Raw genomic sequence first — 459,464 nt, forward strand, 5'->3', positions numbered from 1 at the left:
TCTGGTCGTCCTCGTGCGGCGCGGAGACCGTCGCACGGCAAGGAGGATGCTTCGATGAACAACAGGCTTCTCAAGGGCCTCACCGCGGCGACGATCGCCGCTGTGATGGCGGTCGCTTCACCGGTGCTCGCCCGTGGCGGCGGCGGCGGCGGTGGCGGTCACGGCGGCGGCGGACATTTCGGCGGTGGCGGGCATTTCGGTGGCGGCGGCATGCATGCAGGCGGCTTCGGTGGCGGGATGCGCGGAGGCGGAATGCATGTCGGTGGCATGGGCGGCGCGCGCTTCGCCCATGTCGGTGGACCTGCCTTCGGCGGGGCGCGCTTCGCGCATGCGGCGATCGGGCCGCGCTTCGCCGGCGCAGGCTGGCACGGCCACCACGGCTTCCACCACCATCATTTCCGTCGTTTCGCCGTCTTCGGCGCGCCTTACTACGCCAATTATTACAACAATTACGACGACGGTTGCTGGCGCAGGAGCTTGACGCCCTATGGATGGCAATGGGTCAATGTGTGCGGAGACTACTGGTAGTCGCATCGCCGTACCGCACCATTGTCGCGATCGCCATCGGGCTGTTCCGCCTCGCCCCGGAACGGGATAGTCTGGTGGCGATTGTCGCGCGGAGTTTTGCATGACCGGAGGTCACCGCCGCATCCTGGTCGTCGAGGACGATCCGGAAACCGCAGGCCAGCTCGTCGAGGAACTGACTACCTCAGGCTATGAGGTCGACCTCGCCGCGACGGGGCGCGAGGCCCTGAGCCACGGCGCCGCCCGCGACTATGCCGTCATCACCATCGACCGCATGCTGCCCGACATCGACGGCATCACCGTGATGCGTCAGTTGCGCGACGACGGCATCGCGGCGCCGTTCCTGATCATCTCGGCGCTCGGCGAAGTCGATGACCGCGTACGCGGCCTGCGCGCCGGAGGCGACGATTATCTCGTCAAGCCGTTCTCCTTCGTCGAACTGCTGGCACGCCTGGAGGCACTTGGCCGCCGCAGCGAGACCGTCGCCAAGGAAACGATCCTGCGGGTCGGCGATCTCGCCATCGACCTGATCGCGCGCAATGCGAGCCGGCGTGGCCGGAAAATTCCCTTGCTGCCGCGCGAGTTTCAACTGCTCGAATATCTCGCCCGCAACGAGGGACGGGTCATCTCCCGTGCGATGCTGCTCCAGCATGTCTGGGACCTGCATTTCGATCCCTCCACCAACATCATCGACGTCTATGTCGGGCGCGTCCGCCGCAAGGTCGACGACGCCCAGGCCTATCCGCTGATCCACACCATCCGCGGCATCGGATATTGCCTCCGTGCTCCTGGCTAAGACGCTTCGCTCCTCGACCTTCCGCCTGGCGCTGATCGCGATCGCGGCGTTCGGTCTGATCGTCGTGGCGATCATGGCCTATGTCTATTTCGGCACGATCGCCTATGTGGAGAGCCGGGTCGGCGATGCCGGCGATCACAGCGGTTTTACCGCGATGATCGAGCTCGCGATGGCCGCGATTGCCGTCCTGATGCTGGTGCTGGCCGGGCTTGCGGCGGTGCTGGTGACGCGGCGAACGGTCGGGCGGATCGAGGAGATCAACGCCACCAGCCGCGCCATCATGCTCTCCGGCCTCGACCGGCGCATTCCCCTGCGCGGCAGCCATGACGAATGGGACCGCGTGGCCGAGAACCTCAACCAGATGCTCGACCGCATCGAGACGCTGATGGGCGAGGTCAAGCAGGTCAGCGACAATGTCGCCCATGATCTGCGCACCCCGCTGACGCGCATGCGCGGCCGGCTGGAGAAGGCCTATCACCACGAGCGCAACGGCGAGGCCGATGCCGGGCTGATCGGCGACACCATCGCCGATCTCGACGCCGTGCTCGGCATGTTCGCCTCCATCACGCGGATCTCGGAGATCGAGACCCGCGCCCGGCGGAGCGCGTTTCGCGTGCTCGACCTCGCCGAGATCGCGGAGGAAGTCGTCGAGCTCTACGACGCTGCGGCTGAGCAAGTTGCGACGCGGCTCAGTCTTGCCGGCGACCGCGAGGTGGCGATCACGGGGGATCGCGACCTGCTGTTCGATGCCATCGCCAATCTCGTCGACAACGCAATCAAGCACGGCCGCGCCGGCGGGCAGGTGACGGTGACCTGCCGCAGCACCGATAGCGGCCCGGTGATCGAGATCGCCGACGACGGCGCCGGCATTCCAGCCGACCAGCGCGACCACGTTTTCAAACGATTCTACCGGCTCGAACAGAGCCGCTATACCCCGGGCAACGGCCTGGGCTTGAGTCTGGTCGCGGCCGTTGCCGGCCTCCATGGCGCCGGGATCGCGCTGCACGACAATGCGCCGGGCCTTACGGTCCGGCTCAGTTTTCCGGCGACCTCATAGCTCGATGACGCCGCGGCGCGCGGCATGCGCGACCGCATCGGTGCGGCCGGTGGCATCCAGCTTGTCGAGCAGCGAGCCGACGTGGAATTTCACGGTGTGCACGGAGATGCCGAGCTGGCGCGCGATCATCTTGTTGGAGGCGCCCTCGGCCATCAGCGCCAGCACGTCGAGCTCGCGCTGCGTCAGCGCGATGTCTTCAGGTCTGGCGCGCGGATCGCGGGCGATGATCGTCGCCGTGGCGGTCTCGCCGGGTGTGGCGAGGCGAAGCCCCGCGACACTGCCGAGCAGCGTCGCGAGGCGGTCGGCCAGCGCGGGATCGTCGATCTCCAGGGCGAGCACGACCTCGGGCGCGTTGTCCTCGCTCACGCCTCCGGCCTCTCGCCGACCGTGACCTTGAAGCTGACAGGCTCGCCGCCACGGCGCGCCGCGACCTCGACCACCGCGCCGACGCTCGCCGGCCCCAGCGTCCGCGACAGCGCGCGTACGCCTGACAGTTTCTGGTCGTTGACCGCCACGATCACGTCGCCCTGGCGGATGCCGGCCGCGGCCGAGGGGCCGGCCTTGTCGACATTCATCACCATCGCGCCGACGCCGTCGTCGAGCCGCACCGGCTGGAGCCCGAGGCCGAGATAGCCGCGGGCGATGCGGCCGCGCGTCTCCAGCTGCGCCGCGACGCGCTCGATCGTCGCCGTCGGGATCACCAGCACGCGCCGCGGGCCGAGCACGGCCATGCCGAAGGCGTCGCCCGATGCATCGAGCGCGAGGCCGCCCTGCTGGCTGAAGCGCAGCCGAACGTCGAGCTCGATCCGCGCGTCGATGTCGCCGCCGCGCAAGGAACGCCAGCTGTTGCCTGATACCGACACCATGCCGAGCGCCGCGCTCGGCACGTCGCGATCGGTGGCGACGACGACCGACAAGGTGCCGAGGGCGGGGACGGTCGCGGCCAGCTTGACCGGCGCGAGACCGGCATCCGTGCGCAGCAGCGCGATGTCGGTCGTATGGTCGCGGCCGGCGATGGTGGCGGTCGCTCGGCTGCCGTCGGGCAGGCTGATCTCGACGTCACCCTCGTCGGCCAGCGCCTCGTCGGCGGTGACGATCAGGCCGGGTTTCCAGACGAAGCCGGTGGCACGGGAGCGATGCGAGTGCACGGAGACGACGGACGGCGCGATGCGCGCCACGACATCCGCGAGCGCGGACGACAATGAGGTGAGAGGAGTGAAGTCGGTCATGGAAGGCTCCTTAAGCTATCCACAATCTGGGATGTCCCGGACAATTGTGAAACTGGCCGGGTGGCCAGTCCGCCGGAGGACCACGGCCCGACGAACATGTGATTGGGAGCCCCTCACGGGAACGTGTAGCAATCCCCAAATTGCGCCTTACGGTCCCAAACGTTTCTAGCGAGCCCCGACCGATGACCATCGACCTCACCCGCCGGACCCTGCTCCAACTCGCCGGAGCGACCTCGCTCGCCATGGCCGCCGCCGCTGCCGCGCGTGCCGAGGGCACGCCGCAAGGCGGCGGGCCGACCTATGCCAGCCGCACGCCGATGCGGGTCGGCATGGTGACGCTGCGGGTGAAGAATCTCGACAAGGTGTCCGACTACTACCGCGACGTGATCGGCCTCACCGTGATGGAGCGCTCGCCGACGGCCGCCAGGCTCGGCACCTCAGGCATCGCGCTGCTGGTGCTGGAAGCCCGTCCCGATGCCGCCATCGAGCCGCGCAACGCTGCCGGGCTCTACCACACCGCCTTCCTGATGCCGACGCGCAAGGACCTCGCGCGCTGGCTGGTGCACGCGGCCTCGCATCGCGTGAAGCTGTCGGGCTTCGCCGATCATCTCGTCAGCGAATCCGTCTATCTCGACGACCCCGAAGACAACGGCATCGAGGTCTATGCCGACCGCGATCCCTCGCAATGGCAGTGGAGCGAGGGCAGCGTGAAGATGGCGACCGACGAGCTCAACATCCCCGACCTGCTGTCGCTGACCAACACGCGCGTGGCCGATTATGCCAAGGCGCCGGACGGTCTGCGCGTCGGCCACATGCATCTGCGCGTCGGCGATCTCGCGCAGGCGCAGAGTTTTTACCACGGCACGATCGGCCTCGACCCGACCCGCAGCCGCAATGGCGCTGCGTTCCTGTCGTCGGGGCGCTATCACCATCACCTCGGCATGAACGTCTGGCAGAGCCAGGGCGCCGGCCAGCGCGACGATCAGACGACAGGCCTCGCCTGGTTCTCGCTGGTCATGGCGAAGCCGGAACTGCTCGCCGCGCAGGAAGAGCGCCTGCGCAAGGGCGGCGCGAAAGTCACGGTGATCGACAACGGCGTGGAGGCCCTGGATCCCTGGGGCACGCGGGTGCGGCTGCTCAAGGTTTGATCGCCGGCGCAGGCATTGCTAAGACCTGTCAGGCGCTCGCCAGTTTTCCGGGGCACACCTGACATGACCGACTTCCACGGCGTCTTCCCCTATCTCGTCTCGCCCGTCGATGCCGACGGCGCGGTGCGCACGAACGTGCTTGCAAAGCTTTGTGACGATCTGATCGGCGCCGGCGTGCACGGCCTGACGCCGCTGGGTTCGACCGGCGAGTTCGCCTATCTCAATGCTGCGCAGCGCGCCGCGGTCGTGCAGGCCACGATCGAGGCCGCGAAGGGTCGCGTGCCGGTCGTGGCCGGCGTTGCCTCCACCTCGACGGCGGACGCGGTGGCGCAGGCGAGGGCCTATCAGAAGTGTGGTGCCGACGGCATTCTGGCGATCTTGGAGGCTTATTTCCCGCTCGCTGACGCCCAGGTCGAATCCTACTTCCGCAGCATCGCCGACGCCGTGGACATTCCCGTCGTCATCTACACCAATCCGCAATTCCAGCGTTCCGATCTGACCCTCGACACCATCGCACGCCTCGCCGAGCATCCGCGCATCGGTTACATCAAGGACGCCTCGACCAATACCGGCCGGCTGCTCTCGATCATGAACCGCTGCGGCGACGCTCTGCGCGTGTTCTCGGCCTCCGCCCATATCCCGGCGGCGGTGATGCTGATCGGCGGGCTCGGCTGGATGGCGGGACCTGCCTGCATCATCCCGCGCCAGAGCGTCGCGCTCTACGATCTCTGCAAAGCCGGCCGCTGGGACGAGGCCATAGTGCTCCAGCGCCGGCTGTGGCGGATCAACGAGGCCTTCGCTCGCTTCAACCTCGCCGCCTGCATCAAGGCGGGGCTGGCGATCCAGGGCTACGATGTCGGCGACCCCGTCCCGCCGCAGGCCCCGCTGACGGCCGATGCGCGCAAGGTCGTGGAAGCGGCGCTGCGGGAGCTGGATTAGCGAGCGATCATCCTCGACACGATCAGTGCCGTAGGGTGGGCAAAGCGAGAGCGTGCCCACCATCCTGATCGCGTCCGTTGAGCGATGGTGGGCACGGCGCAAGCGCGCCTTTGCCCACCCTACGGAATCGCGGATTAACGGGACGGCATGCCGAAATCGTGGATATACCGCCCAAATCCGCGGCTGGCCTCGCATGCCTCGATCCGCTAAAAGGCGGCCGCACTTTGAGGCTTAGAGGACCCCACGGAATGAACATTCTTCCCGGCAATTTGCGTTTCGGAGCGGGCCAGCCCGTCAAGCGTTTGGAAGACCAGCGGCTGCTCACCGGGAAGGGGCAGTTCATCGACGACAAGCCGGAGGAGGGCGCGCTGTGGTTGCATGTGCTGCGCTCGCCGCACGCCCACGCCAAGATCGTTTCGATCGACACCAGCGCTGCGGCGTCGATGCCCGGTGTCACCGCGATCTACACCGGCGCGGACCTCGTCAAGGACGATATCGGCAGCATCCCGACCTTGAGCATCTTCAAGCGCCCCGACGGCAAGCCGATGACGGTGCCGCCGCGCCGCCTGCTCGCCCATGACATCGTGCGCTATGCCGGCGAAGCGGTCGCCGCCGTGGTCGCCGCCTCGCGCAGCGAGGCGCAGAGCGCGGCCGAGGCCATCGTGGTCGAATACGACGTGCAGCCGGCGGTGGTCGATCCGGTCGAAGCCGTCAAGCCGGGCGCGCCCGTGGTGTGGCCCGAGGCGCCCGACAACATCGTCGGTGCGATGGCTTACGGCGATGCCGCCAAGGTGGACGAGGCGTTTGCCAGGGCCGCGCACACGGTCGATCTCGACATCGTCAGCCAGCGCCTCGTGCCCTCTGCGATGGAGCCGCGCTCGACCATTGCCGAGATCGACAAGAAGACCGGTCGTCTTCTCCTGCACGTGCAGTCGCAGACCCCGGCCTCGACCCGCGACGTGCTCGCGGAAGCCGTGCTCAAGCGTCCGAAGGACAGTGTGCGTGTGCTGGTCGGTGACATCGGCGGCGGCTTCGGCCAGAAGACCAATCTCTATCCGGAAGACGGCATCGTCGCTTACGCGGCAACCAAGCTGAACAAGAAGATCCGCTGGCGCGGCGACCGCACCGACGAATTCGTCGGCGGCACCCACGGCCGCGATCTCACCTCGACCGCGTCTTTCGCGCTGGACGAGAAGGGCAAGGTGCTGGCCTATCGCGTCAAGTCGATCGGCTGCACCGGCGCCTATTCCTCGGGCGCGGCCAATATCATCCCGCTGGTGCTGGGACCGTTCGTGCAGACCGGCGTCTACGATCTGCCGCTGGTGCATTTCGAGGTGCAGTCGGTGATGACGCACACCGCGCCGGTCGGCGCCTATCGCGGCGCGGGCCGCCCCGAGGCCGTCTTCATCGTCGAGCGCCTGTTCGACGCTGCCGCGCGAAAGATCGGCATGGATCCGCGTGCGATCCGCAAAGCCAATTACATCAAGCCGGCGCAGCTGCCCTACACCAACGCCGCCGGACAGGTTTACGATTCCGGCGCCTTCGCCCACATGCTCGACCGCGCGGTGAAGTTGGCGGACTGGGACGGCTTTGCCGCGCGCAAGAAGGCCGCGAAGAAGAAGGGCCTGCTCTACGGCCGCGGTCTCACATCCTACATCGAATGGACCGGCGGCCGCGCCCACACCGAGAAGGTCAGCCTGCACGCGACGTCGCAGGGCCGCGTCGTGCTGCATTCCGGCACCATGGCGATGGGGCAGGGCTTGCAGACCACCTACACCCAGATGATCTCCGACACGCTCGGCATCGCCATGGACAAGATCGACGTCGTGCAGGGCGACACCGATCTCGCCATGGGCTTCGGCAGCGTCGGCTCGCGCTCGCTGTTCGTCGGCGGCACGGCGGTCGCGGTCTCCTCCAACGATCTGATCCAGAAGGCGCGCGAGAAGGCCGCGAACGTGCTGGAGACCTCGGTCGAGGACATCGAATATCAGGGCGGCATGCTCACCGTGGTCGGCACCGACCGCCGCATCAGCCTGTTCGATCTCGCCGAGAAGGAGAGCGGCGCCAAGCTCAGTGTCGATTCCGAAGGCGAGGTCGATGGTCCGAGCTGGCCGAACGGCACCCATATCTGCGAGGTCGAGATCGACCCGGAGACCGGTGTCTCCAAGGTCGTGCGCTACACCACCGTCGATGACGTCGGCGTTGCCGTGAACCCGATGCTGGTCACCGGCCAGATCCATGGCGGGGTCGCGCAGGGTATCGGCCAGGCGCTGTACGAAGGCGTCTCGTACGATGCCGATGGCCAGCTCCTCACCGCCAGCTACCAGGACTACTGCATCCCGCGCGCCGACGACGTGCCGCCGATCGTGGTGACGCTGGACGATTCCGCGCCATGCCGCACCAATCCGCTCGGCGCCAAGGGTTGCGGCGAGTCCGGCGCGATCGGCGGCCCGCCCTGCGTCACCAACGGCGTGATGGACGCGCTCGCCGAGCTCGGCATCACCCAGCTCAACACGCCCCTGACGCCGCAGAAGATCTGGCAGGCGATCAGGGAGGCGAAGGTGGCGGGCTGAGCTTCAGAGACACCGTCATTGCGAGTGCAGCGAAGCAATCCAGATTCTCTCCGCGGAAAGATACTGGATTGCTTCGTCGCAAGGGCTCCTCGCAATGACGGATGAGAGAGCTAAATCCCCAGCATCATCTTCGCGATGATATCGCGCTGGATCTCCGACGTGCCGCCGAAGATCGTGTAGGCGCGCCCGTTGAGATATTCCGGCACCACCGTCAGCATGTCCTCAGGCAACGCTGGCTCGTGGTTGAGCTTGTAGAGCGGACGCATCGGTTCGACCGCGAGAGCATCGTGGCCGATCACGTCGACACCCAGCCGCGTCACGGCCTGCCGGATCTCGCTGTTGCGCAGCTTCAGGATCGACGACACCGCGCCGGGATTCTGCCCGGTCTGCAGCGCCGAGAGCACGCGCAGCTCGGTCATCTCCAGCGCGTCGATATCGACCTCGACCTCGGAGATGCGCGTCGCGATGTCGGGGCTGTCGATCGCGCGCCCCGTCAGGTCCGACTCGGCGAGTTCCGCGATCGCCTTCAATCCCTCGCGCAGCTTTGCGGACGCAATGCCGGAGCCGCGCTCGAACTCGAGCAGATATTTGCCGTAGGTCCAGCCCTTGCCTTCCTCGCCGACGCGGTTGGCGACGGGCACGCGGACGTCGTCGAAGAACACCTGGTTGACCTCGTGGTCGCCGCCGATGGTGAGGATGGGGCGCGTGGTGATCCCCGGCGTCTTCATGTCGATCAGGATGAAGCTGATGCCGTCCTGCTGCCGCGGCCCGTCGCTGGTGCGCACCAGCGCGAACATGCGGTTGGCGTGGTGGGCATGCGTGGTCCAGATCTTGGTGCCATTGATGACGTAGTCGTCACCGTCGCGCACGGCGCGCGTCTTGAGTGATGAAAGGTCGGAGCCGGAGCCCGGTTCGGAATAACCCTGGCACCAATAGTCCTCGCCGGAGAGAATCCGCGGCAAATAAAAATTCTTCTGCTCGGGCGAGCCGAAGCCGATGATGACGGGCCCGACCATCTTGACGCCCATCACGTTGACGTTGGGCACGCCGGCCCGCGCGCTTTCGGTCTCGAAGATCCAGCGCTGCGCCGGCGTCCAGTCCGGGCCGCCATGCTCGACCGGCCAGCCCGGCGCGCCCCAACCCTGCCGGTGCAGCGCGCGCTGCCAGGCCATGCCGATGTCGGGGTCGGAGAAAACGGACGGCGTCAGCGCGGTCGCGCGCTTCATCTCCTCGGTGAGATTTTTCGCAATGAAGCCGCGCACCTCATCCTGGAAGGCGCGCTCCTCAGTGTTGAACGACAGGTCCATGATGCGCTCCCCTCAGGCTGAAACGGCGGTGCGGCCAAGCCGGGCGTGGCGGCCATAATGATGCGCGCTGCCGCCGAACAGCGTGTCGAAGGCAACGAGGCGCTTGAAATAGGCGCCGACCTCGAGCTCCTCGGTGACGCCCATGCCGCCATGAAGCTGGATCGACTGCTCGCCGACGAAGCGCGCGCATTTGCCGATCTTCGCCTTGGCGCCCGACGCGGCCCGTGCGCGCTCGACAGGGGCGGCATCCGCCTTCAGCGCGGCGCGCAGCGCCATCGAGCGTGATTCATCCACCTGCATCGCCATGTCGGCAAGGCGGTGGCGGATCACCTGGTTCGCCGAGAGCGGTCGGCCGAATTGCTTTCGGATCTTGGTGTAGTCCAGCGTGGTGTCGAGCAGCGTCTGCATGATGCCGACGGCTTCCGCACCGAGCGCAGCCATGGCGCGATCGACGGCCCATTCGATCGCGGGCAGCGCGTCGCTGCCATCACCGAGCAGGGCATCCTCCGGCAGCTCTACGCCTGATAGTTCAATATTGCAGGCCCGTCCGCCGCCGAGGCGTTCATAGTCGCTGATGGCAACGCTCGGCGTCTTCGCTGCGACCAGGAACAGGCCGATCCGCCCCGAGGGTCCCTGGTGGTCATGGACATGCGCGGAGACGATGATCTCGTCGGCGGCATGGCCGTCGAGCACCGCGATCTTGCTGCCGGAAAGACGCCAGCCCTGCGCCGTCTTGTGGGCGGTGGTCGCGACCTCGGCGAGATCGAACCGCGCCGCGCGCTCGGAATGCGCGAACGCGAGTTTCAAAGATCCGTCAGTGACCTTCGGCAGGATCGCCTCTTTCTGCGCCGCGCCGCCGCACTTCTCGATCAGGGCAGCGCCGAGCACGACCGTCGCGACATAGGGCTCCGACACCAGCCCGCGGCCGAAGGCTTCCATCAAAATGCCGACCTCGACCGCGCCGCCGCCGAGCCCGCCGAACTCTTCCGCAACCGGCAGCGCCAGCCAGCCGAGCTCGGCGAACTGCTTCCATACCGCAGGGCTGAAGCCGAGCGGATCGTTCGCCATCTTGCGGCGATGATCGGCATCATAGCTTCCGGCCACGAAGCGTTCCACGCTCTCGCGCAGCAGGCGTTGCTCGTCGCTGAGATTGAGGTCCATGCTTTTACTCCGCGGCCGCCGGTGGCTTCCGCACGGAGGGATGCAGTCCGGATGGATCGACGATCATGCCGAACTCCTGAAGATTGTGGGCGTGACAGAGCTGATGCAGCGCAAAGGCCTGGTCGATCGCGGCGGGCTGCCCCATCACATCGATCGAGCGGTTCACCGCCTCCTTAGTCAGCTTCAACGCGAAGGACGGCTTTGCCGCGATCCTGCGCGCCAGCTCCATCACCGAGGACGAGAGTTCCGCGCGCGGCACGACCCGGTTGACCATGCCGAGCTGATGCGCCTCCTGCGCGCTCCAGCTGTCGGCGGTGAACAGGAACTCCTTGGCCTTGCGTGGGCCGAGCTCCCAGGGATGCACGAACCATTCGACGCCGCAGACGCCCATCGTCACCACGGGATCGCAGAACTGCGCATCGTCGCTGGCAATGATGAGGTCGCAGGCCCAGGCCAGCATCAGCCCGCCGGCGATGCATTTGCCGTGCACCTCGGCGATGGTGGGCTTGGCGAGGTTGCGCCAGCGCCGCGTGATCTGGAGATAAATTTCCTGCTCGCGCGCGAAGCGGCCGTGGGCGTTGGGCTCGGCAAAGCCGCCCCAATTTCCGATCGGCGGAAAATCGACGCCTGCGGCATTCTTAGCGCCGGGGCGAAGATCGTGGCCGGAGGAGAAGTGCGGCCCGTTGCCGGCGAGGATGATGACCTTGACCGCATCGTCCAGCACGGCCGCATCGAACGCGGCATTGAGGTCGTAGGTCATTTGCAGGTTCTGCGCATTGCGCGCGTCGGGCCGGTTCATCACGATCCTCGTAATCGCCGGCTCCGGCCGCTCCACCAGGATGGTTTCGAACGAGGACATCGCGTTCCCCTTGGCGTTCCAGTTTGATCTTATTGTTTCGCAGAGTTGACTATGTCGGCCGGGGATAGGCAAGAGGCTTGCGTCAGTCGGCTGCTTTTCGCGCCCCCGCGTAAGACGTCTGGCGTCTTGCGCACTCAATCTGGTAGTTTGCGCCAGATTCCACCGGGAGAAATTTGATGCGCAAGATCCTCACCGTGCTGGCCGCGCTGGCCTCGCTGAGCCTCACCAATTGCGGCTACAACGCGATCCAGAGCGAGGACGAGCAGATCAAGGCCAACTGGTCCGAGGTCGTGAACCAGTATCAGCGCCGCGCCGATCTCGTGCCCAACCTCGTCAACTCGGTGAAGGGCTTTGCGCAGCAGGAGAAGGACGTCCTGCTCGGCGTCACCAACGCCCGCGCCAAGGTCGGCAGCATCCAGGCGACGCCGGAGGTGCTGAACGATCCCGCCGCCTTCCAGAAATTCCAGGCGGCCCAGGGCGAGCTCTCCAGCGCGCTGTCGCGGCTTCTTGTGGTCACCGAAAACTATCCGCAGCTCAAGTCCGATGCCTTGTTCAAGGATCTGATGTCGCAGCTTGAAGGCACCGAGAACCGCATCACGGTGGCGCGCAACCGCTACATCAAGGCCGTGCAGGAGTACAACGTCACCATCCGCTCGTTCCCGAGCAATCTCACCGCGATGATGTTCGGTTACAAGGAGAAGCCGAATTTCTCGGTCGAGAACGAGAAGGAGATTTCGACAGCGCCGAAGGTCGATTTCAATCCGGCCCCTGCGCCGTCGAAGTAAGCGCGTTCGGCTCCGATGCGCACCCCACACTCCGCTGTCATTCCCCGCGAAGGCGGGGAATCCAGTACGCTGCGGCTTCTCGGTAGCCCGCTGGCGTCTCTGGAATACTGGGTCGCCCGGTCAAGCCGGGCGATGACAGCGAGGTTGTGGCGGGCATATTCGGTCGTCGCTTCCAGCGTCCTCGCTGTCGCGCTCTTCCTCGCCTTTGCAGTCCCCGCCGCAGCCGACGTCGCAGTCCCCCAGCTCACCGGCCGCGTGGTCGACCAGACCGGCACGCTGTCCAGCGGCGACATCGCCACGCTGTCGCAAAAACTGCGTGACTTCGAAGCGCGCAAGGGCAGCCAGGTCGCCGTCCTGATCGTGCCGACGACACAGCCGGAGACGATCGAGCAGTTCTCGATCCGCGTCGCGGAGGCCTGGAAGATCGGCCGCAAGAAGATCGACGACGGCGCGATCCTCGTCGTCGCCAAGAACGACCGGCATTTGCGCATCGAGGTCGGTTACGGCCTCGAAGGCGTGCTCACCGACGTCACGTCGCGGCGGATCATCGACGAGATCATCACGCCCAAATTCCGGACCGGCGATTTCGCCGGCGGCATTTCCGACGGCGTCGATCGCATGATCCGCGTGATCGACGGCGAGCCGCTGCCGTCACCCTCGCGCAGCGTCAACTTCGCCCATAATTTGGACGATCTCGCCCCGTTGTTCATCGTGACGCTGTTCGCCTCGATCGGGGTCGGCGGATTCTTCCGGGCCATGCTGGGGCGGCTGGTCGGATCAATGGCGACCGGCGGCATCATCGCGGCGCTGACCTGGCTCATTCTCGGCTCTTTCGCGCTCGCCATGGCGCTCGGTGTCGTCGGCTTCATCATCGGATTTATCGCCGATCTGTTTTCGGCGATGGGGCCAGGCACGGGCCGCTCACGCGGCGGCTCGTGGTCGAGCGGCTCTTCCGGCGGCTGGAGCAGCGGATCGTCGAGCAGCGACAGCGGCGGCTTCAGCGGCGGGGGCGGCAGTTTTGGCGGCGGCGGCGCCTCGGGGAGCTGGTAGCGGTCATGAGCATCAAGCGCATTGCCAGACATCTGGTGCAGCATCATTGGCGGGCGAAGCAGATCTTTCCGCAAGCCGTGCTCGCCCGTATCGAGCAGGCCATCAAGCAGGGTGAGACCACCCATTCCGGCCAGGTCCGCTTCGTCGTCGAAGGCGCGCTCGACGGCCGTCCCCTGTTTCGCAACCAGCCTGCGCGTGAGCGCGCGCTCGACGTGTTTTCGCACCTGCGGATCTGGGACACCGCGCACAACAACGGCGTCCTGATCTATCTGCTGCTCGCCGATCGCGACGTCGAAATCGTCGCCGATCGCGGCATCCACGCGAAGGTGAACGACGAGGGCTGGGAAAGCATCTGCCGCGCGATGGAGGCCGAGTTCGCTTCTAGCCAGTTCGAGCGCGGCGTGATCGGCGGCATCGCCGCGGTGTCGCGGGAGCTGGCAAAGCACTTTCCGCCGCAGGGCCCGCAGAGCAACGAGCTGCCGGACGCGCCGGTCGTGATGTGATGGACTGTGATGTGCGCGGCGAGTGCCGCGCACTCCGCTCTCTCAGGATGACGGGTTGGGACTTGCGCCTTGTGTCGTCCGTTGCGCGGCCGTTCATCTTCGCCCGGTTACAAATTGTTTCACACCCGCCACACCGGTTCCACCTTCCCGGCCAAATTCGGCCCCGGATGACTCCCTAAAATTTCGGTAAGCGGGTCCCGAAGTAAGGATTTCGCAAGCAATGAAAGTTACCAAAAGGTCAATCCAGAGTGGAGTATTTGAACTGTGAGCGAACCAATGGCTGAGCAGGCTGCCCAAGTGACCGGTGAACAGACGAGCGTCGTCGAAGCCGCAGCGACCGCGCCGCAGGCCGTCGAGGCTGCCGGGATCGAAGCCCCCTCGATTGCCCCCGACCACGAGGCGCCGCCCAAGCCCGATCCGGTCAAGGCGGAAGCCCCCAAGGTTGAGCCGCCAAAAATCGAGGCATCGAGGATCGAGGCGCCGAAGGCCGAGGCCAAGTCCGAGCCGAAGCCCGGCAAGCTCATCGTCATGGCACCGTCAGAGCGCTCCTGGGACCGTGAAGAGTTTGCCCCGCATGTGAAGGCGGACGAGCCGCGCGAGACCGGCGGCAAGCGCCGCCTGTCGGCGATGGCTGCGGTGGTGGCGATTGCGGCGAGCGTCGGCGCCATCAGCGGCGCGCTTGCGACCGCCGGCATGATGCATTTCGCAACCCCCGCGCCGGCACAGGTCGCCGATACCAGCGCACTGGAATCCTCGGTTGCCCGGATCGATGCCGACGTCGTCGCGCTCAAGGCCAACGTCGAGCACACCTCCAAGACCGGCCTCGGTCAGTTCAACCGGACCAACGACCGCCTCGACAAGCTCGAGAAGGCGCAGGCCGAGCCGATGGCCAAGATCGCAAAGCTGTCCGAGACCGTGGACAAGCTCCGCGCCACACCGCCCGCCGCCCCCGCGCAGGCGGCCGCCGCGCCCTCCAAGGAGACCACCGGCTCGATCGCGCCGACCCTGGTTGCGACCGCTGCGGCCGCGCCGGCACCGGTGCCCGCCGCGCCCAAGACGGACGTCGGCCGCCTGCCGACGATCGAAGGCTGGCGGCTGCGCAATGCCGCCAATGGCGGCGCACTGATCGAGGGCCGCGACGGCCTCTACGAGGTCTATCCCGGCGATCCCATCCCCGGCGTCGGCCGCGTCGATGCGATCCGCCGCCAGGACGGCCGCTGGGTGGTCGTCACCAGCAAGGGCTTGATCGTCGCGCGCTAAGCGGCTCGTATACGACTTTCGAAGAGGCGCTTCACCACCGTGTGAAGCGCCTTTTTGCTTGAATAGGCGTCCCCGTGCGGTGTTACCTGAGACATGAGCCGCGTGTTGCGAATTCTCGTTGCTGCCGTCGTCTTGTTGGGGGGCGCCGTTTCGCTCGTCGCAGCGGAGACCACGCCGCTGACGCGCGGTACGGCGATCACCGATCCCGATCTGCTGCGCAAGCTCGATCAGAGCGATGTCCTCACGATTTCGCGCCTGTTGCGGCCGGAACGGACCGCGGACCTTCCGCTGACGACCGACCTGCTGTTCTCGTCGCTGCCGCAGCTTGCGCCCATTCCGCCTGCGATCGACGCGGAGTTCGATCGCTACATCTCCCAGTACAGGGCGACATATCCGACCGAGACCATAGGCGTCGGTGAAGGCTTCGACGCGCAATTGTTCGATCGGGCCAATCTGAAATCCCGCGACACCCGTTTCGTGCTGGCCGGCATCGTCAACCGCATGGACCGTGCCTATGTCTCCGAGGAGTCCTGCGGCGAGATCCGGCTGATCTACCGTCTCGCGCGGTTCGAGACCAGGCCCGACGGCGGCACATCCGCGACGCGCCTGCCGATGACGTTCAATCTGGTGATGAAGGCGCGGGATGCGCGTCAGGTGGACGCGAACGGCAAGCCGGTCACCTGCGCCGAAATCGCGCGGCGCTGGCTCGAGAATGGCGACTGGCAGGGACTGATCGGCGGCTTCTCCCCATACGACGCGATGCTCGATCGCATCGAGACCAACATCCAGCTCTCCGTCGCGCCGAAATCGGCGCTGCACGATTTCCGCTCCGACTATCTCCTCAAGGTGTTCAAGTACGACGCCGCGACGAAGACCTTCGAGGAAGCGCCGCTGGAGAACCAGATCGATCGCGACCGCATCTTTGCCGACGGAGCGCTCCGGCACGAGTTCAAAGACTGGCTGCTTGCGCCGGACAATCTTCGCGAATTCGATCGCGGCACGGTGCTGATCCCGGAGAAATTTTTGGCCAGGGCCGCGGTGGTGCCGACACCGGCCGGCCTCGATGCCTCCGAGCTGCAGCCGGAGTTCGGCATGATGCAAGGAGAAGGAAGAGGGGAGGGCAAGAGCGATCCCGTCTTCACCGGCAACGACGTGGTCGGCGCGCTGAAGCAGGCGGCGGCGCGTGGCATCGACCTGCAGAACATCCGCTCGGTCGCGGGCTTCCAGCGCCGTCTCAACGACGTCACCTGCGCCGGCTGCCACCAGACCCGCGGCATTGGCGGCTTCCATTTCCCGGGTGTCGACTGGCTCGCGGACAAGCCGTCGAATTCCAGCATCGTGCCGGCCTCGCCGCATTTTCTCGGCGACCAGCTTCGCCGCCGCGACATCCTGACCGCGTTTGCCGCGGGCAAACGCCCTGATTTCTCACGCGGATTTGCCAGCCGACCGCAAACCCGCGGCGCCCAAGAGCTGGCCGGCACCGAGTATCAGGATGGCTGGGGCGCGCATTGTTCCCTGCAAAATGCGGGATCGGGAACGCGGGATGAGAGTTTTACGTCATGGACCTGTGCTAAAGGTCTCACCTGTCAGGCTGCTTCGGCATCGAGCCGCATCGGCATGTGCTTCATCAAGACGCGTTAGGCCACCTCCAGCCGATTTTGGATGACCAATGACGGACACGAGCGAAGCCAACAAGGAGCGCAATCGCGAGATCGCGCGCAATGAGGAAGCCAAGCAGGTCACCGGCAGCATCCGTGTCAGCACCTGGGCTATCGCGGTGGCGGTCATCATCGGCGGCATCCTGTTCACGCTCGGCTGGCTGTCGCTGAAGTAGCCGGCGCGCTCACTTCGCGTAGTTCGTCATCCGCTGCCCGGGCAGCAGCTCATAGGCCGACTTCCAGCCGGGCAGCGCGGCCATGCGGCCGAGCCAGGCGTGGATGGCGTGATGGCTTGCCCTGAAATCGAAGCCGTGCTCGTCGCTCGGATAGTGCAGATAGGCCATCATCGAGATGTCGGCGACCGTCGGCCGGGTGCCGATCGCAAAAGCGTTGTGCTGCAGGTGTCCGTCGAGAATGCCGAGGAAGTCCTCCAGCCGCCGGCGAAAATGCTTCAGCACCTGCGGATCGTTGTTTTGCGTGAAGGCCCGCATGAAGCGATAGGTCGCCATGTAGCCGGTGAGCTTGTGGTTGTCCCAGAACAGCCAGCGCAGCAGCTCGAACTTTTCTTCCTCTGTCTCGGCGCCGAAACGGCCATATTGCTCGGCGAGCTTGAGCAGGAGGGGCGCAGTCTGCGTCATCTTCACGCCGTCGACCTCGAGCACGGGAATTTCGCCCATCTCGTTGACGGCCTTGCGCCACTCCGCCGTGCGCGTGACGCCGCCGCCGAAATCGGTCCACACCGGCTCGAACCTCTCGCCGCAAAGCGTCAGCATCAGCGCCAGTTTGTAGCTGTTGCCGGATTCCGGGAAGTAGTGCAGGCGGTAGCTGGGCATGGGACCTCACGGCGTGGCTTTGTTGTGAGCTTTATAGCGAGATCGCCCGGCATCGTCATTGCGAGCGTAGCGAAGCAATCCAGCAATGCATCCGTGGAGACACTCTGGATTGCTTTGCTATGCGCGCAATGACGGAGCGTGAGGAACGCGGGGCTACCCCACAGCTCCCGACGACCTTAGCTGCTTGATCGCCGCCTCGTTGTATCCCGCGCCACGCAAAATCTCGTCACTGTGCTCGCCGACGCCGGGCGGCTTGCGCGGCTGGACCTTTTTGGCGCCGTCGATCCAGATCGGGCTGGAGATGGTGAGCATGGTGTCATTCTCGAACGGGACCAGTACCTCGTTGTCGAGCATCTGCTTGTCGTTCGGGATGTCGTCGAGAATGGCGACGACGCCGAACACGAGGCCGTTGCCGTCGAGAATCTTGCGCCAGTCGGCGAGGTCCCTGGTCGCGAACGTGTCGTCCAGAATCCTGATCAGCTCGACCGAGCGGGCGTGACGGTCGGCCTTGGTGGCGAAGCGGGGATCGTCGATCAAATCCTCGCAGCCCAGGCAGCGTGCCAGCGTCGGCCACTGCCGCTCCTCATTCAGCAGCGACAGGATCAGCCAGCGCCCATCCTTGCACTGATAGTGGTTGGCGACCGCGTTCAGCGCCCGCTCGCGCGGCCGCCGTTCGCCGAACTTGGCGCCACACAGTTTTGCCTGCGCCAGCACGCTCGCCGCCCACACCCCGTTCGCCATCAGATTGGAGGCGACATGCGAGCCCTTGCCGGTCTTTTCGCGCTGATAGAGCGCGGTGACGATCGCGCCGTAGAACGCCATCGCACAGGGGTGGTCGCCCATGCCGGCGACCGAGCGGGCCGGCGTCGTGTCGGTGTCGGCGCGGACGAGGTCCATCAGGCCGGAGCGCGCCCAATAGGCGTTGCTGTCGAAGCCGGGCTTGTTGGCCTCCTCGCCCTTCTCGCCATAGCCGGTGAAGGAGGCGTAGATCAGCCGGTCGTTGAGATGGGCGAGGTGGTCATAGGTGATGCCGAGCTTGGCGCGCACCGGCGGCGGCATGTTGGTGATGAAGACGTCGGCCTCTTCCACCAGCTTGTAGAGAACGGCCTGCGCTTCGGGCCTGGACAGGTCCAGCGCGATGCTCTTCTTGTTGCGGGCCTCCAACAGCCACGCGAAATTGTGTTCGCCGGTCGGATAGCCGGGCAGGTTCGGCAGATTGCGATAGGGGTCCCCCGTGCCGGGCGGCTCGATCTTGACGACCTCGGCGCCGAAATCCGACAGCACGGTCGCGGCCGCGGGCGCTGCGATGAAGCTCGCGCAATCCAGAACCTTCAGGCCCGCAAAAATGCCTTTTTCCATCGCGGCGTTGCTCCCTCGCTCTTGTTGTTTCCCGCGCGCTGGAATTGGCGCGAGGCATATCATCGGAGCATTAGACCGATGTTTCGGCGGGATGCAACGGCACCAGGTGCAGGGCTCGTTCATGTGATCCGTCACCCTGAGGTGGCCGCGATGCGGCCCTCGAAGGGCGACGGCCCCGATGCATGTGGGTCGTACATCCTTCGAGGCCTCCGCTACGCTCCGGCACCTCAGGATGACGGGGATGGCATTACGCGCGCTTGCGGCTTTGCAGCGGCCCTCACTCCTCCCCCGCAAGCAGGGCAGCGTTGCCGCCGGCGGCTGCGGTGTTGATCGTCACGGTCTGCTCGGTCGCAAAGCGCGCGAGGTAATGCGGACCGCCGGCCTTGGGGCCGGTTCCGGACAGGCCGTTGCCGCCGAACGGCTGCACGCCGACCACGGCGCCGATCATGTTGCGGTTGACGTAGATGTTGCCGATTTGGACACGGTCGATGATGGCTTCGACCGTGTCGTCGATGCGGGAATGAACCCCGAGCGTGAGCCCGTAGCCGGTGCGCGCGATTGCAGCCAGCACACGTTCGAGGTTTTCGGCGCGAAAGCGCACGACGTGGAGGATCGGACCGAACACCTCCTCGGTGAGCTGGCCGGCATCCCTGAGCTCAAAGATATGCGGCGCGACGAAGCAGCCGTCGGGCGCATGGCCTGCAAAGTGCAGCCGCGCTTCGGTCTTCATCCGCGCGATGTGCGCATCGAGCCGCTGCTTGGCCTCGAGATCGATCACCGGCCCGACATGGGTTGCAACGTCGGCGGGATCGCCGATCTTCAGCTCGCGCGCCGCGCCCGCAATCATCTCGATCATGCGGTCGGCGACGTCCTCCTGCACGAACAACAGCCGCAGCGCCGAGCAGCGCTGGCCGGCGGAACGAAATGCCGAGGTCACAACGTCGTCGGCGACCTGCTCGGGCAACGCAGTCGCATCCGCGATCATGGCGTTGATGCCGCCGGTCTCCGCGATCAGCGGCACGATCGGCCCGCCCTTGGCGGCGAGCGTCCGGTTGATCAGCCGCGCCACGTCGGTCGAGCCGGTGAAGACGACGCCCGCGATATCCGCATGCGCGGTCAGCGTGGCGCCGATCTGGCCGTCGCCGGGGACGAGATGCAGCGCGCTCGTGGGGATGCCGGCCTCGTGCAGCAGGGCTACGGCCTCACGCGCGATACGCGGCGTCTGCTCGGCAGGCTTGGCCACCACGCTGTTGCCGGCCATCAGCGCCGCCGTGACCTGGCCCAGGAAGATCGCCAGCGGAAAATTCCACGGGGAGATCGCGACGAAGACGCCGCGGCCGCGCATGGCGAGCACGTTGCTTTCGCCGGTCGGGCCCGGCATGAGGCTATCGGTGCCGAACAGCTTGCGGCCCTGCGCGGCATAATAGCGGCAGAAGTCGGCGGCCTCGCGCAGCTCCGACAGCGCATCGTCGAGCGTCCTGCCGCCCTCGGCTTGCAGCAGCGCGATGAAATGCGCGCTCCGGCTCTCCAGCAGATGCGCGGCCTGCTCAAGCGCCGCCGCGCGCACCGCTGCCGGCGTCCGGCTCCAGGCCGTAAAGCCGGCGCGCGCTGCGGCGATCGCCGCATTGGCCCGATCCGCCGTTGCTTCAGTGATGGGCTTGAGATCGGCTGCCCCGGTCTTGACGTCGGCCAGCAACCGGTCAAGCGCAGCACGCGCGCCGAATTCGACGCCGCGCGAATTGCGCCGCTCCGGCGCGAACAGATCGCCCGGCAGCGGAATTTTGGGATGGGCCGCCTGTTGCGGGCGGACGATGGCATCGGCCGGTCGCTGCAACAGCGCCTGGACCGGCACGCGATAATCGGCCGCCTGCGCCACGAAGGAGGAATTGGCGCCGTTCTCCAAAAGCCGCCGAACCAGATAAGCGAGCAAATCGCGGTGGCTGCCGACCGGCGCATAGGTGCGGTAGGCGATATCTGGGTGATCCTTGGCGAGCTGCTCGTAGAGCGCTTCGCCCATGCCGTGCAGGCGCTGGAATTCGAAACCGCCGCCGCTCCCGGCCATCTCCAGCACGGTCGCGACCGTCAGCGCGTTGTGGGTGGCGAATTGCGGGAAGATGCGCGGCCGCAAGGCCAACAGTTGTGACGCGCAGGCGACGTAATTCAGATCCGTCATCGCCTTGCGCGTGAACACGGGATAGCCGTCGAGCCCACGCTCCTGCGCACGCTTGATCTCGGTGTCCCAATAGGCGCCCTTGACCAGCCGCACCATCAGCTTGCGGTCATGCGCGCGGGCGAGCGCGTCGACATAGTCGATCACGGCGCTGGCGCGCTTCTGATAGGCTTGGATCGCGAGGCCAAATCCGTCCCAGCCTTTGAGCGAGGCATCGGCGAGTGTCGCCGCGATCACGTCGAGCGACAGCTCCAGCCGGTCGGCCTCCTCGGCATCGACGGTAAAATTCAGATCATGCGCCTTGGCGCGCCGCGCGAGGTCCAGCAGCAGCTGCACCAGCTCGGCCATCACGCGGTCGCGGCTGATCGCCTCGAAGCGCGGATGCAGCGCCGAGAGTTTCACGGAGATGCCGGGCCGGTCGGGCAGGGGATGGGCGCCGGCCGCCTTGCCGATGGTGTCGATCGCACTGGCATACGCATCGAAATAGCGCTTGGCGTCGGCCGCCGTGCGCGCGCCTTCGCCGAGCATGTCGAAGGAGTAGCGCGGCTTCTGGCCGGAGCGCGGTTTGCCCCGCTCCAGCGCTTGCTCGATGGTCTCGCCCAACACGAAATGATTGCCCATCAGCCGCATCGCCTGGCGCGTGGCGGTGCGCACCGCCGGCGCGCCGAGCCGCTTCACCAGCCGGCCGATGGTGCCGTCGGGCGTCTCACCGGGCTGGATCACCCGCGCCGACAGGCCGAGCGCCCAGGCTGAGGCGTTGACCAGGAACGCCGTGGACTTGGTCTCGTGATGGATGAAATCGCCCTCGCCGAGCTTGTCCTCGATGAACTGGTCGGCGGTGCGGGCGTCCGGCACGCGCAGCAGCGCCTCGGCCAGCACCATCAGCGCCAGCCCTTCCTTGGTCGAGAGCGCGAACTCCCGCAGCATGTCCTCGACCCCGCCGAGCCGGTCGTCGCGCTTGCGGATCGCCTCGATCAGCCGCGTCGCGGTGCGGTCGATCCGCGCCGCCTGCGGCGGGGGCAGATGTGAGGCCGGCAAAAGGCGCGCGGCAATCTCGGCGTCATCGGGCGCGTAGGGGGCGGAGAAGGGAGGCGGGATGTCTGGCATGGCGTGTCCTGTGGCTGAAATCCAGGATAAGGCCCGCATGACCGTGGTTCGATAGACAAATTAGCAAATTTGCCTTAGAAAGTGAAGGTAGGTGGTAGATTAGCCGTAGAAAATATGGAACTTGATCGAATCGACCGGAAGATCCTCGCGATCCTGCAGCAGGATGGGCGAATCGCCAATGTCGAACTCGCCGAGCGCATCGGGCTGTCGCCGACCTCGGTCGGTGAGCGGCTAAAGCGGTTGCAGCGGGAGGGCTTTGTCGAGGGCTATGGTGCACGGCTCAATCCGCACCGGCTCGGCCTCGGGCTTCTGGTGTTCGTCGAAGTGCTGCTCGACAAGACCACGCCCGACAATTTCGAGCGCTTCGCGCGCGCGGTAAAACTCGCGCCCGAGGTGCTGGAGTGTCACATGGTTGCAGGCGGCTTCGACTATCTTGTGAAGGCGCGGCTTGCGGACATGACCGCCTATCGGCGCTTCCTCGGCGAGACCCTGCTGTCGATGCCGGGTGTGCGCGAGACGCGAACCTATGCGGTGATGGAGGAGATCAAGCGCGACGCACCGTTGCCGGTGGACTAACGAAATGCCGTCGCGATTGTCATTGCTGTGGCGTTGAACAAGCGGTCTTCGCGGAAAAATAGCTCTCCTTGTGCAATCGCAACGCCTGTCGTCGAATGCACTGGCCGTCTTCTAAAATTTTCTTGGCCCGCTCCCGGATCAATCCGGGAGGCAGCAAAAAGCTGGCGGGCTTATACTTTGAGGTTCTCTGCGGAGGTCTTGCCCCGGTTTGCGATCTCTTCGTATTCCACCGTCTGTCCTTCGTTCAGGGACGACAGACCGGCTTTCTGCACTGCCGAGATATGCACGAACACATCCTTACCGCCCGACGCAGGCTGGATAAATCCATAACCCTTCGTCGGGTTGAACCACTTGACCGTACCTTTAGCCATCACGACTTCTCCGCGGGTCTTCCTCCGAGATCTCGAACCGCCAGTCCCCGCCAACCGGCCGGTTCGGTCCTAACAGGATACGCGGAATGTGGCCGGCTTGGTAGCTCAAACCACATCGGCCTTTCGCCGAATTCCGCTCAACTTCGCGGCGTTTTTACCGGTTTTGCCCGTTTCGCGGTCAATTGGTCCGCGCGCCGTCAATAAGTCGCGGCCAGATAATCGACGATCTTGCCGACATCGGCATCGTCGATCGGTGCGCCATAGACCTTGATCATCTTGGTCACCTCGGCTTGCCAGAAGCCCTTCCTGTCCTTCATCGGCGGCTGCGTGGCGACGTAGTCGGACGAGTGGCAGGCGGTGCAATTGCCTTGCACCACCTCGAGATTTGGCCCTGGCTTGAACGCCGCGACCTCATCGGGGGTCTTGTAATTGACCGACGCTGCAAGTGCCGAACCCGCCACGGCGGCGAAGGCGAGCGAGACGGCGAGGAGAACGGTGCGCTGCATGATCATTCTCCCTCAGGCCACGCTGACGCGAACGGTTTCGACGACGTTGCGTAAGTAACCCGCGGGGTTCCAGCGCGGCGTATCCGGCTGTGTCTCGCCGCCATTGCCGGTGGCGCGGACCTTCAGCTCGACGGTGCCTGCCGCGAGCTTCACCGGCAGCATCCATTCGCGGAACGAATATTTGCCGAGATCCTTGCCGAGCTTGGCATTGGTCCAGGTCTTGCCGCCGTCGGTAGAGACTGCGACCTCCTTGATGCCCTTGCCGCCGTCGAAGGCGATGCCGCGCAGCGTCGTGCGTCCCGCCTTCAGCTTCGCGCCGTCGGCAACGTTGGTGATGAAGGAGCGGATGGTGAAGCGGTTGATCGGGATCGTCGCCTTCGGCGCGGTGCCCGGCTCGATCGCATTGTTCGGCGTATCGGGAATGCGATAGGCGGACTTCATCCAGAAGCCGTCATAGACATTGTCGATGACGGTGATCTCGTTGAGGTGCTTGACCCAGTAGGTGCCGTAATAGCCGGGCACGATCAGGCGCAGCGGAAAGCCGTTGAGGAACGGCAGATCCTCGCCGTTCATGCCAAAGGCCAGCATCACCTCGCCGTCGGTGGCGTGGTCGAGATCGAGCGCCTTGACGAAATCGGGCGTCTTGTCGCTGACCGGACCGTCCATGCCGTTGAAGGTTACCTGCTTGGCGCCGCTCTGCACGCCCGCCATCTCGAGCACGGCCTTCAGCGGGACGCCGCGCCAGCGCGCATTGCCCATCGCGCCGTTGGCGAGCTGGCCGCCGGCAACGCGCGGCTCGACGAGGCCGCGGCTGTTGCCCGAGCACTGGTTGACGGCGACGATCTCGCTCGCCTTCATCTTCCTGATGTCCTTGAGCGACAGCGTGAGCGGCTTGTCGACCTTGCCCTTGACTTGAAGCGTGAATTTGTCGGGGTCGAGATTGTAGGGCAGGTCGGAGAGGTGATAGCGCACGAAGAATGCGTTATTCGGCGTGATCGGGCCGTCGTTGAATATCGCGAACGGCGTCTCGAGCTGCGGCGGCCGGCTGGTCAGGCCGATCATCGCCCGCTTCTGCGGATATTTCACCAGCGGCCGTTCGCCATTGGCGAAGGGGAGCGTGACGGTGTCGAGCGCCAGCGCCCTGGTGGAATTCAGTGTGGCCGCAACAGCGGCAAGGCCCGCTCCTTTGAGCAGGTCGCGTCGATCAAACATTCTGGTCTCCTCCCGGAGCTTTTCGTTGGACCTGCGGTCATCACCGCGATCCTGCGTCCATCTGTCTCAACCATTTGGTTGAAGTCAATTCGTGCTTTCGCAGCAGGCCCATGCCGCTGCGTTGCAGCAGAGCGGTGTTACGCGGTGACCGAATTTGGTTGGTTGACTCGATCTCGCCGCGGGCTCGCTTAACCTCTCCCGCTTGGGGGAGAGGTCGCGCCGAAGGCGCGGGTGAGGGGTCTTTCCTCCTGGGGACTGTCCCGTCGTGGAGGCACCCTCTCCCCAACCCACTCCCGCAAGCGGGAGAGGGAGCGCACTTCCCGTGTAGCTTGCGCGTTAGGCGGCGACGCGCTCGCTGCGATCAACCAGCGCCGTCAGCCCCCTCGCATCCGCAACAACGCGCACGGCCATCGGCTCGTCGCGGCCGCGGATCGCGACCTCCTGCTGGGGCAGCGCGTCGTCGGCAAGGCCGGCAGTGCGGCGGACCTCTTCCGAGACGATGGCTTCGCAGGCCAGTGTCTTGGTCATGTCCTGGAGCCGGGCGGCGACGTTGACGGCATCGCCGAGCGCCGTGAAGACGATGTGATCGCGATAGCCGATGTCGCCGATGATGACTTCGCCGCCGTGGATGCCGATGCCGAAGCGGATCGGTTGGCGCAGATCGTGGCTCAAGAGCTCGTTGAGCTCGTCGATATGCCTGGCGATGCTGCTAGCGGCCTTCAGCGCCTGCCGGCAGGCCTCGTGCGGATCGGTTGACAGGCCGAACAGCGCCAGCATGCCGTCGCCGACGAACTGGTTCGGCTGCCCGCCATTCTCGATCACGGCCTGCGACACCGCGCCGAGGAAACGGTTGACGATGAAGACGGTGTCGAACGGCAACCGCTTCTCGGCGAGCTGCGTCGAGCCGCGCATGTCCACGAACAGGCTGACGAGATAGCGCTCCTGGCCGATTCGCGCCGGCGCCGACGCGTGCGCACTCCCCGGCAGCGTGTGCGGCATGAAGAGCTGGAAGAAGGAGAGGTCGGAGTCGGGCCGAAGCTGGCAGGCGAGCCGGATCGAGGGATCGGCGGTGCCGACACGTGCGAGCACGAAGGCCTCGCGCTGCGAAGGTCCGGGGAGGGCGGCATGATCGCCGATGATGCGGATGCGGCAGGTCGAGCAGCGGGCGCGGCCGCCGCAGACGCTCGCATGCGGCACATTGTGGCGCAGGCTCGCTTCCAGCACGGAGAGGCCCTTGGGCACGCGCACCGTCTTGCCGTTGCCATAGGACAGCGCGATCATGCCGCCGCGCCGTTCGCGCAAGGCGCGCACGCCTCTTGCGAGCAGCACCACGCCGAGCAGGCCGAAATAGCCCATGACGAGGCCGCTGCTGATGCGCTCGAGCACCTTGTTTTCCGCAACCGTGCCGACCTGTTGCCTCGTATAATTCGTCTTGCGCCAGTCCGCGTCGTCGCTGTCGGCGGCAACGCTGCGCCCGCTCTGGTAGATGCCGAGCATCGCAAGCGTCGGGATCAGGACGGCGGCGGCGAGCAGATAGGGCGCGGCGCGCGTGAAGAAGGTCTTCATGCGCAGCCAGAAGTATATGCCGACGCAGCCGTGCACCCAGGCGACCACGAGCAAGATCGTCATCTGCCAGAGCCGGGCGGGCGCCAGGACGAAGAACAAATAAAGCTCCTGCGGATAAAGCTTCTCGTGCCCGTAGAGCGTCAGGCCGAGCCGTATCCCGATCACATGCGCCATGACCAGCAGGGGGATGCTGAGGCCCAGCACGAGCTGAAGCGGCTCGACGGTCTTCCAGCGAAACTCGCGACGCTGATACAGCGCGAATACACCGAGCCCCGCGTGGATCAGCGCGGCTGCGTAGAACACGATCGTCACGGGCAGGAACTGCCAGAACAGGACGTGGTAATAGACCCCGGCCTCCATGGCATCGACCGAGATGTTGCCGAGCGCATGGTTGAGGAAATGGCTGACCACGTAAGCGAACAGGATGATGCCGCAGACCAGCCGCACCTGCCGCGCGCTGGTGGCGCGGACGAGCTCGGACAATCGTGAGGATGCGGTGGCGGCCATGATTCGGTTCTATCAGCTCATGAAGGAGAACAGCCAGCGTAGCGTTTAATTCCTGGTGTGGACAGGTTGTGAAGTCACATGCCGGACAAGGTTACAGAACCGTAGGGTGGGCAAAGGCGCGCCCTTGCACGCCATGCCCACCATCTGCACCCGTCCTGTCCGCTGTCGTCCCGGGTCGCGCTTCGCTTGCCCGGGACGACAGCGGAGAATGGACCGCCACCCCGACATTGACTCCCCCTCCCAGGTTGGCGAAAAGCCCGGTCGTGACGACAGCCCTTGACAAGACCGCCCCCTCCAGCGCCGCGCGCCGGCCCCTCGTCATCGCCGCGCTGGTGATCGCCGCAATGACGCTGCTGCGCATCGTCTACGCCTCGGGAATCGAGCTGCGCACCGACGAGGCCTATTACTGGACCTGGTCGAAGGAGGCTTCGCTCAGCTTCCTCGATCATCCCCCGATGATTGCCTGGCTGATCCGCTTCGGCACCGCGATCTTCGGCGACACCGTGCTTGGCGTCCGCTTTGGTGGCATCGTCGCGATGCTGGTGACGCAGCTCCTGCTCGCCGACATCGTCCGCCGTCTCACCCATGATGCCCGCGCGATCATGTTCGCGGTGCTGATGCCGGAGGCCGCGCTCTATTACGGCCTGCTGATGGCCAAAGTCGCCCCCGACGTCGCCATGATCCCGTTCGCGGTGGCGATGATGTGGTCGCTGGTTCGGCTGGTGCAAAGCGGCAACGGCCGCTGGTGGCTCGCGGCCGGGCTGTTCGCGGGATTGTCGATGCTGTCGAAATTCACCGCGATCATGTTCGCGCCGGCGGTTGCCGCGTTCCTGTTGGTGCCGGATTGGCGCTGGCGATGGCTGCGCAGCCCGTATCCGTATCTCGCGGTCCTGATCGCGATCGCGGCATTTTCGCCGGTGCTGATCTGGAACGCGCAGTACGATTGGGCCTCGTTCCGTTTCCAGGGCGTGCGCGCCACCGCCAATTACGGCATCTCGCTGCGCACCATCGGCGACTACATCGGCCTGCAATTCGGCCTCGTCGGCTTCGTGATGCTGCCGGTGGTGCTGACCGGGCTGGTGCTGACGGCGTGGCGCGGCTATCGGACGCGCGAGCCTGTCGCGATTTTGCTGTCGACCGCGGTGCTGGTGCCGTTCCTGTATTTCTTCTTCAAGTCGCTGACGCTGCGGGTCGGCGACACCTGGCCGATGTTCATGTGGCCGGTCGGCTTCGCGGCGGCCGCCATCAATCTCGTCATGCTGTCACGCGAAAACCGGTCGGCGCGGTTGATCCGGTCGAGCCTGTTCTGGGTGAAGACCGCGGTCGCCTCAGGCATTGCCTTCGTCGTCATCGTGTTCCTCTATTACGTCGCCGCGCCCTGGAATCTCCTCGGCAAGATCGATCCGATCGGCGCGGAAGCCGGCTACGAGCAGGTCGCCGCGCGCGCGCAGGCCGCACTCGATGAGACCGGCGCGACCTGGATCGCCACCACGGACTACCGCACCTACGCCATGATGCGCTGGCTGTTCAGGGGCCGCGTGCCCGTGATCGAGCTTAACGAGCGCGGTCGCTTCCAGGATTTTGCCGACCCCGGCATGGACCGGATCAAGGGCCACGCGGGCATCTATGTCGGCCGCGAGCCGGACAATCGTTCGTCGCTATGGGAGAACATCCCGGCCAAGCGAGAGCAACTTGGCCAGGTCGAGCGGCGCTGGCGCGGCCTCGTGATGGACACCTACGTGCTGGAAAAACTCACCGGATGGACGCCGGAGCTCTCACCGCCAAAGGACTCGCCGCTGTTTCACTGGAAGGTGCTGGCGGGGGAATTCGGCGCGAAACTCGCTCGTCTTCTCTTACCCACCCCTGGAGGGGGAGGGTCGATCGCGCGCAGCGCGAGCGGGGTGGGGTGATCTCTCCACATGGGCACTGTCCGATGCGGAGAGACCGTCACCCCACCCCGCTACGCATTGCGCTACGCTTCATGCGTAGCGACCCTCCCCCTCCAGGGGAGGGTAAGGAAGAGCGCTACGCCTCGTCCTCCTTCTTCCGCAGCAGATCCGTCGCGAGGTCCGACAGCTTCGGCGCCGGCAGCGCCGCGAACGGCAGCGGCCGTGTCACGTCGATTGCCGCCAACCCCAGCCGCGCCGTCAAAAGACCATTCAGCACGCCTTCGCCGAGCCGTTGCGACAGCTTCGCCGCGATCCCATGCCCCAGCATCTGCTGCACCAGGCTGTCGCTGGCGGCCATGCCGCCGGTGATGGCGAGATGGGCAATGACGTGGCGGAGCAGGCGGATCATGCCGAGCGCGCCGGGGCGGCCGCCGTAGAGGTAGGCGAGCTGCCGGATCAAGCGGAGCGCTGCGACGAACACGAACATCACGTCGATCGCGGCACGCGGGCTCACCGCCGTCACGATCGAGACTTTTTGCGCGGCCGATGACACCAGCCGCCGCGCCTCGGCATCGAGCGGCGACATCAATTCGCGCTCGGCGAGCCGGATCATGTCGGCGCCGTCGATGATCTCGCCGGTGTGGCTCTCCAGCGTGGCGCGGGCGCGCGCGAGCTGCGGATTCTGATGCGCGATCTTGAGGAGATCCTGCACGATGATGCGGCTCTCCTTGCGGTCGTCGCTGGCAAGAACGGCAGCCGCGCGCTGATGCAGCTTCTCGATGGTTGCGAGGCGCGCCAGCCCGAACGCCTCGCGTCCGATCACCACCGCGAGCGCCAGCGCGGTGACGGATGCGAATGCGAGCCCAACGAAGCCGAACGTCTCGCTGCGTGCGAACAGGTCCTCGATCAGATGCACCACGCCGAGCCCGGTGCCGAGCAGCGTCAGCCCGGCGAGGCCGGACCAGAACAGCGTGCCCCAGGGAAAACCGCGCCGTGCCGGCAGCGCGGGATCGATAGGCACCGGCAGCGCCTGAGGATCGTGCTCCGGCGTGATCTGGATGGTGGTGCGGCCGAGCCGCGCCGCCTCGTCGGCTTCGGTCACGACGACGCCGGGGTCGTCGAGCCGGAACGTCGCCGGCCGCCGCGGCTGGGATCGGTCGTTCATGACAGCTTGTCTCCGATCAGGAACTGCAAGGCACGGTCGAGGCGGATGTGTGGCAGGGTCGGCTCGTCGGAGCCCTCGCGTTCGAGCTTTGGCGGGCGGAAGCGCAGGAAGCGAAAGTCGCTCCTTTCGGCGGCAAGCGTGGAGAGTCCGCGGAATGCATCGGTGCCGTTGAACAACGGCTCGGGATCGAGCGGCAAGTCGCCCGGAAAAGTCGCGACCTCCGTATTGCCGTCAAAGAATTCGCCGCCGGCGCTTTCGCCCGCGGCCGGCGTTCCCAGGATCGACGGCAGTTTGTCGCGGCCATGCGCGACCTGGGCCTCGCGGGTGGCGCGCACAGCGGCGAGCGCGACGACATCGATCTCCGCGCCGGTCGTTTCTGCGCGCGCCACCGCGCGGGAGACCGCGCGGCGCAGCACGGCCTCGAGCCGGTCGTGGCTGGAATGATGCAGATGGTCCGCCTTGGTCGCCGCGAACAGGATGCGGTCGATGCGCGGCCGGAACAGGCTGGAGAGGATCGTGCTGCGGCCAATATTGAAGCAGTCGAGAATACCGGCGAGCGCGGCTTCGAGATCGTGCAGCGCTTCGGGCCCGGAGTTGAACGCGGCGAGCGCATCGGCAAGCACGATCTGGCGATCGAGCCGGGCAAAATGATCGCGGAAGAACGGCCGCACCACGACGTCCTTGTAGGCCTCATAGCGGCGCACCATCATTGCCCACAGCGATCCATCGGGCGCTTGCCCGCCGGCGGGCAGGTCGAGCGGCGCAAAGGTCAGCGCCGGGGTATCGGCGAGATTGCCGGGCATCAGGAAGCGGCCGGGCGGCAGCAGGCTCATCGCAAACCGCTCGTCGCGGCAAGCTTGCAAATAACCCCTGAACAGCTTCGCGGCTGTCAGCGTCGCCTGCTCGTCCTCGCGCGCGTCGGGCTTGAGCGTGGCGAGATGCGCGTGCCAGTCCGCGGCCAGATGCGCGCGCGGCGCCTCGCGCGACAGCGCGAGGCTCTCGGCGGACCATTGCTCAAAGCTCTTTTGCAGCAGCGGCAGGTCGAGCAGCCACTCGCCGGGATAGTCGACGATATCGAGAGTGAGGGTGCGGTCGGCGCCGTTTGGGCGCTGATAGTCGATGACGAGGCGCAACTCGCTGATGTCGACGGTCGAGCTTGGCCAGCGCCGCTCCCCGATCAGCGCGCGCAGATGGTTCTCGTAGGCAAAGCGCGGCACGGCATCATCGGGCTGCGGCGCCAGATGCGCCCGCGCGATCCGGCCTGAGGCATAGGCCTCGAACACCGGAAACCGGCCGCCGCGGGTGAGGCCGTGGATCAGCGCGGTGATGAACACCGTCTTGCCGGCCCGGGACAGGCCGGTGACCCCTAACCGCACGGTCGGGTTGAAGAAATGTTCGCCATAATCGATCAGCGCCCGGGCCGACAGGCGCGCCTCCTCGACCATATCCTGAAAACTGAATGCCATATGAACGGGGATCTCGGGCGGGCGAATACGCAAAAAGGACTAGTCACAAAAGTGGCAACTGCCTGAGGAAAATCAAGCTTTCATACTTCCACCGCCTTTGTCGGCAAATCAGCCGTTTGAACGACGCGCCGATCTCGAAACACCCATAGAAGAGTGCTTTGCCTCATCTTGCGGATTGCCAATGACCGTCTTCCAACTGAAACAATTTGCGTCCTCTTCCGTCCATGCTGCGGCCGACGTGATCGGCTGGAACTACGATCGCGCCGAGCTGATCGCCGACGGAATCATCCACGCGATCGGCGTGCTCTCCGGCATCATTGCCGCGACCGTGCTGGTGGTGCTGACCGCGATCTATGCCGATGCCACCAACATCGTCGGGGTCTCGATCTATGTCGCCGGCCTGCTCTCGATGCTGGTGCTGTCGGCGACCTATAATCTCTGGCCGATCTCGCCGGCCAAATGGCTGCTGCGACGGTTCGACCATTCCGCGATCTATCTGCTGATCGCGGCGACCTACACGCCGTTCATTCTCGAGGTGAAGGACAGCGTGTTCGCGCTGGTGTTGCTCGCCGGCGTCTGGTGCGTGGCGATCCTGGGCATCGTGCTGAAACTTCTCTACCCCGGCCGTTTCGACCGCGTCGCGGTCGGCATCTACCTCGCGATGGGCTGGAGTGGCGTGATGCTCTACGACGCCGTGGTCAGGGCGTTGCCAGCGCTGGTGCTCGGCTTCATCCTTGCGGGCGGCCTGCTCTACAGCTTCGGCGTGATCTTTCACGCCTGGCGGCGGCTGCGCTTCCAGAATGCGATCTGGCACGGCTTTGTCTTGGCCGGCGCGGCGTGCCATTATACCGCGGTGCTCGACCTCGTGTTGAGCTGAGCAAGCCGCGGAGCGGAATAAGCGACGCGGAAGACAAGAGGAGACGTCGCATGCAGGTGACCGGCAAGGTCGTGGTCGTCACGGGCGGCGCCAACGGCATCGGCAAGGCGCTGTGCGAGGCCTTTCACAAGGCGGGCGCTGCCAAGGTCGTCGTCGCCGACATGGACGCCGCCAATGCGAGGGCAGTCGCCGCCATGGTCGATGGCGCAGCCTTCAAATGCGACGTCGCGCAGGAGAAAGATATTTCGCACGTCATCGAGGAGACCGAGCGGCAGTTCGGCCCGATCGCATTGTTCTGCTCCAATGCCGGCATCGGCGGCGGCTTCGATCCGATGTCGGTCAATGCCGGCGGCGCCTCGGACGAGCCGTGGCAGCGCAGCTGGGCGATCCACGTCATGGCGCATGTCTATGCGGCGCGGCATCTGATCCCGCGCATGAAGGCGCGCGGCGGCGGCTATTTCCTCAACACCATCTCGGCCGCGGGCCTGCTGTCGCAGGTCGGCAGCCCGGCTTATTCGACGACGAAGCACGCTGCGGTCGGCTTTGCCGAAAACCTCGCGATCTCGCACAAGGCCGACAATATCAAGGTCTCGATCCTCTGCCCGCAGGGCGTCGACACCAACATGCTGCGCTCGATCCCCAAGGGCCCGCAATCCGGCGACGGCGATCTCACACCCGAGCAGGTGGCGCAAGACGTGCTCGCCGGCCTCGACCAGGAGACGTTCCTGATCCTGCCGCACCCCCAGGTGCTCGGCTACATGCGCAAGAAGACCGAGAATTACGACCGCTGGATCGGCGGCATGGCCAAGATCCAGGCCAGGATGCGGGACGAGTTCGGGAAGTAGCCGGCGCTGTTGCCGCAGTGACGCTGTCATGCCCCGCGGAAGCGGGGCATCCAGTACGCCGCGGCCTATCGATTGAATCACGACCTTCTCGGAGTACTGGATCGCCCGGTCAAGCCGCACGATAACACCGAGGGTGTGGTTAAGCCGCCGACTCCGCCTCATCCCCCATCCGGCTCTGCCTGAGCGCCCGCGCATAGATCATCATCCCCTCGCGCACCGTGCGCTGCTCCGCGACCGTCAGCGCCGCCAGCGCGCCGCTCACCTGTTGCCGGCCGAACGCATGCAGCGCCTCCAGCGTGCGACGTCCCTTTGCCGTCAGCGACAGCCTCTTGCTGCGGGCGTCAACCTCGTCCGGCGTCTCCCTGAGCTCGCCGCAATCGATCAGCTTGCGCACCAGGCGGCTGACGCTGGATTTTTCCAGCCGCAGGAAATCGCCGAGCTCGCCCGACGTTATGGGGCCGCGGATGCCGATCTCCAGGATGGTGTGCACGGCCGAGGGCGGATAGTCCGACGCCGCCACCGTCGCATCCATGAAGCCGAGCTCCCGCACCATCAACCGCGAGGCGGCGCGGATGTCGTCGATCAGCGAAAGCTCGGCCATCTTGACTCCCGGCATATAGTTGTATCATACAACTATATGCGCGCAGCGGCGCGTGCAAGCGGTTTGGAGTGAGCCATGAGCGGAACTTTGCCTTCTGGCCAGCGGATGAGGGGCAAGGTCTGCCTCGTCACGGGCGGCGGCAGCGGCATTGGCCGCGCCACGGCCTTGCGGATGGCGTCCGAAGGCGCGGAGGCGATCATCGTTGCGGGTCGTCGTGAAGCGGAGATCGAAGCGACAGCCTCAGCGTGTCGCGAGCTCGGTGCCGAGGCCATTCCGATCAAGACCGACATCACACGGGAGGACGAGGTGTCGCGCCTGGTCCGCACGGCCGTCGATCGCTGCGGCCGGCTCGACGTCGCCTTCAACAATGCGGGCTTCCAGGAGCGCCGCGCGCCGCTGGAAGAGCAGGGCATGGACATCTACGACAGCGTGTTCGACACCAATGTCCGCGCGCTGTTCCTGTGCCTGCGCCACCAATTGCCGGCGATGCTGGCGAAAGGTGGCGGCAGCATCGTCGTCAACGCCTCCGTCAGCGGCGTGCGCAATCCCAATCCCGGCTTCTCGCTCTATTCGGCCTCGAAGGCTGCTGCGATCTCGCTGACGCGCTCGGCCGCGATGGAGAACGCGCCGCGCGGCATCCGCATCAACGCGATCGCGCCGGGCCGCGTCGTCACCGACATGATGCTGCGCGCAGGCGTCGGCGATGTCGCAACCGTCAGCGCCGGCCTGCCGTTGCGGCGGATGGGGAGCCCGGAGGAGGTGGCGGAAGCGGTGGTATGGTTGTCGTCCGACGCGTCATCCTATGTCGTCGGGCATGTTCTCGCAGCCGATGGGGGATTTCTGGCGTCGTGATTCTGCGGCTGTCCGGCAAAACTCAGTGTCGTCCCCGCGAACGCGGGGACCCATAGCCACAGGGAGCAGTTTGGCGAAGACCGGTAGTTGTTTTGTCTCGCGGTACTAACACCGCGCTTTATCTAGAGATCACGCGGTATGGGTCCCTGCGTTCGCAGGGACGACAATCAATGCTTCTGCCCGTAAAGTACCGGCACCGCCGAATCCACGACCACCTCGATGAGGCTGGTGCCCTCGTACGCCATGCCGCGCTTCAGCGCCTCGCGGAGCTCCGCGGCCTTCGTCACCCGCACCGCATGGCAGCCCATGCCTTCGGCGAGCCGCACGAAATCGATTCCCGGCAGCTCCAGCCCCGGTACGTTCCGCACCTGCATCACCTGGCTGAACGAGCGCATCGCGCCGTAGCCGGAATTATTGAGGACGACGATCGTCAGCGGCAGCTTGCGTTGCGCGGCGGTCCACAGCGCCTGGAGCGAGTACATCGCCGAGCCGTCGCCGATCAGGCACACGGTGCGCTGCTTCGGCTTGCCCAGCGCCATGCCGACCGCGGCGGGCAGGGAATAGCCGAGGCCGCCGCTCGACATGGTGTAGAAACTGTCCTGGCCGCGCATCGGCATGAACTTTTGCATCGCCGGCCGGTGCGAGGGGACCTCCTCGACGAGCGAGGTGCCCTCGGGCATCGCCTGCGACAGCGAGTGCAGCAGGAATTCCACCGGCAGCGGATCGGCGGCCTGCGGCGCCGGCGGCAGCGTACGGCCTTTTGGCGCCGCGCGTTTGCTCTCGGGCAGGAGGTCGAGCAGCAGGCTCAGTGCCGGCTTCATCGTCGCGATGATGCTGGTGCCGACAGGCGTCACCGCGGCGGCATCCGGATCATCCGTGATCTGGAAGATCGCCGCGCCGCCGTCGAAGATCGCGGCATGGCCCTCGACATGGAAGGTGAACACGGGCGCGCCGATCACGACGACGAGGTCATGCTCGCGTAGCGCATCGGAGAGTTGCGCTGGCGAGGCATGCAGGAAGCCTGCAAATTGCGGATGCCGCTCGGGAAACGAGCAGCGCGCCGAGAACGGGCTGACCCAGACGCTGGCCTTCGCCCTCTCGGCGACCTGCACCATCAGCCCGACCGCGCCGGCGCGGTCGACGACGGGACCGACGACGAGGGCTGGATTCTTGGCCGAGCCGAGGGCTGCAACCAGCGCTTTCATCGGCTCCTGCTCGGGACCGATCTCGCGGCTGACCTTGCGCGCCTCGACCGGCGCGCAGGCATGGGCCCAATCGTCGATCGGGATCGACACGAAGGTCGGCCCGCACGGCGGCTGCATCGCGGTGTAATAGGCCCGCGCGATCGCGGCCGGCACGTCCTCGGGTCGCGCCGGCTCGACGCTGTACTTCACATAAGGCCGCGGAAACTCCGACGCACGCTCGGCGTAGAGGAACGCCTGCAAGGGAAGGATCGAACGCGCCTGCTGGCCGGCGGTGATCACCAGCGGCGTCTGGTTGCGGTGGGCGGTGTAGATGTTGCCGAGCGCGTTGCCGACGCCGGCCGCCGAATGCAGATTGACGAAGCCGGCATTGCGCGTCGCTTGCGCGTAACCATCGGCCATGCCGACGGCGCTCGCTTCCTGCAGCGCCAGCACGTAGTCGATGTCGTCCGGCCAGTCGCTGAGGAACGGCAGCTCGGTCGAGCCGGGATTGCCGAACACCCTGTCGATGCCTAGGGAGCGCAGCAGGTCGAGCGTTGCCTGCTTCACGGTGACGGACTTGCTGCCGGTCTTGCCGTTCTTGGCCATTGGTTTCCGTCCCCTGTTGTTGATCGACGCTAGCAGCCTCACCCCGTCATTGCGAGGAGCCCTTGCGACGAAGCAATCCAGACTATCACCGCGGAGGGATTCTGGATTGCTTCGCTGCGCTCGCAATGACGAGGAGGAGACAGCGGCGGTCTACCACACCGCCGTGCCCTTCATCGTCGGCTGTCCCTCCGCATTCGCGGTCCACAGCTCCATGCCATCAGCGGTCTCGTTGGCGTTGATGGAGAACTCGGTGCCCTCGAACAGCGGCTGCACGCCGCGATAGGTAAACTTCTTCGGCGCCTTGCCGCCGCGCAGCTTCGCCGCCAGCTCGATGATGAGCGCCGCCTGCAGCGGCCCATGGAAGATCAGGCCCGGATAGCCCTCGACCTTGGTGACGTAGTCGCGGTCGTAATGAATGCGGTGGCCGTTGAAGGTCAGCGCGGAATAACGAAACAGCAGCACGGGATCGGAGACATGGCTCTCACGGTGCTGCGCCTTCGGCGGCGGAGGCAGGGCCTTGGTGCCAGCCGGCGCGCCGGTCGTCATCTCGCGATAGACGATGTCCTGCCGCTCGCGGATGGCGATGCCGCGCGGCGAGGAGATGCTGTGCTCGACCGAGACGAAGCACAGCGTGCCGGTCGATCCCGTCTTCACCTGCACGTCGGCGATCCGCGAGGTCCGCGTCGATTCATCGCCAACCTGCAACGGCTGCAAAAACTCGATCTCGCCGCCGGCCCACATCCGGCGCGGCAGCGGCACCGGCGGCAGGAAGCCGCCGCGGGTCGGATGACCGTCGGGCCCGAGCATCGACATTGGAAATACCGGCTGCGCCAGGCACCAGTGCACCGTGAACGGCGCGGCGTCACCATTCTTGGGTTCGCCGACGTCCTGGAACAGCGTCGCGCGCAGACCCATGACGAGCTGCGCGGTGACGGTGTCGGTGGCCTCCGTGCTGCGGCCGATCCATTGCCGCAAATGATCGATGTCGAGCTTCTCGGTCATGACGCCTTGCTCTTGTTACTTCTGGGGCTTTTCGCCGATCGCGGGCACAGCGCCGTAAGCGCGGGTCTCGCCGACGATGATCGGCGCCGGCGCGGGATAGCTGACGCGGCCGTTGGGCGTGTCCACCTCGATCCGTCTGAGATGCGGGTGGTTGGTGAGGTCGGCCATGGTGTTGACCTCGGCGAAGGCGATGTCGGCGTCCGACAGCCGCTTGAGCAACTCGTCGCGCGTCATCTTGCCGAAGGCCTCCGCGACCGTTGTGTCGGTGAAATCGCGGTTGCGCACGCGCTCGACCATGTTGGCGACGCGGGGATCGGCGGGCAGGTCCGGCTGGTCCAGCACCTTGACGCACAGCGTCTTCCATTCGCGCTCGCTCTGGATCGAGATCAGGATGTCCTTGCCGTCCTTCGAGGTGAACACGCCATAGGGTGCGATCGAGGGATGGCGCAGCCCCATGCGCTTGGGCGGATTGCCGGCTTCGGAGTTGAGCAGCGGCACGGTGCACCAGTCCGCCATCACGTCGAACATGGAGATGCGGATATCCGCGCCCTTGCCGGTGCGGCCGCGCCCGATCAGCGCTTCCAGGATCGCCGCATGCGCAGTGGCGCCGGTCGCGACATCGACAATCGACATGCCGACGCGCGAGGCGCCATCAGGATTGCCGGTGATCGAGGCGAGGCCGCTCTCGGCCTGGATCAGGAGGTCGTAGGCCTTGCGGTGCGCGTAGGGGCCCTCGTCGCCATAACCGGTGATCGTGCAGGAGATCAGCTTCGGATAGTCCTTCAGCAGCCGCTCGCGTGAGAAGCCGAGCTTGTCCATCGAGCCCGGCTTGAGGTTCTGGATCAGCACGTCGGCGCTCGCGATCAGCTTTTCCAGCTCGGCGCAGCCTTCCTTCGTCGCGAGATCGACCACGGCGGATTGCTTGCCGCGGTTGAGCCACACAAAATAGCTGCTCTGGCCCTTGGCCGCCGCGTCATAGCCGCGGGCGAAATCGCCTTCGGGCCGCTCGATCTTGATCACCTCCGCGCCGGCATCCGCCAGCCGCGACGAGCAGAACGGCGCGGCGACCGCCTGCTCGACCGCAATCACCCTGATCCCGTCCAATGCTCCCATGATCCGGCCTCAGTACGAGCGGGGCATGCCGAGCACATGCTCGGCGACAAAGGACAGCACGAGGTTGGTCGAGATCGGCGCTACCTGATAGAGCCGTGTCTCGCGGAATTTGCGCTCGACGTCGTATTCTTCGGCAAAGCCGAAGCCGCCATGGGTCTGGATGCAGGCATTCGCCGCTTCCCAGGACGCATCCGCCGCCAGCATCTTGGCCATGTTGGCCTCCGCGCCGCAGTCGAGCCCGGCCTCGTATTTGCGCGTCGCTTCCTTCACCATCAACTCGGCCGCGCGCATCGAGGCGTAGGCCTTGGCGATCGGGAACTGAATGCCCTGGTTCTGGCCGATCGGCCGGCCAAACACGCTGCGCTCCTTCGCATAGTTCGTCGCCTTCGCGATGAACCACTTCGCGTCGCCGACGCACTCGGCCGCGATCAAAATGCGCTCGGCATTCATGCCGGAGAGGATGTAGCGAAAGCCCTTACCTTCCTCGCCGATCAGATTCTCCGCCGGCACCTTCATGTCGGTAAAAAACACTTCGGTGGTGGCGTGGTTCATCATGGTGCGGATCGGGCGGATCTCGAGGCCGTTGTTCTTGGCTTCGCGCATGTCGACGATGAAGACCGACAGACCGTCGGTGCGCTTCTTGGCCTGCTCCTTCGGCGTGGTGCGCGCAAGCAGCACCATCAGGTCGGAATGCTCGGCGCGGCTGGTCCAGATCTTCTGACCGTTGACGATGTAGCTGTCGTTGCCGTCCTCGCGCGCAAAAGTCTTCAGCGAAGAAGTGTCGGTGCCGCTGGTCGGCTCGGTGACGCCGAAGGCCTGAAGCCGCAATTCGCCGCTGGCGATCTTCGGCAGATACTTCGCCTTCTGCTCGGCATTGCCGTGCCGCAGCACCGTGCCCATCGTGTACATCTGGGCGTGGCAGCCGCCGCCGTTGCAGCCTGCGCGCTGGATCTCCTCGAGGATCGCCGCCGCGGCGGACAGCTTCAGGCCCGCGCCGCCATATTCCTCGGGGATCAGCACCGAGAGATAGCCGGCCTGCGTCAGTGCATCGACGAAGGTCTTGGGATAGGCCATCTCGCGATCGAGCTTGCGCCAGTATTCGCCGGGAAACTGCGCGCAGAGTTTTGCGACGGCTTCGCGGATGTCGGCGTAGTCTTCGGTGTGGTGGTCTTCACTCATGGCGTTTCCTGTTCGGTGCAGCAGTCAAGATAACGCCGGCCGATCCTCTGGCGTTGTGAAAACAATGCCAGCCCCCTATGCTCATTTGCTATAGCGTATGAAGTAGCCTTCGAGGATTGGCAAGCATGGATTTCCGGCAGCTCAGGACCTTCAGTTGCGTGGCCGAGCTCGGCAGTCTGAGCAAGGCCTCCGACACGTTGCGCGTGGCGCAGCCGGCGCTCTCCAGGCAGATCAAGCTGCTGGAACACGAGCTGCGCACCGAGTTGTTCACTCGCAACGGCCGCGGCATGGTGCTGACCGAGGCCGGGCGCCTCCTGCTGGCGCGCACCTCCGGCATCGTGCGGCAGATCGACCAGATCCGCGACGACATCCAGTCGGCCAAGGGGCCGCCGTCCGGGCAGGTCGTGCTTGGTCTCGTTCCAACCGTGAGCTGCGTGCTGTCGGCGCGCTTCGCGCGGCGCTGCGTCGAAAAATTCCCCGGCATCTCGCTGCGCATCGTCGAGAGCTACAGCGGCCATCTGGTCGAATGGCTGCATCGCGGCGAGATGGACCTTGCCATCCTCTATGGCCGCTCCGCCGATCTGCATCTCAACGTCGAGAGCCTCGGCCGCGACAATATCGTCGCGGTCGGCCCGCGCGACTGCGGCCTTGCGCGCAGGAAGAGCGTCGAGATCGGCTGGCTGCTGCGGCAGCGGCTGGTGCTGCCCAGTCATTCGCACGGTCTCCGCGCGCTGATCGAGCACGCCGCCGCCCAGCGCAAGATCAAGCTCAACGTCCAGCTGGAAGCGGATTCGTTCCGTGTGCTGACGAGTCTGGTCGAGGAGGGCCTCGGCTTTGCGCTGCTGCCGCCCTCGTCGGTCCACGGCGAGGTCGCGGACGGGCGGCTGGAAACCACGGCCGTCTCGAAGCCGATGACGCGCGAGCTCATTTTCGCTTCTCCGATCGACCGCCCGGTCTCGACGGCCTCGCTCGCCGTCACCGCGCTCCTGCGCGAGGAGGTCGCCGCCTGCCGCAAGGAAGGCGTGTGGGACATCAAGTTGAGTTAGATGCCGTGTCGTAGAACAGTCAGGCGCCGACTTGCCTTCGCATCTGGCGCGAGCTGTCATGCCGAAATTTTATAGCTGGGGTGTCCCGGCGTTCGCCACCCTCGGCGTCATCGCCCGAAGGCGGGCGATCCAGTATTCCAGAGGCCGTGCGGTTAGAAGCGAGAGGCCGCGGCGTCCTGGATGCCCCGCCTTCGCGGGGCATGACAGCGGTGGTCGGAGGGGCGGCCTGCCTCCAGGTACTCCGTAGCGTGAGGCCTACCCCGGTATCCGCACCGGCAGCGACTCATACCCCTTGATGAAGCTCGAATAGATCCGCTTGGGCTCGCCGACGACCTCGATGCGGTCGAACCGCTTCAGCATCTCCTCCCAGACGATCTTGAGCTGCAGCTCGGCGAGGCGCATGCCGACACAGCGGTGGATGCCGAAGCCGAAGGAGAGGTGGGTGCGCGGGCGGGGACGGTCAATGATGAACTCGTTCGGCTTCTCGAACATCTCCTCGTCGCGGTTGCCGGAGACGTACCACATCACGACGCGGTCGCCCTTCTTGATCTGCTTGCCGCCGATCTCGGTATCCTGGAGCGCGGTGCGCCGCATATGCGCCAGCGGCGTCTGCCAGCGGATCACTTCCGGCACCATCGAGTCGATCAGTTCCGGATTTGCACGCAGCCTGTCGTACTGGTCGGGGTTTTCGTTCAGTGCCAGCACCGAGCCGGTCATGGTGTTGCGCGTGGTGTCGTTGCCGCCGACGATGAGCAGGATGATGTTGCCCATGAGGTTGTCGGGGTCCATGAAGCGCGTGGCGTCGTTATGGGCCATCAGCGACAACAGGTCGTTGCGCGGCGCGGAGTTGACGCGCTCGTTCCACAGCTTCGACATGTAGGCGTAGCACTCGTCCATCTCGCGGCGGCGCTCTTCGGCGGAGGCGACGATGCCGCTCTTGGGCAGTGCGGTCGAAACGTCGGACCAGCGCGTCAGCTTGCGCCGCTCCTCCCAGGGGAAATCGAACAGGGTCGCCAGCATCTGCGTCGTCAGCTCGATCGAGACGCGCTCGACGAAGTTGAAGGTCTCGTTGCGCGGCAGATTGTCGAGCACGGTCTGCGAGCGCTGGCGGATCAGCTTGGCGAGCTCGTCCAGATGGGTCGGCGTGAACATCGGCGACACCGTCTTGCGCTGCGACGAATGACGCGGTTGGTCCATCGCGATGAAGCTCGGCCAGTCGTAGCCTTGCGGGACGTCGCGGATCGAGATGCCGCCGAGCGTCGAGTCCGACGAGAAGATGCCGTGATTGGTGTCGACATGCATGATGTCGTTGTACTTCACCACTGACCAATACGGCTCGATCGGCGCGTTGGTGCAGTAGTGCACCGGCTCTTCCTTGCGCAGCCGCTCGAACCACGGCCACAGCGTGTCGTCCTGGAACAGCCTGGGCGCGCCGGGGTGGAATTGCGAGAGCGGCGTCGCATAAGCCTCCTCGCGGGCCCTGCGCATGCGTTCGGCCTTGTCCACCTTAACCGGCGCTTGGATGTTCATGGTCGTGGCTCCAGTTGGTTTTCTAACCTCTCCCGCTTGCGGGAGAGGTCGGCGCGTAGCGCCGGGTGAGGGCTCTGTCCTCTTGGGGGTCCTCGCCCGTGGAGATACCCTCTCCCCGACCCTCCCCCGCAAGCGGGGGGAGGGAGCGCAGCTTCCGTGTGGATGTCGTTCGAACTCATCGTACTGCAAACTCACGCCGCAATCTTGACCGGCAAGGTTTCGAGACCCTTCACGAAACTCGAATAGACCCGCTTGGGTTCGCCGACCACATCAATATGGTCGAAACGCTTGAGAATCTCTTCCCAAATAATCTTGAGCTGGAGTTCGGCAAGCCGCAAGCCGACGCAGCGGTGGATGCCGAAACCGAAGGAGAGATGCTTGCGCGGTCGGGCGCGGTCGATGATGAAATCGTAGGGCTTTTCGATCGCCTCCTCGTCACGGTTGCCCGAGACGTACCACATCACGACCTTGTCACCTTTCTTGATCTGCCTGCCGCGGAACTCGAAGTCGGCGAGTGCAGTGCGGCGCATATGCGCCAGCGGCGTCTGCCAGCGGATCACCTCCGGCACGAAGCTATCGAGCAGCGCGGGGTTCTCGCGCAGCTTGCGATACTGCTCCGGATGCTGGCTCAGCGCGAGAAGCGAGCCCGACATGGTGTTGCGGGTGGTGTCGTTGCCGCCGACGATCAAAAGGACGAGATTGCCGAGGAAGTTCTTCGCGTCCATGTCGCGGGTGGCAGTGCCATGCGCCATCATCGAGAGCAGGTCGCTCTTCGGCGGCTGCGCGATGCGCTCCTTCCACAGCCGCGCGAAATAGCCGGCGCATTCCGTCAGCTCGGCCTGCCGATCGTCCTCGGTGGCGACGAGGCCGTCGGGGCCGGGAATGGTGGTGGCGATATCAGACCAGCGCGTCAGTTTGCGGCGGTCCTCCCAGGGGAAATCGAACAGCACCGCCAGCATCTGCGTGGTGAGCTCGATCGAGACCTGATCGACCCAGTCGAACACCTCGCCGCGCGGCAGATTGTCGAGGCACTCGGCCGAGCGCTTGCGGATGTTGAGGGCAAGATTGTCCAGATGTGTCGGCGTGAACATCGGCGCCACGGTCTTGCGCTGCGCCGCATGCCGCGGCGGATCCATCGAGATGAAACTCTCGCGGCGGAGGTCCGGATCGATGTCGCGAATGGTGATGCCGCCGAGCGAGGAGGCCGAGGAGAACACCGAATGGTTGGTCTCGATCTCCATGATGTCGTTGTAGCGCGTCACCGACCAGTACGGGCCGAACATCGAGTCCTTGCAATAGTGCACGGGATCTTCGCGGCGCAGGCGGTCGAAATAGGGCCAGAACGTATCGGTCCTGAACAGTTCAGGATCGCCCGGATCGAACTGCTCCAGCGGCAGTGATGTGGCGCGTGCGCGCAGCACGTCGAGCTGTGCCGCGCTCTCCATGGTCCCATGCATGACCGCTCTCCCTGTTGAACCGCGCGTTCTCGTTGAATTCTGCGCTGCGGTATTTGGGTTGCAATTACAGCCGGTTGTCTGCGCCGGAGCAAGGGAGAGTTTTGCCACATCCAGCCGTTGCGGGAGGGTCACGCGGATGTGTCAACGTGATCTCCCGCACGCCTTTGCCGGCGAAAGCGTGCGAAAAACGGGCTGGAATCGAGGTAAATCGAACCCGCTCATCTTGGGGATCGACCAATCTCTGAATTATAGTTTGACCGTAACAGGATCGCACTCCGAGGTTGCCGCCGTGAATGACATGCAATGGGCCCCGACCGGGTCCGAACCCGTCCCGCCGCCGCTGCCGCCGACGCGGGTCGATTTCACCGGCAACCGTCCAGAGTTCCGCAGAATGGTCACCAAGGGTGCCATGCTGGAGCTCGTCACCTTCGGCTTCTACCGGTTCTGGCTGGTCACCGATATCCGCCGACATCTGTGGACCAACACCGCGATCGACGGCGATGCCGCCGAATATACCGGCCGCGGCAAGGAGCTGCTGATCGGGTTCCTGTTCGCGCTCGCGATCCTGGTGCCGATCTATCTCGCTTATTTCCTCATCGGCATCGAGTTCGAGCGCTGGCAGGGCTTTGCCTCGACGCCGCTGTTCATCGCCTTCTACGCCTTCGGCCAGTTCGCGATCTTTCGCGCGCGGCGCTACCGGTTGACGCGCACGGTCTGGCGCGGTGTCCGGTTCTGGATGGACGGCTCGGGCTGGGCCTATTCGTTCCGCGCCATGCTGTGGGGCCTCCTGGTGTTCCTGACCCTCGGCCTGGCGTTGCCTTGGCGCGAGGCTTCGCTGGAACGCTACAAGATGCGGCACACCCATTACGGCGACCTCTCCGGCGATTTCGAAGCCGACGGCTGGGCCTTCTTCAAGCGCGCCTGGTGGCTGTGGCTGTTCAGCCCGATCGCGCTCCTCATCTTCCCGCTCGCCCCGTTCTTCTATGCCGAATTCAAGGCGCGCGAATGGCGCTGGTGGCTCGACGGCATCCGCATCGGCGGCGTCAGCCTGTCCTCGGAATTGCCGCACGACGCTTTCTACGGCCTGTACTGGAAAGTGATCGGCTGGTGGATGCTGCTGTCGACTGTCTTCGCCGCCTATATGGGCGGTGCCGCCTTGCTCGCCGTCCAGCTGAGTGGCGTTCCGGCCGATGCGCTATTCGGCGCCGGGAATGCCGGCAAGAGCATTCCGATGCTGGTCATGATGGTCATCGGCTATTTCGCCGTGGCGCTCGCGGTCAATATCGTCATGAGGGTCTATCTTCAGCGCGATCTCTGGGCCAAGGTGCTGGACACCGTCAAGGTGCACAACATCGGAGCCGCAGCGGATGTGCGCGGCAGCGGCGAGCTGGCCAGTGCGCTGGGCGAAGGTTTTGCCGATGGGCTCGATGTCGCGGGATTCTGAGTTGTGAGTGAGTTGTCCACCGAGGCGTCTGCGCAGTCCGCCAAGCCGACGATCTTCTTCGACGGCGTGTCGAGCCGCAGGCGGCAGGTGACGCTGACGTGTGGTGACGCGCTCGAGATCGTCGAGGAGGATGGCGCGCCGGTGCGCTGGGCTTACGCCGACATTCGCCGTGCCGACGGTCCGCCCGGAATCCTGCGTCTTGCCTGCTCAGCCGCGCCGCCTCTGGCCCGGCTCGAAATCCGCGACGCCGCGCTGGCCGCTGACTTGACCGCGCGCTGCATGCGTCTGGACGAGCACCAGACCTCGCGCCGCGGTGTCGCCAAAATCGTCGGCTGGTCGGTGGCTGCGGCCGTCTCCATCGTCTGTGTCGTGCTGTTCGGCGTGCCGCTTGCCGCGGATCGACTTGCGCCACTGGTGCCGAAGCCGATCGAGCGGCGCATCGGCGATGCGTCGGAGGTCCAGGTGAAGACCATCTTCGGCCGCAGCGCGTGCGAAGATCCCGCGGGCAAGGCCGCGTTCACGAAGCTCGTCAACCGCCTGCGCGACGCCGCGGGCCTCGACGACGATTCCATGACGGCGGGCGTGCTGCCGACCCCGGTGCCGAACGCCTTCGCGCTGCCCGGCGGCAAGGTCTATGTGCTGAGGGGCCTGCTCGACAAAGCCGAAAACCCCGACGAGATCGCCGGCATCCTCGCCCACGAGCTCGGCCATCTCAAGCATCACGACAACATGCGCGGGCTGATCTACAACGGCGGCACCTCGTTCCTGATCGGCCTGTTGTTCGGCGACGTCACCGGCTCGAGTGCGATGATCTTCGCCTCGCGCAGCGTGGTCGAAGCGTCCTATTCGCGCGAGGCCGAGACCGCTGCGGATACGTTCGCGATCGAGATCATGCACAAGCTCGGCCGCTCGCCCAAGCCCGCGGCCGAGCTGATGTTCCGCATCACCGGCAAGGAAGGCGGCGGGCTCACCTCGATCCTGGCAAGCCATCCGCTCACCGAAGACCGCCTCGAGCGCATGACGAAGGAAGACCGCCCCGCCAGCGGCCCGCCGCTGCTGACGGACAAGGAGTGGCAGTCGCTGAAGCTGATCTGCGGCAGCGGGAAGATCTAAAGCGGGCTGAGTATTGGTTGTACTGGTGCGAGCCCAGAACTCGAAACACCTCTCCCGTAGGGAGAGGTCGGATCGCATCGACAGATGCGATCCGGGTGAGGGGCTACAGTCTCACTGAACGCCGCGGCCCCTCACCCGGATTGCTTTGCAATCCGACCTCTCCCCGCCGGGGAGAGGTGAGCCACGGACAGCCGACCGAACCTAACATCATCATTCTCTGAACTACCGCGTCCCGTAAGCGCGGTCGCCGGCGTCGCCAAGGCCCGGCACGATAAATCCGTTCTCGTCGAGACCTTCATCGACCGCAGCCGTCCAGATCGGCACGTCCGGATGTAGCCCGCGCAGCCGTTCCAGGCCTTCCGGCGCTGCGATCAGGCAGGCGAGGCGGATGTCCTTGGCGCCGCGCTCCTTCAGCCGGTCGATTGCCGCGACCGCCGTGTTGGCGGTGGCAACCACCGGCGTCACCACGATGGCGAGGCGCTCGCTGAGATCGGACGGCGATTTGAAGAAATACTCGACCGCCGCAAAGCTGTGCGGCTCGCGGTAGAGTCCGATATGGGCGACGCGCGCGGTCGGCACCAGGTCCATCATGCCGTCGACGAAGGTCGTGCCGGCGCGCAGCATCGGCACGAACACCAGCTTCTTGCCGGCGATCTTGGCCGAGTGCATCGTCGCCAGCGGCGTCTCGATCACGGTGTCCGTGAGCGGCAGATCGCGCGTCACCTCGTAGCACAGGAGCATGCCGATCTCCTTGATCAGCTCGCGGAAGGATTTTGTCGAGATGGACTTGTCCCGCACCAGGGTCAGCTTGTGCTGCACCAGCGGATGATCGACGATCGTGACGCCTTCCATGATCGGATGCCTTTCTTCCTTCTCCTCTTGCGGGAGAAGGTGGCGCGAAGCGCCGGATGAGGGGTCGTTTCCGCGAACTCAAACGAGAGGTTAGAAAACCGTGCCGTCGCTGATCACCTTGAGCGGCGGCGAACCGTCGGGCCGGCGCGCAAAGGCAATGGCGCGGCCGGCCGCCCAGGTGCCGCCTTCCAGAATGCTGGCGAGCGGCAAGGACTCCGGCGTACGGCCAAGCTTTGCGCGAACGCGTTCGGCGAGCCGGTCCAGCAGCGCGACGGTGAGTGCGCGCCACTCCACGACCAGCAGCGAATCCACCGCATGCGCACGGTCGGCATCCGCGGCATCGCGCAGGCGCAGCACCTCGTGATCGACGAACAGGCCGCCATTGCGGTATTCGGCAAGCCCGGTCAGGCCGTCGATGTCGGTGACGGCAATGCCCGCGCGCTGGAGCGGCTCGATCAGCGAATAGCTCAGCCATTGCGACAGCTTGTGCAGGGGCACGAGGCCGGCGGTCGCGTCATTGGTTTTGATCGCGGGATGGCGCCAGCAATCGCCGAGCGGAATCCCGGCAAGATCGAGCCGCGACGGCCAGATCGATCCGAGCTGGTTCAGCACCGCGGACAGGATCGCAGGCGCGGCGATGCCGCCGCCGACGGCTTGCGCCGCGATGTGATCGAACAGTCCGCCCGGCCGCGGCGTATCGTGCAGGCCGAACACGTCCGCACGCTCCGCCACCAGTTTGCCGAGGCGCCGCAGCAGATCCGCACGCCCTTCGAGGCCGAGCAGAGGGTTGGCCTCGTTGACCTGAAACGCAGCGGTGAGGGAGGCTAGGGGCAGTTGCGCGAGCACCTCCGCATCGGCCCGGAACGGCGCACGCGCATCGCCGGAAAAGAGTCCGCTGGCGAACATGTCGAGGCTTGCGATCGCAAGTCCCTCGGATCGGCCGATACTTCCGCCGGTCACCGCGTCCCGATATCGCCAGGCAGCACCTGCGCCGGCATCGAGCAGCACGCTGACGATCGCAAGGTCGAATTCAGCGCGAGCCCGCGCGGCACGATCCGGCCACGATGCAGCGTCGGCAAGCCGCGCCCAGCGATCGACGCCACCAAGTACAAAATGCCGCCAGCGCGCATGGAAGGGAACGTCCAGCGTCGGATAGGTTTTTCGCGTGACCGCGAGCACGGCCTCGGCCAAGCCATCGATGCGGTCGAGATCGATCGTGAAGTGGCTCAAGCCGCCGGCAAGGCCGATCTGAAGCATCTCACCGGCGCGCGCGCGAACCGCTGCTGCGGAGAGCAGCGAGCGGGCCTCCTGTTGCAAAGCCTCCGCCATCGCGCGATCAGTATTTTTCCAGCGAGCGTCCGACCACGCCATCCACGTCCTTCTCGGGCGCGATGTCGGTCGAGTAATAGCCGGCGGCCTTCTTCGCGGCGATCTCGACATAGGCGTCGGCCGGGATCAGCTCCGGCGGGATCGGCACGCGCTCGACGATGTCGATGCCCTGCGAGGTCAGCGCGTCGTATTTCATGTCGCTCATCGACAGGAAGCGATCGATGCGTTTGAGGCCGAGCCAGTGGATCGTATCCGGCATCAATTGCTGGAAGCGCGCATCCTGCACGCCGGCGACGCATTCGGTGCGCTCGAAATAGGCCGCGGCCGCATCGCCGTCCTCCTGGCGCTTGCGGGCGTTGTAGACCAGGAATTTCGTGACCTCGCCGAGCGCGCGGCCTTCCTTGCGGTTGTAGACGACGAGCCCGAGCCCGCCCTCCTGCGCGCCGCGTGCGGATTCCTCGATGCCATGGATCAGGTAGGGCCGGCAGGTGCAGATGTCGGAGCCGAACACGTCCGAGCCGTTGCACTCGTCATGCACGCGGCAGGTGATCTTGGTGCGATGGTCCGGCAGTTTTGTCACATCGCCGAACATGTAGATTGTGGTGCCGCCGATCGGGGGCAGGAACACTTTCATGTCCGGGCGGGTGACGAGTTCGGGGAACATGCCTGCGGTCTGCTCGAACAGCGTGCGGCGCAGCTCGGTCTCGCTTGTACCGAACCGCGTCGCAAGGCCCGGCAGATACCAGACCGGATCGATCGCGATCTTCACCACCGAGACGCTGCCATTGGCATGCACGACGTCGCCGTCGGCGCGCAGCCGCTTTGCGGCGAGGGCCTCGCGGATCTCGGGCAGGTCCAGCCGCGCCCGCGTCACCGCGATGCTCGGCCGGATGTCCGACCCTTCGGCGATCTCCTTGCCGAAATTCTCCGCGACGAGATGACCCCACGGATCGAGCGCGACGATTTTGGCGGGATCGCGCCATTGCTCGAACGGCCCGATGGTCGCGGCCGGAAACGTGTTGGTGAGATCGGGACGCCGGATCGGATCGAGCGCGCCGGCGGAGACCGCGAGCGCGCGGTACATCGCGTAGGAGCCGCCATGGCTGCCGATCACGTTGCGATCTCCGGCGCGCGACACCGTGCCGATGATCGGTCCGCGGGCGCGCGCATCGGCTGCGCCCCAGTGGATCGGAAAGGCGGCCTTCCGGCCCGGCTCCGGATGGGAGGTCAGGCGGATGTGGTCGGTACGGTTCGCGCGGCTCATGACCAAACTCCTAAAAAGCCAACGGCCCGCCGCTTGGACGGGCCTGGCTCGGTCGCGTTACCGGCTGACGAACACCGGCGACGCAAGCTCAATCCAACATATTGTAGCGGCGAGGCACGACAGACAAGTTAATCGTGCTGCGGGCAGGGCTCGCCTGGACGCAACGCAGTCTCGCGCCGCCAACCTCGCCGGCCTGCATGCAGACTCGATTTAAGAGATTGAAATAATTATACTTTTCTTATTTTCAAGGGGCGGTGCATCGTTTTGCGCGGCGGAGAGCGCGTCCCGGACAAAACGTGTAATCAGACCAACCGTACCGATCGCCCTTGCCTTGGAGACCGCCATGCCCGCCGCCAGCTACATCGATCCCCGCAACGGACAGCTCTATTCCCTCGACCAGCCGCGCTGGTGCTCGGACGAGCGCACGCCGCTGCTGGTGACGCCGGGCGCAGGGATCTCGCGCGATGACGTCGATGGCCGCACGCGCTCGCTCTGGCGCTACCGGGCGGCGCTGCCGGTGGAGATCGCAAAGCCGATCACGCTCGGCGAAGGCTGCACGCCGCTGGTTCAGCAGGATTGGAGCGATTTGCGCCCGCTGTTCAAGCTCGAATGGTTCAACCCGACCGGCAGCTTCAAGGATCGTGGCTCGGCGGTGATGCTGTCGTTCCTGCGGCAGATCGGCGTCGGCGCGATTCTGGAAGACAGCTCCGGCAATGGCGGCTCGTCGATGGCGGGGCTGGGCGCTGCCGGCGGCCTACGCGTGAAGATTTTGGCGCCGGCCTCGACGTCGCCGGCGAAGATCGCGCAGGTGCGCGCTTACGGCGCCGAGGTGCAGCTCGTGGAAGGACCGCGCGAGGAATCGGAAGCCGAGGCCATCCGCCAGTCTAGCCAGACGTTTTACGCCAGCCACAATTGGCAGCCGTTCTTCCTCGAAGGCACCAAGTCGCTCGCCTATGAGATCTGGGAAGATCTCGGTTTTCGCGCGCCCGACAATGTCATCGTCCCCGTCGGCGCCGGCAGCAGCCTCTTGGGTTGCGCCTTCGGTTTCCGCGAGCTGCGGAAGGCCGGCCAGATCGCAAAGCTGCCGCGGCTGTTCGCGGCGCAGCCGCAAAACTGCTCGCCGATCGATGCGAGCTTTCAGGCCGGTGTCGATACGCCCGTCGTCCGCGAGGTGACCAAGACCATCGCCGAAGGCACCGCCATCAAAGCTCCCCTCCGTCTGCGCGAGATCATCGGCGCGCTGCGCGAAAGCGGCGGCGGCACCGTTGCGCTCACCGAGGACGAGATCGTCGCCGCCTTGCGGCGCCTTGCTCGGCAGGGCCTGTTCGCCGAGCCGACCAGCGCCAGCGCGGCCGCGGCGCTGGAGAAGCTTGCCGCCACCGGTGCCATCAAGGCGACCGACACCACGGTCGCCGTTCTCACCGGCACCGGCCTGAAGGCCGCGACCACCGTCGCCGATCTCGTGCAGTAGAGCCCGATCCGTTGAGCCTGTGTCGCGGAGCCATGCGAGTGCGTTGAACCTTCTGCCTTCCTCGCCAGCCTCATGAAGATCGACCTCGGGCAAAGGGAGAGTTCCATGACCGCGCAGGATCCGTTTGCAGGTTTCAAGGCCGTCCAGAAGGAGGCCTGGTCGCTGTTCACCCCGATGGAGGTCTTCACCACACCGACCGCCGCCAAGCTCGTCGGCTTTGCCGGCGTCGCCGCCGGCCAAAGGCTGCTCGACGTCGGATGCGGCACGGGCGTGGTCGCGATCACGGCGGCGCGCCGCGGTGCCAAGGTCAGGGGCCTCGACCTGTCACCGGTCCTGATCGAGCGCGCCCGCGAGCACGCGCAGCTGGCGAACCTCGATATCGCCTTCGCCGACGGCGACGCCGAAGCTCTGCCCTATGGCGACAATGAGTTCGACGTGGTGCTCAGCCAGTTCGGCCACATGTTCGCACCGCGTCCGGACGTGACCATCGGCGAGATGCTGCGGGTGCTGAAGCCCGGCGGCACCATCGCTTTCTCTACCTGGCCGCCGCATCTCTATGTCGGGCGGATGTTCGCGCTGATCGGCCGCCATCTGCCGCCGCCCGAGGGCGTGGCGTCGCCGGTGCTGTGGGGCGATCCGAAAATCGCCGCCGAGCGTCTCGCCGGGAAGGCGAAGGATATCTCCTTCGAGATGGACATGATGACGCCGTCCGCACTCAGCCCGCAGCATTTCCGCCGCACCATGGAAACGACGATCGGGCCTTTGATCAAGCTCGTCGCCCAGTACAAGGACGAGCCGGACAAGCTCCGGAGCTTCCGCGCCGAGTTCGAGGCGTTGATCTCGGAATATTTCGATGCCGGCAACAACGTGATGCGCCAGCAGTTTCTGATGACGAAGGCAAGGAAGGTGTGACGAAGGCGCGATGAAGAGCCGCGATCGCAAATGCTTTCCTTCTCCCACAACGGGAGAAGGAAGAGAACCTCACTCCTTCAGATCATTCACCCGCTTCACCCACGCCCGCACGTCCGTGAGCACGGCGGGCAGCACCGCCTTGACCTCGGCCACCGTCATGCCGGCCTTGATGCGGGGATCGTAGAGCAGATTGAGGATGTACTGGTCGTAGACGTCGAAATAGCCCATCGAGACGTTGTCGTTGAACATGGTCCACGGCACGCTCGCGGTGTCGTTGATCGGCCCGAGCGATTGCAGCAGTTCCTCATAGGCGCAGTCGAGGAAGGTGAAATCGCCATTGTCGACGGTGAGGATGACGTCGGAATGCTCGATCTCGAAATTGTCGTTCTTGCGGAAACCGGACAGGCATTGCGGATCGAGCGAGGTGCGGATCTCGCGCGCCTTCTCCGCGCCGTAGAAGCTGGTGATGGTGCGATAGAGATCGCGGTCGCGCACCAGCTTCACCCGCACATTGGCCGCCTCGCTGGTGCCGGTCATGGCGATGTCGAGATGCTGCACGCGGGCGCCGATATCGGCCACGACTTTCACGAGCTGCATCTTGCGGTCGGCGCGGTCGCTCTCGGCGAACACGCGCACGGGCCCGTCGAACTTGCGGATGCGGTCGACGCGGCCGGCGAGGTGATATTCGGCGCCGAATGCGGTCTTGAGAAAACCATCGACGATCTCGCCGTCGGTGAAGCTCTTCTTTTCGGTACGCTGGCGCGCGGCGATCGCGGGCAGTTCACCTGCGACGGCCATGGTAGCGGTATCAGCCACAATCGTGAGCGCGGCGAACGCCAGCAGGGCGATGCGAAGGGCAGGCGAGGGCGGGTTCAATGCACTCATCGTCACGTGACGCTGCCGCATTCGCGCCCCGCGCACAAGGCCGCATATTCACGCTTCCTGCGGGTTCCTGCTGTGTTCAGGCACGATGCCGTAGGGTGGGCAGAGGCGCCAAGCGCTGTGCCCACCATCTCTCGACAGTCGCCAAGGAATTGGTAGGCACGCCTTCGGCTTTGCCCACCCTACGGCAGTTCGCTCGGATCTAGTTGTTCAGCACGACCACGGGGGTGCCGACGCCGACGCGGCCGTAGAGGTCGGTCACGTCGTCATTGGTCATGCGGAAGCAGCCCGACGACACCGCCTGGCCGATCGTCTCCGGCTCGTTCGAGCCGTGGATGCGGTACAGTGTCGAGCCCAGATACATCGCCCGCGCGCCGAGCGGATTCTCGACGCCGCCCTTCATGTGGCGCGGCAGGTCGGGCCGGCGGGCCAGCATCTGCGACGGCGGCGTCCAATCCGGCCATTCCTTCTTGGCGGTGATCCTGTGCACCCCGCCCCAGCGGAAGCCGTCGCGGCCGACGCCGATGCCGTAGCGCAGCGCCTGGCCGTTCTCGAGCACCAGATAGAGCCGGCGCTCGGCGGTATTCACCACGATCGTGCCGGGGGCGTAATTACCGTTATACATGACGGTGGACCGGGGAATCGGGCTTGCGCCGCCGCCGAGATAGCCGGTGGAGCTGGTGCCCGTGAAGTCGATCATCCCCGCCGCGGATGCGTCGGCCGCGCCCGCCAGCAACAGCCCCATTGCGGCGATCGGCGCGGCAAAAAACCGGATCATTTGTTTCCCCCAGCAAAAAACGATTCAATGACAGCCAGAGGCCATATTTGCAGCGATTTCGCAAGCCACGGCCCCGTGAGGGGCTTCATCGTTAACGACTGGCGTTACCAAATCGGCAATCGCGACATTTTGCCGAAAAGCATTAGCCAAACCGTCGCGGCGCGGGGCAGGGCCGCGATGCCGGCTATTGCTTTGACGAGGGCTCCCGAACAATGATTGAACCGACGGACGATTGGACATTGCCGGTTGCGGGAGCAAAAAGAATGAACGGTGCGGAAAGCCTGGTGCGGACGATGGTCAAGGGTGGGGTGGACGTCTGCTTCACCAATCCAGGCACCTCCGAGATGCATTTTGTCGCAGCGCTCGATCGCGTGCCGGGCATGCGCTGCGTGCTCGGCCTGTTCGAGGGCGTGGTGACGGGCGCTGCCGACGGCTATTTCCGCATGAAGGGCCTGCCTGCCTCGACGCTGCTGCATCTCGGTCCGGGCCTCGCCAACGGCCTTGCCAATCTGCACAACGCCAAGAAGGCGAATTCCGGCATCGTCAACATCGTCGGCCAGCACGCGATCTACCACATCGGCTATAACGCGCCGCTGACCTCCGACATCGAGGGCCTGGCCCGGCCGATGTCGTCCTGGGTCCGCACCTCGCCGGATTCCAAATCGATCGCCGCCGACGGCGCCGCGGCGATTGCCGCCGCGAAAAGCGCACCGCCGCAGATCGCGACCCTGATCCTGCCGGCCGACACCGCCTGGAACGAGGCCGACGGCATTGCCGAGGTTCCGGCCGAGCAGCAGCGGGCGAGCTATTCGCCGCAGGCGGTCGAGCAGGCCGCAAAGATCCTGCACGGTGACGGCGAGGGCACGCTCCTGCTGATGACCGGCAGCGCCTTGAGCGAGCAGGGCCTGGCGCTGGCCGAGCGCATCGCCGCGAAGACCGGCTGCACGGTGATGGGCCCGACCTTCCGCCCGAAGATGGCGCGCGGCCGCGGCCGCTATTCGATCGACCGCATCCACTACGTGATCGAGCAGGCGCTGCCAATGCTGGCGAAGTTCCGGCACATCGTGCTGGTCGAGTCCGACGATCCCGTGGCGTTCTTCGCCTATCCGAACAAGCCGAGCGTGCTCAAGCCCGAGGGCTGCGACGTCCATCGCATGACCTCCTGGGGCGAGAACTCTGTCGCAGCGCTGGAAGCGCTCGCCGGCGCCGTGAAGGCCAGCGCCAGGGACGTCAAGCCGCAGGCGTTGCAGGAACTGCTCAAGCCGACCGGCGCACTGACCCATGCCTCGATCGCACAGGCGATCGCCTATGCGATCCCGGAGAACGCGATCCTGGTCGACGAGTCCCTCACCACCGGCCGCGCCTTCTTCCCGCCGACAGCGGCCGCCGCCCCGCATGACTGGCTCCAGAACATGGGCGGCTCGATCGGCTTCTCAACGCCGCTCTCGATCGGCGCCGCGATCGCCTGTCCGGACCGCAAGGTGATCACCATGGTCGGCGACGGCAGCGCGATGTACACGATCCAGTCGCTGTGGACCCAGGCGCGCGAGAACCTCAACATCGTCACCATCGTGTTCGCCAACCGCATCTACCAGATCCTGCGTGGCGAGTTCGACAATGTCGGCGCCGGCGAGCCCGGTCAGCGCGCCAACGACATGCTCCGGCTCGACCGGCCGACGCTGGATTTCGTCGCGCTGGCCAAGGGCATGGGCGTGCCCGGCCGTGCCGTCACCAATGCCGACGAGTTCAACAAGGCGCTGGCCGAGGCCGTCGCCGAGCCCGGTCCGCGGCTGATCGAAGTCCAGATGTAAGGCACTTCATGCAGGGCGCCGGAGGTCGGGAGGCACGATGCAGACCGAACTGAACAAGGTGATCGCGGCGCTCCGGGAGTTCTACGCCCACGAGGGATTTTTGTTCGAGAAGGACGTCGGCGAGCGGGCGGTGACGCACCGCTTCGCCGTCTATCTCGAGCGGCAATTCTCCGGCTGGTCGGTCGACTGCAACTACGACCGTCTCGGCGAGCGCACGCTGCATCTGCCGCACGGCACCATCATCTCGACCGACGACCATCTCGGCAAGTCGATCTACCCCGACGTCGTCGTGCATCAGCGCGAGATCCCGAACAATCTGCTCACTGTGGAGATCCGCAAGGCCAGCAATCACACGCCGCTGGAGCACGACCAGCACAAGCTGCGGGCGATGACCGACGTGCACGTCTGGTTTCCCTACTGGATCGGCGCGCTGCTGGTGCTGGACCGGCACCATGTGACGGTCTCGGAAGTCTATGTCAGCGGCCTCGTCGACGAGGCGCTGTCGCGCTGGTTCGCGACACGGCTGGATGAGATCGGCCTCGGCGCTGCGCATTAGGCGTGTGCTTTTAAACGTCAGACTTCGAGGACAAAGCGGAAGGCGGTTCGCTTGGCCAGCATCGGCTGCTTATGACCCATCGCAGGCTTCGATCGCACCGCGAGCCTGGTGCGAGGGATTGCAGTCCAGCTCCTTGATCCTCCCGTCGGCATCAAACGCAAAAAGCGCACACATGACGCCGGCACCGGTGACGTAAGAGATAATGGGGCCGTCTTCCGAAGGATGGAGATCGTGCAACGTTCCCGCCGGATATTTTCGGAGGCGATCGACCCAATAGGTACGAAGTGCCTCGCGACTGGTAATGGTTTTGACGTCGCAGCCGCAGCCGCAATGGACCACGGCATCTTCGGCATACATGTCCAGGATCGCTCCGATATCGCCCGCGCGGTAGGCATCGAGCCAGTCAATCGCAACGGCCATCGGGTCAAATGACATATTTCTCGGCTGGATACGGTCAAAACTTGCCATTCTAGGTCCGGGTACCCCCGCTAAGCCTCTTTCTTCAATCGATTAATTGTATTTTAATAGTCTCCCCCGGTCCGGCCATATGCCGAAGTACATAGACGGCCGGGCCGAGGCAGCGTCCATGTTAGACGTGACTGCGAAGCAGGAGATTTCCGCGCGCATCCGGCTCGTCATCGGAGATCGACAACCGGTCGTTCTACAGGGGCTGACGTCGATACTCGCGGCACAGCATGACTTCGACCTTGTCGCATCGTCCAGAGATGGGGCGAGCTGCCTCGAGGCAATCCGGAATTTGACACCCGACGTCGCGCTCCTTGCCGACACGCTGCCAGATCTGACGGCAACCGAGATTCTCGCGATTGCGAAAGCCGAGAGTCTTCCCACGCGCCTGGTGTTCTTTACTCAGTTCGAATCCAACCCCGATCTGGCCGCTGCGATTGCTGCTGGCGCCTGCAGCGCAATTTCGAAGTATGCCTCCCCCGACACCATGCTGCGATCACTGCGACTGACGACGAAGCGCGGTGTATTTCCGGAGCAGTCCTATCTCTGGCCCACCGGCAAGCACGCAGACGGCGGCGTCAAAATTGAAAAGATGCTGGAGCTATTGACGCATCGGGAACGTCAAATTGCACGGCTGGTGTCAGTAGGAATGTCGAACAAGGAGATCGCGCGCCAGCTAAACGTCTCCCCGGGGACAGTCAAAGTACACCTATTCAACATATTTCAGAAGCTTGGGATCACCAACCGAACCGTGCTCGCTGCACGCGCGTTGCTACAACGCCCCTCCGGCTTCGGCACGCTCGCGCTGGCCTTTCTGGCCATCGCTATTGCGGACGAACTCAAGGCGTCGGAAGCGAGCGACACGCTTCCGAATGACGATAGCGTCGGCCACGCGGGAGAGTACGCCGAATATGAGCCCTGGAAAAAAGCTATTCTCCGGCACCTCATCGTCTGGGAATCCGCCGAGACGCCCCCGCTCACCCAGAGAGACGTTTTTGCCAAACTAAGCCAACTCACGAGCCCGGCGGCGGCAATGGAAGCACTGCGCGCGGCTGAGCAATCTGCAGGCTCGAAATCGTGGAAAGATCACGGTCCTGTTGGATCGAGCACGCCCAATCTTCCTGCGCCTCTACTGCGAGGAACCATCGACACACAGATGAGCGGCGAACCGACCGCGGATCATCTATTCCCGCGGCTTACGTCCAATCCGATGTCGCTTCACGGAGGATATGGCACCTTCGCCACTCTCGCAGGCGCGCTGATCTACGCACTGCACGATCCCCATCTCGCTCTGCAGCCGCATGAGCGGGGTCATGCGTCGATCGACAGCTTCGTCGTCGCCGGAGAGAATGCGACCATAAAAGTGGCCGCGACCCATGCCGACGCCAATCATGCGAACAACTCGGTCCCGAGTTTCCTTTCGCACGATTTCCACCTGCCTTCCGCCGTTGGGACGACTGGGAATGATAATGTCGCTCTAGAAGGCGGTCGGGGCCAAATGGGCCCAAGCGCCGCGGGTGACGACCTCCAGAAACCTCTCGGCGTATTGGACTCTGGTGACGATGCCGGTGTTGGCGGATATAGCCGCGATCAACAGATGGGTGGCAACGTCGAAAACGTTGTTTATCGCTCCCCGATCGATTCCAAGTCGACATCTTCCGACTCTGTCTTCGATTTCGCATCTGGGCCGAGCAGGATCAATCTTGCAGCCTTCGGAGGTCTTGCTTGGCTGCATATGACAGCAGCAAGCAAGTCTATACCGCCGCACACCCTCGCCTGGATCTACAACTCCGCAAGCAATGAAACGATCGTTTACGTGAATCCGACCGATCATGTTCTTGATGTCGGGGATCGCGGCCTGCTGGAAATCCATTTGCGGGGGATCGTAGCCATCGCGGAGGCGGATGTCGTCTCCCAGCCAGATGGCGCGGCTATCACGACCACCTTGGAGCAGCTGGAAGCAGCGCTGATATCGGCGACCGCAACCGATGAGACTGTTCTGAGTACGGCCAATGGCCATCCCAGCATCGGGGCGAGCGAGAGCACGCTCGGGACCGCTGGAGTTTGGGCCGGCGACGGCTTGGGGTTCCAATTCGGGCAGACTCGAGCCGGCTTGGGCGGGACGACGAGGTTCAGAACCTCCGGCAGCGAATCGACGGATGCACCAAAAGAGAGCGATGGTGCGTCTGCGGTGTCGGCGCACATATCATCGATCGGGCTTGCTCCGAGCGCGACGATTCCGGCAGTCGAAAATCTCACATCGAAGAGTGAGCCGGTCAATGCAGGCACCGGCGCTTTGTCGACCAAACAGGACGAGATCGTCCAACCGAGCGTCGCAATGGCCGACAGCGCGGACCGCGGTAACTCGCAGCACGCTTCGGAGCCAGAGTCTGCAAACGGGGCCCCAGAGAGTGCCCAAGCGAAGTCCATACCGGGCAACGGCGTAGGCAACGACGATGAGCATCATTCCGAGGCTTCAGACGATTCGCCAGGGTCAGCGAAGACCGCGGAGCCAAGCGGCGTGGAACACAGCAACTCGGGGCACTCACCCTCCGTAAAGGACGTAGCCGACAGCGTTGCAGCGGCGGGCAGCGCGGACCGCGGTAACTCGCAGCACGCTTCGGAGCCAGAGTCTGCAAACGGGGCCCCAGAGAGTGCCCAACCCAAGGCCATACCGGGCAACGGCGTGGGCAATGACGATGACCATCATTCCGAGGCTTCGCACGGGTCGCCAGGGTCAGCGAAGACGGCGGAGCCAAGCGGTGTGGAACACAGCAACTCGGAGCACTCAACCTCTGCAAAGGAAGCAGCCGACAGCGTTGCAGCGGCTGGTAGCGCGGACCGCGGTAACTCGCAGCACGCTTCGGAGCCGGGGTCTGAAGAGGACCCCCCTGAGGGGGCCCAAGCGAAGGCCATGCCGGGCAACGGCGTGGGTAAGGACGATGAGCATCATTCCCAGGCTTCAGACGATTCGCCAGGGTCAGCGAAGACCGCGGAGCCAAGCGGTGTGGAACACAGCAACTCGGAGCACTCAACCTCTGCAAAGGAAGCAGCCGACAGCGTTGCAGCGGCTGGTAGCGCGGACCGCGGTAACTCGCAGCACGCTTCGGAGCCGGGGTCTGAAGAGGACCCCCCTGAGGGGGCCCAAGCGAAGGCCATGCCGGGCAACGGCGTGGGTAAGGACGATGAGCATCATTCCCAGGCTTCAGACGGTTCGCCAGGGTCAGTGAAGACCGCGGAGCCAAGCGGTGTGGAACACAGCAACTCGGAGCACTCAACCTCTGCAAAGGAAGCAGCCGAAAGCGCCGCAATGGCGGGCAGCGCAGACCACGGTAACTCGCAGCACGCTTCGGAGCCAGGGTCAGCAGCTCAATCTGCTACAATCGCATTAGAAGCCGCACAGCCGGCTAAAGCTGCGTCCGAGACCGCCGCCGCGGACCAAGAACTTGTATTCCGCTTCGATAGCGAGGCAACTCCTTCCACTCTCGTCGCGATAATTGAACCTAAAGAGCTCAATAATTCGCTCGATCCGCACGTTCCGCCCGGTCTGGGAGCGGACCTCGATATTATCGTGAAAACTTTCCCCAATACACCGGACGAACACGCGGTGCACCACGGCAATAATGGTACGCATCTTGCCATTGGACCTGCGTCTCATGACTTGTTGATTTGAAGTGTCGCACTGTCATTAATTGACATGAGAAGGCGCGCGCCAGCGAGCGCCAGATGTCGAGCCGGCTGCCGGCCGCCTATATGGCCGCCCGAGACGGTGACGCACCGCTTCGCTGTCTATCTCGAGCGGCAATTCTCCGGCTGGTCGGCCGACTGCAACTACGACCGGCTCGGCAAACGCACGCTGCATCTGCCGCACGGCACCATCATCTCCACCGATCATCTCGGCAAGTCGATCTACCCCGACGTCGTCGAGCATCAGCGCGAGATCGCGAACAATCTGCTCACCGTGGAGATCCGCAAGGCGGGTAATCACACGCCGCTGGAGCACGACCGCGCAAGCTGATGGCGATGACCGATGTACGACCCGTAGCGGAAGTTACCTCCACGCGGCAGGTGATTGACGCCGGTCCGTCTTTGGTCCATTTTTATCCTTGGTAGATGCGACCTGCCGCTTGCGCCCTCCGGGGACGGTAAACGTATCGCAGGCTTTTGAGCCCTTTGCCCGAACGAGCCGGGCCAGCAACGCAAGCCCTGGCACTTCTGTCTCGTTCAAGAGCAAAGGATGAAGACATGCGCGATTTCCGCAACGCCAAAGCTATGGCCCAAACCCTGCGTGCGGCCCTTGCTGCCAAGGGCATAAAGATCACCGTGGGCCAAAGCCTCGAACTCACTGCCGAGATGTTCGGTCTAGCCGATTGGAATACGCTAGTTGCCGCAATCAACGCGGAGAGGGCCATTCCTCGCGAGAAAATCTCGCCGCTGCCGGCTATGCAAAGCGATTCGTTTCCGCCGCTTTCCGCCGAGCTTGCTGCGACGGTCCATCGGGCTATCGGCTTCGCTGGCCAGCGAAATCACGAATACGCCACACTGGAGCATCTTCTGCTCGCCCTATTAGAAGACCCAGATGCTTCGGCATTCATTCGCGCCTGTGCCAATCCTAATGGACTGACGGAGAGGCTCGTTGACTACCTCGATTATGGACTGACGAAATTAGTCATGGAGAGCCGCGCCGAAGCCAAACCGACCGCCGCATTTCAACGCGTCGTACAGCGTGCGGAGGTCCAGCAGAAGTGGATGGGTGGCTCCAAAGTAACCGGCGCAGCTGTCCTTAAAGCAATTTTCTACGAAACGCAGAGCCCGGCTGCGCGCTTTCTCGATGAGCAGGGAATTACCTATCAGGAACTATTCGGAAGCGTTGGCAGAGGCGGTAGATAAAGCTCGCGTAGTCGCATGTCTGAAGTTGGGCCGTGGCCGACCTAAGCCCAGAGCGCCGCGGCGTCTGCTGTCAGGAGGTGAGCCGACCACGGTCATGCCCCACGAATAGGGCAGCCTTTGACCCAAGGCAGACGTGCCCTGCTCGCTAGGCCGCATTGCGCTGAATGTATTAGCGGCGCTAAAGATACCTGATGATGGCTCGCTCGATACCCACGCCTCTCTGGTTCGCGGCGGCCCTTTTCCCAATGGTTGTGTCGCAAATTGTAAGACTGCAACAATCCGATCCGGCAGCATGGATCGTCTGGGATTACGCAGGCCGCCTCGGGGCCTTGGCAGTTCTGTGCGCCATACCTGCTGCGCGGAAGATAGCCTTCCGATTTGAACCACTTCGAATGGCGCGATGGGAAGTGACCATCTGGATTGTCGGCATTGTCCTCGCGGACCACTATTGGGGCGGTTGGATCCAACGAACCATTAATGGAGACCTACCTGCGACAGTGCTCGGGGCATATCCTGAAGTGCAAGGCTGGCTACATGTCGTCGATATCATTTTTGGTCTTGGGCTAGTCGCCTTAAGTGAGGAGATCGTATTCCGCCGCTGTGCGCGTCATCTGCTGCAGAGCTATTTGGATGACGGCTATGCCTTGGTTCTCGCAACCTCATTTTTGTTTGGAGCCTATCACTGGTGGACGGGTTTCGGGAATATTGGCGCGGCTATGGTGATAGGTGGCTTGTTGATGATGTTGTACCGCCGATCCGGGGCACTTTGGCCTGCAGTTCTTGGACACTACCTGGCTGACATAGTGAACTTCGCGTTTTGAAAGGTCGCCTATTGGCCCAACGCCGGCATCATGCACGTCATTTTCAACGTCACCTTCTGAGGGCAAACCAGACGCGACAAGTCTGTCAGTGCACGCCTTGGAGGTTTACCTCTCCCCATCAGCGCGAGGTAAACCACAGGCCGCCCGCACAATGCGAGCGGCCCTTGCGTCATCGATCGTCGCCGCTCAGTGCAGAGGATCACCTTGGCCGAGCGCATAGGCGACGAGATCCCTGAGCGCGAAGCCGGAGCCCGTCACCGGCGTCCATTGCGGGTCGAGCGACAGCACGGAGGAATTGTCGCCGAACATCATGCCGAGGAAGACTTCGGCGACGATGCGACCGCCGACGGGGCCGAGCTGCGGTGTGTTGATCGGGCCGGGCGCGCCGGTGGCCGGGATCGTGACGGGGATCTGGAACTGCCGCGCCTCGGCCAGGATGTAGGCCCAGAGCGGACAGTTGCCGGCGAACACGCCGTTCGCGATGGTCGCAATCTTGGTCTGGGGGTCGCCGGTGCCGGGCTCGTCGACGGCTTTGCCGATGATGATCTCGTCGTCGCTCAGCGGCGTCAGGTTCATCGCCCTGGCGACGGCCTGGCCCGAGGGAAGACCGAGCCGCCAGCTGCGCTCGAGATTGCGCAGCGCAAGCGAGGCCGGATTGGACGCGACCTCCGGCGGCAGCTTGCGCAGCGGATCGACCAGCGAGGCATCGATGCGATAGGCGAACTGAAGCCGCCGCTTGTTGTCGGGATTGGTGTCGTCGTCCTCGACGCCGTAAGCGCGCGTGTCGAGATCGATGAAGCGGCCCCAGTCCATGGCGCGTCCCGGGCCCATAGCGCGGAAGCCGGTCAATGCGTTGTGGTCCGGATTGTGCGGATCGGGGAAGATCTGGAGCAGCATGTTGTCCGCATCGTTCAGCCGGTAGCCGGGACGGATCATGGAGTGTCCGAGCCGGTAGGCCGCGACCGAGAATTCGACCGGCATGAACGGATAAGTCTTCCAGTGGTAGTGAGCGAGCTTGCTGCGGTCGTAGTGACCTGCGGTCTTCAGCGCGTCCAGCACGCTGGCGTGGACGATGCGCGGCAGGAAGTCGTTCAGCACGACGTATTGGTAGTGGAATCGGACGCGCTGCTGCACGTCCTCGAACGACAGGCTGTCGTTGTCGTCGACCATGCGGTTGTGAAAGCGCAGCATCAGGGCCTGGAATTGCGAGACGATGCTGTTCTCGTCGTTGCGGGGATCGCCGATCAGCGCGCGGCCCTTGAAGCGCGGAAGGTCGCTGGCATCGGGCACGCCGGTGCCGGTCAGCTTCTCGCCGAGGCGGAACTTGATGCCGTCATACATATAGGGCTGGTCGTTCGGGCCGCGGCCGTAGAGATTGTCGAGGTCAAACGACGGCGTGCGGAAGTCGACGAGCCCGTCGGGATCCTGCTGCTTGGTCAGCGAGCTTACCGGATCGAACGTGACGTCGTGGTCGATGAACTGGCCGAAATAGGTGTAGAGCGCGGGAATGCCGCTCTCTTCCGCGTCCGGCCCGTCCTTCGGCCCATCGAAGCCGGCGACCATCTTGTCGGCCAGCGCCGACAGGCTCGCGACATTGTCGGCGTCATTCGTGCCGAACGTCGCGGGCTTGATCTTGCGGAACATGCGGCCGAAGCGGCCTTGCGAAAGCGGCGAACGCGTTGCGTTCAGACCGCGCGGAACAATTGCGTGGCGGCTGCTCATGAAGAACCTCTCTGAAAAGTCGAGATGAAACAAATCGAGCTAAAGTTGTTCGCGCTGGGATATGCAGGCTAGGCGAGATCACGCCCGCCGCGAGCGATATGGATCACAATTGCCCGGCCGCAACGATATTTCGAAAGGAGGCGCTTGCGCGCAAGCTGCGGCCGCGCCTTGCAAATTTTTCCCGAAATGATGACGGATAACATTCTCGTCATCGCCAGGACGAACGCGGCTTCGCGCGAGTCCATTTCCGGGACATGTCCGACACTTTGTCGTGCTTGTCTTGGTGTCCGCAGTGGGCGCTGCGTTCGACATGGGGCTATGATGACGCAAGCCGCGATGAACTATGTGATCTCGGCCACAGTTCGCGACGGGCTCCCAGCCTATCGTGAGCAGACTTGCCCGCGTCGGTCCCTGAGGCCTACGCTTTGCCTCATTCGGATCAGGTCATTTTGGAGGTTCTGATGCAAAAATCATATGTGCTGGCCGCGACGACCGCGCTGGCGATTCTCATGCAAACGCCGCTCGCGCTGGCGCAGACGGCGCCCGCGGCCGGCGGAACCGCAGCGCCTGCGGCGACGACCAGCGCGCCGGCCGCAACGACAGCGCCGGCCGCAACCGAATCCAGCCAGCCATCCGACTCCAAGAAGAGTGCATCGAAGAAGCAGCCGAAGAAGAAGATGACCCGGCAGCAGGAGATCGATCACTCGGTCGACAGCGGTACCGTTCCCGCGCGCTATCGCAGTTCGGTGCCCAAGCAGTACCAGCAATATATTCCGTTCGATAAGCAGTAGCGGATTGCATCGGCGGCGCGACGTGACCGGACGTCGCGCCGCCGGTGCCTTCGAACGACGGACGGCCTTGGCCAGGCGGGATCCGAGCCACATATGTTGTGGTGGTCTGCCGGCGCGGTGCTAGAGTAGGCCAACGCCGGGGGGAGTAATGAGCGACGACGTAAAGGATGCTGGCCTCATGGCCATGATCAGCAGCATCCTGGGAGGCAATAAGCGCGCAGACATCGTTGCTCCGCCGCCACTCACCGAGGGTCCCCCGACTGCGCCGACGAACGGATTTGAGCTGGTCGAGGCATCCACGTCCGATGCAGCACCGGCCAATGCTGAGAACAAGTCTGAGAACGAGCCCGAGACGGCGTCCAGTGCCGCGCCGGCCGCGACCAAGCCGGTCGAGCCGCCGGCGAAAATCGCCACGACACCGGATGGCAAGCAGCTGCTGCCTGCGGAAGCGATTGCCGATCTCGTGCTCGGCGAGCTGCGCAAGATGGAGAATTTTCCGGCGACCGGCGCTTCCGTCACGGTCTACGGCTACAGGCACTGGAACGCGATGATCACCTTCGCGCCGTTCTCGACCAGATTCCAGGACGCGACGCGGTTCCGCCAGGCCTTGCCGGACCTCGTCTTCAAGCTGCGCCGCTTCGTCGAACTTGAGATATAGTCCGGGGCAATCCGCGGCGGTGGGAACGCGCCGCAGGCAACCAGGACAGTTCGACAGGATTTCAATTGAGCGTCGCCTTTACCAAAGAAGAGAGTGCCGAGACTGCGTCCGAGACGCTGTTGCCGGATCGCCCGATCTCGCCGCATCCAAATCTCGTGACGGAAGCGGGCCTGCAGGCCTTGCAGGCGCAGCTTGCCGACGCGCGCGCGGCCTATGAAGCCGCGCAAGCCATCGAGGACGTCAACGAGAAGCGCCGGCAGTCGGCGGTGCCGTTGCGCGACGCCCGCTATCTGACCGAACGCCTGCGTACCGCGCAGGTCGTGCCGAAGCCCGAGTCGACCGATATCGTCGCCTTCGGCAGCACGGTCACCTTCAGCCGCACTGACGGCCGGGTGCAGACCTATCGCATCGTCGGCGAGGACGAAGCCGATCCGAAGGCCGGATCGATCTCGTTCGTCGCGCCGGTCGCGAAGTCGCTGATGGGAAAGGCGGTCGGGGACGTCGTGGGATCAGGCGCGCAAGAGATCGAGATTCTGTCGATTGCGTAGGATGGTCTCCGCCGTGTCCGCACAACAAAGCCCGATGGTCGGATGAGACGGTTTCTGTCGGGAGCGTTGCCGTTTTACGCGCTGGCGGGACTTGCCATGTGCATGTACCTCGTCCTGTACAAGACGGATCTGTTCGACCTGAACGCCATCGTCCAGGGCGCGACCGGTTCGGCGTGGTTTCCGGTCTTCATGTTCGTCTGCGTGCTGCTGGAGGCGGTCTTCCCGTATTTCGGCTATTTTCCCGGAACCGCTCTCATCCTGATGTCCGTGGCGCTCAGTCCGAAGAGCGTGGATGTCTCCGTTTTCATCATGGCGTGGCTGGCCATCATCGTGGGTGCCGTCGTGAGCTACGGACAGGCTCGCTTCTTCAGGCCGTTCCTGCAGCGGGTTGCCTCGAAGGCGGCCCTGAGCCGATGCGAGTCCCTGTTCGATGCCTACGGTCCTTACGCACGCATTGCCTTGTTCATTCATCCCAACGCCTGCGCGATGTATTTCACGGCGCTCGGACTTCTCGGCCGGAACCTGACGCGAGAGCTCGCCTATCTCAGCGTGGGTGCAGCAGTCGCTGTCGGCATTCTGTTCGTCATCGTGACCAGGCTGGTGTCGTCCGTCGGCCCCACCGATGACGGCGAATTGCAGGTGCTGCTGGCCGCCGCGCTGGTCGCCATCGGGACGCTCGTCGGGCTCTACGCGGCCTGGCGGCCCGCTCGGGCCGTCTAGAGGTTGCTCCGTCATTGCACGCAGCTTGTCCGCCACAGGCGTCGATGATCTCCACAATCGGGCATGGTTCAGGAGGAAGGATGGGGGCGCAAGGGGCCAAACCTTGAGCTCCCGAGATCCAGCGCGATCAAGACCATCGTCGGGATGAAGCCGAGGTATTCCCGGGCACGGGCTGACGCGTAGTTGATGAAAAATCAACTCACGATACGTCTGGTCGGAAGGACCCGAGAGTGGAATAATTCCTGACGCTTTCCTTGTTCAGATTTTAAGTCGGCCCGAACCGGCCGGCGACGTGGATTTTCATCATGGCCGCACTTCCTCAGGACGTGGTGGCGGATTTGCAGCAAGAGAACGCGCGGCTCCTGGCCGAATTGCGCGCCGCACAAGATCGCGAGAGCGCTACCGCGGACATTCTCAAGATCATCGCCAGTTCGCCAGCAGAGGTGAACCCGGTATTCGATGCAATCGCGAAGCGGGCCAATGCCTTGCTCGGTGGCTTTTCGACGACCGTATTCCGTTTCATCGACGGCAATGCCCATTTGGTTGCATTCACGCCGACGAATTTTGCCGCCGATGCGGCTCTGAAGAATATGTTTCCGAGGCCGATTGCCGCTTTTGAGAGTTTCGGACAAGTCCAGGCGGGTCAGGTGGTGCCGACCCCCGACACTGAAATGCTGACGAACGAAATCAAAATGATCGCGCGCGCCCGCGGCTTTCGCAGCATGCTGTTCGTTCCGCTCACGACCACCGGCGTGGTGATCGGCATGATCAGCGTAACGCGAGTCGAGCCCGGTACCTTCGCTCCACATCATGTTCAACTTTTGCAGACCTTCGCCGATCAGGCCGTTATCGCCATCGAGAATGCGCGGCTGTTCAATGAGGTGCAGGCGCGCACGGAAGACTTGCGGGAATCGCTGCAGCAGCAGACGGCGACCGCCGATGTGTTGAAGGTCATCAGCCGCTCCGCGTTTGATTTGCAAACGGTTCTCGACACGCTCACGGAATCGGCGGCGTGGCTGTGTGGTGCCGACATGGCGGCAATCGTCCGGCAGGACACCGATGGCGCCTACTATCATGCAACTCGGTACAATTTCTCGCCCCAGTGGGCCGAGGTCTCGGCGGGCATTCGACTCAATGCTGGACGCGGCAGCGTCGTTGGGCGCGTCCTGCTGTCCAGCAAGGCTGTTCAGATCCAGGATGTCCTGGTCGATCCCGAATACGCTTTTCCCGAGCAGCAGAGGGCCGGCGGTTACCGGACCCTCCTGGGCGTACCTTTGCTTCGATCAGGAGAAACGATCGGCGTGCTGTTCCTCGGTCGCAAGGCCGTGAACTCGTTCACGGACAAGCAGATCGACTTGGTCTCCACTTTCGCCGATCAGGCGGTGATCGCGATTGAGAATGTCCGGCTGTTCGATGAGGTCGAAGCGAAGACGCGCGATCTCGCCGAATCCCTCCAGCAGCAAACCGCGACTGCCGATGTGCTGAAGGTGATCAGCCGCTCGACCTTCGACCTGCAGACCGTGCTCAACACGCTGGTCGAATCTGCGGCACGGCTGTGCGAAGCGGAGATGGCTTTCATCATGCGTCGCGAAGGCGATGAATATCAGGCCGGAGCAGCGGTGGGGTTTTCCGAGGAATACATCGCGTTCCTCCAGGGTAACCCGATTACGCCCGGCCGGAGCACGGTTACAGGCCGGGCCGTACTCGAGCGCCGCCCGGTGCAAGTCCTCGACGTCGCTGCCGACCCCGAATACGGCCTGCGCGAGTCGACTACCATGGCTGGTCAGCGCACGGCGCTCGGTGTTCCCCTCCTGCGCGAGAATGAGCCCATCGGAGCGATCGTGATCGCCCGCAGGCGTGTGCAGCCCTTCACGGAAAAGCAGATCGAGCTCGTCGCGACGTTTGCCGACCAGGCCGTGATAGCCATCGAGAATGTACGGCTCTTCGAACAATTACAGACCAGGACGCGAGACCTGTCCGAGGCGCTGACGTACCAGACCGGCAGCGCCAACATCTTGCGGGTTATCGCTTCCTCGCCGACCGAGGTCGGTCCGGTGCTCAAGGCGATCGTGGAAAGCGCATGCGGGCTTTGCGAGGCATACGATGCATTGGTGGTTCTAAGGGACGGCGACGACATCGTCATCCAAGCCCATCATGGACAAGTGCCCGTGGTGTGGAGCCGGCGGGTAATCAGTGTCAAATCGCCCACTGGCCGGGCGATTATCGACCGTCGCACCGTTCATGTGCACGACCTGCTCGGGCCCGAAGGCGAGGAGTTTCCGACCGGACGCGAATATGCGCTTCGCTCAAACGTTCGGACCGTTCTGAGCGTGCCGTTGTTGCGCGATGGCGAGAGCATGGGTGCAATCGTGCTGCGTCGTACGGAGGTTCGTCCATTTGGCGAGAAGCAGATCACCCTGCTTCAGACTTTCGCAGATCAAGCTGTCATCGCCATCGGCAACGTGCGTCTGTTCGAACAATTGAATGAATCGTTGGAGCGACAGACGGCAACGTCGGAGGTGCTGGAGATCATAAGCGCTTCATCGGGCGCCTTGACTCCGGTGTTCGACAAGATGCTGGAGAATGCGACGCGAATTTGTGGCGCCGGCTTCGGCACCATGAATCTCTATGAGGACGGCGGCTTTCGTACGGTCGCACTGCACAACGCGCCGCAAGCTTATGTTGATACCCGGCTATACCAGAGCATCCGCCCACATCCGGCAAGTGGGCTAGGCACTGTCGAGAAAACTCATCAGACGGTTCATATCGACGATATCAGGACTCAACCGCCCTACGTCGAAGGGAATCCGAACGTTCGCGCGCTTGCCGACCTTGCCGGCGCACGGACCCTCGTCATCGTGCCCATGCTCAAGGAAGATGAGCTGATTGGCACCATCACGATCTTCCGCCAGGAAGTTAAGTCCTTCACTGACAAGCAGATCGAGCTCGTATCCAACTTCGCACATCAGGGCGTGATTGCGATCGAGAATGCACGCCTCTTGAATGAGCTGCGAGAGCGCACAATGGAATTGTCGCAGTCTTTGGAGGAGCTGCGGAATGCGCAGGATCGGTTGATCCAGACCGAAAAGCTTGCCTCGCTGGGGCAACTCACCGCCGGCATAGCGCATGAGATCAAGAATCCGCTCAATTTCGTCAACAATTTTGCTGCGCTTTCGTCTGAACTGATTGATGAGCTCGGAGACGGACTGCGCTCAGCCGCACTCGGAGAGGCAGCAAGGCAGGACGTCGACGCGCTCATACACATGCTGCAAAGTAATCTGGAAAAGATCGTGCAGCACGGCAAGCGCGCCGATTCCATCGTCAAGAATATGCTTCTGCACTCGCGCGAAGGTTCTGGCGAGCGCCGTACGGCCGATATCAACGCCATCGTCGAGGAAAGTCTCAATCTTGCTTATCACGGCGCGCGCGCTGAAAAAGCGGGCTTCAATATCACGCTTGAAAGGAATCTCGATCAGTCTGCAGGGGCGCTCGATGTGTATCCGCAGGAGATCACGCGAGTGTTCCTCAATCTCATTTCAAATGGATTCTACGCGGCGAGCAAACAAAAGGACGCCCTTGGCGACGGCTTCGAGCCGAGACTGCGCGCGACGACCACAAGTCTCGGCGGCGCCGTCGAAATCCGGATTCGCGACAATGGCGCCGGCATCCCAGCCGACGTGAGAGAGAAGATATTCAACCCATTCTTCACGACCAAGCCCGCCGGTGAAGGAACCGGACTAGGCCTTTCAATCTGCCACGACATCGTTGTGAAGCAGCACGGCGGACGCATCGAGGTCGATACCGAGCCTGGCGATTATACCGAGTTCATCATTACGCTGCCGCGAACGCTGGCGGCACCATTGCAGACCGGAGGCAGAAGTTGAGCGTCTATATATTGATCGTCGACGACGAGCCGGACGTCGAGGCGTTGTTCCGCCAGCAGTTTCGGCGCGATTTGCGCGCCGGCCGCTTCCTCATGGAGTTCGCATCGTCCGCGCCCGCGGCCCTGGCGCGTGCGGTCGAGATCGAGGATGCCAACCTGATTCTGATCCTGTCCGACATCCACATGCCCGGAATGAGCGGGCTGGAGATGCTGCCGATCGTGCGCTCGGCCCGTCCCGATGTACCAGTCATCATGATCACGGCCTACGGTGACGCCGAGACCAAACGTAAAGCGCTGGCGAGCGGCGCAGCCGACCTGTTGACCAAACCAATCGACTTCGCGGCGCTGCGACAGGAGATCGATACGAGGCTCGAGCAGGCCGCGTGACCGGAAGCCTTGTCGTGGTCGATGACAAGCCGGAACGGGAGGTCGTAGCCCCTAACCAGGTGAGATCAGGCGTCCTGCGTCAATGTTCACTTAAAACACCGGGAGTTGAAAAATGAAGACGCTCTTGGTTCCGCTTCAGAATATTTCGATGATGACATCGACGCTCGATGTCGCCATAGGTCTCGCCCAACGTTCCGGCGCCTATATCGAAGGCTTTCCACTCCGGTTCGGCGTCCCTCAATACGTAGCGGCAGAATTGGCCACCGGCATTCTCTTGGATTCGTATCAGGTGAAAAGCGAAGCCGAACTGAACGATATGCGCGACTCCTTCGAAGCGTACATGCTGAAGCACGGTATTCCCCGAGCCACTGCGGCATCGAGTCGGCCATGCTTCGGCTGGCTCGAGACCGCGCCCGAAGGCGAAGACTTTGTCGGAAGTCATGGGCGCGCTTTCGATCTGATCGTGATGGCACGATCTGACGTTGATGCTGCGGGCCCTCACCGCCGCGCGATCGAATCCGCTCTGTTTGAGAGCGGCAGGCCCGTTCTACTGGCGCCACAGAGGGCACCAAGAAGCATCGCGACAAATATTATGATCCACTGGAATGGTAGTACCGAGCAAGCTCGGGCAAACGCATTTGCCATGCCGTTGCTTCGTTCGGCCGAAAGGGTATCGGTCCTAACCGTTATTGGCGGCCAAGGGGTACCAGGACCATCTGCCGATCAGATCGTCCAACAACTGCGGTACAATGACGTTGCAGCCCATGTGACAAGGGTTGAACTGGAGAATCGCGACACCGGACAGGCGGTCCTCGATGCCGCCAGAGCTCAAGGCTGCGATCTCTTGATCAAGGGAGCCTTCACCCGCACTCGGCTGCGGCAAATGATCTTCGGCGGGGCGACCAGCTACATCTTGGAACACGCGGCTTTGCCCGTCCTGATGGCTCATTAGAGCACGTCGGCCTCTCGCGGTATCATTGCCATCATGCCCCTGTTTTGCCCGACGGAGCAAACCGGAATTCGGAAAAGGCGCAACCCATTGATCCGACTGGTGTCGGCTACTGTGCATGGGGTTGTTTTCGACGTTTTTGTTTTGGACGGTCGACGGACAGCCGCCGGCGTCGGTCATCGTCCGCAACAAATATGGTTCAGGAGGATGGATGGTGGGCGCACAAGGGATCGAACCTTGGACCTCTCCCGTGTGAAGGGAACGCTCTCCCGCTGAGCTATGCGCCCGGGACCATCATGCAGACGGCCGGACCTTGTCGGCCGGCCGGCGCATCGGAGCCCGCGATTTAGAAGTGCGGGCCGAAGGTGTCAAGTTTTCAGGCGGCTTGAGGCCCGAAAACCTTCCGCGGATCGGCAGTTTGCAGGCGAAACCGCTGTTTGGGCCGCTTACGCGCCCTGCTGGCGGGCGCGGGAGGCGTGGGCCTGGAGCGCGCGGATGCGCTCGGCGAGCGTTCCGCCGCCTTCGGGCAGGCCGGGCGCGGTCGCGGCGTCGTTGGCCGGACGCGGGGCCGGCTTCGGCGGCTGGCCCGCCTCGGCCGCAAGCAGCGCCTCGATCGGCGAGTTCGGGCCTTCGAGCTGCATCGCCAGTTTTGCGACTTCGGCGGCGATGTCGTTGATGCGCTCGCGCAGCAGCGCGTTCTCCATGCGCTCGGTCGCCCAGGAGCTTTCCGCCTGCTGCTGGATCGCGTTGATGTCGCGCTGGAGCTTTGCACGCTCGTCGCGGGCGGTGCGAAGCTGCTCCTCCAGCGCGGTCTTTTCCGCGCGGAGCGTTTCGAACGCGGCCGAGGACTTGCCGCCGCTGAGGCCTGCGATCTCGACACGCAGCTCCTTGACGGTGCGCTCGCTGGCCTCGTGGGCCTGGCGCAGCTGGTTGTTCTCGTAGTCGCGCTCGGCCAGCAGCTTGCCCTGCGTGGCGAGGCGTCCCTCGAGGTCGGCGACCCGGCCCGACAGCATCTCGGCCTCTTTCACCTGCACGATGAGCTGGCGATCGAGCTCGGTGACGCGCTGGCTCAGATTCTCGACGCGGCCGCGGGCGTCGCCGAGCTCGCGCGAGGCGGTCTCGGATTCGGTACGCTCCTGCGCAAGCCGCGCCTGCGTTGCCGCAAATTCCTTCTCGGCGTCGCCGACGCGGTTCTTCAATTCCTCGATCTGCGCGCGCACCGCGACCAGCTCGACCTGGCGGCTCTCCGCCATCATCGAGCGGTCGGAGAGTTCGGAATTGATCTTGGCGAGTTCGTTCTGCTTGTCGGTCAGCGCGTTCTCGGCGGCGCGCAGGGCTTCGGTCTTGGCGTTGAATTCCTCCTCGGTGGCGCGGAGCTGCTCCTTCACCGCCTTCTCGCGCGCCTCCAGCGCGAAGATGGTGGCGTTCTTCTCGCCGAGCTCGATCTTCATGCGGTTGATGGCGTCGCTCTTCTTGCCGAGCTCGGCGAGCTGGCTCGTGGTCTTGTTCTTGAGCTGGTCGACGCTCATCTCGAGCCGTCGCGCCGACATGGCGAATTCGGCGCGGAGCTGGTCCTTGTCGGCCTGGATCTCCGCCATCGACAGCGGCGTGGCGGCCTCGAGCCGGCGCGTGGTCAGGCGCACCGCGCGGTTATGCACCAGCGGCACGATCGCAAGCCCGCACAGCATCGAGAGCAGGAAACCGATCGCCAGGTACATGATCGGTTCGACCATGGGCCAGAACTCCCAGAGCTAAGGAAAAATTTACCAAGGACAATGCATGGCGGGCCGGCAAAAAGCCAGCCCCGCCCTGTTGTTAACCTTGATCCCTACCCGGATGGGAGAAGCAGCCCTAGAACGGGTTCCAGGTCGCGCGCGGCGTGAATTTCAGATAGCCGATATTGGCTCCCAGCCGCAGGCCGAGGCCCGAGCGGATCGGCACCAGCACGATGTTGTTGGCGGTGAGCGCGGTCATGCCGAAGCCGCCGATGATATAGGCCGAGCCGTCGATGCCGCCGAAGCGCTGGTAGATCGCGTTGGTGGCGGGCAGGTTATAGACCAGCGTCATGGTGCGCGCGCCGTCGCCGCCCCAGTCGAAGCCGAGCGAGGGACCCTGCCAGTAGACGCGCAGATCGCCGGCGTTCTTGGTGTAGAGCGTGCCTTCGCCGTAGCGCAGGCCGGCGACGAAGGCGCCGGAGCCTTCCTCACCCAGGATATAGCCGTTCGGCAGGCCCCATTGGCTGACCGCCTTCTCGATGATCGAGGCGAGCCCGCGCGAGACGTTGCCGAAGAAACGGTGGCCGGCGGTGACGAGCTCGTCCGGCCCATAGGTCTGGGGCGTCGGGGTCCGCTGCGGCGGCGGCAAATTGGGCGGCGGCGCCTGCTGGGCGGAGGCCGGGGCGATCCAGCCGACCAGTGCGGCAAGCGCGACCGCAGCAAGGCGTGATGCGAAAGTCATAAAAGAACCCCTGGTATCGAATCCCGTTGCTTCCTTAACCTGACGCCAACAGGCACGGTCCTAGGTTGCGCCGGATGTCCCCTCGACTCGGATGTTATCCGCAGCAACTATGACGGCACAACGGCAGGAAGCCAGTCCTTTGCGCCCCGGAATTGCCTTGATCGGCCTCCTGATGTGCCTGCTGGCGGGCATTTGGATCAGCTGCTCGGGGTTGCCGGCGGAGGCAGCCACCACCGAGCGGGTCGTCGTCAATCGCTTCAGCGGCGTGGCGATCGAAGGCTTCGATCCCGTCGCCTATTTCGTCGATGGCGCGGCCGTGCAGGGATCGACGGAGTTCGAGGCGAACCTCTGGGGCGCGGTCTGGCGCTTCCGCAACGAGGGCAACCGGGCTTCCTTCCTGGCCCATCCCGAAATCTACGGGCCGCAATTCGGCGGCTACGATCCGGCCGACATCGCCCGGGGCGTGGCCATCGCCGCCAACCCCCGCTTCTACGTGATCTCGGCGCAGCGGCTCTATCTGTTCAGCCGGGAGGCCAATCGCGACGCCTTCGCCGCCGACCCGGAGCGCTTCCTCTATGAGGTGCGCAAGCGCTGGCCGGCGCTGCAGGACCAGCTTAGCCAATAACAGCTCGGTCAGTAGCGGCCTGGCGCCTGCGGATCGCCCCAGGCGACGAACTCCGGGATGATGAAGCCGGTGTCGCCGCGCTGACCGAATCGGAGCTCGCCACCCTTGCCGTCGGTGACTTTGCCCCCGGCCGCTGTCACGACGGCGCAGCCCGCCCCGACATCCCATTCGCACGTAGGCCCGAAGCGGGGATAGATGTCGGCGCTGCCCTCCGCGATCCGGCCGAATTTCACCGCCGAGCCGACGGTCTTCCTGACGGCATTGGGCCGGCCATTGATGAAGGCATCGCTCCTGGGATCGCCATGCGAGCGGCTCACCGCCGCGATCCACGGCGCGCCTTGCGCCGGCAGGGGGCGGGTGCGGACCGGCTCGGCAGCGCCGATGGTCGCACCGTCGAACCTGACGCGCTCGGCGCCGCGGCCGACGATGCCGCGCCAGAGCAGACCGAGGGCGGGGGCGCTGACGATGCCCAGCAGCGGCACGCCCTCGGTCACGAGGGCGAGGTTGACGGTGAACTCGTCACGGCCGGCGACGAACTCCTTGGTGCCGTCGAGCGGGTCGATCAGGAAGAAGCTGCCCTGAAACGGCGGGGCGGCGAGCTGGGTCCGCTCTTCCGACAGCGTCGGCACGTCGCCCGCAAGCTGCGCCAGGCCGTCCGCGATGACGCGGTCGGCGGCAAGGTCGGCCTCGGTCACGGGCGAGCCATCCTGCTTGCCGTCGACCCGCATTGCCGCGCGGTTGACCGCCAGGATTGCTTCACCCGCCTTCACCACCAGGGCGGTGAGCGGCTCCATCAGGCTGATAGCGGCGGCGCCGTCGATGATCCGTTTCACCAGCATGCCTCATTCATCGGCAATTCCATCCCACGCGGCTGATTCGCCCACGGCTTTATGGCCGCTTTCGAACCGATCGCAAGCTAGCTGCCACGGGCTTGCGAATGTTAGAACCCGCGGCACTCGCCAAGCATGCGTGATTCGCCGCGTCCGTGCCGTGCAATACCAGGAAACCTTTATGTCTGACGCTTCGTCACCCGGTACCGCTACTGCTCCCGATATGCTCGAACTCGCAGCACTCCTGTGCTCGCGGGTCTGCCACGATCTCATCAGCCCTGTCGGCGCCATCGTCAATGGGCTCGAAGTGCTCGACGACGATCCCAAGCCCGAGGATCGCGAGTTCGCGCTCGACCTGATTCGCAAGAGCGCGAAGACTGCCTCCGCCCGCCTCCAGTTCTGCCGGCTCGCCTTCGGCGCGGCCGGCTCGTCCGGCGCGCAGATCGATCTCGGCGATGCCCAGACCATGGCGCGCGGCCACATCGAGGACGGCAAGTGCTCGATCACGTGGAATCTGCCGCGGCTGCTGCTGCCGAAGAATCGCGTCAAGCTGCTGCTCAACATGCTGGTCGTTTCCCAGCACACGATCCCGCGCGGCGGCATGCTGACGATCGATCCGATCGGCGAGGGCGAGACCATGAGCTTCCGCATCACTGCGACCGGACATAATGCGCGCCTGCCGCAGAACATCTCCGAGCTGCTGAGCGGCGAGCGGGGACCTGCCGCGGACGCGCACGCGATCCAGCCTTATTATACGCGGCTGCTGGCGCAGGCCTGCGGACTCACGGTGACGCTCAAGCTGGAGGGCGAAGCCATCATCATTACCGCTTCGTAAACGAAGCGCGTCGCGCTCAATCGTTAATCCATTCTTCACGAGGCGCTTCGGCTTGTCCGGAGCGCCTTATCTCTTTGTTGGTTCCGTTCTTTTGCACATACTCAACCAATATTAAACGCTTTGCGGTGAAGCTGGCCCCATTCCGAAATGGCGCTCACAATTCGTGTGCGCCCTCCCTGTATGAAGGCCTGTTTTCATGGATGATCTGTTGCGGGAGTTTTTGACGGAGACCAGCGAGAGCCTGGACACCGTCGACAATCAGCTGGTGAAGTTCGAGCAGGAGCCGAACAACGCCAAGATCCTGGATAACATCTTCCGCCTGGTCCACACCATCAAGGGTACGTGCGGCTTCCTCGGGTTGCCGCGGCTCGAAGCGCTGGCGCATGCCGGCGAGACCCTGATGGGCAAATTCCGTGACGGCATGCCGGTGACCGGGCAGGCGGTGACGGTGATCCTGTCCTCGATCGACCGCATCAAGGAGATCCTGGCGGGTCTCGAAGCCACCGAAGCCGAGCCCGAGGGTACCGACCGCGATCTCATCGACAAGCTGGAAGCGATGGTCGAGCAGGGCATGGCCGCGATGGCTGCCGGCGCTGCTGCCGCGACCGCTCCCGTTGCCGAAGCCCCGCCGCTGGTGCCGGAAGCGCCTGTTGCTGCGGCGCCTGCACCGGCAAAAGAAATGACCGCCGGCACGCTGATCGACCAGACCCTGGAGCGCCCGTTGCGTCCGGGCGAAGTCTCGCTCGACGAACTCGAGCGCGCCTTCCGCGAGACCGCGATCGAAGCGCCGGCACCTGTTGCCAAGGCCGAGCCCGCGCCGGCTGCTGAAGCTCCTGCGCCCGTGGCCAAGGAAACGGCGAAGGAAGCCAAGGCGCCCAAGGAAAAGCCCGCACCGAGGAAGTCGGCCGCCGACGAGGGCGCTGGCGAGGGCGCCAGCATCGCCAACCAGTCGATCCGCGTCAACGTGGATACGCTGGAGCATCTGATGACCATGGTCTCCGAGCTGGTGCTGACCCGCAACCAGCTTTTGGAGATCTCCCGCCGCAACGAGGACACCGAGTTCAAGGTGCCGCTGCAGCGGCTGTCCAACGTCACCGCCGAGCTGCAGGAAGGCGTCATGAAGACGCGCATGCAGCCGATCGGCAATGCCTGGCAGAAGCTGCCCCGCATCGTCCGCGACCTGTCGAGCGAACTCGGCAAGCAGATCGAGCTGGAGATGCACGGCGCCGACACCGAGCTCGATCGCCAGGTGCTCGATCTGATCAAGGACCCGCTCACCCACATGGTGCGCAACTCCGCCGATCATGGCCTCGAGACCCCCGCCGAGCGGCTCGCGTCCGGCAAGGGCGAGCAGGGCACCATTCGCCTGTCCGCCTATCACGAGGGCGGCCACATCATCATCTGCATCGCCGACAACGGAAGAGGCCTCAACACCGAGAAGATCAAGGCCAAGGCGATCTCTAGCGGTCTCGTCACCGAGGCCGAGCTGGAGAAGATGTCGGAAGCCCAGATCCACAAGTTCATCTTCGCGCCGGGCTTCTCGACCGCGGCCGCCATCACCTCGGTCTCCGGCCGCGGTGTCGGCATGGACGTGGTGCGCACCAATATCGACCAGATCGGCGGCACCATCGACATCAAGTCGGTCGCCGGTGAAGGCTCGAGCGTCACCATCAAGATCCCGCTGACCCTGGCGATCGTCTCGGCGCTGATCGTCGAAGCCGCCGGCGATCGCTTTGCGATCCCGCAGCTCTCGGTGGTCGAGCTGGTCCGTGCCCGCGCCAACTCGGAGCACCGCATCGAGCGCATCAAGGACACCGCGGTGCTGCGCCTGCGCAACAAGCTGCTGCCGCTGATCCATCTGAAGAAGCTCTTGAAGATCGACGACGGCGCGGCCTCCGATCCCGAGAACGGCTTCATCGTGGTCACGCAAGTCGGCAGCCAGACCTTCGGCATCGTGGTCGACGGCGTGTTCCACACCGAAGAAATCGTGGTCAAGCCGATGTCGACGAAACTCCGTCACATCGACATGTTCTCCGGCAACACCATTCTGGGCGATGGCGCGGTCATCATGATCATCGACCCCAACGGCATTGCCAAGGCGCTCGGCGCCGCCGGCTCCTCGGCCCATGACATGGGCGACGAGAACGGCGCGCACCACATCGGCTCGGGCGAGCAGACCACCTCGCTCTTGGTGTTCCGCGCCGGCTCGTCGCAGCCCAAGGCGGTCCCGCTCGGGCTCGTCACCCGTCTCGAAGAGCTGCCGGCCGACAAGATCGAGTTCTCCAACGGCCGCTACATGGTGCAGTACCGCGAGCAGCTGATGCCGCTGGTCGCCATGGAGAGCGTCACCATTGCGAGCCAGGGCGCCCAGCCGATCCTGGTGTTCGCCGATGACGGCCGCTCCATGGGCCTCGTCGTCGACGAGATCATCGACATCGTCGAGGAACGGCTCAACATCGAGGTCGGCGGCTCCTCCAGCGGCATTCTCGGCTCGGCCGTGATCAAGGGCCAGGCCACCGAGGTGATCGACGTCGGCCACTTCCTGCCGATGGCGTTCTCGGACTGGTTCACCCGCAAGGAGATGAAGCCGTCGATGCATTCGCAGTCGGTGCTGCTGGTCGACGACAGCGCGTTCTTCCGCAACATGCTGGCGCCCGTGCTGAAAGCCGCCGGCTACCGCGTCCGCACCGCGCCGACCGCGCAGGAGGGCCTCGCGGCGCTCCGTGCCCAGACCTTCGACGTGGTCCTGACCGACATCGAGATGCCCGACATGAACGGGTTCGAGTTCGCCGAGACCATCCGTTCCGACAACAATCTCGGCTCGATGCCGATCATCGGCCTCTCGGCGCTGGTGTCGCCGGCGGCGATCGAGCGCGGCCGCCAGGCCGGCTTCCACGACTATGTCGCCAAGTTCGACCGTCCCGGTCTGATCGCGGCGCTGAAGGAACAGACCGCGGGTGCCGCCGGCGCCTCCGAGCTGAACCGGGCAGCGGCGTAAGAGCAGGACAGGGATCAGGAGTACGCACATGACCAAGAAGACCCAGATCGGCGAAGGCGCCATGGTCGAATACGTCACGGCGATGATCGGCGGCCAGCTGTTCGGCCTGCCGATCTCCCGCGTCCAGGACGTGTTCATGCCCGAGCGCGTCACCCGCGTTCCCCTGTCCTCGCGCGAGATCGCGGGCGTCCTGAACCTGCGCGGCCGCATCGTCACCGTGGTCGACATGCGCGCCCGCCTCGGCCTGCCCAAGCCCGAGGACGGCCAGACACCGATGGCGGTCGGCGTCGATTTGCGCGGTGAATCCTACGGCCTCCTGATCGACCAGATCGGCGAGGTGCTGCGGCTGGCCGAAGACGGCAAGGAAGAAAACCCCGTCAACCTCGATCCCCGCATGGCCAAGCTCGCCGGCGGTGTCCACCGCCTCGACGGACAGCTCATGGTCGTTCTCGACGTCGACCGCGTCCTCGAGCTCGCGCCCGAGATGATGGCGGCCTGATCCGGCGGCATCGCCGGCGGACTTGCAATTGGAAGTGCCCCGCAAAGGGGAGGAAGCAGAGGTTCACATGAGAACTTGTCTCGTCGTTGATGATTCCAGCGTGATCCGCAAGGTTGCGCGCCGGATCCTGGAGGGCCTCGACTTCCAGATCCTCGAAGCCGAGGACGGTGAGAAGGCGCTGGAAGCCTGCAAGCGCGGCTTGCCCGATGCGGTGCTGCTCGACTGGAACATGCCGGTCATGGACGGCTACGAATTCCTCGGCCATCTCAGGCGCATGCCCGGCGGCGACCAGCCCAAGGTGGTGTTCTGCACCACTGAGAACGACGTTGCGCATATCGCCCGTGCGCTGCATGCCGGCGCCAACGAATACATCATGAAGCCCTTCGACAAGGACATCGTGACCGCGAAGTTCCAGGAAGTCGGCCTTATCTGAGCGACCGCCCGGAGGCTGAACGGCTCCTTCGGCGCTTGTTTTTCCACTGTTCCGTTTCAGTCTGAGTTGGTGAGTAATGAGTGTTGCGTTCGCAGGTAATTCGACCACGAGCCCGTCGCGCGAAGCGGGACCTCTGCGCGTGATGATCGTCGACGACTCCGTCGTCATTCGCGGTCTGATCTCGCGCTGGGTCGGCGCCGAGCACGACATGGAGGTCGCAGCCTCGCTGCGCACCGGGCTCGAGGCGGTCAACCAGCTCGAACGCATCAATCCCGACGTGGCCGTGCTCGACATCGAAATGCCCGAGCTCGACGGCATCTCGGCGCTGCCGCAGCTGCTGGCGAAGAAGCGCGACCTCGTCATCATCATGGCCTCGACGCTGACCCGCCGCAATGCGGAGATCAGCTTCAAGGCGCTGTCGCTCGGCGCGGCCGACTACATTCCGAAGCCGGAATCGACGCGCGAGGCATCGGCCGCCGACATCTTTCATCACGACCTGATCCAGAAGATCCGCCACCTCGGTGCCCGGCTGCGCCGCAAGCCCGCGGTCGCGAGCCCGCCGCTGTCGCCTGCGAGCCCCGCACCGGCAGTACGTACACCGGCTGTCGCACGGCCGGCGGCGCCCGCACCGACGACGGCTCCGCATGCTCCGTCATCAGGAGCGCTGTCCACGCGCCCGTTCTCGACCCAGGCGCCGAAGGTGCTGCTGATCGGCTCCTCGACCGGCGGCCCGCAGGCGCTGATGGCGCTCGTCACCGAACTCGGCCCGGTGATCGACCGCTTCCCGGTGCTGATCACCCAGCACATGCCGCCGACCTTCACCACCATTCTCGCCGAGCATCTGGCACGCTCGAGCCGCAAGCCGGCAGCCGAGGCGGTCGACGGCGAGCCGGTGAAGCCGGGACGCATCTACCTCGCACCCGGCGGCAAGCACATGCGCGTCGTGCGCAGCGGCGCTGACGTTGCGATCGCGCTCGACGACGGCCCCGCCGTCAATTTCTGCAAGCCCGCGGTCGATCCGCTGTTTACCTCGGCCATCGACATCTGGCACGGCAGCATCCTCTCGGTGATCCTGACGGGCATGGGCTCGGACGGCATGCGCGGCGGCAAGGACATCGTCGCCGCCGGCGGCAGTGTGATCGCGCAGGACGAAGCCTCCAGCGTGGTGTGGGGCATGCCGGGCGCGGCGGCCAATGCCGGCATCTGTGCGGCGATCCTGCCGCTCAACCAGATCGGCGCCAAGGTCAACCGCCTGTTCGCGGGAGACCGCTCGTGACGCCGACGGACTACGACTATCTGCGCAAGTTTCTGAAAGAGCGCTCCGGCCTCGATCTCTCGCCCGACAAGCAGTATCTGGTCGAGAGCCGGCTGCTGCCGCTCGCGCGCAAGGCAAGCCTTCCCGGCATTCCCGATCTCGTGCTGAAGATCAGGAACGGTGACGGCCGCCTTGCAACCGACGTGGTCGAGGCGATGACCACCAACGAGACCTTCTTCTACCGCGACAAGATTCCGTTCGATCATCTGCGCGAAACCATCCTGCCGGGTCTGCTCCGGGCGCGCGCGGCGCGCAAGAGCTTGCGCATCTGGTCGGCGGCATCCTCGACGGGACAGGAGCCCTATTCGATCGCGATGTGCGTGAAGGAGATGGGCGCGGCCTTCGCCGGCTGGCGCATCGAGATCGTCGCCACCGATCTGTCGCAGGAGGTGCTGGAGAAATCCAAGGCCGGAATCTACAGCCAGTTCGAGGTGCAGCGCGGCCTGCCCATCCAGCACCTGATGAAATACTTCACGCAATCCGGCGAAGTCTGGCAGCTCAATGCCGACATTCGCGCGATGGTGCAGTTCCGCCAGCTCAATCTGTTGCAGGATTTCTCCCATCTCGGCACGTTCGACGTGATTTTCTGCCGCAACGTGCTGATCTATTTCGACCAGGACACCAAGGCGGTGATCTTCGAGCGGATGGCGAAGGGCATGGAAGCCGATGGCACGTTGCTGCTCGGTGCTGCCGAGTCCGTCGTCGGCATCACCGACGTGTTCCGCCCCATCACCGAGCGCCGCGGTCTCTATCAGCTCAACCCCGCGCGCTCCGGCCGTCCGATGGGCGGGCTGATGCCGCCGTCGCTGAAGATCGCCGCGGCGAGGTGAGATGCTTCTTCACTTTCTCCCACAAGAGGAGAAGGAAGAAGCCACTTCTCACAAAATCGCATGCGGCAAGAAGCGCGAGCGGTTGCCCGTGATCGGGCCTTCGTCTTCGCGGATCGACAGGCCGCAGGGCTCGTGGTTCACCAGCCAACTTCCAATCACCGGATAGAAGCCCGAAAAATTCGGCAGCGGCGACATCGCCTGCCGGATAAAGCCTTCGGCGCCGTAGGGGCCTGCCTGCGCGTCCAGCGATACGCCGCCAGACACCAGCGTGACATTGGCGCCTTCGCGTGACAGCAGCGGCTTGCGCACATAGGACGTTCCGAGCTCCGCTGCTCGCGCGTCATCCTCGAAGAAAGCCGGCAGCAGATTGGGATGGTTCGGAAACATCTCCCACAGCAGTGGCAGGATGCCCTTGTTGGAGAGCACCGCCTTCCACGGCGGCTCGACCCAACGTGTGCCTGCGTCCTTGAGCTTGGCGCCGAAGGCGTCGTGGAACATCCACTCCCAGGGATAGAGCTTGAAGGCCAGCGCGATGTCGTGGTCGTCGAGATCGACGAAGCCGCCGGGCTCGTCGCGCCAGCCGACCTCTTCGATGTCGAGCAGCCTGGTCGAGAGCCCGGCCTGGCGCGCGGTGTCCTCGAGATAAGCGAGCGTGCCGGCATCCTCCTCGTTGCCGGTGGCACCGGTGAGGTGGACGTGGCGGCCGGCTGCGATTTCCTTCCACGCCGCGATCAATCGCTCATGGATGGAGTTGAACTGATCGGCGCGCGCCGGAATGACGCGGCGTTCGATCGCCTGTTCGAGCCAGGTCCATTGAAACACCGCGGCCTCGAAGATCGAGGTCGGCGTATCCGCGTTGTATTCGAGCAGCTTTGCCGATCCTTTGCCGTCGAACTTCAGGTCGAGGCGGCCATAGAGGCTGCGGTCGTCGCGCTCCCAGCTCTCGGCGATGAAGCTCCAGAACGCTTCTGGAATTCTCAGGCGCCGCAGATGCCGCTCGTCGCCGATCACGCGGTCGGCAAGCTCCAGGCACATCGCGTCGATCTCGCCGGTCGGGCTCTCGATGCCGCGCTCGATCTCGTCGAGCGTGAAAGCGTAATAGGCGCGCTCGTCCCAATAGCGCTCGCCGTCGATGGTGTGGAAGGCGAAGCCGCATTGTGCTGCGGTTTCTCGCCAGTCGTTGCGTTCGAGACAGGTGATGCGCTGCATGGATCAGCCGCCGCCCGAGAAGCCGTGGCCGAACGAGCCGAAGCCGCCGCGGCTCACGCTGCTGTGGCCGGAATCGGACGACGTTCCCGAGGAAGAATGGCTCGAGGAATCGCTGCTGAAGAAGCTCGATCGCGACGACCAGCGCGAGCTGCCGCTCGAGGAGCTGCTTCTGCTGCTGCACGTGGTGCTCGCCTGCACCGGCGGATCCGTTCCGGGCGGAGGCGGCTCGCAATTCTGCCGCGGCATCATCGTGTAGGCGGTGGTGCCGACCGCGAGCGTGCCCATCACCAGCAGCGCGACATGGCCGGAGCGCTTCGCCAGCGGCCGCGCAGGCGGCGGCGCGGCTGGCGGCCGGCGCTTGCCGAACTGCTTGCTGGAGGGTTTGTCCGCCATGTCAGTAGATCATGCAGGCGGCGTTGAGCAGGCCTGCGGCGAGCGAGGACAGCCCGAGCCAGATCGCCGGGGCAAGCTCGCCTGCGGCAATCCGTCCCGACAGGTTGGGCACCGGCACCCTCACCAGAAAGAACACGATGATCTGCACGATCAGCGCGATGATCGCCCAGATCAGGCAGTCCAGCACATTGGCCGAATGCGCGATGGCGCTGACCAGCGGCGCCACGAAGCCGAGCAGGCTGAGGCCGAGCGCGATGGCCGCGGCCGGCTCGTTGTCGCGGATGAGCTGGAACTCGTTATGCGCGGTGATGCGGGTGTAGACGAACAGATACGCCACGATCGCGATCAGACCGGTGCAGAAATAGACCAGGAAGGCGGGCAGGCCGGCTAGTGATTGCAGGATCATCGTTCCCCCATCATGCAGCGACCATTCGTCGGCGAGGGGAGGATAGCGGTTCAAACATTAAGCTTCGGATGAAGCGATCCCCCAAAAAACAAAACCCCGCCATTTGCGGCGGGGTCCAGGCTGGGAGGAGCGAGCCCGACGGGGCTCGCGACGTAAACTGATCAGGCGGGAATGCGCTCTTCGTGCTCGTGCGGCTCGCGCAGCACGTAGCCGCGGCCCCACACGGTCTCGATGAAGTTGCGGCCCTCGGAGGCGTTGGCCAGCTTCTTGCGGAGCTTGCAGATGAAGACGTCGATGATCTTCAGCTCGGGCTCGTCCATGCCGCCATAGAGATGGTTGAGGAACATTTCCTTGGTGAGGGTCGTACCCTTGCGGAGCGAGAGCAGCTCCAGCATCTGGTATTCCTTGCCGGTCAGATGCACGCGCTGGCCGCCGACTTCCACCGTCTTGGTGTCGAGGTTGACGACGAGGTCGCCGGTCTGGATGACCGACTGGGCGTGACCCTTGGAGCGGCGCACGATCGCGTGGATGCGGGCAACCAGCTCGTCCTTGTGGAAGGGCTTGGTCATGTAGTCGTCGGCACCGACGCCGAGACCCTTGACCTTGTCCTCGATGCCGGCGAGGCCGGAGAGGATCAGAATCGGTGTCTTGATCTTGGAGACCCGGAGCTGCTTGAGCACGTCGTAGCCGGACATGTCGGGCAGGTTGAGGTCGAGGAGAATGATGTCGTAGTCGTATAATTTACCGAGATCGACGCCTTCTTCCCCCAAATCGGTCGTGTAGACGTTGAAGCTCTCAGACTTCAACATCAGCTCGATCGACTGCGCGACGGCGCTGTCATCTTCAATCAGCAAAACGCGCATGCCAGTTCCCCATAGTCGCCGCTCCTGGGCGTCAGGTCGGCCGCATTCGCGGCACTCAACAAAACGCCTTTGAACAACTGATTCGGATCCTGACAACAGATGGTTAACAAATCCTGATTCTGGAACGCAAGTCCCCTGGGTGCAATTTTTCTCGAATCGCCCTAAGGTCTTGCGCGCGAAGCAGCTTTCGTTATCCGACTCCGTTCAAGTTCCACTTTAAGAGACGGGCCTAACCGACTCCCGCGACTCAGCCTTCTTCTGAAGGGGAGCCACGCTCAGTCACAAAGACAGTGACGCAATGATTAACGATGCGGGTAAACACGAAGTTAAGCGCCGTTCAGAAATATGGCGAAACTTAAGAGTTTCACCGTGAAGGCCCGGATATCCAAGGCGAGTACCTTAATGAAGGCCCTCTCATGAAGGCTCTTGCCGAACAGATCGGCGATATCGACGGCGTCAACATCTATGGCCGCGTGGTCGGCGTTCGTGGCTTGATGGTCGAAGTGGCTGGACCCATTCACGCGATGTCGGTCGGTGCGCGTCTCGTGATCGAGACCGGCGCCAACCGTTCCATTCCCTGCGAGGTGATCGGCTTCTCCGGCAACAATGCTGTCGTGATGCCGTTCGCCGGCCTCGACGGCGTGCGGCGTGGCTGCAAGGCGGTCATCGCCAATGCCGCCAATCAGGTGCGGCCGTCGGTGGCCTGGCTCGGCCGCGTCATCAACGCGCTGGGCGAGCCGATCGACGGCAAGGGGCCGTTGCCGCAAGGCCCGGCGCCGATGCCGTACCGCAATTCGCCGCCGCCGGCGCATTCGCGCAAGCGGGTCGGCGCGCCGCTCGATCTCGGCGTGCGCGCGATGAACACGTTCCTCACCTGCTGCCGCGGCCAGCGCATGGGCATTTTCGCAGGGTCCGGCGTCGGCAAATCGGTGCTGCTCTCGATGCTCGCGCGCAACGTCGATGCCGCGGTCAGCGTCATCGGGCTGATCGGCGAACGCGGCCGCGAGGTGCAGGAGTTTTTGCAGGACGACCTCGGCGAGGAGGGTCTGGCGCGCTCCGTCGTGGTGGTCGCGACCTCGGACGAGCCGGCGCTGATGCGCCGCCAGGCGGCGTATCTGACGCTCGCGGTCGCCGAATATTTTCGCGACGAAGAGAAGGACGTGCTCTGCCTGATGGACTCGGTGACGCGCTTTGCCATGGCCCAGCGCGAGATCGGCCTGTCCGCCGGCGAGCCGCCGACCGCCAAGGGCTATACGCCGACCGTGTTCACTGAGCTGCCAAAGCTGCTGGAGCGTGCCGGGCCGGGCCTCGGGGAGGGCGCCATCACCGCGATCTTCACGGTGCTGGTCGACGGCGATGATCATAACGAGCCGATCGCCGACGCCGTCCGCGGCATCCTCGACGGCCATATCGTGATGCAGCGCTCGATCGCCGAACGCGGCCGCTATCCCGCCATCAACATCCTCAAATCGGTCTCCCGCACCATGCCGAAATCGGCCGACCCGCAATTCTGGCCGACCATCCAGAAGGCGCGGGCGGTGATGGCAACCTATGCCGACATGGAGGAATTGATCCGGTTAGGGGCCTACCGGGCCGGCTCCAGCCCCGAGGTCGACGAGGCGATCCGGCTGCACGAGCCGCTGGAAGCGTTCCTGCGCCAGCGCAAGGACGAAAATGCATCGCTGGCGGACGGCTACCGCCAATTGGCTCATATCCTCGGTAATTTGGAAACGGAACGCTAACTTTGTCCCGTCATCATCCCATCCCACAGAGTAGCAGAGCCGGTCTTGGCCCCTGTTGGGCCTGTGGGGAGACCGGTGACGTCCCAATGTGTGTCTGTCTTGCAGCCAAGGGACTTCTGGGGAGTACGAGTCGATGAAGTCACGTGATACCCTCATCCGCCTGAAGAAGTTTCAGGTCGACGAGAAGCGCCGCCGGGTCACCCAGATCGAGACCATGATCGCCGACTTCCAGCGGATGTCGACCGATCTTGAACGCGAGATCACGACCGAGCAGGAGCGCGCCGGGATCAACGATCCCTCGCATTTCGCTTATCCGACCTATGCCAAGGCCGCGATCCAGCGCCGCGAGAACCTGACCCGCTCGGCCGACGAGCTGAAGGGCCAGCTCGACGAAGCCAAGGCCGCTTTGGCCGAGGCCTTCGAGGAGCTGAAGAAGGTCGAGCTGCTTGATGAGCGCGACCAGGCCCGCGAACGCGCCGAGGAAAACGCCCGCGAGCAGGCCGACCTCGACAGCATCGGCCTGATGCGCGCCCGGATCGGCGCCGTCGCCTGAAGACGCGGCCGGCCGCCTCGCCGCCGAGAATTTCAAAACCCGGACCCGCAAGGTCCGGGTTTTCGCATTTGCTATCCACAGTGTGGCGCCCCGCCCCTTGGTGATGGGCTTTGCCGCGCGCTATGGTAACGGAGTGCCAGGGCCTGCGCGGAACGCGATGGGCCCGCGTGTGGGGGGCTGAATGCTGACGCCAGCAGAGCTGGTCGGGCTGATTGGGGCGGTCGCCAAGGGCGATCAGGCCGCGTTCGAGCGCCTCTATGCCGCCACGCGCGCGAAACTCTATGGCGTCGTGCTCCGTATCTTGCGCCGACAGGATCTCGCAGAGGAGGTCATTCAGGAGACCTACGTCAAGATCTGGAACAGCGCCGGCCAGTTCAATCCGGCCCTGTCGTCGCCGATCACGTGGATGGCGTCGATCGCGCGCAACCGCGCCATCGACATCGTGCGCAAGAAGACGGAAGTCTCCATCGAGGAAGAGCCGCAGGCGATGGATGTCGCAGCCGACAGCCCCGATCCGCTGGCGCGGCGGGAGATGACCGAGGAATTGAAGCGGCTGCTCGAATGTATCGGCCGGCTCGAGCCGGATCGTCAGAGGCTCGTGCTTCTCGCCTATTACAACGGCTGGAGCCGCGAGCAATTGGCGGAGAAATTCTCAGCGCCCGTCAACACGGTGAAGACGTGGCTCCGGCGCAGCATGTTGGATATCCGCGAGTGCCTCGGCCTGTGAGGACTCGTCCTGTGAAGGTGGTTTTGGACTGCATGTGATGGCCTACACGGAGGACCATATCGCGCTCGCCGCGGAATACGCGCTCGGTACGCTCGACGCCGACGAGCGCGCGCAGGTCGAGACCATGATGGCGGTGGACAAGGCGTTCGCCGATGTCGTGCAGGCCTGGGCCTACCGGCTCGGCGTCCTCAACCAGATGGTCGGCTCGATCGAGCCGCGTCCGATCGTGTGGGAGAACATCCGGTCCGAGCTTGCGCGGATGGATTTTGCGCAGGAAGCGCCTGCGATGTCCGACGTTGCGCCGCCACCGCCTCCGCCTGCGCCCGAGGTCACTGTGCCGCCGGAATTGCCGTCGGAAGATACGAAGCAGCCGGCGCCACAGCCTCCCGAAGCAGAGCAGTCCGGCACAGTGCAGCCGGCGTCCGATGCAATTCCGGACATTGCGCCGATCTTCATGCCGCAGGTCCATGCGCCCGATCCCGAGGTCGTGCGCACGCCACCGCCGCCGGTCGCCGACAACGGCAACGTGATCCGGCTCGAGAGCCGCGTGAAGCGGTGGCGCAACATCGCATCCGCCGTGGGCGCGCTCGCGGCCGCGCTGCTGGTGACGCTGTCGCTCCAGATCCTCCAGCCCGACGCGCTGCCGGGCGCATTGCGTCCGGCGCCGCGCATCCAGACGGTCGAGGTCAAGACGCCGCTCACGGCGTCGTCGCAATATGTCGCGCTGTTGCAGGGCCAGGGCGGCGGCCCCGCCTTCATTCTCACGGTCGACGGCACGACCAGGAATTTCACCGTGCGCAAGGTCGGCGCGACGCCGGAGCCCGGCAAGAGCTTCGAGCTCTGGCTGATCTCCGACAAGCTGCAGCGTCCGCGCTCGCTCGGCGTGATCGGCGCGGGCGATTTCACCGCGCGTCCATTGCTCGGCTCCTACGATGCCGACGTCGTCAATGGCGCGACCTACGCCGTCACGGTCGAGCAGGCCGGCGGCTCGCCGAACGGCCAGCCGACCTCGGCGCCGGTGTTCTCCGGCAAGCTGATCGAGACCGTGCCACCGTCTCAGCCGCAGGCGCCCGCGAAGAAATAGGTGCCGTAGCCCATGCGGGCTACGAGACCGCGTTCCTGTCGCCCCGGTCCATCCCGCCGTCGCATCCCGACAAGTCCCGCCGAATCCGCCCCTGATTTGAACCTCCATCCATTTCGCGGCGTCAAATGCCCGGAATTTGCAGTCGGCGCCGCCGATCGCGGAGCCGGAGAGGGGCTAGAAATCAGATGGATGCAGCGAAAACGCCGGGCATCTTCGTTCACCAATATGCGGGCCTGCCGCATGGTCCGGCTTTCGAGCATTGGCGCGAGCGGGCCCTAGGTGCCTGTGGCCTCGACATCGGGCCGAGCCATGGCGACAGCATCGATTGCCGGCTCCAGATCAGCGTGGTCGACAATATCGCGCTCGCCATTCCCGAAGGCGCCTCCGCGCAATATTCGCGCACGCAAAGCGGGCTTGCCGACGGCAGCGATGATCTCGTCCTGATTGCGGGACACGCGGGCCTCGTCTGCGTCAGGCAGAACGGCCACACGGTGGAGCTCGCGCCCGCGCAGATGGTGCTCGTCGACATGAGCGTCACCGGTAGCGTCGGCCATACCGAGGACAACCGCTTCACCACCATTCGCATGCCGCGCCGCGCGCTGCTCGACATCAATCCGCGCGCCGAGGACAAGCTGTCGCAAGTGCTCGCTGACGGGGCGGTCGCCGAGACGATCTTCCGCTACCACGCCCTCGCCGCCAATCACGCGCCGCATCTCGATGCCGTCGGCCAGCGTCTCACCGCGCAGCACATGGTCGATCTCGTCGGCCTCCTGCTCGGCACCGATGCCGAGCATGCGGGCCTCGCGCGCGGCCGCGGACATGCGGCGGCCCGTCTCGATCTGATGCGCGCCGACGTGATGGCTGCGCTCGGTCGCAACGATCTCTGCCTGTCGGAGGTTGCGACGCGGTCAGGCTTGAGCCCGCGCCAGGCCCAGCGTCTGTTCGAGCAGGCCGGAACGACCTTCACCGAATTCGTGCTCGAGCAACGCCTGCTGCTGGCGCGAAAACTGCTCGGCGATCCCCGTGCGCGAGCCCGCAAGATCAGCGACATCGCACATTCCTCGGGCTTCTCCGATCTGTCCTATTTCAACCGCGCCTTCCGCAAGCGCTTTGGCGCGACGCCGTCGGACCTGCGCGAGGCGTGAGGCCCGATTTTGTGCAGCGGAGCCCCGCCGCCGCAGTTGGTCGATCCGGGTGAATGAGCTATATCTGCTCGCGCGGGCAGATCGCCGGATTTCTTGGAACAGCGAAGTCAACGGACGAAGTCAACGATCATGGCGCGTATTGTCGTGCTCGGCGCCGGGTTTGCAGGTCTGTGGGCGGCCATCGGCGCCGCGCGCAAGCGCGACGAGATCGGCGCGAGCGGCGACATCGAGATCCGGCTCATTGACCGCAATCCCTATCACAACATCCGGGTGCGCAACTACGAAGTCGATCTCAGCGAGGTCGCGCTTCCGCTGCCGCAACTGCTCGATCCGATCGGCGTCGTCCACGGCATCGGCGAGGTCGAAGCCATCGATCCGGGACGGCGCGAGATTTCGCTTGTCACGAGCCGCGGCGACGAGACGCTGAGCTACGACCGTCTGGTGCTGGCGCTCGGCAGCGAAGTGATGCGTCCCGACATTCCCGGCCTTGCCGAGCATGCTTTCGATGTCGATACCTATGCCGCAGCGCTCCGGCTCGAAAATCATCTCACCTCGCTCGGACGCAGCGCACCCTCGCCGGGGCGTTCGACGGTCGTGGTGGTCGGCGCCGGCTTCACCGGCATCGAGGTCGCGGCCGAGATGCCGGACAGGCTGGCGCGTGCAGGCATCACCGGCAGCCGCCGCGTCATCCTGGTCGACCCCAATCCAGCGGTCGGCGCCACCATCGGCGCGCAGGCGCGTCCCGTCATCGAGACGGCGTTGGCCTCGCTCGACGTCGAAACGCGGCTTGGCGTGCGGGTCGTATCCGTCGAGGCTGCCGGCGTGCATCTGAGCTCGGGCGAGTTCGTTGCGACGCAGACGGTGATCTGGTGCGCCGGGATGCGCGCGAGCCGGCTGGCCGGGAGCTTTGCAGGCGGGCGCGATCGCCTCGGGCGGCTGCTGGTCGATCCCTTCATGCGGGTTGCGGATGTGCCCGGCGTGTTTGCCGCCGGCGACGTCGCGTCCAGCGTGGTCGATGGCTTGCATCCGACCGTGATGTCCTGCCAGTTCGCCCGGCCCATGGGCCGCTTCGCCGGCCACAACGTGGTGGCCGATCTCGCAGGGATGCCGATGCTGCCGCTGCGGATCGACTGGTACGTCACCGTGCTCGATCTCGGGGGCTGGGGCGCGCTCTATACGGAAGGGTGGGACCGCGAGGTCCGCACCACCGGCGCGGCCGCGAAAGCGACCAAGCAGACCATCAATTGCAAGCGCATCTATCCGCCGCTGACGGGCAGCAAGGAAGAGCTGTTCGCTGCGGCCGCTCCGACCGTGCAGGCACCGCCGCCGACCTACGGGGCGCGGTAGAGCCAAACATTCGGTGTCATCGTCCGCGAAGGCGGACGATCCAGTATTCCAGAGACAGTGGTGTGGGGTACGAAGAAGCCGCGGCGTACTGGATTCCCCGCCTTCGCGGGGAATGACAACGGTGGTCGTGTCGGACATCCCGTTACCCCACCTACAATCCCTTGCGTTGCCCGGCGGGCAGAACACCCAAATTGTCGGTCAATGCGCATCATCGAAAATATTCGCCTTTACAGAAATTCGGAATAGACGGATATTGCGCGCACTCCGGCCCAAGGAAGAGGGGCGTATCGCGATCGTCACGAACGCGGGCTGGACGGCGGTGGACGTGGGTCACATCGGCGCGAAAGGGTTTCGCAGGGCGGGCAACCGTGAGCAAAGCCGTCGCGCACACGACCGGTGTGATCCGCGTACGGCAAAATCGTGTGGTCCTGACGCCCGGGGTCTGTGCGTCAAGTGTTGCGGTGGTGTGGCGGCCCGACCGGGTTCGCGCATCAGCCATCCGCAAGGCGACGGGGGCAATAGTGCATCGCTCCCCGGGGAGAGCACGACATAAGCCGTCAAACCACTGCGCAGGGAAGGCCGGATGTTTGGCTTCACCTGTATGCCGCTGTGCAAATTCTTGTTGCCATCTTTCGCACAGTGGACCGTGGGTGCCCGGCCGGCACCCGGTCTTCCCTGCGCCCTCTTTCATTCGAGGGTGAGGCGATCAAGCAAAGCTCGGGCACGATGCGCCGCGAGAGCGCGAGGGTGTGTCTATTGCTGAAAACAGAATACCAATGTCACTACACGCACAAATCTTTGACCGTCGCCCTGAGGTGCTCTTCGTGGGCGCAGTGCGCCCATGAAGAGCCTCGAAGGGCGACGCCCGGCTGCATCCCGGCCGTTCATCCTTCGAGGCTCGGCCTGCGATGCATTTGCATCGCAAGCCTCGCGCCTCAGGATGACGGAATGGGCATTGTGGCCGCGGCGAGATTCCGGATCGTTTCGCTTCCGCCTTCGCTCTCCGAGTTTCGGCGGACAAGTCGCGGCGCCCGCAACGACGAAGTGGAGGGGCGGTGTGATGCGGCAAGCCGCACCATCGCCGATGACACCAGCGCGACCATATCCACACGCTCCACGTGCCTTCGATCCCGTCATCAATTTTCTGCTTGCGGGTTCCAGATTGTGTCGATTAGTTTCCCGCGCAGGGGTTGGGAATGGCGGGCTTTCGATAGATCGGGAGCACTATCAGGGCGAGCTTCGCCGCTGACGCTCCTATTCATTCCACAACGACAGGACTGATCGACGCATCTCGGCCGCGAACGGGCCGTGCTGTGCATGAGGCGACGCGTGCTCTAGTATTCGGCTGATCTCGCAAGAGGAGAAGCCGATGCCGGGCACCGGAAAGAAAGCGCGTGGAGAGAAGCGGATGATGAAGACCGGAGCCGCGATGAAGATTGACGAGCCGGCGCCGGGCACGGCAGGGCAGGCAAATGCCGGCCTTGGCGGCAGTTCCGGCAGCGCTCCGCACGCCAACGGCGCGAAGGCCTCGAGCCAGTCCGATGCCTCCGCCGCGGGCGCGCAAGCCGCGCCGCCGACCAAGACCGTGTCGCAAGTGCTCGGCGAGATCACCTAGCTGATGACGCAGAGCTCGCGCCACAAGGCGATCCCGCTCGGCGATCTCGAATGGCTGGTGGTGCCGGCGATCCTGCTCCGGCAGTTCCGGATTTTCTACAAGGGCGAGCAGCCGGTCGGCGTCGCGTTCTGGGCGCTCGTGGACGAGATCGTCGCGAAGCGGATCGATGCGGGAGGGGTGCGGCTGACGCCGGCGGAGTGGAAGAGTGGGACGAGCAGGAAGATCGTCGATGTCGTTGCGCCGTTTGGCGGCGAGGGGGAGATGCGTGGCCAGCTAATTGGGCAGCATTGAGCCTCTTGATTGGACCGTCAATGACGCACTCGGTGGGAGCAATTTGAGTTATCGATGAAAACGGTTTGGACAAAGGACGACGTCGATCATCTTGTCGAGACCCTCAAAGCGGAGCCGGGCTTCTGGAATGCTTATGTGGATGGTGAGGTCCAATTCAAGCGAATTGAGCCGCAAATATCTCAGTGGATCGGAATGGTGATGCATCGGCTTTTCCCGGCTGCGTCCTATGACGAACTCACGGACCTTCTGCTGCTATTTCGTAAGGAAGTCCGTACGCAACTCGGCTTGGAGTGGTAGCTGAGAATGAGCAAGATAGTGGCTGATGAACGGCACGCAGGTCTCGGGAAGCGGCGTGATCGGGACCATCAACGCAGCGGCCGGCTGGCACTTTGCCGATACCGGTGACTTCAATGGCGACGGCAAGGCCGATCTGCTGATGCTCAACGATACCACCCATGATGCAGCGGTGTGGCTGATGAACGGCACGCAAATCGCAGGGAGCGGCGTCGTCGGCTCGATCAATGCCGCCGGCGGCTGGCATTTTGCGGATACCGGTGACTTCAACGGTGACGGCAAGTCGGACCTGCTTTTCCTCAACGACACGACCCATGGCGTTGCCGTGTGGCAGATGAACGGCGCACAGGTCACCGCCAATCCGCAAGTCGGCATCGCTGCAGCGGGCGATGTCTTCGCCGGTCTGAAGGACGTCAATGGCGATCACAAGTCGGACATCCTGTTCGAGAACAGCACGACGCACGTTCTGACTGCGTGGGAGATGGATGGCATCCAGATTGCCCTGAACCAGCAGATCGGCCCGATCAACGCGGCGGGGGGGGCTGGCATCTGGCTTGAGGGCACCGGCGGAGGAGTTTGAGGCTCGCGCGCTTGGAAACAGGACGAAGCCCAGACATGAGAAAGCGCCCGTGGGGGGCGGGCGCTTTCTGTAGTCGACTTGGGGTTGGGGTCGTCTACATATCCACGTGGCGACTTTGGGGGGCTGGTAAAGAGCCGCGTGAATTCCTGAAACTCAAAAATCTCCTTAGCGAACGAGCGACGCGTTCGAGCTGGTGACAACGACCGGCTTGCCGGCCTTGATGACGCGGGCGGTCTGGGTCAGGCCTTCATCCGAACCCGTGCGTGCCGTGATGCCGAAGCCCGCCACCGCGATCCCTGCGACGAGGGCCACGACCACGATTTTCAAGTGGGTCGAGCGATCTGCGCTGTAAATCGAGTGGTTCATGGAAGGCTCCTGCCGCCATCTACCCGAAGTAGTCGCCTGCGTGTTTGAGCAGGTTCATGCTTCCGGTGCCCACCAACCTAGTATTGGGGGGATTCGTTCCCAAGAGGCCATCACAAGAGCGTGAAATGACGTGAAAGATCGCGATCAAAAACGATCCTTGATCGTGCAATTATGTAATTATTTCAAAGCTGTAATGTGCCTGCACGGCGCCTTGTCGGCAGTTGGTCGACAAGGCGCCAGGAACTCAAAAAGCATTTGCCTGTGGCCGAAAAACACACGGCTTCTTAAGACAAATCAGACGCTTCCGACCGTTTTCAGCCTCGCCCTGGGGTGGATTTCAGCCTGCGACAGCACCGTCGTCTGGGCGCGGAACCGCTCCACCAGGGAACGGACAAAGGGACGAATTGCCGCGGATGTGACCAGCACCGGGGCCTCGCCCTCGCGGGCGGCGCGCTCGAACGCCTCGCGGACGGCCGTCATGAATTCCGACAGCTTCGAGGGTTGCATCGCGAGGCTGCGCTCCTCGCCCTGGCCGATGATGGATTCGGCAAAGGCCTGCTCCCACCGCGCCGACAGCGCGATCAGCGGCAGGTAGCCGTTGTAGGAGGTGTTCTGCGCGCAGATCTGCCGCGCGAGGCGGGCACGGACATGCTCCACCATGGTGGCGGGATTGCGCGAGAAAGCGAGCGAGTCGGCGATGCCTTCGAGGATGGTCGAGAGGTCGCGGATCGAGATGCGTTCGGCGAGCAGCAATTGCAGCACGCGCTGGATGCCGGAGACCGTGACCTGTCCCGGCACGATGTCCTTGACCAGCTCGCCCTGCTCCTTCGGCAGCTCCTTGAGCAGCTTCTGCACCTCGCCATAGGAGAGCAGGTCCGACATGTTGGCCTTGAGCAGCTCGGTGAGATGGGTCGAGAGCACGGTCGCGGCGTCGACGACGGTGTAGCCCTTGAGCGATGCTTCCTCCTTGAGGCTGGCGTCGACCCAGGTCGCGGGCAGGCCGAAGGTTGGCTCGGTGGTGTGGATGCCGGGCACCTGCACCTGACTGCCGCCGGGGTCCATGACCATGAACTGGTTCGGCCAGATCTTGCCGGTGCCGGCGTCGACCTCCTTGATCTTGATGATGTAAGTGTTGGCCTCCAGCTGGACGTTGTCGAGGATCCGCACCGACGGCATCACGAAGCCCATCTCGATCGCGAGCGAACGGCGCAACGCCTTGATCTGCTCGGTGAGGCGGTCGGTGCCGTCGGGGCCGTTGACGAGCGGCAGCAGCGCGTAGCCGAGCTCGATCTTGAGGTCGTCGATCTTCAGCGCCGCCGAGATCGGCTCCTCGGCCGCAGCGGCCCCCGGTGCACCCGGCGTTCCCGGAGCGGGAGCAGCCTTGGCGGCTTCCTCGGCCTTGGCCGTCACCCGGTTGCGGTTGCGGGCGTTCCAGGCGAGCGCGGCGGCGCCGGCGCCGAGCGCGAAAAAGGGGATCGTCGGAATGCCCGGCAGGGCGGCCAGCACCAGCATGACCGCCGCGGACATCGCGAGCGCCTGCGGATAGCCGGAGAATTGCTTCATCAGCGCCTTGTCGGCGGCGCCGGAGACGCCCGCCTTGGAGACGAGCAGGCCGGCCGCGGTCGAGACGATCAGCGCCGGCACCTGGGTGACGAGGCCGTCACCGACGGTCAGCAGCGTGTAGCTGCGCCCGGCGTCGGCGAAGGACATGCCCTGCTGCGCCACGCCGATGATCATGCCGCCGACGACGTTGATGAAGACGATCAGGAGGCCGGCGATGGCGTCGCCGCGGACGAACTTCGAGGCACCGTCCATGGCGCCGAAGAAGCCGCTTTCGTCCTCCAGCTCCTTGCGCCGGTGCTTGGCGACCGCCTCGTCGATCAGGCCGGCGGAGAGGTCGGCGTCGATCGCCATCTGCTTGCCGGGCATGGCGTCGAGGTGGAAGCGGGCGGCGACTTCGGCGATACGGCCCGAACCCTTGGTGATGACGATGAAGTTGACGATGATCAGGATGGCGAAGACGATGATGCCGATGACGAAATTGCCGCCCATCACGAAGCTGCCGAAGGCTTCGATGACGTGACCGGCGGCCGCCGTGCCCTCGTGCCCATGCGACAGGATCAAACGAGTCGAGGCCATGTTGAGCGACAGGCGCAGCATGGTCGAGATCAGCAGGACGGTCGGGAAGGCGGAGAATTCCAGCGGCGCCTGAATGAACAGCGAGGTCATCAGGATCAGGATCGAGAGAGTGATCGAGATCGCCAGGAACAGGTCCAGCACGATCGCGGGCAGCGGCAGGATCAGCACCACCAGGATGGTGAGGACGCCGAGCGCCAGCGCGATGTCGCCGCGCTTGAGGATGTTGACGATCTCGGAGAGGGAGGGGATGCCGGGCCTTGCTGCGCCTACGCCCTGTCCCGCGGTGACATCGACCATCGTAGCTGCCTCCCCGCGCGACTGCCGTCCGCGCGCCCCAAATGTCTGCGCGGCGGCCGAGGGGCCGCCGTTTCGAAAGTGAGGCACCGCACTGGCGTCCACAGGGGATCCCCCGTTCTACGCGGCTGACGACACTCGACTTCACCCGGCAATTCTTGCCGGGTGTATGGTTAGCAAAGGGTTAACGGAGGGGTGGGAAGCGGGGTAGGCCGGGGCGTTTCGGCATTCAGGCAGGGAAGAAGTCGTCATGGCCGGGACAAGTCCGCCCATGACGCTGTGGAGGCATGGATGTGCCGGAAGACTGGCTGAGGAAAAGGCCGCCCTATTTCGCCTTCTCGATCTTCGTCACCGTGTACCCCGACGCCGCCTCCTCGGCCTCGAAGGTCACCTTGTCGCCGACCTTCACCTGCTTGAGCAGAGCGGGGTCCTTGACGCGGTAGACCATGGTCATGGGCTCCTCCATGCCGAGGCTCTTGGCGGGGCCGTGCTTGAGCGTGATCTTGCCGGCGCCCTCGTCGATCTTCTTGACCTCGCCGCTGATCGAGGCCGCCAGGGCTCCGGTGGCAACGCTCATGGCCAGCGCCAGGATCGATGCGATACGGACGATGCGGTTCATGGAAATCTCCATCATTTCACGGTGACGTGGCCGACCATGCCGTTGTCGCGGTGGTCGGGAATGAGGCACGAATATTCGAACGTGCCGGGCTTGCTGAATTTCCAGAGGATCTCGGCCGTCTTTTGCGGCGCGAGCCTGACCCCGTTGGGATCGTCGTGCTCCATATGCGGATGCTTCTTCATCTCCACCGCATGCGCGAGATTCTCCTTGGTGGTGGCGAGCAGGAATTCGTGGTCCTCCTTGCCGACATTGCGCAGCACGAAGCGGATCTGCTCGCCGCGCTTGACCTCGATCCTGGCGGGTGCGTAGTCCATCTCGTTCAACAGGACCTCGATGGTGCGCGCGGGCTTCTTGGGATCGCCGGGCTCGCCGGCCGAGAAGGTCGCGTGACCGTGCTGGTCGTGAGCGACGGCCGGCGCGATTGAAAGCGCAGCCAGCGCCAGAGCGAGTTTGATCGTCTTCATCATGGTCTCCAGTTGGTGGTTCATCGAAACGCTCACATCTTCATCTTGTGCGGGGGCGAGCCGGGCTGCCGCATTGGTGCCGCATCGGGCGCTCCGACCTCGTAGGCGACGGTGCCTTTGGGGAATTGGTAGGGACCGGGATCGCGATAATCGTCGCGGGCGAGGTCCTCGCGGATCTTCATCACCGTGAACATGCCGCCCATCTCGATCGGGCCGAATTGGCCGGTGCCGCTCATCATCGGCAGCGTGTTGTCGGGCGCGGGCATCTCCATGTTGCCCATCGCCATGCCGGCCTGGCCCATCACCATCGCATCCGGCGCGAGCTTGCCGACGGCCTTGGCGAGATCCTTGCGTGACACCCCGATCAGATTGCGCATGTCGTGGCCCATCGCGTTCATGGTGTGATGCGACTTGTGGCAGTGGAACGCCCAGTCGCCGGGATTGTCGGCGAGCACGTCGAACACACGCACAGCGCCGACGGGAACGTCTGTCGTCGTCTCCGGATATTGCGCGCTCTCTGGGATCCAGCCGCCGTCCGTGCAGGTCACCGCAAAACTGTGGCCGTGCAGATGGATCGGATGGTTGGTCATGCTGAGATTGCCGATGCGCACGCGCACCTTGTCGCCGAGCCTGACCGGCAGCGGATCGATGCCGGGAAATACCCGTGCGTTCCAGGTCCACATGTTGAAGTCGGTCATCTCGTTGACCTTCGGCAGATAGGTGCCGGGGTCGACGCGGTAGGTGCTCATCACGAAGACGAAGTCGCGGTCGACCGGCCGGAAATTCGGATCGCGCGGGTGCACGACGACCATGCCCATCATGCCCATCGCCATCTGCACCATCTCGTCGGAATGCGGGTGGTACATGAAGGTTCCGCTCTTCCTCATCTCGAACTCGTAGACGAAGGTCTTGCCGGGATCGATGTGCGGCTGGTTCAGGCCGCCGACGCCGTCCATGCCGCTCGGAATGATCATGCCGTGCCAGTGCACGGTGGTGTATTCGGGCAGGCGGTTGGTGACGAAGATGCGGACCTTGTCGCCTTCGACGGCCTCGATGGTCGGGCCCGGCGACTGCCCGTTATAGCCCCACAGATTCACCTTCATGCCTTCGGCGAATTCACGCACCACGGGCTCGGCGACGAGATGGAATTCCTTCCAGTCGCCGTTCATGCGAAACGGCAACGACCAGCCGTTCAGCGTGACGACGGGGCGATAGTCCGGGCCGCTGATCGGATGCAGCGGCGGCTGCATCACCACCTTGTCCATGTGTGGCGCTTCCGGAATCGAGGCGGCCTGGACGCGGCCGCTGACGACGGACGCGCTGGCAAGCGCGGCGGTGCCCAAAAATCCTCGGCGGGAAAACATGTTGGCCTCCATGTCAGTGGCCGCCATCGGCAGGCGCTGCCGCGGCGATGGTGGTTGAATTGTCGCTGCCGGAAGCAGGCGCGCCGCCGCCATTGACGGCGGTCTGCAAGTCGGACTGGGCGAGGAAGAATCTCTGCCTGGCGTCGATCGCGCCGCGCAGCGAGGCGAGCCGCTGACGCGCTTCGGTCAGCAGCGCGAAGATGTCGACCTGCATGCTGGAGAAGCGCAGCTGCATCTCCTCGGTGATGATTTTTCGCAAGGGGATGATCTCGCGCTGGTAGTGTCTGGCGATGTCGTAGCTGGAGCGATAGACACGATAAGCGTCGCGCGCTTCCGAGCGCACATTCACGGCGCGCTCGGTCAGGCGGTTGAAGGCGAAATTGTAGGTCTCCGCCGCCTGGCGCGCTCGCACCTCGCCGCCGTCGAAGATCGGGATCTGGAACTGCACGTCGAAGCCGCGCTCGCGGAACGGTGCGCCTTCGGGGTCCTGGGTGCGGCGGGAGATGCCGGTGAGATCGAGCAATGTCACGAAGCGCGTCGCCTCGGTGAGGCTGAGCGATTTCGCCAGCGCCGTCAGCTCGAGCCGTGCGATCTGCAAGTCGATGCGATGCGCCACCGCGTCGGCCTCGATCGACGGCAGCGCCTGCGGCCGGCGCGGCAGCGGCGGCAATTGATTGGGCAGACGGAAATCGAGGCCGCCGTCCCACAGTCCCATCAGCCGCGCCAGTTTTTCGCGTGCGCTCGCTGCGGTCTGCCGCGCGGTGGCGAGGTCGGCGGTGGTTTCGGCGTAGAACACCTGCTCGCGGGCCTGGTCGAGCTTGTTGATCGAGCCGGTCTCGCCGAGCTTGACGGCAAGCTGCGCCGTCGATTCCGCCGTCGCCTTTGCGTCCGTCAGCAGCGCGACCATCTCGTTGCCGGCAACGCTGCGGACATAGGCGCGGCGGACGTCGGCGGCGAGCCGCAGCGTCGCCAGCGCCGCGCGCAACTGCGCCTGACGAAACCGCTCGCGCGCGATGTCGGAGCGGAACGGCAGGGTGGCGAGTGCGAGGATGTCACCGACCACCTGGCGCTCGATCTCGCTGGCGCCATTGCCCGAGATTCGCGACACCGAGAACACGGGATTGGGTGGCAGGCTCTGCTCGACGAGATCGGTCTCGGCCAGCGCCAGCTCGTTATAGGCGGCCTGCAGCCCCTTGTTGTTGAGCAGCGCGATCTGCACGGCGGTGTCTGCGCTCAGTGTTCGAGACAGCAGTTGGCGAACGCGCGCATCGACCGCGCCGGCGCCATCGGCTGTTCGCACGAAGGCGACATCCTTTTTGATGGTCTGGCTCGTCAGCTCCGAGACGGTCGTCATACCGCCGTCGGGCGAGAACGCGGCACAGCCAGACAGGCCAAGCGCAGCGAGAACGAGCAGGCTTCGCGCCAGATAATGTGTCATGGCGCGCTCCTACCGGTCTTGCTTCGGCTGTGGCGTGACGGCGTCGTTGCGCGCGCGCCAGGGCGCCGGCGTCGCTGGCCGCAGGCTGGTGTAGGGCGCGATGGCCGACCGATAGCCGACGGGCGCGACCCTCGCTGCCGGATCGGCAGGATCGGCGGCAGCGACTTGCGTGGTCGCCGGCATGCAGCCGGACAGCGCCAGCGCAATCACGGCCAGCAGCGGCCAATGACCTGGAAAATGTCGTCCGCGCGCCGCGGATGCGGCGAATTTCGCCCGGGAAAGCGTAAGCATGATTCATCCCTGATCTGTCGTGGAGACCACAGGTTCGCGCGCGCAAATGCGCGCTCGGCCTGACGTCGTCGGGTCAGATCAGGCGATGGGGGGACGGTAGTGCAGGGGCGGCGCCTCGCTGTGCAGGCTCGCCACGATCTCGGGTGCGCAAGCGGAGACCGGCTGAAGCGGCTTGGCGACGCTGGGCAGATCGGCCGGCAGGGCGCTGACGCACATCATCGCGCAGCACGGACCCACTGTGCCCTTGCCGTCATGATGATGCGGAGCGGGCGTGTCCTGCGCGGTGGTCTGGTGATGCGCGCGCATTCCCGCGTGGTCATGCGGCACGTCGCCATGCATGTGGCCGGCCTGCATCTGGTGATGCGCCGGCGCGAGGTCAGCCAGCGCGGTCTCATCGAGGCAGGGGGCCGGGCCACTGCCCCAGGCGAGGCTTGCTGCCGGCGCGAGCACGCAGAACAGATAGGCAAGGGCAATGAAACGCCCCACCTTGATCCGCATCGATCGTGTCAATCGCAGCAACATTGCGCCGATAGGTTCCCCGCGCAGCAATGACGCCCACGCTGATCGCAAACTAATCGCAAAAGGCGCGGTCGCCAAGCACCTTCTTACCGCAGCGCACCGCGCATGCCCAATATCGCGCCACGATGCTTGACCTTATGGCGGTCCACAACCATGGTCCGCCCGTGCTCGCGCCAAATCATTCAGAACAAACGCCTGCTTCATTCAGCCCTGATTCGCGTCAGGCCTGGATGCGGCTCGTCATTGCGCTTGCGATCGGCTCGATCGGTGCCGTGGGGATGTGGGCCGTCGTGGTCGTGATCCCGGTGGTGCAGGCGGAATTCGGCGCCACACGCGGTGCGGTGTCGCTGGCCTTCACGCTGATGATGTTCGGCTTCGGGCTCGGCGGCGTGATCGCCGGCAAGATCACGGACCGATTCGGCATCGTGCCTGCGATGGCGATCAGCATCGCCTTCCTCGGCGTCGCCAACGTGCTCGCGGGGCTGTCGAGCCAGCTCTGGCAATTCGTGGCGGCCTATTTCCTCATCGGCCTCGGGACATCGGCGACCTTCGCGCCCCTGATGGCGGAAGCCTCACACTGGTTCGAGCGCTATCGCGGGCTTGCCGTGACCATCGTCGCGAGCGGCAATTACGTCGCCGGCACGATGTGGCCGCCGATCGTGAACTGGGGCACGCAGACCGCCGGCTGGCGCTATACCCATATCGGCATCGGCATTGTCTGCGCGAGCACGATGGCGCTTCTGGTGCTCATGCTGCGCGCGCAGATGGGCGACGACAAAGTCCGCAATCATGCCAATGCGCCGCCGCCGCGGGTCGATCTCAAGCTGTCGACCAACACGCTGACGGTGCTGCTCTCGATCGCCAGCATCTCCTGCTGCGTCGCCATGGCGATGCCGCAGGTGCATATCGTCGCCTATTGCGGCGATCTCGGCTATGGCGTGGCGCGCGGCGCCGAGATGCTGTCCCTGATGATGGCCTGCGGCATCGTCAGCCGGATCGGCTCGGGCTATCTCGCCGACAAGATCGGCGGCATCCGCACGCTGCTGCTCGGCTCGCTGGCGCAGGGCTTTGCGCTGGTGTTCTATCTGTTCTTCGACAGCCTCGCCTCGCTCTATCTGATCTCGGCGATGTTCGGCCTGTTCCAGGGCGGCATCGTGCCGAGCTACGCCATCATCGTGCGCGAGGCGATGCCGGCCAGCGAAGCCGCAACCCGTGTCGGCATCGTGATCTTCGCCTCCGTGTTCGGCATGTCCTTCGGCGGCTGGGTGTCGGGCGTGATCTTCGACGCCACCGGGTCCTACGCCGCAGCCTTCGCCAATGGCGTCGCCTGGAACGCGCTCAATATCGGCATCGTCGTGTTGCTGTTGATCCGCTCGCGGATGAACGCGGTGAAGGCCGGTCCGGGGTTTGCGACCTAAAGCATGATCCGGAAAAGTGCGAAGCGGTTTTCCGAAAAGATCATGCTCAAACAATAGCCTAAAGCGCGATGATGATTCATTCCAATCTCATCGCGCTTGAGGCCTCGTCAATGCGAAAGCGGGTCGAGAAAGGGCGTATCGGCCGTGCTGACGTAGAAGATGACGACCTTGGTCTCGCCGTCGGTCCGGTTGTAGCCGGTCATGGCCACGCCCGGGGGTTCCACCAGCCCCTCGCCGGCCTTGACCGTGAGGGGCGGCTTGCCGGCCAGCTCCAGTGTGAAGGCACCTTCGAGCACGTACACAGTCACTGGGTAACGGTGGGTGTGATAGACGGTCTTGTCGCCTGGCTTGAATGATGCCGTCATCACTCGGACCCATTGCTTGTCGACCTTCGGCAGCCCCTCAACCATTTGCTGCAGCACCAGATTCGGTTTGGCGATGCCGTGCGCATCGTGGCTTTGAGCGATGGCTGCGGCAGTCCAGCCCAGCACGACTGCCGTGCCGAGGACGAGGTGAGGGCGCATCTTCAGGTCTCCATGGCCAATTTGCGGAAAGGCATCAGCCTAAAAGCGGTCGTTCAGGCCCGGGAGCCGCAACATTGCGGGTGGCGGCCCCAGAAGTGCATAATCCCTCCATGTTCGACTGGAACGACCTCAAATATTTCCTCGCGGTCGCGCGCCACGGCAGCACCATTGCCGCCGGCAAGGCGCTCGGCGTCAGCCAGTCGACCGTGCATCGCCGGCTCGATGAACTCGAACGGCGGCTCGGCCGCACGCTGGTGACGCGTCAGCCGAGCGGTTACTGCCTGACCGAATTCGGCCAGGCGATGTTGCCATATGCCGAGCGCGTCGAAGCCACCATCGGAGACTTCACGCGGCGGGCCAGCGATATCGAGCAGGACATGAAGGGTGTGATCCGCGTGACCTGCCCGGAGCCGATCGTTGCCCGGCTGATCCAATCCGGCCTGGTCGACGTTTTTCACGCGCAGCATCCCTCGCTCCGGGTCGAGTTCGTGATGAGCGACCGCTATCTCGACCTGTCCAAGGGCGAGGTCGACGTCGCCTTCCGCTCAGGTGATACCGATGATGAGCTTGTCGGGCGCAAGATCGCCGAGTCGATCTGGGCGGTGTACGCCAGCCGCGACTATCTCGAACGGCATGGCGAGCCGCAGCGCATCGAGGACCTCGCGCGGCATCTGCTGGTCGGCCTGGACGATTCGCTAGCCAATCACCGCGCCGTCATTTGGTTGAAGGAGGTCGCGCCGGATGCCCGGATGTCAGCACGCATCAACAGCGTGCTCGGCCTCGTTTCTGCGATCAGGTCGGGAATTGGCATCGGGCCGCTTCCGATCGCGCTTGGGGATGCTGAGCCCGACCTCGTACGCGTGCTCGGCCCGATCCCGGAATTGACGCGGAGCTGGCGCATCCTGACGCATCCCGATCTCAGGCGCATACCGCGGATCGCTGCGTTCTTCGATTTCATCGTGCTGCGGCGCGACGCGCTGAAGCCAATCCTGACGGGATGATCCCTAGCGCTTCCGTTTTGCGATGGGGGTCGTCCGCTTGGCGGGACGCATGCCGGGCTTGGGCTGCATCCGCAGGCCGTCGACGAACACATCGAGCAGGCGCAGCACCGACGCTTGCCAGCCGGGCTGGTCGTGCATGTAGCACATCCCAAAAAATGCCCGCAGCAAATCCTCCGGGCTGACATCGCCGCGCATCTCGCCCGCCACGACCGCGCGATCGAGCAGCGAGCCGATCGCCTTGGTCAGCCGATCCATCGAGAACGCCGCGAGCTCCGATGAACTCTGCACCGCAAGCGCCAGGGCAGCCATCATCCCCTTCTTGGTGGCAACGAATTCGACACCTGAGCGCAGCCAGCGCCTGAGCGCATCGACCGGGTCCTTCGCATTCTTCAACTGCTCGGCAAGCTCGCTGAGCTGGTCGACCTCGCGCCGGTACACCGCTTCGAACAGATCTTCGCGCGTCGGGAAATGCCGATAAAGCGTGCCGATGCCCACCCCGGCGCGTTTGGCGACGGCCTCCAGGCTCGCTTCGGGGCCGCCGGCGCTGAACACGATCTTCGCGGCTTCGAGCACGCGCTCGCGATTGCGCACGGCATCGGCGCGGGGCTTGCGGGTCTGGTCGGTGTGGTCGTCCATGTCGCCAATGTAGATCACGAATTGGTTAGATTGAACCCCAGGCCTGCTGCATCGCGTTGTCTGCGCACGGGCTTTTGACGAATTCCAAATATTTTTCGGCAGGCCTTGTTAAGCGGAGGGTGCCTCCGTATCTTCGCTCATGTGCCGGTCCGGATTGGGTCCGGGCGGCGCGATATCGACGGCGGCCACGGCGGTGGCGCGCTGCACGATGACTCATGTCAAAAATCTGATCGGAGCCTTGTATGAACCACTCCATCAGCCTCACCGTGAACGGTGCGCGGCGCGACTTCGTCCTCGACGATCCGCGCGTCACGCTGCTCGATCTCCTGCGTGAGCGCCTCCATCTCACCGGAACCAAGAAGGGATGCGACCGCGGCCAATGCGGGGCCTGCACCATTCTCGTCGACGGCAAGCGCATCAACTCCTGCCTCGCGCTCGCCATCAGCCATGACGGCGCCGACATCCTCACCATCGAAGGCGTCGCGCGTGGCGACCAGCTTCACCCCGTGCAGGCCGCTTTCATCGCGCATGACGGCTTTCAATGCGGCTTCTGCACGCCAGGCCAGATCATGAGCGCGATCGGCATGATGCAGGAGGCCCAGGCCGGCAACGATCCCGAGCGCATCCGTGAATGCATGAGCGGCAATCTCTGCCGCTGCGGCGCCTATGCCGGCATCGTCGATGCCGTGCGGGAAGCGCAGGCCGGCATGGACGAAACCAATCAGAGGCGCTCCGCATGAAACCGTTCGATTACGTCAGGCCGGCCACGGTCACTGAAGCCGTCGCTGCGGCCGCGCAGCCGGGTGCGACCTATCTCGCTGCCGGCACCAATCTGCTCGATCTGATGAAGGGCGGCGTCAGCCGGCCGGATCGCCTGGTCGATATCACGCATATCGAGGGGCTCGATGAGATCGAGCGTCTCGCCGATGGGTCGTTGCGGATCGGTGCGCTCGTCAACAACGCCGACCTCGCGCATGACCTGGGTTTTGCAAAGTCCTACCCGGCCGTCGCCGAAGCACTGCTCTCCGGTGCATCCGCACAATTGCGCAATGCCGCGACCGTCGGCGGCAACCTGCTGCAACGGACGCGCTGTGCGTATTTCTACGACACCGCGAGCCGTTGCAACAAGCGCGAGGCCGGCAGCGGCTGCGACGCCCGTGACGGCGAGAACCGCGGCCATGCCGTGCTCGGCTGGAGCGAGAGCTGCATCGCAACGCATCCGTCCGACTTCTGCGTGCCTCTCGTCGCGCTCGACGCCGTCGTCGAGATCGAAGGCAAGAACGGCCGCCGCGAGATCGCGCTCGACGAATTGCATCGCTTGCCCGGCAATACCCCAGAGAGTGAATCCGCACTGGAGCCGGGCGATCTGATCGTCGCCTTGCGCCTGCCGCCCGCGGCGCGCCACTTTGCCGCGCATGCGCGCTACCTCAAGGTCCGCGAGCGGACGTCCTATGCTTTCGCCGTCGTCTCGGCCGCTTCTGCGTTGCGGATCGAGAACGGCAAGATCGCGGAAGCGCGGCTTGCGCTCGGCGGCGTCGCCGCAAAACCCTGGCGTGCCCGCGCTGCGGAAGACGTACTCAGGGGCGTCGCGCCAACGGCCGATGCCTTCCAGGAAGCCGCCTGGCGCGCGCTCACGGACGCAAAGCCGTCCGGCGACAACGCCTTCAAGATCGAGCTCGCGCGCCGCATCGTCGTGCGCGCGCTGACCCTCGCTGCTGCCGGTACGCCCGCGCGCATCCCCGCGCTGCCGGCCTCTCCCTTTGCTTCGACGTCTGGAGCCATTCATGCCTGAGCTCAACCTGACCAGCACACCCGCTCATCTGCGCCACGGCTCGAATATCGGCCAGCCGCTGACGCGCCGCGACGGCGTCCTCAAGGTGAAGGGGCAGGCGACCTACGCCGCCGACAATCACCCACCGGGCATGCTGTTTGCGGTGATGGCCGTCGCCGGCATCGCGCGCGGCCGCGTGACCTCGCTCGATGTCGCCGCCGCAAAACGCCATCCCGGCGTCGTCGAAATCATGACGCCGGACCACAAGCCACAGCTCGCGATCGATCCGGAGATCAAGACCAATCCGTTCGTGTTCCGAATGGAGGTGCTGCAGAGCAACGAGGTCCGCTACGCCAACCAGCCGATCGCCGTGGTGATCGCGGAAACGCTGGAGGCGGCGACGGAAGGTGCGGTGCTGCTGGCGCCGCGTTACGAGACGCTGCCGGCACTTGTCGGCCTCGATGCCGGCGAAAGCTTCGTGCCGCCGGTCGTTGGCGTCGGCAACCCGACCGAAAATCACCGCGGCGACGTCGAGGCCGGCCTTGCCGCAGCCGAGAAGCAGATCGACTCGATCTACGAGACGCCGCCGCAATATCACAACGCGATGGAGCCGCATGCGATCGTTGCGTCCTGGGACGGCGACAAATTGTCGGTCGACATGCCGACCCAGGGGCTGATGATGTCACTCGCGCGCATCGCTGAATTGTTCGGCATCGCGCACGACAAGATTCACATCCGCAGTCCCTTCCTCGGCGGCGGCTTCGGATCCAAGGGCCTGATGGCCGGGCCGCAGACGCTCGGCATCATGGCTGCCAAGCTGGTCGGCAAGCCGGTCAAGCTCGTGCTGCGCCGCGAGCAGATGTATGGCCCGGTCGGCCATCGTGCCCCGACGCGTCAGCGCTTGCGCATCGGCGCCGATGGTGAGGGGCGCCTGACGGCGCTCGATCATCACGCGAGGACCGTGTCGAGCACGTTCGACGATTTCTACGAGCCAGCCGCCGACGCCTCGCACACGCTCTATGCGGCACCTGCGATCCGCACCTCGCACGATGCGGTGCGCGTCAACACCGGCACGCCGCTCTTCATGCGCGCGCCCGGCGAGGCAACTGGTTCGATCGCGCTGGAAAGCGCGATCGACGAGATCGCCTGGGCCTGTGGCATGGATCCGCTGGCTTTCCGCCTGAAGAACTATGCCGAGGTCGAGCCGATCACGGGAAAGCCGTTCTCCTCAAAAGCACTGCGTGCCTGCTACGAGCAGGGCGCGGCGCGCTTCGGCTGGTCGAAGCGCTCGCTCCAGCCGCGGCAGATGCGCGACGATGCCGGTCTGCTCGTGGGCTGGGGCATGGGCACCGCGACGTTCCCGGCGCTGATGTTCCAGGCCGAGGCACGCGCGGTGCTCCGCCGTGACGGCTCCGGCGCGATGGAGATCGGCGCGCATGACATGGGGCAGGGCGCCTGGACGGCGCTCGCCCAGATCGCGGCCGACGAACTCGGGCTCGATATCGATCGCGTCGAGTTCAAGGCCGGTTCTTCCGACCTGCCCGACGCCGGCATTGCCGGCGGCTCGGCGCACACCGCGACCGCGGGTGCTGCGATCCACAGCGCCGGCGCGGCCGTGATCGCAAAGCTCGCCGATCTCGCGACGGGTGATGAGCGCTCGCCGCTGTTCGGCGCCGGCAATGCCGGTGTGATCGCGCGCGATGGCAGGTTGATCCGGCGCGACGATGAGAGCCGCAGCGAAAGCTACGCCGAGATCCTCGCGCGCGCCGGCGTTGCCGAGGTCGAAGCCCGCGGCACCGGCGCGCCGAACCCGGCCGCAATGGAAGAGTATGCAATGCATGCCCACGGCGCGGTATTCGCCGAGGTGAAGGTCGATCCCGAGCTCGGCCAGGTCCGTGTCAGCCGGATGGTCGGCGCTTTCGCGGCGGGGCGGATCGTCAATCCGCATCTGGTGAAGAGCCAGCTGTTCGGCGGCATGATCTGGGGCATGTCGTTCGCGCTGCACGAGGAAGCCATCACCGATCGGCGCAGCGGGCGGATCATGAATGCCAATCTCGGCGAGTACCACATCCCCGTGAATGCCGACGTGCCGCCGCTCGACGTCATCACGGTCGAGGAGCACGACCCGCATGTGAATGCACTCGGCATCAAGGGCGTCGGCGAGATCGGCATCACCGGCAGCGCCGGCGCGGTCGCCAATGCGGTCTGGCATGCGACCGGCAAGCGTGTGCGTCGCTTCCCGATCCGGATCGAGGAGTTGATCACGCAGCTCTGAGGCAAAAGACGGAGCGAGATCGTCTCGCTCCGCCGGTCCGTCAGTTCATCTTCCTGCGGAGCGCCTTGATCGCTTCGCGCTGCATCTCGATGTAGTCGGCGATCGCCTTGCGCAGCTCGCGCGAGTGGAGCTTGTCGGTGTCGCGCTGAACGTCGTCGAGCGCGGCTTCGGCATTGGCGAGCGTGATCTTCATCTGCGAGCCCTGTTACGAAGCGGCCCCGGAGTGCCTAGGAGTCCGGGGCCATAACCTCAACACCTTTGCGCGAGGCTGCTCGGCTACGGTTCGCAATATATAGCGGTTGGGGCCACTGAAATTGAGGTGGCTCAAGCTCCGCAAGATAACGGTGCTCCGTATGATTGCGGATGGGATCGATCGCGCTTCAGAACGTCGGCGGCGTACAGGCCGAGATCACCTCGCACGGCTTGCCGCCGACGCAGCGGAAGCGATGCGGCCGGCGGCTTTCGAAATAATAGGCATCGCCCGGATTGAGGATGCGGCGCTCGTCCTCGACGGTGACCTCGAGCTTGCCCGAGATCACGATGCCGCCTTCCTCGCCGTCATGGACGAGGTGGACGCGTCCGGTGTCGCTGCCGGGCTCGTAGCGCTCCTTCAAAATCTGCAGGCTGCGGCCGAACAGATTGTCGCCGATCTGGCGATACGAGATCGGCTTCTTGCCGACCTCCGTCAGCTCTTCGGAGCGGTAGAAGATCTTGCGCCGGCTCTCCGGCTCCAGCGCGAAGAACTCGGCGAGCCCCATCGGGATGCCGTCGAGGATGCGCTTGAGCGCGCCGACCGAGGGGTTCATCTGGTTGGATTCGATCAGCGAGATCGTCGAATTGGTGACCCCGGCGCGCTTGGCGAGCTCGCGCTGCGACAGCTTGTGACGTGCCCGGATGAATCGCAGCCGTCCACCGATGTCGACGCTCATACTTGGTCCTTGCCCTGGTCCGGTGTTGCAGGTGTTGCGGATTGCGCAAATATGGACCGGCAGCCCCTGTAAAATCAATGGCTTGCGGGTCGTCAGAAAAGGACTTGTTGCGCCATTGAAGCCGTGGCTCTGCTGTCCGGTCAGCAAAGGAGCGTGGCCCGTGACCCTTCATCAGATTCCGAACACTATCAAGACCGACTCGTTCTGGATGCCGTTCACGGCCAACCGGCAGTTCAAGAAGGCGCCGCGCCTGTTCTCCTCGGCCGAGGGCATGCACTACACCACGGTCGACGGCCGCAAGGTGATCGACGGCTCCGCCGGCCTCTGGTGCGTCAATGCCGGCCATGGCCGCAAGCAGATTGCGGCTGCGGTCGAGCGGCAGCTGATGACGCTGGACTTCGCGCCGTCGTTCCAGATGGGCCACCCGCTGGCATTCGACTTCGCCGAGCGTCTTGCCGAGATCGCGCCCAAGGGCCTCGACCGCATCTTCTTCACCAATTCCGGCTCCGAATCGGTCGACACCGCGCTGAAGATCGCGCTCGCCTATCACCGTGCCAACGGCCAGGCGAGCCGCACCCGCCTGATCGGCCGCGAGCGCGGCTATCACGGCGTCGGCTTCGGCGGCACGTCGGTCGGCGGCATGGTCGCCAACCGCCGCGCCTTCGCCACCCTGCTGCCGGGCGTCGACCACATCCGACACACGCATGATCTGACCCGCAACGCCTTCGCCAAGGATCAGCCCGAGCACGGCGCCGAGCTTGCCGACGACCTCGAGCGCCTGGTGGCCCTGCACGGCGCCGAGACCATCGCCGCCGTCATCGTCGAGCCGGTGCCCGGCTCGACCGCGGTGCTGCCGCCGCCGAAGGGCTACCTCCAGCGCCTGCGCGAGATCTGCGACAAGCACGGCATCCTCCTGATCTTCGACGAGGTCATCACCGGCTTCGGCCGCCTCGGCACGCCGTTCGCCGCCAACTTCTTCGGCGTCACGCCCGACCTGATGACGACGGCCAAGGGCATCACCAACGGCACCATTCCCTGCGGCGCGGTGTTCGCGAGCCGGAAGATTCACGACGGCATGATGGTCGGCCCGGAGAACGCGATGGAGCTGTTCCACGGCTACACTTATTCCGCGCATCCGACCGCCTGCGCCGCCGGCATCGCGACGCTCGACATCTACAAGGACGAAGGCCTGCTCACGCGCGGTGCGGAGATCGCCGAATACTGGCGCGATGCGCTGCACTCGCTGAAGGGGCTGCCCAACGTCATCGACATCCGCAATTGCGGCCTGATGGGTGCGGTCGAGCTATCGCCGCGTGACGGCACGGTCGGTGCACGCGGCTACGACGTCATGGTCGACTGCTTCAATCGCGGGCTGTACTTCCGCATGAGCGGCGACTCCTTCGCGCTGTCGCCGCCGCTGATCGTCGAAAAGAGCCACATCGACGACATCGTCTCGATCCTGGGCGACGCCATCAAGCGGGTGGCCTGATAATTGCTCTCGCCGTTGTGAGTAGTTTCCTTGCAGCGGCGAGCGTGATGCCGCGGGAGTTTGACCAAGCGTGAAAGTTCTGATCCTCGGCAGCGGTGTCATCGGTGTCACCTCTGCCTACTACCTCGCACGTGCCGGCCATGAGGTGACGGTCGTTGACCGCCAGCCGGAGCCGGCACTGGAGACCTCGTTCGCCAATGCCGGCGAGGTGTCGCCCGGCTATTCCTCGCCCTGGGCCGGCCCCGGCGTGCCGGTGAAGGCGGTCAAATGGCTGCTGATGAAGCACGGCCCGCTGGTGATCCGGCCGAAGCTCGATCCCGTGATGTGGGTCTGGCTGCTCAAGATGCTGCGCAACTGCACCAGCGCGCGCTACGCGGTCAACAAGAGCCGGATGATTCCGATCGCGGAATACAGCCGCGATTGTTTGCGCGATCTGCGCCGCGACATCGGCATTCAATATGACGAGCGCGCGCAGGGCACGCTGCAACTGTTCCGTTACCAGCAACAACTCGACGGCACGGCCGAGGATATCGCCGTGCTCAAGCAATATGGCGTGCCTTTCGAGGTGCTGAGCCGCGAGGGCTGTATCGCGGTCGAGCCGGCGCTCGCCGGCGTGAAAGAGAAGTTCGCCGGCGGGCTTCGCCTGCCGCAGGACGAGACCGGTGACTGCCACATGTTCACGCAGGCGCTGGCCAGGCATGCCGAAGCGCTCGGCGTCCGCTTCATGTTCAACACCGGCATCGATCGCATCGTCACCGACGGTGCGCGCGTCAGCGGTGTCGCGACCAGTGCCGGGATGTTGCAGGCCGACAGCTACGTCCTCGCGCTCGGAAGCTATTCGTCACGAATGGCCGCGCCGCTCGGTATCTCGCTGCCGGTCTATCCGGTGAAGGGCTATTCGATCACGGTGCCGATCAAGGACGCCTCCGGCGCGCCGGAATCGACCGTGATGGACGAAAGCTACAAGGTCGCGATCACCCGCCTCGGCAATCGCATCCGTGTTGGCGGCACCGCCGAAATCTCGGGCTTCTCGACCAAGCTTTACGACGCGCGCCGCGCCACGCTCGATCACTCCCTGACCGACCTGTTCCCGCGCGGCGGCGACCTTTCCAAGGCGACGTTTTGGAGCGGCCTGCGTCCGATGACGCCGGATGGCCCGCCCGTGATCGGCCCGACGCCATACGCCAATCTCCACCTCAACACCGGCCACGGCACGCTCGGCTGGACCATGTCCTGCGGTTCGGGGCGCGTGCTCGCGGACATGCTGTCGGGCAAGAAGCCGGAGGTCGATGTGAGTGCGCTGAATGTGGACCGCTACGCGCATCGGTTTGGGTGAGACTCCATCCCCTCGTCATTGCAATGACGACGTGTAAAGATCGCAATCCCAATCCATCACCGTCACCCTGAGGTGGCCGCTTCTTCAGCGGCCCTCGAAGGGCGACGGCCCGGCTCCATCGGGCCCGTGCATCCTTCGAGGCTCGCTACGCTCGCACCTCAGGATGACGGGGTGAAGCCCACAGCGTGCAGCTCAATCCCGCTTGCGACGGGTGGAGATAATCCGGGCGATGTGGCCATCATCGCCGTACATGGCGTCCCACAGGTTGACGCCGGATGCCCACGATCTGATCCAGTCTTCGAAACTTGAATCGCCCTCGAAGAAGGCGTCGGTCCAGTCGTCGCCATCAAGGACGTTGGGATCGAAAATCCGCATCCGGAAAGCCGGGTCGCGACAATCGACGCAAGAGTAGATGGCGCATCCCCAATGGCAGATCGGCAGCAACCCATCGGACCATCCCAACTCCGGAGCGCTCCGAAACACATCGTAGATCGCAACAGCGGTCTTGCCGGTATCGTCGGGAACGCCGTTCGTTAATCCGATGAGTCCGTATCCGGGGCCAAAACCTCCATTCCCGATCTCCGCATAAATTTGCTTCAGGAGGGATGGTAGCCGGAAACGAAGATGTTCTTCGTCGGCGGCGATATCGGCGGCATTGCCGGGGACCAGGCCTGCGCGCGGAGGTCGGCCCAGGTCGGTGACTTTCGTCTTCAGTTGCCTTCGGATCGCAGCGATGATGAGATCTCCCATCGGCGGATTTCCTTCGCCCCATGGAACGCCCTCACATCATGCCCGCAGATGGGGGCGGCGGCAAACTACCCCGCCGCCGTCACGCAATTCACCCACAGCACCACGGTCTTTGCATCCTGCGCCGGATTGGAAAACCGGTGCGGCCTTCGGCTTGCAAATCGAAAGCTGTCGCCCGTCTTCAGCGACCACGTCTCGCTGTCCACCGTCAGCATCATCTCGCCCTCGAGCACGAGGCCGGCTTCCTCGCCGTCGTGGGTGTAGAGCTCGTCGCCGGTGGAGCCGCCGGGCTCCAGATGCACCAGGAACAGATTGAGCTTGTTGTCGGCGCTCGCCGGGCTCAGCAATTGTTTTGAGACGCCGGTGCGCCAGAGTTTGAGCTCGGGCCGCTGAAGGGAGCGCGTCACCACCTGGTCGGAGGCGCCATCGGCGCTCGGGCTTGCGCCGAACAGGGCGGCGATGCCGACGCCGAGCACGTCGGCCAATGTTGCGAGCACGCGCAGGGACGGCGACGACAGGCCACGCTCGATCTGGCTCAGGAAGCCGATCGACAAATCGGTGCGCGCCGCGACCGTCTCCAGCGAGAATTGCCTGACGCGCCGGAGATCCCGGATGCGGCGGCCGACCGCGACATCCATGGCGGGCTCGGCTGATTTGGTGACGGCCCCGGGCTTGACCTTGGTATTGGCCTTGGCCCTCTTCACCGGCTTTGCGATGGCCGGTTTGCGCATTCTTTTGCCACCGCTCACGTCAAACCGCTTCCTTCATGTGCATGAAAACCGCTTGCGTCGTTCGCGAAAGTGTGACCAAATTTTCATATTGGTGAAAATAGGCCGAAACGGCTTGGCCCGCAACGTCTGATCACGACATGCGCGGGCGCCGCCACCGGCCGGACCCAAAGGGGGATGCAATGAAGCGTTTTGGTCTGGCCGCGGTCGCGGCGCTCGCACTGTATGCCGTGACGCCGGTTTCGGCGCAGCAGGTGCTGAAGGTCGGCTCGACGCCGACAGGCATTCCCTTCACCTTCCTCGACACCAAGACCAACAGCATCCAGGGCATCATGGTCGATCTCATCACCGAGGTTGGCAAGGATGCCGGCTTCAACGTGCAGATCGAGCCGATGCAGTTCTCGGCGCTGATCCCGTCCCTGACCTCGAGCAAGATCGACATCATCGCGGCCGCGATGTTCATCACGGCGCCGAGGAAAGAGGTCGTCGACTTCTCCGACCCGATCTACTCTTATGGCGAGGGCCTGGTGGTGCCGAAGAGCGACACCAAGGCCTATGCCACGCAGGACGATCTGAAGGGCGAAACGGTCGGCGCCCAGGTCGGGACCGCCTTCGTCGACGCGCTGAAGAAGACCGGCCTGTTCGCCGATGTGAAGGCCTACGACACCATTCCCGACATCCTGCGCGACGTGAACACCGGCCGTCTCAAGGCCGGTTACGCCGACTATCCGATCCTCGCCTACAATCTGAAGCAAGGCGGTTTTCCCGAGGTGCGCCTCGTCGACGGCTACAAGCCCGTCACTGTCGGCTCGGTCGGCATCGGCGTGCGCAAGGGCGAGGCCGCGTTGCTCGGCAAGATCAACGCCTCGCTCGCGAAGCTGAAGGCCAACGGCACCATCGACAAGATCCTCGATAAATGGGGCCTCAAGGCGCAGGGCTGATAGCGGCTGATCGAAGAAGGTTTCCGATGAAGGCTTGCCGATGAAAGGCTTCTGGCACGACGCCGCCGAGTTCTTCCCGATCCTGATGAGCGGCGTCGCGTTGACGATCGTCGTCACCATCGGCTCGCTGCTGCTCTCGACGGTGCTTGGCCTCGTCTGGGCAATGATGCGGGTCTCCGGCATCAAGGCGCTGTCGATGCTCAGCGCCAGCCTGATCAATGTGATCCGCGGCATCCCGATCATCGTGCTGCTGTTCTATCTCTACTTCGTGATGCCGGATCTCGGCGTCACGCTGTCCGCCTTGCAGGCCGCGATCCTCGGGCTCGGCATCGCCTATTCGGCCTACCAGGCGGAAAATTTCCGCGCCGGCATCGAGGCGATCGACAAGGGCCAGATCGAGGCGGCGCAGTCGATCGGGATGGGCTGGTGGCTGACCATGCGCCGCGTGGTGCTGCCGCAGGCGGTCCGCATCGTGCTGCCGCCTTACGGCAACGTCATGATCATGATGCTGAAGGATTCCTCGCAGGCCTCGACCATCACGGTCGCCGAGCTGGCGCTGCAAGGCAAGCTGATCGCGTCTTCGACCTTCAAGAACACCAACGTGTTCACGCTGGTCGCGCTGATGTACCTCACCATGAGCATCCCCCTGATCCTGCTGGTCCGTCATTTCGAGAAGCGGGCCGGCAAGCGATGATCGAGCTCAGCGACGTCCACAAGAGCTTTGGCAAGGTCGAGGTGCTCAAGGGCATCACAGCCTCCGTCCAAAAGGGCGAGGTGGTCTGCATCATCGGGCCATCCGGCTCCGGCAAGTCCACTATCCTGCGCTGCATCAACGGTCTCGAAAGCTACGACCGCGGCGAGATCAGCGTCGAAGGGCTGAAGGTCGATCGCGATGCGCCGTCGATCGTGAGCATCCGTACCCAGGTGTCGATGGTGTTCCAGCGCTTCAACCTGTTCCCGCACCGAACCGCGCTGGAAAATGTCATCGAAGGACCGCTTTACGTAAAGAAAGAGTCCCGCGCCCAGGCGTTCGAACGCGGCCGTGCACTGCTGGCGCGGGTCGGGCTCGCCGAGAAGGCCGACGTGCATCCGCCGCAGCTGTCCGGCGGCCAGCAGCAACGCGTTGCGATCGCGCGGGCGCTGGCGATGCAACCCAAGGCGATCCTGTTCGACGAGCCGACCTCGGCGCTCGATCCCGAACTCGTCGGCGACGTGCTCGGCGTCATGCGCAAGCTTGCTGATGAGGGCATGACCATGGTCGTCGTCACCCACGAGATGGGCTTTGCCCGCGATGTCGCCGACCGCGTGCTGTTCATCGACGGCGGCGTCATCGTCGAGCAGGGGCCGGCCAAGGCGCTGCTCAATCAACCCCAGCATCCGCGCACGCAGGATTTTTTGCGGCGCGTGCTGCATCCGCTCTGACCGGATCTCACCATGTCGCGCATGCCTCTGCCGCCCTCGCTCTATGCCGACACCGCCGTCGCGCCGGTGGCAACGCCGCCGCTCGACACCGATAAGAGCGTTTCCATCGCGATCGTCGGCGGCGGCTATACGGGGCTTTCCACGGCGCTGCATCTGGCGGAGCAGGGCGTCGAGGCCTTGGTGCTGGAGGCGCAGGAGCCCGGCTGGGGCGCGTCGGGTAACAATGGTGGACACACCAATCCCGGCCTGAAGCACGACCCTGACAAGATCGAGGCCGATTTCGGTGCTGAGCTCGGCCGCCGCATGATAGAGTTCTCCTATGGCACCACCAACTTCACGCACGACCTGATCCGCCGCTATCAGATCCCCTGCGAGGCGCGGCAGAACGGCACGTTGCGCGCGGCTTATCACGAGGCCAGCGCCGCCGCGATCGAGACAACCGCGCAGCAATGCATCCGCCGCAGCATGCCGGTAAAATATCTGAATCGCGAGCAGTTGCGCGAGATGACCGGCACCGACCGCTACATCGGCGCCATGCTGGATACCCGCGGCGGCGATCTGCATCCGCTCAGCTATGCCCGCGGTCTCGCGCGCGCCGCGATCTCCGCTGGCGCGAAAGTGCACGGTGAGACGCCGGCGCTGTCGCTCCGGCGCGACGGCAGAAGCTGGCGCATCGAGACACCGCGCGCGGTGGTGCACGCCGACAAGGTACTGCTCGCCACCAACGGTTTTACCGATGATCTCTGGCCGGCGCTCCGCCGCACCATCGTGCCGGTGTTTTCGTCGATCGCCGCGACCGCGCCGCTCTCCGACGCGGTCGCAAGTTCGATCATGCCGACGCGGCCCGTGCTCTACGAGAGCGGCCACATCACCGTCTATTACCGCATCGACCAGCAGAACCGTCTCTTGATGGGCGGCCGCGGCCCGATGCGCTGGATCAAGTCGCCCAACGACGTCGCCTATCTCATGCGCTACGCCGAACGGCTATGGCCGCAGCTCAAAGGCGTTTCCTGGACCCACGGCTGGAACAGCCGGCTTGCGATCACCGGAGATCATTATCCCCACGTGCATGAGCCTGCCGAAAACATCCTGATCTCGCTCGGCTGCAACGGCCGCGGCGTCGCGCTCTCGACCGCGATGGGTGCCCAGCTCGCCCGCCGGCTGATCGGTGGTGCCAGGGCCGAGATCGACATGCCCGTCACCGGCATCAAGCCGATCCCGATGCACGCGTTCTGGCCGGTCGGCGTGACGACAGCGGTGATCGCCGGCCGGGTGAGAGATCGGTTGGGCGTTTGAAGAAGAAGGCGCCGCCCGGTCAGGGACGGCGCCTCGCATGAATCGCGGAAAGGGCGTCAGCAGCGGCCCTGTTTCCACAGGCCGGGCGGGCAGCCCTTGCCGCGCCAGCCGACCTTGCGCCCGTGGTGCCATCCGGGCGGAGTGGCATGGCGATGTGCATGGTATCCGCCGTGATGGCCATAGCCGTGACCATGGCCGTGACCATGTCCGTGGCCGCCCCTGGCCAATGCGGCGTGTGGCATGGTGAAGCCGGCCGCGATGATCAATGTTGCGGCGAGCGCAAGTTTCTTCATTCGAAATCTCTCCTGTTAGGCACGCATCTGTCCGTTCGACGAACGAACATCGATTGCGGTGTCGCGTGCAAATGCGGAGGAGTCGTGACGCTCAGGATTCGGCGACAGCGTCGGCCCAGGGCTGGAAGATCTCGACCGCGCCGGAATTCGTCTCGCCCTCGCGCATGACCACGCTGGGGCAGGCGAACTTCTGCGGCAACGTCTGCACCTGGCTCTCTTCATAGTCGAAGCGCGCCGCCAGGGCTTTGCGCACGTCTGCCGGCAGTCTGGCATCGCCGATCACCACCGCGCCTTCGCTGGCGTCGATGCGCGGCTGGTGGATCGCAGCCTCGAGGTCCATGCCGAAGTCCATCGCAAAGGACACGAGCTGCATCACCGACGGCAGGATGCGGCGGCCGCCGGAGGCGCCGACCGCGAGGCGCTTGCCGTCCGCGGTCTCCGTGATGACGGGCGTGTAGTTGCACAGGCAGCGCTTGCCGGGCGCAAGCGAGTTGGTGGTACCTGGTGTCGGGTCGAACCACATGATGCCGTTGTTCATCGCGATGCCGGTGTGCGGCGTCACATATTTCGAGCCGAACGACGAGAGCAGCGTCTGCGTCACCGCGGCCATGTTGCCGTGGCGGTCGACCACGGAGAAATGCGTGGTGCAGGCGGGCGCCAGATATTCGGCGCCGAGCGAGCGCTTGCCGTCGGCATCGCCCATGTCCTTGAGCCGCTCGCGGAAGGCTGCTTGCAGAGCGAGGGCATATTCGGTGTAGGCGGCCGCATCCGGCGCGCCTCCCGGCTTCAGGCTCTGCTGCAACAGGCGTAGCGCATGCGCCATAGTCGGCCCGGCGGTGAGCTCCGGCGTCGCAAACACCTTGCCGCCGCGATAGGGGATCGCGAGCGGCTCGCGCAAATGGCTGCGGAACGCCGCCAGATCCTCCACCGACAGCGAGCCTCCATCGGCCTTGATGTCGGACGCGATGCTCCTGGCGAGATCGCCCTGATAGAAATCACGCGGACCGGCTTCGGCGAGATGCGACAGCGTCGCCTTCAGCGTGTCCTGCGGCAGCCGCGTCTCGGCCTTGATACCCCAAGGTGCGCTCGGCGGCAGGCCGTCCTTCAGGAATGCTGCTGCGCTTGCGGGATAGCGCCTGAGATCGGCGGCCGAGCCCGAGATCGTCACCGTGGTCCACCAATCGACCAGCAGGCCCTCGCCGGCGAGCGTGGCGGCCGGCGCGACCAGATCTTTCCACGGCATTTTGGCGTAGCGGCGATGCGCCTCCTCCATGCCGGCAACGACGCCGGGCACGGCGACCGAGCCGGGGCCGTGGATGTTGCGATCGTCCTTCACCCGCGGCCAGGGAAACAGATCGGAGGCCGCGCCTTCGCCGCTGAGTGGATAGTCGGACGCGCGCAGGCTCTGCGGCGCGCACATGCCGTAGTCGATCACCTCAGTGCGATTGTCCTTGGCGCGGTAGAGCACCATCGCGCCGCCGCCGCCGATGCCGCTGTTCCAGGGCTCCAGCACGTTCAGCGCAAAAGTGGTCGCGACGATCGCGTCCACGCAGTCGCCGCCGGCTGCCAGCACCTGTGCCCCGACTTCAGCCGCCCGCCGCGATTGCGAAGCGACGATGCCGCCCTTGGATGTGACGGCGGGTTTGCGGACGGTTTGGTTGAGGCTGAACTGATGAGGCATGATGTCGCTGAACTCTGTCGTCACTTCGTTGCGCGGATGTTGGGGCGCCGCAATTGGCGGCGCGCGCGAAGAATGGCACATTGCCGCCAACGAGAACATCCAAAGGGAGACGCGACATGGCAGGTGTGAAACAGGCGCGGGATGGCGCTGTCGGGATCTTGACGCTCGACGAGCCGGCGAGCTTGAACGCGATGACGCCGGATCTGCTCGGCGCGCTCGCTGCCGCAGTTGCCGAGATGACGCAGGACGATAGAGTGCGCGCCCTGGTCCTCACCGGCGCAGGGCGCGGTTTTTGCTCAGGGCAGAATTTGAAGGCGTCCGAAGCGCTGGGCGAGGACATCGCCGCCGGCGTCATGCGATTCTACTGGCCGGCTTTCAAGGCGCTGCGCGAATGCCGCGTGCCTGTCGTCGTTGCCGTCAACGGCGTCGCAGCCGGCGGCGGCTTCAGCCTCGCGATGGCCGGCGACATCATTGTCGCGGCGCGGTCGGCGAGCTTCATCCAGGTGTTCAGCCGCATTGCGCTGGTGCCCGATCTCGGCTCGACCTGGCTGCTGCCGCGGCTGGTCGGCCGCCAGCGCGCGCTCGAGCTGATGCTGCTGAACGAGCCGCTGACGGCCGAACGCGCCCGTGAGATCGGCCTGGTGCGAGAGGTCGTCGACGATGCCGAGCTGATGGATGAGGCGTTGATTCTGGCGCGCCGTCTCGCCGACGGCCCGACGCGCGCTTTGGTCGCAACCCGCGGGTTGCTCGAGGAGAGCGAGCACACCACCTACGAGGCGCAGTTCCGTCGTGAGATCGAGCTTCAGGCCACGATCCGCAAGAGCGCCGACGCCGTCGAAGGCCGCACCGCCTTCGTCGAGAAGCGCAAGGCGAAATTTACGGGGAAGTGAAGGGGGGCTCCCAAACGCATCATGCCCGGGACAGGCCCGGGCATGATGTGTGGCGAAATCGTTCGTAGGAAGCCCTCAGAGCCTGCGATCCAGCCGGCTGGCCTGATACTTGGCGCGCCATTTCGGGCCGGGCCCGCGCATGTAGTGGAGCTCGGGGCGGTAGGGGTCGCCTGCGACCCGGATCAGCGTCTGCCATTTGGTGGCGACGAAGCTCAGGGGCTGGCGGAGCAGGGTCAGTGAAGCGAGCAGCATGGCATCACCTCAATGCGGCCTGCCGAGCATGGCGGTGAAGGGGAGATCGAAAAGATCCTCGCCGTCGGAGCCACTGACATGGATCACCCAGTCGCGCCAGTCTTCGGCACCGGGCGTCTGGATCATCGAGTTCATGATCTGGGCAGCACGGTCACGCGCCTCGGTCAGGCTGGCCACCGCGGTGCCGCTGCGATCGATCAGCGTGCCGTCGGTGTTGGAGCAGTGAAAGTACACCTGGACCATATGCGTCTCCTATTGGGAGCGATTGGGATGGCAAACTGATACCACCCGAGGCCTTCGCGAAACATTCGGGGCGAGCCCGGTAAGGGAATCTACGGAGATTGGTCGGTGCGAAGGTCGTTACAGGTTTAATCACAGGCGGGTGATGATCAACTGGACGGCGTTTCCATGGCATGGAACAACTTTGGACGGAAAGTCCGGGAGACCGCCGTGCATCACCTCACATTCCGGCGCGAGCGCCGACGCCTGCGTGCGTTCGCGGCTGTTGTCGCCGGGGCGCTGCTCGGCCTTGCTGCGGCAGCCTCCTCCGAACCGGTGAGACAAAGCGGCTATGCGATCGGCACGGAGACCTGCGGCAGCGGCGATCTCGCCTTTCCGAAAATCCAGATCGACATGAAGGCGGGGTTCTGCGCCGGTCTCGTCGCCAGCGAGGAGGATCGTCTCAAATTCCCGCGCTCGATTATCCAGGTGCCGGGCCGCGACCTGTTCGTGGTCGCCGACATGGGCGGCTGGGGCCATACCGACGGACGGCTGCTGCTGCTCGATCCGCATGCGCCCCAGGGGCAGCGGTTCAAGGAACTGCTCACCGGCGTCGAGTATCCGTTCGGCCTCGCGATCGGCCCGGACAAGAAGCTCTATGCCTCGACCGCCGAGACGATCTTCCGGTTCGATCCGCTCGCCGACGATCCGCGGAGCACGGTCGAGACCATCATCCGTCACATGCCCGGACGCCGGATCAGGCTGCCTGACGGCACCAGGCTCGACGAGAGCGCGCATCCGCTCAAGCAGTTCGTGTTCGACAGGAACGGACGGCTGTTCGTCAATGTCGGCTCGCACAGCGACGACTGCATCACGCCGGCGCCGATCACAAAACCTTGCGTGGCCGCCGAGGGCACGTCCGCGATGGCGTCGATCTGGCTGTTCACGCCGCCCTCGGGCGGTGTCTTCCCGGCATTGGGACCGAAAGACCCGGATCCGCCGCACACCGTCTATGCGCGCGGCCTGCGCAATTCGATGGCGCTGGCGCTGCATCCGAATTTTCCCGATGCCGGCTACGCGTTCCTGCAAGGCGAGAACGGCCGCGACCTGCCCGACATCTTCAAGCCGAACGAGGAGATCAATGCGATCGAGCAGGGCAGGCACTACGGCTGGCCTTATTGCTACGACCTGTCGACGCCGAGCCCCGAATTCAGGAGTGTGCTGCAGTCCGGGGTCTACAAATCGCTCTGCACGGCCAACGCGCTCTACAAGGCGCCGTTCTCGTTGATGCCGCCGCATGGGGCGCCGCTCGCGATGCTCTATTATCACGGCGCGAAATTCTTGGAGCTGGAAGGCAAGCTCCTGGTCGGCCTGCACGGCTATCGCCCGACCGGCAGCCGCGTCATCGTCTACGACGTCGACGATCACGGCTTCCCGAAGCCCGTCCCGGCGCCGGTGAACTATCACGTCAGTTGCGCGGCCGATCCGACCCACAGCTTTGAGACCGAGGCCGGCGACGTCGCCGCCGCGCCATTCGACGAGCTGATCGCAGGCTGGCATCGCGTCAACGGTGCACGGCCGCAGGGTGCCCCGGTCGGCATGACGGTCGCCGAGGACGGCGCGATCTGGCTGGTCGAGGACAAGAACCAGACCGTGATCCGGATCGATCGCGCCGCTGGCGATGCGCCGGCGCCGCTCCCCTGCGACATGCGCAGCCAGGCGATGATCGACCAGCTCGCGGCATTCGTTGCGAGAGACGCGCAGAACAGCATCCGCCTCACCGCGCTGCGCAAGGGCCTCGTCGAGAAGCACTGTCTCGGCTGTCACTCGGACTTTGGCCTGAAGCCAGGGCAATCGGACGCGGAGAAGGACAAGACGGTGCTCCGATTCATGCTGTCGCAGGACGGCTGGATCTATCCTGGCGACCCTGATGCCGGCAGGCTGCGCACGCGGCTGCGCGGCATCGGTGCGGAGAAGCTGATGCCGCCGGGCGGCGAGAGCCTGCCGAAGTCCGAGCCCGGCTACACGCGCCTGCTCGATACCGCCGATCTGCTCGTCGCGAAAATGGTTCCGGGCACGCGGATGCGGATCAAATCCGGCCCGCCGCAGCGCAAGTTTTTCAGCAAGGCGAACAAGGAATGCGGCGAAATACCGGCCAGTAAGGTCGTCGTCGTGACACAAAGGAGCGCTGTAGACAAACCCGGTTTTAGCCGGTTCTTCCGGCCGGCCGATCCCTATTTGAATGGCGAGTGCAGCGACGACGATGGCTATTACATCCGGCAGGAATTTCTGGTGCCTGTGCAGTAGCGTTCTTCTCGTCATCTCGACGTCCGCCCAGGCGGAAACGAAGCTGTTCGAAAGCGTGCAGGTGACACCGCCGGGCGAATACACCTTCGGCATCGAAGGGCCGGCTGCCGATCTCGATGGCAACCTCTTTGTGGTCAATCTCGGCAAGCCCGGCACGATCGGCAGATTGCCCGCGGGCGGTGCGGCGTCCGAGCCATTCACCGCACTCCCCGAAGGCAGCGTCGGCAACGCGATCCGCTTCGCGCGCGACGGCACCATGTTCATTGCCGACTACAAGAAGCACAATATCTTCGCGATCCCGAAGGGCGCGACCGAGCCTGCCGTCTGGTTTCACTCCGACGAGATGAACCAGCCAAACGACATCACCATCGCCCGCGACGGTACGATCTATGCGAGCGATCCGAACTGGAAGGGCCGGGAAGGCCACATCTGGCGGATTACGAAATCTGCCGACGGTACGGTGCAGGGCCAGGTGATGTCGGCGCCACGCGCGATGGGGACCACCAACGGCATCGATCTCAGCCCCGACGGCAAGACGCTCTATGTCGGGGAATCCAGCAGCGGCCAGATCTGGTCCTATGCGATCAACGGCAACGAGCTCGCGGCTGCAAAACTCGTCAAGGCGTTTCAGCCCGACACGGTCGACGGCTTGCGCACCGATGTGGCCGGCCGCCTCTATGTCGCGCGCATTCTCAAGGGTACGGTCGCGCTGATGAAGCCCAACGGCGCGGTCGAGCGGGAGATCGCGCTGAAGGGCAAGGAGCCGACCAACCTCGCCTTCGGCGGCAGCGACGGCAAGACCGTCTTCGTCACCCAGCGCCAGGGCGGCTTCATCGAGTCATTCCGCACCGATCAGCAGGGCCGTGAGCACTGCCTTCAGCGCGGCCGCTGCTGAACTTCACGGGCGTTCTGCTCCGAGCGCAGGGCAGCGCGAAAAGAGCGGCATTCTTCTTGCTTGCATCCGTCGGCCGCAGCGATCAAGACGTTTGTGGCACCTTCAAAGCGACCACGGAGTGTTTGAGTGAAAGCCGTCCATACCGAACTGCATCGCAGCCACGATCCGCAATTCTTCCTGGTTCGCGGCGTCGTCAAGCGCACCACCGAGCAGCCCGAGCGCGCCGACCGCCTGCTCAAGGGATTGAAGGACGGCAAGCACCAACTGGTCGAGCCGACCACATTCGGGCAGGGCCCCCGCGCGCGCATCCACAGCCCGGAATATCTGTCGTTCCTGAGCGAAGCCTGGGACGCCTGGACCGCGCTCGGCGATTCCGGTCCGGAGATGATCGGCAACATCCATCCCGTGCGCCACGCCGCGACCTATCCGACCCATATCGTCGGCAAGCTCGGCTGGCACACCGCCGACACTGCGGCGCCGATCGGCCCCGGCACCTGGGCCGCGGCCTGCGCGGCGACGGACGTTGCAGTCATGGCAGCGCAGATGGTGATGGACGGCGAGGATGCGACCTACGCGCTCTGCCGTCCGCCCGGCCATCACGCCTATCGCGACATGGCCGGCGGCTTCTGCTTCCTCAACAACAGCGCGATCGCGGCAGCGCATCTGCGAACCAAGCACGAGCGCGTCGTGATCCTCGATGTCGACGTCCATCACGGCAATGGCACGCAAGGCATCTTTTACGCGCGGCCGGATGTGTACACGATCTCGATCCATGCCGACCCGACTGCGTACTATCCGTTCGTGTGGGGCTATGCCCACGAGCGCGGCGAGGGCCCCGGCCTCGGCACCAATCTCAACATCCCGCTCGCCATCGGCACCGGCGACGACGGTTACATCCAGGCGCTGGATCTCGCGCGCAAGGCGATCGAATCCTTCGCGCCCGGTGCCCTCGTCATCGCGCTCGGCCTCGATGCCTCCGAGCACGATCCGCTGAGAGGATTGGCCGTCACCACACCCGGCTTCCGCCGCATCGGCCAGGCCATCGCGAAGATGGGCCTGCCGACCGTGTTCGTGCAGGAGGGCGGTTATCTCTCGGATATTCTGGGCGCGAATTTGACCTCGGTGCTGGCGGGATTCGAAGAGGCAAGGTGAGGTCTTTCTTTACCTCTCCCCGCTTGCGGTAGAATAATCGCATTGAAGACTGTTCGTTTGCGGCCATCCTTCGAGACGCCCGCTCTTGGCGGGCCCTCAGGATGAGGGCGGAGCGTGCGGTAGCAGTTTCAGCGAGCACCGATGCCGCTTAGCCTCATCCCGAGGAGACCGCGGAGCGGTCGTCTCGAAGGACGAGGCGCGCGCTCAGGCGCTGCCAAAAGGCACATGCGATTGCCCTGCCGCTTGCGGAGAGGGGTCGGAATTTGCGTGAGCGGCTTCGTCCGCGACCATGTCGAGCATGACCGTGGTCATTCAGCCGCTTCCTGGAGCGGCCAGGCATTGCGCGCGATGGGAAGACCCCCGGTCGCACGGGAGCCGTCGGCGATCGCGAGGCGGTGCGAGGGCGACGGCGAGCACAACGAGAACCGCCATCCATGAGGGTCGTCGGCGATATCGGGCTTGAAGCTGATTTCGATGGCTTCCCGCGACACCTGCATCGCGAAGGCGTCGAGCGGCAGATTGAGCCCAAAGCCCCTGGCCTTCAGATAGGCCTCCTTGAGCGTCCAGTAGTCGAAGAAGCGCTCGATTGCGGCCGGTTCCGGCAGTCCGCGCAAGGTTTCGACCTCCTCCGGCGCAAAGAAGCGAAGCGCGGTGGACAGCGGCGCGACACGGCGCGACACGGTCTCGACGTCGACGCCGACTGTTTCATGCGCTGACACGACGCAGGCAACGCAGCCGTCGGCATGGGACAGGCTGAAATGCAGCGCGGTCGAGGTCGCGGGCGCTGCAACAAACGGCCGCCCGTAGCGGCCGGCTGCAAAGGACCAGTCGGACGGCGCGACATTGGGCGCGACCCGCGACAGCGCGAGGCGCAACATGGCGTGCGCAAAAACATATTGCCGCCGATGCCGCTCGAACATGAAGCGGTCGGCGCGGATCCGCTCGTCGACCGAGAGCAATCGTCGGCACGCATCGACCGCGCCCGGCGCGTCGATGCTCTCGATCAGTCCGACAAACAGTTCAATTCTGTCGTCTGCCATCAATTGGGCCCATGGCGTCAGGCGGGCTAGGTCCCCGGTCCCGACGGAAGAAAAAGCTGAGCAAGAATCAACTGCGCGGACCGCTTTAACGGTCCACCCGGGCAAATTCTTGTCGATTTGCAGGCCGGTTTACAGGCGCAAGCTTGTGCGAGACCCCAGCCCGACGAGCGAGCGGCCATATCCGAAAAGTGAAGCCTGAAGATTCGTGCGGCGTCCCGGCCGACGAATCTTACTTCTTCTTCTTGGCTTTCTTCGATCCGCCCAGCACCGAAAGGCTGGCGTCGACGTCCTTGAGCGCGGCCTGGAGCTTCTTCTTCTCGGCAGCCAGCAGCTTTTGCAGGGCCTTGCGGTCCTTGTCGCTCAATGAGGTGCCCTTGGTAAATTTGATGAAACCCATAACAAACTCCCCCGGTTGAAAATAATCGTCCAAATCAAAACACGGGAATAATCTTGCGCGGTGGCGCCAAATAATCAAGATACAACTTGCTCATTCACAGCTTTGACGAGTGAACCTGCATTCGTTCGCGCTTTACAGCCGGTCATGCCGCACGGCGCGCGATTAATCGGCCGAGCGGCGTGTTGGGTTGAGCGACGGCGGTCTGAAGCAGCGCGACGAGATCTGCCATCCACTCCGCGACCATAGGGCCATCGAGCAGCTCGCGCTTGTAATTGCACGAACCGGTGATTCCTGTCGGCCGCTCCTTGAGCATCAGCGACAGCCAGGTCTGGTCGATCGGCAGCACCGGCTGGCCCTCGCGCGCGATGTTGCCGATCGACTGCGCCGTAATCTCCGGTAGATCGAGCGGCTGGCGCAGCGGGTTCTGCAAGGTGAAATAGACCTGGAGCAGCGAGGCCGGATCGATCCCCTCCTGCTCCAGATGGTCGGCCAGGATGTTGAACGGCAGCTCCTGCCGCGCATGCGCGTCGAGCACGCTCTGGCGCACGCGGGCCAGGGCCTGCGCGAACGACAGCTCCGGCGTGATTCGGGTGCGGACGATCACCGTGTTCTCGAACGGACCGACGATCCGGTCGGTGTCCGGCTGGGCGCGATTGGCCATGGCGGTGGCAATCGAGATGTCGGTGCGGCCGGTCCGCGCCAGCAGCAGGGCCTTCAGCCCGGTGAGAAGGCACATGAACAGCGTGCCGTTATGCTGGCCGGCGAACGCCGTGAGCCGGCTGATCAGCTCGCGCTCGAGGCTGACGGGGTGATGTCCGGCGGAGGCGTGGGGGCTCGCTTCCCCGTCGAAGAGGGGATTCGCACCGCGCAGATTCGCGGTCCAGTCGGCGGCCTGGCGGCGGGCGGCGTCGGTGCCGCACCACCAGCGCTGCCACCGGGCGACGTCCGAAAAGGCGAGCGGCAGTTTCGGCAGCGGGACGGACGGACGTCCGGCCAGCGCCGCATAGCGGCTGGACAATTCCTCGAACAGCACGCCGATCGACCAGCCGTCGGCGACGGCATGATGGAGCGTCAGCAGCAGCACGTGCTCCTCGGCATGGAGCCGCAACAGCCGCGCCCGCAACAGCGGCGGCCGCGCGGCGTCGAACGGGGCGTAGGTCTCCTGCTGGATCAGGAGATCGATCTTCCGGAGTTCGAGGGCCTTGCGCCGCTTGTTGTTGTGCGGGCGCCCGTCGCCGATGATTTCGACGGTGAGGACGGGTCCAAGTTCGCCGGGTGTGACGATGCGGCTGACGGGCTCTTCGCCGCTCCAGCCGAACCCGGTCCGCAGCGATTCGTGGCGCCGCACGATGTCGCCGAACGCCTGCGCGAGGATGGCCGGAGCGAGCGGGCCATGCAGACGGAAGGCAAAGGGCAGGTTGAACAGCGGCAGGCCCGGCAGGTTCTGCTCGATGCGGATCATCTGGTCCTGCGCGATCGAGAGCGCGAGAGGCCCGCCCTCGGCCAGGGGCGGTACGTTTGCGGCCGGCTCGTGCGGCTTCGCCGCCACGGCCTCGTCGACCCGCCGGGCGAGCGCCTCGATCGTCGGTGCCTCGAAGATGGTCTTGAGCGGCAGCGATACGCCGAGCGCACGGGCGATACGCGCCATCGTCCGGCCCGCCAGCAGCGAGTGGCCGCCGAGATCGAAGAAATTGTCGGTGACGCCCAGGCTCTCGACCTTCAGCAGGTCGATCCAGATGTCCGAGAGCACTTTTTCGGTGAAGTGCCGCGCCGGCACGGCGGCCTCCGGGCTAGAGACGTCCTGCTGCGCGGGCGCGCGCAGCGCCGACCGGTCGATCTTGCCATGGGCGTTGAGCGGCATCTGATCCATGAACAGGAAGACGGACGGAATGGCATGACCCGGCAGCCGGCTCTTCAGGAATTGACGCAGCTCGCTGGCGCTGCTCTGGCTGCCGGGCTTTGCGACGATGTGGGCGATCAGCCTGACGTCGCCGCTCGCCTCGCGACGCGGCTCGACGATGCCAGCGCGCACCGCCGGATGATCGGCAAGCGCGTTCTCGATCTCCTTGAGCTCGATACGATAGCCGCGGACCTTGACCTGATGGTCGGCGCGGCCCAGGCATTCGATCGTGCCATCGGTGCGGCGGCGGGCGAGGTCGCCGGCCCGGTACAGCCTCCTGCCTGCCTGGCGCGAGAACGGATCGGGGATGAAGCGCTGCCGGCTTTGCGCGGGATCGTTGATATAGCCGCGTCCAACGCCGGCGCCGGCGATGCAGAGCTCACCGGTCACGCCGACCGGCTGCGGCTGGAGGTGCGCATCGAGCACGTAAAGCTGGGTGTTGGGCAGCGGCGCGCCGACCGGAACGTTGCTCGCCGCCGCCGCCGGCGCCTTGGTCAGACGGTGCAGCGAGACGTCGTCGGAGCATTCCGACGCACCATAGGCGTTGATCAGGGGCACCTTCGGGCAACGGGCGAACCAGGCACGGCAGAGATCGACCGGCAGCGGCTCGCCGGTCGAGATCAGCAGCCGCAATTTCGCAAAGGCGCGCCGGACCTGTGCCTCGTCCATGCGATCGAGTATCACGCGCAACAGCGACGGCACGATCTCGATCACCGTGATGCCCTCGCGCTCGATCTCGCGCGCGAACAGGATCGGGTCCTGCACGATCGCGTTGGTGCAGACATGGACGCGCGCGCCGACCATCGGCCCGGCGAGGAACTGCCAGACCGAGATCACGAAGCTCTGCGGCGCGGTCTGCGCGATGACGTCCCTGGCCGAGAGGCCGAGCTCGGAGATCAGCGAGGCCAGATGGTTCGAGAGCCCACGCTGCTCGATCATGACGCCCTTCGGCGCGCCGGAGGAGCCGGATGTATAGATGAGATAGGCAAGGCTGGAAGCCGCGCGCCGCGCGGCGCGGGCCGGCTTGACCGATCCGGGCGTGAGCGCGTCTTCGAGCTTGGCCACATGGATGCGCTCGACCAGCGGTTCGAGCAGCGCCTCGGCCATGGATGACTGCGCGCGCCCGGTCAGCAGCATGCGGGCGCAGCTCGATCCCAAAATGGTCGCAAGCCGCGCCGGCGGCTGGTCGGGCTCGAGATTGAGGAAGGCCGCGCCCACGCGCTGCACGGCGATCATTGCGGCGAGCAAATCGGGCCCGCGCTCCGCGAGCAGGGCGACCACGCTCTCGGCGCCGACGCCTTCGCGCGCCAGCCAGCGCGCGGCGGCTTCGCTGCGGCGGGCCAGCTCGCGATAGGTCATGGATGTGCGTCCGTCCGATACTGCGATCGCGTTCGGCGTCTTCTTCGCCTGGCGGTCGTAACGTTCGCTCGGATTGCCGAGTGTCTTGAAATCGGCCGCCTCGCCCTGGCTCTTCGCCAGCATTTGCCGGCGCTCGGCCTCGGTCAGGAGCGGCAGGCGCGAGATGCGCTGCTCCGGATTGGCGATGACGGCCTTGAGCAGTGTCTTGAACTGCGCGGCCATGGCTTCGATCGTACCTTCGTCGAACAGATCGGTGGCGTATTCGAAGAAGCCGGTGAAGCGGCCGTCGGCCTCCACCAGTTCGAGCGTGATGTCGAAGCGTGCCACCTTGGGGTCGACCTCCAGCCGCCGCGTCGACAGGCCGGGGAAACGCGCCGCCTCGATCGAGGCGTTCTGGAGGATGAACATGATCCGGAACAGCGGATTGCCGTCGGTCCTTCGTGCGACCTGGAGCGCGCGCAGCACCTCCTCGATCGGAAGATCCTGGTTGCGGTATGCATCCAGTGTGACTTGCCGCACCCGCCGCAACACGTCGCCAAAACCCGGATCGCCGCCGAAATCGTTGCGCAGGATCAGGGTATTGGCGAACAGGCCGATCAGGCGTTCGCTCTCGATCTGGTTGCGATTGGCGATCAGCGATCCTGTCGCGACATCTTCGTGGCCGGTGTGGCGGAATAGCAGGCACTGGAACGCCGCGAGCAGCGTCATAAAGGGCGTGACGCCCTGGTTCTGGCTCAGTGCGCGCAGATCAGCCGACAGCGTTTTGGAGAATTCGAGATAGTGACGGGCGCCGTGACCGCTCCAGACCTCCGGCCGTGGCCGGTCGGTCCGCAGCGGCAGCGTGGTGATGCCGTCGAGCTGCGTCTTCCAGTAGTCGAGTTGCTCCTTTGCGGCCGGCATCTCGGCCCAGCTCTGCTGCCACAGCGCAAAGTCGCGGTACTGGAAGGTGAGCGAAGGCAGCGTCGCCGCCCTCGCCTTGCGTGCGGCGGCATAATGGGCGGCGAGCTCTTCCCAGAACAATCGCTGTGACCAGCCGTCGGTGACGAGGTGGTGGACGTTGACCACCAGCGCATGGCTGGATCTGTCGAACGACAGCAGCGTGACCTTCAGCGGTGGCTCCCGCGAAAGATCGAACGGATATTGCGCGAGCCTGGCCGCCTCGCGATAGATGACCGCGGTCCGTTTGTCCGCGGGGCAGGGCTTGAGCTTGATCCACTCGAACCGCGGCGGCGATTGCAGCACGCGCTGCACCGGCTCGCCCCGTCGCTCGATGAAGACCGAGCGCAGCGCCTCATGGCGCGCGCAGATCGTGGTGAGGCTCGCAGACAGCGCGGAGACATCGACCAGGCCCTTGAGAAGGGCGACCTCGACGACGTTGTAATTGTAGCGGGTCGGATCGAGCCGCGAGAGCACATACATCCGCTGCTGCTGGAACGACAGCGGCGCATCCGCCGCCGCGGCCGGACGCCAGGCCGGCAGCATCGTTTCGCGATGCGCCGCGGCGGTCTCGATCCGGGCCGCAAGCGCCGAGACCGTCGCGCAATCGAAGATGTCCTCGAACGAGAAGTCGACATTGAAGCGCTCGCGCAGGCGCGAGCGCATCTGCGTCGCCGCGAGCGAGTCCGCGCCGAGCGCAAAGACGTCCTGGTCGACGCCGACCTGCGGCAGCTCCAGCAGGCCGGCCCAGATCTCCGCAAGCTGGGTCTCCAGCGCGTTGCGCGGCAGTTGCGCCTCATCGCCGTGCTCTGCCCTGGCGACCAGGTCCGCCAGCGCATTGCGCTTGACCTTGCCGCTGGCACCCTTCGGCAGCGTGGCCACGCTGCGGATCAGGCTCGGCACCTTGTAGGCCGCAAGTCGTTTGCGCGCGAATTGCCGTAGCTGATCCGAGGTCGCCTCGGAATTCGGCCGCAGCACCACGACGGCGGCGACGTTCTCGCCGAGCTTTGGGTGCGGGACGGCGAACACGCCGGCCTCCAGCACCGCCGGATGGCTGAGCAGGACCTCCTCCACCTCCAGCGGCGAGATCTTCTGGCCGCCACGATTGATCACGTCCTTGATGCGGCCGACGATGAAGAGATAGCCGTCGGCATCGAGATAGCCGAGGTCGCCGGTCCGGAACCAGCCGTTGCGGAATGCGGCCCGGGTCGCCGCCTCGTCATTGTAATAGCCGCGGCTCATGTTGGGGCCGCGCAGCATGATCTCGCCATGCTCGCCGCTCGCAAGCGTGCGGCCGGTTTCGTCCATGATCGCGATTTCCGGGCCTGCGGCGCGGCCGACCGATCCGACCTTGCGCAGCTCGAACGGATTGGCCGCGATCTGCGAAGCCGCTTCCGTCATGCCGTAGGTTTCGAGCACGGGAACGCCGAACATCGTCTCCAGCCCGCTCAGGATCGCAGGCGCGAGCGAGGACGAGGCCGAACGGATCACGCGCAGCGAAGACGAGCGGGCGCGATCCGGATTGGCTTCGGCTGCCGTCAGCAGCGCGCGATGAATGGTCGGCACCGCCGTGTACCAGGTCGGTCGCAGCTCCCGCATCCAGCCGAAAAACGACGATGCATCGAAACCGTCGGTGCAGATCACGCTGGAGCCCGCGGCCAGCGCCGTCAGCAGGCCGGAGATCAGCCCATGGGCGTGAAACAGCGGCAGGGCATTGAGCAGGCGGTCGTGGGGCCCAAGCGACAATACGCGGCCGGCATTGTAGGCGGAGAGACACACATTGCGCTGCGTCAGCGGCACCATCTTCGGCCGCGCTGCGGTGCCTGACGTCAACAGGATGAAGGCGTCGTCGTCGCCGCGCGAGGCGCCGCTGCCATTGGCCGGACCGACCGTCGGGCCGATGAATGCGCAGCCGCCGAGATTGTCGTCCGGTCCCGGCACGAAATCGATCACTGCGATATCGAGCGCCTTGGCGACGTCACGACTTGGTGAGTTCATGTCGGCGCGGGTGAGGAGCGCCGTCAGCTTCAATTCGCTGAAATAACGTTGCAGCTCGTCGGCCGTCAGGTCGGGATTGATGGGGACGCAGGCGCAGCTCGAGGCGACCGCGATCAGCGCCAGCGCACTGTCGGCGCCGCGTGGCAGCGCAACGGCAATCCGGTCCGCAGGGCCAATGCCGAGCCCGCGCAGGGTGCGGACCAGGTGCTGGATCAAGTCACCCAGCTTGCCGTAGGTGAGGGGTGGCCGGCCAGGGGCGAGGAGAGCCGGTGCCGCCGGCGTCTTCCGGGCATAAAAGTCGAGAAGGCCGCCGATATGGGCAAAGGTCCTGGTTTCGGCGCCTGCGCTGTCCGATCCCTCTTCCGTTCCGGATGCAGTGTCCGACAATGCCATTCCTTTTTGATCTGATTGGTCTATTCTTCCCAAGACTTAGGGAACGCGTCCAGTCTGAGGTGAAGTTCGGGCCCCAAAATCTGTGGTTGAGGGGCCTAAAGCCCTTCGACGGAGTGAGGGTCGGGCAGAATCACCATGCTGGAGAATGAGCCGGACACGGGGACGGAAGGCGGGCTGAAGCGCTGGCTCGAAGGCATCGGTCTTGGTCATTACACCGATCTCTTCGCGCAGCACCGCCTCGACCTCGATGTGATGGGGGATTTGACTGAATCCGATCTGGTCGAGCTCGGATTGCCGTTGGGCGATCGCAAGCGCCTCCAGCGGGCCATGACAGCCTTGTTCCAGGCCGAGACCGTACAGAAGCCAGAGGCGGCGCCCCGCCCGCAAGACCGGGCGGAAGTTGGCGCCGAGCGGCGTCAGCTCACCACCATGTTCTGCGACATGGTGGATTCCACCTCGCTCTCGGTGCAGTTCGATCCGGAAGACGTACGCGACATGATCGCGAGTTTTCGCGAAACCTGCGTCCGGGTGGTGAAGCATTATGAAGGCTTTGCCGCACGTTTCGTCGGCGACGGTATCCTGGTCTATTTCGGCTATCCGACCGCGCATGAGGACGATGCCGAGCGCGCGGTGCGCGCCGGGCTCGAGATCGTGCGGGTGTTGTCGACGGCGCGCGCAATCGAGCCGCGCGGCGCGCTCAGCCACGCGCCCGCCGTCCGCATCGGCATCGCAACCGGTCTCGTCGTGGTCGGCGACCTCGTCGGACAGGGCACCGAGGAGCGCGACTCCGCGGTCGGAGAAACCGTCAATCTCGCCGCACGCCTGCAAGGCCTCGCGCCGCCCAACGGCGTCGTGATCTCGGCATCGACGCAGTCGCTGTTGAAGGGAAAGTTTGATTACCGCAATCTCGGCGTCCATGCGCTGAAGGGCATCTCGGACAAGGCGCAGGCCTGGCACGTGATGCGGGCCTCCCGGGTGGAGACCCGCTTCGCCGCCGCGATGGGCACGCGGCTGACGCCGCTCGTCAATCGCGAGGAGGAGATCGCGCTGCTGATGGGGCGCTGGCAGCAGGCCAAGGACGGCGACGGCCAGGTCGTGGTCAAGTTCGGCGAACCCGGCATCGGCAAGTCGCGCATCATCCAGGAGATTTTCGAGCGGATTTCCGGCGACCGGCACGGGCAGATCTCGTTCCAGTGTTCGCCCTATTACACCTCCACGGCGTTCTACCCGTTCTCCGAGCAGCTCAAATTCTCGCTCGGTCTCGACCGCGAGGATCCGTCCGCGATGTCATTGGCCGGCCTGGAGGCCGCGATTGCCGCAGCCCATGGCGACATCGAGCAGGTTGCGCCGCTGTTTGCCGCGCTGCTGTCGATCCCGACCGGAGATCGCTATCCGCCGCTCGACCTGTCGCCGCAGCAGCAGAAGGATGCGACCGTCGCGGCGCTGGTCAATCACCTGCTCGGCCTCGCGCGCGAAATGCCGCTGGTGATCGCGCTCGAGGATCTGCACTGGATCGATCCGACCTCCCGCGAGGTGATCGACCTCCTGGTCGACCGGGTGCAGAACCGGCCGATCCTGACCATCATCACCGCGCGCTCCGAATTCCAGCCGAGCTGGGATGCGCATTCGCACATCACGACGCTGGTGCTGAACCGCCTGAGCCGCCAATTGCGCGCGACGCTGGTCGAGCGCGTTGCGGGCCGCGAGCTTCCCAAGGAGGTGGTCGAGGAGATCATCGTCAAGACCGATGGTGTGCCGCTGTTCCTCGAGGAGCTGACCAAGACGGTTCTGGAATCCAACCTCCTCACCGAGCGGCACGGCCGCTACGTGCTTTCCGGCCCGTGGCGGCAACTCGCGATCCCGGCGACCCTGACGGATTCGCTGATGGCGCGGCTGGACCGGATGGGGCCGTTCAAGCGGATCGCGCAGATCGGCGCCACAATAGGCCGCGAGTTTTCCTACGAGACGCTGCGCGCGGTCGCCAACACGCCGGCAGAGCAGATCGAGGCCGCGCTCAATCATCTGGAGGAGGCGGGACTGATCATGCGCCGCGGCCATCCGCCCGACGCGCTCTATTCCTTCAAGCACGTGATGATCCAGAATGCCGCGCATGCGAGCCTCTTGCACAGCGAGCGGCGCAAGCTGCATTCCCGGATCGCCCAGGTGCTCGCCGAGATGTATCCGGAGAAGACCGAGCGCGAGCCGGAGCTGCTCGCCCATCATCTGACTGAATCCGGTCAGAGCGAGGGTGCCGCCAGCTTCTGGCTCAAGGCCGGCAAGCAGGCGGCCAAGAGCGGCGCCAATCTGGAGGCGATCGGCCATCTGCGTCGCGGCCTCAGCGTCGTGCAGGCCAATGCGCGCATGCAAGGAGCGGACGAGATGGAGCTCGAGCTGCGCATCGCGCTCGGCAACGCACTGATCGCCGCCAGAGGCTATGCGGTGCAGGAGGTCGAGGAGAACTACATTCGCGCGCTCGAACTCGGCCAGCAGCTCGACGACGACGAAAAGATCTTTGCCGCCACCCGCGGGCTCTGGGTCTGCCATTTCATCCGCGCCGATCTCACCCGCGCTCACGATCTCAGCGTCGAGCTGCTCAAGTTCGCCAAGCGCGAGCGGCTGAACGAGCGGACGCAGCCGGCGCAGCAGACCGGCTATCTGATCGAGGCGCACCGCGCGATCGCGATGACCATGCTCTATCGCGGCCGTTTTGCGGCGTCCCACCATCACCTGCATCGCTGCATCAATCTCTACAGTCCGGATCTGCATTTTGAACTGATGGAGCGGCACGGCATCGAGCCCGGCGTCGTCTCGCTGTCCTATCTCGGCTACCTCCTGTGGTTCCTTGGCCGGCCCGACGCGGCGCGACAGCACAGCGAGCAGGCGATCGCTAACGCGGAGAAGGTCCGCCATCCCTTCACGCTCGCCTTTGCGCTGGTGTTCGGCGCCTATCTCTGCCAGCACCTGCGCGACGTCGAGGGTACGCGTGACTACGCCAACCGCGCCATGATCATCGCCACCGAGCACAATTTCCTGCATTGGAAGCAGCAGGCGGCGATCCTGCGCGGCTGGGCGCTGGCTCAGCTCGGCGAGGCGGACGAGGGCCTCAGCCAGATGCGCTTCGGCCTCGACGAATACGAGGCGATGGATTCCTGGCTTGCCGGCTGCTGGTTCCGCTGCCTGCTGGCGGAGGCCTACACCAAGGTCGGGATGCGCGATGCCGCGTTGCGCGCGCTGGACGGCGCGCTCGCGACTGCGAGACGCACAGGCGACCACTCTTACCTCGCAGAGGTCTATCGCCTGCAAGGCGAAATCACGCTGTTGGACGGCGAACCTGCGTCGGTGCAGGAGGCCGAGGACTTGTTCGCGCTGTCGTTGGAGACTGCGCGCAAGCAGGGCGCGCTGTCCTGGGAGCTTCGCACCGCGGTCAGCCTCGCGCGTCTGTCGCAGCAAGCCGGCAAGCGCGAGCATGCCAGTCTCCTGCTCGTGCCGATCGTCGGCAAGTTCAGCGAAGGTTTTTACACGCCGGACCTGAAACAGGCGATGCAGCTCGTCAACGAGCTCGGTGCGGACGCACTCGTTCGCGAACCGGCCGATCCCGTGCGATGAGCGATCTCGCCGCCGCGCGCGCGCGTTATGTCGAATTGATTGCGAAGCGCGAGCGGATTTCCTCGCCGCGCCTGCTCGCGGCGCTGGCCGCCGTCCCACGCGAGGATTTTCTGGTGAAGGGACCCTGGCGCATCAAGAGCGAAGCGGCGCGCAGCTATCGTCTGACGCCAGATGCCGATCCCGTTCACCTCTATGACAACGTGCTGGTCGCGATCGATGCACGCCGCAAGCTCGACACCGGGCTGCCGAGCCTGTGGGCGCATTTCATCGATCGGATCGGTATCGGGGAGAAGGACCGCGTGGTCCAGATCGGCTGCGGGCTCGGCTATTTCTCGGCGGTGTTGTCGAAGATCGTGGGCCCCAAGGGCAGGGTGCACGCCATCGAATGCGACGAGCGGCTTGCTGCTCGCGCCGCGACCTGTCTTCGCCCCTATCGCAATGTCGAGGTGGTCCATTGCGATGGATGCGAGAAGATCGGCGAGCCCGCCGACGTGATCATCGTGCATGCCGGGTTCTCGCATCCGCACCCGCTCTGGCTTCAGTCGCTCCGCCCGCGCGGCCGCCTGCTGGTGCCGCTGACCCAGCGGGACCGCGAAGGCGCCGCTCTCAAGATCACGCGCAGGGGCAAGGGGTTCGAGGCCGAGGCGGTGCAGCAGATCCGGATCTTCCCCGGCCACGGCCGCGGCGTGACCGCGCTCGACGACCGCGTCGCCGACTGGTGGCAGCGCGCCTCGGCGCTGGCGCCGCTGCGCTTTCGCAGCATCGAGCAGGGCCTGCCGTCGGATGGCTAATGATTCGTTTCGTTTTACCTTGATTCCGTTTGTGAGTTTCCAGCATCTCGCGGTGCGGCTATGAGTGCGGCTTGATGGCCATTTGAGCGCGCTCCATGCATTCCGTTGCCCTGCTGACCGCCAGCTATGCCAAGGATATCGAGCGCTTTTCGCTGCTCAGCGAGAGCATCGACACTTGGCTCACGGGATACACGCGGCATTATGTTCTCGTTAACGATGAGGACGTGCCGCTGTTCGCGCGGTTCGCGTCCGACAAGCGCGTCATCGTTCCCGCCTCGCGCTATTTGCCGAAATGGCTCTGGGCGCTGCCGCCAGCGCTCCAGTTCCTCAGCAAGCGCCGGGTCTGGCTGTCGCTGCTGTCGTCGCCTGTGCACGGCTGGCACATCCAGCAGATCCTGAAGATCGCCGGCGTGCTCAACGCGCCCGAGCAGCGGGTCTGCATCCTGGATTCGGACAACCTGTTCTTCCGTGAATTCGACGTCGGCCAATATGCCGGCGCCGAGAAGACGCCGCTGTTCGTCACCCCGAAGGACATCGGCGCTGACCACCCGCTGCATGGGCTGTGGCTGCGCACCGTCGATCAGCTTCTCGGCATCAAGCAGCGCTCGTTCCCCGCCGACGATTATGTCGGCAACGCGCTGGTCTGGGACAAGGACACCGCGCGCGCGATGACCGCCCAGATCAAATCGGCGACGGGGTTGAACTGGGTTCTGGCGCTGTGCCGGAAGAAGAAGTTCTCGGAATATTTGATGTATGGCCACTTTGTCGCGAACTCGCCCGCGCATCTGGCCACCCATCGCGTGACGGAAGACAGCATCGCCGTCTCGCACTGGGACGACACGCCGCTCGACCGCCCGGCCATCGAAGCCATGATGCGCGCCGCTTCGCCCGAACAGGTCGCGCTCTGCATCCAGTCCTATTCGTCGACTTCGGTCGACGACATCCGCGACGTGTTCCGCCTCAGCTCGCGCGACCGCCGCGCTCCGAGCCTGTCTCCCGACCACATGGGGGAAGAAGCTCAGTTCGAGATGCCCAAGGCACGCTAGGCCTCACGCGTCCCTCGTAAACTTGCTGATCACGTCCATGAACGGCTTCGGCTTGAACTCGCCGTCGAGCGGCAGGGGACGGTTCGGCTGCTTGTCGGCGCGGGCGAAGACGCCGTTGATCCAGCTGTAGCGATCCGAAAGGCCCCAGGTCAGAATCGAGCGCACCGGGCCGCTGGTCGAGATCGCCGTCAGCAGATCATTGACGCGCCTGGCGACGATGGCGTCGCGCTCGGCCGCATTGCCCGTCAGCTTCTGATCGTCGACGTCGAGCTCGGTGACGAGTACCTCGAGCCCCCACGAGCGCAGCTCCGTGACGAATTCGGCCAGCCCATGCGTGTCGATCTCGAGCTCGGCATGCAGATGCGATTGCAGCCCCACGGCGTGCAGCGGCACGCCCTGGTCGAGCAAATCCATGATGAGATGGCGGTAGGCCGCGCGCTTGGCAATGAACGTATCCTTCGCCGACTCGATGTCATATTCGTTGATCGCGAGCTTGACGAAGGGATCGGCCGCGGCGGCGGTGCGGAACGCCAGCGGAATCCAGTTATTGCCGAGATGCTGTGTCCAGAACGTGTCGCGCCGGTCGGTGACCTTCTTGGGATTGTCCGGGATCGGCTCGTTGACGACGTCCCACGAGGTCAGCTTGTCCTTGTAATAGGATACGACGGTGCCGATGTGGTCGACATAGGCGCGCTCGACGCCCTTGGTGTCCTTGATCTGCTTGGTCCAGTCCGGAATGTCGTGATACCAGGCGAGCGCATGGCCGCGCATCGTCAGATCGTTGTCCCGCGCGTAATCCAGGATCGCATCCGCGCGTTCGAAGTTGAACGTGTGCGCGTTCGGCCGCAGCATCGGCCATTTCAACTCGAGCACCGGTACCACCTGCGTGCAATAGGTGCTGATGGCTTCGCCGAGCCTGGGATCGGCTTGCAGGTCCCAGAGCGTCGCCGCCGCGCCAAAGCCCGGACGGCGCTGCGCGAGTTTGGACGCAGGTGCCGCCGACGCCGTTGCGCCCGCTGCGAGCGTTGCGGCGCCGCAGAGAAGAAATTCGCGTCTGTCGAGCCTGGTCACGTCGGGGTGTTCCTTTTGGAACCAACGCGCCATCGTACCAAGCGTCGCCCCGTGACGCCGGGGTTTCCTGTTGTTGGGTTAACCCTTGCCGGATGTTCGGGGCACCTGCGCGCGTGGTGTCGCATCGCTGTTCCAGTCTGGACCAAGGTTTCGTCCGGGATCGCGGAAATCGCTTCAACGAAAGGGCAAATTTAACGCTAACGCGCAAAAGCGGCCTCAAAGCCTCATTCGGCGCCCGATCTGCAGACTTATGTGACACTGTTGCGAGATGCTGCGGCGCAGTTCGTTCGCCCGCCAAGATCCCGTTAAGGCCCATTGATTAACGGCCGTCATCATCGCAACGGTCCCGCATGCTGAACCGCCATTTCTCGATTTATCTCGTCGCCTACATCCTGCCCGCGGCGGTGGGCTTCTTCGCGATCACGGCCTACACGCGGCTGCTGACGCCTGCGGAGTATGGTGTCTATGTCGTCGGCATCAGCCTTGCCGGAATCCTGGGCGCGATCTTCTTCGCCTGGATCAAGCTGTCGGTGTCGCGCTATCAGGCGATGTCGGCGGAGGTGGATTTTCGCGGCACGGCGATGGTCGCCTTCGGGCTGACGGTCGCGGTGCTCTGCGCCACCACGCCGCTGGTGTTTCTGTTTCGCAGCGATGTCAGTATCGAGTTGCTGCTCGCCAGCATGTTCGTCGCCATCATGGCCAATGCGGTCGACGTCGGGCAGGAGTTCGAGCGCGCCAAATTGCGGCCCTATCGTTTCGCCGCGATCTCGATCGTGCGCAGCGTGTCGAGCGTCGGCTTCGGTCTGCTCGGCATCTGGCTGGGCTGGGGTGGATTGGGGCTGCTCGCGGCATTCGGCCTCGGTTCGCTCAGCGGCATCATCCTCAATCTCGTCGGCGATCGCACCAAGATCGCGCGCTTCCAGCGCAGCCAGTTCATGCAGTTGGCGCGCTACGGCCTGCCGCTGACGCTGGCTGGACTCTCCGTCGCCGTCTATTCGGCCTGCGACCGGCTCATCGTCGCCTATCTGCTCGGCAAGGACGCCGCCGGTATCTTTGGCGTCGCCGCCGATCTGCCGCGCCAGTTCATGGTGATGATCGCCTCCAGCGTCGCAGCTGCGACCGTGCCGCTGGTGTTCCGGTCGTTGTCCGAGAAGAATGATGAGATCACGCGGGAACGGCTGACGGAGAGCCTCGAATTGCTGCTCGTCGTCGTCGCGCCCGTTGCCGTCTGGCTCGCGCTCGCGGCCGACGAGGTCGCGGGCACGCTGGTTGGCGTCGACTTCCGCGCCGGTGTGTCGGCGTTGCTGCCGACACTCGTGCTTGCCCGCTTCTTCGGCATCGCCAATCAGTTCTACGTGCAGATCAGCTTCCAGCTCGCCGAGCGGCCCTTCATGCTGGCGACGCAGTCGTTCCTCACGCTGGTCGTCAGCGTCGTGCTGATGTTTGCGCTGGTGGCCGGCTACGATCTCTACGGCGCGGCGCTGGCGACGCTTGCGACCGAGGCGATCGGCTTCGTCGTCGCCGTCGCGCTGATGCACCGCGCCCATCCCGTGCCGTTCGATTTCAACCGCCTCGCTGGTGTTGCGGTTTCAGCCGCGGCAATGGCGGCTGCGATCCTGCTTGCGCGGTCGCAGGTTAACGGCACCGGAATCGTGGCGCTGATCGTCGTGAGCCTTGCCGGCGGCTTTGCTTATGTCGCCGTGGCCTGGCTGCTGAACGTCGCGAACGTGCGGACGCTGTCGCTGCGCTTCCTGCGGACGTTCAACCGGAAAGCGGTCGGCGTGTAGCGCTACCCCGCGAGAAACCCGCCGTCCACGGCCACGACGGTGCCGGTCGCATATCGCGAGGCCGGCATGCAGAGGAATGCCACGGCTCCCGCGATGTCCTCCGGCTGGCCCCATCGCTTGAACGCGGTGCGGTCGGCGATGCGCTGATAATGCGCAAGATCAGTGCGGCCGGCGGCGTTGATCGCGGTTTCGATATAGCCGGGCGCAACGGCATTGACCCGGATGCCGTCCTCGGCCCACTTCAAGGCCAGTGCCTTGGTCAGCATCACGACGCCGCCCTTGCTGGCGCAATAGGCGGGAATCCGCGGCAACGCCAGCGTGGCATTCATCGAGGCGATGTTGACGATCGAGCCCTTCCTCTCCGCCAGCAGCGGCTGGAACGCCATGCAGGTCCGGAACGTCCCGGTGAGATTGACGTCGAGCACCTTCATGAAGGTCTCGATCTCGAATTCCTTGTCGCGCGCGAGAATTCCGGCGCAGTTGACCAGCGCGTCCACGCGCTTGTGCGTCCGGGCGAAGGACGCCACCGCCGCATCATCGGTCACATCAAGCGTCGCAAGCGTAAGACCCGCGCGCGGCTTGAGCAGTGTGCGCGCAAGATCCGCCTCATTGGCGCCGGTTGCCGTCACCGTCGCGCCGAGATCGCAGAATTGATTGCTGATCGCGGCGCCAATGTCGCCGGCACCGCCGATCACGACGGCATGAAAGCCGGGCGCGAGGGAGAAATTCGAAGTCATCAAGGTTGTCTCACTTCAGGGATTTCGGCGGCGGGGCCGTGGATTCGCGAACCACCAGCGAGAAGTCGATCTCGCGATGCATGATGGTCTGCTCGCCGGCAAGGCTCCGCACCAGATATTCGCCGGCGCGCTGCCAAGTCTCTCCGGTCGGAACGTGGATCGTGGTCAGGCTCGGCCGCAAGTGCCGGCTCCAGTCGAGGTCGTCGAAGCCGACAACCGATAGATCGCGCGGGACCGAGAATCCGTCGCGCTCCGCCTCGAGCAGCACGCCATAGGCGATGACGTCGTTGCCGCACACCACGGCTGTCGGGCGGTCTTTGAGGCTCAGGAGATAGCGCGCCGCCTCGCGCGCGTCGTCCAGCGTATAGGGCACCTCGACATGCCACTGCGCCGGAAGCTCGAGGCCATTCTCGGTCAGCGCGCGGCGGAAGCCGGCGACGCGGGCGCTGGCGCGGTCGTTGTTGCGCTGGAGCGCCGAGACGATCCCGATGCGGCGATGGCCGAGCTCGATGACATGTGCGGCGGCGCGATGGGCGGCGGCCTCGTTGTCGGTGCCGACGCAAGGGTAGGGCCGGTCGGGCTGGTAGATGCCGACATTGATGAACGGCACCGCATTGTCCGCAAGCAGTTTTCGCAAGCCGTCGTGATGGCAATCGCCGCGCAGCACGAGGCCGTCGACGCCGCGGCTGATCAGATTGCGCGCCTGCTGCAATTCGACGTCGAGATCGTAGCCGCTGGTGGTGAGAAACAGCATGTATCCGACCGAGGACAGATATTGTTGCAGCGAGGCGATGCCGCGCGCGAACATCGTGTTGTCGATCGTCGGCACGATTGCGCCAAGCGTGCGCGAGCGGCGCGACGACAGGATGCGAGCCGGCGCATGCGGGATGTAACCGAGCGCGTCGATGGCCTGCTCGATGCGCGCGCGCAAGGACGGGCTCACCGCATCGGGATTGTTGAGGGCGCGCGAGACCGATGCCGTCGACACGCCGGCGCGGGCCGCCACGGCGCGGATGCCCTGTTTCACGGACTTGGCGTTGGTCAGTCTCATTGATGTAACGTTACATATCGCGTGACAAGCCGCATAGTAGCGGAAATGACGCAAATTTGCCGCAGATTGTGCAGCTTGTCCACCGCTTGACACGATCGATGCGAGGTCTATTTTGTAACCGTTTTCAGATGGTGTTCAAACCTGTTCAAAATGGTCCGCCAGCTTAAGGCGGCCAGCCGGGAGGAGAGTTCAATGAAGGCCAGGATGCTCGCGACGCATGTCGCGTTGCCCGTTCTCGCGCTAGCCGCGATCAGCGCGCAGGCGAACGCGGCCGATTTCGACTGGACGAAGTTCAAGGGCAAGACCGTCACCTTTCTCGCCAATAACAACCCGGTCGCGCAGGCGCTGCTGACCTACAAGGCCGATTTCGAGAAGCTGACCGGCATGACCCTGAAGGTCGACGGCTATCAGGAGCAACAGATGCGCCAGCGTCTGGTCACCGTCATGAATGCGAACAGCGACGAGGTCGACGTGTTCATGACGCTGCCCTCGCGCGAGGGCGAGCAGTTCGCCGTGGCCGGCTGGTACGGCGATCTCACCGCGATGGCCAAGAATGAGGTTGCCAAGGACTACGATCCGGCGGGGCTGAGCCAGGCCCTGCTGAAGGCCGCGACCTTCGGCGGCAAGCTGACCAGCATGCCGATGAACCTCGAAGGGCCGATCTTCTATTACCGCACCGACATCTTCAAGAAGTGCGGCCTCGAGGCGCCGAAGACCATCAAGGAGGTCGAGGCCGCGGCCGAGAAGATCAAGGCTTGCGACAGCGCGGTAACGCCGTTCGTCTCGCGCGGCCTCAAGCCCGCGGTCGCCTACACCTTCAGCAACATGCTGCACAACATCGGCGGCGCGTATATCGCGAGCGGCAAGTCGAACCTCTGCTCGGCCAAGGGCAAGGAGGCGCTCGACACCTATAGCCGGCTGCTGCGCGATTTCGGGCCGCCCGGCGTCGTCAACTACAGCTTCCAGCAGATTTCCGCGCTGTACCGCAGCGGCCGCGCCGCGATGGCGTTCGAGTCGTCCAATGAGCTGCGTACCGTGATGGAAGGTGGCGCGCGGTTGAAGGACACCGGCCTGCTGCCGTTCCCGGCGGGCGAAGCCGGCCAGGTGCCGACCACGATCGGCTGGGGCATGGCGGTCTCCTCGCACAGCAAGCAGCCGGATGCGGCCTGGTATTTCGTGCAGTGGGCGACCAGCCCCGAAGTGCAGAAGAAGATGGCGCTCCAGGGCATCGCCCCGCCGCGTCCGTCCGTTGCCAACGATCCTGAATATCGCAAGTGGATCGACGAGGAGCCGGTGCGGAAGGAATGGCAGGCCGCCCTCGACGTGCTCGCCACCAAAGGCTCGTCCGAAGTCGGCTATCCCATCGTCGCCAATCCGCAATCGCGCGAGTTCATCGGCCAGGCGGTGCAGGATCTGATCCTGAAGCAGAAGACCGTCGATCAGGCTTGCGCGGATGCGGACAAGGCGCTGGACGCGCTGATCGCGCTGAACTGACCGCCCGATGCCGGCTGGCTTCGCGCCTGCCGGCATCTCACTCGATCAAGGAAACGGACGGATGTCTGAGGCGGCTGCGACACTCACGCAGGACCGGCAGAAGCTGGAGATGGCGGCGCTCTCGGCGCCGGCCGTGATCTTCACGGTTGCGATGATCGCGTTTCCGGTCGTCTATACGATCTGGCTCGGCTTCCAGACGTTCTCCTCGACGGGCAAGCAGTCGTTCGCGGGCCTCGCCAATTATTCGAAGCTGATCTCGGACTACGAGTTCTGGCACGGGCTGTGGATCACCATCGCGCTGTTCGTGCTGTCGTTGGTGTTGCAGCTCGTCTTCGGCGTCTGGCTGGCGCTGGTGCTGTTCCACGCCAAACGGCTGCCGGGGATCGTGCGCTCGCTGTTCATCTCACCCTTCATGATGCCGCCGGTCGTGGCCGGGATGATGTGGCTGGTCATCCTCGATCCTTCGCTGGGCGCCGCCAACTACATCCTGCAGTCGTTCGGCCTGCCGCCGTCGGACTGGCTGGCCTCGCCGTCCCTGGTCATTCCGACCGTGGCGCTGATCGACAGCTGGCAGTGGACGCCTTACGTCGCGCTGATCGTGCTGGGCGGCCTGCAATCGTTGCCGCCGAGCGTCTACGAAGCCGCGCAGATCGACGGTGCATCCCCGTTCAAGACGTTCCAGCGCATCACGCTGCCCCTGCTGCTGCCGACCATCGTCACCGCAGCGATCCTGCGCAGCGTTGATCTCCTGCGCTTCTTCGACATCATCTACATCACCACTCAGGGCGGCCCGGGCAACGCCTCGAACACGCTCAACATCTACGGCTTCCGGGTCGGCTTCGAATTCTTCAACATCGGCTATGCCAGCGCCCTGATGCTGACACTGACGGCGATCGTGTTCGGCGCCGTGCTCGCCTTCAACCGCCTGCGCGGCGCAGTGGCGTGGTGATGTCATGAACGACGCCGTCAACACCGACCGCTGGATCCGCTGGCTCAACACGGCGCAGCTCGTGCTCGCCGGTGTGCTGATCATGGCGCCGACAGTCTGGATGGTGCTGTCCTCGTTCAAGCCGTCCTTCGAGGTCACGGCCTATCCGCCGACGCTGGTGTTCTCGCCGACACTCGACAATTATGTCGAGCTGACCAGGACCACGCCGTTCCTGAGCTATGCGCTCAACAGTCTCATCGTCACCGTCGGCTCGACCGCGCTCGGGCTGCTGTTTGGAATCCCTGCCGCATTCGCCGTCTCCTGGACGCGGATTTCGTGGCCGGCGATCCTGACGCTGGCGGCGCGCATGGCGCCCGGCACGCTGTTCCTGCTGCCATGGTACGTCATGTTCCGGCAAATCGGCATGATCGGCTCCTACACCGCGCTGATCCTCAGCCACGCCGTCATCACGCTGCCGATCGTGATCTGGGTTCTGCTGCCGTCGTTCGACGGCATTCCGCGTAGCGTCTTCGAAGCCGCACAGGTCGACGGGTGCAGCGTCACGCGCATCCTCTGGCGCATCGCGCTGCCGCTGGTGGCGTCCGGCGTCGCGGTGTCGGCGATCCTCGCCTTCGTCTTCTCGTGGAACTATTTCCTGTTTGCGCTGGTGCTCTCCAATGGCGACACCAAGACGCTGATCGCGGCGGCCTTCAACTTCATCGGCGAAGGCTCGACGCAATGGGGCGCCCTCATGGCCGCGGCGACGCTGATCGCATTGCCGCCGCTGGTGCTGGCGGCCCTGGTTCAGCGCTGGCTGGTGTCCGGACTGACGCTCGGCGCGGTGAAAGGTTAAATCCGATGAATGTATCGCCCCGCCCGAATTCGATCATGCAGGCTGCGGTGTTCCACGGCGACGACCGCATCACCATCGAGCGCGTGGCGATGCCTGATGTCGGCACCGGCGAAGTGCTGGTCCGCGTCTCGCGCACCGCGCTGTGCGGCTCGGACTTCAAGCTCTGGCACAAGGGCGCCGAGTTCACCGCAGGCCACGAGATCTTCGGCGTCGTGGAGCAACCCGGCCACCGCCTGCACGGCCGCCGCTGCGCCGTCTACATTCCGTTGCACTGCGACCATTGCGCGGCGTGCAAGCGCGGCGACACCCAGATGTGCCTGGAAGTCTCGAGCCTGATCGGCTGGAACAGGCCGGGCGGCTATGCCGAATATGTGCCGGTGCCGGAGAACTGCCTGCTGCCGGTCCCCGATGATATCGAGGACAGCCTCGCGCCGCTGCTGCTCGACACCATCGGTACCTCGGGCCATGCCGTGCGCTTCGTCAGCCGCGTGGTGCCGGCGAGTGAGGCCGGCCCGGTCCTCGTGATGGGCGCAGGACCTGTCGGCCTCGGCGTCGTGCTGGCGCTCCGCGCGGTCGGCTACAACGACATCCATGTCGCCGATCCCAACGCGGCGCGCCTCAGAATCGCGCAATCCTTCGGCGCGAAGGCGCATCCCGTCGGCGAGACCTCCAAGCGTTTCGCCCTGATCATGGAATGCTCCGGCGCCCATGCGGCGCGCAATCTCGGCATCGAACTGGTGCTGCCGCGCGGTGCGCTGGTGCTGGTCGGCGAGAACGCCGCGCCCTGGACCATCGAGGAAGGCAAGGTTTTCCGCCGCAAGGATTTCTACATGATCCGGACCTTTTACTTTCCGGTGTCCGATTTCGAGCCGAATGTCGAGCTGCTGCGCAAGTACAAGGACGAATACCGCGTCCTCGTCGACGGCGAGTTCGGCCTACAGGCCTTGCCCGAAAATTTCGCCCGCTTCGCCAAGGGCGAGCTGATCAAGCCTGTGCTGGCGCTGGACTGAGCGATCATGGCCTCGATCTCGATCCGCAACCTCACCAAACGCTACGGCAATTTCACCGTGATCCCCGATCTCAATCTGGAGATCGCGGACCATGAGTTCGTCGTGTTCGTCGGCCCGTCCGGCTGCGGCAAGTCGACCTTGCTGCGCATCATCGCCGGCCTCGAGCCGATTTCGGGCGGAGACCTCTATATCGGCGACAAGCGCGTCAACGGCGTGCAGGCCGCGCAACGCGATATCGCCATGGTGTTCCAGGATTATGCGCTCTATCCGCACATGCGGGTCTACGACAACATGTCGTTTGCGCTGGAGCTGCGGGGCACGCCGAAGGCGGAGATCGACGCGCGAGTAAAGCGCGCCGCTGCGCTGCTGCACATCGAACCCTATCTGGACCGCAAGCCCAAGGAGCTGTCCGGCGGCCAGCGCCAGCGCGTCGCCATGGGCCGCGCCATCGTGCGCAATCCCAAGGCGTTTTTGTTCGACGAGCCGTTGTCCAATCTCGACGCAAAGCTGCGTGGGCAGGTCCGTGCGGAAATCAAGGCACTGTCGCAGCAGCTGAAGACCACCATGGTCTTCGTGACCCACGACCAGATCGAGGCCATGACCATGGCCGACCGGATCGTGGTGCTCCAGAGCGGCACGATCCAGCAATACGACACGCCGGAGACGGTTTACGAACGGCCCGCCAACCAGTTCGTTGCCGGCTTCATCGGCTCGCCTGCGATGAATTTCTTCCCGGTCGAGTGGCGTCAGGAGCGCGCGATCCTTTCGCAAGGTGGAACGGTGGTGCCGCTGGACGGCCAGACTGCGGTCAGCCTGAGCAAGGCCGGCAATGCCGTGCTCGGCATCCGGCCCGAACATTTCGCCGTCGCGACCGATGCCGCCGATGGCATTGCCATCAACGTCAAGCTGGTCGAGCCGCTCGGCTCGGACACCCTGATCCATTTCGACCTCGCCGGCGCATCCTCGATCGCGCGGGTCGATCCGGCGCTGCGGCCGAAGGTCGGCGATCGCCTCACGCTGCGTCCGCAGCCGGGCAAGACGCATCTGTTCGATGCCGCCAACGGACGGGTTTTGCGGTGAGTTCGGTAACCGATATCGGCGATCTCTCAGCACTGGCGGACGTCGCGTCCAGGGTAAGGCCCGTGCATGTGATCTGCCTCGGACTATCGGCGCTCGATCAGGTTTGGCGCGTCGATCGGCCGTTCGCGGGCGGAAGCGAAAAGATCAAGGCCGTCGAATACGGCACGCTCGGCGGCGGCATGGCCGCCAATGCGAGCGTCGCCGTGGCAAAGCTCGGTGCGTCCGTCGCGTTCTGGGGGCGGGCAGGGAATGATGCCGCGGGCCACGAGATGCGATCGGCCTTCGCCGCCGAAGGCGTCGATGTCGAGAATTTTCGACTGTTTCCCGATGGCCGCTCGTCCGTTTCCGGAATCATCGTCGACAGTTTTGGTGAGCGGCAGATCGTGAACTTCCGGGGCTCCTATCCCGAGAGCGCGGATTGGCTTCCGCTCAAAACCGTCGCGCGTGCATCGTCCGTGCTGGCTGACCCGCGCTGGGTCGAGGGTGCCGCAACGCTGTTCCGTGAGGCGCGGGCGCGCGGCATTGCGACGGTGCTTGACGGCGACGTGGCCGATGCCGAGGTGTTCGAGCAGCTGCTGCCGCTGACCGACCACGCGATCTTCTCCGAGCCCGCGCTCACGGCCTTTGCCGGCGCGGCCGAGGATCAATCTCTGGCCGGTCTCGCGCGCTTCGGCTGCCGCGTCATCGCCGTCACGCGCGGCGAGGGTGGCGTGAGCTGGTACGAGAGCGGCCGCCTGCACCGGCAGGCCGCCTATGCCGTCGACGTCGTCGACACCACGGGCGCGGGCGACGTCTTCCACGGTGCCTATGCTCTCGCGATCGGCGCCGGCCTGGAGGTGCGCGCCGCCATGGCGTTTTCGGCGGCGACCGCCGCCATGAAATGCCGCCACGCCGGCGGACGCAACGGAATCCCCGATATCAACGAGTGTCTTGTATTCATGAGGACGAAGCCATGAGAACGATTGGAAAGAACCGCGGGCTGGCACGGCTTGCTGACGCGGACGGCCACTTTCGCATGGTCGCACTGGACCAGCGGCCGCCACTGTTCGATGCCATCGCGAAAGCGAAAGGCATCACGCGGGAGCAGGTCGAATATTCCGACGTCACGGCGGCTAAGCGCCTCCTCGTCGAAAATCTTGCGCCGCATTGCAGCTCGATGCTGTTCGACCCGAATTTCGCCGTGCCTGCCGCGATCGATCTGCTGCCGCCGCGCTGCGGTCTGATCATGACGCTGGAAGAGCATCGCGTCGAGGAAACCGCGGGCGGCCGCAAGTCGCGCGCGATCACCAACTGGAGCGTGGAGAAGATCCGCGCGATGGGCGGCGACGCCGTCAAGGTGCTGGCCTGGTACCGGCCGGACGCGGATGCCGCAGTGAACGAGCATCAGAAGAAGTTCGTGCGCGAGATCGGCGAGGACTGCGCCCGTCACGACATTCCCTATGTCCTGGAATTGCTGGTCTATCCGTTCCTCGGCAGCGCCAATCACACCGCCGACTACGTGGAATCGCCGGGCAAGCTTCCCGGCCTCGTCATCGACAGCGTGCGCGAGTTTGCCAAGCCCGAATATGGCGTCGACCTCTTGAAGCTGGAGAGCCCGCTTGCAGCCAACAGCCTGCCGGCGCGTGATGGCAGTGCGGAAGCGAAAGCCGCGCAGAAGGAGTTCGATGCCATCGGCGATATCTGCCGCGCGCGGAATATCCCCTGGGTGCTGCTGTCGGGCGGCGCCGCGCCCGAAAAATTCGAGCGTGTGCTCGACTATTCCTATGCCGCGGGCGCGAGCGGCTTCCTCGCGGGTCGCACGATCTGGCTCGATGCCGTCCTGAGGAACTTTCCGGACCGCGCGGCGGTGTCGGCCAGCCTGCGCAAGGATGGCCTCAACGTGCTCGAACGGCTCAGCGAACTGACCACGGCCAAGGGCACGCCGTGGAAGGCGCGCTATCCTGTCTTCACTGATATCAAGCAGGAAGGTGACTTCGCGCGCGCCTACTGAAATGGTAGAGGCTGCAACATGACTGACAGCTTTACCATCCGCTCGATCGAGGCGCTCTGCTATCGCTATCCGCTGGCGACACCGGTGGTGACGTCGTTCGGCAAGATGCTCAACCGTCCCGCCGTGTTCGTTCGCGTTGTCGACGAGGACGGCGTCGCGGGATGGGGTGAGGCCTGGTGCAACTTTCCGGCACCGGGTGCGGAGCATCGCGCCCGGCTCGTCAACGAGGTGCTTGCGCCCGGCCTCGTCGGACGCAAGTTCGACAGTCCCGCTGAGGCTTTCGAGGCGCTGACCAAAGGCACCGAGGTCCTCGCGCTTCAATGCGGCGAGCCCGGTCCGTTCGCGCAGGCCATTTCCGGCATCGATCTGGCGCTATGGGATCTCGCCGCGCGCCGCCGGAAGTTGCCGCTGTGGCGGCTGCTCGGCGGGCAGTCGGGCAGGATCAAGGTCTATGCCAGCGGCATCAACCCCGGCGGCGCGGCACAGACAGCCGAAGCCGCGCTCGCGCGGGGCCATCGCGCGTTGAAGCTGAAGGTTGGCTTCGGCGCCGAGACCGATCTCGCCAATCTCGCCGCGCTGCGCGCCATCGTCGGCGCCGGCATGCTCGCCATCGATGCCAATCAGGGCTGGTCGGTGGATCAGGCATTGGAGATGCTGCTGCGGCTGGCCGCGTTCGATCTGCGCTGGCTGGAGGAGCCGATCCGCGCCGACCGGCCGCGCGAGGAATGGCGCAGGCTGCGGGCAGCCGCAAAGATGCCGATTGCCGCGGGCGAGAACATTTCGAGCGTCGAGGGATTCAAGGACGTCCTCGCCGAGGACGTGCTCGGCGTGGTCCAGCCCGACATCGCGAAATGGGGCGGGCTCAGCGCCTGCGCTGGCCTCGCGCGCGACATCCTGAAATCAAGCAAGACATTCTGCCCGCATTACCTCGGCGGCGGCATCGGACTGCTTGCCTCGGCGCATCTCCTGGCCGGCATCGGAGGCGACGGCTGGCTGGAGGTCGACGCCAACGACAACCCGCTGCGCGACCTGTTCTGCGGTCCCGTGGCCAGCGTGACGGACGGCACGATCGTTTTGAACGAGGAGCCGGGACTCGGGTTCGCGCCCGACCTGTCGGGGATCGCGGACTACCGCAGCCTGTAGGCGGCTCCGACACCGGCGGTCGCCGCGCAAGCGAGTTTCCCGTTGCGTTCTATTCCTTGTGGCGGAAAGCCGCGGAGGAGCCGGGCAGCCGCATCACTTTTCATGGCGGCGGCCAGAGCCATGTCCTGTTGCGCTTGAAAATCAAGGTTCGTTCTGCTCATTAGGAGGCTGAAACTGCGCTGCAACATGCGCAGAAAAGTCCATCGACTAAAGTCGATAGCCAGCGAGGAAACGAAAATAATGCGCAAGCTCACTTTGGCCATTGCCGTGATCGCCCCGATGCTCGGTCATGCCGCGTCGGCCGAGGACACCATCAAGATCGGCTACATCGATCCGCTCTCGGGCGGCGGCGCCAGCGTCGGCGAAGGTGGTTTGAAGACATTCCAGTATCTGGCCGACGAGCTCAACGCCAAGGGCGGCATCCTCGGCAAGAAGATCGAGATCGTTCCGCTCGACAACAAGACCAATCCGCAGGAGAGCCTGGTGCAGGCCCAGAAGGCGATCGACGCCGGGGTCCACTACATCACGCAGGGCAACGGCTCGTCCGTCGCCGCGGCGCTGTCCGACTTCGTCACCAAGAACAACACGCGCAATCCCGGCAAGGAAGTCCTGTACTTCAACTACGCCGCCGTCGATCCGAGCCTGACCAACGAGAAGTGCAGCTTCTGGCACTTCCGCTGGGATGCGAGCTCCGACATCAAGATGGAGGCGCTCACCAGCTACATGAAGGACATCGCCTCGATCAAGAAGGTGTACCTGATCAACCAGGACTATTCCTTCGGCCAGTCTGTCCGCTCCGACGCGCGCAAGATGCTCGGCGCCAAGCGGCCCGACATCCAGATCGTCGGCGACGAGCTGCATCCGCTGCTGAAGGTCACGGACTTCTCGCCCTACATCGCCAAGATCAAGGCCTCCGGCGCCGACAGCGTCGTTACCGGCAATTGGGGCCAGGACATCGCGCTGCTGCTCAAGGCCGCTGCCGATGCCGGTCTGAAGGTCAACTGGTACACCTACTATGCCGGCGGCGCCGGCGGTCCGACCGCGATCAAGCAGACCGGTCTCGATCACCAGGTCTTCCAGATCACCGAGGGTTTTGCCAATTCGGGCCACCAGGCCGCGATGGACTTCGAGAAGTCCTTCCGCGCCAAGGCCGGCCTGTCGCTGTGGTATCCGCGTGCGGTCAACGAGATGCGCATGTTCAAGGCCGCGGCCGAGAAGGCCAACTCCATCGAGCCGGTGAAGGTGGCGGCGGCGCTCGAGGACCTGAAGTTCGAGGTTCTCGACGGCGGCCAGGGCCTCATGCGCAAGGACGACCACCAGTTCTTCCAGCCGATCTACATCTCTTCCTTCGGCAAGCTCGCCGCCAACGAGCCGTTCGACGAGGAGAGCACCGGCTGGGGCTGGCACCTCGTCTCCAAGATCGACACGCCGCAGGCCATGGTCTCCACGACCTGCAAGATGGTGCGGCCGTAATCACGACATCCGTCGTTGTCCCGCGGCCGTCATCGGTCGCGGGAAGGCGGCGGCCGGAATGCATTTGATTGGGCGATGTTCACCGGGACCATCGGGCCCCGGATGGAGACGAGTGCGCTGTGCTTGAACTGATTGTCATTTCGACCCTCAACGGCGTGCTGTTCGGCATGCTGCTCTTCCTGCTGTCGAGCGGGCTCACCGTCATCTTCAGCATGATGGGCGTGCTCAACTTCGCCCATGCCAGCTTCTACATGCTCGGCGCCTTCTTCGGCTTCCAGCTCACCAAGTGGATCGGCTTCTGGCCGGCGCTGGTGCTGGCGCCGCTGCTGGTCGGCGCCATCGGCATGGCGGTGGAGCGCTACGGCCTGCGCAACACCCACAAGCACGGCCATGTCGCGGAATTGCTGCTGACCTTCGGTCTGGCGTTTGCGATCGAAGAGATCGTGTCGATGATCTGGGGCAAGAGCCCGGTCGATTACCGCGTGCCGGCGCTGCTCGACTTCCCGGCCTTCACGATCTTCTCGACCAACTATCCCGCCTACAAGATCTTCATGCTGGCCGTGTCGGTCGTGATCTTCGTGGCGCTGCTGATCGTGCTCAAGCGCACCCGCGTCGGCCTGATCGTGCAGGCGGCGCTGACCCATCCGCACATGGTCGGGCATCTCGGCCACAATGTCGGGCGCGTCTTCATGGTGGTGTTCGGCGTCGGCAGCGCGCTGGCCGGCCTTGCCGGCGTCATCGCGGGACCTGCGCTGGTGACGCAGTCCGACATGGCCGCGGCGCTCGGGCCCATCCTGTTCGTCGTCATCGTGTTCGGCGGCCTCGGCTCCTTGCCCGGCGCCTTCGTCGCCTCGCTGGTGATCGGCCTGGTACAGACCTTTGCGGTGGCGCTGAACGGCTCGCTGGCGAGTGCGTTCGGGCCGCTCGATCCGTCGACCGGACCGTCCGTCCTCACCGACATCTGGAACGTCACCATCGCGCAGGTCGCGCCGATCGTTCCCTATATGCTGCTGGTGCTCATTCTGATCGTTCGCCCCATGGGCCTGATGGGGACGCGCGAGTCATGACGAGTGCAACGACTTCGACATCGAAGGCGACGGCCAAGCCCGCCGGCGGCAGCCTGCGCTTCTACGGCGTCTGGCTGATCGGCATCGCCGCGCTGATCGTCCTACCCATGATCTTCTCCTCCGGCGGCTCGCTGACGTCGTTCAGCCTGATCGGCATCGCGATCGTCTTCGCGCTCTCCTACAACATCCTGCTCGGCCAGACCGGCCTGCTGTCGTTCGGCCACGCCGTTCACTACGGTCTCGGCGGCTTCGCCGCCACCCACATGATGAACGCGGTGGTCTCGCACGGCTGGCCGATCCCGCTGCCGTTCATCCCGCTGTTCGGCGGCATCGGCGGTCTCGTGTTTGCGATCATCATCGGCTGGGTCATGACCAAGCGCGCCGGCACCGTGTTCGCGATGATCTCGCTCGGCATCGGCGAATTGGTGGCGTCGTCCTCGCTGATCCTGCGCTCGGTGTTCGGCGGCGAAGCGGGCATCACGACGGATCGCACCGCCTTGCCGAAGATGCTCGGCTGGTCGTTCGGGCCGCAGCTTCAGGTCTATTACCTCATCGCGTTCTGGCTGGTGCTGTCGGCGATCGCGATGTACGCGCTGACCCGGACGCCGCTGGGACGGATCAGCAACGCCGTCCGCGACAATCCCGAACGCGTCCAGTTCATCGGCTACGATCCTCACGTGGTTCGCTATCTTGCCTTCTGCTTTGCCGGGTTCTTCGCCGGCGTTGCCGGCGGGCTTGCCGCGATCAATTTCGAGATCGCCAATTCCGCCTATCTCGGCGCGATCCAGTCCGGCCTCGTGCTGTTCTCGACCTTCATCGGTGGCGTCGCTTATTTCTTCGGCCCGATCCTCGGCGCGATCCTGGTGACCTATCTCCAGCTCGGGCTGACCAGTGTGACCAGCGTCTGGCAGCTCTATTTCGGCATCATCTTCATCGGCATCGTGATGTTCTCGCCGGGCGGCATCGCCGGCCTGTTGATGATGCACCGGCCGCTGGTTCGCGCCGGAACGCTGTGGACGGTGATCCCGTCCTATCTCGTCGCTGTCGTGCCGACCCTGGCGCTCGCCTGCGGAATCATCCTCACCATCGAGACGGTCGCGCGCTATGCGGGCGGCGAGTCCATCAACCTGTTCGGCATCGGATTCAACCCGAAATCGCCGGTGACATGGATAGCCGCGGCGGTTCTCGTTGTCGGCGGCGCGTTCGTTGCAAAGCTGACCTGGCGGCGGATCGCGGACGCGTGGGACAGGGCTGCGACGGTCGCCCGTGACCGGGGGTATCTGGCATGACCGCAGCAGCCATCGAAGTCCGCGCCGTCGAAAAGCGTTTTGGCAATGTCGGCATCATCCGCGACCTCAACTTAAGCGTCGCGCAAGGCGAACGTCACGCCATCATCGGTCCGAACGGCGCCGGCAAGTCCACGACGTTCAACCTCATCAGCGGCCACATCAAGCCGACCGCGGGCGAGGTGAAGCTGAACGGCGACGTGATCTCCGGCCTGCGGCCGTTCGAGATCAACCGGCGCGGCCTGTCGCGCTCGTTCCAGGTGACCAACGTGTTCGCGCGCATGTCGGTCTGGGAGAACGTGCGCTGCGCCGTGCTGTGGGCGACGGGACATCGCTATGCCTTCTGGAAGAACGTCGACAGCCTTCCCGAGGTGCGCGAGCGCACCGCGCAAATCCTCGACGACATCCATCTGACGCATCGGCGGGATGTTCCGGCGGGACTTCTGACTTACGCCGAGCAGCGCGAACTCGAGATCGGCATCACCATCGCAAGCGGTGCCACCGTCGTGATGCTGGACGAGCCGACCGCCGGCATGAGCCACGCCGAAACCGACCGCGCGGTGGCGCTGATCCGCCGGCTGACCGAGGGCAAGACGCTCGTGATCGTCGAGCACGACATGAGCGTCGTGTTCGGCCTTGCCGACCGCATCTCGGTTCTCGTTTACGGCCACATCATCGCCTCGGGCACGCCGGAACAGATCCGAAGTGATCCGAAGGTCAAGGAAGCCTATCTCGGCGAGGAAGCGCACTGATGCTCGAGGTCAGGGATCTCCACGCCTATTACGGCAAGAGCCACATCCTTCAGGGCGTCGACCTCGACGTCGCCGCAGGCGAGGTGGTGAGCCTGCTCGGCCGCAACGGCGTCGGCCGCTCCACCACGGTCAAGGCGATCATGGGCGAGGTCGCGCCGCAGGGCACGATCCGCTTCAAGGGCAAGGACATCGCGGGCCTTCCCAGCTACAAGATCGCGCGCCTCGGCCTCGGCTATGTTCCTGAACATCGCGACATCTTCCCGAGCCTGACCGTGCGCCAGAACCTCCTGCTCGGCGTCAAGGACACGCGCCGTCCCGGCAAGTGGCGGCTGCAGGACATGCTCGACATGTTCCCCAATCTCGCCGCGCGCGCCGATACGGCCGCGGGCGTGCTGTCCGGCGGCGAGAAGCAGATGCTCACCACTTGTCGCACGCTGATGGGCGATCCTGATTTGATCATGATCGACGAGCCGACCGAAGGTCTGGCACCGCTGATCGTGCAGCAGGTCGGCGATCTCATCGCGCGCATCGCACAGGCCGGCGTCGCGATCCTGCTCGTCGAGCAGAAGCTGTCGATCGCGATGCGTATCTCCAAGCGCGTCTACATCATGGGCCATGGCCGCGTCGTGTTCGAGGGCACGCCGGACGCGCTCAAGGCCAATGCCGCCGTGCGCCAGGAGTGGCTCGAGGTCTGACGTCGCCTCGAGGTGATGCACCCATCAAACAGAACGGCTGCAGGCTGCGTATACGCATTTGAATTAATCACGACATCTCACGCGTCGCAATCGAGGTATTGTCGTGCTCGTCGGGCCCGCACTTGTTTCCTCCAACGATAGTGAAGCGACGATGACAGCGACAGGTCCCCTCAGCGGCATCCGCGTTCTCGACCTGACCAGCGTGCTGTTCGGTCCCTATGCCGCGCAGATGCTCGGCGATTGGGGCGCCGATGTCATCAAGATCGAGCCGCCCGCGGGCGATACCTGGCGTTACACCGGGGTGTTCCGGAACCGCGGCATGAGCGGCCAGTTCATGGCGGTCAACCGCAACAAGCGCAGCCTCGCGCTCGACCTGAAGCATCCGGACGGCAAGGCCGCATTGGCGAAACTGATCCCGACCGTCGATGCGCTCGTCACCAATGTGCGCCCCGCCGCGATGGCGCGGCTCGGCTTCGGTTACGAGGCCTGTGCCAAGCTCAATCCGCGGCTGATCTATGCTGCCGCCACCGGCTTCGGCCAGGATGGCCCGTGGGCGGCGCGGCCCGCCTTCGACGAGATCATCCAGGCCGCGTCAGGCCTTGCGTCCGCGATCGGATCTGACGAGGAGCCGGCATTCGTCCCGAGCCTGATCGGCGACAAGATCTGCGCCATGGCAATGGTCGGCGCGGTGTCTGCGGCCTTGTTCCGGCGCGAGCGCACCCGGCAGGGCCAGATGGTCGAGGTGCCGATGCTGGAAACCATTGCCGGCTTCAACAGCATCGAGATGCTGGGCGGCCACGCCTTCGATCCGCCGATCGGTCCGGCCGGCTACAAGCGGATGAAGAACAGGCGCCCGGTAAAGACGAAAGACGGCTGGCTGACCATGCTGCCGTACTCCGGGGACAATTGGTGCGCCTTCTTCGAGGCGGTCGGCCGCCCCGAGCTGATCGAGGAACTGGGGGTGCGCGATCCCGTGCTGCGCTCGCAGAACATCGACAAGGTCTACGATCGCATGAGCGAGATCGGGCCGACCCGCACCACCGCGGAGTGGGAGGAGTTGCTGCTGCGGCTCGACGTGCCGCACACCGCCTTCGCCCGGCTCACGGAGATCGGCGAGCAGCCGCATCTCGCCGCCGTCGGATTGTTCGCCGATATCGATCATCCCACGGAAGGGCGTATTCGGCAGGCGCGCCCGGCGACAAAATTCTCCGAAAGCCCGGCCGGCATTCATCGCATGGCGCCGCGCCTCGGCGAGCATTCACGCGAGGTGCTGCGCGAAGCCGGCCTCAGTGAAGCGGAGATCCAGGCGGCGATCGACAGCAAGGCGGTTGGCGTTGCGTCGTAGCCTGTTCATGAATCGATCGCGTGACACAATTCTCTGTGATTATGGTCACATCCTGCTGCCCTGATTGGGCTTAGGATGGGGTCCGTTCATCAACGCCATGATACGACCATGACCACCACCGACCTTGCCTTCGTTTTGCGCAAGCTGGGTTTTGCAGCAGCCCTCATCTGCGTCCTTCTCGGCCTTACGGTCTTTGTCGTGTTGCTGGTGAGGGAGCATGAACCGGCCGGGCAAGCCGCCTTGCGTGCTCTGCCCCTCCTGGTCTTTGCGCTGTTCGGCATGTTCGGCGCTGCAATGACGCGGCTGATCGGGCGCCGAACCCATTAACCGGACATTCTGCCGCAGCGATTCGCCGCCAGCTCCCGGCCAGCCTCGGCCTTGGGGCACCTTCCGCCTGTGCAAGCCGTCGTATATGAGAGATTTGCCGCCGGACCGGACCGAATATCGCCGGATACGGAACGCAAGGTGGCTGCGATTTCTTAATCTAGAGACCGCAATTTAATCGACTGAAGGCGCGGACTGGTACTGGACCGGGGAATGGCATGAAAGACCTGATGACGACGGCGCAATCCACCACGGCGATGCGGCGTTGGCGGCCTCCCGGACTCGTTGCGCTGGCTACGGCCCTGGCCCTGACGGCGCTGACCGGCAGCGCCGAGGCGGCCAAGCAGGCCCGCCAGCCGGTCGAGGCCGTGGCGCCGCGCGAAGCCGGTGAGCCGATCATGGCGATCGTGTCGATCAAGAGCCAGCAGGTCACTTTCTACGATGCCGAGGGCTGGATCCTGCGCGCACCGGTCTCGACCGGCACCACCGGCCGCGAGACGCCGGCCGGCGTCTTCGCCATCGTCGAGAAGGACAAGGACCACCGCTCGACCATGTACGACGATGCCTGGATGCCGAACATGCAGCGCATCACCTGGAACGGCATCGCGCTCCACGGCGGGCCGCTGCCCGGCTATGCCGCCTCGCACGGCTGCGTGCGCATGCCCTTCGGCTTTGCCGAGGGCCTGTTCGACAAGACGAACATCGGGATGCGCGTGATCATCTCGCCGAACGATGCCGCGCCCATCGATTTCTCCCATCCTTCGTTGTTCGTCCCGAAGCGCGAGGCCATCGCGACCGCGCCCGGCCGGATCGACAAGCTCTCCGGCGAGGCCGAGGAGGCCATCCTCGCCGCTGACGAGGCCAAGAAGGCCGCTGCAGTGGCCGCGAAAGAAGCCGCCTCGCTCCCCACCTCGTTGCGCAAGCTGGAACAGCAGAAGGCCAAGGCCGATGCCGAGCTTGCTTTCGCCGACAAGAAGCTCGCGTCCGCCAAGACCGATCAAGCGCGGGCGCAGGCCGAGGACGTGAAGCAGAAGGCCGCAGGGAAAGCTGCCGATGCAGCAACGCAGCTCGATGCCGCCAGGGCCGCCGCACAGCCCAAGCGCGACGCCGTCGCCGCCACGAAGGAAGCAGCCAAGCTCGCGGCGACCAAAAAGGCCGACGCCGTGAAGGCAGCGACCGACGCCAAGCTCGCACTCGAGCCGGTCTCGGTCTATATCAGCCGCGCGACGCAGAAGCTCTATGTGCGGCGGAACACGCACAAGCCGGCGCCGGATGGTGGCGGAGAGGTGTTCGACACCAGTATCGAGGTGCCTGTCACCATCCGCAATCCCGACCAGCCGCTCGGCACGCATATCTTCACGGCGATGGCGAAGACCGATACCGGCCTGCGCTGGAGCGTCGTCACGATCGACAACGGCGACGATGCCAAGAACGCGCTCGACCGCATCGCCATCCCGCAGGAGGTGTGGGACCGCATCGGGCCGACCGCGCTGCCGCGCTCCTCGATCGTCATCTCGGACGAGCCGCTGAGTGCCGAAACCAACTACCGCACCGAGTTCGTCGCTGTGCTGAGCAACCAGCCGCAGGGCGGCTTCATCACCCGCAAGCCGACCGCGCCTCCGATGGACGTTGCCAGCGATGACGGCTGGGACAATGGCGGCAATGGCTTCGGCTTCTTCTTCCAGCAGCGCGATCCGTACCAGCAGCAGGCCAATCCGCGCCGGCGCGGCCAGTATCAGTACTATCAGCCGGCGCAGCCGATGCAGCGAAGCTTCTGGTAAGGCGCGGGCCTCGAAGCCCGCCCCTACGGTCGCGCTTCGATCACGATCGCCTGGATCTTGCCCTCGACCGCACCGGATCCGTGGCGCGTTCGCAGCGCTTCGGCGACGAAGTCGGTTGCAGCCTGAAGCTTGCTGGCATCCCTGGCTTCGATCTCGCTGCGCAGCGGCGTGCCCTGGCAGAGCGCGATCGCGACATACTCGGCCGACGGCGCGCGGCTGATCTCGGATCGTGTTTCGATCGAGATGTCGCGGAAGCCCGCGCGTTCGAGGTCGGATTTGATGACGGCCTTGTCGTGATAGCCGTGCGGCGTCCGGATCATGAAACGGGGCGGATCATCGGGAAACATCCTGCCGAGCGTGACCGTCGCCTCATGCGTGAGCACATTGTCCTCGATGCGATCCCAGACGTTGAACACGAACGCGCCGTCGCCCTTCAGGACGCGCTTCACTTCGCCGTATGCCTTGACGCGGTCCGGAAAGAACATCGCGCCGAACTGGCAGCAGACCAGGTCGAACTCGGCGTCGCCGAACGGCAGCGCCATTGCGTCCGCCTGCCGCCAAACGATGCGATCATCCTCCGCCTGACGCTGCGCCGCGACCGCAAGCATCGGCTCGTTGAGGTCGGTCGCGACATAGCGGACGCCGCGCGGCAGCGCCGCCGCCACTGCGCGCGTCACCGCGCCGGTGCCGGCTGCGATCTCGAGCAGCACGGAAGGCGAACGCGCCGCGACATGTCTTGCGATGTCGTCGGCATAAGCGGAGAAGATCATCGGGACGAGATACTCGTCGTAGATCTTCGGAATCGAGCCGGCAAAAACCTTGTCAGTGTTGGACATGCTTGCCTCGCTGAAGGTTCGGACGCGAAGCCCATTTTACCACAGATCGGCGGCTACCGCGCCAGCAGCAAGCTGAACCCCGCCGGTTCCTGCATCGCCTTGCGGGCCTCCAGCGACATCGGCTCAAAACGGCTACCGCTGGAGATGCTGAGCCGGCTTTCGACGCCGTTCGATCCGGCGTAGCAGCCTTCGGGCGTGTAGCTGACAAAACCGTCGTCGCCGAAGCCGATGGCGGTGAGGAGCAGGCGGCGTTCGGCGATGTCCCAGACCTTGATAGTCTTGTCCTCGCTCGCGGAGATCAACCGCGTGCCGCCCGGAAAGAACGCGACCGCCTCGATATCTTCCTGATGGCCGGCAAAGCTTGCGAGCAGCCGGCCGCTCTCGGCGTCCCACAGGTTCACCGACTTGTCGCGTCCGCCGCCGCCGGTGACGATGCGCTTGCCGTCCGCGGACCAATTGGCCGAGACGACATAGTCGCGATGGCCGGTGAGGAGCCGCGTCGCGCCGCTCTTGACGTCGAACAGTTTCACGTCGAACACCTTCGAACCGAGCTCCGCATCGGAGCCGGCGGTGACCACGCGCGTGCCGTCGGGCGAATAGGCCACCCGCAGCGCCTTGCGGCCGTAGGCGTCCTTGGCCTCGATCGCGCCGCTGGTGCGATAGAACCTGATCCTGCCGTCGTAACCGGCCGAGACGAATTCGCCCGAGCCGGATGGCGCGTAGCTCAGCGAGCGCACCGCCGCGCGCGCGGGATCTGAGCTCTGGTGGTCGAGCCTGCTCCTGGCGAGCTCGCGGGTGCCGAGATTCCAGATGCGCACGACACCGTCCTCGCCGGCCGAGGCGAGGTATTTGAGCGACGGCTCCGGCGCGAAGGCGACCGCGAATTGTTTGGCGCCGGCATCGAACGTCAGGCTCTCGCCGTCGCTCCTGAGGTCCCACATCTTCACCTTGCCGTCCCATCCGGCGGAGGCGAGCAGCGTGCCGTCGGTCCAATAGTCGAGCGCGTAGACGGCGCCGGCATGTCCCCTCAGCACGCGTGTCTGCCGGAACGAGGATGCATCCCAAAGCCGGATCAAGCCGTCGTCGCCGGCGGTGGCGATCTCGCGGCCGTTGGGAGAGACGGCGATGGTGCGGACGCTCGCACCCTCGACGTTCGGCCTGATCGAGACCGGAATGAAGGGGCCGCCGACGGCACCGTTGCCGCGCCGCGCGATCCGCGTGGTGCAGCTCGCGGCCACGACGGCCGCGACACTCTTCGTCTCGGTCATGGGCGGACTCACGAGCGTGAGCGGTGTGACGATCGGCGGAGCAGCCGCGAGTTTTGGTGCGGCGACGGGCTTTGGCGCCTCCGGTTGCGGCGGCAGCACGGGTGAGGTCTGCACCTTCTTCGTTTCAATCGCGACGGTCGCCGGCGCTGGCGCGGCGGCTGCCGCGAGCTTGTTGCGCTGAACCTTGGCAAGATCGGTGTAGAACCCGCTCGGATGCGATGCGATGTAGAGATCCCAGGCCTCCACCGTCCCGACGCGCTCTGAAAACTCGTAGTCGCGCGATGCGCTCGTGTCGGTGGCGGCGACCGGCGCCGGTGGTGGCGGAGGAGGCGCTGCCGCCGGCGCCAGCACGACATCGTCGCCGCCGAGCGAGCCGTAGATGAAGGGCTCCTGCCTGTTGGTCGTGGCCTGCAGCACCTCGTCGCGGACATAGCCGAACGCCTTGCGCAGGTCGAGGCCCGGCGTCGCGAGGTGATGCGCCAGCGCGGTGGCGAAGGGGCTGTTCCTGCCGTCGCCGTCGAGCGCGGTGAGGCCGGCCTTGGCGGCGAACGCCACCAGCGTGTTCGGGCTCGTCGGCTCCACCTTCGCCAATCCCCGCGCGACCGCGCGCGACGCCATCGTGCGCTTCATGTTCTTGGCGAACGGATTGTCGCGGCAGGCATCGAGGATGACGAGGCGAAGCTTTTTCGCGGGCTCGATGGCGACGAGAATGCGATCGAGCCCGATGGTCTCGTCATAGACGTCGGTGTCGTTCTCGAGCTGGGCATCGACCGGCACGAGATAGTTGTTGCCGTCGATCTCGATGCCGTGGCCGGCATAGTAGATCACGGCGATATCGGCGCTGCGCGCCTTGGCACCGAAATCGCGCAAGGTCCGCCGCATGTCCTGGGCGGACAGATCGTTGCGGGCATCGACGACCGTGAAGCCGGCCTTCTTGAAGGTCTCGACCAGCAGGCTGGCGTCGTTGGTGGCATTGGCGAGCTTGGGAGCGCGCTGATAGGCCGAATTGCCCATGACAAGCGCCATGCGCTGGTCGGCAAAGGCGGCGGTCGGCTGGAAGGCGAGCGCCAGTGCGCTGAAAACAAAGAGACAAATGAATTTCATCACGGCCCCCAAGCCGGGATCAGGAAATGCCGGAAAGAATATCCGACCGGGGCCGCAATACAATTTCTATTTGGTTTCGTCCGGCGCTTCCCGCCGGCGAAAGCACTTACGATTTCGTGACGACCTCGCGGATCGGCCGCGAGCCGTCCCAGCTCAAGGCTGCCTGCCGCACTTTTTCGAAGAACGGCCCCTTGGTGCCGCTGATGTCGGAGATCTCGATGATGGTGCCCGGATGCGCCTGGGTGTCGAAATAGGCAAAGCGGCCCCTGTCACCGCCGATCTGGCCCTCATGGCCGATCCGGTAGCCGAGCCCGAGCGCCCTGTCGTAGAGCGCCTGGTAGTCGTGGCTCCAATAGGACATGTGCTGGAGACCTTCGTGGCCGGCGTCCAGATACTCCTTGTACAGCGAGGGCGCGTCGTTGCGCTGCTGGATCAGCTCGATCTGGAGATCGCCGGAATTGGCCAGCGCGATGCTCATCTCGACGGCGGAGTCCTGGCCGCGATGGCGAAACCAGTCGGTCTTGACGCGGTCCATGTAGTACCAGGGACCGACACCCATCACTTCGATCCAATGTTTCATCGCGGCCTGGATATCCCGCACCACATATCCGTTCTGGCGCACCGCGCCGAAGATGCGGCTCATGCCCGCGCTCCTTGTCTCATGAGGGTCTGATACCTTGCCGCAAAACGGAACCTGATCCTGAGGGCGGCCTCAGGCGGGCGTCTCGAAAGATGGCCGCACGCAAGCTTTTCGCCACGTCTTGCTCACTTCACCTCAATGCCTGCGTCCTTGGCAACCTGCTTCCAGGCCGCGATGTCGCGGGCGTTGATGTCGCGCTGCTCGTCGCCGGGGACGAATTGCGGGGTGATGCCGAGGCCCAATAGCTTCTGCTTCACCTCGGCATCGCCCAGCGCGTCCTTCAGCGCCGCTGACAGCTTTTGCGCGATCGGCGGCGCGAGGCCGGCAGGCGCATACATCGCCCAGGACAGGCTGCGGTCGAACGCCACGCCCTGCTCCTTGTAGGTCGCCACATCCGGCAGGCTCGGCGAGCGCTCGCCGCAGGCCGCCAGCGCCTTGATCGAGCCGTCCTTCACCAGTGGCGTCGCGGTCGCCATGTCGAGCGTCGCCAACGAAATGTGGCCGCCGAGCAGGTCGCCGGCCAGTTTCGCAATGCCGTTGAACGGCACGTGGTCCATCTTGATGCCGGTCTGCTGCATCAGGATTTCCGCGCAGAATTGCCCGGTCGAGCCGATGCCCCAGCTTCCGTACTGGATCGGCTCGCCCTTGCTGGCGAGCGCGATCAGCCCCTTGATGTCATTGGCGGCAAAATCCTTGGTCGCCACCAGCAGGATCGAGGACGTCCCGACGCGGCCGATGGTCGTGAAATCCTTGATCGGGTCGTAGGCGAGCTTGGGATAGATGGCGGGCGCCAGCACATGAGTTGTCATGCCACCGACGGTGATGGTGTAGCCGTCATTCGCAGATGTCGCGACCATCTGCGTGCCGAGTGTGCCGGCTGCTCCCGTGTGGTTCTCGATATAGATGCTTTGCCCGAGCGTCTTGCCCATCTTGTCCGCAAGCAGCCGCCCGACCACGTCGCCGCCGCCGCCCGCCGCGTAAGGCAGCAGCATGCGGATCTTGCGCGTGGGGTAGGCGGCGGGATCCTCGGCGTGCGACGGCAGCGCCGCCGATAGCAACGCGAGAAGTGACAGCGTGACGGTGCGCAGCATCATGATGTTCCCCTAATCCTCGAAACGAAATCTGTAGGCGCCGCCGTGCCGGATCACGCGACCAGCAGTGGGCGCCGGAAAATGGCCGGTGAGCAGATAGCTTGGCGTGTCCGCAAGCTGTTCAAGCAGCGCCATGCGCGTGGCGACCGCAGCGGCCGGATCGACGTCGGCGGCGTTCGAGAGCCACGGCGCGGCGCACTGGATCGGATGATGGATCACGTCGCCCGACATCACCGCATGATCCTGGCCGCCATCGAGATGGATCTGCATGTTGCCGGCCGTGTGGCCGGGCGCCGGCGCAAAGCGCAAGGCGGCCTCACGGTCGTCAAACAGGCGATGGTCGGTCTCGACCAGTTCAGCGAGGCCGGCCGCGACCACCGGCAGCACGGAATCCTCGAACGAGCCGTGGTTCACCGGGCTCTTCGGCGCGGCATTGTGCGCGGCCTCGAAGTGGCGGTACTCCTCACGCCCCATCAGATAGCGCGCGTTGGAGAAGGTGGGTACCCAGCGGCCGTCGAGCAGGCGCGTATTCCAGCCGACATGATCGACATGCAGATGCGTGCACATCACGAAGTCGACCTCTTGGGGCGCAACGCCCAGCGCTTGCATGTTGTCGAGGTAGGGCTGGTTGAGATCGTTCCACATGGGCACGCGCGGCCGCTTCTTGTGATTGCCGCAGCAGGTGTCGACGATGGCGGTCCAGCGCGGCGTGCGCACCAGATAGGAGTGGTGGCTGAGGATGAAGCGGCCGGTCTCCGGCTCGATATAGCGGTGATCGAGCCAGCTGCGGTTCTCCGCGATCACCGCGTCGGTGACATTGGCGAACAGCCAGCTCTTGTCGAACGCGAGCGCCGGGATCTCGCTAACGAGATCGATCCGCATGCTGCCGATCTTCACCTGCCGCATGCTTTAGTTCTTCAGGAGGTCGCCGAACGGCACCCAGCGCGTGCCGTCGAAACGAATGAGCTGAAGGCTCGTCATCGGCGTATACCGCTCCGGCGAATTGTTCACCGCGGTGCCGTTGATCAGCATCGGCAGGCGTACGTCCTTCATCGTTGTCGCCTGCTTCATCACATTGGCGCGGGTGAGGTCGTTGCCGGAGGCCTTCAGCACCGTCACCAGCGTCTGCGCGATGGTGTAGCCATAGACGTTGAGCCAGTCGCTCTTGTTGGCGTCGGGCATGTACTTGTCCATGAACGCCAGCCATTCCCTGTACCCGGGATCGTCCTTGGACGCCGGGTCGGTCGCATCCTTCAGGTACTGGCTGGAGATCACGCCGGTGGAATTGTGCTTGCCGGCCGGCTCCAGCACGCCGCTGATCGAAGCCGAGACGTTGGAGATGATGATGACAGGCTTCCAGCCGATCTCGCCGATCTTGCGGATCGCCTGCGCCGCGAATTTCGGCGTCGCCGCGACCAGCACAATGTCTGCCCCGGCCGTCTTCAGTTGCAGGATCTGGGTGTCGACGGTCGGCGCCGAGGTCTCATAGGCGGCGCGCGCGACGATGGCTTCGCCGCTGCCGAGCCCTTCCTCCAGCGCCTTCAGATAATCCTTGCCGAGATCGTCGTTCTGGTAGAGCACGCCGATCTTCGCATTGGCGTGGCTCGCCCTGATGTATTTGGCGTAGGCGATCGCCTCGTCGCGATAGGTCGGCTGCCAGCCGACGGTCCACGGGAAATTCTTCGGATCGTCCCACTTCGCCGCGCCCGAGCCGAGGAAGAGCTGCGGCACCTTGCGGTCGTTGAGATATTTGTGCACGGCGCTGTTGGTCGGCGTGCCGACGCAGCCGAAGATCAGCAGCACTTCCTCGCTCTCGACCAGCCGCCGCGTCTGCTCGACCGTCTTCGGCGGGCTGTAGGCATCATCCGCGATGATCATCTGGATGCGGCGGCCGTTGATGCCGCCGTCGTCGTTCACCTTGCGGAAATAGGCTTCAGCGGATTTCGCGATCTGGGCGAAGGCCGACACCGGGCCGCTCAGCGGCGCGGTAGTGCCGATCCTGATGGTCCTGTCGTCGGCGCCGGGATCGTATTTCGCGGTTTGGGCAGAGGCGGTGCTGGCTGCAAGCAGCGGCAGCAGGATGCAGGCCGCAACCATGCGAAGGCGGGCAAAGCGCGCCATGAGGTCGTCTCCCCGAAATTGCTCTCCGCCTCTCGATGGTGCGGAGTTGAAACGCGAGACCGGCGCCCGCCTCGTAGCTTGCGGGCCGCGACCGTTGCCGCCAGGTTGGCGAAACGAACGATCGTTCGTGCGGTTGACTAGCGAACGATCGTTCGTTAGTCAAGTCACCATGGCTGTCCACACCTCCAGCGCGGCGGAAGCGGCTGCGCCCACGACCCGCGAGCGCATCCTCACCGAGGCGCTCGATCTGTTCGCGCAGAGCGGCTATGGCGGCGCCTCGATGCGCGAGCTCGCGCGCCGCGTCGGCATTCGCGAAAGCAGCCTCTACAATCATTTTCCCGGCAAGGCCGCGATCCTGGAAGCGATCGTCAGCGAGCACGGCCCGGCCAGTTCGGCGAGCCGGCTGGAAGAGCCGCGCTACAGGCAGCTGTCGCGCCAGCCCGCCGCGTTCTGCCGCCAGTTTGCGCTCGACCTCGTCGAGCAATGGTCCGACCCGCGCGAGCACCAATTCCAGAAGGTCATCACCGCCGAACGTAACCGCGTGCCCGGCATCCGCGCCAAGTTCGCCGACCATTTCTATGCGCGCGAGCAGAGCATGATGACGGACTATTTTCGCGGCTTTGCGCTCGCCGGCCTCGTCACGACGCCGGATCCGCGCGAGACGGCGCGGCTGTTCGCCGCCGGGCTGATCTATATCCGCCTCGAGCACTACGTGATGGGTGCGGCGCCTTCGCCGCGGCCGAAGGTGATCGAGGCAATCGACCGCTATCTTTCCTTCTTCCTGTCGCTGATCGCGGCGGGCACTGACGACCACAACAAGAAACGAAAAACCAAGGGAGAGAATCGTGGCAAGGCTGCCCCTGATTGATCCGGAGACCACGAGCGGCGACATCCGCGCCTCGTTCGACCGCATGCCGGTCAAGCTCAACATCTTCCGCATGATGGCCCACGCCGAGGCCAACATGATCCCGGCGATGCGGCTCGGCAATTCGATCCTGCACAAGCAGAAGCTCTCGGCCGTCAACCGCGAGCTTTTGATCTTGCAGGCGGCCCAGCTCGAAGGCGGCGCCTATGAATGGCGCCAGCACGTGCCGATCGCGCTCGGGGTCGGCTGCACGCAGGGACAAGTCGATGCGGTGGAGCGTTCGGACTACGACGCAGCCGCATTGAGCGAGTCCGAGCGCGCGCTGTTGAAGTTCGGTCGCGAGGTCGTCGAGAACGTCCGCGTGCCCGAAGCGATTTTCGCCGCTGCCCGCGCGCATTTCAGCGACCAGGAGATCGTCGAATCCATCGTCGCGCTGGGCTTCTACATGATGATGGCGCGCGTTACCGAGGCAACCGAAACCGATCTCGATCCCGCGGCCGGCATGAAGGTCTATGACGGCGGCAAGAAATAGGCGGACGCGATGACGGATACCGAGAGCAAGCCGGAACGTTACGTCCGCCCGCCGAGTGCGGAGACGATGGGCGAGGCGCCGGGCAGGGGCCGCCTGAAGGGGCGCCGCATCCTGATCGTCGGCGGCGGCCAACGCGTGTTCGACGCCGCCACCGATCCGATCGGCAATGGCCGCGCCATGAGCATCCTGTGCGCACGTGAGGGTGCGAAAGTCGCGGTCGCCGATCTCAACCACACCTCCGCACGGCAGACCGCCAGGCACATCACCGACGAGGGTGGCGAGGGCTTTGCCATCACCGCCGACGTCACGTCGGAGGCCGAGGTCCAGCGCATGATCGAGGAAGCCCACCGTGCGATGGGCGGGCTCGACGGCATGGTGCTGAACATCGGCACCTTCGGCAAGACCGGGCTCGACAATGTCAGCCCCGAGGAGTGGAACAGGATCTACGACGTCAATGTCCGCGGCCCGATGCTGTGCTGCCGCGCGGCGATGCCGAAATTCGACGATGGCGGTGCCATCGTCTTCATCTCCTCGATCGCCGCGCTGAAGGCGGGATCGCAGATGGCGGTGTATGATTCCTCGAAAGCCGCGCTCGGCGGTCTCATGCGCAACATCGCCCATCTCGGCGCGCGCCGCGGCATCCGCGCCAACCTCGTCTATCCCGGCCTCGTCGACACCCCCAACGGCCGCGAAGCCGGCGCCGGCCGCCCCAACCGCGGCAAGGGCCACGTTCCGTTCGGCCGCCAGGCCACGGCATGGGAGATCGCCTATGCCGTCCTGTTCTTCCTCTCGGACGAAAGCGTCTACGTCACCGCGCAGACGCTCGCGGTCGATAGCGGTTTGAGCGGGATGTAAAGCGCCTATCGCGCGTGCGATCGGGCGCGGCAGAGCAGATGGTCGAGCGAGATGGTCCCGGGTCCGTAAGCCATGATGCCGAGCGCCATCGCCGCCCAGGTGAGGTGGATCGGCCAGCCGTCCGGCACGGTGAGCTCGACGATCAGCGTCATGAACAACAATCCGAGCCCTGCGAACCGTGTGCCGAGGCCCAGCACCAGCAGGATCGGAAACATGATCTCGCCGCAGCCCGACAGGAACGCCATCACCATCGGCGCCGGAAAGTGATAGGGCCCGCCCGGCAAATGCAGCATGAACTCGTCGCTGAACAGCGTCACCGCGGTGTCGTTGAGCCGCAGGAAGCCGCCCCATTTCAGCATGCCCGAGCGCCAGAACGGCACGGCCAGCGCGACGCGCAGCACGAGCTGGACGAGCGATGGAGCCGCGATCGTCTGCACCAGCTGATTGGCCCTGTCGACGAGCCGCCAGAGAGACGGCAGGCCGCCGTCCGTCGCCATGCGTTGGTCCGTGATCATCATGCGTCTCCAGGAGCAAGCGAGGTGAATGCGCCGGCCTCGATCAGGCCGGCGATGTTCGAGGCGATGTCGAATTCGGGCGATGCCTCCAGGGCGGCACTGGCAGCCTCGCCAAGCGACTGGCCGGACGCGAGGCTGGCGGCAAAGACGGCGCCGCCGGGTGGAAGGTGCCGGACCGCAACGTCGAATTCGGGTCGCGTGATCAGCGCATCCTCCGGCGTGGATGCGTCGATGCGCGCCGCGGGTGCGTTGTCGCGGTTGGCGGCGAAGATCATCACGGCCGCAAACGACGAGCGCACGATCCGCATCGCCGGGTGCGGGATGAAGACGGTGTCCGCCAGTCGATCAGGGGCAATTGCGGACAGCCGGGCCGTGGACAGCGGCACGGCGTCGCGCGCGTGATAGGCGTCGAGCCAGGCCCGCTCGATGCGGGCGACGTCGGCGAGCCAGGGCATGGTCTGCGCGTGCTCGTACCCGGCGATGAAATCCGGAAAGGCGCGGCCATACTCGAATAGCAGCGGCGAGGTCGGCGGGCTGCTGCGCACGTGGAAACGCGCCATGGCGCGGAAGAAGTCGGGCCCGGTGATGCGCTGCACCGCCGGATAGATTGCGGCGAGCGCCTCGATCAGGCTCACGGTGACATTGTTGCGGTAGACGGCGTAGCGCTTACCGGCCGCCTTGCCGTTCGGACCGGTTACGATTGCGGGGGCCGTCTGCGCCGGGTCGAGCAGTGCCGGCGCGAAGACTGCGGCAAAGGACAGGTCCTGCTCAGGCAGCATGACGACCTCCCGTCAGCGTCGCCTGGCCGTAACGATCAAGGATCGCTTGCGCGGCTGAAGCTTCCGCTTGCAGGATTGGCCAGTCCGGAATCTTGCTGTCCCATTCGATCAGCGTCGGCACGCCGCCACGGCGCTGGATGACGATCTCGTAGAGTTTCCATACGGCGTCCGCGACCGGTCCGTCATGGCTGTCGATCAGCAGCGGGGCGCCTTCGTCGTCAGTCTGCTCGGCATGGCCGGCGAGGTGGATTTCCCCGACGCGGGCGAGCGGAAAGTCGGCGAGATAGTCGAGGGCCGAGAACCCGTGATTGGCTGCCGACACGAACACATTGTTGACGTCGAGCAGAAGCCCGCAGCCGGTGCGCTCGGCAACAGCGCGGATGAAGTCGGTCTCGCTCATCGAGGACTCGCGAAACGCGACATAGGTCGATGGATTTTCCAGCAGCAGCGGTCGGCGGATCGCCTCCTGCACCTGGTCGATGTGATCGCAGACAGAGGCCAGGGTCGCTTCCGTATAGGGCAGCGGCAGCAGATCGTTGAAGAAGCTGGTCTCGTGCGTCGACCAGGCGAGATGCTCGGAGACCAGCGCCGGCTGGTAGCGTGCGACGAGGCCGCGAAATCGGGCCAGATGCGCCTTGTCGAGTGGCTGCGGGCCGCCGATCGACATGCACACGCCGTGCAGCGACAGCGGATGATCGCGGCGGATTGCCTCCAGCGCCCGATGCGGCGGCCCGCCCGCGCCCATGTAGTTCTCGGCGTGGACCTCGAAGAAGCCGCGTTGCCGGCCCGCGCTCAGGATCGCCTGAAGGTGCTCCGGCTTGAAGCTCGTCCCGGCAACGCCGCCGATCGGGGTGGAATAGCGGAGCGGTACCGCAGACATGTCGGGCGCGATTGCCGTCGTCATGGTGTCTCTCCGCTGTTCCCTGTTGTCGTGGTTGCGACGCCGCGCGTCAGACCGGCTTGAGCGAGCCCTTCTTGCCGCCCGGCAGGTCGATGCTGGTGCAGGTGCCGCCCTGGACGAATTTCCAGGCGTTGCCCTGGAAGTCCGTGGTCGAGGTGCCCTGGCAGGTCGTGCCCGGTCCCGCCGCGCAATCGTTCTGGCCCTTCAGCGCGACGCCGAAGCATTTTTCCTTCTTGGCGGCGACGGCGGCCTCGGCCTCGGCCTTGGTCAGCGGGCCGGCGGCGGCAAGCGTAGCGAGCGCGGTCGACATCGCGCCGGCGAGAACGATCGAAGTGACGACATGCTTGGCAGACATCAGGTTTCTCCTCTTGAGATGGCATCGCTTGGCAAGCGAGCAGTGCATTGTCCCGTTCGTCCCGCTCACAACCCGCGTTACCGTCGAGCCGCTCACGAGTCCGTGAGACCGTGGGTGAGTGCGCACATTCTGTGCGCCCGGGCCGGGATTAGCGGGCAAGCGGCCGGTCAAATCCAATGCCTTGAGGCTATCGAGGCGTTAGCGGGAGGGCATTGGCGGCGGCCGATCCGGCCTGCCAGAGGTAACGAACGGCAGAAGCGCGCGTAAATGTCAGGACCGGTGCCTGGCGCGGAGGGCGGAAACAGCGATGAACGTCGATCCCGGACGGCAGTTTCGCGAGCTTGCCAGGCTGACGGTCAGCATCCGCCTCGCCGTTTCGGCGCTGGTCCTGACCGCGATCCTGCTGACCGCGGCGCTCTCCAGCCTGTTGTGGTGGCGCACGGCGGAGGCGACCAGCCGGCAGCTGGCCTCGACCATCAACGAGCAGATCGTGGCGGCGGTGCGCAAGGAGGTCTCGGCCATCGTCGACGAGGCCCGCGCCGCGCACACCGCGATCCGCACACTGTTCCTTCAGAACGTGCTCGACACCCGCGAGGCCGACAAGCGGGAGTTCGTGTTCCTGTCGCAATTGCAGTCGCAGGCCACGATCTCATGGGTCGCTTTCGGTTGGCCCGACGGCTCCTTCTTCGCCGCCCACAAGCTCGGCGACCGCCGCATGGAGATGATGGAGATCTCGCTGACCGATCATGTCGGCCAGCGCCGCGTCGATGAATATGACGTGGTGCCCGGCGATATCGAATTCGCCAATCGCCGCTTCGAGCCGACCGATTTTCGCGTCGCCGACCGCATTTGGTTCAAGACCGGCCTGGCGGCCGAAGAGGCGCAATGGTTCAGGGTCGTGGACCACCCGACCGGGGATCGGCCGTCGATCGCCTTTGCCGGCCCGATCGACGTCTATCAGGAGCGCCAGGGCGTGCTGGCGATCATGATCGAATATACGCGGCTTGCCCGGTTCCTGTCTCAGCTCGAGGTCGGTCGCACGGGCACGGCTTTCATCATTGACGACAGCGGCGAGCTGGTCGCCGCGCCCGACAAGGATGCCGACGAGCTGCATGTGGCGAAGGGCGATACCACGCTGTTGCCGCTGGCGCGGGTGGCGCTGGCGAAGGCGGGTAACGACGGCCGCAAGGAAGCGTCGCGAAGCCGGCTGACATCGGGCGGTGCCGCCTATGAGGTCGCGCTCACACCATTGCCATTTCCCGGCTGGTCGCTTGCCACGGTGATCCCCGAAGCCGAGTTCCTCGGTCCGGTCGAGACGACGCTGCATCGTCTGATCCTCGGCCTTGCCCTCGGCGCCGTGCTCGCGGCATTGGCCTCGGCGATGCTGGCGCGTTCCGTCATCGCCGCGCCGCTGTCGCGCGTCGTCGGCGAGCTCCGCCACGTCGAAGCCTTCGCGCTGGAGCAGGTGCGCCGCCATCCGTCGCGCCTCAAGGAGATCGCGAGCCTGTCCGGCGCGATCGCCGAGATGGCGGCCGGCCTTTCCGCATTCCGCAAATTCATCCCGGCCGATCTCGTCCGCGGCCTGCTGCGCCAGGGCGTCGAGGCGAAGCCGGGCGGCAGCATCCAGGAGCTGAGCGTAATGTTCATCGACATCGCCGGCTTCACCGGATTGTCCGAACGGCTCGGCGACCGCGTGGTGCCGCTGCTGTCGCGCTATCTCGACCTCGCCTCGGAGGCCGTCGTTGCCAGTGGCGGCACCATCGACAAGTTCATCGGCGATGCCGTGATGGCGTTCTGGGGCGCCCCGCAGCCGCAAGCCGATCACGCGCTGCGCTGCTGCCGTGCGGCGCTCGGTTGCCGCCGGGCGATCGCGCAATCCGGTCTCGCCGACGATCTCGGCCAGCCGCTCCAGATCCGGATCGGCATCAATTCCGGCCGCATGCTGGTCGGCAATATCGGCTCGGAGCTGCGGCTCAACTACACCGTGATCGGCGACGCCGTGAACGTCGCAAGCCGCCTGGAGGGCGCCAACAAGTCCTACGGCACGCAGATCCTGATCGGCGAGGCGACCGAACGGCTGGCGCGCGGCACCATCGTCACGCGCGAGATCGACAGCATCGCCGTGTACGGGCGCGAGGAGGGCTTTCCGGTCTTTGAGCTGATTGCGCTTGCCGGAGAGGCCGAGGCTGCGGCTGGTTGGATCGCGCGCTACGAGCAGGGGCTCGCCAACTATCGCGCGCGCCGGTTTGCCGCCGCGCTCACCGATTTCGAAGCCGTGCTGATCGAGCGCGGTCAGGATCGTCCGGCCGAGCTCATGCGCGATCGCTGCCGGCAATTTTGCACAGCCCCGCCCGACGCGGAATGGCGACCGATCGTGGCGCTGACGTCGAAATAGGCTCGAGGCGGATGGAGGTAGCCGCAGCGCAAGCATCAAATCCTGCCGCGCGGGCTCAGAGATTCACATTGCGCGCGCTAGCCATTCCCCCTAATAGAATTGTACAAATGACCAAATAGCATGGTCGCGCGCCGAATCGCGCAGGCCGGGGACGGGAAGCGCAGCATGCCGCAGGCGGATGGTTTTGGTTTGGCGGGTGTCATCGGCCTGCCGGTCGCGCATTCGCGCTCGCCGGTTATTCACAATTACTGGCTGAAGGCGCACGGCATCCGCGGCACTTATGTGCCGCTCGCGGTGAAGCCGGAGAGGCTGGAGGATGCGCTTGGTGGCCTCGTCGCGCTGGGCTTTCGCGGCTGCAACGTCACCATGCCGCACAAGCAGACGGCAATGCCGTTGCTGACCCGCGTCAATGAAACGGCAAAACGCATCGGCGCCGTCAACACCATCGTCGTCGAGGAAGACGGCACGCTCTCCGGCTTCAACAACGACGGCAACGGCTTTGTGCAGAGCCTGCGCGATGCGAAGCCCGATTGGCGCGGCGACGCCGGCCCGATCCTGCTGCTGGGCGCGGGCGGCGCCTCGCGCGCCGTGGTCGTGGCGCTGCTGGAGAACGGCGCGCGCGAGATCCGCATCGCCAACCGCACGCCCGAGAAGGCGCAGGCGCTTGCAAAGGACTTCGGCTCCGCCATCAGCACCGTTGCGTGGGATGATCGTGGCGCTGCGCTCGGTGATGTCGCGCTTCTCGTCAACTGTACCGATCGCGGAATGGTCGGCAAGGATGCGCTTCAGATCGATCTGTCGCGGCTGAGCCCCGCGACGCTCACCGCCGATCTCATCTATACGCCGCTGGAGACGCCGTTCCTGGCCGAAGCCCGCGCGCGCGGCTGCACCACCGTGACCGGTCTCGGCCTGTTGCTCAATCAGGCCCGGCTCGCCTTCAAGGCCTGGTTCGGTGTCATGCCCGACGTGACGCCCGAGTTGATCAAGGCCATCGAGGCGACGTTCTGATTCACGCCGGGGAGTTTTGCGCCATGACATTGCCGGCGTCCCCCAGGATCGATTGCCACATCCACGCCATCGATCCCGTCCGCTTTCCTTATCGAGCTGACACGCCGTACCGGCCGAGCGGGCAGGAGATTGCGCCGGCGGCGCAGTTGATCCGCGTGTTCGATGCCTTCGACGTCAGGCACGCGCTCGTCGTCGCCACCAACACCGGTTACGGCAGCGATAGCCGCATCCTGCTCGACACCCTGAGTCAGGGCGGCGGCCGCTTCAAGGGCGTCGCCGTGGTCGAGAACGACGTCGACATCAACGAGCTGGAACGATTGAAAGCTGCCGGCATCATCGGCGTCGCCTTCAACGTGCCCTTCCACGGCGCCGATTATTATCGCCACACCGCGCCGCTGCTGGAGAAGCTGACGAGCCTCGGCCTGTTTCTCCAGATCCAGGTCGAGCAGGACCAGTTGCTCGACCTGCTGCCGCTGATCGAAAAGTCGAATGTGCGCCTTGTTTTCGACCATTGCGGCCGGCCGTCGGTTGCGCAGGGGCTGAATGGCAAGGCGTTCCAGGCGCTGCTCGCCATCGGGCGTGAGCGCGACGCGCATGTCAAGCTCTCCGGCTATTACAAATTCTCGCAAGCGCCGCATCCCTACGAAGACACCTGGCCGTTCATCGCCGCGCTGGTCGAAGCCTTCACGCTGGATCGCTGCGTCTGGGGCTCGGACTATCCGTTCCTGCGCGCAGCCGAACGGCTCGATTACGGGCCGTTGCTCGCGGTGCTGACAAAACTGTTTCCGGACACGAGCGACCAGCACCGCCTGCTCTGGCGAACGCCCGCAAGGCTGCTCGGCTTCGACGATTCGACAGACCGATCATAAAAAGAAAGCAAAGGGGAGGAGGACATCATGAGGCATCTTGCAGGGGTACTCGGCATGGCCGTCGCGGCATCGCTGTTATCAGGTGCAGCCGGCGCGCAGAGCACGGTCTACATTCCCGACGTCATCGAGCTCTCCGGCCCCGGTGCGGTCTCGGGCACCAATTGGCGCGACGGCGTTGCGCTCGCGGTCGACGAGATCAACAATGCCGGCGGCATTCTCGGTCGCAAGATCCAGACCGAGCATCTGGACACCCAGAGCAATCCCGGCATCTCGCGCGCGCAGGTCCAGAAGGTTTTGGACAAGGATCCCTATGTGGTGCTCGGTCCGATCTATTCCGGCTCGGTCAAGGTCAACATGGCGCTGACGCAACAAGCCGAGATCCCGCAGATCGTCGGCGCCGAGGCCGCCGACATCACCACGCAAGGCAATCCCTTTGTGTTCCGCACCGCCTTCGGCCAGCAATTCTCGATGCCGAAGATCGCCAACTATCTGCACGACAAGCTCAAGGTGAAGAACGTTGCGGTTCTCTGGGTCAACAATGATTTCGGCAAGGGCGGCCACGACAATTTCGTCAAGGAGATGAAAACTCGCAGCATCGATGTCGCGGCCGATATCTCCACCGAGCAGGGCCAGGTCGATTTCGGCTCCGACGTGATCAAGCTCAAGGGCGCCAAGGCCGACGCCGTCTTCGTCTACACCAACGAGGAGGAGAGTGCCCGCTTCCTGATCGAGGCCAAGCGGCAGGGCCTGTCGACGCCGCTGTTCGGCGAGACCACGCTGCTCAGCCAGAAGGTGGTCGAGCTCGCCGGTCCCGCCGCCAACGGCGTGCGCGGCCATGTCGGCCTGTCCGCCGATGCGCCGGTGCCAGCAATCGAGGAGTTCGCCAAAAAGTTCAGCGAGCGCTTCAAATACCGCCCCGACCATAACGGCATCAAGGGCTATACCGCGGTTTATCTCGTCAAATACGTCACCGAGAAGATCGGAAAGTTCGACAGCAAGGCGTTTGGTGCGGCCATGAAGGGCCTGACCCTGACGCCTGACAAGGCCCCTGGCATGCTGATGGAGGCAAGCTGGGACCAGAACGGCGACATCGACCGCGCCAGCTTTCTGGCCGAGATCATCGATGGCAAGCAGAAGATCGTCGAGACGCTGCCGAAGCTGAAGGGCGGCAAGGAGTGAGGGCTGCGTAGCCCGGATGGAGCGAAAGCGTCATCCGGGATTCGCGCCTATGGAAACACCGTCCCGATTTGCGCTATGTGCTACGAGTTGCACACATGCACTTCCGGACGGCTCCAGGCATGAAAACCACGCTGCTCAAATCCGAGGACTACACCCGCTCGCCCTGGAAGAACGGCGGCGGCATTTTCACCGATATCGCGGATGCGCATCGGGCAGGCAGCCCGGCGAAGGATTGGGATAGCCTGCTCTGGCGCTTCGCCGCGACGCCGATCGTGGCGCCCGGTCCGTTCTCCTTCATGCCGGGTATCGACCGCTTGCAGATGGTCGTCGGCGGACGCGGCCTGGTGCTGAAAGCCCCGGGACAGGACTTCGACGAACGTGAACCTTTTACGACGGTGCGCTTCACCGGCGAGCTCGAGATCGTGACCGCGCTCGAGGCGGGTCCCGTCGAGGTCGTGAACCTGATGGCGCGGCGCGGTGCGGCGGAGATCGAGCTTCTGGCGCTCCGGGAGCCCGGCGAGCGGGAGCTGTCCGCAGGCACGCATCTGGTCTACGCGGCGTGCGGCGAATGCCGCATCCGCGTCGACGACGAGGATTTTGCGATCCCCGGCGAGGGCACGCTGAAAGTCGAGCTCACCGCGGCCTCGAAGCTCGCGCTGGTGTCGGGTCTGGCGGTGCTGGGATCGATTCGGCTCACGGGCTAGCCCCCGCTCATCCTGCGCACAATCCGGGCAACTGGCCAGGTTGACGTCGCGCGGCCGGGGCACGATATCTGCCCTGATGCAGACCGCAGCTCCAAGGGGCAGGATATGACCGCGCCGGACAACAACGCCCCCACGCAAGCCGACAGCGTCGTCGACTGGTTGACCAACGGCACGCGCGACGAGCGCTTCGTCGACAATATCTTCGCGCAGATGTGCATCCGGCTCCAGCAGGCGGGGATTCCGCTGAAGCGCTCGACGCTTCACATCCTGATCCATCACCCGCAATGGCTGGGGGCCCGCATGATGTGGTCCGACGGGATGCGGGATGCGGAGATTGCACTGGTCGAATACGACGTTCGCGAGCGGTCGGAATATATCGGCAGCGCCGCCAACGAAATCCATGACGGCGCCGCCGAGGTGCGCGAGCGGCTCGAGCAGGATGCCTCGCTCGGCCGCAAGCACGCTCTCTATGACGAGATGCGGGCGCGAGGCCTGACCGACTATGTGGCCTGGCCGCTCTACCACACGCTCGGCAAGCGCCACCTCGTCACCTTCGCCACCGATCGTCCCGGCGGGTTCGATGATGCGCATATCGACGGCCTGAAGAAGCTGCTGCCGGTGCTGGCGCTGGTCAGCGAGATCCGCGTCAAGAACCGGCTGGCGCGCACGCTGCTCGAGACCTATGTCGGCGCCCATGCCGGCGAGCTCATCCTGGCCGGCGCTACGCGGCGCGGCACCGGCACGACGGTGCGCGCGGCGATCATGATCTGTGACTTGCGCGATTTCACCAAGATCTCCGACAACTGGCCGCGCGACGACGTCATCGATCTGCTCAACGATTATTTCGACGCGATGTCGGAGCCGATCGCACGGCACGGCGGCGAAATCCTGAAATTCATCGGCGACGGCCTGCTTGCCATCTTCCCGCTCAGCGCGCCCGATGCCTGCGCCAACCTGCTGCACGCCGTGACCGAGGCCCGCCAGGCCATGGCCGCGCTGAACGAGCGGAACAGTGCGACCGGCCGCGTGCCGCTGAACTACGGCATCGGCGTCCATGTCGGCGACGTCATGTACGGCAATATCGGATCAGCCAGCCGGCTCGACTTCACCGTGATCGGCCCGGCCGTCAACATGGCCTCCCGCCTCGAGGCTCTCACCAAGCAGCTGGGACGAACGGTGCTGCTGTCGCGCGCCTTCGCTGAACTGGTGGAGAAGCAGTTCGAGCTGGAGCACGTCGGCAAGCACGAGGTGCGCGGCTTCAGCGATCCGATCGAGCTGTTTGCGTATCACGGGTGAGGACACGCGCGGCCGTGCAGTCTGCCCGGTCGCGGCTATTGTTTTGCTCCGGTCCAGGTTCCGACGCATCCGTCGGATCGCTGGAATGTCCCGGAGCCGCCGCGGCCCGAAAACCGTCCGGACATGGTCCAGCTCAGGCCGCCTGCGGCTCCGGTTCCGGACGTGGCGCCGTTCGGGCTGACTTGACCGGTGCCGTATTGTCCCACCATCTTGCCGCTGGTGATGACGACAGCGTCGGTGGAGCCTGCGCAGGTCTTGCCGACGCTGGTCAGAACCCAGGCGCCGTCGAAATTGCCGCCGCCGCCGCCGCTCCTTTGCGGCGCGCGGCTCGGCTCTTCGGCCGCGGGCTTGCGTCGCGCCGGTCTGGAAGGCTCGGCGGCGGGAGGCGCCGCGCGCGTGCCGGACAGCGACTTCTCGTCATTGCCGATGCTGCCGCCGGCGCTCCCTGATTGCGCACGCGCCATATCGGGCGAGGCGACGATGACGAGCGTGGCTGACAGCAGCGCGGCTTCACAAAAATATCGAATATGGTTTTGCATATGGCTTCTGGGTTTCAAATGAACTGGTTCTGACGGTGGATCGTATTGCCAATGCGTGAGTGTATCACTACGCTTGAGCTTGAGCAGCCCAAAGCTTCCTTCGGTCGGCCCCGCGTTCATGCCTAAGTTTCTTCGCATCGGAATCCATTGGTCGAACGTATCAGGATACACGTCGAAGGCGTGGTGTGTCAGGCGCGTCGGCTCCGTGGTTTTCCTGAAATGGGGCGCCGTCGAGGTCCAGGGCGCAGGCGCCGGGCGCAAGGTTTACTGGACGCATCCTCCGCAGGAGAAGACCGTACGTTGCGGCACCGCGCAGCGCGCCCAGGACTACATGAAAGCCGCGATCGCGCGGCGTCGCAACCATCGTTATGAGCCGCTGGCCGGAGCCATCGCGCTCCAGCGCCGATCCGCCGTCGCCGGCGCCGAGCTCAAGCAGGCCCTCGCCACGATCCTGATCGTCGACATCGTCGGCTCCACGGCCAAAGCCGCAAAGCTCGGCGATGCGCGCTGGACCAAGGTGATGGGCCATTATTACGCCGCGGTCCGCAAGGAGCTGAAGAGTTCGCGCGGCAAGGAGGTCGTGACGACCGGCGACGGCGTGCTGGCGACGTTCAAGGCGCCGGTTGCCGGCATCAATTGCGCGGCCGCGATCCAGAAGGCCGTGCGCACGCTGGGGCTCGAGATCAGGGTGGGGCTGCATGCGGGCGAATACACGATGAGCGGCGGCGAAATGGTCGGCCTCGCCTTTCACATCTGCACGCGTGTCGCCGCGAAGGCGCGCGCCGGCGAAGTGCTGGTCTCGAGCGCGGTCAAGGACCTCCTGAAGGCGCAGTCCCAGATCCGCTTCGCCGACCACGGCAACCATCAGCTCAAGGGCGTGCCGGAGCGGTGGCGGCTGTACCGCGTCGAGGGGTGAGGGGCCTCAAAGCTCCCTTCCGATCAAACGGTCCAGCGAGAGCTGCCCGCCGCCCCGAAACGAGATGTGCAGCGCGACGAGGCCCATCAGGAACGGGTACTCCATGCCGCGATCGATCCAGGCCCATTTGGGATAATGGATCAGGCAGATCATCGCCATCTGCACCGCGACCATCGGTGCGATCAGCCGGGTGAACAGTCCCGCGGCGAGCATGACGGCGCCGAACGTTTCCAGCAGCATTACGACATAGCCGAACAGCACCGGCGCCGGAAAATGCAGCGTGTTCGTGATGAAATTCACCGAACTCGCGAATGGATTGGCCATGGCGCCGTGGGATTCGCCGAGCAGCTTCGGCAGGCCGTGCGTGAGCAGGATCAACCCGAAGGTGACGCGCAGGAGCGCATAGGACGCCGGATTTGCGATCTCGTAGAACTGGCGCAGGCCCGGCAATAGCAGCGGTGTTGGGGCGCGTCGCTGAGCCAGGCCGGTCATCGCATCGCTCCTCATGTCGTTCTCCCTCTGATGATGGGGATACTAGACGGCGCCGCCCGCCGGATAATCTCGGCTGACTTGGCTTCACTATTCGATCGGGGCGAACAATGCGGTCGATTGCGCCAGCTGGATACGGGGTCAGCTTCGCACAAGCGGGCCTTGGGATAGTCGCGCCCAGTTTAGGTTCAGGGAGATTCTGCAATGCCTATCGCGGGGCAAAAGCTGGCCTTTGTCTTGGCCGCGTCCAGTCATGGAACGATGATCGTCAATCGATTCGACTATCGCATGGTCAGTTCCGACCGCGGCTACGGCGTGGGGTTTCAGATCCTCGAAACGGCCGCTTTCGACCCGGGCGAAGTCAAGGCAGCGCTCGAATTGCTGGCATTGCGTCGGCGGCACCACGGTGACGGCGTGATCGCCATCGACTGTGGCGCGAATATCGGCGTGCACGCGATCGAATGGGCCTCGTCGATGACGGGCTGGGGGTCGGTGATTGCGATCGAAGCCCAGGAACGGATCTACTATGCGCTGGCGGGCAACATTGCCATCAACAACTGCTTCAATGCGTTGGCGGTGCATGCGGCCGTTTCCTCCGAACCCGGCACGATGCAAATTCCAAATCCGAACTATCTGACGCCTTCCAGCTTCGGCAGCCTGGAATTGCGGCACCGCGCGGGCAACGAATTCATCGGTCAGTCGATCAACTATACCGACAACACCGTCCCCATCCAGAAGATGACGCTGGATGAGCTCAACCTGCCACGAGTCGATTTCATCAAGATCGATATCGAGGGAATGGAAATGGAGGCTCTTGCGGGCGCGCGGGAGACGATCAAGACGTATCGCCCGATCCTGTTGATCGAAAAGATCAAGACGGATAGCCGGCAGCTCGAGCAGTGGCTGCGGGACAACGGCTACCAGTGCCTGGCTCTCGGCATCAACATCCTCGCAGTCCATCAAAGCGATGCGAGCTTGAACGATATCAACGGACTTCAAGGCGCCGGCCAGCATGCTGAAGCACGCGGCCTTGCGGTGGCAAACGTCTAGGCCATCCCGGCAGTTCGCAACGTCTCGCAGCATCCTCCTCGGCGAACTTCGGGTTCGCCAGGTGCTGCGAATTTGCGTTTCCAATACCGATCTTGGTTCAGATGTCTGCTTGAAGGACGCCTCTGAACCCCACGCCAGAGCATGATCCGGAAAAGTGCGGAGCGGTTTTCCGGATCACCTCATCGCGCCTTAGTCCGCGCCGATCATCCTTTTCGCAGGACTCCAGCCAGCAACGAATTTGCGCAGTTCGGTGTGCACCTGCGCGATGACGCCCGACCATTCGCGCGTCGTGTCTTGCCTGAACAGCTTCATGGACGAATACCACGGGCTGTCGTCGCGGTTGAGCATCCAGCGCCAATCCGGGCTGAATGGCAGCATCGTCCAGACCGGAACGCCCAGCGCACCGGCGAGGTGAACGACGCTGGTGTCGACCGAGATCACCACATCGAGACAGGACACCAGCGCCGCCGTGTCGGTGAAATCCGTCAGCTGCTCCGTCAGGTCGACGATATCAGGACGTTCGCCGAGGAAAGCGCGATCCTGGTCGCGGACGCCCTTCTGCAGGCTGACGAACTGGACGTCGCAATCCAGCAGTGGCGCCAGCGTGCGCAGGGCCATCGACCGGTTGTGATCGTTCTTGTGATCCGGATTTCCCGACCAGACGAGACCGACGCGCAAGCGATTGCGCCGGCCGGTCCGGTCTTCAAGCCGGACATCAAGCTGGTCTTGCCACGCCTTCACGCGCTCAGCCGGGGGCGCAGGAAGGTACGCCTGCGCGAACGGGATCGTACCGAGCCGCGTCCCGAACACGCGTGGCAAAGTTCCAAGAGGACAGTGCAGGTCGAACGCCAGCGACGTCGCAGACGGTCGGCCAATGCAATTTGCGACGCCGGACACCCCGGCCAGTAGCCGCTGAATCGGAGGCTGGACCTCCAGGATCACGCGAGCTCCGAGCGCGGCCACCATGGGCACGTAGCGCGCGAACTGGATTGCGTCGCCCAATCCCTCATCGGCGTGAAGCAATATGGTTTTGCCTTCGATCGGCAGGTCACCAAGCCAAAGCGGCTTAGAAAAACCGCGATCGAGCAAACCGACAGGAAGCTTCCAGCGCTGTTCGCGCCCAGGCCAGCCTCGCTCGAAGTCTCCGGTCAGCAACTGAAGCGTCGCCAGATTATAGGTCGTCGGCGTGTGGTTTGGATCGACCACCAGGGATCTGTGAAAGGTCGCGAAAGCTTCATCGAGCAATTGCAGCTTCACCAATGCCAACGCCTTGTTGTTGAGCACTGCAGTGAAATCCGGTCGAAGTTCAAGCGCCCGATCGAAACGCGCCAGGGCCTGATCCATCCGGCCAAGCCTGGAATGAAGCAGGCCAAGGTTGTTGTGCGTTTCCGGCAGGCCGGGGTCCAGCGCAATCGACTTCGTGTAGTCCGCCTCCGCTTCCTCGAACCGGTTCGCCTCCTGGAGGCAAACGCCGCGCATTTGATACAGAAGTGCGGAATTCGGGTTCAGTTTCTCGGCTGCGTTGAAGCGTTCCAGGGCTTCCGCATACCGGCCGAGATTGAACAGCTGTTCGCCGCTTCTGTTCGCTGCGGCCAGGATTTGCGGATCGAGTTTCGGCGCCTGCTGGACGTGCGGCTCCGCCTCTCCCGTGCGCTTGAGCTGCTGGAGCAGGCTGCCGAGGGAATTCGAGCGGACTGCATCCAGTGATATCGGCGGCAAGGCCCTGTTCTGGTGTTGCCGCGCTCCCGACCGCCAGCTGGAAACCTGGCCGTCCAGCTCGCGGCGAACGCTGTCCACGACGCCGGCCCAGTCGCCTCGCGTCGATTGCCTGAATAGCCTCATGGACTGATACCACGGGCTGTCGTCGCGGTTGAGCATCCAGCGCCAATCCGGGCTGAATGGCACCATCGTCCAGACCGGAATGCCCAGCGCGCCGGTGAGGTGAACGACGCTGGTGTCGACCGAGATCACCAGATCGAGACAGGACACCAGCGCCGCCGTGTCGGTGAAATCCTTCAGCTGTTCCGTCAGGTCGAGGATATCGGGGCATTCGCGGAGGAAGGCCCGGTCCTGGTCCCGGATGCCTTTTTGCAGGCTGACGAACTGGACGTCGCAATCCAGCAGAGGCGCCAGCGTGCGCAGCGCCATCGATCGGTTGCTGTCGTTCTTGTGATCCGGATTTCCCGACCAGACGAGACCGACGCGCAGGCGATTGCGGGGCCCGAGCCGGTCTTCCCAGGCCTTCACGCGCTCCGCCGGGGGCGCGGGAAGGTAGGCTTGCGCGAACGGAATCGTATCGAGCCGCGTCCTGAACGCCAGCGGCAGGCTTCCAAGCGCACAGTGCAGGTCGAACGCCAGCGCCGTTCCGGAGACGTCGCCGATACAGGTCGCAACGCCGGGGATGCCGCTCAGAAGCTGCTGGATCGGAGGCTGCACCGCCAGGATGACGCGCGCCCCGAGCGCGGCCACCATGGGCACATAGCGCGCGAACTGGATGGAGTCGCCCAATCCCTCGTCGCAATAAAGCAATATGCTCTTGCCTTCGATCGGCTGGTCACCGAGCCAGGAGGGGCTGGAAAAGCCGCGCGTGATGGTGCTGAGCGACGGCCGGGCCTCGCGTCCCGGCCAGCCCCGCTCGAGATCCCCGGTCAAGAGCTGAAGCAGCGCGAAATTGAAGATCGTCGGCGCGCGGTTCGGTTCGATCGCGAGCGATCTGTCGAGGGTCGCGAAGGCTTCATCCAGCCTTTGCAGCTCCAGCAATATCCAGGCCTTGTTGGACAGTGCTGCGGTGAAATCCGGACGAAGTTCGAGCGCGCGATCGAGGCTCGCCAGAGCCTGCTCCATCCGGCCCAATTTCGAATGCAGCGTGCCGAGGTTGCTGTGCGTTTCCGCAAGATCCGGGTCCAGCGCAATCGACCTGTTGTAGTCGGCCTCCGCTTCCTCGAGCCGGTTCGCCTCCTGGAGGCACATGCCGCGTATCTGATACAGGGCTGCGGAGTTCGGATTCAGTTTCACGGCTGCGTTGAAGCAGTCCAGCGCTTCCGCATGCCGGCCGAGTTCGAGCAGCAGCCTGCCGCAGCTGGTCGCCGCCTCCAGATATTGCGGACGGAGTTTCAGCGCCTGCTGGAAATGCAGCACGGCCTCGTCCGTGCGCCCGAGCTGCCAGTGCTGATCGCCGAGGTAATGCGCGAGCAGCGCATCCTGTGGCGCGGGCGAGGACGCCCTGCTCTGGTGGTGCCGTGTGTCCGGCCGCCCTGCGGCAACCAGCCCCTCGAGCTCGCGGCGAACGCAGTCCACGACGCCGGCCCAGTCGCCCCTTTCTGGCTGCCGGAACAGCATCATGGACGAATACCACGGGCTGTCGTCGCGGCTCAGCAACCAGCGCCAATCCGGGTTGAAAGGCAACATGGTCCAGACCGGAACGCCCAGCGCGCCGGCGAGGTGAACGACGCTGGTGTCGGCCGAGATCACCAGATCGAGGCAGGACATCAGCGCCGCGGTTTCGCTGAAATCCGTGAGCTGTTCGGTCAGGTCGACGATGTCCGGACGTTCGCCGAGGAAGGCGCGATCCTGCTCGCGGACGCCCTTTTGCAGGCTGACGAACTGGACGTCGCAATCCAGCAGCGGGGCGAGCGTTCGCAGCGCCATCGACCGGTTGTGATCGTTGTTGTGATCCGGATTTCCCGACCAGACGAGACCAACGCGCAAGCGATCGCGCCGGCCGCTCCCGTCTTCAAGCCGGACATCAAGCTGGTCTTGCCAGGCCTTCACACGCGCCGCCGGCGGCGCCGGAAGGTACCCTTGCGCGAACGGGATCGTGTCGAGCCGCGTCCCGAATGCCAGCGGCAGGCTGCCGAGCGGACAATGCAGGTCGAACGACAGCGCGCCCGTGGACGCGCGGTCGACGCACCTTGCGACACCAGCGATACCGCTCAGAAGCTGCTGGACCGGAAGCGGGACCTCCAGGATGACCTGAGCCCCGAGCGCGGCGACGATGGGGATATAGCGCGCGAACTGGATTGCATCGCCCAATCCCTCGTCGGCATGAAGCAGGATGGTCTTGCCTTCGAGCGGCTGGTCGCGAAGCCAGAGCGGGCAGGCAAAGCCGCGCTCGACGAGGCCGAGACCCGCCTTCCAGCGAGCCTCGCGTCCCTGCCAGCCCCGCTCGAAATCGCCGGTCAGCATCTGAAGCAGCGCGAGATTCCACACCGTGTGCGCATTGCTCGGATCGAGCGCCAGCGACTTGCGAAAGGCCGCGAAAGCGTCGTCGAGCAATTGGAGGCTCCACAACGCCCGTGCCTTCTCGTTGAGCGCTGCGGGAAAATTCGGACGAAGGGCGAGGGCGCGATCGATGCTCGCCAGGGCCTGCTCCATCCGGCCAAATCTCGAATGAAGCGTGCCGAGGTTCTTGTGCGTCTCGGCCTCGCCGGGGTTCAGCGCAATGGATCTCTCGAAGTCGGCCTGCGCCTCCCCGAACCGGCCGAGCCGCTGCAAGCAAAGGCCGCGCGTCTGATACAGGGCCGCGACGCCGGGATTGTGCTTCGCGAACAGGTTGAAGCAGTCCAGGGCTTCGGCATACCGGCCGAGATCAAACAGCGATTTGCCCTGTTTTGCGGCCTCCAGGCTTTGCCTCGTGGCCTCCAGGTTCTGCGGTGCGATCTTGTGGGATTGTTTGGCCGCGGCCCGGCGCTCTTGACGATTCATCAGCTGACCAAAAAAGAGGAGACAATGTCAGATTGCTCGCTGATTTTCAGTCACGCGAGAGGGAGGCGTCCGTCGCACTTGCCTTCTCGTTCCGTCAGTTCGCGTTCAGCTGTGCTTGCGGGGTCCACCGAGCGCGGCCGTAGCATCCCATTGAGGACGTTTAGGGCGAGAAGCTGGTGCGAAGCTGGCGCGGCGCGAGGCGTTCATGTCCTCATCCGCCCTTGCCGGGGAATTGACGTCAGGCGTGCTCTTTTTCGTCGGCTGTCCCGTGCGCCATCGCGCGTCTCGAGCAGTGTGGGATTCACTGAGCTTGGAGATAGTTGGGCTCCTCTGTTTGACCAGGCGCTCGTTCCGCCGCCAATATCACGCGAGCCAGCTTCGATGGATTCTCGACAGCCGAGACGTGGCCGGTGTTCTCGAGCGTCACCATCTGCGCGGCGGGGATCAGCGACCGCGTGCGTTCGCACTCACCTGGCCGAGACCAATCGCTGTCGCCATAGATGAGCGTCACCGGTGCCGTTGATTTTCCGGATACCTTCGGCATAGGCTTCTGCTTGAAAGTGCACGACGCTGCCTCGTTCCGCTTGCCTGAGCCTTAGTCGATCTCCTCGTCGATCTCGTTCGCTTTCATAAAGTCGCGTCCGCACACGAAAAAGATCACCAGGACAAATGCAAGCTGGGCAACGACGAGGCAACCCAGGATCACGGAGATGCCTGGGAGAAGCTGAAGTCCGTGGGCGCGAGCCGCGATGGCAGAAGCGACCGCTATCGACAATGAGACAGGGATCATCGCGACGACTCTAAACGTCAGAGCGGTCGCAGCTCCCATCAATGCACTCAGCAGCAGCAGGACGAGAACAAGGGTCAAGCGAAACTCCTTCAGGAAAATCACTCACGCGGCAAAAAATGGTAGCCTCATTTAGCAATTCAGGAGCCTAAAAAAAGACCGTAAAATTACCCGCAGCAATTAGCGAGCGGAACTTTCAACTGTAGTTACCGGCCGGTCTAACTCTTTCACTCGATCTCATAAGCCCGCCGTCGTCTGAGCACACAAACCCTTTCGCGGCGTAGCAGGGCATCGAGGAGCGGCCAATGCCAAGGAGCTGACCCCAATCGACGGGATAAGCCCCCTCACCATTGTATTGATCCTTCTTGGGTTCGGTTTCGCATGGACGGCCCGCCAATAAGGTCGGTCGACAGGTCCGTTCCGGGTCATAAGCAGCGGTCAAAGTGAGCTCGGCGGCGCGTCCGGTCTGCCACTGATTGCCGACACCACAATGGCCGCATTGATTCCGGACCAATGCCGGGTAGGCGGCACTCAGGGGCACCGAATTCGTTTTTGAAGCACTTTGTAGCATCATGAATTGCTACCTGTTTTGCGATAAATTCTTTGGACCAGTCGCGCATGTCGGCCTTCTGGATTGCTTCCAACATTATCCCGCGCTGCGGATCGTCTCGAAGCGTTCCGAGAACGATTCCCCGCCCGACGCCAACGTGGGCGCAGCTATTCATGTACACGAATATCTTGAGGTACTTCGTATCGATTGATCCCTTGATAACTCGATCTACTCGCGCTTTCATTAGTGTGGCGGGTACGAAAGTTCTGTCATATGCGAAGCTCACATTATCCGTCGCGTCATAGATGGTCGCTTCGATGACAACCGGTGCGTAGATATCGGTCGGGACGTGCTCGAAGAGGATGCCTCTTAACGAGGCTGGTGTACCCGGCAACGCACAGGCCATTGCGCTAGCGCAAGCAGCGCAATAAGCAATCATACAGACAGCCCATGCACGAATATCGGCAAGCCAGTTATTAATCATCGCGCGACGATGCCAACTATCTGCAATGTCCGCAATGGGTCCACAAGCAGACGAAGCGGGGCACGGCGCGGCAGTTCACCCATGGGCCCAATAGGCGACATTCCCGGATGGCCCGGCTCAAATTGCAACTTCAGATTCCTAGCCACCGACCGGGCCGCATGCGAAGCTGAAGCAATATTCCGCGTCTCGGAGGGAGAGCCCGATGCGCATTGTTTTGCCCTACATGGGAATTTGTGTCTGCGCCTGTCTCGCAGCGTGGTTGTCGTTGACGCTGATCTATTGAGCGAGCGGGCCGGAGCCGGCTATCAGCAGTCGCACAAGAGGGGATATCGGTTCGGCCTGTTGTCTTGCACGGTCGCGCGACCTTCGCCCTGGCAACGGAGAGGCCATCGACTCGACATCACCGCACTCCCGTGCCTTTGCAGCGCTGGCACTTCACCACCTTGTCGCCCTTCTTGAGCAAGCCCTTGCCTTCACAGTTTTTGCATTTCTGCTTCTTCTTGATGTTCGGGCCTTTTTCACTGACCATGAAGGTCTCCTGCGGCTAGAGGGCGGTCTTGTGCGGGTGTTCGGCAGGGCAGCCGGACGGTGCCCGGGGTAAGGCCTACACCTATGCCGGCTTCGGCACCACCAGCACCATTGCGCCGTCCTCTTCGGAGAGCGCAACGGGTCTTTACCCGGGCGACGCCCTGGTGTGTGCCGCAACAAGCTTGATCAAGTCAGCCTGACGGCGCACGCCGGTCTTTCCAAAGATATTCTGGAGGTGCGTTTTCACCGTGGCCTCGCTGATGCCAAGCGCCTCCGCGATCTCGGATACTCCGCTGACTTTCATCACGGCATCCAGGACCCGCACTTCGCCCGGCGTGAGGTGGAATTGTCGCGCCGTCGCTTCGATCGGATAAGGCGCCGCCATTGATGTTTTTCGGACGAAGACGGCCGCGACCGCGGAGTGAAGGCCTCCCGCTTGGCGACGCGTTCCCGACGTCAGCGGCAGGATATCGGCGACCCAATTCTCGTCCAGCTTGCTGGAGAGCGGAATGGCAACACCGTCCGCACCAACCGCGCCATCGCCACCGCTCGCGGCGGCGACAACATTGCGCAAGACCCGCGCCGCATGCGGGTCCACGGCAATCAAGTTGTTGTTGGCGATTCGCAGGGTCGTCGCATCATCGAGCAGCCTTTGCGCGGCCAGGTTGGAGAATGCAATATGACAATGTTCATTCACCAGAAAAACGCCGGCGTCGAGCCGGTTGAGCGCATCTGACAGACTTTCAGCCTTTTTCCTGTGAAGGTCGATAACGTTGCCGATCAACACCGCGCGGCGCACGTGGGGAACCAGCAGATGCATGCGCTGCCGCATATCGTCGTCTGCAAGCCCCTGCCGCTCGCTTCGGAACACTCCGAACTGAGCGAAGCTCGTTGCGGTTTTGTCGAGCGTAGCAGCCAGATGATCGGCCCACCCGTTCGGCTTGACCCACTCCTTGTAGAAAGTCGTCTCGACGAACTCATCATAGGGCAGAACGTTGGTCGTGTTGTAGATCTCCCCGATCTTGAAGAAGAACTGAGCCGTCAAACTCGGATCGAAGCGGATATAATGATTGAAATACGCGTCCACGCTGGACGGTTCGACGTTGTAAACGTAGTGAAGCTCACCCTGAACAGTGATGTCCTTCCAGTAGATTCCAGCCGCAGTTCCGCCGATGAATTGCGTCGCCTGCTCGAGAACGCCGATCCACAAGCTGGAGTCGAGTGCTGCGTCGTAGATATCGCCGATCAGCTGCGACAAAAGTTCCGGATCGACCATTCCAACACCGCTCATTCCACTGACCGCGACCTTGATGCGGACAATCGCATCAGCCGACCTGTGGGCTACCAATACGCTCTGAGACCTGATGGCCTTCAGCGCGTAGGGCGCGAGTCGACTTGCCTCCCGCCTTGGTCGAGCGTTGTACAGGCGTGGAATATCGCAGGCCAGCCCAGATTTAGCGCGCCAGTCTCGCGGCAACCGCCAGACGGCATAGCGAACAGGCACTTGTCGGGTGGAACGGGTGTTGCGGTGACGGGGCTGCTCAATTCATGAGCCTTTGAACCCGGGCATTTGGTGTATTGGACTGCACCCCTGTCACTGTAATTATCGTGTCTCACTTCAGGGGTGCAGTCCAGCACTGTCACCCAAAATCCCGATGGTCTCTACCAAACGGCTGTCTGGCGCTTATTGGAGCGGGCAATTGTAAGTCGTGACGACATAGATTCCACGACGCATCCGTTTCGAAGTAACGATTTCGCAATTTGATCCGACGTGACGGAGCCACTCCGAAGCTCCACCGTCCTCAGCGAGGTTATCGCTTGGGTTCGAGACGAGGTAAGCGTCATTTTCCATACCTGCCATTCCCCAGCTTTCCCAAGCCAGCATGACCGAGTCTTTGTCCGCGAACCCTCTTAGTGCGTCGTTGTGCGCGTAAGACCAAGCTAGAAACCGAAATTTATCCTTGACTCGCGGCAGTGCCCAGAAGGTCCCGCCGATCAGCGTGAGCATCACCACGAGCGAGATGACTATCGAACGAGCGCGGGGTGATTTCCTCTCGTCTCCGGCCCAGATGCAGAGTCCGACGCAAACTAATGCCACCGCGGGCAAGTAGAGTGAGATGAGAAACAGAAACGTGCCAAGGCTTTTATCCCATGCAAAGGGCGTTGCAGTCGTGACCGCGGCAATTGCGGCAATGAAGGGCAGCCACCGCAGCGTCTGTGCCTCTTTCTCAGGACTTGAGCAAACGAGGTCATGGTTCTCAGATTTATCAAGAAGGTTCCGGCAGTTTACAAGCCCGAAGGCCAAACGGCCATTCGAGGGGGGAGCAAATATCGCCGCATTGGATCACAGGCCGAGATTTCGTGAGAGCGGCACGGTAGCCCTCCAGCGCCTATTTTGCGCTCGCGAAACCATCCGCCGTGTAAACGACCTTGCCGCCCACCACCGTCAGCAGAGACGCCGTGGCGCCAATTTGCTCGACGGGGACCGACATGAAATCCCGATCGAGAATCGCGAAGTCGGCGAGCTTGCCGGTCTCTAACGTGCCGCGCCGCGTCTCGTCGAAGCAGAACCAGGCGCTTCCCACCGTGTAGAGGCGCAAGGCATCTTCGCGGCTGGGTGTTTCGTCCGGGCCGCGCGTCGAGTGTCCGCCGACGGTCTTGCCGTCGAGCATCCATTGCAGCGCGACGAACGGATTGTAGGATGCGACCCGATGCGCATCGGTGCCGGCCCCGACATGGACGCCCGTGCGCAACGCCGTGACGATGGGCGGCATCTGGCGCGTGGCTTCGCCGGCCTGCGCCACGATACGGTCGCCGCCGAGATACATCGCGTCCTGCATGGTCCAGCCGACACCAAGGGCCTTCATCCGCAGAAGCGTCTCAGATGAGGCGTTGTCGAGATGGGCGATGGACCAGCGCAGCGGCGCGATCGGTGTTTCCTTGTTGACCTCCTCGTAGAGGTCGAGCAGGTGGTGGACGGATTTGTCTTCCTGCCAGTGGATGGTGACCGTCAGCCCTTGCTTGGCCGCCCAGCGAATGATCTCGCGAAACTTGTCCTTGGCGGCCGCGTCGGGCGCGTTGTTGTTGTACATGGCGCCGGTGATCCGCTCGCCGATGCCGTTGAATCGCAGCATGTCGTCACCGAATCCCATCGGCAGGAACGGCGTGAGAGTCTTGTACTCCTCGAATTCCGCGCCGACATTCTGGGCGAACAGGCTGAAGGCGACCCGCACCGAAAGTGATTTTTCACGCCAGAGCTTTTGCAGGGCGGCGTAGTGGCTGGGATAAATGCTGAAGCCGCCGGGATCCACGATCCCGGTCACCCCAAGACGATTGAGCTCCGTGAAGAACTGCCGGGTCCCGGCGACATTGTCTTCGAAAGTCGGCCTCGGCAGGCGATCGAACAGCGCGGAGACGCTGACGATGGAGCCATTGAACCAGCCCGTGGTGTCGCCCGATGCGGCGCGCTCAGTCGTGATTCCGGCCGGTAACTGATCCGCGGACATTCCGAGAGCTTGCTGCGCTTTCGGCGTCATCAGCACCGCCGAATAGAACAGCTGGATGTAAGCCGGATTGTCGGGAACGACCGACATCACCTCGGCCAGGGTTGGCCGCCGCTTCTCCGCAAATTGCAATTCGCTCCAGCCACCGGCCACGATGATCCAGGACCCCAGGCTCGCTTTTGCCGCCTGGCGCAAGCGCTCCATGGCCTCGGCTATTGTCTTTGCGCCGATCCAGTTGACCTCGGTCGCGTAGGTGAGGCCGGCGCGCACGGCGTGAATATGGGAATCGATCAATCCCGGAATGATCGTGCGTCCGCCGGCTTCGATACGGCGCGTCGCCGGACCGATCAGGCCTTCCATGGCATCGTTGCCGCCGACGGCGACGATCTTGCCTTCGCGGACTGCGAGTGCCTGCGCGATCGTCGATGCGGGATCCAGCGTCACGATTTTTGCGTTCGTGACAATGAGGTCGGCCTTTTGTGCGTAGGCCAAAGTGGCCCAGCACGAGATCACCAAAATCGCGAGATGCTTGCGCATGTTCAGTCCTGAAATGAGAGAGGCAGGAGCGAGAGGGGCAGGAGCGGCGCCACGCATTCGCCGTTGGATGCGCGCGCGGACATCGCGTGTCGCAACGGGGAGTGTGATGGTCCTGATCATGTCTCCAATGAGATCAGCCAGTCCACCGGAAAATTTGGTGATGGCTGCGCCGGGCGTCGCTTCGTCCGTCTTCGCTTCCGCTGCGCTCCAGCTACGCCGGACACCACGCTTCACGCTACGTTCTCCGCGCGGCTGCGCCCGCGTAGCCCGCAGGGCGAAGCGTGGTGGGCCCGGCAGGACTCGAACCTGCAACCAGACCGTTATGAGCGGCCGGCTCTAACCATTGAGCTACAGGCCCCGCCGCGAGTCGGCTCGCGGAAGGCGCGGCCGGCAACGGTGCGCGGTTCGTTTACAGGGATGGAGGCGGGGGTGCAATGCTGGCCCAGGCGGCGGGGAACGCCAGCGCGGCATCGCGGGCTATTTTCGAATACCCGAAATTTGTGAGGGTGCCGTTATAATCCTGTTTTGCCCGACGGGTCAAATCGGCGCTCGCGGAGGCTCGTCGAGATGTCTCCGTAACCCCTTGAAATCACTGGCCCCGTCTACTGTGCATGGGGTTGTTTTCGCGGTTTTTGGTGTGAGGGGACCTTGGGTCCCCTCAAATGCCTTACCGGCGGGCCGCCAAGGCCAGTGACGGGCGGCCCTAGTCCACCGACACCCCGGCGAACTCCACGACCTTCTTCCACTTCTCGGTCTCGTCCGTGACCAGCTTGCCGAACTCGGCCGGCGACATCGGCTTGGGGATGCCGCCGACTTCAGTGAGACGGGCGATCAGCTTCGGATCCTTCAGCGCTTCGCCGACGGCCTTGTTGAGGATCTCGATCACCTCGCTTGGGGTGCCCTTCGGCGCGGAGATGCCGTAGAAGCCGACCGATTCGAATCCGGGCACGGTCTCGGCGATCGCGGGCACGTCGGGCACGCTCGGCCAGCGCTGCGGCGAGGTCACGCCCAGCGCGCGGACATTGCCGCCCTTCGCCTGCTCCAGCGCGGAGGGCAGATTGTCGAAGATCAGCTGCACCTTGTTGGAGATGATGTCGGGGAAGGCGATCGCAGATCCGCGATAGGGCACGTGCACCATGTCGCACTTGGTCATCACCTTGAACAGCTCGGCCGACATGTGCACCGAGGTGCCGTTGCCGGACGAGGCGAAGGAGACCTTTCCGGGATTGGCCTTGCAATAGTCGATGAACTCCTGAACCGTCTTGGCCGGGAACGCGTTGGAGACGACCAGCATGTTGGTGAGCTGCATGATGCTCGCGACCGGCACGGTGTCGCGCAAGAAGTCGAACGGCAGCTTCTTGTAGAGCGAGGTCGAGATCGCGTTGTTGGGCGCGACGAACAGCAGCGTATAGCCGTCGGCCGGCGAGTTGATCGCGGCGGCGGCCGCGATGTTGCCGCCGGAGCCGGTGCGGTTCTCGACGATGAATTGCTGGCCGAGACGGTCCGACAGCCACTGCGCCATGATCCGCGCCACGATGTCGACGGGGCCGCCGGCGGCGAAGCCGATCAGCCAGTGCACGGGGCGGTTGGGATAGTCGGCGGCGGAGGCGGGAGGGGAGGCGCTGAAAAGACCTGAAATGATCGCGAGCCCAAACACAGTGTTACGCAAAATTCGCAACATGATGCCTCCCATTGTTCTATTGTCGTTGGGTCGCATGCTTTCACAAAATCGGGCCGCTGCCTACATCGCCGCAAGTCGGTGTTGACGCAGGTCCCTCGGGGACGACCATGAGATTCGCATTCACCTTGATCAGTGCGGCGCTGCTTGCGGGCCCCGCCGAAGCTCAAACCGGAGGCACGGCCATTCCGACCACGACGATCAGCCTTACGCTCAGTCTCGGCACCGCGACGCCAGGCGGCGGCTTTCCGCTCTATGGCAATGCCTTCGCGGAGGTGATGAACGCGGCCGATCCGCAACTCACCATCGCACCCCGCAACACCAAGGGCAGCAACGAGAACATTCCGCTGCTGGAGAAGGGCGAGCTCGATCTCGCTCTGGTCGCGGGCGAGCCGGCCTATGAAGCCTTTGCCGGCATCGGCCGCGCGCCTGTGCGGCTGAAGATCTTGACGGCGATCTATTCCAACCCCGGCATGTTCGTGGTGCGGGCGGACAGTCCCTACAAGACCATCCGCGATCTCGTCGGACAGCCGGTGGCGTTCGGCGCCAAGGGCTCCGGCCTGCCGATCCTGGCGCGCTACGTGCTCGATGGCCTCGGCTTGAAGCAGGACGAGGATTTCAAGGCGATCTATCTCGACCGCGCCGGCGACGGTCCCGCGATGGTCGAGGACGGCCGCGTCGCCGCGCTGTGGGGTGCCGGCATCGGCTGGCCCGGCTTTGCCGCGGTGGCCTCCAGCGCATCAGGCGCGCGCTTCATCGCCCCGAGCGTGGATGAGATGACGCGCATCCGTGCCAAGCATGCGTTCCTCAAGCCGCTGCTCGTGCCGGCCAATAGCTATCCGAAACAGACCGCGCCGATCGCCTCGCTCGGCTCCTGGAGCTTTGTCCTCACGCGCGAGGACCTGCCTGATGACGTCGCCTATCGCCTCGCGAAGACGCTGCACGGTCTCGAGGCGACGTTCTGCAAAAAGCTCGCGCAGGCCTGCGAGACGACGGCGTCGAACACGGTCGCGGCCGCGCCGAAGCCGGAGCTGATCCATCCGGGCGTGATGAAGTACTTTCGCGAGATCGGGGTGGTGAAGTAGCGAATAGCGAGTTGCGAGTGGCGAATGGGTTCTTCCCATTCGCCACATCCTATTCGCCAGTCGCCAATCTCACTTCTTCACCAGCGCACACGCGGGGTCCGGCGGACCGAACGCCTTGTCGCCGGAGATGGTCGTGAGGATCTTGTAATAGTCCCACGGATATTTGCTTTCCTCCGGCGTCTTCACCTGCACCAGCCAGAGGTCGTGCACCATCAGATTGTCATCGCGTAAGCGACCGTTGCGGGCGAAGAAATCCTCGACCGGTTTTTCGCGCATCTTCGCCGCCACTTTCAGCGGATCGTCGGTGCCGGCGTCCTTGATGGCGTTGAGATAGTGCATCACGCTGGAATAGACGCCGGCCTGCCACATCGACGGCATCTTGTTCATCTTGGCGAAATAGCGCTTCGACCATTCGCGCGTCTTGTCGTCCATGTCCCAGTAGAACGAGGTCGTCAGCAACAGGCCTTGGGCGGCCTGCAGACCAAGGCCGTGGATGTCGGTGATCAGCGCCAGCAGCGCCGCCATCTGCTGGCCGCCCTTGAACACGCCGAACTCCGAGCCGGTCTTGATCTCGTTCATGTTGTTGGGCGGGCCTGCCGCAATGCCGATGATCTTGGCTTTGGAGGCCTGTGCCTGCAGCACGAAGGAGGAGAGGTCGGGCGTTGCTAAGGGCGGCTTCACCGATCCCAGCACCTTGCCGCCATTGGCGGTGACGACGCTGGAGGCGTCACGTTCGAGGGAGTGGCCGAAGGCATAGTCGTCGGTGATGAAGAACCAGCTGTCGCCGCCGCGCTTGACCACCGCATCCGCCGTGCCGACCGCGAGCGCGCGGGTGTCGAACACCCATTGCATCGCGTAAGGCGAGCAGAACTTGCCGTGGAAATCCGCCGTGCCGGTGGAGTGGGTGATGAACAGCCGCTTCTTCTCGTTGGCGATGTTCTGCACCGCGAGGCCAACGGCGGAGACCGGCACGTCGACGATCAGATCGACTTTGTCGACGTCGAACCAGCGCCGCGCGATCGCGCCGCCGACGTCGGCCTTGAGCTGGTGGTCGCCGATCACGATGCTGATCGGCTTGCCGAGCACGGTGCCGCCGAAATCGTCGATCGCCATCTGCGCCGCCGTCACCGAGCCCTGGCCGGTCGGCGCGGAGGCCGGGCCGTTCATGTCGGTGAGCACGCCGATCTTGACGATGTCGTCGGACACCTGCGCCATGGCGGCGCCCGGCAGCAGTGCTGCCGCCAAGGCTGTCGCGACAAAGCCAGCCGCGACCGGCAGTCCAAATCTCGTTGGATTCACGCTTGTCCTCCCCTGATCCGGCTCGTTGGCCGGTGTTGCTTTTTCCCGGGTACGGCCCGGCTGAATTGGTTTCTTTTGCAACTATTTTGGGGTGGGCGTCAATCTCAGGCCGCGAAGCGGATCTGCCCCGCCGGCGAGGGATCGTAGCCGGTCAGCTCCTCCGCGCGCTGCCGCAGCCGTCTTTCGCCGAGGAGCCGGATCAGGGCCTGCATGGCGGGGCGGAAATAGCTGCGCTGCCGCATCGCGAGGTCGAGATTCTCCCAGACCAGCGGCACGAAATCGAGACCGGCCGAGCGCGCCGCCGCACGCGTCGCGATGCCGCAATCGGCTTGTCCGGCGCGGACGATCTCGGCGAGATCCGGGCTCGTGAGGGCCGGCGTCTCGACCCGGCGCAGATCGCGCGTCGAGGCACCCGCGCGCGCCAGCAGCACGTCGAGCAGCATCTGCGCGCCCGTACCCTGCTGCCGCATCGCCATCCTGGCGCCGAGCGCCAGCACGTCCGAGAGGCCGTGCAGCCGTTTCGGATTGCCCGGCGGCAGCACGAGACCCTGCTCGCGGCGCACGAACGCGACCAGCACTGCATCATGCAGGTCGGGGGCGTCACGCAGCGCCGTCGCACTGGCGTCGGAGGCGAGATTGCCCTCGGCGTCGAGGCTGTGGAAGTGCACCGCGACCGCCATCACCTCGTCGCGCTGCAAGCGCTCGAGCCCGCGCGCGCTGCCTTCGCTCATCAATCCCAGGCCCGAGCCGGATTCACGCAGGCTCCAGGCCAGCAGCTCATCCTGGCTGCCGCCCACCACCGGCGGCGGCTCCGCCGTCAACATGCCGGCCGGACGCGCCATTCCCGACAGCACCCAGAGATCGAGCTCATGGCGCGGGAAGAGCCATTTGCCGGTCACCTTGGTGCAGGGGATCGCTCCGTTGGTGACGAGTTCGTACAGCTTGCGTTCGCCGAGTCGGAGATAGTCAGCGGCTTCGCTGGTCGTCAGGAATTCCATCCTGCATTCCTATGCAAATTCTTGCTTCTTTTTGGACTTTCGTCGCAGGTGGAATTCTGCATTTCAATTTGTGTCCGCCGGAACCATGCCCGATCATCTCGTTGCTTTGCAACACATCCTCTCACGCGATTTCTGCTTTGGTGAACAATCCTAAAGCGCTCGTCTGATGCGGGCCTTGCGATCGTCGATCGCCGCTCAGCGCATTGCCGAAATGTCCCGAATAAGGGAGCGCAACGGGCAAACGCGTCACGAGTGCGGCGCAATCGATCATCATCATGATCGCGTCGCATCAATGGGGAACCCGATCATGGCCGTCCGCCGCCTGTCCGTTGCATTCGCGCTTCTCTGCGGCCTTGCCGCGGGCGTTGCGACGTCATCCGCGGAGGACCGCGCGATCGTTCTGGCCTCGACGACGTCGACGCAGGATTCCGGCGTGCTGGATTATCTGCTGCCGATCTTCCGCGAGAAGACCGGCATCGACGTGACGGTGATCGCGCGGCGCGCCGACGAAGTGCTCGACGGGGCGCGCAGGGGCGAAGTCGACGTCGTGCTGATGCACGCCCGCCCGCAGGAGGAAAAGTTCGTCGCCGACGGTTTTGCCGTGAAGCGCTTCGACGTGATGTACAACGACTACGTGCTGGTCGGGCCGAAGAGCGACCCCGCCGGGGTGAAGGGCAAGGATATCGTGACCGCGCTGAAGGCGATCGAGGCCAAAGGCGCGCCGTTCGTGACGCGCGGCGATCGCTCGGGCACCCACGCGGCAGAGCTCGCGCTCTGGATCGTCGCCGGCATCGACATTGCGGCTGCCAAGGGCGCCTGGTATCGCGAGGTCAAGCAAGGCATGGACGCAGCCCTCGAGACCGCGCGCGCCGCGAATGCCTATGTGCTGACCGACCGCGGCAGCTGGATCGCTCTTAGGGAACGCGGCGATCTCGACATCGTCGTCGAGGGCGACAAGCGGCTGCTCAATCAGTACGGCGTGATGCTGGTGAACCCTGCGAAGTTTCCGAACGTGAAGCAGGAGTTGGGGCAGACCTTCGTCGATTGGTTGATCTCCTCGGAGGGGCAGGCGGCGATCGCCGGCTACAAGGTCGACGGACAGCAGCTGTTCTTTCCCAATGCGGAGAAGTCAGGCGGCTGATCCCTGCATCGTCGGCGGTTGCCAAACCGGGCGATGCATGATCCATCATGGCGCATGACCCAGCGCCTGCCGCCATCGCTCACGCCGCTCGACACCGCGCTTGCTGCGTTGCTGCGAGATGTTGGGCCGACCGCGCCGGTGGAGTTGCCGCTGGCGGAGGCGATCGGGTGTATCGCGGCGGGGACGCTGGCGATCGCGGCCTATCCTCCTCATGACCTTGCGGCCGCAGACGGCTGGGCGTTGCACGCCAATGATCTCGTCGGTGCGTCCGCCTATTCACCGCTGCCGCTGACGGCGGCGCCGACCTGGGTCGAGGCCGGGGACGCGATGCCGGAGGGATGCGACTGCGTGCTCGATGCCGATGCGGTCGACGCATCGGGGGCGCTCGTGCAGGTGCTGGCAGAGGGCGTACCCGGAGAGGGCGTCAGGCGCGCCGGAAGCGACATCGGAGACGATACGCCAGTTGCGGCAGAGGGGCATCCGGTCAGTCCCGCCGTCCTGCTGCTCGCGCGCGCGGCGGGGCTGGACAGGCTGAGCGTACGCCGTCCGCGGCTGTGCATCGTCAATGTATCGGGCGCAACGGCGACGTTGCACATGATTGCGGAGATCGCGCGCGCCGCGGGGCTGGAGATGCAAACGCGCCAAGCTGCTGCCCGGGATGCGGCATCGATCGCGCAAGCACTCGGAGAGCTCGCCTGCGATCTCGTCGTGACGATTGGCGGCAGCGGCGTCGGTCACCACGATGCAGCCGTGACGGCGCTGGCTGAGCGCGGCGACGTGCTCGCCCATGGCCTTGCGCTCCGGCCCGGACGCACCGCCGCCGTGGCGCGGCTCGGAAAAGTTCCCGCCGTGGCTTTACCGGGCTCGCCGGATCATGCGCTCGCGACCTGGTTCGCGCTCGTGCTTCCACTCGTCGATCACCTGTCGGCGCGGTTGCCGCGCCGGCAGGTGACCTTGCCGCTCGCGCGAAAGGTCGCATCCGGTGTCGGCATCGCCGAGATCGCGCTGCTGGCCGAGGAACATAAGACGTGGATGCTGCTTGCCGTCGGCGAATGGCCGCTCCAGGCCATCGCCCGTGCGGATGCATGGCTGCTCATTCCCGCCAGCCATGAGGGATTTGCGGCGGGCGAACCGGTCGATGCTTATCTGATGCAGGAATGATAGGGATTCCGGCATGACCATCGTCCCGCAGCCACCCGACCGCAGCGCGCTCGAACAGGAGCAGTTTCTCAAGATCCTGTCACGTGAGGATGCGATCGCGCGTTTCGAAGCCGCGCTGTTCCCGCGCGCGATCCCGAGCGAGCTGCGCAAGCTTGCCGATGCGCTCGGCACGGCGCTCGCCGAAGACATCACTGCGCCGATCGACGTGCCTCCGTTCGACCGTTCCAATGTCGACGGCTTTGCCGTACGCGCGACGGACCTTGCGGCGGCAGGCGAAGGCGCACCTCGGCGCCTCGTCCTGAACGGCGAGACCATTCATTGTGGCACCGCGCCAACGCTGCCGGTCGCAGCGGGAACTGCAACGCCGATAGCCACCGGCGGTCCGCTGCCGCGCGGTGCCGACGCCGTCGTCATGGTCGAGCACACCCAGCCGGCCGGCTCGGACGCGATCGACGTCCGCCGCGCCGCGTTTCCCGGACAATTCGTCTCCTATGCGGGGTCCGACATCGCGCGCGGCGAGGCGCTGCTGCGCGCCGGCACGATCATCGGCTCGCGCGAGATCGGCATGCTCGCGGCCTGCGGCATTGCCGAGGTGACTGTCGCGCGAAAACCGCTTGTTGCGGTGATCTCCACCGGTGACGAACTGGTGCAGCCCGGCGAAGCGCTCGCGCCCGCTGCGATCTACGATACCAACGGCGCGATCGTCGCGGCTGCGATCGCCGAGAACGGCGGGGAGGCGGTCTTCCTCGGCGCCATTCCCGACGATGAAGCCAAGCTCGAAGCAGCCATGCGCCGCGCTCTGGCGGATGCCGACATGCTGGTGCTCTCGGGCGGTACCTCGAAAGGCGCGGGCGACCTGTCCCATCGCATCATCGCCCGGCTGGGCCAGCCCGGCATCATCGCGCACGGCGTTGCGCTCAAGCCCGGCAAGCCGCTGTGCCTTGCGGTGTGTGACGGCAAGCCGGTGGTGATCCTGCCGGGCTTTCCGACCTCGGCAATGTTCACCTTCCACGACATGATCGTACCCGTGCTGCGCAGGATGGCCGGACTGCCGCCGCGCTCCGACGCCAAGGTGAGCGCGGCCGTGCCGGTGCGCATCGCCTCCGAACTCGGCCGTACCGAATTCGTCATGGTCTCGCTGGTCGAGGGCAAGAACGGGCTGATCGCCTATCCCACCGGGAAGGGCTCCGGTGCGATCACGTCGTTCGCGCAGGCGGACGGCTTCCTGCGCATCGACGCGCTCGCCGACCAGATGCCGGCCGGGACCGAAGCAGAGGTAACGCTGTTCACGCCGCATGTGCGGGTGCCCGATCTCGTCATCGTCGGCAGCCATTGCACCGGCCTCGATCTCGTCACCGCACAGCTCGCGCATGCCGGCCTCACCGTGCGCTCGATTGCGGTCGGTAGCCTCGGGGGACTCGCGGCGGCCAAGCGCGGCGAATGCGATCTGGCGCCGATCCATCTGTTCGACGACAAGAGCGAGACCTACAACACGCCTTATCTCGTCGAGGGACTCGAGCTCGTCCCGGGCTGGCGGCGGATGCAGGGCATCGTGTTCCGCAAGGGCGACAAGCGTTTCGAAGGGCTTGGTGCGAAGGAGGCCGTCACCGCCGCGCTCACGGATCCCGCCTGCATCATGGTCAACCGCAACCAGGGCGCCGGCACGCGCATCCTGATCGACCGGCTGCTCGGCGGCGCGCGCCCGGAAGGCTATTGGAACCAGCCGCGCTCGCACAATGCGGTCGCCGCGGCCGTCGCGCAGCACCGCGCCGACTGGGGCATGACCATTGCGCCGGTCGCCCATGCGGTCGGCCTCGGTTTCATTCCACTTGCGGAAGAGCATTATGACTTCGCGCTGGTGACGGCGCGGAAGCAGCGGGCGGCCGTGCAGGCCTTTCTTGATGCACTTGGCTCGAGCGAGGCGCGCGCCGCACTGGAGCGAGCGGGCTTCCGGCCTGCGTAGAGGTGACGACGACGCGGCGTTCAAGCCGCGCGGAAAACAGGGTTGGGGGGACGCGATGGCAAGACCGCTTTCGGTTGCGATCGTCGGTGCCGGGATGGGTGGGCTCGCGACGGCCGCGGCGCTCAGGCGCGTCGGCGTCGATGTGACCGTCTACGAGCAGGCCTCCCAGTTCGCCCGCATCGGCGCCGGCATCCAGATCGGCTGCAACGCCATGAAAGTGCTGCGCGCGCTGGGGCTGGAGGCGCGGATGCGCGGCCAGTCGTTCTATCCGCGCTCCTGGAACAACCGCGACTGGAAGAGCGGCGACATCAAGTTCGACATGATTTTTGGCGAGAGCGCCGAAGAGAAGTTCGGCGCGCCCTACCTGCTCGCCCACCGCGGCGATTTGCACGCGGCTCTTGCGAGCGTTGTCCCGGACGAATGCGTGAAGCTCAACCACAAGCTGGTCCGCCTCGACGAGATCGGCGAGGGTGTCCGGCTGAGCTTTGCCGATGGCAGCAGCGCGATCGCCGATGCCGTGGTCGGCGCGGATGGCGTTCATTCGGCGGTGCGCGATATCCTGTTCGACACCGCGCCGGTCAAATTCACCGGCCGCATCGCCTATCGCACCACCTATCCCGCTGCGCTGCTCGGCGGCGCGGAAATCGACGACTGCACCAAATGGTGGGGCGAGGACCGCCACATCGTGATCTATTACGTCAAGCCTGACCGCAGCGAGGTCTATCTCGTCACCAGCCAGCCTGAGCCGGATTTCCGTATCGAGTCATGGTCGGCGAAGGGCGACGTCCGCGACCTGCGCGCATCGTTCGAGGGCTTTCATCCGCAGGTCGGGCAGGTGCTGGCCGCGTGTCCCGACGTGCATAAATGGGCGATCATGGACCGCGACGCGCTGGAGCGATGGTCCGACGGCAAAGTGACGCTGCTCGGCGATGCCTGCCATCCCATGACACCCTATATGGCGCAAGGCGCGGCGATGGCGATCGAGGACGCCGCGGTGCTGTCGCGCTGCCTCGACGGCATCGACCGCGACGGCGTCGCAGATGCATTCCGCCGCTTCGAGGCGACGCGCAAAGAGCGGACGACGCGCGTGCAGGAGACTTCGCGCGCCAACATATGGCTGAAGGAGCGGACCGATACGGGGTGGGTCTATGGCTATGACGCCTGGACCGTGCCGCTGGCGGGCTGATCTCGATTAAGACGCGTCGTCCAGCGCCGCCAGCCGTTCGGCTTCGGCGATGTCCTCGACCGTGTTGGCGTTGAAGAACGGATCGAGCGGCTCGGCCGGCCATGTCACCGTGGCGAGCGGGTAGCGCGCTGTCCAGCGGTCGATCTTGCGGAGGTCCTCGACGACCAACGCGTGGCGTAGCTCATCGCGCAAGGCGACGCGCCACAGGCCGATCACCGGATGCACCTGGTCGCCCGATGCGGCGACTGCGAGCTGCGCATTCTCCCGTTCCCGCGCGTCGTGCAGGCGCGCGACGAGATCGCGCGGCAGGAACGGGCAGTCGCCGGCGGCGCTGAGCACCCATTCGCTCTCGGGCCGGTTCGCCGCGGTCCAGTCGAGCGCGGCGAGGATGCCGGCGAGCGGGCCGGGAAAGCCGGGGACATCGTCGGGGATGACGGTCAGGCCGAACCCCGCAAAACGTGCGGGATCGCCGTTGGCGTTCAGGATCAACCCGCTGCTTTGGGGCGACAGACGCGCGATCACGCGCTCCAGAATGGTGCGGCCGCCGATGGTGCGCATCGGCTTGTCGCCGCCGCCCATGCGGCGCGCCAGGCCGCCAGCGAGCAGGACGCCAAGGGTCGACGGAATACGCGTCGATGGAATCCTAGTCGTCACCACCTTCACCCTTGCGCTTGTGCCTCGCCGATTCCTCCTCGACGTAAGCGAGGTTCTGGTCGTAGACGATCCGTTCTTCGCCCGCGAGTACGATGAAGCGTTTTCCGCGGGTGCGGCCGACCAGCGTCAGGCCCACTTGCCGGGCGAGATCGACGCCCCAGGCGGTGAAACCGGAGCGTGACACCAGGATCGGAATGCCCATGCGGACCGTCTTGATCACCATCTCCGAGGTAAGGCGTCCGGTGGTGTAGAGGATCTTGTCGGATGGATCGACGCCGTGGCGGTACATCCAGCCCGCGATCTTGTCGACGGCGTTGTGGCGGCCGACATCCTCGGTGTAGCAAAGCGGCTCTCCCTCTTTGCACAGCACGCAGCCATGGATTGCGCCGGCTTCGAGATAGAGCGAGGGCATGGTGTTGATGGTCTGCGTCATCTGGTACAGCCAGGAGGTGCGCAGCTCCGCCTTCGGCAGTGCGACACTCTCGACCGCCTCCAGCAGATCGCCGAAGGCCGTGCCCTGCGCGCAGCCCGAAGTCTGCGTGCGCTTCTTCAGCTTGGCTTCGAAATTGGTGTGGTGTGAGGTGCGCACGACGACGACCTGGAGGTCGTCGTCGTATTCGACCTCGGTGACCGCGTCATTATATTTCAGCATGTTCTGGTTCAGCAGGTAGCCGAGTGCCAGATATTCGGGATAGTCGCCGATCGTCATCATGGTGACGATCTCCTGCGAATTCAAATAGAGCGTCAGTGGCCGCTCCATCGGTACCTTGATCTCGACCCTGGCGCCGGTCTGGTCGGTGCCGGTCACGCTCTGGGTGAGGCGCGGGTCGTCCGGATTGGGGACGATCAGGGGCACCGGGGCTTTGTCGATCTTCATCATGGCCGCGACGTTAGCATGACATTCGGGTCAAGCCGATATAAGCATGCTCACGACGATGGAGAAGGCGGTTCCGGCCGCGGAGATCGAAACGGTTATGAAAGTCATTGGCCTTGCAGGCTGGAGCGGTGCGGGCAAGACCACGCTGTTGACGCGGCTGATCCCGCATTTCAACGCGCAAGGCCTGCGCGTCTCCGTCATCAAGCATGCGCATCACCAGTTCGACGTCGACGTGCCCGGCAAGGATTCCTGGCGCCATCGCGAGGCGGGCGCGGCCGAGGTGCTGGTGGCGTCGTCAAACCGCTGGGCCCTGATGCATGAGTTGCGCGGCGCCGCGGAGCCACGGTTGCCGGAACTCCTGGGCAAGCTGTCGGCCGTCGATCTCGTCGTGGTCGAGGGCTTCAAGCGCGAGCCGCATCGCAAGATCGAGGTGCATCGCGCCGCCAACGCCAAGCCGCTGCTGTTTCCCGATGATCCCGGGATAGCCGGCATCGCGACCGACGCCGCCATTGAAACACGGCTGCCGACCGTCCATCTCGATGACATCGAGGCTGCTGCGGCGCTGCTGCTGCGCGCAGCGATGCCGGTCGAGGAAGCCGTGGCAAAAAGCGCGGCGATGCGCTGACGAGGCACCATGGCGCAACTGTCGGACGATTGTTTTGCCTTCGGCGGACCGATGATGTCGGTCGACGAGGCCGTTGGCCTGATCACGGCGCGCGTGAGTGCGATTGCCGATCTCGAGACCGTGGGGCTCGTCGATGCGGACGGCCGCGTGCTGGCGGGCGACATTGCTGCGCCGCTTCCGCTGCCGCCTTTCACCAACTCGGCTGTTGACGGTTATGCGGTGCGCAATGCCGACCTTCCGGACAGCGCGGAACAAGCGTTGCCGCTCGACGGCCGTATCCAGGCCGGCGGACTTGCCCGGACCGCGATCAAGCCCGGTCACACCGCGCGCATCTTCACGGGGGCGCCGATGCCGCCGGAGGCCGAGACCGTCTTCATGCAGGAAGATGTCCGCCTCAATGAAGCCGGCGAAATCGTGCTGCCGCCCGGCCTGAAGCCAGGCGCGAATGTCCGCCCTGCGGGCGAGGACATTCCCCAAGGACACGTTGCGCTACGTGCTGGCCAGCGCTTGCAGCCGCAGCATGTCGCGCTTGCTGCAGCGTTCGGCCTTGTCAGGCTCGACGTCGTCAGGCGCATTCGCGTCGCGGTGTTCTCGACGGGTGACGAGCTTGCATCGCCCGGCGGGCCGCGGGCGGCCTCGCAGCTCTTCGACTCCAACCGCTTCATGCTGATGGCAATGCTGCGCCGGCTCGGCTGCGAGGTCAGCGATCTCGGCATCCTGCGCGACGAGCGCAGCTCGCTCGCGGATGGCTTGAAGCAGGTCGCAGGCGGCCACGATCTGATCCTCACGACCGGCGGCGTCTCGACCGGCGAGGAGGATCACGTCAAGGCCGCGGTCGAAAGCATCGGCTCGCTGGTGCTGTGGCGAATGGCGATCAAGCCGGGCCGTCCCGTGGCGATGGGCATCATCGATGGCACGCCGCTGATTGGATTGCCCGGCAATCCCGTCGCGAGTTTCGTCACCTTCGTCCATGTGGTGCGGCCAACGGTGCTGGCGTTGGCCGGCGGTCTGCCCGAACCGCTGTTGCCGATCCCGGTGCGCGCGGCGTTCACCTACAAGAAGAAGGCCGGCCGCCGCGAATATGTTCGCACCTCGTTGCGGCGCGCCGAGGACGGCACATTGGAGGCGGTCAAGTTCCCGCGCGAAGGCGCCGGGCTGTTGTCGTCGCTGGTGGAGACTGACGGTCTCGTCGAACTCGCCGAAGGCATCACGAATGTCGAGCCGGGGCAAAGTGTAGGTTTCTTGTCCTATGCGAATTTGCTCTGACGCCCGCGCGTTGACGCCATTGATCCCTCCCGCCATGTTGCGCCCATGACCAGAACGACGCTCGATCTCACCGGGCTGAAATGCCCGTTGCCCGCCCTGAAGACGCGCAAGGCGCTAAAACCATTGCAGCCCGGCGATCAGCTTGAAGTGCACTGTACGGATCCGTTGTCCGTGATTGACATTCCGAACCTGATCCGCGAGACGGGCGACACGGTGGAGATCACCGAGCGCAACGGGGCGCGCATCGTGTTCTTGATAGAAAAGATCGATGGTTCGATAGAGAAAACCAATGGTGCGCTGCGCACGTAGCACGCGGTCACTCGGCTGATACCTACCTTTTATCTATCGACATCCATCAAGGCTTCTGCCCCAATTGACTTTCTCCGTGCAGGCGCGGAGGTTCAGTCGTGTCTGCGATACGCGAATGAACGGGCCACACTCACGAAGCCTGCGCGATGTATCGGCATGAGACCCCGCTTCAGGGGTTAACGACTCGGATGCGCGTGACGATCCTGGCGCGCGTCGAATGATTGTGCGGAGCAGCAGGGACCGTTGGCTGCACTGCAACGGGCTGAGGAACAGGATCGTAGCGGCAGGCTGCTCAGAAGGGCGGCTGCAGGGGAGGACTGAATGACGACAGTTGAAAGCGCTGGGAAACTTTCGGGCGCAGGCGCGGGAATTTTTGATCGCGAGCACACGATCGCCAAGGCTGGCTTCAACCGCTGGCTGGTGCCGCCGGCGGCACTCTGCATCCATCTGTGCATCGGCATGGCCTACGGTTTCTCGGTGTTCTGGCTGCCGCTGTCGCGCGCGATCGGGATCACCCAAACCAAGGCATGTCCGGACATGTCGCTGTGGCAGGAGCTCTTCACCACGACCTGCGACTGGAAGGTCGCCAGCCTCGGCTGGATGTACACGCTGTTCTTTGTCTTGCTCGGCGTCTCCGCCGCGATCTGGGGCGGCTGGCTCGAGCGCGCCGGTCCGCGCAAGGCGGGCGCTGTCGCCGCCTGCTGCTGGGGCGGCGGTCTTCTGATCGGCGCTTTCGGCGTCTACGTCCACCAGCTCTGGATCATGTGGCTCGGCGCCGGCGTGATCGGTGGCGTGGGACTTGGACTCGGCTACATCTCCCCGGTGTCGACCTTGATCAAATGGTTTCCGGATCGCCGCGGCATGGCGACCGGCATGGCCATCATGGGATTTGGCGGCGGTGCCATGATTGGCGCGCCGCTGGCTAATCTCCTGATGAACTACTTCAAGACGCCAACGTCGGTCGGCGTCTGGGAGACTTTCGTCACGATGGGGGTGATCTACTTCGTCTTCATGATGATCGGCGCTTTCGCCTATCGCGTGACCCCGGCCGGTTGGCAGCCCGAAGGCTGGACCCCACCGAGCGAGAAGAAGTCGATGATCACCGAGCACCATGTGCACCTCAACAACGCGCACAAGACGCCGCAGTTCTGGCTGATCTGGTGGGTGCTCTGCTTGAACGTCTCTGCGGGTATCGGCGTGATTGGTATGGCCTCGCCGATGCTCCAGGAGATCTTCGCGGGCAAGTTGATCGGGCATCCGGAACTGACCTTCAGCCAGCTTTCGGTTGAGCAGAAGGCGGCGATCGCTGCGATCGCTGCGGGCTTCGCCGGCCTGCTGTCATTGTTCAACATCGGCGGCCGGTTCTTCTGGGCGTCGATGTCGGACCTCATGGGTCGCAAGAACACCTACTACACGTTCTTCATCCTCGGTATTGCGCTCTATGCGCTGGCGCCGACCTTCGCGGCGATGGGCTCGAAGCTGCTGTTCGTGCTCGGCTTCGGTATCATCCTGTCGATGTATGGCGGCGGCTTCGCGACCGTGCCTGCCTATCTCGCTGACATGTTTGGCACGCAGTTCGTCGGCGCCATTCACGGCCGGCTGCTGACGGCGTGGTCCACGGCCGGCATCATCGGCCCGGTCGTGGTGAACTACATTCGCGAGTTCCAGCTCGCGGCCGGCGTTCCGCGCGACCAGCTCTACAACACCACCATGTACATTCTCTGCGCCATGCTGATCGCGGGCCTGATCTGCAACTACCTGATCAAGCCGGTCGATCCGAAGTGGAACATGAGCAATGAGGAGGTCGCCAAGCTCCAGGCGGCGAGTGCCAAGACCGAAGCGGGCATCCAGCACGGTTCCTTCGGCATCGGCAAGGGCGGCCTGGATGTGTGGGCCGCGCTGTTCTGGGCCTTCGTCGGTGTTCCGTTGGCATGGGGTGTGTACAAGACGCTCGAGAGCGCGGTGAAGATCTTCTGATCGCAAATCCACATCGTCGCGGGATGCTCGGCATCCCGCGACGCTCGTCTTTCAAGAATGGGATCTAGGGGATTCTTATGCTTCGCACCCGTATCTGCCTTGCCGTCATGCTGCTGGCCGCAAGCGTTCATATCGCGTCGGCTCAAACCGCGGCGGCACCTGCCACCACCACACCTGCCACGACGACCGAAACCAAGCCGGGCAAGATCAAGCTCACCATGCAGAAGCTGAAGGACATGAAGGCCAAGTGGGCGGCCAACAAGCCCAAGCTGAAGGCGTGCCGCAGCGAGGTGAAGTCCAAGGGCCTCGCCGGTGACGACCGCTGGTTCTACATCGAAGAATGCATGAACAAGAGCTGAGGCGAGGTTCCGCCCGGCGTTTGCGTGAGGGGCGTGGCAGGGCGGCTGCCTGCCCCCTAAATCATTATAGAGACGTTCTAAATTTGCTTGCCCCTCTGGTATACCAGAGACTAGAGTTGAGCGGAATGAGGCTCGATTCACGGGACGCGGAAGCACGCGGTTCCACCGATTGAGCCTGGAAATGAGGGCGGATCGCGATGGCGATCCCGCCTGAGATCATCGCGGGTTTAAGGAGAACGCGACGTTTCCATGAGCAGCAACGACGACGTTCACAAGGTCAGAGAATTCGAGCATCCGGGCGAGGGGCGCAGGCGCGCCAAGGCCACGCCCAAGGGGCGGCAGGTCGATCCGACCGCCGCGCACGAGATCGAGCAATTGCTCGGCGACAGGCCGCGGCGGCGCGATCTGCTGATCGAATATCTCCACCTGATCCAGGACAAATATCACCAGATCTCGGCTGCGCATCTGGCTGCGCTTGCCGACGAGATGAAGCTTGCCTTCGCCGAGGTGTTCGAGACCGCGACCTTCTACGCGCATTTCGACGTGGTGAAGGAAGGCGAGCCTGATATCGCGCCGCTGACGATCCGCGTCTGCGATTCGCTGACCTGCGCGATGCTCGGCGGCGAGAAGCTGCTCGCGGATCTGCAAGACGCCGCGGGTCCCGGCATCCGCGTCGTACGGGCGCCCTGCGTCGGCCGCTGCGACACCGCGCCGGCCGCCGAAGTCGGACATAATTTCGTCGACCACGCGACGATCGCCAATGTGATGGCGGCCGCGAAGGCCGGCGACACCCACGCGCATCTGCCCAAATATGTCGACTACGACGCTTATGTCGCCGGTGGCGGCTACAAGCTGCTGGGTCGCCTGCGCTCCGGCGAATTGTCAAAAGACGATCTGCTGAAGGGGCTCGACGACGCCGCGCTGCGCGGCCTCGGCGGTGCGGGCTTTCCGACGGGGCGCAAATGGTGCGCGGTGTTGGGCGAGCCCGGCCCGAGGCTGATGGCGATCAACGGCGACGAGGGCGAGCCCGGCACCTTCAAGGACCGCGTCTATCTCGAAAGCGATCCGCATCGCTTCATCGAGGGCATGCTGATCGGCGCGCATGTGGTGCAGGCTTCCGACATCTATATCTATCTGCGCGACGAATATCCGGCCTCGCGCGAGATCCTCGAACGCGAGATCGCCAAGCTTCCACCGGGCGGGCCGACGCTGCACATGCGCCGCGGCGCCGGCGCCTATATCTGCGGTGAGGAGTCCTCGCTGCTCGAAAGCATCGAAGGCAAGCGCGGCCTGCCCCGGCACAAGCCGCCTTATCCGTTCCAGGTCGGCCTGTTCGGCCTGCCGACACTGATCAACAACATCGAGACGCTGTGGTGGGTGCGCGACATCGTCGAGAAGGGCGCCGACTGGTGGAAGAGCCATGGCCGCCACGAGCGGCACGGCCTGCGCAGTTTCTCGGTCTCGGGCCGCGTGAAAAATCCCGGCATGAAGCTCGCGCCTGCGGGCATCACCGTGCGCGAGTTGATCGACGAATATTGCGGCGGCATGGCCGACGGTCATCAATTCTACGCTTACCTGCCCGGCGGTGCGTCGGGCGGCATCCTGCCGGCGTCGATGGACGACATCCCGCTCGATTTCGGCACGCTGGAGAAATACGGCTGCTTCATCGGCTCGGCCGCGATCGTGATCCTGTCGCAGAAGGACAGCGTGCGCGCGGCGGCGTTGAACCTGATGAAGTTCTTCGAGGATGAGAGCTGCGGCCAGTGTACGCCCTGCCGCGTCGGAACCCAGAAGGCGGCGCTGCTGATGCAGAAGCCGGTCTGGAACCGCGCGCTGCTGGAAGAATTGAGCCAAGCGATGCGCGATGCCTCGATCTGCGGGCTCGGACAGGCGGCATCGAATCCGCTGGCCACCGTGATCAAATATTTCCCTGACGAGTTCAAGGAAGCGGCCGAATGACCAAGATTACGTTCGAGCTCGACGGCAAGCAGGTCGAAGCCAATGCCGGCGAGACGATCTGGCAAGTCGCAAAACGCCAGGGCCGCGAGATCCCGCATCTGTGCTATTCGCCCGCGCCCGACTATCGCCCCGACGGCAATTGCCGCGCCTGCATGGTCGAGATCGAGGGCGAGCGCGTGCTGGCCGCGTCCTGCAAGCGCACGCCGTCGGTCGGCATGAAGGTGAAGACCGAGTCCGCGCGCGCGGTGTCGGCACAGAAGATGGTGATGGAGCTGCTGGTCGCCGACCAGCCGGCGCGTGAGACCAGCCACGATCCGGATTCGAAATTCTGGCACTGGGCGGAGACCACGGGAGTCACCGAGAGCCGTTTCCCCGCCGCCGAGCGCTGGGCGACCGACGCCAGCCATCCGGCGATGCGCGTCAATCTCGATGCCTGCATCCAGTGCGGCCTCTGCGTGCGCGCCTGCCGCGAAGTTCAGGTCAACGACGTCATCGGCATGGCCTATCGCAGCCATGGCTCGAAGATCGTGTTCGACTTCGACGATCCCATGGGCGAGTCCACTTGCGTCGCCTGCGGCGAATGCGTGCAGGCCTGCCCGACCGGCGCCCTGATGCCGGCCGTGATGCTCGACGAGAAGCAGACCCGGGTCACCTATGCCGACAAGAAGGTGGATTCGCTCTGCCCGTTCTGCGGCGTCGGCTGCCAGGTCACCTACGAGGTCAAGGATGAGAAGGTGATCTACGCGGAAGGCCGCGATGGTCCCGCCAATCACAACCGTCTCTGCGTCAAGGGCCGCTTCGGCTTCGACTACATCCACCATCCGCATCGCCTCACCAAGCCGCTGGTGCGGCTGCCGAATGCGAAGAAGGATTCCAACGACCAGGTCGATCCGGCCAATCCCTTCACGCATTTCCGTGAAGCGAGCTGGGAAGAGGCGCTCGACATCGCCGCCAAGGGCCTGGTCAAGATCCGCGACGAGAAGGGTGTGAAGGCGTTGGCCGGCTTCGGTTCGGCCAAGGGCTCGAACGAAGAAGCCTATCTGTTCCAGAAGCTGGTGCGCACCGGCTTCGGCTCCAACAATGTCGACCATTGCACCCGTCTGTGCCACGCCTCGTCGGTGGCGGCGCTGTTCGAAGGCCTGAGCTCGGGCGCGGTGTCGGCGCCGTTCTCGGCCGCGATGGATGCCGAGGTCATCATCGTGATCGGCGCCAATCCGACCGTGAACCATCCGGTCGCCGCGACCTTCATCAAGAACGCGGTCAAGCAGAATGGCGCAAAGCTGTTCGTGATGGATCCGCGCCGGCAGTCGCTGTCGCGCCATGCGACCAAGCATCTGCAATTCAAGCCGGGCTCGGACGTCGCCATGCTGAACGCGATGATCAACACGATCATCACCGAAGGCCTGACCGATGATCAGTACATCGCCGGTTACACCGAGGGGTTCGAGGACCTCAAGGAGAAGATCAAGGAATTCACGCCGGAGAAGATGGAAGCGATCTGCGGCATCCCGGCGCAGACGCTGCGCGAGGTCGCGCGCACCTATGCGCGGGCGAAGTCTTCGATCATCTTCTGGGGCATGGGCATCAGCCAGCACGTCCACGGCACCGACAATGCGCGCTGCCTGATTGCGCTGGCGCTGATCACCGGCCAGGTCGGCCGTCCCGGCACCGGTCTGCATCCGCTGCGCGGCCAGAACAACGTGCAAGGAGCGTCCGACGCAGGACTGATCCCGATGTTCCTGCCGGATTACCAGCCGGTCGGCCGTGACGATCTGCGCGGCGCGTTCGAGAAGCTGTGGCAGCAGGATCTCGATCCTGTCCGCGGCCTGACCGTCGTCGAGATCATGAATGCGATCCACGCCGGCGAAATCAAGGGCATGTATATCGAGGGTGAGAATCCCGCGATGTCCGATCCCGACCTGCAGCATGCGCGCCAGGCGCTCGCGATGCTCGATCATCTCGTGGTGCAGGATCTCTTCGTCACCGAGACCGCGTTCCACGCCGACGTCATCCTGCCGGCCTCGGCCTTCGCCGAGAAGGACGGCTCCTTCACCAACACCGATCGGCGCGTGCAGCTCGCGCGCCAGGTGATCAAGCCGCCGGGCGATGCCCGGCAGGATCTCTGGATCATCCAGGAGATCGGCAAGCGCATGGGCCTGCCGTGGAATTATGCCGGTCCCGGCGACGTCTTCACCGAGATGGCGCAGCTGATGCCGTCGCTGAAGAACATCACCTGGGAACGGCTGGTGCGCGAAGGCGCGGTGACCTATCCGGTCGACGACCCGAACAAGCCGGGCAACGAGATCATCTTCACCACGGGCTTTCCGACCGCGAGCGGCCGCGGCAAGATCGTGCCGGCCCACGTCATCCCGCCGGACGAGATCCCCGACGACGAATACCCGATGGTGCTGTCGACCGGCCGCGTGTTGGAGCATTGGCACACCGGCTCGATGACCCGGCGCGCCCAGGTGCTCGACCAGATCGAGCCGGAGGCGGTCGCGTTCATGTCGCCGAAGGACATGCGCAGGATGAAGCTCGCACCCGGTGATTTCATCCGGCTCGAGACCCGCCGCGGCGCCGTCGAGGTCAAGGTCCGCTCCGACCGCGACGTGCCGGAGAACATGGTGTTCATGCCGTTCTGCTACGCGGAGGCGGCGGCGAACCTGTTGACCAATCCAGCGCTCGATCCGTTCGGCAAGATCCCGGAATTCAAGTTCTGCGCGGCGAGAGCCGAGCGCGCGGAGATGCGGGACGCGGCGGAGTAGTTTGGCGGGTATCTGTACCCGCACCGTCATTGCGAGCGAAGCGAAGCAATCCAGTCTGCCTCTCCGGCAAGATTCTGGATTGCTTCGTCGCTTCGCTCCTCGCAATGACGGTGGTAGATATCGCCCATGTCCAAAGTCACCCCAGCCACCCGCGCGCTTGAAGCCGCCGGTGTTGCCTTCACCGTCCATACCTACGACTACGATCCCGACGCCGAGAGCATCGGCCTCCAGGCGGCGGCCGCGCTCGGCGTAGACCCGGCGCGCGTCTTGAAGACGCTGATGGCGCAGGTCGACGGCAAGCCGGTCTGCGTGATCGTCCCGTCCGACCAGGAAGTCTCGATGAAGAAGCTTGCCGCAGCCTTGAGCGGCAAGTCGGCGCAGATGATGAAGCCGCCGGAAGCCGAGCGCGTCACCGGCTACAAGGTCGGCGGCATCAGCCCGTTCGGGCAGCGCAAGCCCGTGCGCACCGTGATCGAGCAGAGCGCGCTCGCGCATGACGAGGTCTACATCAATGGCGGCCAGCGCGGCTTGCAGGTGCGCCTCAAGCCGGACGATGCGCGAGACGTGCTGAAGGCGGTCGTTGCCGAATTGGTCGCCTGAGCGACACGCGCCTACTGCTTCTGCAACAGTTTCAGCCGGCAGCGCAGCGCCTCGCGGATATGCGCGCGCGCAAGCTGTTCGGCCCTGTCGCCGTTGCGTGTGGCGATGGCCTCGATGATGGCCTGGTGCTCGCCGTGGCTGGTTGACGGTCGTCCCGACACCGTGAAGGTGGTCGGACCCAGCAGCGCGATCCAGTCCTGCAATTCGCCTGACGCATTGTCGAGATAGCGGTTGCGCGCGGCGCGGCAGATCGCTTCGTGGAAGGCACGGTTGAACCTTGCCATGTCCTTTGCCATCTCGGCGGCATCGGTCGCGGACGCCTCGACAAAAGCCTGCTCGATATCCCTGAGCGCGTCAATCTCGGTCGCCGAGGCGTGCTCGGCGGCAAGACGCGCGGCGGCGCCTTCCATGATCTCGCGCATCGCGTAGAGCTCGAGCACCTCCGATATGTCGAGGTTGCGCACGATCAGCCCGCGGCCGCCGGCGGGCTCGACGAAGCCGCGCGCGGCGAGGCGGCCGAGGGCCTCGCGAACCGGCGTGCGGCTGACCTTCAGCCGCTGGGCGACCTCTTCCTCCCGCAGGCGATCACCGGCGCGGTAGCTGCCGGCCTGGAGCGCCTCGCAGAGCGAGCGGAACACGGCTTCGCCGAGCGCGACGCCCGAGCTGCGTGCGATCGATCCGCCTGCCTTTGCCGCGCGTCTGGCCATGGTCCCTCGAGGCGCATTCTGCCCATGCAGAGATGCGACTTGATGTCTGTATATCTTTGTATACAAAAGTACGCAATGACGGATCGGGTTGACCGAGCTGCCGGCTGGCAGAATGTCTCTAACTTCGTTGCATCAGGCAGACGGCATGAGCAGCAAATACGACGTGCTGGTGATTGGCGGCGGCAATGCGGCGCTGTGCGCGGCGATCGCGGCACGGCGTGGCGGTGCCTCGGTGCTCGTGCTGGAGGGCGCGCCAAAGTTCTATCGTGGCGGCAACACCCGCCACACCCGCAACATGCGCTGCGCCCATGATGCGGCGACCGAGATCCTGACAGGTCCCTACACTGAGGAGGAGTTCTGGGAGGATCTGCTGCGCGTCACCGGCGGAAGGACCGATGAGGTGCTCGCGCGCCACATGATCCGCGAGTCCAAGGACATCCTGAACTGGATCGTGGAGCAGGGCGTGCGCTGGCAACCCTCGCTCGGTGGCACGCTGAGTCTCGGCCGCACCAACTCCTTCTTCCTCGGTGGCGGGCGGGCCATGCTGAATGCGCTCTATCTCACCGCCGAGCGGCTCGGCGTCGAAGTCGAATACGACGCCGAAGTGACCGACCTCGTGATCGAGGACGGCATGTTCCTCGCGGCCCGCCTCAAGCGGCCGGTCAGGGGCGAGACCGAGATCCGCGCGACCTCGCTGGTTGCCGCGGCCGGCGGCTTTGAGGCCAACATCGAATGGCTGAAGCAATATTGGGGCGAGGCCGCCGACAATTTCCTGATCCGCGGCACGCCCTATAATCGGGGCTCGATCCTGAAGATGCTGCTCGACAAGGGCGTGCAGGAGGTCGGCGATCCCACCCAGTGTCACGCAGTCGCGATCGACGCCCGGGCGCCGAAATTCGACGGTGGCATCATCACGCGTCATGACTCGGTGGTGTTCGGGATCGTCGTCAACAAGCATTCGCAGCGTTTCTATGACGAAGGCGAGGACATCTGGCCGAAGCGCTACGCGATCTGGGGTCGGCTCGTTGCCGCGCAACCCGACCAGATCGCCTACATCATCTTCGATTCCACCGTCGTCACCAGCTTCATGCCGACGCTGTTCCCGCCGATCGCCGGGCAGACAATTGCCGAACTCGCCAGTAAGCTCGAGCTCGATCCGGCCGCGCTGGAAAAGACCATCACTGAATTCAACGCGGCCGTGCGGCCCGGCACGTTCGACCACACCATCCTGGACGATTGTCGCACCGAAGGCATCACGCCGCAAAAGACGCACTGGGCGCGCAAAATCGAGACGCCGCCCTATCTCGCCTATCCGGTGCGGCCCGGCATCACCTTCACCTATCTCGGCACGCGGGTAACCAAGGAGGCGCGGATGCTGATGGCGGACGGCAAGCCGTCGGCCAACATGTTCGCGGCCGGCGAGATCATGGCCGGCAACGTGCTGGGCAAGGGGTATGCCGCCGGCATGGGCATGACCATCGGCAGTGTGTTCGGCCGGATCGCAGGGCGGGAAGCGGCGCGCCATGCGAAGAACTAGAATGAAGAAAAGACGTAAGGAGGAGCCATGTCACGCATTGCCATTGTCTCGATCATCGCGCTGCTGATGGTCGGCAACGCCCGCGCCGCCGAGCCGATCACCCTGCGCGACATGGGCTCGTTCCATGTCGGCGGGCGTCTCGTCGAAATCTCCGGCAAGCCGGTGAAGGAGGTCGTGTTCACGCCAGGCGGCGTGCCGGCCAAGGTCGATCCCAACGGCACCTATCAGGTCGAGCAGATGTATGTGCAGTATTTCCTGCCGACGAATGAGAAGGGCGCCTATCCGCTGTTGATGTGGCATGGCGGCGGGCTGACCGGCGTCACCTACGAGACCACGCCCGACGGGCGCGAAGGCTGGCTGAATTATTTCCTGCGCAAGGGCTGGGCGGTCTACAATTCCGACGCGGTGGAGCGTGGACGCGCAGGCTGGGCGCAATACCCCGATATCTTCAAGAGCGAGCCGGTCTTCCTCACCACGGCCAATCCGTTCGAGCGCTTTCGCATTGGCGATGGGCCGAACTCCTACGATCCCGATCCCGCCAAGCGAAAATTGTTGCCGGGCAACCAGTTTCCGGTCGAGGGCTACGAGAATTTCGTCAAGCAGAACGTCCCGCGCTGGACCACGACGGATGATGCGACCGTCGCCGCCTATATCGCCGAGATCGACCGCGTCGGCCCCTCGGTGATCCTGTTCCACAGCCAGGCCGGCAGCTTCGGCTTCAAGGTCGCGCAGGCCCGGCCCGACAAGGTCAAGGCGCTGATCGCGATCGAGCCGGCCGGCCTCGGCGATCCCGCCAAGGCGGATGTGCTGAAGAACATCCCGACCCTCATCATCTACGGCGACTATATCGAGCGCGATGCGCGCTGGCCGAAGATCCGCGCCAACGGCATCGCCTTTGCCGACGCCATCAGGGCGGCCGGCGGCAGCGTCGACGTTGTCGATCTCCCGCAGGCCGGCATCAAGGGCAATTCGCACATGGTGATGATGGACAAGAACAACCTCGAGGTCGCAGCCCTGATCCAGAAATGGCTCGAGGGCAAAGGCTTGACGAAGTAGAGCCATGCACGGGACCCGAATCCTGGACGAAGCCGACCGCCTGATGACGGTGTGCAATTCCTGCCGCTACTGCGAGGGGCTGTGCGCGGTGTTTCCGGCGATGGAGATGCGGCGCGCCTTCTCCGACGGCGATCTCAATTATCTCGCCAATCTCTGCCATTCCTGCGGTGCCTGCTACGTCGACTGCCAATTCTCGCCGCCGCACGAATTCAACGTCAATGTCCCCAAGACGCTGGCGGTTGCGCGCGCCGAGTCCTACGCGGCCTATGCCTGGCCGCAGGCGTTGTCGGGCGCCTTCGCACGCAACGGGCTCGTCATCAGCATCGTCGCCGCACTCAGCATGGCCGCCTTCATTCTCGGCTTTGCGGCCTTGAACGACCGCAATGTGCTGTTCGGCGTGCATACCGGGCCCGGCGCGTTCTACAAGCTGATGCCGCACAACGCGATGGCCGCATTGTTCAGCGCCGCGTTTCTCTATGCGATCTTCGCGCTCGTCATGAGCGTACGCGCGTTCTGGCGCGACATCGGCGCGCCGATCGGTGGGCGCGCTGACGGCGGCTCGATCTTTCAGGCGATCCGCGATGCCGGCGAGTTGCGCTATCTCCATGGCGGCGGCGTCGGCTGCTACAATGAGGACGACAAGCCGACCGACCGGCGCAAACTGTTCCACCACCTGACCTTCTACGGCTTCCTGCTGTGCTTCGCGGCGACCTCCGTCGCTACGCTGTATCACTATCTCCTCGGACGCGAGGCGCCGTATCCGTGGTGGGATCTGCCGGTGGTGCTCGGCACGCTCGGCGGCATCGGCCTGATCGTCGGTCCCATCGGGCTGTTCGCCGCGAAGATGCGCCGTGATCCGGCGCTGCTCGACGAGAGCCGCTACGGCATGGACGTCGGCTTCATCGCCATGCTGTTTCTGACCGGGCTCACCGGCATGCTGCTTCTCATCCTGCGCGAGACCGCTGCAATGGGGCCGCTGCTGGCGCTGCATCTCGGCGCGGTGTTCGCGCTGTTCATCACCATGCCCTACGGCAAGTTCGTGCACGGCATCTTTCGCTTCGCGGCGCTGGTGCGTTACGCGCAGGAGCGGCGCAGCGAAGCCGGCTCTTGAGGAGCATGCAGGGCTGACGTATTTCTTGGGCCGTTCGCGCGGTGCGCGAATCGCCCGGGGAGCCCGCGCTCATGTACATGTTTCTGCCTTTTCTGCTGGCGCTCGCAGGCTGCGCTTGCGTCTGGTTTTCGCGCGCGGGACTGAGCTATGCGCTCTGGAGCGCAACGATCGTCGTCACCGTCGCCTGGTTCTTCCACCACGCGACCGATCCGCTGAAATTCTCGTTCTGACGGTGTCGCGATGAGCATTGCAGGGATGAACCAGCAGCGACCGGTCGGGGCGATCCTGAACATGCTGGGGTTGCTCGGGATTTCCTCGGTCCTGACGGTCGCATTCTTCTATCAACTCGTAATCGGCGAGCTCCCTTGTCCGCTTTGCCTGTTGCAGCGTGTCGGGTTCATTGCCGTCGGCATGGGGTTCCTGTTTAACATGCGTTTCGGCGAGCGTCCCTCGCACTATGCGATGATCCTGGTGGCCAGCCTCGTCACCGGCTTCATCTCGCTCCGGCAGGTGTCGCTGCATCTTGCGCCCGGTGATCCCGGATACGGCTCGGCGCTGTTCGGCTTGCATTTCTACACCTGGGCGCTGATCGCGGCGGTCGGCATCGTCTGCTATGTCGCACTCGTCTTCGTCCTGAAGGATGTGGCTGGCAAGCGAGACGGGGATATGCCCATGAGCGGGCCGGCGCCGAACGCGGTGTTCGCGATCTTCGCGTTCTTGATCGCTGCAAATCTCCTGTCCACCGTGCTGGAGTGCGGAGCGGGTCAGTACGACGATAATCCGGTCCGCTATCTCCTGCTCAAGTGACAGGCGCGGTGCGGAAGCAGCCGTTGCGCAGGAAGGCGATGGTCTGTTCGATCGCGACGGCGTGACGCGGAAGTCCGGTATGGGACGTCTTCACGACGATATGGTCGGCCATGCCGGCCAGCATCGCGCTCTGCAGCGACACCCGCCCGTCGTTCGGTTTCGGCAGAACGAGGAGACCGGCGACGGGATCGATGAATCGGTTTCCCGCGATGACGCCAACGGGATAATCCACGGCGGGAAGGGCATGCGGCCGGGCTTCAGTCGTGAGCTCGAGTCCGGCCGGTCCGTAGAATGCGCGGTAGAGACGAGATCCGCTGAGGAGATCGGCGACCTCGCTGCCGCTGTTCGGCGTGCCCAGCATCACGACACCGGCAAGCCGGGCCGGCCGGTATTTTGCGATATAGGTCCGCGTCACGAGACCGCCCATCGAATGCGCGACGAAGTACAACGGCGCCTCGCGTTCGGCGAAGCGGGCGACCTCTGGATGGATGTCGTCCGCAAGCGCTGCGATCGGCTTCTTGCGGCTCGCATAGTCGATGTTGAGCGTCGCGAACCCAGTCGCCTGGAGCGCCCGCTCAAGGCGTTTCAGGGATGCCGAGGTGCGCGCGATGCCATGGAGCAGAACCACTCCGGGGCATCGCGCGCCGCCCATATCAGGCGCCTCGGACATCTCTCTTACGCAACCTCGCGCTCCGGCGAGGACGCCTGTTCGCGGGCCATCGTCGTTGCGGTGACGTAGTCGGTCTTGCCAGTGCCGAGCAGCGGCACCTTGTCGACCACCATGATGGCCGCGGGCACGGTGAGTTCGGACGCGCCGATTGCCTTGGCCTGGGCCTGCATCGCGCTGCGCTCGGCGGTCTTTTCCGTCGTCAGCAGTACGATGCGCTCGCCCTTGCGCTGGTCCGGGATCGACACAGCGACCGATGCGGCCTGCGGCCACAGCGTCGTCGCGATGCTCTCGACCGCCGACAGCGAGACCATTTCGCCCGCGATCTTGGCAAAGCGCTTGGCGCGGCCCTTGATGGTGATGAAGCCGGCCGGGTCGATCGCCACGATGTCGCCGGTGTCGTGCCAGCCCTCGGCAAGCGGTTCGAGCACGCCGGGATTTTCGGCCCGCAAGTAACCAAGCATCACGTTGGGTCCGCGCACCGAGAGGCGTCCACCTTCCTCGATGCCGGGGACCGGATCGAGCCGGCTTTCCATCAGCGGCGAGAGGCGGCCGACGGTGCCGGGGCGGTTGGCCATCGGCGTGTTCATCGCCAGCACCGGCGCGGTCTCGGTGACGCCATAGCCCTCGAGGATGCGGATGCCGTAGCGCTCCATGAACACCTGCCTGGTGCGGTCCTTGACCGCCTCGGCGCCGGCGATCACCAGGCGCAGGGTGCGGAAGTCGTAGGCATGCGCGGAGCGCGCATAGCCGGTGAGGAACGTGTCGGTGCCGAACAGGATCGTGGCGCCGGTCTGGTAGATCAGCTCCGGCACGATCCGATAGTGCAGCGGCGAGGGGTACATGTAGATCGGAATGCCCGCGAGCATCGGCATCATCATTCCGCCGGTCAGGCCAAACGAGTGGAACACCGGCAGGACGTTGAACACCTTGTCGTTGGCGTTGGCGTCGACCCGCGCCAGCGCCTGCGCCGCGTTGGCGAGGATATTGCGATGGGACAGCACCACGCCCTTGGGCGTGCCTTCCGAGCCGGAGGTGAACAGCACCACGGCCGGATCGTTGGCCTGGCGGGACACGCGCGGCGCGGTGCCGGCGAGCAGACCCTTGATCTTGTCGGCCGTGCCGATCGAGGCGCGGACGTCTTCCAGGTAGACGACACGCGCCTCCGCGGAGATCGCGGCCATCAGCTTGTCGAGCTTGCCCTTCTCGATGAAGGCTTTCGAGGTCAGCACGGTCTTGACCTGTGCAGCCTTCATGGCGGCGAGGACGTTGACCGGACCGGCGGAGAAGTTGAGCATCGCCGGCACCCGGCCGATGCTTTGCAGCGCCATGAAGACGACGGCGACGCCCGCAGAGTTCGGCAGCAGCACGCCGACATTCTCGCCGACGGAGGTTCCGGTCTCGAGCTTGCGGCTCAAGACCTGCGAGCCCAAGATCAGCTTGCGATAGGTCAGCTTGGTGCCGAGCGCGTCCTCGATGATGACCTTGCCGGTGTCGCGGTCGCGATAGGCGTGTCCGAGCGCTTCGAACAGCGAGTGATCGAGCATGGCGTTCTTCACCAGAGCGTCGATCATGACGTCCTGGAGCGCGGCGCCGGCGGCATTGCGGCGCGCCTTGCCCTTCAGGGCCGGATCGATCGGTAGCTTGACCGGCGGCAGGATCGTGACCGTTACCCTGGGAAACCACGTGCGCTTGATCTGGCTAGAGTTGAGGTAACTGAGATGCGAGCGTTGCGCGCCTTCGATGCGGACCGGCACGACCACGGCGTCGGCCTTGTCTGCGATCATCGCGGTGCCGTCATAGACCTTCATCAATGAGCCCGAGACGGTGATGCGTCCTTCCGGGAAGATGACGACAGGTTCGCCGGCGGCGACGAGCTTGATCAGGTCGCGCGCGGCCAGCGGCTTGGTCGGGTCCATGGTGTAGTGCTTGACCACGCGCAGGAACGGCTTGGCCCACCAGGCCTTGGCGATGCCGGTATCCACCGCGAAGCTCGCGTCGATCGGCAGCACGGCGTGCAGCAGCGGGCCGTCGATCAGGCTGACATGGTTGGGGGCGATCAGCATGCGCGTGCCCGGAGGCGGCAGATTCTCGAGCCCGCGCACCTCGGTGCGGAACATTGCGCGGAACAGCAGCGCGCCGAAATCGCGCACGCCTTCCTTGCCCCATTTGGTCAGCACGAACCAGACCGCGCCGAAGCTGGCGAGACCGAGGCCGAAGAAGATCCAGCCGACATGAAGGCCAGCCGCCTGCAACAGCGCGACGAACAGCGAGCCGACCACCATGAAGGCGGCCTGCAGCACGTTGCCGGCGGCGATGATGCGGGCGCGTTCGGACGCTGCCGACCAGGCCTGGACGGCGGCGAAAGAGGGAACGACGAACAGGCCGCCGCCGAAGGCGAAGGCGACGAAGTCGACCAGCATGCGCAGGCCGGCGAACGACGTTGCGAAGTCGACCGCGGCGATGTCCTGGCCCTTGCTGGTCACAGCAATGGCCCAGGCGAGGTCGAGGCCGGCAAAGCCCATGATGATGGCGCCGATCGGCACCAGTGCGAGGTTCGGGCGAACGTGGCTCAGGCTGGCGGCGAACAGCGAACCGATGGCAATGCCGATCGCGAAGGTCGCAAGACACAGCGTCACCACGCCCTCGGTGCCCCCGACGACGTCCTTGACCAGCGCCGGCAGCAACGACAGCACGATGGCGCCGACCAGCCAGAACCAGGAGACGATCACGGTGCCGTCCCACAGACGGTGGTCGGCGTGCAACGTCTTGAGCAGGCCGAGCGTCGAGGTCCAGGGATTGGCATCGACGGGCAATTCGGGTGCGGAAGGCGTTGTTTGCGGGATGCGGGAGGCAAAGGCCCAGGACAGCAGGGCCAGCACGACCACGGCCGATGCGACCCAGCCCATATGCGCGGAGCCGGCCACGAACTGGCCGCCGGCGACGGTGCCGAGCAGGATGGCCATGAAGGTCGCGCCTTCGACCAGCGCGTTGCCGGTCGCGAGCTCACCGAGCTCGAGCTGGTCCGGCAGCATGGAATATTTCACGGGTCCGAACAGAGCGGCGATGATGCCGAACAGCGCCAGCGCTGCGAACAGCAGCGGCACCGAGTGCAGGAAGAAGCCGGCGGCTGCAAACGCCGCGGCGAAGATCTCGGCGAATTTGAGCCGCCTTGCGACGACGGATTTGACGTATTTGTCGGCGAGCTGGCCGCCGAGCCCGGACAGGATGAAATAGGGGAATATGAAGACGGCGCCTGCCACCGTCACCAGGGCATCGCCATGGCCGGTCGCGGCGCTGTAAAGCAGGATGATGACGAGTGCGTTCTTGAGCACGTTGTCATTGAGCGCCGAGAAGAACTGCGCCCAGAACAGCGGCGCAAAGCGGCGTGACGACATCAAATCCTTGATCATGACGAGTCCTGTTTTGGAAAGGCAGTCTGAGGTTGTTAAACTGTCGGTGAAACGTCACGACCGGAAGGGTATGGGGCGAACGATTGCACGATGACGACGGTCGCCGGCCTGCTCTGTCCCCTCGGTCCTTCCGATCTTGTTGGTCTCCAAGTGGTCTCGTTAGGTTCGCAAATATCTGGTCGTGGCCGCGGTTCGGGCGGAAGTGCCGCGCCTATCGGGATATCGCCCCGGGCGGTGAGGAAAAGCTGAACCGCATTACCGAAGGTCGCGGGATCGGCTGCGTATGTCGGGACATGGTAATTCCTTCCTTGCAACCGGATCTTGCATTCGAGCCGACCGGAACGTGCCGGCTGCGCCCGCCTCAGGTGAGATGGGCCAGGTGGCGAAAGGGCGAGAGGCGGCGGAGCAGGCTGAACCGGCGGCCTTCGTGACGGCTACGGGCACGGTTGGCCCGCCACATCCGGAAGGTCGCGCGGCGTTCGGCGAGCACGCCGGCAATGTCGCAGGCATTTGCGATGCGATCGACCGGGCGCATGACGAACCGCAGCAGGGCGCGGCCAAATCCACTCACGAGGGCTGTAGCGTCGTCGACGAAAGTGGTGGCGATATCAACAGCAAGGGTTTGCATTTTGCAGGTCTCCGGGTTAAGTTGAACAATGTTCACGTTGGTAGCTTTAAAATGAACAATGTTCAAGAAGAATCGTTGCGGGACCAGAAAAAAAATCGGCGGCGCCTCCAGATCCTGGAGATCGCGCGCGGCATTATCGCAACTAAGGGTTTGAGATCGTTGAAGGTTCGAGATGTCGCGGAGGCTGCCGGCTGCTCGGTCGGCAGTGTCTATAATGAGTTCGGCGACTTCGACGGGGTGATCCTGACGGTCAATCGGGAGACGGTTCAGGCACTGACGGTGCAGCTTGGTCGGGTTCCGGCCGAGGATCCCGTTCGCCAGCTCTATGGGCTGGCTGCGACCTATCTCGACTTCTTCGCCGCGAACGCCAATCTGCTGCGCTCGCTGTTCGAGCACCGGATGGAGGACGACCGTCCTTATCCCGACGACATCCTTCAGATGGTGATGAACGCCTTCGCGCTGATGCATCCACCCCTGGTACGGCTGCTCCCGGACGCGGATGACGTGAAGATCGCGCTGCTGTCACGTACCCTGTTTTCTGCCGTGCATGGGATCATCTCGCTCGGCCTCGAGGAGCGCATGGTCGCCGTGCCACCCCAGATGCTGCGCCAGCAGGTGGAGCAGTTCGTCGACGTGCATCTCGCGGGTCTTGGGATCGTGCCGGTGCGGTAAAGCGCGGGCGCTCCTATGCGCGCGCGGCTTCGCGCGGCCTGGCCGCGACGACGACGACGTCCGGTCTGCCGTTGTCGACCTGAACGCGGTTGCGTCCCTTGTCCTTGGCGCGATAGCAGGCTGCGTCCGCACGCCGCATCGCGTCCTCGAGCGTGGTCCTGCCGTCTGCGATGCAGGCAACGCCGATGCTGGCGGTCACCGCAAAGCAACGATCGTCCCAGACGAAGTTGAACAGTTCGAGCGACCGTCGCAACCGTTCGGCGATATCGACGGCTTTCGAGGGCGGGCACTGCGGCAGGATCAGGCAGAATTCGTCGCCGCCGAGCCGGGTGACGAGGTCATGCGGTCGCCGGTCCTGCTGCAACAGCTGCGCGATCTGACAGAGCAGGCGGTCGCCTGCGAGATGGCCGCACGTGTCGTTGACGCTCTTGAACTGGTCGAGGTCGAGCAAGATCAGGCTCACTGCACCGCCTGCGGCGCTGTCCAACTCGCGTTGCAGGCGCGCTTCGAAGGCACGCCGGTTTGCAAGGCCAGTCAACCAGTCGTGCGACGCCTGGTACGCCAGGCGCTCCTTCTCGGCATGCAGCGCATCCTCGAACGCCTGTCGTTGCAGCACCAGTCGTCGCGTGTGCCAGATCAGGAGCAGGATCAGTGTCACGGCGGTGACGATGTTGATGCTGGTCAGCGTCAGCTTGATGGCGCGAGAGCCCTCGCCGAGGACGGTCGAGAACCGCTCGGCATGTCCCGTGAACTGCCCGTTCAGCTCCGACAGTCGCGTCGACAGGAATTGCAGGCGAGCGCTGTCCCGAATAGGACCGCTCTTCAGCTCATCGCGAATGACTTCGCCGAAGACGCTGAGCTCGAGCAGCATGGGATCGGTGGCTGCCCACTCCCGGATCGCCTCGCGGAGGAAGCTGACCTGGTTGAAGTGGCGGAACAGCCAGATCAATCCCGGGACGTCATCGGGATGGTTGCCGCCTTGCAGGAAGCCGATGCGAGCGGTCTCGATGTCGATCGGATCGCGTTCGAGCGCCCATCTCGCATATTCGTCGCCGATGGGGACGGCGAGCGAGGTCTGGTATTGCGCGAACTGGCTCGCTTCGCCCGAATGCAGATGGAGATTGAGGAAATAAACGGCATTCTTCTGCGAGCGCGACCACATCGCCTCGCCCGCGACATAGGCTCGGACCGAGGACATCACTTCGAGGCTGAATCCCGCGATCGCCGCTTGCAGCAGGACGACCATCACGAAAGGCGAGACGAGCTTGATGACGTGAAGGAAGTTGCGTCCCTTCGTCAACGTTGCGGTTCTGCGAAACACTTTGCGTTCCCCAAGTCGCTCAACGACCCCCAGCGGAGCGTTCCGCTCATAACTCGGATTGAGCGTGAACGCTGCTTAACTCGACCTCAAAATGCAGGGAGACTGCGTCGCAGGGTGAAAGCGTTGTGAAGCGGATGCCCGCAGATCGTTGCAAATGCCGTCGAATCGGAACTGACGCGCTATCCGCGAATCGATGTCTCGAATTCGTGCTGCGCGGTTTACCCGATTAAGAGAAATCGGCTGCCCGCTAGACCAGCACCGGCTTGCGGACGCGGCCGGCGTCGCCGAACACGCGCAAATAACGCTCGATCTCCGAGGCAAGACCGGTCGCTTTCTCCGGATTGTCGGAGAGCTTGACGGCCGGATGTCCGTCGACCGACGACACCTTGCAGACCAGCGAGATCGGATCGAGATTGAGCGAGCCGTCCGGCGTACAGCCGACGAAATCATTGGTGAGGTTGGTGCCCCAGCCGAAGGAGAGTCGCACCCGGCCGGTGAAGTGGTGATACGTCTCCTCGATCGAGCCGACGTCCATCGCGTCGGAGAACACGAGCAGCTTGTCCTTGGGGTTGCGCCCCTTCTTCTGCCACCAGGCGACGATCTCCTCGCCGGCCTGCACCGGCGGCGCGCTGTCGGGGCGGAAGCCCGTCCAGTCGGCGACCCATTCCGGCGCATCGCGCAGGAATGCCTTGGTACCGAAGGCGTCGGGTAGCGCGATCAGGAGGTTACCGCCATAGGTCTGGCGCCACTGGTCGAGGATGCGATAGGGCGCCCAGCGCAATTCCTCGTCGTCCCTGGCGAGCGCAGCCGCGACCATCGGCAGCTCATGCGCATTGGTGCCGATGGCTTCGAGGTCGTTGTCCATCGCGAGCAGCACGTTGGAGGTGCCGATGAAGGACGGGCCCAGGCCTTCCTTCACGGCCTCGACGCACCAGCGCTGCCACAGGAAGCCGTGGCGGCGGCGCGTGCCGAAGTCGGAGAGCCGTAAATTCTCGAGCTGGCGCAGCCGCTCCACCTTGGTCCACAGCTTGGCCTTGGCGCGGGCATAGAGCACGTCGAGCTCGAAGCGGCCGCGGCCCTTCATCGCGGCGCGCGAGCGCAATTCGTTGAGAATGGCGAGCGCCGGAATCTCCCACATCGTGGTGTGCGTCCAGGGACCGTGGAAATGCAGCTCGTATTGGCCTTCGACCTTGCGCAGCTCGTATTCGGGCAGGCGGAATTCGGCCAGCCAGCGGATGAAATCCGCCGAGAACATATGCGTCTTGCCGTAGAAGGTGTTACCGGCCAGCCAGATCAGCTCCTTCTTGCCGAAGCGGATGGTGCGAGCGTGGTCGAGCTGGGCGCGCAGCTCGCCCTCGTCGATGATCTCGGCGAGCCGCACATGGCGCGAGCGGTTGATGACCGAGAAGGTCACCTGTTGATTCGGGTAATCCTCCCGAATCATCTGCAACATCAATAGCTTGTAGAAGTCGGTATCCAGCAGGCTGCGGATGATGGGATCCAGCCGCCAGCTGTGATTGTAGGTCCGGCTCGCAATATCGGTCACTGTCATGCAGGGATTTTAGCGTGATGGCCCTCGCGCAACCAGTGGGTTTCGGGAGGGGCAGGCCACCGCCGGGCACCGGGCATGGGGCGGGTCACGTCAGGGGCGGTAAAACAATTCCTTGGTCCGGCGCAGCGGCGCCGTCAGTCTCCAGGAGGTGGAGCTTCGGACCGCTGCCAGTTGCGCCCGCGCGTCGTCCCTTTCCACCAAAAATCCCTGCCGTTCGGCGGCAACGGACTGAAGCGCCGTCAGAGCCGAATCGCGCTCCGCCGTGACCCAGTCGCGCATCACCGCGTCTTCCCGCCACAGGCTGAACTGGCGGGCGAACGCCTGGCGCAAAGGCGCGTCCAGCCGTTCGCGCAAAGGCGCGGTCATGGCATCCGCCTCGACCATCTTGAGCCGTGTCGATGGATTGCCGATCCCGGCATAGTGATGAACGATCGGGTCGGGGACGGTGGCGAGGCCGGGTATCGAATTCCAGGCAGTGTCGAGACGCGCGATACCGGATCGGTTCGGCTCGTCGGGACGATCGGGTCCGAGCCCCACGCATTCATCGTGACCGAGAAGGTGGAGAATGGTGGCTTGGTCGAACCAGGGATGCGGGAATTCGTCGGCCTCCCAGACTCGCCTGAAAAATTCGCGCGACCAGTCGCGCACGCGGATCAGCATGACGCCCGAATTGTAATGCGGAACGAAATCCGCGGCCAGGATCTGGGCTGTATCCGGACCGTGCCAGGCCATATGCAGATGAGCGTCGTCGACTGCCACTGTCCTGACATCGACGTCGTTGCGAAGCACGATGGCGTCGACGTCCATCCAGAGCACGAAGTCGAAATTGTCTTCAAGCGCGGCCCGGATCACTTCGATCTTCAGCCATCCGCGCGGACGTTTCCAATTGTCTCCATGAATGACGCGCTTTTCATAGCCATGCGCCTCGGCGAATGCCAGCATGCGGGGAACGGTGAGGGCGGCGAGCGGCTGCTGAACGGAGTCGTAGGCAGTCAGAAGGCACACGCTTGGCCGCATGAAAATTCTCCGGACGCCCGTCCTGGCGTTCTATCGATCGTGTGATCAGAGCCCGCTCGCAGGAGCGGCTCAAGGATCGCGTGATCTGGCGACTTCGTGCCCCTACATCGCGTCGAACGGCCTAGTGAGCGGAATCTTGGCGCGAAATCGCGGGCCTCGCATCAACCGTTCGGTTGAGCTCGGTCGGCCACCGCGTTTGATCATCATTTCCGGATTCGGATGTGGCCGATCGGACGCAACCGGTTGGTCATCCTCCCGCGGCCGTCGCCGCCACGGTTTCGAGCTGGTTTCTGAGCCAGCGATGAGCCGGGTCTTTCTGGTAGCGCTGGTGCCAGACCATGAACATCGGCAGCTCGGCCAGTGCGCGCGTGCGCGAGGCCAGCGGTATTCGCGTTTGCGCGAAACTGCGCATCACGCCGGACGCAAGCAGGCTCGGCATGCTCGCCAGCATTTGCGAGCCGCGCAGGAAGGACGGCACGCCGGAAAAGCTCGGCACCGAGATGGCGATGTCACGATGGAAGCCGTTGGCTGCCAACCGGCGGTCGAAGTCGAGCCGCTCATTGTCGGTGTAGACCACGGTGATGTGGCGCGCCGCGAGATAGGCGCTGCGGCCGGCGGGAGCGGTGCGCGCCTTGGGATCGTAGTAGCAGACGTAGTGATCGCTCAGCAGGCGCTTCTGCACGATGTCGACGCCGGACGGCGGTAGCGGCGTGATCAGGAGATCGCAGCGGTTCTCGCGCAGCATCGCGGGCGAGGGCGACTGTGAGGGGATCACCCGCAGGTTCAGGCTCCTCACTTGCCCTGTGACGTGATCGAAGAACCGCGGCAGCAGCAAATCGCGCTGGAAATCATTGGCGGCAATCGTCAGCGACAGCTGGGCCTGCGTCGGCTCGAAGGTGACGCCGCCGGCAAAGCTGCGCATCTCGTCGATCAGCGCGCGCGCCTTCGCCGCCAGTGCCTGGGCATGCGCGGTGGCGACGATGCCGCGGCCGGATTTGGCAAACAGCGGATCGCCCGCGATCCGCCGCAGCTTGTTCAATCCGTGGCTGACCGCCGATTGCGTCAGGCCGAGCCGCGTCGCCGCCGCGGTGACGGAGCCTTCCTCCAGCACGGCGAGGAACAGCTCGAGGGCGTGGCCGTCGAGGGCCAAATGATCGATTTCCTTCATGCAATTGATTATAATCCATCTATTTATCTTGAGGATAGATAGTTCCATGATCTCCCGATAAGCCGCGCGCCCGGACCCCGGGCGCCTCAGGGAGAGACACGATGAATGCCCAGGCGCCAGCCTTGCGGGATCCCCGCCTCAACCGCCCCGAGCCCTTCGCGTCGCCGCTCGGCGATGGCGGCTTCTTCCAGCGCGACCGCGCGATGCATCCGCCGGCGCATGCGCCGGGCTACAAATCATCGGTGCTGCGCTCGCCGCGCCAGGCGCTGCTGTCGCTGGAGAATTCGGTCTCGGAGATCACGGGACCGGTGTTCGGCCACAACGATCTCGGCCCGCTCGACAACGATTTGATCCGCAACTACGCCAAGGACGGCGATCCCGTCGGCGAGCGCATCATCGTCCACGGCCGCGTGCTCGACGAGACCGGCCGCGGCGTGCCGAATACGCTGGTCGAGTTCTGGCAGGCCAATGCCGGCGGCCGCTACCGGCACAAGAAGGATACTTATCTCGCGCCGATCGATCCGAATTTCGGCGGCTGCGGCCGCGCGCTGACCGACGACACCGGCTATTACTACTTCCGCACCGTGAAGCCCGGACCCTATCCCTGGCGCAACTACGTCAATAGCTGGCGTCCCGCTCACATCCACTTCTCGGTGTTTGGCTCGGGCTTTGCGCAGCGCTTGATCACGCAGATGTATTTCGAGGGCGATCCCCTGATCCCGGTTTGCCCGATCCTGACGACGATCCCGGACAAGGACGCGCTCGACCGTCTCGTCGCGCCGCTCGACCTCAACGCCTCGACGCCGTTCGACTCGCTCGCCTACCGCTTCGACATCGTGTTGCGCGGCCAGCGCTCCACCTATTTTGAAAATCGCACCGCGGGAAACTGAGCAATGCCGCAGCCGCTCAACTATCTCAAGGAAACCGCCTCGCAGACCGCCGGTCCCTACGTTCATATCGGCTTGATCCCGGCCATGGCCGGCTTCGACATCTTCGAGAAGAATTTTTCCAACGTGCTGGTGACGCCGAACACGCAAGGCGAACGCATCGTGCTGGAAGGCAAGGTGCTCGACGGCAGCGGCTCGCCGCTGCGCGACGTGCTGCTCGAGATCTGGCAGGCCAATGCGGCCGGCCGCTACAACCATCCGGCCGACCGCTCGGCTGGCGCGCCGGACCAGGATTTCCGCGGCTGGGGCCGTGGGGGTTCGGATTTCGACAGCGGCCTCGTCACCTTCGAGACCATCAAGCCAGGCGCCATCATCGACAAGATGGGGCGCAAATGCGCGCCGCACGTCAATGTCTGGATCGTCGCGCGCGGCATCAATATCGGCCTCAACACGCGGCTTTACTTTTCTGATGAAGAGGCTGCGAACGCCGCCGACCCGGTGCTCAACCTGATTGAACAGTCGGCCCGGCGCGCAACGCTGATCGCAAAGCGCACCGAGCGCGCCGGCAAGGTCGTTTACTCCTTCACGATCAATTTGCAGGGGCCGGAAGAGACGGTGTTCTTCGATGTGTGAGGGGTCGGCGGCCGTCCCGCTGGATTACTCCACCTGGTCGCCGCGATTGATCGCTCCTCGCGAGAGGAATTGTGGTAACTGACGCATCTCGCGCGATCCCGGCCGGTCGGTCGGGTCGCGCCCCACTTTTGGTTTCAGCTCTAACAAATCAATGAACACATCCGCCTGTCGGCGCAGGTCGTCGGCGACCATGGGGGGCTGAGTGGAGAGTGTGGAGACGACCGTCACGCGGACACCGCGGCGTTGCACGGCTTCCACCAGCGAACGAAAATCCCCATCGCCCGAGAACAACACGATCTGATCGACGTGCCCGGCGAGCTCCATCGCTTTTACAGCGAGGTCGACATCCATTCTGCCCTTCACCTTGCGGCGTCCGGTGGTAGCGTCGGTGAACTCCCTGGCGAGCTTGGTGACGACGGTGTATCCGTTATAGTCGAGCCAATCGATCAAGGGGCGGATTGACGAATACTCCTGATCCTCGATGAGGGTCGTGTAGTAGAAGGCGCGCAACAGCGCACCCCGGCTTTGGAATTCGCCGAGCAGACGCCTGTAATCGATGTCGAAACCGAGCGCCTTGGCGGTGGCATAGAGATTGGAGCCATCGATAAAGAGTGCGATCTTCTCGATCGAAGGCATTATGCACAAATCTCCAGTTCCGCGCGAAAGTGGGCCGGTCCAGCATGCCGGCCGGAAAACACCGAAGACGCCGATGGCTTGCTGAAAAAGCGGCGCAGACGACCGGACAGGGGGGGCCGTCTTGCGCCAAGGCTAGGGAGGTTCCATGCCACCAGCGCCAGGGCGCCGAATGCAGCCACGCTAAGGCGCGCGCACTCCCTGCTCAATTGTACGGAGGTAAAGGGCTTCTATCCAAAGGATAGGATTCCATATACGAAGGTAAGTGGCTGTAGCCTTCGACCATAGGCACGCCTGGTCTTTGGTCCGATGCGTCAGCCTTCATCGCCATGGAGTTGCGCACGGAAGGTGCGCGGCGACACGCCCGTGGCGGCGGCGTAGACGCGGCTGAAATAGGCCGGGTCCTCGAAGCCGAGCGCATAGGCGATCGTCGAGACCGGCAGATTGGTGTAGACGAGATTGCGCCGCGCCTCGCGGATCAGGCGGTTGAGGATCAGGTGCGAAGCGGTGTCGCCGGTCGCCGCCCGCGTCACGCGATTGAGATGCGTCGGCGTGATCGACAGCGCGTCGGCATAGTCCGCAACGCTCCAGCGTTCCAGATGATGCTGTTCCAGCAGCGCCTCGAAGCGGCGGAACAGTCCGCTTTCCGCCGTCCCGCTGCCGCCACTCTCGCCGGTGAGCGCGCGGGCCACCAGCCCGATCATCGCCGCCGACAAGGCGCGCAGCACATGCGCGCGGCCGAAATCGCGCGCGGCATGCTCGGCGAAGATCTGCTTCATGGTGGTGCGGATCTGCGGCGTGCCGCGCACCACGGCCGATCGTGACAGCGCGCCGCGCACTCCTTCCGAAGCCAGCAGCACCTCGTCCAGGATTTCCGCGGCGATGGTCAGCACCCAGCCTTGGGTATCGGGCACGAAGCGGAAGCCGTGGACATGGCCGACCGGCACGTTGACGATCTGCATCGGCCGGAGCGGCACCACGCGGCCGTCGAGCGTCGCCTCGCCGCCGCCGCGCTCGATCAGCAGTACCTGGTGCAGCCGGGCATGACGGTGCACGGCCAGAGTCCAGTCGTGCAGCACCGAGCGGGACGCAATCGTCTCGCAATGCACGACGTCGGGCAGGTCGCCGGACTCGCCGAAGAGGTTGTAGACGCGGATTGCGGGAACTGCGGTTCTCATGTTCGAATAGTACAAGACAAAGACGAAACCCTCCATCGGTTTGCAGCGTTGGATCTGCAAAAAAGTGCTGACGGGAGGACGCAAAAATGAAAGTTCAGGTCTGCATCATCGGCGGTGGACCGTCCGGGCTGCTGCTGTCCCAGCTCCTGCATCTGAAGGGCATCGATACGGTCGTGCTGGAGAAATACAGCCGCGACCATGTGCTCGCCCGCATCCGCGCCGGTGTGCTCGAGCACGGCTTCGCCAGGCTGATGCGCGAGGCGCAATGCGGCGAGCGGATGGACCGCGAGGGCGAGATCCACAACGGATTCGAGATCGCGCATGACGGCATGCTGTCCCATATCGATCTCCACAAGCATTCCGGCGGCAATTCGGTGCTGGTCTACGGCCAGACCGAGCTGACGCGCGACCTCTACGAGGCGCGTGACCGGCTCGGTGGCAAGGTCGTGCACAATGCGGAAGACGTGACGCCGCACGACCTGACGTCAGACCGGCCGTACGTGACGTATCGCGCGAACGACGAGATCGTCCGCATCGATTGCGATTACGTCGTCGGCGCCGACGGCTTTCACGGCGTCAGCCGCAGATCGATTCCGAAGGACGTGCTGCGCGAATACGAGAAGGTCTATCCGTTCGGCTGGTTGGGAGTACTGTCGCGCACCAAGCCGGTGTCGCCCGAGCTGATCTATGTGAAGCATGAACGCGGCTTTGCGCTCTGTTCGCTGCGCTCACAAGTGCTGAGCCGTTACTACATCCAGGTGCCGTTGACCGACAAGGTGGAGGACTGGAGCGACGATGCGTTCTGGACCGAGCTGAAGCGCCGCCTGCCGGACGAAGTCGCCGGCCGGCTGATCTCGGGACCGTCGATCGAGAAGAGCATCGCGCCGCTGCGCAGCTTCGTCGCCGAACCGATGAGCTACGGCCGCCTGTTCCTCGCCGGCGACGCCGCCCACATCGTGCCGCCGACCGGCGCGCGCGGCCTGAACAGCGCCGCCTCCGACATCTACTATCTCTACCACGCCATGCTCGCGCATTATCAGAACGGCGATGATTCCGGGCTCAAGGGCTATTCCGCCAAGGCGCTCGCGCGGATCTGGAAGGCGCAGCGGTTCTCCTGGTGGATGACGATGCTGCTGCACCGTTTCCCGGACCGGCTCGACTACGAGGATCGGCTCCAGCAGACGGAGCTGGAATATCTGCTCTCGTCCGAGACCGCGCAGCGCCTGCTCGCGGAGAATTATGTGGGACTGCCGTTCTAGCGGAAGCTACTTCCCTTCCAGCGTATTGACTGGTGTCCAGTCCGGTGGTGGCGGATTTGCGCTGAGTGCCCTCGCGCGCTTCGCGAACAGCGCCGACGCCGGATCGATCTTTGCTACGCCATCGAACGCATCAGCGGCCTTGGCAAAATCCCGCGCCCGCCAATAGGCCAGTCCTTCCGCATACACCGTGGCCACTTTCGCCTGCTCCGCGCTCTCGGCGCCTGTCCCGGCCAGCGGCTCGAACACCTTGATTGCTTCGCCGCGGCCCATCACCCTGATCGCGTCGAGCTCGCGCCAGGCGTAGCTGTTGCCGGTCTGCGCCATCGTCGTTTCCGACGCCATGATCGCGGTGCCGTAGTATTTGTTGGCGCCTTCGAGGCGGGAAGCGACGTTCACGGTGTCGCTCATCACGGTGTAATTGAAGCGGCGATGGGAGCCGATATTGCCGACCACGGCCTCGCCGCTGTTGAGCCCGATGCGGTGTGACAGGCCACGGCCGGCGAAGGCGGCGCTGTTGGCGTTCAATTCCGCGAGCTTCTCGTGGCACTTCAGCGCAGCGTGGACGGCGTTGCGTGCGTGGGCGGGATCGTCGGCCGGCGCCCCGAACATGGCGACGATGGAATCGCCGATATATTTGTCGACATAGCCGCCATGGCTCTCGATGATGTCGGTCATCGCGGAGAGATATTCGTTCATCAGGGTCACCAGCTCGCCCGGCGTCATCGTCTCCGCGATCGAGGAGAAGCCGGCGAGGTCGGAGAAGAACATGGTGACGTTGCGCATTTCGCCGCCGAGCGCGGGCATCTTGCCGGAGGCGACCATGGTGTTGATCACTTCGGGCGCGAGATAGAAGGCGAAGCTCTTGCGCAAAAAGCGCTCGTCGCGATCGGCCAGCACGAAGCGGTAGCCGATCATCATCGCGAGCGCGGCAAGGCTCGCGAGTGCAGGCTCGGTCAACGGCAGCGCCAGTGCGTGAACGAACGCGCCGACGGCGAGGGCGGCGTACATGACGGTGAGGACGAACCAGACGGTCAGTGCTCCGCTCGGCGCAAGCATGCAGGCCGCGCAGGCGATGACCGCAGCGAATGCGATCGTGAGAATGGTCCGCGCGGGAAAGCCCAGTTCTGTCACCGTATCGCGCTCGATCAGGTTTCGGACGACGGTGGCGTGCACGAAGACACCGGCGACCTCGCTGCGGGCCTTCTGCGCGGCGTTTGCCGGGGCGGGCAGGGCGCACCGAGGCCCCGGCGTCCCGTCATATCCGCCAGCTAGTCGCATCGAGGTCAGTTTGCGATCATCGAAGGTGAGGATGCTGCCGAGCAGCACGACCTTGCCGTCGAAAGCGCGGCGGAAGAAGTCGCGGTCGCCTTTTTCGACGCAGGCCCGCAGATCCGCGAAGGAGAAGGTCGGAACGTCACGGCCCATTCCGCGGAAGTTGAGCGTCAGCGTATTCGGCACCGCGCTTGGGATCGAATAGCCGGACAACTCGCTCGCACCGGACGGCGTCATCTCGGGTTTTCCGCCGAGTGCGCGCGCGGCGAGCTCGACGGCCATCGTGGGCACCGGCTTGCCGTCGATGGCAAAGCTCAGCGGCATCCGCCGGATCACATCGTCGGGGTCGGTGTGAACGTTGAGGGCGCGCACGCTATTTTTCACCGCAAATCGTTGTGCGGGGTAGGGGGCGTCCGGATGGTCGTTGCTCAGAATCTCGCCGAGCAGCAGCTTGCCATTGTCGGAGAGCTGCCGCAGGGCGATCAGATAGTCCCGGTCAAATCCCTTCAGGCGGGCGCCGAACGACGTATCGCCGAAAGGAATCTCCGATTGCTCGATCGAGTTCTTGAAGATGACGTCGAAGCCGATCACCTTGGCGCCGCCGTCGGTGATGCTGCCGAGCACCCGGCCGATCTCGCGCGTCCAGGTCTGTGTCGGCGAGCCCTTGAAGGGCGGTGTGTCGTAGGTCTCGCCATCGATCGCGACGACGACGACGGGCGACGTCGCGGGATCGCGGCGGTCGCCGATGAGCCTGCCGCGCAGTGCCGTGAGGATGTCGAGCGAGAGACCTTGCAGCGTCTGAAGCGGCGGCGACGTGACGACGGCGCCCGCAACGAGCGCAATCAGGATCGCCGCAACGATGTCCCGCCTGCCGATCCGCCGCATCGCCCCGTCGCTAGGCCGTCTATTCGAGCCGCAGCAGGCGGCCGACGATCGGCGTCGGCGAGGAGGTTGCGCCGGCATCGACCTGAAACGCGTAGCGCTTGGCGCCGAGGATGGCGAGATAGCTGCCGCCCGGGGTCAGCGACTTGCCGGCCTTGGCAAAGTCGTAGAACTTGCCGCCGACCATGATCTCGCTCTTGAGCGGCACACTGATCGCGGGCTCCTTGCCGTCGGTGCGCTCGATCACCAGCGTGCTGCCGCTCTTGGCCTGCACCAGCGGCGAGACGCCGTAGAGCGTCGGCAGCTTGGCCGGCGCGGCGCCCCTGGCGTCCGATCGCATGGTGCGGAAGGTCGTTGCTGCGCTCTGGTTCGCCTCGCGCTCCGAGAGCTTTGCCGCGTTGGTATCGCAGGGTACTTTTTCCCGCTTGACCTCGCCGAGCTGCACGGTGCTCTGCTCGGCGCCGACCAGGACGACGCCTTCGCTGATGGTCTCGCGCTGGCAGGATTTGAGGTAGCTGAGCGTGATGCTGGCCTTGGGCCCGAGCTTGATGATCTTGCCTGGCGCCACATAGTCCATGAACGCGATGCCGTCGACCTTGCCCTGCACATCCTCGACGATCGCGGCCGGGGTCTCCGCCAAAGCGGGGGCCGCAAGACAGAACGCGCCGACAGCGGCGCCGATCAGGCGTTTCATGGGAGCTCTCATCCAATTCGACCGATATATGACCGGTCCCCGTCCTGGTTCGATGCTTAGCAGCGGAACGCCCAGGCAAGTGTGACCAGAATCACGCTTTATTATTGGTGACACTCTAGCAGGAACAGGTTCAACCGGGCGACCGGAGAAAACGAAGCCGCGGCAAGCTCTTGGCCGAATGGATAATGTCAGGTGGCCGGGATGGCCTCGGGTAAACGGTCCTCGGCCGGGCAGCTCTGCTCCGCAGTCTCCAAACCAGGAACGAGCGTGGCTCCGGTCTTCTGATAGGGCGTCGCCTGCCCGCCGGCGGCGATCTCCACGACCTCGTCCCAGCGCGACAGGAAGGCCTCGACGCAGGCCGGATCGAATTGCCGCCCCTGGTTCTCGACCAGATAGTTGCGGGCGACGTCCAGCGGCATCGGCTCCTTATATGGCCGCCGCGTCGTCAGGGCGTCGAAGACGTCGGCGACCGCGACCACGCGCGCGGCGACCGGGATTGCATCTGCCCTGAGGCCGTTCGGATAGCCGGCGCCGTCCCAGCGCTCGTGATGGCCTGCGGCAATTTGCGCACCGAGCTGGATCAGCTCGCAGCTCGAGTCCGCCAGGATCTTCTCGCCGATCGTCGCATGGGTGCGGATCACCGCCATCTCGTCGTCGGTCAGCTTGCCGGGTTTGAGCAGGATGCTGTCGGGGATGGCGACCTTACCGACGTCGTGCAGCGGCGCGGCGAGATAGATGTCACGGCAGAGCCGGGCCGGCAGGCCGAGCTGCTCGGCGATGATGCGGCTGTAGCGGGCGACCCGCAGCGTGTGCTCACCGGTGTCGTTGTCGCGATACTCGACCGCGAGCGCGAGCCGCAGGATGATCTCTTCCTCGCGCTCGCCGAGTTTTCGGGTCGCGGCCGCGACTGCGCTCGCGGGATCGGCGGCGCGGTCGTTCTGCTTGCGTACGGCTGCACCAAGCCGCACCAAATTCCGCAAGCGCACCGTCATCTCGACGCTCTGGGGCGCCTTGGGCAGGAAATCGGTTGCACCGGCCTGCAGCGCTTCCATCTTGACGTCATCGGTCTGTCGCGAAGTGATCATCGCGATCGGGATGTCGGCGAAGCCGGGCAGGGTGCGGAAGGCGCGGATGAAGCTGATGCCGTCCATATGCGGCATCTCGTAGTCGACCAGCACGAGATCGAAGACGCGTTCGCGCGCACAAGCCAGTGCCTCGACGGGATCGAGGAAGGTCGTGGCCTCGACCATGCCTTCGGCTTCGATATGACGTTTCAGGAAATTGAGGACGGAGCGACTGTCATCAACCAGAAGCGCTTGGGTCAGCATCGGCGGCCGGTCTCGTTCGGATGGCGAGGCATGATCGCAACGAATAGCCTTTGCGATTTAACGCGGAGCAAACGTCCAACCCGTCGCAAACTGCCGCGAGACTGCGCGCAGCGCATGAGATTTGTGCTGGCCATGCACGTCTGCATGCATACGCGAAGTTCTAGGGATTGTGACCCGTAGTTGTACGGAGGGTCTCATTAGGGGTTTGCACACTCTCCAAAGCGAATAGTCGTCGCGCGGGATTCACGCAATGCGTGCAGCGAATCCCGAGGAAATTTGGGGGACGAATGTCGTCTGATGCTACGGAGCCGAAGTGGTCCCTACGGCTGCCCGCGGATTGCAGCATCGCTGCGATCCGCAATGTCTATGACCTGATCCGAGAGGCATTCGGCCGGCAGGACCGGCTCGAGATCGATTGTTCGAGCGTCGACAAGGCCGACGTGACCTCAATCCAGCTTCTGCTGTCGACCGCCAGGACGGGCGAGGCCCAGGGCCGCCCGGTGGTGCTCACATCATTCTCCCAATCTCTGCGTAACACCCTTCGCCGCGCCGGCTTTGCCAGCGATGCGATGATCGATCAGCATTTCCCGCAAAAGAAAGATGGCACCTGATGGCCACGATTCTCACGGTCGACGACTCCCCCAGCATCCGCCAGATGATCAAGGTCGTGCTCGAGCCGGCCGGTCACAACGTGATCGAGGCCGGTGACGGCGCGCAAGGGCTCGCCAAGGCGCAGGCCGGCAAGCTCGACCTCGTCATCACCGACCTCAATATGCCCGTCATGAACGGGCTCGAGCTGATCCGCGCGCTGCGCAAGCTGCCGAGCGCGGTCGGCATGCCCATCGTGTTCCTGACGACCGAGTCCAATGACACGGTGAAGCAGGAAGCCAAGAGCGCAGGCGCCACCGGCTGGATCACAAAGCCCTTCAAGCCCGAGCAGCTGCTCGCCGTCGTCGGCAAGCTGGTGCGCGCATGAACGCGATGGACCCGACCGAGGTCTTTCGCCAGGAAGCCAGCGAGCTGTTCGAGGTCCTTGAAGGGGCCCTGCTCGACCTCGGCCAGCGTCCCGACGACCGCGAGCTGGTCGATTCCGCCTTCCGCGCCCTGCATACGATCAAGGGGTCGGGCGCCATGTTCGGCTTCGACAAGGTCGCCTCCTTCACCCATGAATTCGAGACCGCGTTCGATCGTGTCCGCAAGGGCGAGATCAAGCCGACGCAGGAGCTGATCTCGGTCGCGCTTGCGGCGAAGGACTACATCCGAGCGCTGATCGAGGATCCGCAGTCGACCGACGACGTCATCGGCGAAGCCATCCTCGCCGACCTCAAGCGCTTCGTGTTTCCCGACCAGGCTGCCGCTCCGGTCGCCGCGATCGCAGAGGCGCCGCCGCTCGCGCCCGCCGCGAGCAAGCAGGCCGGCTGGCACCTCTTTCTGGAATTCGAATCCCATATCCTGCGCAACGGCTCGAACCCGCTCGACCTGCTGGAAGACCTCTGCAAGCTCGGCCCCTGCTTCGTCGTGCCCGTGACCGACGGCATCCCGTTCCTCGACGAGATGGAGCCGGAAGACTGCTATCTGAAATGGGACGTCAAGCTGCACGCGGCCTGCGACAAGAATGCGATCGACGACGTCTTCATGTTCGTCTCGGACGAGATGAAGCTGACGCTGTCGCCGCTCGCGCATGTCGAGACGCCCGCGCCGCTACCGCTGTTCCAGCTGCTCGACGAGGAGCCGGCCCCGCCCGCCGACATGACCGCGCCGGCGGTCGAGGCGGTTGTTGAGCCCGTCGCCGAGCAGCTCGTCGCCAGGGCGGAGCCCAAGCCTGAAGTCAAGCCTGAAGCAAAGCCTGAGACAAGACCGGAAGCGAAGCTCGAGGCCAAGCAGGATCGCGGTATCGCCACCGTCCGTGTCCAGGCCGAGCGTCTCGACGAGTTGATGGACCGGGTTGGTGAGCTCGTCATCGCCCAGGCGCGGCTGACCCAGCTCGCCTCGTCCGGCTCGGACCTCTCGATCAAGATGATCGCCGAGGAGATCGAGCGCCTTGCCTCCTCCTTGCGCGACACCACGATGGGCGCGCGCATGGTGCCGATCGGCTCGCTGTTCGGCCGCTTCCGCCGCCTGGTGCATGATCTGTCGCGCGACCTGTCGAAGCCGGTCGAGTTCGTCACCACGGGCGAGGATACCGAGCTCGACAAGACCATGATCGAGTGCCTCGCTGATCCGCTGGTGCACTTGATCCGCAATGCCATCGACCACGGCATCGAGGACACCGCGACCCGCTCCGCCAATGGCAAGACCGAGCAGGGCCGCATCGAGCTCGCGGCCGTGCATTCCGGCGCGCAGGTGCTCGTCACCGTGAAGGACAATGGCGGCGGCCTCAACACCGCGCGCGTTCGCGCGAAAGCGGAAGAGCAGGGGCTGATCGCCGCGGGCGCCGTGCTGACCGATCACGAAATCCACCAGTTCCTGTTCCACCCGGGCTTCTCGACCGCGCAGACCATCTCGGCACTGTCGGGCCGCGGCGTCGGCATGGACGTGGTCAAACGCACCATCGAGAACATGCGCGGTACGATCGACCTGTCGACCCGGCCGGGCCAGGGCACCACGGTGACGCTGCGCCTGCCGCTGACGCTGGCGATCATCGAAGGTCTTCTGATCCGCGTCGGCGAAGGCCGCTACATCATCCCGCTGTCGGCGGTGGAAGAATGCATCGAGCTGACGGCCGAGGACGAGCGTTCGCGCGGCCGCAACTTCCTCAACGTGCGCGGCAACCTCGTCCCGTTCCTGCGCCTGCGCGAGATCATGTCGTCGCAGGGTACGCCCGACCGGCATCAGAAGACGATCATCATCTCGACGGGCGAGACGCACGTCGGTCTCGTCGCCGACCAGATCATCGGCAACCACCAGACCGTGATCAAGTCGCTCTCCAAGCTGCACTCCGACGTCACGATCTTCTCCGGCGCGACGATTTTGGGTGACGGCACGGCGGCGCTGATCCTCGACGTGACGCAGCTCGTTGCGCTGGCGCAGTCGAAGGTCGAGAAGCAGCACATCAGCGAGGCGGCGTGATGAACGATGGTTTGGAGGGCGGGCATCAGACGGGCGCGATGCAGGTCGTGATGATCGGGCTCGGCGAGGAGAAGTTCGCGCTCGACGCGGGCCTCGTGCGCGAGATCATCGATCCCGTTCCGGTGACCAGGGTGGCGGGCGCGCGGGCCTTCGTTCCGAGCGTCATCAACGTGCGCGGCAACGTCATTCCGCTTGCCGACTTGCGCATCCGCTTCGGCATGCCGCAGCCCGACGACTCCGCCGACACGCGCATCGTCGTCATCGAGCTCCAGCTCGACGGCGAGCCGGTGCTGGTCGGCGTCACCGCCGACAAGGTCTATGAGGTCACGGAGATCTCGCAGACCGACGTGCGGCAGACGCCGCGGGTCGGCATGCACTGGAAGCCGGAGTTCATCCGTTTCATCGCCAAATGGCGTGAAGAGTTCGTCATCGTTCCGAACATGGAACGCATCCTGAATTGAAGCGAGGTCTCGGGGCGAGATCGGGTAGGGGCTGAAGATGAGATTTACGGTCAAGGCAAAGCTTGCCAGCGCATTCGGCCTGGTCATTGTCCTGTCGATGGTCGCCGGCGGCGTGGCATACGTGAAGCTCGGCGACATGATGGCCACGGCTGACAGCATGGTCCTGCGCGCCAAGCGCATGGAAAAGGCGACCGAGGTCGAGAAAGACATCCTCCTCCAGCTTCGTGCGGAAAAGAACGCCATCATAGGCAACGAGAGCGAGGTTGAGCAGGCCGCTGCCGACGCCACCAAGCGTCGCGAGGCGGCGCTCAAGACCCGGGACGAAGTCTACGCATTGGCGAGCGAAGCCGGCAAGAAACTGCTCGACGGTTTCGCCGTGACCTACGCCAAGATGAATATCTATCAGGAAGAGACGATCCGGCTCGCCAAGACCGACAAGGCCAAGGCGACAGAACGTTCGACCAATGAAGGCCGCAAGGTCGTCAACGAAGCCCTTGAGTCGATGGGGGCCTATGTCGAGAACACCAAGAGACAGATGGCCGAGCAGGCGGTCCAGTCGAAGGAAGCAGGACACCAGGCGCAATTCCTGCTGATGACGCTCCTCGGTGTTTCGCTGCTGGTTGCGATCGTTGCAGCGTTGTGGATTTCGATCTCGATCAGCCGTTCGCTGGGCCGCGCAGTCAGCCTTGCCGGCGCGGTGGCTGACGGCGATCTCAACCAGACTATTCCCTCGGCCAGCAACGACGAGATCGGGGATCTCATCAAGTCGCTGAACGTGATGGTTGAAAAGCTCCGCCAGATCGTCGCCGAGGCGCTCACAGCCGCGCAGAACGTCTCCGCCGGCAGCCAGGAGCTCTCCGCCAGCGCCGAGCAGCTCTCGCAGGGTGCGACCGAGCAGGCCTCATCCGCCGAGGAAGCCTCGTCCTCGATGGAGGAGATGGCCTCGAACGTGAAGCAGAATGCCGACAATGCCAACCAGACCGAGAAGATCGCCGCGCGATCGGCCCAGGATGCCGAAGCCAGCGGGGTCGCTGTCGGCCGTGCCGTCCAGGCGATGCAGACCATCGCCGAGAAGATCACGATCGTGCAGGAGATCGCGCGCCAGACCGACTTGCTCGCCCTCAACGCCGCGGTCGAGGCCGCGCGTGCCGGGGAGCACGGCAAGGGTTTTGCAGTGGTCGCCTCCGAAGTACGCAAGCTCGCCGAACGCAGCCAGGCGGCGGCGGCCGACATCGGCACCCTGTCGACGGAAACGGTGAAGGTCGCGCAGGAAGCCGGCGACATGCTGTCCAAGCTCGTCCCCGACATCAAGAAGACCGCCGAGCTGGTTCAGGAGATCACCGCGGCCTGCCGCGAGCAGGACGTCGGCTCGGCCCAGATCAACCAGGCGATCCAGCAGCTCGACAAGGTCGGCCAGCAGAACGCCAGCGCCTCCGAGCAGGTGTCCTCGACCTCCGAAGAGCTCGCCTCGCAGGCCGAGCAGCTCCAGTCGACCATCTCGTTCTTCCGCATCGAGCCGGCTGGTCGCGACGAGCGCGTTGCGCCCGCGCCGATCGACCGTGCCGTCACCCAGCTCCGGGCCAAGGCGGCGCACATGGCGGCCGCGGATCGCGGTGCGAAAAAGCCTGTGCCTGTTCGTAAGCCAGCGCGCGCGATGAAGGTCGCAAACGGCGGCGGCTTCGCCTTCGACATGCATGACGGCGAAGACGACCGAGACGCCGAGTTCCAACGCTGACCGCAATCTGAAAATCACCTGACCCTGGACTGCATCATGGCCGCAACCTCGCAATATCTGACGCTCGGGCTCGCCGGCGAGACGTTCGGCATCAGCATCCGTAACGTCCGCGAAATTCTCGACATGCGGCCGATCTCGCGACTGCCGCATGCGCCGAACTTCCTGCTCGGCATGATCGACGTGCGCGGCAGCGGTTATCCGATCGTCGACCTCCGGATCAAGCTCGGCCTGCCCAGCGTCCCGACGACCGAGGCCACGCGCATCATCATCCTCGACGTCCCGATGAAGGATCGTCTGGTCGGCGTCGGTTTCGTCGCCGATTGCGTGTTCGAGGTCACCGATATCGACGAGCAGGCGATCGAGCCCATCCCCGAGGTCGGCGGGACATGGCAATCCGACTATGCCGCGGGCATCGGCCGCAAGGGCGAGAAGTTTGTCGTCATTTTCGACCTCGCCAAGCTGATGGCCAACGACAAGATTCCCGAGGGACGCGATGTCGGCGCCGATGCGCCCCGCGCCGCCTGAGTTTCTGTGAAGCGTGATCGAGCGTAAGCAACCCCATTCGAACCAACGAGACTGACATGAGATTCACCGTCAAAGCAAAGCTCGCGAGCGCCTTTGGAGCCGTCATCCTTCTGTTCATGGTAGCGGGCGCCGTAAGCTACATGAAATTGTCCGACATGGCCGCGACCGCAGACTCCATGGTGCTTCGCGCCAAGCGGATGGAGAAGGCATCCGAAGTCGAAAAAATCATCTGGCAGCAGCTCCGGGCGGAAAAAAACGCAATCCTGGGAACGCCGGCTGAAGCCGACGAATTCGCCGCGAACGCAGCCAAGCTCCGCGAGGAGGCGACGAAGATCAAGGATGAGGTCTACGCGCTCGCCAGCGAAGGCGGCAAGAAGCTGCTCGACAACTTCGCGGGTGCCTATGCCAGGATGAACGCCTATCAGGAAGAGACGATCAGGCTGGCGAAGACCGACAAGATCAAGGCAACGGAGCGCACGATGGGGGACGGGCGCAAGGTAGTCGCCGACGCGACAGAGGCGATGGGAGCCTATGTCGCGAATACGAAGAGGCAGATGGCCGAGCAGGCCGCGCAGTCCAATGAAGACAGCCGTCGTGCCCAGTTGATCCTCATCGTCCTGGTCGTCGTCTCGCTGATCGTTGCCGCGATTGGTGCAGTCTGGATCTCGATCAATATCAGCCGGTCCCTCGCCAAGGCTGTCGATCTGGCGGATGCTGTCGCAATCGGTGATCTCAGCCACAAGATCGATACCTTCAGCAACGACGAGATCGGCGATCTGGTCAAATCCCTGAACGCGATGACCGCCAATCTCAATGCGACCGCGGCCGTGGCCAACGAGATCGCACATGGCAATCTGATGGTGGAAGCCAAGCCGCTGTCGGACAAGGATACGCTCGGCCTCGCGCTGGAACGCATGGTGGAGAAGCTCCGGCAGATCGTGTCGGAGGCGCTGACCGCGGCGCAGAACGTCTCGGCCGGCAGCCAGGAGCTCTCCGCGAGCGCCGAGCAGCTGTCGCAGGGCGCGACCGAGCAGGCCTCGTCCGCCGAGGAGGCCTCTTCTTCGATGGAGGAGATGGCCTCGAACGTGAAGCAGAACGCCGACAACGCCAACCAGACCGAGAAGATCGCCGCGCAGTCGGCCAAGGACGCCGAGGCCAGCGGCGCTGCTGTGGGGCGCGCCGTCAACGCGATGCAGACCATCGCCGAGAAGATCACGATCGTGCAGGAGATCGCGCGCCAGACCGACCTGCTCGCGCTCAACGCCGCGGTCGAGGCCGCGCGCGCCGGCGAGCACGGCAAGGGCTTTGCAGTGGTCGCTTCCGAAGTGCGCAAGCTCGCCGAACGCAGCCAGGCTGCCGCGGCCGAGATCGGCACGCTCTCTGCCGACACCGTCAAGGTGGCGCAGGAAGCCGGCTCCATGCTTTCCAAGCTCGTCCCCGATATCAAGAGGACGGCAGAATTGGTCGAAGAGATCACCGCCGCCTGCCGCGAGCAGGACGTCGGATCGGCCCAGATCAACCAGGCGATCCAGCAGCTCGACAAGGTCGGCCAGCAGAACGCCAGCGCGTCCGAACAGGTGTCCTCGACCTCCGAGGAACTGGCTTCGCAGGCAGAGCAGCTCCAGTCCACCATCGCCTATTTCCGCATCGAGCAGGGACGGAGCGAGGCGGCTGCCCCGATCGATCGCGCGGTCAATCAGCTCCGTGCCAAGGCGGCGACCATGGCCGCCGTCGAGCGTCCGGCGAAGAAGCCGCAGGCCAAGCCGGCGCGCGTCATGAAGGTGGCCGGCGGCGGCGGCTTCGCTTTCGACATGAACGATGGCGGGGACGATCGCGACGCCGATTTCCAGCGCTGAGCTTCTTTGAGGGATCGGCCCCCCTTTGGGGACCGATCTGTCTTCAGCAATTGCGTAAACGCGTAGGACTCAAGATGGCCCGTTCGGCCCGACATTCAGTGCAGGCGGCGGCCATCCCGGACGGGGGCGCGCAGCGATGATGCCCGCCGTGCAGGATACGGCCGTCCATCTGTCGGACCGTCACTTCCGGACCATCGCCGAATTGATCGAGGGCCAGGTCGGCATCAAGCTGCCGCAGGGCAAGCGGCTGATGCTGGAGGGGCGGCTGCACAAGCGTGTACGCGCGCTGAACTTCTCCGACCTCAACGAATATGTCGACAACCTGTTCGAGGTCGACCATTTCGACACCGAGCTCACCCATCTGATCGATGTGGTGACGACCAACAAGACCGACTTCTTCCGCGAGCCCCAGCACTTCACCTTCATGCGCGAGGTCGCGATTCCGGCCCTGCTCAAGCTGCACGGACGCCAGAGCGCGAATCTGAAGATCTGGAGCTCGGCGAGCTCCACCGGCATGGAAGCCTACACCACCGCGATGGTGCTCGACGACATGACGCGGAACGGCTCGCGGTTTCAGTACCGCATTCTCGGGACCGACATCTCGACCGCGGTTCTCCGCCTCGCCAAGACCGCGATCTACACCCGCGACGTGCTTGCGCCGGTGCCAGAGTACTTCGTGAAACGATATTTCCTGTCGTCGCGGGACAAGTCGCGCGGCGAGGTCCGGGTGGTGCCGGAGTTGCGGCGTATGACGCATTTCATGCGGATGAACCTCATGGATGCGTCCTATCCGGTGGATCGGGACGTCGACATCATCTTCTGCCGCAACGTGTTGATCTATTTCGACAAGCCGACCCAGCGCAAGGTCGTCCAGCAGCTTTGCAGCCATTTGCGGCCGGGAGGGTATCTGCTGGTCGGACATTCGGAATCCATGATTCACAGTTCCGTCCCGGATTTGAAGCAAGTTCAGCCAACCATTTTCCAGGTCTGATTGGAGCCACACCAGATGCCGAGGGAGAAAGTTCGCGTACTGATCGTGGACGATTCGGCGTCGGTGCGCCAAATCCTTCAGACGATTCTTTCCGAAGATCCCGACATCGAGGTGATGGCGACTGCCTCCGATCCCTTCGTCGCCGCCCGCCGCCTCGAGAAGGAGCTGCCCGACGTCATCATTCTCGATCTCGAGATGCCGCGGATGGACGGCATGACGTTCCTGCGCAAGATCATGGCGCAGCGTCCGATCCCGGTGATCATCTGCTCCTCGCTCACCGAGGAAGGCTCGAACGTGATGTTCGAGGCGTTCGAGGCGGGCGCCGTGGACATCGTGCCGAAGCCGAGGATCGACACGCGGCAGGCGCTGCTCGAATGCTCGACCCGGCTGCGCGAAGCCGTGAAGTCGGCCGCGCGCGCGCGGGTGCGCCCGCGCGCCGAACGCCGCGCCATCGAGAAGAAGCTGACCGCCGATGCGATCATCCCGCCGCCGGTGCAGGGCAGGGTCCGGCCGACGACGGAACGCATCGTGTGCATCGGCGCATCGACCGGCGGGACCGAGGCGCTCAACGACGTCCTCGAGATGCTGCCGCCGCATTGTCCGCCCATCGTCATCGTCCAGCACATGCCGGCGGGCTTTACCGCGGCCTTTGCCAGGCGTCTCGACAGTATCTGCCAGATCCGGGTCAAGGAGGCCGAGGACGGCGAGCCGGTGCTGCCGGGCTGCGCCTACATCGCGCCGGGCGCCCGTCACATGCTGCTGCAACGCATCGGCCTGCGCTACCAGATCGCCATCAAGGACGGCCCGCCGGTGTCGCGGCATCGTCCCTCCGTCGACGTGCTGTTCCGTTCGGCAGCCCAGCATGCCGGCGCCAATGCGCTCGGCGTGATCATGACCGGTATGGGTGACGACGGCGCGCGCGGCATGCTGGAGATGCGCAAGCTCGGCGCCTCGACCCGCGCGCAGGACGAGGAAAGCTGCGTCGTGTTCGGGATGCCGAAGGAAGCCATCGCCCATGGCGGTGTCGAGAAAGTCGTCTCGCTGCACCATATCCCGCGCGAGATCATGCTCTGGTACCAGGCCGGGCATGTTGCGGTGGCAGGTTGATTGCGATGTTCGTCATTCCCGCCAACACGCTGACTGAGGCGACTGCCGCGATCGAGGATGTCTCGTCGCGGATCGAGGACGTCTTCGCGCAGGTCGGTCACGAACTCGGTCGCGGCCATCTCATCTTCAAGGAGTTGAACCAGGGCCTCGCGACGTTGTCGGAGGAGCTCTCCGGCGCCGAGATCGAGGGCGCCGCTACCGCGCTCCAGGAGATCTCCGCGCGGCTCAGCGAGCTGGCAGAGGCGCTGCCGGCCGAGAGCGCGCTGCTTGCGACCATCGGCACTAGCACGGCGGAAGCGTCCTCGCTGCTGAAGCCGCTGTTCAAGCATATCGGGATGATCACCATCATCGCGCGTAGCGCGCGGATCGAGGCGGCTTCGCTCGACGGCGACCGCGAGGGCTTCCTCGCCTTCACGCAGGAGGCCTACGATCTCGGCAAGGCCGTGCAAGGTTCGATCGAGGGCTGCGCACGAGACCAGCAGCGCCTGTCGGAAGCTGTCGTCACGGCTGCCGGCCGGCAGAAGGAGTTCGAGAGCCGTTACCGCAATCAGCTGGTGGCGGAGAGCGCTGAACTCGGCCAAGCCTATGGTGGATTGCGCGACCAGCGCCGCAGCAGCAGCCAGCTTGCCGTTCTTGCCAGCACCAGCACCAAGAAGATCGCCGAGGCGGTCGGCAGTGCGATCATCTCGCTGCAGGCCGGCGACAGCACGCGCCAGCGCCTCGAGCACGTTTCTCACGGGCTCGGCCTTGCGTCGGAAGCTTCGCCAAGTCTCGTTCCCGAACCTGATACCAGCGACGACGGCGCGCGCGCGATCTGCCAGTTGCAGGCGGCCCTGCTCAGGGACGCCCAGCGCGAGTTCGGCGGCGATATCGGCCAGATCGTCCGCGCGCTGACCGCGATCCTGCACGATGCTGGCAGCGTTGTCGGCCATGGCCGCACGCTGTTCGGCAGCGCGGATGGCGGCTCGTCGTCGTTCCTCGCACGCATCAAGCAGACGCTGGCGCATGCCTCGACCCTGATTGCCACCTGCGAGAGCGCCGGACGTTCCGTCGACGAGGCGCTCGGCATCGTCGAGGACACACTGGCAAAATTCCGCCAGGCAATCGCGGGGCTTGCCGAGGCGACCGTCGACATCACGCTGATCGGAATGAATGCCGGCCTCAAGGCAAGCCATCTCGGCAGCCGCGGCAGCGCCTTCGTCGTGATCGCCAACGAGCTCAAGGCGACGGCCGACCAGGTCTCAGTGGGCGCGGGGCGCCTGAGGCCCGTGCTGGACGGCATCGAGCGGTCGGCCAACGAGCTGAAGGAGCTCCGCGTGCAGGGCAATGCCACCCAGCTCGCCAACCTCGAACCGCAGATCCTCCAGGCGCTGCGCGAGATCGAGACCGGCAACGAACGGCTCGGCAAGCTGATGAGCCGGCTCGTCGATGAAGGCGCGGAATTCGAAGGCCTGATGAATTCGGCCCAAGGCCTGATGAGCTCGCTGGGCGAGGGCTCCGCGGCCCTGCCTGCGGTTGCCGCGCGCCTCGAGACCGCGAGCGCGGGCGCGCAGCGGCCGCAGCCAGAGGCGCAGGATCAGGCGATGCTCGACGATCTCTTCGCGCGCTACACCATGGAGCGCGAGCGCGACGTCCATCGCGAATTCTTGCAATCGCTGGGCCTTGCGTCGATCGCCGCCGCGCGCCGCGTCGAAGCGGTCGAGGCCGCGGACGACGGCATAGAATTGTTTTGACGTTCGCCGCCGGCTGGATGCGTCGGCGGCAATTCGATGGATTGGATTTTCGCGGCATTAACCCTGCCCAAAGGGCTGGCCGTTCTGTCATTGCCGCGCCCGAGAGTTGGTCGCAAATACAGATCAATTCTCACGTCGGGACATTTCCATGCTGAGAGACGGCAAATACGCTGCCTGGTTCAGGACCCCCCGCGGTCAGGGCACCGGCCTCGTGGATCTGGCCCAGGGCCGGATCTCGGGCCGCGACAGCTTCTTCACCTATGGCGGTTCGTACCGCGTCGATGAGAAGTATTTCTCGGCCGTCCTGACCGTGAACCGGCATGCCGATGGCCCGCAGAGCGTGTTCGGGCCTGATGAGGTCGAGGTCGATCTCGCGGGTGTGTGCAATGGCCTGATGGCGACCTGCTCGGGAAGGGCCAAGGAGGCGCCCGACGTGAAGTTCGAGGCAACGCTGATCTACAGCCAGGAAGATGCACCGGCAGCCGATGCCAAATGCGAGGTCGTGAAGCTCAATGCCGACAAGCTGCCCAAGGGGCTCGACAGCCGCTCCCGGTCGCGCCATCCGTTCGCACCCACCAAGACGCCGGTGTCTTAGCTTTGCGTTGACGCTATTGCCGCGAAAACGCGGCGAGACCGCACCGCATCAATACTGCTTTTAGAGGTGAAATCTAGGTTGAGGCCCACAACAAAAGGCGGACAGGGACATGCCTCAGATCTGGATGACATATGACGAACTCGCGACGCTCAGCGGCTGTAGTGCTGCCGAGGCCAGGATGCAGGCGATGCATCTGTCGCTCGATCGCCGCAAGAGCCGCGACGGGAGTACCCGCGTCAAGCTGAACCTTGCCTTGATGGTCCGGTTCTTCGAGATCGTCCGCGAAGCCGAATACGGCCTCGATGACGGGATCGCGGCGCTGCGCGATGCCCATCGCCAGATGTCCGGGGGTCTTTCGATCGCTCAGCCGGGCTTGCGGCGCGGCGTGGCGTAAACCGGCGGCGGCCGGCCCTCTTCGAATCGGGCGTTGCCCCGCCGGAATCCCGGCGGTGAGTTGCGTGGGCAGATGGCGAAGTAAGGACTTCGCCTCGCCCAGGCGTTGCGTGGTGGTGTTCGAAACAGTTTTAGGAGGGCGGTCTGGGCAAGAACGCCAAGATCGTCTGGGCAAGCAGGACGCCGACGGTGCCGCCGGCGGTCTTTTGCAGCACATCGATGAATTGGGGATCGCGGTCCGGTACCAGCGACTGCAACAATTCAAGGCCGACCGCGACGGCGATCACAAAGGTGCAAGCCAGCTTGACGCGCCCGGGCAGAAGGAACGACATCAGGAAGCCCAACAAGCCGTACGCGCTGAACCGCTCGATGACGACGACCCAATAGGCTTCGGCATGGCCCATGAGGGCAGGCCTGCCCGACAGCCTGGAAAGCGTGGCGTAGACGATGAGCGCGAGGCAGATTGCCGCGGCTGCGATGAAATGGTTACGACGCATTGCAGCATGATAGCCGCTCGATCGACGCGACGCTTCCGAAAGCCGAGAACATCGTTAAAGTCCGCAGATCGCCGTGCGATTTATGACCGGTGGTTCGCACGGGACATGTTTTGCGCCGCGTTTCTCGAAAATCCCTGGCGCGATGTTCGCCAGGACGACCTCAAAGACGACATCAAACGTGGCGGCGCAGACGGGGCTTTGCGTAGAAAGCGCTCAGTGGGCTCAAGGCCATACCAGCCCGCCAGTACGCCGGTCGGGTGACCCACAACCTCATGGCCACAAACAGGACGTTAATGCCGAGCCAGATCGACATCACAATCAGGAAAGAGCTTGCCATGGCAGCTTCCGCCTCCCGCATTTTCTTTCGACAACAATGCGGAGCGCAGGCGAGAGTTCCATCGTTGAGAGGCCGTTCAGCCATCCCTCATAGTCCTCGCGCGCAGAATATTCCAAGCCGGCTCAGCCCCTGGGGCACGCTAGCTCTTCTTGGAGCCCTTGGATTTCAGCGACAGGCCGAGGCGCACGGCCATGCGCTTGATCGCATCGGGCGAGCGCCCGAGAAGTTTCGCTGCTTCCTCCAGCGAAGTCGAAGACTTGGCCAACTCCATCAGCCGGCGGTCTTCCTTGAATGACCAGGGCCTGCGCGCCATAACCGAATTCATCCTCTCGTCGACACAACGACAAAGCCGTCAAGCGGACCCACGTTCGCTCGACGGCTTTGGGTGGGGCCGGGCTTGGGGGAGCCCGGTGAGAGATGGATATGCGATCCGGCCGCGTTCGCAACAAACAACGCGGATTAAGCTAACTGCTCAACCTTACCGCGATAAAAGCGGTGCGCGACGCTCCGTAGTACCACGGGGTTTTACTAACCAAGACCGATGCGCGTGCTCCGATAGCCGCGATCGAGGATGTTCTGCCACCATGTCCGGTTGTTGCAGAACCAGCGCACGGTCTTCGCAAGTCCGCTCTCGAAATCTTCGCGGGGGCGCCAGCCGAGCTCACGTTCGATCTTGCCGGGATCCATGGCGTAGCGGAGATCGTGACCGGGCCGGTCGGCCACGAAATTGATCAAGCCGCGGCGCTCAGGGGCGCCGGGCGAGATCTCGTCGAGCAGGTCGCAGATGCGCCCGACCACGTCGAGATTGGTCCGCTCGCAGCGCGCACCGATGTTGTAGGTCTCGCCGACCTTGCCGTGCTCAAGCACGAGCGTCAGCGCTTCCGCGTGGTCGGCGACATAGAGCCAGTCGCGCACGTTGCCGCCGTCGCCGTAGACCGGCAGCGGTTCGCCCGCCAATCCACGAATGATCATGTGCGGAATGAGCTTCTCGGGAAAATGATAGGGCCCGTAATTGTTCGAGCAGTTCGTCACCATGGTGGGAAGGTCGTAAGTCTCCCGCCAGGCGCGAACGAGATGATCGGACGAGGCCTTGCTCGCCGAATAGGGCGAGTTCGGCGCATAGGCGGTGTCTTCGCTGAATGAGCCGCTGGTGCCGAGCGATCCGAACACCTCGTCGGTCGAGACGTGGAGAAAGCGGAAGCGCGCGCGGCTCGCGGGCGTCAGCGCCCGCCAGTGGCGCAACGCCTCCTGAAGCAGGGTGAACGTGCCGACCACATTGGTCTGGATGAACTCGGCCGGCCCGTCGATCGAACGGTCGACATGGCTTTCCGCCGCGAGGTTCATCACGGCGTCGGGCTGGTACGTCTCGAACAGCGCCCGCAGGCCGGCGCCCTCGCCGATGCATTGCTGCGCGAAGACATAGCGCGGATGGCTGGACACCCCTGGCAGCGAGTCGAGATTGGCGGCGTAAGTCAGCTTGTCGATATTGACGACGCGCGCGCCGGTGTCGGCCAGCAGATGCCGGATCACGGCCGAGCCGATGAAGCCCGCGCCACCAGTCACGAAAATGGTGATGCCGTCAAAGCGCATTCGGTCTCTGCTTCAGGAGCCGCCGGCCTCGCGCCCGAACGAGCGGTAGACCGACAGCAGATATTGGCCGTAGCTGCTCTTGGCGTTCTTTTGCGCCAGTCTCTCGAAGGCTTCAAGGGAGATGTAGCCCTGCCGCAATGCAATCTCCTCGGGGCAGGCGATGCGCAGCCCCTGGCGCTGCTCGAGGATCTGGACGAAATGGCTGGCTTCGACCAGCGACGAATGCGTGCCGGTGTCGAGCCAGGCCATGCCGCGGCCCATGAGCCGCACGAACAGCTCTCCGCGCTCGAGATAAGCTCTGTTGACGTCGGAGATCTCCAGCTCGCCGCGCGCGGACGGTGAAATCCCGGCGGCGATGTCGAGAACGTCGTTGTCGTAAAAATAGAGCCCGGTCACCGCGATGTTGGAACGCGGCTGCGGCGGCTTCTCCTCGATGGACAACGCGCGCCCGCCCGCATCGAGCTCGACCACGCCATATTGCTCGGGCGTGTTGACGGGATATCCGAAGACCGTGGCTCCGCGCCTCGGTGCTGCGGCCACGCTCAGCATTTCCGGCAGCCGGCTGCCGTAGAAGATGTTGTCGCCGAGCACGAGGGCGACGGAATCCGTGCCGACGAAGTCGCGGCCGACGATGAAGGCGTCCGCTACCCCGCGCGGGCTGTCCTGATGGGCATAGCAGAAGGAGAGGCCGATCTCGGAGCCGTCGCCGAGCAGCCGCTGGAACAGCGGCTGGTCCTGCGGCGTGGTGATGATGAGGATGTCCCTGATGCCGGCGAACATCAGGGTGGATAGCGGGTAATAGATCATCGGCTTGTCGAAGACAGGCAGGAGCTGCTTCGACACCACGGCGGTCACGGGGTAGAGCCGGGAACCGGTCCCCCCTGCCAGGATGATGCCCTTCATATGTCCTCGAAGCCTAAGGAAGCCCAGGTCGGCAGCTCAAGTCGGCAACCTCCACTTGATAATGGATGGCGCGGCGGGCGCAAGCCGGTTCTGGAGCGTCGATCGCACCGGTCGAGGCAGACACGATCGCGGGAGGTCACTATATTGCGGCAGCATGTTCCGGATGATCGCGATGATCCGTGCATTGACATACTATGGCGCGATTGTTGTGGCGGTTGCGGCTGCTCAGATCTGGTCGGGTCAAGGTCAGGCTGCGGATGAGGTGGATCCAGCGACAACCTCTGCCGCCGTCGATCCGCCGCCTTCGCCCGACAGCCTGATCTCGCGGGAAGATTGGAAGCGTAGAATAGAGGATGCGCGCATCCGCGCCGAACAGGCGCGACGGGAATGGCAGCAGCATCCTCCCGCGCCCGAGCTGCCCGAGAGGATCGCCACGCAACGCGTCCTGACCGATGACACGCTTCGACCCGGAGATATCGTGTCTACGGACAAGGGCCTTTTCCTCTATCGTGGCAAATCTGGTACGGACAGGCGGGTCACCGACTTCGTGGCGATTCGGCCACGCTAAATTTGTCGCGCACTTTTTGTGTCGCTGGTTCGTGCGCCCTTGACGCGATCGATGCGACCAGATCGACACAATACGCATCGTCACAATGCGCAATGGCTCTCACAGAGACTCGCGACAATTTTGAGTCATGCGTTCCACGACGATCTCAACGAGTGACTTTGCGCATCTACTACGATGAGTCGTCACGAGTTCGTCGAATTCATGCGACTATGATCGCGCCAATGCAAACGAACAAAAAGAATGTCGAGATGCTTCAGAAAGCGCGAGTGGCACTTCCTTTTACGAAGATCAGGGAACGGGCATTCGAAGGCGCGTTCTTCGGCGTTGCCCTGGTTGCCATGGCCGGCTGGGTGTATTTCGTCACATTACTACTTGTGAGATGTTTGCTGTGGTTTCTCGGCTGACCCGGGCAATCGATGACTTGCTTGCGTACTTTGCGTGCAAGGTGCTGCCCAAAGAATCCCGGATCTGACTCGAAAATCAGCGGTGCTCATCACGATCTCGACACAACTCGAAGATGAGATGTCGTATCGCCCATGAGGCGCCTGACCACGGAAGAATTCCAAATGATCGTCGTTGTAATTCTGATCTCGATTCTCGCCGGCTTTGGTGCAGGCTATGCGATGCGAGCGAGGAGATCGCGCATGCGCAAAATGCGCCGCCCGCTCTATCAGAATGACCGGTCGATCGAATCGCAGCTAAATCCATCAATGGCGAGACTGCGGCGAGCATTCTGAGGATTTATGATCGCCGCGCCCGGTATGCCCATTCCTTCAATCTTGCTGGACGACGGAAGTGACCAAGTATCATGGAGACATGAGAACAATTTCCGGCGCGGGCGGCCGCGTAACCATGTTTGCTTAGGTTAAATCGACGTCGTGCTGGTTCGTTGCCGCAGGATCGCGCATGGACCCTGCGAGCCGCTTTTGTTTGGTCCTACGGCTGCGATGTTGATGCGTTGAGCGATTCGTGGATGACGGAAGAGGGAGGGCGTCTTGACTGGCCTGATGAACAATGCGCCGCGGCGATATTTCGTTGACGCGGTGGGACGACGCGTTCTGATCGGCCTCACGCCCGAGGAGACCTTCGAGTTCGAGCGGCTCGACAGCAAACGGGCTCTCGATCAAGAGGGCATGCAGGCTGCGGCCGATGACCGTCGCTCGTGGTCGGGAATGGGCGAGCAGCGTTGGCTGGAGCTTTACGAGAAGCACGAGGGCGCCTGGAGGGTCTGGATGGCGCAAAGCCGCACCAAGCGGCGTGAAGCATTTAGCCTTTCTTAACCATCCCGGGCCCATTTTCCGGTCTGGCGCCTCGAACCGGAAAATGCGCGCATGTTTCAGCTCTTCCTGCGAGCCCGCACCCATAACTTCCTGAAAGACCGTTTCCGGGGAGAACAGACCTTCCGCGCCCGCTCGCCCGAGCGCGATGCCGAAACGGATCGCACGCGCGTCGAAGCCATCATGATTGCGATCGACGATGCCCTGCATGCGGCAGAGCGCGAACAGTCGGGTCTCAATCGCCGGGTGGAAGACGTGCTTGCGCGTGCCGCGGTGACGATCGGCAATGGCGACGATGAATATCTCGAGCGCGAGGCGCTCGACAATCATCACCAGGATCTGTTCGACACGGAGATCCTGAACGGCCAGCGCCGGCTCAAGGAGCTCGGCGCCTCGATCGCCCATTTCAAGTTTCTAAGGGCGGCCATGCTGAGCCGGTTTCCGGAATATCGGCCTGTAGACAAGACCAATTGATCAGCCAGCGGGCTCGGTAGGCGTTTCCGACCAGAATATCCTGCGTCAAGACATCCCGCATTCGGAAAGCCGCGATCGGTTGCTGAGCAGGGCTCACGGCTGATTTGCCGCGAGCTTGCTGCACCAAGACAGCGTCGATTCCGTCAGTAAGCCGAGACCCGATCGGGATAAAGCGGATCGACAAACCGCACATAGGTGCGGGTCGGCCCGTAAAAATATGTTGGCTCGCCCCTGGTGCGGGGGTCGAAGCCGGACGGATAGCCCATGCCAAGGCTGCGATGCCGGACCCGGTCCGTGATCGGGCAAGGCTGGCCGATGCGGCCAGCCGGATACGATGACAACCACATTGCGCATCGCCTGCAACAGCGAGAGCGTGCTCTGGACGTTGTTGGTGTAATAATTCTGCGATTCGGTCATGGATGCGTCCACCAGGCTGGCGGCCGCGATACATCACTGCCGTGACCTTATGAACGGCGAAGGCACCGCGCCGTCGAGCCGGATCGCAGGTAATCAGCGGGCCGGCGACGAAGCTGCGATGACCTGCTAAAGATTGTCATAGAGAGGGTATGGTCAGGGCGCGGCAGGCATGCGAGCCAATGTAGCCCGCCCCTCCTGTGACGAGGTCGGTCATGCCCAGTTACCTCAGGGTGAAATCAACGACCATCCATGCGCCCGCGGCCAGCAATAAATCCGCACAAAGCAAGAGGACCGCAATCCCGAGCCATTCCGGGCCTTTGCGGCGAAACCTACCCATACGTTGGCGAGGTGCCGTGGAGACGGTCAGAAAATGACGCGCGCTTGTCCCGGAGATAATATGACCTAACGGCAGGGCTTTCGACGTGACCTGTCTCAATGTGATTTTTCCCCCGCTCAACATTGGATTGAACAGATGAACATAGAGCGATCTTCGCTGGTATGCAACCCGCCGGCGGCCTTGGCACGCTTGCCGTTATTCGTCTTAGCTCGGCGTCGACTTTATCGTTGCGAAAACGCTCTGCAACCATACCGCGGCAACCGAGACGAAAAATAGCTTGATGCTCGTGTAAAAGGACGGACTGAAACATGCCGCAGATCTGGATGACTCGACGAATGGCGACACTTAAGTGGGCTACAGTCCAATGGAAGCCAGAATGCGGGCCATTCATTTGTCGCTCGACCGTCGCAAAAGTCACAACGGCGCAACTCGCGTCAAACTCGATCTGGCGCTGACGGCTAAATTTCTTCGCGTCTGTCCGCGAGGCGGGCTTCGATCTTGACGGCGCCATCGAGGCGCTTCAGGCAACACATCGACAGATGGCAGAGCTTCTGACGCCCAACGAGCTAGTTAGCAGGCGCGGGACGGGTTAAGCAGCCGCACGTTCTGATCAGGGGGGAATTGCCGCTCACCAACCGCCTAGTGGTGGCCGCTTGGGGCACACCTTCATCGTGCCGACCAGTCCGCTTGATGTCGCGGGTGAGCTTAGGGTCACAGAAGCTGGACGCACAAGATGCGTTGACTTGGCCTTACCGCCAATGTCCCTATTGTTGACGACCAATTCCCATCTCTCGTTGCAACTGCGGTGAGAGGCCCATCGCGCCTTCGGTTCGTCCTTGGCCAGTTCCCAAGTTCCGAGAGGTTGGTGTCGGAGAGGTGGCCGATCCTGCGGGCGTTGCCGTCGAGGTAGGCGAACTGGAAGTCGCCCCGGTGTAGCCACTACGCACACCGTTCGAGGAAGTGCCTTGGGCTGCAGCTGACAGAGATGTGCCAATGAGCAAAGCTCCAGCTAGGAGCACATGACGTTTGCCGGTCATAATTGTAAATCCCTTAAAGCCGGGCGTGATTGTGAATCGGACGCAGTCATTTGCCAACTGTGTCTTGCGTACGTTGCGATAGTGGCCGTGCCGAGACAACCTAGGACGGTGGTCTGGGCAAGAAGGCCAGGATTGACTGAGCCAAAAGGACGCCGACGGTGCCGCCTGCCGCTTTTTGCAGCACATCCAACAGAGCTGGATCTCGATCGGGTGTCAACGCTTGCAAGACTTCAAGCCCGATTGCGACGGACACCACAAGTCCGCAAGCTAAACCAAACCGTCCAGGCAGCAGAAAAGAAAAGAGAAAGCCCAGCAATCCGTATGCGCTGAACCGTTCGACGACCACGATCCAGTAGGCTTCGTGGTGACCCGCGAGCACCGGTCTGCCCGCTACCTTCGCCAGCGTGGCATAGGCTATCAGGGCGAGGCAGACGCCTGTGGCGGCTACAAGCGGATTTCGAAGCATGCCCGCACTATACCCCAGTCCTTAGGTGGAATACCGAGAACCTTTGCTATCGTTAACGAGCTGGGGGGCCTTGGACCGACAAGAGCGTAGATCTACGCCTTATGGAATCAGCCGCTGCGACGGCTGTTTGATGTAGCCCTTGGCATTTGAGTGACATTTCCGCCGCCGGATCGCATCAGGAACTGCGGGGGCTGAGACGGTCTGGAAGACCGGACGTATGGCTCCCATTTGAGATATTTTGTACGCCGTCGACGCGATACAGCTGAGCGGGTCCAGTAGCCAGCGGCGAACGAAATCGCAATGATGAGAGCTATGAGTAGGAGACCAAGCATATCAAACTACCAGCAAGGAGCCGCTTAGCAATGCGATATGGCGGATGATTACTATTGATAAGGCAGTATTGTGGACTTCCAATGGCTCGCGATCACATCAATTTGCTTGCAGCACTCGGAACTTTGCCAAAAGTCGGTCGCGCCTGTCCGACGTCTCAGTCATATGCGCGAGCCGATGCCAAGATCCGCACGAACAGTTCGTATCAGCCTATTCAGAAGGCAAGTTGCTTCCAGCTGGGTCATCGACGCCGTGAACGCAGCTCGCGAATGCCGTAACCTGCAGCAACCCAGCGTACGGACCTGCTCGTCGGTCTCGACACCCTCCGCAATCACTATCAGGTGGAAATCCTTGCAGCCAAATCGATATCGCGAGGTGACGTCATGCGCCACGACGGGAATTCGTCTTCTCTGAGCCGACGTCAATGGAGCTGACGAATCCAGCTGATCGCCGACCGTTATCCTTCAATTTAAGGTATTCGCACCGACGGCTGCCTGTGATCCAGTTTATGCCTTGACTCGCTCGAAAGATTCGGGCTTGGCCGACACCCAACTACCAGAGAGGTTCGAATGGCCGACGTCTTCCCGAAAATCCTCGCGACCTCGCGGATTCCAGTGTCGCCATGGCTCGAGGTCATTGCGCGGGACGTACAGTTTCGCGGTGGCTCCTCCGCCGAAACTTATTACGCCATCGCACAACCTGACTACGCCGTTGCGCTTGCGATTGCGCCTGACTCGCGCATGTTGTTAGTCAGGCAATACCGTCCCGCGATCGAACGGTTTTCCCTTGAGCTGCCGTCGGGAATGCTGGATCCAAACGAAGATCCGCATACTGCTGCGGCACGCGAGCTCTTAGAGGAAACCGGCTACCCCACAGAGGCCATCGAGCTAATCGGTAAGGGGGCAACTTGCTCAAGTCGCATCAGCAACACAACCCACTCCTTTTTCATTAGGACCGGCGAGCGACTGTCTAATTTTATTGAGGAACCGGGCGTTTCTGTTAGTTTAGTGCCGCCCCGCGAGTTAGGCGCGCTCATGCTTTCTGGTGCCTTTGCCGAGCAAGGGCATCTCGGTGCAGTGGCCTTGGCAGTCGCTAGAGGCCTGATTGAGCTTTAGCTATCGCGCTCTTCACACCGCCGACCGCGGATAGAGCAACACTCAGTCTTTCTTGCCTACTCTCGACTTGAGCGACAGGCCGAGACGCAAGGCCGTGCGCTTGATCGCGCCAGGCGAGCGCCCGAGCTGTTTCGCAGCGTCTTCCAGCGACGTTGAAGATTTGGCCAGCTCCATGAGCCGGCGGTCTTCCTTAAACGACCAGGGCTTCCGCGCATAACCGAAATGATCCTCTCGCATCGACACAACGACAAAGCCGCCAAGCGAACCCATGTCGCTCGACGGCTTTGCTTGGGTGGGGCCGGGCCTTGGCGAAGCCCGGTGCAGAGATGGTTATGCGATCGGTGAGACTTCGCAACAAACAACGCGGATTAAGCTAACCGCTCAACCTTACCGGGATAAAATCGGTGCGTCGCGCTCCGTATAACCACGGATCTCGTCGGCCGAGGCCGATCCGTGTGTGGCGGTAGCCGCGTTCGAGGATGTCTTGCCACCACTCGCGTTGTCGCAGGTCTTCGCCAGTCCGCTCTCGAAATTCTCGCGCGGCCGCCACCCGAGCTCGCGTTCGGCCTTGCCGGGGTCCATTGCGTAGCGAAGGGCGGGGCCGGGCAGATCGGCCACGAAGCTGATCAGGTCGCGGCGCGGGCCGGGCTCGGCGAGACCTTTATCGGGCAGATCGCAGATGCGCTTCACCACGTCGACATTAGTACGTGCGCAGCGCGTGCCGATGTTGTCGTCCCCCGGACGATAGCTCGCTATCGCCCTTCGGGACGCTCCGCTCGATATCAAGTCACTATCTTCCGCGTCGCCGACTCTGCCGTGCTCGAGCACCCGTGTCAGCGCATTCGCGTGGTCGGTGACATAGAGCCCGTCGCGAACGTTGCCGCCGTCGCCATAGACCGGCAGCGGTTCTTTGGCCAGTCCACGGATGATCATGAGTGGGATCAGCTTCTCGGGAAAATGATACGGCCCGTAATTGTTTGAGCAATTAATTACCATCGCGGGAAAGTGCAGATCTCCGCCAATCGCGAACGAGGTGATCGGACGCGGTCTTGCTCGCCGAACAGGGCGAGTTCGGCGCATGGGCCGTCTCTTCGCTGGACAGCCCGCTCGTGCCGAGCGATCCAAACACCTCGTCGGTTGAGATGTGCAGGATGTGGAATCGTTGGCGCCTTTCCGGCGTCGGCGTCCGCCAGGGGCGCAGCGCGTCCTGAAGGGATGCCCCCACATTGTCTGGATGAACTCCGCCGGGCCGCTGCTCTCGCCGATGGAATGCCTGCCACGTGATATAAGCATGACTCAGCGCGTGGAAGCCGGTTCTGGCCCCGGCAGTCATAGTCATTATGAAAGACTATGTAGACGGCACGATCGTAATGACCCGGACGAACGCCCATTTCATCGCAATCGTCGCGCTGGTCGTGGCGGTCCATACATGGCCGGCGCCAGGCCGCGCCGGCGACGAGATGTCGACCGCGGAGGAGCCGGCGAACGACATCGCTCTTTCTCCCGACAGTCTAATTCCTCGCGAGGATTGGAAGCGTAGGGTCGACGATGCACGCAATCGCGCCGAGCAGGTGCGACGGTTCAACGCCCCGCGGCGCATGGTCCAGCCAGATCCGCCAGAGAAAATAGCCACCCAGCGCGCGCTGAGCGACGACACGTTGCAGCCAGAGGATATCGTCTCGACCGACAAGGGGTTCTTGCTGTTTCGCGGTAGGGCCGGCGCCGATGGACAGAATGCGGATTTTGTGCCGATAGCTCCGCGCTAGCTTACTTGCACGACATTTCTTTCTCCGTCGCGCTCACGCCTTAAAAAATCAACCGCGGTCGATACGAATTGAGTCGTCGCACGCGAAATTTTCATCGTCGCAACGATCTTGATCGAGAATTGTTCCAACCATGACGCGTGCAGCAGCATCGCTGCGGTGAACTGTTTCTCGATGATCGCCCTTCGCTTCTCTTACGATGATGCGCGTCACGAGATCGTCGAATTCATTCGGCTATGATCGCGCAAACGAACAACGCGAATTCGCAGATGCTTCAAAAAGCCTGGGCGGCAGCGCCTTTCACCAAAATTCGAGAACGGGCGTTCGAAGGCGCGTTCTTCAGCGTGGCGTTGATCGCGATGGCAGGCTGGGTCTATTTCATAACGCTGTTGCTGGTGAGATTGGCCCTATGGTTCCTTGGTTGACCGCAGGCGAATGATCGATCCTCTAGCAGATTGCTGCCCAAGAGTTCTCGCGCCTGACAACGAAATCAGCAGCTTTCATCATCATGTCGACACAACTGCACGATGAGACTGCTGCGTCTGGGAGAAGGAAGCGTTCCGCAAATGGAAAGATCTCCCAATGATGCCAGTCGTGATCGTGATCTTGGCTACGCCGCGCGCGTGGCGATCGCGCAAGCGCAAGCACATGCGCCAACTCTGCGCACCCTATGGTTCCTCCACATCTCGCTCAGTCGCGCGGCGCGCATTCTGAAGGTATACAACCAAAAGGAGGTTAAGTTGTGGAAGATGCTGGATGTCTATGGAGCGAGTGGATGGTGGGTATCTTGAGCATGACCCAGGTAACCATGTCCGGTTAGGTTAAATCGCAGCCGCCGTTGTCTGCCGGGTTGGTGGTGGTTAGGTTGCGCACGGTTTTTGCAGGCCATTGATTGCCACCGTGTGCTGTTTAGTTGGGATTTGAGTTGATGATCTGGCTCGTTGGGTTGCTCGTACCGGTTACGGGTCGTACCGCTGTTCGTCTGGATCTATGGCCGCTGCCTCGGCGCGTTCAGCGGTCCCGAGATCTCAGGAGAGGCAGCGCGCCATGACTGACCTCAAAAATAACGCTCCGCGGCGATATTTCGTTGATGCGGGCGGGCAGCGCGTTTTGATAGGGCTGTCGCTTGAAGAGACCTTCGAATTCGAACGGCTGGATAGCCAATCGGTCGCCAATCTGGAAGAGGTCGTACGCGACGGAGGCGTCCTGTGGCCCGTTACGGGTGTGCAGCGTTGGCAAGAACTATACGCCAAGCACGAAGGCGCCTGGAAGACGTGGATAGCCCAAAACCGCGGTGAGCGGCCCGCAGGCTTTAGCCTTTATTGACCATCCCTGACCCATTTTCTGTCTGGCGCTTCAACCAGAAAATGCACGTATGTTCCAGCTGTTCCTGCGGGCCCGGACCAACAATTTCCTCAGAGACTGCATCAGGGGGGAGTCGGGGTTCCGCGCCCGAGCGCGACGCCCAAACCGATCAGTCCCGGATTGAAGCCATCATGATCGCGATTGAAGATGCCCTGCGCGCGGCCGAGCGGGAGCAATCGGGCCTGAACCGGCGGGTCGAGGACGTGCTGGCACGGGCGGCCGTGACGCTTGGCAATGGCGATGACGAATATCTGGAGCGTGAGGCCCTAGATAATCATCATCAGGACCTGTTTGATACGGAAATCCAAAATGGCCAGCGCCGTCTGAAGGAGCTGGATTCTTCCATTGCTCACTACAAATTCATGAAAGCGGCTGTGTTGTCCCGGTTTCCCGATTGCAGGCCTGAGCCGGGGGAAAGCCGCCAAGCTTGACGGTCATAGGACGCGACCTAGGACTCGTCGCTCCACTGCATCAGGCAGTGTCGCAGCAAAATGTAACTGCTGAATGTAACGGTCGTGCATACCACAAACGCGCACGACAGCACTTGGACCGCATACATCAAAAATCACCTCGTTCGACGAACGAGATTACGCGATGACGTTTAAGTGGACCCTAACGGCGGTTGCTAAGTCGGCGACCAGACTAGTAAGCTAGGACCGGTTGGGGGTCCAACGGGTTTACATAACGCACATACGTTCGCGCCGACCCGTAATAGTAACTAGGCTCATCCCTCGTACGGGGATCGAATGTATAGGGATAGGCCTGTTGAAGCGACTTGTGCCGAACCTGGACTACGGTCGGACATCCGCAGCGTGGGCCGCAATACGGATTTGGGCCCCGGTCTATGTAAGGGACACGCGTTGCATGCTTTACCACCGGGATCGCGTAGTCAGCAGCATATGACGGGGTCACCCACGTCGATAAGCACCAGATGAGCGCAACGAATCCGAAAATTGATCGCATTGTAGGGTCCCCCAACTGGAGTCAATCTTAGACGTTCCGCGAGGAACGGGCAATATCCCCAAGAGCCAGCTGTGGCGTGACCCGCTCCGAGACAGCCGCAGGGCTTGCCGGACCCAACTAGCCGCTTAACGTCCTGAGACGTGCGGGATCGATGGTCCGGATTGCACCCTCCAAGAACTCTTTGCCCCGGCCTGAGGCTTGACGGTAGGCTGACACTAGGGCCGGCGCCTGATCCGGCTGTCGCGTCAACATGAGACGGACATCACCCTGGGCCAAGTCCCTCAGATCTGGGCTGGCAAGGGCATCAAATTGGGTGACGGTAGCAAGTCTTAGAGGCATCAGTCGTGCGTCGTTCGGCGCAGTGAGGTAGCTCATTTTCAATGATTCGATCGCTGCAGGGCCGTCAGGGTCCTGCCGGGCCTCCAGCACTGCCGATGCTAGCCACAATTCGGCATCATAGGGTGCCAAGGAAAGAGCGTGCTTAAGATGCGAACGGGCAAGTTCGCTATTTGCTCGGATCCCGTGATCGACTCGAGCCTGCTGGATCGCCTTTAGCGCCAGAACCAGCGCCTGGCTGCCTTCAAGATCGGAGCGCAACGGTGAGATCGTTCCGATCCATTCGACTGGTGCGTTCGAGTTGAGATTGGCCTTAGTTGGATCCTTTGGGAAATCCGGCCGATTCAAGGCCGTCATTTCCGCGGCTCCTGATGCGATCCCGAAACAGCCGACCGCTGCCGCAAGGCCTAACATTAGCACGCGAACTCTGGTTTTTGAACTCATCAAACCTCCAACGAGAAAACGGTATGCCACGCGTCAACTAGAGTGCGAGCATACTGTCGTCCTGAAGCGTTAAAAGCGTTAGATTGCCCGTCGCATATGCACCAGTATCGATGTTTACCCGGTTGCGTCGTATGTCTGGCTGCTGGACGGGGGTGTGGCCATGGACGATGTATTTTCCGAAGTTCATATTGCTCTCGAGAAATTCTTCGCGGATCCAGAGCATGTCCTGCTCTTGTTGTCTTGCCAAGGGGATGCCAGGCCTGACACCCGCATGCACGAAAAAGAAATCGCCGCATACGAAGCGCGCGCGCAGGCTGCTCAAAAAATACAGCTGACGGGACGGAATTGCTTGCGACAATTGCCGAATGAGTTCGTCTTGTTCAGCCCGATCGGGATTGAGAGAGGGTCTAAGTCCATACGACGTCAAGGTTTGGAGCCCGCCATATTGTTTCCAGTTCTGCAGCTGCGAGGGGGCGTTCAGGACGTCCAAAAGAAAGGCCTCATGATTGCCCTTCAAGAAGACTGATTCATGCTTCATGCCCCGTTCCATTAGCAGTTCGATGGTTCGATTCGAGTCAGGCCCTCGATCGATGTAATCTCCAAGGAAAACGTGGATTGCGCGCCTCGAACCTATCGTGGTGAGATCGCGGTCGATTACGGTGAACATTTGCTGAAGAAGATCGGCGCATCCATGAATGTCGCTTATCGCATAGATGCGAATGCCCTCCGGCAGAATCGGCTTTCGCGTCTTATTTCTCGATCTCGACAATCTCATCATCTGCCGAACTTGGCGGCCTTTTCGGTCTTCCGGCGTCAATCGCTTGAATAATTGAGTTCAGCGCTCATGGTAAACAGAATCGCAAATTCCTGCTTGGCTTTTGAGTCCATTTAGCGGGCGAAATGCCGCAGAATTTCAAACTCTTGAGGGTAGCTTCCTAGCCAATAAGCATGCCGGGAGCAACCAATGCGTAAAATCACAACTTTGGCCCTGGGGGTTATCGCCGCCGGTCTCATTTGGTTCGAGCCGGTCCATGCGGGACTTCTGGGAATGCCGATGGGGCTTCAATCCGCAATCCAGCGAATTAAGCTCGAGACCCCTACCCTTCCGCCAATGGCATATACGCAATTCTGCCTGCGGTATCGGGACGAGTGCCGCACACGGCCGATGTTTCGGGGCGGGCCCGTTCGGCTGACCGAGGAGCGATGGGGGGATCTGAAGCAAGTCAATCAGATGGTTAACCGGGAGATCGCCCCGGAGCGAAATGAGCTCGGCTTGGCCGGCGAGCAATGGGTGATCAATCCTGCGCATGGCGATTGCAACGACTATGCGGTCAGCAAGCGGCATGAATTGCTGGCGCGTGGCTGGCCGGCGCGGGCCCTACTGTTGAGCGAGGTTGTCGTCAATTCCGGCGAGCATCACCTCATTCTCGTTGTCCGCACCACGAGTGGAGATTTGGTGCTCGATAATATGTCCTCGCAGATCAAGCCGTGGTCACGCGTCCCGTATCGTTGGGTACGCATGCAGATGCCCAACTCAAAGCTTTGGACGACGATCGTAAGCAGCAGGGTCTAGGTTGCCTCAGATTGAGCTGGTTCGTCCTGTGCTTTGCGCAAGGCCTAGGCCGATCGCCGCGGCAAGCATGATTTGGGCCGTCGGGTTCAGCAGGCTTCCGTCGACAAAGCTGCCGCAAAGGACGACAACCACGATGGCGGCCGTTGCGGACGCGAAGAACGAGTCTCGTCCGCGTCCGACGGCGCCACGCAAGGCGAATAAGAAAAGCTGAAGCGTAAACCCTGCAAGAACTGGGATGGCCACGCGTCCCCATTCGATGGCAACCAAAGCTGCCGTCGAAGGAGCGGCAAGCGCGCTACCAACACCATAATCTTGATAAATCCGCGCGAGCCGCGCGAACGTACCGACGCCGCTTCCAGTCCAGGAGCTGTCGGACAAGGCGCGCCGCGCCACGGCGAGAGATGCTTGATCGTCGGATATAACAAAGCTCAGGAGATCGACGAGAGGAGTGGATCGTGCCAGGGATAGAGTTGCCACGGCCGTCATTGCGATCAGGACTGCTGCCAAGATTGCCGATGGCCAGGGCCGGAATCCGAGGCGGCGGGCGGTTGCAACGAAAAGCATGATTGCAAACCCAAATCCGGTCAGCCCAAGCAGCACCCGCTGTCCCAGCGCGGCTAAGGAAGCAAGGGAAACAACGATTCCCGTGACGCCGAGAGCAATGCGAAACAGCAGCGGAGTGCTCAGAGGGCGGATGGCGCCGGCGCGGCTTGAATGTCGCTCCATTGCCATGGCAATCGTTGCACTGTTTCCGAGTGCCGCAATGACGGCAGCCACAGCAAAGGAATGGCTATTTGATCTGCCGATGTCCGGCAGGGCTGTCGCGAGGAACTCGATTTGACCAGCCAAGCTCTCAAGCGCAATGAAAGTCGCCGCGCCCGTCAGTGTAAGCAGAAGGACTTCTGCCCTGTTTCGATCTCTGGCGAGCAGGATCGTCGAGATGATCAGTGATAACACGGCCAAATACCACGTCAGGCTGCGCAAGGTACTTCCCGGATCGATGCTGATTCGGCTGGCCAAAGAAGGGTCATTTAGTGCGACCGCGGCGGTGGGCCAGATTGGACTGGTGAGCGATTCAATCGGCAGCGGAACAATCTGAATCATCATCCAGGCAATGGGGAAGAGCGCTGCCCAAGCAAATCTGCGGAACGTCGCAGCGGCAATGATATCCGCCGGGCTCGCCGCGGTGGCGACGGATGCCAGCATGATCGCGGTGAGCAAATACAGGGCATGCTGGGCGAAGATATAACTAATGAATAGTGCGGCTGGAGTTGCGACTAACAGCGCGATCAGAAGGGAAAAGGCGATCGACAATTGAAGACTTCAAATGGTGAGGGGGCGAGCGGCGACGATCCGCAGATTGATTTACTATCGCATGTGTCGTCAGCACCGCCAAATACCTTTTGCCGGCTTTTTGAGCCCGTCGGTTGCATCTGAAAACGCAAAACCTGCAGGTCGTTTACCCTCTGGAGTGGTCGCCTGACGTTCGCCTATAGAGCGCGGCAACGGCCGCCTTGCGGGAAAACGTTTGCTTCCCCGAATTACGGGCCAGCAATGTGGTCTGTGCCAACAGGCCGAAGGCATAACCGGTTTGCGGGACGAATCCCATCAGAAACCCATATCCGCACGCGACAACCAGTCCTGCACCCGCCGATAGTTGGGTCAGGAACGTGACAACGACCACGATCAGGCTGAAAGGCACCAGAATCCACACGCGAAAGCGCCAAGCCAGCACCGCGCCGGCGAGAAATAGGAAGATGGCAACCGGGGTCATTATCTGTCTCCGGCGCCACCTTTCCACCTACTTTCCTAAGGAACCGTCAACTGGTTCCCGAGCAAGTCGGCTCCTCATCGTGCAGCACAACTCTCGGTTAGCAATTGGTAAGCGGTAGCAAGCCCTCCGATCGGGACCGTTCCACGGATCAAAGTGGGCTTGCTCTCAATTTGGACAGAGAGTTCATCAGTCTGTTGCCAATCACCGGTCGCAAGCACTACCGCATTGCGGGGCAATAACAGAGCTTCGCCAGCCTGCACGACGGATGCATCAAACTCAGCAACTCGACCGCTTCCGGAAGTCAGGGTGACCCTCGGCCGATCGCTGCGCGAGATCCGCTCCAAGGTTATCAGAAGGACTTCGATGCCTTGTCGGCCACATTGGAGGCTGAGTCCGGCAAGGCTAATGTCTGACCTCTTTGTATCAGCAACGTGCATAACGGAGACCGCGTCCGGTCCGCCTGACGGGTTCTTGGTTTTGACCAACTGCCATCCCCCGCTGAGTGGGATAATGTTGCTGCCGCTGCCCACCTGTTTCGAGACTTCGCTGTCGCATTCTTGCTGACGAGCGACTCCGACCCCGGTGACGCATCCCCGTGTTCCGGAGTTGGTCTGTTCTGATCGCGCGTTGGGAATTGAAGCCAGCGCGAGGATGGCGAGGACGCAATGGAGGCGCTTCATCGAAACTCGAACTGACATTGCAAACCGTGACTTGACTCCCTGCCTACCTTTTTGGCACTAGCAGGCTTCTCAGTTCAATATGAATTAATTACCGCCATTATTTTATTGCAATGCAATATTACTGATGATCTGCTGGTGGGCGCCAGGTTCAATTAAGCGTTGGCATTGTCAAGGAGGCGATTTTGTTCCCTCAGAGTTCAATCACGGACGGTCACCGGGCGCCGGACCAGGCTGCGTCATTGAAGGGGCCAATCGACAATGCTCGGTTGGTCGAAGATCTGCAGGATCGTCCCGTCGGCATTAAAATCCCTTACTCCGCTCTTGCTCATCTGGTCGCGTCGTTTGACGCCGCTGTGATCCTGTTTGCGAGCGTGGTTGGGACCGGACTTTACCAAATTGTTGCCAATAGCTTCCTTGATCACCTTGAGCCAGTGCTCGGAATTGGTCCTGTTGCAGCGTTGCTCTATGTGCTGATTGGCTACGCGACCGGGCTGTACGATCTTCGTGCTGCGCTTGCGAAGAAGCGAAGGGATTCGGGCCGGATCTTCGCGCAATGGACCCTTGTTATCCTTCTGCTCACATCGTTGGCCTTCCTGATGAAGAGCGGTGCCGTCTACTCTCGCGGTTCTGTCATCTGCTTCAGTCTGCTTGCGCCTCTTCTGCTGGTGGGGTGCCGGCGATTCGCAAAACGCATTGTGGCCGGTGTGGTGGCCGACGGGCAGGTAAAGGGCCTGCGTGCTGTTTTGCTAGGCACAGGCGAGGAACTGGCCGCGCTTGGTTTCGAAGAATTGCTGGAAAAATTTGGCTTTACGGAAGTCGAGCGTGTGGCGTTCCCGACCGGACGAGGAGGCGGGTTTGCGATGAGTGCAGGCGAGGCTGCCACGCTTGAGCACGCGATCGGGGTTGCGCGCATTCGAGGGGCCGAAGCAATCGTTTTGGCATTTCCTTGGAGCGATACCCGCAAAGTCGAACTCGTCCGCGATGGGCTTAGGATCTCGCCGCTTCCGGTTCGATTGCTGCCGGACCGACGAATCCGCTCGCTGGCGGGAAATCCCTCGTTCAGATTGCAGAATTCACTTTCGGTTGAAATTCAGCGGGGACCGCTGTCGCGGGCGGAGCAGGCATCCAAGCGCCTGCTCGACATCGTCGGAGCTCTGGTCGGGTTGGTCGTGTTCGCCCCCTTGATGATTCTGAGCGCGATCGTCGTCAAGTTGGACTCGCCTGGACCGGTGTTCTTTCGACAGAAGCGCAACGGCTTCAACGCGAAGGAGTTTTCCATCTTCAAGTTCAGGACGATGACCGTCATGGAGGATGGTGCCACGGTCGTCCAGGCCAAGCGGTTTGATCCGCGGGTCACCAGGTTTGGACGGCTCCTTCGTCGAAGCAGCATCGATGAGGTTCCCCAACTCATTAATGTCCTGATGGGGGACATGTCGCTGGTAGGACCGAGGCCGCATGCGCTGGCGCATGATAGCCATTATGGCCGATTATTGTCGGACTATGCCTTCCGGCACCACGTCAAACCGGGCATTACCGGCTGGGCTCAAGTCAAGGGCTATCGGGGCGAGACTGCCCTGGTGGAGCAAATGAAGGGACGGATCGATTGCGATCTCTGGTACATCAACAACTGGAGCCTCACCCTCGACCTCAAAATCCTCTCGCTCACCTGTCTGGAACTGACAAGCCGCCGGAATGCGTATTGAGCGCGTTTGGAGGCGGGCGCTCGCCCCTGTAACCGCGATGCAACAACTTCGGGTTATCGTCGCCACCCCGGCCTTTTCCATCCCTCCGCTCGTTGACTCACCTGAGGAATTCGCTGAGTTTGCGGGCTGATAAATTTGGGGAACTCGGTTGGTGTTGAAACGGGGCGTCGTCCTGGTGAGTGTTCTTTCCGCTGTCCTGCTCAGTTCCGCGGGATGCGCGATTATGCCGATGTCGGGTCCTGAGGACCACGTCATCAAGAGCGAACACACGGTCAACGGCCCTGAATATGGGCTGGTGAAGCTCACTCCCACGGTCGTCGATATCGTCAGGGAATACGGTCCTGGAGCCATTGCGGGGTCGTTCCCGGACAATCGTCCACCACCCTCCATCAAATTCGGCATTGGCGACGTCGTGGCAGTGTCTATCTTCGAAGCGGCCGCAGGCGGTCTGTTCATTCCCGCCGAGGCTGGCGTTCGCCCGGGTAACTTCGTTTCCCTGCCAAACCAAAATGTCGATTCGGCCGGATTCATTTCGGTTCCCTATGCCGGTGCGGTCAAGGCTAATGGCCGCACCCCGAGCGAGATTCAGCAGGATATCGTCAAGGCGATCGGTAACCGTGCCATCGAACCGCAGGTGGTGGTGTCGCTGATCACCCAGAATACCTCGCTGATCAGCGTCTTGGGCGAGGTCAACGCGCCCACGCGGCTAACGGCAAATGCGGCCGGTGAACGGATCCTAGACGTTATTGCCCGTGCCGGGGGTCCAAAAGGACAGGGCTGGGAGACTTGGGTCACCCTGGAGCGTCACGGAAAGCGGGCAACGGTTCCCTTTGGTGCCTTGGTTTACACGCCGGCGAACAACGTCTGGGTGCATCCTGGCGATACGATCTATGTCTATCGTGAGCCGCAGATTTTCCTAGCCTTCGGTGCCTCAGGCGCACAGGGCCAGTTCCCCTTCGACATGTGGAAGATCAACATGGCGCAAGCGATGGCCAAAGCCGGTGGTCTGCTCGACGCCCAAGCCGAGCCCAGCGGTGTCTACGTCTATAGGCGCGAGCCGCGCGAGCTGGCTGAGCGGCTGGGGGTAGACTGCTCCAAATTCGTCGGTCCGACAGTACCGGTAGTCTACAACGCCGATTTTAGGGATCCGGCCGCATACTTCCTCGCAACCAAGTTCGACATGCGGGACAAGGACGTCCTGTTCGCTGCCAACGCGGCCACGGTCGATACCACCAAATTCTTGCAGTTCGCTCGCGTCGTCATCGCAACAGCCAACGATACGATCGTTACTGCGAACAACGCCCAGATCCTGCGGATCAACTTGCGGCAGTGATCTTAGATTTACCTTTTGGGGAACCTAAACTAGCCAAAAGGGGCCAATTGCCCGGGCTTTGAACTTGCGCGATAGAGTTACATTGATAGGCTTTAGGCGAGGCGGTAGCGGGTGCACACCGCGGCAAGAACAAATGCCGCTGCGTCCTCCGAATATCGCGTTTCGTCAGCTTCACGGGCTAGGCTAGGTGGCCGCTAAGCACCAGTCGCTCTGATGCGAAACCGGCCTCGAGATGATGCTTCGTCAAGAAGGTTGGAAGAACTGATCCGGGCCCATTAGGTCGGGATTGCCGCAATCATTGAGGACGTCACTTCGTCCGTCATTCTGGATCAGTACCTCCAAGGTCTGAACTCTTGTGGCTCGATCCCTGGAATCTGGACCGTCAGACCTTCAGCCCGGAGTGCGCGGTCCAATTGGAGGCGAAAATCCAACCTTACCGTTCCAAGCCCGGCCAAGAGCGCTTCACGATGCCTCCAGCCTGCCCCTTTGAGAATCTTTAGGGCATCACGTATCCAGCCCGTTCGAACAATAGATACAAATTCCCTGCGGGCGCTTTCCTGAAGCTCAGGCGGAAGGACGTCATAGATCGCCAGCACATACGGGCTGCGAAGCGCAATCCAGCCCTCGTAGGGAGCTAGTCTATAGGACATTCGCAATTCGTCGAGATGATCGCTAACTTGATCGCCCCGATTGATGGCGCTCCAGTACTGGATGAACCATAAGAGGCCGTCGGTCGGGATGCAGCCCAGCGCTTTCCTTACGGACGAGCGGAGGGAAGTAAGACGTTCATTCGCAAGCTGGGAATCAAGAGAGTCAACGGCCATCTCGTAGAGGCGAAGACGGATGATAGCTGCTGCCCTGATTTCTCGTGGGTTACAGATTGCCCGATTCTCCGCTGCAGCCAACCCGGCTTCGGCAATCGGATTACGCTTAAACGAGGTGCCGGACAGAACCGCATTGGCTATGTTACTCAACCGGGACTCTTGGGTTTGGCTAAGAAAAAAGAGCATAGCCCAGCCCGCTGAAAAGATGGCGATTACTACTAGGATCGATCTGCCAATGGCATTGGCCATTCGCCGCTCGATCAGTCCACGTACCCGTATCGCGAGTAATATCGGTTGCGGTAGTAGCCTCCGCTATGCGTATCGTAGCGGCCCATGGCTGCCAAGTTTACCTTGTTTAGAACTGCGCCCATGAGACGTTCGCGAACAATCGGCGTTTCCCTGATAACTCGTTCGACGACGTCGACCTTCGATCTCGCCCACTCAATAACCAAAACGTATGAGTCGGCTAATGTGCCCGTCGCGCGCACGTCAATGACCGGCGCCAATGGGCTGAGATCCAAGATGATCCGGTCATACTGCTCGCGAAGTCCCTGAAAGAACTTCTCCATCTGTTGGGAGGCGAGCAGATCGCTTGAGTTTGAGAATCGCGAGGTTACAACGCAGGGAAGAAAATGCAGATTGGTCTCCGGGTCGATCCAGAGCGCCTCGGCCAGATCGGTCTTCCCGAACACGACCTCAATCAGTCCTGTCTCTGCTGAGCGGCTTAGGCGATGGGTAAGACTCGGATTACGCAGGTCGCCATCGATGAGAAGGGTGCGCAGTCCGCTCAGTGCCGTTGTTTGAGCCAAAGCCTCGCTGACCGTGGATTTCCCTTCATTGGGGAGGGCCGAGGTGATCGCGACCACTTTGTGCGGCGCCCCGTAATTGTTGAGGTCGGTTGCCAATTTGATCGAACGAAGTGCTTCGGCAAAACGCGAAAACGGTGAGTTGATTGCGAAACGCCCGATGCTGTTGTCGACCGTGAGTTGCCGACCATGGCGGTGCAAGTGAGCTGGTTCCGTAAGGCGACCCTGCTTGCCTGTTCCATTAGGAGGAGAAGCCGCAGCTGAACTCGGCCTTCTACTTTTAGGGAATGGTAACCAATCCTTGAATTGGCTCAGCGGCCGGCTTGCGCCCTCGTCTGCACCTAGGCCAACGATCGGGACAGAGGCGAGACAATTGGTCTGGAGCAGCCTTTCGACCTGATGGACGGTCCGGAAGACGCGGTCGAGCATTTCAAGGAAGATAGCAACCAGACCTGCAAGGATGCTGCCGCCGACGATACCTGCCAGGAGGACAAGAGCCATCTTCGGTGAGGTCTTTGGTGTCGACAGTTCGGAGGCCTGGGTGATGACCCTAGCCTCGGTCATCGGGAAGGATTGCTGCTGCACCGAGACCATGTAGAGCTGCAAGAAATTATCCGACAAGGCTCGCGCACTCTGCGCGTTGCTTTCAAGGTCCCGCAGCACAATCTGCGCTTGGCTCGTACCGTTCGAGACAGCGATTGTTTCGTTCAGACTTTTCTGGCTGGCATCCTCGCGAGCCTTGGCGATCGCTAGATCGCTCTTATAGGCCTCGGCAGTCCGGCGAAGCTCATCCAGGATGGAGCGCCGGATCTCACGCATCTGGTTGTGCAGGTTCACAACCGCCAAATGCGTTGGGCCATATCGATTAGACCAGTCTGATGCTTTACCTGCGTAATCAAGGTAGGTTTGGCGCAGCTTGGTAATGACCGGATTGGCCATTGAATCATTGACGGTCGCCAAATCATTCAAAATGACCTGAGGGTCGCTCTCGTCAGCATTGAGAATTGCGGTAATGCGCTGCAGCTTGGCTTCGGCCTCCGCGCGCTTTCCGCGAGCTTCAGTCAAACCGCTATTAATCTCAGCGAGTTGTTGCTCGGTCAACAGGCGTCCGCCGGCATCTACGATATTGTTCTTTGCCTTATAGTCGGCGACAGCTCTCTCGGCCGCGGAGGCCTGGGCACGGAGCTCCTTTAGGCGGTCCTGTAGCCAGACCGCGGCACGGCGCGATGCTTGATATTTCGATTCAAGCGAGTCGGTAATATAACTTTCGGCAATCGCGTTTGCGATTCGCGCAGCCAGATCACGGGACAAGGATTGATAAGAAATCTCGATGACGTAGCTAAGCCCAATGCGCTTAATTGATGTGCCAGCCTGGATGCGCGCTATTGCGCCTCGCATTAGTTCCGCGTCAGAGGGTCTGGACTCTGGAAAAAAACTCGAAAAGAGGTTTGTCAGTCCGCTCAGCAGGCCCTCGTCACCATTCATGAATTCCGGTGAATCGAGAAGATGGAGATCTTTAATTACCGCTGTGGCAATGGTCTCGGATTTTAGGACTTCGACTTGACTGTCCACCATAGCGGATTCGATCGGACTGTCTCCCGACGTTCCTCCGACCTGTGTTTGAAGGCCCTGCATCTTGCGACTGTCGATCATCAACACCGCTGTGCCGGTGAAGCGCTTTGGGGCGGTGAGCAAATAAGTGCCCGCAACCCCGAGACACAGCAACACTGTGATGATCATCACCGGATATTGCCGGCTGATGAGGCCGATCGCAGACGAAACTGTCTCGTTCAGGTTGGGCTGATCGTTACCTTGGAGTTGTGCCGAGGCAGGAGAGGGAATTCGTGTTTGCAGCATCCGGACTCCGTCTACCTACCCTGAATGATATGCGTCACGGCTATTGAAAAATGGAAATGCACGCATCCGAACGCCGAAATGCGGTTGGCTCGTTAGCCGTCGATGCTCAAGGGCACAAGGCCTTTAGCACGACCCCGATACGGTACAGATAATCGTTGTCGTCGTGGTTGTTCCGCCTGCCGAGCCCGCACTGCCTACGCTCGAGCTAAAGTAGTTGGTTGGATTGTTGGACACGCTGTTCGCGACGAACGTCTGAACGGATGCGCCAGAGAATGTATTCCCCGTGGGGGTGGTCTGACCACCAACCCCGCCGGAGGAACCGGTCGCTGCGCCTGAGAGAGCCACGCTGCGAGTCGGATCATTTCCGGTCAGGGCTGCGTATTGAGCATTGGCATCCGGTGAACCGATGGCGCCGAGATCACCTTGGATTTCCAAAGAGAACGTCAGGTCAGTGGTTTTGCAGACGTTAGCCGCTTTGCCAAGGCCGGTGCCGATCGCCTTCTGAAGCGCGGAGGTGGAAGGTCCCTTGCTCGAGAGATCCTTCAAGATATTCAGCACCGCAGGAAGGGCCTGAGGATAGGACGCAACGAAGGTTTGTACATCTGCGGCTACATCGTCGGGGCTGCGAGGTCCGTTCGGTCCTTCGAGCAGGGACGACGGATTGGTGGTGAAGGCGGCTGCCTTCTGAGCCGTGTCAGGATCGTTGACGCAAGCCGCAAATCCGATTGTGGGCGCGAGAAGAACGAAGGCGCAGAACGCGGCCGAAAGGAGCAGCTTCGACGAAAAGCGTCCTGGAGTCCTCATGATCGTAACCTGTTCCAACTTTTCAATTCACGCATTTTTAAAAGAAAATTAGATAAATGTACAGCCAAGCTCTGGCTGTTGATGGTCTAGGTTAACAGTTTGGATCTGCTGGAGAAAGATTGGGCCATCCCCATGCCCAGAATAGGACAGACGGCCAGAGAAAACCCTGGAATTTGCAGGGGAAAATCCACCTGCGAGTGAACGATCGCCAACAGGCCGATCCAGAAGGCCGCGGTCGGCAACGCTGCATCGCGGTCGCGACGGAGCATGCCCAACCCCAGCACTAGGAGAACCGAAGCCCAACCGATCGCCACCACAACCGCGAAGGGGATGCCCATTTCGGCGGCAATTTCCAGGGTCGTGTTGTGAGCCTGCTCCCAAATTCCGTACGATGGAATGTTGCCGCTTCTGTAGGCCGGGAAGATCCATTTGAAAGTTCCAAGACCGGAACCAAGCCATGGAAAATCTTTGATTATCCCGATCGTCGAATCGTAAGCGTACCATCGTCCCAAGTCGAAGAAGCCCTGCACGCCGAACCGCTGGCTGGCGCGTGGTGCAAGCAGTGAGACGGTCGCTACGACCAGCAGCGCGATCGCGGTGGGAAGGGCCCAGAGCAACCGAAGCCTGCGTAATTCCCGACGGAAGCTGATTGTGAGAGCGCCGGCGAGAGCGAGCAACGATAGCACGGATCCCGCGCGCGATCCGGTCAGCATGGTAGCGGTGAGCATCACAAAGCACGCCAAGAGATAGAATATTTTTCGTGGAGAGGTGGCGTGCAAGTGAGACCTGATCAGTTCGCGCCATGGTAGGGGCGGCTCCCCAGCGCGCTCCTGCCTGAGGCTTGCGGCGACGAGAATCCATCCGACCGTTGCGGCTCCAAAATAAGTCGCGGCCACGTTCGGGTTGATGAAGGTTGCCGTGACCGAATTCAGATAATTGTACTTCTGCTGCCAGAGCAGAAAGTTTGGCCAGAAGGCAAACGCGATAATGCCCTCGATTGCGTAGATCAGCGCAGAGCCTAGAAAGAAGTTCAACAGAAGATAGGCGTCGCGGCGGTTTCGGCCAATGAGATAACCACACAGCATCGACAGCAAGCACGCGATCTGCGATCCAGCCGAGAAGAAGGGCTGATTTCGAGCCGTTGAGACCGAGCCGTTTATTCGGTCTCCGAGTAGCGCGGAAGCCTGATCCCAGATCGGAGCCGTCAACTGGCTGGACAGGAGTAATGTTTGGCTCAATTGTTCGCTGACAACAAACGCCCAGGTCAGGGAAACCGCTGCAAACCCGGACAAGAAAGCTAAGTCTCGCGAGTTTATCCCCGGCAAGCTCGCCAGCAAGAGCACCGCAGAAAGCAATACCACCCACAGTCCGACGACGCGCGCATCCGTGGAGCCGAACGGAAGTGGCGCCAGCGCGATCACCGCACATAGGCCGAACGTCGCGACAAAGTCGGTATAACGGGCTGCCGCTCCTCCCACGCAATTGCTGCTATCACTGTAGGATGGATCGGTGTTGCCATTGATCGAACGAGAGTGTGCCCGATCCGGGAGAGACATCAATCGAAGTCCTTCAGACACGATTCTCGCTTCCATTCCGCGAGTGAGCTCTCTAGATCATAGGAAAATTTGAAGCCGCACTCGACCAGACGTTTGGGCAAGATGTTGGTTGAAAACCACAGCTTCCGAACACGATCGCGGTTGATTCCCGTATTGATACCGATCGCATGCAGGGCCTCGAACGGAAGTACTGCGAGATTCATGAACCAGATCGGAATGGTCAGTCGCGGCCGGCGATAACCCGCGACCCGCGAAAATGCCGTGCAGATTTCGCTGATCGTATATCTGTGCTCAAAGCAAAAATTGTAAATTGAGACGCCGTGATTGCGGGCGGACATGTGGATCATCGAGGAAACAAGATCCTTGACGTAACCGCACGATTTGATCGTATCGCTGCGCCCTGGATAGATGAAGGCTTTCCTCTCCATGACCCGCGAAAGACGTGTGAAGTTTCCTCGCTCGTAAAGACCAAAGATCACCGCGGGGCGAACGATGGTCAGCTTCCGATCCGATGCCTCGGATTGCCAGAGCAGCTTTATTTTCTCCGCTGAGAGTTTCGAGCGCCCGTAGGCACTCACCGGCGCCGGAGTTGCGTCCTCATCGAGCTCGTTTTCGTTTGGTCCGTAGATCGAAATGGAGCTGGTGAAGACTATGTTTCTAGAGGCGGTTGCGTTGGCGAATTTGCAGACATTGACGGCTCCCAGGATGTTCGTGTTGTAGTAATCGCCCTCCGGGTGTCCTGGGGTAACATGGATTGCGGCGAGATTGAAAATGTCCGCGGGTTTTCCGTTGGCGATGCGCGCATCGATCGTCTCTCGCACGTCGTGGTGCAAATACTCGACGCCCGGCACGGTCGCCCTGGGTTGGCCGATGTCGATCGAGACGATCCGGCTGTACGCCTGGGAGGCGACCAACCGCTCCGCGAGATGAGTACCGACAAAGCCGGCGCCGCCGAAAATAATAGCTTGAGAGGACATTTCTGATCAGGGCTCAACGCGGCTTAGGGCTTTCGCTTCTTTGCGGTAGGCCTCTTTCACCACGTCATCGTTGATGGCTCGCTTCAGATCGACGGGATTTTGTATAACACGGCGCCGCAAGAGTTGTTCCTCTAGAACGCGGATGCGTCTTGTATCCAGCTCTCCAAATCTCACGCCGAACGGGCGCAAAAAGCGGCGTTGCGCGTCCAGGAGACGAGAGATAAGGGGCGCTGGGAGGGAGGGGGCAATGGACTTGGCGATAATCGGAACAGTCCTGCCGTAGTCGGCGTAGACAGCATTCCAGCCCCCGGCGGTTGCAGCCAGATATTTCTCGAGGTTGCGCCGTTTGGCGAAGGCGCGCTCATTGGCGACGTAAAGCGCGCCCGGAGCGTGGATGCCATAAGAGTCGGGGCTCAGCACCTTGTAGTCGATATTCCGCCTCTCCAGCTCCTGGCCATCAACGTCGCGGCGACCAAGGAGTACGTCTGTTTTTCGGTCTAGCAGGTCTTGCAACGGAGTGCCGCTTTCGACGAGACGAAGCCGGCTTTGCGCCAGGGAGTTCTTGCTGGCGAACTGGTAGAGAATATTAAAGAAATCGGGTTCGGGGCTGAAGCCAATCCGCTTTCCTTCCAGATCCGATGGCCCAAACAGTGTCGTGTCGGGCAGCGCAAAAAATTCAAACGGGCTGATTGCAAAGGATGTCGCGAACGCGACGATTGGGAGCCCATCGGCCCGGGCCTTCAGAAAACCGGCGGCTGACACGATGCTGATGGTGTTTTCGTCGGCCGCGACAGCCGATAGGGCATCACCATCGCCGGAGCCGGCGACCAAGCGCACGCGCAGGCCATTGTTCTGAAAGAGGCCGTCCGCCATCGCCATGATCGTCCCGGCTGCGGCAGGCGAAATCTGGCCGCTCAATTTCAGCGTGTACTCGGCTGCGACGATATTGGTCCCGAGCACCTCGCTTCGGATCGGTTTTTGCCAAACAAAAATTAGCGCGACTAGCGCGCCGGCAGTGACAGCCCCGGCGAAGAGAGGCACGCTCAATCGAACCTTGCGGACTCTTCTTCGAACTCTCTTCATCGGTATGGCTTTGTTTGTCGAAATGCCCATCGATAATATGCGGTGCGCAATGAAAAATGACCTAGTGGGCACGAAAGTAAAGAGCTCAGGAAGAGCTCAGTTCAGTTCGTGATACTCATATCTGAAGGTGGCCGAACCCGAGGCAACCCCTAAAATCTTCTGCACTTTTTGATACCCCGCCATAGCGACAATAATGCAATCGGTGCTGCCGGCAAAGCAAATTTCAACCTTGATGGACTGGCCGCAGACATTGCTGACGATGACGACCTGATCAATGATTTTTGGGTTGACCATTTGCGGACGGGTAGTTGGGTGGACGGAAATGCACGCCCGGCCGTCCGGCGTCTTGTGAGCCTGTGCAAAGGTCCCACTCATGCCTTGAAAGGGGTTTGCAGCTTGTGTCGCAATTCCGGTTCCGCCGTAGATCGGAGCTGTCTTTTTCCCGAAGCCCGGGTTTTGCTGCGCCTGTGCCGACCGATTGGACGTCGACAAGGCGGCAAGCAGCAGGCTGACCAAAAGGCTGGTCCGGGAGAGCATATTTCGGAGAGGAGGGGTTTTCATATGCCCGCTTCTATCGCTCGCGATCCTGTATGTAAAATCTCGATCAGCCCAAAACCCGAGACATGGTAAAATGAAACGAACTGCCCATCGAACAGGACGGCGGGGGTTGGTGGGCTGACCGGCAGGATCGCGATATCCGCGGCCGATAATGTTGCAAGCGCCGCGTCGGCGTCGGCGCATGTATAGCACAGATGGTAAATCATTGTGCCCGAGCTCTTGACGAACTTGTCGATCGGGGATGGACCGTCCCCCGGCCAGATCACTTCGACGTCGGGCATGATCGGGTGGTGGCGCATGGCAAGGTTAACGCGCTGCAACGGATCAAACACACAATTCCCTTCGCTGTAACCGAGCAACGCCAGATAGCGAAATGCCTCATCCGGTGAGGCGACAGCTAGGCCCAAATGATGGAAGGCGAGGGCCGCCAAGGCAGGTGCGATCTGGTTTTCAGCGAGGGACACCCTGGGTTCTCACGCCTTCTTCTGAATGAGCTCGACGAACTCTCCGACGTTCTTTAGTCCGCCGATCTCAGATGCGGAAAATTTGACGCCAAACGATTTCGAGACCGCTAGAACGAGACGAATGTGAGACAGGCTATCCCAGCCGTCAACATCATCGGCCGTGGTCGCCGCGGTCAGAGCGAGGTCGTCCTCATCGAACACGTCGCGGAAGACTGATGTGAGCTTGGTGTAGATGTGAGCTTGATCCATAAGTGATATTCTTCCTTCGACTCTCAAGCATCGACGGTCGTGGTAACTCAATGATCGGACGATGCTGCCGTCGCTGGTTCGGTTGCGCGGGATGAAATATGTGGCTTGGCAGTCGCTTCATGACAAGCAAAAGAGCTCAAGACGTCAGCTAATCTGTCCGACCACACGTTGGCCAGATGTCGCTTTGCATGCACTTCATCAGAGTAATCCAAATCTCCGTCAAGGTCGCTCATTGACATTGAAATGAAGTTTGATCGTTCCTTGAATTGGCCCGACAATTCCTGCAACTTTTGCTCGTAGCCAAGCTGATACGGGCTTGCATCGCGGTGCCACGCGGGAATCGGAAGGTCGACGAGCACAACGCGCTCTCCCGAATCCAGCAATGACGCAATCGTGTTCTTGAGCAGACTGAGCTGAGTTTCGGAAATTGCGCTGTTGAACCCCATGTTCTCCTGCCAATACTCCAGGGCCTTCTTTTTGTCCTGTTCCGACATCACCGCGACTTCGCGTTCAGTCTCGGTCCGCTGTGCGGACCGGCGCCCGGTCAGGAGCAGATTGACGCCGGTTCTGGCTTCCCGCGCGGCCTTTTCGACGAGAAGGAGCGGCCGAAGCGCCATGACGCCGACGTCGAGCCATTTGGAGGGTAGAACCGCAACAGGACCATTGGCGGTCCGCCGATAGAAGCCGTATCGATACTTCTCGATATCAAGGTCAGTATCTCCACGATTGCGATCGGGGTCGGCAAACCTGAGGTCGGAATCCGCGAACATCCCGTACCAGACGCCGATCACGAACGTATTGGGTGCAGGATTGGGGCTGCTCTGCGTCTCGTGCACCAAATTAATGATCTGGGCTACTTCCGAAATATTCGCACCACCCATCGCCAGATTGCTAACTTTCGCGCAGGCCAATTTCGGTTGGATCACCCTCTGGAAGAAGCCAACAGCCGCATTGGACGCTCCTATGATCAGCACCTTGCTGTCCGAATTGTCGAGGGCGCTGCGTCCGAGAAAGACGTATTTTGGCACGGTCATGAACAGCGTGCGCTCTGCTGCCTGAAAGTCGCGAGGCCCTCCCTGCGAGGGATCCGGGAACACCAGGAAGGAGAGACCACCAATCAGGACATAAAGACACGCGAATGATGCCAACGTTAGCGCGGTCTGGCGAAGGATGTATCTCAACTTAAAACGCCTTGTAGACGAAGTCGGGAGACTTGTGGAGCAGCGTGGTGACCGCGACGATAGCCATCATTTGGCTCGCCAGCGTCAGGTTCCGGCCGATGAGACTATCGCGGATGGTTGCCAGAAAAGATGGTGCAGTCAGGTGGGGGGCAACCTGATCGGCGATAAACCAGAACAGCCCAAACGCAACCGTCATGCCGGCAATTGCTGCCGATATCCCGGCGGGGCCAAGACGGGTGAGCAAGCCTGCGAAGTCCGACAGTTCCGGCATCCAAAGGCACGTCAGGGCCAACACGAAATAGCTGATGGTAATGCCGCGAGCGAAATAGATATAACCCAAGGTTTCGCTCATCGCCCTGTAGCGCTTCTTCCCGAGCCATTGCGCGCAGGCGACCTGCCAGAGCTTGTTGATGCTGGCCCCGGCACCCATGAGAAGTCCGTAGACGACGAAAACGGCCGTGGTGCCATGCCAGATACCCATCACGAGAAACGTGACGAAAAATGCGAAAACGCCGAGATAGGCCGTCAGCGCGGGCGCAGGAAACCAGGACATCAGGAGCATGACAAGCGGGTTGAACAGATAGAACTTGAACCACTGCGACAACGTCATGTGCCAACGCTGCCAAAACTCTAGGAAGCTGCGGGCCGAGAAGGGTCTATCAAAGTTTTCCGGCAGGGACTGACCGAGCAGCACTCCGCTACCGATGACGATGTCCATGTACCCGGAAAAATTATAGTACAGGTATATGGTGTAGAGTGAAGCAGTCACACCATAGAGAATGCAGAGCTTTACGAAGGACGGATCGCCCGGCAGAAAGAGCTGCGGCTTTAGAAACGAGAACGCGTAATCCGCCAAGGCGGCGATGATCACAAATTTCGCGTAGCCGGCGATCACCCTGGCAAAGGCATGGAATACCTTGTCCGCATCGAGCTTGATGACCGCTATGCCGTCTGCGGCGCGAAAATCCTGATAGCGCTGGATCGGTCCGGACACAAAGCACAGAAAATTGCACGTGTAGCGGAAGAATGCGGTCGGCCCGATTCGCTCGTCGAGATCCCCCGAATGGACATCGACCATTAGATGCAGGATTCGGAACAGGATATAGGACAGCCCGATCGTCAAATACGGAAACGGGAGACGACCGAGATCATCGAAGAATGAGAACCGCTTCAGGAAGACATAGCACGCCAGGACGCCAAGGACCCCGAAGCCCAGCGCAAGCGAAGACTTCCAAACGGAAAGAATCGAGATGCATGCATAGCCCAAGAGCAGAAAAGCGAGCAAGGGCAGGATCTGGGTGTAGTCGGTGACGTAACTGGCGATAAAGATGCCATTGCCCAATCCGAGCACCAGCTTCCGATACGAAACGGAGTCACTGATGTGATAGGCGAGAATGACTCCGGCCAGGAAAGCGAAAAACAGAGGAGATGTGAGGCTCATCGACGATCAGCTCGAGCGTAAAGGCTTGCGGGAAGAAGATTGGCTTAAGCAGGCTGCAGCTGCAGTTGTTCACGCTCCACCGTCATCGGCAGGTCGCCGAGTTCTGCGTCGGTTTTCAGCTCCCATCGACTGCTGCCGTCGGAAGCAGTTTCTATCCGCGTAAATCCAAGCTTTCCATAGTGTTCGGCGACCATCTCGTTTCGCTCGGTTGGAAGGTAAAGGCCTTCCAGGGTCGAGATGCCTGCAGCGCGCGCACGGAACAAGATCTCAGCAAGCACCGCCTGTTCGACGCACCGCCCCAGCACCCGACAGCTCATTAACCAGGTGTCGATGGTCCAGGTGCCCGGGCGGGACGGGCGGCATATGACGACACAAATGATTCCGTTGTCGCCGAACTTGTCAAGCAGCCGGACGTGCAGCGTCATCGCATCACCGTCGTGCTCGAACTGTTCGATCTGGGGCTCGGTATAACGGCGAGTAGTCAGATTGAACTGGTTGCTCTTGTTGATCAGCTGGGTAACGCGCGACCTCGTCGTGCGATCGAAGGAGCCGAACACGATGCGCATCTCCAGCGACCGCAGATAGGACTGAATGTCCGAAGTCTGTCCCTGCAAACTCAACCGGCGGGCGTTTGCCTGATACATGTCGGCCCGCGCGCGATCTTCATCGGAAAAGGCGATCGCCTCAAAATAGCCTGCTGCCGCCAGGGTGCGCGCATAGCCGGCGGGATCGCTGTCGAGTTCGGGAACCGCCACTTCAGGGATTTCGCGCCGGATCAGGCCGCGTTCGACCGGATTGTCGTCGAGGAAAACGAAGGAATCCAGACCAAGCGCCAATTCCTTTGCGATCGCACGTATGTTGGTAGCCTTGTCATCCCAGTTTGCTTGGAACACGGCGATGTGATCCTCCTTCAGGAGCATGTCCGGATGCTCCTTGAAGGGGCGCCGTGCGATCGCATCCGTATTTTTCGAACTTACGGCCAGAACGACGCCACGTGCACGCAAGGCGAGGGCAAGCTGTTGGACCGACAAGAACGCTTCGCCCGTGGCGTCGCCTTGCGCGATCTGAATTCCTTCAAGTCCATCGTCGCCGATGATGCCGCCCCAAACCGTGTTGTCGAGGTCGAGCACGAGGCATCGGCGGCTCTTGCCGCGCATCGCCCCAATGATCCGGCAGACGTGATCCGCGTAGAGCGGAACGTAATCATCGGAAAATGGCAGTTTCGCCAAATTCCATTGCGCGGGGGAATGCCAGTCTGCAAGGCCAGCCGTTTCAGCAACGCCCGCGACGTCGAGGAGCAGATCGTTTGACTGGAGGACCGTCTCGCATACCCTTTGGTTGAAGCGATCAACGAGGTTTCTGCTCGTTCCGCTTAGTGCGCGATCGAAGGATCCGAACAACCCTTCCGGAGGAGCCGCAAGTGTCTGGACGATGCACACGGCGCCGCTGTTGTGCGCAATCGCCGCACGGATGGTGTCGAGGAGGCCGATAGCGGCGTCGATGGTCTGAGCGGCAACCTGTTCGTTGCCAGGGCTCGGTTGAAGCGCAAGGCCTCTGTGATCGAGCGCAACCAGGACCGCATCTGGTCGCGATGTGTTGAGACGTGAGTCCGGCTGCAAGGCGTCCTGGAGGAATTGATCATACGCACCGGTGACGCATTCGAGGGCAAAGCCGTGGCGCGCGGCCGTGGCAATCAGGACTGGGACGATGAGATCCAGGGTGCCGTTTCCGATCAGGCCAAGCCGAAATGGAGCCAAAGGTTGCAGGGACCGTCCCTGCTCACGGGCCGAGACAATCGCGCGTCCCAATCGCGAAAGCTGCCGCTCATCCAGCGCGTGGGTCGCGAGAAACCGGATTTGGCGTCCCAGATCGGCTCCGGTAGTCAAAAGTTCTTTGCAGCCAGAAGAGAAATCCTCGGGCGGTCTTGGAAGCCAAGACAGTTCCCGATACAGTTCAGCGGACATCGTGACTTCCAAGTCTACGTCGTAGAATTGTGATTATACTAGCAAATCGCGTACCATGCCAGTTAGGTCAGATCCGTGAACACAATTAGACAGTTTCGTGGCGCGGCTCTTCACCACACGCCCCTCTTCATCCGCCTCGTTTGGTTCGCCTCATCACAAGACCGAATGAGGGAGGCCGCTGGCGCGGGAAAAGGACCAACCAGAATGTTCGTCAGTCAGGATCGAAATGCCCCGGGACCCGAGTGAATTGGCTCTTTCCGTCGTCATCCCGAACTACAACTATGCAAAGTTTGTCGGCGCGGCGATAAGGAGTGCCTTGGGAATTCGATGGCCTAAGGTGGAAGTGATCGTTGTCGACGATGGATCGACAGACAATTCGCTTGAGGTGATTGGAACGTTTGCGGACAGAATTACGCTTGTCGAACAGGCAAATGCCGGCCAAATGCCCTCGTGCGTAAATGGATTCCGCCGTTCTTCGGGCGACGTCGTCATCTTTCTAGATTCTGATGATGCGTTACATCCCGACGTAATGACCGAAATTGCGGCGGTTTGGACTGAAAAAGCCAGCAAATTCCAGTTTCAAATGCGAACTATTGATGCAGATGGAAACGCAACGGGCAGCATTCTGCCACAGTATTTTGTGACCCCTACACCACAACAAATCCGCGAGTGGGCAATGACTGCGGGCGTCTACCCAACCCCGCCGGGTTCTGGCAATGCTTATCCACGCGGGGTCGTTGATCAAATTTTCAGTATCAAGACCGACTTCGTGGACAGGGCGCCCGACAGCTATTTGGTGACGGCTGCCCCCGCGCTTGGTGATGTTATCACAATCGCCAAACCGCTCGTAGATTACCGCGTCCACGGCGCAAATCATGGTGCATTTTTGGAATTGGAAGACGACCGCTTCGCCCGCGAAGTCGATGTCACCCGACGACGGGTTGGTTATTTTCGGGAAATTGCCGCCAGCGTCGGGTTGTCCGTCGCGCCTGAGACGTTGAACAGAAACATGCTGTTTCTTTGCCTACGCGCTGCGTCATACGCATTGCGGCCCGATCGTCATCCGCTCGCGAAAGACAGCGCAGGACGCATCATCGCTGACTTTCTCCGAGCCCTGTCCTATCCGCAGGGTTTTTCATACTCCCAGCGAATGTCATTGTTTTTCTGGACTATAGCAGTGGTGGCTGGCCCCAGGCGGCTTTCCCGCTCCCTGGTAAGTTGGCGTTACGCACCAACAAGCCGTCCCAGATTGATGAGGGTCGCCCTCAACGTTCTTAGGGTGGTGAGGTAGTGCGTTGCACGCTGAGAGATCAGCACAACGGGCGTCACGGCCTGGACGGCCGATGCATGTTCGGCACGAGGGTCAGAAGCCAGATCAAGAGACAGTAATTAGGCTTGAGCAGAAACGAAAAGCCGATCCAACTCACCAGAAAAAAATGGCAGGCCTCGACCCTCAGGGAACTTGAATACAGTCGGATCGTCACCAGCGTCAGCAGGAGAACAAATCCAAGCAGGCCGTATTCGTATGTTACTTTCGCCCAAGTCGGATCGGCCACTTCATAGGTAAATCGGGCCACCGCGAGGTCCCGGAAGAAGCTACCGGCGCCCTTGCCGAGCCACGTATTTAATATCCCGCCGTCGAAGCTGTTTTGTACCATTTCCATTGGTGCCACAAATCGGGCATAGGCGCTCGTCCCGGAATTTCCAAACTCGGATAAGCGGTCAAACCACGGGGCGAGAAACGGGAGCTCCAGATTGTAGAGAACGACGAATAATAGCAGCGCGCCGACTGCGGAGGCGATGAAGGCAGGAATGCGACTCGCCGTCCTGGGTAGCAGCAAACCGGCGAACACAGCGATCAATCCGGAGCCCGAGAACGAGCAGAGCAAGCCCGCCGTAAGCAGACCCAATACGATCAATCTCTTTCTGGTCCGATATTCGATAAGGAGGGCGAGTCCTGTTACAAGGGACAGATCGGCCGCTTCGCGAAGAAAGAACCCGTTTGCTTTTACGATGCCTCCTTCTTCACGAAAGAAAGTGTAGAAACCGGCGCCGCGCAATGATTGGGGTAGTACAAAGTAAATGTTGGCAAGCGCCTTGAGCTTGAGGCCATTGACCAGCGCGATTTGTACAACGGCCGTTGCTGCGATCGCGGACGCGGCCAAGACATAGGCGTTCAGCGTGTAATCCTGAACGGGTTCAAGTCCGGGGCGCCGTCTGAAACGGAAGCACAATGGTAGGTAAAGGACGGCCAGAAGTAGAAGTGAACTCCAGGACGTACCGGAGGTTGCGAAAGGAACGCGAAACGCGGCGAGCGCGATCACGCTGATGAACACAAACAGGGAAGGAACGCTCAGCGCGGCATATCCGGAGCCTAACAGGTAGGCTGTCGTCAGAGCGTAGCAGACCAGATCGCACGCGAGCGGAAATTCTCCGATGTTGTAAGCGATTTGGCCAAGGAAGAGCACGGAGAAAATCGAGATCGAGACCAAGCGCTTTCCGGTCGAGCTCAATTCGAAATCCGACTGAAGCCCCGAGGTCGGGCCTGACGCCGCGTCGATGGTGCTGGCGGTGGTCGAACTCATCTAGCGTCCGTTGGTGGTCTGCAGGCCTTGAAACCGGTCCATTTGGAGCCGCCCGGCTGCGACTTTCCGACCTAAATACACTGCCGTTCCCCTTACAGAAAAACCTTCGAAAGATAACGCGTTCCGGCTTCCAGGCCGAACCGGGCGGAAAGCAACTCGAACAGTGAATCCTGGTTTCGATTGAGCGCTGCAAGATCATCGATGTTACGGGTGATGGTCTCTGCGAGGCTGTCCAAGTCGTCGGCAGGGAACATTGCCGATTGTTCTGTGACCGTGGTGCCGGCCAGCGCATTGCGCAAACCGAATATCGGCAGGCGCTGGAACGCATAGTCTAGAACTTTGAGTTTGAACCCGCCCCCAAGCAAATCCGGCACCAGCCCCCCCCGGGAGGACGCGACAAATGGCGAAACATCGTCGACACGTCCATGGAAAGACAAAAACGGGCTGAAGCGGCTGAAACGATCGCGAAAATGCGGCGGGACTGTGCCGACGACGTTGAGAGTGACTCCATTCCGCTGGAGAGCCGGCAGCAGGCTTTCCACGATTAGTTCAAGGTTCCTTTGCTTGGCGCCCCACTCAAAAGAGCCTAGGAGTAGCAATGAGCGAGGGCAGTCGGATTGGATCTGACGGGCAGGGCGGACAGAGCCAAGATAGATCGGTGGAGCAATGTGGACGTGCTTCGAGAACCGCTCGAAGTAGGAGGCGTCCTCGGCAGAGATACACGTGACTGCATCTGCGCTCTGCAGAATCCAGTTCTCCAATCTGCGATATTTTTCGGCATCCAGCCGCATGAGCGTCCGGCGCAGCGGGTTGTTGAAGCTGCTAGCGATCCGCGGCCGGATGGCGCCTTCGGCATTATGCGAGATATAGCAGATCGAGGCGCGTTTGCGGTTTTGTAAGATTGCGGAGAGCGGCCCTGCGGAATAGGCGTGATCGATCACAATCCAATCCCAATTTTGCTGCAGCAGTTGTGCCAAAGACCGGAGGAGTTCGGGCGTACTCAGATTGAAAGCATCTCGCGGAAGGGGCGAAAGCAGACTCCGGAGGCCTGATGAGCGGGCGGGGGGAACGTCGACACAAATGGTGTTTGGCAGGCTCAGGATATCGCCTACCGGCTCGTCCGTCCTGCGGGTGCCAACCAGAGTGATCGCTGCTTCATTGGTCTGCGCCAGCGCTTTCAACAGGCCCGCAGAGTAGAGCGCGTCGCCCGTGAATAGCGGCGTAGGCAATCGTCCGCAGATCCAAAGGATGTTCTTCATTGCTCAACCGTAAGGATTTGCCGTCGATGCTCAGTTGTCCAATGCAGATTAGGACATGGTGATGTCAGCAGCAAGATTTCAAAATTGGAGAGCCTGCTCGAATTGGCATTTTGGCTGCTTGACCTCTAACTAGCACTTGCAGCATGCATGGTCTACAGTTCGGCCGTTGCCCACGATTTAGACCCATGCCTGTTCGGAAGCACGATGGCAAACGAGACCAATATTCCGATCTTCATCATTAACCTGAGGCGCGACAGGGAGCGTTGGGAGACCATCCGGAACTTTATGGTTGGGGCTGGGCTACCCTATTGCCGATTTTCGGCAATCGACGGAAAACGCAAATTGTCCTTGATCCGCTCCACGATCAGAAGGGATTTCATTAATACGAAGATCGGGCGCCCGCTTACTACTGGCGAGATCTGCTGCACGCTGTCCCATATGGTTATTTTGCGTCGAATGGTGCGACAAAATATCCATCGGGCGGTCATCCTGGAAGATGATGCCGAGTTTTCGGACAGCTTTGTGGAATTTTATCGCACTGAGCTGCCACATTATCTGGCGCGTTGCGACGTAGTTAAGCTGGAAGGCATTTTCTATGATCACACCTCCCGCACTGGCCCGGTCATATCCAGTGGGAAGTTTACAAAACTCATCGTGCCTTTGAATCCTACGCTTGGGTCGGCCGGATATGCGGTCAACCTGCGTGGCGCGAAAGCATTGTTGAGCCGCCTTTCCATCCTCGATTGGCCTACCGATCACCTTTTGGTTGGCTATGAACGATACAACGCTACGTTCGGGGAGATCCGGCCCTTGTTGGTTCAGCAAGCGCCCGTCGTCAGCAACATCGAGATTGATCGGCGAAAAGAATGGAACCAATCCAAGGCTGACACGTCGACGATCAATCGGTTGCGTCGACGGGCAGGCTGGCTGGGGCGTGCGTTGCACAGGCCAATCGTCATGGTGCGCAATGTCCTGATTGCCAAAGTTGGTCGAGGCTTTCGGCGTAGGCCCGCGCAAGCTTTGTGATTGTCAGGCGAGGGACTCTCGCCTCGGTGTGCGCAGCCGGCGCTTGATCAGGAACTTTGCAATGTAGACAAACCGCAGCGCGGCTCGGCTCGGTGCCCTAAGTTTATTCTGCAGTCGCCGAAGCCGCCGGGAGGCATCGACGTCCAGATCGAATACCTTGCGTTCGTGCTCGAGATTGCTGGTGTAGTCGGCCTGCCGTGCCAGAAAGGGTTCCGTCTCCGCGTAATCGACCCAATGGCGATCATAATATGCGAGCTTATGATCAAAGGGTCGGTCAGCGACAGAGACTGCCTTGAGCAGGGCGATGGCGCCCTCTTTGGTTACAGCATAGGCGGCTGCGCCGAGGGTTGGTTTCACGCGGATAACGAGCTCGCTCGTAATGCCTTGCTCAATCAGGAATCCGGATTTCGATGTGTGGGGGTAGTGAATGCCTTCGAATTTCACGATATCGCTTACCGCCAGGAACCTCGGCAGATCATTCTGGTAGAATTGTTGGAACTGATTGTCGAAAACGACATCATCCTCGAAGATCATCGCGGCGGGAAGATTCTGCCGCACGATGCGCTTCAACGCGGAGATGTGAGAGAGGTAGCAACCGATCTCGGCATCGGTGAGATTACGATTTTCGGACGGATAGACGAACTCGCGATGAACGATGCGGCGAATGAGGTTGATCTTTTTGCGAGCGTCGACGGCACGGACTTTCTGATAGGCGATACCGAGCCCGCCGAGGGCGCCCGAGAGGCTTCGCCATCGAACAATGTCGCGATCAAGATTGATAATGAGCGCGGGTGGGGCAAATCCGGCCGTCACGGGTTTCCTCGCCAATTTGCAGCAAGCCTAGCGGGTAGCTGATGGAACGAGCGATAGCAACTGCATTCGGCCTTTGCCGGTCTCGCTTCGTCAACACGGACGGGAAGCATCATTTGGGTAGTCGTTATCGTTTTGGGATTGTTGACGACCGCAGTCATGGAAGGACCCGCAAAATGTGGGATATTCGCCTTACTGACGTCGACATGCCGGGCAACCTGAACGCCCGTTCGGAGGCTGTCAATGCGGAGCATTGATCTGGACATCGATGGCGTCGTGATCGTAGATGACGTCGGATTTGAGAAAGGGATCTCAGGGATGATGACTTCCCGAATTCATAAATCAGCGCTGCTGGCGCTGCTGTTTGTTGGTGCGCTATTGCCCACAAAGCCGGCATGGTCTGCCGGTTGGGAGCTGGTGTTTTCGGACGACTTCAACGGCGACAAGCTTGACCGGACGAAATGGGCCACCCGCTATATCTATAACAACGAAACGATGGACCATTTCAAGGACGAGAACCAGCGCTATCGCGACAATCACGTCGTCTCCAGCGGAGTGCTCAGCCTGGTGGCCAAAAAGACGGAGGGAACGAGCCTCTTCGAGTCCGCGATGATCCGAAGCCATCGAACCTTTTATTATGGTTACTATGAGGCACGGGTGTTTCTGCCGAACGCGAAGGGCGTGTTTCCAGCCTTCTGGCTCGAGGCCGACTACGATCTCGACGGCAAGACCTGGCATCCGCCCGAGGCGGACATTTTCGAGTTCGTGATCAACGGGGTCGAGGATAAGGCAAACTCGCTGCATTCCAACGTAATCGGCCCGTTCAACGAAAAACAGTACACTTACGTCGACAAGAATTTCCTGGCCAAGTTTCAGAACCTGTATGCGAGCGAGGATCTCAATCTCGGCTGGCACACCGCAGGCTATGTCTGGGCTCCCGACAAGGTCTCGTTTTTCTGGGACGGCAAGCTGATTTACACCCGCAATTACCAATGGCTGCGCAAGGATGGACAGCTCGGGCCGCCCGCGCATGTTGACCTCAATTTCGCCGTCGGCGGCAGCGAATGGGCCGGCCGGCATGGGATCGATGAGGCTGCATTTCCGCAGGCCTTCAAGATCGACTATGTCCGCGTCTGCCAGTTCACCGAGTCCGACAAAGGGGCGCGCCAATGCGGGCCCAGCGAAGTCACGCCCGATCCCAAGGCCTTCGGCTATTCGACGACGGTCAACGACATGCCGAAGCCGGCGTTCTTGAATGGCGGCAAGGTCGCGGGCAAGCAGGTCGGTGCGGGGGCAGCCGCGCTGAGCGCCTCTCAACCGGTGACAGTTGAGATCCCGATCAGGTTGCCGGATGGATATCCATCGAACCGGACTCTTCAGGCGTCCGTTATGGATCCTGCGACGGGCGCGACCGTGGCAACAGCGAACGCGACGCTGGATCCGGGAGCCCTGAAGAAGCGGTCTGACGGCGCCAGTGTCCTGGAGCTCTCGCTACCACCGATGACGCGCGCCGGATCCTTCGTTCTGGCTGCCAAGTTGACATCCGAGGTGACCGGCGACAAGGGGGCCAGACAGGTGCTACCGAGCCCAGTGACGTGCAGCACCGAGATCGTGCAGCCCGCGAAAGCACTGTCCTGCCGGCTGCTGTCGTTTCAGGTGAAATGATCTGGGCAGCGCGGCACTTGCGATAGTCGGGCACGAACGGATCACGCCCGACCCGTTGTGTCGCAACATCTGCGAATTGCAGGCGACATCGGGGACCGCGCTTGAGCCCGCGTCTGTCGGCGCAACCACTACGACCAAGTTCGGAGGCTGTCGTGTAACCGCCTTGCGCATTGCTGGAGCACCGGAAATATGCTCTTTAAAGCTATATGTTTCGGAATGTGTCGCGGTGTGAATGACGCAGAGAATTGCCGGTTTTGATGGCCTTCGCGCCATTGCCGTATTGATGGTGCTCGCCGAGCATAAGCTTCCGTTCGCCAATAAGTTCGCGCTGGGTGGTTATGGCGTGCACCTATTTTTTGTGCTAAGTGGCTTTCTCGTCATCGGAATCTTGCATCGAGCTCGAGGCGCGATCGAGAGTGGCGCGAGCACCTTCAGGCGGGAGATCGTCCGTTTCTACGAAAATCGCGCCTTCAGGATCTGGCCAATCTATTACCTGACAGTCGCGCTGATCGCGGCATATGGATTTATCGGAGGAAGGCCCCAGCTTAGGGGCGACGAGATATTCTCTCTTCTGACCATGACGAGCAATATCTTTCAAAGCTACGTCTGGCCGAACTATCCCACTCACTTTGGCGCGTTCTGGAGCGTTGCTATCGAGGAGCAGTTCTATCTTTGGGCCGCGATCGCCTTTTTACTGACGCCGCAGATCCACGCTTGGAAGATCTGTGTCTTTGTGATTGCCATTGGCGTGCTTTTCGGAGTCGTCAGCTTTGTACTTGGATTGCCCGGTCGATCGATCTACACCGGCTCGCTGACGAATTTCGGTCTCATGGCGCTAGGTGGGCTGGCAAGGATGAGATGGAAGAGACGTGGAAGGCTCGCAGCCCCCGCTCTGCTGCTCTATTTGCTATGCCCGATCATTGAGTGGTGGTGGGCACCGCCGCAGGGCGCCGGACTCCTGCTGTTCTTTGGATCAGGAATTCTTGTAGCAATTCTGCTCTCGGAAATCATTGCTAATCAGTCGTCGCTGTTGGTGCGGTTACTGGAGTTACCGCCCCTCAAATATGTCGGCCGGATCAGCTACGGCCTTTACATCTTCCATGGCTTCTTCGGCTTGGCGCTGCTTGGTAACTATGCTCCGGTTCTGAGGCAGTCCTATTCAGGCATCATCGACATCGCGATCTCGATTGGCATTGCAAGTCTGTCTTGGCAGTATATCGAGGCGCCACTATTGGCGCTGCGCGATCGGATACGGACCAGACGAGTTCGTGCAACAGTTACTCCGCGAGCAGTTGCCGCCGAATAGTCGCCACCTCCTCAGAGGGACTTGGTGTCCCGACGGTTAGTGGTTGCTTCTGTAAAACGGCGTGTTGCCCACAAAAAAGATGCCGCTCACAACCAGAACATTCTTTTGGATAAAGTCGCCCAGCCACGCGGCCAAAATCCCAGGGCCGCAAAGCGAACGAAGTCCTTCGGCGTGGGCCTGATCCCATAGAATGTCGAAAAAACCTGCAACATCAGTTGCTGCCGCGCCTTGGCATTGTCTTGGAAGTGAAGGTTTGAAACCAGGTCATATGCCGTTCTCACCTTGTCCTGCTTCGTCGAGATTCGATTCCGGCTGGGCGTCACATCGAAGCGGTAGAGGGGCATGTCCAGCAAGTGGGCCGGTCCGAATTGTTTGACGATTCTAATGAAGAACTCGAGGTCCTGCCAGGCGGGCAGCTTCTCGTTGAATAGTCCCGCCGCCCGGAAAACGGCGGTCGGGGCAAAGACCTGGTTCCCGATATGGTTCGCCTCAACGAGGTCGGCGAGCTCTACGGTTCCTTGCTTCTTCGTGACGAATAGCTCGCTGCCACTACTGACGATGACATCCTGCGTATAGAGGCAGGAAACGGGCACCTTGTGCCGGGCAAACGAGGTCCAGCAATCGTGCAGCGCCCCCAGCCTTTGCGGTTCAAAGCTGTCGTCGTCGTCCAAGCCCGTGATAAACTCCCCCGTTGCTTCCAGAATGGCACGGTTTCTCGCTCCCGGCGCACCGCGAGGGCTGTCGTTGCGCAAGGAGCGGACCCTCTTGTCGTCGCGAGCAATCGACTCCAGGAAAGAGGCCGTACCATCCGTCGAAGCATCGTCAACGACGATGAGTTCGAGATCAGTAAATTGCTGCTCAAGAACCGATTTGACTGCTGACGCCAGCAGATCAACTCGATTGTGGGTCGGAATGTAAACGGAAATGGTCAATGTTGTCACCGAGCGGAATTGGCGTGCACACCGGGTTTCGCCAACGCCATTCTTATCACTCGGCGAGGCGCTTGTTAAATCGAGCATGCCAAATCTGACTTGTCCGGTAGCCGAGGTCTTTTCGTCGTCATATTCGCTTGGACTTCAGCATACGCAATCCACGCCGGAGGAGTTCACGCTTCGTCTCGAACAGCAGAATGAAGCAGAGATACACAAGATACGAAACGGCAAAGAGAGCGAGCATCTGAAGAGAGGTGATCGCCTCTACGGTGCGGCGAATGACTTCCAGCACGCCGGCGGCTCCGAGGGTGGCAAGGACGTGCGGAAAGGCGAGGTTGACCAAATCCTTGCAACTGACCGGGCCGCTGCGTCCGGCTGCGATCCATATCAGTGGGATCAGGGCAACGTAGTTCGCAACAGTATACGAGGCAGCTACGCCAACGACACCCCAACGAAGGCCGATGACGAACGAGGCGACGGTAATCACCGCGCCATAAGTGCCTAGCCTGAAGAGATCAGCGCCACGCCCCTGGCTGAGGAAGAGCCAACCTGTCGTAGACGACATCACCTGGTGCAGGCCCGCTATGCCCAGCCACTGGAAAATCGGAGCCGCAGGCTTCCACTGCGGACCAAACAAAATTTCGAGCAGCTCGGGTGCGCATATTACGGCACAAAGAATGCCGGGCTGGGCCGCGAGCATCATCAATGAGACCGCTTCGGTGTAGGTGCTGCGGTATCTGGCGGCGTCGGTTCGGATGCGTGACATCAGCGGCACAAGTACCTGGCCAATGGGGCCATTGAGCTGCCCGATCGGAAACAGCAGCAGCCGATATGCGCGGTCGTAGAGTCCGAGTTGATCGCTGCCGAGGAAATGCCCGATCAGGATATTGTCCGAATTACGCGAAAAATAGTTTACCAGATTGAATCCAGAGACATGCCAGCCGAAGCGGAGCATGTGCACGGTGCTCGAATCGAAATGAGGCAACCCCGGTCGGTACCTCGCCGACAACCAGATGCCAGCCGCAGAGACGATGGTACCGCCTGCGGCCGATGCAAAGAGAACCCAATAGCTTGGCCACAGCAGCGCGCCGACCACGCCAATGCCGAATGTAATCGTGGCACTCACGATGTCGACTATGGCCAGCTGGTTGAAATGCGAGTCCCTATTGAGGATAGCCGTCGGAACAGCCTGCGGTCCGCTGATCAGGACCAGCAGCGCGAATGCGAACGTCACCAGCGTAACTCGAGGTTCATCGTAAAAGCCGGCCAGTAAGGGGGCGCTACCCCCTAGCACGAGAGCAAACCCGACCGAGGCCAGAACGGAGACCCAGAACAAGGAGTTGAGCTGGCTAGGACTGGTGGTGCTCCGCTGGATGATCGCCTGACTGATCCCCAGATCCTTGACGACACTGATCAGGGCGGTGGCCGTCGCGACCATGGCGAGGATGCCGAAATCCGATGGCTTCAAAAGGCGGGTTGTGGCAACCGTGAGAAGGAAGCCGGTAACAAACCGCCAAGCCTGAGCGATACCTGTAACGGCAATGTTTTTGGCGGCGCGCGATTTGCTGTTGGAGTCCACGTGCTCGAACCGTTCCTGGCTTCGTACCGCGAGTTCAAATCCAACGCCCCATGCAGAGAACGAGCCAGTTGAGACGATCGGTTGTTGAGACCACCAATTAGAATGAAGACCCGATCAGGTCAAACCTGGATGCTGTTCCTGCGAGGCCCATCGCTTCGGGCGCGGATAGCAGGATCAAGATCGCGACAGCTGGACCGCATGGCTATGAAGCGGTAGACTTTAATGGTATCGTACTATCGACACGATCGTAATGTTGGTCGGATGCTGAATAATCTCCGGGGACGAATTGCGTAACGCCGAGACTTGGACAGAGACAAAGTACGTCCTGCGAAACGGGCAACTCTCAAGCTCCGACGATCCTGCTGAAGTGGGTGTTGGCTCGAGACTTATCTCAAATCTTGTAGCAGCAAAGTATTTCGAGGGCCTGAAATTGCACGCGTCAGGTCGATTGCTCGATCTTGGCTGTGGCAAAGCCCCACTCTACGGCGTGTACAAGACTCTCGCTACCGAAGTCACCTGCGTAGACTGGGGCAACAGCCTACATCAGACAACCCATCTGGATCGCGAAGCGGACCTCACGCAGCCTATCGACCTTCCGGGTCAAGCCTTTGACACCATCATATTGTCTGATGTTCTTGAGCATATCCCGGTTCCGCTCGATCTTTGTCGCGAGATTGCTCGGCTGTTGGCGCCGGGCGGTAAGCTTATCATGAACGTTCCGTTCTATTACCCGTTGCATGAGACCCCACATGATTTTTATCGGTACACCGAATTTGCTCTGCGTCGGTTTATGGAAACCGTAGGCATGCGCGTAATTCATCTTGAGCCAATCGGTGGTGCGGTGGAGATCGTCTCCGACATCGTATCGAAGAACATGGTCAAGCTACCTATCGGCGGGTTCTTCGCCGCACGTGCGATGCAAGCTGTGGCATGGTGGTTTGCAAGAACTAGGCTTGGGGCGAGGGTATCAAAAAAGACGTCCGCCCAATTCCCGTTGGGATATTTCATGGTCGCTGAGCGGCCCAGATGATGGACCTGCTAGCTTCGCGAACGCGAGGACGTCTAGTCAATCAGTGCTGGTGCCTCTCGAAGAAATAGAAATCCGCCCATGATGTGCCCTGAGGATCTCTTGGATCTTCCGGAAAGGGATTATCCACTTTTGAAATTAGCCTCCAGGAAGGCGCATTCTTCGCCATCCAGTCAGTGAAAATCCGATGCCGAACATGCAGTGCAGGGGCGGTTTTGATGACGTTGCTGCTGTAGATACAAACGTACTTTTCTGCTGCAGCGATGAGACAGGTCATATACTCGTCATACACTGCGTCTTCGATGAGGTGATAAATGACGTCTAGTGAGAGGGCCAATTCGGCGCGTGCGTCTTGGGCTTCGCGAGTGGAGGCCAATAGAAAGCGCTTTGACGAATCCTGTTTGAATTTCGTTCGACACGCCTCAATTGCGCTGCCCGAAATATCGATCCCTGTGTAGGCCGGGTACTGAGCCAACTCCAACTGCGCACCATCACCCGAGCCGAATTCGATCACGGTTTGAACGCCGCGGTTCGCCACAAACTCATTGATCGTTTGAGCCTTGAATTGTGCGAGGCGTCCATAGGAGCCCGCCCCGGAATTTCCGCCAAGCGCGTAGCGCTGCTCCCAGTATCCCTGTGAAGAGAAATTCCTCGCCACAACCGCCCGATAGACATGCTTTGCAAAGGACCCAAGAACCGGCAATCGCCCGATCGTCTGGCGGAGTGTGGATGGCACGTTAGTCCTCCATTTATAGCGCTGGGCCGCAGCAGATTGCATCGTACTGCAGTTCGAGCCGAGTCGTACAGCGGACAACATCGAATTCCGTCGCGACGTAGGCAGCGCCGCACTCAGCCATTTGAGCGAGGATATTGTCATCATTAAGAAGCCCAATCAAAATTCGGGCCAGTGCCTCGACGTTCTTTTCCGCAAACGAAAATCCAGTAACGCCCTCGCGAATTCCCTCGGTTGCCCCGCCCAGCGCGGACGTAACGACCGGAACACCCGATGCCTGGGCTTCAAGCAGCACCAGTCCGAATCCTTCGGCATCACCATTACTTGCCGTAATGCTGGGCAGACAGAAGATGCGCGAGCCGTCCAATTCACGTTTGACCTCAGTGCTCGACAGCGCTCCGCGAAAAGTTGCGCGGACGCCGCTTGTCCATGCGAGTGTGTTAAGTTCCTGACGCAGAGGACCGTCGCCAACCACAACCAGTTCGGCGGTTGGTATTTCTCGTTGAACTTTCGCCATTGCGTCGATGAGATAGCGGCACCCCTTCTTTTCAACGAGGCGACCAACGAACAGCACCCTCGGTGGACGTTGTGCCATAGGAAGTCCGCCTGGCACGAACCTGCTGGTGTCGATGCCGATATGGCTGACGTCGATCTTGTTAGCGGGGATACCGAATTCGATTGCGCGTTGACGCAATGCTTCTGAAACGGCAAGGAACCGAACCTGAGGCTGAATAGCCAGTCGCAGGAGGCGTCGCGGATAGAGCCGCATGCGCGCTCCGCCGTTTCCCGCCTCCCACCACTCCCGGTGCGTGTTAACGTCATAGCCGTGCAGGGTCACGAGCAATGGGAGTCCGAGCGCACGAGCGATCGGCCATGCATCGAGCGCATCTGTCGCAAAGTGCGCATGTACCAACCGCGCCCCTTCGGATCTCAACGCGCGCGCCGCTGCAGGCGGCATAATCCCGACCAGCTTCCCGACCTTCCAGAACAGCCGGTCGGCGATAGTACGCTGGGGATCAACAACGCGAACGTCTAGATCATCGAGCGTCAATTGGTGGAGAAGCCGCCGTCCGACGAGAACGGCCCGCCAGTCCTTGAGGGCAAGGATCTGCTCCTTGATGAAAGTCTCCGAGATCGGCAAGAGCTCGTTCCGATACACGAGGACGGTCTTGTTGGCGGGCGTCACTCTTCAATGCCTCTCGGACGCGGGTAAAGGCGCTGCGCTATTGTCGTCGTCGATCGACCCATCGCAAACGGCATCATCAAAATTGCACGACCTTCACTCCCGCGACATGCATTCGCGCAGGGAAGGATTTTGGATCGCTTGGTTCGCCAAGGACGCCTCCAACAGTCACGTCAAGCAACATGTACCACGGACCAGCTCCTACGAGATTCGGCATCGCACAGAACGGTTTGCCATTGAAATAGTAGGTGATCTGGTTCTCGCCTATAAGACACCCAAGGCGATTGAATTTGGAGAAGAGGTCGGCGCCTGGTTCGAGATGGGCGAGAGGGACGGATGCTCCATACGTCCGGTGCCCCTGTTGGCCGGTCCAATGGATGCTGGACGTGAGCGCATCGGCTGGATAGCTCGTCGATGTGATGAAGGCTTCAAAGATGTCGATCTCCGGTGGCCATTGGTCGTTTGCTGTCTTGAGCCACAATGCCGGCCAGCTTCCCGCAATTTTCGTGAGCTTCACCTCACACTCGACATAGCTTCCGGTCGTGATGCGGTTGAACAGAGTTCGCGAGGTGACTATCGCGGCGGTATACTGGAAAGGCGTGTGCTCCTTCCAGCCGAGCAATAGCTTTCCGCCCTTTCCATCGGAAAGGCCGTTCTGCACATATTCGGCCTGGATGAACCGATGTCCGGTCGAGGCGATTCCCCAAACCTTCGCTTCCGGATTGATTGCCGGATCCGCATAGTAGGCCAATTCCCGGTTACTGTCGTGCCGACGCCCATGCGAGTGCCGGCTTTGCCAGCATGGTTTTCCGTCCGCACGGAATCCGCTGTCGCTGGCGAAATCGGGATCGCGGAGGTCGTCCGAGAATACGACGGTGCCGCCCGCCGGCAGCGAGGGGAGTTCGATGCTGTCGTTGCGGGGCGCGGCAGCGCCAGCGCCGGACATGATCGTGCCGATCCTGCTCGCGTAGGCGTGTTGCGGATAGATGAAGTAGTCGGTCAGTTTGACTTCGATCGATTCTCCCGACTGCAGCGGGTGTTGGAGCGGAACCTCGATGGTCTTCTGCTGTTCGCCGGGCTGAAAAACCAAGTATCCGCGGGCAACAGTAGACGTGGCGTTTGCTCGAGCCTCGTTGGGGTTACCTGCGGCATTCTCTGTCTTACCGCGTGCAAAATACTCGACCGCAATCGTGCGGTTGGTCGCCACGCTCAACGCGACGGGGACACGTGCCACGCGGTCTCCGCTTCCGACAACGGCATCATTGATCGTGATGATGATTTCGGACTCGGAAGTCTGCACCACGTTGGCTGGAGTATCGGCCCACGCGCTCGCGGCACGAAGTTCGCCGGCGAGGCATACAACACCGGCCGTGCCGGCAAGCACCTGTCGTCGCGTGGCTTGCATGGGGGCTATTCCGCATCGATGGGCGGGTGATGCCGTCGCCTGCGGTACACACACGCGTCGTGTCCAGGATCAGGCCCGATCACATCGTTTCTCCTTGTGAGGCGCGCCATTCGTTGGTGAGGGGCAAGGTGGCCGAAGCGAGTTGCGGTTGAACCTCAGCTTTGCCGAGCAGGAACAGCGCCTTCCAGTCGCGCCGATGCCCGAACTCGATATACCGGTAGCTCAGTGCGCTCAGCGCTAGGATCAGTACCGTAAACGGCGCCAGCAGCCGCATCGTATCCGCTAGCATTGAAGTGTCAGGCGGTATCATGTTGTTCATCACGATCCCGTGCCAAGCGTAGATGCTGTAGCACATGCAGCCGAGGAGCTGGAGCGGCCGATTATCGAGAAGCGATCGAAGCAGGCCGCCAGCGAACAGGCTGCCAAACAGGAAGAGAGAAAAGGCGATTGAAAACAGCATGCCGCCCAGAACTCGCACCGCGAGCCAGGATGCATGGTGCGAGAGATACAGCCCGAGCACGCCCAGCACGAGGCCTGCGAGCAGCGAAGGGAGACTCGACGTCGGCCGTTTTAGTTTTTCCAACTGTCGCACGTAGAGATCACAAACCAACATGCCCAAGACGAATTGATAGCAGCTTCCGAATATGCCGCTGGTGAACGGGCGGAAGGAGCCGACGTTTGCGATCGGAATCGAGCCGCCGATGAAGATGAAGATTGAACTTGCCGCCAACGTCGCAACGACGATCGTCCCGATACCCCATCGACGGATCGCCAGAATCAAAACCGGAAACAGCAGGCTGAACCAGATCTCGACGCCCACGGACCAGAGCACCACGTTGGACGGCGGCATGAAGCCGTGAGGCGAAAATACGAACAGCGTCGAAAAAAGCCCGCCAGCCTCCAGATACCAGCGGAGGGAGCCGACGCCGGTCTGGGCGTGCAGCGTCAGGGATACGAGCACGACGAGATAATATAGGGGCAAGAGCCGGTGTGCGCGATGCAGATAGAACAACCGGACATCGGCGAGGGACTCTACCTTGCGACGTCCGAGGCGGTAGGGGAGATACAGAACAAAGCCGGATAGGACAAAGAAGAGCGGGACGCCGAGCCACGCATTTGCAATGAAGGCTGCGAAGATGCCATCCGGATCGAGTTGCCCCGTGTGTAGTGGGTCCTTTGCCGCATAGGGGACAAAAAGATGGTGGAGAACCACCATGAGAATGGCGATGCCGCGGAAGCCATTCACGACTCCGATCTTCGCGTCTGTGCCGGGCCGGTGCTGCATCACGAGATCTCTCCTGCCCGCAGAACCACAAGTCTGGGCGAATGTTTGCATGGTCGCAGGCGTCTTCTCAGAATTTCACCAGCCCCATTGCAGCGACGACAATTCGCCATCAACAATGAAGCGCTGCCAGCGGGCTGGCTGCGCTTCACACCCCTTTCAAATGATCAGATCCGAAGGCGTCCTAGGCCGCCTTCGCCCGCTCCTTGTTCCCGCGCACCTGTCGCTCGATCCATTCATAGGTTTTCTCAAGGCCAGAGCGAAGTGTAGCGGTGGGTTTCCAGCTGAGCTTTTGCCCAATCAGCCGGTTGTCTGAATTTCGGCCACGCACACCGAGCGGGCCCGGGATATGCTTTTTGTGGAGCTTCTTGCCCGCAATATCGGCGGCGATGTCCACGAGCTGATTGATCGTGACCATCTCCTCGGAACCGACATTGACCGGACCTTCAAAATCGGACCGCGTCAGGCGGATCGTGCCTTCGAGGCATTCGTCGATATAAAGGAAGGAGCGTGTCTGGGTGCCGTCGCCCCAGATCTCGACCTCGCCACCGTTGGTAGCCTGGGCAACCTTGCGGCAGACCGCAGCGGGCGCCTTCTCCTTACCGCCGTCCCAGGTACCTTCCGGCCCGAAGATGTTGTGATAACGCGCGACGCGATTGCGCATGCCGTAGTTGCGGTTGTAGGCGAGGTAAAGGCGCTCCGAGAACAATTTCTCCCAGCCATATTCGCTGTCCGGGTTTGCCGGATAGGCGGAATCCTCGGCGCAGTTCGGATTGTTGGGGTCCATCTGGTTGTGTTCGGGATACATGCAGGCCGAAGAAGAGTAAAACATGCCGCGCACGTTCCTCTTCTGGCAGGCATCCAGCATGTTCAGATTGATCGTGGCCGAGTTATGCATAACGTCAGCGTCATGCTCGCCGGTGAAAATATAGCCAGCACCGCCCATATCCGCGGCGAGCTGGTACACCTCGTCGAACCGCCGATCTGCAATCTGGCGACAGAAATATTGATCGCGGAGATCGCCAACGGCGAAATCATCGGCTTCGGTTTCGACAAAGGGCGGAAATTTCAGGTCGACGCCGCGGACCCAAAAACCTTCGCGCTTTAGGCGTTTCACAAGGTGCCCGCCGATAAACCCACCCGCGCCGCACACCAAGGCAGTCTTAGTCATGAAGTTCCCCTTCTCGCATCTCTCGCATCGATAGCATATTGAAATACTGTTTCAAAACGATCGGTCACCAGTTTGATGTCGTAATTGTTCAAAGCAAATTTCCTACCACTTTCGGCCGCTCCGATGCGCAGGGCATCATCCTTCATCAATTGGATTGCGGAACGTAAGAAACCTCCCTTGTCGGTCGGATCGACGACGAGGCCCGCTCCGTTCTTGCGGACCACTTGGGAAGCAAGATTCTCGGCTGGTGCCGCCAGCAGTACCGGGCGTTGGGCGCAGAAATATGACTGCACCTTGGAGGGAACAGAAAACATACCGGCATCCGGTTCGATCGTTGCAACTGTCACGTCCGAGGTTGCAAGAACTTTGGGCAGATCAGCGAATGGTTGCAGCGGCAATAGGATCAAATTGTCGATCGATTGCTCGTTCTTTGCCCGCTCGAGCTCGGAGACGCCCACGCCCTGGCTGACGACAACAACATTTGCCTGCCCCTTTACCTGCTTTGCAAGTTCGACCAGCAGCTGCGGATTATGTTTCAGGGCGAGCGTGCCCGAATAGAGGAAATTGAATGTGCCGGCGAGCCCGTGACGTTGTGCCCAGTCATTGTCCTTTGGGAGGGGGGAAATCTCGTTCAGCGCGCCCCAGTTCTCGATGGTGAAGACGCTGTCTTTGGCGCTGCCCCATTTCTTGGCAATGTCTGCGAAGGAGTCGGTGATCACAACGATGGCGTCGGAATTGGCAAACTGCCCGCGCTCGAGAAACGAATAATACCCGCCGATCGCGGCGCCGACGGCGCCCATCTTTTTTCGCAACAACTTTGACGCGGCGATGCTGTAGAAATCCTGAACCCAGAATACGAAGGATGCGCCGCTCGTGCGGGTTGCCTTCACGATTGCCGATTGGGCTTCGGTAGGCGTATTTCCTGAGATGACGAGGTCGGGCTTGAGCGACAGAACCAGTTGTGCAACGGCCTTGCCATAGGCGACGTCGTCAAACCGGCGTTTCACAAAGGAGGTCTTGTCATACGGACGCGGTAGACTTACGCCTTTGAAGGATAGGCCGACCGGATCAGAGGAGGTGCGGTGAAGGCGCCCCTTGGGGCCATGGTCGCCGTGGAAATAGGCGTGGGTAACCTGGTGTCCTCGCGAGGCAAGCTCGCGGCTCAGATCGACCTGGAAGGGGTGCCCGGCATAGTCATGAACCAGAATCTTCAATGGACACCTACCTGACGCGCGAATTCGTTTGCAAATTGGGGGTACATGACCCGTCACCCTTTGATTGTCTATGACAGACTCACTTAACCGTTAATAGCGGCAGAAATTTTGCATGCTCGTGGCACTCGGGATCTCATTGCTCCGGTCCCACGAGGGGAGTGCTCGATCATAGCGTTAGGCAAAGCCGCTTTCATGAGCTCTTTCAGTGCATTTGATGCTTGATCTCTTGTCATGCTTGCGACTACCGTCGCTTGATTGCGACTGACGTCGCCCAATTTCTGGCCGAAACGGGGTATTAGCCAGCATCTCTCTATCAATGGTTCGACTGGGATTTTTCTGCGTATGCTACAGCTATTGAAGAACTAGAGGCCATCATGCTTTTCAGGGTCTTGCTTTGTGTAGTCGCAGCATGGGTCTCCGCGTTCGGTGAAGCTTTGGCCGAACCAATGACCATTGATTTTTCCTGGCAGGGCGCGAGAGGCTGTATCACACTTTTTCCGAATCCAGAGATCCGCTTCAAAAACGTGCCCCCAGACGCCAAATTGCTTCTGCTTACGCTGTCGCAAGGGACTAGGGAAATGGGCGGTCAGGAAATCGCCATACCGGCAGACGGCGTTCTTCCATATGGAAGCATCCGAACATTTGGTCCGTGCAGGCCAGACGTGTACCAATGGACTGCGGTGGCAAGATCCTCGAAGGGCGAGGTCTTGGCCGAAGCTCGCCGAGCTCGTGTCTATCCGACTGATGAGCTCGCATCCGAAAAAGCGATACGAAGTGATAGCAGAGTGAGGTAGCCGGCATAGGTCTACCCAGATGTGCGAAATGCCCCTAGTTGCTCGATCGGCAGAACCGTTTTTAGTCGTTCCCATGCGGAGATGCCGGAAGGAATTTGCTAGATGGAGTTCGAGCACCCGTCTGGACCCACCTTAGCGCGCGTCGAGTTAGGCCGGCCAATAGCCAAATCAAGGACGCGATGCCCGTCTGAAGGCTGCTGCGCGACAGCTTGGTGATTAGCTCCAGTGCATCACGAAATTGCCTTTGTTCGATTGCTCGCAGGGCTAGAGAGCAGGCGAGTATCGCCTCACCACGCGCAAACTGCCCAGCAAGCTCCGGATGCGTTTGGTTGAACTCAATTTCGACCATCCGACGCGATCTCATCATCTGCCGAAAATCATCTGACATTGAGCCAGGGGAGATGCGGTAACCTATCAAATATTCCGGCACCACGGCTATCTCGTGTCGCTCTGCAATCTGAAGATACAGCTTCCAGTCTTCGCACCCCTGGCCTCCGCGGGAGCGCAGTGTCTCATCGAAGCCGCCTGCGCCGACCAAGGCCTCTCGCCTTATCAGCGCATTGCTGCCGCTGATGACGACGTTGCCCAGACACATTTGCGCAAGGACACTGCCTTCCTGCCGGATTGGCGGAGCAGAACCGGTAACGTTGCCGTCATCATCGATCCAGCAGCACCACGCGTACACGAGCGCGGTTTCCGGGCCGCTTGCCTCAAACCGCTCGAGCTGTCGTTCAAGCTTTGTCGGGTACCAGAGATCATCGGCATCAAGCGTCGCGATAAAGTCGCCCCGCGCATCTGCAATTCCCCGATTGCGCGCCGACGCCACGCCGCCGTTCTGCTTGTAGATATACCGGACTCTCGAATCACAGCACATTAGAGCGGCCGCAACTGACCTCGTCCAATCCGAGGAGCCATCATCGACTATGATGATTTCTATATTCTGGTAAGTTTGATTTAGCGCGCTGACTACGGTCTCGTGGATCGTGTCCGCAGCATTGAAAGCTGGCACGACGATCGAGACAAGTCTGTCGGTCAACACACTCTGAGAACGCGCCATACTGTTTTAATGCTTAATTGCAATTGAACTGTACTCTTGAAAGCAATCCAATAAGACATTATCGCGAAGCCGATTAAATTGCGACGACTGTACGACATTAGAGTAAATGACGAATAATTACAAAGGGTTGTTCCATTGTCGCGTCGAACGAAGCGGATATTGGTTACCGGTGGTGTGGGGTTCCTAGGTTCGCACTTGTGCGAGCGACTCGTGAACGCCAAACACGAAGTTCTATGTGTCGACAACTTCTACACGGGCTCTAAGGAGAACGTGAGTGGCCTGTTGAAGTGTCCTCACTTTGAGCTCATGAGACATGACATAACGTTTCCCTTATATGTCGAGGTGGACGAGATCTACAACTTAGCCTGTCCAGCCAGTCCGATTCACTATCAATACGATCCCGTGCAGACGACGAAGACTAGCGTGCATGGGGCAATCAACATGCTGGGTTTGGCGAAGCGAGTTAAGGCGAAAATCCTGCAAGCCTCAACCTCGGAAGTCTACGGTGATCCGGAGGTGCACCCGCAGAGCGAGGCCTATTGGGGGAGGGTAAATCCAATTGGTCCGCGCTCTTGCTATGACGAGGGCAAGCGTTGCGCCGAGACGCTATTTTTCGATTACAGGCGGCAGCACAATCTCTCGATCAAGGTTGCGCGCATCTTCAACACTTATGGTCCGCGGATGCAGCTCAACGACGGACGGGTGGTTTCAAACTTCATCGTGCAAGCTCTCACTGGCCGGCCAATTACGATCTACGGCAGCGGCAACCAGACCCGTTCTTTCTGCTATGTTGACGATCTGATTGATGGCCTCGTGCGGCTGATGGACACGGGCGACGAGGTAACCGGACCGATCAATCTCGGGAATCCCGTCGAGTTTACGATGATGGGACTGGCCGAGACTGTCATTGAGCTGACTGCGTCGAAGTCTTCGATCGATTTCAAACCACTTCCGATCGACGATCCAAAGCAGCGGCAGCCCGACATCGGTCAGGCTCGCGATGCGCTTGGCTGGGTTCCCTCCGTACCGTTGCGCGAAGGCCTCAAGAAGACGATAGCCTATTTTGACAATTTGCTGCGCACAGAAGCAACTGGTGCGACATGACAAGAACCGTTCTTATAACGGGTGGCGCAGGTTATGTGGGCTCGCATTGTTGCAAAGCGTTCGCCAATGCCGGTTGGAATGTCGTAACGCTCGACAATCTTTCACGAGGATGGCGAGAGGCCGTGCGGTGGGGACCCTTGATCGAATGCGATATCCGAAATGAGGAGCGGGTGCGCAGCACGTTGGATATGTATAAGCCGGACTTGGTCGCGCATTTTGCTGCTCTTGCCTATGTCGGTGAGTCGGTAGCTGACCCCGCACGCTACTACACCAACAACACTGCGGGTACGCTCGCCCTGCTAGAAGCGATGCGCGCAACGGGATGCCGCCACCTTCTGTTCTCCAGCACTTGCGCAAGCTACGGTATTCCGCGCACCCTGCCGATCGACGAGACGCATAAGCAATCGCCGATCAATCCTTACGGTTGGTCGAAAATGATCATCGAGCGCATGCTGGAAGATTATGGCAGAGCCTACGGCATGGCATCAGTCTCATTGCGGTATTTCAATGCAGCCGGATGCGATCCAGATGGCGAGATCGGGGAACACCACGAGCCCGAGACGCACGCCATTCCGCTCGCGATCGAAGCCGCTCGCAACCCGGGCCGGGCTTTTACGGTGTTCGGAACAGACTTCCCGACACCCGATGGTAGCGCGATCAGGGACTACGTTCATGTTAGCGACCTCGCTCGGGCGCATTTGCTTGCAGGCGAGATGCTTGTTGCTGGTCCGGGCACCCATGTATTCAATCTAGGCACTGGCGTGGGAACGAGTGTGTTTAAAGTGATCGAGGCGGTAAGGCGTGCCGCGAGCAACGAGCCTGTCATCCGGCTTGGCGAGCGGCGCGTAGGAGACCCGCCCGTGCTCGTCGCGTCCTATGCCAAGGCTGAGCGGGAGCTTGGCTGGACGCCCCAGCACTCTGACATCGATTTCATCGTCGAAACTGCGCTAAGGTGGCGGGACCGCCAAGCCTCGATTTAAGACTTGGAATGATTGACTGAAATGCTCGGAACCAGAGCGACTGGACCTTGATGGAACTCGTATCCGTCGTCGTGCCCGCCTTCAACGCGGAGCGTTTTGTCGCCAGAACGCTCGCGTCGGCGCTGGCTCAGACCTATGAGAATCTAGAAGTCATTGTCGTTGACGATGGTTCCACTGACAATACGCGCTCCGTCGTGGAGGCCTGCGCGGCCGGCGACAGACGCCTTCAAATATTCAGTACTCCCAATCGCGGCGTGGCTCGTGCTCGGAATCTCGGAATAGAGAATGCGCGAGGGGTCTACGTCGCATTTTTGGATGCGGACGACCTCTGGCATCCGACAAAGATAGAGCGGCAGGTTGAGGCTTTAAATATCCATCGTTCCGATCCCGCTTGGGGTGGTGTCTACACTTTTCACCGAACCATCAATGCGGATGATCAAGTCACAGGCAGTGGGCAGACGTTAGCCGGTTGTCGCGGCTATGTGTTGGCTCGAGATCTTGTGCTCAAGTTCATAGGAAACGGAAGCAATCTATTGGTCCATCGCGAAGCTGCGCTTGCGGTTGGCGGATTCGACCCGTCATACGCCGACATTGGGATCGGTGGTTGCGAGGATCTCGATTTTGAACTCCGGCTCGCTGCGCGCTATCGCATTGAAGCTGTAAGATCGTTTCTCGTTGGCTACCGTATCTACAACGGAAACATGTCGAGCGATGGATCGCGCATGGCTAGAAGCATGATCGAGGCAGTTTCGCGACATGCGGAGCTTAACCCTTCGATCGCCCCGCGGGTGAAGCGCTGGGCATTGGGAAATGGGTATAGGTATGCATTTCAGGTTCTATTGCGCGAAAGACAATTGCTTTCGGCTGTGGCGGCGTATGCAAAATTGGTTCTGAGCGACCCTGTGCTGTCAATGATTGCCGCCATGGAAGTATTGCAGGCGATCATTGAAAGGTTGGGACGAGACCGACCTGTTGGATCGCCTCGACCGTTCTTGGCCGTAGATCCGGAAGAGGGTAAAGACGATCCTGTCGACGCAATAGCGTGGCTGAAACAGGGGCGATTGACGGACGAAGATCGGTCGCTTGAAGAAGGGGAATTTTTTGAGCCCGATGCCGGGCACTTGGCAGAAGGACAGGAAGGCTCGACGTGTCTTACCGGCGATGCCTACAGGCGATGAGTTCGGTACATTCGAGATCTAGTGAAGATCCTCAGGCCGGCAGAGTCGTTGCCATATTTCCGTGGGGAAATTGTATCGAAGACTTTTTGGACGGCATCGGTATTTCGCTAGACAAGTTTTGTGATGAGATGACGGGTGGGTGGTTGTTTGGTTACGTTTCCGCGCTGCAATCCGTACGACTTGTGCCAGTACTGTATTGCTATTCGCGCGCGATCGACGCGCCCGAGCAGCGTGTTCACTTGCCCAGTGGATGTGCAATACGACTTGTTCCGTTGCCGCGCCTCTATCGTTTACTTACACGCGGGATGATCAATCCATACGCTTGGCGCGCAAGGGATGCGTTCCACGGCAGGAGCAGATTATACGATCCGATCGCTGAGTTCGCTTTTCAGCTCAGCCCGTATTTTGCAATCGCGCGATCGAATCTTACTCGCTCACTTCGCGCAGATGGATGCGCTGCTGTTCTGGTCCAGGAATATGAGGATCCGAGGTTCGACAGAATTGTTGGTATCGGGCAGCGCGCCAGAATACCTGTCTTTGCTACTTTCCAGGGGGGCGACCGCCACTTCAGATACCTGGAAGATTACACCCGGCCAAAAGCAATTGCGCAGTCGGCGGGTCTCATTATTGCGAGTGCGACAGAAGCAGAACGTGTCAAGGAGCGGTATCGCCCGTGCTGTCCGATTGTGGACATTCCTAACCCAATAGACCTCAGTATTTGGTTTCGAGAACCGCGAGACGAGGCGCGCCGTGTGCTAGGCTGGAATCGCGGAGAACGCGTCGCAATCTATCACGGCCGCATCGATATCCACCGTAAAGGCCTCGATGTTCTCCTCTCTGCCTGGAACCGCGTGCGGGTCTCCATGCCCGAAGCGCCGGTCAGGTTGGTCGTGATCGGCGATGGTCCAGACAGAGACAAATTTCGTGAGTTGGTAGGAAGGGTCGACGCTGCCACCCTAACGTGGATTCCCAACTATATCCTTGACCGCCCTACTATGCGTCGCATGTTGAGCGCTGCTGACGTCGGAGTGACGGCTTCGCGTCACGAAGGCTTTGCAGTAGCCCCGTTGGAAGCCATGGCGTGCGGACTGCCGATTGTGGCGACTGATGCCCCTGGGATTCCCGAGATTCTACGAGGCGGTCGCAAGGTAGGAGGAATATTGTGTTCGCGCAATGATATAACTGCGCTGGCGCTAGGTCTCGCGGAGTTGCTTTCAGATTCCGGAAAGGCCGAAGAATACGGGCACTTGGCGAGGCTAAGCGTAGAGAAGCGTTTTGGGCTTCGGCAGGTCGGCCGCAGACTCGCCGAATTGATTGGCAAATCACGTAGGAGCCCTTCGTAAGTTGCTGCTGGTTTCTCCGACTAGGGCATGTACTCAATTAAGGCGCAGATGTCAGCTTCTGACGGCCAAACGGAAATCTTTTGATCAATCGGAGCACTGGTGCTCGTGGCCAGAGCGGACGCAGCCTCATGCCAGCGGATCGCGTGCGAGAACTAGCGCATGTCGGTGATCGGTCTTGTCAGATTGAGTCTTGTGCCCATAGTGGCGCGATTCGACCCAACTGCCACGATTTGACCAGGATCGACTCGACCGGCGTTGCCCCGATGATGTCAAGCCTCGCCAGCGAACGTCGCGCCGCCGAGCTCATGCTTCGGTCCGTGGTCAACGCCTGGCCGCCACATCCTGCTGTCAGAGGGAGCGGCGAGCCTATCTAGGTACGCGTGGTTCGTCAGATGACGGCCACTCGGCGTGTAACGGCTTCACCGAATCCGTCGTCCCGGCGACGGGACTTCGCCTATGGCGGCTATGGCAGGCTTTACGAACCGGGCCGCAACGCAGGTCCGATCCTGGAGCCGCTTGCTGGGGTCCATGCGCGAAGGCCGCTCTTCGTGATGGCTGATCTGGCGGAGAATGCGCGCCGCAAGGTGCAGGGCAAAAAGCCGTGGTGATCTCGCACATGGCGCTGGAGGCAGTCCGCCGGATCGACGCTTCGAGATTGAGCGAGGTATCAACGTCAGAGTCCCGAACGGCGCCGGGCCGTTCGCCAGGAGCTGCGCGCGCCGCTGGTCGTCGATTTGGAAACCTGGATGTGTGAGCAAGGCGTCAATAAAACGTCAATTCCGGCATAGTTCTCCACGGCTGTCCTCCGTCTCCAGATGCTTTGGGCCGACTTAAGTCGCGACCCTGTTTCATCATCTATCGGGGGACAGCCACCTTGATCACCCCTTGCTCGGAGAGGGCCCATTACGGCATCTAGTCAACTCGCCATGCAGCGACGTGCTCGGATCCTTGCGAATGACCCCGGTCCAACCCGTATCCGAGATATGTCAGAGGACTGGTTGCTATCCAAAGCGCCAGTTTGGAACGGCGATTGAGATTGGAAAAGGCGATATCGTGACCGATCGCGGTCGAAGGGCTGCAAAAGCTTGCCAATTTGTTTGGCTGCCGTTCGAATAGTTGCGTCAGGTCAGTCTCACTATAGCCCCGGCGTACATGCCCCCATTCAGCGAACAATTTCTCTTCCGGCGGGCATAGCGGCTTCATGATTCGAAAGTGGGGATAACACCAGGTGTTCTTGGGTGTACTTAGAAGGATCCAGCCTCCACTGCGGACAACACGCCTCACTTCCCGCGCAGCGGCGAAATCATCAACAACATGCTCGAGTAAGTCGAACAGGACAACCGCATCAAAAGATTGGTCAGGAAACGGCAATTTCACCGCGTCGCCGCAAACGAAGCTAACGCCCGGCCAGGAGTTACATGGAGCGCTCGCGTAATTCGGATCGACATCGAGATTGACAACCTCGGCCTCCGGATAAAGCAATGCGGAAATGCCACTTCGGCCTCCTCCAATATCGAGAATTCTTGAAAGAGGTTCGGCTGGAGCTATCCGATGAATCGCGCGCATTTTCTCCCGGTAAAAGAAGCCTAGGGTTAGCGGATCGGGAAAGGGATTTCGCGAAAGAAATGCCCCGAGTGCGGCCTTCGTATCGCATGCAGGATCTCGTTCGATCGAGCGCGGCGAGATAATCATGTGCGGTCCCCGGATGGCCACGGGCGAGATGACGGGTCTATTTTCCAAAACCATCGAAGGGCCTCCAGCCCGCAAATGTAGCCCGTCAATTGAGGAGCGAGCAGGCGCCAGCGATTCCAGCAAGATGGCCTCAGCGCGGCCAAGATCGCGACAACATAGTGACGAGGCAACGTTAAGAATAACCGCCTCAGATTGCCCGCGTGGCCGTGGCGGACCCATTGCACCAGCAGCGCAGACACGTGACCCTTCATATAGGCCCGCATTTGGTTCTCAAGCTGCGCTTCCGTATGTCGATGCTCGTGATGCACAACGATTGAAGGATCGTATCGGCAGTCATAGCCGGCTGCGAGAATACGATACCAGAACTCGCTATCCTCGCTACATCCCGACGCTCCTGCCCCCAATCTCTCGTCGAAACCCCCGACTATTTGGAGAGCTGAACGTCGGACGGCCATATTGGCCCCGGCTCCGACGTGCCAGACGGGGGAGCCGAACGGGATCATTGGCCGGAATACCTGATCTCGGAAACGATGGCTTTGTACGCCGCGTCCGAAGCCTCCCAATTCCATTTCAAAAGAAAGTTGGCTCGAAGTACGCAGTTCCAAGGGTAGCACAAGCCCGGTGACGCAAAGTACGTCCGGATGCGAGAATGCTGCGCCTATCCGTCTTGCCCATCTGGGGTGAACAACAGCGTCGTCATCCGTGAAAGCAATTATTGAACCGGAGGTAGCTCGCATACCGGTATTGCGGGCAACGCTCAGACCGGGGCGAGGTTCGGCCACATAGCGCACCTTTTCGCGTCCACGGGTAATCTCGGCCGTCTCGGGAGAGCTGGGCGCATTATCTACAACAATGATTTCGTGGATGTCCTTGGCAATGCGCGCGAGGCTATCGAGGCATCGTTTCAGCATCTCTCCGCGATCTCTTGTGCAAACGACGACCGAAATAGTTGCAGGAGATGAAGTAGTCTCAATCTCGCTGCAGGCCCTCGCGAATGCCTCCGAGAGGGGGGCTGATAACAAATGTTCAAGCGAACCGGTTGCTGAGGGTTGCGGCAAGGAACGATGTAGTCTCAGAGTACCTGGGAAGCTATCAGGGAGGATACGGCTGCCCACACCCAATGCAACGATGGATGGTATCATTGCCGAGAAGGTCTCTGACAGGATCGGTAGTTGCGCGGCCATGAAGCTCGTTATCCCCACGGGTATCTCGTTGGACCATAAAATGACGTAGACGCCTCCCTCCCCCATGTGGACAGAAATAGGAGGAATCGGCTGCGCCAAGTCAACATGCTCCACCCGCCACGGGGCCTGTAGCATCATTGGTAGTGCTCTCTTATTTTGGCGACCCGCCTAACCGATCGATCGTATTCACCCAGCAGACCAATGACGCCGCCCCAAAGCTCGACCGCAATCATATTCGGAGGAAGTACGTGCCTGCCTCTCAGGCTCAGCCAAAATTGGCTGAACTGGTCGAGAAACCACCATCTCACTAGTTTTCGAAGTAAACGCCGATAGGCTGGATCGGTACGATGTGACTTCACGATGAAGGCCATGTGTGCGAGGCCCCAAGTCCAATATTGGCGCCGGAGCTGAGCGATCTCACGTCTATGATCGTGCAATACTGCAAACTGCGGCTCGTAAACGAATGGCGCGCCGGTCCGTGCCATTCTATAAAACATATCCAGATCGCCACCGCCGGGGAGCGGGGCGCCAGTATCGAGGGCCTCGTCGAAGCCGCCTATCTTGAGGACGCTCTCCCTCTCGAAGGCCATGTTGGCGCCCGCTCCGAAGGAGCCTGCGCCGCACGGAGCGAGGGGATTGCTGGGATCGACGCTACAGAATCGCTTCTTTCGAAAACCTCGTCGGAATCCCCCTCGGCGTTCAAAAAGGACCTGGGCTTCGGTGTCGAGACTGAAAGGCAAAACAAGGCCTGTGAACGCCTTTGCATCAGGATTTTCGCTCCAAGCCTCTCTAAACCCGGCAAGCCATCCGGGGCTAACGACGACATCGTCGTCGATATACGCGAGAAAGTGACCTTTGGCCTCATTGAGCGCCCGATTCCGACCAAAGTTGAGTCCGGCTCTCGGCTCAACGACATATTTAACACCGGAGTGGCGTGCGACCACGGCAGCGGTTCGTTCATCGGGAGGTGCGTTATCCACTACCAGTACTTCAAAGTCCTCCGCCACGTCCGAGGCTGCTGGATTGAGCGATCCTAGAGCCAGTAAGCAACGATCCACCCACTCCGGTCGGTTGCGCGTACAGATCGCAACTGTGACGCTCGGCATGCGGCTTGAGAGATGGTTCTGTTGTTCATGCCGGATTTGGTCCGCGAGAATCGCTTCGCTCGCTTTGCGCACAATCAGCTGAGCCAATTCGGAGGCATCTACTACCTCGCGGCCTCGGGCCTCCTCCAGAATAAATTCAATCAACCTACCACGACGAACAAGGATAAGTGCGAGACCCTGATAACCTTTAAGTGCGAGCGAAGGTAATTGTTCGTCGAGGTCAATTCTGGCAATCAAATAGCGCATCTCAATCCTCAAAGCCGTTGTTGGTAAGGCCTGCCGTTTGAAAATGGACCATAGAAGCAAAAAGACCTTGATTCGCCATGAGCGTTGAATAGTTGCCCTGCTCAACGACCTGACCGCTCCTGATCACCACGATCTGATCAGCGTTGCTTATCGTGTAAAGCCGATGGGCGATGATGATGATTGTTACTTCGTCCTTTAGGTTGGCAAGTGTCTGCTGGATCAACCTTTCTGTATTGGTATCTAGGGCGTTGGTCGCTTCGTCCAAAATCAAGATGCTTGGATTGCGGATCAAGGCACGCGCCAAGGCTATCCGCTGTCGCTGTCCGCCGGAGAGTCGAATGCCACGGTCACCGATTTCTGTATCGTATCCCTTCGGTAGCTCATCTATGAACTCGTCCGCATGGGCAAGTTTTGCTGCGGCAATAATTTCTTCGGTCGTCGCATCGAGCCGACCATACGCGATGTTTTCGGCTACGCTGCAACTAAATAGATGAACGTCTTGCGAGACGATCGCTAGGCGGCCCCGCCAATCCTCTAGCCGAATCTCCGGAAGCGGAATCCCGTCAACCAGGACTGCTCCAGCTACTGGGTCGACATTCCGACAAAAAAGATTGATGAGGGTCGTCTTCCCCGCGCCGGAGGGACCAACTATCGCAGTGGTGCGGTTTCTCGGGACGAACAAGTCGACATTTCTTAGAGCCGGGACTCCCACTTCCTCGTACTGCGCCGTCACGTTCTTCATGGCAATGCCGGTTCGGAGAGCGGCGAAGGGACGTTCTCCAGACCGAAATTTGGAATGCGCGCAGCCTCGTTGCACTGAATCAATTTCCATGACGGCGCTTCCCAGCTCCAACAGGCCGGCTCTTGCGGCAATCAGTGCTCGGACTCGTGGCTGTAGGCGGTAAAGAATGAGAAGAAACGCGGCGAGAGTCGGGACTCCTGTGCCAGACCAGAATAATACGACTATCCAAAGCCCAATCGACAACGCTATTAGGACCTCGAACGTCGGCGACGTAAGATTCGACAAAAGTTCGAGGTTTAGAAATTGGCGACGAACATCGTCTGAAGCGTCAGCGAACCGCTCCTCTTCGTAACGGACGCGACCAAAAATCTGGATGGTCTTTAGACCCGTCAAGCCTTCCCACGTGCGCTTAGTGAAAGTCTCGTTGGCTGCAAGCGCGGCTTCGCCGAACGGTCTGGTCTTTCGTGTAAGCAGATAAAGCACAAGGACGATCACGCCAACAAAGGGTGTGACGAGTAGGGTTGCCTTCCAGGAGATGAATAGAAGCGCGCCGATCAAGACGATTGCCGCCGCGGCATCGACAAGAAGCCCGAACAGCACTTTTAGTGCTCGTGCACAGCGCCATGTCTCGGAGAAAATCGAGTTTGGAATCCGCCCGGACGGTTGGGCATCCAAATAGCCTGCACTGGCAGACAGAATGGATGCGTAAAGCTGCTGCCTCATCCTGTGTCCCGCTGCGGCGTCCACCGAGGCAAAATGGGCTGCGTTCCAGTAACCAACCAGGGCCTTCAGTAGAACGCTTAGGAGAACCAAGGCGACAAGACCCGGTACCTGCCAGCCCGCGGGGATCATACTCACGATCTTAGTCAGATAGGCCGGTAGCTCGCTCGCGTTTCCTTCGCCGTGCAGAACCGCGAGGAGCGGCAGGAAAAGATAGAGGCCAATTCCCTCGAAGGCGGCCGACAGCAAACCTAGCAAAATGATCGTGGGCAGCGTGCCGCGAGTTAGGTTGAGATTGGGCAGCAACCGTCTTACTATGGACAATTCGTACTGCATTTCGTCGATCTTCTTGCCTGATTCCAGATGATTCCCGGACAGCCTCGGAACCTCGGCCTGACCAAGCTCGGCGGCCTTAGGACGACTTGCCTATCTAACCGGCAGTGAGAGTGTTCTGACATATCTCAACCTTGTTGCCAGCAATATATAGTTAATCCTAGGTCCTCGAAGGCCGCACGTTAAAGATTGGGCGATTGAAAAGCTTGCCCGGCGATTCGTTATCGCTCCGTGTTATCCGAACTCGCGGCTCTGAGAATCTTTTCTCTGGGTAGTCCGTTAGTCCGTGTGGACTTAGTACTGTTGATATTCACCTCGTTCAATCAAGTCGGCTCATTAGGTTTAACTAGCAAGCGCATTTCCGAAGTCGATCGGCTGTTCGGGTGAGTAAGGTTCGTATCCAGCCGTGCCCAGCGGACCAGGCACAGGAGCAAACACGACGCCTGCTTTGGCTATGCGTCACCGCGAGGGGTTGCAACAGGATCAATCTGCCTTAGGAGGTTCCAGCGATTTATCAACTGTTGCCCCCAACGCATCACCGGCCGCTCCAGAAGATGCCAAGAGATTGACGCAAGGACGATCGTTATGCCTAGTGAGATCAACTTAACCAGCCAATGCGGCAGAAAGTGACTAACGCCGAGAGATTCGAAATAGTACGGTACGAAGGCATGAAGGACATAGATTCCGTAACTGGTCGCGCCAATGTATTGAAGGGCCGTGCTAGTCAGCATTTTGCCTGCTAGGCCACCAAAACCGCTAGCTGCCCGCGCAATGGTCCAGGCGAACACCATAGCTGCCGCTGTGTCTCTAGCCCCAGCTTCCATTAAGAACGACAACTTGCCAGATGGTGACAAAGCCAGGGCCCACCAGAGGCATATACCTGCCAAGCCGATCAGCCGGATGACTTCCTTTCTCTCTCGGTAGAGAGCCAGCAGGGCGCCCATAGCCAAAGAATCAAAGCACGCTGGAGGTAAAACCCATGCGCCGAAGTCTCCAAATCCTGCAGAGCGCCAGGCCAGACGAAATATCGGAGCTGCTGCGACGAGACCGAGGAAGAGTGTTGGCAGTAAGCGGCGTGGCACAAGGTAGATGACAAATGGCCAAAACAAATAGAACTGTTCTTCAACGGCCAGACTCCACAACGGACCAACTGGATCACCCCAGGCGCCGTTTCGCACAACGTAAAAGTTGGTGAGGTACGTGACGTGCCATAGAAACCCGTCCCGCACTGCATCGATCCCCAAGAGCGCGCCGGCGATCAAGGCGACGAGCAGGATAGGATAAAGTCGAAATGCTCTGCGTGAGATGAAGATCACGTACATCGACTTGAAAGAGGCTGCCTCGTCGCTCTCCCGTATCAGAATTGATGTGATGAGAAATCCACTCAGCACGAAGAAGCATCGTACGCCCAAGCCGCCCCAGTAGATGTCGAAGAGCCAGTATTTCTCGGTGAGATAGTGCGTGTAGATCACAGCCAATATGCAAAGTGCGCGCAGGCCGTGAAGTTGGGGCATGAACGCCAAAGAATGGGGGATGGCAGCTCGCATGCTAGGCGGCGGTTCGGTTCCGGCAATGCAGACTGATCGGCTCAAATCACTATTTGCAGATAGTGACACCATTCTGGTGTCTTTCCTAGTAATTGCTGGTTCGAATTGAGAACTCAAAGGGATGTGGCGTGTGAGCGCAATTGGTATGAAAATTAGGTTGGTGGAGCGCTATCGAAACGAGGCAGCAAGTTCAAGTACGAAGCGATGATGCGATGGTGTGAGAGATCATGTCACGTTGTTCGGCTTAAAAAGGCTGCTCGCGCAATCGGATTAAGACCGCCGCGCACTAGCTGGAGAAACGCCATCCGCACAATTGACGCCGTCAATGCTTTCGTTGCGAAGCAAGCAAGATGTGATACGTCGCGTTTACCCTAGAGGTAGCGAGTTCCTTGACAGGAACGGTCGCTGGGCGCACGACATGAGTGCCTGGACCCCCGGGAGTGTACGGGTTATCGATAAAGGTGATCGCTAGTGCGTCACTTATTGTAAGCCGTCCTTAAGCGATCCCACAGGGGGCCGGGCTCCTGTCTCAATTTGTCCTGAAATTTGTAAGTCGCCATTGAGGCCTGTCTTCAATGGTCGTTGTGCAAGGAGAGCACGCGACCATCATGACTTACACGCTGACAATCAACGGAACTTCGGGCGCCGACATTCTGTTGGGTGGCACGGGAAACGACCTTCTGACGGGGGGCGCCGGCAGCGACCTCTTCGTGATTTCGAGAGGTTTTGGCTCCGACACCATCAGCGACTTTCAAGGGGGCGCCGGCGGGGACGTGCTGCGCGTTCAGAACTACGGTTTTGCAACGTTCGCAAGCTTCATGTCCGCTGCAAAGCAGACAGGCGCAGACGTTGTCGTCACGCTCTCGTCGAGCGAGGCGCTCACCTTGCAGAACGTCTCGCTTTCATCGCTCGCGGCCGCAAACGTCGTCCTCGACAATCCGCTCCCAGTAAGTGCAGCGCCGAACACGGCGTGGACCACGGTCGGAGCCGGGGGAACGCTCACCGGCAGCGCGATAAACGATTCGCTGCAAGCGATGGGGGACGGCGTTACGCTGATCGGCGGCGCGGGCGACGACTCTTACTTCATGTACAATCACGAAACGAAGGTGGTTGAGCTCATCGGTCAAGGCATCGATACCATCTACGATGGCATGATCGACGGCTATAGCCTCGTCAATGCGCCGAATGTCGAGAACCTGACACTGGGCGGAAGCTACAACTCTCCCGCGACCGGCAACGATCTAGACAACATCATCGTCGGCAACGCCGGCAATAACATGATCGATGGCGGCAAGGGCAATGACGTCCTCACCGGCGGAGCTAGCCGCGACACGTTTGTTATCAAGACTGGGAATGGGACCGACATCATCACCGATTTTCAGACAGGCGCCGGTGGGGACATTCTTCAAATCAACGGCACGAACTTCAAGACGCTCGCCGACGTCACGGCCGCCATGCAGCAGGTCGGTACGGATGTCGTTCTGTCGCTCGGTAACGGCGAGAAGCTAGCGCTCGAAAATACGCAGGTTCAGAATTTCACGACCTCCAACATCAATATCGTCACAGCGCCAACAGGACTGATTCAGACCTTCAGCGACGATTTCAACTCACTTTCGGCCGGCCAAGACCCGCATCTGACCTGGAAAACGAGTTACGCCTGGAGCGGAACAGCGAGTTATACGCTGTCTGGCGAGCAAGAGGTCTACGTTGATCCGAGTTTTGCCGGCCTGCCGGGAACCAGGGCGTCGAGCCCTCTGGGCCTCAATCCGTTCTCCATACAAGACGGCCATCTCGTCATCACGGCAGCGCCCATTCCATCGAGTGATGCTGCCTACGTCGGCAACCATCAATTCTCGTCGGGCGTGATCACCACCGAGAACAGCTTCGTCCAGACCTACGGTTACTTTGAGATGAAGGCCACGCTGCCTGACACCAAGGGCGCTTGGCCTGCTTTCTGGATGCTGCCGATCAACACGCACGGCCAGGCGACGGAACTCGACGCGTTGGAAGCGCTGGGTAGGGACCCTGACCAGGCCCATTGGGGCTTCGTGTCTTCCTCCACGTCAGGTCAGGGCTATTGGGCGAATACCCCCGATCTCACAGCCGGCGATCACACCTTCGGCGTGGAATGGACGCCGTACACGCTGACCTATTTTGTCGATGGTGTGGAGGTCGGACAGGTTGCAACCCCATCCGACATGAACACCGCGATGTACATGATCGCCAATTTGGCGATGGGCGGCAGCTGGGCTGGCAACGCGGATCCGAGCGCGACGGCGCAGATGAGCATTGACTACATCAAGGCCTATCAGCTGCCGGAGTATACGCTCGCCAACTACACTCTTCTGGCCAGCGGAGCTCCGACGACCACCATCGCAGGTACGGCAAGTGCCGAGACGTTAACTGGAACCACCGGCAACGATCTGCTCGGTGGCGCGGGCGGCGCCGATGCGATGACCGGTGGCCTTGGCGACGATACCTATATTGTCACGGATCCGGGCGCCAAGGTCATCGAAGGTTACGGCGGCGGCGTCGATACGGTCATGTCCTCCGTCTCGTACGCGCTGTCTGACTATGTCGAAAACCTGACGCTGACCGGGTCGGCGGCGATCAACGGCACCGGCAATTCCGAAGCCAATAGCATCATCGGCAACGATGCGGCCAACATTATCACCGGTGGTCTTGGCAACGACATCCTGACTGGCGGCGGGGGGGCCGACACGTTCGTGATCAACTCGGGCGACGGCTCGGACATTATCACCGACTTCACGCCGGGATCGGCCGCGGGACATGATATTGTTCAACTGAATGGCTTTGCGTTCACGTCCTTTAACGACATCAAGGCGGCGACGACGCAGGTCGGCAACGACGTGTATCTCACGCTGACGAGCCAGGATACGCTGGTGTTTCGCAACACCGCGATTTCAGCGTTCACCAGTGATGACTTCCAGCTGCCGGGGACCTTGCCGGTCGGAGGCACCATCACATCTTGGATCGACGGATCAACCAGCAGCCATATTGTTTACGGCACTGCTGCGAACGACAAGATTACGGCGGTAAACTACGACGATACGCTGGTCGGGTGGGCTGGCGATGACACATACGTCGTAAACAATGTGAATCAGAAGATCACTGAGAATCCGGGCGGTGGCATCGACAGCGTCGAAGCCTGGACATCTTATACGCTGGCCGCAAATGTCGAAAATCTGACCCTTATGATGGGAGGCCTTACCGGCACTGGAAACGAACTGGCCAACCGGATGGTTGGCTCCAGTGGAATTGACATCCTGAATGGCGCTGGTGGCGATGATTGGCTCTTCGGGGGGGCGGGTAATGACACGTTCGTCTATGGCGTCGGAAGTGGCCACGACACGATGGCCGATTTCCACGTGTTCACGAGTGCGACCGCAGAGCACGACAAGCTGGTGCTGAAGGGTTACGACGCCAGTGCTTATCTGACAAATGTCGGGGACGAGTGGACCGTTCACCGTGCGGATGGAACCGACAGTTTCCGTATAGCCGGGGTGACACAGCTGTCATCGTCCGACTACGCGTTTGTCTCCGCCACTGGCTTATCCATGACCATGGCGGGATTGACCGCACCGACAATTTCTCTTGCGGCCTCGACCTCGTCAGCCGCCGGCGGATTTAGGAACGCAAACCAGCTGACTTTGACTGGAACGGCCCAGGCCGGAGTAACGATCAAGGTATTCGATCAGACGGCTCAGATCGGGGTCGCGACAGTCGATGGTAACGGCATCTGGAGCTTTGCAACGTCGGCCCTGGCGGACGGAAGCCATTCCTTTACGGCCGTCGCGACAAACGGCGCCGGCGATGTCAGTGGCGTTTCATCTTCTTCTACGATCACCATCGACGCAACTGCACCAAATGCACCCTCAATCGTAACCTTCTCGCCGGATAGCAGTATCGTCGGCGATGGCATCACGAAGGCCAATCAGCTGACGCTGGCTGGGACGGCGGAGGCCGGCAGCAAGGTCCTGGTGTTCGATGGAGCGACCCAGGTCGGCACCGCCACGGTCGATGCCAGTGGCAACTGGTCGTTTGCGACCGGCACGCTGGTCGATGGCGCCCATGTCTTCACCGGCCAGGCGGTGGACGCGGCCGGCAATGTCAGCGCGACGTCTGGCGCCTTGAGCGTCGCGGTCGATACCGTTGCGCCCAATGCTCCGACGATCGTCTCGGACACAATCGGCTCATCTAACACGATAGGTGTTGCTGGAACGGCGGAAGCGGGTAGTACGATCAAGTTGTATGAAGGAAGCAGCCTGCTGGGCACCGCGGTGACGGCGTCTAATGGTGTATGGAGTATCACGACCGGATCTCTTGCGCAGGGGGCGCATGTATTCACGGCGACCGCAACAGATGCAGCTGGCAATTCGAGCGGCCTTTCAGCTGCGTTTGACCCGCTCGTTGGGACATTGATCGAGGCAGCTGGAACGACCAGTCTGATAAGCGCTGGAAACAACTTCTATCTGTCTAATGCCGGTACAGATGTGCTGCTGAAATTCGGTGGCACAGCGTACGTGGCCGGACAGTTCAGCGGCTGGGCGCCGATTGGTGCGGAGGCGACATCGACCGGCTTTGAGGTTGCCTGGAAGAATTCGATGACCGGCCTGTACACGGTGTGGAATACCGACAGCAACGGCAATTTCACGTCCAATCTCCTCAGCAAGGTGTCCGGAACGAGCGCGTCTTTTGAGTCGATCGAGACTTTATTCAATCAGGATCTCAACCGCGACGGCGTGATTGGTATTCCCAACAAGACAATCGAGGCGGTCGGCTCCACCAGCCTGGTTCAGCTTGGCGGCAATTTCTTGCTCAATCCGATCGCCGGCGGAGCCGGCCCGACCTTGAAGTACGGTGGCGTGGCGTACGTGGCCGGACAGTTCAGCGGTTGGGTGCCGCTTGGTGCGGAGGCGACATCGAGTGGTTATGACGTTGCTTGGAAGAACACCTCGACCGGGCTGTACACGGTGTGGACCACCGACAGCAACGGCAACTTCGCCTCGAACCTGCTCAGCAACGTGTCGGGGACGAACGCGTCTCTTGCATCGGTCGAGACGGTGTTTCAGCAGGACCTTAACGGCGACGGGGTGATCGGCTTGCACACGACGACCATTGAGGCCTCGGGCGCAACCAGCCTGCTGCAGGTTGGCAGCAATTATTTCCTCGGAGGAAGTGGACCCACCTTGAAATATGGTGGCGTGGCGTACGTGGCCGGACAGTTCAGCGGCTGGGTGCCTCTTGGCGCTGAGGCGACCTCGAACGGCTATGATGTTGCCTGGAAGAACACCTCGACAGGACTATACACGGTGTGGACCACCGACAGCAACGGCAACTTCACTTCGAACTTGTTTAGCAATGTGTCGGCGACGAGCGCATCCTTGAAATCGGTCGAGACGGTGTTTCATCAGGATCTCAACGGCGATGGGCCGATCAATACGTCTTCGACCGTGCTCGACATCTCCGGAAAGATCGCGCTGACATTGCCCAATATGAGCCAACCGGTGATGCTCGAACCGGGAGCTGTGCTCGAACTGGCTGGAGCGGCTTCTGGATCGGTCACGTTCAAAGGCATCACCGGTATCCTCATTCTCGATCATTCCACGCAATTCACCGGTACCATCAGCGGTCTCTCCGGCAACGGAGACCCGTCTGCCTCGGACATTCTCGATCTCAAGGACATCTCGTTCGGGGCGGGAACGAAAGCCTCGTACGCGGGCAACGCATCGGGTGGGGTGTTGAGCGTTTCGGACGCGCAGAACCACGTCGCGCACCTCACGCTGGTCGGCGACTACACCCATTCAACATTCAATCTTTCGAGTGACGCAAACGGCGGCACCCTCGTCATCGATCCGCCAGCCGACGGGTTCAACTTCGCGCAATTCCCGACGCCACAATCGACTGCCCCTCTGGCGATTGCCCGGATTGGGAGCGTTGGCGACGGGTTTGCGTTTAGCCAGTCTGGGACGCCCGCCAGCTACTCGGAAATCGAAACCAACAACTCAGACGCATACCACGCCTCCGCTGAAGCGATACATCAGCACGGACTCGATCCCGACTCCAGCGCACGACTCGGCGCCGAGAATGCACATTTTATTGCGCTCCATGCACTTTCGGCAGACGTATATCTGTTGCATGCCTAGAGAGCCTAGCATGCGACCGATCTCCACGCCTCGCCGCCGACCGGATTTCTCCCGCTTTGGAAATTGCGTCTCGTTGGCGCGCTTCGGCCAAAGGGAAGGCCACGGATCGCGTGTTGTCCCTGGTCTAGCGCCCACCGACAGATGCGGTCATGTCAACGTGGCTCTCAGAATTTATGCATCCGCGGCAGATGACCAGTTTCCTGGCGATCTTTGCCTCCCGGTCAGCCTCGATTTTGTCGTGGACTACCCACCACGCAGCTGAATAGGGGGGCAACTTAGCCAGTACGGCTACTCGTTGCAGGTTGGAATCCTGCTCCGGTGTGCCCAGCCGTCTCGAAACTCGATGAGATCGAAGCCGATTAGGATCCTGCCCCAGACCGTCCCACGCGTACTGGTGCGGCCATAGGGAGGCGCCGATGCCCCGCTTGGCCGAACTTTGAGCCGACGTCCAGGTTGGCTGCGATGCGCAGCTCCCAAGCGCGATGGGCAAGAGCAGGAGGAGCAATGTGCGAATGGCCATGACCGCGTACCGAAATCAGCGCGGTACGCATCACGAGATCCGCGTCCGTGGTTTTTACGCGATATAATTAACAATTGATTAAAATTGTCTTCGCTCGCCGGTGAGATACTCCTTGATCAAGCGAAGCAGGTTCATCGTCAAAGGTACAACGGCCGGCTCGGTAATACGCAGCGCACTTTCGGGATGTGACAGTTCCCCCGAGCCGAGATGTTCGTGCTTACGAAGATGTGTGATGCCTCGAGCGGATCGTGGGTACCCGCTTCGGCGGCCACTACCCGAGCAAGAGCAGCCACCCGTCCAGGCTGAATTTATCTTGCGGCACGCATATCATGACAGCCTGTGAAGTAGGCATAAGCCGCCCAGAATTGGTTCTGGTCTCTAGCTTTGAAGTTGTGGCAAGGCTTTTTTCGCTTTGAATTTGGTAAATAAAATCAGTAGATTGGCGCTCGATAGGGCGATCGCCAAAGGCGGGTTCACCACGCTGCAATTTGAATATCAATCGACATTGTTCCGACCGGTCAATGACCCTATTCTTGGGACCGACGGATAGGGGTTGCAATGACCAGTCTCGAACGACCGGACTATCGTGTAATTCTTCGACCGCAAGTTGATGATCACCGGGCGGCTGAAAAGGAGATCGAGCAATCCGATAGTCTGGAGTTATTCGTCCTTCGTGCTCTTCGCCGATACTGGTTAATCTCCGCGGCGGTCTTCGTTTTAGGCATCCTTTTTGCCGTGTTGCTCCACGCCCTGCTCGATACCAAATACGAGGCGACCGCGTCACTGCTTATCGACAACGGGAAACAAAGCGAAGCCAATCAGGGCTCTGATTCGGTCTTCGTAAACTCGCAGATTGAGCTGCTAAACAGCGAACTTGTCCTTAGGTCGGCTATCCAGAATGTCAGCGATAGCAAACTGTATCCAAGGAGCCCGGACAGTGAGTTTTCCCAGTTGCTAGCTTATCTGGGCATGCCTCAGAAAAAGATGAACAACGAGGACCGCGCATACAAGTTGGCGGCTCGCGCATTGAAAGTGCAGCTCGAACCGCGGACCAGCATGATCCGGGTTTCTTTTCGGCATCAAGATCCACGCCTGGCTGCTTCGTTTGTGAACGGGCTCACAGAGAGCTATCTGAGCAAATACAGGGCACTCTACACCCAAGCCGGGGCGGCTGATTTCCTCCGTGGGGAGGTGGACCAGCTTCAGCGCAAGGTGGGTACTGCGGCCAGTGTCCTGGGGGCCTTCGTGACCGCAAATCGCACCTATTCGATCGATGAACAGAAAAAGCTCTTGCTGACCCGCCAGAGTGACCTCGCCAAGTCGATGGCAACAGTTCGAACCGAACTGGCGCAGAAGCAAGAGGAGCTCAGAGTTGTCGAGGAGCAGATCAGCCAATTGAAGCCGAACGCCGCTCGTGCTTCGCAGGCCCGCGATCCGTCGAAGCCGGCGCCCGAGACGGCTGTTCCCTTGCCATACAATAGAAACCTGTTTGGCGACGATCCTCCGCTGCTGCTTGTGAAGCTCTATCAGGAGACAACGCAGCAGTTTCTAACCCTGAAGATGACGATCGCGGGGCTGCGCGCCGCAGAGTCGGCGCATGCGGCCGAGCTGGATAACGTGGCAAAGGATCTTGCGACGCTAGCCGGACTTGAATCCGAAACGAATCGCCTCAAGAGGCAGCTCGGCACCGCAGAGCAGGAGCTAGCGGAAATCACCTCTCGCGCCGGTGAAAAGCGGATTGCTACGGCAATGACGGAGAACAATCTTTCGGCCATTAAGATCGCGCAGCCCGCGTCAGTTCCGTTCGAGACGGCGGGGCGTAGCGTGTGGCTGTTCCTGGCGATTGGTTCCTTCCTGTCCGCTCTGATTGCAGTGGGAGTGGCCTGCGCATTGCAACTGATCTCGGCCTATCGAAATCCGCCCACATACGTTGCTGCGAATTTTTTCCGCACCGTCCGTTTCTACATGTTCTTCCCAAGTTAGGCGCATACGCGCATCTCCGACGACAATCGGTTGGCTGGACGGCGCTGCCTGGTTCTATCGGTTCAGTGCGCGGCGTTGCTACCCAAAACAGATAGGGATTTCCGGATGGTTTTTGGACTGAGCCAACCCAGAGGTCTGATCTCGGGGACGTAGATCGACAATCCGCGCCAGGACAGGAGGAAGAGGACGAGCTCCGCCAGTACGGTCGCGTAGGCGGCGCCCAACGCGCCAAGAGCGGGAACGAAAATGCAGGACGCGACGATCGAGGTAAGCGCCGCGAGGCCAAGGTAGACGACACGCGGTCTCGTCTGCGGTCCGGTCACGAGCAGCGAGCTGTAGGCGCTCTGTAGGAACCTTGTCGGAATTCCAATGCTCATCACCAGCAGCAGGTCGACAGACGCAACGTATCTCGATCCGAACAACCAGGGAATCAGCCAGCTAGCGGCGGCAACGAGGATCGCCATTGTGAACACGCCGACCGTAGCCATCAGCGCCGCGGACAGATAGAACGCGGCTGCGAATTTTGTGCGGTCATGATGACCCCAGTGAAAGACCCTTTCAGCGATGAATTTGGAGTAGAAGACTGACGGAAACATCATCGCCGCAGAGACGATGAGAAGGGCGACATTGTATTGAGCAGTCTCGGTCCCGCCCCGGACGTATTCCAGAATCACAATCGGTCCCTGGAAGAATACGAGATAGATGGCGCCGAACAACAGAAACGGGCCAGCCGAGCTGGCCGTTTCCAGCACCGAGGGGCGGGGGTGCCGATAGCTCTTCAAAAGCCGATCCCAGGATCGCGCCGGAATCGCAAACAGACTCCAGACGATCGCGATCGCTCCCATCAATCCAAATCCCACGAGCACCGCCCGCAGGTTCAAGATGGCGAATGCCGTGAGACAAAGAGCGACCACCGCGCGTCCGAGTTGGGTGACGACCTGCCAAAAGGCGACTTGGCCTGCGCTCCGCTCGATTTGATAGCGAAGTGACGATAGTTCTACAGCCAATTGTCCCAGCAGGATCGGAACCGAGGCCACCAGCAGCAGTAACCGCTCGGAAGGGGGAAACTTTGCGATGGTCAGCGTATACGCCACGAGGGCGACCATACCAAGGCCGGTGAGAAGTGCCACCAGTTGCGCGGCAGGAAAGTACCAGCGAAAAGCCTCTTCCTTTTCCCTGCCAACCACTTGCAGTAAAAACCAGTTCATTCCTCCCATGCCGATTAGTGCTAAAAGGTTTATGACCGACGACAGGGCGGCAATCGTGCCGAGAGCTTCCAGATCCATGGATCGGGCCAATGTCAGTTGCGCAATAAAGTTGAACAAGGCTGCAAGAAATGTCCCGGAATACAACAGCGTTAACGCGCCTATCGCCCGCTTGATGAATGCGTTGCGGATCATCCCACCTGTCCCTTTCGTGCCACTGCTCGTCGCCGGCACATAGTCTGATATCGAATCTATGGGGCGAATGCCCAGCATATTGCCATGAGAGGTCAATTAATGACGAGGCGGTCGATACTCTTCGTAACTGACGAGCTCTTCCTTCCCTTGCCGTCCAAGAATGCGTCCGGTTGGCTATATTACACGGTGGCCGAGGCCTACAAAAAGCGAGGCTGGAAGGTTTATTGCGTTTCGTTCTTCCGGGACCCGAAGCTGGCAGGATCGAGCGAAGTCAACTCTGCCTATAAGGAGCTTTTCTCGGATTTTCTTCTATTGCCGGGTTGGAATCGCGGAGGGCATCCGCTTGGGGCTGTGGGGCAGGTCTGGAGGGAGGTGCAGCGGGCGCTGACCGGCAATGTTCTGTCGTCCCACCCATTTCTGTTCACCAACAGCGTCGAAAACTCGCGTAGAGTTGCTAGAAAACTGAACCAGTGGCAGACCGACGCCATTTACCTCGCCAAGCCGCAATCGGTTCAACTACTCGGTCGAGTCCTACCTCAACTGTCCAATGGCCGAAAACCGCTCGTCGTGATGAGTGCTCACGATGATTTTGTTAACCGCGCGATCGCCTACCGGAGGACATATCAGAGACTGTTTGATGTGTTGAGTTTGCCGGAGATCCTGCGCGATCATGCTAATGCCTGGATACGGCATCATCTTGAGCGAATTGACGTTGCAGGTTCGCGGCAGGCTGAAGCGGAAATATTCGACGCGTGCCATTTGGTTCGCGTGGAGTCTGCGGATGAATTTGCCAATTACTCAGCCATTAACCGATCAAAAGCGAAGCTCTCTCACAAGCCGTTTTCCTATGTGGCCCCCGTTCAACAGTCTCGAGAGACAACGACTCAAGCGTTCGATGCCGGATTCATTGGCTCGAATGACGTGATGAATCTCGATGCAGTCTTGTACTTGCGAGACGTGATACTGCCGATCATCCGGAAAGCGGCGCCAGAGTTTCGCGTGCTGGTTGCCGGAGGGATATCGAGCAAGGTAGGACCGCTCATCGAGGGTGTCGCAAATATCACTGTCTGGGACCGTTTGGACGATGTATCGAAATTCTACCGCGCTATTCACGTTGCCGCGGTGCCCCTTCGCGCCGGCACCGGCGTCAGTATCAAGGTGCTGGAGGCGCTGTCGTTCGGCAAGCGGATCGTGAGCACTCCCGTCGGCGTTCGCGGGCTGCCGAACAAGCTGCTCGCCGATGCAATCGTAACCGGCGATCCGAATGAGTTTGCGCATGCCTTGTTAAGGGAGCGAACCGGGTCCGCATGCACTAGAGCGAGCTAGCCGCCGATGGTCGATTTCGAAACCGCGGGACCGCGCGCGTTCATGGCGAGCGCTGGTCTGGGCGAGGGGCTGCTTGCTTCGGTCCTGATCTGCTATCTCTTGATCGCCGCAGATATCGTGCCCGGCGTGACCGACCTTCAGGCTGTGTACGAACCCGGTTATCTCGATGTTGTCAACATAGACAAGGCCGGGGATGTCATACGGCAAGCTCTGCTCGCCCCGTTCTTTCTCGGTTCGGCCTATCTCCTGGTACGAGCCAGGCCGAAGGAGAATTTGAGACGGCTAGGCTGGCCGATCGCAGTTGTGATTGCAATCTGCTTCTTATCCGTCACTTGGTCGTCAGATCCCGCGGCGTCTCTCAGAAAGGCGCTTGGGCTATTCGGGACGACTTCTGTGGGTACGTACGTCGCCGGTCGATTAAGTTCATACCGCTTTGCAAGACTGGTGCAGATTGCAGTAATCGTGGCGCTTGCTGGTTCGTATGTATGGTTGTTCATCGCCCCCGACAAGGCTCTGGACACCAACGGTCAACTACGCGGGCTCTTTAGTCACAAGAATATTCTGGGGCAATTTGCCGGCATTGGTTATCTTGCATTTCTTTCGTTAGGCCTAAGGGAAACAGGTCGTCGCAGGCTTGTGCAGCTTGGCGGCGCCGGAGCCTGCGTTCTGTCTCTGCTGCTGGCGAGTTCCGCGACGCCGTTGATCGCTATTGGATTCGTGACGGCTTGGGTCTACGCGAGATCCCGATTAGGATTGCGACCTCGCGAATTGGCCGTGCTCACCATGGTGGTCTGCGTTGGGGCCGTTCTGTTCCTGATCGCGGCGCCTGACGCATTTACTTCCCTTATCGGTCGGGACGTGACCCTGTCCGGGCGGACCAATATCTGGCAGTTCGCGTTGGAGATGGCTGCGGCGAAGCCCTTGCTGGGATATGGGTATGGCGTATTCTGGTTGGGGCCAAATTCGCCCGGATCACTGTTCTGGGACACGACTCTGCAGTTTGAATTGAGTGCCCACAACGGCTATTTGCAATGTCTTCTCGATATCGGGATGGTGGGGCTTTTGACCACCCTCGTCGCGGTGCTAAAACCTCTTCATAGGGTGCAGTCGTCGTCCGGCGTTAAGCGACCCTACATCGGTCGCCCCGAAAATTTCTCGGAATGGTTCCTGATTTTCTTTCTGATTCTCAACGTGGCAGAGATCCGCTTCTTCGATCCAACATCCGTCGTGACGTTCGTATTCGCCTATACCTCCGCTCACAGGGGAGGGAAGACTGGGGCAGCTAGCCAAGTTCGGGAAGGTCCGTCGCTTGCCCTTTAGCGGCGTCGCCCAAACGATGCAGCCGGCGTCGAGAGCTCTCGGCGCAAGCGCGCCGCCGCTCATCAGGAAGCCGGTTGTTGCTTTTCCCAAAGAATGAGATTGCACACATTTTCGCCATTCACTGAATCGCCATGATATGATAAAAAACAATCACAAGTTGGACGATTTCGCCGTATGTTGGACTTACATGTGACGCTTGCAACGGATCGTTCCGCGATTGGAACTAATTTTTTTCGGTCTGGAGTGTATTGAAAGGCGGTACGGCGTGCGAATTGGAATTTTCGTTGAATTGTTCGCGCCCAGTGTAGGCGGACAGGAATTGTTTTTTGAGGGGCTCTCGCGCCAATTCGTCAAGAATGGACACACCGTCGACATCCATTGCATCGGACACGCGTCCGGGTTGACCCCCGTGGAGTATGTGGACGGGATCACGATTTATCGATACCCCACGGATGCATCTTACAATGCACCGCGGTTCAAAATGATGAAGCGGGCTTGGCCGACGATCATTAAATATGCGCTGCACGTTCGGCGGGTCGTCAAGGTGACAAGCTACGACGTGCTCTTCTTGAATCAGTGGCCGCTCCTGCATGCGGTCACGATTCCGAAATCGCAGCGCGCCAAAGCGGTGATGCACTGGTGCGAAATTCGCACCGGGCTGTTCTACAGAACGATTCAAGCTCTCCTGCCGCGGTTCGTGGCCAAGAATGTGGCGGTGAGTGAGGCGGTCGGCCGTTCGATCCAGCGCTACACCGCCAGACCGGTGCATACGCTTCCAAGCGGGATTGATGTCGAACTCTATCGCTCGCTTCCGCGGAATCGACGCTCAGGAATCTGCCATCTCGGCCGGATGGCGGCCCACAAGAATATTCCATTGTTGATCGATGCCTTTGAATTGTTGAAGGATCGGGGGTACGTCGGCTCGCTTACCCTTGCCGGAGATGGGCCTGCTCTTGACGAGATCAGAGAGCGCGCTCGAATTTCCCGGCACGCATCTGATATTATCTTGCCTGGTTTGGTCTCGGACGCCGACAAGATCGAGCTGTTGTCGAGGTCTGAGGCTCTCGTCATCTCCAGTTTGCGGGAAGGATTTCCGAGAGTTGTCGCCGAGGCGATGGCCAGCGGTTTGCCTGTTGTTACATGCGACTTTGAAATGAATGGGACAAAGGAAGTCGTAAGCTCGTATGATTGCGGGCTGGTGACGCTCCCGACTCCGGACTGCCTTGCTCAGGGCGTGCTTGGTGCGATTGCCCGCTGGGATCACTACTCCGCGACGGGCCGTTCAGCGGCGAAGACGCTCGCCTGGACCTTGATAGCGGAAAGATTTGAGGAGCTAGTTGTTCCGGGTCTCGTCGATCGGGCTCCGTCTCCCCGTGGCCGTTTCAGTGAAGCTCGTGTCGCATGAAGCGAAAGATCTTAATTGTAGGCGGCGCCGGCTTTGTCGGCCGACAACTCGTTCGAAAGTTGCAAGATCGGCACGACATTTGCGTAATTGACACGTTGAAGTTCGGAAACCGCTTCGGCGAGGGTGGTAGTTCCAGAATTGTGCTGGAGAAGGTTGACATTCGGGATTGGCGCGCGGTCTCGAATGTCATGGAACGATTTCGCCCGGAAATCCTGATCCATCTCGCGGCAATACACTTTATCCCCGAATGCGAGCGTGATCCGGCGCAGGCCGAGGAGGTCAATGTCCTCGGAACGATGAACCTGCTTCGCGCGTGTCCTGTCGGCACCCGCTTCGTTTTTGCCAGCAGTGGTGCGGTCTATCGTCCAGGCGATGGGCCTCACGACGAGTCGAGCTCGGTGGAGCCCGCCGATGTCTACGGCCTGACGAAGTTGCATGCCGAAAACTATGTGCGCTACTTCGTCAAGCAGAGAGGGTTGTGCGGTGCCGTCGTCAGGCTTTTCAACGTGGTCGGGCCGGGAGAAACCAGCCCGCATATCCTGCCCGAAATCATCTATCAGCTGAAGTCGGGGAGTACGAAGATCAAATTGGGGAATATTTGGCCTCAACGCGATTACATCCATGTCGAGGACGCGGCCGAAGGATTTGGACGGGTCGCGCTGTACGGCGAGGTTCCGACGGGTGTAACGAAACTGATCAATCTGGGCACCGGAACGCAATATTCGGTGTCGATGATCTTGGATCAATTGCGATCGCTCACAGGCCTTCCGATAGAGGTCGAGCACGACGCATCGCGTGCTCGCACGGTTGATCGGCCATTTCTGCAAGCGAGCATCGCCAGGATTAAAGCCGATTTTGGGTGGTCGCCCCGGTTGGATCTCGCTGCGGCATTGGCTGATCTTTGGAAAAATCCGGATCTCGCCCCCAGTCTGGTTAACCAGTTGCGCAATGGCTAACAAATTTGCTTCTGGCGTTCTCAACGCGGCCGGCGCGCGCGGCTTTGCGATATAGCGCTCTCGTAGATGCGAAGATGCGCTGTGACCTGATTGTCTATCGAGAACGTTGTTGATGCAAACGACGCCGCGCGCGTGGCGAGTGATTGCGCCAATTGAGGATAGTCAAGCAGTGACGAGAGGTGCTCAGCGAACTCTGTGGGGGCAAGCGGGTCGGCGAGAAGACCGGTTTCGCCGTGGCGTATGAGCTCTTGATTGCCGGCGATTCTTGATGCGACGACCGGCAACCCCATCTTCATCGCCTCAACGACTGAAACCGGGACGCCCTCCCACAGCGAGGGCAGTACGAAGATTCGCGCCCTGGACATCAACTCGAGCGCGTCGGCCCGCGACTTGGTGCCGGTCATGGTGACTTGAGATTCGACCCCAAAGCTCCTGCAGTTCTCGCGCAGTGACGTCTCCAGCTCTCCGCCGCCGACGATCAGCATTCTCGCGCTTGGTCGCTTCATCGCCGCCAGAATCTCTGGCAGCACGAGCGGGTTCTTCTGGGGATGCAGGCGCCCAACAAAGGCGACGTCAAACTCGGGCCGCTGGGAGATGATGCAGCCCGGGGGCAGCTCTACCCCGTTGTAGACCTGGCTCCATCGTCGTGGATCGTCGATCAGGCCTTCTCTATAAGCGAAAGCCTCGTCCGCCCTGCCAACCACGATTATCTGGTCCGCTCGGCCGATGCACAGTTTCTCCACCAACTTGAAGAACTGCCTGCTGCCGGGACCCTTCTGATCAAAGTGGAAGCCATGAACCGTATAAGCAAAGGCAGGACGCTTAGCCCGGGGCAGGAGCGACACTGGGAGCGCCGACCTCGCGCCATGGGCGTGAACGAGGTCAGGCGTCTCGCGCTCGAGCAGCTCCGAAATCCCGCGCGATATCCTGAGCACGTTTTTTCGGCGGCTGAAGTCGAAGCCAAATGTCTTCCACCCTTTTGCATTGGAGAGCTCGAAAAAATAACTTCCAGTCTGGGTAACGACGGTTGTTTCGATGCCACGTGCTGCCATGCCGGCGCACAATGTCTCTACGACGACCGGACCTCCTCCGGGATTTCCGTCGCCCATAATATGAACTACGCGCATTTCTTTCAGACCGGTCTTCGTCGTCTAATTGGGTTCGAAAAAGTCGACCTATTGGGTATATGGTAGACATAGAGCAATGGGATGTTCGATGGAAGCGGCAATGAATTTCAGAATCTGCACGCGAGTCCTGCGATCGATGAAGCGCATGACGAGGGTTTTGGCTTTCCTGGTGACGCTCGGCCCTCCTTCGGTTTGCTGGTGCGCCCCTGCGCAGAAGGGGATAAACGCCGGCGACCTACTTTTCATGCCATCGTGGGAGCTCCGGTCCCGATTTGTGGAGTTCAGGGATATCGGTGTTAAATGGCTAAGACTGGAGTTCGACTGGAATCGAATCCAGCCCGACAATCCCGACAGCTACATTATCCAGCAGCACGACAGGATTGTCGCGCTCGCCCGCGAGTTCAATATTTCCGTCCTGGGCCTGATCTATTTCTGCCCGGCGTGGGCGAACGGTGGTCAGAAGCCGCCGGCATTTCCTCCGGCAGACCCAACTGCTTTCGGCCGATTCGCGGCGTACCTTGCGACGAGATACGCATCTGCCGGTGTCCGGCATTGGGAGATATGGAATGAGCCGAATCTTGGCAGCAGCTGGGAGCCCGCTCCATCGCCCCCGCAATATGTTGCGCTCTTAAAGGTGGCCTACGAAGCCATCAAGAGGGTCGACAGCGGAGCGACCATCATATCGGGCGGCTTGGCGCAGCCAAACAACACCGGCACTACCATGCGCGCTGCAGAATTCCTGGATGCGCTGTACAGGAACGGAGCGCGTCCGTTCTTCGATGCGGTCAGCAACCATCCATATACGTCTCCGAGTCCTCCGGATCGGCCGGACGGAAATTCGTGGCAGCAAATGGAAAGCTCGGATGGTTTGCGAGGGATCATGGACAAGTACCACGATCAGGACAAGCTCATCTGGGTGACCGAGTATGGCGCTCCGACAGACGGAGAAGCAAACACAGTTATTTCCGAGACGGCTCAGGTCCAGCTTCTCAAGTCCGCCTTCGGACTTGCCTCGCGCAGGCCAGGTCTCGGACCAGTTTTTTGGTACAACTTCAGAGATTGGTGTTCAAAAGGTAAGACTGACCCCGATTGCTATTATGGACTCGTGAGATTCGATAAGTCTCGAAAACCTTCCTACGCAGCATTCATCGATTTGCACTGACGGACTGAGACTACGGTTGTCCGCACAACGTGCACGGAGTATCGGTAAATACTGTGCTGCGCTACAGGCTGCGTCGTCCTGCTCCGGTCAGGATCTCCGGTCGCATCAGCGAGGTGCGGAGCTGGCCGCTTCGACCGAAAAATTGATTATCCGTAGTTGCACGGGAAGCAGCTGGCCTCGCCTCGCTCGCAACATGCCGCTAAGCTTTAGCCCTTGTTGCAACTGCACTTTCTCAGAGATTAAGGCATCATTATCGCTACCAGATCGACCTTGATCTTCTTTCACAGATAAAAACGACAAAAGCCCATTTAATTGATTGCAATGCCTGTCGCGTACGCTGTGACTAATACGACCGGTCATCCTGGTCGTCGTTGCAGGGCCATTTTATGACGACCGCCATTTCAAATGTGACAGCAATCGACGCCTCCAAGCTCGTGCAGTCCGTAGGTGTAAATACTCACCTTGGTAACTGGACGGTTTACGAGAATATTTGCTTGGTCGAGAGTTCGCTCGCGTATCTCGGAGTGGACACTGTCCGCGATGGCAGCATGTTCTCGACGGCGCACGCTCAGGCAGCCTATTCACAACTGGCAACTGACGGGATCAAGTTTGACTTTTTCACACCGCCCGGCACTAACCTTTCGACCTTCATCAAGCAGCTTGATGCATTCGTCGTGGCCCACCCTAGCGGCTTGTTCGCGATTGAGGGTCCGAATGAGGTGGACATCCAGGCCTTCACCTACAACGGCAGTTCGTCCTTATCGAGCGCGGCCGCGTTCCAGCAGGCACTGTATGCTGCGGTCCAGGCCGATGCAAAAATCGCGAACGTGCCGGTTTACAACCTCACGCTATCTCAGCCGAATGGCGCCAACTATAGCCAAGTGGGAAATCTCTCGTCGTCGGCCGACTACGCCAATATTCACGCCTACGTCTGGTCCGGGACGACGCCGAACCAGGTTTTGCTGAATGACATAAAGATTGCGCAATCGGACGCAGCCGGATTGCCCGTCATCTTCACCGAAACGGGCTACGACACGATGACGAGCGATTCCATGAGCGGAGTCGATCAGACCGTCCAAGCGAAGTACACGCTTGACACGCTGATGGACGCGTTCAAAGCGGGCGTCGCGCAGACGTTCCTTTATGAACTCTTCGATGAGGCATCTGACCCGAACTATACGAACAAGGAAGCTCATTTCGGTCTGTTTAACAACGATGGCAGTCCGAAGCTCGTCGCAACCGCAATACACAACCTTACGACAATTCTGAGCGACCCGAATGCGTCGCAACCATTCACGCCCGGTAGCCTCGCCTATAGCTTAGACAACATGCCGTCCAGCGCCAACCAGTTGCTGCTGCAGCAGCACAATGGAGCATTTGATCTGGTGCTGTGGGATGAGCATGTTATCTGGGACCCGACTAAGCAGAAAGAGGTCGCGTCACCGACCAGCGACGTAATGCTCAATCTCGGCAAATCGTACGGGGTTGTCTACGTCTACGACCCTCTGGTTGGGACTAGCCCGATCGCGACCTATACCAACGTCTCGCAGATTCACGTTTCCCTCACAGATCATCCACTTGTCATTCAGATCGGCGCCGGCAGTGCGGAGTCAGGTTCATCTTCCTCGGCAGGCGCGATCACGGATACAACCGCGCCGGCTGCACCAAGCATTGCGACGTTCTCGCCTGACAGTAACGTTGCGGGCGATGGCATCACGAAGGCCAATCAGCTGACGCTGGCTGGGACGGCGGAGGCCGGCAGCAAGGTCCTGGTGTTCGATGGAGCGACCCAGGTCGGCACCGCCACGGTCGATGCCAGTGGCAACTGGTCGTTTGCGACCGGCACGCTGGTCGATGGCACCCATGTCTTCACCGGCCAGGCGGTGGACGCGGCCGGCAATGTCAGCGCGACGTCTGGCGCCTTGAGCGTCGCGGTCGATACCGTCGCGCCCAATGCTCCGAAGATCGTCTCGGACACAATCGGCTCATCTAGCACGATAGGTGTTGCTGGAACGGCGGAAGCGGGTAGTACGATCAAGTTGTATGAAGGAAGCAGCCTGCTGGGCACCGCGGTGACGGCGTCTAATGGTGTATGGAGTATCACGACCGGATCTCTTGCGCAGGGGGCGCATGTATTCACGGCGACCGCAACAGATGCAGCTGGCAATTCGAGCGGCCTTTCAGCTGCGTTTGACCCGCTCGTTGGGACATTGATCGAGGCAGCTGGAACGACCAGTCTGATAAGCGCTGGAAACAACTTCTATCTGTCTAATGCCGGTACAGATGTGCTGCTGAAATTCGGTGGCACAGCGTACGTGGCCGGACAGTTCAGCGGCTGGGCGCCGATTGGTGCGGAGGCGACATCGACCGGCTTTGAGGTTGCCTGGAAGAATTCGATGACCGGCCTGTACACGGTGTGGAATACCGACAGCAACGGCAATTTCACGTCCAATCTCCTCAGCAAGGTGTCCGGAACGAGCGCGTCTTTTGAGTCGATCGAGACTTTATTCAATCAGGATCTCAACCGCGACGGCGTGATTGGTATTCCCAACAAGACAATCGAGGCGGTCGGCTCCACCAGCCTGGTTCAGCTTGGCGGCAATTTCTTGCTCAATCCGATCGCCGGCGGAGCCGGCCCGACCTTGAAGTACGGTGGCGTGGCGTACGTGGCCGGACAGTTCAGCGGTTGGGTGCCGCTTGGTGCGGAGGCGACATCGAGTGGTTATGACGTTGCTTGGAAGAACACCTCGACCGGGCTGTACACGGTGTGGACCACCGACAGCAACGGCAACTTCGCCTCGAACCTGCTCAGCAACGTGTCGGGGACGAACGCGTCTCTTGCATCGGTCGAGACGGTGTTTCAGCAGGACCTTAACGGCGACGGGGTGATCGGCTTGCACACGACGACCATTGAGGCCTCGGGCGCAACCAGCCTGCTGCAGGTTGGCAGCAATTATTTCCTCGGAGGAAGTGGACCCACCTTGAAATATGGTGGCGTGGCGTACGTGGCCGGACAGTTCAGCGGCTGGGTGCCTCTTGGCGCTGAGGCGACCTCGAACGGCTATGATGTTGCCTGGAAGAACACCTCGACAGGACTATACACGGTGTGGACCACCGACAGCAACGGCAACTTCACTTCGAACTTGTTTAGCAATGTGTCGGCGACGAGCGCATCCTTGAAATCGGTCGAGACGGTGTTTCATCAGGATCTCAACGGCGATGGGCCGATCAATACGTCTTCGACCGTGCTCGACATCTCCGGAAAGATCGCGCTGACATTGCCCAATATGAGCCAACCGGTGATGCTCGAACCGGGAGCTGTGCTCGAACTGGCTGGAGCGGCTTCTGGATCGGTCACGTTCAAAGGCATCACCGGTATCCTCATTCTCGATCATTCCACGCAATTCACCGGTACCATCAGCGGTCTCTCCGGCAACGGAGACCCGTCTGCCTCGGACATTCTCGATCTCAAGGACATCTCGTTCGGGGCGGGAACGAAAGCCTCGTACGCGGGCAACGCATCGGGTGGGGTGTTGAGCGTTTCGGACGCGCAGAACCACGTCGCGCACCTCACGCTGGTCGGCGACTACACCCATTCAACATTCAATCTTTCGAGCGACGCAAACGGCGGCACCCTCGTCATCGATCCGCCAGCCGACGGGTTCAACTTCTCCGCTGCCACCTCGCAGCCCGGATCCACATCTGCCGCGATCCCCTTAGGGGACGGACCTGTGCCTCACTCGCAGGTGCTCGCGCCGATACTGCACGACCTCATCGTTGACAGCAACGTTCAGCACGGCATGGAGAGCGCACATTTCGTCTTGTCCCACGCCTCACCGGCCGATCTTTTTCTGTTGCACGCTTAAGCGATGATTGCTCTTGGGCTATAATAGCTTGGTCGTCCGCGCATGGCGCCGGCGTCGAGATGGCGGCCAACGGAGACGCTGGCGAGCGCGTAGGGGATCGAAGCAGTTATGGCAAGCGTGGTTTCACGGCTACCAAGCGGTTAAATTAGTTTGGTGCTCACAAAGAGCGATTCGGTTGCCGTTGCCTGTAAGCAAGCAGGACGTTGGGGCCAGAAGCTTATGCGAAATCTTATAATCGCTGTGTTGTTTGTTCAAATTCTTGCTTGCTATCCGGTGCCAGTGTCAGCCGGGGGCACCTGCATCCTGCATCCGCAACCCTTCAAGTTGCAATCGGACACCGTTCGGTGGTTGATCAAAATCAAGCCCGGCGCTGAATGTATTCAGGGACTGCGCTGGTCAACAATCATGATTGACGCGCTCGCGGTTGTAGACCCGCCGAAATCAGGCCGCCTTGTCCTGCAAGGCCCGTCATTCCGCTATTTTTCGGACCCGGCCGCACAAGGGGTCGACCATTTCGAAATTGCGATCAAAGGAACCTCGCTGCATATCGGCGGAACCTCGTCGATTGAGGTAGACGTCGTCTTGCAGTAAATTGTGGTCGTTCGCGACGCTAGGCCGTTCACAAATCCTAGCGAGGCGCAAACGTCCGATTGCTGTTGAGAGCAGGGTTGGCTGAGGCAGCCGGAGGCACGCCTTGCCCGATGGGATTCTGAAATGGATTATTGCTGGGTTGAGTCGCTACGGGAGAACGCGAACCCCGCGCGTAACTTTGGGATGTATAACCCTGCTGGCGGCCATTCGCATTTTGCTGCGTGCCTTGAGCAAATGCTGGAACGGTCAGAAGCGAAATCAGAGCAGAGGTTAGCAACAGTTTTGCGCCACTCATAGAAGCCTCCATACGGGGCCGTATCGATCCAACGCCACAATTGGAGCTAGGTTCTAACCATCGTTGGGCAAGAGGTCACGGTTTCTTACAGGCTGAATAAAAGGTGCCGTTGGTGGTGACGACCCGCTCGATGCACTGCCTGGGAACTACAATGTCGCCTCGACGGCTGAAGTAATAGGACTGATTCTTGAGGATCAGGGCATAGTGGTCGGGCGGAAGATGCAATGCGGGGTCTTCGTTGTGCAGCTTGTACATCTCTGGATTGTCTGGCAGGGGAGACGCCCGGTATGGGTAAGAGACGTTTCTGATGACCCAAGCTTCACGGTCGTCCAGCCGCTTGCCCGCCGACTCGGCCGAAAATTCGCGGGCAATCCTGGCGATTACGTTGGCAGCGGCATCCCGCCGAAAGACAATGAACTTAGGGCGTCCGTTCGGCAGTGTCACTTTGCCAGGAAGTCTGAACGCGGCGGAGATTGCGACCCTGACATCCGGCGCTCGGCCAGGCAACAGCTGGAGTTCGGTCAAGGCGTTGTCCCCGAGCGCATAGACGCCGTAGTCGGTCGGCCGCGGAGAGGAGGGAGGCTGAGGCCGCCTCAACGCCGCATCGATGGAGGCGAGGGACGCTCCTGCTGTCTTGGGAGCCACCGTTCCCCCCGAAGGAACTGTCCCCACGTCATCAGGCGTTCGCGTTGCAGCACGGCGGTTGTGGCGGTGCCAACGACCTGCAGGACTAAGGCGGTCCATGACATAACCGCGCAAAAGGGCCGCCGATCGGCTCCGATTTCCGATGGATCGGCCCCGCCTTTAATTCTGATGGGACGGAACCGCCGTTTCGTGGCAACAGGTAACTCGGCAAAGCCGATCGCTGCGGTACCGGGGATGCCGCGGGTAGGCCGATCTGCTGCCGCGAGAATTCCTCAACGCCGCGGATCGCGGTTTCGAGCGCGCGTTTGGCATGTCGGCTATCAGTCGGATTTGAATCGACAAGTTGTTCCTGATTTGGCGCCAAATCGTAGACCGCACGGCGCATAAGCTCGGGATCGGACTTCACCGTTTCGATCATGCGAGCGATCACGAGCGCGAATTGAACCTCGTTAGAGACCTGATTGGCACCTTCTCCATCGCGCTCTTGCAGCTCCCGCGAACTCTCGCCGATCTGGACACTCCATTGTCAGCTGACCGCAATCCTATTTCAGTGTTCAAAATATCTCAAAAGAAACTAAAGTATTGGTGGGTGGCTTCAAAGAGGGCATGTCAGGCTTCGCAGCGGCCGCCCACTCGGCAAGGAGAAATTCGGTGATCTTCGTACCAAGACGCAAAATCGTCCTGCTGGGCTGGGCTTACCTTGTCCTCGCTCCGCCTGGAACTCCAGCATCAGCCGTTACTGCCGAGGTGGCTCGAAAGTGCAGTGCACTCATGGCCAAGCAGTTTCCGCCCCGCGAACCCGGCAACCCCGCAGCTGGAAGCACAAAGGGAAGCGGCCGCGATCAGCAAACCTTTTTTAACAAGTGCGTTGCGAACGAGGGCAAGGTCGACGATAGCAACCCGAAGTAGGGTATCCGTTGGAAGCTGTTCATTGGCCCTGGGAAAACGCGGCGCTCACCCCTTTTGCGGTGGCGGCTCCGGGACGTCACCATCCTTCGCCATGCATGCCCTGAAATATGCTTGACGATCATCGCTTCCGCGGACTGATCCCGGCCGCTTGTATGGATACACAAGATAGGAATAGCGCATACATTTCCTAGCCGTCTCGGCACTTGGGGCTGCAACCGCATACTGACCCGTCAGGTCGAGAGTCACAGCGAGGCCTATCCCCCCTAGGAGCCAAATCAGTTTCAGGGAATTCATGTTGCCATTCCGCAGCGGAGGAGTATCGGTCAACTTGAGGACTACGCGCTGATGCGGAATCTGACACATTTCTGGTCAAATGGGTGTGCTCCGACGTGATATCGGAGCCAATGGGCCGTCAGGAATCGCAATGAGCAGGAAGCACAGTGACACTAGGATATTTAAGTCAGAAAATGTCGTCGCGCAACGACGAGTTAGGTGGGCACGATACCTGCGGTACTGCCCAAAAGGATTTTTGAGAGACGGACTCTCGCCCGGATAACCGCGATCACCTGAAACATCAATCTGGATCAACGAAACGCAAAACCAGCAAGACGGCCGCGCCGCCTGCAACAGCGGCCAGTACGACCAGCGGCAGAAATCTTTGTAGTCTTCGGAAGCTCGCGCGGCCACCGACCCCCGGACTACCGTATGTCAAGCGGAGCGCCAAGGTGCCTAGCCCTAACGCCAAGCGGTGGAGCATTGATCTGGAAGGCATTGCACGTCGCTCTTAAGGAGCGCTAAGATTTCGATTCGCTCAACCACAAGCTACGCAGGCTTCGACGATCTTCAATCCCAAATCTAACCCAATCTGCACATTTTTTATCCATGCAAGAGCCACGCAAATGGTTGCGACCGGTCGTGTGGCCGAGCTCCTCAGTCTAGCGCATTGTTTGTGGCTTGAATCGCGCACTGTGTGGAGGCTGACCACCGTCCCCCCGGGACGAGCGATCGTCGGAATTGTTTGAGGGCTCAGAGGCAGAGAGTGTGTTGCCGCGGATGAGAAAAGCTGGTGGCCGCGTGATTCGCGGAGCGCCGAGATAGGGCTCATACTTGAGGTACTCAGTGTGCCGCTTTCGCGAGACTGCTGCACGCGTGGCATAGCCCGCTCCGAAAAACAATGCGGCCACCACAAACAGTATCAAGAGACCGAGCACAGCGCACTCCAATCGGATGTTGGCAATCCGTCAAATTCAGCGACAGCAAGTTTCACGCCACCAACCGGAAAAAAGTTCAAGCGACGCCGCTCCAGTGTCACCCGGTCACCTCGGTTGGGCCATAGCCAATTGTTATGTGCCTTGTATGTCAAAGCTGCGAACTGATTGAAGCGGCGCTGCGAAGGTGCCAAGCTGCGTGTCAAACACGGCGAATTAGCGCCTGGGCTTGTCTTGGCGTTCGGTGCTTTCCTAGAATGTCGATGCTGGAAGTCTAAGATCGTAGCTTGTGGCAGAGCTAAATTCCGGGCGCTTCCGGACGGCGATCCGCCACCCCTTAATGCGAGATTCACCAACGGGCAAGCCGACCCTTGCTCCCTTACTTATCGTTTAGCGGCATCGTCCATAGTGGCGCCTCACGTGCGGGGGCGAACCATGTCACGACTTTCATTTAGCACATCTATCGCTGCGATGCTGATGTTGCTCGCGTCAGCGTCTGAAACCAAAGCAACGCCTAATTGCTTGCGCGATAATAAGGCATACAAGCTTGCGGGCGACACTATGGAATGGTCGATGACGATCGCCGCCGGGGCGGATTGTATTCAGGGCCTGCGCTGGTCTACGATGCAAATCTACAATGTCTCGGTTGTAGAAAAGCCCAAGAGCGGCGAGCTTGTCATGGTCGGGCCCGGGTTCCGCTATTTCGCCAAGCCTGATTTCTCCGGGACGGACAAATTCACCCTGGTTGTGGTCGGAAAGAATCGCCACGACGCGGGCACATCCACCATTCAAATCACCGTTTCGCGACCAAATGTCTCTCTGGTGGTGAGCGCCGTTAGCCATACCGACTGAGCAAGTGGTGGCTTTGTTTCGGCCTACGACTCTCACTTGATTGCTTTGAAAATGGGCAGCGATCAAGATCAAAGTATGGTTACTCTAGGTTTTGTTTAAAAGCCTTCGACTTTTGAGAAGCACCTGTTACAGCAGCATGCTTTGCAATTTCGACAGTTGAGTTGACTATGGAAATGCCCATTATTCCCCTGATCATGTGCGGCGGCGCGGGGACGCGATTGTGGCCAGCTTCGCGCGAGGTGCGACCGAAGCAGTTCCTGCCGCTATTCGGAACGCGCTCCACCTTCCAGGACACGCTGCGCCGCGTCTCCGGTGGGCTGTTCGATCGTCCGATCGTCATCACCAATGCGTCCTATCGCTTCATGGTGCTGGAGCAACTCGCAGAGATCGGCATCGAGGCCGATGTGTTGCTGGAGCCGATGCGGCGTGACTCCGGGCCTGCGATTGCGGCCGGCGCAGCTTTTGCGCAGAACCGCGACAACGATGCGATCGTGCTGGCGCTAGCGGCCGATCACGTCGTGCCCAACGACGCTGCGTTTGTCGCGGCGTGCCGGCAGGGGCTGGTCGCCGCGGGCGAAGGGCGCATCGTCACCTTCGGCGTCAAGCCGGAACGGCCGGCGACCGAATATGGTTACATCAACCCCGGTGAAGCGGTCGCGGGCGAGGTGCGCGCGGTCGCGAAATTCGTTGAGAAGCCGGACGCAATGAAGGCGGCCGACTACGTCAATTCAGGCTATCTCTGGAACAGCGGTAACTTCATGTTTCCTGCAGCCCTGCTGCTCGATGAATATCGCAAGGTCGACGCGGCGAGCGTGGAGGCAGTTTCCAACGCGGTCGCTAACGCCGGCCGCGATCTCGGCTTCGTCACGCTGGAGCCGAAGGCGTTCGCTTCCGCCAATGCGATCTCGATCGACTATGCGGTGATGGAAAAGACCTCGCGCGCCGCAGTCGTTCCGGTGTCCTGCGGCTGGTCCGATGTCGGCTCCTGGCGTGCGGTGTGGGAATTGTCGGAGAAGGATGCGCAAGGCAATGCCGCGCACGGCACCGCTGTGTTCGAAGACTCGCGCAACTGCAACGTCACCACCGACCAGGCGCTGGTCGCGCTCGAAGGCGTCGACGATCTGGTCGTGGTGGCGACTGTGGACGCGGTCCTCGTCTCGCGCCAGAAGGATGCCAACGGCCTGAAGCGCCTGGTGACCAAGCTCAAGACGGTCGCGCCGAAGGTCACCGAGGAGCATCTCAAGGTGCATCGCCCGTGGGGCAGCTATCAGTCGATCGATAACGGGGTGCGCCACCAGGTCAAGCGCATCGTGGTCAAGCCGGGAGGGCGGCTGTCGCTGCAGAAGCACCATCATCGCGCCGAGCACTGGATCGTGGTTCGTGGTGCCGCCCGCGTCACTGTCAACGAGACCGTCAAGACGGTGCACGAGAACGAGTCGATCTACATCCCGATGGGCGCGGTGCACCGGATGGAGAATCCCGGCAAGATCATGCTGGAACTGATCGAGGTCCAGACTGGCAGCTATCTCGGGGAAGATGACATCATCCGGATTGAAGACGACTATCTTCGCTCGTGAGGGGCGCTTGCATGCCAGACTATCCGTCGCGGTATTTGCCGAGGTGTATAGATCGCGTGGGCATTGCTGTCGTTGGTCGCGACAGAGATCTGATCTCAGCGCCGGGCACGCATCGGTCCACCCGCGAGGCCGTAATTCCCGATGTCCCGGACAAAGCAACAATCCGTTTGATTGTGTGGATTGAGCTCTCGAACGAGACGAAGATCTCGCGTGCCTGCACATAGACTTCAGCGATGCGCATCGAAGCCATAGGCCGCAAGGCGGGCATCGATTTCGGTTGCAGCGACAGGTTTCAAAAGCCCTGTGGCGCAACAATCCGTATCGCTCGATCTCCTAGGAAAGTTCAGCGACAGAGTTGGCTGCAGCGCGACGTCGATGTCCGCAGCGCTGCCGGAGCGGCGCGCTTGGTTTGTGCGGCACCGAGCAGGCCTTCGAACAGGACCAAGATCTCGCGCGCCTTGACGTAGACTTCGGTGGTGATGGCGTGTTGATAGAAGCCATAGGCAGCAGGGCGCGCGTCGATTTCACTCGTGCAACTGGATCAATCCGCCAGCTGAGAGTATTTTGCAGCGAGTGGTACTCGGGTCGATCCCGACCATGTCGGTGCGCCGTAGGGCCTCTCAATCGCCTTTTGGCGATAGGTCTCAAGAAGCTTGTGGCGCAACACGCGGTAGCGCTGAATTTCCCGAGACAGTTCGGCGACGTCGATGGTGAGCAGCCTTTCGATCGCCGATCGCGGGGCGAGGTCGGCAAAGGTCGCCGCACCTTGTATTGCTTGAGGCTCGCGCCCGGCGGCAGCAAAGGCGGCGGTGCTAATGCCTCAAAGTCGACCAGCAGCGCGGTTGCGGTGAGCTGGCGCGAGGTAGGGAATGGCCTGTTCATCACGGTGAGGCCTCCGAACTAGGGCGTGTGGGCAGTGCCGCGCTGGCGATACCGGCGTTGGTTGGATCGTGGACGGGACTTGCCGTCCACAGCTCCTGCGCGATGGGCAGGGGCGAGATCTGCAGATTGGCCCACCAAGCGCGCTCGTTGCCTTGCCGGTGAAGCTCGTGGTGATGAGTGCGGCACAGTGGGACCGTGAACTCGTCGCTGACCTTGCGGCCGAGGGCCCTGGGTTGAGCGAATTTCAGATGGTGGGCATCGCACGGGGTTCGCTGGCAGACGAGGCAGGGCTGTTCGCGGACAAACAACAGATGAGCCTTGCTGCGCTTGCGGGGCGGCTCCTTGGGATGGGCGAGCCCCGCCTCGGGTGCGGCTGGCAGAGAGGGCTGCAGCGCGGCCTCGGGGCCCTCGGCTGCTAGCGGAAGCGGTTCTGGCGACACGCCTTGCGGTTGGTCCAAGGTGGGTGCTTGATCGGCCAGATGGGCCGCAGGACCGGCAGCATCCTCGAGCTTGGTCTGATAGACGGCCTCGACGATCCGGGCATCTGGCTCCAGAAGGGTGTTCTTGAGCGGGAGGCTGGCCTTGGCCCAAACCAGTAGATCGTTGCTGGTATCAAGGGCTGCGAGCTGGCGCAACAGCTGCTCCCGAAGCTCAGCGGATTGCGGCGGCTTCAGCACTGGCGCTCGGTTGAGAACGCCCTTGCCGGGCTTGGGTTTGGTATTCAGCGGCGCTTGTGGCTCCGTGTTCGGCGGACCGGCGACCATATCCGGCGCGTCGAGATCGTCCTCGCCGGCAATCCCGACCAGGGCGAACAAGGCATAGCGGCGGGCATAGGTCAGCGCCGCCCCCATGCGGTGCGGCGCCTCGACGTCCTTGGCGGCGCAGACCGGCCAGTCTGAGGAGATCCATTCTCCGGAGGCATGGGCCAGCAAGGTGGTGAGGTGAACGATGCTGGTGGCCGCCTCGATCCGGGTGGTCTGGATGGTGGCGATCTCCTGCTGGCTTAACGTCTTGCGCACGATATCGAGGCCCGCGGCCAGTGAGGCATAGCGGAAGGTCCGATCGTCATCGCGCAGAAACGGCGAGCGGATCATCGCGGTCTGGGTCTTCTCCGGGTTGGTCAGTTCGGCCTGCGCGCGGGCCAATGCGGCCGCGAGGGCGCCGATACGCTCACTGGCTTGGTGCATGGACGCTCTCCATCTCAATCGGACCAAAGCTGATCGCGCCGGATTTCGCGCGTTTGGCGCGAAGGCCGTGGCCGATCGCTTCCTTGGCGTCCTCGGGCATCAGCTTTTTGAGCTCGGCCTTGACGAGTTCGTGCTCGCCATGGGCCACGCGGGTGCGCAAGTAGGTCGCTGCGCAGTCAGCCCATAGATTGGACGAGGTCATGTCGACAACCTTGACGGCGGCCAATCGTGGGCGCGGTGGCTCGATCCCGAACAGGACCGGCGGCTCGCCGTTTTGCACGCAGCGCCAGAATTTCTTTTCTGCCGTGAGCAGCAAGTGCTGATACAGCGGATCGGCATGCACGGTGATCTCGACCCATTTGCCGCCACCGGTGATAATCGACAGCACCGCCGCGCGCGCCGCGATTACCCACATGTTGTGCTGTAGCTGCGCCATATGCTTCTCGGCCGCGGCTTCCTCGGTAAAGGCCCAGGGCAGCATGAACTTGGCCTCGAAGACCGCACCGGTCAGTTCGACGACACCATCGAGGGTTGCCGCCATCCAGCGATGGACGGGATGCCGAACCCGCTTCTGAATGTCGGTGATGGCCTGTCCGGTGCAGTGCTGGTACCAGGTCCGGTTGAGGTCTTCGGTGACGGTGCCGAGCTGCACGATCAGGTTGTGCGCAAAATCTTGCGGGGCGAGCTCGCCGCGTTTTTCGCGCCACAGGCGAATGAGCTCGTCCTGGTCATCGCCCATGATGACGCGCGCGTCCGAGCCGCCGATAAAGGCGCGGCGGTCGTGGGGGTTGAAGGTGAGGATGGGAGGGGGCGCCCCGGCGCCATGGGCTGAAATCGTGGTCATGGGTATCTCCTTGGCTTGGCAACGCGGCTTGCCGCCGCACCACCAAAAGCCCCGCACCTGCGAGGAGAGAGACCGGGGCCAACAGCCAAGGCCCGGTCGACTCAGTAGCGCTCCTTTTGGGTGGGAATGCCAGTCCTTTCTGCGGCAAGATTATTGCTCGTTTCGCCCCGAAAAACCTTAATGTTTCAGGACGTTGGAGCGAGCTTTCCAGGCGCCGCGACGAGCGATAGCCGAGGACCTCGGCCACGGCGTCAATTCGACAAATCGAAGCCAATCGCAGCAACGGCAAGCGCAGTCCGGTGGCACGGCAAAGCCCAGGTCCAGTCGAAACGCTTTGCGCACGGCGCGGCACCGGACGTCTCCAGGGGGGAGCGAATGTGGTTGCAGCGATTGGGACTTGCCTGGGGTGTCAGATCGCGCAGGAATCCGTGACGCACCTCGCGGGTGGTGCCCCGTCTCGGCCCGCGTGCGGCGCCTTGCAGGGCTTGAGCGTTATGAGCGAGCCGCCCCCGGGAAACAGAAGCGGGCGCTTCGATCCTTCCGACGCGAGGGCGGGTGAAGCAGAGAAACCAGACTGGGCTTCATTCGGGAATTTCCGGCTGATGACGGTCATGACGGCAGCGCGCCGCGACCGTCTCGGTGATGCTGTCGGTCTTCATCAACTCGACAAACTGTCGAGATCACCTAGCGCTGACGGTTCTGGACGTTGCTGCCGCACTCAGCTGATCGCACATGGGGTGTCTGGGTGCGGCAGTGGATCAATGCTGCGGTCTGGTCAGAATTGAATCCTGTGCCCAAGTGGCGCTATTCGACCCAACTGACACGATCTGACCGGGATCGACGCGACCAGTGTTACCAGCCAGATGCTGGTTCAGGAGCGCAAAGCCCTGGCTTGCCAGGAGCGCTGCGGTCGAGCCATCTGCATGTGAGGCATCTGCCGCGGTGATCGGTGCTGGTACGGCGTTCGAACCGCCTCTGTCGGCGATCAGCTTCCCGATCTGGCTCAACAAAGCTGAACTCTGGCCTGCCAGCTCCATGCTTGTGTGGGGCCTAAGCGTAGGCATCCCACTATTGGCGATCGAGTCGCCAAACTGGCTCCGCCATTCATGGTCTCGACCTGCGCCGGTCGAAGGATCGGCCACACTAGTCTGCGGCGGTAACGTTGGAATCGGCGTGGCCGCCGGAAGAGTGTTCGCGACGGCAACGACCGGTGCGTGCCACGAATCGGTAGTCACCGGTGCGGATGTGGCCTGGGATGTGGGCGCCGGCGTGGATGTGGGCGGGTCGCCGAAATACTTCGCCCACGCCGCGGCCTCTAGCGGCTTGCGGTCGGCAGAACTGGTGAAACGATATTGTCCACCGGAGTTCGAATCCCAGATGTTCACAAAGCTGACGCGGGCCCCCGATTGATGCAGCGTGTCCGCCAGCCACTTCACGAATGTCGGATTGTCGGTGAGACGCGCGCCATCATGCGTGTTGCCCGCACCGGTTTCGGCAATCGCGAACGGCTTGCCCGTCGATTTGGCGAAATCGATCAACTGCTGAAGCGTGGTCGCATGGCCCACGCTGCCATCGAGCGACCATTGGTTGGCGGCCGGGTAGGTGTAGTAATGTTGAAGGTTGACTGGATCCGACGCCCATTGCTGAACGCTCGAATCGTACACCGGGTGGGACGAGTTGAGGACTTGCCCGCTCTTGTCCCAGTCATAGAGGTGTGTCGGCGAGCCGTAGGGAAAGACATCGCCATAGACGTCGGCGGCGATGATATCGACATACTGGTTCCCAGGGTAAGCAGTCTGGATGACATTGCCGGCGTGGCTGTAGTTGACCACGGTCGGATTCCACGCCACTTGGACGTTCACGCCCTCGGCCTTGCCGGCGGCGTGCAAGACTGTGGAGATGTGCTGGAAGGCCTTGACCCAATCGCCCCGTGTCGCGGCGTCGTTGCCGGCATAGGACGGCATGGTGTCAATATTCATCTCCCAGCCGGGCCGCCAGATCTGTGTCGTGAAGCCATTGTCGGCCCAGGCCTTCACCATGCCTTTCAGAACGAAATCATATTTTCCGGCCGCGAAATCCTTGTAGAACTGATCGGGAGTTCCCGAGCCTGACGCCGTCGAGGTCATCGGCAACCCGATTACCGGGGTAACACTGTTAAGCACAGGCGATTGTGCCATTGAGGCCGCATTCCAGCTCGCCTGACCAACCCAACCCGAGATGGGCAGGCGCTGATCGCCATATTGGTCGAGAAATTGTGGCCTAGTTTTCATTAGGTCCGAAAAGGCGTTGAAGTTTATTTCGAAACTCGCCCCCTCACTCGGATCATAGTAGTTTGGGTTACCGACAAAGACGCCGAGCGGAAACGGCGTTGCACCAGTTGCATTCTGAACCATATTTTTCTGCTGCTCCCCTGCTTAATGTTTTGTCTAAGCGGCGAATGCGGGTTTCTGATGTCGTAGTCGACGTATCTTGGCCGCGACTCCGACACGCATCTGTCACCCCTAATCATCCAACACGATCGCGGCTCCGGCGAAGACGACTTTGCCGATAGTCACCATCGAAACCGGCAGCCTTGAGGCATCCAGCTCGGCGCAGGATCGCAGGCCACGATGACGAGCGCCTGTGAAAAACCCTCTTTGGTTTTTCCCACTCCGGCACTGGATCAGACCAGCGGTCCGATGACCAGTACGATTTGGCTGAGACTATCGACTTGATCGTCGTGCCGGCTGTTGGAGTAGGCAAGAATCTCGCTGCAAACGGGATGAGCCGAAGCTTGCGAAGTTGATGGCAATTAGCTCCAGCCCCGAACGTGAGATCGGATCAGAAACGGCACCCGGCATTGCGCGCGCGAAGTGCGACCTCTGGCGCGTGCGACTGGTCCCAGACGATGTTGGCGCTCTAGGGGATGGCCCGCTCATAGACCTCGCGCTGCGGCTCGCCGGGCTTGATCCCTACGAGCATAGCCTGCTGGCCGCGCAGAAGCGCGCGTTTCGGTCGCTGAAGTCGCGAGGGTAAGATTGCGAAAGCGCACTTGGCCTCGTTCTGGAGAAAAACTCGCCCACATGTCTACCCGTCTGTCTCGGGCTCGATCGTGGTGGCCTGAACCGCAGCGATCTCATGCTTGGTCAGGCATTTACGTACGATCTCAAATCCCCTGGCCAGCGAGGCATAGCGCAGGTGCGTGGCTCCGCACGGAGTGAAGGCGAGGCGATAATGGCTGGCTGTCAGGCCCTCTCGGGGGTCGGCCTGCGCCTTGGCCCGTGCGGCGAACGATGTGCTTACGAATCGAGCTCCCTGGTCTTGGTGCGGATGACATCGGCCAAGCCGCGCGTGCTATCTCAACCAACCAAGGATCTCGGTTGCGGAAGGTGCCCCGAGCCTGGCCTGCGATCCGCTCGATCCATTCGGCGCATTGCCCCAGTCTGCCTCAAAGGTGGTGCGTTGCTCAGCTTGCGTGCGCCAGGTCAGAAATTGAGATAACGCGTCCATCATGTCATCGGTCTTGCCGAACGGAAACGAGACATATTCCAAGAGGAAATCATCCAGCCAGGGCGCCGTTCGGGGCACGACGAGGGAGCCCGCCTGCAGCTTTGCGGTCTCGCCGCTCATGCGCGAGCGCTTGTCTTGGGTCGGCTTGATCCCCAGCAAGCCCTGCAATCCGCGCCGGTCGAGCTCGTGGATCAACGGAGATCCCATGGCGGTATCCTCGATGAGCACGGCACCAGGCCTATGTTTGGACCACTGCTCCAGCATGATTTGGCAAAGCGCGGGGAACTCCACCTTTCCTCGCCAAAGATCGATTAGATAATATTGGTTCCGGTTGCGGACCAGAAATGCCAAGCAGGTCGAGTAGTTGCTGTTCGCCCCTGCCTTCGCGGCCGTGTCACAGGAGAGCACGATTTCGTCCCCAGGCTGACGGCTCGGAAGGATGTCGTACGATCGAAGCCATTCGCGTTTGAGGTCGTTACCTTCATCGGGCGCGGGGTCTTGAAGATATTGTGTTTGGAACACCGCTGACCCCACCTGGCTCCTGGTGTCGTCCAGGGTCTTGAGGGATTCGCGTTTCTGCAGAGGCTGTCCTTCGGCCCAAACGTAGGATCTGTTTTTCAGTTGGATCGTCCTGATCTCTGGCGCAATCGCCGGCAGCGCCAGATGATCCCAGCCGTCCCTTTCGATGAGGTGACCGGTTAGGTCTTGCAGGTGCAGGCGCTGCATCAGAACGATGATGCTACCTTTAGCCTTGTCGTCCAGGCGCGACACCAGCGAGCGATCGAACCACTCGTTGCAGCTCTGGCGCAGCCCATCGGACGCCGCGCCATTTGCATTCAACGGGTCATCAACGATGATTGTGTCGGCGCCAAATCCGGTGAGCGTGCCGCCCACGGACATTGCAAGGCGAGAACCGCCCTCCATTGTTACGAGCTGATCTTCGGTGCTCTTCGCGAGGCGCGTCGGAAATAGGTTACGGTACCAGGACGATTCCATAATTCGTCGGCAGTTGGCCGAGTGTTCGTTCGCCAAAACTTGGGAATAGCTGACGCATATGAACTTGTGAGTGGGATCTTGGCCTAGCCTGAAGGCGGGCCACGCCGCCGAAACGATAAATGATTTCAGTGAGCGGGGCGGCGCGTTGATGATCTGTCTCGTTGCGTGCTCTAAGCTCGTCATCAATTTAAGGGCGATCAATTCGTGAAACCATTCCTGCGAATACGTCTTACTCGGAAACGATTTAGAAAACGCCTTCATAGCGAAGGCAAGAGGGTCCGAGCGGAAGATCGCATCGCGTTCGGGTCTGGTGTAAGTTGGCATTGATTCAATCCTCATGTTCATGTTTGACGTTGCGGCGGAGAAAATCGGCGATGATCTCATGGTCATGGTCGGTCACGATTGCGCTCTCGCCATCGGCACCAGCCTTTGGCTCGAATTTCATGATCATGTTGAAGAGCTGCGTGCAGGCCTTGGTCTCGCCTTTTGCAGCCTGCTCGAACAGCCTCAGGAGCACGAGTTCCTGTCGACTCACAAAGCGCTGCTCGCCGTCCTCGCGAATTTGAACCCGCTTTCGCATCATGCTGGTAAGGTCGGTCTTGAGGTTGCGCGAGCCTTTGGGCCGGCCTTTGGGATTGCCGGATTGCCCCGGCCGAAATCGCCGCGAAACTGGCGGGCGCTTGTATCCCGCATTCTGATCGTCAGTCATGGCTGCTATCCCTTGCGCGTAGGGCCGGGCAGCAAGCGTGGTGCGGCGTAAGACAAGGCGAGTGGTACCGTCTCCCGATCGGCGAAGCTGTGACCCGTCTTGCCGCAGATCGCCGGTTTGCCGGTATAGCCTTGCCAACGGCGTATGATGGCGTCGCAATACAATGGGTCGACCTCCAGAAGAGCGGCGCGGCGGCCGGTCCTTTCTGCGGCAATCACCGTAGTTCCGGATCCCGCAAAAGGGTCCAAAACAAGATCGCCGCGCGAGGTACAGTCCTTGATCACGTCGACAATCAAGGCGACGGGCTTAACCGTCGGGTGCACGGCCAGCAGCTCGTCGCGGTGCCGGCCAAAGCTGTTGATGCCCTGATAGGCCCACAGGTTGCTTCGATTGCGCCCGTGGGCGCCGAGCCCAACGTTGTTGATATGCGGCGCCAGGCCGTTCTTGAATACGTGCACGAATTCGTGCTGGGAACGGTAGAACGAGCCCATGCCGGCATTGGTCTTGGCCCAGACACAGGTGTTCTTGTGCTCGGTGTAAACACCGCGTGCGGCCGTCAGCAGCTCGAACGTGTGCCGCCAATCCATGAAAAAGTAGTGCAGCGAGCCCTCGACGCTGTGTCTAGCGACGAGCGCGGATGCCGTGGTCAGGAACTCAATGAACTGTTGTGGCGCCATTTCGCCGGAGGCCATGGCAAATTCGCGGTGTTTGACGCTGCCGCGGCCCCCAACGTGGCCGATGATAGGGACGTTGTAGGGTGGATCCGCGATCACCGCGCGCGCCTGCTGATCGCCCAACACGGCCTTGTAGGCCTGTTCGTCCAAGGCATCGCCGCAAATGAGTCGATGCCTGCCAAGCCGCCAGACATCGCCTCGCCTGCTAACGGCTGGCCCGGCAAACCCAGGCTCGGGCAAAGTGTCATCCTGTACTGCGACCGGCTGATCCAGAATCGAATCGACCTCTGCTGTGTGAAATCCGATGGCGGCAAAATCAAAATCGAAATTCAGGCCGGTCAGAACCCGCAGATCCTCTCCGAGAACCTCCATGTCCCAGGTGGCATTTTCGGCGATTTTGTTGTCGGCAATGGCGAGCGCCCGCTTTTCGGCTCGCGACAAATGTCCGAGGACGACTGCCGGTATTTCCCTGAACCCGTGCTGTTCGGCCGCGGTGAGAACGGCGTTGCCGAGGAGTACGTTGAGATTTTCGTCGACGACGATAGGTTTAGTGAGTCCAAATGTAACGATGCTCTTGGCAAGCTGACCGATCTGCTCCTGCGAATGCCGGCGGGAATTGCGCGCATTTTTCGTCAGCATCTGCACAGGGAAATATTGGATGCACAGTTTGGGGAAATTTGACCTTTCAGGCATGACTGCTCCGGCTCAAAAACTGGGCTCTCTAAGTACCGGAATATTGGCTCTGTAACAGAAGGCCCTGAGCTCTAGTCGCGGCGACGAGCCCAGACAGGGAACACGTCGCGCAAAGCCGAAAGGCATCGCCTGTCGGGCCTGTGATCAGAGGACCGATCCAGCCACCGAGAGATCACCTTATCAATATCGGGTCGGAAAGCCGGTTGGTTTTCCAACCGACCCGGCGTGCGAGCCCGGAAGCCTGATACAGAACTAGCTTGGATCGGCTCGGGAATTTCAGTCTTGACGTCGAACTCGCCGATGAACTTGCCGTCGTGCCAGCCTCCCATCTGCGCGAAGACCAAGCCAAACCATTCTGCTGGGCGAAATGGCTGACGATCGGTTCAGATCGGTTAGGGCCGCTCCGATGTTGAAATCGACAATGTGTGAGCCAATTTGACGCGAACGGTGTTCCCTCGACGCCGGACTCGCTCCTGATGCCGCGAGTAACCAGGGCGGGTCGAGGTCACTTTCGAGGTGCCCAAGCGAGCGGCTGGTGATGCTGGGCGGCGGCCACAATGTTTCCGGCCGTTCTTGCGCTTCGCCCTTGTCGTCGCTCGAAGCGTGCGTCTGCACCTCAGCCGGCGTCGGTCCAAATTCCAATGCCTCCCGTGCCCAAACGTTGTCACAATGGGTTTCCGAGGCGCCTTGGCGTGTCCTGTTTCGGACCGGCACAGTCCCTGTTTACACCGGGAATTTCCCTGTTCCGGTCTTGACGCTTCGCCGTCGAAATGCTTCGGGATTTCAAGGCCGTTTGGGCATTTTTTCCGTGCGGCCGCGGCACCGCTGTTGGCGTTTCCCGGTAGAAATCCCTGTTAGCAGGCAATTTGGGTCGGAGCCCATTTGAAGCCTGGTCCGTCTGGGCCTGCTCTCACCGTACTTCCTGTCCGGGGTTGACCCAAACAGCCGATATGTCTCAGAAAGGCTGCCTGCACACGGCTGTGTCGCCGCCGTGCTTCCCCGAACCGGTAAATCCAGGCCGTGTGTTCGCCGGATCTCTCATTGGAATGTGAGGCTAGGCCATGGCTGAGCGGATCGCTCTCATCACCGGCGTGACCGGCCAGGACGGCGCCTATCTCGCCGAACACCTGCTGTCGCTGGGCTATGTCGTGCACGGCATCAAGCGGCGCTCGTCCTCGTTCAACACCGCGCGGGTCGATCATCTCTACCAGGACCCGCATGTCGGCAACGTGCCGTTCCTGATGCATTACGGCGACATGACGGATTCGACCAATCTGATCCGCCTGGTGCAGCAGATCCGGCCGACCGAGATCTACAATCTCGCCGCCCAGAGCCACGTCGCCGTCAGCTTCGAGAGCCCGGAATACACCGCCAATGCCGACGCGATCGGCGTGCTGCGTCTTTTGGAGGCGATCCGCATCCTCGGCATGGAGAAGCGGACGCGATTCTACCAGGCCTCGACCTCCGAGCTGTATGGGCTCGTGCAGGAGATCCCGCAGAAGGAGACGACGCCGTTCTATCCGCGCTCGCCCTACGGCGTCGCCAAGCTCTACGGCTACTGGATCACGGTGAACTACCGCGAAGCCTACGGCATGTTCGCGGCCAACGGCATCCTGTTCAACCACGAGAGCCCGATCCGCGGCGAGACTTTTGTGACCCGCAAGATCACCCGCAGCGTGTCGCGGATCGAGGTCGGGCTCGAGGAGACGCTCTATCTCGGCAATCTCGAAGCCAAGCGCGACTGGGGCCATGCGCGCGACTATGTCGAGGGCATGCACCTGATCCTCCAGGCCGACAAGCCCGACGACTTCGTGCTCGCCACCGGCGAGACGCGCTCGGTGCGCGAGATGGTCGAGCTGTCGTTCGCACATGTCGGCCGCCGCATCGCTTGGCGCGGCAAGGGCGTCGAGGAGACCGGCATCGACGAGGCGAGCGGCAAGACATTGGTGAAGATCGATCCGACTTATTTTCGCCCGACCGAGGTCGATCTCCTCATAGGCGACGCCGGCAAGGCGCGCGAAGTGCTCGGCTGGAAGCCGAAGCGGAGCTTTGCGGAGCTGGTCGCGGAGATGATGGCGAGTGATCTCGCCGAGGCAAAGCGGGACGCTGGCCGTGGCCAACGCAGCGTTTGAGCTGAAGGGCAGAAGCGTCTACGTCGCCGGCCATCGTGGCATGGTCGGCAGCGCGCTCGTGCGCCGGCTCGAACGGGAGGAGGTCAGGCTCGTCACCGTCGACCGGCGCGAGGTCGATCTCTGCAACCAGGCCGCCGTGTTCGACTGGTTCGCGAGAACGCGGCCGCAGGTGATCTTCCTCGCTGCCGCCAAGGTCGGCGGCATCGTCGCCAACGACACGCTGCGCGCCGAGTTCATCTACGACAACATCGCGATCGCCGCGAACGTGATCCAGGCCGCGCATCAGAACGGTGCCGAGAAGCTGATGTTCCTGGGCTCGTCCTGCATCTATCCGAAACTGGCGCCGCAGCCGCTGCGCGAGGACTCGGTCTTGACCGGCCCGCTGGAGCCGACCAACGAGCCTTATGCCATTGCAAAAATCGCCGGCATCAAGATGGCGGAAGCCTATCGCAGCCAGTATGGCAGCGACTTCATCAGCGTGATGCCGACCAATCTCTACGGCCCCGGCGACAATTATCACCCTGAATTGAGCCACGTCGTCGCCGCGCTGATCCGGCGCTTCCACGAGGCGAAGGTCGCGGGCGCGAAGAGCGTCGTCGTATGGGGCACCGGCACGCCGCGGCGCGAGTTCCTTTATGTCGACGACATGGCGGATGCCTGCGTGCACCTGATGAAGACCTATTCCGGTTCGGATCTGATCAACATCGGCACCGGCGAAGACATCACCATCGCCGGGTTCGCGCACATTGTCGCCGAGATCGTCGGCTACAGCGGCGAGATCAGCTTCGACGCCTCGCGGCCCGACGGCACGCCGCGCAAGCTGCTCGATGTCAGCCGTCTCGCCAAGCTCGGCTGGCGCGCGACGACGTCGCTTCACGATGGCTTGAGGCGCGCATACGCGGCGTATCTGTCGCATATGTAGAATGCAACGAATGCATGTCGCGTATTTCAGGCGTTGTCCGCAACGCCTGTCACGCGGAGCGGCTAAGGTTTATTCAGTTCGCGCAGCAACCTGCCCTAATGTTGGGCGCGCGGCCGGATAGAGAAATGGTCTAGGGTGTTCAGTGGAACATCCGTCTTCAACGGAAAGAGTTTTTCATGCGAATCGCGATGATCGGAACGGGCTATGTGGGACTGGTGTCCGGAGCCTGTTTCGCGGATTTCGGCCACGACGTCACCTGCGTCGACAAGGACGAGAGGAAGATCGCAGCGCTCCATCGCGGCGAGATCCCGATCTACGAGCCGGGCCTCGACGAGCTGGTGGCGGCCAATGTGAAGGCCAGGCGGCTCGGCTTCACCACCGATTTGTCGAAGCCGGTCGCTGACGCCGATGCCGTGTTCATCGCGGTCGGCACGCCGTCGCGCCGCGGTGATGGCCACGCCGATCTCTCCTATGTCTACGCCGCCGCGAAAGAGATCGCGCAGTCGCTGTCCGGCTTCACCGTCGTGGTGACCAAGTCGACCGTTCCGGTCGGCACCGGCGACGAGGTCGAGCGCATCATCCGCGAGACCAATCCCAAGGCCGACGTCGTCGTCGCCTCGAACCCGGAATTCCTGCGCGAGGGCGCGGCGATCCGCGACTTCAAATTCCCCGACCGCGTCGTGGTCGGCACCTCCGACGAGCGCGGCCGCAAGGTGATGGGCGACATCTATCGCCCGCTGTCGCTGAACCAGGCGCCGCTGATGTTCACCGCGCGCCGTACCGCCGAGATGATCAAATACGCCGCGAACGCGTTCCTCGCGACCAAGATCACCTTCATCAACGAGATCGCCGACCTGTCCGAGAAGGCCGGCGCCAACGTGCAGGAGGTCGCACGCGGCATTGGCCTCGACAACCGCATCGGCACCAAGTTCCTGCATGCCGGTCCCGGCTTCGGCGGCTCGTGCTTTCCGAAGGACACCAAGGCGCTGATCAAGATCGCGCAGGACTATGACGTCTCCTTGCGCATCGTCGAGTCGGTGCTGGCGGTCAACGAGAACCGCAAGCGCGCGATGGCGCGGAAAGTGAGCCATGTGCTCGGCGGCAATCTGCGCGGCAAGACCATCGCCGTGCTCGGTCTCACCTTCAAGCCCGACACCGACGACATGCGCGATGCGCCGTCGATCCCGCTCGTTACCGGCCTGATCGACATGGGCGCGAAGGTCAAGGCCTTCGACCCCGTCGGCATGGAGCAGGCGAAGAGTGAGCTGCCGAACATCACCTATTGCGAGGACGCCTATTCCTGCGCTGACGGAGCCGATGCGCTCGTCGTCGTGACCGAATGGGCGCAGTTCCGTGGGCTCGATCTCGACCGGCTGAAGGCGACCATGGCCCAGCCCGTCGTGGTCGATCTCCGCAACATCTTCAGTCCGCAGGACATGGCTGCCGCCGGCTTCACCTACGAGAGCGTCGGTCGCCCGCCTGCGCAGGGCTGATAGATCCAGCCGAGTTGGTTTTCGCCCGCCTCATCCCGAGGCGGGCGAAATATTTTCTGATGCGATATGATCCGGTCGCACGAGGTGGCCGAGCCTTGGCCCGGCTGCCGCTATGGAGACGGTCATGACCGACGACACGCACACGATCCGCAGCAGCACGCTCACCGCGACCATCAAGGCGCAAGGCGCCGAGCTGTGCTCTCTGAAGGACGGCGACGGCACCGAGTTCATCTGGCAGGCGGGCCCGGCCTGGCCGCGCCATGCGCCGCTGCTGTTTCCAATCGTCGGGCGTCTCGCCAATGACGAATTGCGGCACCGGGGCAAGACGTGCCGGATGACCCAGCACGGCTTTGCGCGCGACAGCCGCTTTGCATGGGGGACGCGTGAAGAGAGCCGCTGCACCCTGGTGCTCGATGACAGCGAGACGACGCGCGCGCTCTATCCGTTCGCGTTCCGGCTGACGGCCGGCTATGCGCTCGATGAATCCGGTCTCGATCTGACGCTCACCATCGCCAACACCGGCACGGAGACGTTGCCGGCTTCGCTCGGCGGCCATCCCGCCTTCAACTGGCCGCTTCAGCCGGGCAAGGTGAAAGAGAGCTACGCGCTGACTTTCGCGAGCCCGGAATCATCTCCCGTGCGCCGTCTCGACGGCGGCCTGCTCCGCGCGGAAACGGAGCCAAATCCCGTCGAGGGCACAGTGTTGCCCCTGTCCGAATCCCTCTTCGCCGACGACGCCATCATCTTCGACCGCATCGAAAGCAAGTCGGTCCGCTATGCCGCCAGGCAGGGCGCCGGACCTTGGCTAAAGATGTCATGGCGTGGCTTTCGTGAGCTCGGTGTCTGGTCGAAACCGTCGGGCGCGCCTTTCCTCTGCATCGAGCCGTGGCGCGGCTATGCCAGTCCCGCCGGCTTCGACGGCGAGTTCAGCGACAAGCCGGGCCTGATGCACATCGCGCCGGGTGCGGAAGAGCAGTTGTCGTACCGGGTCGAGGTCGGATCGTCCTGAGCCCCGCCGCCCCTCGCGGACCCATGGCTGTCAGACCTCGATCCGCGTGAGGTCCTCGCCGAGCACGACAGGACCTGAATAGTCCCGGCGGACGTCCGCGAGCAGCGCGTTCAGCATGGTATCATCGGTGCGGGGACGGTGATGGGTCAGCGCGAGCTTCTTGACGCCGGCCTTGGCCGCGACCTTGCCGACGGTGTCGCCGCAGGCGATCGTGAACTTCGCAAGCCGCCGCAAGTGCTCGTTGTTGATTTCCGGCGTCGCGAGGAAGCAGCATTGGACCAGCAGGTCGGCCCCCTCGGCCAGCCGCTCGAGACCGGGGCAGGGGACCGTGTCGCCGGAAATCGCAATGACCTTGCCCTCGGCCTCGAAGCGGTAGCCGAGGCACATCCAGCGCGCGAGGAATGCCGGCGACATGTCGAGGCCGTCGCCATGCGAGACGAGCTCGGCGCTGATCTTCCAGCGGCCGGTGTCGAGAACGGGCCCGGGCACGATGTCGGTGGCGACCACCGGTTTCCAGCCGCCGAAGGTCGGCTCGCCCTGATCGCGCCAGGCGATGTCCTTGTCGTAGACCTGCGTGACCAGCGTGTTGACGAGCCGTTCGGTGTCGGGCGGCCCGTAGATGCGTAAGTCGTCCTTGCGCCCGGACATCCATGAATTCAGCATCACATCGTAGAGGTCGCCGATGTGGTCGAAATGATGATGGGTGAGAAAGACCGTGTTGATGGCGCCGAGTGGCACGCCGGCCTTGCTGAGCTGCACCATGACGCCGCGGCCTGCGTCGAACAGGATATTCTCCTCGCCGAGCCTGATCAGCGTGGTCGTTGCCATGCGGCGCGGGTCCGGGCGCGGGCCGCCGGTGCCGAGCAGTATGACCTCCATTGCCTACTCCAGCGTGCTGATTCCGGCACGTAGAGTAGATTCGAAGGCGGAAGCGGGGCAAGCCGTATCGGGCCGAGGGACGGAGCAGGGCGTTCAGTGCATGCCGGCCGCAGTGGCGGCGATGGCCGGCCGGATGGTTGAGCGGTCCGATCCCGCCGATGTCAGGCGATGCGCGAGGTCCTGCGCTTGCCGCTCGACCAGGTGCCAGGTCGCGCGCGCGACGAGATAGCTGAGCGCGGCGGTGACGACATAGGCGATCAGCAGCGAGACCAGTCCGTCCGCTAGTGGCCAGATCTGGCGCAGACCAAAGATCACCGCGAAGTGCGACAGATACATCGAATAGGAGTTGCGGCCGAGCGCCTCGATCGGCTGCGCGCGGATCGCAAGCCGAATGCAGCCGGCCACGCCCGCGCCGAGCACGAGGTTGATCATCAGATAGTTGAATTCATGCGAGCCGGTCGCGCGGTCGGCGACGAAGGACAGCGCGATGAAGACGGCGAAGATCGCGGCGTCGGACTTGGCAAAGCCGTCGCGCAGCGAGAAGAACAGCGCGCATCCGACGAGGAAGACCGGCAGCTGGTTCAGGAAGCTGATGTGCAGCGCATTCCAGACGAAGGCCTCGTGGCCGGGCCCGTAATAGGCGGAGAACGCCGCGAAAGCCCACGGCTTGAACAGGCAGGCATTGGCGAGATGCAGCACGATCGCGAGCGCGAGGTAGAGATGGCGGCGCGATCCGAACGCGGTGATCAGAAGTGGGAAGACAAGATAGAAGGTCACCTCCGCGGCGATCGACCAGTCGCCGGGCACGACGCTGTTGACGCTGTCGGGCCAGAAGCCGTGCAGGAACGTCGCCGTCAGGATCACCTGGAGCGGCCCGATGCCGTTGGGCGCGTTGTAGCTGGGACCGGTGCCGTTGATGACGAGATAGACCGGGATTGCGACCCAGAACAGCGGCGCGATGCGCAGGAAGCGGCGGGTGTAGAATTTGCGCGTCGGATTGGTCTCGGTGCGCTGTGTCCACATCAGGCACATCGTCATGGCGCTGACGAAGTAGAACACGTTGACGCCGGTCCAGCCGCACATGAAGGCGTAGTCGACGGCGTGGATAGTCGATGGAAAGGATTGTGAGACGTGGATCGCCATCACGCCGACGATGGCGAGACCGCGCAGCAAGTCGAGCGTGTGCGAGCGGCCGAACGGCCTCGTACCCTGCTCGGATCCTCCGGCAGCCAGCCGGGCCTGCCCCTGCATCACGCCTGCTCCTGATGTCGTAGCTGCGGGGACCATAGAGGCCCGGCCGGCCTTTCCGAAGCCGAACGCATTCTTTACGTTAACCAGTAGTTGAGTCCGGCGCCGAATGTGCGGGATCGGGCGGTGCTGAGGCGGCCCCCGGCGCTGGCGCGAGCCATGGCGGAATGATGATGCGCGCGATGAGAATTGTGGGCCAATTCATACTTAATACGTCAAGACCATGACCAATATTGTTTGGGAAGCACAACACGCCTAGTATTCCGGCAGGCGATTTCGGGGGCTCGAATAAGTCGTGAATGCTCGTTCACAGGACGGCGCGCTGTGCCACGACTTGAATTTTCAAGCCGGCGCGCAAGCACACAGGATATCCAACAACGTGGCTGACTCCGCACGTCAGGAATTGCGTCCCGCCGGCCGCGAGCGGCTGATCGTCGTCGAGGACGATCCGGTGACGCGGACCATGCTGGTCGGCTATTTCAGCGAGAACAATTTTGACGTGGTCGGCGCCGGCTCCTGCGCGGAATGCCGCCAGGCGCTGCGCGCGCGTACCGATCTCGCCTTCCTCGACGTCCAGTTGCCGGATGGCGACGGCTTCGAGCTCGCCAAGGAGATCCAGGCGACCAGCAATGTGGGCATCATCTTCGTGACCCGCCGCGATACCGACGTCGATCGCATCCTCGGCCTCGAGATCGCCGGCGACCATTACGTCACCAAGCCGATCAATTTGCGCGACCTGCTCGCGCGCGCGCGCAGCGTGCTGCGGCGCCGCTCGCTCGACCGCAAGGCGGCGCGCAACCACAATTCGATCGCGTTCGGCGACTGGATCATCGACCTGACGCGGCGCGAGCTGCTCGGCAGCGACGGCAAGCCGGTGGCACTGACGCGCGCCGAGTTCGACCTGCTCGCGGCGCTGGTCGGCGCCGACGGCCGGCCGCTCAGCCGCGACTATCTGATCGAGGTCGTCAGCAACCGCCAGGCCGAGGTCGACATCCGCACCGTCGATGCGCTGGTGGCGCGGCTGCGCCGCAAGCTCGTCGGCAGCGGCACGCCCGTGATCGCGACCGTCACCGGCGTCGGCTACAAGCTCGCGCTCAGCGAGCGGCTCTAAAGCCTGATCCGGACCCGAAGGGCCGCGTTAGCGCAAAGCGCGAAGCGGTTTTCCGAAAGGATCATGCTCAAACAATGGCCTAAAGCGCGATGATGATTCATTCCAATCTCGTCGCGCTTTAGTGGCGCACGCCGGCTGCATCGCCGTCAGCGCGATGCGACGCGTTTCCATCGCGCTTCGATGCGAGCTTTGATAGCGCCGATCTTGGCTTCGTGAGCGGCCCAATAAGCGCGGCTCGCCGCCGTTGTTCCCTGACGATAGCGGGCATAGACGGTTTTGGGCTGCAGCGGCGTTTTGGCGACACGCGCCGTTCTTGCCGGCACGGCTGCAGCGGCGGGCGTTGCCGCCAGGTCTGGCTCTGGCGCTGGAGGCGACGCCGCTTCGACGGCTGGCGGCGACGATCCCATGGCGAGCAGGCGATTGCGGGCTCGATTGCAATAGATCTGGGACCGCGGCGTCATGATGTCCTCGCCATGGCCTGCCCGATACTTCATCAATGCACGGCAGAGATCGCGCCCCGCCAAATGCCATGCACGGCTGAGATAGATGACGCCGTAGTGGATATTGGTCTCCGACACGGCGAGCTCTGCGTCGCTCCCCCGGAAGCCCAGCATCTTCGCGGTTTCGGGGCGCACCTGCATGAGGCCGACCTCGCCGGCGCTGCCGATGACAGCCGGGTTGTATCCGCTTTCAACGAAGACGACGGCTTCGGCGATGTCGGCAGGCAGATTGGTGCCCTTCGTTTCCTGCTCGATGATGGCCCGGATCGCCGCGCGCGACGTCGGGGTCTCGCCGGCACCGGAGTCTCGGACGTTGCGGGCAATTGCCGCAGTCGTGCTGATATCCGGTGAAACATCGTCGCTGGCGCGACCGCTGGTCGCAGCCAGTGAAAGCATGATGACGGCAGCGCGTCCCCACGCTGCGGAGGAATGTAGATGTGCCCGGCGCCTTGGCATGAGGCAGGCAGTACACCTCCAGTGTTAATAAACTGAGGCATTCCGGTCGCTCCATGTCTTTGCGGCCCGAAGGTGAGCTCTGGCGTCAGTCCCGGAACGGCCAACCAGCTGCGTGGTTATCTCTGCAATCACCAGGGAGAGCCGACATGCGTCCGTTGAAATTTGCCGTCATACTACTTGCGTCGTTGACGACTTCCGCCGGCGTCTATGCGCAAGGCGCGGGAGGTGGAGGAGGCGCTGGAGGCGCCGGTGCCGGGAGCAGTGGAGCCGCCGCAGGTGCTGGCGCTGCCTCGGGTAGCGCGGGCTCGTCGGCCGGAACCGGGGCCGGGCCGGCGGGAACGAGCGCGACCGGTCACACGGCGACCGGCACGAACGGGACCGGCACGAGCGGGACCAGCACGAACGCAACGCCACCTTCGGCGACCCCCAATCAGACGCAGAACTATTTCAATCCCAGTGGCGGTGCCTCCGGTCGCAACGCGACCAGCACGACGAACAAGACCGGCACGACGAACAATCAGGCAGCGCCTAATTCCGCGGGGACGACCACCGGCCAGGCTCAACAGAACTCGGGAGCAGGTCACGCTGCGAATGGCCTTCCTGTCGGTTCGCCCGGGTCGGGGCTCGGCTCGCCTGAACAGCCAATCGGTTCCGGGCGGTAGAAGACACCTCGGAGAAGCGTCCATCGGCCGGAGCATCGTATCGCCCCGCGTGGAGCATACCGATGCAGGGAAACAGATCGCGTTTATGGAGCGAGGAGGAGGATGAGCGCCTCCTCGCGCTGGATGAGAAAAACGAGCCCCCGAAGCGCATTTCGATTCTTCTGGGGCGAAGCGAACGCGCGGTCGCGTTGCGATTGAAGGAGTTGGACCGAAGGCGCCGGAGAGGCTCTGGTCGCCCATAGCCGCGCCTATCGCGCGCGGGAGCTCTGGTCGGTCGAGGTTTGCCGCAGCGTCCCGGCCAGCCGGTCATCGACCGCATAGAGCGTGCAGGTCGGCGACCATTTCATGCAGGCGCTGAGCGAATCGCGTTGGGCGTCGTCGGCCGTGGTCCGCCCCGAACGCCAGCCGTAACCGCCGCTGGGCGACACCGCAAACGCCTTGTGCGGCATCGTGCTGGCGAGATAGCGCGAGAATTCGGCGCGCGCGGTCGCGTTGAGCTGGCCCGGCGGCGGCAGCGGATCGGGCGGGCTCAGGATGTCGTGGCCGAGCCCGCGCTCGCGCAGGAAGGCGTCGAGATACGGCGTCCATTGCGGGCGGCCGACCACCGAATAGAGATAGTGGCCGTCATCGCCGTAAGGCGGCGCTGCGATGAATTTCGCGTTGCCGCCATTGCCGCGAAACCCGTCGTAGAGACGTCGGGCGAGATCGGGGCCAAAGAACGAGTCATTGGTCGCGTAGACCCACAGCATCGGTACGCGCGAGGTCTTGCCGAATGTCGCAAAGGCCTGCGCCAGCCCATCCTCATTGCAGACGTCGTCGTCATCGCGCGAACCGCGGCCGCCGGCAAAGCTGATCGCGGCGACGAGACCGGACGGCGCCTGCGCCGTCAGCGCGACGGTGGCGAGCCCGCCGGCGGAATGGCCGGCCGCGATCATGCCCGACGTCGTGACGTCGGCCCTGCGCCCCATCGCGTCGATCGCCGCGCGCAAATCCGCCACCGCGATCGCCGCGGCCGGCAAATAAGCGGCATTCGCGCAAGCCCCGACGCTGTCGACGCGCCCGCCGGGCGAGGTGCCGTAGCCGCGCCGCATCACGATCAGCGCAGCAAAGCCGCGCCGGGCATATTCCAGGGCGATGCCGTAATATTTGTGCGCCGACATGGTCGCGCGATCGTCGAACTTGCGCGGCGAGCCGTGACTGAGCAGCGCGAGCGGATAGCGCTTCGTCCCCGCCGGGCGAACCAGGAATGCCTCCAGCCCCTCCGGCCCGGCCTCCGCCATCGGGATGCGCAGGTCTTCGGTGTAGAATTCGGCGGCCATCGCATGGGGTACGATGCCAACCGTCGCAAGCCAGGCAATCAAAAGAACCAAGAGCCTGTGAAACAGCGTCATGCCCCGACTCGAAAAGCCCCGATTTGAAAGACCATAGCATGATCTCCGGAACGGCCAGCGGGTTGCGCGTGTTGTGCCCTTGGCGGGAGCCCGGCCGATGCTATGCTGCTCTGCAATCTCTGGACGACAGAACGAGGATATTTCAGTGGCTGATGTTCATCCCGCGGCGGGCAAGCAGGCTTCGCCGGACGCGCTCACCAACATTCCGCGGCTGGTCACGGCCTATTTCGCCGGCAAGCCCGATGTCGGCGATCCCGCGCAGCGGGTGGCGTTCGGCACCTCGGGCCATCGCGGCACCTCGTTCAAGAACAGCTTCAACGAGGGCCATATCCTGGCGACCACGCAGGCCATTTGCGACTACCGGCAAGAAAAGGGCCTGACCGGTCCGCTCTTCATCGGCATCGACACCCATGCGCTGGCCGAGCCGGCGCTGGTCAGCGCGGTCGAGGTGTTCGCGGCCAACGGCGTCGACATCATGATCGACAAGGACGGCGGCTACACGCCGACGCCTGTCATCTCGCACGCGATCCTCACCTACAACAAGGGACGCACATCGGGTCTGGCCGACGGCGTCGTCGTCACGCCCTCGCACAATCCCCCCGAGGACGGCGGCTACAAATACAATCCGCCGCATGGCGGGCCCGCCGACACTGATGCGACCTCCGTCGTCGAGAAGCGCGCCAACGCCTATCTTGCCGAGGGCCTCAAGGGCGTGAAGCGCATCGACTACGCCAGGGCGCTGAAATCATCGACCGTCCACGCTTACGACTACATCACGCCCTACGTCGCCGATCTCGGCAACGTCGTCGATCTCGACCTCGTCAAATCCGCCGGCATCAATATCGGCATCGATCCGCTCGGCGGCGCGGCCGTGCATTACTGGCATCCGATCATCGCGCGTTACGGCCTCAAGGCCACGGTCGTGAACGAGGCGATCGATCCGACCTTCCGCTTCATGACGGTCGACTGGGACGGCAAGATCCGCATGGATTGCTCCTCGCCCTATGCAATGGCGAGCCTGATCGCGATGCGCGACCGTTTCGACGTTGCGTTTGCCAACGACACCGACGCCGACCGCCACGGCATCGTCACGCGTACCGGCGGCCTGATGAATCCGAACCATTATCTGGCGACCGCGATCTCCTATCTGTTCGCGCACCGTCCGAACTGGGGCAAGGATGCCGCGATCGGCAAGACCGTGGTGTCGAGCTCGATCATCGACCGCGTCGCCAAGAAGCTCGGCCGCAGGCTGGTGGAGACGCCGGTCGGCTTCAAATGGTTCGTCGACGGCCTCGTGAGTGGCGGCTTTGGCTTCGGCGGCGAGGAGAGTGCAGGGGCCTCGTTCCTGCGCCGCGACGGCACGGTGTGGACCACCGACAAGGACGGCATCATCCTCGGCCTGCTCGCCGCCGAGATCATGGCCAGGACCGGCCGCGACCCGAGCCAGCTGTTCAATGACCTCACGGCCGAGTTCGGCGTGCCCCATTACGCGCGCATCGACGTCGCCGCCACCGGGCCGCAGAAGAACATCCTCAAATCCGTCACGCCCGAGCAGCTCGGCCTGAAGGACCTCGCCGGTGATCCCGTTCGCTCAACCCTGAGCAAGGCGCCCGGCAACGGCCAGCCCTTTGGCGGCATCAAGGTCGAGACCGATCTCGGCTGGTTCGCCGCGCGGCCCTCGGGCACCGAGGACGTCTACAAGATCTACGCAGAAAGCTTCCGCAGCACAGAGCACCTGAAGCGGATTCAGGAAGAGGCCCAGGCCGGGCTGGCGAAGGTGTTTGGGGCGTAACTCTCGCTCCGGCGGCAGTGCTCTCCCTCTCCCGCTTGCGGGGGACGGCAGGGGTGGGGGTCTCTCCGCGGTGGGACTGTTCGAGGCCTACTGAGAGAATCTCTGGGCGGAGAAAGCCCCCACCCGGCGCTATGCGCCGACCTCCCCCGCAAGCGGGAGAGGTGACCGAGTTCGCGAAAGCGTCCGATTTCTGCGATGTCTGTATACAGCATGTTGGATAGAGGTATTATAATACACAACTTTCGCTCTTGAACGATTCTATCTCTCAGCTATTGTATACATAACGCATACATAAGCCTTGGGAGATCGCCGGTGACAAAACCCTTCCCGATGAATGCCTGGTACGCCGCCGCCTGGGACGCTGACGTCAAGCCCGCGCTGTTGCCGCGGACAATCTGCGGCAAGCATGTCGTGATGTACCGCAAGGCCGACGGCTCGGTGGCCGCGCTGGAGGATGCCTGCTGGCACCGGCTGGTGCCGCTGTCCAAGGGCCGGCTCGAAGGCGACACCGTCGTCTGCGGCTATCACGGCCTGAAATACAACGCGCAGGGGCGCTGCACCTTCATGCCCTCGCAGGAGACCATCAACCCGTCGGCCTGCATCCGCGCCTATCCCGTGGTCGAACGCCACCGCTACATCTGGCTCTGGATGGGCGATCCCGCGCTGGCCGATCCCGCGCTCGTCCCTGACATGCACTGGAATCACGATCCGGCCTGGGCGGGTGACGGCAAGACCATCCACGTCAATTGCGACTACCGCCTCGTGCTCGACAACCTCATGGACCTCACCCACGAGACCTTCGTGCACGGCTCCTCCATCGGCAACGAGGCGGTCGCGGAAGCGCCGTTCGACGTCACCCATGGCGAGAAGACGGTCACGGTGACGCGCTGGATGCGCGGCATCGAGCCGCCGCCGTTCTGGGCGAAACAGCTCGGCAAGCCCGGCCTCGTCGACCGCTGGCAGATCATCCGCTTCGAGGCCCCGTGCACCATCGCGATCGACGTCGGCGTCGCGCCAACCGGCACCGGCGCGCCGGAAGGCGACCGCTCGCAGGGCGTCAACGGTTTCGTCCTCAACACGATCACGCCCGAGACCGAGAAGACCTGCCATTATTTCTGGGCCTTCGTGCGCAACTATCAGATCGGCGAGCAGCGCATCACCACGGAGATCCGCGACGGCGTCTCCGGCATCTTCCACGAGGACGAGCTGATCCTCGAAGCGCAGCAGCGCGCGATGGACGAGAACCCCGATCGCATCTTCTACAACCTCAACATCGACGCCGGCGCGATGTGGACGCGCAAGCTGATCGACAGGATGGTGGCGAAGGAAAACCCGCCGCCGCAGCATCTCCAGGCCGCGGAGTAGGGCAAGTGAAAGCAGCGCCCGAGCGTGAGGTCGATCGCTCCGTCTCGCAGACCGTGAAGGCGCAGCTCGCGCTACGCGACCAGATCCTGTCGGGCGCCTTGCGTCCCGGCGAGCGCATCTCCGAGCTGCAGGCGGTGGAGACCACCGGCGCCTCACGCACCCCGGTGCGTATGGCGCTGGTGCGGCTGGAGGAGGAGGGCCTCTTGGAGGCGATCCCCTCCGGCGGCTTCATGGTGAAGGCGTTTTCCGAGCGCGACATCTCCGATTCCATCGAGCTGCGCGGCACGCTGGAAGGGCTCGCCGCACGCTTCGCGGCCGAGCGCGGCGTTTCCGCGCGCGAGCTCGAGCCACTGAAGGAGTGCTTGGCTGCGATCGACGAATTGCTGCGGCAGGTGCCGATCTCGATCGAGGCGTTCTCGTCCTATGTCGCGCTGAACGCGCGCTTCCACGCGCTGCTGACGGAATTGTCGCGCAGCCCGCCGCTGATCCGGCAGATCGACCGCGCCTCGGCGCTGCCGTTTGCGTCCCCAAGCGGCTTCGTGATGGCGCAATCGGCGCTGCCCGAGGCGCAGCAAATCCTGATCATCGGCCAGGAGCATCATCGCGTCGTCATCGACGCGATCGAGAACCGCGAAGGCGCGCGCGCCGAAGCCGTGATGCGCGAGCATGCGCGGCTCGCGGTGCGAAACCTGCGGCTCGCGCTGCGCAACCGGACCCATCTCGACCTCTTGCCGGCGCTCGCGCTGATCAAGACCGCAACCGACTAGGGGAGTGCCATGCGCTTCATCGAAACCTGGATCCCGGCGACGCTGGTGTCGACGCGGGATCTCGCTCCCGGCATCCGCGAATTCCTGATCCGCCCCGATCGGTTCGACGGCGCGGCCTATCCGGTCGGCAGCCATATCAATGTCAGCGTGACCATCGACGGGCAGCCGGAGACGCGGTCCTATTCGCTGGTCGGCGAAGCCACCTCGGCTGGCTTGAAGATCGCGGTGCGCCGTGCCGAGGATTCCCGCGGCGGCTCGCGCTACATGTGGTCATTGCAGCCGGGCGCGCGGCTCGACATCACCCAGCCCGCCTCGCTGCTCGCGGTCGATTGGGCCCGACAAAATTATTGCCTGATCGCCGGCGGCATCGGCATCACGCCGATCCTCGGCGCCGCGCAGGCGCTGGCGCGACGCGGTGCCAATGTCGCGCTGCATTACGCCGTGCGCTCGCGTGGCGAAGCCGCCTATCTCGATGACCTCGCCGGGATGCTCGGTGATCGCCTGATCGTCCATGCCAGTGACGAAGGCCGGCGGCTCGATCTCGACGCGGTGTTTGCCTCATTGCCGCAAGGCGCGCTGGCGCTGTTCTGCGGCCCGATGCGGATGCTGGACGCCGCGCGCCACGCCTGGATCGGCGCCGGCCATCCGCTCCCCGATCTGCGCTACGAGACTTTCGGCTCCAGCGGCACACTCCCGACCGAGACGTTCCGGGTGCGGCTGAAGGATTCGAATGTCGAGCTCGAAGTTCCGCGCGAGCGGTCGATGCTCGACGTGCTCAATGCCAGCGGCCACGACGTGATGTACGATTGCAAGCGCGGCGAATGCGGCCTCTGCGCCATCGACGTGGTCGAGGTCGACGGCGAGATCGACCATCGCGACGTCTTCTTCAGTGATCATCAGAAGCAGAGCAACCAGAAGATCTGCGCCTGCGTCTCCCGTGCGAGGGGGACGATCACGGTGGATACGTTGCTGCGGGCGGATGCGGTTTGAGGCGGCTATTCGGCCTTCATGGTTCGAGACGCGCCTTCGGCGCTCCTCACCATGAGGGTCTAACATTCGGGCCGAAAAACAAGTCCTCATCCTGAGGAGCCCGCGAAAGGCGGGCGTCTCGAAGGATGGCCGCACCAAAAGAATTACGCCGCGAAGGTCGCTCGAATCTTCTTCGCGTCCAGCAGCGCCAGCACGCCATCGGCCGATACCGGCCGGCTGATCAGATAGCCCTGCGCTTCGTCGCAACTGAACTGGCGCAGATATTCGAGCTGGTCGGCGGTCTCAACGCCTTCGGCGACCACGCCGATATCGAGGTCGCGCGCCAGCGAGATCACCGACTTCACGATCGCGGCGCAGTCGGGCTGCACCAGCATGTCGCGGATGAAGGACTGGTCGATCTTGATGCGGCTGAACGGCAGCTTGCGCAAGTAAGTGAGCGAAGAGAAGCCGGTGCCGAAATCGTCCAGCGCCACCGTGACGCCGAGCTCAAGCAGCGCGTTCAGGATCGAGGCGGCGGAGCCGTATTTCGACAGCAGCATCGATTCCGTGATCTCGATCTCGAGCCGGTGCGGGGCGACCTTGGCGTCGCTGAGCGCCTGCACGATGGTCTGGAGGATGCCGGTGTTGTGAAACTGCGCCGCGGAGAAATTCACGGCGACCCTGATGTCCTCGGGCCAGTCCGAAAGCGTGGCGCAGGCGCGCCGGATCACCCATTCGCCGATCTCGTGGATCAGCCCGGTTTCCTCGGCGATCGGGATGAACTCGCTCGGCGGCACCAGTCCGCGCGTGGGGTGCTGCCAGCGCAGCAGGGCCTCGAAGCCGGTGATGCGGCTCTCGCCGAGATCGAGGAACGGCTGGAAGACGAGGAACAGCTCGTCGCGCGCGATGGCGCCTTCGAGGTCGGCTTGCAGCGTCTTGCGATCGCGTGAGATCCTGTCGTCGCTGGCCTCGAAGAAGCAAACCGTGCCCGGACCTGTCTTCTTGGCGCGATAGAGCGCGGCGTCGGCGTTCTTCATGATGTCGAGTTGCGTGGTGCCGTCGCGCGGCGCCAATACAATGCCGACACTGGTCGCGCCGACGATCTGGCGGCTCTCGATCTGGAACGGCTCGGCGAAGGCCGCGACGAAGCGCTCGGCGATATCGAGCGCATCCTCGGGACGCGCGAGATTGGCCATCACCAGCGCGAACTCGTCGCCGCCGATGCGCGCGACATGCTCGGCCGCGCGCGTGCAGCGTTGCAGGCGGTTCGCGACCTGGACCAGGAATTCGTCGCCGGCGGGATGTCCGAACTTGTCGTTGACCTCCTTGAAGCGGTCGAGGTCGAGCAGCAGCACGGCGAATTCCTCGCCCGATAGCGTCAGCCGCTTCAGCGCGGCATCGAGCGTCTCGTTGAAGGCGAAGCGGTTGGGCAACAGCGTGAGCGGATCCTGCCGGACCGTGCGCTCCGCTTCGATCTGCCGGATCACGCGCCGCGCAAACGTGAACGAATTGACGAACACCGCGCGCAACAGCACGCTGCCGTAGACCACCACCAGGATGGCCATCAGCACATAGGCGGGATCGCCGTCGCGGCCGAGGCAGATGGCGATGCCGACGAAGATGGGAGCGGTAAAGGCAATCGCTGCAATCGGGATCGTGGCGAAAGCCAGTGCGCCGCCCGCCAGCATACCCGAGCAGAGGCAGGTGATGACGAGCTGGCCGCCGGTCGCTGCGTTGGCGAAGAAGGCGACAGGAACGATGCCCCAGGCGGCGCCGAGGATGAAGGCGTTGCGCACCAGCCGGTGCATGGCCCGTCGCGAGACGAATTGCGGCTTGGTGATGCGGCGCGAGGCGTGGGATTGCAGGCCGAACGCGATCGCGGCGGCGGCCACGATCACGGCCCAGGCCAGTGCAAGTTTCCAGTCCGGCGAGTGCCACAGCGCGACGGCGAGCACGGCGGCGTTGCAGGCATTGGCCAGCATGATGCCGACCGAATAGCCGAGCACCTGTGACATCTGATCGGCACGGATATGGCCGGCGACGGCTTCGTCGGTTGCGGGACCGCCAAAGGCCGACAGATCGCCGGCGAACAGCCGCGCGACATAGCTGGTCAGTTGAGTCCGCATTCGAGAGCCTGCAGCAGCATGGGCCGTTTGTCCGGCTCGATCCGGAGAATTCGCCGCAAACCTTTGACGAACTATGAATTATCCCTGTTTGCGGCGGTCGGCGTGACCACTTCTGCGTGTTCAAATCGCGATATCGATAACAAATCGATACAAATGCGCGGTGTGGCGTTCTTCATGATCCGCACTTCGCTCGGTGCGTGAGCCCACGACATTGTTTGTTGGGCCGGATCGGCGGGAGCCGGCGCCGGCCCGCCGTGTTGCGGCGCAGCTACGGAACAACGTTACATCTGCGAAATTCACGGAACGAAGTCTGTCGGCAATCTTTCTCGGCCTCTAGGAGGTGCCCATGACTTCTCACACCATCGACACTTCTCACACCATCGACGGCGCATGTGCATTCGCTTGGCGGAACTACCTGCTGCTCCACAGCGGCATCAGCGAGAACGACAACAGGCGTTCCGCGCTCTATCGCTACGTCACCGACCTCCGCCATACCGGCGAGGACAGTTTCGATGTCTTGCAGATAGCGGCGGTCGCCTACTTGAAGAAACTGGACGAACTGCATGACGACCGATGTGCGAGACTCGCGGCAGATCAGGTTTTGGCCGAGCGTTTGGAATCACGCGGTGCGCAGCCGACACTTAGGTCATGACACCAGACCAAAGGAGCGAACGACATGGCAGACAGGAACATGGCAGACCAGGCCGGTAACGCAGATCGTTTCGCGCGCAATCCCCAAGGGAGCATCACCGCTGCGACGGCAATCGGCATGAACGCCTTGAAGCCCATCATGAGCTTCCAGATCTCAATGCTGAGGATGTGGGCGGATAGTATCGAGAGGTTCGCGGGCAAATACGACAAGGGATTGGAGGAAACCACGATCTCTGGAGACGAACGGCCAGATGAGCGGTCAGGCAAGGAACGCGCTGCGTAACTTGCTTCAGCGTCCCAGTTGCTTCGGGTCGTAGTAGAAGCGCTCCTCGATCAACTGGTCGCCCCGCCAGGTCTGCCACGCGATCTCATCGAGCGTCCGCGTGGCGCCTTCCGCATTGGTGAAGCTGAACTTCCAGCGCGTCGTGACATGATCGCCCTCGATCAGGCTCGGCCCGATGCGGACGGCCTTGACCTCCCTGGAGGCTGCGAGTACGCCGCGCTCCTTGGCGACGAGCTTGTCGCGCCCCACCGTCGGGGCAGCGTTGTTCTCATAGGTCGCGGCGTCGGGCGTGTAGAATTGTTCGATCGCCCCGACGAAATCTCCGTCCTCCAGCCGCTTGGCAAAAGCTTCGACGACATCACGGCTCGGCATGGCGCACCTCATTAAAACCGACTGATAGTCGGTAAATACCGACCGATGGTCGAAAAGTCAACTGGCCGTGCGGGCTCGCTTGGATTAGACGAGACACATGGCGAAGCAGGCGGAACGGCGGGCGGCAACGACGGAAGCGATCCTGACTGCGGCGCGCCGCCTGTTCGGCACGCAAGGCTTCGCCGCCACCACGATGGACGGGATCGCGGAAAGTGCCGGCATCGCCAAAGGCGCGGTCTATCATCACTTCAAGACCAAGGAGGCGGTGTTCGAAGCCGTGTTCGACCAGGTCTCCCGCGACCTGGTCGCCGAGATCGACAGCACCGCGCGCGCCGAGAAGGACGTGCTCGCCGCGATGGTCGCCGGCACGCAGCATTACTTTGCCGCGACCGCCAAGGGCCCGACCGGCCAGATCATTCTGCGTGACGGCCCCGCCGTGCTCGGCTGGGAGCGCTGGCGCGAGATCGACGCGCAGCATTTCGGCGGTAAGCTGCCGCGTGCGATTGCGGCGGCGATGGAAGCCGGCCTGATCGCGCGGCAGCCGGTCGAGCCGCTGGCGCGGCTGCTGCTCGGCGCGGTGACGGAGGCCGCGGTCGCCTGCGCCGGCCGCGCCGATATCGCAAGGGCAGGCGGGGAATATGCCCGTGCGTTCAGGTCACTGGTCGAGGCGCTGCGCCTCAAGCCATGATTGTGCTAGTGACGAACCGGAAACGCCCACACCAACAAGAAGAACAATAGCGCATGAACGCAAACTCCTCCCTCACGCCGTCAGATCCCGAGTTCGACTACATCATCGTCGGCGCCGGCTCCGCCGGCTGCGTGCTCGCCAACAGGCTGTCGGCGAACGGCAAGCACAGCGTGCTGCTGCTCGAGGCCGGGCCGAAGGATTCCAACATCTGGATCCACGTGCCGCTCGGTTACGGAAAGCTGTTCAAGGAGAGGACCGTCAACTGGATGTACCAGACCGAGCCGGAGCCCGAGCTGAAGGGGCGGCAGGTGTTCCAGCCGCGCGGCAAGACGCTGGGCGGATCGAGCTCGATCAACGGCCTGCTCTACGTGCGCGGCCAGCACGAGGACTACGATCGCTGGCGTCAGCACGGCAACGCCGGCTGGGGCTATGACGACGTGCTGCCCTATTTCAAGAAGGCCGAGAACCAGTCGCGCGGCGCCGATCAATATCACGGCAGCGGTGGGCCACTGCCGGTCTCCAACATGGTGGTGACCGATCCGCTGTCGAAGGCCTTCATCGATGCCGCCGTCGAGACCGGGCTGCCCTACAATCCCGATTTCAACGGCGCGACGCAGGAAGGCGTCGGCCTGTTCCAGACCACGACACGCAACGGCCGCCGCGCCTCGACCTCGGTGGCTTATCTCGGTCCCGCGAAGACCCGCAGCAATCTCAAGGTCGAGACCGAGGCGCTCGGCCAGCGCGTGCTGTTCGAGGGCCGCCGCGCCGTCGGCGTCGAATACCGGCAAGGCGCAACCGTGCGCCGCGCCCGGGCGCGCAGGGAGATCGTGCTGTCGAGCGGCGCCTACAACTCGCCGCAGCTCTTGCAGCTCTCCGGTGTCGGTCCCGCCGATCTCCTGCGCAAGCATGGCATCGACGTCGTGCTCGATGCGCAGGGTGTCGGCCACGATCTGCAGGACCATATGCAGGTCCGCATCGTGATGCGTTGCTCGCAGAAGATCACGCTCAACGACACTGTCAATCATCCGCTCCGCCGCACGCTCGCCGGCGCGCGCTATGCGCTGTTCCGGAAGGGCTGGCTGACGATCGCGGCCGGCACGGCGGGCGCGTTCTTCAAGACCAATCCGCGGCTGGCTTCGCCCGACATCCAGGTCCATTTTCTGCCGTTCTCGACCGACAAGATGGGCGAGAAGCTGCATGATTTCTCCGGCTTCACGGTGTCGGTGTGCCAGCTTCGTCCCGAAAGCCGCGGGACCTTGCGCATCCGGAGTGCGGACCCGACCGTGCCGCCGGAGATTCGCATCAACTACATGTCGACCGAGACCGACCGCACCACCAACGTCGAGGGCCTCAAGATCCTGCGCGGGATCTTGAATGCGCCGGCGCTGAAGCCGTTTGTGGTCAGCGAGTACGATCCCGGGGCGAAGGTATCCACGGATGCGGAGCTACTGGATTATTGCCGCGAGCGGGGCAGCACCATCTACCATCCGACCTCGACCTGTCGTATGGGCAATGACGCACTCGCGGTGGTGGACCAGCGGCTGAAGGTGAGGGGGCTCGAAGGCCTTCGTGTCGTCGACGGTTCGATCATGCCGGACCTCATGTCGGGGAACACGAATGCGCCGATCATCATGATCGCCGAAAAGGCCTCCGACATGATATTGGATGATGCGCGGTAGGCCGCGCGTATCGAAAGGACAAGAGCTTGGCTACGCGACTGAAGATCGGCACCCGCAAGAGCGCGATGGCGCTGGCACAGACGGAAGAGATCGCGCGCCGCCTGACCGCCGCCGTGCCCGGTCTCGACGTCGAGATCGTCAAGTTCGACACCACGGGCGATCTCGACCAGACCAGCAAGCTGTTGCCGCATGGCGGCAAGGGTGGCGCCTTCGTGGTGCAGATCCGTGCCGCCGTGCTGTCGGGTGAATTGCAGGCGGCGATGCATTCGCTGAAGGACATGCCGGGCAACGAGGACACCCCCGGCCTCGTCATCGGCGCCACGCTGTCGCGCGATCCGGCCAATGATGCGCTGGTGCTGCGCGAGGGCGTCACGCTGGAAGCACTGCGCCAGTCGTGCGGCAAGGGTTTCAAGATCGGCACCAACGCGGTCCGCCGCGCCGCTTATGCGCGGCGGCTATTTCCAGAGGTGGAGGTGATCCACTTTCGCGGCGCGGCCGATACGCGCGTGCGAAAACTCGACAATGGCGAGAAACAGCGCTTGCCGGATGGCGGTGCGGTGGGGCCAGCCGACGCGCTGATCATGGCGCGCTCGGGTCTCGACCGCGTCGGCCTGTCCCATCGCATTGGCTACGAGTTCACCGCGGCGGAGATGCTGCCCGCGGCCGGGCAGGGCATCGTCGCCGTCGAATGCGCGGCGCAGGACTGGCAGACGCGGCAAATCCTGTCATCGATCGACGATCCCGCCGCGCACGCCTCTGCCGATGCCGAGCGCGAGGTGCTGTGGGTGCTGAATGGCCACTGCAATTCGCCTGTCGCCGGCTTCTCGACCATCGCCGGCGATCAGATGTCGCTCACCGCGTCCGTGCTCGACCTCTCCGGCAACACCATCATCGAAGCCTCACGCGAAGGGCCAGCTAACCGTCCGCGCGAACTTGGCCGTGCAGTGGGACTGGATCTGCTGACGAAGGGGGCCGCCGAGATCATCGAGCGCAGCCGGCCGCGCTAAGCCTGCCCGCGAGATCACATCCGGCCATTCTACAATTCTGCGCCTGTTTTGCCCGACGTGTCAAAGCGCGTGGGTCGCACCATGCCGGCCCAGATGTTTCAATGACTTGGCTACTGTGCATGGGGTTGTTTTCGCGGTTTTGTTTTTCCGCTCCGCCAGGAGCGAAAAAAATCACCCCCGCACGCGCTTGATCATCTGCTCGACATGCGCGATCGGCGTTTCCGGCTGGATGCCGTGGCCGAGATTGAAGATGAACCGCCCTTGCGAAAAATTCGCCAGCACGTTGTCGACCGCGCGATCGAGCGCAGCACCGCCCGTGATCAGCGCCAGCGGATCGAGATTGCCCTGCACGGCGACCTTGCTCTGCACGCGCTCACGGATGAAGGCCGGCTCCGCGGTCCAGTCGATGCTGACGGCATTGACGCCGGTCGCCTCGACGTAACCGGGCAGCTGTGCACCGGCGCCGCGGGGAAAGCCGATGATCTTCGCATCCGGCACAATGGCACGCACGCCTTCGACGATGCGCCGCGTCGGCTCGGTTGACCAGCGCGCGAATTCGACAGGCGGCAGCACGCCCGCCCAGGTGTCGAATATCTGCAAGACATTGGCGCCGGCCGCGAGCTGCAGCAGGAGATACTGAATCGAGTTCTCGACCAGTACATCGATGATCTCTGCGAACGCCTCCGGATGCCGGTACGCCATCATCCGCGCCGGCGCCTGGTCGGGTGTGCCGTGGCCGGCGACCATGTAGGTCGCAACCGTCCACGGTGCGCCACAGAAGCCGATCAGCGCGGTCTTGGGATCGAGCGCATTGCGCACGAGCTTGAGGGCCTCGAACACCGGCAAGAGCTTGCCGAAATCGGCGCGAGGGGCGAGCGTCGCGACCTTGGCGGGATCATCCAGCGGCTCCAGCCGCGGACCTTCGCCGACCTCGAAGCGCACCGAGCGGCCGAGCGCGTAGGGGATTACCAGGATGTCGGAGAAGATGATCGCCGCATCGAAGCCGAACCTTCGGATCGGCTGCAGCGTCACCTCGGCGGCGAGCTCCGGATTGAAGCACAGATCGAGGAAGCCGCCGGCCTTGGCGCGCACCTCGCGATATTCCGGCAGATAGCGGCCGGCCTGCCGCATCATCCACATGGGCGGGACGGATTGTCGCTGGCCGGAGAGCACGTCGATGAAGGGCTTTGTCGCAGATTGGGGCACGAACGATCCTGATGCAGGTTTGAGGTTCCTGATACACCGCCGAGGGCCGAAGCGGAACAGGGGAACCAGGGCAAATGCGCCGCGTTGACCAGCCAATGGAGGAGGAATTCCATGGCCCAGACATTCAATCCCGCGCCGCATGACAAGCACGCCGACGATCTGCGCGACGCGCTGGCGGCCGATCGCCACACCAAGCTCGATACCGGGCTGGAAGATAGCTTTCCCGCCTCCGATCCCGTGAGCGCCGCGCAGCCGACGCCGTCGAAGGCCGATGCTGACGCTGACAATCCCTCGCTCTGGGAGAAGGTCAAGGCGATCTTCAGCTAGGGCACCGCCGGTTTCCGATAGGATCGCTAACGCATTGTTAGCGATCCGGTGACGCGTCAGTCCGTAGGAGTACGGGAAAACCCGCACATCCCTGCGAATGTCGACAAGCGTTTCAGGGTTCAATAACAGAAGCGGTGGAACTTCCGGATAACGGAGAGTTCTGCCGCATGAACGTCACCTCACAACGAGCTGGATGGAGCCGCCTGCCGCTGCGCGCGGCGGCGTTCGTCGTGCTCACTTGCGCGACCATCCTCGGCGTCAGCGGCTGGCGTGAATGGGCCGCGCGCGATGCGGTGCTCAAGGGCGCCGAGACCGAGATGGCGAACGTCGCCCGCTCGCTGACGCAGCATGCCGAGGACAGCCTCGATCTGCTCGATTCCGGCGTCATCGGCGTCGTCACCCGGCTGGAGATGGACGGCACCGAGCCCGCCACGATCGCCAAGCTGCGCAACCTCCTGGAGGCGCGCAAGAAGGCGATGGAGCGCGTGCACAGCCTCGCCATCATCGACGACCGCGGCAACTGGCTGACCTCGCCCGGCACGATCGCCTCGACGCTCAGCGACGACGCGTTCTTCCGCCATCACCAGCTTTCCCCCAAGCGCGAGCCCTTTGTCGGCCATCCCGTGAAGAGCCTGCTCGACGGCGAATGGGTCGTCACGCTGTCGCGCCGCTTCAACAAGCCCGATGGCAGCTTCGGGGGCGTGGTGCTTGCGACCATCAGCTCCAACTATCTCTCGCATTTCTACGAGCAGTTCGAGATCGGCCGCAACAGCTCGGTGTCGCTCACGCATGGCGACGGCCTGATGATCGCGCGCAACCCCAGCAACGAAACATTCGTCGGACGCAGCGTTTCCGACAAGCCGTTGTTCCGCGACGCTAGCCTGCAACGGCCGAGTGGGGTCTACTATTTCAAGTCTCCGCTGGACGGCGCCGAGCGCGTCAGCTTCTTCAAGCGCTCGGGCCGTTTCCCGCTTCTTCTGCTTGCCACCGTCGACAAGGACGAGTTGCTCGCGCCCTGGCGCACTGCTGCGATTTCCCGGATGCTCTACGTGCTCGCGCTGGTCATGCTGATCGCGGTGATCGGCGCGGTGCTGGTGCGGCAGTTGCAACGCGGCCAGCGCATGGCTGCCGCGCTAATCGAGAAGGAAGCGCATTTCCGCCTGCTCGCGGAAGGCTCCAGCGACATGGTGACGCGTATCGGGCTCGACGAGCGGCTGCGCTACGTCTCGCCCTCGGCGGCCCGCGTCGTCGGCTGGCGCGCCAATCAACTGATCGGAACGCCCGCGCTCGCCGGCATTCATGCGGAAGACCGGCCGCACGTCCAGGCCATCGTGGATGCCATGAAGCGCGGCGACGCGGAGGAGGCGCGCGTCACCTACCGTAACACGCACCGGACCAACACCGAGGTCTGGCTCGAATCGACCATGCGCGTCACGCGCAAGGACAACGGCAAGGTCGACGGCGTGGTCGCGATCTCGCGCGACATCACCGAGCAGAAGAAGCTGGAGACCCGGCTCGAAACGCTCGCGATCGAGGACGGCCTCACCGGGCTTGCCAACCGCCGCCGCTTCGACGAGCGGCTCAGCGAGGAATGGGCGCGCGCCTATCGCGACCGCTCGAGCCTTGCCTTGCTGATGATCGACGTTGATCATTTCAAGGCCTATAACGACGAATACGGCCATCCCGCGGGCGATGCCTGCCTGCGGGTGGTGGCCCAGGTCATCGCCGCCGAGATGAAGCGTCCGGGCGATTTGGCTGCGCGCTATGGCGGCGAGGAATTCGCCATGCTGCTGCCGAACACCGACGCCGCCGGCTGCGCCCGGATCGGCGAGCGGATCCGCAAGGCCATCCGCGAGGCAGGCCTCGTCCACACCTCCAATCATGCGTCAGGCTACGTCACCGCTTCGCTCGGTGGCGCCGCCTGCCGGCCGGCGCTGGAGCGCACCGCCGGTGTCGGCACGCTGATCGAGGCCGCCGATCAGGCGCTCTATGCGGCGAAGGAAGCCGGCCGCGACCAGCTGATGATGTCGGTCGAGGTGGTGCACCTGCCCAAGGCGTCGGGCGAGTAATATCGCTCAATAATGCGGCGGGCGCTCGTTGGCAGGGCCCGGCGCATTCGTTTCGGCTTCCTGAAGCCGCTCACCGAGCTCTGCGATCTTCCGCGTCAGCATATCGATCTGCTTCCACTGCGCGGTGATGGTCTGGTTCAGCGTCTCGATGGTGTCGTCCTGATAGGCGATGCGCATCTCCAGCGCGTCGACGCGCTCGCCAAGAATCTCGCCGGGCGTCTTGATCTCATTTGTCACGGCCGTGTCCCTTGTCTTTTTCGCGCAAACCGTGACCGAGCGCGACGCGCTCGTCGAACACAAAACATTCGCCGCGCCAGCGGCTCTGCGCCTCCGGCACCTCTTCCAGATATTTCAAAATGCCGCCCCTGAGGTGATAGACCTCGGCAAAGCCGCGCGCGAGCAGATGCGCGCTCGCCTTCTCGCAGCGGATGCCGCCGGTGCAGAACATCGCGATCCTGCGATGCCTGGCCGGATCGAGTTGCTCGGCGGCAAAGTCCTTGAACTGGCCGAAGCTTCTGATGCCGGGATCGACCGCGCCCTCGAACGTCCCCATCGCGACCTCGAAGGCGTTGCGGGTGTCGAGGACGAGCGTGTCGGGCGCCGCGATCAGCGTGTTCCATTCGGCCGCATCGACATAAGTGCCGACCTGCCGGGTCGGGTCGGCGGCCTCGTCGCCGAGCGTGACGATCTCCTTCTTCAGCCGCACCTTGAGCCGGCCGAACGGAATTGCCTCCGCAGTCGAGAACTTCAATTCGAGATTGTTCAGCCGGCCGCCGAACAGGCCGCCATGCGCGAGCTCGTGGATGAAGGCGTCGACCGCCTCCGGCGCGCCGGCAATCGTGCCGTTGATGCCCTCGCGAGCCAGCAGCACGCTGCCCTTCAGCGCGAGGCCGGCGGAGAACGCGCGCAGCGGCTCGCGCAGCTCGCGATATTCGGGCAGGGCGGCGAATTGATAGAAGGCGGCGACCTTGTAAGTCATGCCGGCTCGTTTAGCAGGCGGCCACCGCTCAGAAAACCCGCATGGCCCCGGACGGCAAAAGGTCTATACGCCCAGCGGATGGCAGCCATTTCCCTGGTATGCCAGCATTGCCCCGCCGGGCCGGAATGTGTCATGTAAGCCCGGTTTTTCCGAGATGGCGTGCGATCCGCGCCCACCCCCCAGGGGCCCTAACGAGAGCAAGAATTCGATGAGAAATTTCCACTTCCCCGGCAGGTCCACGGTCCATGCCACCAACGCGATGGTGGCGACCTCGCATCCGCAGGCCTCGCTCGCGGCGATCGAGGTACTGCGCGAGGGCGGCACGGCGGTGGACGCGGCGGTGGCGGGCTCTGCGCTGCTCGGCGTGATCGAGCCGCAGTCGACCGGCATCGGCGGCGACTGCTTCGCGCTGATCCAGCCGCGCGGCGAAGGCAAGATCATCGCCTATAACGGCTCCGGCCGGGCGCCGAAGGCGGCCAACGCCGACTGGTATCTCGAGCGCAAGATCAATTCCGTGCCGCTGACCTCGGCGCATGCGGTTTCGATTCCCGGCGTGATCGACGCGTTCGCGACCGTGCTGCGCGACCACGGCAAGTTCGGCTTCGACCGGCTGCTCCAGCCCGCGATCAAGGCGGCGGAGGAAGGCTATGTTGTCGCGCCCCGCATCGCTTTCGACTGGAAGAACCAATTCGAGAAGCTGAAGGGTGGCACCAACACGGTGCGCTACCTGCTGCCGGGCGGCAAGCCGCCGGTGGCCGGCGACGTCATCCGCCAGGCCGAGCTCGGCAAGACGCTGCGTGCGATCGCCAAGGACGGCCGCGACGCCTTCTACAAGGGCGCGATCGCCGAAGACATGGTCGAGACCCTGCGCGGCATCGGCGGTCTGCACACGCTCGACGATTTCGCCGCCCACACCACCGAGACGACGACGCCGATCGGCACCATGTACAAGGGCCATGACGTCTGGCAGTGCCCGCCGAACGGCCCCGGCGTCACCGCGCTGTTGATGCTCAACATCCTGTCGCGCTTCGACCTCACCAAATACGCGCCCGTCAGCGTCGAGCGCTTCCATCTGGAGGCGGAAGCCGCGCGCATCGCCTATATGAACCGCGAGATGCATGTCGCCTCTCCCGAGCACATGAAGATCAACGTCGCCGAGATGCTCGAAAAGGGCTTTGCCGATGAGCACATCGCAAAAATCCGCATGGACGGCATGCTCGACCTGCCGAACGTCGCGCCGCCGATGAATCCCTCGACCATCTACATCACGGTCGTGGACAAGGATCGCAACGTCTGCTCGTTCATCAACTCGGTCGCGCATTCCTTCGGCTCGGCCATCGTCTCCAACAAGACCGGCGTCCTGTTGCAGAACCGCGCCGGCGGTTTCCGCATCCAGCCGGGCCATCCCAACTGCATCGAGGGCGGCAAGCGCCCATTGCACACGATCATGCCGAGCCTCATGACCAAGGGCGGCCGCTCCGTGATGCCGTTCGCGGTGATGGGTGGACAGTATCAGCCGGTCGGACAGACCCACGTCGTGACCAACATCCTCGACTATGGTTGCGACGTGCAGGAGGCGATCGACATGCCGCGCGGCCTGCACTACGAGGGCCAGTACCAGCTCGAGAACAGCGTGCCGGCCGACATCGTCGAGGGCCTCAAGAAGCTCGGCCACAAGACCACCAGCGTGGTTGGCCCGCTCGGCGGCGCGCAGGCGATCTGGATCGACTGGGACAAGGGCACGCTCACCGGTGGCTCGGATCCGCGCAAGGACGGCTGCGCGCTGGGCTATTGATCGGCGCGCGGGACAAGGTTCCTGGCGCAAGATCAGAAAAAATTGACGAAGGGCGGCGCGGCATTGGCTGCGCCGCCCTTTTCCGTTCGGAACGGAGCTCATGGCCCCAAGTTGACGGGCGGGGAGCGCAGGCGTGCGCTGCCTTGTCTTGAAGCGGCGGAGGTCGTCCATGTCCGACAATTCAAGTTCCAGACCATCCGGATTCGATCGGCGCGCCTTCATGACGGGCGTCGCCGGCGGCGTGCTTGTTCCGCTGACCGCGCGCGCGGCCGCGCAGGATGCGAGACCGCCAGCTGCGCAGGATCCGGCGCTTCCCGTCGAGGTCACGCTACGGGTGAACGGCCAGGATAAGCGCCTCCAACTCGACGCGCGCACCACGGTGCTCGATGCGCTGCGCGATCATATGGGCCTCACCGGCAGCAAGAAGGGCTGTGACCACGGCCAGTGCGGCGCCTGCACGGTGCTGATCGGCGACCGCCGGGTCGTCTCCTGCCTGACGCTCGCGCTCGCCGCCGAAGGTGAGGAGATCACGACCATCGAAGGCCTCGCCACCAATGAGCGCCTGCATCCGATGCAGCAGGCCTTCGTCGACAACGACGCCTTCCAATGCGGCTATTGCACGCCCGGCCAGATCATGTCGGCGATCGCCTGCGTCAAGGAGGGGCACGCGGGAAGCGAGGCCGACATCCGCGAATATATGAGCGGCAACATCTGCCGTTGCGCCGCCTATCCCAACATCGTCGCCGCCGTGAAGCAGGCCGCGCCCGAGATCATGAAGGGTTAGGCCATGCGACCTTTTTCATATCAGAGGGCGACAGACCCCAATATGGCCGTGCAGGCATTGAGCGCCGCCGCAGCCGCCAACGATCCGCTGACCCAGGCGACGGCGCAGCCGCTTGCCGGGGGCACCACGCTGATCGATTTGATGAAGCTCGATGTGATGCGACCCGTCGCGATCGTCGATATCAATCCGCTCGCACCCGGCTGGTCGGCAATCGAGCCGGGCGGCGACAAATTGCGGCTTGGCGCGCTTGCGAAAATGTCCGATGTAGCGGCGCATGACGAGATCCAGCGCAACTACCCCGTCATCGCCAATTCCCTGAAGCTTGCGGCCAGCGCCCAGTTGCGCAACATGGCGACGCTCGGCGGCAACGTGATGCAGAGGACGCGCTGCAGCTATTTCCGCGATGTTTCGTACCAGAGCTGCAACAAACGCAATCCCGGCTCCGGCTGTGCCGCGATTGACGGTGTCAACCGCATGCATGCGGTGCTCGGCATCTCCGACCAGTGCATCGCGACCTATCCCGGCGACTTTGCGCAAGCGCTGATCGCGCTTGACGCCACCGTCGAAATCGTCGGCAAGTCCGGCGCGCGCAACATGCCGTTTGCCCAGCTGCACAAGGCGCCGGGCAATACGCCCGACATCGAGACCTCGCTCCAGCCCGGTGAGCTGATCTCGGCCTTCGTCATTCCCGGCCGCTGGCCACGCTCGGTCTATCTCAAGGCGCGCGACCGGCAATCCTTTGAGTTCGCGCTGTCGTCGGCTGCCATCGCGCTCGACCTACCGGACGGCACGATCCGGGACGCGCGCGTTGCGCTCGGCGGCGTCGCCACCGTGCCCTGGCGGGCACGCGAGGCGGAAGCCCTGCTGAAGGGGCAGAAGTTCGACGAAGGGCTGGCGCAGCGCGTCGCCGATGCCGCTTTTGCAGACGCGAGGGGCCGACAGCACAACAGCTTCAAGATCGCGCTCGGCAAGCGCGTGGTGGCACGCGCGCTCCAGCAGGCCGTAACGATGGAGATCTGACCATGACCGCTGCTGCCCCCGAGCCGAAGGCGAATATGGGCCGGTCCGTGCCGCGCTATGACGCGGTCTCGAAGGTCACGGGGCGGGCGACCTATGCGTCCGACATGCCGCTGCCCAATCCGGCCTATGCGTTCCTCGTCACCAGCGCCATCGCCAAGGGTCGCGTCGACGGTTTCGATCTCGACGATGCCAGGCGTGTCCGCGGTATGATCGAGATCGTCACGCATGAGAACGCGCCGAAGCTGAAGGAGTCGAAACTGTTCAGCAATGGTGGTTACGCCGGGACCACGATCCAGCCGCTGAAATCGGCCGAGATTGCCCATGACGGCCAGATCATCGCGGTCGTCATCGCCGAAAGCTATGAGGCTGCGCGCGAAGCCGCCAATCGGGTCAAGGTCAGCTATACGGCCACGACGCCGACTGCGACTTTCGACTCGCCGGGAACGACGACGGCGGCGGCGAAGGGACAGAACGCGCTGTTCAAGGAAGATCCGAAGGTCGGCGATTTCGCCAAGGCGTTCGATGCGGCCGAGGTGAAGCTCACAGCGTCCTATGACACGCCGACGCAGCACCACAATCCGATGGAGCTGTTCACGACGAGCTGCGTCTGGATGGGCGACGATCTCGTCATCTACGAACCCAGCCAATATGTCTATGGATTGAAGAATGGCGTGGCCGAGCAACTCGGCATCGACGCCGACAAGGTCCGGGTCGTCAATCCCTATGTCGGCGGCGGATTTGGCTCGCGTGGCTCGATGACGCCGCGCACCGCCATCATTGCCGGCATCGCCAGGCGCCTGAACCGGCCGGTCAAGCTCGTGCCGACCCGCGACCAGGGCTTTACTATCACGACCCACCGCGCCGAGACTCGGCATGAGATCAAGCTGGGCGCCAGCCGTGACGGCAAGCTCGTCGCGCTCAGGCACGAGGGTGCAGAGGTCTCCTCGCGCCCCGATGCCTATTGCGTCGGCGGCACCAAGACCACGACGCGGCTGTATGCCTGCCCGAATGTCGACAGCCTGGTGTCGATCGTGCGCGCCGACCGCAACACGCCGGGCTTCATGCGTTCTCCGCCGGAGGTGCCGTATCTGTTCGCGCTGGAGAGCGCGATGGACGAGCTCGCGGTGAAGCTCAATATGGATCCGGTCGAGCTCCGCCGCATCAACGACACCACCAATGAGCCGATCGGCGGCAAGCCCTATACGTCGCGGTCACTGATGGCGTGCTTCGATGAAGCCGCGAAAGCGTTCGGCTGGGCGCAGCGCTCGCCCGAGCCGAAATCGATGTCGGAGGGCGACTGGTTGATCGGCTATGGCTGCGCCGCCACCTGCTATCCGACGCAGATGGCGCCGTCCGCGGCGCGCGTGCGGCTCCAGCGCGACGGCCGCACCCGGGTCGAGATCGCCGGCCATGAAATCGGCACCGGCGCCTATACGGTCATCGCGCAGACCGCGGCCGAGCGGCTCGGCGTGCCCCTGGAAAAGGTCTCCGTTTTCATGGGCGACAGCGACCTGCCGCCGGCGCCGGTCGCGGGCGGTTCGAATTCGACCGCCAGCACCTGCTCGGCGGTGATGATGGTGTGCGATCAGATTCGTCAAAGGCTGTTCAAGGCCGTGATGCCGGGCGACAGCCTCACCGACAAGGCGAGGGAAACGATCGGCATGGGCCAGGCGCCGACAACCCAGGCGGCCAAGAGTGATCGGCCGCTCGATATCGAGAAGGCATTTGATGCACTCGGTGTCGGCCTGGTCGAGGAATATGGCGAGTGGAAGCCGGACGGCGCGCCGCTGGATTCGTTCAAGGCGATGCACAGCGGGCATGTGCGGCTGGTCGGCGGTCCCGAGATGAAGGACAAGATCGCTTATGCGTTCGGCGCCGAGTTCGTCGAGGTCCGGGTCAACCGCTTCACCCACGAGATCCGTGCGCCGCGGCTGGTGGGCGCCTTTGCGGCAGGCCGCATCATGAACCCGCGCACGGCGCGCAGCCAGCTCATGGGCGGGCTGATCTGGGGCATGTCCTCGGCGCTGCTCGAGGCCACCGAGATCGACGAGCGCACCGCGCGCTACGTCAATCACAATCTCGCCGACTATCTTGTGCCGGTGAATGCGGACGTGGCAGGCGTCGAGGTGATCCTGCTCTCCGAGCAGGACGATCACATCAACCCCGCAGGTGCGAAGGGGCTCGGCGAGCTCGCCAATGTCGGCACCAATGCCGCGATCTGCAACGCGATCCATCACGCCACGGGCCAGCGCATCCGCAAGCTGCCGGTGCGGCTGGAAAATATCGAGGTTTGAGGGGTGGAAACCCTACGCACGTTGCGCTAGACACCTCCCGCCTCAAACGGAAGGTGTCTAATGCAGCGTTTTCAGCGCGTGCTCCTCGCCATCATGTCGGCACTCGCGATCACCGTGATCGGCGGCGTCTCGACATTCGTTTCCACCACGGCCTCGGCCCAGACCGCAGGAAAGACCATGACCACAGCTTCAGGCTTGCAGATCATCGACACCGTCGCCGGCGACGGCGCCTCGCCAAAACCCGGCCAGATCTGCGTGATGCATTACACCGGCTGGCTCTATGAGAATGGCCAGAAGGGCAAGAAATTCGACTCGTCGGTCGATCGCAAGGAGCCGTTCGAGTTTCCGATCGGCAAGGGGCGCGTCATCGCCGGCTGGGACGAGGGCGTCGCCTCGATGAAGGTCGGCGGCAAGCGCACGCTGATCATTCCGCCGCAGCTCGGCTACGGCGCCCGCGGCGCCGGCGGTGTGATCCCGCCGAACGCGACGCTGATGTTCGACGTGGAATTGCTCGCGGTGAAGTGACCGCACAAACAAAAAGACCGGCCTTTCGGCCGGTCTTTTCATTTCCAATTTACGCGCGCTACTCTGTCGCGCGACGTGCCGCTGCGGCGGCGCGATCGATCGCTTCCTTCGCCGCGTCCTTGGCATCGCCCATGGCCTGCTGGCCCTTGCCCTTCACTTCCTGGACCGCGCCTTCGCCCTTCATGCGATCGGAGCCGGTGGCCTCGCCGATGCCCTGCTTGGCCTTGCCGATTGCCTCGTTGGCGGTGCCCTTGATCTTGTCGCTCGTGCTACCCATGAAACTCTCCTTCCAGATGGCTCGGGGAGACAACATCTGGCGGCTATGAGGGTTCCGATTTTGGGTATGGCTTGACGTCGCGGCTTTGGTTAGGTTCGCCCGCACGGAACCAACAGAAAGCAAGTCCCATGACCGGCCATGACCATTCGCATACCCACCATGACCACGATCATGACGATCGCTGGAAACATGACGGCGTGCGCGTCATTCCCGGCAACCAGCTCGATACCAACGTGCCGTCAACGGCAGGCATGGATCGCGCGGCCGCGATCAATTTCGCACGCGTCGGCGCGCAGAAATTGTGGGCGGGCACGGTCAGCATCAGGCCCGACGCCAAGACCGGCGCGCATCACCACGGCCATCTCGAAAGCGTCATCTATGTGGTGAAGGGCAAGGCGCGGATGCGCTGGGGCGAGAGCCTGCAATTCACCGCGGAAGCCGGCCCCGGCGATTTCATTTTCGTCCCGCCTTACGTGCCGCATCAGGAGATCAACGCCAGTCCCGATGAGGTGCTGGAATGCGTGCTGGTGCGCAGCGACGGCGAGGCGGTCGCGATCAATCTCGACATCGAGCCGGTCGAGAAGCCCGAGACCGTGCTGTGGGTCGACCCGATCCATCGGGACCCGAACGAGAAGAAGTAACGCCGCCCAAGGGGACGTGGGGTTCGGTGCGACAGAACCCCGCAGACCTGGGCCGGAAAAAATTCCGGAAGCCGTGTCGGATGGCCGTGGGGCCGTCCGTCCTTGGGCAGAACCCGCCCAAGGAGCTTCCGATGCCCAGGATGATCTTCCTCAATCTGCCAGTGACCGACCTCAAGCGCGCGACCGCCTTTTACGAGGCGATCGGCGCGACCAGGAACCCGCAATTTAGCGACGATACGGCGAGCTGCATGGTCTTTTCCGAGACCATCTACGCGATGCTGACGACCCATGACAAATTCCGTCAGTTCACGCCGAAGCCGATCGCGGATGCAAAGACCTCGAACCAGGCGCTGTTCTGCCTGTCCGCCGACAGCCGGAACGAGGTCGATGATATCGTCGACCGTGCCGAGGCCGCAGGCGGGGTGGCAGATCCCAGCCCGAAGGACGAGTACAGCTTCATGTACGGCCGCAGCTTCGAGGACCCGGATGGTCACATGTGGGGGGTGAACTGGCTGGACATGGCAGCGGCCCCCAAGCAGCCCGACATGGCGAACGCCTGATCGAAGCCCCGAACATCGAGAATCTGAAGAGGAGCATTGACGATGTCCAAGCTCGTGCCCTGCATGTGGTTCAACGGCGACGCCGAGGAAGCCGCGAAGTTCTACGTCTCGCTCGTGCCGAATTCGGCGATCACGCACGTCCAGCGCAACGTCTCGGATGGCCCGTCCGGCAAGGAAGGCTCCGTGCTCGTCGTCGAGTTCACGGTGGCCGGCCAGCCTCTGGTCGCGCTCAACGGCGGCATGAAGATGGAATACACCCACGCGCTCTCGCTGATGATCCATTGCGATGATCAGGCCCAGGTCGACAGCGTCTGGAATGCCTTCCTCGCGCATGGCGGCAGGGAAGAGCAGTGTGGCTGGCTCAGGGACGGCTGGGGCGTGGCCTGGCAGGTGGTGCCGAAAGTCATGTTCGAATTCCTGACGAGCCCGGACAAGGCCGCCGCCGCGCGCGCGATGCAGGCGATGATGAAGATGGTGAAGCTCGACGTGGATGTCTTGCGCCGCGCGTTCGAGGGCAAGTCGGCGGCGTGAGGGGCGTAGTCTCTCCACACACGCGGCGTCATCGCCCGCGAAGGCGGGCGATCCAGTATTCCAGAGGCGGGTGTGATTGAGTCGAGAGGCTGCGGCGTACTGGATGCCCCGCCTTCGCGGGGCATGACGGCGGAATTTGCGGCTGGGCTCGAACCAAGCTTCAATAATTAATCCGCAGCCCCACACCGCCATGAATCGTGTTGCCCACCGGCTGCCGGCCGAGCGTGCCGTTGGCGAAGAGATCCACCACCCAGCCCTTCTGCACGCGGAAGCCCAAGCGGCCGCCATATTCGAACCAGCCCTGGTTGCCCATGGTCGGTACCACCACGCCGTCGCCGGTCACGGTGGCGACGATGCCGCTGTGGCTGGCGAAGGACTGCACCCAGCCGCCGTTGATATTGGTCTCGATGTTGCTGCCGAAGAGATGGGTCCACTGTCCCCCGATCTTGACCAGGCTAGTGCGGTCGGTGCCGGTCGCGATCGTGGCGTCGAACGGATTGAACGCGACCGCGCCGTCGCCGTAGCCCGAGACACGTTGCCAGAGTTGCCAGACCTCGATCGAAGCGGCGACCTCGTCGCGCGGCGACACGCGGCTGATCCAGCCGGCGCGGCCGTACACGGCGTAGTTCGAAGCGTTGGTCGAGCCCGTGACGGTGACCGGACCGAGGCTGGTGTTGTAGCTGCGCGTATAGCGCGCCTTTTCCCACGGCGTCAGGATGGTGCCGACGTCGAAGAACGGGCGCGAAGCGCCCCAATCGGTGAAGTCATAGCGTAGTGCAAAGGCGCCGATCGGAGCGCTGGTGATGTGATAGCCGCCCTCATTGTATTGCGTGTAGGCGATGCCGGCGAGCAGCGACAGATTGTTGGTGAGCTCCTTGCGGCCGTGGATGCCGGCCGAGAACGAGCCGGCCGAGCCGAACGCGCTGATGCAGTCGCTGCAATTGATCTGCTCGTTCACGCCGAGCAGCACCGTGCCGAGCACCCGGTTGGTGATCATCTGGTTGAAGCGCTGGCCCGCGAGGCCGCCGATCGAGTTGCCGCTGGAATCGGCGCCGGTCGGGCCCGGCGTGGGCGACGGATAGGGGCTCGGCGAAGGCGAGGGGGTCGGCGTGGGTGTCGGCGTCGGGGACGGTGAATAGGTCGGCGAGGGGTAGGGCGTCGGCTCGCCGCACTCGGATTCGCAAGCGGCCGCCTGGGCAGCCGCCGGTCGCGCAACGAACGCGACAAGTGCAAGCGCAGCCACTGCGATGAGCGCGCTGGCGAGGATGAAGCGCTTCAAGCGAAACGTTGCCATCATCACTGCCCGCACAGCATGCCGTCGTCCTGGACGGCGGGCGTGATGGTCGGCGAGGCGCCGGCATATTGGTTGACCGAGCACAGCCCGGCGCTCGCGGCGCAGTTGGCGGCGAAGGTCCAGGGCGGCGTGTTGGTCTTGGTGATGCTGACCCTGCCGCCCGCCGAGACAATCACGGCGGTATCGCCGGGCTGGGTGAGCTGCACGCATTGGAGGCTCGTCGTGCAGACGCTGGCCGCACCATCCTGGAGCACGACGACGGAGCGACCGCGCTGGGAGAGGATGTCGAGCGTGGTGCCGCGCACGCCGATGGTCGCGAGCGGCGTCGTGATCTTGTAGGCGGTCTTCTCCGAATGGCCGGTGACGAAACGGAATGCGCCGGTGGTCATGCGGATCGCGACGTCGCGATAGCTGTGCTCGTCGTTGAAGACGGTGCGGTCGAGCTTCAGCGTCGCGCCCGGCCCCAGCGAGAGGTTGGTGCTGTCGGCCATGACGAAGCGCGCCGCGCTGCCGGCGCCGGTGCGCACGGTCTCGTCGCGCAGCATGCTGTCGCCGACATTGATCGGCGTCGTGGTCGCGGTCACGCGCACCACTTCGTTCTGGATCAATACGGCCTCGCCGACGCGCGTCTGCGCCTGCGCGCAAGGGCTTGCGCACAATGCGGCCGATAGCAGTGTAGGGAAAAGCCAGAAACGCAAATTCATTTCGCAACCGATCGATGTGTCCCTGACCGTACCGGATCGCGCATGCTTCTGATGTGGCGAAATTATCACAAGCGGCGCGGGACGTGCGTTATGCTTAGTGACAGTTGCGGCGGAATGCGTTCAATGAAAACTGCCGTCTTTGTTTTTCTCCGCGGTGAAGCAGATTTGCCACGCAAAACACCCCCACAACAGTCGCTCGAATTGCCTGCGGTTCCGAAGGTGTCGCGGAGCGCAGTGATTGCTGTCGCAATCTTCCTGTTTGCGCATCTGACGCTGCTGATCGGTCTCACCACGCCGGAGAAGTTCGTCTTCGACGAGGTGCATTACGTGCCCGCGGCGCGGCAGATGCTGGCACCCACGATGTCGCAGCCAATGCTCAATCCGATGCATCCGCCGCTGGCCAAGGAGCTGATCGCGGCGTCGATCGCGGCCTTTGGCGACAATGCGTTGGGCTGGCGCTATCCGGCGACATTGTTCGGCGCGCTCGCAATCGTCGCGATCTATCTGTGCGGGCTTGCGCTGTTCTCCGCGCAAGGGCCCGCGATCGCCGCCGCGCTGATCGCAGGCTTGAACCAGATGCTCTACGTGCAGGCGCGCATCGCCATGCTCGACATCTTTGCGCTCGGCCTCAGTCTGCTCGCGATGGCCGCCTTCATGCACGGTTTTCGAAGGGATCGCCCGCATGCGCTGTTCGCGCTCGCGGGCAGCTTGTTCGGTTGTGCTGCGGCCTGCAAATGGAGTGGCCTGTTTCCGCTCGGCATCTGCATCGCCATCGTTGCGGTGATCCGCCTGATGCAGGGCTGGCGCACGCTGTTTGCGGACGCGAAGCCCGGCGACTGGTATCGGCCCGATCTCTGGCCCGACTTTCGCGTGCATCACGCGACGCTCTGCTTCGCCGTCTTGCCGGCGCTGACCTATCTTGCCGCCTTCGTTCCGCTCTACGGATTGTCGCTCCCGGATCTGATCGAGGCGCAGCGCCGGATCTTCGCCGACAACACCACCACCGCGATCGCCGGCCACACCTATATGAGCGCGTGGCCGTCCTGGCCGCTGCTGGCGCGCCCGGTGTGGTTCCTGTTCGACAAGACTGCGGATGACAGCGTCTCCGCGATCGTCTTCCTCGGCAATCCGCTGGTGCTGTGGCCGGCGCTGCCCGCACTCGCCGTGGTGCTGCGCGATTTCATCGTCGCGCGCCGTTGGGATGCATTCCTCATTGCAGCGTTCTATTTCGGCTCCTGGCTCGCCTGGGCCTTGCTGCCGCGCACCCTGGGCTTCATCTACTACTATCTGCCGGCCGCAACCGTAGCCTCGCTTGCGCTGGTCTATGTCCTGCGAAAGGAAGGGCTGCCGCGCTGGCTGCTGTGGGCCTATGTCGGCATCGCCGCGGTCGGCTTTGCGGTGATGCTGCCGATCTCGGCGGCCTTCGTCGGCACCTCGATGCCGACCTTCAACCGGCTGATGTTGTTCCAGAGCTGGATCTAGTGCCCGCCTGCATGCATATGCGCGGGTAGAATTGACTTGCCTGAATCAATCGGCGCGTGTGGACTGGCCGCCATTCCCGGAACCGGAGAATCTCGGGTGAGCACGGAGGACCGCATCGCCAGACCGGACCATTCCAACGCCGACTGGCTGCGCGCCGTCGTCGATACCGCGGTCGACGGGGTGATCCTGATCGACGCGCGCGGCGGCGTCCTGATGTTCAATCCGGCCTGCGAGAAGCTGTTTGGCTATCCCGCGGAGGAGATCATCGGCCAGAACGTCAAGGTCCTGATGCCGTCGTCCTATCGCGACGCCCACGACGGATATCTTCACAATTACCACGCCAGCGGCGAACGCAAGATCATCGGCATCGGCCGCGAGGTGATGGGGCAGCGCAAGGACGGCTCGACCTTCCTGATGCATCTGTCGGTCGGCGAGACCAAGCAGGCCACGGGCGAATCGATCTTCGTCGGCATCGTTCATGACCTCACCGAGCGCGAGCGGGTCGAGCGCGAGCTGCGTGAGAGCGCTGCACGGCTGCGGGCGGTGGTCGACACCGCGGTCGACGGCGTGATCCTGATCGATTCCGACGGCACGATTTTGAAATTCAATCCGGCCTGCGAGAAACTGTTCAAATACGAAGCCGACGAGGTTCTCGGAGAGAACGTCAAGATCCTGATGCCGGAGCCTTACCGGTCCGGGCACGACGGCTACATCCGCAATTTCATCACGACCGGCGAGAAGAAGGTCATCGGTGTCGGCCGCGAGGTGCTGGGCCGGCGCAAGGACGGCACGACCTTTCCGATGGATCTTTCGGTCGGCGAGGCCAAGCAGGAGGGCTCGTCCATCTTCGTCGGCATGATCCACGATCTGACCGACCGCAAGCGCACCGAGGCGCAACTCATGCAAGCGCAGAAGATGGAGGCGGTCGGGCAGCTCTCAGGCGGCATCGCCCACGATTTCAACAATCTCCTCACCGTGATCGTTGGCAATGCCGAATACCTGGCCGAGCAATTGCTGTCGCGCGGGGATCTGAAGCGCCTCGCCGACGACATCTGCAGCGCCGGCGAACGCGGCGCCGAGCTGACGCAGCGCCTGCTCGCCTTCAGCCGCAAGCAGCTGCTGCGGCCGGTCGAGACCGAATGCAACAAGCTGCTCGAGTCCATGCACAAGCTGCTGCGGCGGACGCTGCGCGAGGATATCGAGATCTCGACGCTCTCCGACCCGGAGCTCCGACACGCCTTCGCCGATCCGGTGCAGCTCGAAGCGGCGATTCTCAACCTCGCACTGAACGCCCAGGATGCGATGGCATCAGGCGGGCGCCTGACCATTTCGGCGGCGAATGCATCGCTCGATGCGGGCGATCACAACGCGCATCCCGATGTCGGACCGGGCGAATATGTCGTGATCGCCGTGACCGACACCGGTTGCGGCATGCCGAAGCGGGTGCTGGAACACGCGTTCGAACCCTTCTTCACCACCAAGGAGGTCGGCAAGGGCAGCGGGCTCGGGCTCAGCATGGTCTACGGCTTCGCCAAGCAATCAAACGGCCACGTCACGCTCTATAGCGAGCCGGGCTTGGGGACGACCGTGCGGATCTATCTTCCGGCCGTGCTGGCGAAGGCGCAGAGTGTGCCGCTGGCGGTCGAGAAAGAGGCGGTGCAGAGCGGCTCGGAAATCGTGCTGGTCGTCGAGGACGATCCGTTCGTCCGGTCCTACGCGGTCATGAGCCTGGAGAGCCTGGGTTACAAGGTCATGTCCGCGGTCGATGGCAAGGAGGCCTTGCGGCGGCTGGCCGCGACGCCGCATGTCGACCTGCTCTTCACAGACGTGGTCATGCCCGGGGGCGTCAACGGCTGGGAGCTCGCGGGTCTCGCCCGCAAAGAAAGGCCCGAGCTGCACGTGTTGCTGACGTCGGGCTATGCCCTCGAAACGCTGGCGGCGAACGGTCACGTCCGGCAGGGCGCCCCGATTCTGGAAAAGCCTTACCGCAAGGCCGAACTTGCACGGCTGGTCCGGGAGGCGCTGACCGCACGGGGGCCTGTCTAGAGCCGTATTGGTTCTGATTGAATCAGAACCGAAGCTCTAGATTCTGTTTTTGACGCGTTTTCTTCATGCGAACCGGTATCCACTTCACTCGAAAACGCGCTGGCACTGCGGTCCGCCTGCCGCATCGCGGCAGGCGGTGGTCGTCGTCAGATCACTTCGACGCCGTCGTCTTGGCTTCCATGTTCACGACCTGGACGCGGCGGTTGATCGGGTCGGCGCCGTTGGCGGCGTCCTTCAGCTTGGTCTTGCCATAGCCGACGGTGACGAGATCGGTGCCATTGAGGCCGTAGTTCTGCACCAGGTACTTCTTGATGGTGTCGGCGCGGCGTTCGGAAAGCCCCTGATTGTACTCTTCGCCGCCGGTCGCGTCGGTGTGGCCCGCGACCACGAAGGTGGAGCCCTTGAGCGCCGGGTCGGACAGCGCCTTGCCGAGCGCCTGCACCGAGGCCACCGAGGTCCTGGCGATGTCGGCCGAGTTGTAGTCGAACTGGATTTCCAGATCGATCTTCGGCTTGGTCGCAGCTAACTCGGCGATCTGCTCACGCTCGCCGGTCGAGAGCGAACGGGTCGAGCGGTTGCGCACGGTGTTCAGGAACGTCGATTCCTTGGCCTGCACTGCCGGATCGGCCTGCGGACCGGCGGAAAGGCCGCGGGTCGCCGGTTTCGGCTTCAAGGCATCCAGGATCTGGCTTGAGGAGACGTTGTTGTCGCCGGCCAGAGCCAGGCCCGCCGTCATCGACAGCGCGGCGGAAAGGGTGATCGCCTTCAGTCCAAAAAACTTATCAAAACGGGTCATTGTCGTATCCTCGTTGCTACGCCTGATGGCGATTTGATGCTGCGAGCCTAGGGCAGGTTCAAAGGCGCTAATGTAATCTTGGTCACGGTGGCTGCAGCAGCTCCCGGGTTGATCCTAGCGCATTTCGCGGTGTTCCCGACGCGCGGCCCGCGGCCTGCCGCTTCCGCTCCCCGGACAGGCGCAATCGCGCCAATAGCGGTGGTCGCGCGCTTCGCAGCGCGGGTTCAAGCCGCTGGGACGCCTGATGTGATTCAAATCACGTCGAGATGCGCAGGCTGCTCATTCATCTGCCCGCGCCGGCGCGGCCAGCCCTGAGTTCCGGCATTGGCATGACTGGCCGGCTTGGCGGAAACCTGGGCTCATCGATCGTCGCAAAGCCGTCGCGGCATGGCCCGCCCGCGGACAAGAAATCGGCCAGATGAGCGCCTAGCAGACCTTCAACCGCCACTCACGAGCGAAGGGAGCCGAGTCCGATCCTGTGCCGAGGCCAAGTGAAAACCAGTTCTATCGCAGCGGCCCACCGGATCGCACAGTGCCCCTGAGCTCCATGCCCATCTATATCGGCGCGGCGATGATCGCGGTGGCGATCCTGCTGTCGACGCTGATCACGGGGGTGACCAGCCGCTATGTCGGCCTCGACGGGCCGAACGACGAGAACATCTGGCTGGTCGACCGCCTCACCGGCAACGTCTACCGTTGCCAGGCGGAGGGGCGCGGCAAAGCGTCCTGCGAGCCCGATGTCGCCACAGGCAGCGTCGGGGAGCGGCCCAAAGCGCAGAAGGATGGCCATTGAGGCCCTTCGCTTTCGCAGCGCAGCAAGAAAATTGTCTTCTCCACGAAACGTCTGCGCCGGAAAATGCGTAATTGCGGAGCCGGCATCACGCCGGTTTCGTTTTACGGAGGAGACTTTTCGATGAAGACCTTGCTGATGGCTGCAGCCTTTGTCGCGTTCACTCTTTCACCCGCATCCGCCGCCATGATGGCGTGCACCAAGGACAACATGATGAAGAGCGCCGCCATGATGGGCGGTACGCCCGACACGCCGGGCAAGATGGCGGCGAACAAGGAAATGGCGATGGCCAACACCGACATGAGCAACGGCAAGATGAAGAGCGCCTGCATGCACTACATGAAGTCGCAGAAGGCCATGTCGGCGAAGTAGCGCGCGCGCACCGTTCGGCCGCGCTGTCAGCAGTTGGCAGCGCGGCTTTTCCTTGCACGGCTTCTTTGCCGTCTCCCTTTTTCTCTCCGCGAATCCCGCTACATTGCCTCCTGCAATGTCACGCGCGCCCAAACCGCTCCCGCTCAGCACGACACAGGCCCGGCAGATCTGGCTGCACGCCCAGCGGCTGGACGCACGCGCGCCGTTCGGGGAGGGGGCGCATGCGGTGGCGGATGCGATCGCGCATCTCGGTTACGTGCAGATCGACACCATCAACGTCATCGAGCGCAGCCACCACCACATCCTGTTCAGCCGCATCCCGTCCTACCGCCGCGCCGATCTGCGCCACGCCCAGAGCGTCGACAGGAGCGTGTTCGAATACTGGACCCATGCGCTGTCCTACGTGCCGGCGAACGATTTCCGCTTCTTCCTGCCGGCGATGCGCGAGCACAAGCGCGAGGGGCACAAATGGTATGCCTCGGTGACGCCGGCCGACATGCGCAAGGTGATGCGGCTGCTTCGCGCCGGCCCGCTGACGATCCGCGACATCGAGGACGACGTGCTCACCGAGAAGGAGCATCTGTGGCAGAGCCGCAAGCCCTCGAAGCGCGCGTTGCAGCTCGCCTTCTATACCGGCGTCGCGACCGTCAGCGCGCGCCAGGGCATGCTCAAGACCTATGAGCTGATGACGCGGCACTTCGGCTGGGACAAGCTGCCGAAGCCGGCATCGTCAAGAGACATCACGGCCTATCTGCTCGAGCGTGCGCTGCGGTCGCAGGGCGTGGTCAGTCTCGATTCGATCTGCCATCTCGATGCGCCGAGCAAGAAGGCGGTGGCCGGCCTGATCGCCTCGTGCGTTCGTCGCGGTGAGCTCATGCCCGTCGCGATCGACGGCGCGGGCAAGCAGGAGCATTGGGCCACGCCTGCGGCGCTTGAAGCGAGCGGCGAGGTAGCGCCGGATCTCGTCCACATCCTGTCGCCGTTCGATCCGCTGATCATCCAGCGCAAGCGCACCAATCTCATCTTCGGCTACAATCATCTGTTCGAGGCCTACGTGCCGAAGGCCAAGCGCAAGCTCGGCTATTTCGCACTCCCCGTGCTGGTCGGCGACCAGATCGTCGCCGCGCTCGATCTCAAGACCGACCGGCAGGGCAAGAAGCTCCTGATGCAGAAATGGACCTGGGTCGGGCAGGGGAAGAAGACGGCGGGACGCAAGGAGCTCAAGCGCGTGATCGAGGAAGAGCTCGATCGGTTCGAGCGGTTTCAGTTGGAAGATTGAGATTGGTTGCCGTCGGCACCGGTCTCGTAGGGTGGGCAAAGCGAAGCGTGCCCACCATCTGCACATGAAGAGTAAAGGTGGCACGGCGCTACGGCGCCTTTGCCCACCCTACGAGACCGCGCATTGTAGCCAGCCGATCGATCCAAACGCCAAACGCAATCCCCACCGCATAAGCCACCAGATTCCACAGCGAGAAGATGCGCCCGAGCAGCAATGCGCCGGCCGTCGTGAGCCGGAACGCATCGAGCCAGGGCATATGCACCAGGCGGGAGAACTCGACCACGATCGCGATCGCCACCGCGATGGCTGCAATCTGTGCCCGCGTCAGCCGCGGCAGCAAAACCCCGACCAGCAGAAACACCATCGTGGCCCACAGCAGCGAGCCGCCATACTTCACGACGAAGGCGGGAAGCCCGAGCGGAAAGCCGTACCAGCGCAAGGACAGCCCGCAGGCCATCACGACCAGCGCCAGCGCGGCGCGGATCAGCAATGTCCGTAACGGCGCAACAGGTTGATCCGGCTGCGTCCCGTGCATTGCTCGCTCCATTGACTCTTTGCTCGCGATGCTGAAAACCGAAAACAGAGCGTTTTCGAGCGAAGTGGATACCGGTTCGCGTAAAGAAAACGCGTCACAAACAAATCTAAAGCCGTTCCGATTCGGAACGGCTTTGGCCATAAAAGCAACAACCCGGGGGAAGCCATGAGCCAGACCACCACCTATGCCGGTTCCGCCGGCGCCGCCAAGTCCGAGGTCGAGACCTCGACCATCCGCGCCATCTCCTGGCGCCTGATTCCGTTCCTGGTGCTGGCCTACTTCTTCTCCTATCTCGACCGCGTCAATCTCGGCTTCGCCGCGCTGACCATGAATGCCGAGCTGAAGTTCACGCCGCTGATCTTCTCCTGGGGCGCCGGGATCTTCTTCATCGGCTATTTCATCTTCGAGGTGCCGAGCAATCTGGCACTGGAGAAGTTCGGCGCCAGCCGCTGGATCGCCCGCATCATGGTGACCTGGGGCATCATCTCCGCGCTGATGGCGATGGTGAGCGGCGTCACGAGCTTCTACATCCTGCGCTTCCTGCTCGGCGTCGCCGAGGCCGGCTTCTTTCCCGGCATCATCCTCTATCTCACCTACTGGTATCCGGCTGAATATCGTGCCCGCTTCCTCGCGGCCTTCGCCATCGCCGTCCCGGTCTCGACCGTGATTGGGGCGCCGGTCTCGGGCCTGCTGCTGGGGCTCGACGGCGCGATGGGGCTGAAGGGCTGGCAGTGGCTGTTCATCATCGAGGGCATTCCTTCCGTGCTGCTCGGCATCGTCACCTGGTTCTACCTCACCGATAGGCCGGAGAAGGCGGACTGGCTCTCGGCCGAGCAGAAGGCCTGGCTCAAGGCCAAGCTCGATTCCGAGATCGCAATCAAGCAGGCGGTGAAGCATCCCTCGCTCGGCCAGGCGCTGTCGTCGCCGAAGGTGATCGCGCTCAGCCTGATCTATTTCGGCTTCGTCGGTGCGCTATATGGCATGCAGTTCTGGCTGCCGCAGATCGTCAAGGCGTTCGGACTCACCAACGCGCAGACCGGCTTCGTCACCGCGATCCCCTATCTGTTCGGCACCATCGCGATGATCCTGTGGGCGCGGCATTCTGATGCCACGCGTGAGCGCGTGATGCATGTCGGCGCGCCGCTGCTGCTCACCGCCGTCGCGCTCGCCGTCTCCAGCTATCTGACCGACCCGACCATGACGATGGTCGTTCTGACCGTTGCCGCGATCGGCGTGTTCTGCTGCTTCGGCGTGTTCTGGACCCTGCCGACCGCCTGGCTCTCCGGCACGGCGGCAGCCGGCGCCATCGCGCTGATCAACTCGATCGGCAACCTCGCCGGCTTCGGCGGGCCCTATCTGATCGGCTGGGTCAAGGAAGCGACGGGGCAGACCTCGATGGGCCTGCTGGTGCTCGCGGTGCTGCCCCTGATCGCCGGCATTTTGGTTTTCGTCGGCGGCCACGACAGCGAGCACGAGTTCGCCGAGCGGGGGCGGTAAGGGAAGTTCGTAGGGGGGGCAAAGGCGCGCACTTCGCGCGCCGTGCCCACCATCTTTCGTCGCTGCATTAGGCGTGGTGGGCACGCTTCGCTTGCTAGCCCTACAATAGTACCGCCTCAGCGTCTTCCCACTGCTTACAGACCCTTAACGATCACGCTTTCCTGATGACTGACGATTATTGACTTTTATCAGTGATTAGTCGACATTCCTCTCATTCGAGATGCAGGAGTGTCCTCCGATGTTCGTCCGGTCCGTTTTATCCAGCTATTCCAGGCTCTTGGCGGGGGTATCCTTGGCGCTGATGGCCGCGACCCTGGCCGGGTGCAATGATACCGTCGCTGAAAAGGCCGAGCCGCCGCGGCCGGTTCTGGTTGCGACCGCGCATTATGATGCCGAGACCCCGGAGCGCAGCTTCGTCGGCACCGTCCGGCCCCGGATCGAGAGCGATCTCGGCTTTCGCGTTGCCGGCAAGGTTGCCAAGCGCCTCGTCGAAGTCGGCCAGACCGTCGAGATCGGCCAGCCGCTCGCGACGCTCGACGAGGTCGATTTGAAGCTCCAGGCCGAGCAATCCGTCGCCGAACTGACCGCTGCGACCGGCGTGCTGGCCCAGGCTGCCGCTGCCGAGCAGCGCGCCAAGGATCTGAAGGCCAAGGGCTGGACCACGGACGCGCAGATGGACTCGAGCCGTGCTGCCGCCGATGAGGCGAGGGCGCGCCTGAACCGGGCCGAGCGCTCGGTGGAGCTGACCAAGAATTCCCTTTCCTACGCGACGCTCAACGCCGACGCCCGTGGCGTCGTCACCGCAACGCTGATCGAGCCCGGCCAGGTGGTTGCCGCGGGCCAGGCTTCGATCCGTGTCGCCCGCTTTGCCGAAAAGGAAGCGGTCGTCGCGATCCCTGAGACGCTGGTCGGACGCGCCAAGTCGGGCGCCGCCAGCGTCACTCTTTGGTCCGAGCCGAACAAGAAATACACGGCGAAGCTGCGCGAGATCGCGCCGGCAGCCGACCCGGCCACGCGGACTTATCTTGCAAAATTCTCGCTGCCCGAAGCCGACGACAAGGTCGCGCTCGGTATGACCGCAACGCTGACGCTGTCGGACGCCGCCACCGAGCGTGTCGCCCGGCTGCCGCTGTCGGCGCTGTTCAACGAAGGCGGCAAGCCCTCTTTCTACGTCGTCGACGACAATGGCGGCGTCACGCTCAAGCCGGTGGCGGTGAAGTCTTACGAGAGCAACGACGTCGTCATCACCGGCGGTGTCGAAGAGGGCGCCAAGATCGTCGCCCTCGGTGTGCAGAAGCTTGATCCGGGCCAGCGGGTGCGGATCGTCTCGTCACTGTCTTTCTGAGTTTCTTACGAGTTACGTCGCGTGAGGTGAGTTTCGGCCCGAGCGCAAATGCTGGGGCTGAAGCGGCGAAGCGATCCAGAACCTGCCCAGCCCCCTGGATTGCTTCGCTGCCTCGCGATGACGCCTTGAACAGAGCGGCTGTCGTTTTTTGCAACTGGATCGTCTTTCGGAGAGAGCGATGAAGCGCTTCAACCTTTCGGCCTGGGCCGTCAGCCATCCGACGCTGGTTCTGTTCCTGATGCTCATGCTCGGCGTCGCCGGCTTCTTCTCCTACCAGAAGCTCGGCCGCGCCGAGGATCCGTTCTTCACGGTGAAGGTGGTCAACGTCTCTGTGCTCTGGCCCGGCGCGACCGCGCAGGAGATGCAGGCGCAGGTCGCCGATCCCATCGAGAAGAAGATCCAGGAGCTGCCCTATTTCGAGAAGGTGCAGACCTATTCGAAGCCCGGTTTCACCGCGCTCCAGGTCACCTTCCGCGACTCCACGCCGCCGAAGGACGTGCCGTATCTCTTCTATCTCCTGCGCAAGAAGCTCGCCGACGTGCAGGGCCAGCTGCCCTCCGGCATCCTCGGACCCGTCGTCAACGACGAGTTCTCCGACGTCGATTCCATCCTCTACATGATGACCGGCGACGGCGCCGATTATGCCCAGCTCAAGAAGGTCTCGGAAGGATTCCGCCAGCGCCTGCTGAAGGTCCCCGGCGTCACCAAGGTCGACGTCTACGGCAATCAGGACGAGCGCATCTTCGTCGAGTTCAGCCACGCCAAGCTCGCCACCCTCGGCATCACGCCGCAGGCGCTGTTCGACTCGCTCGCCAAGCAGAACAACGTGACGCCCGCCGGCACGGTCGAGACCTCGTCGCAGCGCGTGCCGCTGCGCGTCACCGGCGCGCTCGACGGCGCCAAGGCCGTGGCCGAGACGCCGGTCGAAAGCAACGGCCGCGTGTTCCGCCTCGGCGACATCGCCACAGTCACCCATGGCTATGTCGATCCGCCGAGCTTCGTCGTCCGTCAGGAAGGCAAGGCCGCGATCGGCATCGGCGTCGTCACCGCCAAGGGCGCCAACATCCTCGATCTCGGCAAGGAGGTCGAGAAGGCGACGGCTGAGTTCATGAAGGCGGTGCCGCAGGGCGTCGACGTCAAGCTGATCGCCGACCAGCCCAAGGTGGTCGAGCACGCCGTCGGCGAGTTCGTGCATTCCTTCATGGAAGCGCTCGTCATCGTGCTGTTCGTGTCGTTCCTGGCGCTCGGCTGGCGCACCGGCATCGTGGTCGCGCTGTCGGTGCCCTTGGTGCTCGGCATCGTCTTCGTCGTCATGAACACGATGTCGCTCGACCTGCATCGTATTACGCTGGGTGCGCTGATCATCGCGCTCGGCCTGCTCGTCGACGACGCCATCATCGCGGTCGAGATGATGGTGGTGAAGATGGAGCAGGGTTGGGATCGCTTCCGGGCGGCGTCCTTTGCCTGGGAGTCCACTGCGTTTCCGATGCTCACGGGAACGCTGGTCACGGCCGCTGGCTTCCTCCCCATCGGCTTTGCCAATTCCGCGGTCGGCGAATATGCCGGCAGCATCTTCTGGATCGTGGCGATCGCGCTGGTCGCCTCCTGGTTCGTGGCGGTGATCTTCACGCCGTATATCGGCGTCATGCTGCTGCCCAACATCAAGGTGCACCACAATCACGATCCGCACGCCGTCTACGAGACCCGCATGTACCGCGGCCTGCGCGCCATCGTGCAATGGTGCGTCAACCACCGCATCACCGTGGTGGCCGCGACCGTCGGAGTCTTCGTCGCCTCGATCGTCGGCTTCGGTCATGTCCAGCAGCAGTTCTTCCCGCTGTCGGAGCGGCCCGAGCTGTTCCTCCAGCTCCGCCTGCCGGAAGGCACTGCCTTCAACGTCACCGAGAAGGCGGTGAAGACGGCCGAGACGCTGCTCAAGGACGACAAGGACATCGAGACCTATACATCCTATGTCGGCCAGGGCTCGCCGCGCTTCTGGCTCGGCCTCAACCCGCAGCTTCCGAACGAGGCCTTTGCCGAGATCGTCATCGTCGCCAAGGGCGTCGAGGCGCGCGAGCGCATCAAGGCCAAGATCGAGAACGCGGCGGCCGAGGGCATGCTGAGCGAAGCACGCGTGCGCGTCGATCGCTTCAACTTCGGTCCGCCGGTCGGCTTCCCCGTGCAGTTCCGCGTGATCGGCCCCGATGCCAACAAGGTGCGCGAGATCGCCTACCAGGTCCGCGACGTCATGCGGGAGAACAAGAGCGTCAAGGACGTCCAGCTCGACTGGAACGAGCAGTCGCCTTACCTCAAGCTCGTCGTCGACCAGGATCGCGCCCGCGCCATGGGCCTGACCCCGCAAGACGTCTCGCAGGCGCTGGCGATGCTGATCTCGGGCGCGCAGGTCACGACCATCCGCGACGGCATCGAGAAGGTGGCCGTGGTCGCCCGCGCGATCCCGTCCGAACGTCTCGATCTCGGCGGCGTCGGTGATCTCACCATCACCTCGCGCAATGGCGTTGCCGTGCCGCTCCAGCAGATCGCCAAGATCGAGTATGCCCATGAGGAGCCGATCATGTGGCGGCGCAACCGCGACATGGCGATCACCGTGCGCTCGGACGTCGTCGACGGCGTGCAGGCGCCCGACGTCACCAATCAGATCACGCCGAAGCTGAAGGCGATCAAGGACCATCTCGAGCCGGCCTACCGGATCGAGCCGGGCGGGGCCTTCGAGGAATCCGCCAAGGGCAATGCGTCGATCTTCATCCTCTTCCCGCTGATGGTCATGGTGATGCTGACGCTGCTGATGATCCAGCTTCAGAGCTTCTCGCGCCTGATCCTGGTGTTCCTGACCGCGCCGCTCGGCATCGTCGGCGCCTCCTTCGGCCTCAACGTCGCCAACGCCCCGTTCGGCTTCGTGGCGCTGCTCGGCCTGATCGCGCTCGCCGGCATGATCATGCGCAACACGGTCATCCTGGTCGACCAGATCGAGACCGACGTTTCGCACGGCCTGACGCGCCGGGAGGCGATCGTGGAAGCGACCGTCCGCCGCGCCCGTCCGGTGGTTCTGACGGCGCTCGCCGCCATCCTCGCCATGATCCCGCTGTCGCGCTCGGCCTTCTGGGGCCCGATGGCGATCACGATCATGGGCGGCCTGTTCGTTGCGACCTTCCTGACGCTCTTGTACCTGCCGGGCCTGTACGCCCTGTGGTTCAGGAAGAGCCTGGACGAGGCCGGCACCCCCGAGCAGCCTGCCGCGCCGCAGCATGGGAGCGATGACCATCCCGCAATTCCGCTTGCTGAAGCAGCTGAATAAATGAGAAGACTACCGACGAACGAGTCCTGACTGATGGCCCTGATTTCGGAACATATCGAAGGCGACACCCGGGACCGTATCCTCGAGGTGGCCGAGCGGCTGTTCCGCCAGATCGGCTACCAGAAGACCACGGTCGGCGACATCGCCAAGGAGCTCAGGATGAGCCCCGCCAACGTGTATCGCTTCTTCGAATCGAAGAAGGCGATCCACCAGTCGGTGGCCCGGGGCTTGATGGGCGAGGTCGAGCTCGAAGCGCAGCGTATCGTGGCGAGGCCCGGTCCGGTGCTTCCGCGTTTCCGCGAGCTGCTCACCACCATCCATCGCATGAACACCGAGCGCTATGTCGGCGACAACAAGCTGCACGAGATGGTCGAGATCGCGATGCAGGAGGACTGGGAGGTCTGCGTCGCCCATATGGAGCTGATCACCACGGCGATCGGCCAGATGATCGGGCAAGGCGTCGCCTCCGGCGAGTTCGAAGCGGGCGACCTGCAACTGGCCTCGATGTGCGCCTGCACCGCGATGATGCGCTTCTTCCACCCCCAGATGATCGCCCAGTGCGCCACCAAGCCGGGCCCGACCATCGATCAGATGATCGATTTCGTCATCGCGGGATTGTCCCCGCACCACTGACGGGCCGGGGGATCTGCTCTTATAAGCAGTCCGACCGGCCCTGGTGGCGGGTACGGACGGATCATCACACTCCGTCATGACGAGCGTAGCGCAACAATCCAGGCTGGGAGACCCTCCCCCTGAGGAGTGCGCCAAGGGCGCGCGTCTCGAAGGGCGAGGCGCGTTCCGCGCTCCTCAGGATGAGGAACGCAGAGCCTGGATTGTTTCGCTGCGCTCGCAATTGACGGGAAGGAAACAGCGCGTGACCGACAAAGACCTTTATTTCTACGAGCCCTCCAAGGGCCACGGCCTCAAGCACGATCCCTTCAACGCCATCATCGCGCCGCGGCCGATCGGCTGGATCTCCTCCCGCGACGCCAAGGGCCACGTTAACCTCGCGCCCTACAGCTTCTTCAACGCGTTCTGCTACGTGCCGCCGATCATCGGCTTCTCCTCCACCAACTGGAAGGACACGGTCTCGAACATGGAGCAGACCAGGGAGTTCGTCTGGAATCTCACCACGATGGACTTGGCCAAGCGCATGAATGCGACTGCCGCGCATGTCGGCCCCGAGGTCGATGAGTTCGAGATCGCCGGTCTCACCGCCGTGCCCGGCAGGCTCGTCAACGTGCCGCGCGTCGCCGAGAGCCCGGTCGCCTTCGAATGCAAGGTCTCCGACATCGTCCGCCTCAAGGGCGCCGACGGCAAGGAGGCCGACGCCTGGCTGACGCTCGGCGAGGTCGTCGCCGTCCACATCGACAAGGCCATGATCAAGGACGGCGTCTACCAGACCGCTGCCGCCCGCCCGATTGTCCGCGCCGGCCGGCGCGGCGACTATTTCGAGATCAAGCCGGAAAACATGTTCGAGATGGTGCGGCCGGATTAGGCCAAACCGCCGATCTCTCCACGTCATTCCGGGGCGACGCGTAGCGTCGAGCCCGGAATCCATGCTCCCGATCGTGGTTCTGGATAGCTCACACTTCGCGTGCCCGGAATGACGGCGTGGCATTCAGCCCCTCACCCTCTCCCGGAACTGCCCCCACGCCCCGGCCGTTATGGTCCCGGGGGCGGCCGCCCGGCCGCGTCAATTTTGCTGGCGAAGTGTTCGCCTCCGCCAGCCAGTTTCCGCTAAAATGCCCGACAACCGCGCCGATGCATGAGGTCAGCCATGAGCTTCCGCCGCGACACCCTGACAAAGCCGATCTTCTCCTGGGCGCGCGGCGTGCTGCCGGCGATGTCCGACACCGAGCGCGAGGCGCTGGAGGCGGGTGACGTCTGGTGGGACGCCGATCTCTTCACGGGCAATCCCGACTGGTCGAAGCTGCTCAAAATCGCGCCGGCCAAATTGACCGCCGAGGAGCAAGCCTTCCTCGACGGCCCCGTCGACGAGCTCTGCGCCATGCTCGACGAGTGGAAGATCTTCTGGGAATGGCGCGACCTGCCGCCGGACGTCTGGCATTTCGTCAAGCGCGAAAAATTCTTCGGCATGATCGTTCCGAAGGAATTTGGCGGCCTCGGCTTCTCGCCCTACGCGCATTCGGAAGTCGTGCGGAAGATCTCGACCCGCTCCATCGCCGCCGCCGTCACCGTGATGGTGCCGAACTCGCTCGGCCCCGGGGAGCTCCTGATGCGGTTCGGCACCAAAGAACAACAAGGGCGCTGGCTGCCGCGCCTCGCCGATGGCCGCGACATTCCCTGCTTCGGTCTCACCAGTCCCGAGGCCGGCTCCGACGCCGCCTCGATGATCGACACCGGGATCATCTGCAAGGGCGAGTTCGAGGGCAGCGAGGTCATTGGACTGAGGCTCAACTGGCACAAGCGATACATCACGCTCGGTCCCGTCGCGACGCTCCTGGGCCTCGCCTTCAAGGCCTATGACCCCGATCATCTCGTCGGCAGCCAGGAGGAGCTCGGCATCACCGTGGCGCTGATCCCGACCAATCTGCCGGGCGTCGAGATCGGCCATCGCCATCTGCCGTCGATGCAGGTGTTCCAGAACGGCCCGAACCGGGGCCGCGACGTCTTCATCCCGCTCGACTATGTCATCGGGGGCCAAGAGCGCCTCGGTCAGGGCTGGAAGATGCTGATGACGGCGCTCGCCGCCGGCCGCGGCATCTCGCTGCCGTCGCTCTCGGCAGCCGGCGCCGCCTATGCCGCGCGCACGACCGGCGCCTATGCCCGCATCCGCGAGCAGTTCGGCATCTCCATCTCGAAATTCGAGGGCGTCGAGGAGCCGCTCGCGCGCATCGTCGCGACCGCCTATCAGCTCGATGCGGCGCGCCGGCTCACCTGCGCAGCGCTGAATGCGGGCGTCCACCCCGCCGTCATCTCCGGCATCATGAAGCTGCACGCGACCGAGCGGATGCGTGTCTCGGTCGACGACGCCATGGACATTCATGGCGGCAAGGCCGTGATCGACGGTCCGCAAAACTATCTCGGCAATCTGCACCGCGCCGTGCCGGTCGGCATCACGGTCGAGGGCGCCAACATCCTCACCCGCAATCTCATCGTGTTCGGGCAGGGCGCCATCCGCGCGCATCCCTATCTGCTCGACGAGATGAATGCGCTCGCCGACACCGATCGCGAGCGCGGGCTCACTGCGTTCGACAAGGCGTTCTGGAAGCATGTCAGCCACAGCTTCAATACGTTGCTACGTGCCTTCGGCCGGAGCTGGACCTTTGGCGCGTTTGCACTCGCGCCGGACGCGGGCGATGCCACGCCTTTCTATCGCCAGCTCTCGCGCTACTCCGCGGCGTTCGCGCTCTGCGCCGACATGGCGCTGCTGACACTCGGCGGCGCGCTCAAGCGCAAGGAGATGCTGTCGGCGCGCTTCGGCGACATCCTCTCCGAACTGTATCTGCTGTCGGCCGCGCTGAAACGCTGGCAGGACGAGGGCCGGCAGAAGGAGGATTTTGCAGCGCTCGAATGGTGCATGGCGACGGGCTTTCGGACCATCGAAAACCGGCTTGCCGAAATCCTCGCCAACCTGCCCAACCGCTTTGTCGCTGTCATCCTCAAGCTCGTCGTCCAGCCGTTCGGTGCGCGCGTGCTCGGTCCCTCCGACCGCGTCGTGCACCAATGCGCAAGCCTGGTGCTGGAGCCGTCAGCGGCGCGCGAGCGCCTGACGCCGGATCTGGCCCATGTCGACGATGATGGCGGCTTTGCCCGGCTGGAGCGCGCGTTCAAGCTGGTTGCAGAAGCCGATGCGATCGCCAAGCGCATGCGTGCTGCACATTTAAGCGACTGGAAGGACGGCGTTGCCAAAGGCGTGATCACGCAGGCCGAGGGCGAGCAGCTATCCACCGCTCACGAAGCCGTCACAAAAGTGATCGAGGTCGACGATTTTGCGCCGGAGGCGCTGTCGCCGATTTACAAGAAAACCGGCGATGTGCATCAGTTCTTCCAGGAACTCGGAGAGCAGAGGGCGGCGAGCTGATGGCACGACCGGTTTTCATCGTCGACGGCAGCCGGACGCCGTTTCTGAAGGCGCGCTCCGGACCGGGGCCGTTCACGCCGGTCGATCTCGCCGTGCAGTGCGGACGTCCGCTGCTGGCGCGCCAGCCGTTTTCACCTGCCGATTTCGACCAGGTCATCCTCGGCTGTGTCAACGTGATCGCCGACGAGATGAACCCGGCCCGCGTCGCGGCGCTCCGGCTCGGCATGGGCGAGGACATGGTCGCCTTCACCGTGCAGATCAATTGCGGCTCAGGCATGCAGTCGATCGACACCGCCTATCGCTACATCCGCGAGGGGCACGCCGACTTGATCCTGGCCGGCGGCACCGAGGCGCTGAGCCACGCCCCGCTGGTCTGGCCGAATTCCGGTGTGCGCTGGTTCGCCGGCCTCGCCACCGCCAAGGGCGTGGCGGCGAAGCTTGCGGCTGCGTTCAAGCTACGGCCGCGTTATCTCAAGCCGATCATCGGCCTCGAGCGCGGCCTGACCGATCCCATCACCGAGTTGAACATGGGCCAGACCGCCGAGGTCGTCGGCCACCTCTTCGGCATTACGCGCGCACAGGCCGATGCCTACGCGGCCGAGAGCCATCGCCGGCTCGCGCATGCGCAGACGTCGGGTTTTCTGAAGGGTGAGGTTGAGACCGCATTCTCCCGCGACGGCAAGTTCTTCGACCACGACGACGGCGTTCGGCCGGATTCCACGGCCGAGACCCTCGCAAAGCTCCGGCCGGTATTCGAGCGCCCCTGGGGCCAGGTCACCGCCGGCAATTCCTCGCAGATCACCGATGGCGCCTCCTGGGTGATCCTCGCTTCTGATGCGGCGGTGGCCAAGCACAGACTGACGCCGAAGGCCGCCATCGTCGACAGCAACTGGGCCGCGCTCGATCCTGGCATCATGGGGCTCGGTCCCGTGATGTCGGCAACGCCGCTGCTCCAGCGCAACGACCTCACCATCAAGGACGTCGACACCTGGGAGCTGAACGAGGCCTTCGCCACGCAAGTGCTCGGCTGCCTCGCTGCCTGGAACGACGACAAGTTCTGCCGCGAGATTCTTGGGCTCGACGGCGCCGCCGGCGAGATCGACCGTGACAAGCTCAACGTCGACGGCGGCGCGATCTCGCTCGGCCATCCCGTCGGCACCTCCGGCAACCGCATCGTGCTGCATCTCGTCAACGCGATGAAGCGGCTCGGCACGCGGCGCGGAATTGCCACCGAATGCATCGGCGGCGGGCTCGGCGGCGCCATGCTGATCGAGGCGGTGTGACCATGGATTCGAAGATCATGACCGTGCTCGGCGATCGCGTGCTCGAGCTGGGACCAAAGCCTGCGACCGACAGCCCGTACAAGCACTTCAAGCTGACGCGCGATGCCGATGGTGTCGCCTGGCTGCTGTTCGACCGCGCCGACGCCAGCGCCAACACGCTGTCCTCGGACGTGATGGAGGAGTTCGACGCCGTGCTTGCGGCGATCGAGACCGAGCGCCCCGCCGGCCTCGTGATCCGCTCGGCAAAACCGTCCGGCTTCATCGCGGGCGCTGACGTCAATGAGTTCCGCGGCGCGTCCGACTCCGAGATCGTGGAGACGCGTATCCGCGCTGCGCATGCGGTGGTCGATCATCTGGAAGCCTTGAAGCTGCCGACGGTTGCGGTCATCCACGGCTTCTGCCTCGGCGGCGGGCTGGAGGTCGCGCTGGCCTGCCAGTCGCGCATTGCCATCGACGGCGCGCGCTTCGGCTTTCCGGAGGTGATGCTCGGCCTGCATCCGGGCCTCGGCGGCACCGCGCGGTTTACGTCGCTGGTCAATCCGCCCCAGTCGATGGCGCTGATGCTGACCGGCCGCACCATCGATGCGCGCCGCGCCAGATCGCTCGGCCTTGTCGACACCGTGACGCAGGAGCGTCATGTCCGTAACGCGGTCAAGGATGCGCTGTTCGGCCGCCTGAAGCGGGCGCGTCCGGGCGTTCTGACGCGTGCAGCGAACTTCGGTCCCGTACGCGGGCTCTTGGCGAAACGCATGCGCTCGGAAGCCGTAAAGGCTGCGTCCCGCGAGCACTATCCGGCGCCTTACGCGCTGATCGATCTCTGGGAGACGCATGGCGGCAGCAAGGCCGCGATGCTGAAGGCCGAGCAGGCCTCGTTCGCCAAATTGATGGTGACGCCGACCGCGCAGAATTTGATCCGGGTGTTCTTCTTGCGCGAGCAGATGAAGAAAACGGCCGGCAGCGGGAATGCGATCAAGCACGTCCACGTCATCGGCGCCGGCGCCATGGGCGGCGACATCGCGGCTTGGGTAGCGGGGCAGGGGCTGCGCGTCTCGCTGGCCGACATGAAGGCGGAGCCGATCGCAGGCGCGGTGAAGCGTGCGGCCGAGCTCTACGGCAAGATCATCCGCAAGCCGACCGAGGTGCGGGACGCACTCGATCGGCTCATCCCCGACATGGACGGCGAAGGCGTCCGCAACGCCGATCTCATCATCGAGGCGGTGCCGGAAAAGCTGGAGCTGAAGCAGAAGGTCTATGCCGGCCTCGAGCCCAGGATGAAGCCGGGCGCGATCCTTGCGACCAACACGTCGAGCATTCCGCTCCAGGATCTCCGCACCACGCTGGCGCGGCCGGAGCGGCTGGTCGGCCTGCATTTCTTCAATCCGGTGTCGCGGCTGCAACTGGTGGAGGTCGTTAGCCATGATGGCAACGATGCGCAGGTCCTGAAAGAAGCGCTCGCCTTCGTCGGCGCGATCGACCGCCTGCCGCTCTCCGTGAAAAGCTCCCCCGGCTTCCTCGTCAACCGCGCGCTGACGCCCTACATGCTGGAAGCGATGGTGATGCTGGACGAGAAGATCGACCAGCGCCTGATCGACGCGGCCGCCGAGCAGTTCGGCATGCCGATGGGGCCGATCGAGCTTGCCGACCAGGTCGGGCTCGATATCTGCCTCGACGTTGGCGACATGCTGCGCACCAAATTCGGCGATCTGCTGCCGCCGACGCCGGCCTGGCTGCGCGAGAAGGTCGCCAAGGGCGAGCTCGGCCGCAAGTCCGGCAAGGGATTTTACACCTGGAAGGACGGCAAGGCGGAGAAGGCACCGCTGCCCGAGACCGGCCCGCGCGTCACCGACCAGATGATCGATCGCCTGGTGCTGCCGATGTCGAACGTCTGCGTCGCGGCGCTGCGCGAGGGCATCGTCGATGACCCTGACACCGTCGACGGCGCCATGATCTTCGGCACGGGTTACGCGCCGTTCCGCGGCGGCCCGCTGAACTATGCGCGCACGCGCGGCGTGGAAAATGTTGTATCGACGCTGCGCGCGCTGGCCGAGCGATTCGGCGATCGCTTTGCGCCCGATCCCGGCTGGGACAATTTCAAGTGAGAGGCACATGACCGAAACGTCCGACACCGAGCCGAGCGGCGATCTCTGCATCCGCACGCTGGCGATGCCCGCCGACACCAACGCCAATGGCGACATTTTCGGTGGCTGGCTGCTCAGCCAGATGGACGTCGGCGGCGGCGTGTTCGCATCGAAGGTTGCGCGATCGCGCACGGTCACGGTCGCGATCGAGGCGATGAATTTTCGCAAAGCGGTCTATGTCGGCGATCTCGTCTCGGTCTACGCCAATCTCGTCCGCGTGGGCCGGACCTCGATGACCGTGCATCTCGAAGCCTGGGCGTTGCGGCGCAGGGAGCTCCAGCCGATCCTGGTGACCGACGGCAATTTCACCTATGTCTCGATCGACGACGACGGGCGCCCGCAAGCGATCCAGCGCAACGATCCGCCGATCGCGACGTAATCGCGCGCGGCTTTGCGCCTCATCTCACGAAGATGTGCAGCAACGCAAAACGCGGCGCCGATGAGTCAACGCGTCGCGGCTTCGCCAACAACCAGTCATAAAACGGATGAGGTCTCGGCGTACTCAGTTGCCTGTCGATTCGGGGTGGAAACGGCCTCAAGATGCCCAGGAACCTTTGGGCAGGCATGCCGTTATTTGCCCGCACTGAGGGAATCCACGGACCATGTCGGATAGCTACATCATCGAAGTCGATTCGCAGACCGCAGGTATCGTCGTTCGTTCTCAAGGAGGCTACTGCTTCTTCGCCTCATCCCACCCGTTCAACCGTCTCGAAGGCCAGCTCTTCCGCAACGCCCGCGAAGCGGAGCGCGCGGCGCGCAAGCTGATTAACGGTGATGTGAAGGAGGCGGCGTAAGCGCCGCGCTTGTCATTCCGGGGCGCGCGAAAAGCGCGAGCCCGGAATCTATCTCGCTGCAGAAATTGCCGACCTATGGATCCCGGGCCTGCGCCTTTCGGCGCGTCCCCGGAATGACGTGGTTGGTTACAGCTTTGTCGCGGAGCGCGACAACAGCTTCCATTCGTCGCCCTGCTTCAGCCAGTTCATCAGGATATGAAGGCTGTTTGCCACTTTCTGTCCGCCGGTTATCATTTCGGCCAGCCAATGGAAGCGCACGATCGCGGCAGGGCCAACGATCTTGATGGTCGGGTCCTTGTACGTAATCGACAGGAACTCCGTCTTGCCGTCGGTGGCGTTGGCGACGAAGGCCGCCTTGTCCTCGAGGAAGCCGTTGGAGTGGCTGTAGCTCAGATCATCCGCGCACAGCGCGCTGAGTGCCGTCGGGTCGGCCGCGATCTGGGCGTGACGAAATGCCTCGACGTTTCTTGCCACCGCCTCGTGGTCCGTGATGGCGGCATGATCGCGATTCAGTGTCATCGTATCCTCCGTTCTTGATCTTGCACCCACTGTTGCAGCCGCACTCGATCTTATCGAGCATCAGGTCGCAATACGCTGCATCGCGCCAGGTAGCGCGATTCCTCACGTGCGAAGCGTGGTCGGAATTTTTTGCAGCCCTTGATACAGCTGCCTTTTCCTTCTCCCCTTGCGGGAGAAGGCGGCGCGAAGCGCCGGATGAGGGGTATCTGTCCGCAAATTGAATTTCGAAAGATGTGCTCGCTGAGGCAACCCCTCACCCGGCTCGCCGCTACGCGGTGAGCCACCCTCTCCCGCAGGGGGAGAGGGTAAGAACGTCATCACAACTTCGTCGCGGCGCGCGAGAGCAGCTTCCAGTCGTCGCCCTGCTTCTGCCAGTTCATCAGGATGTGAAGGTTGGTCGGCACTTTTTTCCCATCGGCCGCCATCTCCTGTTCCGCCACCCAGTGGAAGCGCACGATCGCGGCGGGGCCGACGACCTTGATGGTCGGGTCCTTGTACTCGATCGACAGGAATTTGGACTTGCCGTCGGTGGCGTTGGTGACGAAGGTCGCCTTGTCCTCGACCTTGCCGCTGGAATGGCTGTAGCTGAGATCGTCCCAGCAGAGCGCGCCGAGCGCCTTGGGATCGGCCGCGATCTGGGCGAGGCGGAAGGCCTCGACCTTTTTCGCCACGGCTTCCTCGTCGGCCGAGGCCGCCAGCGCCGGCGTCGTGAGCGCAAGCGCGGAGAGGGCGAGAGTCGAGAGAGCCAGATCGCGTCGGTTGATCGTCATCGTTTCCTCCTTTTTGATCTTGCGCCGAGTGTTGCAGCCGGGCGCGACTTTGTCGAGTGTCGCGTGGCGGTCATGCAGGTGCGTCATTGCGTGATTGAGGCTGTATTGATACGTGTTTCGCATTGATGCGTCGTGCATTCGGGAAAGTACGGAAATGATCAAGGCCAAAGGGCAAGCAATGGGCAGGGCGCTGCTGTTCGACATCGATGGCACGCTCGCCAACACCGACCCGCTGCACCTCAAGGCGTTCAACCATGTGCTCGGGCCGCGGGGCCATGTCTTCGATCACGCGCGCTTCTCCAGGGAGTTGCAGGGCTTCGCCAATGCGTCGATCGGCGAACGCTTTCTGCCCGACGAAACGGTGGCGCGGCGCGCCGCGATCCTGGACGAGAAGGAAGAGGTCTTCCGCACGCTGGTGGCCGGACAGATCGAGCCGCTGCCGGGCCTGATGGCGCTGCTCGACCGCGCCGATGGCGCCGGCATTCCCATGGTCGCCGTGACCAACGCGCCGCGTCTCAATGCGGAGCTGCTGCTTTCGGGCCTCGGCATTACGCATCGCTTCAAGGCGATCGTGATCGGCGACGAACTGCCGCACGGCAAGCCGCATCCGCTGCCCTACCAGGAAGGGCTGCGCTTCGTCGGCGGCAGCGCGGCGGCTTCGATCGCGTTCGAGGATTCCCGCACCGGCGTGCAATCGGCGACCGCCGCCGGCATTCCAACCATCGGCATCCGCACGAGCCTCGGCCACACCGACCTCGTCGGCGCCGGCGCGGCCACCTCCGCCAGCGCGTTCGACGATCCGGAGCTGCTCGCGCATCTGGCCGTCGCAATGGCGTGGTGAGAGGCTTTGTCCGTTAACCGTGATCGGCGCGCGCATTGACCGTAGGCGCGAACCGCCGCACCATGCAGCTTCCTGATTTGAGGCCATCGCCGTGACCGGATTGACCCATCGCCAAGCCGAAATCCTCAACATCGCGCGCGCCTCGGGCCGCGTCATGGTCGAGGAACTGGCGCGCCGCTTCGAGGTCTCGGCGCAGACCATCCGCAAGGATCTCAACGATCTCTGCGAGCGGAGATCGCTGACCCGCATCCATGGCGGCGCCATCATCGCCTCAGGCGTCGAGAATCTCGCCTACGAGGCGCGCCGCTTCGTCGCCGCCGACGAGAAGAAGGCGATTGGCGCGGCGGCCGCTTCCCTGATCCCGAACGGCTGCTCGCTCTTCATCAACATCGGCACCACGACGGAGGAGGTCGCGAGCGCGCTGACCTCGCACGAAGACCTCCTCGTCATCACCAACAATCTCAACGTCGCCATGCTGCTCTACCGCCATCCCCGCATCGAGGTGGTGGTCGCCGGCGGCACGGTGCGGCGTGCCGACGGCGCCGTGGTCGGCTCGACTGCAACGCAGCTGATCGGCCAGTTCAAGGTCGATTACGCCATCATCGGTGCGTCCGCGATCGACGAGGAGGGCGCGCTGCTCGACTTCGACTATCGCGAGGTGCAGGTGGCGCAGGCCATCATCGCCAACGCCCGCAGCGTCATGCTGGTCGCCGATTCCACCAAGCTCCGCCGCAGCGCACCGGTGCGCATCGCCCACATCACCCAGATCCAGACCTTCGTGACCGACCAGGAACTGCCCGAGCGCCTCGCCACCATCTGCCACAGCAAGGGGATCGAAGTGATGGCGGCGATGCCGAAGGGGGATGGGGACGACGAGGCTCAAGGCGAAGCGCAGGACGCCGCGCCCGAGGCAGCACCGGTGGTGCGGCTGCGGTAGCGGCTTAGACGTTGCCCCACGGATTGAGCAGGGGAACGCCAGTAGGTTCGAAATCCCCCACATTGCGCGTCACGATCGTCAAGCCGTGAACAAGCGCGGTCGCTGCAAGGAGAGCATCGCGTTCGGCCCGCGGGTTGGGAACATGAAGTTGCGCACAACGCTGCGCCACGGTCGTATCGATGGGCAGGATTCGGCCTTCAAAGCGCGTCAGAATATGATTGTCGATCCAGTTGCGCAGGACGACGCCTTGCGCTGCGTCTTTGCGCTCAATCAGGCGTGCGCCAAGTTCGATCTCGAGGATCGAGATTGCGGATATGAAGAAACTCGCCGCGGGAATTGCATTGGCCCAGGTAACGACGTTGCGGTGAGCCTTATCAGGTCGCCTCAGCTCGGAAATGACGTTGGTGTCCAACAGAAACATCAGTCGAGATCGGTAGCCTTGAAGATTCCGTCGGCCATTCGCGGCGGATCAAAATCAAAGTCCGCGTCCGCCTGCGCCAGAGCTTCGGCAAGGCTCATGTGCCCGCCGGTCAGGCGCAGATAATCTTCGATCGTCAGCAGCACATGGGCCGGGCGGCCACGATCCGTAATAAAGACGGGTCCCTGCGCCGCCGCTTTCTTTGCGCCGCCGGTATCCTGATTGAATTCTCGGCTGGTGAGAGTGGTCACCATGGTTTTGCGCCTCCTGGCCGTCCGGCGGTAAATTATATGTAGGCATGTTGCTACATTCAAGTCCGCGGAGCCATTTGCCGATGCCGTGCGTGGCTCAATCGAGCCCTAGCTCCTAAGCCTGCCCCCACCCTCACTGCCGTTTTTTCAATCGTATTGCCTGCGGAAAAAGTTCCTCTTTCACTTCCTTTCGCCTCTCTTTCATCTTGCTTTCGTTTTTCGGTGTGATCTAATCAAAAACGAAAGTCGTCGCTCGAAGGAACGAGCGAGTCGCCGGGGGATGCGTCTGTTGGAGCGTATTTTCGACCTCGCCATCATTGGAGGCGGTGTTAACGGCTGCGGCATCGCGCGCGACGCGGTGGGCCGCGGCAACACGGTTTTCCTGTGCGAAATGAACGATCTGGCGAGCGGGACGTCGTCCTGGTCGACCAAGCTGGTGCATGGCGGCCTGCGCTATCTCGAATATTACGAGTTTCGCCTGGTGCGCGAGGCGCTGATCGAGCGTGAGATCCTCTGGGGTATCGCGCCCCACATCATCCGTCCCTTGCGTTTCGTTTTGCCGCATCACGCCGGCCTGCGCCCGGCCTGGCTGCTGCGCCTCGGCCTCTTCCTTTATGATCACATCGGCGGCCGTCATCTGCTGCCGGCGACCCGCTCGGTCGATCTTGGGCGTGACGAGGTCGGCAAGCCGCTGATCCCGAACCGCTATGCCCGCGCGTTCGAATATTCCGACTGCTTCGTCGATGACGCCCGCCTCGTCGTGCTCAATGCGCGCGATGCCGCCGACAAGGGCGCCGAGATCCGCACCCGCACCCGGGCAACCGATATCAAGCAGTCCGATGGCATCTGGACCGTCAGCATGCTCAACACGCTGACCGGCGAGCGTTCGCAGATCCAGGCGAAGGCGCTGGTCAATGCCGGCGGGCCCTGGGTCGAGGACGTGCTTGGCCGCGGCGCCGGCGTCAACGCGAAAGCCAAGGTGCGCCTGGTGCAGGGCTCGCACATCGTGGTCAGGAAGCTGTACGATCACGACCGCGCCTACATGTTCCAGAACGCCGACGGCCGCATCATCTTCGTGATCCCGTACCAGGACGATTTCACGCTGATCGGCACCACCGATCGCGACTATGACGGCGATCCCGCCAAGGTGAAGGCGACGGCCGAGGAGATCCAGTATCTCTGCACGGCTGCGAGCGAGTATCTGGCCAAGCCGGTGACGCCGAAGGACGTGGTCTGGACCTATTCCGGGGTGCGACCGCTGTATGACGACGGTGCCAGCGAAGCCAAGGCTGCGACCCGCGACTACGTGTTCGAGCTCGACACACCCGGCGGCGTGCCACTGCTGTCGATCTATGGCGGCAAGATCACGACCTATCGCCGGCTCGCCGAAGAGGCGCTGGAACGGCTCGCGCCCTATCTTCGCAGTGCGAAAGCACGCGAAGGCTGGACCGGCAAATGGCCGCTGCCGGGCGGCGACATGGGGGTGTCCGACGTCGACGGCCTGATCGCCGAGCTCCAGCGCGGCTATCCCTTCCTCAGCCATGAGCACGCCCGGCGTCTCGCGCGCGCCTACGGCACCCGCGCTTCGAAACTGCTCGGCGATGCGAAATCGGCCGCTGACATGGGCCAAGCCTTCGGCGCGACGCTAACCGAGCGCGAGGTCCGCTATCTCATGGCCCATGAATGGGCCGTCACCGCCGAGGACGTCGTCTGGCGCCGTTCCAAGCTCGGCCTGCGACTATCTGCCGATGAGATCTCTGCATTGAACGACTGGATTGCAACCCACGCTGTGCCGCAAAGTCCCCTGCTGGAAGCGGGAGGACGCTCATGAGCGTGACACTCGACCACGTAACCCGGACCGTCGAAGGTATCGAGCATATCCGCGACGTCTCGCTGACGCTCGAGAGCGGTACGCTCAACGTGCTGCTCGGGCCGACGCTGTCAGGCAAGACTTCGATCATGCGGTTGCTCGCCGGCCTCGATAAGCCGACCACGGGCAAGGTGCTGGTCAATGGCAAGGACGTCACTGGCGCCGACGTGCGCCAGCGTTCGGTCGCCATGGTCTATCAGCAGTTCATCAATTACCCCTCGCTCACGGTCTTCGAGAACATCGCCTCGCCCCTGCGCGTGCAGGGCAAGCCGCGCGATGAGATCGAGGCGCGCGTGGCGGAGGCGGCAAAGCTGCTCAGGCTCGAGCCGTTCCTCAAGCGCACGCCGCTCCAACTCTCCGGCGGCCAGCAGCAGCGCACCGCGATCGCGCGCGCGCTGGTCAAGGGCGCCGACCTGGTGCTGCTCGACGAGCCGCTCGCCAATCTCGACTACAAGCTCCGCGAGGAGCTGCGCGCCGAATTGCCGCGCATCTTCGAGGCCTCCGGCGCGATCTTCGTCTATGCCACCACCGAGCCGACCGAGGCGCTTTTGCTCGGCGGCAACACGGTCTGCATGTGGGAAGGGCAGGCGCTCCAGATCGGCGAGACCGCCAACGTCTATCGTCGTCCGCAGACGCTGCGCGTCGCGCAAGTTTTCTCCGATCCGCCGCTCAATCTCGTCGGTATCGAGAAGAAGAACGGTTCCGTGCAATATGCCGGCGGCGCGGCATCGCCGGCCTCGGGCCTCTATTCGTCGCTCGCCGACGGCGCCTATCGCGTCGGCTTTCGCGCGCATCAGCTCGGGCTCGCCAATGGCGAGGCCGACCGCCATGCCTTTCATGCCACAGTGACGGTGACCGAGATCACCGGTTCGGAGAGTTTCGTGCACCTGACCCGCGACGGTTCGAACTGGGTGGCGGTGCTGCACGGCGTGCACGAGTTCGAGCCCGGCCAGACGCTCGATGCCGTGCTCGATCCCAATGATGTCTTTGTCTTCGATGCGGCCGACCGTCTGGTCGCCGCGCCGAGTTCTTGAGGGAGATGCGCCATGGCCCGCATTGACCTCGTCGACCTCGCCCATTCCTACGGCGGCAATGACGCGCCGCAGGACAGCTTTGCGCTGAAGCCCGTCACCATGACCTGGCGGCAGGGCGGCGCCTATGCGCTGCTCGGCCCGTCCGGCTGCGGCAAGACCACGCTGCTCAACGTGATCTCCGGTATCATCACGCCGTCGCGGGGGAAAATCCAGTTCGACGGGGTCGACATCACGCCGCTGTCAACCCAGAAGCGCAACATCGCCCAGGTGTTCCAGTTTCCGGTGATCTACGACACCATGACGGTGGGGGAAAATCTGGCGTTTCCGCTGAAGAACCGCGGCGTGCCGAAGGCCGAGATCGACAAGCGTGTCGCCGAGATCGGCCGCCTGCTCGATCTCGAACCCTATCTGAATCGCAAGGCGACGCGGCTCACGGCGGACGCCAAGCAGAAGATCTCGCTCGGCCGCGGCCTGGTCCGCTCCGACGTTGCCGCCGTGCTGTTCGACGAGCCGCTCACCGTGATCGATCCCGAGCTGAAATGGCAGCTCCGCTCGAAGCTGAAGGCGCTGCATCGCGAGCTCGACCTCACGATGATCTACGTCACCCACGACCAGACCGAGGCGCTGACCTTCGCCGACACCGTCGTGGTCATGCATGACGGCCGCGTGGTGCAGAGCGGCACGCCGGCCGAGCTGTTCGACAAGCCCGCGCACACCTTCGTCGGTTACTTCATCGGCTCGCCCGGCATGAACATCCTGCCGGCGGAGGTGAGGGGACGCGAGGCCAGGGTCGACGGCCACGTCATCGCGCTCGACCGCGGTTACGACAATCTGCCGGCGAACGCGAAGATCGAGATCGGCGTGCGTCCGGAATTCGTCGAGGCGGTCGCGCCCGCGCCCGGCCTGCTCACCGCCAAGATCGAGCGCATCGACGATCTCGGCCGCATCCGCTTCGCGCGCGTGCGCATCGGTGAGGCCAAGATCGCGGCGCGTGCACCGGCGGGCTTCACCAGCTCCGACGGGACCGCCGGGCTGAAATTCGATCCGTCGCACGTCCACGTCTATGCCGACAGCCTTCTGGTGGAGGGAGCCGCCTGATGGACAAGACCGTCAACCAAAAAGCCTGGTTCCTGGTGCTGCCGGTGTTCCTGGTCGTCGCCTTCTCGGCGGTGCTGCCGCTGATGACGGTGGTGAACTATTCGATGCAGGACACCTTCGGCAACAACCAGTTCTTCTGGAACGGCGTCGGCTGGTTCAAGGAGCTGCTCGATCCCTCGACCGATCTCGGCGGCCGCTTCCTGGCTTCGCTCGGCCGCAATCTGTTCTTCTCGATGGTGATCCTCGCGATCGAGGTGCCGCTCGGCATCGTCGTCGCGCTGTCGATGCCGCGCCAGGGCTGGACGGTGGCGGCCTGCCTCGTCATCCTCGCGCTGCCGCTGCTGATCCCGTGGAACGTGGTCGGCACGATCTGGCAGATCTTTGGCCGGCCCGACATCGGCCTGCTCGGCTATGTCCTCAACCACATCGGCTTCGATTACAATTACGTCTCCAACGACATCGATGCCTGGGTCACCGTCATCGTGATGGACGTCTGGCACTGGACCAGCCTCGTCGCGCTGCTCTGTTATGCCGGCCTGAAGTCGATTCCGGAGGCCTATTATCAGGCCGCCCAGATCGACGGCGCCTCGCGCTGGGCCGTGTTCAAGGCGATCCAGCTGCCGAAGATGAACCGCGTGCTGCTGATCGCCGTGCTGCTGCGTTTCATGGACTCGTTCATGATCTACACCGAGCCGTTCGTGGTCACCGGCGGCGGACCCGGCAACTCCACGACCTTCGTGTCGATCGAGCTGGTCAAGATCGCGCTCGGCCAGTTCGACCTCGGCAAGGCCGCGGCGCTGTCGCTGGTCTACAACCTCATCATCCTGATCGTCTGCTGGATCTTCTACACCGTCATGACCAATGCCGGCGCCGAACGGAAGCCGCAGGAAGGAGCCGCGTGATGCACTCGATCCCCGGCCGCCGCGTCATCATGGCGCTGTTCCTGATCTTCCTGCTGCTGCCGATCTACTGGCTCGTCAACATGAGCTTCAAGACCAACGCCGAGATCGTCTCGACGATGACCTTGTGGCCGCATGCCCCGACGCTGCAGCACTACAAGCGCATCTTCACCGACGAGAGCTGGTATTCCGGCTACATCAACTCGCTGGAATACGTCGTCCTCAACACCATCATCTCGATCTCGGTGGCCTTGCCTGCGGCCTACGCCTTCTCGCGCTACCGCTTCCTCGGCGACAAGCATCTGTTCTTCTGGCTGCTGTCGAACCGGATGGCGCCGGCGGCGGTCTACGCGCTGCCGTTCTTCAACCTCTATTCGGCGATCGGGCTGTTCGATACGCCCTGGGCGGTGGCGCTGGCGCATTGCATCTTCAACGTGCCCTTGGCGGTGTGGATCCTCGAAGGTTTCGTCTCCGGCGTGCCGCGCGAGATCGACGAGACCGCCTTCCTCGACGGCTACTCGTTCCCGCGTTTCTTCATCAAGATCCTGGTCCCGCTGATCGCGAGCGGCATCGGCGTCGCCGCCTTCTTCTGCTTCATGTTCTCCTGGGTCGAGCTGTTGCTTGCGCGCACCTTGACCTCGGTGTCCGCCAAGCCGATCGCGGCGATCATGACGCGAACGGTGTCGGCCGCCGGCATGGACTGGGGGCTTCTGGCCGCGGCCGGCGTGCTCACCATCATTCCGGGCGCGCTCGTGATCTGGTTCGTCCGCAATTACATCGCGAGCGGTTTCGCGCTCGGCCGAGTGTAGGGAGGCATCAATGGAATCCATCGCATGGATGGCCTGGACGCTGCCGACGGCGATCTTCTTCGCCGCGCTCACCTGCACGCTGGCCGTCATGACCTGGCTTGCGGCGGTCTATCCTGAGGCCGAACGCGTCGGCGTGCTCAGGATACCGACCACCCGCGGCGACCGCCTGTTCGTCTCGCTGATCGCGACCGCTGTCATTCATCTCTTGTGGATTGCTTTCTTCGGCACCGATGCGATCGCAACGCTGCCGATCGGCGAGGAGGGCGTCGAGATCTCGCGCCTGTGGCTCGCATCAGGAATTTCGCTGGCCACGGCCGTGCTCATTTTTCGCACGGTCTGACGCTCGCGAAGGAACGGCCAGATCCGGGGGCAATCCGGGTCTGTATAAAAGTTTGTCGCTGCAACGGAGGAACAACATGCGACAGTTTAGGAGAAGGGAACGTCCATTGACCAAGAATAGCTTTCTGACCATGTCGAGCGCCGCCGCCATCATCGCGGTGTCGTTCGCCGTCTCGGCGCCGGTCCGCGCCGCCGACGATGCCGCGATCCAGAAGTGGATTGCGGAATTCCAGCCCTCGACGCTGTCGAAGGACGACCAGAAGAAGGAGCTGGAATGGTTCGCCAAGGCCGCCGAACCGTTCAAGGGTATGGAGATCAACGTCGTCTCCGAGACCATCACGACCCACGAGTACGAATCGCAGACGCTGGCCAAGGCGTTCTCCGAGCTCACCGGCATCAAGCTCAAGCACGACATCATCCAGGAAGGTGACGTCGTCGAGAAGCTGCAGACCCAGATGCAGTCCGGCAAGAACGTCTACGACGGCTGGATCAACGACTCCGATCTGATCGGTACGCATTTCCGCTACGGTCAGACCATCGCGCTGTCGGACTACATGACCGGCGAGGGCAAGGACGTCACCGATCCGATGCTCGACGTCAACGACTTCATCGGCAAGTCGTTCGGCACCGCGCCGGACGGCAAGCTCTATCAGCTGCCCGACCAGCAGTTCGCCAACCTCTACTGGTTCCGCTACGACTGGTTCACCAACGCCGACTACAAGGCCAAGTTCAAGGCCAAGTATGGCTACGAGCTCGGCGTTCCCGTGAACTGGTCGGCCTATGAGGACATCGCCGAGTTCTTCACCAACGACATCAAGGAGATCAACGGCGTCAAGGTCTACGGCCATATGGACTATGGCAAGAAGGATCCCTCGCTCGGCTGGCGTTTCACCGACGCCTGGCTGTCGATGGCCGGCAACGGCGACAAGGGCATCCCGAACGGTCTGCCGGTCGACGAATGGGGCATCCGCATGGAAGGCTGCCGTCCGGTCGGCTCGTCGGTCGAACGCGGCGGCGACACCAACGGTCCGGCTGCGGTCTACTCGATCACCAAGTACCTCGAGTGGATGAAGAAGTATGCTCCGCCGCAGGCCCAGGGCATGACCTTCTCCGAGTCGGGTCCGGTGCCGGCGCAGGGCAATATCGCCCAGCAGATGTTCTGGTACACCGCCTTCACCGCCGACATGGTGAAGCCCGGCATCGCCGTGATGAACGCGGACGGTACGCCGAAATGGCGTATGGCTCCCTCGCCGCACGGCTCGTACTGGAAGGAAGGCATGAAGCTCGGCTATCAGGACGCCGGCTCCGTGACGCTGCTGAAGTCGACCCCGGCGGATCGCCGCAAGGCGGCCTGGCTCTATCTCCAGTTCATCGTCTCCAAGACGGTGTCGCTGAAGAAGAGCCATGTCGGTCTCACCTTCATCCGTGAATCCGACATCTGGGACAAGTCGTTCACCGAGCGCGCGCCGAAGCTCGGCGGCCTGATCGAGTTCTACCGCTCGCCCGCGCGCGTGCAGTGGACCCCGACCGGCAACAACGTGCCCGACTATCCGAAGCTCGCGCAGCTGTGGTGGCAGAACATCGGCGATGCGTCGTCCGGTGCGAAGACGCCGCAAGCCGCAATGGACTCGCTCGCCGCGGCCCAGGACTCCGTGATGGAGCGCCTGGAGAAGTCGGGCGTGCAGGGTGCCTGCGGTCCGAAGCTGCACAAGAAGGAGACGGCCGAGTACTGGTACGCCAAGGCCCAGAAGGACGGCACCATCGCCCCGCAGCGCAAGCTCGCCAACGAGAAGCCGAAGGGCGAGACGGTCGACTACGACACCCTGATCAAGTCGTGGCCGGCACAGCCCCCGAAGCGCGCGGAAGCGAAGTAAGCGGCGCGTAGCGTCATCAAACACGAAAGGCCGGGAGCGATCCCGGCCTTTTTTGTTTTGCAGTTGTGTCGGAGGTTTGTGACACGCGCGTCTCACACACTCACCGTCATTGCCCGCGAAGGCGGGCAATCCAGTACTCCGAGACGGTTGTGATTGAACCGAGAGGCCGCGGCGTACTGGATGCCCCGCTTTCGCGGGGCATGACAGTTGTGCGCTTGTCTCACTCCGCCGGCTCGGCCGCCAGCGTCGGGTAATCCGTGTAGCCCTTGGCGCCGCCGCCGTAGAACGTGGCCTTGTCCCAGTCGTTCAGCGCCGCGCCCTGCTTCAGCCGCTCGACGAGGTCGGGGTTGGAGATGAACGGCTTGCCGAAGGCGATGAGATCGGCTGCGTTCGCGTCCAGCACCTTGGTCGCGAGTTCGAAGTCATAGCCGTTGTTGGCGACGTAGGCGCCGGAGAAACGCTTGCGCAAGGACGCATAGTCGAACGGGGCGATGTCGCGCGGGCCGCCGGTGGCGCCTTCGACCACATGCAGATAGACGAGCTTGAGCGCGCTGAGGCCGTCGACGATATGGTCGTACAAGGCTTGTGGGCTCGAGTCCGAGATATCGTTGGCCGGCGTCACCGGCGAGATGCGGATGCCGGTGCGGTCAGCGCCTGCCTCGGCGACGACGGCCTTCGAGACCTCAAGCATCAGCCGGGCGCGGTTCTCGATGGAGCCGCCATAGGCATCCGTGCGCTTGTTGGCGCCGTCCTTGGCGAACTGCTCGAGCAAATAGCCGTTGGCACCGTGAATCTCGACGCCGTCGAATCCGGCTTCCAGCGCATTCTTCGTGGCGCGCTTGAAGTCGTCGATAATCCCGGGAATTTCGGAGAGTTCGAGCGCGCGCGGCTCGGAGACGTCGGCGAAGCCACCGTTCACGAAGGTCTTTCCCTTGGCGCGGATCGCGCTCGGCGCCACCGGGGCTGCCCCATTGGCCTGAAGGTCGACATGCGAGATGCGGCCGACATGCCAGAGCTGAATGAAGATCTTGCCGCCGCGCTCATGCACGCGATCGGTGACCCCACGCCAGCCGGCGACCTGCTCCTTGGAGTAAATGCCGGGCGTATCCTGATAACCCTGGCCCTGCTGCGAGACCTGGCTCGCTTCGGTGATCAGAAGTCCTGCGGACGCGCGCTGGCCGTAATAGTCGGCGGCAAGCTTACCGGGCACGAAGGTGCCCGGCGCGGCGCGGTTGCGCGTCAGGGGCGCCATCACGAAGCGATTGGCCAGCGTGATCGGGCCAAGCTTATAGGTCTCAAACAATTTGGTCGAACGGCTCATAGGGAATGCTTCCAGGCGGTGAGAGGTCACGAACACTTGTGCATCGCGACATCGGGCGCAAGGGACGAGCCATACGGAAAGTGCAGGCGAGCTACGCGGCAGGGCCCGCGTAGCATAATTCATGTGCAATTTCGGCCGCGACAGCAGGATCCCGCTATCGCAGCCGTGCGATCTGACAAGTCAGTTCACGCCGAGGAAATCGCGCTTGCCGATCTCGACGCCGTTGTGACGCAAGATGCCGTGGGCGGTCGTGACGTGGAAATAGAAGTTCGGCAGCGAGACTGAGCTGAAGAACTGCTGCCCCTTCAACGTCATCGACCGGTCGGGCCCGGCCGGGAAGGTGACATCCTTGGCGTCGGCGCCTTCGAACTGCTCGGGCTTGAACGATTTGACATAGTCGATCGTCTTCGCGAGCCGCTGCTTCAACTCCGCAAAACTGGTCTCGGTGTCGGGCATCGAAGGCACCTCGCTATGGGTCAGCCGCGCGCAGCCCTTGGCGGCGAAATCGCTGACGAGCTGGACCTGCTTCGACAGCGGCAGCATGTCCGGGAAGAGACGGGAGCCGAGCAGCACGCTCGGGTCGATCTTCTTCGCCGCGCAATGTGCCTCGGCTTTGGTGAGCAGGCCAATGAGGCTGTTCAGCATTTGCAGATAGGCGGGGACGACGGCGTCGTGGAAGGACATGTGATGCTCGCTTCAATGAGGGGGTAATCTCAGGAAAAAACCTGAGCTACTCACATGGGAGGCTCATGGAAAAATGCAATCGCGAGAGTGGCCTTGTGCGGTGCGAAAATTCTATCCCGTCGGCTTGTGGTGCTATCGGCACCACACCCTCGCTGTCATCGCCGCCACAACCTCCGGCGTCATCGCTCGGCTTGTCCGGCGATCCAGTGCGCCAGGCGGCTGTGATTGGACCCGAGACGCCGCGGAGTACTGGATTCCCCGCTTTCGCGAGGAATGACTACGGATAGACTATTATCGGATCGTCCCCGCCGGTTGCGCCTGTGCCGTGCCGCCGCCGCGCATGCGCGCGAGCAGCTCCGCGGTCGGCCAGGAATCCGCCGGCAAACCATATTTGATCTGCATCGCCTTCACGGCGGCGCGGCTCTGCTGGCCCAGCACGCCGTCGACCTTGCCGACATTGAAGCCGGCCTGGACCAGAAGCTGCTGCAATTGCTTGAGCTCGTTGAACGGCAGCTGCGCGACCGGCTGGGCCGGCTTGCGCATGGGCGCTGCGCCCGCGATGCGGGTGGCGAGATAGCCCGCGGTGGTCGAATAGATCAGCGAGTTATTCCACTCGGTGTAAGCCGCGAAATTCGGATAGGCCATGAAGGCCGGCCCAGAGCGTCCCATCGGCAGCAGCACTGACGCCGCGAGATTGTCGTTCGGCAGCGGCCGGCCGTCGGGATAGGTGACCCCCAGCTGCGCCCATTTCGCGCGCGGCAGCTGCACCGTGAGGTCGGTCTGATCCCATGGCAGGTTTTGCGGCACCTTGATCTCTTCGAGCCACGGCTCGCCGCGCCGCCATTTCAATCCGTTGGCGATGTAATTCGCGGTCGAGCCGATCACGTCGTCCTCGCTGCGCAGGAGATCGCGCCGTCCGTCGCCGTCATAGTCGACGGCGTAGTTGACGTAATGCACCGGCAAGAACTGCGTCTGGCCGAGCTCGCCGGCCCAGGAGCCGACCATCTCGTCCGGGTGCAGGTCGCCGCGGTCGATGATCTTCAGCGCGGCGATGGTCTCCTTCACGAACATCTCCGAGCGCCGGCAGTCATAGGCAAGCGACACCAGCGATTTCAGCGTCGGCAGATTGCCCATGTTGACGCCGAAATCGCTCTCGAGGCCCCAGAACGCGGCGATCACCGCGGGCGGCACGCCATATTCCTTTTCAGCGCGTGCGAACGCAGCCGCGTGGTTCTTGATGTGCTGCTGGCCGTTCTGCATGCGATACGGCGCGGCCATGCGGCCGGCGAACTCGGTGAAGAGCTGGCCGAACACGCGCTGGCCGCGGTCGCGGTTGACGATGCCCTGGTCGTAGACGAGGTAGGGCGAGGCCTCCGCGATGGTCCGTTGCGAGACGCCGTCCGCGACGGCCTGTTGCTTCACCTCAGCGAGGAAGCGGTCGAAGCTAGCCCCGTTGTGGCACGACGCCGCGCGCGGCGAGGGGGCGGTGGACTTCGGGGCTGCTGGCTTGGCGGGTGGCATGAGCTGGGCGGAGGCAGTCGAGCAGAGCGTAAGCAGAGCGGCGGCCGCGATCGCACATCGGGTCTGGAGCATGAGGTTTCCGCAAGGGGAGGAGACGCTGGGATTCTTGATGAAGTTTAATGGAACGATCGAGCTCAAACCAGTGCCGCGGCTCCGCGACGCACCTTGAAACCTTGCGCCCGGGGCGGGGTCATTCCTACCTGATGTCTGCCGGCCAGAGGCTTGCCCGCGGCCGCCCCAGGAGACGGCCATGAACTATCTTCGTACCGCAATGCTGCTCGCAGGCCTCACCGCCCTGTTCATGGGCGTGGGCTATCTGATCGGCGGTGCCTCCGGCGCCATGATCGCGCTTCTCATTGCCGCCGCGACCAATCTCTTCACCTACTGGAACTCCGACCGCGCGGTCCTCTCGATGTACGGCGCCCATGAGGTCGACCGCGCCAGCGCGCCGGAGCTGGTCGGGCTGGTGGCCGAGCTGGCAGGCCGCGCGGGCCTGCCGATGCCGCGCGTGTTCGTGATGGACGAGGCGCAGCCGAACGCGTTCGCGACCGGACGCAATCCCGAGAATGCCGCGGTCGCCGTGACCACCGGCCTGATGCACCAGCTCAGCCGCGAGGAGCTCGCGGGCGTCATCGCGCACGAGCTCGCGCATATCAAGAATCACGATACGTTGCTGATGACCATCACCGCGACCCTCGCCGGTGCGATCTCCATGCTGGCGCAGTTCGGCATGTTCTTCGGCGGCAATCGCGACAACAACGGACCCGGCATCGTCGGCTCGATCCTGATGATGATCCTGGCGCCGCTCGGCGCCATGCTGGTGCAGATGGCGATCAGCCGCACGCGCGAATATGCCGCGGACGATCTCGGCGGGCGCATCGTCGGTCAGCCGATGTGGCTGGCGTCGGCGCTGGTGAAGATCGAAGGCGCCGCGCATCAGGTCCCGAATTTCGAGGCGGAGCGGAATCCCGCGACCGCGCACATGTTCATCATCAATCCGCTGTCGGGCCACGGCGTGGACAATCTGTTCACCACCCATCCCTCGACGCAGAATCGCATCGCCGCGCTCCAGCAGCTCGCGGCCGAGCTCGGCGCGCAGGCGGCGCCGTCGGTCGGGGCCAATGAAAACTATCCGCCGCAGGGTCCGTGGGGCCGCTCGTCCTCGCGCGGTCCTGCTCGCGGTCCTTCACGTGGTCCTTGGGGCTGATGGAACCCACCGGAAATTGCGCCCGGCTTTGTGACCTGGCGCACACAGGATGGTCCCGGCCGGTGTTAACACCTCGGCGTGACAGTTCCTTCGAAAGGGGATGCGTGGCCGGCCCTCCGCCTGCCACCGTCGAAGATGACCAAAGCTGCGGTACCATTGCTGATCGTTCTGGGCGTGCTCATTGGCCTGTCCACGCATACGGTCGTCAATTGCGGGGACGAGGACGAGCCCGACATCTGCTCGGCCGTCATCGGCTTCTCGCCGCTGCGGGGATCGCTGATCGCTTTCGCCTATGAGGGGCGCGGCCGGATCGCGCTCCGCCATGGCGACTTCAGGCGGGCGATCGCCGATTTCGACGAGGCCATCCACCTCAACCCGAACCGCGCCTCGCTCTATCGCGACCGGGCGCTGGCACGCCGGCAGAACGGCGACCTCGCGCTCGCGATCGAGGATTACGACGAGGCGATCGCGCATGATCCCAGGCGCGCCGCGCCCTATCACCAGCGCGGTCTGGCGCTCGCCGCCACCGGCGATCTCGATCGTGCCATCCTGAGCTACAACACGGCGGTCCGGCTCGACCCGTCGGATGCGCAGGCCCGGCTCGACCGTGGCCTCGCATTCCTCGCCCGCGGCCAGGCCGACGATGCGCGCGCCGATTTCGAAGCCGCGCTGGTGCTGCCGGCCGGCAAGGACGCCCGCACCCGCGATGCAGCGCGCGCCAAGCTCGCCGAGCTCGCAAGTGCGGAGCCGACACAGGTCGCAGCGCCGAGACGGTGAGGGTTGGGGCCGGCGACTGCTGCCCATCACTCCGGAAGCCTTGCCGAGCAAAACTGCCGCGGCCACTCACGGCAGGCGCGTGAACAATTCCGCGAGTCTTGATTTGGATCAAATACTGATTGAGTCCAGAGTGGACCCCGTGTCGTGCGGACTTGGAAGGAGGTTCCAATGCGCAAATGGGCTTTGACGATCCTGACAGCGAGTATCGCCTTAACAGCGGGGCACGCCCGGGCCCAAAGATATGATCCGGCTTATCCCGTTTGCCTGAACGTCGTCTCTCGCGGAGCCACCCCTTACTATAGATGCAGCTACACGACGATGGACCAATGCCGGGCGTCGGCCAACGGTCAGATGTGCGTCCGCAACCCGTATTACGCTGGTGCGGCGGCCAGAGGGAGCAATCGGCATCATCATCGCCAAACGTACGCGCCACCTAGGCCGCCGATCCACTATCGGGCTGCACCGTACAATCAATTCAATGAACCATATTATGGAGCTTCCCAAGGTTACGCGCCGGGCGAGAAACAGCGTTTTCTCGATAGCGTGAGACGGTACATGTGACGGGATGGCGGGCCGGCCGAGCTCGCGCACGTCCGCCGCCAAGGGCTGGAGGTCTCGTTTCAAAACGTGGCGACCGACCCTATTGCCGCGGGCTCATCACGCCAGACGATAAGGAAGACAAGCCGACGAGGATCTCCCGATCCGAGAAGCCGGCGACGGGGAGCAGGGAAGAGCAACGACTATTTCGTCTTCTTCCCTTTGGCTTTCCTCGCGGCCTTCTCGGGCTTTTGCTTCGTCTTTTTCTCGACCTTCACCTCGATTGGCGTGCTGGCGGCGATTCGCATCGACCGTGCGTAGCTGTCGGCGACGTTGTCGGCGGACATCTGGAGGCGCTTGGCAGCCGCAGCGGCCTGCTCCATGGTGGCCTTGGCCATCATCTTGAAGCGATCGCCGGTCTCCTTGCCCTTGGCCTTGGCCGCAAGGCCGTTGAAGCGATCCCGCCGCTCCTTGGCGCGGGTCATCAGGCCCGTATGCAGCTGTCTGGCCAGTTGCCGGATCACGACATCCAGGTCGGCGTCCGCCATGTTGTTCTATCCTCTTGAAAACAGGTATCGATGCGGGCGGGACTATGCAGATCAGGCCCCCCCTTGGCAATTCCCGGCGCCCCGTCATCCGCAGCTTCCGGTTTACAAAAACGAAAAAGCCGCGCTGTTCGCGCGGCTTTTGGAGTGGTTGTCGCAAGACGCCTTATTTCAGCGAGGCAACCGGGCCGCTGGCCGCTGGCGGATCGGGGTCGAAGCCGAACACGCCGACCAGATATTTGTAATAGTCCGGCATCTTCTCCTTGAGCGCCTCGCGCGACTTCGGGTCGTGGAATTCGCTTTTTCCCGCCAGGAAGATGCTGGCGGTCACGGCGAAGAATTCCATGGGATTCTTCATCGCGTAGGAGTCCTTGGGCAAGAGGTCCTTGGACTTGGCCAGGGCGTAGTAGACGATCACGCCCTTGTTGGCATAGCCGTCCGGCAGGAGGCGCGCGTGATAGGCGTGCAGCATCTCGTGCAGCAGCACGGCTTCCTTCTCGTACCGCATCATGTCCGGCCGCAGCATGATGACGCCGAGCCCCGAATCGACCGCGAGGTCGACCGCATTGGGGTTGGTCCAGCGCTGCGTGGCATGATCCCAGACCGTCAGCGTCCGCGGAGCGGTGCGTTGCATGTCCGGCGTCACCCGGCCGTAGCAGGCGGTGGCGGCGCCTTCGTCGAGGCAGGCCAGCTCGCTCGCGACGATCGGAACGGTGTGGAAGAAGCGCAGCACGCGCGGTGACAGGCCGGAAGCCTCGACCACGTCGATCTGGCTCTTCAGATTCTCGGTGAGCTTGTCGACATCCTTGCGGTCGGAATTCTCCGACAGGTCGAACATGTAGCCGCGATAGCTCTGGAAGCCCGGCGGCAATTTCTGCGCTGCGTCGGCGTCGAGCGATCCGGCATTGGATGGACTGGCGAAAAGCGCGCCGACAATGGTTGCGGTCAGCAGCAACGCAATGCGCATGATGAACCCCCTGATGTCACTTCGCCCGGCAGGATAGGCCACCGTTGTTTGCGAAAAGTGAGTGGGGCGAGACTAAGGCAGCGATGTTGAGGCGTGCTTAATCGTTGGTTGCAGATCGCCTTGATGGATTAGGGACGGGTTAACCAAGCGTGGATTGGCGGCGCGCTTCGGCGTAACATCCGCTCCGGGCACCAGGCCCCACATCACGAGTCGGAAGGGAGGATGCCATGTATGCCGCCATCCGTCAGGCCAAGGCGAAAAGCGGGAGCGCGGAAGAGCTGGCGCGGCGCATCAAGGACGGCGCCGTTCCGATCATCAGCGACGTCGACGGCTTCCGCGCTTATTACGTCGTCTATGCCGGCGACGACACGGTGACCGCGATCTCGATCTTCGACAAGTTCGAGCAGGCCGAGGAGGCGAACCGGCGCGCGATCGCCTGGATCGAGAAGGATCTGGGCCCGCTGCTCGCCGGGCATGCGAGCGCGGCGGCGGGGCCGGTGATCGTGCATACGCTGGCGTGAGCTTCAGCTGCCGCCACAGATTCAACTGTCATCGCCCGGCTTGACCGGGCGATCCAGTACTCCGTGACGGTTGTGATTGAACTGTTGGGCCGCGGCGTACTGGATGCCCCGCTTTCGCGGGGCATGACAGCTGTGAGCGTGGTGTGCGCCTTTCGCCAAACGAGCGCCGCCCCTCACAACTCCCGCGCATTCGAGAACGCGAAACTCGACACCCTTCTCGTCGTCTCGTCCAAAATCAGCGTGCGGGTGATCGGCGGCTCGGCGCGCTGGGCGCAGTTTTCGCGCTCGCAGAGGCGGCAGTTGACGCCGATCGGTGTGCCCTCGGTTTTCTCGAGGTCCAGGCCGGCGGCGTAGGTCAGGCGTGCGGCGTGGCGGATCTCGCAGCCGAGGCCGATGGCGAAGCGCGGCTGCGGCAGCGGATGCGGCGCGACCGGCCGGCGCACCATCTGCGCGATCGAGAAATAGCGCGTGCCGTCGGAGAGCTCGATCACCTGCTTGAGCAGACGGTCTGGCGTGTCGAAGGTCGAGTGCACGTTCCACAACGGACAGGTGCCGCCGAATTTCGAGAATGGGAAGGTGCCGGAGGAGAAGCGCTTGGAGACGTTGCCGGCATTGTCGACGCGGAGCAGGAAGAACGGAATGCCGCGCGCGTTCGGCCGCTGCAGCGTGGTGAGGCGATGGCAGACCTGCTCGAAGCCGGAATTGAAGCGCTGCGCCAGCACGTGGATGTCGTAGTTGAGCGCCTCGGCGGCGGCCAGGAACGCCGGGTAGGGCATCATCACGGCTGCTGCAAAGTAATTGCCGAGCGTGATGCGGAACAGCCGCCGCGGCGCATCGTCGAGCGGGCCGGCGCGGCCGATGATGGTCTCCAGGGCTTGCGCGCATTCACCTAAGCCCAGCTGGAAGGCGAGCTGGAACGCGCGGCCGGGCGGATCGACCAGCTCGGAGATCAGGAGCTGGCGGCGGTGGCGGTCGAACCGCCGCAGCGTCTCGCGCATCACGTCGACCGGCATGATGCGGGTCTGGATCGAATGCTTTTCGCGCAGCCGCGCGGCGAGCGCCGCGTAAAGCCCTTCGGCGGGCACGTTCAGCTCGTCGCGCAGTGTCTCCGCGGCCTGCTCGAGCTCTGGAAAATAGTTGCGATTGGCCTCGATCAGCTCACGCACGCGCTCGACCGGATTGGCCTCATAGCGCGTGCCGACGTCGCGGTCGGCCATTTGTGCTGCGGCCAGGGTCTCGCCCTGGCGCGCCTCGGCGTAGGCCGCGTAGAGCCGCTGCAGGGCGTGGGTGACGCCGGGGCAGAGCTCGGCAAGGTCGCGCAGTTCCTGCTTGGGAACGTCGATCTGGCGGAACAGGGGGTCGGAGAAGATCTCGTTCAGCTCGGCGAAGAAGCGGTCCTCGTCGGCGGTGGCGAGGTCACGCAAATCGAGGTCATAGGTCTCGGCCAGCCGCAGCAGGATCTGCGCGGTCACCGGGCGCTGGTTCCGTTCGATCAGGTTGACGTAGCTCGGCGAGATCCCGAGCCCCTCGGCGATCTGGGTCTGCGACAGCCCCAATTGCTGCCGGATCCGCCGGAAGCGCGGGCCGACGAACAGTTTCTTCCCGGACTCGGCGGCCATTTCTCAGATCTCCGTGGGCATCAATGACAGTCTTATTGACCTATATATATTACAAAATTTACAAAATTACATCTATTACATGTTCCGATGTTACATGACATCACCATTCAAATACAAGCCCTCTGTACGAACTTCCCTTTCTCGCGTTTATCTCATGACACGCATTTCGCAATGCACTGTCAAAAATGTCGATGACAAGGCCTAGGCTTTGCCATCCGCGAAAGGATCGAGCACATGAACTATCAGCCCCGCGGCATCAGCACCCTCCAGGGTCCGGCCTCGTATCAGGACGAGATCAAGGCGGCCCAGGCGCTTCTCGAGACCCAGCCGACCTGGAATGGCGTGTCGGCCGAGGCTGTCGCACGCATGCGCCTCCAGAACCGCTTCAAGACCGGTCTCGACGTCGCCCGCTACACCGCGGCGCTGATGCGGGCCGACATGGCGGCCTATGACAACGACCCGACCAAGTACACCCAGTCGCTGGGCTGCTGGCACGGCTTCATCGCCCAGCAGAAGCTGATCTCGGTCAAGAAGCACTTCGGCGGCAAGACCGACCGGACCTACCTGTATCTCTCGGGCTGGATGATCGCGGCGCTGCGCTCCGAGTTCGGCCCGCTGCCCGACCAGTCGATGCACGAGAAGACCTCAGTGCCGGCCCTGATCGAGGAGCTCTACACCTTCCTGCGTCAGGCCGATTCGCGCGAACTGAACGACATCTTCCGCGCCCTCGATAAGGCGCGCAAGGAAGGCGACAAGACCCGTGAGAAGGAGCTGATCGAGAAGATCGACAACTTCCAGACCCATGTCGTCCCCGTCATCGCCGACATCGACGCGGGCTTCGGCAACGCCGAGGCGACCTATCTGCTCGCCAAGAAGATGATCGAGGCGGGCGCCTGCGCGCTCCAGATCGAGAACCAGGTCTCGGACGAGAAGCAGTGCGGCCACCAGGACGGCAAGGTCACCGTGCCGCACGAGGTCTTCCTGGCGAAGATCCGTGCCTGCCGCCACGCCTTCCTCGAGCTCGGCATCGAAGACGGAATCATCGTGACCCGCACCGACTCGCTCGGTGCCGGCCTGACGCAGCAGATCGCCGTGAGCCACAAGCCCGGCGACCTCGGCGACCAGTACAACAGCTTCCTGGATTGCGAGGAAATCACGGCGGAGAACGCCCGCAACGGTGACGTCATCATCAACCGCAACGGCAAGATGATGCGCCCGAAGCGGCTGCCCTCCAACCTCTACCAGTTCCGTCCCGGCACCGGCGAAGACCGCTGCGTGCTCGACAGCATCACCTCGCTGCAGAACGGCGCGGACCTGCTCTGGATCGAGACCGAGAAGCCGCATATCGAGCAGATCGCCAAGATGGTCGACCGCATCCGCAAGGTGGTTCCGAACGCGAAGCTGGCCTACAACAACTCGCCGTCGTTCAACTGGACCCTCAACTTCCGTTGGCAGGTCTACGACGCGATGAAGGAAGCCGGCAAGGACGTCAGCAAGTACAACCGTGCCGAGCTGATGAAGCCGGAATACGACGATACGCCGCTGGCTCTCGAAGCCGACGAGCGCATCCGTACCTTCCAGGCCGATTCGGCCAAGCGCGCCGGCATCTTCCACCACCTGATCACGCTGCCGACCTATCACACGGCCGCTCTGTCCACCGACAATCTCGCACGCGAATATTTCGGCGAGCAGGGCATGCTCGGCTACGTGAAGAACGTCCAGCGCGCCGAGATCCGTCAGGGCATCGCCTGCGCCAAGCACCAGAACATGGCCGGCTCCGACATCGGCGACGACCACAAGGAGTACTTCGCCGGCGAGGCCGCCCTCAAGGCGGGCGGCGCCCACAACACGATGAACCAGTTCGGCTAACGCAGAACGCTTGAGAGGAGAGCGACAATGACCAACAGCAATTTCTGGGTGATCGGCGGCGAGTTCGGTTCGATGAACTTCCACAAGCTGGTGGAAGGCTCGGCCCAGGTTCGAGGCCCCTTCAAGTCCCGCAAGGAAGCCGAGGACTGCTGGAAGGAAGTGTCGGAAGAGAGCCGCCACAAGGCCGGCGTCCGCTTCTCGATCGTCGAGGAGCCCTCGCGGGTCTCGGCCTGACGGCTAGCCTCCTTTAATCAAGAAACGTCCAAGGACGGATGGTCCCATCCGGCGCAAGCCGGGTGGGACCGTCTGTTTTTGGCACAGGCGAGCCGGCTGTGGGCAGGTTAAGTCTCTGGAATTGTGGTCCCTTTGCGGGAGGATTGGTTGCTGATAGGTTAATGGCGGATAGTCGAGGACAAGGCCGACAATGTCAGAGCCCGAGACCAGCGGGACCCATCCCAGCCAGCCGCGCCCGGTGCGGCTGCGCGACGCGCTGTTGCGCGCACGGATCGAGGCCGCGGACCGTACCGGCGTGGTGGTCGACCTCAGGGATGCCGAGGTGGCGCGGCTGGAGATCCTCAACGACGCGCTCGATCCCCTGTTCGCGCAGGTGCCCGACAAGATCGACCTGTTCGACCGCGGCGTCAGCCAGGGCGATACGCCGCGACTCTGGATCGATGTCGTCGCCCACATCATGATGGGACGCGACAAGCGGATGTATCGCTTCGTCCAGGACACCCGCTTCGGCCGCATCGTGCTCGCCGAATCGCACGACACCGCCGCGATCGTCGAGGCCGTCACCGACTATGTCGCGCGCCGCATGATCGAGCGCGAGCATGCGATGGTGGTCCTGCCCGAGCCGAAGCCCGAGGCCGCGCCGCCGCCGCGCCGCTCGCGCGTCTGGCCGTTCGTGTTCGGATTTGTGCTCGGCGCCGCCGCGCTGTTCGGCGTTGCCGTGCTGGCGGCGCTGCAGAGCTGGTGACGGTTTTTCCATCGTCATTGCGTTGAACTAGCCCGTGTACTCATAAAAGCATGTCGGCTCCTGAGGGCCGAGCGGAAATCTTCTGATAGGCAAGAGCATTCCTGCTTGTAACCCTGAGCGGACATCCGGTGAAAGCGACGGCCGCGATCAGTGGCTTAAAGCTGCGTCAGGGTCTTTGTCGGTACGGCCCGGAGGCTCATGTAGGGCAACTTCCCAGCTTTCAAATGGCGGATCGACTACGTATGTCGGATCGACGTAGGTGCGAATCCACTGGGCGGCCCGTCTCTCTGCGGCTCTGGCGTTCAGCTCCTGACCGGATTCATCCATGCGAAGGACGTTGGCGTAAATAGCCATGGCTGCTTCGAGCGCCGATGGTTCTCGGAATATGCAGGAATAATCGAAACCCTCTAGAAGCGGATAACCAACACTTCCGTTTGCCAGCCAGAAGCCGAGTGTACGGAGCGCGCCGCTAACCGAATCTCCAAGTCTGGCCATTCACGCCCCTCACAATAAAGTCGCCTCTCATATCAGGCTAAGCCTCCGATGTCGTCTGTTGGCCCTCGGCTGAACAACAAACGGGCCGCCCCCATGTCGGCTGTCTGCGGGAGACCGGGCGTTATAGATGGTTGCGTTGAAGGGCGCTCCTGACCCAACGCAGACATTCCATTGATTTGATGCAGTTGAAAATATAGTCCCTTGACGATGCTCCCAGCCGGCCCGATCTTTCCGTGCTTGCTCAACGATAGTAGATCGGAGCGGCTCATGGCCAACTTGGCAGCCAACAAGCAGAACGTGGTCGAATTTTATGATCTGATGTTCAACAAATGTCAGCCACGCGAAGCGGTAGAGCGCTACGTCGGGGCCGAATATGTTCAGCACAACCCTCACGTCGCCACGGGCAAGCAGGGCTTCATTGATTATTTCGAGCGGATGGCTCGCGAATATCCCGGCAAAACCGTTGAATTTAAGCGTGTGATCGCCGAAGGCGCATACGTCGTCCTCCATTGCTTCCAGCATTGGCCCGGCGACAAAGACTACGCCGGAATGGACATTTTCCGACTTGATGACGATGGCAGGATCGTCGAGCACTGGGATGTGCTGCAAACCCTTCCCGAGCACTCCGCAAACGCAAACGGGATATTCTGACGCCAACTGAAGATCATCGTGCCGCGCTCTTTGGATTCTACAACGGCGCCGTTCCAAAGTCCGTTGTTGGCCCATCGGCGACCTTCAACGATGTCCGTACGCGCCCTAAATCAACCTCGCATGCTTGATCTGCCGGATCTGAAACCCGGATCCGAGTCCCCGCACCGTCTGCTCGCAGCGCCAGCCGGCATTGTCCTTTTCGATCGTGAACAGATTATACGCCGCCGCCGGGTAGCGGCCGTGCGCGAGCGCGGAGGCCGACGGCACGCCGAGCGCGGGAATGTTGCCGTTGGGGCCCTCGAACCACATCGTCGAATGAATGTGGTCGTGCCCGTGCAGGATCAGCTCGACGCCGTGGCGCTTGAGCAGCGCCAGCAGATCGGCGGAGTCAGTCATCCGCTTCTGGCGCGCATCGGACTTCAAGGGATGATGCACCAGCAGCACGCGGAAGACGTCCTCGGCAGCGAGACGGTCGAGGACCTGCGCGAGGGCTGCGAGCTGATCGCGGCCGAGCGTGCCCGTCGCCATCAGCGGCAGGGTCGGCACCGCCGTGGACAGGCTGATCAGCGCCAGCGGCCCGCGCCGGCGCAGGGACGGAAAGCCGATGCGGCCGTCGTCGCCCGCAAGATAGGGCGCAAAGCTCTCGCCGAAGCGGTGAGAGGTGGCCTGGACATAGGCGTCGTGATTGCCGGGAATCGTGGTGACGCGGTCGGGCGGGCCGACGCCGTCGAGCCAGGCGCGGGCAGGCGCGAACTCGGCCTCCAGCGCCAGATTGACGAGATCGCCTGTGACCGCGATATGGTCGGGCGCCTGCGCCTTCATGTCGGCGACGAGCGCGTCGAGCACCTCGCGGCGTTGGTATTTGTGGCGGTTGCGCGTCCAGTTGACGTAGCCGAGCGCGCGCTTGCCGGCGAGCTCGATCAGCCGCGGCTTCGGCAACGGCGGCAGATGCGGGTCGGACAGATGGGCGAGCGTGAAGGGGGCCAGCGTGTTGTGAGTCATGGCGCGCGATTGCCTCGCTATTCGTCCGCTGTAATGGCAAGGTCGCGAGGACTGTGCAAGCGGGGCCCGGACAGGGCCTCTTGGGAGGGGCTTGGAAGTTCTCTTGGGAGCCTGATGGGGAATCGTCTGAACAGCGTCCGACGGAGATTCGAGCCGCTGCTGCGGCGGATCTTCCACGCCTGGTTCCTGCTCGTCCGCGGCATGACGCTCGGCGTCCGCGCCGTGGTTCTGGACTCCGAGAACAGGGTATTCTTGGTCAGGCACAGCTACGTCGCCGGCTGGTATCTGCCCGGCGGCGGCGTCGATCTCGGCGAGACCATGGAGCAGGCGATGCGGCGCGAGCTCAAGGAGGAGGGGGACATCGATCTCACCGCCGAGGCGGTGCTGCACGGCATCTTCCTCAACAGCCACGTCTCCCGCCGCGACCATGTCGCGGTCTACGTGGTCAGGCAGTTCAGGCAGGATCGCCCGCCCGAGCCCAATTACGAGATCGTCGAATGCGGGTTCTTCGCGGTCACGGCGCTGCCCGAGGGGACGACGCCCGGCACGCGGCTGCGGATCGCGGAAGTGCTGGACGGCAAGCCGCCGATCGCGACGTGGCGGTGAGGGCGATCTGTGCTAGTAGGTTGCGCTCACGCCCCGGCCGGACGCCACGGAGACCGGATGAAGATCCTCAAATTTGCCTTTTGCCTGATTTGCCTGCTGATTCTTGCCAGCAACATTTTGATGATGTCCCGGTGGACCGAGGCGCGCGGCGTCAATGATGACCTCTGCTATCTGCGTCAGGCCCATCTGTTCCAGCGTTTCGGCCTGGGTGGACTGGACACCGATATTTCGCGGAATGACGACCACTTCATGGAACGCAAGTTGAAGGAGATCAACTACCCCGACGTGAATGCGCCGCCGTGCCATACCTCGCAGCCAAGCGGCAAGCTCGTGCTGCAATATCCGCCGGGCACCGGCTTTCTGCTCGCGCTGTTTCCGGAGGGACATCAGGTGGCACCCCTCTATGTCATCGCCAACCTGATCGTGTGCAGCCTCGCACTGTTCGGCATCTTCCTTGCTGAATCACTTCCCGCGGCATTGTGCGCAGGCCTCTTCGGCGCGCTCGTGAACTACCTCATGATCAATCCGGCAAAGGCCAGCTATTCAATCGCGCCGACCATGGTGATCTGCGCGATGACGGGCTATCTGACCGCGCTGTGGCTGACCAGGCGTGAGCGTGATCTGCGGCCGGTCATTCTGATCGGCCTCCTGCTCGGATTGTCGGTCAATCTCAGGTTGCCAAACCTGTTCCTCGTTGCGGGCTACGTCCTGTACCTCGGCATCACGTTCCTGCAGTTGCGCAACGGCGCGACATTTGTCCGAGGCCTCGTGTTTGGCGTTGCGTTCGTCGCGGGCATGGCGCCGACGCTGATCGCCAATGCGATCAATGCCGGCAGCCCTGTCGCGACCACCTATGGCGCCGGCGATGTCGCCCCGCCCGAATTCAACATTGAGGTGCTCGGCCAGTACCTTGGAGACACGCAGTTGGTCCTGATCGTGCTGGCGATCGGCTCGACCGCGTGGCTGTTGCGGATGGGAAAGGGCGGCGCGCGCCACGTCGCCCTTGTCGTCGCCGGCAATCTGCTGGTCAATCTGATCTTCTTCCTGAGCCACCCCGTCTTCACGCCCTACTACGTCGTGCCGATCGCGATGCTCTCCTTGTGGAGCGTGTCGTTTGGTCTGCTGATGCAGTCGGAGGAAGCCGCGAAGCGTGTTCCGCCCGCGCAGATGGCGAGGGCGGGGCGTGCAGCGTGAATGGGCAGGCGACGGGGGCTGGGCAATGACGCGGTCGCAGCTTCGCATTGCGGTGCTGGTGCCTTGCTACAATGAGGAGGCGGCGGTTGCGACCGTCGTTGCCGATTTCCGCAAGGCGTTGCCCACGGCCGAACTCTACGTCTATGACAACAATTCGACGGATCGCACGGTGGTTGTTGCGCGTGAGGCGGGGGCCATCGTGCGCAGCGAGCGCCGGCAGGGCAAAGGCCATGTGGTGCGCCGCATGTTTGCCGATGTCGAGGCGGACATCTACGTGCTCGTCGACGGCGATGCGACCTATGATGCGCCAAGCGCGCCGCGCATGATCGATGCGCTGCTCGACGACCATTTGGACATGGTCGTCGGCCTTCGCGTCGATCAATCGCAGGCGGCTTACCGCCGTGGTCACCGCGCCGGAAACCGGATGCTGACGCAATTCCTGGCGTGGACCTTCGGACACGAGTTCGAGGACATCCTGTCCGGCTATCGCGTGTTCTCGCGCCGTTTCGTCAAATCCTTTCCGGTGCTGTCCGATGGCTTCGAGATCGAGACCGAGCTCGCGGTCTATGCGCTCGAACTTTCGCTTCCGGTCGCCGAAGTCAAGACGCCCTACTACGAGCGCCCCCAGGGCTCCTTCTCCAAGCTCAACACATGGCGCGACGGCTTCTGCATCCTGGGTACCATGTTGAAGCTCTATCGCTCGGAAAAGCCGTTGCGCTTCTTCCTGGCGATCGGGGGCCTCCTTGCAGCGGTGTCGGTTATCCTTGCCGTCCCAATCGTGATCACCTTCATCGAGACCGGTCTGGTGCCGCGCCTGCCCACTGCCGTCCTGTCCATGGGGCTGATGATCACGGCCCTGCTCGCGGCCTCCTCGGGCTTGGTGCTCGACACCGTGACACGTGGCCGGCGTGAGACGAAGATGCTCGCCTACCTGTCCCAGCCGTCGCTCAGAAGGGACTGAACCTGCCGTGCCCGGACGCGCCGCGGCAGTGGACCGCGCCTGGACTTGAGATGGAAGTGACGGCCCGTGCACTTTATTTGATTTGTTTCGATGAGAATTTCACGCATGAACATTCGTATGTCAGCGCTTCTGGACCGGCTTCTCGTTCCGAAGAATCGCGCGGTCGACCTATTCGTTATCCTTGGTTTCTCTTTCCTGTTTTCATACCTGCTGATCGGCAGGCAAGTTCAGTCGGCCAATTGGGGGATCGTCGACGACTCCGAGGTGTTTCTGTTCCTCGGGCAGAACCTGCACCTATCCGCGTCCGATATCTGGAGCACGCTCATCAACAAGACCGAGGTTGGTCAGCACGTCGGACGGTTTCGTCCCACTTTCTATTTTCTCAAGGTTGTCGAGGCGTGGCTGTTTGGTGCCAACGTTCATCTTTGGTATTTCGTCAACACGGTTTGCTTCGCGCTGTTTCTGGGCGCCCTCTGGCGAATAACCTCGCGCTTCGTCGACTTGTGGTTGGGAGGCGCGCTGGTCGCGTACGTCGCCTTGCAACCATTATGGGCCCATATCTTTGCCCGACTCGGACCGTCGGAGATATTCGGTGCGGCTTCGGTCGGACTCATGGTCCTTGCCGCGGATGCGGTCTTATTCGGAGAGCGATCCTGGGTCAGGAACGGCGGTGCCATCTCGATGACGGCTGCGGCAATGGTGCTCGCCGGCCTGAAGGAGACGTTCTTGCCGCTCGCGCTGGCCGGCCCTGCGCTTGTGTTCGCCCTCGCGGCCGTGAAGAAAAAACTCCCTGTTTACCTGATGGCCGTGCTGGCGCTGTTGACTGTCGCCTGGGTAGGGGCAATTGGCTGGGTCGTATCAAAGGAGCTGAGAGCGGCCGGCGGCGTCGATTACAATGCGAAATCCGTCGGCCCTGGTGCGACGCTGATCTTTGGGGTCGTCGGGCTGTTCGATGCCTTCGCGCGTACGTGGTGGATATGGATCCTCCCTCTCGCTTCCATGCAGCTCCTGAAGTTGGTTCCCACGAAGACTTTGAGGGAGTGGATCGCGAGCTCGTGGACCGGATTTTCCGTCTACGCATTTCTGATCGTGATGTACGCCGCACAATGTGCGCTCTACCGCATGTCGTTCCCGCACAATTCGCGATACGACTTTCCCGCGATGCTGCTGGTTCCGCTGACGGGATGCCTGCTCATCTGTGAAGTCTTTCGCCGGCTTCGCGATCGCCATCCGGAAAGTGTCGTTCGTCTCGTTCAGTTTTACGTCGCTATCTTCATTGTGTTTGCAATGATGACGTCGACTGTAGGTACGCGCTTGCCGATCGCGACGGCGGTCAGGAAGAACATCGAAGTCACCAGCGCCTTCTTCGACGAGGTTCGTCGCGCAGCACTTGCCGCAAGAAATGCGCCGGATCACCCGATCATCCTCGATGCCTACGGGCCGGCGGCTTACGAGGGTGTCTTTGCATTGCCGAGTTACCTGAGAGCTCTGGGGGTGACCAACACCCTCTCATTGCATTTCCATCCCGACCCGAATGCCCGCGGTGCGCTCTATGATGGCCTTCAGAAGAGCCTGTCCGAGCTGGAGACGACCGGAGATGGTCAGCTCGTTCCTTTGCGGACGATTTCATCGGGTTTGTCCAAGGGATGCCTGAGCATCGGCTTGTATGGCCCCCCGGATTCGGGTTGTGCAACATTCAAGATCGATGGCAATTAACGATCGTCTGGGGTTGAAAGCGATGCAGGTCTCACGCGAGTCCAAGTCCGACGAGTTCGTCTCGATCGTGGTTCCGTGTTTCAACGAAGAGGCCGGCATTCGTGAGTTGCTCGCCCGGTGTCGCAGCGCCGCGAGCGACGCGGTGGGTGAACGATACGAAATCGTTCTCGTCGACGACGGATCGGCGGACGGTACCTGGCGAGCCATTCTCAACGAGATGGACGCGCATAGCGACGTGATCGGGATCAGGTTGTCTCGCAACTTCGGGCATCAGATTGCTCTTACGGCCGGGTTGTCAGCGGTCAACGGCACCGTGGTCTTCGTGCTGGACGCCGATCTGCAGGATCCGCCTGAATTGTTGAAGCCGATGCTTCGACACATGAAGGAGACCGATGCCGACGTTGTCTACGGCAAGCGAAAAAGCCGGGTTGGTGAAGGGCGGTTCAAGCGCGCGACAGCCTCGATCTTCTACCGTCTCCTGAGGGAGGCCACGGATGTCACCATTCCGGTCGACACCGGAGATTTCCGTCTCATTTCGAGGCGTGTTGCGGACATTATTGCGCGTATGCCCGAACGCGATCGTTTCATCAGGGGAATGGTCGCGTCTGTCGGCTTCAGGCAGGCGCCCTTCGAATACGATCGTCAGGAACGATTTGCCGGAGATTCCAAGTATCCATTGGCGAAGATGATATCATTTGCGATCGATGCGTTCCTTGGCTATTCGATGATATTATTGCGTTTCGCTTCGCTTGCGGCGCTCGCAATGCTCGTCGTTCTCTGCGTCGTTATTCTCTATTCGCTTTATGAGTGGCTCTACGGACGCGTGATACCGGGCTGGACGAGCCTCATGATCATCATCGCCACCGCGTCGTTCTTTCAGCTGGTCGCGCTCAGTATCATCGGAGAATATGTCGGGCGAACGTATTTGGCGACAAAGGAGAGGCCGCTCTTTATCATCGACGAAATCAGGCGAAGTGCCGGGGAGCGTGATCTGCCCGGCGATTCCACGTCGCCGTCGAGTTAGTCTCATGGCTGTCGTGGCTCGCGCCGAGGCCGGCACCGTTCGCGGCAATTCTGAGCGACAAGGCGCGGGGGCCGCTCACCGATAGACCGCGGCCTTCCGAGATGCTATCCCGTTTTGCAACATGACCGATCTCTCGCTCACCATCCTTCCCGAAGCTGCCGGCGACGCCCAGGCGATCGAACGGCTGCACGAACGTACCTTCGGCCCCGGCCGCTTCGTGCTCAGCGCCTACCGCATCCGCGAGCACGTCGACCACCTGCTCGAATTGTCCTTTACGGCCCGCATCGGCACGCTGCTGGTCGGCTCGGTCAGGCAATTGCCAATCCTGGTCGGGGAGACGCCGGCCCTGCTGCTCGGGCCGCTCACGGTCGAGCCGCCGTTCCGTGATCGCGGGATCGGCCGTCTCCTGATGGAGCGCGCGCTGAAAGACGCCAAGGCAAAGGGCCATGCCATCGTGCTGCTGGTCGGCGACGAGCCCTATTACAGCCGCGTCGGATTCAAGCAGGTCGCCAAGGGCCGCGTCACCATGCCGGGCCCGGTCGATGCCGCGCGCATCCTGGTGTTCGAGCTCGTCGACGGCGCCTTCGAGGGCGTGTCGGGGCAGGTCGGCCCGGACTGGAGCAAGGCGCGGGCAGGGTAGGCTACCACGCTCTCATACGGAGTCTCGACAATGCAGGTGCGGCCCGCTGATGCCGGTGAGATCGATCATCTCGCGCAGCTGTGGCACGGTGCCTGGCATGGCTCGCATGCCTCGCTGGCGCCGCCCGAACTGGTCCGTCTCCGCACGCTCCCGAGCTTTCGCGACCGGCTCGCGGTCATGCTTCCCAATATCAGCGTCGTCGGCCCCGGTGCGCCGCTCGGCTTCTGCGCCATCAGGAGTGACGAATTGTACCAGCTCTTCGTGGCGTCCCAGGCGCACGGCGCGGGCGTAGCTGCGGCGCTGATCGCCGATGCGGAAGCACGGCTCGCCGCATGCGGCGTCGAGCTGGCGTGGCTCGCATGCGCGGTCGGCAACATGCGCGCCGCGCGGTTCTACGAGAAGAGCGGTTGGCACAACGCCGGCACCTTCGTGATGCTGTCGGAGACCTCGAACGGGCCTTTCCCCGTCGATCAATGGCGCTTCGAGAAGCGGCTGACGCGCTCAACGTGAGCGCTTGCCGCTTCACCTCGCAATGACGGTGTGGAGCTGGCCATCCAGGCCACGACGCGCCCCTTCTTTTTCCAATCCCTTTTGTCTCTTCGCACGAAAATGCTTCGCGCTTGGCTTGCATCGGCTTGCCGATGAAGCTCAAACGATATTGCCTCGCAGGCAACAATCGTTGCTTCACTGATGGAGATGACGGCGGCGCAACAGGACCTGACGATGAGCGCGGCCGGGTGACTCGGCGAGAGACGCCCAGTCCGGCCCATTCAACGCGAACAAACAAGGAGGCCTATCATGGCAATCAAAACCGTCGTGCTCGTGCACGGAGCTTTTGCGGATGGCTCGTGCTGGGCCAAGGTCATTCCTCTTCTCACCAAGCGGGGCTTAAAGGCTGTCGCGGTTCAGAACCCCCTCAGCTCCCTTGCCGACGACGTCGTCGCCGTTCACCGCGTCGTCGACATGCAGGACGGCCCGGTGCTGATGGCCGGGCACTCCTGGGGCGGCGCCGTCATCACCGAGGCCGGCAATCATCCCAAGGTCAAAGGTCTCGTCTATATCGCGGCCGGCGCGCCGGACAGCGGTCAGTCGTTCGACGCCTGGTGGAAGCCCTACAAGCCGGCCCCCGGCGCAGCCGAGATCAGGCCCTACGGCGAAGGCTATGTGGCGTTGACGCAGGAAGGCGTACGCAAGCACTTCGTGCAGGACATTCCGACCGACGAAGCCGACATCGTCTACGCAACGCAGGGCCCGCTGGCGGTCAGGTGCTTCGGCGACAAGATCTCGACGGCGGCGTGGCGCTCGAAGAAGTCGTGGTACATCGTCGCAGCCCGCGATGAGACCATTCCGCCTGATGTAGAGCGCGACTCGGCGAGCCGCATGGGCGCCGAGACGCTCGTGCTCCAGAGCTCGCACGTGCCGATGCTGTCCCAGCCCGAGGTCGTGTCCGAATTCATCGCAAACGCCGCCGGCTCCATCAAAGACTAGTGGCGGCGCTGGTCCGCCCATGCAGCTCGTCGCGCTCAAATATTTCGTCGCGGTGGCGGATCACGGCAGCTTCAACGCCGCGGCCGAGCGGCTGGGCGTGACGCCGTCGACCCTGACGCGCAGCGTCGACACGCTGGAGGACGATCTCGGACTGACCCTGTTCGAGCGGAGCCGGCGCGGCGCCGTGCTGGCTCCGGGCGCCGCATCGGTCCTTGCCGAAACCCGGCGTATGCTCGCCAGCCTCGAGGCGCTGACTCAGGCTGCCGAGGGCGCGGCGCGCGGAACGACCGGAGAGCTCAGGCTTGGCGTGCGCTCTCCGCCGCTCGGCGAGCCCTTGCGCAGCATGCTGGCGCGCTGGCGGGCGGATCATCCGGGCGTGCGGCTCATCATCCACGAATTGTCCGACCACGACATCTACGCCGAGCTCAACGCGCGCCGGATCGATGTGGCGCTGGTGCCGAGTTTTGCGCCATGGCCAAGAATCGTGATGGAGCCGCTCTATCGCGAGCGGATGGTGGCGGCGGTGCCGCAGGATCACGCGCTCGCCGGGCGCGATAGCTTGCGATGGTCCGATCTGCGCAACGAGACGATCTACGTGCAGGAATGGCCGCAAAGCCACGCCATGCGCGAGTTCTACGCCTCGATGATCGGGATCGGCGTGCCGTTCCAGGCCCAGCCGGCCGGCAAGCAGACGGTGTTCAGCCTCGTCGCCGCGGGTTTTGGTGTCACGCTGGCGCAGCAGAGCCAGGCCGAGATCTCTTTTCCTGGCGTGGCATTCAGGATTGTCGACGAGGCCAACGCGCAGGTCGAATTCAGCCTGGCCTGGCCGCGCGAGGCCGCGGGCGCGTTGATCGGGCGGTTTCTGACGTCGATGCGAGCCGGCGCCCTGGATGCCGGCTCGGCTGCAAGATGAGTTCGTTGCAAGGGCTCCTCGCAATGACCCTCGTCGGCCCGATGACGCCAGGTGCTCCGCTTCAGACTGCCGGAGCAATCTTGTCCCTGCTCGGCTGCACAGCTATCTTCACAATGTCGACCGCTGCTCCCCGCATGGTTTTCCTGTACCAGTGCGGAATCGTGGCACCAAACAGCGCGCCGATCGATGCGCTGAGCAGGCACGGAATCAACAGCAAGTGCTGCTGTACCGTAGGCTGGTGCGACGTAGGCTGATTCAACCAGGACATGACGAGAAAGCCCGAAAGTCCCATGAGAGCAGCCAGCCCGGCGCTCTCCGCCCATCTGAGCCACCACGGTTCGTGATCCGCTTCGATCGCATCGTCGCACGCGAAGGCCAATGCGATCGAAAGCACAGTGGGTAGCAGCAGCCATTTGGCTTGAGCCGTGAACGGCAGGGTCGGATGAACCTCATCCAATGGAAAATGTGTTCTGATCAGATAGAAGCCGAATGATATCGGCAGGGTTATCGTCAGGGTACATGCACCGGAGATCAGATAGGAAAGAATGGGCCTTTCCTTCGCGGAGCGATAGTCTGCAAAGTTCCAGAGCTGCTTCGGCGCAAGTGCGCACACTGCCGCGATCGACTGATTGATGGCCACGAGCATTCCAATGGCCAGGGCCTTGCCAAGATCGCCTACGGCCAATGAAACAGTCACTATGACGAACAGCACGACAACGCCCGCGAAATCAAAGCTCAGCAGGTTGAGCGGCAGGCGGATCAGCGACGGCCGCTGAATGGAAAAGCCAATCTCTGCAAAGTGGTGCGCGACTTCGCCGTCGCTATTGCAACTGTACAGAAGCACTCTGGCAAGCATCAACCGGATGTCCTCGTAGGCGTCGAGCGCATACGACCGAAACTGGTCAACCGGATCTGTCGCGGGCTCGAGCTGGCGCTGAGCGAGCTGAGTTGTGAGAGTGAAGAACGCCACTGATTGAGCGAAGAAGCTGCTCATTTTTTTCTCGAAAGCGGCTTTCTCCTCGGGAAAGTCCGCGGAATATCCGGTCCAGCCAGGCAGATTGCTCAAGGCAACATAGAGCGCGAGACATCGCGTGAACCGAAAGCGCACGCTGTCCAGGGTGAAGTCGGGCTGGAGTTGCGCGGCCAGGGAGTCTGGCAGAAGCGTGCTGTTGGCGATGTAGAATTTGGTATCCGAAACCAGCCTGTCCGAGATCGTAAGCTGCGTCATGTTGATCCGTTGCGCCCAGCGAACAGCCCCAAGCGGGATCGCGCCCATTCGATGAAAGAACCGCAGCATGGCACCGTCGATGTCGCGCAGAATGGGAACCGATGGCAGCAAAGTCGTCAGGATAAGGGCGGCCACCAGTGGCGCATCAAGACTCTTCAGTTCTTCCGGAATGGGACCTGGCGCGTACAGAATGTTCAGCAACGCCGGTTTGTGAGCAAGCACCCAGCTCAAGAACATCAGAAGCCCGATGCAGGACACGACATAGGTCACGTAGCTGCTGTAATATTGGACGCGGGTTGTCTCCGACCTGAGCGTTCGAGGCGTGGCAAAACGATTTCCGGCATAAAACGCCGTTAGCACGCCGGCCACGAGATGCGCGGCATCGAGGTGAATTGCTGTAAAGAACTGATCTAACATGTCATGCCTCCAGGAGCGCAAGACATTGCAGGCGGCCGGATTTATTCGCGGAGCCGAACCGCTCACCACATTGCCATAAGCGTCTGCCGACGGCTGTGAACCAGCTCACAAAACGCGGCGCATGCTCCGGGCAGGCTTCTGCGCGAGGCGGGTCGGGGCCCCTTCGGGCCCCGACCGGATCTCCGTCAGAACTTGAAGTTCGCGAACGCCCGGACACCGATCCCCGGCATCAACACCTCGTCCTTGGTGTAGGACACCGAGTTGCGGATGTTCTCGTTGAGGAGATTGTTGCCGACGATGCCGGCCATCATCTCGCGCGCACCGAACCAGTTGCGGTCGAGCTTGGTCTTGTAGCTGACTTCGGCCTTCAGCAAATTGTAGCCCGCCGTCGGCGTCTCCGCGATCAATGCGACGTTGTTCTGCGCGAAGGCGTGCAGCAAATTGACCCGCATCAGCCAGTTGTCGTCGCGCCAGAACACGCCACCGCCCATTCGCAAGGGCGGAATGCGCGGCACGTTGGTGCCGTCGGAGAAGGTGGCGCGGACCACGTCGAGCTGGTTCTCGATGCCCCAGATGCCGCCCTGAAACGCACCGACATCGAGCTGCGACTGGAATTCACCGCCGCGGAAATTGGCGTTGCGCTGCGAGTAGACGGCCTGGTTCAGCTCCGCGCCCGGCGCACCGCAGGACGCAAAGTCGTCGTCGCAGGACACGCCGGTGAGGCGGCGATAGATGAAATTGTCGAAATGCGTGTAGTAGACGGTCGCCTCGAAGCGGAACGGCCCCGTCGCCTTGCGCACGCCGAGCTCGACCGACTTCGCGGTCTCGATGGTGAGGTTCGGGTTGCCGATGTCGAACGTAGCAGTCGCGTCATGACCGCCGCGGGAAAACAGCTCGGCCGCCTTCGGCGCGCGCTCGACATATTGCGCGGTGATGCTGCCGACCATGCCGCCCGGCAAGTCCTGCAACAGGCCGATGCTGCCGCTCTTCGGCGTGAAGGACGGGTTGCGCGAGATTCCCGCCTGCGGCGTGCCGTCAGGCAAATAATCCGCCGGGAAGTCCGGCGTCGTGCCGTGCAGTTCGACATGCTCGATGCGGCCCGCGATCTGCGCCCGCGTCGCCTCCGTGAACTTGAACTCGTTGAAGGCGTAGCCGGCAACGCGGGTGCTGTTGTTCGGGTCCCACAGGCCGTTGAACAGCGTGCCGGGATTGTCCGGGCTCGGCGCGCTGAGCTCCTGATGGCCGACCTGGAAGCCCAGCGCCGTCGTCACCTCGGCGAAGCGCGCGTTGAACGGCATCAACTGCACCTCGGTGCGGATCTCCTGCTCCTTGTTGGTGAAGGTCTGCCGGATGCCGTCGCTGTTGAGATCGGCGGGATCGGCAAGGCCGATCTCGTTGTGCCGGTAGTCGGTTGCGCCGGCCCAGAAGCGGACGGCGTCGATCGCGGTGGCGTCGGGGTGGTACTCGCCCTTGACGTTGATCTTGGTCTGGTGGCCGTCGATCCGCGTCTGGTGGTCGGCGCCGTCGATGCCGGGGATGTGGTAGAGCGAGTCGTTCTGCGTGATCGACGCGCCGATATAGCCGCCCTGGAAGAAGTAGGAGCCGCCGATAGAGGCGCCGTCCGAACGCGTCGCCGAGTTCGGCTGGCGACCGTTCACGGGCCGCGACTGGTCGTTCAGATAGGGGTAGCTCGGGATGCTGTAGTCGGATGTGGTGCGGCCATAGGCGTCGGCATGGAAGGCAAAATTGCCGCCGCCGGTGTCGAGCAGCACGCCGCTCTCGACGCCACGATCGACCGAGCTGAACGCGGTGCGTGTCTCGGCCGTGACGCAAGGCGACGTCGCGGCCGTTGCGAGCGGGGCCTTGGTCGGCAGGCCGTAAGGCTGGAACGACGGAGCGCAAGCAGGCAGCGCATCCGGAATCCGGTTGTTGGTGGCGCTGACGACGCCGCCGATCGAGGTCGAGCCGTAGCGCAAGGCGGCCGGCCCGCGCACCACCTCGATCTGGTTGGTCGCGAGCGGATCGATCGGGACGAAATGATCCTCGCCGAGATCGGAGGCGCCGTTCGAGTTGGTGCCGTTCTCGACGATGCCGACGCGGTTGACATCGAGGCCGCGGATGATGGGCCGGCTGGAGGCGCCGGGCGCGAAGCTCGATCCGGTGATGCCGGGTTTCGAGAACAGGACATCGCCGAGTTGGCCGCCGCCCTCGCGGCGGATCTCCTCGTTCGGCACGACGGTGACGGTGGCGAACTGGTTGGTCACAACAGGCAGTACGCCCTGCTGAGGTGCGGCCGGTGCCGCCGGCGCGGCTTCAGCCGTGCGTTCGCGGCTGCGCGCGGGCGCGGTGCGGGCTGCGCGGACTGGTTTGCGCGTCGGCACGATCGCTGCTCTGCGCACGATCGGGCTGGGCGCCGTAACCGTGACGGACGGAAGCTCGGTGGTCGCCGACTGGGCCAGCGCCGGGGTGGCGGCGGCGCCGAGCAGGAGCAGGCTTGCTCCCCCCAGGCGCTGCGCGCGTCGCAATTCAAATGACATGGTCCTGATTCCAGTCAGGCGCCGTCCGGACGATTCTTTGCTGATCGGAGGCGGCCTGCCGTCGCGGCGCGACGGAATTCGACTTCAACTGCTCCCGGGCCTTCGCCGACGTGCGGCCAGCCCGGGCGTGATCAAGCGATGGAGGTCAGGACGCAGGAGGGGCGCGGGGCTGGAACGCCGTGCCGGCCGATTTCAGATGGATGAATTCGGCATCGGTGGTGCGATGGAGCAGGTCGATCGCCTGCGGCAGCAGCAACAGAGGCGGCGCCGCTGATATGACGGTGCCCGCCATCGCGACGACGGCGCAGATCGCGCAATTGTCCTCGCCCGGCTGCTCCCGGTCGGAGCCGGCGGGCGACTGTTTCTGGACCGCGGCGCGGTCGATCGGGGCGATGCCCTTGCTGCCGTCCGTCTGCTGCAGCGCGGACTGGGCGAGCGGCGCGGCCTGGGCGAACCAATGGCTATGGCCGAACGTCAGCGCGAACTGCACCAGCATCGCGAAGAGCGCGAGCCGGGCGCCGTGCCTGATATTCGACCGGAACCACTTCATCTGGAAAAGCCATACCCCACATCGCGAGACATCAATCCCCTGATGTCGCGACGTTATAATGTAACATCGCGCGGTTGGTGAGTGGATGTCAACGGTGGGAAGACCTGCGGCAGCAGGCCGCCGGTCCGATGTGTCGTTCGGGCAACTAGAGCGGTGGGCAAGACGTCGAAT

General features: G+C 62.9%; 410 protein-coding genes, 2 tRNA genes and 4 pseudogenes. 232 read left to right on the forward strand and 184 right to left on the reverse strand.

What is annotated here, in order from left to right:
* The first annotated feature begins 54 nt into the window (after positions 1-54).
* The 3 genes from I3J27_RS06440 to I3J27_RS06450 all read left to right on the forward strand — a co-directional run bounded on the left by I3J27_RS06440 (position 55) and on the right by I3J27_RS06450 (position 2,378).
* Positions 55-528 carry a hypothetical protein gene (locus tag I3J27_RS06440; protein WP_270166618.1) on the forward strand — a complete coding sequence of 158 codons (474 nt, stop codon included), beginning with the start codon at positions 55-57 and terminating at the stop codon, positions 526-528.
* A gap of 100 nt (positions 529-628) precedes the next feature.
* Complete coding sequence (locus I3J27_RS06445) at positions 629-1,321, forward strand: response regulator transcription factor (protein WP_270166620.1); 693 nt, start codon at positions 629-631, stop codon at positions 1,319-1,321.
* Entirely contained in the window at positions 1,308-2,378 is a 1,071-nt protein-coding gene (locus tag I3J27_RS06450; protein ID WP_270166622.1) for a sensor histidine kinase, read from the forward strand. The genes I3J27_RS06445 and I3J27_RS06450 overlap by 14 nt, the downstream gene beginning before the upstream one ends.
* Here I3J27_RS06450 and I3J27_RS06455 read toward each other — a convergent pair.
* Together I3J27_RS06455 and I3J27_RS06460 are read right to left on the reverse strand one after the other, a co-directional pair.
* Positions 2,373-2,744, reverse strand: coding sequence for a response regulator transcription factor (locus I3J27_RS06455; RefSeq protein ID WP_270166624.1), 372 nt, complete (start codon positions 2,742-2,744; stop codon positions 2,373-2,375). The two genes, I3J27_RS06450 and I3J27_RS06455, sit on opposite strands and share 6 nt — an antisense overlap.
* Complete coding sequence (locus I3J27_RS06460) at positions 2,741-3,607, reverse strand: S1C family serine protease (RefSeq protein WP_270166626.1); 867 nt, start codon at positions 3,605-3,607, stop codon at positions 2,741-2,743. The genes I3J27_RS06455 and I3J27_RS06460 overlap by 4 nt, the downstream gene beginning before the upstream one ends.
* 182 nt (positions 3,608-3,789) lie before the next feature.
* On the opposite strand from I3J27_RS06460, the gene I3J27_RS06465 reads away from it, so the two are divergent.
* The 3 genes from I3J27_RS06465 to I3J27_RS06475 all read left to right on the forward strand — a co-directional run bounded on the left by I3J27_RS06465 (position 3,790) and on the right by I3J27_RS06475 (position 8,267).
* Positions 3,790-4,755, forward strand: a complete 966-nt coding sequence (locus I3J27_RS06465; RefSeq protein ID WP_270166628.1) for a VOC family protein — start codon at positions 3,790-3,792, stop codon at positions 4,753-4,755.
* Positions 4,756-4,818: 63 nt separating this feature from the next.
* Positions 4,819-5,694, forward strand: coding sequence for a dihydrodipicolinate synthase family protein (locus I3J27_RS06470; protein ID WP_270166630.1), 876 nt, complete (start codon positions 4,819-4,821; stop codon positions 5,692-5,694).
* 248 nt (positions 5,695-5,942) lie between these two features.
* Entirely contained in the window at positions 5,943-8,267 is a 2,325-nt protein-coding gene (locus I3J27_RS06475; RefSeq protein WP_270166632.1) for a xanthine dehydrogenase family protein molybdopterin-binding subunit, read from the forward strand.
* 110 nt (positions 8,268-8,377) lie between these two features.
* Here I3J27_RS06475 and I3J27_RS06480 read toward each other — a convergent pair whose 3' ends face one another.
* From I3J27_RS06480 to I3J27_RS06490, 3 genes are read right to left on the reverse strand one after another with little or no spacing between them, the layout of a single operon-like run.
* Positions 8,378-9,574: an acyl-CoA dehydrogenase family protein gene (locus I3J27_RS06480; protein WP_270166634.1), complete on the reverse strand. Its 1,197-nt coding sequence runs from the start codon at positions 9,572-9,574 to the stop codon at positions 8,378-8,380.
* Positions 9,575-9,586: 12 nt separating this feature from the next.
* Complete coding sequence (locus I3J27_RS06485) at positions 9,587-10,735, reverse strand: acyl-CoA dehydrogenase family protein (protein ID WP_270166647.1); 1,149 nt, start codon at positions 10,733-10,735, stop codon at positions 9,587-9,589.
* A 4-nt stretch (positions 10,736-10,739) separates the two neighbouring features.
* Positions 10,740-11,594 (reverse strand): enoyl-CoA hydratase, encoded by an 855-nt coding sequence (locus I3J27_RS06490; RefSeq protein ID WP_270166653.1) that lies wholly within the window; start codon positions 11,592-11,594, stop codon positions 10,740-10,742.
* A 176-nt stretch (positions 11,595-11,770) separates the two neighbouring features.
* Between I3J27_RS06490 and I3J27_RS06495 the strand changes: the two genes are divergently transcribed.
* The 6 genes from I3J27_RS06495 (at position 11,771) to I3J27_RS06520 (ending at position 17,026) form a co-directional block, all read left to right on the forward strand.
* Entirely contained in the window at positions 11,771-12,379 is a 609-nt protein-coding gene (locus I3J27_RS06495) for a LemA family protein (protein ID WP_015688353.1), read from the forward strand.
* A 132-nt stretch (positions 12,380-12,511) separates the two neighbouring features.
* Positions 12,512-13,429: a TPM domain-containing protein gene (locus I3J27_RS06500; RefSeq protein ID WP_270166657.1), complete on the forward strand. Its 918-nt coding sequence runs from the start codon at positions 12,512-12,514 to the stop codon at positions 13,427-13,429.
* 5 nt (positions 13,430-13,434) lie between these two features.
* Positions 13,435-13,932 carry a TPM domain-containing protein gene (locus tag I3J27_RS06505; protein ID WP_270166659.1) on the forward strand — a complete coding sequence of 166 codons (498 nt, stop codon included), beginning with the start codon at positions 13,435-13,437 and terminating at the stop codon, positions 13,930-13,932.
* A gap of 276 nt (positions 13,933-14,208) precedes the next feature.
* Entirely contained in the window at positions 14,209-15,192 is a 984-nt protein-coding gene (locus I3J27_RS06510; RefSeq protein ID WP_270166663.1) for a hypothetical protein, read from the forward strand.
* A gap of 93 nt (positions 15,193-15,285) precedes the next feature.
* On the forward strand, positions 15,286-16,833 hold the full coding sequence (locus I3J27_RS06515; protein ID WP_270166675.1) for a hypothetical protein: 1,548 nt from the start codon (positions 15,286-15,288) through the stop codon (positions 16,831-16,833).
* 28 nt (positions 16,834-16,861) lie between these two features.
* Entirely contained in the window at positions 16,862-17,026 is a 165-nt protein-coding gene (locus tag I3J27_RS06520; protein WP_270166678.1) for a hypothetical protein, read from the forward strand.
* 9 nt (positions 17,027-17,035) lie between these two features.
* Here I3J27_RS06520 and I3J27_RS06525 read toward each other — a convergent pair whose 3' ends face one another.
* The 3 genes from I3J27_RS06525 to putA form a co-directional block, all read right to left on the reverse strand.
* Positions 17,036-17,683, reverse strand: a complete 648-nt coding sequence (locus I3J27_RS06525; RefSeq protein ID WP_270166680.1) for a glutathione S-transferase family protein — start codon at positions 17,681-17,683, stop codon at positions 17,036-17,038.
* A 153-nt stretch (positions 17,684-17,836) separates the two neighbouring features.
* Positions 17,837-19,042: a CaiB/BaiF CoA transferase family protein gene (locus I3J27_RS06530; protein ID WP_270166682.1), complete on the reverse strand. Its 1,206-nt coding sequence runs from the start codon at positions 19,040-19,042 to the stop codon at positions 17,837-17,839.
* 277 nt (positions 19,043-19,319) lie between these two features.
* The gene (gene putA / locus I3J27_RS06535; RefSeq protein ID WP_270166684.1) at positions 19,320-22,319 is read right to left on the reverse strand and encodes a bifunctional proline dehydrogenase/L-glutamate gamma-semialdehyde dehydrogenase PutA; all 3,000 of its coding nucleotides are present in this window, start codon (positions 22,317-22,319) and stop codon (positions 19,320-19,322) included.
* 114 nt (positions 22,320-22,433) lie between these two features.
* Between putA and I3J27_RS06540 the strand changes: the two genes are divergently transcribed.
* Positions 22,434-22,895, forward strand: a complete 462-nt coding sequence (locus tag I3J27_RS06540; RefSeq protein WP_270166686.1) for an Lrp/AsnC ligand binding domain-containing protein — start codon at positions 22,434-22,436, stop codon at positions 22,893-22,895.
* Positions 22,896-23,065: 170 nt separating this feature from the next.
* Here the strand turns inward: I3J27_RS06540 and I3J27_RS06545 are convergent, their stop codons facing one another.
* The 4 genes from I3J27_RS06545 to I3J27_RS06560 form a co-directional block, all read right to left on the reverse strand.
* Positions 23,066-23,266, reverse strand: coding sequence for a cold-shock protein (locus tag I3J27_RS06545; protein WP_008134691.1), 201 nt, complete (start codon positions 23,264-23,266; stop codon positions 23,066-23,068).
* A 197-nt stretch (positions 23,267-23,463) separates the two neighbouring features.
* Positions 23,464-23,772: a SorB family sulfite dehydrogenase c-type cytochrome subunit gene (sorB, locus tag I3J27_RS06550; protein WP_270166698.1), complete on the reverse strand. Its 309-nt coding sequence runs from the start codon at positions 23,770-23,772 to the stop codon at positions 23,464-23,466.
* Positions 23,773-23,784: 12 nt separating this feature from the next.
* On the reverse strand, positions 23,785-24,984 hold the full coding sequence (sorA, locus tag I3J27_RS06555) for a SorA family sulfite dehydrogenase catalytic subunit (RefSeq protein ID WP_270166700.1): 1,200 nt from the start codon (positions 24,982-24,984) through the stop codon (positions 23,785-23,787).
* A gap of 336 nt (positions 24,985-25,320) precedes the next feature.
* On the reverse strand, positions 25,321-27,057 hold the full coding sequence (locus I3J27_RS06560; RefSeq protein ID WP_270166702.1) for an adenylate/guanylate cyclase domain-containing protein: 1,737 nt from the start codon (positions 27,055-27,057) through the stop codon (positions 25,321-25,323).
* A 344-nt stretch (positions 27,058-27,401) separates the two neighbouring features.
* On the opposite strand from I3J27_RS06560, the gene I3J27_RS06565 reads away from it, so the two are divergent.
* Entirely contained in the window at positions 27,402-28,967 is a 1,566-nt protein-coding gene (locus I3J27_RS06565) for a glycosyltransferase family 39 protein (RefSeq protein ID WP_270172590.1), read from the forward strand.
* Between the two features lie 115 nt (positions 28,968-29,082).
* On the opposite strand, the gene I3J27_RS06570 is transcribed toward I3J27_RS06565, so the two are convergent.
* Complete coding sequence (locus I3J27_RS06570; RefSeq protein WP_270166704.1) at positions 29,083-30,111, reverse strand: YcjF family protein; 1,029 nt, start codon at positions 30,109-30,111, stop codon at positions 29,083-29,085.
* Entirely contained in the window at positions 30,108-31,577 is a 1,470-nt protein-coding gene (locus I3J27_RS06575; protein WP_270166706.1) for a YcjX family GTP-binding protein, read from the reverse strand. Before I3J27_RS06575 ends, I3J27_RS06570 begins: the two co-directional genes overlap by 4 nt.
* 181 nt (positions 31,578-31,758) lie before the next feature.
* On the opposite strand from I3J27_RS06575, the gene trhA reads away from it, so the two are divergent.
* Positions 31,759-32,454 carry a PAQR family membrane homeostasis protein TrhA gene (gene trhA / locus I3J27_RS06580; RefSeq protein WP_270166708.1) on the forward strand — a complete coding sequence of 232 codons (696 nt, stop codon included), beginning with the start codon at positions 31,759-31,761 and terminating at the stop codon, positions 32,452-32,454.
* A gap of 50 nt (positions 32,455-32,504) precedes the next feature.
* Positions 32,505-33,299: an SDR family oxidoreductase gene (locus I3J27_RS06585; protein WP_270166710.1), complete on the forward strand. Its 795-nt coding sequence runs from the start codon at positions 32,505-32,507 to the stop codon at positions 33,297-33,299.
* 139 nt (positions 33,300-33,438) lie between these two features.
* Here the strand turns inward: I3J27_RS06585 and I3J27_RS06590 are convergent, their stop codons facing one another.
* The gene (locus tag I3J27_RS06590) at positions 33,439-33,900 is read right to left on the reverse strand and encodes a MarR family winged helix-turn-helix transcriptional regulator (RefSeq protein WP_270166712.1); all 462 of its coding nucleotides are present in this window, start codon (positions 33,898-33,900) and stop codon (positions 33,439-33,441) included.
* A 75-nt stretch (positions 33,901-33,975) separates the two neighbouring features.
* Between I3J27_RS06590 and I3J27_RS06595 the strand changes: the two genes are divergently transcribed.
* Positions 33,976-34,752 carry an SDR family NAD(P)-dependent oxidoreductase gene (locus tag I3J27_RS06595; protein ID WP_270166714.1) on the forward strand — a complete coding sequence of 259 codons (777 nt, stop codon included), beginning with the start codon at positions 33,976-33,978 and terminating at the stop codon, positions 34,750-34,752.
* Between the two features lie 167 nt (positions 34,753-34,919).
* Here I3J27_RS06595 and mdlC read toward each other — a convergent pair whose 3' ends face one another.
* The 4 genes from mdlC to I3J27_RS06615 form a co-directional block, all read right to left on the reverse strand.
* Positions 34,920-36,542, reverse strand: a complete 1,623-nt coding sequence (gene mdlC, locus I3J27_RS06600; protein WP_270166717.1) for a benzoylformate decarboxylase — start codon at positions 36,540-36,542, stop codon at positions 34,920-34,922.
* A gap of 150 nt (positions 36,543-36,692) precedes the next feature.
* Entirely contained in the window at positions 36,693-37,544 is an 852-nt protein-coding gene (locus I3J27_RS06605) for an HTD2 family dehydratase (RefSeq protein WP_270166719.1), read from the reverse strand.
* A gap of 15 nt (positions 37,545-37,559) precedes the next feature.
* Positions 37,560-38,657, reverse strand: a complete 1,098-nt coding sequence (locus I3J27_RS06610) for a CaiB/BaiF CoA transferase family protein (protein ID WP_270166721.1) — start codon at positions 38,655-38,657, stop codon at positions 37,560-37,562.
* Positions 38,658-38,666: 9 nt separating this feature from the next.
* Positions 38,667-39,836, reverse strand: coding sequence for an acyl-CoA dehydrogenase family protein (locus I3J27_RS06615; protein ID WP_270166723.1), 1,170 nt, complete (start codon positions 39,834-39,836; stop codon positions 38,667-38,669).
* A 125-nt stretch (positions 39,837-39,961) separates the two neighbouring features.
* On the opposite strand from I3J27_RS06615, the gene I3J27_RS06620 reads away from it, so the two are divergent.
* Entirely contained in the window at positions 39,962-40,882 is a 921-nt protein-coding gene (locus I3J27_RS06620) for a LysR substrate-binding domain-containing protein (RefSeq protein WP_270166724.1), read from the forward strand.
* Positions 40,883-41,137: 255 nt separating this feature from the next.
* Here the strand turns inward: I3J27_RS06620 and I3J27_RS06625 are convergent, their stop codons facing one another.
* Positions 41,138-42,412, reverse strand: a complete 1,275-nt coding sequence (locus I3J27_RS06625; RefSeq protein WP_270166727.1) for a cytochrome P450 — start codon at positions 42,410-42,412, stop codon at positions 41,138-41,140.
* A gap of 191 nt (positions 42,413-42,603) precedes the next feature.
* The gene (locus I3J27_RS06630) at positions 42,604-43,869 is read right to left on the reverse strand and encodes a cytochrome P450 (protein ID WP_270166730.1); all 1,266 of its coding nucleotides are present in this window, start codon (positions 43,867-43,869) and stop codon (positions 42,604-42,606) included.
* Between the two features lie 298 nt (positions 43,870-44,167).
* On the opposite strand from I3J27_RS06630, the gene I3J27_RS06635 reads away from it, so the two are divergent.
* The gene (locus I3J27_RS06635) at positions 44,168-45,313 is read left to right on the forward strand and encodes a YjgN family protein (RefSeq protein ID WP_270172596.1); all 1,146 of its coding nucleotides are present in this window, start codon (positions 44,168-44,170) and stop codon (positions 45,311-45,313) included.
* Positions 45,314-45,316: 3 nt separating this feature from the next.
* Positions 45,317-46,426 (forward strand): M48 family metallopeptidase, encoded by a 1,110-nt coding sequence (locus tag I3J27_RS06640; protein ID WP_270166732.1) that lies wholly within the window; start codon positions 45,317-45,319, stop codon positions 46,424-46,426.
* A 222-nt stretch (positions 46,427-46,648) separates the two neighbouring features.
* On the opposite strand, the gene upp is transcribed toward I3J27_RS06640, so the two are convergent.
* The 3 genes from upp to I3J27_RS06655 all read right to left on the reverse strand — a co-directional run bounded on the left by upp (position 46,649) and on the right by I3J27_RS06655 (position 49,871).
* The gene (gene upp, locus I3J27_RS06645) at positions 46,649-47,278 is read right to left on the reverse strand and encodes a uracil phosphoribosyltransferase (RefSeq protein WP_270166734.1); all 630 of its coding nucleotides are present in this window, start codon (positions 47,276-47,278) and stop codon (positions 46,649-46,651) included.
* 90 nt (positions 47,279-47,368) lie between these two features.
* Positions 47,369-48,607, reverse strand: coding sequence for a URC4/urg3 family protein (locus I3J27_RS06650; protein WP_270166736.1), 1,239 nt, complete (start codon positions 48,605-48,607; stop codon positions 47,369-47,371).
* 7 nt (positions 48,608-48,614) lie between these two features.
* Complete coding sequence (locus tag I3J27_RS06655; RefSeq protein WP_270166738.1) at positions 48,615-49,871, reverse strand: GTP cyclohydrolase II; 1,257 nt, start codon at positions 49,869-49,871, stop codon at positions 48,615-48,617.
* 343 nt (positions 49,872-50,214) lie between these two features.
* Between I3J27_RS06655 and I3J27_RS06660 the strand changes: the two genes are divergently transcribed.
* Both I3J27_RS06660 and I3J27_RS06665 read left to right on the forward strand, forming a co-directional pair.
* Positions 50,215-51,342 carry a threonine synthase gene (locus tag I3J27_RS06660; RefSeq protein WP_270166740.1) on the forward strand — a complete coding sequence of 376 codons (1,128 nt, stop codon included), beginning with the start codon at positions 50,215-50,217 and terminating at the stop codon, positions 51,340-51,342.
* Positions 51,343-51,447: 105 nt separating this feature from the next.
* Complete coding sequence (locus I3J27_RS06665) at positions 51,448-52,254, forward strand: class I SAM-dependent methyltransferase (protein ID WP_270166742.1); 807 nt, start codon at positions 51,448-51,450, stop codon at positions 52,252-52,254.
* Between the two features lie 69 nt (positions 52,255-52,323).
* Here I3J27_RS06665 and I3J27_RS06670 read toward each other — a convergent pair whose 3' ends face one another.
* Positions 52,324-53,139 (reverse strand): DUF2927 domain-containing protein, encoded by an 816-nt coding sequence (locus tag I3J27_RS06670; RefSeq protein WP_270166745.1) that lies wholly within the window; start codon positions 53,137-53,139, stop codon positions 52,324-52,326.
* A gap of 199 nt (positions 53,140-53,338) precedes the next feature.
* Complete coding sequence (locus I3J27_RS06675) at positions 53,339-53,914, reverse strand: L,D-transpeptidase (protein WP_270166747.1); 576 nt, start codon at positions 53,912-53,914, stop codon at positions 53,339-53,341.
* Between the two features lie 263 nt (positions 53,915-54,177).
* On the opposite strand from I3J27_RS06675, the gene I3J27_RS06680 reads away from it, so the two are divergent.
* Both I3J27_RS06680 and I3J27_RS06685 read left to right on the forward strand, forming a co-directional pair.
* Positions 54,178-55,725, forward strand: a complete 1,548-nt coding sequence (locus I3J27_RS06680; RefSeq protein ID WP_270166749.1) for an acetolactate synthase large subunit — start codon at positions 54,178-54,180, stop codon at positions 55,723-55,725.
* A 37-nt stretch (positions 55,726-55,762) separates the two neighbouring features.
* Positions 55,763-56,281: a hypothetical protein gene (locus tag I3J27_RS06685; RefSeq protein ID WP_270166751.1), complete on the forward strand. Its 519-nt coding sequence runs from the start codon at positions 55,763-55,765 to the stop codon at positions 56,279-56,281.
* Between the two features lie 69 nt (positions 56,282-56,350).
* Here I3J27_RS06685 and I3J27_RS06690 read toward each other — a convergent pair whose 3' ends face one another.
* Positions 56,351-56,749, reverse strand: a complete 399-nt coding sequence (locus tag I3J27_RS06690; RefSeq protein ID WP_270166753.1) for a nuclear transport factor 2 family protein — start codon at positions 56,747-56,749, stop codon at positions 56,351-56,353.
* A gap of 118 nt (positions 56,750-56,867) precedes the next feature.
* Here I3J27_RS06690 and I3J27_RS06695 point away from each other — a divergent pair, with 118 nt between their 5' ends.
* The 4 genes and pseudogenes from I3J27_RS06695 to I3J27_RS06710 all read left to right on the forward strand — a co-directional run bounded on the left by I3J27_RS06695 (position 56,868) and on the right by I3J27_RS06710 (position 62,457).
* Positions 56,868-60,419, forward strand: a complete 3,552-nt coding sequence (locus I3J27_RS06695) for a LuxR C-terminal-related transcriptional regulator (RefSeq protein ID WP_270166755.1) — start codon at positions 56,868-56,870, stop codon at positions 60,417-60,419.
* Between the two features lie 96 nt (positions 60,420-60,515).
* A pseudogene (locus I3J27_RS06700) lies at positions 60,516-60,778 on the forward strand (hypothetical protein); the annotation flags it as partial.
* Between the two features lie 213 nt (positions 60,779-60,991).
* The gene (locus tag I3J27_RS06705) at positions 60,992-61,636 is read left to right on the forward strand and encodes a Clp protease N-terminal domain-containing protein (RefSeq protein ID WP_270166757.1); all 645 of its coding nucleotides are present in this window, start codon (positions 60,992-60,994) and stop codon (positions 61,634-61,636) included.
* Positions 61,637-61,827: 191 nt separating this feature from the next.
* Positions 61,828-62,457, forward strand: coding sequence for a CPBP family intramembrane glutamic endopeptidase (locus I3J27_RS06710; protein ID WP_270166759.1), 630 nt, complete (start codon positions 61,828-61,830; stop codon positions 62,455-62,457).
* 186 nt (positions 62,458-62,643) lie between these two features.
* On the opposite strand, the gene I3J27_RS06715 is transcribed toward I3J27_RS06710, so the two are convergent.
* The gene (locus I3J27_RS06715) at positions 62,644-64,179 is read right to left on the reverse strand and encodes a peroxidase family protein (RefSeq protein WP_270166760.1); all 1,536 of its coding nucleotides are present in this window, start codon (positions 64,177-64,179) and stop codon (positions 62,644-62,646) included.
* A gap of 68 nt (positions 64,180-64,247) precedes the next feature.
* The gene (locus tag I3J27_RS06720; protein ID WP_270166763.1) at positions 64,248-64,424 is read right to left on the reverse strand and encodes a hypothetical protein; all 177 of its coding nucleotides are present in this window, start codon (positions 64,422-64,424) and stop codon (positions 64,248-64,250) included.
* Positions 64,425-64,640: 216 nt separating this feature from the next.
* On the opposite strand from I3J27_RS06720, the gene I3J27_RS06725 reads away from it, so the two are divergent.
* The 7 genes from I3J27_RS06725 (at position 64,641) to I3J27_RS06755 (ending at position 72,118) form a co-directional block, all read left to right on the forward strand.
* Positions 64,641-64,970 carry a hypothetical protein gene (locus tag I3J27_RS06725; protein WP_270166765.1) on the forward strand — a complete coding sequence of 110 codons (330 nt, stop codon included), beginning with the start codon at positions 64,641-64,643 and terminating at the stop codon, positions 64,968-64,970.
* Between the two features lie 148 nt (positions 64,971-65,118).
* Positions 65,119-65,628, forward strand: coding sequence for a hypothetical protein (locus tag I3J27_RS06730; protein ID WP_270166767.1), 510 nt, complete (start codon positions 65,119-65,121; stop codon positions 65,626-65,628).
* A 65-nt stretch (positions 65,629-65,693) separates the two neighbouring features.
* Complete coding sequence (gene greA / locus I3J27_RS06735) at positions 65,694-66,176, forward strand: transcription elongation factor GreA (protein WP_270166769.1); 483 nt, start codon at positions 65,694-65,696, stop codon at positions 66,174-66,176.
* Positions 66,177-66,218: 42 nt separating this feature from the next.
* Positions 66,219-66,896, forward strand: coding sequence for a hypothetical protein (locus I3J27_RS06740; protein WP_270166770.1), 678 nt, complete (start codon positions 66,219-66,221; stop codon positions 66,894-66,896).
* A 305-nt stretch (positions 66,897-67,201) separates the two neighbouring features.
* A complete protein-coding gene (locus tag I3J27_RS06745) occupies positions 67,202-70,780 on the forward strand; it encodes a GAF domain-containing protein (RefSeq protein ID WP_270166772.1) in 3,579 nt (1,192 codons plus the stop codon).
* Positions 70,777-71,166 carry a response regulator gene (locus I3J27_RS06750; RefSeq protein ID WP_270166774.1) on the forward strand — a complete coding sequence of 130 codons (390 nt, stop codon included), beginning with the start codon at positions 70,777-70,779 and terminating at the stop codon, positions 71,164-71,166. Before I3J27_RS06745 ends, I3J27_RS06750 begins: the two co-directional genes overlap by 4 nt.
* Positions 71,167-71,278: 112 nt before the next feature.
* Positions 71,279-72,118 (forward strand): universal stress protein, encoded by an 840-nt coding sequence (locus tag I3J27_RS06755; RefSeq protein WP_270166776.1) that lies wholly within the window; start codon positions 71,279-71,281, stop codon positions 72,116-72,118.
* A gap of 209 nt (positions 72,119-72,327) precedes the next feature.
* Here the strand turns inward: I3J27_RS06755 and I3J27_RS06760 are convergent.
* The 3 genes from I3J27_RS06760 to I3J27_RS06770 all read right to left on the reverse strand — a co-directional run bounded on the left by I3J27_RS06760 (position 72,328) and on the right by I3J27_RS06770 (position 74,572).
* Positions 72,328-72,402, reverse strand: a tRNA-Val gene (locus tag I3J27_RS06760).
* Between the two features lie 159 nt (positions 72,403-72,561).
* Positions 72,562-73,848: a coiled-coil domain-containing protein gene (locus I3J27_RS06765; RefSeq protein ID WP_270166778.1), complete on the reverse strand. Its 1,287-nt coding sequence runs from the start codon at positions 73,846-73,848 to the stop codon at positions 72,562-72,564.
* A gap of 118 nt (positions 73,849-73,966) precedes the next feature.
* On the reverse strand, positions 73,967-74,572 hold the full coding sequence (locus I3J27_RS06770; protein WP_270166780.1) for a DUF1134 domain-containing protein: 606 nt from the start codon (positions 74,570-74,572) through the stop codon (positions 73,967-73,969).
* A gap of 139 nt (positions 74,573-74,711) precedes the next feature.
* On the opposite strand from I3J27_RS06770, the gene I3J27_RS06775 reads away from it, so the two are divergent.
* Complete coding sequence (locus I3J27_RS06775) at positions 74,712-75,197, forward strand: YHS domain-containing (seleno)protein (protein WP_270172598.1); 486 nt, start codon at positions 74,712-74,714, stop codon at positions 75,195-75,197.
* A gap of 8 nt (positions 75,198-75,205) precedes the next feature.
* On the opposite strand, the gene I3J27_RS06780 is transcribed toward I3J27_RS06775, so the two are convergent.
* Positions 75,206-76,036: a 3'(2'),5'-bisphosphate nucleotidase CysQ family protein gene (locus I3J27_RS06780; RefSeq protein ID WP_270166783.1), complete on the reverse strand. Its 831-nt coding sequence runs from the start codon at positions 76,034-76,036 to the stop codon at positions 75,206-75,208.
* Positions 76,037-76,208: 172 nt separating this feature from the next.
* On the opposite strand from I3J27_RS06780, the gene chpT reads away from it, so the two are divergent.
* The 6 genes from chpT to I3J27_RS06810 all read left to right on the forward strand — a co-directional run bounded on the left by chpT (position 76,209) and on the right by I3J27_RS06810 (position 82,937).
* On the forward strand, positions 76,209-76,862 hold the full coding sequence (gene chpT / locus I3J27_RS06785; RefSeq protein ID WP_270166785.1) for a histidine phosphotransferase ChpT: 654 nt from the start codon (positions 76,209-76,211) through the stop codon (positions 76,860-76,862).
* A gap of 196 nt (positions 76,863-77,058) precedes the next feature.
* Complete coding sequence (locus I3J27_RS06790; protein WP_270164746.1) at positions 77,059-79,860, forward strand: hybrid sensor histidine kinase/response regulator; 2,802 nt, start codon at positions 77,059-77,061, stop codon at positions 79,858-79,860.
* Between the two features lie 28 nt (positions 79,861-79,888).
* The gene (locus I3J27_RS06795; RefSeq protein WP_270166787.1) at positions 79,889-80,359 is read left to right on the forward strand and encodes a chemotaxis protein CheW; all 471 of its coding nucleotides are present in this window, start codon (positions 79,889-79,891) and stop codon (positions 80,357-80,359) included.
* Between the two features lie 67 nt (positions 80,360-80,426).
* Positions 80,427-80,792 carry a response regulator gene (locus I3J27_RS06800; protein WP_007600538.1) on the forward strand — a complete coding sequence of 122 codons (366 nt, stop codon included), beginning with the start codon at positions 80,427-80,429 and terminating at the stop codon, positions 80,790-80,792.
* Between the two features lie 76 nt (positions 80,793-80,868).
* Positions 80,869-82,068, forward strand: coding sequence for a protein-glutamate methylesterase/protein-glutamine glutaminase (locus I3J27_RS06805; RefSeq protein ID WP_270166832.1), 1,200 nt, complete (start codon positions 80,869-80,871; stop codon positions 82,066-82,068).
* Positions 82,065-82,937 (forward strand): CheR family methyltransferase, encoded by an 873-nt coding sequence (locus I3J27_RS06810; protein ID WP_270166834.1) that lies wholly within the window; start codon positions 82,065-82,067, stop codon positions 82,935-82,937. Before I3J27_RS06805 ends, I3J27_RS06810 begins: the two co-directional genes overlap by 4 nt.
* A 48-nt stretch (positions 82,938-82,985) precedes the next feature.
* On the opposite strand, the gene I3J27_RS06815 is transcribed toward I3J27_RS06810, so the two are convergent.
* From I3J27_RS06815 to ctrA, 4 genes are all read right to left on the reverse strand, one after another.
* Entirely contained in the window at positions 82,986-84,146 is a 1,161-nt protein-coding gene (locus I3J27_RS06815) for a glutathionylspermidine synthase family protein (protein WP_270166836.1), read from the reverse strand.
* A 3-nt stretch (positions 84,147-84,149) separates the two neighbouring features.
* Positions 84,150-84,539, reverse strand: coding sequence for a hypothetical protein (locus I3J27_RS06820; protein WP_270166838.1), 390 nt, complete (start codon positions 84,537-84,539; stop codon positions 84,150-84,152).
* Position 84,540: 1 nt separating this feature from the next.
* Positions 84,541-84,945: a DUF350 domain-containing protein gene (locus tag I3J27_RS06825; protein ID WP_270172600.1), complete on the reverse strand. Its 405-nt coding sequence runs from the start codon at positions 84,943-84,945 to the stop codon at positions 84,541-84,543.
* A gap of 161 nt (positions 84,946-85,106) precedes the next feature.
* Positions 85,107-85,808 (reverse strand): response regulator transcription factor CtrA, encoded by a 702-nt coding sequence (ctrA, locus tag I3J27_RS06830; protein ID WP_008138878.1) that lies wholly within the window; start codon positions 85,806-85,808, stop codon positions 85,107-85,109.
* A 416-nt stretch (positions 85,809-86,224) separates the two neighbouring features.
* Between ctrA and fliI the strand changes: the two genes are divergently transcribed.
* The 10 genes from fliI to I3J27_RS06880 all read left to right on the forward strand — a co-directional run bounded on the left by fliI (position 86,225) and on the right by I3J27_RS06880 (position 95,186).
* Positions 86,225-87,550 carry a flagellar protein export ATPase FliI gene (gene fliI, locus I3J27_RS06835; RefSeq protein WP_270166844.1) on the forward strand — a complete coding sequence of 442 codons (1,326 nt, stop codon included), beginning with the start codon at positions 86,225-86,227 and terminating at the stop codon, positions 87,548-87,550.
* A gap of 133 nt (positions 87,551-87,683) precedes the next feature.
* Positions 87,684-88,103, forward strand: coding sequence for a flagellar export protein FliJ (gene fliJ, locus I3J27_RS06840; protein ID WP_008138882.1), 420 nt, complete (start codon positions 87,684-87,686; stop codon positions 88,101-88,103).
* Between the two features lie 181 nt (positions 88,104-88,284).
* On the forward strand, positions 88,285-88,830 hold the full coding sequence (locus I3J27_RS06845; protein WP_270166848.1) for a sigma-70 family RNA polymerase sigma factor: 546 nt from the start codon (positions 88,285-88,287) through the stop codon (positions 88,828-88,830).
* 37 nt (positions 88,831-88,867) lie between these two features.
* Positions 88,868-89,914 (forward strand): anti-sigma factor, encoded by a 1,047-nt coding sequence (locus tag I3J27_RS06850; protein ID WP_270166850.1) that lies wholly within the window; start codon positions 88,868-88,870, stop codon positions 89,912-89,914.
* 185 nt (positions 89,915-90,099) lie between these two features.
* Positions 90,100-91,059: a helix-turn-helix transcriptional regulator gene (locus I3J27_RS06855; protein WP_270166852.1), complete on the forward strand. Its 960-nt coding sequence runs from the start codon at positions 90,100-90,102 to the stop codon at positions 91,057-91,059.
* 129 nt (positions 91,060-91,188) lie between these two features.
* On the forward strand, positions 91,189-92,406 hold the full coding sequence (locus I3J27_RS06860; protein WP_270166854.1) for an NAD(P)/FAD-dependent oxidoreductase: 1,218 nt from the start codon (positions 91,189-91,191) through the stop codon (positions 92,404-92,406).
* 1,408 nt (positions 92,407-93,814) lie between these two features.
* Entirely contained in the window at positions 93,815-94,021 is a 207-nt protein-coding gene (locus tag I3J27_RS06865; RefSeq protein ID WP_270166856.1) for a hypothetical protein, read from the forward strand.
* Between the two features lie 3 nt (positions 94,022-94,024).
* Entirely contained in the window at positions 94,025-94,312 is a 288-nt protein-coding gene (locus I3J27_RS06870) for a toxin-activating lysine-acyltransferase (RefSeq protein WP_270166858.1), read from the forward strand.
* 54 nt (positions 94,313-94,366) lie between these two features.
* Positions 94,367-94,609 (forward strand): hypothetical protein, encoded by a 243-nt coding sequence (locus I3J27_RS06875; RefSeq protein ID WP_270166860.1) that lies wholly within the window; start codon positions 94,367-94,369, stop codon positions 94,607-94,609.
* Between the two features lie 25 nt (positions 94,610-94,634).
* Positions 94,635-95,186 (forward strand): FG-GAP repeat domain-containing protein, encoded by a 552-nt coding sequence (locus I3J27_RS06880; protein WP_270166863.1) that lies wholly within the window; start codon positions 94,635-94,637, stop codon positions 95,184-95,186.
* 165 nt (positions 95,187-95,351) lie between these two features.
* Here the strand turns inward: I3J27_RS06880 and I3J27_RS06885 are convergent, their stop codons facing one another.
* The 8 genes from I3J27_RS06885 to I3J27_RS06920 all read right to left on the reverse strand — a co-directional run bounded on the left by I3J27_RS06885 (position 95,352) and on the right by I3J27_RS06920 (position 102,683).
* Positions 95,352-95,552: a hypothetical protein gene (locus I3J27_RS06885; RefSeq protein ID WP_270166865.1), complete on the reverse strand. Its 201-nt coding sequence runs from the start codon at positions 95,550-95,552 to the stop codon at positions 95,352-95,354.
* 294 nt (positions 95,553-95,846) lie between these two features.
* Entirely contained in the window at positions 95,847-97,988 is a 2,142-nt protein-coding gene (flhA, locus tag I3J27_RS06890; protein ID WP_270166867.1) for a flagellar biosynthesis protein FlhA, read from the reverse strand.
* A 322-nt stretch (positions 97,989-98,310) separates the two neighbouring features.
* Complete coding sequence (locus tag I3J27_RS06895) at positions 98,311-98,604, reverse strand: copper-binding protein (protein ID WP_270166869.1); 294 nt, start codon at positions 98,602-98,604, stop codon at positions 98,311-98,313.
* An 11-nt stretch (positions 98,605-98,615) separates the two neighbouring features.
* Positions 98,616-99,071, reverse strand: a complete 456-nt coding sequence (locus I3J27_RS06900; protein ID WP_270172602.1) for a cupredoxin domain-containing protein — start codon at positions 99,069-99,071, stop codon at positions 98,616-98,618.
* 29 nt (positions 99,072-99,100) lie between these two features.
* A complete protein-coding gene (locus I3J27_RS06905) occupies positions 99,101-100,432 on the reverse strand; it encodes a copper oxidase (protein ID WP_270166871.1) in 1,332 nt (443 codons plus the stop codon).
* Between the two features lie 13 nt (positions 100,433-100,445).
* On the reverse strand, positions 100,446-101,870 hold the full coding sequence (locus I3J27_RS06910) for a TolC family protein (RefSeq protein ID WP_270166873.1): 1,425 nt from the start codon (positions 101,868-101,870) through the stop codon (positions 100,446-100,448).
* 9 nt (positions 101,871-101,879) lie between these two features.
* Complete coding sequence (locus I3J27_RS06915; RefSeq protein ID WP_270166875.1) at positions 101,880-102,161, reverse strand: hypothetical protein; 282 nt, start codon at positions 102,159-102,161, stop codon at positions 101,880-101,882.
* A 78-nt stretch (positions 102,162-102,239) separates the two neighbouring features.
* Positions 102,240-102,683: a hypothetical protein gene (locus I3J27_RS06920; RefSeq protein ID WP_306417053.1), complete on the reverse strand. Its 444-nt coding sequence runs from the start codon at positions 102,681-102,683 to the stop codon at positions 102,240-102,242.
* Between the two features lie 227 nt (positions 102,684-102,910).
* On the opposite strand from I3J27_RS06920, the gene I3J27_RS06925 reads away from it, so the two are divergent.
* Positions 102,911-104,098, forward strand: a complete 1,188-nt coding sequence (locus tag I3J27_RS06925) for an MFS transporter (RefSeq protein ID WP_270166879.1) — start codon at positions 102,911-102,913, stop codon at positions 104,096-104,098.
* Positions 104,099-104,205: 107 nt separating this feature from the next.
* On the opposite strand, the gene I3J27_RS06930 is transcribed toward I3J27_RS06925, so the two are convergent.
* Entirely contained in the window at positions 104,206-104,622 is a 417-nt protein-coding gene (locus I3J27_RS06930) for a cupin domain-containing protein (protein WP_270166881.1), read from the reverse strand.
* A 95-nt stretch (positions 104,623-104,717) separates the two neighbouring features.
* On the opposite strand from I3J27_RS06930, the gene I3J27_RS06935 reads away from it, so the two are divergent.
* Positions 104,718-105,623 carry a LysR family transcriptional regulator gene (locus I3J27_RS06935; RefSeq protein WP_270166883.1) on the forward strand — a complete coding sequence of 302 codons (906 nt, stop codon included), beginning with the start codon at positions 104,718-104,720 and terminating at the stop codon, positions 105,621-105,623.
* Positions 105,624-105,626: 3 nt separating this feature from the next.
* Here the strand turns inward: I3J27_RS06935 and I3J27_RS06940 are convergent, their stop codons facing one another.
* A complete protein-coding gene (locus tag I3J27_RS06940; protein WP_270172604.1) occupies positions 105,627-106,259 on the reverse strand; it encodes a TetR/AcrR family transcriptional regulator in 633 nt (210 codons plus the stop codon).
* 242 nt (positions 106,260-106,501) lie between these two features.
* Between I3J27_RS06940 and I3J27_RS06945 the strand changes: the two genes are divergently transcribed.
* The 3 genes from I3J27_RS06945 to I3J27_RS06955 are packed head-to-tail and all read left to right on the forward strand — an operon-like array spanning position 106,502 to position 110,305.
* Entirely contained in the window at positions 106,502-106,999 is a 498-nt protein-coding gene (locus tag I3J27_RS06945) for a (2Fe-2S)-binding protein (protein ID WP_270166885.1), read from the forward strand.
* Positions 106,996-108,051, forward strand: coding sequence for an FAD binding domain-containing protein (locus tag I3J27_RS06950; RefSeq protein ID WP_270166887.1), 1,056 nt, complete (start codon positions 106,996-106,998; stop codon positions 108,049-108,051). Before I3J27_RS06945 ends, I3J27_RS06950 begins: the two co-directional genes overlap by 4 nt.
* The gene (locus I3J27_RS06955) at positions 108,044-110,305 is read left to right on the forward strand and encodes a xanthine dehydrogenase family protein molybdopterin-binding subunit (RefSeq protein ID WP_270166889.1); all 2,262 of its coding nucleotides are present in this window, start codon (positions 108,044-108,046) and stop codon (positions 110,303-110,305) included. Before I3J27_RS06950 ends, I3J27_RS06955 begins: the two co-directional genes overlap by 8 nt.
* Positions 110,306-110,345: 40 nt before the next feature.
* On the opposite strand, the gene I3J27_RS06960 is transcribed toward I3J27_RS06955, so the two are convergent.
* Both I3J27_RS06960 and I3J27_RS06965 read right to left on the reverse strand, forming a co-directional pair.
* The gene (locus I3J27_RS06960; RefSeq protein ID WP_270166891.1) at positions 110,346-110,498 is read right to left on the reverse strand and encodes a hypothetical protein; all 153 of its coding nucleotides are present in this window, start codon (positions 110,496-110,498) and stop codon (positions 110,346-110,348) included.
* 187 nt (positions 110,499-110,685) lie between these two features.
* Positions 110,686-111,234 carry a cupin domain-containing protein gene (locus tag I3J27_RS06965; protein WP_270166893.1) on the reverse strand — a complete coding sequence of 183 codons (549 nt, stop codon included), beginning with the start codon at positions 111,232-111,234 and terminating at the stop codon, positions 110,686-110,688.
* 160 nt (positions 111,235-111,394) lie between these two features.
* Here I3J27_RS06965 and aptA point away from each other — a divergent pair, with 160 nt between their 5' ends.
* A complete protein-coding gene (aptA, locus tag I3J27_RS06970) occupies positions 111,395-112,723 on the forward strand; it encodes an omega-aminotransferase AptA (protein WP_270166895.1) in 1,329 nt (442 codons plus the stop codon).
* Between the two features lie 70 nt (positions 112,724-112,793).
* Complete coding sequence (locus tag I3J27_RS06975; protein WP_270166897.1) at positions 112,794-114,059, forward strand: D-amino acid dehydrogenase; 1,266 nt, start codon at positions 112,794-112,796, stop codon at positions 114,057-114,059.
* 192 nt (positions 114,060-114,251) lie between these two features.
* Here the strand turns inward: I3J27_RS06975 and I3J27_RS06980 are convergent, their stop codons facing one another.
* Positions 114,252-114,809 (reverse strand): SMI1/KNR4 family protein, encoded by a 558-nt coding sequence (locus tag I3J27_RS06980; protein ID WP_270166900.1) that lies wholly within the window; start codon positions 114,807-114,809, stop codon positions 114,252-114,254.
* 65 nt (positions 114,810-114,874) lie between these two features.
* Positions 114,875-115,537, reverse strand: a complete 663-nt coding sequence (locus tag I3J27_RS06985) for a helix-turn-helix domain-containing protein (protein ID WP_270166903.1) — start codon at positions 115,535-115,537, stop codon at positions 114,875-114,877.
* Between the two features lie 179 nt (positions 115,538-115,716).
* Between I3J27_RS06985 and I3J27_RS06990 the strand changes: the two genes are divergently transcribed.
* From I3J27_RS06990 to I3J27_RS07005, 4 genes are read left to right on the forward strand one after another with little or no spacing between them, the layout of a single operon-like run.
* Entirely contained in the window at positions 115,717-116,475 is a 759-nt protein-coding gene (locus I3J27_RS06990) for an ABC transporter substrate-binding protein (protein WP_270166906.1), read from the forward strand.
* A gap of 40 nt (positions 116,476-116,515) precedes the next feature.
* Entirely contained in the window at positions 116,516-117,169 is a 654-nt protein-coding gene (locus I3J27_RS06995; RefSeq protein WP_270166908.1) for an amino acid ABC transporter permease, read from the forward strand.
* Positions 117,166-117,897, forward strand: coding sequence for an amino acid ABC transporter ATP-binding protein (locus I3J27_RS07000; protein ID WP_270166911.1), 732 nt, complete (start codon positions 117,166-117,168; stop codon positions 117,895-117,897). The genes I3J27_RS06995 and I3J27_RS07000 overlap by 4 nt, the downstream gene beginning before the upstream one ends.
* A gap of 12 nt (positions 117,898-117,909) precedes the next feature.
* Positions 117,910-119,193 (forward strand): NAD(P)/FAD-dependent oxidoreductase, encoded by a 1,284-nt coding sequence (locus I3J27_RS07005; RefSeq protein WP_270166915.1) that lies wholly within the window; start codon positions 117,910-117,912, stop codon positions 119,191-119,193.
* A 56-nt stretch (positions 119,194-119,249) separates the two neighbouring features.
* Here the strand turns inward: I3J27_RS07005 and I3J27_RS07010 are convergent, their stop codons facing one another.
* Both I3J27_RS07010 and I3J27_RS07015 read right to left on the reverse strand, forming a co-directional pair.
* Positions 119,250-119,486 (reverse strand): hypothetical protein, encoded by a 237-nt coding sequence (locus I3J27_RS07010; protein WP_270166923.1) that lies wholly within the window; start codon positions 119,484-119,486, stop codon positions 119,250-119,252.
* 91 nt (positions 119,487-119,577) lie between these two features.
* Positions 119,578-121,167, reverse strand: a complete 1,590-nt coding sequence (locus tag I3J27_RS07015; protein ID WP_270166929.1) for a gamma-glutamyltransferase family protein — start codon at positions 121,165-121,167, stop codon at positions 119,578-119,580.
* Between the two features lie 116 nt (positions 121,168-121,283).
* Here I3J27_RS07015 and I3J27_RS07020 point away from each other — a divergent pair, with 116 nt between their 5' ends.
* Positions 121,284-122,057, forward strand: coding sequence for an enoyl-CoA hydratase-related protein (locus I3J27_RS07020; protein ID WP_270166931.1), 774 nt, complete (start codon positions 121,284-121,286; stop codon positions 122,055-122,057).
* A 75-nt stretch (positions 122,058-122,132) separates the two neighbouring features.
* Here the strand turns inward: I3J27_RS07020 and I3J27_RS07025 are convergent, their stop codons facing one another.
* Together I3J27_RS07025 and I3J27_RS07030 are read right to left on the reverse strand one after the other, a co-directional pair.
* Positions 122,133-122,309, reverse strand: coding sequence for a hypothetical protein (locus I3J27_RS07025; RefSeq protein WP_270166934.1), 177 nt, complete (start codon positions 122,307-122,309; stop codon positions 122,133-122,135).
* A gap of 9 nt (positions 122,310-122,318) precedes the next feature.
* A complete protein-coding gene (locus tag I3J27_RS07030; RefSeq protein WP_270166936.1) occupies positions 122,319-122,552 on the reverse strand; it encodes a DUF6894 family protein in 234 nt (77 codons plus the stop codon).
* A 207-nt stretch (positions 122,553-122,759) separates the two neighbouring features.
* On the opposite strand from I3J27_RS07030, the gene I3J27_RS07035 reads away from it, so the two are divergent.
* The 3 genes from I3J27_RS07035 (at position 122,760) to I3J27_RS07045 (ending at position 126,882) form a co-directional block, all read left to right on the forward strand.
* Positions 122,760-124,835 (forward strand): PQQ-dependent sugar dehydrogenase, encoded by a 2,076-nt coding sequence (locus I3J27_RS07035; protein ID WP_270166939.1) that lies wholly within the window; start codon positions 122,760-122,762, stop codon positions 124,833-124,835.
* A complete protein-coding gene (locus tag I3J27_RS07040; protein ID WP_270166942.1) occupies positions 124,792-125,730 on the forward strand; it encodes an SMP-30/gluconolactonase/LRE family protein in 939 nt (312 codons plus the stop codon). The genes I3J27_RS07035 and I3J27_RS07040 overlap by 44 nt, the downstream gene beginning before the upstream one ends.
* Before the next feature lie 126 nt (positions 125,731-125,856).
* A complete protein-coding gene (locus tag I3J27_RS07045) occupies positions 125,857-126,882 on the forward strand; it encodes a histone deacetylase family protein (protein ID WP_270166944.1) in 1,026 nt (341 codons plus the stop codon).
* A 308-nt stretch (positions 126,883-127,190) separates the two neighbouring features.
* On the opposite strand, the gene I3J27_RS07050 is transcribed toward I3J27_RS07045, so the two are convergent.
* From I3J27_RS07050 to I3J27_RS07060, 3 genes are all read right to left on the reverse strand, one after another.
* Entirely contained in the window at positions 127,191-127,922 is a 732-nt protein-coding gene (locus I3J27_RS07050) for a 4'-phosphopantetheinyl transferase family protein (protein ID WP_270166962.1), read from the reverse strand.
* A gap of 229 nt (positions 127,923-128,151) precedes the next feature.
* Positions 128,152-128,319, reverse strand: coding sequence for a hypothetical protein (locus tag I3J27_RS07055; protein ID WP_270166967.1), 168 nt, complete (start codon positions 128,317-128,319; stop codon positions 128,152-128,154).
* 142 nt (positions 128,320-128,461) lie between these two features.
* On the reverse strand, positions 128,462-134,905 hold the full coding sequence (locus tag I3J27_RS07060) for a non-ribosomal peptide synthetase (protein ID WP_270166969.1): 6,444 nt from the start codon (positions 134,903-134,905) through the stop codon (positions 128,462-128,464).
* A 135-nt stretch (positions 134,906-135,040) separates the two neighbouring features.
* Between I3J27_RS07060 and I3J27_RS07065 the strand changes: the two genes are divergently transcribed.
* From I3J27_RS07065 to I3J27_RS07075, 3 genes are all read left to right on the forward strand, one after another.
* Positions 135,041-138,511, forward strand: a complete 3,471-nt coding sequence (locus I3J27_RS07065) for an ATP-binding protein (protein ID WP_270166971.1) — start codon at positions 135,041-135,043, stop codon at positions 138,509-138,511.
* Positions 138,508-139,302, forward strand: a complete 795-nt coding sequence (locus I3J27_RS07070) for a protein-L-isoaspartate O-methyltransferase family protein (protein ID WP_270166973.1) — start codon at positions 138,508-138,510, stop codon at positions 139,300-139,302. Before I3J27_RS07065 ends, I3J27_RS07070 begins: the two co-directional genes overlap by 4 nt.
* Positions 139,303-139,397: 95 nt before the next feature.
* On the forward strand, positions 139,398-140,348 hold the full coding sequence (locus tag I3J27_RS07075) for a DUF6492 family protein (protein ID WP_270166975.1): 951 nt from the start codon (positions 139,398-139,400) through the stop codon (positions 140,346-140,348).
* A gap of 3 nt (positions 140,349-140,351) precedes the next feature.
* Here I3J27_RS07075 and I3J27_RS07080 read toward each other — a convergent pair whose 3' ends face one another.
* Positions 140,352-141,419, reverse strand: coding sequence for an endo-1,4-beta-xylanase (locus I3J27_RS07080; RefSeq protein ID WP_270166977.1), 1,068 nt, complete (start codon positions 141,417-141,419; stop codon positions 140,352-140,354).
* Between the two features lie 350 nt (positions 141,420-141,769).
* Here I3J27_RS07080 and I3J27_RS07085 point away from each other — a divergent pair, with 350 nt between their 5' ends.
* Positions 141,770-143,206, forward strand: coding sequence for a lipopolysaccharide biosynthesis protein (locus I3J27_RS07085; protein WP_270166979.1), 1,437 nt, complete (start codon positions 141,770-141,772; stop codon positions 143,204-143,206).
* A 2-nt stretch (positions 143,207-143,208) separates the two neighbouring features.
* On the opposite strand, the gene I3J27_RS07090 is transcribed toward I3J27_RS07085, so the two are convergent.
* Positions 143,209-143,943 (reverse strand): SDR family NAD(P)-dependent oxidoreductase, encoded by a 735-nt coding sequence (locus tag I3J27_RS07090; protein ID WP_270166981.1) that lies wholly within the window; start codon positions 143,941-143,943, stop codon positions 143,209-143,211.
* Between the two features lie 10 nt (positions 143,944-143,953).
* Positions 143,954-144,994 carry a LacI family DNA-binding transcriptional regulator gene (locus I3J27_RS07095; RefSeq protein ID WP_270166983.1) on the reverse strand — a complete coding sequence of 347 codons (1,041 nt, stop codon included), beginning with the start codon at positions 144,992-144,994 and terminating at the stop codon, positions 143,954-143,956.
* Positions 144,995-145,186: 192 nt separating this feature from the next.
* On the opposite strand from I3J27_RS07095, the gene I3J27_RS07100 reads away from it, so the two are divergent.
* The 8 genes from I3J27_RS07100 (at position 145,187) to I3J27_RS07135 (ending at position 153,492) form a co-directional block, all read left to right on the forward strand.
* Positions 145,187-146,488 (forward strand): ABC transporter substrate-binding protein, encoded by a 1,302-nt coding sequence (locus I3J27_RS07100; RefSeq protein ID WP_270166985.1) that lies wholly within the window; start codon positions 145,187-145,189, stop codon positions 146,486-146,488.
* A 61-nt stretch (positions 146,489-146,549) separates the two neighbouring features.
* A complete protein-coding gene (locus tag I3J27_RS07105; protein WP_270166987.1) occupies positions 146,550-147,437 on the forward strand; it encodes a carbohydrate ABC transporter permease in 888 nt (295 codons plus the stop codon).
* Positions 147,438-147,441: 4 nt separating this feature from the next.
* Positions 147,442-148,269: a carbohydrate ABC transporter permease gene (locus tag I3J27_RS07110; protein WP_270166989.1), complete on the forward strand. Its 828-nt coding sequence runs from the start codon at positions 147,442-147,444 to the stop codon at positions 148,267-148,269.
* Positions 148,270-148,274: 5 nt separating this feature from the next.
* Positions 148,275-149,279, forward strand: coding sequence for a zinc-dependent alcohol dehydrogenase family protein (locus tag I3J27_RS07115; protein WP_270166991.1), 1,005 nt, complete (start codon positions 148,275-148,277; stop codon positions 149,277-149,279).
* Between the two features lie 6 nt (positions 149,280-149,285).
* Positions 149,286-150,359: an ABC transporter ATP-binding protein gene (locus tag I3J27_RS07120; protein ID WP_270166993.1), complete on the forward strand. Its 1,074-nt coding sequence runs from the start codon at positions 149,286-149,288 to the stop codon at positions 150,357-150,359.
* Complete coding sequence (locus I3J27_RS07125) at positions 150,356-151,315, forward strand: sugar kinase (protein ID WP_270166995.1); 960 nt, start codon at positions 150,356-150,358, stop codon at positions 151,313-151,315. Before I3J27_RS07120 ends, I3J27_RS07125 begins: the two co-directional genes overlap by 4 nt.
* Entirely contained in the window at positions 151,312-152,349 is a 1,038-nt protein-coding gene (locus I3J27_RS07130) for a tagatose 1,6-diphosphate aldolase (RefSeq protein ID WP_270166997.1), read from the forward strand. Before I3J27_RS07125 ends, I3J27_RS07130 begins: the two co-directional genes overlap by 4 nt.
* Before the next feature lie 18 nt (positions 152,350-152,367).
* Positions 152,368-153,492, forward strand: coding sequence for a mandelate racemase/muconate lactonizing enzyme family protein (locus I3J27_RS07135; protein WP_270166998.1), 1,125 nt, complete (start codon positions 152,368-152,370; stop codon positions 153,490-153,492).
* On the opposite strand, the gene I3J27_RS07140 is transcribed toward I3J27_RS07135, so the two are convergent.
* On the reverse strand, positions 153,477-153,755 hold the full coding sequence (locus I3J27_RS07140; protein ID WP_270166999.1) for a hypothetical protein: 279 nt from the start codon (positions 153,753-153,755) through the stop codon (positions 153,477-153,479). The genes I3J27_RS07135 and I3J27_RS07140 overlap by 16 nt on opposite strands.
* On the opposite strand from I3J27_RS07140, the gene I3J27_RS07145 reads away from it, so the two are divergent.
* The 8 genes from I3J27_RS07145 (at position 153,733) to I3J27_RS07180 (ending at position 162,215) form a co-directional block, all read left to right on the forward strand.
* On the forward strand, positions 153,733-154,965 hold the full coding sequence (locus I3J27_RS07145; RefSeq protein WP_270167001.1) for a branched-chain amino acid ABC transporter substrate-binding protein: 1,233 nt from the start codon (positions 153,733-153,735) through the stop codon (positions 154,963-154,965). The genes I3J27_RS07140 and I3J27_RS07145 overlap by 23 nt on opposite strands.
* 119 nt (positions 154,966-155,084) lie before the next feature.
* The gene (locus tag I3J27_RS07150; RefSeq protein WP_270167003.1) at positions 155,085-156,032 is read left to right on the forward strand and encodes a branched-chain amino acid ABC transporter permease; all 948 of its coding nucleotides are present in this window, start codon (positions 155,085-155,087) and stop codon (positions 156,030-156,032) included.
* Positions 156,029-157,321 carry a branched-chain amino acid ABC transporter permease gene (locus I3J27_RS07155; protein ID WP_270167005.1) on the forward strand — a complete coding sequence of 431 codons (1,293 nt, stop codon included), beginning with the start codon at positions 156,029-156,031 and terminating at the stop codon, positions 157,319-157,321. Before I3J27_RS07150 ends, I3J27_RS07155 begins: the two co-directional genes overlap by 4 nt.
* Positions 157,318-158,070, forward strand: a complete 753-nt coding sequence (locus I3J27_RS07160; RefSeq protein WP_270167006.1) for an ABC transporter ATP-binding protein — start codon at positions 157,318-157,320, stop codon at positions 158,068-158,070. Before I3J27_RS07155 ends, I3J27_RS07160 begins: the two co-directional genes overlap by 4 nt.
* Positions 158,070-158,765 (forward strand): ABC transporter ATP-binding protein, encoded by a 696-nt coding sequence (locus tag I3J27_RS07165; protein ID WP_270167007.1) that lies wholly within the window; start codon positions 158,070-158,072, stop codon positions 158,763-158,765. Before I3J27_RS07160 ends, I3J27_RS07165 begins: the two co-directional genes overlap by 1 nt.
* A gap of 151 nt (positions 158,766-158,916) precedes the next feature.
* Complete coding sequence (locus tag I3J27_RS07170; RefSeq protein WP_270167008.1) at positions 158,917-160,110, forward strand: CaiB/BaiF CoA transferase family protein; 1,194 nt, start codon at positions 158,917-158,919, stop codon at positions 160,108-160,110.
* 108 nt (positions 160,111-160,218) lie between these two features.
* Positions 160,219-160,437 (forward strand): hypothetical protein, encoded by a 219-nt coding sequence (locus tag I3J27_RS07175; RefSeq protein ID WP_270167009.1) that lies wholly within the window; start codon positions 160,219-160,221, stop codon positions 160,435-160,437.
* A 215-nt stretch (positions 160,438-160,652) separates the two neighbouring features.
* Complete coding sequence (locus tag I3J27_RS07180) at positions 160,653-162,215, forward strand: L,D-transpeptidase (RefSeq protein WP_270167010.1); 1,563 nt, start codon at positions 160,653-160,655, stop codon at positions 162,213-162,215.
* Between the two features lie 23 nt (positions 162,216-162,238).
* Here the strand turns inward: I3J27_RS07180 and I3J27_RS07185 are convergent, their stop codons facing one another.
* The 6 genes from I3J27_RS07185 to I3J27_RS07215 all read right to left on the reverse strand — a co-directional run bounded on the left by I3J27_RS07185 (position 162,239) and on the right by I3J27_RS07215 (position 169,275).
* Positions 162,239-163,051: a class I SAM-dependent methyltransferase gene (locus tag I3J27_RS07185; protein WP_270167014.1), complete on the reverse strand. Its 813-nt coding sequence runs from the start codon at positions 163,049-163,051 to the stop codon at positions 162,239-162,241.
* 53 nt (positions 163,052-163,104) lie between these two features.
* Entirely contained in the window at positions 163,105-165,423 is a 2,319-nt protein-coding gene (locus tag I3J27_RS39150; protein WP_370691940.1) for a caspase family protein, read from the reverse strand.
* A gap of 106 nt (positions 165,424-165,529) precedes the next feature.
* Positions 165,530-166,066: a VOC family protein gene (locus I3J27_RS07200; RefSeq protein ID WP_270167016.1), complete on the reverse strand. Its 537-nt coding sequence runs from the start codon at positions 166,064-166,066 to the stop codon at positions 165,530-165,532.
* A 122-nt stretch (positions 166,067-166,188) separates the two neighbouring features.
* Complete coding sequence (locus I3J27_RS07205; protein WP_270167018.1) at positions 166,189-167,157, reverse strand: Bug family tripartite tricarboxylate transporter substrate binding protein; 969 nt, start codon at positions 167,155-167,157, stop codon at positions 166,189-166,191.
* A 9-nt stretch (positions 167,158-167,166) separates the two neighbouring features.
* A complete protein-coding gene (locus tag I3J27_RS07210; protein WP_270167021.1) occupies positions 167,167-168,060 on the reverse strand; it encodes an MBL fold metallo-hydrolase in 894 nt (297 codons plus the stop codon).
* Positions 168,061-168,063: 3 nt separating this feature from the next.
* Positions 168,064-169,275, reverse strand: a complete 1,212-nt coding sequence (locus I3J27_RS07215; protein ID WP_270167023.1) for an ABC transporter substrate-binding protein — start codon at positions 169,273-169,275, stop codon at positions 168,064-168,066.
* A gap of 169 nt (positions 169,276-169,444) precedes the next feature.
* Between I3J27_RS07215 and I3J27_RS07220 the strand changes: the two genes are divergently transcribed.
* The 3 genes from I3J27_RS07220 to I3J27_RS07230 are packed head-to-tail and all read left to right on the forward strand — an operon-like array spanning position 169,445 to position 171,527.
* Complete coding sequence (locus I3J27_RS07220; protein ID WP_270167031.1) at positions 169,445-170,143, forward strand: TetR/AcrR family transcriptional regulator; 699 nt, start codon at positions 169,445-169,447, stop codon at positions 170,141-170,143.
* Entirely contained in the window at positions 170,121-170,672 is a 552-nt protein-coding gene (locus I3J27_RS07225) for a carboxymuconolactone decarboxylase family protein (protein ID WP_270167033.1), read from the forward strand. The genes I3J27_RS07220 and I3J27_RS07225 overlap by 23 nt, the downstream gene beginning before the upstream one ends.
* Before the next feature lie 9 nt (positions 170,673-170,681).
* Entirely contained in the window at positions 170,682-171,527 is an 846-nt protein-coding gene (locus I3J27_RS07230) for an SDR family NAD(P)-dependent oxidoreductase (RefSeq protein ID WP_270167047.1), read from the forward strand.
* A 5-nt stretch (positions 171,528-171,532) separates the two neighbouring features.
* On the opposite strand, the gene I3J27_RS07235 is transcribed toward I3J27_RS07230, so the two are convergent.
* Genes I3J27_RS07235 through I3J27_RS07250 form a run of 4 tightly spaced genes read right to left on the reverse strand, consistent with a single transcriptional unit; the run spans position 171,533 to position 174,077 of the window.
* Positions 171,533-172,042, reverse strand: a complete 510-nt coding sequence (locus I3J27_RS07235; protein ID WP_270172608.1) for a DoxX family protein — start codon at positions 172,040-172,042, stop codon at positions 171,533-171,535.
* Positions 172,042-172,821 carry an HvfC/BufC N-terminal domain-containing protein gene (locus I3J27_RS07240; protein ID WP_270167049.1) on the reverse strand — a complete coding sequence of 260 codons (780 nt, stop codon included), beginning with the start codon at positions 172,819-172,821 and terminating at the stop codon, positions 172,042-172,044. Before I3J27_RS07240 ends, I3J27_RS07235 begins: the two co-directional genes overlap by 1 nt.
* Positions 172,811-173,725 carry an MNIO family bufferin maturase gene (gene bufB, locus I3J27_RS07245; RefSeq protein ID WP_270167056.1) on the reverse strand — a complete coding sequence of 305 codons (915 nt, stop codon included), beginning with the start codon at positions 173,723-173,725 and terminating at the stop codon, positions 172,811-172,813. Before bufB ends, I3J27_RS07240 begins: the two co-directional genes overlap by 11 nt.
* A 46-nt stretch (positions 173,726-173,771) precedes the next feature.
* Positions 173,772-174,077 carry a BufA1 family periplasmic bufferin-type metallophore gene (locus I3J27_RS07250; protein WP_270167058.1) on the reverse strand — a complete coding sequence of 102 codons (306 nt, stop codon included), beginning with the start codon at positions 174,075-174,077 and terminating at the stop codon, positions 173,772-173,774.
* Positions 174,078-174,384: 307 nt separating this feature from the next.
* Between I3J27_RS07250 and I3J27_RS07255 the strand changes: the two genes are divergently transcribed.
* From I3J27_RS07255 to I3J27_RS07280, 6 genes are all read left to right on the forward strand, one after another.
* Positions 174,385-176,472 (forward strand): adenylate/guanylate cyclase domain-containing protein, encoded by a 2,088-nt coding sequence (locus I3J27_RS07255; RefSeq protein ID WP_270167060.1) that lies wholly within the window; start codon positions 174,385-174,387, stop codon positions 176,470-176,472.
* Positions 176,473-176,637: 165 nt separating this feature from the next.
* Positions 176,638-177,480 (forward strand): shikimate dehydrogenase, encoded by an 843-nt coding sequence (locus tag I3J27_RS07260; RefSeq protein ID WP_270167062.1) that lies wholly within the window; start codon positions 176,638-176,640, stop codon positions 177,478-177,480.
* Positions 177,481-177,503: 23 nt separating this feature from the next.
* Positions 177,504-178,349 (forward strand): amidohydrolase family protein, encoded by an 846-nt coding sequence (locus I3J27_RS07265; RefSeq protein WP_270167064.1) that lies wholly within the window; start codon positions 177,504-177,506, stop codon positions 178,347-178,349.
* Positions 178,350-178,376: 27 nt separating this feature from the next.
* Positions 178,377-179,528, forward strand: a complete 1,152-nt coding sequence (locus tag I3J27_RS07270) for an ABC transporter substrate-binding protein (RefSeq protein WP_270167068.1) — start codon at positions 178,377-178,379, stop codon at positions 179,526-179,528.
* 119 nt (positions 179,529-179,647) lie between these two features.
* Positions 179,648-180,232 carry a HutD/Ves family protein gene (locus I3J27_RS07275; protein WP_270167070.1) on the forward strand — a complete coding sequence of 195 codons (585 nt, stop codon included), beginning with the start codon at positions 179,648-179,650 and terminating at the stop codon, positions 180,230-180,232.
* A 105-nt stretch (positions 180,233-180,337) separates the two neighbouring features.
* On the forward strand, positions 180,338-181,528 hold the full coding sequence (locus tag I3J27_RS07280; protein WP_270167072.1) for an adenylate/guanylate cyclase domain-containing protein: 1,191 nt from the start codon (positions 180,338-180,340) through the stop codon (positions 181,526-181,528).
* A 35-nt stretch (positions 181,529-181,563) separates the two neighbouring features.
* Here the strand turns inward: I3J27_RS07280 and I3J27_RS07285 are convergent, their stop codons facing one another.
* Complete coding sequence (locus I3J27_RS07285) at positions 181,564-182,067, reverse strand: hypothetical protein (RefSeq protein ID WP_270167074.1); 504 nt, start codon at positions 182,065-182,067, stop codon at positions 181,564-181,566.
* 118 nt (positions 182,068-182,185) lie between these two features.
* Here I3J27_RS07285 and I3J27_RS07290 point away from each other — a divergent pair, with 118 nt between their 5' ends.
* Positions 182,186-182,983, forward strand: a complete 798-nt coding sequence (locus tag I3J27_RS07290; protein ID WP_270167077.1) for an adenylate/guanylate cyclase domain-containing protein — start codon at positions 182,186-182,188, stop codon at positions 182,981-182,983.
* Between the two features lie 6 nt (positions 182,984-182,989).
* Here I3J27_RS07290 and I3J27_RS07295 read toward each other — a convergent pair whose 3' ends face one another.
* Positions 182,990-183,490 carry a DoxX family protein gene (locus tag I3J27_RS07295; protein WP_270167079.1) on the reverse strand — a complete coding sequence of 167 codons (501 nt, stop codon included), beginning with the start codon at positions 183,488-183,490 and terminating at the stop codon, positions 182,990-182,992.
* 186 nt (positions 183,491-183,676) lie between these two features.
* Between I3J27_RS07295 and I3J27_RS07300 the strand changes: the two genes are divergently transcribed.
* Positions 183,677-184,522 (forward strand): FkbM family methyltransferase, encoded by an 846-nt coding sequence (locus tag I3J27_RS07300; RefSeq protein WP_270167081.1) that lies wholly within the window; start codon positions 183,677-183,679, stop codon positions 184,520-184,522.
* Between the two features lie 189 nt (positions 184,523-184,711).
* On the opposite strand, the gene I3J27_RS07305 is transcribed toward I3J27_RS07300, so the two are convergent.
* The 11 genes and pseudogenes from I3J27_RS07305 to I3J27_RS07350 form a co-directional block, all read right to left on the reverse strand.
* Complete coding sequence (locus I3J27_RS07305; RefSeq protein WP_270167088.1) at positions 184,712-188,707, reverse strand: tetratricopeptide repeat protein; 3,996 nt, start codon at positions 188,705-188,707, stop codon at positions 184,712-184,714.
* A gap of 90 nt (positions 188,708-188,797) precedes the next feature.
* Positions 188,798-189,226, reverse strand: a pseudogene (locus tag I3J27_RS39155) (tetratricopeptide repeat protein); the annotation flags it as partial.
* A gap of 301 nt (positions 189,227-189,527) precedes the next feature.
* Entirely contained in the window at positions 189,528-189,770 is a 243-nt protein-coding gene (locus I3J27_RS07310) for an alpha/beta fold hydrolase (RefSeq protein WP_270167105.1), read from the reverse strand.
* Between the two features lie 51 nt (positions 189,771-189,821).
* Positions 189,822-190,094 (reverse strand): hypothetical protein, encoded by a 273-nt coding sequence (locus I3J27_RS07315; protein ID WP_270167107.1) that lies wholly within the window; start codon positions 190,092-190,094, stop codon positions 189,822-189,824.
* Positions 190,095-190,438: 344 nt separating this feature from the next.
* Positions 190,439-191,047: a hypothetical protein gene (locus I3J27_RS07320; protein WP_270167109.1), complete on the reverse strand. Its 609-nt coding sequence runs from the start codon at positions 191,045-191,047 to the stop codon at positions 190,439-190,441.
* Positions 191,048-191,447: 400 nt separating this feature from the next.
* On the reverse strand, positions 191,448-191,576 hold the full coding sequence (locus I3J27_RS07325; RefSeq protein ID WP_256374932.1) for a hypothetical protein: 129 nt from the start codon (positions 191,574-191,576) through the stop codon (positions 191,448-191,450).
* A 144-nt stretch (positions 191,577-191,720) separates the two neighbouring features.
* Positions 191,721-192,851, reverse strand: coding sequence for a helix-turn-helix transcriptional regulator (locus tag I3J27_RS07330; RefSeq protein WP_270167114.1), 1,131 nt, complete (start codon positions 192,849-192,851; stop codon positions 191,721-191,723).
* Between the two features lie 408 nt (positions 192,852-193,259).
* Positions 193,260-193,880: a hypothetical protein gene (locus I3J27_RS07335; RefSeq protein ID WP_270167116.1), complete on the reverse strand. Its 621-nt coding sequence runs from the start codon at positions 193,878-193,880 to the stop codon at positions 193,260-193,262.
* A gap of 85 nt (positions 193,881-193,965) precedes the next feature.
* Complete coding sequence (locus tag I3J27_RS07340; protein ID WP_270167119.1) at positions 193,966-195,615, reverse strand: amidohydrolase; 1,650 nt, start codon at positions 195,613-195,615, stop codon at positions 193,966-193,968.
* A 282-nt stretch (positions 195,616-195,897) separates the two neighbouring features.
* Positions 195,898-195,973: transfer RNA gene (locus I3J27_RS07345), tRNA-Ile, on the reverse strand.
* Positions 195,974-196,318: 345 nt separating this feature from the next.
* The gene (locus I3J27_RS07350) at positions 196,319-197,296 is read right to left on the reverse strand and encodes a Bug family tripartite tricarboxylate transporter substrate binding protein (RefSeq protein ID WP_270167121.1); all 978 of its coding nucleotides are present in this window, start codon (positions 197,294-197,296) and stop codon (positions 196,319-196,321) included.
* Positions 197,297-197,403: 107 nt separating this feature from the next.
* Between I3J27_RS07350 and I3J27_RS07355 the strand changes: the two genes are divergently transcribed.
* Entirely contained in the window at positions 197,404-198,378 is a 975-nt protein-coding gene (locus I3J27_RS07355; RefSeq protein WP_270167124.1) for a TAXI family TRAP transporter solute-binding subunit, read from the forward strand.
* A 69-nt stretch (positions 198,379-198,447) separates the two neighbouring features.
* Here I3J27_RS07355 and I3J27_RS07360 read toward each other — a convergent pair whose 3' ends face one another.
* From I3J27_RS07360 to I3J27_RS07370, 3 genes are all read right to left on the reverse strand, one after another.
* Positions 198,448-199,677: an ABC transporter substrate-binding protein gene (locus I3J27_RS07360; protein ID WP_270167126.1), complete on the reverse strand. Its 1,230-nt coding sequence runs from the start codon at positions 199,675-199,677 to the stop codon at positions 198,448-198,450.
* Between the two features lie 104 nt (positions 199,678-199,781).
* The gene (locus I3J27_RS07365; protein WP_270167128.1) at positions 199,782-200,675 is read right to left on the reverse strand and encodes a substrate-binding domain-containing protein; all 894 of its coding nucleotides are present in this window, start codon (positions 200,673-200,675) and stop codon (positions 199,782-199,784) included.
* 121 nt (positions 200,676-200,796) lie between these two features.
* Entirely contained in the window at positions 200,797-200,952 is a 156-nt protein-coding gene (locus I3J27_RS07370; RefSeq protein WP_270167130.1) for a hypothetical protein, read from the reverse strand.
* 30 nt (positions 200,953-200,982) lie between these two features.
* Between I3J27_RS07370 and I3J27_RS07375 the strand changes: the two genes are divergently transcribed.
* From I3J27_RS07375 to I3J27_RS07390, 4 genes are read left to right on the forward strand one after another with little or no spacing between them, the layout of a single operon-like run.
* Positions 200,983-201,816: an ABC transporter substrate-binding protein gene (locus tag I3J27_RS07375; RefSeq protein WP_270167132.1), complete on the forward strand. Its 834-nt coding sequence runs from the start codon at positions 200,983-200,985 to the stop codon at positions 201,814-201,816.
* A 54-nt stretch (positions 201,817-201,870) separates the two neighbouring features.
* Positions 201,871-202,977, forward strand: coding sequence for a molybdopterin-binding protein (locus tag I3J27_RS07380; RefSeq protein ID WP_270167134.1), 1,107 nt, complete (start codon positions 201,871-201,873; stop codon positions 202,975-202,977).
* A gap of 13 nt (positions 202,978-202,990) precedes the next feature.
* On the forward strand, positions 202,991-204,940 hold the full coding sequence (locus I3J27_RS07385) for a molybdopterin biosynthesis protein (protein ID WP_270167142.1): 1,950 nt from the start codon (positions 202,991-202,993) through the stop codon (positions 204,938-204,940).
* Between the two features lie 55 nt (positions 204,941-204,995).
* Positions 204,996-206,126: an FAD-dependent monooxygenase gene (locus I3J27_RS07390; protein ID WP_270167144.1), complete on the forward strand. Its 1,131-nt coding sequence runs from the start codon at positions 204,996-204,998 to the stop codon at positions 206,124-206,126.
* 6 nt (positions 206,127-206,132) lie between these two features.
* Here I3J27_RS07390 and mobA read toward each other — a convergent pair whose 3' ends face one another.
* Complete coding sequence (gene mobA / locus I3J27_RS07395) at positions 206,133-206,789, reverse strand: molybdenum cofactor guanylyltransferase MobA (RefSeq protein WP_270167160.1); 657 nt, start codon at positions 206,787-206,789, stop codon at positions 206,133-206,135.
* Positions 206,770-207,660, reverse strand: a complete 891-nt coding sequence (gene fdhD, locus I3J27_RS07400) for a formate dehydrogenase accessory sulfurtransferase FdhD (RefSeq protein ID WP_270167164.1) — start codon at positions 207,658-207,660, stop codon at positions 206,770-206,772. The genes mobA and fdhD overlap by 20 nt, the downstream gene beginning before the upstream one ends.
* A gap of 94 nt (positions 207,661-207,754) precedes the next feature.
* Between fdhD and mobB the strand changes: the two genes are divergently transcribed.
* From mobB to ybaK, 8 genes are all read left to right on the forward strand, one after another.
* A complete protein-coding gene (gene mobB, locus I3J27_RS07405; protein ID WP_270172610.1) occupies positions 207,755-208,282 on the forward strand; it encodes a molybdopterin-guanine dinucleotide biosynthesis protein B in 528 nt (175 codons plus the stop codon).
* Positions 208,283-208,291: 9 nt separating this feature from the next.
* Positions 208,292-209,548 (forward strand): molybdopterin molybdotransferase MoeA, encoded by a 1,257-nt coding sequence (locus I3J27_RS07410; protein ID WP_270167167.1) that lies wholly within the window; start codon positions 208,292-208,294, stop codon positions 209,546-209,548.
* A 45-nt stretch (positions 209,549-209,593) separates the two neighbouring features.
* Entirely contained in the window at positions 209,594-209,857 is a 264-nt protein-coding gene (locus I3J27_RS07415) for a sulfurtransferase TusA family protein (protein WP_270167169.1), read from the forward strand.
* Between the two features lie 321 nt (positions 209,858-210,178).
* The gene (locus tag I3J27_RS07420) at positions 210,179-211,834 is read left to right on the forward strand and encodes an OFA family MFS transporter (protein WP_270167172.1); all 1,656 of its coding nucleotides are present in this window, start codon (positions 210,179-210,181) and stop codon (positions 211,832-211,834) included.
* A 77-nt stretch (positions 211,835-211,911) separates the two neighbouring features.
* On the forward strand, positions 211,912-212,193 hold the full coding sequence (locus I3J27_RS07425; protein ID WP_270167179.1) for a hypothetical protein: 282 nt from the start codon (positions 211,912-211,914) through the stop codon (positions 212,191-212,193).
* Positions 212,194-212,442: 249 nt separating this feature from the next.
* The gene (locus I3J27_RS07430) at positions 212,443-214,152 is read left to right on the forward strand and encodes an NADH-ubiquinone oxidoreductase-F iron-sulfur binding region domain-containing protein (protein ID WP_270167182.1); all 1,710 of its coding nucleotides are present in this window, start codon (positions 212,443-212,445) and stop codon (positions 214,150-214,152) included.
* Entirely contained in the window at positions 214,149-216,917 is a 2,769-nt protein-coding gene (gene fdhF / locus I3J27_RS07435) for a formate dehydrogenase subunit alpha (RefSeq protein ID WP_270167185.1), read from the forward strand. Before I3J27_RS07430 ends, fdhF begins: the two co-directional genes overlap by 4 nt.
* A 126-nt stretch (positions 216,918-217,043) precedes the next feature.
* The gene (gene ybaK / locus I3J27_RS07440) at positions 217,044-217,517 is read left to right on the forward strand and encodes a Cys-tRNA(Pro) deacylase (RefSeq protein ID WP_270167187.1); all 474 of its coding nucleotides are present in this window, start codon (positions 217,044-217,046) and stop codon (positions 217,515-217,517) included.
* A gap of 11 nt (positions 217,518-217,528) precedes the next feature.
* Here ybaK and I3J27_RS07445 read toward each other — a convergent pair whose 3' ends face one another.
* Complete coding sequence (locus tag I3J27_RS07445) at positions 217,529-218,224, reverse strand: GntR family transcriptional regulator (protein ID WP_270167202.1); 696 nt, start codon at positions 218,222-218,224, stop codon at positions 217,529-217,531.
* Positions 218,225-218,369: 145 nt separating this feature from the next.
* On the opposite strand from I3J27_RS07445, the gene tcuA reads away from it, so the two are divergent.
* The 5 genes from tcuA (at position 218,370) to I3J27_RS07470 (ending at position 222,735) form a co-directional block, all read left to right on the forward strand.
* The gene (gene tcuA, locus I3J27_RS07450) at positions 218,370-219,761 is read left to right on the forward strand and encodes an FAD-dependent tricarballylate dehydrogenase TcuA (RefSeq protein ID WP_270167205.1); all 1,392 of its coding nucleotides are present in this window, start codon (positions 218,370-218,372) and stop codon (positions 219,759-219,761) included.
* A 27-nt stretch (positions 219,762-219,788) separates the two neighbouring features.
* On the forward strand, positions 219,789-220,817 hold the full coding sequence (locus I3J27_RS07455; protein WP_270167207.1) for an alpha/beta hydrolase: 1,029 nt from the start codon (positions 219,789-219,791) through the stop codon (positions 220,815-220,817).
* Between the two features lie 4 nt (positions 220,818-220,821).
* On the forward strand, positions 220,822-221,928 hold the full coding sequence (gene tcuB / locus I3J27_RS07460; protein WP_270167209.1) for a tricarballylate utilization 4Fe-4S protein TcuB: 1,107 nt from the start codon (positions 220,822-220,824) through the stop codon (positions 221,926-221,928).
* A gap of 71 nt (positions 221,929-221,999) precedes the next feature.
* Complete coding sequence (locus tag I3J27_RS07465; protein WP_270167218.1) at positions 222,000-222,158, forward strand: DUF5993 family protein; 159 nt, start codon at positions 222,000-222,002, stop codon at positions 222,156-222,158.
* Between the two features lie 25 nt (positions 222,159-222,183).
* Positions 222,184-222,735 carry a disulfide bond formation protein B gene (locus tag I3J27_RS07470; RefSeq protein ID WP_270167220.1) on the forward strand — a complete coding sequence of 184 codons (552 nt, stop codon included), beginning with the start codon at positions 222,184-222,186 and terminating at the stop codon, positions 222,733-222,735.
* Here the strand turns inward: I3J27_RS07470 and I3J27_RS07475 are convergent.
* The gene (locus I3J27_RS07475) at positions 222,728-223,405 is read right to left on the reverse strand and encodes an alpha/beta hydrolase (protein WP_270167222.1); all 678 of its coding nucleotides are present in this window, start codon (positions 223,403-223,405) and stop codon (positions 222,728-222,730) included. The two genes, I3J27_RS07470 and I3J27_RS07475, sit on opposite strands and share 8 nt — an antisense overlap.
* A gap of 5 nt (positions 223,406-223,410) precedes the next feature.
* Complete coding sequence (locus I3J27_RS07480; RefSeq protein WP_270167228.1) at positions 223,411-226,815, reverse strand: acyl-[ACP]--phospholipid O-acyltransferase; 3,405 nt, start codon at positions 226,813-226,815, stop codon at positions 223,411-223,413.
* A 679-nt stretch (positions 226,816-227,494) separates the two neighbouring features.
* Here I3J27_RS07480 and I3J27_RS07485 point away from each other — a divergent pair.
* Positions 227,495-228,115 carry a TetR/AcrR family transcriptional regulator gene (locus I3J27_RS07485; protein ID WP_270172612.1) on the forward strand — a complete coding sequence of 207 codons (621 nt, stop codon included), beginning with the start codon at positions 227,495-227,497 and terminating at the stop codon, positions 228,113-228,115.
* Between the two features lie 13 nt (positions 228,116-228,128).
* Here I3J27_RS07485 and I3J27_RS07490 read toward each other — a convergent pair whose 3' ends face one another.
* From I3J27_RS07490 to I3J27_RS07505, 4 genes are all read right to left on the reverse strand, one after another.
* Positions 228,129-229,436, reverse strand: coding sequence for a GGDEF domain-containing protein (locus I3J27_RS07490; protein WP_270167230.1), 1,308 nt, complete (start codon positions 229,434-229,436; stop codon positions 228,129-228,131).
* A 247-nt stretch (positions 229,437-229,683) separates the two neighbouring features.
* A complete protein-coding gene (pncB, locus tag I3J27_RS07495) occupies positions 229,684-230,988 on the reverse strand; it encodes a nicotinate phosphoribosyltransferase (protein ID WP_270167232.1) in 1,305 nt (434 codons plus the stop codon).
* 90 nt (positions 230,989-231,078) lie between these two features.
* Complete coding sequence (locus tag I3J27_RS07500; protein ID WP_270167234.1) at positions 231,079-232,005, reverse strand: glycosyltransferase family protein; 927 nt, start codon at positions 232,003-232,005, stop codon at positions 231,079-231,081.
* Positions 232,006-232,252: 247 nt separating this feature from the next.
* Positions 232,253-233,173: a LysR family transcriptional regulator gene (locus I3J27_RS07505; RefSeq protein ID WP_270167236.1), complete on the reverse strand. Its 921-nt coding sequence runs from the start codon at positions 233,171-233,173 to the stop codon at positions 232,253-232,255.
* 101 nt (positions 233,174-233,274) lie between these two features.
* Here I3J27_RS07505 and pcaH point away from each other — a divergent pair, with 101 nt between their 5' ends.
* Both pcaH and pcaG read left to right on the forward strand, forming a co-directional pair.
* On the forward strand, positions 233,275-234,063 hold the full coding sequence (gene pcaH, locus I3J27_RS07510; protein WP_270167239.1) for a protocatechuate 3,4-dioxygenase subunit beta: 789 nt from the start codon (positions 233,275-233,277) through the stop codon (positions 234,061-234,063).
* A 3-nt stretch (positions 234,064-234,066) separates the two neighbouring features.
* Positions 234,067-234,693: a protocatechuate 3,4-dioxygenase subunit alpha gene (gene pcaG / locus I3J27_RS07515; protein WP_270167241.1), complete on the forward strand. Its 627-nt coding sequence runs from the start codon at positions 234,067-234,069 to the stop codon at positions 234,691-234,693.
* A gap of 24 nt (positions 234,694-234,717) precedes the next feature.
* On the opposite strand, the gene I3J27_RS07520 is transcribed toward pcaG, so the two are convergent.
* Together I3J27_RS07520 and I3J27_RS07525 are read right to left on the reverse strand one after the other, a co-directional pair.
* A complete protein-coding gene (locus tag I3J27_RS07520) occupies positions 234,718-235,329 on the reverse strand; it encodes a LabA-like NYN domain-containing protein (RefSeq protein ID WP_270167242.1) in 612 nt (203 codons plus the stop codon).
* Between the two features lie 311 nt (positions 235,330-235,640).
* Entirely contained in the window at positions 235,641-236,540 is a 900-nt protein-coding gene (locus I3J27_RS07525) for a helix-turn-helix domain-containing protein (protein ID WP_270167243.1), read from the reverse strand.
* A 50-nt stretch (positions 236,541-236,590) separates the two neighbouring features.
* On the opposite strand from I3J27_RS07525, the gene pobA reads away from it, so the two are divergent.
* Positions 236,591-237,763 (forward strand): 4-hydroxybenzoate 3-monooxygenase, encoded by a 1,173-nt coding sequence (gene pobA / locus I3J27_RS07530; RefSeq protein WP_270167244.1) that lies wholly within the window; start codon positions 236,591-236,593, stop codon positions 237,761-237,763.
* Positions 237,764-237,769: 6 nt separating this feature from the next.
* On the opposite strand, the gene I3J27_RS07535 is transcribed toward pobA, so the two are convergent.
* The 3 genes from I3J27_RS07535 to I3J27_RS07545 all read right to left on the reverse strand — a co-directional run bounded on the left by I3J27_RS07535 (position 237,770) and on the right by I3J27_RS07545 (position 241,939).
* Positions 237,770-239,920: an adenylate/guanylate cyclase domain-containing protein gene (locus I3J27_RS07535; protein ID WP_270167245.1), complete on the reverse strand. Its 2,151-nt coding sequence runs from the start codon at positions 239,918-239,920 to the stop codon at positions 237,770-237,772.
* A gap of 19 nt (positions 239,921-239,939) precedes the next feature.
* Positions 239,940-240,611: a hypothetical protein gene (locus I3J27_RS07540; RefSeq protein ID WP_270167246.1), complete on the reverse strand. Its 672-nt coding sequence runs from the start codon at positions 240,609-240,611 to the stop codon at positions 239,940-239,942.
* 188 nt (positions 240,612-240,799) lie between these two features.
* On the reverse strand, positions 240,800-241,939 hold the full coding sequence (locus I3J27_RS07545; protein WP_270167247.1) for a response regulator: 1,140 nt from the start codon (positions 241,937-241,939) through the stop codon (positions 240,800-240,802).
* A gap of 287 nt (positions 241,940-242,226) precedes the next feature.
* On the opposite strand from I3J27_RS07545, the gene I3J27_RS07550 reads away from it, so the two are divergent.
* The 12 genes from I3J27_RS07550 to I3J27_RS07605 all read left to right on the forward strand — a co-directional run bounded on the left by I3J27_RS07550 (position 242,227) and on the right by I3J27_RS07605 (position 254,405).
* Positions 242,227-242,550, forward strand: a complete 324-nt coding sequence (locus I3J27_RS07550) for an STAS domain-containing protein (RefSeq protein WP_270172614.1) — start codon at positions 242,227-242,229, stop codon at positions 242,548-242,550.
* Positions 242,550-242,915 (forward strand): response regulator, encoded by a 366-nt coding sequence (locus I3J27_RS07555; protein WP_008142319.1) that lies wholly within the window; start codon positions 242,550-242,552, stop codon positions 242,913-242,915. The genes I3J27_RS07550 and I3J27_RS07555 overlap by 1 nt, the downstream gene beginning before the upstream one ends.
* Positions 242,912-245,008: a chemotaxis protein CheA gene (locus I3J27_RS07560; RefSeq protein ID WP_270167260.1), complete on the forward strand. Its 2,097-nt coding sequence runs from the start codon at positions 242,912-242,914 to the stop codon at positions 245,006-245,008. Before I3J27_RS07555 ends, I3J27_RS07560 begins: the two co-directional genes overlap by 4 nt.
* A complete protein-coding gene (locus tag I3J27_RS07565; RefSeq protein WP_270167268.1) occupies positions 245,008-245,469 on the forward strand; it encodes a chemotaxis protein CheW in 462 nt (153 codons plus the stop codon). The genes I3J27_RS07560 and I3J27_RS07565 overlap by 1 nt, the downstream gene beginning before the upstream one ends.
* A gap of 37 nt (positions 245,470-245,506) precedes the next feature.
* Positions 245,507-247,204, forward strand: a complete 1,698-nt coding sequence (locus I3J27_RS07570) for a methyl-accepting chemotaxis protein (RefSeq protein ID WP_270167270.1) — start codon at positions 245,507-245,509, stop codon at positions 247,202-247,204.
* Positions 247,205-247,240: 36 nt separating this feature from the next.
* On the forward strand, positions 247,241-247,729 hold the full coding sequence (locus I3J27_RS07575) for a chemotaxis protein CheW (protein WP_270167272.1): 489 nt from the start codon (positions 247,241-247,243) through the stop codon (positions 247,727-247,729).
* Between the two features lie 56 nt (positions 247,730-247,785).
* Positions 247,786-249,585 (forward strand): methyl-accepting chemotaxis protein, encoded by a 1,800-nt coding sequence (locus I3J27_RS07580; protein ID WP_270167277.1) that lies wholly within the window; start codon positions 247,786-247,788, stop codon positions 249,583-249,585.
* Between the two features lie 136 nt (positions 249,586-249,721).
* The gene (locus I3J27_RS07585; protein WP_270167279.1) at positions 249,722-250,576 is read left to right on the forward strand and encodes a CheR family methyltransferase; all 855 of its coding nucleotides are present in this window, start codon (positions 249,722-249,724) and stop codon (positions 250,574-250,576) included.
* 15 nt (positions 250,577-250,591) lie between these two features.
* Complete coding sequence (locus tag I3J27_RS07590) at positions 250,592-251,683, forward strand: protein-glutamate methylesterase/protein-glutamine glutaminase (RefSeq protein ID WP_270167281.1); 1,092 nt, start codon at positions 250,592-250,594, stop codon at positions 251,681-251,683.
* 5 nt (positions 251,684-251,688) lie between these two features.
* A complete protein-coding gene (locus I3J27_RS07595; protein WP_270167283.1) occupies positions 251,689-253,416 on the forward strand; it encodes a chemotaxis protein in 1,728 nt (575 codons plus the stop codon).
* Between the two features lie 148 nt (positions 253,417-253,564).
* The gene (locus I3J27_RS07600; protein ID WP_270167285.1) at positions 253,565-254,011 is read left to right on the forward strand and encodes a hypothetical protein; all 447 of its coding nucleotides are present in this window, start codon (positions 253,565-253,567) and stop codon (positions 254,009-254,011) included.
* A gap of 109 nt (positions 254,012-254,120) precedes the next feature.
* Positions 254,121-254,405, forward strand: coding sequence for a hypothetical protein (locus I3J27_RS07605; protein WP_270167287.1), 285 nt, complete (start codon positions 254,121-254,123; stop codon positions 254,403-254,405).
* A gap of 130 nt (positions 254,406-254,535) precedes the next feature.
* Here I3J27_RS07605 and I3J27_RS07610 read toward each other — a convergent pair whose 3' ends face one another.
* From I3J27_RS07610 to rfbA, 4 genes are all read right to left on the reverse strand, one after another.
* On the reverse strand, positions 254,536-254,901 hold the full coding sequence (locus I3J27_RS07610; RefSeq protein ID WP_306417055.1) for a VanZ family protein: 366 nt from the start codon (positions 254,899-254,901) through the stop codon (positions 254,536-254,538).
* Positions 254,902-255,377: 476 nt separating this feature from the next.
* The gene (locus I3J27_RS07615) at positions 255,378-255,551 is read right to left on the reverse strand and encodes a hypothetical protein (protein ID WP_270167291.1); all 174 of its coding nucleotides are present in this window, start codon (positions 255,549-255,551) and stop codon (positions 255,378-255,380) included.
* A 215-nt stretch (positions 255,552-255,766) separates the two neighbouring features.
* The gene (gene rfbB, locus I3J27_RS07620; RefSeq protein WP_270167293.1) at positions 255,767-256,828 is read right to left on the reverse strand and encodes a dTDP-glucose 4,6-dehydratase; all 1,062 of its coding nucleotides are present in this window, start codon (positions 256,826-256,828) and stop codon (positions 255,767-255,769) included.
* A 12-nt stretch (positions 256,829-256,840) separates the two neighbouring features.
* Positions 256,841-257,731 carry a glucose-1-phosphate thymidylyltransferase RfbA gene (gene rfbA, locus I3J27_RS07625; protein WP_270167301.1) on the reverse strand — a complete coding sequence of 297 codons (891 nt, stop codon included), beginning with the start codon at positions 257,729-257,731 and terminating at the stop codon, positions 256,841-256,843.
* A gap of 163 nt (positions 257,732-257,894) precedes the next feature.
* Here rfbA and I3J27_RS07630 point away from each other — a divergent pair, with 163 nt between their 5' ends.
* From I3J27_RS07630 to I3J27_RS07650, 5 genes are all read left to right on the forward strand, one after another.
* The gene (locus I3J27_RS07630) at positions 257,895-258,299 is read left to right on the forward strand and encodes a hypothetical protein (RefSeq protein ID WP_270167315.1); all 405 of its coding nucleotides are present in this window, start codon (positions 257,895-257,897) and stop codon (positions 258,297-258,299) included.
* Between the two features lie 221 nt (positions 258,300-258,520).
* On the forward strand, positions 258,521-258,703 hold the full coding sequence (locus tag I3J27_RS07635) for a hypothetical protein (RefSeq protein ID WP_270167317.1): 183 nt from the start codon (positions 258,521-258,523) through the stop codon (positions 258,701-258,703).
* 132 nt (positions 258,704-258,835) lie between these two features.
* Positions 258,836-259,036, forward strand: coding sequence for a hypothetical protein (locus I3J27_RS07640; protein ID WP_270167319.1), 201 nt, complete (start codon positions 258,836-258,838; stop codon positions 259,034-259,036).
* Positions 259,037-259,294: 258 nt separating this feature from the next.
* Positions 259,295-259,579 carry a hypothetical protein gene (locus I3J27_RS07645; protein ID WP_270167321.1) on the forward strand — a complete coding sequence of 95 codons (285 nt, stop codon included), beginning with the start codon at positions 259,295-259,297 and terminating at the stop codon, positions 259,577-259,579.
* Positions 259,580-259,630: 51 nt separating this feature from the next.
* Entirely contained in the window at positions 259,631-260,050 is a 420-nt protein-coding gene (locus I3J27_RS07650) for a hypothetical protein (protein WP_270167324.1), read from the forward strand.
* A 304-nt stretch (positions 260,051-260,354) separates the two neighbouring features.
* Here the strand turns inward: I3J27_RS07650 and I3J27_RS07655 are convergent.
* Together I3J27_RS07655 and I3J27_RS07660 are read right to left on the reverse strand one after the other, a co-directional pair.
* A pseudogene (locus I3J27_RS07655) lies at positions 260,355-260,681 on the reverse strand (NAD-dependent epimerase/dehydratase family protein); the annotation flags it as partial.
* A gap of 1,260 nt (positions 260,682-261,941) precedes the next feature.
* Positions 261,942-262,307 (reverse strand): VanZ family protein, encoded by a 366-nt coding sequence (locus I3J27_RS07660; RefSeq protein ID WP_270167329.1) that lies wholly within the window; start codon positions 262,305-262,307, stop codon positions 261,942-261,944.
* A gap of 899 nt (positions 262,308-263,206) precedes the next feature.
* Here I3J27_RS07660 and I3J27_RS07665 point away from each other — a divergent pair.
* A complete protein-coding gene (locus tag I3J27_RS07665) occupies positions 263,207-263,752 on the forward strand; it encodes an NUDIX hydrolase (RefSeq protein ID WP_270167332.1) in 546 nt (181 codons plus the stop codon).
* Between the two features lie 42 nt (positions 263,753-263,794).
* On the opposite strand, the gene I3J27_RS07670 is transcribed toward I3J27_RS07665, so the two are convergent.
* From I3J27_RS07670 to I3J27_RS39160, 3 genes are all read right to left on the reverse strand, one after another.
* Positions 263,795-263,989 carry a hypothetical protein gene (locus I3J27_RS07670; RefSeq protein ID WP_270172616.1) on the reverse strand — a complete coding sequence of 65 codons (195 nt, stop codon included), beginning with the start codon at positions 263,987-263,989 and terminating at the stop codon, positions 263,795-263,797.
* 150 nt (positions 263,990-264,139) lie between these two features.
* Positions 264,140-264,832 (reverse strand): GDP-mannose 4,6-dehydratase, encoded by a 693-nt coding sequence (locus tag I3J27_RS07675; protein ID WP_370691941.1) that lies wholly within the window; start codon positions 264,830-264,832, stop codon positions 264,140-264,142.
* The gene (locus tag I3J27_RS39160) at positions 264,738-265,091 is read right to left on the reverse strand and encodes a GDP-mannose 4,6-dehydratase (RefSeq protein ID WP_370691942.1); all 354 of its coding nucleotides are present in this window, start codon (positions 265,089-265,091) and stop codon (positions 264,738-264,740) included. The genes I3J27_RS07675 and I3J27_RS39160 overlap by 95 nt, the downstream gene beginning before the upstream one ends.
* A 31-nt stretch (positions 265,092-265,122) precedes the next feature.
* On the opposite strand from I3J27_RS39160, the gene I3J27_RS07680 reads away from it, so the two are divergent.
* On the forward strand, positions 265,123-265,518 hold the full coding sequence (locus I3J27_RS07680; protein WP_270167334.1) for a hypothetical protein: 396 nt from the start codon (positions 265,123-265,125) through the stop codon (positions 265,516-265,518).
* Positions 265,519-265,566: 48 nt separating this feature from the next.
* On the opposite strand, the gene I3J27_RS07685 is transcribed toward I3J27_RS07680, so the two are convergent.
* Positions 265,567-265,728, reverse strand: a complete 162-nt coding sequence (locus tag I3J27_RS07685; protein ID WP_270167336.1) for a hypothetical protein — start codon at positions 265,726-265,728, stop codon at positions 265,567-265,569.
* A gap of 23 nt (positions 265,729-265,751) precedes the next feature.
* Between I3J27_RS07685 and I3J27_RS07690 the strand changes: the two genes are divergently transcribed.
* The 3 genes from I3J27_RS07690 to I3J27_RS07700 all read left to right on the forward strand — a co-directional run bounded on the left by I3J27_RS07690 (position 265,752) and on the right by I3J27_RS07700 (position 267,311).
* On the forward strand, positions 265,752-265,940 hold the full coding sequence (locus I3J27_RS07690; protein ID WP_270167338.1) for a hypothetical protein: 189 nt from the start codon (positions 265,752-265,754) through the stop codon (positions 265,938-265,940).
* A 622-nt stretch (positions 265,941-266,562) separates the two neighbouring features.
* Positions 266,563-266,841 (forward strand): hypothetical protein, encoded by a 279-nt coding sequence (locus tag I3J27_RS07695; protein ID WP_270167340.1) that lies wholly within the window; start codon positions 266,563-266,565, stop codon positions 266,839-266,841.
* A gap of 170 nt (positions 266,842-267,011) precedes the next feature.
* Complete coding sequence (locus I3J27_RS07700; RefSeq protein WP_370691943.1) at positions 267,012-267,311, forward strand: hypothetical protein; 300 nt, start codon at positions 267,012-267,014, stop codon at positions 267,309-267,311.
* Positions 267,312-267,960: 649 nt separating this feature from the next.
* On the opposite strand, the gene I3J27_RS07705 is transcribed toward I3J27_RS07700, so the two are convergent.
* Both I3J27_RS07705 and I3J27_RS07710 read right to left on the reverse strand, forming a co-directional pair.
* Positions 267,961-268,536: a hypothetical protein gene (locus tag I3J27_RS07705; RefSeq protein WP_270167342.1), complete on the reverse strand. Its 576-nt coding sequence runs from the start codon at positions 268,534-268,536 to the stop codon at positions 267,961-267,963.
* A gap of 124 nt (positions 268,537-268,660) precedes the next feature.
* The gene (locus I3J27_RS07710) at positions 268,661-269,398 is read right to left on the reverse strand and encodes a metallophosphoesterase family protein (RefSeq protein ID WP_270172618.1); all 738 of its coding nucleotides are present in this window, start codon (positions 269,396-269,398) and stop codon (positions 268,661-268,663) included.
* A gap of 189 nt (positions 269,399-269,587) precedes the next feature.
* On the opposite strand from I3J27_RS07710, the gene I3J27_RS07715 reads away from it, so the two are divergent.
* Positions 269,588-270,196, forward strand: a complete 609-nt coding sequence (locus tag I3J27_RS07715; protein ID WP_270167344.1) for a transglutaminase-like cysteine peptidase — start codon at positions 269,588-269,590, stop codon at positions 270,194-270,196.
* A gap of 6 nt (positions 270,197-270,202) precedes the next feature.
* Here the strand turns inward: I3J27_RS07715 and I3J27_RS07720 are convergent, their stop codons facing one another.
* Positions 270,203-271,510 (reverse strand): O-antigen ligase family protein, encoded by a 1,308-nt coding sequence (locus I3J27_RS07720; protein WP_270167349.1) that lies wholly within the window; start codon positions 271,508-271,510, stop codon positions 270,203-270,205.
* Positions 271,511-271,655: 145 nt separating this feature from the next.
* The gene (locus tag I3J27_RS07725) at positions 271,656-271,970 is read right to left on the reverse strand and encodes a hypothetical protein (RefSeq protein ID WP_270167354.1); all 315 of its coding nucleotides are present in this window, start codon (positions 271,968-271,970) and stop codon (positions 271,656-271,658) included.
* 919 nt (positions 271,971-272,889) lie between these two features.
* On the opposite strand from I3J27_RS07725, the gene I3J27_RS07730 reads away from it, so the two are divergent.
* Together I3J27_RS07730 and I3J27_RS07735 are read left to right on the forward strand one after the other, a co-directional pair.
* Positions 272,890-274,353: an undecaprenyl-phosphate glucose phosphotransferase gene (locus I3J27_RS07730; RefSeq protein ID WP_270167361.1), complete on the forward strand. Its 1,464-nt coding sequence runs from the start codon at positions 272,890-272,892 to the stop codon at positions 274,351-274,353.
* A gap of 175 nt (positions 274,354-274,528) precedes the next feature.
* The gene (locus tag I3J27_RS07735) at positions 274,529-275,686 is read left to right on the forward strand and encodes a polysaccharide biosynthesis/export family protein (protein WP_270167365.1); all 1,158 of its coding nucleotides are present in this window, start codon (positions 274,529-274,531) and stop codon (positions 275,684-275,686) included.
* 329 nt (positions 275,687-276,015) lie between these two features.
* Here the strand turns inward: I3J27_RS07735 and I3J27_RS07740 are convergent, their stop codons facing one another.
* The 12 genes from I3J27_RS07740 to I3J27_RS07795 all read right to left on the reverse strand — a co-directional run bounded on the left by I3J27_RS07740 (position 276,016) and on the right by I3J27_RS07795 (position 289,450).
* Positions 276,016-276,759 (reverse strand): hypothetical protein, encoded by a 744-nt coding sequence (locus tag I3J27_RS07740; protein WP_270167367.1) that lies wholly within the window; start codon positions 276,757-276,759, stop codon positions 276,016-276,018.
* Positions 276,760-276,770: 11 nt separating this feature from the next.
* Positions 276,771-279,173, reverse strand: a complete 2,403-nt coding sequence (locus tag I3J27_RS07745) for a polysaccharide biosynthesis tyrosine autokinase (protein WP_270167369.1) — start codon at positions 279,171-279,173, stop codon at positions 276,771-276,773.
* A gap of 123 nt (positions 279,174-279,296) precedes the next feature.
* Complete coding sequence (locus tag I3J27_RS07750) at positions 279,297-279,977, reverse strand: hypothetical protein (RefSeq protein WP_270167370.1); 681 nt, start codon at positions 279,975-279,977, stop codon at positions 279,297-279,299.
* Between the two features lie 86 nt (positions 279,978-280,063).
* Complete coding sequence (locus tag I3J27_RS07755; RefSeq protein WP_270167372.1) at positions 280,064-281,554, reverse strand: O-antigen ligase family protein; 1,491 nt, start codon at positions 281,552-281,554, stop codon at positions 280,064-280,066.
* Positions 281,533-282,510 carry an NAD-dependent epimerase/dehydratase family protein gene (locus I3J27_RS07760; protein WP_270167374.1) on the reverse strand — a complete coding sequence of 326 codons (978 nt, stop codon included), beginning with the start codon at positions 282,508-282,510 and terminating at the stop codon, positions 281,533-281,535. The genes I3J27_RS07755 and I3J27_RS07760 overlap by 22 nt, the downstream gene beginning before the upstream one ends.
* A 6-nt stretch (positions 282,511-282,516) precedes the next feature.
* Positions 282,517-283,623 (reverse strand): ABC transporter substrate-binding protein, encoded by a 1,107-nt coding sequence (locus I3J27_RS07765; RefSeq protein WP_270167376.1) that lies wholly within the window; start codon positions 283,621-283,623, stop codon positions 282,517-282,519.
* Positions 283,624-283,689: 66 nt separating this feature from the next.
* The gene (locus tag I3J27_RS07770; RefSeq protein ID WP_270167379.1) at positions 283,690-284,154 is read right to left on the reverse strand and encodes a hypothetical protein; all 465 of its coding nucleotides are present in this window, start codon (positions 284,152-284,154) and stop codon (positions 283,690-283,692) included.
* Positions 284,151-284,615 (reverse strand): VOC family protein, encoded by a 465-nt coding sequence (locus tag I3J27_RS07775; RefSeq protein WP_270167381.1) that lies wholly within the window; start codon positions 284,613-284,615, stop codon positions 284,151-284,153. Before I3J27_RS07775 ends, I3J27_RS07770 begins: the two co-directional genes overlap by 4 nt.
* 9 nt (positions 284,616-284,624) lie before the next feature.
* Entirely contained in the window at positions 284,625-284,864 is a 240-nt protein-coding gene (locus I3J27_RS07780) for an acyl carrier protein (protein ID WP_270167383.1), read from the reverse strand.
* 47 nt (positions 284,865-284,911) lie between these two features.
* On the reverse strand, positions 284,912-286,045 hold the full coding sequence (locus tag I3J27_RS07785) for a hypothetical protein (RefSeq protein WP_270167385.1): 1,134 nt from the start codon (positions 286,043-286,045) through the stop codon (positions 284,912-284,914).
* A 1-nt stretch (position 286,046) separates the two neighbouring features.
* Positions 286,047-287,486 (reverse strand): MBOAT family O-acyltransferase, encoded by a 1,440-nt coding sequence (locus I3J27_RS07790; protein ID WP_270167387.1) that lies wholly within the window; start codon positions 287,484-287,486, stop codon positions 286,047-286,049.
* Between the two features lie 44 nt (positions 287,487-287,530).
* Positions 287,531-289,450, reverse strand: a complete 1,920-nt coding sequence (locus tag I3J27_RS07795; RefSeq protein ID WP_270167389.1) for an HAD-IIIC family phosphatase — start codon at positions 289,448-289,450, stop codon at positions 287,531-287,533.
* Between the two features lie 247 nt (positions 289,451-289,697).
* Between I3J27_RS07795 and I3J27_RS07800 the strand changes: the two genes are divergently transcribed.
* On the forward strand, positions 289,698-290,741 hold the full coding sequence (locus I3J27_RS07800) for a glycosyltransferase family 2 protein (RefSeq protein WP_270167391.1): 1,044 nt from the start codon (positions 289,698-289,700) through the stop codon (positions 290,739-290,741).
* Between the two features lie 34 nt (positions 290,742-290,775).
* Here I3J27_RS07800 and I3J27_RS07805 read toward each other — a convergent pair whose 3' ends face one another.
* Complete coding sequence (locus I3J27_RS07805; protein WP_270167393.1) at positions 290,776-292,035, reverse strand: hypothetical protein; 1,260 nt, start codon at positions 292,033-292,035, stop codon at positions 290,776-290,778.
* A gap of 92 nt (positions 292,036-292,127) precedes the next feature.
* Positions 292,128-293,294: a glycosyltransferase gene (locus I3J27_RS07810; RefSeq protein WP_270167395.1), complete on the reverse strand. Its 1,167-nt coding sequence runs from the start codon at positions 293,292-293,294 to the stop codon at positions 292,128-292,130.
* Between the two features lie 204 nt (positions 293,295-293,498).
* Here I3J27_RS07810 and I3J27_RS07815 point away from each other — a divergent pair, with 204 nt between their 5' ends.
* The gene (locus I3J27_RS07815) at positions 293,499-294,320 is read left to right on the forward strand and encodes a glycosyltransferase family 25 protein (protein WP_270167397.1); all 822 of its coding nucleotides are present in this window, start codon (positions 293,499-293,501) and stop codon (positions 294,318-294,320) included.
* Between the two features lie 3 nt (positions 294,321-294,323).
* On the opposite strand, the gene I3J27_RS07820 is transcribed toward I3J27_RS07815, so the two are convergent.
* Positions 294,324-295,133: a glycosyltransferase family 25 protein gene (locus tag I3J27_RS07820; RefSeq protein ID WP_270167399.1), complete on the reverse strand. Its 810-nt coding sequence runs from the start codon at positions 295,131-295,133 to the stop codon at positions 294,324-294,326.
* A 240-nt stretch (positions 295,134-295,373) separates the two neighbouring features.
* Here I3J27_RS07820 and I3J27_RS07825 point away from each other — a divergent pair, with 240 nt between their 5' ends.
* Positions 295,374-296,795, forward strand: coding sequence for a glycoside hydrolase family 16 protein (locus I3J27_RS07825; RefSeq protein WP_270167401.1), 1,422 nt, complete (start codon positions 295,374-295,376; stop codon positions 296,793-296,795).
* Between the two features lie 232 nt (positions 296,796-297,027).
* Entirely contained in the window at positions 297,028-298,101 is a 1,074-nt protein-coding gene (locus tag I3J27_RS07830; protein ID WP_270167403.1) for an acyltransferase family protein, read from the forward strand.
* Between the two features lie 86 nt (positions 298,102-298,187).
* On the opposite strand, the gene I3J27_RS07835 is transcribed toward I3J27_RS07830, so the two are convergent.
* Together I3J27_RS07835 and I3J27_RS07840 are read right to left on the reverse strand one after the other, a co-directional pair.
* A complete protein-coding gene (locus I3J27_RS07835; RefSeq protein WP_270167405.1) occupies positions 298,188-299,120 on the reverse strand; it encodes a glycosyltransferase family 2 protein in 933 nt (310 codons plus the stop codon).
* A 40-nt stretch (positions 299,121-299,160) separates the two neighbouring features.
* On the reverse strand, positions 299,161-300,612 hold the full coding sequence (locus I3J27_RS07840) for a lipopolysaccharide biosynthesis protein (protein WP_270167407.1): 1,452 nt from the start codon (positions 300,610-300,612) through the stop codon (positions 299,161-299,163).
* Positions 300,613-300,898: 286 nt separating this feature from the next.
* On the opposite strand from I3J27_RS07840, the gene I3J27_RS07845 reads away from it, so the two are divergent.
* The gene (locus I3J27_RS07845; RefSeq protein WP_270167409.1) at positions 300,899-301,642 is read left to right on the forward strand and encodes a class I SAM-dependent methyltransferase; all 744 of its coding nucleotides are present in this window, start codon (positions 300,899-300,901) and stop codon (positions 301,640-301,642) included.
* A gap of 40 nt (positions 301,643-301,682) precedes the next feature.
* Here the strand turns inward: I3J27_RS07845 and I3J27_RS07850 are convergent, their stop codons facing one another.
* From I3J27_RS07850 to I3J27_RS07880, 7 genes are all read right to left on the reverse strand, one after another.
* The gene (locus tag I3J27_RS07850; RefSeq protein WP_270167411.1) at positions 301,683-302,375 is read right to left on the reverse strand and encodes a methyltransferase domain-containing protein; all 693 of its coding nucleotides are present in this window, start codon (positions 302,373-302,375) and stop codon (positions 301,683-301,685) included.
* 13 nt (positions 302,376-302,388) lie between these two features.
* Positions 302,389-303,558: a glycosyltransferase gene (locus I3J27_RS07855; RefSeq protein ID WP_270167412.1), complete on the reverse strand. Its 1,170-nt coding sequence runs from the start codon at positions 303,556-303,558 to the stop codon at positions 302,389-302,391.
* Positions 303,559-303,634: 76 nt separating this feature from the next.
* Positions 303,635-304,960, reverse strand: a complete 1,326-nt coding sequence (locus I3J27_RS07860) for a glycoside hydrolase family 16 protein (protein WP_270167415.1) — start codon at positions 304,958-304,960, stop codon at positions 303,635-303,637.
* Positions 304,961-305,039: 79 nt separating this feature from the next.
* The gene (locus I3J27_RS07865) at positions 305,040-306,245 is read right to left on the reverse strand and encodes an acyltransferase family protein (RefSeq protein WP_270172620.1); all 1,206 of its coding nucleotides are present in this window, start codon (positions 306,243-306,245) and stop codon (positions 305,040-305,042) included.
* A 181-nt stretch (positions 306,246-306,426) separates the two neighbouring features.
* Positions 306,427-307,413 (reverse strand): NAD-dependent epimerase/dehydratase family protein, encoded by a 987-nt coding sequence (locus I3J27_RS07870; protein ID WP_270167416.1) that lies wholly within the window; start codon positions 307,411-307,413, stop codon positions 306,427-306,429.
* Positions 307,410-308,627, reverse strand: coding sequence for a glycosyltransferase family 4 protein (locus I3J27_RS07875; RefSeq protein WP_270167418.1), 1,218 nt, complete (start codon positions 308,625-308,627; stop codon positions 307,410-307,412). Before I3J27_RS07875 ends, I3J27_RS07870 begins: the two co-directional genes overlap by 4 nt.
* 855 nt (positions 308,628-309,482) lie before the next feature.
* Entirely contained in the window at positions 309,483-310,457 is a 975-nt protein-coding gene (locus tag I3J27_RS07880) for a glycosyltransferase family 2 protein (RefSeq protein ID WP_270167420.1), read from the reverse strand.
* A gap of 156 nt (positions 310,458-310,613) precedes the next feature.
* Between I3J27_RS07880 and I3J27_RS07885 the strand changes: the two genes are divergently transcribed.
* The 5 genes and pseudogenes from I3J27_RS07885 to I3J27_RS07905 all read left to right on the forward strand — a co-directional run.
* Entirely contained in the window at positions 310,614-311,582 is a 969-nt protein-coding gene (locus I3J27_RS07885; RefSeq protein WP_270167422.1) for a UDP-glucuronic acid decarboxylase family protein, read from the forward strand.
* Entirely contained in the window at positions 311,579-312,562 is a 984-nt protein-coding gene (gene galE, locus I3J27_RS07890; protein ID WP_270167424.1) for a UDP-glucose 4-epimerase GalE, read from the forward strand. Before I3J27_RS07885 ends, galE begins: the two co-directional genes overlap by 4 nt.
* A gap of 50 nt (positions 312,563-312,612) precedes the next feature.
* A complete protein-coding gene (locus I3J27_RS07895; RefSeq protein ID WP_270167426.1) occupies positions 312,613-313,740 on the forward strand; it encodes a glycosyltransferase family 2 protein in 1,128 nt (375 codons plus the stop codon).
* Positions 313,741-313,826: 86 nt separating this feature from the next.
* The gene (locus I3J27_RS07900; protein WP_270167428.1) at positions 313,827-315,083 is read left to right on the forward strand and encodes a glycosyltransferase family 4 protein; all 1,257 of its coding nucleotides are present in this window, start codon (positions 313,827-313,829) and stop codon (positions 315,081-315,083) included.
* A 452-nt stretch (positions 315,084-315,535) separates the two neighbouring features.
* A pseudogene (locus tag I3J27_RS07905) lies at positions 315,536-315,841 on the forward strand (IS66 family transposase); the annotation flags it as partial.
* 154 nt (positions 315,842-315,995) lie between these two features.
* Here I3J27_RS07905 and I3J27_RS07910 read toward each other — a convergent pair.
* The 5 genes from I3J27_RS07910 to I3J27_RS07925 all read right to left on the reverse strand — a co-directional run bounded on the left by I3J27_RS07910 (position 315,996) and on the right by I3J27_RS07925 (position 322,653).
* Positions 315,996-316,829, reverse strand: a complete 834-nt coding sequence (locus tag I3J27_RS07910) for a class I SAM-dependent methyltransferase (RefSeq protein ID WP_270167430.1) — start codon at positions 316,827-316,829, stop codon at positions 315,996-315,998.
* The gene (locus tag I3J27_RS39165) at positions 316,772-318,097 is read right to left on the reverse strand and encodes a glycosyltransferase family 2 protein (protein ID WP_370691944.1); all 1,326 of its coding nucleotides are present in this window, start codon (positions 318,095-318,097) and stop codon (positions 316,772-316,774) included. Before I3J27_RS39165 ends, I3J27_RS07910 begins: the two co-directional genes overlap by 58 nt.
* Complete coding sequence (locus tag I3J27_RS07915; RefSeq protein WP_270167432.1) at positions 318,094-319,311, reverse strand: glycosyltransferase family 2 protein; 1,218 nt, start codon at positions 319,309-319,311, stop codon at positions 318,094-318,096. The genes I3J27_RS39165 and I3J27_RS07915 overlap by 4 nt, the downstream gene beginning before the upstream one ends.
* Position 319,312: 1 nt before the next feature.
* Entirely contained in the window at positions 319,313-321,109 is a 1,797-nt protein-coding gene (locus tag I3J27_RS07920) for an ABC transporter ATP-binding protein (RefSeq protein ID WP_270167434.1), read from the reverse strand.
* Between the two features lie 449 nt (positions 321,110-321,558).
* Positions 321,559-322,653 carry an acyltransferase family protein gene (locus I3J27_RS07925; RefSeq protein ID WP_270167436.1) on the reverse strand — a complete coding sequence of 365 codons (1,095 nt, stop codon included), beginning with the start codon at positions 322,651-322,653 and terminating at the stop codon, positions 321,559-321,561.
* Between the two features lie 608 nt (positions 322,654-323,261).
* On the opposite strand from I3J27_RS07925, the gene I3J27_RS07930 reads away from it, so the two are divergent.
* Together I3J27_RS07930 and I3J27_RS07935 are read left to right on the forward strand one after the other, a co-directional pair.
* Positions 323,262-328,820 carry an Ig-like domain-containing protein gene (locus I3J27_RS07930; RefSeq protein ID WP_270167438.1) on the forward strand — a complete coding sequence of 1,853 codons (5,559 nt, stop codon included), beginning with the start codon at positions 323,262-323,264 and terminating at the stop codon, positions 328,818-328,820.
* A gap of 1,078 nt (positions 328,821-329,898) precedes the next feature.
* Positions 329,899-331,323 carry a GumC family protein gene (locus I3J27_RS07935; RefSeq protein ID WP_270167441.1) on the forward strand — a complete coding sequence of 475 codons (1,425 nt, stop codon included), beginning with the start codon at positions 329,899-329,901 and terminating at the stop codon, positions 331,321-331,323.
* 62 nt (positions 331,324-331,385) lie between these two features.
* Here the strand turns inward: I3J27_RS07935 and I3J27_RS07940 are convergent, their stop codons facing one another.
* On the reverse strand, positions 331,386-332,723 hold the full coding sequence (locus I3J27_RS07940) for a lipopolysaccharide biosynthesis protein (RefSeq protein WP_270167443.1): 1,338 nt from the start codon (positions 332,721-332,723) through the stop codon (positions 331,386-331,388).
* A 186-nt stretch (positions 332,724-332,909) separates the two neighbouring features.
* Between I3J27_RS07940 and I3J27_RS07945 the strand changes: the two genes are divergently transcribed.
* From I3J27_RS07945 to I3J27_RS07960, 4 genes are all read left to right on the forward strand, one after another.
* Positions 332,910-334,049: a glycosyltransferase family 4 protein gene (locus I3J27_RS07945; RefSeq protein ID WP_270167445.1), complete on the forward strand. Its 1,140-nt coding sequence runs from the start codon at positions 332,910-332,912 to the stop codon at positions 334,047-334,049.
* A 6-nt stretch (positions 334,050-334,055) separates the two neighbouring features.
* Positions 334,056-335,369: an O-antigen ligase family protein gene (locus I3J27_RS07950; protein WP_270167447.1), complete on the forward strand. Its 1,314-nt coding sequence runs from the start codon at positions 334,056-334,058 to the stop codon at positions 335,367-335,369.
* Between the two features lie 217 nt (positions 335,370-335,586).
* The gene (locus I3J27_RS07955; RefSeq protein WP_270167449.1) at positions 335,587-336,774 is read left to right on the forward strand and encodes a glycosyltransferase family 4 protein; all 1,188 of its coding nucleotides are present in this window, start codon (positions 335,587-335,589) and stop codon (positions 336,772-336,774) included.
* Positions 336,771-337,730: an NAD-dependent epimerase/dehydratase family protein gene (locus tag I3J27_RS07960; RefSeq protein WP_270167451.1), complete on the forward strand. Its 960-nt coding sequence runs from the start codon at positions 336,771-336,773 to the stop codon at positions 337,728-337,730. Before I3J27_RS07955 ends, I3J27_RS07960 begins: the two co-directional genes overlap by 4 nt.
* Before the next feature lie 20 nt (positions 337,731-337,750).
* On the opposite strand, the gene I3J27_RS07965 is transcribed toward I3J27_RS07960, so the two are convergent.
* A complete protein-coding gene (locus tag I3J27_RS07965) occupies positions 337,751-338,782 on the reverse strand; it encodes a glycosyltransferase family 4 protein (RefSeq protein ID WP_270167453.1) in 1,032 nt (343 codons plus the stop codon).
* A 175-nt stretch (positions 338,783-338,957) separates the two neighbouring features.
* On the opposite strand from I3J27_RS07965, the gene I3J27_RS07970 reads away from it, so the two are divergent.
* The 3 genes from I3J27_RS07970 (at position 338,958) to I3J27_RS07980 (ending at position 344,476) form a co-directional block, all read left to right on the forward strand.
* Complete coding sequence (locus I3J27_RS07970; protein WP_270167455.1) at positions 338,958-340,019, forward strand: cellulase family glycosylhydrolase; 1,062 nt, start codon at positions 338,958-338,960, stop codon at positions 340,017-340,019.
* A gap of 386 nt (positions 340,020-340,405) precedes the next feature.
* On the forward strand, positions 340,406-343,885 hold the full coding sequence (locus I3J27_RS07975; protein ID WP_270167457.1) for an Ig-like domain-containing protein: 3,480 nt from the start codon (positions 340,406-340,408) through the stop codon (positions 343,883-343,885).
* A gap of 348 nt (positions 343,886-344,233) precedes the next feature.
* Positions 344,234-344,476: a hypothetical protein gene (locus tag I3J27_RS07980; protein ID WP_270167459.1), complete on the forward strand. Its 243-nt coding sequence runs from the start codon at positions 344,234-344,236 to the stop codon at positions 344,474-344,476.
* 370 nt (positions 344,477-344,846) lie between these two features.
* Here the strand turns inward: I3J27_RS07980 and I3J27_RS07985 are convergent, their stop codons facing one another.
* Complete coding sequence (locus I3J27_RS07985; protein ID WP_270167461.1) at positions 344,847-345,296, reverse strand: hypothetical protein; 450 nt, start codon at positions 345,294-345,296, stop codon at positions 344,847-344,849.
* A 205-nt stretch (positions 345,297-345,501) separates the two neighbouring features.
* Positions 345,502-345,834: a hypothetical protein gene (locus I3J27_RS07990; RefSeq protein ID WP_270167463.1), complete on the reverse strand. Its 333-nt coding sequence runs from the start codon at positions 345,832-345,834 to the stop codon at positions 345,502-345,504.
* Positions 345,835-348,106: 2,272 nt separating this feature from the next.
* On the opposite strand from I3J27_RS07990, the gene I3J27_RS07995 reads away from it, so the two are divergent.
* Together I3J27_RS07995 and I3J27_RS08000 are read left to right on the forward strand one after the other, a co-directional pair.
* Complete coding sequence (locus tag I3J27_RS07995) at positions 348,107-348,385, forward strand: hypothetical protein (protein WP_270167464.1); 279 nt, start codon at positions 348,107-348,109, stop codon at positions 348,383-348,385.
* Positions 348,386-348,552: 167 nt separating this feature from the next.
* Entirely contained in the window at positions 348,553-349,962 is a 1,410-nt protein-coding gene (locus tag I3J27_RS08000; protein WP_270167466.1) for a mannose-1-phosphate guanylyltransferase/mannose-6-phosphate isomerase, read from the forward strand.
* A gap of 881 nt (positions 349,963-350,843) precedes the next feature.
* On the opposite strand, the gene I3J27_RS08005 is transcribed toward I3J27_RS08000, so the two are convergent.
* The 6 genes from I3J27_RS08005 to I3J27_RS08030 form a co-directional block, all read right to left on the reverse strand.
* Positions 350,844-352,031, reverse strand: a complete 1,188-nt coding sequence (locus I3J27_RS08005; RefSeq protein ID WP_270167471.1) for an ERF family protein — start codon at positions 352,029-352,031, stop codon at positions 350,844-350,846.
* On the reverse strand, positions 352,015-352,875 hold the full coding sequence (locus I3J27_RS08010) for a YqaJ viral recombinase family protein (protein WP_270167473.1): 861 nt from the start codon (positions 352,873-352,875) through the stop codon (positions 352,015-352,017). Before I3J27_RS08010 ends, I3J27_RS08005 begins: the two co-directional genes overlap by 17 nt.
* A gap of 758 nt (positions 352,876-353,633) precedes the next feature.
* Positions 353,634-355,268, reverse strand: a complete 1,635-nt coding sequence (locus tag I3J27_RS08015; protein WP_270167475.1) for a glycoside hydrolase family 26 protein — start codon at positions 355,266-355,268, stop codon at positions 353,634-353,636.
* A gap of 940 nt (positions 355,269-356,208) precedes the next feature.
* Positions 356,209-357,684 carry a phage terminase large subunit gene (terL, locus tag I3J27_RS08020; protein ID WP_270167477.1) on the reverse strand — a complete coding sequence of 492 codons (1,476 nt, stop codon included), beginning with the start codon at positions 357,682-357,684 and terminating at the stop codon, positions 356,209-356,211.
* Positions 357,685-357,688: 4 nt separating this feature from the next.
* Positions 357,689-358,069, reverse strand: a complete 381-nt coding sequence (locus I3J27_RS08025) for a DUF5681 domain-containing protein (RefSeq protein WP_270167483.1) — start codon at positions 358,067-358,069, stop codon at positions 357,689-357,691.
* A gap of 5 nt (positions 358,070-358,074) precedes the next feature.
* Positions 358,075-359,436 carry a site-specific DNA-methyltransferase gene (locus I3J27_RS08030; protein WP_270167489.1) on the reverse strand — a complete coding sequence of 454 codons (1,362 nt, stop codon included), beginning with the start codon at positions 359,434-359,436 and terminating at the stop codon, positions 358,075-358,077.
* Between the two features lie 1,061 nt (positions 359,437-360,497).
* On the opposite strand from I3J27_RS08030, the gene gmd reads away from it, so the two are divergent.
* From gmd to I3J27_RS08050, 4 genes are all read left to right on the forward strand, one after another.
* Positions 360,498-361,568, forward strand: a complete 1,071-nt coding sequence (gmd, locus tag I3J27_RS08035) for a GDP-mannose 4,6-dehydratase (protein WP_270167491.1) — start codon at positions 360,498-360,500, stop codon at positions 361,566-361,568.
* Positions 361,549-362,490 carry a GDP-L-fucose synthase gene (gene fcl / locus I3J27_RS08040; RefSeq protein WP_270167493.1) on the forward strand — a complete coding sequence of 314 codons (942 nt, stop codon included), beginning with the start codon at positions 361,549-361,551 and terminating at the stop codon, positions 362,488-362,490. Before gmd ends, fcl begins: the two co-directional genes overlap by 20 nt.
* Before the next feature lie 176 nt (positions 362,491-362,666).
* Positions 362,667-363,983 carry a UDP-glucose dehydrogenase family protein gene (locus tag I3J27_RS08045; RefSeq protein WP_270167496.1) on the forward strand — a complete coding sequence of 439 codons (1,317 nt, stop codon included), beginning with the start codon at positions 362,667-362,669 and terminating at the stop codon, positions 363,981-363,983.
* A 124-nt stretch (positions 363,984-364,107) separates the two neighbouring features.
* On the forward strand, positions 364,108-364,992 hold the full coding sequence (locus I3J27_RS08050; protein ID WP_270167498.1) for an aldose 1-epimerase family protein: 885 nt from the start codon (positions 364,108-364,110) through the stop codon (positions 364,990-364,992).
* A 30-nt stretch (positions 364,993-365,022) separates the two neighbouring features.
* Here the strand turns inward: I3J27_RS08050 and I3J27_RS08055 are convergent, their stop codons facing one another.
* Positions 365,023-365,871, reverse strand: coding sequence for an MBL fold metallo-hydrolase (locus I3J27_RS08055; protein ID WP_270167500.1), 849 nt, complete (start codon positions 365,869-365,871; stop codon positions 365,023-365,025).
* 93 nt (positions 365,872-365,964) lie between these two features.
* On the reverse strand, positions 365,965-367,122 hold the full coding sequence (locus tag I3J27_RS08060; RefSeq protein WP_270167502.1) for an acyltransferase family protein: 1,158 nt from the start codon (positions 367,120-367,122) through the stop codon (positions 365,965-365,967).
* Positions 367,123-367,414: 292 nt separating this feature from the next.
* On the opposite strand from I3J27_RS08060, the gene I3J27_RS08065 reads away from it, so the two are divergent.
* Positions 367,415-368,230 carry a response regulator transcription factor gene (locus tag I3J27_RS08065; protein WP_270167504.1) on the forward strand — a complete coding sequence of 272 codons (816 nt, stop codon included), beginning with the start codon at positions 367,415-367,417 and terminating at the stop codon, positions 368,228-368,230.
* Positions 368,231-368,376: 146 nt separating this feature from the next.
* On the opposite strand, the gene I3J27_RS08070 is transcribed toward I3J27_RS08065, so the two are convergent.
* Positions 368,377-369,126: a transglycosylase SLT domain-containing protein gene (locus I3J27_RS08070; RefSeq protein ID WP_270167506.1), complete on the reverse strand. Its 750-nt coding sequence runs from the start codon at positions 369,124-369,126 to the stop codon at positions 368,377-368,379.
* Positions 369,127-370,096: 970 nt separating this feature from the next.
* Positions 370,097-371,239 carry an alpha/beta hydrolase family protein gene (locus I3J27_RS08075; RefSeq protein WP_270167508.1) on the reverse strand — a complete coding sequence of 381 codons (1,143 nt, stop codon included), beginning with the start codon at positions 371,237-371,239 and terminating at the stop codon, positions 370,097-370,099.
* Between the two features lie 145 nt (positions 371,240-371,384).
* Between I3J27_RS08075 and pgm the strand changes: the two genes are divergently transcribed.
* The 4 genes from pgm to I3J27_RS08095 all read left to right on the forward strand — a co-directional run bounded on the left by pgm (position 371,385) and on the right by I3J27_RS08095 (position 376,153).
* Positions 371,385-373,031, forward strand: coding sequence for a phosphoglucomutase (alpha-D-glucose-1,6-bisphosphate-dependent) (gene pgm / locus I3J27_RS08080; RefSeq protein ID WP_270167510.1), 1,647 nt, complete (start codon positions 371,385-371,387; stop codon positions 373,029-373,031).
* Between the two features lie 330 nt (positions 373,032-373,361).
* Positions 373,362-374,396, forward strand: coding sequence for an aromatic ring-hydroxylating dioxygenase subunit alpha (locus I3J27_RS08085; RefSeq protein WP_370691967.1), 1,035 nt, complete (start codon positions 373,362-373,364; stop codon positions 374,394-374,396).
* Positions 374,397-374,401: 5 nt separating this feature from the next.
* Positions 374,402-375,163, forward strand: a complete 762-nt coding sequence (locus I3J27_RS08090; protein ID WP_270167514.1) for a GntR family transcriptional regulator — start codon at positions 374,402-374,404, stop codon at positions 375,161-375,163.
* A gap of 9 nt (positions 375,164-375,172) precedes the next feature.
* Positions 375,173-376,153 (forward strand): PDR/VanB family oxidoreductase, encoded by a 981-nt coding sequence (locus I3J27_RS08095; protein WP_270167516.1) that lies wholly within the window; start codon positions 375,173-375,175, stop codon positions 376,151-376,153.
* A gap of 143 nt (positions 376,154-376,296) precedes the next feature.
* On the opposite strand, the gene I3J27_RS08100 is transcribed toward I3J27_RS08095, so the two are convergent.
* Positions 376,297-378,258 (reverse strand): putative bifunctional diguanylate cyclase/phosphodiesterase, encoded by a 1,962-nt coding sequence (locus I3J27_RS08100; protein ID WP_270167518.1) that lies wholly within the window; start codon positions 378,256-378,258, stop codon positions 376,297-376,299.
* An 18-nt stretch (positions 378,259-378,276) separates the two neighbouring features.
* Between I3J27_RS08100 and I3J27_RS08105 the strand changes: the two genes are divergently transcribed.
* The 3 genes from I3J27_RS08105 to I3J27_RS08115 all read left to right on the forward strand — a co-directional run bounded on the left by I3J27_RS08105 (position 378,277) and on the right by I3J27_RS08115 (position 379,192).
* Positions 378,277-378,459, forward strand: coding sequence for a hypothetical protein (locus I3J27_RS08105; protein ID WP_270167520.1), 183 nt, complete (start codon positions 378,277-378,279; stop codon positions 378,457-378,459).
* Between the two features lie 145 nt (positions 378,460-378,604).
* Positions 378,605-378,910, forward strand: coding sequence for a hypothetical protein (locus I3J27_RS08110; RefSeq protein WP_270167522.1), 306 nt, complete (start codon positions 378,605-378,607; stop codon positions 378,908-378,910).
* Between the two features lie 24 nt (positions 378,911-378,934).
* Positions 378,935-379,192 carry a hypothetical protein gene (locus I3J27_RS08115; RefSeq protein ID WP_270167524.1) on the forward strand — a complete coding sequence of 86 codons (258 nt, stop codon included), beginning with the start codon at positions 378,935-378,937 and terminating at the stop codon, positions 379,190-379,192.
* A 6-nt stretch (positions 379,193-379,198) separates the two neighbouring features.
* On the opposite strand, the gene I3J27_RS08120 is transcribed toward I3J27_RS08115, so the two are convergent.
* Positions 379,199-379,564: a nuclear transport factor 2 family protein gene (locus tag I3J27_RS08120; RefSeq protein ID WP_270167526.1), complete on the reverse strand. Its 366-nt coding sequence runs from the start codon at positions 379,562-379,564 to the stop codon at positions 379,199-379,201.
* Positions 379,565-379,661: 97 nt separating this feature from the next.
* On the opposite strand from I3J27_RS08120, the gene I3J27_RS08125 reads away from it, so the two are divergent.
* The 3 genes from I3J27_RS08125 to hemC are packed head-to-tail and all read left to right on the forward strand — an operon-like array spanning position 379,662 to position 382,938.
* The gene (locus I3J27_RS08125; protein ID WP_270167528.1) at positions 379,662-380,252 is read left to right on the forward strand and encodes a TetR/AcrR family transcriptional regulator; all 591 of its coding nucleotides are present in this window, start codon (positions 379,662-379,664) and stop codon (positions 380,250-380,252) included.
* A 53-nt stretch (positions 380,253-380,305) separates the two neighbouring features.
* On the forward strand, positions 380,306-381,931 hold the full coding sequence (locus I3J27_RS08130) for a GMC family oxidoreductase (protein ID WP_270167530.1): 1,626 nt from the start codon (positions 380,306-380,308) through the stop codon (positions 381,929-381,931).
* Between the two features lie 26 nt (positions 381,932-381,957).
* Complete coding sequence (hemC, locus tag I3J27_RS08135) at positions 381,958-382,938, forward strand: hydroxymethylbilane synthase (protein WP_270167533.1); 981 nt, start codon at positions 381,958-381,960, stop codon at positions 382,936-382,938.
* A 171-nt stretch (positions 382,939-383,109) separates the two neighbouring features.
* Here hemC and hemE read toward each other — a convergent pair whose 3' ends face one another.
* Positions 383,110-384,144, reverse strand: coding sequence for a uroporphyrinogen decarboxylase (gene hemE, locus I3J27_RS08140; RefSeq protein WP_270167535.1), 1,035 nt, complete (start codon positions 384,142-384,144; stop codon positions 383,110-383,112).
* Between the two features lie 111 nt (positions 384,145-384,255).
* Here hemE and I3J27_RS08145 point away from each other — a divergent pair, with 111 nt between their 5' ends.
* Both I3J27_RS08145 and I3J27_RS08150 read left to right on the forward strand, forming a co-directional pair.
* Positions 384,256-384,471, forward strand: coding sequence for a hypothetical protein (locus I3J27_RS08145; protein WP_270167537.1), 216 nt, complete (start codon positions 384,256-384,258; stop codon positions 384,469-384,471).
* A gap of 167 nt (positions 384,472-384,638) precedes the next feature.
* Positions 384,639-386,540, forward strand: coding sequence for a sensor domain-containing diguanylate cyclase (locus I3J27_RS08150; RefSeq protein WP_270167539.1), 1,902 nt, complete (start codon positions 384,639-384,641; stop codon positions 386,538-386,540).
* A 6-nt stretch (positions 386,541-386,546) separates the two neighbouring features.
* On the opposite strand, the gene I3J27_RS08155 is transcribed toward I3J27_RS08150, so the two are convergent.
* Positions 386,547-386,717: a SlyX family protein gene (locus I3J27_RS08155; RefSeq protein ID WP_270172622.1), complete on the reverse strand. Its 171-nt coding sequence runs from the start codon at positions 386,715-386,717 to the stop codon at positions 386,547-386,549.
* Positions 386,718-386,766: 49 nt separating this feature from the next.
* Positions 386,767-387,519, reverse strand: coding sequence for an oxygen-dependent tRNA uridine(34) hydroxylase TrhO (trhO, locus tag I3J27_RS08160; RefSeq protein WP_270167541.1), 753 nt, complete (start codon positions 387,517-387,519; stop codon positions 386,767-386,769).
* A 208-nt stretch (positions 387,520-387,727) separates the two neighbouring features.
* On the opposite strand from trhO, the gene ggt reads away from it, so the two are divergent.
* The 5 genes from ggt (at position 387,728) to I3J27_RS08185 (ending at position 393,937) form a co-directional block, all read left to right on the forward strand.
* Positions 387,728-389,314 carry a gamma-glutamyltransferase gene (gene ggt / locus I3J27_RS08165; protein WP_270167543.1) on the forward strand — a complete coding sequence of 529 codons (1,587 nt, stop codon included), beginning with the start codon at positions 387,728-387,730 and terminating at the stop codon, positions 389,312-389,314.
* Positions 389,315-389,483: 169 nt separating this feature from the next.
* Positions 389,484-390,098, forward strand: coding sequence for a (2Fe-2S)-binding protein (locus tag I3J27_RS08170; RefSeq protein WP_270167545.1), 615 nt, complete (start codon positions 389,484-389,486; stop codon positions 390,096-390,098).
* Between the two features lie 3 nt (positions 390,099-390,101).
* The gene (locus I3J27_RS08175; RefSeq protein WP_270167547.1) at positions 390,102-391,118 is read left to right on the forward strand and encodes an FAD binding domain-containing protein; all 1,017 of its coding nucleotides are present in this window, start codon (positions 390,102-390,104) and stop codon (positions 391,116-391,118) included.
* Positions 391,119-391,120: 2 nt separating this feature from the next.
* Positions 391,121-393,412, forward strand: coding sequence for a xanthine dehydrogenase family protein molybdopterin-binding subunit (locus I3J27_RS08180; RefSeq protein ID WP_270167550.1), 2,292 nt, complete (start codon positions 391,121-391,123; stop codon positions 393,410-393,412).
* A gap of 60 nt (positions 393,413-393,472) precedes the next feature.
* The gene (locus I3J27_RS08185) at positions 393,473-393,937 is read left to right on the forward strand and encodes an FKBP-type peptidyl-prolyl cis-trans isomerase (RefSeq protein WP_270167552.1); all 465 of its coding nucleotides are present in this window, start codon (positions 393,473-393,475) and stop codon (positions 393,935-393,937) included.
* A gap of 58 nt (positions 393,938-393,995) precedes the next feature.
* On the opposite strand, the gene I3J27_RS08190 is transcribed toward I3J27_RS08185, so the two are convergent.
* Positions 393,996-394,214, reverse strand: a complete 219-nt coding sequence (locus I3J27_RS08190; RefSeq protein WP_270167554.1) for a CsbD family protein — start codon at positions 394,212-394,214, stop codon at positions 393,996-393,998.
* Positions 394,215-394,342: 128 nt separating this feature from the next.
* Here I3J27_RS08190 and I3J27_RS08195 point away from each other — a divergent pair, with 128 nt between their 5' ends.
* The 3 genes from I3J27_RS08195 (at position 394,343) to I3J27_RS08205 (ending at position 395,946) form a co-directional block, all read left to right on the forward strand.
* Complete coding sequence (locus tag I3J27_RS08195) at positions 394,343-394,855, forward strand: cupin domain-containing protein (RefSeq protein WP_270167556.1); 513 nt, start codon at positions 394,343-394,345, stop codon at positions 394,853-394,855.
* 131 nt (positions 394,856-394,986) lie between these two features.
* Positions 394,987-395,415 carry a VOC family protein gene (locus I3J27_RS08200; protein ID WP_270167558.1) on the forward strand — a complete coding sequence of 143 codons (429 nt, stop codon included), beginning with the start codon at positions 394,987-394,989 and terminating at the stop codon, positions 395,413-395,415.
* 42 nt (positions 395,416-395,457) lie between these two features.
* A complete protein-coding gene (locus I3J27_RS08205; protein WP_270167565.1) occupies positions 395,458-395,946 on the forward strand; it encodes a VOC family protein in 489 nt (162 codons plus the stop codon).
* Positions 395,947-396,106: 160 nt separating this feature from the next.
* Here the strand turns inward: I3J27_RS08205 and I3J27_RS08210 are convergent, their stop codons facing one another.
* Together I3J27_RS08210 and I3J27_RS08215 are read right to left on the reverse strand one after the other, a co-directional pair.
* Positions 396,107-397,240: a hypothetical protein gene (locus I3J27_RS08210; RefSeq protein WP_270172624.1), complete on the reverse strand. Its 1,134-nt coding sequence runs from the start codon at positions 397,238-397,240 to the stop codon at positions 396,107-396,109.
* A gap of 2 nt (positions 397,241-397,242) precedes the next feature.
* Positions 397,243-397,944: a FecR family protein gene (locus tag I3J27_RS08215; protein ID WP_306417056.1), complete on the reverse strand. Its 702-nt coding sequence runs from the start codon at positions 397,942-397,944 to the stop codon at positions 397,243-397,245.
* A 51-nt stretch (positions 397,945-397,995) separates the two neighbouring features.
* Between I3J27_RS08215 and I3J27_RS08220 the strand changes: the two genes are divergently transcribed.
* A complete protein-coding gene (locus tag I3J27_RS08220) occupies positions 397,996-399,426 on the forward strand; it encodes a phospholipid carrier-dependent glycosyltransferase (protein WP_270172626.1) in 1,431 nt (476 codons plus the stop codon).
* Between the two features lie 96 nt (positions 399,427-399,522).
* Positions 399,523-401,472 (forward strand): hybrid sensor histidine kinase/response regulator, encoded by a 1,950-nt coding sequence (locus I3J27_RS08225; protein WP_270167569.1) that lies wholly within the window; start codon positions 399,523-399,525, stop codon positions 401,470-401,472.
* A 151-nt stretch (positions 401,473-401,623) separates the two neighbouring features.
* Here the strand turns inward: I3J27_RS08225 and I3J27_RS08230 are convergent, their stop codons facing one another.
* On the reverse strand, positions 401,624-402,268 hold the full coding sequence (locus I3J27_RS08230; RefSeq protein ID WP_270167572.1) for an OmpA family protein: 645 nt from the start codon (positions 402,266-402,268) through the stop codon (positions 401,624-401,626).
* 547 nt (positions 402,269-402,815) lie between these two features.
* Between I3J27_RS08230 and I3J27_RS08235 the strand changes: the two genes are divergently transcribed.
* From I3J27_RS08235 to I3J27_RS08245, 3 genes are all read left to right on the forward strand, one after another.
* Complete coding sequence (locus I3J27_RS08235; RefSeq protein ID WP_270167574.1) at positions 402,816-403,061, forward strand: hypothetical protein; 246 nt, start codon at positions 402,816-402,818, stop codon at positions 403,059-403,061.
* A 120-nt stretch (positions 403,062-403,181) separates the two neighbouring features.
* Positions 403,182-403,430 (forward strand): hypothetical protein, encoded by a 249-nt coding sequence (locus I3J27_RS08240; RefSeq protein WP_270167576.1) that lies wholly within the window; start codon positions 403,182-403,184, stop codon positions 403,428-403,430.
* A 115-nt stretch (positions 403,431-403,545) separates the two neighbouring features.
* Positions 403,546-404,709 carry a winged helix-turn-helix domain-containing protein gene (locus tag I3J27_RS08245; protein WP_270167578.1) on the forward strand — a complete coding sequence of 388 codons (1,164 nt, stop codon included), beginning with the start codon at positions 403,546-403,548 and terminating at the stop codon, positions 404,707-404,709.
* An 88-nt stretch (positions 404,710-404,797) separates the two neighbouring features.
* Here I3J27_RS08245 and I3J27_RS08250 read toward each other — a convergent pair whose 3' ends face one another.
* Positions 404,798-405,244: a ribosomal maturation YjgA family protein gene (locus tag I3J27_RS08250; protein ID WP_270172628.1), complete on the reverse strand. Its 447-nt coding sequence runs from the start codon at positions 405,242-405,244 to the stop codon at positions 404,798-404,800.
* A 165-nt stretch (positions 405,245-405,409) separates the two neighbouring features.
* Between I3J27_RS08250 and I3J27_RS08255 the strand changes: the two genes are divergently transcribed.
* The 10 genes from I3J27_RS08255 to I3J27_RS08300 all read left to right on the forward strand — a co-directional run bounded on the left by I3J27_RS08255 (position 405,410) and on the right by I3J27_RS08300 (position 419,665).
* Positions 405,410-406,741 carry an MFS transporter gene (locus tag I3J27_RS08255; RefSeq protein ID WP_270167580.1) on the forward strand — a complete coding sequence of 444 codons (1,332 nt, stop codon included), beginning with the start codon at positions 405,410-405,412 and terminating at the stop codon, positions 406,739-406,741.
* A 238-nt stretch (positions 406,742-406,979) separates the two neighbouring features.
* Positions 406,980-408,086, forward strand: a complete 1,107-nt coding sequence (locus I3J27_RS08260) for an efflux RND transporter periplasmic adaptor subunit (protein WP_270167582.1) — start codon at positions 406,980-406,982, stop codon at positions 408,084-408,086.
* Between the two features lie 178 nt (positions 408,087-408,264).
* Positions 408,265-411,402 (forward strand): efflux RND transporter permease subunit, encoded by a 3,138-nt coding sequence (locus I3J27_RS08265; protein ID WP_270167584.1) that lies wholly within the window; start codon positions 408,265-408,267, stop codon positions 411,400-411,402.
* Between the two features lie 33 nt (positions 411,403-411,435).
* Positions 411,436-412,035, forward strand: a complete 600-nt coding sequence (locus I3J27_RS08270; protein WP_270167586.1) for a TetR/AcrR family transcriptional regulator — start codon at positions 411,436-411,438, stop codon at positions 412,033-412,035.
* Between the two features lie 241 nt (positions 412,036-412,276).
* On the forward strand, positions 412,277-412,900 hold the full coding sequence (locus I3J27_RS08275; RefSeq protein WP_270167588.1) for a flavin reductase family protein: 624 nt from the start codon (positions 412,277-412,279) through the stop codon (positions 412,898-412,900).
* A gap of 282 nt (positions 412,901-413,182) precedes the next feature.
* Entirely contained in the window at positions 413,183-415,450 is a 2,268-nt protein-coding gene (locus I3J27_RS08280) for an acyl-CoA dehydrogenase (protein ID WP_270167590.1), read from the forward strand.
* Positions 415,450-416,733, forward strand: coding sequence for an acetyl-CoA C-acetyltransferase (locus I3J27_RS08285; protein ID WP_270167592.1), 1,284 nt, complete (start codon positions 415,450-415,452; stop codon positions 416,731-416,733). Before I3J27_RS08280 ends, I3J27_RS08285 begins: the two co-directional genes overlap by 1 nt.
* A 2-nt stretch (positions 416,734-416,735) precedes the next feature.
* A complete protein-coding gene (locus I3J27_RS08290) occupies positions 416,736-418,832 on the forward strand; it encodes a 3-hydroxyacyl-CoA dehydrogenase NAD-binding domain-containing protein (RefSeq protein WP_270167594.1) in 2,097 nt (698 codons plus the stop codon).
* 7 nt (positions 418,833-418,839) lie between these two features.
* Complete coding sequence (locus I3J27_RS08295; RefSeq protein ID WP_270167596.1) at positions 418,840-419,250, forward strand: acyl-CoA thioesterase; 411 nt, start codon at positions 418,840-418,842, stop codon at positions 419,248-419,250.
* A gap of 223 nt (positions 419,251-419,473) precedes the next feature.
* The gene (locus tag I3J27_RS08300; RefSeq protein ID WP_270167598.1) at positions 419,474-419,665 is read left to right on the forward strand and encodes a hypothetical protein; all 192 of its coding nucleotides are present in this window, start codon (positions 419,474-419,476) and stop codon (positions 419,663-419,665) included.
* Between the two features lie 126 nt (positions 419,666-419,791).
* Here I3J27_RS08300 and I3J27_RS08305 read toward each other — a convergent pair whose 3' ends face one another.
* A complete protein-coding gene (locus I3J27_RS08305; protein ID WP_270167600.1) occupies positions 419,792-420,184 on the reverse strand; it encodes a nuclear transport factor 2 family protein in 393 nt (130 codons plus the stop codon).
* Positions 420,185-420,501: 317 nt separating this feature from the next.
* Positions 420,502-420,954 (reverse strand): nuclear transport factor 2 family protein, encoded by a 453-nt coding sequence (locus I3J27_RS08310; RefSeq protein WP_270167602.1) that lies wholly within the window; start codon positions 420,952-420,954, stop codon positions 420,502-420,504.
* Positions 420,955-421,108: 154 nt separating this feature from the next.
* Between I3J27_RS08310 and I3J27_RS08315 the strand changes: the two genes are divergently transcribed.
* Complete coding sequence (locus I3J27_RS08315; protein WP_270167604.1) at positions 421,109-421,795, forward strand: HAD family hydrolase; 687 nt, start codon at positions 421,109-421,111, stop codon at positions 421,793-421,795.
* A 91-nt stretch (positions 421,796-421,886) separates the two neighbouring features.
* Positions 421,887-422,732 carry a DeoR/GlpR family DNA-binding transcription regulator gene (locus I3J27_RS08320; protein ID WP_270167606.1) on the forward strand — a complete coding sequence of 282 codons (846 nt, stop codon included), beginning with the start codon at positions 421,887-421,889 and terminating at the stop codon, positions 422,730-422,732.
* A 4-nt stretch (positions 422,733-422,736) separates the two neighbouring features.
* On the opposite strand, the gene I3J27_RS08325 is transcribed toward I3J27_RS08320, so the two are convergent.
* Both I3J27_RS08325 and I3J27_RS08330 read right to left on the reverse strand, forming a co-directional pair.
* A complete protein-coding gene (locus tag I3J27_RS08325) occupies positions 422,737-423,153 on the reverse strand; it encodes a type II toxin-antitoxin system VapC family toxin (RefSeq protein ID WP_270167608.1) in 417 nt (138 codons plus the stop codon).
* Positions 423,153-423,404, reverse strand: a complete 252-nt coding sequence (locus I3J27_RS08330) for a type II toxin-antitoxin system Phd/YefM family antitoxin (RefSeq protein WP_270167610.1) — start codon at positions 423,402-423,404, stop codon at positions 423,153-423,155. Before I3J27_RS08330 ends, I3J27_RS08325 begins: the two co-directional genes overlap by 1 nt.
* 277 nt (positions 423,405-423,681) lie before the next feature.
* Between I3J27_RS08330 and glpD the strand changes: the two genes are divergently transcribed.
* From glpD to I3J27_RS08365, 7 genes are all read left to right on the forward strand, one after another.
* Positions 423,682-425,232, forward strand: a complete 1,551-nt coding sequence (gene glpD, locus I3J27_RS08335) for a glycerol-3-phosphate dehydrogenase (RefSeq protein WP_270167612.1) — start codon at positions 423,682-423,684, stop codon at positions 425,230-425,232.
* On the forward strand, positions 425,229-426,305 hold the full coding sequence (locus tag I3J27_RS08340) for an ABC transporter ATP-binding protein (protein WP_270167614.1): 1,077 nt from the start codon (positions 425,229-425,231) through the stop codon (positions 426,303-426,305). Before glpD ends, I3J27_RS08340 begins: the two co-directional genes overlap by 4 nt.
* 12 nt (positions 426,306-426,317) lie before the next feature.
* Positions 426,318-427,403 carry an ABC transporter ATP-binding protein gene (locus I3J27_RS08345; RefSeq protein ID WP_270167616.1) on the forward strand — a complete coding sequence of 362 codons (1,086 nt, stop codon included), beginning with the start codon at positions 426,318-426,320 and terminating at the stop codon, positions 427,401-427,403.
* Positions 427,403-428,305 (forward strand): carbohydrate ABC transporter permease, encoded by a 903-nt coding sequence (locus tag I3J27_RS08350; RefSeq protein ID WP_270167618.1) that lies wholly within the window; start codon positions 427,403-427,405, stop codon positions 428,303-428,305. The genes I3J27_RS08345 and I3J27_RS08350 overlap by 1 nt, the downstream gene beginning before the upstream one ends.
* On the forward strand, positions 428,305-429,111 hold the full coding sequence (locus I3J27_RS08355; RefSeq protein WP_270167620.1) for a carbohydrate ABC transporter permease: 807 nt from the start codon (positions 428,305-428,307) through the stop codon (positions 429,109-429,111). Before I3J27_RS08350 ends, I3J27_RS08355 begins: the two co-directional genes overlap by 1 nt.
* 10 nt (positions 429,112-429,121) lie before the next feature.
* Complete coding sequence (locus I3J27_RS08360) at positions 429,122-429,451, forward strand: DUF2160 domain-containing protein (RefSeq protein ID WP_270167622.1); 330 nt, start codon at positions 429,122-429,124, stop codon at positions 429,449-429,451.
* A 130-nt stretch (positions 429,452-429,581) separates the two neighbouring features.
* Positions 429,582-431,324: an ABC transporter substrate-binding protein gene (locus I3J27_RS08365; protein ID WP_270172630.1), complete on the forward strand. Its 1,743-nt coding sequence runs from the start codon at positions 429,582-429,584 to the stop codon at positions 431,322-431,324.
* Between the two features lie 220 nt (positions 431,325-431,544).
* Here the strand turns inward: I3J27_RS08365 and I3J27_RS08370 are convergent, their stop codons facing one another.
* The 3 genes from I3J27_RS08370 to I3J27_RS08380 all read right to left on the reverse strand — a co-directional run bounded on the left by I3J27_RS08370 (position 431,545) and on the right by I3J27_RS08380 (position 434,922).
* Positions 431,545-432,645 carry an alkene reductase gene (locus I3J27_RS08370; protein WP_270167624.1) on the reverse strand — a complete coding sequence of 367 codons (1,101 nt, stop codon included), beginning with the start codon at positions 432,643-432,645 and terminating at the stop codon, positions 431,545-431,547.
* A 180-nt stretch (positions 432,646-432,825) separates the two neighbouring features.
* A complete protein-coding gene (locus I3J27_RS08375; protein WP_270167626.1) occupies positions 432,826-433,329 on the reverse strand; it encodes a DUF1993 domain-containing protein in 504 nt (167 codons plus the stop codon).
* A gap of 291 nt (positions 433,330-433,620) precedes the next feature.
* Complete coding sequence (locus tag I3J27_RS08380; RefSeq protein ID WP_270167628.1) at positions 433,621-434,922, reverse strand: lytic murein transglycosylase; 1,302 nt, start codon at positions 434,920-434,922, stop codon at positions 433,621-433,623.
* A gap of 178 nt (positions 434,923-435,100) precedes the next feature.
* On the opposite strand from I3J27_RS08380, the gene htpX reads away from it, so the two are divergent.
* The 3 genes from htpX (at position 435,101) to I3J27_RS39060 (ending at position 437,395) form a co-directional block, all read left to right on the forward strand.
* Complete coding sequence (gene htpX / locus I3J27_RS08385; protein ID WP_270167630.1) at positions 435,101-436,057, forward strand: zinc metalloprotease HtpX; 957 nt, start codon at positions 435,101-435,103, stop codon at positions 436,055-436,057.
* 135 nt (positions 436,058-436,192) lie between these two features.
* Complete coding sequence (locus I3J27_RS08390; RefSeq protein WP_270167632.1) at positions 436,193-436,834, forward strand: tetratricopeptide repeat protein; 642 nt, start codon at positions 436,193-436,195, stop codon at positions 436,832-436,834.
* Between the two features lie 168 nt (positions 436,835-437,002).
* Entirely contained in the window at positions 437,003-437,395 is a 393-nt protein-coding gene (locus tag I3J27_RS39060; protein WP_306417057.1) for a DUF3551 domain-containing protein, read from the forward strand.
* A 179-nt stretch (positions 437,396-437,574) separates the two neighbouring features.
* Here I3J27_RS39060 and I3J27_RS08400 read toward each other — a convergent pair whose 3' ends face one another.
* Together I3J27_RS08400 and I3J27_RS08405 are read right to left on the reverse strand one after the other, a co-directional pair.
* Positions 437,575-437,919, reverse strand: a complete 345-nt coding sequence (locus I3J27_RS08400) for a hypothetical protein (protein WP_270167634.1) — start codon at positions 437,917-437,919, stop codon at positions 437,575-437,577.
* 163 nt (positions 437,920-438,082) lie between these two features.
* Positions 438,083-438,883 carry a hypothetical protein gene (locus I3J27_RS08405; RefSeq protein WP_270167636.1) on the reverse strand — a complete coding sequence of 267 codons (801 nt, stop codon included), beginning with the start codon at positions 438,881-438,883 and terminating at the stop codon, positions 438,083-438,085.
* A 227-nt stretch (positions 438,884-439,110) separates the two neighbouring features.
* On the opposite strand from I3J27_RS08405, the gene I3J27_RS08410 reads away from it, so the two are divergent.
* Positions 439,111-439,404 (forward strand): antibiotic biosynthesis monooxygenase, encoded by a 294-nt coding sequence (locus I3J27_RS08410; RefSeq protein WP_014497428.1) that lies wholly within the window; start codon positions 439,111-439,113, stop codon positions 439,402-439,404.
* Positions 439,405-439,577: 173 nt separating this feature from the next.
* On the opposite strand, the gene I3J27_RS08415 is transcribed toward I3J27_RS08410, so the two are convergent.
* Positions 439,578-441,023, reverse strand: a complete 1,446-nt coding sequence (locus tag I3J27_RS08415) for a helix-turn-helix domain-containing protein (RefSeq protein WP_270167649.1) — start codon at positions 441,021-441,023, stop codon at positions 439,578-439,580.
* Between the two features lie 234 nt (positions 441,024-441,257).
* On the opposite strand from I3J27_RS08415, the gene I3J27_RS08420 reads away from it, so the two are divergent.
* From I3J27_RS08420 to I3J27_RS08430, 3 genes are all read left to right on the forward strand, one after another.
* Positions 441,258-442,892, forward strand: a complete 1,635-nt coding sequence (locus tag I3J27_RS08420; protein ID WP_270167651.1) for an isocitrate lyase — start codon at positions 441,258-441,260, stop codon at positions 442,890-442,892.
* A gap of 27 nt (positions 442,893-442,919) precedes the next feature.
* Positions 442,920-443,126, forward strand: coding sequence for a DUF4170 domain-containing protein (locus tag I3J27_RS08425; RefSeq protein ID WP_270167653.1), 207 nt, complete (start codon positions 442,920-442,922; stop codon positions 443,124-443,126).
* A 190-nt stretch (positions 443,127-443,316) separates the two neighbouring features.
* Positions 443,317-443,871: a hypothetical protein gene (locus I3J27_RS08430; RefSeq protein ID WP_270167655.1), complete on the forward strand. Its 555-nt coding sequence runs from the start codon at positions 443,317-443,319 to the stop codon at positions 443,869-443,871.
* Between the two features lie 147 nt (positions 443,872-444,018).
* Here the strand turns inward: I3J27_RS08430 and I3J27_RS08435 are convergent, their stop codons facing one another.
* On the reverse strand, positions 444,019-444,366 hold the full coding sequence (locus tag I3J27_RS08435) for a DUF7677 family protein (RefSeq protein ID WP_270167657.1): 348 nt from the start codon (positions 444,364-444,366) through the stop codon (positions 444,019-444,021).
* A gap of 267 nt (positions 444,367-444,633) precedes the next feature.
* Here I3J27_RS08435 and I3J27_RS08440 point away from each other — a divergent pair, with 267 nt between their 5' ends.
* Positions 444,634-445,017: a nuclear transport factor 2 family protein gene (locus I3J27_RS08440; protein ID WP_270167659.1), complete on the forward strand. Its 384-nt coding sequence runs from the start codon at positions 444,634-444,636 to the stop codon at positions 445,015-445,017.
* Positions 445,018-445,122: 105 nt separating this feature from the next.
* On the opposite strand, the gene I3J27_RS08445 is transcribed toward I3J27_RS08440, so the two are convergent.
* The gene (locus tag I3J27_RS08445; protein ID WP_270172632.1) at positions 445,123-446,004 is read right to left on the reverse strand and encodes a metallophosphoesterase family protein; all 882 of its coding nucleotides are present in this window, start codon (positions 446,002-446,004) and stop codon (positions 445,123-445,125) included.
* Between the two features lie 129 nt (positions 446,005-446,133).
* Here I3J27_RS08445 and I3J27_RS08450 point away from each other — a divergent pair, with 129 nt between their 5' ends.
* The 9 genes from I3J27_RS08450 to I3J27_RS08490 all read left to right on the forward strand — a co-directional run bounded on the left by I3J27_RS08450 (position 446,134) and on the right by I3J27_RS08490 (position 454,561).
* A complete protein-coding gene (locus I3J27_RS08450; protein ID WP_270167660.1) occupies positions 446,134-446,625 on the forward strand; it encodes an NUDIX domain-containing protein in 492 nt (163 codons plus the stop codon).
* A 57-nt stretch (positions 446,626-446,682) separates the two neighbouring features.
* Positions 446,683-447,819, forward strand: coding sequence for a hypothetical protein (locus tag I3J27_RS08455; RefSeq protein WP_270167662.1), 1,137 nt, complete (start codon positions 446,683-446,685; stop codon positions 447,817-447,819).
* 25 nt (positions 447,820-447,844) lie between these two features.
* Positions 447,845-448,780, forward strand: a complete 936-nt coding sequence (locus I3J27_RS08460) for a glycosyltransferase family 2 protein (RefSeq protein ID WP_270167664.1) — start codon at positions 447,845-447,847, stop codon at positions 448,778-448,780.
* Positions 448,781-448,885: 105 nt separating this feature from the next.
* Entirely contained in the window at positions 448,886-450,496 is a 1,611-nt protein-coding gene (locus I3J27_RS08465; RefSeq protein WP_270167666.1) for a hypothetical protein, read from the forward strand.
* Positions 450,486-451,520 carry a glycosyltransferase family 2 protein gene (locus tag I3J27_RS08470; protein WP_270167668.1) on the forward strand — a complete coding sequence of 345 codons (1,035 nt, stop codon included), beginning with the start codon at positions 450,486-450,488 and terminating at the stop codon, positions 451,518-451,520. The genes I3J27_RS08465 and I3J27_RS08470 overlap by 11 nt, the downstream gene beginning before the upstream one ends.
* 121 nt (positions 451,521-451,641) lie before the next feature.
* Positions 451,642-452,160 carry a GNAT family N-acetyltransferase gene (locus I3J27_RS08475; protein WP_270167670.1) on the forward strand — a complete coding sequence of 173 codons (519 nt, stop codon included), beginning with the start codon at positions 451,642-451,644 and terminating at the stop codon, positions 452,158-452,160.
* A gap of 30 nt (positions 452,161-452,190) precedes the next feature.
* Positions 452,191-452,670 (forward strand): GNAT family N-acetyltransferase, encoded by a 480-nt coding sequence (locus I3J27_RS08480; protein ID WP_270167672.1) that lies wholly within the window; start codon positions 452,191-452,193, stop codon positions 452,668-452,670.
* Positions 452,671-452,958: 288 nt separating this feature from the next.
* Positions 452,959-453,648, forward strand: a complete 690-nt coding sequence (locus I3J27_RS08485) for an alpha/beta hydrolase (RefSeq protein ID WP_270167674.1) — start codon at positions 452,959-452,961, stop codon at positions 453,646-453,648.
* A gap of 19 nt (positions 453,649-453,667) precedes the next feature.
* Positions 453,668-454,561 (forward strand): LysR family transcriptional regulator, encoded by an 894-nt coding sequence (locus I3J27_RS08490; protein ID WP_270167676.1) that lies wholly within the window; start codon positions 453,668-453,670, stop codon positions 454,559-454,561.
* A gap of 61 nt (positions 454,562-454,622) precedes the next feature.
* Here the strand turns inward: I3J27_RS08490 and I3J27_RS08495 are convergent, their stop codons facing one another.
* The 3 genes from I3J27_RS08495 to I3J27_RS08505 form a co-directional block, all read right to left on the reverse strand.
* On the reverse strand, positions 454,623-456,206 hold the full coding sequence (locus I3J27_RS08495) for a hypothetical protein (RefSeq protein WP_270167678.1): 1,584 nt from the start codon (positions 456,204-456,206) through the stop codon (positions 454,623-454,625).
* A 185-nt stretch (positions 456,207-456,391) separates the two neighbouring features.
* Positions 456,392-458,743 (reverse strand): TonB-dependent receptor, encoded by a 2,352-nt coding sequence (locus I3J27_RS08500; RefSeq protein ID WP_270167681.1) that lies wholly within the window; start codon positions 458,741-458,743, stop codon positions 456,392-456,394.
* 145 nt (positions 458,744-458,888) lie between these two features.
* Complete coding sequence (locus tag I3J27_RS08505) at positions 458,889-459,293, reverse strand: DUF2946 family protein (RefSeq protein WP_270167683.1); 405 nt, start codon at positions 459,291-459,293, stop codon at positions 458,889-458,891.
* Positions 459,294-459,464: the final 171 nt, after the last annotated feature.

This window comes from Bradyrhizobium xenonodulans, assembly GCF_027594865.1.
Taxonomy (GTDB): Bacteria; Pseudomonadota; Alphaproteobacteria; order Rhizobiales; family Xanthobacteraceae; genus Bradyrhizobium; species Bradyrhizobium xenonodulans.

Excerpts from the sequence above, each read along its gene's own strand:
- I3J27_RS08235 (WP_270167574.1), top strand. The coding sequence starts at position 402,816 with ATGCCCATCTATATCGGCGCGGCGATGATCGCGGTGGCGATCCTGCTG.
- I3J27_RS07325 (WP_256374932.1), bottom strand. The coding sequence starts at position 191,576 with ATGGTCAGTGAAAAAGGCCCGAACATCAAGAAGAAGCAGAAATGCAAA.
- I3J27_RS06690 (WP_270166753.1), bottom strand. The coding sequence starts at position 56,749 with ATGGCAAGTTTTGACCGTATCCAGCCGAGAAATATGTCATTTGACCCG.
- I3J27_RS08425 (WP_270167653.1), top strand. The coding sequence starts at position 442,920 with ATGACCAACAGCAATTTCTGGGTGATCGGCGGCGAGTTCGGTTCGATG.
- I3J27_RS06520 (WP_270166678.1), top strand. The coding sequence starts at position 16,862 with ATGACGGACACGAGCGAAGCCAACAAGGAGCGCAATCGCGAGATCGCG.
- I3J27_RS08340 (WP_270167614.1), top strand. The coding sequence starts at position 425,229 with ATGAGCGTGACACTCGACCACGTAACCCGGACCGTCGAAGGTATCGAG.
- I3J27_RS07015 (WP_270166929.1), bottom strand. The coding sequence starts at position 121,167 with ATGCCTCATCAGTTCAGCCTCAACCAAACCGTCCGCAAACCCGCCGTC.
- I3J27_RS06575 (WP_270166706.1), bottom strand. The coding sequence starts at position 31,577 with ATGGCATTCAGTTTTCAGGATATGGTCGAGGAGGCGCGCCTGTCGGCC.
- I3J27_RS07790 (WP_270167387.1), bottom strand. The coding sequence starts at position 287,486 with ATGAGCCTCACATCTCCTCTGTTTTTCGCTTTCCTGGCCGGAGTCATT.
- I3J27_RS08470 (WP_270167668.1), top strand. The coding sequence starts at position 450,486 with ATGGCAATTAACGATCGTCTGGGGTTGAAAGCGATGCAGGTCTCACGC.
- I3J27_RS07500 (WP_270167234.1), bottom strand. The coding sequence starts at position 232,005 with ATGCGGCCAAGCGTGTGCCTTCTGACTGCCTACGACTCCGTTCAGCAG.
- I3J27_RS06560 (WP_270166702.1), bottom strand. The coding sequence starts at position 27,057 with ATGGCCGCCACCGCATCCTCACGATTGTCCGAGCTCGTCCGCGCCACC.
- I3J27_RS08280 (WP_270167590.1), top strand. The coding sequence starts at position 413,183 with ATGAGCTTCCGCCGCGACACCCTGACAAAGCCGATCTTCTCCTGGGCG.
- tcuB (WP_270167209.1), top strand. The coding sequence starts at position 220,822 with ATGCACGGGACCCGAATCCTGGACGAAGCCGACCGCCTGATGACGGTG.
- I3J27_RS08350 (WP_270167618.1), top strand. The coding sequence starts at position 427,403 with ATGGACAAGACCGTCAACCAAAAAGCCTGGTTCCTGGTGCTGCCGGTG.
- I3J27_RS06460 (WP_270166626.1), bottom strand. The coding sequence starts at position 3,607 with ATGACCGACTTCACTCCTCTCACCTCATTGTCGTCCGCGCTCGCGGAT.
- I3J27_RS07115 (WP_270166991.1), top strand. The coding sequence starts at position 148,275 with ATGAATGTATCGCCCCGCCCGAATTCGATCATGCAGGCTGCGGTGTTC.
- I3J27_RS07660 (WP_270167329.1), bottom strand. The coding sequence starts at position 262,307 with ATGCTTCGAAATCCGCTTGTAGCCGCCACAGGCGTCTGCCTCGCCCTG.
- I3J27_RS06470 (WP_270166630.1), top strand. The coding sequence starts at position 4,819 with ATGACCGACTTCCACGGCGTCTTCCCCTATCTCGTCTCGCCCGTCGAT.
- I3J27_RS07475 (WP_270167222.1), bottom strand. The coding sequence starts at position 223,405 with ATGTCCGAGGCGCCTGATATGGGCGGCGCGCGATGCCCCGGAGTGGTT.
- I3J27_RS07595 (WP_270167283.1), top strand. The coding sequence starts at position 251,689 with ATGTTCGTCATTCCCGCCAACACGCTGACTGAGGCGACTGCCGCGATC.
- I3J27_RS07165 (WP_270167007.1), top strand. The coding sequence starts at position 158,070 with ATGCTCGAGGTCAGGGATCTCCACGCCTATTACGGCAAGAGCCACATC.
- trhA (WP_270166708.1), top strand. The coding sequence starts at position 31,759 with ATGACCGTCTTCCAACTGAAACAATTTGCGTCCTCTTCCGTCCATGCT.
- I3J27_RS07810 (WP_270167395.1), bottom strand. The coding sequence starts at position 293,294 with ATGAAGAACATCCTTTGGATCTGCGGACGATTGCCTACGCCGCTATTC.
- I3J27_RS06875 (WP_270166860.1), top strand. The coding sequence starts at position 94,367 with ATGAAAACGGTTTGGACAAAGGACGACGTCGATCATCTTGTCGAGACC.
- I3J27_RS07545 (WP_270167247.1), bottom strand. The coding sequence starts at position 241,939 with ATGCTGACCCAAGCGCTTCTGGTTGATGACAGTCGCTCCGTCCTCAAT.
- I3J27_RS08110 (WP_270167522.1), top strand. The coding sequence starts at position 378,605 with ATGACTTCTCACACCATCGACACTTCTCACACCATCGACGGCGCATGT.
- I3J27_RS07200 (WP_270167016.1), bottom strand. The coding sequence starts at position 166,066 with ATGAGCCGCATCTTCGGCGCGGTGCGCCAGAACGGATATGTGGTGCGG.
- I3J27_RS07110 (WP_270166989.1), top strand. The coding sequence starts at position 147,442 with ATGAACGACGCCGTCAACACCGACCGCTGGATCCGCTGGCTCAACACG.
- I3J27_RS07350 (WP_270167121.1), bottom strand. The coding sequence starts at position 197,296 with ATGTTGCGAATTTTGCGTAACACTGTGTTTGGGCTCGCGATCATTTCA.
- I3J27_RS07370 (WP_270167130.1), bottom strand. The coding sequence starts at position 200,952 with ATGATGATGATCGATTGCGCCGCACTCGTGACGCGTTTGCCCGTTGCG.
- upp (WP_270166734.1), bottom strand. The coding sequence starts at position 47,278 with ATGGAAGGCGTCACGATCGTCGATCATCCGCTGGTGCAGCACAAGCTG.
- I3J27_RS08215 (WP_306417056.1), bottom strand. The coding sequence starts at position 397,944 with ATGAATTTGCGTTTCTGGCTTTTCCCTACACTGCTATCGGCCGCATTG.
- I3J27_RS08240 (WP_270167576.1), top strand. The coding sequence starts at position 403,182 with ATGAAGACCTTGCTGATGGCTGCAGCCTTTGTCGCGTTCACTCTTTCA.
- pcaH (WP_270167239.1), top strand. The coding sequence starts at position 233,275 with ATGAATGCCCAGGCGCCAGCCTTGCGGGATCCCCGCCTCAACCGCCCC.
- I3J27_RS07605 (WP_270167287.1), top strand. The coding sequence starts at position 254,121 with ATGCCTCAGATCTGGATGACATATGACGAACTCGCGACGCTCAGCGGC.
- I3J27_RS08185 (WP_270167552.1), top strand. The coding sequence starts at position 393,473 with ATGCAGCGTTTTCAGCGCGTGCTCCTCGCCATCATGTCGGCACTCGCG.
- I3J27_RS07025 (WP_270166934.1), bottom strand. The coding sequence starts at position 122,309 with ATGCTGCTCGCTTCACTGACCCTGCTCCGCCAGCCCCTGAGCTTCGTC.
- I3J27_RS07295 (WP_270167079.1), bottom strand. The coding sequence starts at position 183,490 with ATGAGGAGCGATGCGATGACCGGCCTGGCTCAGCGACGCGCCCCAACA.
- I3J27_RS07960 (WP_270167451.1), top strand. The coding sequence starts at position 336,771 with ATGAAGCGAAAGATCTTAATTGTAGGCGGCGCCGGCTTTGTCGGCCGA.
- I3J27_RS07070 (WP_270166973.1), top strand. The coding sequence starts at position 138,508 with ATGAGCGATCTCGCCGCCGCGCGCGCGCGTTATGTCGAATTGATTGCG.
- I3J27_RS07355 (WP_270167124.1), top strand. The coding sequence starts at position 197,404 with ATGAGATTCGCATTCACCTTGATCAGTGCGGCGCTGCTTGCGGGCCCC.
- I3J27_RS06985 (WP_270166903.1), bottom strand. The coding sequence starts at position 115,537 with ATGCGCAAACCGGCCATCGCAAAGCCGGTGAAGAGGGCCAAGGCCAAT.
- I3J27_RS06845 (WP_270166848.1), top strand. The coding sequence starts at position 88,285 with ATGCTGACGCCAGCAGAGCTGGTCGGGCTGATTGGGGCGGTCGCCAAG.
- I3J27_RS08345 (WP_270167616.1), top strand. The coding sequence starts at position 426,318 with ATGGCCCGCATTGACCTCGTCGACCTCGCCCATTCCTACGGCGGCAAT.
- I3J27_RS07690 (WP_270167338.1), top strand. The coding sequence starts at position 265,752 with ATGATCGCGCAAACGAACAACGCGAATTCGCAGATGCTTCAAAAAGCC.
- I3J27_RS08195 (WP_270167556.1), top strand. The coding sequence starts at position 394,343 with ATGACCGGCCATGACCATTCGCATACCCACCATGACCACGATCATGAC.
- I3J27_RS06445 (WP_270166620.1), top strand. The coding sequence starts at position 629 with ATGACCGGAGGTCACCGCCGCATCCTGGTCGTCGAGGACGATCCGGAA.
- I3J27_RS08420 (WP_270167651.1), top strand. The coding sequence starts at position 441,258 with ATGAACTATCAGCCCCGCGGCATCAGCACCCTCCAGGGTCCGGCCTCG.
- I3J27_RS07650 (WP_270167324.1), top strand. The coding sequence starts at position 259,631 with ATGTTTCAGCTCTTCCTGCGAGCCCGCACCCATAACTTCCTGAAAGAC.
- I3J27_RS06510 (WP_270166663.1), top strand. The coding sequence starts at position 14,209 with ATGGCTGAGCAGGCTGCCCAAGTGACCGGTGAACAGACGAGCGTCGTC.
- I3J27_RS06530 (WP_270166682.1), bottom strand. The coding sequence starts at position 19,042 with ATGGAAAAAGGCATTTTTGCGGGCCTGAAGGTTCTGGATTGCGCGAGC.
- chpT (WP_270166785.1), top strand. The coding sequence starts at position 76,209 with ATGTCTGACGCTTCGTCACCCGGTACCGCTACTGCTCCCGATATGCTC.
- I3J27_RS08200 (WP_270167558.1), top strand. The coding sequence starts at position 394,987 with ATGCCCAGGATGATCTTCCTCAATCTGCCAGTGACCGACCTCAAGCGC.
- I3J27_RS06915 (WP_270166875.1), bottom strand. The coding sequence starts at position 102,161 with ATGCTTACGCTTTCCCGGGCGAAATTCGCCGCATCCGCGGCGCGCGGA.
- I3J27_RS06930 (WP_270166881.1), bottom strand. The coding sequence starts at position 104,622 with ATGCGCCCTCACCTCGTCCTCGGCACGGCAGTCGTGCTGGGCTGGACT.
- I3J27_RS06960 (WP_270166891.1), bottom strand. The coding sequence starts at position 110,498 with ATGAAGATCACGCTCGCCAATGCCGAAGCCGCGCTCGACGACGTTCAG.
- I3J27_RS07675 (WP_370691941.1), bottom strand. The coding sequence starts at position 264,832 with ATGCGCCGAACTCGCCCTGTTCGGCGAGCAAGACCGCGTCCGATCACC.
- I3J27_RS06495 (WP_015688353.1), top strand. The coding sequence starts at position 11,771 with ATGCGCAAGATCCTCACCGTGCTGGCCGCGCTGGCCTCGCTGAGCCTC.
- sorB (WP_270166698.1), bottom strand. The coding sequence starts at position 23,772 with ATGCAGCGCACCGTTCTCCTCGCCGTCTCGCTCGCCTTCGCCGCCGTG.
- I3J27_RS06740 (WP_270166770.1), top strand. The coding sequence starts at position 66,219 with ATGAGACGGTTTCTGTCGGGAGCGTTGCCGTTTTACGCGCTGGCGGGA.
- I3J27_RS07055 (WP_270166967.1), bottom strand. The coding sequence starts at position 128,319 with ATGGGTTTCATCAAATTTACCAAGGGCACCTCATTGAGCGACAAGGAC.
- I3J27_RS08070 (WP_270167506.1), bottom strand. The coding sequence starts at position 369,126 with ATGCTTTCACTGGCTGCGACCAGCGGTCGCGCCAGCGACGATGTTTCA.
- ctrA (WP_008138878.1), bottom strand. The coding sequence starts at position 85,808 with ATGCGCGTTTTGCTGATTGAAGATGACAGCGCCGTCGCGCAGTCGATC.
- I3J27_RS07860 (WP_270167415.1), bottom strand. The coding sequence starts at position 304,960 with ATGCAAGCCACGCGACGACAGGTGCTTGCCGGCACGGCCGGTGTTGTA.
- I3J27_RS06545 (WP_008134691.1), bottom strand. The coding sequence starts at position 23,266 with ATGGCTAAAGGTACGGTCAAGTGGTTCAACCCGACGAAGGGTTATGGA.
- I3J27_RS07240 (WP_270167049.1), bottom strand. The coding sequence starts at position 172,821 with ATGCTGCCTGAGCAGGACCTGTCCTTTGCCGCAGTCTTCGCGCCGGCA.
- I3J27_RS08365 (WP_270172630.1), top strand. The coding sequence starts at position 429,582 with ATGTCGAGCGCCGCCGCCATCATCGCGGTGTCGTTCGCCGTCTCGGCG.
- glpD (WP_270167612.1), top strand. The coding sequence starts at position 423,682 with ATGCGTCTGTTGGAGCGTATTTTCGACCTCGCCATCATTGGAGGCGGT.
- I3J27_RS39060 (WP_306417057.1), top strand. The coding sequence starts at position 437,003 with ATGCGCAAATGGGCTTTGACGATCCTGACAGCGAGTATCGCCTTAACA.
- terL (WP_270167477.1), bottom strand. The coding sequence starts at position 357,684 with ATGCCAACTTACACCAGACCCGAACGCGATGCGATCTTCCGCTCGGAC.
- I3J27_RS07565 (WP_270167268.1), top strand. The coding sequence starts at position 245,008 with ATGAACGATGGTTTGGAGGGCGGGCATCAGACGGGCGCGATGCAGGTC.
- galE (WP_270167424.1), top strand. The coding sequence starts at position 311,579 with ATGACAAGAACCGTTCTTATAACGGGTGGCGCAGGTTATGTGGGCTCG.
- I3J27_RS07005 (WP_270166915.1), top strand. The coding sequence starts at position 117,910 with ATGTCGCGCATGCCTCTGCCGCCCTCGCTCTATGCCGACACCGCCGTC.
- I3J27_RS07525 (WP_270167243.1), bottom strand. The coding sequence starts at position 236,540 with ATGGAGGGTTTCGTCTTTGTCTTGTACTATTCGAACATGAGAACCGCA.
- I3J27_RS07425 (WP_270167179.1), top strand. The coding sequence starts at position 211,912 with ATGCTTCGCACCCGTATCTGCCTTGCCGTCATGCTGCTGGCCGCAAGC.
- I3J27_RS07300 (WP_270167081.1), top strand. The coding sequence starts at position 183,677 with ATGCCTATCGCGGGGCAAAAGCTGGCCTTTGTCTTGGCCGCGTCCAGT.
- I3J27_RS08490 (WP_270167676.1), top strand. The coding sequence starts at position 453,668 with ATGCAGCTCGTCGCGCTCAAATATTTCGTCGCGGTGGCGGATCACGGC.
- I3J27_RS07305 (WP_270167088.1), bottom strand. The coding sequence starts at position 188,707 with ATGCTGACCGGCGATTTCGAGCGGGGCTGGCAGGGACGCGAGGCTCGC.
- I3J27_RS08355 (WP_270167620.1), top strand. The coding sequence starts at position 428,305 with ATGCACTCGATCCCCGGCCGCCGCGTCATCATGGCGCTGTTCCTGATC.
- I3J27_RS07155 (WP_270167005.1), top strand. The coding sequence starts at position 156,029 with ATGACGAGTGCAACGACTTCGACATCGAAGGCGACGGCCAAGCCCGCC.
- I3J27_RS07570 (WP_270167270.1), top strand. The coding sequence starts at position 245,507 with ATGAGATTTACGGTCAAGGCAAAGCTTGCCAGCGCATTCGGCCTGGTC.
- I3J27_RS06685 (WP_270166751.1), top strand. The coding sequence starts at position 55,763 with ATGCAGACCGAACTGAACAAGGTGATCGCGGCGCTCCGGGAGTTCTAC.
- I3J27_RS07795 (WP_270167389.1), bottom strand. The coding sequence starts at position 289,450 with ATGTCCGCTGAACTGTATCGGGAACTGTCTTGGCTTCCAAGACCGCCC.
- I3J27_RS06800 (WP_007600538.1), top strand. The coding sequence starts at position 80,427 with ATGAGAACTTGTCTCGTCGTTGATGATTCCAGCGTGATCCGCAAGGTT.
- I3J27_RS07825 (WP_270167401.1), top strand. The coding sequence starts at position 295,374 with ATGCGGAGCATTGATCTGGACATCGATGGCGTCGTGATCGTAGATGAC.
- I3J27_RS07745 (WP_270167369.1), bottom strand. The coding sequence starts at position 279,173 with ATGCTGCAAACACGAATTCCCTCTCCTGCCTCGGCACAACTCCAAGGT.
- I3J27_RS08460 (WP_270167664.1), top strand. The coding sequence starts at position 447,845 with ATGACGCGGTCGCAGCTTCGCATTGCGGTGCTGGTGCCTTGCTACAAT.
- I3J27_RS39150 (WP_370691940.1), bottom strand. The coding sequence starts at position 165,423 with ATGAAATTCATTTGTCTCTTTGTTTTCAGCGCACTGGCGCTCGCCTTC.
- I3J27_RS06655 (WP_270166738.1), bottom strand. The coding sequence starts at position 49,871 with ATGAGCCGCGCGAACCGTACCGACCACATCCGCCTGACCTCCCATCCG.
- I3J27_RS07030 (WP_270166936.1), bottom strand. The coding sequence starts at position 122,552 with ATGGTCCAGGTGTACTTTCACTGCTCCAACACCGACGGCACGCTGATC.
- I3J27_RS07275 (WP_270167070.1), top strand. The coding sequence starts at position 179,648 with ATGAAAACCACGCTGCTCAAATCCGAGGACTACACCCGCTCGCCCTGG.
- I3J27_RS07815 (WP_270167397.1), top strand. The coding sequence starts at position 293,499 with ATGGCAAACGAGACCAATATTCCGATCTTCATCATTAACCTGAGGCGC.
- I3J27_RS08430 (WP_270167655.1), top strand. The coding sequence starts at position 443,317 with ATGTCAGAGCCCGAGACCAGCGGGACCCATCCCAGCCAGCCGCGCCCG.
- I3J27_RS07380 (WP_270167134.1), top strand. The coding sequence starts at position 201,871 with ATGACCCAGCGCCTGCCGCCATCGCTCACGCCGCTCGACACCGCGCTT.
- I3J27_RS07750 (WP_270167370.1), bottom strand. The coding sequence starts at position 279,977 with ATGAGGACTCCAGGACGCTTTTCGTCGAAGCTGCTCCTTTCGGCCGCG.
- I3J27_RS06620 (WP_270166724.1), top strand. The coding sequence starts at position 39,962 with ATGGATTTCCGGCAGCTCAGGACCTTCAGTTGCGTGGCCGAGCTCGGC.
- I3J27_RS08500 (WP_270167681.1), bottom strand. The coding sequence starts at position 458,743 with ATGTCATTTGAATTGCGACGCGCGCAGCGCCTGGGGGGAGCAAGCCTG.
- I3J27_RS06965 (WP_270166893.1), bottom strand. The coding sequence starts at position 111,234 with ATGAGCGTCGACATCGGTGGACGGCTGCGATTCATCCGGGCACGTCAC.
- I3J27_RS08435 (WP_270167657.1), bottom strand. The coding sequence starts at position 444,366 with ATGGCCAGACTTGGAGATTCGGTTAGCGGCGCGCTCCGTACACTCGGC.
- I3J27_RS08480 (WP_270167672.1), top strand. The coding sequence starts at position 452,191 with ATGCAGGTGCGGCCCGCTGATGCCGGTGAGATCGATCATCTCGCGCAG.
- I3J27_RS06475 (WP_270166632.1), top strand. The coding sequence starts at position 5,943 with ATGAACATTCTTCCCGGCAATTTGCGTTTCGGAGCGGGCCAGCCCGTC.
- I3J27_RS07575 (WP_270167272.1), top strand. The coding sequence starts at position 247,241 with ATGGCCGCAACCTCGCAATATCTGACGCTCGGGCTCGCCGGCGAGACG.
- I3J27_RS07120 (WP_270166993.1), top strand. The coding sequence starts at position 149,286 with ATGGCCTCGATCTCGATCCGCAACCTCACCAAACGCTACGGCAATTTC.
- I3J27_RS08050 (WP_270167498.1), top strand. The coding sequence starts at position 364,108 with ATGACCGACGACACGCACACGATCCGCAGCAGCACGCTCACCGCGACC.
- I3J27_RS06480 (WP_270166634.1), bottom strand. The coding sequence starts at position 9,574 with ATGGACCTGTCGTTCAACACTGAGGAGCGCGCCTTCCAGGATGAGGTG.
- I3J27_RS07090 (WP_270166981.1), bottom strand. The coding sequence starts at position 143,943 with ATGACTTCGAATTTCTCCCTCGCGCCCGGCTTTCATGCCGTCGTGATC.
- I3J27_RS07590 (WP_270167281.1), top strand. The coding sequence starts at position 250,592 with ATGCCGAGGGAGAAAGTTCGCGTACTGATCGTGGACGATTCGGCGTCG.
- I3J27_RS07870 (WP_270167416.1), bottom strand. The coding sequence starts at position 307,413 with ATGACTAAGACTGCCTTGGTGTGCGGCGCGGGTGGGTTTATCGGCGGG.
- I3J27_RS08010 (WP_270167473.1), bottom strand. The coding sequence starts at position 352,875 with ATGACCACGATTTCAGCCCATGGCGCCGGGGCGCCCCCTCCCATCCTC.
- I3J27_RS07585 (WP_270167279.1), top strand. The coding sequence starts at position 249,722 with ATGATGCCCGCCGTGCAGGATACGGCCGTCCATCTGTCGGACCGTCAC.
- I3J27_RS07715 (WP_270167344.1), top strand. The coding sequence starts at position 269,588 with ATGCGTAAAATCACAACTTTGGCCCTGGGGGTTATCGCCGCCGGTCTC.
- I3J27_RS07430 (WP_270167182.1), top strand. The coding sequence starts at position 212,443 with ATGAGCAGCAACGACGACGTTCACAAGGTCAGAGAATTCGAGCATCCG.
- I3J27_RS07255 (WP_270167060.1), top strand. The coding sequence starts at position 174,385 with ATGAACGTCGATCCCGGACGGCAGTTTCGCGAGCTTGCCAGGCTGACG.
- I3J27_RS07085 (WP_270166979.1), top strand. The coding sequence starts at position 141,770 with ATGCTGAACCGCCATTTCTCGATTTATCTCGTCGCCTACATCCTGCCC.
- I3J27_RS06815 (WP_270166836.1), bottom strand. The coding sequence starts at position 84,146 with ATGCAGCGCATCACCTGTCTCGAACGCAACGACTGGCGAGAAACCGCA.
- I3J27_RS07940 (WP_270167443.1), bottom strand. The coding sequence starts at position 332,723 with ATGATCCGCAACGCATTCATCAAGCGGGCGATAGGCGCGTTAACGCTG.
- I3J27_RS08155 (WP_270172622.1), bottom strand. The coding sequence starts at position 386,717 with ATGCGCATCGCCTATCAGGACGACACCATCGAGACGCTGAACCAGACC.
- flhA (WP_270166867.1), bottom strand. The coding sequence starts at position 97,988 with ATGGTCGATGTCACCGCGGGACAGGGCGTAGGCGCAGCAAGGCCCGGC.
- I3J27_RS07670 (WP_270172616.1), bottom strand. The coding sequence starts at position 263,989 with ATGCGAGAGGATCATTTCGGTTATGCGCGGAAGCCCTGGTCGTTTAAG.
- I3J27_RS08305 (WP_270167600.1), bottom strand. The coding sequence starts at position 420,184 with ATGACACTGAATCGCGATCATGCCGCCATCACGGACCACGAGGCGGTG.
- I3J27_RS07995 (WP_270167464.1), top strand. The coding sequence starts at position 348,107 with ATGACGATCGCCGCCGGGGCGGATTGTATTCAGGGCCTGCGCTGGTCT.
- fdhF (WP_270167185.1), top strand. The coding sequence starts at position 214,149 with ATGACCAAGATTACGTTCGAGCTCGACGGCAAGCAGGTCGAAGCCAAT.
- I3J27_RS06870 (WP_270166858.1), top strand. The coding sequence starts at position 94,025 with ATGACGCAGAGCTCGCGCCACAAGGCGATCCCGCTCGGCGATCTCGAA.
- I3J27_RS07965 (WP_270167453.1), bottom strand. The coding sequence starts at position 338,782 with ATGGCAGCACGTGGCATCGAAACAACCGTCGTTACCCAGACTGGAAGT.
- I3J27_RS07340 (WP_270167119.1), bottom strand. The coding sequence starts at position 195,615 with ATGCGCAAGCATCTCGCGATTTTGGTGATCTCGTGCTGGGCCACTTTG.
- I3J27_RS07310 (WP_270167105.1), bottom strand. The coding sequence starts at position 189,770 with ATGCCGAAGGTATCCGGAAAATCAACGGCACCGGTGACGCTCATCTAT.
- I3J27_RS07065 (WP_270166971.1), top strand. The coding sequence starts at position 135,041 with ATGCTGGAGAATGAGCCGGACACGGGGACGGAAGGCGGGCTGAAGCGC.
- I3J27_RS07600 (WP_270167285.1), top strand. The coding sequence starts at position 253,565 with ATGCTGAGAGACGGCAAATACGCTGCCTGGTTCAGGACCCCCCGCGGT.
- I3J27_RS06860 (WP_270166854.1), top strand. The coding sequence starts at position 91,189 with ATGGCGCGTATTGTCGTGCTCGGCGCCGGGTTTGCAGGTCTGTGGGCG.
- I3J27_RS06660 (WP_270166740.1), top strand. The coding sequence starts at position 50,215 with ATGCCCGCCGCCAGCTACATCGATCCCCGCAACGGACAGCTCTATTCC.
- I3J27_RS07765 (WP_270167376.1), bottom strand. The coding sequence starts at position 283,623 with ATGGGCATTTCGACAAACAAAGCCATACCGATGAAGAGAGTTCGAAGA.
- I3J27_RS07160 (WP_270167006.1), top strand. The coding sequence starts at position 157,318 with ATGACCGCAGCAGCCATCGAAGTCCGCGCCGTCGAAAAGCGTTTTGGC.
- I3J27_RS08265 (WP_270167584.1), top strand. The coding sequence starts at position 408,265 with ATGAAGCGCTTCAACCTTTCGGCCTGGGCCGTCAGCCATCCGACGCTG.
- I3J27_RS06900 (WP_270172602.1), bottom strand. The coding sequence starts at position 99,071 with ATGATGAAGACGATCAAACTCGCTCTGGCGCTGGCTGCGCTTTCAATC.
- I3J27_RS08400 (WP_270167634.1), bottom strand. The coding sequence starts at position 437,919 with ATGGCGGACGCCGACCTGGATGTCGTGATCCGGCAACTGGCCAGACAG.
- I3J27_RS07385 (WP_270167142.1), top strand. The coding sequence starts at position 202,991 with ATGACCATCGTCCCGCAGCCACCCGACCGCAGCGCGCTCGAACAGGAG.
- I3J27_RS07000 (WP_270166911.1), top strand. The coding sequence starts at position 117,166 with ATGATCGAGCTCAGCGACGTCCACAAGAGCTTTGGCAAGGTCGAGGTG.
- I3J27_RS06820 (WP_270166838.1), bottom strand. The coding sequence starts at position 84,539 with ATGGCGGACAAACCCTCCAGCAAGCAGTTCGGCAAGCGCCGGCCGCCA.
- mdlC (WP_270166717.1), bottom strand. The coding sequence starts at position 36,542 with ATGGCCAAGAACGGCAAGACCGGCAGCAAGTCCGTCACCGTGAAGCAG.
- I3J27_RS07930 (WP_270167438.1), top strand. The coding sequence starts at position 323,262 with ATGACTTACACGCTGACAATCAACGGAACTTCGGGCGCCGACATTCTG.
- I3J27_RS06625 (WP_270166727.1), bottom strand. The coding sequence starts at position 42,412 with ATGAACATCCAAGCGCCGGTTAAGGTGGACAAGGCCGAACGCATGCGC.
- I3J27_RS06610 (WP_270166721.1), bottom strand. The coding sequence starts at position 38,657 with ATGGGAGCATTGGACGGGATCAGGGTGATTGCGGTCGAGCAGGCGGTC.
- I3J27_RS06925 (WP_270166879.1), top strand. The coding sequence starts at position 102,911 with ATGCGGCTCGTCATTGCGCTTGCGATCGGCTCGATCGGTGCCGTGGGG.
- I3J27_RS06745 (WP_270166772.1), top strand. The coding sequence starts at position 67,202 with ATGGCCGCACTTCCTCAGGACGTGGTGGCGGATTTGCAGCAAGAGAAC.
- I3J27_RS06650 (WP_270166736.1), bottom strand. The coding sequence starts at position 48,607 with ATGGCGGAGGCTTTGCAACAGGAGGCCCGCTCGCTGCTCTCCGCAGCA.
- I3J27_RS06485 (WP_270166647.1), bottom strand. The coding sequence starts at position 10,735 with ATGGACCTCAATCTCAGCGACGAGCAACGCCTGCTGCGCGAGAGCGTG.
- I3J27_RS07330 (WP_270167114.1), bottom strand. The coding sequence starts at position 192,851 with ATGGTCGATCCGGAACTTTTGTCGCAGCTGATCGGCGATATCTACGAC.
- I3J27_RS06615 (WP_270166723.1), bottom strand. The coding sequence starts at position 39,836 with ATGAGTGAAGACCACCACACCGAAGACTACGCCGACATCCGCGAAGCC.
- I3J27_RS07130 (WP_270166997.1), top strand. The coding sequence starts at position 151,312 with ATGAGAACGATTGGAAAGAACCGCGGGCTGGCACGGCTTGCTGACGCG.
- I3J27_RS07320 (WP_270167109.1), bottom strand. The coding sequence starts at position 191,047 with ATGATTAATAACTGGCTTGCCGATATTCGTGCATGGGCTGTCTGTATG.
- I3J27_RS07415 (WP_270167169.1), top strand. The coding sequence starts at position 209,594 with ATGACCAGAACGACGCTCGATCTCACCGGGCTGAAATGCCCGTTGCCC.
- I3J27_RS08190 (WP_270167554.1), bottom strand. The coding sequence starts at position 394,214 with ATGGGTAGCACGAGCGACAAGATCAAGGGCACCGCCAACGAGGCAATC.
- I3J27_RS06590 (WP_270166712.1), bottom strand. The coding sequence starts at position 33,900 with ATGGCCGAGCTTTCGCTGATCGACGACATCCGCGCCGCCTCGCGGTTG.
- I3J27_RS07535 (WP_270167245.1), bottom strand. The coding sequence starts at position 239,920 with ATGCGGCGGATCGGCAGGCGGGACATCGTTGCGGCGATCCTGATTGCG.
- I3J27_RS07205 (WP_270167018.1), bottom strand. The coding sequence starts at position 167,157 with ATGATGCTGCGCACCGTCACGCTGTCACTTCTCGCGTTGCTATCGGCG.
- bufB (WP_270167056.1), bottom strand. The coding sequence starts at position 173,725 with ATGACGACGGCAATCGCGCCCGACATGTCTGCGGTACCGCTCCGCTAT.
- I3J27_RS39165 (WP_370691944.1), bottom strand. The coding sequence starts at position 318,097 with ATGATGCTACAGGCCCCGTGGCGGGTGGAGCATGTTGACTTGGCGCAG.
- I3J27_RS07990 (WP_270167463.1), bottom strand. The coding sequence starts at position 345,834 with ATGATCGAAACGGTGAAGTCCGATCCCGAGCTTATGCGCCGTGCGGTC.
- I3J27_RS07180 (WP_270167010.1), top strand. The coding sequence starts at position 160,653 with ATGAAAGACCTGATGACGACGGCGCAATCCACCACGGCGATGCGGCGT.
- I3J27_RS06780 (WP_270166783.1), bottom strand. The coding sequence starts at position 76,036 with ATGCTGGTGAAACGGATCATCGACGGCGCCGCCGCTATCAGCCTGATG.
- I3J27_RS07680 (WP_270167334.1), top strand. The coding sequence starts at position 265,123 with ATGACCCGGACGAACGCCCATTTCATCGCAATCGTCGCGCTGGTCGTG.
- rfbA (WP_270167301.1), bottom strand. The coding sequence starts at position 257,731 with ATGAAGGGCATCATCCTGGCAGGGGGGACCGGTTCCCGGCTCTACCCC.
- I3J27_RS06880 (WP_270166863.1), top strand. The coding sequence starts at position 94,635 with ATGAACGGCACGCAGGTCTCGGGAAGCGGCGTGATCGGGACCATCAAC.
- I3J27_RS07700 (WP_370691943.1), top strand. The coding sequence starts at position 267,012 with ATGATCGCGATTGAAGATGCCCTGCGCGCGGCCGAGCGGGAGCAATCG.
- I3J27_RS08130 (WP_270167530.1), top strand. The coding sequence starts at position 380,306 with ATGAACGCAAACTCCTCCCTCACGCCGTCAGATCCCGAGTTCGACTAC.
- I3J27_RS08375 (WP_270167626.1), bottom strand. The coding sequence starts at position 433,329 with ATGTCCTTCCACGACGCCGTCGTCCCCGCCTATCTGCAAATGCTGAAC.
- I3J27_RS06755 (WP_270166776.1), top strand. The coding sequence starts at position 71,279 with ATGAAGACGCTCTTGGTTCCGCTTCAGAATATTTCGATGATGACATCG.
- I3J27_RS07540 (WP_270167246.1), bottom strand. The coding sequence starts at position 240,611 with ATGAAACGCCTGATCGGCGCCGCTGTCGGCGCGTTCTGTCTTGCGGCC.
- I3J27_RS06995 (WP_270166908.1), top strand. The coding sequence starts at position 116,516 with ATGAAAGGCTTCTGGCACGACGCCGCCGAGTTCTTCCCGATCCTGATG.
- fdhD (WP_270167164.1), bottom strand. The coding sequence starts at position 207,660 with ATGATGAAGATCGACAAAGCCCCGGTGCCCCTGATCGTCCCCAATCCG.
- I3J27_RS08315 (WP_270167604.1), top strand. The coding sequence starts at position 421,109 with ATGATCAAGGCCAAAGGGCAAGCAATGGGCAGGGCGCTGCTGTTCGAC.
- I3J27_RS08075 (WP_270167508.1), bottom strand. The coding sequence starts at position 371,239 with ATGACGCTGTTTCACAGGCTCTTGGTTCTTTTGATTGCCTGGCTTGCG.
- I3J27_RS07365 (WP_270167128.1), bottom strand. The coding sequence starts at position 200,675 with ATGGAATTCCTGACGACCAGCGAAGCCGCTGACTATCTCCGACTCGGC.
- I3J27_RS08390 (WP_270167632.1), top strand. The coding sequence starts at position 436,193 with ATGACCAAAGCTGCGGTACCATTGCTGATCGTTCTGGGCGTGCTCATT.
- I3J27_RS07105 (WP_270166987.1), top strand. The coding sequence starts at position 146,550 with ATGTCTGAGGCGGCTGCGACACTCACGCAGGACCGGCAGAAGCTGGAG.
- tcuA (WP_270167205.1), top strand. The coding sequence starts at position 218,370 with ATGAGCAGCAAATACGACGTGCTGGTGATTGGCGGCGGCAATGCGGCG.
- I3J27_RS06465 (WP_270166628.1), top strand. The coding sequence starts at position 3,790 with ATGACCATCGACCTCACCCGCCGGACCCTGCTCCAACTCGCCGGAGCG.
- I3J27_RS07665 (WP_270167332.1), top strand. The coding sequence starts at position 263,207 with ATGGCCGACGTCTTCCCGAAAATCCTCGCGACCTCGCGGATTCCAGTG.
- I3J27_RS07270 (WP_270167068.1), top strand. The coding sequence starts at position 178,377 with ATGAGGCATCTTGCAGGGGTACTCGGCATGGCCGTCGCGGCATCGCTG.
- I3J27_RS08105 (WP_270167520.1), top strand. The coding sequence starts at position 378,277 with ATGGGCCGTTTGTCCGGCTCGATCCGGAGAATTCGCCGCAAACCTTTG.
- I3J27_RS07550 (WP_270172614.1), top strand. The coding sequence starts at position 242,227 with ATGTCGTCTGATGCTACGGAGCCGAAGTGGTCCCTACGGCTGCCCGCG.
- I3J27_RS08310 (WP_270167602.1), bottom strand. The coding sequence starts at position 420,954 with ATGACGATCAACCGACGCGATCTGGCTCTCTCGACTCTCGCCCTCTCC.
- I3J27_RS08405 (WP_270167636.1), bottom strand. The coding sequence starts at position 438,883 with ATGCGCATTGCGTTGCTGCTGACCGCAACCATTGTCGGCGCGCTTTTC.
- mobB (WP_270172610.1), top strand. The coding sequence starts at position 207,755 with ATGAAAGTCATTGGCCTTGCAGGCTGGAGCGGTGCGGGCAAGACCACG.
- I3J27_RS07935 (WP_270167441.1), top strand. The coding sequence starts at position 329,899 with ATGACCAGTCTCGAACGACCGGACTATCGTGTAATTCTTCGACCGCAA.
- I3J27_RS07215 (WP_270167023.1), bottom strand. The coding sequence starts at position 169,275 with ATGGCGCGCTTTGCCCGCCTTCGCATGGTTGCGGCCTGCATCCTGCTG.
- I3J27_RS07805 (WP_270167393.1), bottom strand. The coding sequence starts at position 292,035 with ATGAGTTCGACCACCGCCAGCACCATCGACGCGGCGTCAGGCCCGACC.
- I3J27_RS06635 (WP_270172596.1), top strand. The coding sequence starts at position 44,168 with ATGCAATGGGCCCCGACCGGGTCCGAACCCGTCCCGCCGCCGCTGCCG.
- I3J27_RS07280 (WP_270167072.1), top strand. The coding sequence starts at position 180,338 with ATGACCGCGCCGGACAACAACGCCCCCACGCAAGCCGACAGCGTCGTC.
- I3J27_RS08015 (WP_270167475.1), bottom strand. The coding sequence starts at position 355,268 with ATGGTTCAGAATGCAACTGGTGCAACGCCGTTTCCGCTCGGCGTCTTT.
- I3J27_RS08270 (WP_270167586.1), top strand. The coding sequence starts at position 411,436 with ATGGCCCTGATTTCGGAACATATCGAAGGCGACACCCGGGACCGTATC.
- I3J27_RS08100 (WP_270167518.1), bottom strand. The coding sequence starts at position 378,258 with ATGCGGACTCAACTGACCAGCTATGTCGCGCGGCTGTTCGCCGGCGAT.
- I3J27_RS07835 (WP_270167405.1), bottom strand. The coding sequence starts at position 299,120 with ATGCTCGATTTAACAAGCGCCTCGCCGAGTGATAAGAATGGCGTTGGC.
- I3J27_RS06675 (WP_270166747.1), bottom strand. The coding sequence starts at position 53,914 with ATGATCCGGTTTTTTGCCGCGCCGATCGCCGCAATGGGGCTGTTGCTG.
- I3J27_RS07375 (WP_270167132.1), top strand. The coding sequence starts at position 200,983 with ATGGCCGTCCGCCGCCTGTCCGTTGCATTCGCGCTTCTCTGCGGCCTT.
- I3J27_RS06710 (WP_270166759.1), top strand. The coding sequence starts at position 61,828 with ATGATGGCTCGCTCGATACCCACGCCTCTCTGGTTCGCGGCGGCCCTT.
- I3J27_RS06605 (WP_270166719.1), bottom strand. The coding sequence starts at position 37,544 with ATGACCGAGAAGCTCGACATCGATCATTTGCGGCAATGGATCGGCCGC.
- I3J27_RS07520 (WP_270167242.1), bottom strand. The coding sequence starts at position 235,329 with ATGCCTTCGATCGAGAAGATCGCACTCTTTATCGATGGCTCCAATCTC.
- I3J27_RS08290 (WP_270167594.1), top strand. The coding sequence starts at position 416,736 with ATGGATTCGAAGATCATGACCGTGCTCGGCGATCGCGTGCTCGAGCTG.
- fliJ (WP_008138882.1), top strand. The coding sequence starts at position 87,684 with ATGAAGTCACGTGATACCCTCATCCGCCTGAAGAAGTTTCAGGTCGAC.
- I3J27_RS07175 (WP_270167009.1), top strand. The coding sequence starts at position 160,219 with ATGACCACCACCGACCTTGCCTTCGTTTTGCGCAAGCTGGGTTTTGCA.
- I3J27_RS08295 (WP_270167596.1), top strand. The coding sequence starts at position 418,840 with ATGACCGAAACGTCCGACACCGAGCCGAGCGGCGATCTCTGCATCCGC.
- I3J27_RS06850 (WP_270166850.1), top strand. The coding sequence starts at position 88,868 with ATGGCCTACACGGAGGACCATATCGCGCTCGCCGCGGAATACGCGCTC.
- I3J27_RS08205 (WP_270167565.1), top strand. The coding sequence starts at position 395,458 with ATGTCCAAGCTCGTGCCCTGCATGTGGTTCAACGGCGACGCCGAGGAA.
- I3J27_RS06895 (WP_270166869.1), bottom strand. The coding sequence starts at position 98,604 with ATGAACCGCATCGTCCGTATCGCATCGATCCTGGCGCTGGCCATGAGC.
- gmd (WP_270167491.1), top strand. The coding sequence starts at position 360,498 with ATGGCTGAGCGGATCGCTCTCATCACCGGCGTGACCGGCCAGGACGGC.
- I3J27_RS07630 (WP_270167315.1), top strand. The coding sequence starts at position 257,895 with ATGATCGCGATGATCCGTGCATTGACATACTATGGCGCGATTGTTGTG.
- I3J27_RS06825 (WP_270172600.1), bottom strand. The coding sequence starts at position 84,945 with ATGATCCTGCAATCACTAGCCGGCCTGCCCGCCTTCCTGGTCTATTTC.
- putA (WP_270166684.1), bottom strand. The coding sequence starts at position 22,319 with ATGCCAGACATCCCGCCTCCCTTCTCCGCCCCCTACGCGCCCGATGAC.
- I3J27_RS07075 (WP_270166975.1), top strand. The coding sequence starts at position 139,398 with ATGCATTCCGTTGCCCTGCTGACCGCCAGCTATGCCAAGGATATCGAG.
- I3J27_RS06920 (WP_306417053.1), bottom strand. The coding sequence starts at position 102,683 with ATGTTGCTGCGATTGACACGATCGATGCGGATCAAGGTGGGGCGTTTC.
- I3J27_RS06855 (WP_270166852.1), top strand. The coding sequence starts at position 90,100 with ATGGATGCAGCGAAAACGCCGGGCATCTTCGTTCACCAATATGCGGGC.
- I3J27_RS07560 (WP_270167260.1), top strand. The coding sequence starts at position 242,912 with ATGAACGCGATGGACCCGACCGAGGTCTTTCGCCAGGAAGCCAGCGAG.
- I3J27_RS08260 (WP_270167582.1), top strand. The coding sequence starts at position 406,980 with ATGTTCGTCCGGTCCGTTTTATCCAGCTATTCCAGGCTCTTGGCGGGG.
- I3J27_RS06695 (WP_270166755.1), top strand. The coding sequence starts at position 56,868 with ATGTTAGACGTGACTGCGAAGCAGGAGATTTCCGCGCGCATCCGGCTC.
- I3J27_RS08055 (WP_270167500.1), bottom strand. The coding sequence starts at position 365,871 with ATGGAGGTCATACTGCTCGGCACCGGCGGCCCGCGCCCGGACCCGCGC.
- I3J27_RS06910 (WP_270166873.1), bottom strand. The coding sequence starts at position 101,870 with ATGACACATTATCTGGCGCGAAGCCTGCTCGTTCTCGCTGCGCTTGGC.
- I3J27_RS08300 (WP_270167598.1), top strand. The coding sequence starts at position 419,474 with ATGTCGGATAGCTACATCATCGAAGTCGATTCGCAGACCGCAGGTATC.
- I3J27_RS07285 (WP_270167074.1), bottom strand. The coding sequence starts at position 182,067 with ATGCAAAACCATATTCGATATTTTTGTGAAGCCGCGCTGCTGTCAGCC.
- I3J27_RS08005 (WP_270167471.1), bottom strand. The coding sequence starts at position 352,031 with ATGCACCAAGCCAGTGAGCGTATCGGCGCCCTCGCGGCCGCATTGGCC.
- I3J27_RS08245 (WP_270167578.1), top strand. The coding sequence starts at position 403,546 with ATGTCACGCGCGCCCAAACCGCTCCCGCTCAGCACGACACAGGCCCGG.
- I3J27_RS07615 (WP_270167291.1), bottom strand. The coding sequence starts at position 255,551 with ATGGCGCGCAGGCCCTGGTCATTCAAGGAAGACCGCCGGCTGATGGAG.
- I3J27_RS08125 (WP_270167528.1), top strand. The coding sequence starts at position 379,662 with ATGGCGAAGCAGGCGGAACGGCGGGCGGCAACGACGGAAGCGATCCTG.
- I3J27_RS07580 (WP_270167277.1), top strand. The coding sequence starts at position 247,786 with ATGAGATTCACCGTCAAAGCAAAGCTCGCGAGCGCCTTTGGAGCCGTC.
- I3J27_RS07250 (WP_270167058.1), bottom strand. The coding sequence starts at position 174,077 with ATGTCTGCCAAGCATGTCGTCACTTCGATCGTTCTCGCCGGCGCGATG.
- I3J27_RS08230 (WP_270167572.1), bottom strand. The coding sequence starts at position 402,268 with ATGACCCGTTTTGATAAGTTTTTTGGACTGAAGGCGATCACCCTTTCC.
- I3J27_RS08495 (WP_270167678.1), bottom strand. The coding sequence starts at position 456,206 with ATGTTAGATCAGTTCTTTACAGCAATTCACCTCGATGCCGCGCATCTC.
- I3J27_RS06765 (WP_270166778.1), bottom strand. The coding sequence starts at position 73,848 with ATGGTCGAACCGATCATGTACCTGGCGATCGGTTTCCTGCTCTCGATG.
- I3J27_RS07390 (WP_270167144.1), top strand. The coding sequence starts at position 204,996 with ATGGCAAGACCGCTTTCGGTTGCGATCGTCGGTGCCGGGATGGGTGGG.
- I3J27_RS07050 (WP_270166962.1), bottom strand. The coding sequence starts at position 127,922 with ATGGCAGACGACAGAATTGAACTGTTTGTCGGACTGATCGAGAGCATC.
- I3J27_RS08485 (WP_270167674.1), top strand. The coding sequence starts at position 452,959 with ATGGCAATCAAAACCGTCGTGCTCGTGCACGGAGCTTTTGCGGATGGC.
- I3J27_RS08045 (WP_270167496.1), top strand. The coding sequence starts at position 362,667 with ATGCGAATCGCGATGATCGGAACGGGCTATGTGGGACTGGTGTCCGGA.
- I3J27_RS06805 (WP_270166832.1), top strand. The coding sequence starts at position 80,869 with ATGAGTGTTGCGTTCGCAGGTAATTCGACCACGAGCCCGTCGCGCGAA.
- I3J27_RS07725 (WP_270167354.1), bottom strand. The coding sequence starts at position 271,970 with ATGACCCCGGTTGCCATCTTCCTATTTCTCGCCGGCGCGGTGCTGGCT.
- I3J27_RS06725 (WP_270166765.1), top strand. The coding sequence starts at position 64,641 with ATGCAAAAATCATATGTGCTGGCCGCGACGACCGCGCTGGCGATTCTC.
- I3J27_RS07020 (WP_270166931.1), top strand. The coding sequence starts at position 121,284 with ATGGCAGGTGTGAAACAGGCGCGGGATGGCGCTGTCGGGATCTTGACG.
- I3J27_RS07950 (WP_270167447.1), top strand. The coding sequence starts at position 334,056 with ATGGTCGATTTCGAAACCGCGGGACCGCGCGCGTTCATGGCGAGCGCT.
- I3J27_RS08415 (WP_270167649.1), bottom strand. The coding sequence starts at position 441,023 with ATGGCCGCCGAGTCCGGGAAGAAACTGTTCGTCGGCCCGCGCTTCCGG.
- I3J27_RS07410 (WP_270167167.1), top strand. The coding sequence starts at position 208,292 with ATGGCGCAACTGTCGGACGATTGTTTTGCCTTCGGCGGACCGATGATG.
- I3J27_RS06715 (WP_270166760.1), bottom strand. The coding sequence starts at position 64,179 with ATGAGCAGCCGCCACGCAATTGTTCCGCGCGGTCTGAACGCAACGCGT.
- I3J27_RS08380 (WP_270167628.1), bottom strand. The coding sequence starts at position 434,922 with ATGCTCCAGACCCGATGTGCGATCGCGGCCGCCGCTCTGCTTACGCTC.
- I3J27_RS06525 (WP_270166680.1), bottom strand. The coding sequence starts at position 17,683 with ATGCCCAGCTACCGCCTGCACTACTTCCCGGAATCCGGCAACAGCTAC.
- I3J27_RS08170 (WP_270167545.1), top strand. The coding sequence starts at position 389,484 with ATGTCCGACAATTCAAGTTCCAGACCATCCGGATTCGATCGGCGCGCC.
- I3J27_RS07100 (WP_270166985.1), top strand. The coding sequence starts at position 145,187 with ATGAAGGCCAGGATGCTCGCGACGCATGTCGCGTTGCCCGTTCTCGCG.
- I3J27_RS07260 (WP_270167062.1), top strand. The coding sequence starts at position 176,638 with ATGCCGCAGGCGGATGGTTTTGGTTTGGCGGGTGTCATCGGCCTGCCG.
- I3J27_RS07265 (WP_270167064.1), top strand. The coding sequence starts at position 177,504 with ATGACATTGCCGGCGTCCCCCAGGATCGATTGCCACATCCACGCCATC.
- I3J27_RS07925 (WP_270167436.1), bottom strand. The coding sequence starts at position 322,653 with ATGCGAGCTGCCATCCCCCATTCTTTGGCGTTCATGCCCCAACTTCAC.
- I3J27_RS07640 (WP_270167319.1), top strand. The coding sequence starts at position 258,836 with ATGAGGCGCCTGACCACGGAAGAATTCCAAATGATCGTCGTTGTAATT.
- I3J27_RS06950 (WP_270166887.1), top strand. The coding sequence starts at position 106,996 with ATGAAACCGTTCGATTACGTCAGGCCGGCCACGGTCACTGAAGCCGTC.
- I3J27_RS08360 (WP_270167622.1), top strand. The coding sequence starts at position 429,122 with ATGGAATCCATCGCATGGATGGCCTGGACGCTGCCGACGGCGATCTTC.
- I3J27_RS08370 (WP_270167624.1), bottom strand. The coding sequence starts at position 432,645 with ATGAGCCGTTCGACCAAATTGTTTGAGACCTATAAGCTTGGCCCGATC.
- I3J27_RS08330 (WP_270167610.1), bottom strand. The coding sequence starts at position 423,404 with ATGGTGACCACTCTCACCAGCCGAGAATTCAATCAGGATACCGGCGGC.
- I3J27_RS08285 (WP_270167592.1), top strand. The coding sequence starts at position 415,450 with ATGGCACGACCGGTTTTCATCGTCGACGGCAGCCGGACGCCGTTTCTG.
- I3J27_RS07010 (WP_270166923.1), bottom strand. The coding sequence starts at position 119,486 with ATGAAGAAACTTGCGCTCGCCGCAACATTGATCATCGCGGCCGGCTTC.
- I3J27_RS08145 (WP_270167537.1), top strand. The coding sequence starts at position 384,256 with ATGGCCCAGACATTCAATCCCGCGCCGCATGACAAGCACGCCGACGAT.
- I3J27_RS06990 (WP_270166906.1), top strand. The coding sequence starts at position 115,717 with ATGAAGCGTTTTGGTCTGGCCGCGGTCGCGGCGCTCGCACTGTATGCC.
- I3J27_RS07235 (WP_270172608.1), bottom strand. The coding sequence starts at position 172,042 with ATGATCACGGACCAACGCATGGCGACGGACGGCGGCCTGCCGTCTCTC.
- I3J27_RS06730 (WP_270166767.1), top strand. The coding sequence starts at position 65,119 with ATGAGCGACGACGTAAAGGATGCTGGCCTCATGGCCATGATCAGCAGC.
- I3J27_RS07920 (WP_270167434.1), bottom strand. The coding sequence starts at position 321,109 with ATGCAGTACGAATTGTCCATAGTAAGACGGTTGCTGCCCAATCTCAAC.
- I3J27_RS06940 (WP_270172604.1), bottom strand. The coding sequence starts at position 106,259 with ATGGACGACCACACCGACCAGACCCGCAAGCCCCGCGCCGATGCCGTG.
- htpX (WP_270167630.1), top strand. The coding sequence starts at position 435,101 with ATGAACTATCTTCGTACCGCAATGCTGCTCGCAGGCCTCACCGCCCTG.
- I3J27_RS08030 (WP_270167489.1), bottom strand. The coding sequence starts at position 359,436 with ATGCCTGAAAGGTCAAATTTCCCCAAACTGTGCATCCAATATTTCCCT.
- I3J27_RS07445 (WP_270167202.1), bottom strand. The coding sequence starts at position 218,224 with ATGGCCAGACGCGCGGCAAAGGCAGGCGGATCGATCGCACGCAGCTCG.
- I3J27_RS06790 (WP_270164746.1), top strand. The coding sequence starts at position 77,059 with ATGGATGATCTGTTGCGGGAGTTTTTGACGGAGACCAGCGAGAGCCTG.
- I3J27_RS06595 (WP_270166714.1), top strand. The coding sequence starts at position 33,976 with ATGAGCGGAACTTTGCCTTCTGGCCAGCGGATGAGGGGCAAGGTCTGC.
- I3J27_RS06670 (WP_270166745.1), bottom strand. The coding sequence starts at position 53,139 with ATGAGTGCATTGAACCCGCCCTCGCCTGCCCTTCGCATCGCCCTGCTG.
- I3J27_RS07555 (WP_008142319.1), top strand. The coding sequence starts at position 242,550 with ATGGCCACGATTCTCACGGTCGACGACTCCCCCAGCATCCGCCAGATG.
- I3J27_RS07420 (WP_270167172.1), top strand. The coding sequence starts at position 210,179 with ATGACGACAGTTGAAAGCGCTGGGAAACTTTCGGGCGCAGGCGCGGGA.
- I3J27_RS07760 (WP_270167374.1), bottom strand. The coding sequence starts at position 282,510 with ATGTCCTCTCAAGCTATTATTTTCGGCGGCGCCGGCTTTGTCGGTACT.
- I3J27_RS06570 (WP_270166704.1), bottom strand. The coding sequence starts at position 30,111 with ATGAACGACCGATCCCAGCCGCGGCGGCCGGCGACGTTCCGGCTCGAC.
- I3J27_RS07145 (WP_270167001.1), top strand. The coding sequence starts at position 153,733 with ATGCGCAAGCTCACTTTGGCCATTGCCGTGATCGCCCCGATGCTCGGT.
- I3J27_RS07635 (WP_270167317.1), top strand. The coding sequence starts at position 258,521 with ATGCAAACGAACAAAAAGAATGTCGAGATGCTTCAGAAAGCGCGAGTG.
- I3J27_RS06980 (WP_270166900.1), bottom strand. The coding sequence starts at position 114,809 with ATGGGAGATCTCATCATCGCTGCGATCCGAAGGCAACTGAAGACGAAA.
- I3J27_RS08180 (WP_270167550.1), top strand. The coding sequence starts at position 391,121 with ATGACCGCTGCTGCCCCCGAGCCGAAGGCGAATATGGGCCGGTCCGTG.
- I3J27_RS07470 (WP_270167220.1), top strand. The coding sequence starts at position 222,184 with ATGAACCAGCAGCGACCGGTCGGGGCGATCCTGAACATGCTGGGGTTG.
- I3J27_RS08120 (WP_270167526.1), bottom strand. The coding sequence starts at position 379,564 with ATGCCGAGCCGTGATGTCGTCGAAGCTTTTGCCAAGCGGCTGGAGGAC.
- I3J27_RS08255 (WP_270167580.1), top strand. The coding sequence starts at position 405,410 with ATGAGCCAGACCACCACCTATGCCGGTTCCGCCGGCGCCGCCAAGTCC.
- I3J27_RS07975 (WP_270167457.1), top strand. The coding sequence starts at position 340,406 with ATGACGACCGCCATTTCAAATGTGACAGCAATCGACGCCTCCAAGCTC.
- I3J27_RS08210 (WP_270172624.1), bottom strand. The coding sequence starts at position 397,240 with ATGGCAACGTTTCGCTTGAAGCGCTTCATCCTCGCCAGCGCGCTCATC.
- I3J27_RS07740 (WP_270167367.1), bottom strand. The coding sequence starts at position 276,759 with ATGGCCAATGCCATTGGCAGATCGATCCTAGTAGTAATCGCCATCTTT.
- I3J27_RS08455 (WP_270167662.1), top strand. The coding sequence starts at position 446,683 with ATGAAGATCCTCAAATTTGCCTTTTGCCTGATTTGCCTGCTGATTCTT.
- I3J27_RS07895 (WP_270167426.1), top strand. The coding sequence starts at position 312,613 with ATGGAACTCGTATCCGTCGTCGTGCCCGCCTTCAACGCGGAGCGTTTT.
- sorA (WP_270166700.1), bottom strand. The coding sequence starts at position 24,984 with ATGTTTGATCGACGCGACCTGCTCAAAGGAGCGGGCCTTGCCGCTGTT.
- I3J27_RS06720 (WP_270166763.1), bottom strand. The coding sequence starts at position 64,424 with ATGGACTCGCGCGAAGCCGCGTTCGTCCTGGCGATGACGAGAATGTTA.
- I3J27_RS07970 (WP_270167455.1), top strand. The coding sequence starts at position 338,958 with ATGAATTTCAGAATCTGCACGCGAGTCCTGCGATCGATGAAGCGCATG.
- I3J27_RS07465 (WP_270167218.1), top strand. The coding sequence starts at position 222,000 with ATGTACATGTTTCTGCCTTTTCTGCTGGCGCTCGCAGGCTGCGCTTGC.
- I3J27_RS07040 (WP_270166942.1), top strand. The coding sequence starts at position 124,792 with ATGGCTATTACATCCGGCAGGAATTTCTGGTGCCTGTGCAGTAGCGTT.
- I3J27_RS08025 (WP_270167483.1), bottom strand. The coding sequence starts at position 358,069 with ATGACTGACGATCAGAATGCGGGATACAAGCGCCCGCCAGTTTCGCGG.
- I3J27_RS08150 (WP_270167539.1), top strand. The coding sequence starts at position 384,639 with ATGAACGTCACCTCACAACGAGCTGGATGGAGCCGCCTGCCGCTGCGC.
- I3J27_RS07610 (WP_306417055.1), bottom strand. The coding sequence starts at position 254,901 with ATGCGTCGTAACCATTTCATCGCAGCCGCGGCAATCTGCCTCGCGCTC.
- pobA (WP_270167244.1), top strand. The coding sequence starts at position 236,591 with ATGAAAGTTCAGGTCTGCATCATCGGCGGTGGACCGTCCGGGCTGCTG.
- I3J27_RS07220 (WP_270167031.1), top strand. The coding sequence starts at position 169,445 with ATGGCTGTCCACACCTCCAGCGCGGCGGAAGCGGCTGCGCCCACGACC.
- I3J27_RS07695 (WP_270167340.1), top strand. The coding sequence starts at position 266,563 with ATGACTGACCTCAAAAATAACGCTCCGCGGCGATATTTCGTTGATGCG.
- I3J27_RS06630 (WP_270166730.1), bottom strand. The coding sequence starts at position 43,869 with ATGCATGGGACCATGGAGAGCGCGGCACAGCTCGACGTGCTGCGCGCA.
- trhO (WP_270167541.1), bottom strand. The coding sequence starts at position 387,519 with ATGACTTACAAGGTCGCCGCCTTCTATCAATTCGCCGCCCTGCCCGAA.
- I3J27_RS06500 (WP_270166657.1), top strand. The coding sequence starts at position 12,512 with ATGACAGCGAGGTTGTGGCGGGCATATTCGGTCGTCGCTTCCAGCGTC.
- I3J27_RS08000 (WP_270167466.1), top strand. The coding sequence starts at position 348,553 with ATGGAAATGCCCATTATTCCCCTGATCATGTGCGGCGGCGCGGGGACG.
- I3J27_RS07135 (WP_270166998.1), top strand. The coding sequence starts at position 152,368 with ATGACTGACAGCTTTACCATCCGCTCGATCGAGGCGCTCTGCTATCGC.
- I3J27_RS06515 (WP_270166675.1), top strand. The coding sequence starts at position 15,286 with ATGAGCCGCGTGTTGCGAATTCTCGTTGCTGCCGTCGTCTTGTTGGGG.
- I3J27_RS07710 (WP_270172618.1), bottom strand. The coding sequence starts at position 269,398 with ATGAGATTGTCGAGATCGAGAAATAAGACGCGAAAGCCGATTCTGCCG.
- I3J27_RS08250 (WP_270172628.1), bottom strand. The coding sequence starts at position 405,244 with ATGCACGGGACGCAGCCGGATCAACCTGTTGCGCCGTTACGGACATTG.
- I3J27_RS07185 (WP_270167014.1), bottom strand. The coding sequence starts at position 163,051 with ATGTCCAACACTGACAAGGTTTTTGCCGGCTCGATTCCGAAGATCTAC.
- I3J27_RS06490 (WP_270166653.1), bottom strand. The coding sequence starts at position 11,594 with ATGTCCTCGTTCGAAACCATCCTGGTGGAGCGGCCGGAGCCGGCGATT.
- I3J27_RS07095 (WP_270166983.1), bottom strand. The coding sequence starts at position 144,994 with ATGAGACTGACCAACGCCAAGTCCGTGAAACAGGGCATCCGCGCCGTG.
- I3J27_RS07780 (WP_270167383.1), bottom strand. The coding sequence starts at position 284,864 with ATGGATCAAGCTCACATCTACACCAAGCTCACATCAGTCTTCCGCGAC.
- I3J27_RS07485 (WP_270172612.1), top strand. The coding sequence starts at position 227,495 with ATGAACAATGTTCAAGAAGAATCGTTGCGGGACCAGAAAAAAAATCGG.
- ybaK (WP_270167187.1), top strand. The coding sequence starts at position 217,044 with ATGTCCAAAGTCACCCCAGCCACCCGCGCGCTTGAAGCCGCCGGTGTT.
- ggt (WP_270167543.1), top strand. The coding sequence starts at position 387,728 with ATGAGAAATTTCCACTTCCCCGGCAGGTCCACGGTCCATGCCACCAAC.
- I3J27_RS07210 (WP_270167021.1), bottom strand. The coding sequence starts at position 168,060 with ATGCGGCAGGTGAAGATCGGCAGCATGCGGATCGATCTCGTTAGCGAG.
- I3J27_RS07480 (WP_270167228.1), bottom strand. The coding sequence starts at position 226,815 with ATGATCAAGGATTTGATGTCGTCACGCCGCTTTGCGCCGCTGTTCTGG.
- I3J27_RS08450 (WP_270167660.1), top strand. The coding sequence starts at position 446,134 with ATGGGGAATCGTCTGAACAGCGTCCGACGGAGATTCGAGCCGCTGCTG.
- I3J27_RS06540 (WP_270166686.1), top strand. The coding sequence starts at position 22,434 with ATGGAACTTGATCGAATCGACCGGAAGATCCTCGCGATCCTGCAGCAG.
- I3J27_RS06945 (WP_270166885.1), top strand. The coding sequence starts at position 106,502 with ATGAACCACTCCATCAGCCTCACCGTGAACGGTGCGCGGCGCGACTTC.
- I3J27_RS39160 (WP_370691942.1), bottom strand. The coding sequence starts at position 265,091 with ATGACTATGACTGCCGGGGCCAGAACCGGCTTCCACGCGCTGAGTCAT.
- I3J27_RS07915 (WP_270167432.1), bottom strand. The coding sequence starts at position 319,311 with ATGCGCTATTTGATTGCCAGAATTGACCTCGACGAACAATTACCTTCG.
- I3J27_RS07170 (WP_270167008.1), top strand. The coding sequence starts at position 158,917 with ATGACAGCGACAGGTCCCCTCAGCGGCATCCGCGTTCTCGACCTGACC.
- I3J27_RS08060 (WP_270167502.1), bottom strand. The coding sequence starts at position 367,122 with ATGCAGGGGCAGGCCCGGCTGGCTGCCGGAGGATCCGAGCAGGGTACG.
- I3J27_RS06565 (WP_270172590.1), top strand. The coding sequence starts at position 27,402 with ATGACGCTGCTGCGCATCGTCTACGCCTCGGGAATCGAGCTGCGCACC.
- I3J27_RS06885 (WP_270166865.1), bottom strand. The coding sequence starts at position 95,552 with ATGAACCACTCGATTTACAGCGCAGATCGCTCGACCCACTTGAAAATC.
- I3J27_RS08505 (WP_270167683.1), bottom strand. The coding sequence starts at position 459,293 with ATGAAGTGGTTCCGGTCGAATATCAGGCACGGCGCCCGGCTCGCGCTC.
- I3J27_RS08115 (WP_270167524.1), top strand. The coding sequence starts at position 378,935 with ATGGCAGACAGGAACATGGCAGACCAGGCCGGTAACGCAGATCGTTTC.
- I3J27_RS06585 (WP_270166710.1), top strand. The coding sequence starts at position 32,505 with ATGCAGGTGACCGGCAAGGTCGTGGTCGTCACGGGCGGCGCCAACGGC.
- I3J27_RS07290 (WP_270167077.1), top strand. The coding sequence starts at position 182,186 with ATGCCTAAGTTTCTTCGCATCGGAATCCATTGGTCGAACGTATCAGGA.
- I3J27_RS08465 (WP_270167666.1), top strand. The coding sequence starts at position 448,886 with ATGAACATTCGTATGTCAGCGCTTCTGGACCGGCTTCTCGTTCCGAAG.
- I3J27_RS07060 (WP_270166969.1), bottom strand. The coding sequence starts at position 134,905 with ATGGCATTGTCGGACACTGCATCCGGAACGGAAGAGGGATCGGACAGC.
- I3J27_RS06795 (WP_270166787.1), top strand. The coding sequence starts at position 79,889 with ATGACCAAGAAGACCCAGATCGGCGAAGGCGCCATGGTCGAATACGTC.
- I3J27_RS06865 (WP_270166856.1), top strand. The coding sequence starts at position 93,815 with ATGATGAAGACCGGAGCCGCGATGAAGATTGACGAGCCGGCGCCGGGC.
- I3J27_RS08325 (WP_270167608.1), bottom strand. The coding sequence starts at position 423,153 with ATGTTTCTGTTGGACACCAACGTCATTTCCGAGCTGAGGCGACCTGAT.
- I3J27_RS06905 (WP_270166871.1), bottom strand. The coding sequence starts at position 100,432 with ATGTTTTCCCGCCGAGGATTTTTGGGCACCGCCGCGCTTGCCAGCGCG.
- pncB (WP_270167232.1), bottom strand. The coding sequence starts at position 230,988 with ATGACAGTGACCGATATTGCGAGCCGGACCTACAATCACAGCTGGCGG.
- I3J27_RS07455 (WP_270167207.1), top strand. The coding sequence starts at position 219,789 with ATGTCACGCATTGCCATTGTCTCGATCATCGCGCTGCTGATGGTCGGC.
- I3J27_RS06440 (WP_270166618.1), top strand. The coding sequence starts at position 55 with ATGAACAACAGGCTTCTCAAGGGCCTCACCGCGGCGACGATCGCCGCT.
- I3J27_RS07505 (WP_270167236.1), bottom strand. The coding sequence starts at position 233,173 with ATGAAGGAAATCGATCATTTGGCCCTCGACGGCCACGCCCTCGAGCTG.
- I3J27_RS08475 (WP_270167670.1), top strand. The coding sequence starts at position 451,642 with ATGACCGATCTCTCGCTCACCATCCTTCCCGAAGCTGCCGGCGACGCC.
- I3J27_RS06680 (WP_270166749.1), top strand. The coding sequence starts at position 54,178 with ATGAACGGTGCGGAAAGCCTGGTGCGGACGATGGTCAAGGGTGGGGTG.
- I3J27_RS07230 (WP_270167047.1), top strand. The coding sequence starts at position 170,682 with ATGACGGATACCGAGAGCAAGCCGGAACGTTACGTCCGCCCGCCGAGT.
- I3J27_RS06955 (WP_270166889.1), top strand. The coding sequence starts at position 108,044 with ATGCCTGAGCTCAACCTGACCAGCACACCCGCTCATCTGCGCCACGGC.
- I3J27_RS08175 (WP_270167547.1), top strand. The coding sequence starts at position 390,102 with ATGCGACCTTTTTCATATCAGAGGGCGACAGACCCCAATATGGCCGTG.
- I3J27_RS07140 (WP_270166999.1), bottom strand. The coding sequence starts at position 153,755 with ATGGCCAAAGTGAGCTTGCGCATTATTTTCGTTTCCTCGCTGGCTATC.
- I3J27_RS08085 (WP_370691967.1), top strand. The coding sequence starts at position 373,362 with ATGAATGCCTGGTACGCCGCCGCCTGGGACGCTGACGTCAAGCCCGCG.
- pcaG (WP_270167241.1), top strand. The coding sequence starts at position 234,067 with ATGCCGCAGCCGCTCAACTATCTCAAGGAAACCGCCTCGCAGACCGCC.
- I3J27_RS06705 (WP_270166757.1), top strand. The coding sequence starts at position 60,992 with ATGCGCGATTTCCGCAACGCCAAAGCTATGGCCCAAACCCTGCGTGCG.
- I3J27_RS06665 (WP_270166742.1), top strand. The coding sequence starts at position 51,448 with ATGACCGCGCAGGATCCGTTTGCAGGTTTCAAGGCCGTCCAGAAGGAG.
- I3J27_RS07770 (WP_270167379.1), bottom strand. The coding sequence starts at position 284,154 with ATGAAAACCCCTCCTCTCCGAAATATGCTCTCCCGGACCAGCCTTTTG.
- I3J27_RS07830 (WP_270167403.1), top strand. The coding sequence starts at position 297,028 with ATGACGCAGAGAATTGCCGGTTTTGATGGCCTTCGCGCCATTGCCGTA.
- I3J27_RS07865 (WP_270172620.1), bottom strand. The coding sequence starts at position 306,245 with ATGCAGCACCGGCCCGGCACAGACGCGAAGATCGGAGTCGTGAATGGC.
- fliI (WP_270166844.1), top strand. The coding sequence starts at position 86,225 with ATGAAGGCTCTTGCCGAACAGATCGGCGATATCGACGGCGTCAACATC.
- I3J27_RS07705 (WP_270167342.1), bottom strand. The coding sequence starts at position 268,536 with ATGACGGCCTTGAATCGGCCGGATTTCCCAAAGGATCCAACTAAGGCC.
- rfbB (WP_270167293.1), bottom strand. The coding sequence starts at position 256,828 with ATGCGCTTTGACGGCATCACCATTTTCGTGACTGGTGGCGCGGGCTTC.
- I3J27_RS06770 (WP_270166780.1), bottom strand. The coding sequence starts at position 74,572 with ATGACTTTCGCATCACGCCTTGCTGCGGTCGCGCTTGCCGCACTGGTC.
- I3J27_RS08095 (WP_270167516.1), top strand. The coding sequence starts at position 375,173 with ATGCGCTTCATCGAAACCTGGATCCCGGCGACGCTGGTGTCGACGCGG.
- I3J27_RS08410 (WP_014497428.1), top strand. The coding sequence starts at position 439,111 with ATGTATGCCGCCATCCGTCAGGCCAAGGCGAAAAGCGGGAGCGCGGAA.
- I3J27_RS08440 (WP_270167659.1), top strand. The coding sequence starts at position 444,634 with ATGGCCAACTTGGCAGCCAACAAGCAGAACGTGGTCGAATTTTATGAT.
- I3J27_RS08220 (WP_270172626.1), top strand. The coding sequence starts at position 397,996 with ATGTGGCGAAATTATCACAAGCGGCGCGGGACGTGCGTTATGCTTAGT.
- I3J27_RS07910 (WP_270167430.1), bottom strand. The coding sequence starts at position 316,829 with ATGGTTTTGGAAAATAGACCCGTCATCTCGCCCGTGGCCATCCGGGGA.
- I3J27_RS06505 (WP_270166659.1), top strand. The coding sequence starts at position 13,435 with ATGAGCATCAAGCGCATTGCCAGACATCTGGTGCAGCATCATTGGCGG.